The organism is Kluyvera georgiana, assembly GCF_050990895.1.
Taxonomy (GTDB): Bacteria; Pseudomonadota; Gammaproteobacteria; order Enterobacterales; family Enterobacteriaceae; genus Kluyvera; species Kluyvera georgiana.
This window is the reverse complement of sequence record NZ_CP158865.1, coordinates 4,075,917-4,537,289: the sequence shown is the minus strand read 5'-3', so window position 1 is coordinate 4,537,289 and position 461,373 is coordinate 4,075,917. Positions and strand designations below refer to the sequence as shown.

General features: G+C 55.0%; 404 protein-coding genes, 10 tRNA genes, 3 rRNA genes, 6 pseudogenes, 1 riboswitch and 1 other annotated feature (2 of these 425 running past the window's edge). Of the genes and pseudogenes, 248 read left to right on the top strand and 175 right to left on the bottom strand.

What is annotated here, in order from left to right; all coding sequences use genetic code 11:
• The 6 genes and pseudogenes from ABTW00_RS21510 to ABTW00_RS21485 all read right to left on the bottom strand — a co-directional run.
• On the bottom strand, positions 1-1,346 hold the 5' end (the start) of the coding sequence (locus ABTW00_RS21510; protein ID WP_433637520.1) for a retention module-containing protein. It extends 1,984 nt beyond the left edge of the window; only the first 1,346 of its 3,330 coding nucleotides appear in the window; it begins with the start codon at positions 1,344-1,346; its stop codon lies off the left edge, out of view.
• 767 nt (positions 1,347-2,113) lie between these two features.
• Positions 2,114-4,999, bottom strand: coding sequence for a retention module-containing protein (locus ABTW00_RS21505; protein ID WP_433637518.1), 2,886 nt, complete (start codon positions 4,997-4,999; stop codon positions 2,114-2,116).
• A 335-nt stretch (positions 5,000-5,334) separates the two neighbouring features.
• Positions 5,335-5,676 (bottom strand): tryptophan synthase subunit beta, encoded by a 342-nt coding sequence (locus ABTW00_RS21500; protein WP_065356610.1) that lies wholly within the window; start codon positions 5,674-5,676, stop codon positions 5,335-5,337.
• 17 nt (positions 5,677-5,693) lie between these two features.
• Entirely contained in the window at positions 5,694-7,634 is a 1,941-nt protein-coding gene (gene lapD, locus ABTW00_RS21495; protein WP_433637515.1) for a cyclic di-GMP receptor LapD, read from the bottom strand.
• A 9-nt stretch (positions 7,635-7,643) separates the two neighbouring features.
• Positions 7,644-8,342, bottom strand: coding sequence for a cysteine protease LapG (lapG, locus tag ABTW00_RS21490; RefSeq protein ID WP_433637513.1), 699 nt, complete (start codon positions 8,340-8,342; stop codon positions 7,644-7,646).
• Between the two features lie 55 nt (positions 8,343-8,397).
• Positions 8,398-10,032 (bottom strand): annotated as a pseudogene (locus tag ABTW00_RS21485) (Mur ligase); the annotation flags it as partial.
• 249 nt (positions 10,033-10,281) lie between these two features.
• On the opposite strand from ABTW00_RS21485, the gene ABTW00_RS21480 reads away from it, so the two are divergent.
• Positions 10,282-11,340, top strand: coding sequence for a YheC/YheD family protein (locus ABTW00_RS21480; RefSeq protein WP_065356614.1), 1,059 nt, complete (start codon positions 10,282-10,284; stop codon positions 11,338-11,340).
• Between the two features lie 283 nt (positions 11,341-11,623).
• Positions 11,624-11,923, top strand: a complete 300-nt coding sequence (locus ABTW00_RS21475; protein ID WP_433637511.1) for a SymE family type I addiction module toxin — start codon at positions 11,624-11,626, stop codon at positions 11,921-11,923.
• A gap of 84 nt (positions 11,924-12,007) precedes the next feature.
• On the opposite strand, the gene ABTW00_RS21470 is transcribed toward ABTW00_RS21475, so the two are convergent.
• The 6 genes from ABTW00_RS21470 to aspA all read right to left on the bottom strand — a co-directional run bounded on the left by ABTW00_RS21470 (position 12,008) and on the right by aspA (position 17,823).
• Positions 12,008-12,083 (bottom strand) — tRNA-Phe (locus tag ABTW00_RS21470).
• Positions 12,084-12,242: 159 nt separating this feature from the next.
• On the bottom strand, positions 12,243-12,818 hold the full coding sequence (locus ABTW00_RS21465; protein ID WP_065356623.1) for a transcriptional regulator: 576 nt from the start codon (positions 12,816-12,818) through the stop codon (positions 12,243-12,245).
• 45 nt (positions 12,819-12,863) lie between these two features.
• Entirely contained in the window at positions 12,864-14,561 is a 1,698-nt protein-coding gene (locus ABTW00_RS21460) for a protein-disulfide reductase DsbD (protein ID WP_433637508.1), read from the bottom strand.
• Positions 14,537-14,860, bottom strand: coding sequence for a divalent cation tolerance protein CutA (cutA, locus tag ABTW00_RS21455; RefSeq protein ID WP_433637505.1), 324 nt, complete (start codon positions 14,858-14,860; stop codon positions 14,537-14,539). Before cutA ends, ABTW00_RS21460 begins: the two co-directional genes overlap by 25 nt.
• A 114-nt stretch (positions 14,861-14,974) precedes the next feature.
• Positions 14,975-16,276, bottom strand: coding sequence for an anaerobic C4-dicarboxylate transporter (locus ABTW00_RS21450; RefSeq protein ID WP_065356625.1), 1,302 nt, complete (start codon positions 16,274-16,276; stop codon positions 14,975-14,977).
• A gap of 110 nt (positions 16,277-16,386) precedes the next feature.
• Positions 16,387-17,823: an aspartate ammonia-lyase gene (gene aspA / locus ABTW00_RS21445; RefSeq protein WP_064546796.1), complete on the bottom strand. Its 1,437-nt coding sequence runs from the start codon at positions 17,821-17,823 to the stop codon at positions 16,387-16,389.
• A gap of 337 nt (positions 17,824-18,160) precedes the next feature.
• Here aspA and ABTW00_RS21440 point away from each other — a divergent pair, with 337 nt between their 5' ends.
• Positions 18,161-18,637: an FxsA family protein gene (locus ABTW00_RS21440; RefSeq protein WP_064546798.1), complete on the top strand. Its 477-nt coding sequence runs from the start codon at positions 18,161-18,163 to the stop codon at positions 18,635-18,637.
• 154 nt (positions 18,638-18,791) lie between these two features.
• On the opposite strand, the gene yjeH is transcribed toward ABTW00_RS21440, so the two are convergent.
• The gene (yjeH, locus tag ABTW00_RS21435) at positions 18,792-20,027 is read right to left on the bottom strand and encodes an L-methionine/branched-chain amino acid transporter (RefSeq protein WP_065356626.1); all 1,236 of its coding nucleotides are present in this window, start codon (positions 20,025-20,027) and stop codon (positions 18,792-18,794) included.
• 252 nt (positions 20,028-20,279) lie between these two features.
• Between yjeH and ABTW00_RS21430 the strand changes: the two genes are divergently transcribed.
• The 3 genes from ABTW00_RS21430 (at position 20,280) to ABTW00_RS21420 (ending at position 22,742) form a co-directional block, all read left to right on the top strand.
• Positions 20,280-20,573, top strand: coding sequence for a co-chaperone GroES (locus ABTW00_RS21430; protein ID WP_003855929.1), 294 nt, complete (start codon positions 20,280-20,282; stop codon positions 20,571-20,573).
• Between the two features lie 35 nt (positions 20,574-20,608).
• Entirely contained in the window at positions 20,609-22,255 is a 1,647-nt protein-coding gene (groL, locus tag ABTW00_RS21425; RefSeq protein ID WP_064546803.1) for a chaperonin GroEL, read from the top strand.
• A 133-nt stretch (positions 22,256-22,388) separates the two neighbouring features.
• On the top strand, positions 22,389-22,742 hold the full coding sequence (locus ABTW00_RS21420) for a DUF4156 domain-containing protein (RefSeq protein ID WP_064546805.1): 354 nt from the start codon (positions 22,389-22,391) through the stop codon (positions 22,740-22,742).
• Positions 22,743-22,785: 43 nt separating this feature from the next.
• Here ABTW00_RS21420 and yjeJ read toward each other — a convergent pair whose 3' ends face one another.
• A complete protein-coding gene (yjeJ, locus tag ABTW00_RS21415; protein ID WP_433637498.1) occupies positions 22,786-23,637 on the bottom strand; it encodes a YjeJ family protein in 852 nt (283 codons plus the stop codon).
• A gap of 147 nt (positions 23,638-23,784) precedes the next feature.
• The gene (epmB, locus tag ABTW00_RS21410) at positions 23,785-24,813 is read right to left on the bottom strand and encodes an EF-P beta-lysylation protein EpmB (RefSeq protein WP_433637496.1); all 1,029 of its coding nucleotides are present in this window, start codon (positions 24,811-24,813) and stop codon (positions 23,785-23,787) included.
• Between the two features lie 40 nt (positions 24,814-24,853).
• On the opposite strand from epmB, the gene efp reads away from it, so the two are divergent.
• The 3 genes from efp (at position 24,854) to sugE (ending at position 26,192) form a co-directional block, all read left to right on the top strand.
• Positions 24,854-25,420: an elongation factor P gene (gene efp / locus ABTW00_RS21405; RefSeq protein WP_003855940.1), complete on the top strand. Its 567-nt coding sequence runs from the start codon at positions 24,854-24,856 to the stop codon at positions 25,418-25,420.
• Positions 25,421-25,588: 168 nt separating this feature from the next.
• A complete protein-coding gene (gene ecnB / locus ABTW00_RS21400; RefSeq protein WP_035894229.1) occupies positions 25,589-25,735 on the top strand; it encodes a lipoprotein toxin entericidin B in 147 nt (48 codons plus the stop codon).
• 139 nt (positions 25,736-25,874) lie between these two features.
• Positions 25,875-26,192, top strand: coding sequence for a quaternary ammonium compound efflux SMR transporter SugE (sugE, locus tag ABTW00_RS21395; RefSeq protein ID WP_064546813.1), 318 nt, complete (start codon positions 25,875-25,877; stop codon positions 26,190-26,192).
• Positions 26,193-26,314: 122 nt separating this feature from the next.
• Here sugE and frdD read toward each other — a convergent pair whose 3' ends face one another.
• Genes frdD through frdA form a run of 4 tightly spaced genes read right to left on the bottom strand, consistent with a single transcriptional unit; the run spans position 26,315 to position 29,605 of the window.
• Positions 26,315-26,671, bottom strand: coding sequence for a fumarate reductase subunit FrdD (frdD, locus tag ABTW00_RS21390; protein ID WP_064546815.1), 357 nt, complete (start codon positions 26,669-26,671; stop codon positions 26,315-26,317).
• Positions 26,672-26,681: 10 nt separating this feature from the next.
• Entirely contained in the window at positions 26,682-27,077 is a 396-nt protein-coding gene (gene frdC / locus ABTW00_RS21385; protein WP_064546818.1) for a fumarate reductase subunit FrdC, read from the bottom strand.
• Between the two features lie 10 nt (positions 27,078-27,087).
• Positions 27,088-27,822, bottom strand: a complete 735-nt coding sequence (locus ABTW00_RS21380; protein WP_064546820.1) for a succinate dehydrogenase/fumarate reductase iron-sulfur subunit — start codon at positions 27,820-27,822, stop codon at positions 27,088-27,090.
• Positions 27,815-29,605 (bottom strand): fumarate reductase (quinol) flavoprotein subunit, encoded by a 1,791-nt coding sequence (gene frdA / locus ABTW00_RS21375; protein WP_064546822.1) that lies wholly within the window; start codon positions 29,603-29,605, stop codon positions 27,815-27,817. The genes ABTW00_RS21380 and frdA overlap by 8 nt, the downstream gene beginning before the upstream one ends.
• A gap of 311 nt (positions 29,606-29,916) precedes the next feature.
• Here frdA and epmA point away from each other — a divergent pair, with 311 nt between their 5' ends.
• Entirely contained in the window at positions 29,917-30,894 is a 978-nt protein-coding gene (gene epmA, locus ABTW00_RS21370) for an elongation factor P--(R)-beta-lysine ligase (RefSeq protein ID WP_065356629.1), read from the top strand.
• Between the two features lie 226 nt (positions 30,895-31,120).
• The gene (gene yjeM, locus ABTW00_RS21365) at positions 31,121-32,623 is read left to right on the top strand and encodes a glutamate/gamma-aminobutyrate family transporter YjeM (RefSeq protein WP_064546826.1); all 1,503 of its coding nucleotides are present in this window, start codon (positions 31,121-31,123) and stop codon (positions 32,621-32,623) included.
• A gap of 76 nt (positions 32,624-32,699) precedes the next feature.
• On the opposite strand, the gene ABTW00_RS21360 is transcribed toward yjeM, so the two are convergent.
• Together ABTW00_RS21360 and ABTW00_RS21355 are read right to left on the bottom strand one after the other, a co-directional pair.
• A complete protein-coding gene (locus tag ABTW00_RS21360; RefSeq protein ID WP_433637488.1) occupies positions 32,700-34,793 on the bottom strand; it encodes a glycoside hydrolase family 36 protein in 2,094 nt (697 codons plus the stop codon).
• 21 nt (positions 34,794-34,814) lie between these two features.
• Positions 34,815-36,053 carry an oligosaccharide MFS transporter gene (locus ABTW00_RS21355; protein ID WP_065356631.1) on the bottom strand — a complete coding sequence of 413 codons (1,239 nt, stop codon included), beginning with the start codon at positions 36,051-36,053 and terminating at the stop codon, positions 34,815-34,817.
• A gap of 247 nt (positions 36,054-36,300) precedes the next feature.
• Here ABTW00_RS21355 and ABTW00_RS21350 point away from each other — a divergent pair, with 247 nt between their 5' ends.
• Complete coding sequence (locus ABTW00_RS21350) at positions 36,301-37,299, top strand: LacI family DNA-binding transcriptional regulator (protein ID WP_064546841.1); 999 nt, start codon at positions 36,301-36,303, stop codon at positions 37,297-37,299.
• 119 nt (positions 37,300-37,418) lie between these two features.
• On the opposite strand, the gene mscM is transcribed toward ABTW00_RS21350, so the two are convergent.
• From mscM to rsgA, 3 genes are all read right to left on the bottom strand, one after another.
• Complete coding sequence (mscM, locus tag ABTW00_RS21345; protein ID WP_433637484.1) at positions 37,419-40,742, bottom strand: miniconductance mechanosensitive channel MscM; 3,324 nt, start codon at positions 40,740-40,742, stop codon at positions 37,419-37,421.
• A 20-nt stretch (positions 40,743-40,762) separates the two neighbouring features.
• Positions 40,763-41,725, bottom strand: coding sequence for an archaetidylserine decarboxylase (gene asd / locus ABTW00_RS21340; RefSeq protein ID WP_064546834.1), 963 nt, complete (start codon positions 41,723-41,725; stop codon positions 40,763-40,765).
• Between the two features lie 119 nt (positions 41,726-41,844).
• Complete coding sequence (rsgA, locus tag ABTW00_RS21335; RefSeq protein WP_065356634.1) at positions 41,845-42,900, bottom strand: small ribosomal subunit biogenesis GTPase RsgA; 1,056 nt, start codon at positions 42,898-42,900, stop codon at positions 41,845-41,847.
• Positions 42,901-43,007: 107 nt separating this feature from the next.
• On the opposite strand from rsgA, the gene orn reads away from it, so the two are divergent.
• The 4 genes from orn (at position 43,008) to ABTW00_RS21315 (ending at position 44,023) form a co-directional block, all read left to right on the top strand.
• Positions 43,008-43,553: an oligoribonuclease gene (gene orn, locus ABTW00_RS21330; protein WP_064546838.1), complete on the top strand. Its 546-nt coding sequence runs from the start codon at positions 43,008-43,010 to the stop codon at positions 43,551-43,553.
• A gap of 180 nt (positions 43,554-43,733) precedes the next feature.
• Positions 43,734-43,809 (top strand) — tRNA-Gly (locus tag ABTW00_RS21325).
• 35 nt (positions 43,810-43,844) lie between these two features.
• Positions 43,845-43,920: transfer RNA gene (locus ABTW00_RS21320), tRNA-Gly, on the top strand.
• A 27-nt stretch (positions 43,921-43,947) separates the two neighbouring features.
• Positions 43,948-44,023, top strand: a tRNA-Gly gene (locus ABTW00_RS21315).
• Between the two features lie 269 nt (positions 44,024-44,292).
• Here the strand turns inward: ABTW00_RS21315 and queG are convergent.
• Complete coding sequence (gene queG / locus ABTW00_RS21310; RefSeq protein ID WP_433637480.1) at positions 44,293-45,432, bottom strand: tRNA epoxyqueuosine(34) reductase QueG; 1,140 nt, start codon at positions 45,430-45,432, stop codon at positions 44,293-44,295.
• Between queG and nnr the strand changes: the two genes are divergently transcribed.
• From nnr to ABTW00_RS21210, 20 genes are all read left to right on the top strand, one after another.
• Complete coding sequence (nnr, locus tag ABTW00_RS21305) at positions 45,431-46,957, top strand: bifunctional ADP-dependent NAD(P)H-hydrate dehydratase/NAD(P)H-hydrate epimerase (protein ID WP_433637477.1); 1,527 nt, start codon at positions 45,431-45,433, stop codon at positions 46,955-46,957. The genes queG and nnr overlap by 2 nt on opposite strands.
• On the top strand, positions 46,950-47,411 hold the full coding sequence (tsaE, locus tag ABTW00_RS21300; RefSeq protein ID WP_065356637.1) for a tRNA (adenosine(37)-N6)-threonylcarbamoyltransferase complex ATPase subunit type 1 TsaE: 462 nt from the start codon (positions 46,950-46,952) through the stop codon (positions 47,409-47,411). The genes nnr and tsaE overlap by 8 nt, the downstream gene beginning before the upstream one ends.
• 16 nt (positions 47,412-47,427) lie before the next feature.
• Positions 47,428-48,786, top strand: coding sequence for an N-acetylmuramoyl-L-alanine amidase AmiB (gene amiB / locus ABTW00_RS21295; protein WP_433637475.1), 1,359 nt, complete (start codon positions 47,428-47,430; stop codon positions 48,784-48,786).
• A 9-nt stretch (positions 48,787-48,795) separates the two neighbouring features.
• The gene (gene mutL, locus ABTW00_RS21290; RefSeq protein ID WP_433637473.1) at positions 48,796-50,640 is read left to right on the top strand and encodes a DNA mismatch repair endonuclease MutL; all 1,845 of its coding nucleotides are present in this window, start codon (positions 48,796-48,798) and stop codon (positions 50,638-50,640) included.
• On the top strand, positions 50,633-51,583 hold the full coding sequence (gene miaA / locus ABTW00_RS21285) for a tRNA (adenosine(37)-N6)-dimethylallyltransferase MiaA (protein WP_065356639.1): 951 nt from the start codon (positions 50,633-50,635) through the stop codon (positions 51,581-51,583). Before mutL ends, miaA begins: the two co-directional genes overlap by 8 nt.
• Before the next feature lie 149 nt (positions 51,584-51,732).
• Entirely contained in the window at positions 51,733-52,038 is a 306-nt protein-coding gene (gene hfq / locus ABTW00_RS21280) for an RNA chaperone Hfq (RefSeq protein WP_052284691.1), read from the top strand.
• 75 nt (positions 52,039-52,113) lie between these two features.
• Positions 52,114-53,394: a ribosome rescue GTPase HflX gene (gene hflX / locus ABTW00_RS21275; protein WP_064546856.1), complete on the top strand. Its 1,281-nt coding sequence runs from the start codon at positions 52,114-52,116 to the stop codon at positions 53,392-53,394.
• A gap of 156 nt (positions 53,395-53,550) precedes the next feature.
• Entirely contained in the window at positions 53,551-54,810 is a 1,260-nt protein-coding gene (hflK, locus tag ABTW00_RS21270) for an FtsH protease activity modulator HflK (protein ID WP_064546857.1), read from the top strand.
• A gap of 2 nt (positions 54,811-54,812) precedes the next feature.
• Positions 54,813-55,817: a protease modulator HflC gene (gene hflC, locus ABTW00_RS21265; protein WP_064546859.1), complete on the top strand. Its 1,005-nt coding sequence runs from the start codon at positions 54,813-54,815 to the stop codon at positions 55,815-55,817.
• 70 nt (positions 55,818-55,887) lie between these two features.
• Positions 55,888-56,085: a DUF2065 domain-containing protein gene (locus ABTW00_RS21260; protein WP_064546860.1), complete on the top strand. Its 198-nt coding sequence runs from the start codon at positions 55,888-55,890 to the stop codon at positions 56,083-56,085.
• Positions 56,086-56,187: 102 nt separating this feature from the next.
• On the top strand, positions 56,188-57,486 hold the full coding sequence (locus tag ABTW00_RS21255) for an adenylosuccinate synthase (protein WP_064546862.1): 1,299 nt from the start codon (positions 56,188-56,190) through the stop codon (positions 57,484-57,486).
• 227 nt (positions 57,487-57,713) lie between these two features.
• Positions 57,714-58,139 carry a nitric oxide-sensing transcriptional repressor NsrR gene (gene nsrR, locus ABTW00_RS21250; RefSeq protein ID WP_064546863.1) on the top strand — a complete coding sequence of 142 codons (426 nt, stop codon included), beginning with the start codon at positions 57,714-57,716 and terminating at the stop codon, positions 58,137-58,139.
• A gap of 38 nt (positions 58,140-58,177) precedes the next feature.
• On the top strand, positions 58,178-60,634 hold the full coding sequence (gene rnr, locus ABTW00_RS21245) for a ribonuclease R (RefSeq protein WP_433637464.1): 2,457 nt from the start codon (positions 58,178-58,180) through the stop codon (positions 60,632-60,634).
• Positions 60,635-60,699: 65 nt separating this feature from the next.
• Positions 60,700-61,581, top strand: a complete 882-nt coding sequence (locus ABTW00_RS21240) for an AraC family transcriptional regulator (protein WP_064546867.1) — start codon at positions 60,700-60,702, stop codon at positions 61,579-61,581.
• A 75-nt stretch (positions 61,582-61,656) separates the two neighbouring features.
• Positions 61,657-62,730: a Gfo/Idh/MocA family protein gene (locus ABTW00_RS21235; RefSeq protein ID WP_433637461.1), complete on the top strand. Its 1,074-nt coding sequence runs from the start codon at positions 61,657-61,659 to the stop codon at positions 62,728-62,730.
• On the top strand, positions 62,678-63,472 hold the full coding sequence (locus ABTW00_RS21230; RefSeq protein ID WP_433637459.1) for a ThuA domain-containing protein: 795 nt from the start codon (positions 62,678-62,680) through the stop codon (positions 63,470-63,472). The genes ABTW00_RS21235 and ABTW00_RS21230 overlap by 53 nt, the downstream gene beginning before the upstream one ends.
• Positions 63,469-64,437, top strand: coding sequence for a sugar phosphate isomerase/epimerase family protein (locus ABTW00_RS21225; RefSeq protein ID WP_433637457.1), 969 nt, complete (start codon positions 63,469-63,471; stop codon positions 64,435-64,437). Before ABTW00_RS21230 ends, ABTW00_RS21225 begins: the two co-directional genes overlap by 4 nt.
• 2 nt (positions 64,438-64,439) lie before the next feature.
• Positions 64,440-65,507 carry a Gfo/Idh/MocA family protein gene (locus tag ABTW00_RS21220; protein WP_433637455.1) on the top strand — a complete coding sequence of 356 codons (1,068 nt, stop codon included), beginning with the start codon at positions 64,440-64,442 and terminating at the stop codon, positions 65,505-65,507.
• A gap of 127 nt (positions 65,508-65,634) precedes the next feature.
• Complete coding sequence (rlmB, locus tag ABTW00_RS21215) at positions 65,635-66,366, top strand: 23S rRNA (guanosine(2251)-2'-O)-methyltransferase RlmB (RefSeq protein WP_064546875.1); 732 nt, start codon at positions 65,635-65,637, stop codon at positions 66,364-66,366.
• 110 nt (positions 66,367-66,476) lie between these two features.
• The gene (locus ABTW00_RS21210) at positions 66,477-68,090 is read left to right on the top strand and encodes an isovaleryl-CoA dehydrogenase (protein WP_433637452.1); all 1,614 of its coding nucleotides are present in this window, start codon (positions 66,477-66,479) and stop codon (positions 68,088-68,090) included.
• A 58-nt stretch (positions 68,091-68,148) separates the two neighbouring features.
• On the opposite strand, the gene yjfN is transcribed toward ABTW00_RS21210, so the two are convergent.
• Positions 68,149-68,436, bottom strand: coding sequence for a DUF1471 family protease activator YjfN (gene yjfN, locus ABTW00_RS21205; RefSeq protein ID WP_074416801.1), 288 nt, complete (start codon positions 68,434-68,436; stop codon positions 68,149-68,151).
• Positions 68,437-68,551: 115 nt separating this feature from the next.
• The gene (gene bsmA, locus ABTW00_RS21200; protein ID WP_074416802.1) at positions 68,552-68,881 is read right to left on the bottom strand and encodes a biofilm peroxide resistance protein BsmA; all 330 of its coding nucleotides are present in this window, start codon (positions 68,879-68,881) and stop codon (positions 68,552-68,554) included.
• 185 nt (positions 68,882-69,066) lie between these two features.
• Here bsmA and yjfP point away from each other — a divergent pair, with 185 nt between their 5' ends.
• Entirely contained in the window at positions 69,067-69,795 is a 729-nt protein-coding gene (yjfP, locus tag ABTW00_RS21195) for an esterase (protein ID WP_433637449.1), read from the top strand.
• Here yjfP and ABTW00_RS21190 read toward each other — a convergent pair.
• Positions 69,792-69,875, bottom strand: a pseudogene (locus ABTW00_RS21190) (HTH-type transcriptional regulator UlaR); the annotation flags it as partial. The gene yjfP and the pseudogene ABTW00_RS21190 sit on opposite strands and share 4 nt — an antisense overlap.
• A 7-nt stretch (positions 69,876-69,882) precedes the next feature.
• Entirely contained in the window at positions 69,883-70,158 is a 276-nt protein-coding gene (locus ABTW00_RS21185) for a DUF1471 domain-containing protein (RefSeq protein WP_064546886.1), read from the bottom strand.
• 338 nt (positions 70,159-70,496) lie between these two features.
• Here ABTW00_RS21185 and rpsF point away from each other — a divergent pair, with 338 nt between their 5' ends.
• From rpsF to ABTW00_RS21160, 5 genes are all read left to right on the top strand, one after another.
• Complete coding sequence (gene rpsF / locus ABTW00_RS21180) at positions 70,497-70,892, top strand: 30S ribosomal protein S6 (protein ID WP_042321529.1); 396 nt, start codon at positions 70,497-70,499, stop codon at positions 70,890-70,892.
• A gap of 6 nt (positions 70,893-70,898) precedes the next feature.
• Complete coding sequence (gene priB / locus ABTW00_RS21175; protein WP_064546888.1) at positions 70,899-71,213, top strand: primosomal replication protein N; 315 nt, start codon at positions 70,899-70,901, stop codon at positions 71,211-71,213.
• Positions 71,214-71,217: 4 nt separating this feature from the next.
• The gene (gene rpsR / locus ABTW00_RS21170; protein WP_000135199.1) at positions 71,218-71,445 is read left to right on the top strand and encodes a 30S ribosomal protein S18; all 228 of its coding nucleotides are present in this window, start codon (positions 71,218-71,220) and stop codon (positions 71,443-71,445) included.
• 41 nt (positions 71,446-71,486) lie between these two features.
• Positions 71,487-71,936 carry a 50S ribosomal protein L9 gene (gene rplI, locus ABTW00_RS21165; RefSeq protein ID WP_064546889.1) on the top strand — a complete coding sequence of 150 codons (450 nt, stop codon included), beginning with the start codon at positions 71,487-71,489 and terminating at the stop codon, positions 71,934-71,936.
• A 147-nt stretch (positions 71,937-72,083) separates the two neighbouring features.
• The gene (locus ABTW00_RS21160) at positions 72,084-73,013 is read left to right on the top strand and encodes a DMT family transporter (protein WP_064546892.1); all 930 of its coding nucleotides are present in this window, start codon (positions 72,084-72,086) and stop codon (positions 73,011-73,013) included.
• Positions 73,014-73,098: 85 nt separating this feature from the next.
• Here the strand turns inward: ABTW00_RS21160 and ABTW00_RS21155 are convergent, their stop codons facing one another.
• Positions 73,099-73,743, bottom strand: coding sequence for an OapA family protein (locus ABTW00_RS21155; protein ID WP_065356647.1), 645 nt, complete (start codon positions 73,741-73,743; stop codon positions 73,099-73,101).
• Between the two features lie 210 nt (positions 73,744-73,953).
• On the opposite strand from ABTW00_RS21155, the gene fklB reads away from it, so the two are divergent.
• From fklB to nudI, 3 genes are all read left to right on the top strand, one after another.
• Positions 73,954-74,574 (top strand): FKBP-type peptidyl-prolyl cis-trans isomerase, encoded by a 621-nt coding sequence (fklB, locus tag ABTW00_RS21150; RefSeq protein WP_035893271.1) that lies wholly within the window; start codon positions 73,954-73,956, stop codon positions 74,572-74,574.
• Between the two features lie 302 nt (positions 74,575-74,876).
• Entirely contained in the window at positions 74,877-76,283 is a 1,407-nt protein-coding gene (gene cycA, locus ABTW00_RS21145) for a D-serine/D-alanine/glycine transporter (RefSeq protein ID WP_065356648.1), read from the top strand.
• Between the two features lie 207 nt (positions 76,284-76,490).
• The gene (nudI, locus tag ABTW00_RS21140; protein WP_433637443.1) at positions 76,491-76,916 is read left to right on the top strand and encodes a nucleoside triphosphatase NudI; all 426 of its coding nucleotides are present in this window, start codon (positions 76,491-76,493) and stop codon (positions 76,914-76,916) included.
• A gap of 39 nt (positions 76,917-76,955) precedes the next feature.
• Here nudI and ytfE read toward each other — a convergent pair whose 3' ends face one another.
• Complete coding sequence (gene ytfE / locus ABTW00_RS21135) at positions 76,956-77,618, bottom strand: iron-sulfur cluster repair protein YtfE (protein ID WP_065356650.1); 663 nt, start codon at positions 77,616-77,618, stop codon at positions 76,956-76,958.
• 231 nt (positions 77,619-77,849) lie between these two features.
• Between ytfE and ABTW00_RS21130 the strand changes: the two genes are divergently transcribed.
• Positions 77,850-79,499: a methyl-accepting chemotaxis protein gene (locus ABTW00_RS21130; protein WP_433637440.1), complete on the top strand. Its 1,650-nt coding sequence runs from the start codon at positions 77,850-77,852 to the stop codon at positions 79,497-79,499.
• 97 nt (positions 79,500-79,596) lie between these two features.
• On the opposite strand, the gene ABTW00_RS21125 is transcribed toward ABTW00_RS21130, so the two are convergent.
• The 3 genes from ABTW00_RS21125 to ABTW00_RS21115 all read right to left on the bottom strand — a co-directional run bounded on the left by ABTW00_RS21125 (position 79,597) and on the right by ABTW00_RS21115 (position 82,395).
• Positions 79,597-80,565: a DMT family transporter gene (locus ABTW00_RS21125; protein ID WP_271448067.1), complete on the bottom strand. Its 969-nt coding sequence runs from the start codon at positions 80,563-80,565 to the stop codon at positions 79,597-79,599.
• A 75-nt stretch (positions 80,566-80,640) separates the two neighbouring features.
• Positions 80,641-81,465 carry an AraC family ligand binding domain-containing protein gene (locus tag ABTW00_RS21120; protein ID WP_433637436.1) on the bottom strand — a complete coding sequence of 275 codons (825 nt, stop codon included), beginning with the start codon at positions 81,463-81,465 and terminating at the stop codon, positions 80,641-80,643.
• An 81-nt stretch (positions 81,466-81,546) separates the two neighbouring features.
• Positions 81,547-82,395: an SDR family oxidoreductase gene (locus tag ABTW00_RS21115; protein ID WP_433637434.1), complete on the bottom strand. Its 849-nt coding sequence runs from the start codon at positions 82,393-82,395 to the stop codon at positions 81,547-81,549.
• Between the two features lie 84 nt (positions 82,396-82,479).
• Between ABTW00_RS21115 and ABTW00_RS21110 the strand changes: the two genes are divergently transcribed.
• Entirely contained in the window at positions 82,480-82,866 is a 387-nt protein-coding gene (locus tag ABTW00_RS21110; protein ID WP_163445832.1) for a winged helix-turn-helix transcriptional regulator, read from the top strand.
• Between the two features lie 22 nt (positions 82,867-82,888).
• Here the strand turns inward: ABTW00_RS21110 and ABTW00_RS21105 are convergent, their stop codons facing one another.
• The gene (locus tag ABTW00_RS21105; RefSeq protein ID WP_433637431.1) at positions 82,889-84,832 is read right to left on the bottom strand and encodes a bifunctional 2',3'-cyclic-nucleotide 2'-phosphodiesterase/3'-nucleotidase; all 1,944 of its coding nucleotides are present in this window, start codon (positions 84,830-84,832) and stop codon (positions 82,889-82,891) included.
• Positions 84,833-85,044: 212 nt separating this feature from the next.
• Here ABTW00_RS21105 and cysQ point away from each other — a divergent pair, with 212 nt between their 5' ends.
• Positions 85,045-85,791, top strand: coding sequence for a 3'(2'),5'-bisphosphate nucleotidase CysQ (gene cysQ / locus ABTW00_RS21100; RefSeq protein ID WP_433637428.1), 747 nt, complete (start codon positions 85,045-85,047; stop codon positions 85,789-85,791).
• Here cysQ and ABTW00_RS21095 read toward each other — a convergent pair.
• On the bottom strand, positions 85,788-86,342 hold the full coding sequence (locus ABTW00_RS21095; protein WP_064546916.1) for a YtfJ family protein: 555 nt from the start codon (positions 86,340-86,342) through the stop codon (positions 85,788-85,790). The genes cysQ and ABTW00_RS21095 overlap by 4 nt on opposite strands.
• 323 nt (positions 86,343-86,665) lie before the next feature.
• On the opposite strand from ABTW00_RS21095, the gene ABTW00_RS21090 reads away from it, so the two are divergent.
• Complete coding sequence (locus ABTW00_RS21090) at positions 86,666-86,872, top strand: DUF1107 domain-containing protein (RefSeq protein ID WP_064546918.1); 207 nt, start codon at positions 86,666-86,668, stop codon at positions 86,870-86,872.
• 56 nt (positions 86,873-86,928) lie between these two features.
• On the opposite strand, the gene araC (ABTW00_RS21085) is transcribed toward ABTW00_RS21090, so the two are convergent.
• From araC (ABTW00_RS21085) to ABTW00_RS21045, 9 genes are all read right to left on the bottom strand, one after another.
• Positions 86,929-87,801 carry an arabinose operon transcriptional regulator AraC gene (araC, locus tag ABTW00_RS21085; protein ID WP_064546920.1) on the bottom strand — a complete coding sequence of 291 codons (873 nt, stop codon included), beginning with the start codon at positions 87,799-87,801 and terminating at the stop codon, positions 86,929-86,931.
• A gap of 20 nt (positions 87,802-87,821) precedes the next feature.
• The gene (locus ABTW00_RS21080) at positions 87,822-89,831 is read right to left on the bottom strand and encodes a beta-galactosidase (RefSeq protein WP_064546922.1); all 2,010 of its coding nucleotides are present in this window, start codon (positions 89,829-89,831) and stop codon (positions 87,822-87,824) included.
• Between the two features lie 17 nt (positions 89,832-89,848).
• Positions 89,849-91,072 carry an oligosaccharide MFS transporter gene (locus tag ABTW00_RS21075; protein WP_064546923.1) on the bottom strand — a complete coding sequence of 408 codons (1,224 nt, stop codon included), beginning with the start codon at positions 91,070-91,072 and terminating at the stop codon, positions 89,849-89,851.
• Positions 91,073-91,264: 192 nt separating this feature from the next.
• Positions 91,265-92,608, bottom strand: coding sequence for a hemolysin family protein (locus ABTW00_RS21070; RefSeq protein ID WP_064546925.1), 1,344 nt, complete (start codon positions 92,606-92,608; stop codon positions 91,265-91,267).
• A 143-nt stretch (positions 92,609-92,751) separates the two neighbouring features.
• Positions 92,752-94,296, bottom strand: a complete 1,545-nt coding sequence (locus tag ABTW00_RS21065; RefSeq protein WP_433637421.1) for an MFS transporter — start codon at positions 94,294-94,296, stop codon at positions 92,752-92,754.
• Between the two features lie 88 nt (positions 94,297-94,384).
• A complete protein-coding gene (locus tag ABTW00_RS21060) occupies positions 94,385-95,407 on the bottom strand; it encodes a Gfo/Idh/MocA family protein (protein WP_433637419.1) in 1,023 nt (340 codons plus the stop codon).
• A 12-nt stretch (positions 95,408-95,419) separates the two neighbouring features.
• The gene (locus tag ABTW00_RS21055; RefSeq protein ID WP_433637417.1) at positions 95,420-96,487 is read right to left on the bottom strand and encodes a Gfo/Idh/MocA family protein; all 1,068 of its coding nucleotides are present in this window, start codon (positions 96,485-96,487) and stop codon (positions 95,420-95,422) included.
• Between the two features lie 2 nt (positions 96,488-96,489).
• Positions 96,490-97,668, bottom strand: a complete 1,179-nt coding sequence (locus tag ABTW00_RS21050; protein WP_433637414.1) for a Gfo/Idh/MocA family protein — start codon at positions 97,666-97,668, stop codon at positions 96,490-96,492.
• Between the two features lie 19 nt (positions 97,669-97,687).
• Positions 97,688-98,842, bottom strand: a complete 1,155-nt coding sequence (locus ABTW00_RS21045) for a Gfo/Idh/MocA family protein (protein WP_433637412.1) — start codon at positions 98,840-98,842, stop codon at positions 97,688-97,690.
• 190 nt (positions 98,843-99,032) lie between these two features.
• Here ABTW00_RS21045 and ABTW00_RS21040 point away from each other — a divergent pair, with 190 nt between their 5' ends.
• Positions 99,033-100,088 carry a LacI family DNA-binding transcriptional regulator gene (locus tag ABTW00_RS21040; protein WP_433637409.1) on the top strand — a complete coding sequence of 352 codons (1,056 nt, stop codon included), beginning with the start codon at positions 99,033-99,035 and terminating at the stop codon, positions 100,086-100,088.
• A 4-nt stretch (positions 100,089-100,092) separates the two neighbouring features.
• Here ABTW00_RS21040 and msrA read toward each other — a convergent pair whose 3' ends face one another.
• Positions 100,093-100,731 carry a peptide-methionine (S)-S-oxide reductase MsrA gene (msrA, locus tag ABTW00_RS21035; RefSeq protein ID WP_433637406.1) on the bottom strand — a complete coding sequence of 213 codons (639 nt, stop codon included), beginning with the start codon at positions 100,729-100,731 and terminating at the stop codon, positions 100,093-100,095.
• A gap of 270 nt (positions 100,732-101,001) precedes the next feature.
• On the opposite strand from msrA, the gene tamA reads away from it, so the two are divergent.
• From tamA to ABTW00_RS21020, 3 genes are read left to right on the top strand one after another with little or no spacing between them, the layout of a single operon-like run.
• Positions 101,002-102,735, top strand: a complete 1,734-nt coding sequence (gene tamA, locus ABTW00_RS21030; protein WP_065356671.1) for an autotransporter assembly complex protein TamA — start codon at positions 101,002-101,004, stop codon at positions 102,733-102,735.
• Complete coding sequence (tamB, locus tag ABTW00_RS21025) at positions 102,732-106,508, top strand: autotransporter assembly complex protein TamB (RefSeq protein ID WP_433637403.1); 3,777 nt, start codon at positions 102,732-102,734, stop codon at positions 106,506-106,508. Before tamA ends, tamB begins: the two co-directional genes overlap by 4 nt.
• Before the next feature lie 2 nt (positions 106,509-106,510).
• The gene (locus tag ABTW00_RS21020; RefSeq protein WP_064546942.1) at positions 106,511-106,855 is read left to right on the top strand and encodes a gamma-glutamylcyclotransferase family protein; all 345 of its coding nucleotides are present in this window, start codon (positions 106,511-106,513) and stop codon (positions 106,853-106,855) included.
• A gap of 153 nt (positions 106,856-107,008) precedes the next feature.
• On the opposite strand, the gene ppa is transcribed toward ABTW00_RS21020, so the two are convergent.
• Positions 107,009-107,536, bottom strand: a complete 528-nt coding sequence (gene ppa / locus ABTW00_RS21015; RefSeq protein ID WP_064546944.1) for an inorganic diphosphatase — start codon at positions 107,534-107,536, stop codon at positions 107,009-107,011.
• A 402-nt stretch (positions 107,537-107,938) separates the two neighbouring features.
• Here ppa and ytfQ point away from each other — a divergent pair, with 402 nt between their 5' ends.
• The 5 genes from ytfQ to ABTW00_RS20990 all read left to right on the top strand — a co-directional run bounded on the left by ytfQ (position 107,939) and on the right by ABTW00_RS20990 (position 114,323).
• Positions 107,939-108,895, top strand: coding sequence for a galactofuranose ABC transporter, galactofuranose-binding protein YtfQ (gene ytfQ / locus ABTW00_RS21010; RefSeq protein ID WP_433637399.1), 957 nt, complete (start codon positions 107,939-107,941; stop codon positions 108,893-108,895).
• Positions 108,896-109,147: 252 nt separating this feature from the next.
• Positions 109,148-110,650, top strand: a complete 1,503-nt coding sequence (gene ytfR / locus ABTW00_RS21005; RefSeq protein WP_064546947.1) for a galactofuranose ABC transporter, ATP-binding protein YtfR — start codon at positions 109,148-109,150, stop codon at positions 110,648-110,650.
• 10 nt (positions 110,651-110,660) lie between these two features.
• The gene (gene ytfT, locus ABTW00_RS21000) at positions 110,661-111,686 is read left to right on the top strand and encodes a galactofuranose ABC transporter, ATP-binding protein YtfT (protein WP_157093562.1); all 1,026 of its coding nucleotides are present in this window, start codon (positions 110,661-110,663) and stop codon (positions 111,684-111,686) included.
• Positions 111,673-112,674, top strand: coding sequence for a galactofuranose ABC transporter, permease protein YjfF (gene yjfF, locus ABTW00_RS20995; RefSeq protein WP_433637396.1), 1,002 nt, complete (start codon positions 111,673-111,675; stop codon positions 112,672-112,674). Before ytfT ends, yjfF begins: the two co-directional genes overlap by 14 nt.
• Positions 112,675-112,760: 86 nt before the next feature.
• On the top strand, positions 112,761-114,323 hold the full coding sequence (locus ABTW00_RS20990) for a methyl-accepting chemotaxis protein (RefSeq protein ID WP_433641107.1): 1,563 nt from the start codon (positions 112,761-112,763) through the stop codon (positions 114,321-114,323).
• Between the two features lie 123 nt (positions 114,324-114,446).
• Here the strand turns inward: ABTW00_RS20990 and fbp are convergent, their stop codons facing one another.
• Complete coding sequence (fbp, locus tag ABTW00_RS20985; protein ID WP_064546953.1) at positions 114,447-115,445, bottom strand: class 1 fructose-bisphosphatase; 999 nt, start codon at positions 115,443-115,445, stop codon at positions 114,447-114,449.
• A gap of 176 nt (positions 115,446-115,621) precedes the next feature.
• On the opposite strand from fbp, the gene mpl reads away from it, so the two are divergent.
• Positions 115,622-116,989, top strand: coding sequence for a UDP-N-acetylmuramate:L-alanyl-gamma-D-glutamyl-meso-diaminopimelate ligase (mpl, locus tag ABTW00_RS20980; RefSeq protein ID WP_167577029.1), 1,368 nt, complete (start codon positions 115,622-115,624; stop codon positions 116,987-116,989).
• A 156-nt stretch (positions 116,990-117,145) separates the two neighbouring features.
• Complete coding sequence (locus ABTW00_RS20975; RefSeq protein WP_433637393.1) at positions 117,146-117,667, top strand: GNAT family N-acetyltransferase; 522 nt, start codon at positions 117,146-117,148, stop codon at positions 117,665-117,667.
• A gap of 12 nt (positions 117,668-117,679) precedes the next feature.
• Here the strand turns inward: ABTW00_RS20975 and ABTW00_RS20970 are convergent.
• A pseudogene (locus tag ABTW00_RS20970) lies at positions 117,680-117,757 on the bottom strand (hypothetical protein); the annotation flags it as partial.
• Between the two features lie 53 nt (positions 117,758-117,810).
• The gene (gene yjgA / locus ABTW00_RS20965) at positions 117,811-118,362 is read right to left on the bottom strand and encodes a ribosome biogenesis factor YjgA (protein WP_064546960.1); all 552 of its coding nucleotides are present in this window, start codon (positions 118,360-118,362) and stop codon (positions 117,811-117,813) included.
• 106 nt (positions 118,363-118,468) lie between these two features.
• Here yjgA and pmbA point away from each other — a divergent pair, with 106 nt between their 5' ends.
• The 14 genes from pmbA to ABTW00_RS20895 all read left to right on the top strand — a co-directional run bounded on the left by pmbA (position 118,469) and on the right by ABTW00_RS20895 (position 129,939).
• Positions 118,469-119,809: a metalloprotease PmbA gene (gene pmbA / locus ABTW00_RS20960; RefSeq protein ID WP_433637390.1), complete on the top strand. Its 1,341-nt coding sequence runs from the start codon at positions 118,469-118,471 to the stop codon at positions 119,807-119,809.
• A gap of 60 nt (positions 119,810-119,869) precedes the next feature.
• A complete protein-coding gene (cybC, locus tag ABTW00_RS20955; protein ID WP_433637388.1) occupies positions 119,870-120,256 on the top strand; it encodes a cytochrome b562 in 387 nt (128 codons plus the stop codon).
• 289 nt (positions 120,257-120,545) lie between these two features.
• Entirely contained in the window at positions 120,546-120,884 is a 339-nt protein-coding gene (locus ABTW00_RS20950) for a glycine dehydrogenase (RefSeq protein WP_433637386.1), read from the top strand.
• A 10-nt stretch (positions 120,885-120,894) separates the two neighbouring features.
• Positions 120,895-121,257, top strand: coding sequence for an SFCGS family glycine-rich protein (locus tag ABTW00_RS20945; RefSeq protein ID WP_004206501.1), 363 nt, complete (start codon positions 120,895-120,897; stop codon positions 121,255-121,257).
• 2 nt (positions 121,258-121,259) lie between these two features.
• Positions 121,260-121,559: a DUF4312 family protein gene (locus ABTW00_RS20940; protein WP_163445807.1), complete on the top strand. Its 300-nt coding sequence runs from the start codon at positions 121,260-121,262 to the stop codon at positions 121,557-121,559.
• A gap of 21 nt (positions 121,560-121,580) precedes the next feature.
• On the top strand, positions 121,581-122,357 hold the full coding sequence (locus tag ABTW00_RS20935; RefSeq protein WP_065358445.1) for a DUF4311 domain-containing protein: 777 nt from the start codon (positions 121,581-121,583) through the stop codon (positions 122,355-122,357).
• Positions 122,358-122,369: 12 nt separating this feature from the next.
• On the top strand, positions 122,370-123,014 hold the full coding sequence (locus ABTW00_RS20930; protein ID WP_065358444.1) for a DUF4310 family protein: 645 nt from the start codon (positions 122,370-122,372) through the stop codon (positions 123,012-123,014).
• A gap of 108 nt (positions 123,015-123,122) precedes the next feature.
• Positions 123,123-124,256, top strand: a complete 1,134-nt coding sequence (locus tag ABTW00_RS20925) for an amidohydrolase/deacetylase family metallohydrolase (protein WP_433637383.1) — start codon at positions 123,123-123,125, stop codon at positions 124,254-124,256.
• The gene (locus ABTW00_RS20920; RefSeq protein WP_065358442.1) at positions 124,240-125,358 is read left to right on the top strand and encodes a DgaE family pyridoxal phosphate-dependent ammonia lyase; all 1,119 of its coding nucleotides are present in this window, start codon (positions 124,240-124,242) and stop codon (positions 125,356-125,358) included. The genes ABTW00_RS20925 and ABTW00_RS20920 overlap by 17 nt, the downstream gene beginning before the upstream one ends.
• Positions 125,355-126,095 carry a 2-dehydro-3-deoxy-phosphogluconate aldolase gene (gene dagF / locus ABTW00_RS20915; RefSeq protein WP_433637380.1) on the top strand — a complete coding sequence of 247 codons (741 nt, stop codon included), beginning with the start codon at positions 125,355-125,357 and terminating at the stop codon, positions 126,093-126,095. Before ABTW00_RS20920 ends, dagF begins: the two co-directional genes overlap by 4 nt.
• 165 nt (positions 126,096-126,260) lie before the next feature.
• On the top strand, positions 126,261-127,412 hold the full coding sequence (locus ABTW00_RS20910) for a lactonase family protein (protein ID WP_433637377.1): 1,152 nt from the start codon (positions 126,261-126,263) through the stop codon (positions 127,410-127,412).
• Positions 127,413-127,434: 22 nt separating this feature from the next.
• Positions 127,435-129,345 carry a BglG family transcription antiterminator gene (locus tag ABTW00_RS20905; protein ID WP_433637375.1) on the top strand — a complete coding sequence of 637 codons (1,911 nt, stop codon included), beginning with the start codon at positions 127,435-127,437 and terminating at the stop codon, positions 129,343-129,345.
• 77 nt (positions 129,346-129,422) lie between these two features.
• Entirely contained in the window at positions 129,423-129,665 is a 243-nt protein-coding gene (locus tag ABTW00_RS20900; protein WP_433637373.1) for a type II toxin-antitoxin system RelB/DinJ family antitoxin, read from the top strand.
• A complete protein-coding gene (locus ABTW00_RS20895) occupies positions 129,655-129,939 on the top strand; it encodes a type II toxin-antitoxin system RelE family toxin (protein WP_433637370.1) in 285 nt (94 codons plus the stop codon). Before ABTW00_RS20900 ends, ABTW00_RS20895 begins: the two co-directional genes overlap by 11 nt.
• A gap of 3 nt (positions 129,940-129,942) precedes the next feature.
• Here ABTW00_RS20895 and nrdG read toward each other — a convergent pair whose 3' ends face one another.
• The 5 genes from nrdG to treR form a co-directional block, all read right to left on the bottom strand.
• On the bottom strand, positions 129,943-130,407 hold the full coding sequence (gene nrdG / locus ABTW00_RS20890) for an anaerobic ribonucleoside-triphosphate reductase-activating protein (RefSeq protein ID WP_064546967.1): 465 nt from the start codon (positions 130,405-130,407) through the stop codon (positions 129,943-129,945).
• A gap of 172 nt (positions 130,408-130,579) precedes the next feature.
• Positions 130,580-132,718, bottom strand: coding sequence for an anaerobic ribonucleoside-triphosphate reductase (gene nrdD / locus ABTW00_RS20885; RefSeq protein ID WP_065358396.1), 2,139 nt, complete (start codon positions 132,716-132,718; stop codon positions 130,580-130,582).
• A gap of 384 nt (positions 132,719-133,102) precedes the next feature.
• Complete coding sequence (treC, locus tag ABTW00_RS20880) at positions 133,103-134,746, bottom strand: alpha,alpha-phosphotrehalase (RefSeq protein WP_433637366.1); 1,644 nt, start codon at positions 134,744-134,746, stop codon at positions 133,103-133,105.
• Between the two features lie 54 nt (positions 134,747-134,800).
• Positions 134,801-136,222: a PTS trehalose transporter subunit IIBC gene (gene treB / locus ABTW00_RS20875; RefSeq protein WP_064547046.1), complete on the bottom strand. Its 1,422-nt coding sequence runs from the start codon at positions 136,220-136,222 to the stop codon at positions 134,801-134,803.
• Between the two features lie 194 nt (positions 136,223-136,416).
• Positions 136,417-137,364 (bottom strand): trehalose operon repressor TreR, encoded by a 948-nt coding sequence (treR, locus tag ABTW00_RS20870; protein WP_433637364.1) that lies wholly within the window; start codon positions 137,362-137,364, stop codon positions 136,417-136,419.
• A 155-nt stretch (positions 137,365-137,519) separates the two neighbouring features.
• On the opposite strand from treR, the gene mgtL reads away from it, so the two are divergent.
• Complete coding sequence (gene mgtL / locus ABTW00_RS20865) at positions 137,520-137,570, top strand: mgtA regulatory leader peptide MgtL (protein WP_122983162.1); 51 nt, start codon at positions 137,520-137,522, stop codon at positions 137,568-137,570.
• 152 nt (positions 137,571-137,722) lie between these two features.
• The gene (gene mgtA / locus ABTW00_RS20860) at positions 137,723-140,431 is read left to right on the top strand and encodes a magnesium-translocating P-type ATPase (protein WP_433637362.1); all 2,709 of its coding nucleotides are present in this window, start codon (positions 137,723-137,725) and stop codon (positions 140,429-140,431) included.
• A gap of 160 nt (positions 140,432-140,591) precedes the next feature.
• Here mgtA and ridA read toward each other — a convergent pair whose 3' ends face one another.
• The 4 genes from ridA to ABTW00_RS20840 all read right to left on the bottom strand — a co-directional run bounded on the left by ridA (position 140,592) and on the right by ABTW00_RS20840 (position 142,602).
• A complete protein-coding gene (ridA, locus tag ABTW00_RS20855; protein WP_000047541.1) occupies positions 140,592-140,978 on the bottom strand; it encodes a 2-iminobutanoate/2-iminopropanoate deaminase in 387 nt (128 codons plus the stop codon).
• A 73-nt stretch (positions 140,979-141,051) separates the two neighbouring features.
• A complete protein-coding gene (pyrI, locus tag ABTW00_RS20850) occupies positions 141,052-141,513 on the bottom strand; it encodes an aspartate carbamoyltransferase regulatory subunit (RefSeq protein WP_064546978.1) in 462 nt (153 codons plus the stop codon).
• 12 nt (positions 141,514-141,525) lie between these two features.
• A complete protein-coding gene (gene pyrB, locus ABTW00_RS20845) occupies positions 141,526-142,461 on the bottom strand; it encodes an aspartate carbamoyltransferase (RefSeq protein ID WP_064546980.1) in 936 nt (311 codons plus the stop codon).
• Positions 142,462-142,497: 36 nt separating this feature from the next.
• Positions 142,498-142,602 carry a pyrBI operon leader peptide gene (locus ABTW00_RS20840; RefSeq protein ID WP_100250007.1) on the bottom strand — a complete coding sequence of 35 codons (105 nt, stop codon included), beginning with the start codon at positions 142,600-142,602 and terminating at the stop codon, positions 142,498-142,500.
• A gap of 264 nt (positions 142,603-142,866) precedes the next feature.
• Here ABTW00_RS20840 and ABTW00_RS20835 point away from each other — a divergent pair, with 264 nt between their 5' ends.
• Positions 142,867-143,319 (top strand): YhcH/YjgK/YiaL family protein, encoded by a 453-nt coding sequence (locus ABTW00_RS20835; RefSeq protein ID WP_064547048.1) that lies wholly within the window; start codon positions 142,867-142,869, stop codon positions 143,317-143,319.
• A gap of 43 nt (positions 143,320-143,362) precedes the next feature.
• Here ABTW00_RS20835 and argF read toward each other — a convergent pair whose 3' ends face one another.
• Positions 143,363-144,367, bottom strand: a complete 1,005-nt coding sequence (gene argF / locus ABTW00_RS20830) for an ornithine carbamoyltransferase (RefSeq protein WP_433637358.1) — start codon at positions 144,365-144,367, stop codon at positions 143,363-143,365.
• Positions 144,337-144,432 carry a putative translational regulatory protein ArgL gene (argL, locus tag ABTW00_RS20825; RefSeq protein ID WP_373995169.1) on the bottom strand — a complete coding sequence of 32 codons (96 nt, stop codon included), beginning with the start codon at positions 144,430-144,432 and terminating at the stop codon, positions 144,337-144,339. Before argL ends, argF begins: the two co-directional genes overlap by 31 nt.
• Positions 144,433-144,527: 95 nt before the next feature.
• Here argL and rraB point away from each other — a divergent pair, with 95 nt between their 5' ends.
• The 3 genes from rraB to ABTW00_RS20810 all read left to right on the top strand — a co-directional run bounded on the left by rraB (position 144,528) and on the right by ABTW00_RS20810 (position 146,733).
• Positions 144,528-144,947: a ribonuclease E inhibitor RraB gene (gene rraB / locus ABTW00_RS20820; protein ID WP_064546984.1), complete on the top strand. Its 420-nt coding sequence runs from the start codon at positions 144,528-144,530 to the stop codon at positions 144,945-144,947.
• 51 nt (positions 144,948-144,998) lie between these two features.
• Positions 144,999-145,757, top strand: a complete 759-nt coding sequence (gene miaE / locus ABTW00_RS20815) for a tRNA isopentenyl-2-thiomethyl-A-37 hydroxylase MiaE (protein ID WP_433637354.1) — start codon at positions 144,999-145,001, stop codon at positions 145,755-145,757.
• A 145-nt stretch (positions 145,758-145,902) separates the two neighbouring features.
• Positions 145,903-146,733 carry a topoisomerase II gene (locus ABTW00_RS20810; RefSeq protein WP_065358338.1) on the top strand — a complete coding sequence of 277 codons (831 nt, stop codon included), beginning with the start codon at positions 145,903-145,905 and terminating at the stop codon, positions 146,731-146,733.
• A gap of 12 nt (positions 146,734-146,745) precedes the next feature.
• Here the strand turns inward: ABTW00_RS20810 and ABTW00_RS20805 are convergent, their stop codons facing one another.
• The 4 genes from ABTW00_RS20805 to pepA all read right to left on the bottom strand — a co-directional run bounded on the left by ABTW00_RS20805 (position 146,746) and on the right by pepA (position 152,421).
• Entirely contained in the window at positions 146,746-147,249 is a 504-nt protein-coding gene (locus tag ABTW00_RS20805; protein ID WP_433637351.1) for a GNAT family N-acetyltransferase, read from the bottom strand.
• Between the two features lie 217 nt (positions 147,250-147,466).
• Positions 147,467-150,322 carry a valine--tRNA ligase gene (locus tag ABTW00_RS20800; protein WP_433637348.1) on the bottom strand — a complete coding sequence of 952 codons (2,856 nt, stop codon included), beginning with the start codon at positions 150,320-150,322 and terminating at the stop codon, positions 147,467-147,469.
• A complete protein-coding gene (gene holC, locus ABTW00_RS20795) occupies positions 150,322-150,765 on the bottom strand; it encodes a DNA polymerase III subunit chi (RefSeq protein WP_064546994.1) in 444 nt (147 codons plus the stop codon). Before holC ends, ABTW00_RS20800 begins: the two co-directional genes overlap by 1 nt.
• A 144-nt stretch (positions 150,766-150,909) precedes the next feature.
• Positions 150,910-152,421, bottom strand: a complete 1,512-nt coding sequence (gene pepA / locus ABTW00_RS20790) for a leucyl aminopeptidase (protein ID WP_064546996.1) — start codon at positions 152,419-152,421, stop codon at positions 150,910-150,912.
• Positions 152,422-152,688: 267 nt separating this feature from the next.
• On the opposite strand from pepA, the gene lptF reads away from it, so the two are divergent.
• The gene (lptF, locus tag ABTW00_RS20785; protein WP_064546998.1) at positions 152,689-153,789 is read left to right on the top strand and encodes an LPS export ABC transporter permease LptF; all 1,101 of its coding nucleotides are present in this window, start codon (positions 152,689-152,691) and stop codon (positions 153,787-153,789) included.
• Positions 153,789-154,871 (top strand): LPS export ABC transporter permease LptG, encoded by a 1,083-nt coding sequence (lptG, locus tag ABTW00_RS20780; protein WP_064546999.1) that lies wholly within the window; start codon positions 153,789-153,791, stop codon positions 154,869-154,871. The genes lptF and lptG overlap by 1 nt, the downstream gene beginning before the upstream one ends.
• A 176-nt stretch (positions 154,872-155,047) precedes the next feature.
• On the opposite strand, the gene ABTW00_RS20775 is transcribed toward lptG, so the two are convergent.
• Positions 155,048-156,547, bottom strand: a complete 1,500-nt coding sequence (locus tag ABTW00_RS20775) for a helicase HerA-like C-terminal domain-containing protein (protein ID WP_433637344.1) — start codon at positions 156,545-156,547, stop codon at positions 155,048-155,050.
• Positions 156,548-156,681: 134 nt separating this feature from the next.
• On the opposite strand from ABTW00_RS20775, the gene ABTW00_RS20770 reads away from it, so the two are divergent.
• On the top strand, positions 156,682-158,319 hold the full coding sequence (locus ABTW00_RS20770) for a dihydroxyacetone kinase subunit DhaK (RefSeq protein ID WP_433637342.1): 1,638 nt from the start codon (positions 156,682-156,684) through the stop codon (positions 158,317-158,319).
• A 43-nt stretch (positions 158,320-158,362) separates the two neighbouring features.
• On the opposite strand, the gene ahr is transcribed toward ABTW00_RS20770, so the two are convergent.
• Positions 158,363-159,382 carry an NADPH-dependent aldehyde reductase Ahr gene (gene ahr, locus ABTW00_RS20765; RefSeq protein WP_065358342.1) on the bottom strand — a complete coding sequence of 340 codons (1,020 nt, stop codon included), beginning with the start codon at positions 159,380-159,382 and terminating at the stop codon, positions 158,363-158,365.
• Between the two features lie 203 nt (positions 159,383-159,585).
• Between ahr and ABTW00_RS20760 the strand changes: the two genes are divergently transcribed.
• From ABTW00_RS20760 to ABTW00_RS20750, 3 genes are all read left to right on the top strand, one after another.
• Positions 159,586-159,670: transfer RNA gene (locus ABTW00_RS20760), tRNA-Leu, on the top strand.
• Positions 159,671-159,868: 198 nt separating this feature from the next.
• Positions 159,869-161,128 carry a tyrosine-type recombinase/integrase gene (locus ABTW00_RS20755; protein WP_433637339.1) on the top strand — a complete coding sequence of 420 codons (1,260 nt, stop codon included), beginning with the start codon at positions 159,869-159,871 and terminating at the stop codon, positions 161,126-161,128.
• 119 nt (positions 161,129-161,247) lie between these two features.
• Entirely contained in the window at positions 161,248-164,019 is a 2,772-nt protein-coding gene (locus ABTW00_RS20750) for a DNA methyltransferase (protein WP_433637337.1), read from the top strand.
• A gap of 13 nt (positions 164,020-164,032) precedes the next feature.
• Here the strand turns inward: ABTW00_RS20750 and ABTW00_RS20745 are convergent, their stop codons facing one another.
• The gene (locus ABTW00_RS20745; protein ID WP_117241897.1) at positions 164,033-165,214 is read right to left on the bottom strand and encodes a phospholipase D family protein; all 1,182 of its coding nucleotides are present in this window, start codon (positions 165,212-165,214) and stop codon (positions 164,033-164,035) included.
• 1,237 nt (positions 165,215-166,451) lie between these two features.
• Here ABTW00_RS20745 and ABTW00_RS20740 point away from each other — a divergent pair.
• From ABTW00_RS20740 to ABTW00_RS20725, 4 genes and pseudogenes are all read left to right on the top strand, one after another.
• Positions 166,452-166,604 (top strand): annotated as a pseudogene (locus tag ABTW00_RS20740) (TA system toxin CbtA family protein); the annotation flags it as partial.
• Positions 166,605-166,717: 113 nt separating this feature from the next.
• Positions 166,718-167,548 carry a DUF4942 domain-containing protein gene (locus tag ABTW00_RS20735; RefSeq protein ID WP_433637335.1) on the top strand — a complete coding sequence of 277 codons (831 nt, stop codon included), beginning with the start codon at positions 166,718-166,720 and terminating at the stop codon, positions 167,546-167,548.
• Positions 167,549-167,732: 184 nt separating this feature from the next.
• Positions 167,733-169,796: an McrB family protein gene (locus ABTW00_RS20730; protein WP_433637333.1), complete on the top strand. Its 2,064-nt coding sequence runs from the start codon at positions 167,733-167,735 to the stop codon at positions 169,794-169,796.
• Entirely contained in the window at positions 169,793-171,109 is a 1,317-nt protein-coding gene (locus ABTW00_RS20725) for an McrC family protein (protein ID WP_117241916.1), read from the top strand. Before ABTW00_RS20730 ends, ABTW00_RS20725 begins: the two co-directional genes overlap by 4 nt.
• 410 nt (positions 171,110-171,519) lie before the next feature.
• Here the strand turns inward: ABTW00_RS20725 and ABTW00_RS20720 are convergent, their stop codons facing one another.
• Entirely contained in the window at positions 171,520-171,954 is a 435-nt protein-coding gene (locus tag ABTW00_RS20720) for a VOC family protein (RefSeq protein ID WP_433637330.1), read from the bottom strand.
• 654 nt (positions 171,955-172,608) lie between these two features.
• Positions 172,609-174,153 carry an EAL domain-containing protein gene (locus ABTW00_RS20715; RefSeq protein ID WP_433637328.1) on the bottom strand — a complete coding sequence of 515 codons (1,545 nt, stop codon included), beginning with the start codon at positions 174,151-174,153 and terminating at the stop codon, positions 172,609-172,611.
• A gap of 755 nt (positions 174,154-174,908) precedes the next feature.
• On the opposite strand from ABTW00_RS20715, the gene ABTW00_RS20710 reads away from it, so the two are divergent.
• Positions 174,909-176,417 (top strand): sensor domain-containing diguanylate cyclase, encoded by a 1,509-nt coding sequence (locus ABTW00_RS20710; RefSeq protein WP_433637326.1) that lies wholly within the window; start codon positions 174,909-174,911, stop codon positions 176,415-176,417.
• 82 nt (positions 176,418-176,499) lie between these two features.
• On the opposite strand, the gene ABTW00_RS20705 is transcribed toward ABTW00_RS20710, so the two are convergent.
• A complete protein-coding gene (locus ABTW00_RS20705) occupies positions 176,500-178,041 on the bottom strand; it encodes a methyl-accepting chemotaxis protein (RefSeq protein WP_433637324.1) in 1,542 nt (513 codons plus the stop codon).
• 423 nt (positions 178,042-178,464) lie between these two features.
• On the opposite strand from ABTW00_RS20705, the gene ABTW00_RS20700 reads away from it, so the two are divergent.
• Positions 178,465-180,129: a methyl-accepting chemotaxis protein gene (locus tag ABTW00_RS20700; protein ID WP_433641105.1), complete on the top strand. Its 1,665-nt coding sequence runs from the start codon at positions 178,465-178,467 to the stop codon at positions 180,127-180,129.
• A gap of 62 nt (positions 180,130-180,191) precedes the next feature.
• Here ABTW00_RS20700 and ABTW00_RS20695 read toward each other — a convergent pair whose 3' ends face one another.
• From ABTW00_RS20695 to flgA, 6 genes are all read right to left on the bottom strand, one after another.
• The gene (locus ABTW00_RS20695) at positions 180,192-182,327 is read right to left on the bottom strand and encodes a virulence factor SrfC family protein (RefSeq protein WP_433637322.1); all 2,136 of its coding nucleotides are present in this window, start codon (positions 182,325-182,327) and stop codon (positions 180,192-180,194) included.
• On the bottom strand, positions 182,324-185,296 hold the full coding sequence (locus ABTW00_RS20690; protein WP_433637320.1) for a virulence factor SrfB: 2,973 nt from the start codon (positions 185,294-185,296) through the stop codon (positions 182,324-182,326). Before ABTW00_RS20690 ends, ABTW00_RS20695 begins: the two co-directional genes overlap by 4 nt.
• Before the next feature lie 4 nt (positions 185,297-185,300).
• Positions 185,301-186,653 (bottom strand): SrfA family protein, encoded by a 1,353-nt coding sequence (locus ABTW00_RS20685; protein WP_433637318.1) that lies wholly within the window; start codon positions 186,651-186,653, stop codon positions 185,301-185,303.
• A 287-nt stretch (positions 186,654-186,940) separates the two neighbouring features.
• On the bottom strand, positions 186,941-187,384 hold the full coding sequence (locus ABTW00_RS20680) for a flagella synthesis protein FlgN (protein ID WP_433637316.1): 444 nt from the start codon (positions 187,382-187,384) through the stop codon (positions 186,941-186,943).
• A 28-nt stretch (positions 187,385-187,412) separates the two neighbouring features.
• The gene (gene flgM / locus ABTW00_RS20675; RefSeq protein WP_433637314.1) at positions 187,413-187,691 is read right to left on the bottom strand and encodes a flagellar biosynthesis anti-sigma factor FlgM; all 279 of its coding nucleotides are present in this window, start codon (positions 187,689-187,691) and stop codon (positions 187,413-187,415) included.
• A gap of 79 nt (positions 187,692-187,770) precedes the next feature.
• Complete coding sequence (gene flgA / locus ABTW00_RS20670) at positions 187,771-188,451, bottom strand: flagellar basal body P-ring formation chaperone FlgA (protein WP_433637312.1); 681 nt, start codon at positions 188,449-188,451, stop codon at positions 187,771-187,773.
• 270 nt (positions 188,452-188,721) lie between these two features.
• Here flgA and flgB point away from each other — a divergent pair, with 270 nt between their 5' ends.
• The 18 genes from flgB (at position 188,722) to cheW (ending at position 205,583) form a co-directional block, all read left to right on the top strand.
• Complete coding sequence (gene flgB, locus ABTW00_RS20665) at positions 188,722-189,135, top strand: flagellar basal body rod protein FlgB (protein ID WP_433637310.1); 414 nt, start codon at positions 188,722-188,724, stop codon at positions 189,133-189,135.
• An 8-nt stretch (positions 189,136-189,143) separates the two neighbouring features.
• Positions 189,144-189,548 carry a flagellar basal body rod protein FlgC gene (gene flgC, locus ABTW00_RS20660; RefSeq protein WP_433637308.1) on the top strand — a complete coding sequence of 135 codons (405 nt, stop codon included), beginning with the start codon at positions 189,144-189,146 and terminating at the stop codon, positions 189,546-189,548.
• A gap of 11 nt (positions 189,549-189,559) precedes the next feature.
• Positions 189,560-190,240, top strand: a complete 681-nt coding sequence (locus ABTW00_RS20655; protein ID WP_433637306.1) for a flagellar hook assembly protein FlgD — start codon at positions 189,560-189,562, stop codon at positions 190,238-190,240.
• Between the two features lie 44 nt (positions 190,241-190,284).
• Entirely contained in the window at positions 190,285-191,505 is a 1,221-nt protein-coding gene (gene flgE / locus ABTW00_RS20650; RefSeq protein WP_433637304.1) for a flagellar hook protein FlgE, read from the top strand.
• Between the two features lie 12 nt (positions 191,506-191,517).
• Entirely contained in the window at positions 191,518-192,252 is a 735-nt protein-coding gene (locus ABTW00_RS20645) for a flagellar basal body rod protein FlgF (protein ID WP_433637302.1), read from the top strand.
• A 20-nt stretch (positions 192,253-192,272) separates the two neighbouring features.
• A complete protein-coding gene (gene flgG / locus ABTW00_RS20640) occupies positions 192,273-193,055 on the top strand; it encodes a flagellar basal-body rod protein FlgG (protein ID WP_416872327.1) in 783 nt (260 codons plus the stop codon).
• Between the two features lie 149 nt (positions 193,056-193,204).
• A complete protein-coding gene (locus ABTW00_RS20635) occupies positions 193,205-193,867 on the top strand; it encodes a flagellar basal body L-ring protein FlgH (protein WP_433641103.1) in 663 nt (220 codons plus the stop codon).
• 10 nt (positions 193,868-193,877) lie between these two features.
• Positions 193,878-194,999, top strand: coding sequence for a flagellar basal body P-ring protein FlgI (locus ABTW00_RS20630; RefSeq protein WP_433637299.1), 1,122 nt, complete (start codon positions 193,878-193,880; stop codon positions 194,997-194,999).
• Positions 194,999-195,952 carry a flagellar assembly peptidoglycan hydrolase FlgJ gene (flgJ, locus tag ABTW00_RS20625; protein ID WP_433637297.1) on the top strand — a complete coding sequence of 318 codons (954 nt, stop codon included), beginning with the start codon at positions 194,999-195,001 and terminating at the stop codon, positions 195,950-195,952. Before ABTW00_RS20630 ends, flgJ begins: the two co-directional genes overlap by 1 nt.
• Positions 195,953-196,076: 124 nt before the next feature.
• The gene (gene flgK, locus ABTW00_RS20620) at positions 196,077-197,720 is read left to right on the top strand and encodes a flagellar hook-associated protein FlgK (RefSeq protein ID WP_433637295.1); all 1,644 of its coding nucleotides are present in this window, start codon (positions 196,077-196,079) and stop codon (positions 197,718-197,720) included.
• A 53-nt stretch (positions 197,721-197,773) separates the two neighbouring features.
• Positions 197,774-198,697 (top strand): flagellar hook-associated protein FlgL, encoded by a 924-nt coding sequence (flgL, locus tag ABTW00_RS20615; RefSeq protein ID WP_433637293.1) that lies wholly within the window; start codon positions 197,774-197,776, stop codon positions 198,695-198,697.
• Positions 198,698-199,119: 422 nt separating this feature from the next.
• A complete protein-coding gene (locus tag ABTW00_RS20610; protein ID WP_433637291.1) occupies positions 199,120-199,842 on the top strand; it encodes an RNA polymerase sigma factor FliA in 723 nt (240 codons plus the stop codon).
• 346 nt (positions 199,843-200,188) lie between these two features.
• Positions 200,189-200,527: a flagellar transcriptional regulator FlhD gene (gene flhD / locus ABTW00_RS20605; protein ID WP_416872321.1), complete on the top strand. Its 339-nt coding sequence runs from the start codon at positions 200,189-200,191 to the stop codon at positions 200,525-200,527.
• Between the two features lie 14 nt (positions 200,528-200,541).
• Positions 200,542-201,168: a flagellar transcriptional regulator FlhC gene (flhC, locus tag ABTW00_RS20600; RefSeq protein ID WP_433637288.1), complete on the top strand. Its 627-nt coding sequence runs from the start codon at positions 200,542-200,544 to the stop codon at positions 201,166-201,168.
• 50 nt (positions 201,169-201,218) lie between these two features.
• Positions 201,219-202,103 (top strand): flagellar motor stator protein MotA, encoded by an 885-nt coding sequence (gene motA, locus ABTW00_RS20595; RefSeq protein WP_433637286.1) that lies wholly within the window; start codon positions 201,219-201,221, stop codon positions 202,101-202,103.
• Entirely contained in the window at positions 202,100-203,083 is a 984-nt protein-coding gene (motB, locus tag ABTW00_RS20590; protein WP_433637284.1) for a flagellar motor protein MotB, read from the top strand. Before motA ends, motB begins: the two co-directional genes overlap by 4 nt.
• On the top strand, positions 203,070-205,049 hold the full coding sequence (cheA, locus tag ABTW00_RS20585) for a chemotaxis protein CheA (RefSeq protein WP_433637282.1): 1,980 nt from the start codon (positions 203,070-203,072) through the stop codon (positions 205,047-205,049). The genes motB and cheA overlap by 14 nt, the downstream gene beginning before the upstream one ends.
• A 24-nt stretch (positions 205,050-205,073) precedes the next feature.
• Positions 205,074-205,583 carry a chemotaxis protein CheW gene (gene cheW, locus ABTW00_RS20580; protein WP_433637280.1) on the top strand — a complete coding sequence of 170 codons (510 nt, stop codon included), beginning with the start codon at positions 205,074-205,076 and terminating at the stop codon, positions 205,581-205,583.
• Between the two features lie 195 nt (positions 205,584-205,778).
• Here cheW and ABTW00_RS20575 read toward each other — a convergent pair whose 3' ends face one another.
• Positions 205,779-206,870 carry a FliC/FljB family flagellin gene (locus ABTW00_RS20575; protein WP_433637278.1) on the bottom strand — a complete coding sequence of 364 codons (1,092 nt, stop codon included), beginning with the start codon at positions 206,868-206,870 and terminating at the stop codon, positions 205,779-205,781.
• A gap of 601 nt (positions 206,871-207,471) precedes the next feature.
• Here ABTW00_RS20575 and fliD point away from each other — a divergent pair.
• The 3 genes from fliD to ABTW00_RS20560 all read left to right on the top strand — a co-directional run bounded on the left by fliD (position 207,472) and on the right by ABTW00_RS20560 (position 209,732).
• A complete protein-coding gene (gene fliD / locus ABTW00_RS20570) occupies positions 207,472-208,926 on the top strand; it encodes a flagellar filament capping protein FliD (RefSeq protein ID WP_433637276.1) in 1,455 nt (484 codons plus the stop codon).
• A gap of 70 nt (positions 208,927-208,996) precedes the next feature.
• Positions 208,997-209,386 (top strand): flagellar export chaperone FliS, encoded by a 390-nt coding sequence (gene fliS / locus ABTW00_RS20565; protein WP_416872161.1) that lies wholly within the window; start codon positions 208,997-208,999, stop codon positions 209,384-209,386.
• Between the two features lie 7 nt (positions 209,387-209,393).
• Positions 209,394-209,732 carry a flagellar protein FliT gene (locus ABTW00_RS20560; RefSeq protein WP_433637273.1) on the top strand — a complete coding sequence of 113 codons (339 nt, stop codon included), beginning with the start codon at positions 209,394-209,396 and terminating at the stop codon, positions 209,730-209,732.
• 146 nt (positions 209,733-209,878) lie between these two features.
• On the opposite strand, the gene ABTW00_RS20555 is transcribed toward ABTW00_RS20560, so the two are convergent.
• From ABTW00_RS20555 to fliE, 8 genes are all read right to left on the bottom strand, one after another.
• A complete protein-coding gene (locus tag ABTW00_RS20555) occupies positions 209,879-210,286 on the bottom strand; it encodes a flagellar protein FlhE (RefSeq protein ID WP_433637271.1) in 408 nt (135 codons plus the stop codon).
• A complete protein-coding gene (gene flhA / locus ABTW00_RS20550; RefSeq protein ID WP_433637269.1) occupies positions 210,283-212,388 on the bottom strand; it encodes a flagellar biosynthesis protein FlhA in 2,106 nt (701 codons plus the stop codon). Before flhA ends, ABTW00_RS20555 begins: the two co-directional genes overlap by 4 nt.
• Entirely contained in the window at positions 212,388-213,533 is a 1,146-nt protein-coding gene (gene flhB / locus ABTW00_RS20545; RefSeq protein ID WP_433637267.1) for a flagellar biosynthesis protein FlhB, read from the bottom strand. Before flhB ends, flhA begins: the two co-directional genes overlap by 1 nt.
• 77 nt (positions 213,534-213,610) lie before the next feature.
• Positions 213,611-214,249: a protein phosphatase CheZ gene (gene cheZ, locus ABTW00_RS20540; RefSeq protein WP_433637265.1), complete on the bottom strand. Its 639-nt coding sequence runs from the start codon at positions 214,247-214,249 to the stop codon at positions 213,611-213,613.
• Positions 214,250-214,251: 2 nt separating this feature from the next.
• Positions 214,252-214,641 (bottom strand): chemotaxis response regulator CheY, encoded by a 390-nt coding sequence (gene cheY, locus ABTW00_RS20535; protein WP_416872155.1) that lies wholly within the window; start codon positions 214,639-214,641, stop codon positions 214,252-214,254.
• Between the two features lie 51 nt (positions 214,642-214,692).
• Entirely contained in the window at positions 214,693-215,739 is a 1,047-nt protein-coding gene (locus tag ABTW00_RS20530) for a protein-glutamate methylesterase/protein-glutamine glutaminase (protein ID WP_433637263.1), read from the bottom strand.
• On the bottom strand, positions 215,736-216,572 hold the full coding sequence (locus ABTW00_RS20525; RefSeq protein WP_433641101.1) for a CheR family methyltransferase: 837 nt from the start codon (positions 216,570-216,572) through the stop codon (positions 215,736-215,738). The genes ABTW00_RS20530 and ABTW00_RS20525 overlap by 4 nt, the downstream gene beginning before the upstream one ends.
• Positions 216,573-216,748: 176 nt before the next feature.
• Positions 216,749-217,084, bottom strand: a complete 336-nt coding sequence (fliE, locus tag ABTW00_RS20520; RefSeq protein WP_433637261.1) for a flagellar hook-basal body complex protein FliE — start codon at positions 217,082-217,084, stop codon at positions 216,749-216,751.
• A 271-nt stretch (positions 217,085-217,355) separates the two neighbouring features.
• On the opposite strand from fliE, the gene fliF reads away from it, so the two are divergent.
• The 13 genes from fliF to fliR all read left to right on the top strand — a co-directional run bounded on the left by fliF (position 217,356) and on the right by fliR (position 227,955).
• Positions 217,356-219,026 (top strand): flagellar basal-body MS-ring/collar protein FliF, encoded by a 1,671-nt coding sequence (gene fliF / locus ABTW00_RS20515; RefSeq protein WP_433637258.1) that lies wholly within the window; start codon positions 217,356-217,358, stop codon positions 219,024-219,026.
• A complete protein-coding gene (gene fliG, locus ABTW00_RS20510; protein WP_433637256.1) occupies positions 219,023-220,009 on the top strand; it encodes a flagellar motor switch protein FliG in 987 nt (328 codons plus the stop codon). The genes fliF and fliG overlap by 4 nt, the downstream gene beginning before the upstream one ends.
• Positions 220,002-220,712, top strand: coding sequence for a flagellar assembly protein FliH (locus ABTW00_RS20505; protein WP_433637254.1), 711 nt, complete (start codon positions 220,002-220,004; stop codon positions 220,710-220,712). Before fliG ends, ABTW00_RS20505 begins: the two co-directional genes overlap by 8 nt.
• Entirely contained in the window at positions 220,712-222,076 is a 1,365-nt protein-coding gene (gene fliI, locus ABTW00_RS20500) for a flagellar protein export ATPase FliI (RefSeq protein ID WP_433637251.1), read from the top strand. Before ABTW00_RS20505 ends, fliI begins: the two co-directional genes overlap by 1 nt.
• Before the next feature lie 14 nt (positions 222,077-222,090).
• Positions 222,091-222,537, top strand: coding sequence for a flagellar export protein FliJ (gene fliJ, locus ABTW00_RS20495; RefSeq protein WP_433637249.1), 447 nt, complete (start codon positions 222,091-222,093; stop codon positions 222,535-222,537).
• Entirely contained in the window at positions 222,534-223,655 is a 1,122-nt protein-coding gene (locus tag ABTW00_RS20490; RefSeq protein ID WP_433637247.1) for a flagellar hook-length control protein FliK, read from the top strand. The genes fliJ and ABTW00_RS20490 overlap by 4 nt, the downstream gene beginning before the upstream one ends.
• 144 nt (positions 223,656-223,799) lie before the next feature.
• Complete coding sequence (fliL, locus tag ABTW00_RS20485; RefSeq protein ID WP_433637244.1) at positions 223,800-224,297, top strand: flagellar basal body-associated protein FliL; 498 nt, start codon at positions 223,800-223,802, stop codon at positions 224,295-224,297.
• A 5-nt stretch (positions 224,298-224,302) separates the two neighbouring features.
• Positions 224,303-225,301: a flagellar motor switch protein FliM gene (fliM, locus tag ABTW00_RS20480; protein WP_433637241.1), complete on the top strand. Its 999-nt coding sequence runs from the start codon at positions 224,303-224,305 to the stop codon at positions 225,299-225,301.
• A gap of 6 nt (positions 225,302-225,307) precedes the next feature.
• Positions 225,308-225,712, top strand: coding sequence for a flagellar motor switch protein FliN (gene fliN, locus ABTW00_RS20475; RefSeq protein ID WP_433637238.1), 405 nt, complete (start codon positions 225,308-225,310; stop codon positions 225,710-225,712).
• Positions 225,712-226,125: a flagellar biosynthetic protein FliO gene (fliO, locus tag ABTW00_RS20470; protein WP_433637236.1), complete on the top strand. Its 414-nt coding sequence runs from the start codon at positions 225,712-225,714 to the stop codon at positions 226,123-226,125. Before fliN ends, fliO begins: the two co-directional genes overlap by 1 nt.
• The gene (gene fliP, locus ABTW00_RS20465) at positions 226,122-226,886 is read left to right on the top strand and encodes a flagellar type III secretion system pore protein FliP (RefSeq protein ID WP_433637233.1); all 765 of its coding nucleotides are present in this window, start codon (positions 226,122-226,124) and stop codon (positions 226,884-226,886) included. Before fliO ends, fliP begins: the two co-directional genes overlap by 4 nt.
• Positions 226,887-226,897: 11 nt before the next feature.
• Positions 226,898-227,167 carry a flagellar biosynthesis protein FliQ gene (fliQ, locus tag ABTW00_RS20460; protein ID WP_416872140.1) on the top strand — a complete coding sequence of 90 codons (270 nt, stop codon included), beginning with the start codon at positions 226,898-226,900 and terminating at the stop codon, positions 227,165-227,167.
• Positions 227,168-227,169: 2 nt separating this feature from the next.
• Complete coding sequence (fliR, locus tag ABTW00_RS20455) at positions 227,170-227,955, top strand: flagellar biosynthetic protein FliR (protein WP_433637229.1); 786 nt, start codon at positions 227,170-227,172, stop codon at positions 227,953-227,955.
• A 433-nt stretch (positions 227,956-228,388) separates the two neighbouring features.
• Here fliR and ABTW00_RS20450 read toward each other — a convergent pair whose 3' ends face one another.
• Entirely contained in the window at positions 228,389-230,092 is a 1,704-nt protein-coding gene (locus ABTW00_RS20450) for a methyl-accepting chemotaxis protein (protein WP_433637226.1), read from the bottom strand.
• 97 nt (positions 230,093-230,189) lie between these two features.
• Positions 230,190-231,272, bottom strand: a complete 1,083-nt coding sequence (locus ABTW00_RS20445) for a FliC/FljB family flagellin (protein WP_433637224.1) — start codon at positions 231,270-231,272, stop codon at positions 230,190-230,192.
• Positions 231,273-231,476: 204 nt separating this feature from the next.
• Between ABTW00_RS20445 and ABTW00_RS20440 the strand changes: the two genes are divergently transcribed.
• From ABTW00_RS20440 to rrf, 6 genes are all read left to right on the top strand, one after another.
• Positions 231,477-232,310, top strand: coding sequence for a Crp/Fnr family transcriptional regulator (locus tag ABTW00_RS20440; protein WP_077248638.1), 834 nt, complete (start codon positions 231,477-231,479; stop codon positions 232,308-232,310).
• 649 nt (positions 232,311-232,959) lie between these two features.
• Positions 232,960-234,499: ribosomal RNA gene (locus ABTW00_RS20435) — 16S ribosomal RNA — on the top strand.
• Positions 234,500-234,569: 70 nt separating this feature from the next.
• A tRNA-Ile gene (locus ABTW00_RS20430) sits at positions 234,570-234,646 on the top strand.
• A gap of 39 nt (positions 234,647-234,685) precedes the next feature.
• Positions 234,686-234,761 (top strand) — tRNA-Ala (locus tag ABTW00_RS20425).
• 198 nt (positions 234,762-234,959) lie between these two features.
• Positions 234,960-237,867 (top strand): 23S ribosomal RNA (locus ABTW00_RS20420).
• Positions 237,868-237,959: 92 nt separating this feature from the next.
• Positions 237,960-238,075, top strand: a 5S ribosomal RNA gene (rrf, locus tag ABTW00_RS20415).
• Together the 16S, 23S and 5S rRNA genes with 2 tRNA genes alongside form the textbook arrangement of a ribosomal RNA operon.
• 181 nt (positions 238,076-238,256) lie before the next feature.
• Here the strand turns inward: rrf and ABTW00_RS20410 are convergent.
• The 4 genes from ABTW00_RS20410 to trpS form a co-directional block, all read right to left on the bottom strand.
• On the bottom strand, positions 238,257-239,381 hold the full coding sequence (locus ABTW00_RS20410) for an ABC transporter permease (protein ID WP_065357101.1): 1,125 nt from the start codon (positions 239,379-239,381) through the stop codon (positions 238,257-238,259).
• A complete protein-coding gene (gene rbbA, locus ABTW00_RS20405) occupies positions 239,381-242,110 on the bottom strand; it encodes a ribosome-associated ATPase/putative transporter RbbA (protein ID WP_433637220.1) in 2,730 nt (909 codons plus the stop codon). Before rbbA ends, ABTW00_RS20410 begins: the two co-directional genes overlap by 1 nt.
• Entirely contained in the window at positions 242,107-243,174 is a 1,068-nt protein-coding gene (locus tag ABTW00_RS20400; RefSeq protein ID WP_065357099.1) for an HlyD family secretion protein, read from the bottom strand. The genes rbbA and ABTW00_RS20400 overlap by 4 nt, the downstream gene beginning before the upstream one ends.
• Before the next feature lie 264 nt (positions 243,175-243,438).
• Entirely contained in the window at positions 243,439-244,446 is a 1,008-nt protein-coding gene (gene trpS / locus ABTW00_RS20395) for a tryptophan--tRNA ligase (RefSeq protein WP_064547059.1), read from the bottom strand.
• Between the two features lie 647 nt (positions 244,447-245,093).
• Here trpS and ABTW00_RS20390 point away from each other — a divergent pair.
• The 7 genes from ABTW00_RS20390 to ABTW00_RS20360 all read left to right on the top strand — a co-directional run bounded on the left by ABTW00_RS20390 (position 245,094) and on the right by ABTW00_RS20360 (position 253,595).
• On the top strand, positions 245,094-245,432 hold the full coding sequence (locus tag ABTW00_RS20390; RefSeq protein WP_163448861.1) for a YebF family protein: 339 nt from the start codon (positions 245,094-245,096) through the stop codon (positions 245,430-245,432).
• A gap of 95 nt (positions 245,433-245,527) precedes the next feature.
• On the top strand, positions 245,528-245,995 hold the full coding sequence (locus ABTW00_RS20385; RefSeq protein WP_065357097.1) for a MarR family transcriptional regulator: 468 nt from the start codon (positions 245,528-245,530) through the stop codon (positions 245,993-245,995).
• Positions 245,996-245,999: 4 nt separating this feature from the next.
• Entirely contained in the window at positions 246,000-247,067 is a 1,068-nt protein-coding gene (locus ABTW00_RS20380) for an HlyD family secretion protein (RefSeq protein ID WP_065357096.1), read from the top strand.
• A complete protein-coding gene (locus tag ABTW00_RS20375; RefSeq protein WP_064547067.1) occupies positions 247,057-248,118 on the top strand; it encodes a DUF2955 domain-containing protein in 1,062 nt (353 codons plus the stop codon). The genes ABTW00_RS20380 and ABTW00_RS20375 overlap by 11 nt, the downstream gene beginning before the upstream one ends.
• 80 nt (positions 248,119-248,198) lie before the next feature.
• Positions 248,199-249,869, top strand: a complete 1,671-nt coding sequence (locus ABTW00_RS20370; RefSeq protein ID WP_433637216.1) for a hypothetical protein — start codon at positions 248,199-248,201, stop codon at positions 249,867-249,869.
• Positions 249,870-250,107: 238 nt separating this feature from the next.
• Entirely contained in the window at positions 250,108-252,519 is a 2,412-nt protein-coding gene (locus ABTW00_RS20365) for a hypothetical protein (RefSeq protein WP_433637214.1), read from the top strand.
• Positions 252,516-253,595 carry a glycoside hydrolase family 88/105 protein gene (locus tag ABTW00_RS20360; protein ID WP_433637211.1) on the top strand — a complete coding sequence of 360 codons (1,080 nt, stop codon included), beginning with the start codon at positions 252,516-252,518 and terminating at the stop codon, positions 253,593-253,595. The genes ABTW00_RS20365 and ABTW00_RS20360 overlap by 4 nt, the downstream gene beginning before the upstream one ends.
• Positions 253,596-253,693: 98 nt before the next feature.
• On the opposite strand, the gene ABTW00_RS20355 is transcribed toward ABTW00_RS20360, so the two are convergent.
• From ABTW00_RS20355 to ABTW00_RS20340, 4 genes are all read right to left on the bottom strand, one after another.
• Entirely contained in the window at positions 253,694-253,963 is a 270-nt protein-coding gene (locus ABTW00_RS20355; protein ID WP_065357092.1) for a DUF3343 domain-containing protein, read from the bottom strand.
• Positions 253,960-254,721 (bottom strand): putative 2-hydroxyacyl-CoA dehydratase activator YjiL, encoded by a 762-nt coding sequence (gene yjiL, locus ABTW00_RS20350; protein WP_271447697.1) that lies wholly within the window; start codon positions 254,719-254,721, stop codon positions 253,960-253,962. Before yjiL ends, ABTW00_RS20355 begins: the two co-directional genes overlap by 4 nt.
• A gap of 8 nt (positions 254,722-254,729) precedes the next feature.
• Positions 254,730-255,881, bottom strand: coding sequence for a double-cubane-cluster-containing anaerobic reductase (locus ABTW00_RS20345; RefSeq protein WP_433637207.1), 1,152 nt, complete (start codon positions 255,879-255,881; stop codon positions 254,730-254,732).
• An 89-nt stretch (positions 255,882-255,970) separates the two neighbouring features.
• Positions 255,971-256,213 (bottom strand): DUF2164 domain-containing protein, encoded by a 243-nt coding sequence (locus ABTW00_RS20340; protein ID WP_064547081.1) that lies wholly within the window; start codon positions 256,211-256,213, stop codon positions 255,971-255,973.
• Positions 256,214-256,325: 112 nt separating this feature from the next.
• On the opposite strand from ABTW00_RS20340, the gene ABTW00_RS20335 reads away from it, so the two are divergent.
• On the top strand, positions 256,326-257,270 hold the full coding sequence (locus ABTW00_RS20335; RefSeq protein WP_433637204.1) for a TauD/TfdA dioxygenase family protein: 945 nt from the start codon (positions 256,326-256,328) through the stop codon (positions 257,268-257,270).
• A gap of 2 nt (positions 257,271-257,272) precedes the next feature.
• Here ABTW00_RS20335 and ABTW00_RS20330 read toward each other — a convergent pair whose 3' ends face one another.
• Positions 257,273-258,709, bottom strand: coding sequence for a PLP-dependent aminotransferase family protein (locus tag ABTW00_RS20330; protein ID WP_433637201.1), 1,437 nt, complete (start codon positions 258,707-258,709; stop codon positions 257,273-257,275).
• Between the two features lie 177 nt (positions 258,710-258,886).
• Here ABTW00_RS20330 and ABTW00_RS20325 point away from each other — a divergent pair, with 177 nt between their 5' ends.
• On the top strand, positions 258,887-259,051 hold the full coding sequence (locus ABTW00_RS20325) for a DUF1127 domain-containing protein (protein WP_065357086.1): 165 nt from the start codon (positions 258,887-258,889) through the stop codon (positions 259,049-259,051).
• 40 nt (positions 259,052-259,091) lie between these two features.
• Here the strand turns inward: ABTW00_RS20325 and ABTW00_RS20320 are convergent, their stop codons facing one another.
• Positions 259,092-259,733, bottom strand: a complete 642-nt coding sequence (locus tag ABTW00_RS20320) for a LysE family translocator (RefSeq protein ID WP_433637198.1) — start codon at positions 259,731-259,733, stop codon at positions 259,092-259,094.
• Positions 259,734-259,780: 47 nt separating this feature from the next.
• On the bottom strand, positions 259,781-260,524 hold the full coding sequence (locus tag ABTW00_RS20315; RefSeq protein WP_433637196.1) for an AraC family transcriptional regulator: 744 nt from the start codon (positions 260,522-260,524) through the stop codon (positions 259,781-259,783).
• A 149-nt stretch (positions 260,525-260,673) separates the two neighbouring features.
• Here ABTW00_RS20315 and ABTW00_RS20310 point away from each other — a divergent pair, with 149 nt between their 5' ends.
• Positions 260,674-262,044 carry an NAD-dependent succinate-semialdehyde dehydrogenase gene (locus tag ABTW00_RS20310; protein ID WP_433637193.1) on the top strand — a complete coding sequence of 457 codons (1,371 nt, stop codon included), beginning with the start codon at positions 260,674-260,676 and terminating at the stop codon, positions 262,042-262,044.
• Between the two features lie 46 nt (positions 262,045-262,090).
• On the opposite strand, the gene yjiA is transcribed toward ABTW00_RS20310, so the two are convergent.
• The 3 genes from yjiA to btsT all read right to left on the bottom strand — a co-directional run bounded on the left by yjiA (position 262,091) and on the right by btsT (position 265,517).
• Positions 262,091-263,044, bottom strand: coding sequence for a GTPase (gene yjiA, locus ABTW00_RS20305; protein ID WP_271447686.1), 954 nt, complete (start codon positions 263,042-263,044; stop codon positions 262,091-262,093).
• Between the two features lie 11 nt (positions 263,045-263,055).
• On the bottom strand, positions 263,056-263,259 hold the full coding sequence (locus ABTW00_RS20300) for a YbdD/YjiX family protein (protein ID WP_271447685.1): 204 nt from the start codon (positions 263,257-263,259) through the stop codon (positions 263,056-263,058).
• 107 nt (positions 263,260-263,366) lie between these two features.
• Positions 263,367-265,517, bottom strand: coding sequence for a pyruvate/proton symporter BtsT (gene btsT, locus ABTW00_RS20295; protein WP_065357081.1), 2,151 nt, complete (start codon positions 265,515-265,517; stop codon positions 263,367-263,369).
• Between the two features lie 511 nt (positions 265,518-266,028).
• Here btsT and ABTW00_RS20290 point away from each other — a divergent pair.
• From ABTW00_RS20290 to ABTW00_RS20280, 3 genes are read left to right on the top strand one after another with little or no spacing between them, the layout of a single operon-like run.
• Positions 266,029-267,228 (top strand): extracellular solute-binding protein, encoded by a 1,200-nt coding sequence (locus tag ABTW00_RS20290; RefSeq protein WP_433637189.1) that lies wholly within the window; start codon positions 266,029-266,031, stop codon positions 267,226-267,228.
• Positions 267,229-267,239: 11 nt separating this feature from the next.
• Positions 267,240-268,322 carry a glycoside hydrolase family 88/105 protein gene (locus ABTW00_RS20285; protein ID WP_064547103.1) on the top strand — a complete coding sequence of 361 codons (1,083 nt, stop codon included), beginning with the start codon at positions 267,240-267,242 and terminating at the stop codon, positions 268,320-268,322.
• A gap of 15 nt (positions 268,323-268,337) precedes the next feature.
• Positions 268,338-270,500, top strand: coding sequence for a glycosyl hydrolase family 28 protein (locus ABTW00_RS20280; RefSeq protein ID WP_433637186.1), 2,163 nt, complete (start codon positions 268,338-268,340; stop codon positions 270,498-270,500).
• Between the two features lie 4 nt (positions 270,501-270,504).
• Here ABTW00_RS20280 and ABTW00_RS20275 read toward each other — a convergent pair whose 3' ends face one another.
• Entirely contained in the window at positions 270,505-271,413 is a 909-nt protein-coding gene (locus ABTW00_RS20275) for a GntR family transcriptional regulator (protein WP_065357077.1), read from the bottom strand.
• A gap of 146 nt (positions 271,414-271,559) precedes the next feature.
• Here ABTW00_RS20275 and ABTW00_RS20270 point away from each other — a divergent pair, with 146 nt between their 5' ends.
• The 3 genes from ABTW00_RS20270 to tsr all read left to right on the top strand — a co-directional run bounded on the left by ABTW00_RS20270 (position 271,560) and on the right by tsr (position 275,606).
• Positions 271,560-272,603, top strand: coding sequence for a zinc-binding alcohol dehydrogenase family protein (locus ABTW00_RS20270; protein WP_433641099.1), 1,044 nt, complete (start codon positions 271,560-271,562; stop codon positions 272,601-272,603).
• Between the two features lie 86 nt (positions 272,604-272,689).
• Positions 272,690-273,700 (top strand): Ldh family oxidoreductase, encoded by a 1,011-nt coding sequence (locus tag ABTW00_RS20265; RefSeq protein WP_433637183.1) that lies wholly within the window; start codon positions 272,690-272,692, stop codon positions 273,698-273,700.
• A 238-nt stretch (positions 273,701-273,938) separates the two neighbouring features.
• On the top strand, positions 273,939-275,606 hold the full coding sequence (tsr, locus tag ABTW00_RS20260) for a methyl-accepting chemotaxis protein (protein WP_433637181.1): 1,668 nt from the start codon (positions 273,939-273,941) through the stop codon (positions 275,604-275,606).
• Between the two features lie 25 nt (positions 275,607-275,631).
• Here tsr and ABTW00_RS20255 read toward each other — a convergent pair whose 3' ends face one another.
• From ABTW00_RS20255 to ABTW00_RS20185, 15 genes are all read right to left on the bottom strand, one after another.
• Positions 275,632-276,147 carry a GNAT family N-acetyltransferase gene (locus ABTW00_RS20255; protein ID WP_433637179.1) on the bottom strand — a complete coding sequence of 172 codons (516 nt, stop codon included), beginning with the start codon at positions 276,145-276,147 and terminating at the stop codon, positions 275,632-275,634.
• 39 nt (positions 276,148-276,186) lie between these two features.
• Complete coding sequence (locus ABTW00_RS20250; RefSeq protein ID WP_433637177.1) at positions 276,187-276,663, bottom strand: hypothetical protein; 477 nt, start codon at positions 276,661-276,663, stop codon at positions 276,187-276,189.
• Positions 276,664-276,666: 3 nt separating this feature from the next.
• Positions 276,667-277,419, bottom strand: coding sequence for a winged helix-turn-helix domain-containing protein (locus ABTW00_RS20245; RefSeq protein WP_433637174.1), 753 nt, complete (start codon positions 277,417-277,419; stop codon positions 276,667-276,669).
• A gap of 110 nt (positions 277,420-277,529) precedes the next feature.
• Complete coding sequence (locus ABTW00_RS20240) at positions 277,530-278,498, bottom strand: Csu type fimbrial protein (protein ID WP_433637171.1); 969 nt, start codon at positions 278,496-278,498, stop codon at positions 277,530-277,532.
• Positions 278,489-280,765: a fimbria/pilus outer membrane usher protein gene (locus ABTW00_RS20235; protein WP_433637169.1), complete on the bottom strand. Its 2,277-nt coding sequence runs from the start codon at positions 280,763-280,765 to the stop codon at positions 278,489-278,491. The genes ABTW00_RS20240 and ABTW00_RS20235 overlap by 10 nt, the downstream gene beginning before the upstream one ends.
• Complete coding sequence (locus ABTW00_RS20230) at positions 280,692-281,447, bottom strand: fimbrial biogenesis chaperone (protein WP_271447677.1); 756 nt, start codon at positions 281,445-281,447, stop codon at positions 280,692-280,694. The genes ABTW00_RS20235 and ABTW00_RS20230 overlap by 74 nt, the downstream gene beginning before the upstream one ends.
• Before the next feature lies 1 nt (position 281,448).
• Positions 281,449-281,943 (bottom strand): Csu type fimbrial protein, encoded by a 495-nt coding sequence (locus ABTW00_RS20225; RefSeq protein WP_065357068.1) that lies wholly within the window; start codon positions 281,941-281,943, stop codon positions 281,449-281,451.
• Positions 281,944-282,174: 231 nt separating this feature from the next.
• Positions 282,175-282,708 (bottom strand): helix-turn-helix transcriptional regulator, encoded by a 534-nt coding sequence (locus ABTW00_RS20220; RefSeq protein WP_433637164.1) that lies wholly within the window; start codon positions 282,706-282,708, stop codon positions 282,175-282,177.
• A gap of 5 nt (positions 282,709-282,713) precedes the next feature.
• A complete protein-coding gene (locus ABTW00_RS20215) occupies positions 282,714-283,349 on the bottom strand; it encodes an EAL domain-containing protein (protein WP_065357066.1) in 636 nt (211 codons plus the stop codon).
• 194 nt (positions 283,350-283,543) lie between these two features.
• A complete protein-coding gene (gene opgB / locus ABTW00_RS20210) occupies positions 283,544-285,838 on the bottom strand; it encodes a phosphatidylglycerol--membrane-oligosaccharide glycerophosphotransferase (RefSeq protein ID WP_433637160.1) in 2,295 nt (764 codons plus the stop codon).
• Positions 285,839-286,025: 187 nt separating this feature from the next.
• Positions 286,026-286,517 (bottom strand): DUF2501 domain-containing protein, encoded by a 492-nt coding sequence (locus ABTW00_RS20205; RefSeq protein WP_064547122.1) that lies wholly within the window; start codon positions 286,515-286,517, stop codon positions 286,026-286,028.
• A gap of 69 nt (positions 286,518-286,586) precedes the next feature.
• Positions 286,587-287,324 (bottom strand): DNA replication protein DnaC, encoded by a 738-nt coding sequence (dnaC, locus tag ABTW00_RS20200; RefSeq protein ID WP_064547124.1) that lies wholly within the window; start codon positions 287,322-287,324, stop codon positions 286,587-286,589.
• Between the two features lie 2 nt (positions 287,325-287,326).
• Positions 287,327-287,866, bottom strand: a complete 540-nt coding sequence (dnaT, locus tag ABTW00_RS20195) for a primosomal protein DnaT (RefSeq protein WP_064547126.1) — start codon at positions 287,864-287,866, stop codon at positions 287,327-287,329.
• Between the two features lie 115 nt (positions 287,867-287,981).
• Positions 287,982-288,455 (bottom strand): threonine/serine exporter, encoded by a 474-nt coding sequence (locus ABTW00_RS20190; protein WP_064547128.1) that lies wholly within the window; start codon positions 288,453-288,455, stop codon positions 287,982-287,984.
• On the bottom strand, positions 288,446-289,222 hold the full coding sequence (locus ABTW00_RS20185; RefSeq protein ID WP_064547129.1) for a threonine/serine ThrE exporter family protein: 777 nt from the start codon (positions 289,220-289,222) through the stop codon (positions 288,446-288,448). The genes ABTW00_RS20190 and ABTW00_RS20185 overlap by 10 nt, the downstream gene beginning before the upstream one ends.
• Positions 289,223-289,501: 279 nt before the next feature.
• Here ABTW00_RS20185 and pobA point away from each other — a divergent pair, with 279 nt between their 5' ends.
• The 4 genes from pobA to bglJ all read left to right on the top strand — a co-directional run bounded on the left by pobA (position 289,502) and on the right by bglJ (position 293,231).
• On the top strand, positions 289,502-290,686 hold the full coding sequence (gene pobA / locus ABTW00_RS20180; RefSeq protein WP_065357063.1) for a 4-hydroxybenzoate 3-monooxygenase: 1,185 nt from the start codon (positions 289,502-289,504) through the stop codon (positions 290,684-290,686).
• Between the two features lie 3 nt (positions 290,687-290,689).
• Positions 290,690-291,580 carry a helix-turn-helix domain-containing protein gene (locus ABTW00_RS20175; protein ID WP_065357062.1) on the top strand — a complete coding sequence of 297 codons (891 nt, stop codon included), beginning with the start codon at positions 290,690-290,692 and terminating at the stop codon, positions 291,578-291,580.
• Between the two features lie 281 nt (positions 291,581-291,861).
• A complete protein-coding gene (locus tag ABTW00_RS20170) occupies positions 291,862-292,587 on the top strand; it encodes a helix-turn-helix transcriptional regulator (protein ID WP_065357061.1) in 726 nt (241 codons plus the stop codon).
• Between the two features lie 8 nt (positions 292,588-292,595).
• On the top strand, positions 292,596-293,231 hold the full coding sequence (gene bglJ / locus ABTW00_RS20165) for a DNA-binding transcriptional activator BglJ (RefSeq protein ID WP_433637153.1): 636 nt from the start codon (positions 292,596-292,598) through the stop codon (positions 293,229-293,231).
• Here bglJ and ABTW00_RS20160 read toward each other — a convergent pair.
• Positions 293,228-293,698, bottom strand: coding sequence for a YbaK/EbsC family protein (locus tag ABTW00_RS20160; RefSeq protein WP_065357060.1), 471 nt, complete (start codon positions 293,696-293,698; stop codon positions 293,228-293,230). The two genes, bglJ and ABTW00_RS20160, sit on opposite strands and share 4 nt — an antisense overlap.
• Before the next feature lie 337 nt (positions 293,699-294,035).
• Here ABTW00_RS20160 and ABTW00_RS20155 point away from each other — a divergent pair, with 337 nt between their 5' ends.
• Positions 294,036-295,379: a PTS sugar transporter subunit IIC gene (locus tag ABTW00_RS20155; protein ID WP_065357059.1), complete on the top strand. Its 1,344-nt coding sequence runs from the start codon at positions 294,036-294,038 to the stop codon at positions 295,377-295,379.
• 35 nt (positions 295,380-295,414) lie between these two features.
• On the opposite strand, the gene fhuF is transcribed toward ABTW00_RS20155, so the two are convergent.
• Both fhuF and ABTW00_RS20145 read right to left on the bottom strand, forming a co-directional pair.
• Entirely contained in the window at positions 295,415-296,203 is a 789-nt protein-coding gene (fhuF, locus tag ABTW00_RS20150; RefSeq protein WP_064547136.1) for a siderophore-iron reductase FhuF, read from the bottom strand.
• Positions 296,204-296,305: 102 nt separating this feature from the next.
• A complete protein-coding gene (locus tag ABTW00_RS20145; protein WP_064547138.1) occupies positions 296,306-297,370 on the bottom strand; it encodes a GGDEF domain-containing protein in 1,065 nt (354 codons plus the stop codon).
• Between the two features lie 228 nt (positions 297,371-297,598).
• Between ABTW00_RS20145 and ABTW00_RS20140 the strand changes: the two genes are divergently transcribed.
• Positions 297,599-297,838: a DUF1435 domain-containing protein gene (locus ABTW00_RS20140; RefSeq protein ID WP_065357058.1), complete on the top strand. Its 240-nt coding sequence runs from the start codon at positions 297,599-297,601 to the stop codon at positions 297,836-297,838.
• 35 nt (positions 297,839-297,873) lie between these two features.
• On the opposite strand, the gene ABTW00_RS20135 is transcribed toward ABTW00_RS20140, so the two are convergent.
• From ABTW00_RS20135 to rsmC, 4 genes are all read right to left on the bottom strand, one after another.
• Positions 297,874-297,960, bottom strand: a tRNA-Leu gene (locus ABTW00_RS20135).
• A gap of 35 nt (positions 297,961-297,995) precedes the next feature.
• Positions 297,996-298,081: transfer RNA gene (locus ABTW00_RS20130), tRNA-Leu, on the bottom strand.
• Between the two features lie 27 nt (positions 298,082-298,108).
• A tRNA-Leu gene (locus ABTW00_RS20125) sits at positions 298,109-298,195 on the bottom strand.
• A gap of 224 nt (positions 298,196-298,419) precedes the next feature.
• On the bottom strand, positions 298,420-299,451 hold the full coding sequence (rsmC, locus tag ABTW00_RS20120) for a 16S rRNA (guanine(1207)-N(2))-methyltransferase RsmC (protein WP_163448815.1): 1,032 nt from the start codon (positions 299,449-299,451) through the stop codon (positions 298,420-298,422).
• Positions 299,452-299,678: 227 nt separating this feature from the next.
• Here rsmC and ABTW00_RS20115 point away from each other — a divergent pair, with 227 nt between their 5' ends.
• From ABTW00_RS20115 to ABTW00_RS20075, 9 genes are all read left to right on the top strand, one after another.
• Entirely contained in the window at positions 299,679-300,092 is a 414-nt protein-coding gene (locus tag ABTW00_RS20115; RefSeq protein ID WP_271447830.1) for a DNA polymerase III subunit psi, read from the top strand.
• Positions 300,061-300,507: a ribosomal protein S18-alanine N-acetyltransferase gene (gene rimI, locus ABTW00_RS20110; RefSeq protein ID WP_064547148.1), complete on the top strand. Its 447-nt coding sequence runs from the start codon at positions 300,061-300,063 to the stop codon at positions 300,505-300,507. Before ABTW00_RS20115 ends, rimI begins: the two co-directional genes overlap by 32 nt.
• Positions 300,508-300,521: 14 nt before the next feature.
• Positions 300,522-301,202: a pyrimidine 5'-nucleotidase gene (gene yjjG / locus ABTW00_RS20105; protein ID WP_064547150.1), complete on the top strand. Its 681-nt coding sequence runs from the start codon at positions 300,522-300,524 to the stop codon at positions 301,200-301,202.
• 92 nt (positions 301,203-301,294) lie between these two features.
• Positions 301,295-302,884 carry a peptide chain release factor 3 gene (prfC, locus tag ABTW00_RS20100; protein WP_064547152.1) on the top strand — a complete coding sequence of 530 codons (1,590 nt, stop codon included), beginning with the start codon at positions 301,295-301,297 and terminating at the stop codon, positions 302,882-302,884.
• A 400-nt stretch (positions 302,885-303,284) separates the two neighbouring features.
• The gene (gene osmY / locus ABTW00_RS20095; RefSeq protein ID WP_420811688.1) at positions 303,285-303,878 is read left to right on the top strand and encodes a molecular chaperone OsmY; all 594 of its coding nucleotides are present in this window, start codon (positions 303,285-303,287) and stop codon (positions 303,876-303,878) included.
• Positions 303,879-304,005: 127 nt separating this feature from the next.
• Entirely contained in the window at positions 304,006-304,167 is a 162-nt protein-coding gene (locus ABTW00_RS20090; RefSeq protein WP_064547200.1) for a DUF1328 domain-containing protein, read from the top strand.
• A 121-nt stretch (positions 304,168-304,288) separates the two neighbouring features.
• Complete coding sequence (locus ABTW00_RS20085; protein WP_433637142.1) at positions 304,289-305,350, top strand: patatin-like phospholipase family protein; 1,062 nt, start codon at positions 304,289-304,291, stop codon at positions 305,348-305,350.
• A complete protein-coding gene (locus ABTW00_RS20080) occupies positions 305,347-306,126 on the top strand; it encodes a TatD family hydrolase (RefSeq protein WP_271447833.1) in 780 nt (259 codons plus the stop codon). The genes ABTW00_RS20085 and ABTW00_RS20080 overlap by 4 nt, the downstream gene beginning before the upstream one ends.
• Positions 306,127-306,273: 147 nt before the next feature.
• On the top strand, positions 306,274-307,551 hold the full coding sequence (locus ABTW00_RS20075) for a NupC/NupG family nucleoside CNT transporter (protein WP_064547159.1): 1,278 nt from the start codon (positions 306,274-306,276) through the stop codon (positions 307,549-307,551).
• Here ABTW00_RS20075 and ABTW00_RS20070 read toward each other — a convergent pair.
• Together ABTW00_RS20070 and ABTW00_RS20065 are read right to left on the bottom strand one after the other, a co-directional pair.
• Entirely contained in the window at positions 307,546-308,409 is an 864-nt protein-coding gene (locus tag ABTW00_RS20070) for a YjjW family glycine radical enzyme activase (RefSeq protein ID WP_433637140.1), read from the bottom strand. The genes ABTW00_RS20075 and ABTW00_RS20070 overlap by 6 nt on opposite strands.
• Positions 308,381-309,931 (bottom strand): YjjI family glycine radical enzyme, encoded by a 1,551-nt coding sequence (locus ABTW00_RS20065; protein ID WP_433637137.1) that lies wholly within the window; start codon positions 309,929-309,931, stop codon positions 308,381-308,383. Before ABTW00_RS20065 ends, ABTW00_RS20070 begins: the two co-directional genes overlap by 29 nt.
• Positions 309,932-310,189: 258 nt before the next feature.
• Between ABTW00_RS20065 and deoC the strand changes: the two genes are divergently transcribed.
• The 4 genes from deoC to deoD all read left to right on the top strand — a co-directional run bounded on the left by deoC (position 310,190) and on the right by deoD (position 314,521).
• The gene (gene deoC, locus ABTW00_RS20060) at positions 310,190-310,969 is read left to right on the top strand and encodes a deoxyribose-phosphate aldolase (RefSeq protein WP_433637134.1); all 780 of its coding nucleotides are present in this window, start codon (positions 310,190-310,192) and stop codon (positions 310,967-310,969) included.
• Positions 310,970-311,102: 133 nt separating this feature from the next.
• Positions 311,103-312,425, top strand: a complete 1,323-nt coding sequence (gene deoA, locus ABTW00_RS20055) for a thymidine phosphorylase (protein WP_433637131.1) — start codon at positions 311,103-311,105, stop codon at positions 312,423-312,425.
• A gap of 52 nt (positions 312,426-312,477) precedes the next feature.
• Positions 312,478-313,701, top strand: a complete 1,224-nt coding sequence (deoB, locus tag ABTW00_RS20050) for a phosphopentomutase (protein WP_064547169.1) — start codon at positions 312,478-312,480, stop codon at positions 313,699-313,701.
• 100 nt (positions 313,702-313,801) lie between these two features.
• The gene (gene deoD / locus ABTW00_RS20045; protein WP_000224864.1) at positions 313,802-314,521 is read left to right on the top strand and encodes a purine-nucleoside phosphorylase; all 720 of its coding nucleotides are present in this window, start codon (positions 313,802-313,804) and stop codon (positions 314,519-314,521) included.
• A gap of 104 nt (positions 314,522-314,625) precedes the next feature.
• Here deoD and lplA read toward each other — a convergent pair whose 3' ends face one another.
• Together lplA and ABTW00_RS20035 are read right to left on the bottom strand one after the other, a co-directional pair.
• A complete protein-coding gene (lplA, locus tag ABTW00_RS20040) occupies positions 314,626-315,642 on the bottom strand; it encodes a lipoate--protein ligase LplA (protein WP_433637124.1) in 1,017 nt (338 codons plus the stop codon).
• Positions 315,643-315,660: 18 nt separating this feature from the next.
• Complete coding sequence (locus ABTW00_RS20035) at positions 315,661-316,293, bottom strand: YtjB family periplasmic protein (protein WP_064547173.1); 633 nt, start codon at positions 316,291-316,293, stop codon at positions 315,661-315,663.
• A gap of 104 nt (positions 316,294-316,397) precedes the next feature.
• Here ABTW00_RS20035 and serB point away from each other — a divergent pair, with 104 nt between their 5' ends.
• From serB to ABTW00_RS19990, 9 genes are all read left to right on the top strand, one after another.
• Positions 316,398-317,369: a phosphoserine phosphatase gene (gene serB / locus ABTW00_RS20030; protein ID WP_064547175.1), complete on the top strand. Its 972-nt coding sequence runs from the start codon at positions 316,398-316,400 to the stop codon at positions 317,367-317,369.
• Between the two features lie 10 nt (positions 317,370-317,379).
• Positions 317,380-318,762 (top strand): DNA repair protein RadA, encoded by a 1,383-nt coding sequence (gene radA, locus ABTW00_RS20025; RefSeq protein ID WP_064547176.1) that lies wholly within the window; start codon positions 317,380-317,382, stop codon positions 318,760-318,762.
• 118 nt (positions 318,763-318,880) lie between these two features.
• Positions 318,881-320,107: a multifunctional transcriptional regulator/nicotinamide-nucleotide adenylyltransferase/ribosylnicotinamide kinase NadR gene (gene nadR / locus ABTW00_RS20020; protein ID WP_065357044.1), complete on the top strand. Its 1,227-nt coding sequence runs from the start codon at positions 318,881-318,883 to the stop codon at positions 320,105-320,107.
• A 437-nt stretch (positions 320,108-320,544) separates the two neighbouring features.
• Positions 320,545-321,321 carry an ABC transporter permease gene (locus ABTW00_RS20015; protein ID WP_433637118.1) on the top strand — a complete coding sequence of 259 codons (777 nt, stop codon included), beginning with the start codon at positions 320,545-320,547 and terminating at the stop codon, positions 321,319-321,321.
• Positions 321,318-321,983: an ABC transporter ATP-binding protein gene (locus ABTW00_RS20010; protein ID WP_433637115.1), complete on the top strand. Its 666-nt coding sequence runs from the start codon at positions 321,318-321,320 to the stop codon at positions 321,981-321,983. Before ABTW00_RS20015 ends, ABTW00_RS20010 begins: the two co-directional genes overlap by 4 nt.
• Positions 321,984-321,998: 15 nt before the next feature.
• Entirely contained in the window at positions 321,999-322,394 is a 396-nt protein-coding gene (locus ABTW00_RS20005) for an adenylyltransferase/cytidyltransferase family protein (protein WP_064547189.1), read from the top strand.
• Complete coding sequence (locus ABTW00_RS20000; protein WP_433637111.1) at positions 322,387-323,517, top strand: CDP-glycerol glycerophosphotransferase family protein; 1,131 nt, start codon at positions 322,387-322,389, stop codon at positions 323,515-323,517. The genes ABTW00_RS20005 and ABTW00_RS20000 overlap by 8 nt, the downstream gene beginning before the upstream one ends.
• 7 nt (positions 323,518-323,524) lie before the next feature.
• Positions 323,525-325,627 (top strand): tetratricopeptide repeat protein, encoded by a 2,103-nt coding sequence (locus ABTW00_RS19995; RefSeq protein ID WP_433637108.1) that lies wholly within the window; start codon positions 323,525-323,527, stop codon positions 325,625-325,627.
• Between the two features lie 19 nt (positions 325,628-325,646).
• Positions 325,647-326,558: a CatB-related O-acetyltransferase gene (locus ABTW00_RS19990; RefSeq protein WP_074416816.1), complete on the top strand. Its 912-nt coding sequence runs from the start codon at positions 325,647-325,649 to the stop codon at positions 326,556-326,558.
• A gap of 16 nt (positions 326,559-326,574) precedes the next feature.
• Here the strand turns inward: ABTW00_RS19990 and ABTW00_RS19985 are convergent, their stop codons facing one another.
• The 6 genes from ABTW00_RS19985 to ettA all read right to left on the bottom strand — a co-directional run bounded on the left by ABTW00_RS19985 (position 326,575) and on the right by ettA (position 335,943).
• Positions 326,575-327,663 (bottom strand): right-handed parallel beta-helix repeat-containing protein, encoded by a 1,089-nt coding sequence (locus tag ABTW00_RS19985; RefSeq protein ID WP_433637105.1) that lies wholly within the window; start codon positions 327,661-327,663, stop codon positions 326,575-326,577.
• A 7-nt stretch (positions 327,664-327,670) separates the two neighbouring features.
• The gene (locus tag ABTW00_RS19980) at positions 327,671-328,915 is read right to left on the bottom strand and encodes a capsule biosynthesis protein (protein WP_433637103.1); all 1,245 of its coding nucleotides are present in this window, start codon (positions 328,913-328,915) and stop codon (positions 327,671-327,673) included.
• A 14-nt stretch (positions 328,916-328,929) separates the two neighbouring features.
• Positions 328,930-330,945, bottom strand: coding sequence for a capsular polysaccharide biosynthesis protein (locus ABTW00_RS19975; RefSeq protein WP_433637100.1), 2,016 nt, complete (start codon positions 330,943-330,945; stop codon positions 328,930-328,932).
• A gap of 65 nt (positions 330,946-331,010) precedes the next feature.
• Positions 331,011-332,684, bottom strand: a complete 1,674-nt coding sequence (locus ABTW00_RS19970; protein ID WP_433637098.1) for a polysaccharide biosynthesis/export family protein — start codon at positions 332,682-332,684, stop codon at positions 331,011-331,013.
• 30 nt (positions 332,685-332,714) lie between these two features.
• Entirely contained in the window at positions 332,715-333,770 is a 1,056-nt protein-coding gene (locus ABTW00_RS19965; RefSeq protein WP_433641097.1) for a capsule biosynthesis protein, read from the bottom strand.
• A gap of 505 nt (positions 333,771-334,275) precedes the next feature.
• The gene (gene ettA, locus ABTW00_RS19960; protein WP_064547221.1) at positions 334,276-335,943 is read right to left on the bottom strand and encodes an energy-dependent translational throttle protein EttA; all 1,668 of its coding nucleotides are present in this window, start codon (positions 335,941-335,943) and stop codon (positions 334,276-334,278) included.
• Positions 335,944-336,165: 222 nt separating this feature from the next.
• Between ettA and sltY the strand changes: the two genes are divergently transcribed.
• Complete coding sequence (gene sltY, locus ABTW00_RS19955) at positions 336,166-338,103, top strand: murein transglycosylase (RefSeq protein WP_065357033.1); 1,938 nt, start codon at positions 336,166-336,168, stop codon at positions 338,101-338,103.
• Positions 338,104-338,166: 63 nt separating this feature from the next.
• On the top strand, positions 338,167-338,505 hold the full coding sequence (gene trpR / locus ABTW00_RS19950; protein ID WP_064547224.1) for a trp operon repressor: 339 nt from the start codon (positions 338,167-338,169) through the stop codon (positions 338,503-338,505).
• A gap of 62 nt (positions 338,506-338,567) precedes the next feature.
• Here the strand turns inward: trpR and yjjX are convergent, their stop codons facing one another.
• Positions 338,568-339,086: an inosine/xanthosine triphosphatase gene (gene yjjX, locus ABTW00_RS19945; RefSeq protein WP_064547230.1), complete on the bottom strand. Its 519-nt coding sequence runs from the start codon at positions 339,084-339,086 to the stop codon at positions 338,568-338,570.
• Positions 339,087-339,139: 53 nt separating this feature from the next.
• Here yjjX and gpmB point away from each other — a divergent pair, with 53 nt between their 5' ends.
• Positions 339,140-339,787 carry a 2,3-diphosphoglycerate-dependent phosphoglycerate mutase GpmB gene (gene gpmB, locus ABTW00_RS19940; protein WP_433637094.1) on the top strand — a complete coding sequence of 216 codons (648 nt, stop codon included), beginning with the start codon at positions 339,140-339,142 and terminating at the stop codon, positions 339,785-339,787.
• On the opposite strand, the gene robA is transcribed toward gpmB, so the two are convergent.
• Positions 339,784-340,653, bottom strand: a complete 870-nt coding sequence (gene robA, locus ABTW00_RS19935) for an MDR efflux pump AcrAB transcriptional activator RobA (RefSeq protein ID WP_065357031.1) — start codon at positions 340,651-340,653, stop codon at positions 339,784-339,786. The two genes, gpmB and robA, sit on opposite strands and share 4 nt — an antisense overlap.
• Before the next feature lie 211 nt (positions 340,654-340,864).
• On the opposite strand from robA, the gene creA reads away from it, so the two are divergent.
• Positions 340,865-341,347, top strand: coding sequence for a protein CreA (gene creA, locus ABTW00_RS19930; RefSeq protein ID WP_163449309.1), 483 nt, complete (start codon positions 340,865-340,867; stop codon positions 341,345-341,347).
• Positions 341,348-341,387: 40 nt separating this feature from the next.
• Here creA and arcA read toward each other — a convergent pair whose 3' ends face one another.
• Positions 341,388-342,104: a two-component system response regulator ArcA gene (arcA, locus tag ABTW00_RS19925; RefSeq protein ID WP_015966004.1), complete on the bottom strand. Its 717-nt coding sequence runs from the start codon at positions 342,102-342,104 to the stop codon at positions 341,388-341,390.
• Positions 342,105-342,200: 96 nt separating this feature from the next.
• Between arcA and yjjY the strand changes: the two are divergent.
• The 7 genes and pseudogenes from yjjY (at position 342,201) to ABTW00_RS19890 (ending at position 348,977) form a co-directional block, all read left to right on the top strand.
• A pseudogene (gene yjjY / locus ABTW00_RS19920) lies at positions 342,201-342,342 on the top strand (protein YjjY).
• A 400-nt stretch (positions 342,343-342,742) separates the two neighbouring features.
• Positions 342,743-343,429: a tRNA/rRNA methyltransferase gene (locus ABTW00_RS19915; RefSeq protein WP_433637089.1), complete on the top strand. Its 687-nt coding sequence runs from the start codon at positions 342,743-342,745 to the stop codon at positions 343,427-343,429.
• A 189-nt stretch (positions 343,430-343,618) separates the two neighbouring features.
• Positions 343,619-343,708, top strand: a complete 90-nt coding sequence (thrL, locus tag ABTW00_RS19910; RefSeq protein WP_074398816.1) for a thr operon leader peptide — start codon at positions 343,619-343,621, stop codon at positions 343,706-343,708.
• Positions 343,647-343,764 (top strand) — a sequence feature (Thr leader region). It overlaps the preceding gene by 62 nt.
• A gap of 25 nt (positions 343,765-343,789) precedes the next feature.
• The gene (gene thrA / locus ABTW00_RS19905; protein WP_064547244.1) at positions 343,790-346,252 is read left to right on the top strand and encodes a bifunctional aspartate kinase/homoserine dehydrogenase I; all 2,463 of its coding nucleotides are present in this window, start codon (positions 343,790-343,792) and stop codon (positions 346,250-346,252) included.
• Position 346,253: 1 nt separating this feature from the next.
• Positions 346,254-347,183 (top strand): homoserine kinase, encoded by a 930-nt coding sequence (gene thrB / locus ABTW00_RS19900; protein ID WP_064547245.1) that lies wholly within the window; start codon positions 346,254-346,256, stop codon positions 347,181-347,183.
• 3 nt (positions 347,184-347,186) lie between these two features.
• Positions 347,187-348,473: a threonine synthase gene (gene thrC, locus ABTW00_RS19895; protein ID WP_064547247.1), complete on the top strand. Its 1,287-nt coding sequence runs from the start codon at positions 347,187-347,189 to the stop codon at positions 348,471-348,473.
• Positions 348,474-348,668: 195 nt separating this feature from the next.
• Positions 348,669-348,977: a DUF2502 domain-containing protein gene (locus ABTW00_RS19890; RefSeq protein ID WP_433637084.1), complete on the top strand. Its 309-nt coding sequence runs from the start codon at positions 348,669-348,671 to the stop codon at positions 348,975-348,977.
• A 34-nt stretch (positions 348,978-349,011) separates the two neighbouring features.
• Here ABTW00_RS19890 and yaaA read toward each other — a convergent pair whose 3' ends face one another.
• Complete coding sequence (gene yaaA / locus ABTW00_RS19885) at positions 349,012-349,785, bottom strand: peroxide stress protein YaaA (RefSeq protein ID WP_271447198.1); 774 nt, start codon at positions 349,783-349,785, stop codon at positions 349,012-349,014.
• 66 nt (positions 349,786-349,851) lie between these two features.
• Entirely contained in the window at positions 349,852-351,282 is a 1,431-nt protein-coding gene (locus ABTW00_RS19880; protein WP_065357028.1) for an alanine/glycine:cation symporter family protein, read from the bottom strand.
• Between the two features lie 253 nt (positions 351,283-351,535).
• Here ABTW00_RS19880 and tal point away from each other — a divergent pair, with 253 nt between their 5' ends.
• The 3 genes from tal to ABTW00_RS19865 all read left to right on the top strand — a co-directional run bounded on the left by tal (position 351,536) and on the right by ABTW00_RS19865 (position 354,608).
• Entirely contained in the window at positions 351,536-352,489 is a 954-nt protein-coding gene (tal, locus tag ABTW00_RS19875; RefSeq protein ID WP_064547256.1) for a transaldolase, read from the top strand.
• 110 nt (positions 352,490-352,599) lie between these two features.
• On the top strand, positions 352,600-353,187 hold the full coding sequence (gene mog / locus ABTW00_RS19870; protein WP_064547257.1) for a molybdopterin adenylyltransferase: 588 nt from the start codon (positions 352,600-352,602) through the stop codon (positions 353,185-353,187).
• A gap of 125 nt (positions 353,188-353,312) precedes the next feature.
• A complete protein-coding gene (locus ABTW00_RS19865; RefSeq protein WP_271447199.1) occupies positions 353,313-354,608 on the top strand; it encodes an MFS transporter in 1,296 nt (431 codons plus the stop codon).
• A gap of 64 nt (positions 354,609-354,672) precedes the next feature.
• On the opposite strand, the gene satP is transcribed toward ABTW00_RS19865, so the two are convergent.
• The 3 genes from satP to ABTW00_RS19850 all read right to left on the bottom strand — a co-directional run bounded on the left by satP (position 354,673) and on the right by ABTW00_RS19850 (position 356,529).
• A complete protein-coding gene (gene satP, locus ABTW00_RS19860; protein ID WP_064547261.1) occupies positions 354,673-355,239 on the bottom strand; it encodes an acetate uptake transporter in 567 nt (188 codons plus the stop codon).
• A 127-nt stretch (positions 355,240-355,366) separates the two neighbouring features.
• Positions 355,367-356,092, bottom strand: coding sequence for an acidic protein MsyB (msyB, locus tag ABTW00_RS19855; RefSeq protein ID WP_064547262.1), 726 nt, complete (start codon positions 356,090-356,092; stop codon positions 355,367-355,369).
• 32 nt (positions 356,093-356,124) lie between these two features.
• Positions 356,125-356,529, bottom strand: coding sequence for a DUF2541 family protein (locus tag ABTW00_RS19850; protein ID WP_064547265.1), 405 nt, complete (start codon positions 356,527-356,529; stop codon positions 356,125-356,127).
• A gap of 357 nt (positions 356,530-356,886) precedes the next feature.
• Between ABTW00_RS19850 and dnaK the strand changes: the two genes are divergently transcribed.
• The 4 genes from dnaK (at position 356,887) to nhaR (ending at position 362,341) form a co-directional block, all read left to right on the top strand.
• Positions 356,887-358,809 carry a molecular chaperone DnaK gene (gene dnaK, locus ABTW00_RS19845; RefSeq protein WP_433637077.1) on the top strand — a complete coding sequence of 641 codons (1,923 nt, stop codon included), beginning with the start codon at positions 356,887-356,889 and terminating at the stop codon, positions 358,807-358,809.
• A gap of 87 nt (positions 358,810-358,896) precedes the next feature.
• Positions 358,897-360,033: a molecular chaperone DnaJ gene (gene dnaJ / locus ABTW00_RS19840; RefSeq protein ID WP_271447200.1), complete on the top strand. Its 1,137-nt coding sequence runs from the start codon at positions 358,897-358,899 to the stop codon at positions 360,031-360,033.
• Between the two features lie 211 nt (positions 360,034-360,244).
• Positions 360,245-361,414: a Na+/H+ antiporter NhaA gene (nhaA, locus tag ABTW00_RS19835; RefSeq protein ID WP_433637075.1), complete on the top strand. Its 1,170-nt coding sequence runs from the start codon at positions 360,245-360,247 to the stop codon at positions 361,412-361,414.
• A gap of 27 nt (positions 361,415-361,441) precedes the next feature.
• Entirely contained in the window at positions 361,442-362,341 is a 900-nt protein-coding gene (nhaR, locus tag ABTW00_RS19830; protein ID WP_271447201.1) for a transcriptional activator NhaR, read from the top strand.
• A 128-nt stretch (positions 362,342-362,469) separates the two neighbouring features.
• On the opposite strand, the gene rpsT is transcribed toward nhaR, so the two are convergent.
• On the bottom strand, positions 362,470-362,733 hold the full coding sequence (gene rpsT / locus ABTW00_RS19825; RefSeq protein ID WP_003018940.1) for a 30S ribosomal protein S20: 264 nt from the start codon (positions 362,731-362,733) through the stop codon (positions 362,470-362,472).
• A gap of 123 nt (positions 362,734-362,856) precedes the next feature.
• On the opposite strand from rpsT, the pseudogene ABTW00_RS19820 reads away from it, so the two are divergent.
• The 7 genes and pseudogenes from ABTW00_RS19820 (at position 362,857) to rihC (ending at position 369,898) form a co-directional block, all read left to right on the top strand.
• Positions 362,857-363,036 (top strand): annotated as a pseudogene (locus ABTW00_RS19820) (DUF2575 domain-containing protein).
• Between the two features lie 25 nt (positions 363,037-363,061).
• The gene (gene ribF, locus ABTW00_RS19815; RefSeq protein ID WP_064547274.1) at positions 363,062-364,000 is read left to right on the top strand and encodes a bifunctional riboflavin kinase/FAD synthetase; all 939 of its coding nucleotides are present in this window, start codon (positions 363,062-363,064) and stop codon (positions 363,998-364,000) included.
• A gap of 37 nt (positions 364,001-364,037) precedes the next feature.
• Positions 364,038-366,887 (top strand): isoleucine--tRNA ligase, encoded by a 2,850-nt coding sequence (gene ileS / locus ABTW00_RS19810; RefSeq protein WP_433637071.1) that lies wholly within the window; start codon positions 364,038-364,040, stop codon positions 366,885-366,887.
• Positions 366,887-367,375, top strand: a complete 489-nt coding sequence (gene lspA / locus ABTW00_RS19805) for a signal peptidase II (RefSeq protein WP_064547278.1) — start codon at positions 366,887-366,889, stop codon at positions 367,373-367,375. Before ileS ends, lspA begins: the two co-directional genes overlap by 1 nt.
• A gap of 140 nt (positions 367,376-367,515) precedes the next feature.
• A complete protein-coding gene (gene fkpB / locus ABTW00_RS19800) occupies positions 367,516-367,965 on the top strand; it encodes an FKBP-type peptidyl-prolyl cis-trans isomerase (protein ID WP_064547280.1) in 450 nt (149 codons plus the stop codon).
• Position 367,966: 1 nt separating this feature from the next.
• Entirely contained in the window at positions 367,967-368,917 is a 951-nt protein-coding gene (ispH, locus tag ABTW00_RS19795) for a 4-hydroxy-3-methylbut-2-enyl diphosphate reductase (protein WP_064547283.1), read from the top strand.
• Positions 368,918-368,983: 66 nt separating this feature from the next.
• On the top strand, positions 368,984-369,898 hold the full coding sequence (gene rihC, locus ABTW00_RS19790; RefSeq protein ID WP_433637068.1) for a ribonucleoside hydrolase RihC: 915 nt from the start codon (positions 368,984-368,986) through the stop codon (positions 369,896-369,898).
• On the opposite strand, the gene ABTW00_RS19785 is transcribed toward rihC, so the two are convergent.
• Entirely contained in the window at positions 369,899-370,807 is a 909-nt protein-coding gene (locus tag ABTW00_RS19785; protein ID WP_433637066.1) for a LysR family transcriptional regulator, read from the bottom strand.
• A 92-nt stretch (positions 370,808-370,899) separates the two neighbouring features.
• Between ABTW00_RS19785 and ABTW00_RS19780 the strand changes: the two genes are divergently transcribed.
• From ABTW00_RS19780 to ABTW00_RS19745, 8 genes are all read left to right on the top strand, one after another.
• Entirely contained in the window at positions 370,900-371,532 is a 633-nt protein-coding gene (locus ABTW00_RS19780) for an alanyl-tRNA editing protein (protein ID WP_433637064.1), read from the top strand.
• A 269-nt stretch (positions 371,533-371,801) separates the two neighbouring features.
• Positions 371,802-372,623 carry a 4-hydroxy-tetrahydrodipicolinate reductase gene (gene dapB / locus ABTW00_RS19775; RefSeq protein ID WP_065357019.1) on the top strand — a complete coding sequence of 274 codons (822 nt, stop codon included), beginning with the start codon at positions 371,802-371,804 and terminating at the stop codon, positions 372,621-372,623.
• 456 nt (positions 372,624-373,079) lie between these two features.
• The gene (gene carA, locus ABTW00_RS19770) at positions 373,080-374,228 is read left to right on the top strand and encodes a glutamine-hydrolyzing carbamoyl-phosphate synthase small subunit (RefSeq protein ID WP_065357018.1); all 1,149 of its coding nucleotides are present in this window, start codon (positions 373,080-373,082) and stop codon (positions 374,226-374,228) included.
• A gap of 18 nt (positions 374,229-374,246) precedes the next feature.
• Positions 374,247-377,471, top strand: coding sequence for a carbamoyl-phosphate synthase large subunit (gene carB / locus ABTW00_RS19765; RefSeq protein ID WP_433637060.1), 3,225 nt, complete (start codon positions 374,247-374,249; stop codon positions 377,469-377,471).
• 178 nt (positions 377,472-377,649) lie between these two features.
• The gene (locus ABTW00_RS19760) at positions 377,650-378,414 is read left to right on the top strand and encodes a winged helix-turn-helix domain-containing protein (RefSeq protein ID WP_433637058.1); all 765 of its coding nucleotides are present in this window, start codon (positions 377,650-377,652) and stop codon (positions 378,412-378,414) included.
• The gene (locus tag ABTW00_RS19755; RefSeq protein ID WP_433637056.1) at positions 378,407-378,889 is read left to right on the top strand and encodes a hypothetical protein; all 483 of its coding nucleotides are present in this window, start codon (positions 378,407-378,409) and stop codon (positions 378,887-378,889) included. The genes ABTW00_RS19760 and ABTW00_RS19755 overlap by 8 nt, the downstream gene beginning before the upstream one ends.
• A 179-nt stretch (positions 378,890-379,068) precedes the next feature.
• Entirely contained in the window at positions 379,069-379,701 is a 633-nt protein-coding gene (locus tag ABTW00_RS19750) for a helix-turn-helix transcriptional regulator (RefSeq protein ID WP_433637054.1), read from the top strand.
• Positions 379,702-379,776: 75 nt separating this feature from the next.
• A complete protein-coding gene (locus ABTW00_RS19745) occupies positions 379,777-382,449 on the top strand; it encodes an autotransporter outer membrane beta-barrel domain-containing protein (protein WP_433637052.1) in 2,673 nt (890 codons plus the stop codon).
• Between the two features lie 85 nt (positions 382,450-382,534).
• Here ABTW00_RS19745 and celB read toward each other — a convergent pair whose 3' ends face one another.
• From celB to ABTW00_RS19730, 3 genes are read right to left on the bottom strand one after another with little or no spacing between them, the layout of a single operon-like run.
• Complete coding sequence (gene celB / locus ABTW00_RS19740; RefSeq protein ID WP_064547318.1) at positions 382,535-383,884, bottom strand: PTS cellobiose transporter subunit IIC; 1,350 nt, start codon at positions 383,882-383,884, stop codon at positions 382,535-382,537.
• Between the two features lie 49 nt (positions 383,885-383,933).
• Positions 383,934-385,238: a 6-phospho-beta-glucosidase gene (locus tag ABTW00_RS19735; protein WP_065357016.1), complete on the bottom strand. Its 1,305-nt coding sequence runs from the start codon at positions 385,236-385,238 to the stop codon at positions 383,934-383,936.
• Between the two features lie 16 nt (positions 385,239-385,254).
• Positions 385,255-385,560 carry a PTS sugar transporter subunit IIB gene (locus ABTW00_RS19730; RefSeq protein WP_271447208.1) on the bottom strand — a complete coding sequence of 102 codons (306 nt, stop codon included), beginning with the start codon at positions 385,558-385,560 and terminating at the stop codon, positions 385,255-385,257.
• Between the two features lie 272 nt (positions 385,561-385,832).
• Here ABTW00_RS19730 and ABTW00_RS19725 point away from each other — a divergent pair, with 272 nt between their 5' ends.
• Positions 385,833-386,912, top strand: coding sequence for a MurR/RpiR family transcriptional regulator (locus ABTW00_RS19725; RefSeq protein ID WP_074416815.1), 1,080 nt, complete (start codon positions 385,833-385,835; stop codon positions 386,910-386,912).
• A gap of 169 nt (positions 386,913-387,081) precedes the next feature.
• Here ABTW00_RS19725 and ABTW00_RS19720 read toward each other — a convergent pair whose 3' ends face one another.
• A complete protein-coding gene (locus ABTW00_RS19720; protein ID WP_433637046.1) occupies positions 387,082-388,302 on the bottom strand; it encodes an amino acid deaminase in 1,221 nt (406 codons plus the stop codon).
• A gap of 202 nt (positions 388,303-388,504) precedes the next feature.
• On the opposite strand from ABTW00_RS19720, the gene ABTW00_RS19715 reads away from it, so the two are divergent.
• Positions 388,505-389,971, top strand: a complete 1,467-nt coding sequence (locus tag ABTW00_RS19715) for an N-acyl-D-amino-acid deacylase family protein (RefSeq protein ID WP_064547323.1) — start codon at positions 388,505-388,507, stop codon at positions 389,969-389,971.
• Positions 389,961-390,356, top strand: coding sequence for a RidA family protein (locus ABTW00_RS19710; RefSeq protein WP_035896012.1), 396 nt, complete (start codon positions 389,961-389,963; stop codon positions 390,354-390,356). Before ABTW00_RS19715 ends, ABTW00_RS19710 begins: the two co-directional genes overlap by 11 nt.
• Before the next feature lie 157 nt (positions 390,357-390,513).
• On the opposite strand, the gene ABTW00_RS19705 is transcribed toward ABTW00_RS19710, so the two are convergent.
• The gene (locus tag ABTW00_RS19705; RefSeq protein WP_065356484.1) at positions 390,514-391,377 is read right to left on the bottom strand and encodes a MurR/RpiR family transcriptional regulator; all 864 of its coding nucleotides are present in this window, start codon (positions 391,375-391,377) and stop codon (positions 390,514-390,516) included.
• A gap of 180 nt (positions 391,378-391,557) precedes the next feature.
• On the opposite strand from ABTW00_RS19705, the gene ABTW00_RS19700 reads away from it, so the two are divergent.
• Together ABTW00_RS19700 and ABTW00_RS19695 are read left to right on the top strand one after the other, a co-directional pair.
• Entirely contained in the window at positions 391,558-392,433 is an 876-nt protein-coding gene (locus ABTW00_RS19700; RefSeq protein WP_433637043.1) for an ROK family protein, read from the top strand.
• Between the two features lie 103 nt (positions 392,434-392,536).
• Positions 392,537-392,770 carry a YgdI/YgdR family lipoprotein gene (locus tag ABTW00_RS19695; protein WP_064547488.1) on the top strand — a complete coding sequence of 78 codons (234 nt, stop codon included), beginning with the start codon at positions 392,537-392,539 and terminating at the stop codon, positions 392,768-392,770.
• Between the two features lie 48 nt (positions 392,771-392,818).
• Here ABTW00_RS19695 and ABTW00_RS19690 read toward each other — a convergent pair whose 3' ends face one another.
• The 3 genes from ABTW00_RS19690 to idnO (ABTW00_RS19680) are packed head-to-tail and all read right to left on the bottom strand — an operon-like array spanning position 392,819 to position 394,593.
• Positions 392,819-393,286: a YhcH/YjgK/YiaL family protein gene (locus ABTW00_RS19690; RefSeq protein ID WP_433637040.1), complete on the bottom strand. Its 468-nt coding sequence runs from the start codon at positions 393,284-393,286 to the stop codon at positions 392,819-392,821.
• Positions 393,283-393,813, bottom strand: a complete 531-nt coding sequence (locus ABTW00_RS19685) for a gluconokinase (protein ID WP_064547338.1) — start codon at positions 393,811-393,813, stop codon at positions 393,283-393,285. Before ABTW00_RS19685 ends, ABTW00_RS19690 begins: the two co-directional genes overlap by 4 nt.
• A 15-nt stretch (positions 393,814-393,828) precedes the next feature.
• Positions 393,829-394,593: a gluconate 5-dehydrogenase gene (idnO, locus tag ABTW00_RS19680; RefSeq protein WP_064547340.1), complete on the bottom strand. Its 765-nt coding sequence runs from the start codon at positions 394,591-394,593 to the stop codon at positions 393,829-393,831.
• 253 nt (positions 394,594-394,846) lie between these two features.
• Here idnO (ABTW00_RS19680) and ABTW00_RS19675 point away from each other — a divergent pair, with 253 nt between their 5' ends.
• The 6 genes from ABTW00_RS19675 (at position 394,847) to folA (ending at position 401,506) form a co-directional block, all read left to right on the top strand.
• A complete protein-coding gene (locus tag ABTW00_RS19675; RefSeq protein WP_064547342.1) occupies positions 394,847-395,839 on the top strand; it encodes a LacI family DNA-binding transcriptional regulator in 993 nt (330 codons plus the stop codon).
• A gap of 198 nt (positions 395,840-396,037) precedes the next feature.
• A complete protein-coding gene (locus ABTW00_RS19670; RefSeq protein WP_065356486.1) occupies positions 396,038-396,988 on the top strand; it encodes a 2-hydroxyacid dehydrogenase in 951 nt (316 codons plus the stop codon).
• Positions 396,989-397,044: 56 nt separating this feature from the next.
• Entirely contained in the window at positions 397,045-398,355 is a 1,311-nt protein-coding gene (locus tag ABTW00_RS19665) for an MFS transporter (RefSeq protein WP_064547346.1), read from the top strand.
• 121 nt (positions 398,356-398,476) lie between these two features.
• The gene (gene kefF, locus ABTW00_RS19660; RefSeq protein WP_064547348.1) at positions 398,477-399,010 is read left to right on the top strand and encodes a glutathione-regulated potassium-efflux system oxidoreductase KefF; all 534 of its coding nucleotides are present in this window, start codon (positions 398,477-398,479) and stop codon (positions 399,008-399,010) included.
• Positions 399,003-400,874 (top strand): glutathione-regulated potassium-efflux system protein KefC, encoded by a 1,872-nt coding sequence (gene kefC / locus ABTW00_RS19655; protein ID WP_065356488.1) that lies wholly within the window; start codon positions 399,003-399,005, stop codon positions 400,872-400,874. The genes kefF and kefC overlap by 8 nt, the downstream gene beginning before the upstream one ends.
• 152 nt (positions 400,875-401,026) lie before the next feature.
• Complete coding sequence (gene folA / locus ABTW00_RS19650; protein ID WP_064547352.1) at positions 401,027-401,506, top strand: type 3 dihydrofolate reductase; 480 nt, start codon at positions 401,027-401,029, stop codon at positions 401,504-401,506.
• 87 nt (positions 401,507-401,593) lie between these two features.
• Here folA and apaH read toward each other — a convergent pair whose 3' ends face one another.
• The 6 genes from apaH to lptD are packed head-to-tail and all read right to left on the bottom strand — an operon-like array spanning position 401,594 to position 408,335.
• A complete protein-coding gene (gene apaH, locus ABTW00_RS19645; RefSeq protein ID WP_433637034.1) occupies positions 401,594-402,442 on the bottom strand; it encodes a bis(5'-nucleosyl)-tetraphosphatase (symmetrical) ApaH in 849 nt (282 codons plus the stop codon).
• A gap of 2 nt (positions 402,443-402,444) precedes the next feature.
• On the bottom strand, positions 402,445-402,822 hold the full coding sequence (apaG, locus tag ABTW00_RS19640; protein ID WP_163448237.1) for a Co2+/Mg2+ efflux protein ApaG: 378 nt from the start codon (positions 402,820-402,822) through the stop codon (positions 402,445-402,447).
• Positions 402,823-402,825: 3 nt separating this feature from the next.
• Positions 402,826-403,647 (bottom strand): 16S rRNA (adenine(1518)-N(6)/adenine(1519)-N(6))-dimethyltransferase RsmA, encoded by an 822-nt coding sequence (rsmA, locus tag ABTW00_RS19635; protein ID WP_064547358.1) that lies wholly within the window; start codon positions 403,645-403,647, stop codon positions 402,826-402,828.
• The gene (gene pdxA, locus ABTW00_RS19630; protein WP_064547360.1) at positions 403,640-404,629 is read right to left on the bottom strand and encodes a 4-hydroxythreonine-4-phosphate dehydrogenase PdxA; all 990 of its coding nucleotides are present in this window, start codon (positions 404,627-404,629) and stop codon (positions 403,640-403,642) included. The genes rsmA and pdxA overlap by 8 nt, the downstream gene beginning before the upstream one ends.
• A complete protein-coding gene (gene surA / locus ABTW00_RS19625) occupies positions 404,629-405,915 on the bottom strand; it encodes a peptidylprolyl isomerase SurA (protein WP_064547362.1) in 1,287 nt (428 codons plus the stop codon). The genes pdxA and surA overlap by 1 nt, the downstream gene beginning before the upstream one ends.
• A 53-nt stretch (positions 405,916-405,968) precedes the next feature.
• Positions 405,969-408,335 carry an LPS assembly protein LptD gene (gene lptD / locus ABTW00_RS19620; RefSeq protein WP_064547364.1) on the bottom strand — a complete coding sequence of 789 codons (2,367 nt, stop codon included), beginning with the start codon at positions 408,333-408,335 and terminating at the stop codon, positions 405,969-405,971.
• A gap of 183 nt (positions 408,336-408,518) precedes the next feature.
• Between lptD and djlA the strand changes: the two genes are divergently transcribed.
• Positions 408,519-409,343 carry a co-chaperone DjlA gene (djlA, locus tag ABTW00_RS19615; protein WP_065356492.1) on the top strand — a complete coding sequence of 275 codons (825 nt, stop codon included), beginning with the start codon at positions 408,519-408,521 and terminating at the stop codon, positions 409,341-409,343.
• Between the two features lie 103 nt (positions 409,344-409,446).
• Here djlA and rluA read toward each other — a convergent pair whose 3' ends face one another.
• The 7 genes from rluA to araB all read right to left on the bottom strand — a co-directional run bounded on the left by rluA (position 409,447) and on the right by araB (position 420,570).
• Positions 409,447-410,106: a bifunctional tRNA pseudouridine(32) synthase/23S rRNA pseudouridine(746) synthase RluA gene (gene rluA, locus ABTW00_RS19610; RefSeq protein ID WP_064547368.1), complete on the bottom strand. Its 660-nt coding sequence runs from the start codon at positions 410,104-410,106 to the stop codon at positions 409,447-409,449.
• 11 nt (positions 410,107-410,117) lie between these two features.
• Positions 410,118-413,024, bottom strand: coding sequence for an RNA polymerase-associated protein RapA (gene rapA / locus ABTW00_RS19605; protein ID WP_433637029.1), 2,907 nt, complete (start codon positions 413,022-413,024; stop codon positions 410,118-410,120).
• Between the two features lie 130 nt (positions 413,025-413,154).
• Complete coding sequence (gene polB / locus ABTW00_RS19600) at positions 413,155-415,512, bottom strand: DNA polymerase II (RefSeq protein ID WP_065356494.1); 2,358 nt, start codon at positions 415,510-415,512, stop codon at positions 413,155-413,157.
• 428 nt (positions 415,513-415,940) lie between these two features.
• Complete coding sequence (locus ABTW00_RS19595) at positions 415,941-416,438, bottom strand: hypothetical protein (RefSeq protein ID WP_433637027.1); 498 nt, start codon at positions 416,436-416,438, stop codon at positions 415,941-415,943.
• Positions 416,439-416,565: 127 nt separating this feature from the next.
• A complete protein-coding gene (gene araD, locus ABTW00_RS19590; RefSeq protein ID WP_064547376.1) occupies positions 416,566-417,261 on the bottom strand; it encodes an L-ribulose-5-phosphate 4-epimerase in 696 nt (231 codons plus the stop codon).
• Positions 417,262-417,349: 88 nt separating this feature from the next.
• A complete protein-coding gene (gene araA, locus ABTW00_RS19585; protein WP_064547378.1) occupies positions 417,350-418,852 on the bottom strand; it encodes an L-arabinose isomerase in 1,503 nt (500 codons plus the stop codon).
• Between the two features lie 11 nt (positions 418,853-418,863).
• Positions 418,864-420,570 carry a ribulokinase gene (araB, locus tag ABTW00_RS19580; protein WP_433637024.1) on the bottom strand — a complete coding sequence of 569 codons (1,707 nt, stop codon included), beginning with the start codon at positions 420,568-420,570 and terminating at the stop codon, positions 418,864-418,866.
• 338 nt (positions 420,571-420,908) lie between these two features.
• On the opposite strand from araB, the gene araC (ABTW00_RS19575) reads away from it, so the two are divergent.
• On the top strand, positions 420,909-421,754 hold the full coding sequence (araC, locus tag ABTW00_RS19575) for an arabinose operon transcriptional regulator AraC (RefSeq protein ID WP_064547381.1): 846 nt from the start codon (positions 420,909-420,911) through the stop codon (positions 421,752-421,754).
• Between the two features lie 129 nt (positions 421,755-421,883).
• A complete protein-coding gene (locus tag ABTW00_RS19570) occupies positions 421,884-422,651 on the top strand; it encodes a DedA family protein (RefSeq protein ID WP_065356498.1) in 768 nt (255 codons plus the stop codon).
• An 87-nt stretch (positions 422,652-422,738) separates the two neighbouring features.
• Here the strand turns inward: ABTW00_RS19570 and thiQ are convergent, their stop codons facing one another.
• The 4 genes from thiQ to sgrR form a co-directional block, all read right to left on the bottom strand.
• Positions 422,739-423,437: a thiamine ABC transporter ATP-binding protein ThiQ gene (thiQ, locus tag ABTW00_RS19565; protein ID WP_064547385.1), complete on the bottom strand. Its 699-nt coding sequence runs from the start codon at positions 423,435-423,437 to the stop codon at positions 422,739-422,741.
• A complete protein-coding gene (gene thiP, locus ABTW00_RS19560; protein ID WP_433637021.1) occupies positions 423,421-425,031 on the bottom strand; it encodes a thiamine/thiamine pyrophosphate ABC transporter permease ThiP in 1,611 nt (536 codons plus the stop codon). The genes thiQ and thiP overlap by 17 nt, the downstream gene beginning before the upstream one ends.
• A complete protein-coding gene (thiB, locus tag ABTW00_RS19555) occupies positions 425,007-425,990 on the bottom strand; it encodes a thiamine ABC transporter substrate binding subunit (protein WP_433637019.1) in 984 nt (327 codons plus the stop codon). The genes thiP and thiB overlap by 25 nt, the downstream gene beginning before the upstream one ends.
• Positions 425,991-426,020: 30 nt before the next feature.
• A riboswitch (TPP riboswitch) is annotated at positions 426,021-426,119 on the bottom strand.
• 35 nt (positions 426,120-426,154) lie between these two features.
• A complete protein-coding gene (sgrR, locus tag ABTW00_RS19550) occupies positions 426,155-427,810 on the bottom strand; it encodes an HTH-type transcriptional regulator SgrR (RefSeq protein ID WP_064547389.1) in 1,656 nt (551 codons plus the stop codon).
• A gap of 98 nt (positions 427,811-427,908) precedes the next feature.
• Here sgrR and sgrT point away from each other — a divergent pair, with 98 nt between their 5' ends.
• The 5 genes from sgrT to idnR all read left to right on the top strand — a co-directional run bounded on the left by sgrT (position 427,909) and on the right by idnR (position 432,689).
• Complete coding sequence (gene sgrT, locus ABTW00_RS19545) at positions 427,909-428,046, top strand: glucose uptake inhibitor SgrT (RefSeq protein WP_115074862.1); 138 nt, start codon at positions 427,909-427,911, stop codon at positions 428,044-428,046.
• Between the two features lie 88 nt (positions 428,047-428,134).
• Positions 428,135-429,313 carry a sugar efflux transporter gene (locus ABTW00_RS19540; protein WP_433637016.1) on the top strand — a complete coding sequence of 393 codons (1,179 nt, stop codon included), beginning with the start codon at positions 428,135-428,137 and terminating at the stop codon, positions 429,311-429,313.
• 194 nt (positions 429,314-429,507) lie between these two features.
• Entirely contained in the window at positions 429,508-430,272 is a 765-nt protein-coding gene (gene idnO, locus ABTW00_RS19535; RefSeq protein WP_433637014.1) for a gluconate 5-dehydrogenase, read from the top strand.
• Positions 430,273-430,330: 58 nt separating this feature from the next.
• Positions 430,331-431,614 (top strand): MFS transporter, encoded by a 1,284-nt coding sequence (locus ABTW00_RS19530; RefSeq protein ID WP_064547405.1) that lies wholly within the window; start codon positions 430,331-430,333, stop codon positions 431,612-431,614.
• Positions 431,615-431,696: 82 nt separating this feature from the next.
• Complete coding sequence (gene idnR / locus ABTW00_RS19525) at positions 431,697-432,689, top strand: DNA-binding transcriptional regulator IdnR (RefSeq protein ID WP_065356575.1); 993 nt, start codon at positions 431,697-431,699, stop codon at positions 432,687-432,689.
• Between the two features lie 45 nt (positions 432,690-432,734).
• Here the strand turns inward: idnR and leuD are convergent, their stop codons facing one another.
• The 5 genes from leuD to leuL all read right to left on the bottom strand — a co-directional run bounded on the left by leuD (position 432,735) and on the right by leuL (position 437,594).
• Positions 432,735-433,340: a 3-isopropylmalate dehydratase small subunit gene (leuD, locus tag ABTW00_RS19520; RefSeq protein ID WP_064547407.1), complete on the bottom strand. Its 606-nt coding sequence runs from the start codon at positions 433,338-433,340 to the stop codon at positions 432,735-432,737.
• A gap of 10 nt (positions 433,341-433,350) precedes the next feature.
• Positions 433,351-434,751: a 3-isopropylmalate dehydratase large subunit gene (leuC, locus tag ABTW00_RS19515; RefSeq protein WP_163448263.1), complete on the bottom strand. Its 1,401-nt coding sequence runs from the start codon at positions 434,749-434,751 to the stop codon at positions 433,351-433,353.
• 2 nt (positions 434,752-434,753) lie between these two features.
• Positions 434,754-435,845: a 3-isopropylmalate dehydrogenase gene (gene leuB, locus ABTW00_RS19510; protein ID WP_064547410.1), complete on the bottom strand. Its 1,092-nt coding sequence runs from the start codon at positions 435,843-435,845 to the stop codon at positions 434,754-434,756.
• Positions 435,845-437,416 (bottom strand): 2-isopropylmalate synthase, encoded by a 1,572-nt coding sequence (gene leuA / locus ABTW00_RS19505; protein WP_064547412.1) that lies wholly within the window; start codon positions 437,414-437,416, stop codon positions 435,845-435,847. The genes leuB and leuA overlap by 1 nt, the downstream gene beginning before the upstream one ends.
• Before the next feature lie 91 nt (positions 437,417-437,507).
• Positions 437,508-437,594, bottom strand: a complete 87-nt coding sequence (leuL, locus tag ABTW00_RS19500; RefSeq protein ID WP_100249930.1) for a leu operon leader peptide — start codon at positions 437,592-437,594, stop codon at positions 437,508-437,510.
• Between the two features lie 601 nt (positions 437,595-438,195).
• On the opposite strand from leuL, the gene leuO reads away from it, so the two are divergent.
• The 20 genes from leuO to lpxC form a co-directional block, all read left to right on the top strand.
• Positions 438,196-439,167 (top strand): transcriptional regulator LeuO, encoded by a 972-nt coding sequence (gene leuO, locus ABTW00_RS19495; RefSeq protein ID WP_064547414.1) that lies wholly within the window; start codon positions 438,196-438,198, stop codon positions 439,165-439,167.
• A 389-nt stretch (positions 439,168-439,556) separates the two neighbouring features.
• On the top strand, positions 439,557-441,281 hold the full coding sequence (ilvI, locus tag ABTW00_RS19490; RefSeq protein WP_064547415.1) for an acetolactate synthase 3 large subunit: 1,725 nt from the start codon (positions 439,557-439,559) through the stop codon (positions 441,279-441,281).
• A gap of 2 nt (positions 441,282-441,283) precedes the next feature.
• Positions 441,284-441,775: an acetolactate synthase small subunit gene (gene ilvN / locus ABTW00_RS19485; RefSeq protein WP_035893016.1), complete on the top strand. Its 492-nt coding sequence runs from the start codon at positions 441,284-441,286 to the stop codon at positions 441,773-441,775.
• A 252-nt stretch (positions 441,776-442,027) separates the two neighbouring features.
• Positions 442,028-443,032, top strand: coding sequence for a catabolite repressor/activator (cra, locus tag ABTW00_RS19480; protein WP_065356507.1), 1,005 nt, complete (start codon positions 442,028-442,030; stop codon positions 443,030-443,032).
• A 776-nt stretch (positions 443,033-443,808) separates the two neighbouring features.
• Positions 443,809-444,267 (top strand): division/cell wall cluster transcriptional repressor MraZ, encoded by a 459-nt coding sequence (gene mraZ, locus ABTW00_RS19475; protein ID WP_064547419.1) that lies wholly within the window; start codon positions 443,809-443,811, stop codon positions 444,265-444,267.
• Between the two features lie 2 nt (positions 444,268-444,269).
• Positions 444,270-445,211, top strand: coding sequence for a 16S rRNA (cytosine(1402)-N(4))-methyltransferase RsmH (gene rsmH, locus ABTW00_RS19470; RefSeq protein ID WP_065356509.1), 942 nt, complete (start codon positions 444,270-444,272; stop codon positions 445,209-445,211).
• The gene (gene ftsL, locus ABTW00_RS19465) at positions 445,208-445,573 is read left to right on the top strand and encodes a cell division protein FtsL (protein ID WP_035893020.1); all 366 of its coding nucleotides are present in this window, start codon (positions 445,208-445,210) and stop codon (positions 445,571-445,573) included. Before rsmH ends, ftsL begins: the two co-directional genes overlap by 4 nt.
• A gap of 15 nt (positions 445,574-445,588) precedes the next feature.
• Complete coding sequence (locus ABTW00_RS19460) at positions 445,589-447,355, top strand: peptidoglycan glycosyltransferase FtsI (RefSeq protein WP_064547423.1); 1,767 nt, start codon at positions 445,589-445,591, stop codon at positions 447,353-447,355.
• On the top strand, positions 447,342-448,829 hold the full coding sequence (gene murE / locus ABTW00_RS19455) for a UDP-N-acetylmuramoyl-L-alanyl-D-glutamate--2,6-diaminopimelate ligase (RefSeq protein WP_065356511.1): 1,488 nt from the start codon (positions 447,342-447,344) through the stop codon (positions 448,827-448,829). The genes ABTW00_RS19460 and murE overlap by 14 nt, the downstream gene beginning before the upstream one ends.
• Positions 448,826-450,184: a UDP-N-acetylmuramoyl-tripeptide--D-alanyl-D-alanine ligase gene (murF, locus tag ABTW00_RS19450; RefSeq protein WP_271446930.1), complete on the top strand. Its 1,359-nt coding sequence runs from the start codon at positions 448,826-448,828 to the stop codon at positions 450,182-450,184. The genes murE and murF overlap by 4 nt, the downstream gene beginning before the upstream one ends.
• Positions 450,178-451,260 carry a phospho-N-acetylmuramoyl-pentapeptide-transferase gene (gene mraY, locus ABTW00_RS19445; protein WP_064547429.1) on the top strand — a complete coding sequence of 361 codons (1,083 nt, stop codon included), beginning with the start codon at positions 450,178-450,180 and terminating at the stop codon, positions 451,258-451,260. The genes murF and mraY overlap by 7 nt, the downstream gene beginning before the upstream one ends.
• Positions 451,261-451,262: 2 nt before the next feature.
• Positions 451,263-452,579 carry a UDP-N-acetylmuramoyl-L-alanine--D-glutamate ligase gene (gene murD / locus ABTW00_RS19440; protein WP_064547431.1) on the top strand — a complete coding sequence of 439 codons (1,317 nt, stop codon included), beginning with the start codon at positions 451,263-451,265 and terminating at the stop codon, positions 452,577-452,579.
• On the top strand, positions 452,579-453,850 hold the full coding sequence (ftsW, locus tag ABTW00_RS19435) for a cell division protein FtsW (protein ID WP_064547433.1): 1,272 nt from the start codon (positions 452,579-452,581) through the stop codon (positions 453,848-453,850). Before murD ends, ftsW begins: the two co-directional genes overlap by 1 nt.
• Complete coding sequence (gene murG / locus ABTW00_RS19430; protein ID WP_433637001.1) at positions 453,847-454,914, top strand: undecaprenyldiphospho-muramoylpentapeptide beta-N-acetylglucosaminyltransferase; 1,068 nt, start codon at positions 453,847-453,849, stop codon at positions 454,912-454,914. Before ftsW ends, murG begins: the two co-directional genes overlap by 4 nt.
• A gap of 53 nt (positions 454,915-454,967) precedes the next feature.
• Positions 454,968-456,443: a UDP-N-acetylmuramate--L-alanine ligase gene (murC, locus tag ABTW00_RS19425; protein ID WP_065356514.1), complete on the top strand. Its 1,476-nt coding sequence runs from the start codon at positions 454,968-454,970 to the stop codon at positions 456,441-456,443.
• Positions 456,436-457,356, top strand: coding sequence for a D-alanine--D-alanine ligase (locus tag ABTW00_RS19420; RefSeq protein ID WP_433636999.1), 921 nt, complete (start codon positions 456,436-456,438; stop codon positions 457,354-457,356). The genes murC and ABTW00_RS19420 overlap by 8 nt, the downstream gene beginning before the upstream one ends.
• A gap of 1 nt (position 457,357) precedes the next feature.
• Positions 457,358-458,191 carry a cell division protein FtsQ gene (ftsQ, locus tag ABTW00_RS19415; protein ID WP_064547442.1) on the top strand — a complete coding sequence of 278 codons (834 nt, stop codon included), beginning with the start codon at positions 457,358-457,360 and terminating at the stop codon, positions 458,189-458,191.
• Entirely contained in the window at positions 458,188-459,450 is a 1,263-nt protein-coding gene (gene ftsA / locus ABTW00_RS19410) for a cell division protein FtsA (protein ID WP_064547444.1), read from the top strand. The genes ftsQ and ftsA overlap by 4 nt, the downstream gene beginning before the upstream one ends.
• A 62-nt stretch (positions 459,451-459,512) precedes the next feature.
• The gene (gene ftsZ, locus ABTW00_RS19405) at positions 459,513-460,664 is read left to right on the top strand and encodes a cell division protein FtsZ (protein WP_035893043.1); all 1,152 of its coding nucleotides are present in this window, start codon (positions 459,513-459,515) and stop codon (positions 460,662-460,664) included.
• A 100-nt stretch (positions 460,665-460,764) separates the two neighbouring features.
• Positions 460,765-461,373, top strand: the 5' portion of a protein-coding gene (gene lpxC / locus ABTW00_RS19400; protein WP_064547446.1) for a UDP-3-O-acyl-N-acetylglucosamine deacetylase. Its footprint extends 309 nt past the window's final position; the window shows 609 of its 918 coding nt (coding positions 1-609); its start codon is at positions 460,765-460,767; the stop codon falls past the right edge of the window.

The window sequence follows — 461,373 nt, the reverse complement described above, 5'->3', positions numbered from 1 at the left end:
TCACTGTCGGAGTCAGAGTCACTGTCGGAGTCAGAGTCACTGTCGGAGTCAGAGTCACTGTCGGAGTCAGAGTCACTGTCGGAGTCAGAGTCACTGTCGGAGTCAGAGTCACTGTCGGAGTCCGAATCGCTGTCCGAATCAGAGTCGCTGTCAGAATCGGAGTCACTGTCAGAATCAGAGTCGCTGTCCGAATCAGAGTCGCTGTCAGAATCAGAGTCGCTGTCCGAATCAGAGTCGCTATCCGAATCAGAGTCGCTGTCCGAATCAGAGTCGCTGTCAGAATCGGAGTCGCTGTCAGAATCTGAGTCGCTGTCCGAGTCGGAGTCACTGTCGGAATCAGAGTCGCTGTCCGAATCAGAGTCGCTATCCGAATCAGAGTCGCTATCCGAATCAGAGTCGCTGTCCGAATCGGAGTCGCTGTCCGAATCGGAGTCGCTGTCCGAATCAGAGTCACTGTCCGAATCAGAGTCACTGTCAGAATCGGAGTCGCTGTCAGAATCGGAGTCGCTGTCCGAATCGGAGTCGCTGTCCGAATCAGAGTCACTGTCAGAATCGGAGTCACTGTCAGAATCTGAGTCGCTGTCAGAGTCAGAGTCGCTATCAGAATCGGAGTCACTGTCAGAATCGGAGTCACTGTCAGAATCGGAGTCGCTGTCGGAATCGGAGTCGCTATCCGAATCGGAGTCGCTATCCGAATCAGAGTCGCTGTCGGAGTCAGAGTCGCTATCCGAATCAGAGTCGCTGTCGGAATCTGAGTCGCTGTCGGAGTCAGAGTCGCTGTCGGAATCAGAGTCGCTGTCGGAATCAGAGTCGCTGTCAGCATCTGCATCGGTATCATCCCCGGTTACAGTTCTGTCAGCGGGGTTGAGGATCGTGATCTCTTCTTCAATATTCGTATCGGGAAAATCCAGGCCTTCCGTAGGGTAGCCAGCGGTAGGGTCGACTACTTCACCGGTCAGATCCAGTATCACATGCGTGTGTGAGCCGCCGACGCCGGGTGCACCACCGCTTTCGACGACGGTCTGCGGGCCAGCCGCGGTGGCTTCAAGTATTTGAGTCGGGTCCTGACCATCAGCAATTGCCTGCTGTATTGCCGCAACGTCAGTAGGGGGAGTTTCAGGAGTAGCGGCAGGGGAAATGCTTGTACTGTCCCAAAGGCTATCGCGCCCAAGGTCGAGATTTTTGCCATTTGCCAGGCTTACCGTGACTGCGCCATCGGCACCTGTTGCAATTTGTTCACCGGCAAAGATTTTATCCCCTTCCACCAGTAAGCGTCTGCTTCCGTCAGGTGAAATAGCGAAGGCTTGCCCTATAATCGCTTTTATTATTCCGGTTACATCAGCCATATCTTACTCCTCTTAATATTACGTGAACGGTTCCATTTGTTCATGGCTCATAGAGTTGTGGTGTATTACTTGGCTCCATGGCAGCATCTGCAACACAAAACACTGTGGCTAATACGTTTGTGTGTGTGCTGATAGTATTCCAGACCCTCATGGAGATGAGGTCTGGTAAATAAAAATTGGCTATAGTGGTAAGGTAATATGCAAAAAAAACGTTTTCTTTGATTTTAATGTCGTTTTAGTAGGAATTTTCTGTAAAGAAATTAGGATGTGATTATTTTCTGATGGTGAGTAAGTGATGAAGGGTGTTTTATAAGGATATCCATGATTAACTCATTGATATTAAACGGTGTGTATTTCTTTGCAAGCTGCTTTGAACAATGTTTCTGTATTATTTCTTGTAACTCATTGATAATAAACGAGGTGATCTGATGCTTGTGTATCGGCTGATTTCTATTTCGATATTACTTCTAATACATAAGATTATCTTGTTATAAAAATGGGGTGTCTCATTTGTGATTTTTGAGTTTTATTTGGATGATTCATAAATGAATTTAACGAGTTAATACATGGAGTAAAGTTTTTCGATTAAAATAACGTGGTTTCGTATTTATAATCGCTTTGTTGTAGGTGTTTTTTGGGTGGCAATAAGTTATTTCAGACCATCTGGTATAAAAAATAGATAAGAAAGATTATCTTATAGACGTTGGTTTTTTGAATGTATTCATCAGTGAAAAAGAAAAGGGCCAGCTTATGCTAGCCCTTTAGTATTAAGCATCCGTATCCGGTTGTGCAATAAGACTATCCAGTTCGGCGGCCTCATGTGCACCCCAATGCTCTCCACTGTCTCCACCCGAACTTTCGGCGGGCACATCCTGAACGTGCCCAACTCCAGGGTCGTTGCCTGCAGAATCAGCAACCTGAATGAGTGAACTGAGATCTTTGGCGTCATCATGAATAATGTCGCTGAGATCGATAACGTTCGCCTGATTTGGCTCACCGTTGTTGGCAACCGCGGCTGAGTTGTCTGCCGGTGTTTCCACGCTCTGTGCGGTATTGGCGCCGTTCAGCTGGCTATCGATATCATCCAACAAAAGAGTGAGTGATGTTTCAGGATTTTCTTCAGCAGGTTGCGTCAGCGACGCATCCTGATCGACATTGCTCAGGTCGAGATCATCGTGGTCAACCAGCAAGGTTGAACTATCTTGATCCGTTGCAGCACTATCGCCCACGGTATCTGTTCCGTCTGCAGAGGCGGTTGAGTTAGCGTCTCCACTGTGTTCAGCAGCGCTATCTCCTTCAATCAGATCCGCTGTTGACTCATCGTTCGGCTGTTCAACCGAACCTGTCTCTTGTGGTTGAACGGTGCCGGCACTGTTATCTGAGGTATCGGCTGACGCAGTAGTATCTGTATGATTATCAGATACATTATCCTGCGAGCTATCGGCGGTTTCTGCCGCATGGTGCACGTCGTCATCCGCGGTCATCAGATTTGCGGAGCCACTCTCTGTGTGATGATCTTCGTCGCCAGTGATGGTGATCGCGTGATCGCCACTGTTGGCATCGATATCGCCTGACGAGTGCGATGAACCATCAACCTCCGTGGTAATCTCCACTTTGATCGACCCGAGATCGTCTATCTGCGTCGATGAGGTAAAGGTGAGATCGATATCCAGGTTGCTATCACCGGCGATATCGATAATCACATTGCCATTTGCATCAACCGTATAATCTTCGCCGTTGTAGCCGATCGTCGTACCCGGCGGCAGCCCGGTGAGTTTAATCGACGAGATATGGTCGTTACCCGCCGCACCATCGAGATTCGCATCAATATTCAGCTCATACTGCCAGGTGGTATGGGTATCCGGGTGTGAAGGATCGAGACCCTCTTTCCCATCGCTGGAGATGACTTCACTCACTCGGTTGTTGCCACCATATGTTTTACCGTTAATGGTGACGTTCACACTTTCGTAATAGTTGATGCTGTTATTGACGTTAGCCGAACCCGCAGACGAGCTCCAGCTTGATGATCCTGGAACAAAAATGTAATCGTTGGCGTTACTCGACGCTGGTTCCCGATTCCCGTTCACCGCGTTCATTGAGTGCTGTGTGCCATCACCTTGGGTATAGGTACTGTCTTCATGCAGGACGAAGATGTCTGTTTTACCTTCGTTACCCTGAGCATTACCCTGGTCGTAAACGTGAATATTTTCAGCAGGAATATCGCTGGAAACGTATTTTCCAATATCCCCGGCGGAGACCCAAACCACCACGTTAGCACCAACCGCGACGATCATTCCGTTGCTATCGACGTCAAAACCATTTCCGCTTGGATCTTTACTGCCGCCGTTTACCTGCGTGACTTTTGATGACTCCGTCGCGCTCACGTTGACGTTGAGAGTGACGTTGGAGTCAGAATCACTGTCGGAGTCTGAATCGCTATCGGAGTCCGAGTCACTGTCGGAATCGGAGTCGCTGTCGGAATCGGAGTCGCTGTCGGAGTCCGAGTCGCTGTCGGAATCGGAATCGGAGTCGCTGTCGGAGTCCGAGTCGCTGTCGGAATCGGAATCGCTGTCGGAGTCCGAGTCGCTGTCAGAATCCGAATCGCTATCAGAGTCCGAGTCACTGTCAGAGTCTGAGTCGCTGTCCGAATCCGAGTCGCTATCGGAGTCCGAGTCAGAGTCACTGTCAGAATCCGAATCGCTGTCGGAGTCAGAGTCGCTGTCAGAATCCGAATCGCTGTCGGAGTCTGAGTCACTGTCAGAGTCTGAGTCGCTGTCCGAATCCGAATCGCTGTCGGAGTCTGAATCGCTGTCGGAATCGGAGTCCGAGTCAGAGTCACTGTCAGAATCCGAATCGCTGTCGGAATCGGAGTCCGAGTCAGAGTCACTGTCCGAATCCGAATCGCTGTCGGAGTCGCTGTCAGAATCCGAATCGCTATCAGAGTCCGAGTCACTGTCAGAGTCTGAGTCGCTGTCCGAATCCGAGTCGCTGTCCGAGTCAGAGTCACTGTCGGAATCCGAATCGCTATCAGAGTCCGAGTCACTGTCAGAGTCTGAGTCGCTGTCCGAATCCGAGTCGCTGTCCGAGTCAGAGTCACTGTCCGAATCCGAATCGCTGTCGGAGTCCGAGTCACTGTCCGAATCAGAGTCACCCTCATCCACTGCATCCGATCGCTCCAGGACCGTCAGTTCCTCTTCTAATGGCGTATTGGGGAAATCTATGCCTTCTGTCGGATATCCAGCGGTGGGATCGACTCTTTCGCCGGTGAGATCCAGGATAACGTGAGTATGGGCACCGCCAGCACCGGGTTCACCGCTGCCGGTGGCTGTTTGTGGACCTGCGGCGGTAGCCTCAAGAATTTGTGTCGGATCCTGGCCGTCGGCAATGGCCTGCTGAATGGCGGCAATATCCGCGGTATCCGTTGCCGCAGGTGTGATGGCGATACTATGGCTGCCATCCCAGTGGCTGTCGCGGCCGAGATCCAGCGTTTTTCCATTCGGGAGAGCGAGAGTGACGGCTCCGTTAGCGCCAGTTTCAATTTGCTCGCCGCTGAGAATTTTATCGCCCTCAACGAGCAGGCGTCGTGTTCCATCTGGTGAAATGGCGAAGACCAGGCCGATAATCGCTTTAATTGTTCCGGCTATACCGCTCATTCTGCTCTCCCATTGGACTTGCGCGGTTTTTTCCGTTTCCGCTGTAATATTTTTTATCGTTTTGTTATCGCCGAACTATGAAGGGGATTTCAGCTAGACGGATTAATAGTACTGATATTTCGAACGCTGTAATACACCCGGAACCGACGATAGGTCGTATCTTTGTCCTAAGATATGACGAATTGAGGATTTATTCTTTGATTTTAATGTTGTTTTAATCCGGTATGGCTGTAAGAAGCCGCTAATTATAGGAGGGGAAATATCGACGGTTAGAGCACTAATAATATTTAAGGCACATTATTAATGCGCCTTAAATAGTCAGCTTAATTATTGGGTTATATTAGTCTTTCCTCATCATCGCCAATAAGCCCTTCCAACCCGCTCAGCGTCTGACGCGCTTGCGCACGGTTTAACAGTTTGTTTTGTGCTGCTGGCGGGAGGTCGGTGATGCTGATAACCCCTTTGCTCATCAGCACCTCAATGAGGTCTTCCAGCACGCGGACCATATCCAGGTCGCTCTGCTGCAGACGCTGTAGCGTGGCCGCACGTAGGCTTTCCACCTTCAGCCATTCGCCAATCTCTGCGGTTGTCTCCGCACTTTGCTCTGTCATGCCCCTGAATTCAGCGGCCTCAACCCGAACGATCCGTCCTTCACCATCGCGTTCAATAAAATGCATGGCTGCTCTCCTGAAAATTATTGTAGTGTGCTGGCATCGCTAAAATAGCGGCCCATTGCGCCATACAGGCCAATTTTCTCCAGCACGGCCAGCTCGCCTTCGTTCTCCACACGTTCGGCGATAAGGGGGACATTGATCTGGCGTGTCGCCCAATAAATAGCTTCTATAAAGAGTTTTTTATCTTCTTCTTCATTGATGTGGTGAATATAGCCGCCGTCGACCTTAATCCACGCCAGCCCCCACTGCGGCAGGTTGCCAATCAGATGGAAGCGACCGCCGAAATGCTGAATTCCCAGGCCGCAGCCCAGCTCCTGTAGTTTTTTCACCAGCACGCTGACGCGTTCTGGCTCCGGTAGTTCGTTCTCATCCAGCTCGAGCGTCAGCCGCGATGCCAGGTGGCGCGCTGCTTTCAGCGGCTGAAGCAGGGCGTTCAACCCCTCGTCGTCCGCGACGCTTTCGCCGCTAATACTGAGCGCAAAAGCGTGGGTGGTGCTTTCCATCGCACGCAGCGTTTGTTTGAGCATAACGACGTCCATACGACGTCCCAGGGCCAGACGGCGAACCCAAGGGATGAAACGACCTGCTGGGATAATTTCGCCCTCTGCGGTTTTAATACGCGCCAGAATTTTACGATGCAGAACAACGTGTTTGCTATTGCACTCGTACACGGGCTGCGAATACAGCTCAAAGGCTTCTTTATCCAGAATCTCCGTCAGGCGCTGATGCCAGTGGTGATGGTCCTCATCCGGCGTTGGCTGCGCGGCCAATGCCGGGTCGACGAAGGTGCGCATATCGGCTTCGGCAGCCACCAGAATCTGGTCCGCCTGACGCAGTAGGTTTTGCGGTGTATCGCCATAGTGGAAAGCGACTTCAGCAAAATGCGCCACCGGGTTGACGTCGCTCAAGCCCGTTTCATAGAGCGCCTTCAACTGTGTGTGCAGCGAGTTTGCGAAGCTCTCCATCTCAGTGGGAAGAACGGGGGCGGTGATAATCGCGAACTCACCGCCGCGTACGCGGGCGACGAAGCCTTCGCTGTGAAAAAAGCGCTGCTGGAGGCTGCTGAGAATATCGGCTACCGCTTTGAGTAATTTATCGGTGCTGGCGCCGCCAAGGCGCTGGTTAAGCCCCATCAGGTCCTGCACACGCAGCAGGATCAGGTTGCCGTCGGCGTGGTCCTCATCGCTGAGGCGGGTCTGAAATTTTATGTCAAACGCGCGACGGTTGTTCAGACCGGTAAGACTGTCGTTATAGGCTTCCTGTCGCAATATTTCGGTGCGCTGAGCCTGCTCGCTAAACAGCGCTTTAAGCTGGGTGACCATCATATTGGTCGCTTCGACGACCCGACGCAGCTCCGGTGTTTTCGGTAGTGCAGGTAGGCTCAGGAACTCACGGCGGCTGATCGCGGTGGCTTGTTCCACGATATAGTTCAGAGGACGCAGACGGTGGCGCAGCAGGAACATCGCGCCCAGAATACACAGCGCGCTACAGCCGGTCAGCCACAGGAAGCTGGCGACCAGGCTGCTCCACAGGCGCGACAGCGCGAACATCGGGTGGCTGACCACTTCTACCCGCGCAGCTTGCGTCCAGCCGCGCATGACGATGGCTTCGCCATGGCCAGGATTCAGATGTACCACGCTGGCGAACCAGCCCGGCACGTTGGCGCTGGGCGGGATGTTCTGGCGTTCAATAATGGGTTTACCCGTTTTGATATCGACCACCTGAATACGGTAGAAGTAACCGCTATCGAAAATGGAGTTCACCATCAGCTCGGTCATGACCGGGTCGTCGATATGTGCGGTCAACGATAGGCCGAGCGCCGTGGCGGCATCCTGGGCATGCGCGCTCAGCTGGTTATGATACTGCTCGCGCGAGCTTTCCAGCGTGGCAAAAAAGTTGCCGCAGAAGATCGTCAGCGTAAACAGGCAGATGCCAATCAGTAGCTGTTTATAAAGGGACATGACCGCTTCCTATTCATTAATTACAAACCCTTCTGCACGCATCCTGGTGAGAAGATCCTGCCAACGTGAAAGTCGTTTACTGTCGCCAACGCGCTTGCTGCCGCTGGCCTGCGGGATCCATAAACCTTCCCCGTTAAAGGAATAAACAGGGAGCAGATCGCTGCGGGCGGTGGCGGGTAATATGGCGGGCTTCAGGTTATCGAGAACCAGCGGAATAGCGTCCGGCGTCGAATACCATGTTACAACCATATGTGCCTGATTTAATTGTAATGCTTTAACGTAGGTAATCCGCAGCTGGCTTGCCGGAACACCTAATTCACGTAGGGTAAAATATTTGGCCAGCGCGTAGTCTTCGCAATCTCCCGCGCCCTTGCGCAGAGCTTCCACCGGGGTTGCCCAGTAATCCTCTTGCCCCCAAACCGTTATATCGTCCACAAAGCGGATGCGCGAATTAAAAAATTGGTTCACGCGGTTCAGGGTGGCCTGAATGTTGCCCTGCGTCGGCTGTTTAAGCAACGCCTCCCAGGCATCGATATTGCGCTGGGCAGCGGGCGTCGTGGGGCCATATAGCCGTTGCGTTCGCTCGTTGATGGTATTGAAATCCCATCCCGCGCTCAGTTCGGGCGGCACCAATAGCAGTAGGGCCAGAAACAACGACAGCCAGCGTTTCCAGATAAGTGGACGTACGATATCCCGCAGGCGCTTCATTCAGCAAACGCTCATCATTAAGGGATTATGTCGTCTTGTCATGCTGATGGCGCCAGTGTTTTCGGTAAGCAACATAGCCGGAAAGGTAGTGTTCGACATCATCAATTCGCACCCGGAAACTGTGGTGACGAATGAAAAAACTGCCCACGATGCGGGACGGATTTTTGAAGAACATCGCCAGCTCAGGCCAGAAAAAGCCGTTCGCGAGGTAGCGCGCCCGCGTCTCCAGCGCCAGGTTGAACTTCTCCAGATCGAACCCGTCCAGCAGGTGACGATGCTCGGAAGTCGCCAGACGGCTTAGCATGCGCGACGCCGCCATCATCAGTTCGAGCAGCGTCGGATAGGTGGTGACCCGGTTGATCACGAAGTCCAGGTGATCGCGCACGTTGTCCAGGCCAAACTGATAATAACGCTCAAGCGGACGGTACAGCGTTAACTCGTTTACACAGTAGCTTAGCCAGTGGTCGTGAGCCTGCCAATGCTTCTGCGCGATAAAGTGATCCATGGCGCGCTCAACGATAGCCAGCCAGCGCGGCGCTTTTGTCAGGCCGTACAGACGCATCAGCGCGAAGGCGGCTTCCCCATCGTAATAGATGATGCGGTGTTCGGCTTTCAGCGACAGATCGGCGGCGTGCAGAACGTGATTAAAGCCGCCGGTCTCCGGCTTTTGCATAAAACCGATGCCGTTAGCCAGTCGCTGCATCTGCGGGAGATAACGTTCGTCACCGGTCAGTTCAGTGTACTTGACCATCGCCAGAATAGAGACCGCATTGCCGCCAAGTTTAATCTCGCCGCCGGTGTCGATCAGGAAGTCAGCATCGCTGCCGTCCGGCAGGCGGCGCGTTTCGATAAGTTCGCTCGACAGGTCGTGCAGCGCGCGCTCAATCGCCGCAAACTGGGTTTCATTTTGCGTCACTTCCCAGCCTTCGAGCAGCGCGTAGGTTGAACTGGCGTGGCGTAGAGCGTTATAGGTTGGGATCGCGCGGTCGAAGCAGGGGAACCAACCGTAATGGTAGCGCCCCGATTTTTTCACCTGACGAGCCAGATAGTCGCTGGCGGAGAAGATCATCGGATCGAGCGCCTCTTCCTGCCAGTGCGACAACTGACGATAGCCGGAATTGCGACCATTGGATTCGATGGGGTACACCTGCTTGCCATCGCAGAACAGGCTGCGGGTGGTGAAACGCCAGATAAGCTGTTCTGGTTTATCCGGCCAGCTCAGTGCGGTGCCGAAACGCCAGCGTGCGTAGTGCGCCAGATTCGTCGCATTGGGTGTCGCAACGCCTTCACTACCGTGATACAGCAGTGCGTTGGCGTAAATTTCCTGTTCGAGAATGGGACGCTGGAAATCAGGCGTGAGGCTCAGACCAAAGCGAAAGTAGTTACGCTTGGTTTTGCCAAATTTATCCTGTAGTTCGTCCCAGCGCAGGGTCTGAATTTTGTCGACAAAATCGGCGCGTAGCCAGAGTAAAGACCGTGGCTGCTGGTTTTCCCAGAGCTGTAAATCGTCCGCCGCGCGCTGCCAGGCTTCATCGAGCGTGCTGCCGCAGGCATAGGCGGTATAGGCGCGTTCCTCACCATTGCTAGCGCTCAGGAAAAGGATATAGCCGGGAAAGGGGGACGGTTGCGCGGAAATTGCCAGTTTGTCAACCTGGAGCCGGATAGGTGCAAGTAAATGGTTGAGGGGCATTTATTCTCCTTGTCTTGCCAGAACATCCTTATCGAGAAACTATTTACTCAGCATACCACTATGATTATTGTTTTGTGCAAGCACGCGCAGTAGTTTGCTTAATATATGATGCATTATCCTGATATAACCCTGGTTTAGGATATTACACGTTAGTAAAAAGTTGTAGCTCAGAATGCATAAAACGTAAGGCCTAATGCAGATAATGGGCTAAGGATAATTAATTGTTTGTGCCGGAAAAGGAATAAATGAATGGATGAACAACGGGTATCAACAAAAAAAACACTCGTCGTAGGGATGATCCGAAGCGCAGGCCGCCCAGGTAATGCCATTGTAGCCAATGCCCACGCTGCTGCAATGCAAAATGCGAAATTGATATATTTTACACCTGACGACGTTGATATAAATAAGAAAAAAATAAATGCATTACATTATGTTGATGGTCAATGGCGAACTATCGTTAGTGATTTCCCTGATGTCATTGAAAATGACGAGCGCTCTCTTAGGCGCAAGGACATTTTTTCTGTTCTTACTCAGAATGCGCCGTTCACCATGCATTTATTAGGCGGCAAACTGACCACATTCAACCGAATAAAGAAAGCTGGTATCTACGAAGAGTTATTGATCCCTGATTATTCTATTAATACATTAACTGATTTTACTCATGCAGCAGGGGTCTTCGAGAGATTTGTTATTAAGCCAATGCGCGGATCTCAAGGGTCGAATGTAAGTTACTTTGAGCGCATTGAGGGGGGGGTTAGGGTTAATCACTGCGGTAAGGTAAGCGAGTTAAGCACCGCTGATTTAGCGAATTTTTATCATGATGTTATCGGAGAAAAGCACTACCTTCTGCAAAAATATGTTGAGAGTCGAAGCAGCCATGGACTTCCTTTCGATATTCGGATTCATGTCCGACGAGGGGCAGAAGCCCGATGGAAGTTGGTGAAGATCTATGCACGAATTGGTGCAGGAGATACCATTGTTTCTAATATTTCAGCAGGCGGGAGCATGGCGAGTGCAAGCTCTTTTCTGACTGTACAGTTTGGACAGGACAAAGGCCGTCAGATTCTCAATGACCTAAGAGCGCTGGCGAAATCATTCCCTGCAAAATTTCAGTCTCTGTATCCAGAGTTTATGATTGATGCACTCGGTATTGATATTGGCGTTGATAGAGAAGGAAAATTATGGATTTTCGAAGTTAACAGCTGTCCCGGGGCAAAGTTTTTTGCTCTGGAGGCTGCGATTCCTCGCATGGAATATGCAATATGGTTAGCGCGAGATTATGCCGAACGTCAGCGTTCGAAGGTATGATGACCCGCCGTGTTATGAGTGCTGGGTCGCCAGCAGCATACGGGAGTCCTGGGTGGGGTGTTGATCTGCCGGGTGCCTGCGGCACCAGGGTAACGGAAAACGGCGGGGTTGCAGAGGATTTTGCGAGGGGGATTCCAGAATAACCATCGCGTTTTCAGGCAGTCCGGGAGCGGATTGCGGCGGGTTAACGATAGCGGTACTTTCTACACGCACCTGCAAAATCAGGTGTCGGGATTGACCTCTCCTGTGGCGGACGTTTAACCCGTTACAGGAGGATGCCCACATGGCAACGATCCCCACCCCAACTCATCCATCATCCGAAAAAACCGGCAAAACCGAGCGCCGCTACACCGTCAGCTATGTTCCCAACCAGAACCGCCCCAGCACACCAGCTCTTAACCTGAGCGGGAAATGGCTCAAAGACGCTGGCTTCTACACCGGTACTGGTGTCACAGTGCAGATTGCCGGAGACTGCATTGTACTTATTCCTGACGGCGATGAAGTGCAAGCCCTGCGCAAGCAGCTTAAACAGATGAAGCAGGCGATAAAAACGGTGAAAGCGGAAGTGCTGAACGCACTTTAAGAGGCTGAATCAGCGAATTTGGCTGATAAAGATTCGGATGCAGAAAAGCAAAAACCCAGCCATAGGCTGGGTTTTCTGAATAAGTGGTGCCCGGACTCGGAATCGAACCAAGGACACGGGGATTTTCAATCCCCTGCTCTACCGACTGAGCTATCCGGGCAACGGAGCGCATTAAACCGTAGTCGCTCTCTCGCGTCAACCAAAATCAGCGAAAAACGGTTCAACTGCTTACTATTGCGGCAATCTACGCGTTCATGCCGAACGATGGCGCAAATCGAGCTGCCACCAGGCAGTCATTCGCGTGGCCGGGCGTGCTGGCTCAGGTCAGCGCGCCGTTTGTTCGGCACTGGGCGAAGCGCAGAATGTCTTCTGCAAGACGATAGGCGGTGTCCACATCAACCTGGCTGCGATTGACCAGCATGCGACTGAGGCAGCCTTCCAGCACCAGCTCCATCTGTTTCGCCACCATCGTGGGGTCGTCCACTTCCAGCTGGGTCAGCAGCTCATGAGTGAAGTGGAATGCGGCCTGCTTCTGCTGGTTGGCGAGCTGATGAATCGGGTGTTCGGCGTCCGGGTAGAAGGTGCAGGCGGCGATAAACAGGCAGCCGGGGTAGCGGTTTTTGGTCACGCAGTTGGTCAACGCCGGATAGCGAGCCAGCAGTTTCTCTTCGGCGGTCATCTCTTCGTTGAGCATCAGCTGGCGACGCCAGGTCTCTACCTGCTGGCTTAAATAGCGTAGCGCGTCATACAGCAGCGCTTCGCTGTCCGGCCAGAAGCGGCGCAGTTCATCGAGTGGGCGGTCCACGCGCTCGGCCACCATCTCCAGCGTGGTGCTTGCAATCCCTTCTTGCTCAAGGAGCTGCAGGGCTTCTCCTAATACATCTTCGCGTTGCACGGTATTCTCCTCCGTTCCCGACGGCTATCCGTCTCAAAGTGTTGTCTACGGTTGGCGATCGCGCAAATGCGCGCGGAACGCGGCGGCGTCCATAAAGCCGGTTACCCGTAGGACGGGCTGCTCGTTGCCGTCTTCATCAAAGAAGAGGATGGTCGGCAAGCCCAGTACCTGTAAATGTTTTAGCAGCGCCACGTCCTGTGCGCTGTTAGCCGTCACATCTGCCTGTAACAGTACCGTATTTTGCAGCGCCTGCTGCACCTGCGGGTCGCTAAAGGTGTACTTCTCAAACTCTTTGCAGGCGACGCACCAGTCGGCGTAGAGATCGAGCATCACCGGTTTACCGCGGGCGTTGGCCAGCGCGGCGTTCAGCGACTCTACGTTGCTGATGCGGGTAAAGTTGAGGTGCGCCTGACTCTGCGTGACCGTCTGGCCAAAGACCCAATCCTGAAGCGGACGCACGCTAACCAGCGCCGCGGCCAGCAGAACAATTTGCCCGATGCGCTGCCACGGCTTGTTCAGCCCGAGACTGGTGATAAATGCCCAGCCGAAGAAAGCCACGCCGAGCATCGACCACAGCCGCAGCCCCCATACATCGCCGATAATGCGTTCCAGCAGGAACACCGGCAGCGCGAGGATGACAAAACCAAAGGCGGTTTTGACGTGCGCCATCCACGGCCCGCTTTTTGGCAGCAGACGGTTGCCGAACACGGTGACCAGAATCAGCGGTAGCCCCATGCCCAGTGCGTAGAGGTACAGCGTACCGCCGCCGAGCCACAGATTACCGCTCTGGGCGATATACAGCAGAATAGCGCTCAGCGGCGCGGTGGTGCACGGCGAACAGATAAGCCCGGCAATCGCCCCCATCGCGAACACGCCGCCGAGGGAACCCCCTTGCTGACGATTGCTCATCAGGGTCAGACGGGTTTGCAAGGAAGACGGCAGCTGGAGCGAGAAGGCGCCAAACATTGATAGCGCCAGCAGGACAAACACCGCCGACAGGCCGATCAACACATACGGGTGCTGCAGCGCGGCCTGGAACTGCATCCCGGCGGCAGCGACCACCAGGCCGAGGGCGGTGTAGGTTAGCGCCATGCCCTGCACGTAGATAAAGGCCAGCAGCAGCGCGCGGGCGGTAGAGAGGCGCTGTTTACCGCCAAGGACAATACCGGAGATCAGCGGGTACATCGGCAGCACGCAGGGGGTGAAGGCGATGCCGATACCGATTAAGAGCGCCCAAAGGGCAGAGAACGGGAGATCCGAACTCGTGTCGCCCTTCACTCCGGAGGGGAGCGCGGGAGATGTCTGTGCGGCTTGCGTCACCGCGTTCAGCGGCACGGTTCGGGTTTCCGGCGGGTAGCAGAAACCCGCGTCGGCGCAGCCCTGATAGGTCACCGTCAGCGTCGCCCCGTGGCTGGCCTGTGTCAGCGTCACCGGCACGACCAGGTGCTGGCGATAGATTTCGCTTTTGCCGTAGAACTCGTCGTTATGCGGTTCGCCTTTGGGGAGCTGTAGCGGGGCAATGCTGGCGTTGGCCGGGTTAATTTTGATCTGCTGGCGATAGAGATAGTAGCCCTCTTTCACCTGCCAGCTCAGATTTACGTCATGCTGGCTCTGCTGAAAATCAAAGGCAAATGCCTGGTCAGCAGGAATAAAATTGCTGCGGCCGGGTCCGTCAAACAACCCGGCGGCGAAAGCTGAGGTGCTGCACAGCAGCAGGATCAGCGTAAGGATGCGTTGAGCCATGAGAGATAATCAACATCTGCGTGAGTAACGGGTAACACTAACAGTTCTGGCGTTTGGTACGGGTGATGCGACTTCAGGCAGTCCAGCAACGCCTGCTGGTGGGCAAGGTCGGTTTTTAGCAGCATTTGCACTTCATACTCCTGCTCGAGCTTCCCCTCCCAATAGTATAGCGAGGTCGCGCCGGGTAGCAGGGTGGCGCAGGCCGCTAATTTTTCCGCCAGTACTTTTGCCGCCAGATCCTGGGCGGTGGCTTCATCCGGAGCAGTACAGAGGACCACTACAGCGTCGGGAGTGCTCATTGTAAACCTCGTTATTGATGAAAAGAGGCACTATAGCACGGCACCTGGAGAGGGTTGAGTGAATCGGGCCGCAGAGCGGCCCGACCTTAACGATTTTTACACGGCGTCACAGGGTTAGAGCATCAGCCCGCCAAAGATGAAGCCGAGGATAACGCAGAGGGCAATGGCAATCACGCCCGGGATCAGAAACGCGTGGTTAAACACGTACTTGCCGATACGGGTGGAGCCGGTGTCGTCCATTTCTACCGCCGCCAGCAGCGTTGGATAGGTGGGTAACACGAACAGCGCGGAGACGGCGGCGAAAGATGCAATTGCCGTCAGCGGAGTGACGCCAAGCATGAGCGCCGCAGGCATCAGCGCTTTCGTGGTCGCCGCCTGGGAGTAAAGCAGGGTAGCGGCAAAGAACAGCACCACTGCCAGCAGCCACGGATAGTTTTGCAGCAGATCGCCCGCCACCGCCTGAATGTCGGCGATGTGCGCTTTCACGAAGGTATCGCCCAGCCATGCGACGCCCAGTACGCAGACGCAGGCGCTCATGCCGGACTTAAAGGTGCTGGCATTGAGGATCTCGCCGGTATCGACTTTACAGGTGATGCAGATGAGCGTCGCGATGGTCAGCATAAACACCACGATCGCTTCGTTACGCGGCAGAACCGGGTTCTGAATTAGCCCGACGGTGTCGCTGATGGCGGTGGCGTAGAACATCACCGCGACAATGCCGACCAGGAACAGCAGCACCGAGCGCTTAGCGTGCGGCTTCAGGTCAAAGACCTTACTGCCGCGCAGGCGCACTTCCCCTTTGGCCAGACGTTCCTGATATACCGGGTCATCCTTCAGTTCACAGCCAAGGAAGTTACAGACGATGGAGGTCAGCAGGACGGCTATCAGCGTCACCGGAATACAGATAGCCAGCAGCGTCAGGTAGCTCACGCCCATCGGCTCGAGGATACCGGCGAAGAACACCACCGCCGCCGAAATCGGCGAAGCGGTAATGGCAATCTGCGAAGCTACCACAGCGATGGAGAGCGGGCGGGAAGGGCGGATGCCCTGTTCTTTCGCCACTTCGGTAATCACCGGCAGCGTGGAGAACGCCGTGTGCCCGGTACCCGCGAGGATGGTCATAAACCAGGTGACCAGCGGGGCGAGGAAGGTGATGTATTTGGGATGTCGCCGCAGCAGCCGTTCGGCGAGACTGACCAGATAATCCATCCCGCCAGCGATTTGCATGGCGGCAATCGCGGCGATAACCGCCATAATGATTTCAATGACGTCAAACGGTATGGCACCGGGTTTAATTTGAAAAATCAGCGTCAGCACCAGCACGCCGAAGCCGCCGGCAAAGCCGATGCCTATCCCCCCGAGTCTTGCCCCTAAGTAGATGGCAAGAAGCACAATGACCAGTTCTGCTCCAAACATATTAGCCTTCCTTGTTTACCAAGTTGATATGTAATTGTTGTGTTTTCGTGAATTATAGAAACAAAAAAGGCATGTCATCATGACATGCCTCAGTTTATTAGTCAGAAAGACTATTGTTCGCTTTCATCGGTATAACGCTTCGCTTTATAGGCCGGGTGCATCAGGTTCTGCGGCGAGAAGATATCGTCCAGCTCCGCTTCCGTCAGCAGGCCGCGCTCCAGTACTACTTCACGCACGCTCTTACCGGTTTCGGCACAGATTTTCCCGACGATGTCGCCGTTGTGGTGGCCGATGAACGGGTTCAGGTAGGTGACAATACCGATGGAGTTGTAGACGTAGCTTTCGCACACTGCTTTATTCGCGGTGATGCCGTCGACGCATTTTTCCAGCAGGTTGTAGCAGGCGTTAGTCAGGATGTGGATAGACTCAAACAGCGCCTGGCCAATCACCGGCTCCATCACGTTCAGCTGCAGCTGACCCGCTTCGGAGGCCATGGTGACGGTGGTGTCGTTGCCGATCACCTTGAAGCACACCTGGTTCACCACTTCTGGCACCACCGGGTTCACTTTGGCTGGCATGATGGAAGAACCGGCCTGCAGCTCCGGCAGGTTGATTTCATTCAGGCCAGCGCGCGGGCCGGAGGAGAGCAGGCGAAGGTCGTTGCAGATCTTCGACATTTTCACCGCCAGGCGTTTCAGTGAGCTGTGGACCATGACGTATGCGCCGCAGTCGGAGGTCGCTTCAATCAGATCTTCTGCCGGAACGACCGCCAGATTGCTGACTTCCGCCAGTTTCTGTACCGCTAACTGCTGGTAGCCATCCGGGGTGTTCAGGCGGGTACCGATGGCGGTGGCGCCGAGGTTCACTTCCAGCAGCAGTTCTGCGGTGCGCAGCAGGTTTTTGGTCTCTTCGTTCAGCAGCACGCTGAAGGCGTGGAATTCCTGGCCCAGGGTCATTGGTACCGCGTCCTGCAGCTGGGTACGGCCCATTTTCAGCACGTCCTGGAACTCAACGGCTTTACGCTGGAAGCCTTCACCTAACTGATGAATAGCATCAACCAGCTTCACGATTGAGGCATACACCGCGATGCGGAAACCGGTCGGATAGGCATCGTTAGTGGACTGGCATTTATTGACGTGGTCGTTCGGGTTCAGGTACTGGTATTCACCTTTCTGGTGGCCCATCAGCTCCAGGCCGATGTTTGCCAGTACCTCGTTGGTGTTCATGTTGACGGAGGTGCCCGCGCCGCCCTGATAGACGTCTACCGGGAACTGATCCATGCATTTGCCGTTGTTCAGCACTTCATCACAGGCCGCAATGATGGCATTCGCCACGCCCTTAGGAATGGTTTGTAGCTCTTTGTTCGCCAGGGCCGCCGCTTTCTTCACCATGACCATCCCGCGCACGAACTCCGGGATGTCGCTGATTTTACTGTTACTGATGTAAAAGTTTTCAATCGCTCTCAGAGTATGAACGCCGTAGTAAGCGTCAGCAGGAACTTCCCTGGTACCTAACAGATCTTCTTCGATACGAATGTTGTTTAGCATGTGAACCTTCTTTTGCGAGCTGCCAATGATTTCACCAAATACGCAGGATTTTTGTGGTCATGCGTTTTTCTGACCGCAGATTATTTCCTTAAACGGCCCGGTGTCCATGATCATATGCTGATGATAGCGGATTGCAGTAATCTGGATCACTTATTATCAGGCGGAACAGATAAGAATTATTGATTTGTGAAATGAATCACCGCTTGACGATTGTTGACAAAAATATCAATCGTCTCTGATTGAAAAACGGCGATTGACCACCACTTTAGTTTAATGCAGAGAATGATGACTCGCTGCAAGCGCGTGATACGCGTTGTTGACCTCACAGGAGATGCCAGTGCGCTGGATACCGTTAATTGCCATATTTCTCTATGTTTACATTGAGATATCTATTTTTATCCAGGTCGCCCATGTGTTTGGCGTCCTGATGACGTTGATTCTGGTTATTTTTACCTCGGTGATCGGCATGTCGCTGGTCCGTAACCAGGGCTTCAAAAACCTGATGCTGATGCAGGAAAAAATGCAGGCGGGCGAGAGCCCTGCGGCGGAGATGATCAAAAGCGTATCGCTGATCCTCGCGGGCCTTCTGCTGCTTCTGCCGGGCTTCTTTACCGACTTCCTCGGCCTGGTGCTGTTGCTGCCGCCGGTGCAAAAGCACCTGACCGTGAAGCTGATGCCGCACCTGCATTTCGGGCGCATGCCGGGTGGAGGTTTTGCCGGTGGGACCAACGGCGGGCAAACCTTTGACGGGGAGTATCAGCGTAAAGACGAACGTCCTGACCAACTGGACCACAAAGACGATAACCGCCCGTAACTGAGGGTGATGATAAAAAGCCGGCTCGCGTGACGCGCTCCGGCTTTTTTTATTGCCTGATGGCGCTGTGCTTATCAGGCTGACAAATGGCGCGTAGGCCGGATAAGGCAACGCCGCCATCCGGCAATCAATATGGCTACGCGCTTCTTTATGGCTACGCGCTTCTTTTCGGCAGCAGCACCCACAGCGCAGCCAGCATAATCACCGCGTACAGGCTCTTCCATCCCACCATCGCCAGCAGCAGCAGGCACAGCGCCACGCCAATCACCGACAATACCCGGTAACGCCCCATCAGCAGCTTGCAGCCGGCCAACATGCACAGCAGATAAATCATAATAAAAATGCCGTTGGCGTAAATGATGAGCGCATCAAGATTGATGTTAAGCCAGTAGCTGGCAAGTGTGCTCACCATGCAGCTGCCAATCACCACGCTCAGCGCGTTGCGCGGCACCAGCCCGGGGGAGAGGCGAGCCAGGTAGCTCTCTGGCTTATGCTGCGCCTGCGACCACACCAGACGAGCAAAGCTTTGTATGTAGATGTTAAGGCTGGCGAAGCAGGCAAGGAACCCGACCACGCTAGCCACCCACAGCGCCTGCACGCCGAACAGCTGTACCACGATGGTCGGCAATGACGCTGCGGCGGTGTTGGCGGCCCCGTAAGCATGGAAGTGCAGTACCAGCACCGTACAGGCCCAGTAGACAATACCCGCTAGCAGCAGACCGACGATCAGCGCGCGCGGGAAGTCACGCTCCGGATGACGAAACTCCGAGGCCATATGGGCAAACGCCTCAAGGCCGACAAAGCACCAGAACATTACCGACAGCGCGGCGAATAGCGGCGATATTTCAACATCCGGTAGCGCCGGGAAAGGAATGGCTTTCAATGAGATATCGCCATACACCCAGATTGCGGCCAGCAGGGCGACAATCAATATCGCAACCAGCGTTTGCAGGTTGGCGCTGGAGCTGGCACCGCGCAGGCCCAGCCACCAGATCAGGCCGAGCGTAGCCATTTCGGCCATCAGTAACTGCCAGCCGTGCCAGCCGAATAGCGCTTGGGTAAAGCCCGAGGCGATGTGTAGCGCGGCGGGCAGGCCGACGGGGATCACCGACAGGAACAACCAGCCGGTAACACGTGCCAGGCGAGGGCCAAAGGCCATCTCCACAAAGTGCGCGACGCCGCCCGCGCTGGGGAAGTGCCGGCCAAGCAGCGCGAAAACGATCGCCACCGGGAAAACCAGTACGATCAGCGCCGGCCAGGCCCACAGGCTGGTCTCCCCGGCGACGATGGCGCCCAGCGCCGGAACGGCGAACACGCCAGTGCCCAGCAGCGACGTCGATAACAACCCAACTCCCTGAGCGAAACCCAGCTCCTGTTTCAGACCTGACATGACTTGTTTCCATACCCTGGCAAAGGGCAAAATTTTAACACATCACCTCTTCTTATGGCCCAGCGGCATTGTGCTGTTCTAAGCCGGTATTTCAGCGATTTATCGCGATTCGTATCGGGTACGAAATTTTTTTTAGGGTGACCCCTTGAAGGCCAAAATAACCATCCCCATCTCTCTGGCACTAGCCGGAAAACCGTGTACGGCCCGGCGTCACCCATAACTGATAATGACTTTCTCAAAGGAGAGCTATCAATGAGTATTCGTCCGTTACATGATCGTGTGATCGTCAAACGCAAAGAAGTTGAAACCAAATCTGCTGGCGGCATCGTTCTGACCGGTTCTGCGGCAGCAAAATCAACTCGTGGCGAAATCATCGCTGTCGGTAAGGGCCGCATCCTGGAAAACGGAACCGTGCAGCCGCTGGACGTTAAAGTTGGTGACATCGTGATTTTCAACGATGGCTACGGCGTGAAATCTGAGAAGATCGACAATGAAGAAGTGTTGATCATGTCTGAAAGCGACATCCTGGCAATTGTTGAAGCGTAAGAGCTACGCGCGAACGAATTTGAGGAATAGAAGAAATGGCAGCTAAAGACGTAAAATTTGGTAACGACGCTCGTGTGAAAATGCTGCGCGGCGTTAACGTACTGGCAGACGCAGTTAAAGTGACCCTGGGCCCGAAAGGCCGTAACGTAGTGCTGGACAAATCCTTCGGCGCACCGACCATCACTAAAGATGGCGTATCCGTAGCACGTGAAATCGAGCTGGAAGACAAGTTCGAAAACATGGGCGCGCAGATGGTGAAAGAAGTGGCCTCTAAAGCGAACGACGCTGCAGGCGACGGTACCACCACCGCAACCGTACTGGCTCAGGCTATCATCACCGAAGGTCTGAAAGCTGTTGCTGCGGGCATGAACCCGATGGATCTGAAACGTGGTATCGACAAAGCTGTCGCTTCCGCTGTTGAAGAACTGAAAGCGCTGTCCGTACCGTGCTCCGACTCTAAAGCCATTGCTCAGGTTGGTACTATCTCCGCTAACTCCGACGAAACTGTAGGTAAACTGATCGCAGAAGCGATGGACAAAGTCGGTAAAGAAGGCGTGATCACCGTTGAAGACGGTACCGGCCTGGAAGACGAACTGGACGTAGTAGAAGGTATGCAGTTCGACCGCGGCTACCTGTCCCCGTACTTCATCAACAAACCGGAAACCGGTGCTGTTGAACTGGAAAGCCCGTTCATCCTGCTGGCTGACAAAAAAGTTTCCAACATCCGCGAAATGCTGCCGGTTCTGGAAGCCGTTGCGAAAGCAGGCAAACCGCTGGTTATCATCGCTGAAGACGTTGAAGGCGAAGCGCTGGCGACTCTGGTGGTCAACACCATGCGCGGTATCGTGAAAGTCGCTGCTGTTAAAGCACCGGGCTTCGGCGACCGTCGTAAAGCGATGCTGCAGGACATCGCAACCCTGACCGGCGGTACCGTTATCTCTGAAGAGATCGGTATGGAGCTGGAAAAAGCTACCCTGGAAGACCTGGGTCAGGCTAAACGCGTTGTGATCAACAAAGACACCACCACCATCATCGATGGCGTGGGCGAAGAAGCTGCGATCCAGGGCCGCGTTGCTCAGATCCGCAAACAGATTGAAGAAGCAACTTCTGACTACGACCGTGAAAAACTGCAGGAACGCGTAGCGAAACTGGCTGGCGGCGTTGCGGTAATCAAAGTCGGTGCGGCGACCGAAGTTGAAATGAAAGAGAAAAAAGCACGCGTTGACGATGCCCTGCACGCGACCCGTGCTGCGGTAGAAGAAGGCGTGGTTGCTGGTGGTGGTGTGGCGCTGGTTCGCGTCGCGGCTAAACTGGCTGGCCTGACTGCTCAGAACGAAGATCAGAACGTCGGTATCAAAGTTGCGCTGCGCGCAATGGAAGCACCGCTGCGTCAGATCGTTTCCAACGCCGGTGAAGAACCGTCTGTTGTGGCGAACAACGTGAAAGCGGGCGAAGGTAACTACGGTTACAACGCGGCAACTGAAGAATACGGCAACATGATCGACTTCGGTATCCTCGACCCAACTAAAGTTACCCGTTCTGCTCTGCAGTACGCGGCTTCCGTTGCTGGTCTGATGATCACCACCGAGTGCATGGTGACCGACCTGCCGAAAGGCGACGCGCCTGATTTAGGTGCTGCTGGTGGTATGGGCGGCATGGGCGGTATGGGCGGCATGATGTAATCGTGCGCTATACCCCATAGAAACAAGAAACCCCCGGGCAGAAATGCTCGGGGGTTTTTCTTTTGGTCATCTTTTAGGTATAAGGTTTACACGCGGACGACATGCGTCCAGCTCATTGATTGTGGGGAATAACATGCAGGTAAAATTTTTAGCAGGGATTGTCGGCGCGGCATTGCTGTTAGCGGGCTGTAGCTCTACCACCGAGCTGAGCTCAGCCGGTCAGAACGTGCGCTTTGTCGAAGATAAGCCGGGTGCAGAATGCCAGCTGCTGGGCACTGCTAACGGTGCGCAGAGTAACTGGCTTTCCGGACAGCAGGGCGCAGAAGGCGGCTCAATGCGCGGGGCGGCAAACGCGCTGCGTAACCATGCGGCCGAAATGGGCGGCAACGTGATTTACGGTGTCAGCAGCCCGACGCAAGGCATGCTCTCAAGCTTCGTGCCGACCGACAGCGAAATGAACGGTCAGGTCTATAAGTGCCCGAACTGATTCACGCGTAGCGCCCCCGTCACGCTTTCGGGGGCGTAGTGCATCAGGCTTTTTCTGCGCTTTGCTGTAGCTGATACAGCGCCTGCATACAGGCATCCGCCGTGAAGGTTTTACGTTTGTCAGAAGAGAGCGCTCTGACAAAAACCTGGCACGGTAAGCCCGCTATTTTCTTCAGCCTTGGGCTGCAGTCTAACAGTCGACGGGTGACGGCTTCGACGTCTTTAGTGCCCGGCTTGCTGCGCGTTTTAATCACCGTCCCGCTAAACTGCGTTTTCCCTTCGGTATCGGTGTAACGATAGACAACCGCCAGATGGTGAACAAACAGATTGCGTTTCCAGGCCTGATGGTCGTAAGAGTCATATTCCAGATTACCGCCTGCCTTGCAGTCCACGTTGTATAGCGGCAGGAAATCCAACATGGAAGAGATACGCAGCGAGAGCTCGTTCATCCCCGCGTTATTGATGGCATGGACCATCACGGTCACCATCAGCTCGATTTGCAGCAGATCAACGACCAGCTCGACCTTTTTGCCGGAGTGCAGCGTCAGGGTAAATGTCTGGGATTCATGGTCATCATGCGTGAGTGAGATTGCGTTGACGCGCAGATTCACGTCGGCATGCTCCAGTACTTCACGTTGAAGCGCCGGGATATTCTGGTGCATTTTCTGGGCGGCTTTATCGCGCGCCTTTTCGTAGCGGCTGCGCTCGTCTGCGTTGAGCTGTGGGATCTGTGCGAGGCGGGATTCGAGGGCAATAAACAGGTCTTTCAGGACGATAGCGGGCAGGAAGAAAAGAGACTCTTTGTTACGCGGCTCTTTCACTTTCAGGGCCAGCGCAATGAAATTATTTTCCTGACGAATGATGCCTGCGTTAATACCTTTGATGGAAATAGACAAACGGTTCTCCTTAACCATTTTTTAGTTAAATGTAGTTATTTAACTTATTGATTTGGTTTATTTTTAATGCGTTCTGAATCGTTAAAATAACACAGGCATCAGTGATGTCCAAAAAAAGGCAGACCGAAGTCTGCCTCTTTATCTCGTCTATCGCTGACGTAGCTGGAGATCCAGCGGCGTTTTACTTGGCTCACCGCCAATTTCCCGCGCCAGCTTTGGCACCATATAGCCTGAGACCAGCGTCAACAGTTCCCGCATAATCTCGCGCGCTTCGTCATCGCTGACGAGGAAATGCGCTGCACCCTGGACTTTATCCAACACGTGCAGGTAATAGGGCATCACACCGGCATCGAACAGCGCGTTACTGAGGTTTGCCAACGTTTGAGCATTATCGTTCACGCCGCGCAGTAGTACGCTCTGATTGAGCAACGTCACGCCGATACGGCGTAGGCGCGACATGGCTGTACGGAACTCAGCGTCGATCTCGTTGGCGTGGTTGATATGGTTCACCAGCAAAATCTGTAACGGTGAACGTTCGAAACGTGCGACCAGCGTATCGGTGATGCGCGCCGGAATGACGATCGGCAAGCGGCTATGGATACGCAGGCGCTTAATGTGCGGAATGGCTTCCAGTTGGGTGAGTAGCCAGTCGAGCTCGTGATCTTTCGCCATCAGCGGGTCGCCGCCGGAGAAGATGATTTCGTCGAGCTCAGGATGCGCGCTCACGTAGTCCAACGCCGCCTGCCAGTTGCGTTTATTACCCTGATTTTCGGCATACGGGAAGTGACGACGGAAACAATAGCGACAATTTACCGCGCAGCCGCCTTTGACCAACAGCAGGGCGCGGTTATGGTACTTGTGCAGCAAACCGGGTACGACGCTGTGCTGTTCTTCCAGCGGATCGGTGGAGAATCCCGGCGCGGTCACAAATTCTTCTTGTGCCGTAAGTACCTGACGTAAAAGAGGATCGTCAGGGTTTCCTTTCTCCATGCGCGCGACGAACGCACGCGGTACGCGCAGGGCAAAAAGACGCTTAGCCTCACGGCCTGCGAGCAAATTTTCATCGGCGTCTATATTCAAAAGACGGAATAGTTCATCCGGATCGGTGAGAACATCGGCAAGTTGCATCAACCAATCTTCTCTGGATGGGGTATTTAGGGTTACAATATGCGCCATTTTGTGGCTTAGCTACCATTTAACAATTTCAGAGGGCCTTATGGCGACTTACTATAGCAACGATTTTCGTGCTGGTCTTAAAATCATGATGGACGGCGAACCGTACGCGGTTGAAGCCAGTGAATTCGTTAAACCAGGTAAAGGTCAGGCGTTCGCACGCGTTAAGCTGCGTCGTCTGCTGACCGGTACCCGCGTTGAGAAAACCTTCAAGTCTACCGATTCCGCTGAAGGCGCTGACGTTGTAGATATGAACCTGACTTACCTGTACAACGACGGTGAGTTCTGGCACTTCATGAACAACGAAACCTTCGAACAGCTGTCTGCTGATGCGAAAGCGATTGGTGATAACGCGAAGTGGCTGCTGGATCAGGCCGAGTGCATCGTGACCCTGTGGAACGGCCAGCCGATCGCCGTCACTCCGCCGAACTTTGTTGAACTGGAAATCGTGGAAACCGATCCAGGTCTGAAAGGTGACACCGCAGGTACTGGCGGCAAGCCGGCGACCCTGTCCACTGGCGCAGTGGTTAAAGTTCCGCTGTTCGTCCAGATTGGCGAAGTGATCAAAGTTGATACCCGCTCCGGCGAATACGTATCTCGCGTGAAATAATTCATGCTTTGATCCGTTCGGCGCAGCAGCCCTGCTGCGCCAGCCATCCCCCTTTCGTTTTGCCGCTTCGTCTTAGTCTGAAAAAAATCGCTCAAATCCAACATCCTGAGTGAAGTTGTCTATGCTTATGAAGCAAGATAACGAAAACTGGCTCTTAAGGATGACATTATGGTGAAAAAAGCGATTGCAGCATTTTTTACGGTTCTGGTTCTCTCCTCTGCCCTGACCGCCTGTAATACGACACGAGGCATTGGTGAGGATATTTCAGACGGTGGTAGCGCGATTTCTGGGGCAGCAACCAAGGCGCAGCAATAAATCCATAGCGACGGTACAACAGCATGTTGTACCGTTGTTTTTCGTGTCCTATACTGCCTGTGTTTTTTCTAACACCTTGCGGGACGACCCGTAAGCGTATCTCTCATCCGGGGACGGCCCCATCGTTATGGAGCCAACTATGTCCTGGTTAATTCTCTTTATTGCTGGTCTTCTTGAAGTGGTCTGGGCCGTTGGCCTGAAATATACCCATGGGTTTAGCCGGCTGGTGCCGAGCGCGATTACCATCGTGGCGATGGTCGCCAGTATGGCGCTGCTGTCGTGGGCGATGAAAAGCCTGCCGGTGGGCACCGCCTATGCGGTCTGGACGGGAATTGGCGCGGTAGGCGCGGCGATTACCGGTATTCTGCTGCTGGGTGAGTCCGCCAGCCCGATGCGTATCGCCAGCCTGGCGCTGATTGTGGTGGGGATTATTGGCTTAAAGATCAGCGCACATTAAGGTTCAGGCGGCCATCGTAGGCCGGATAAGGCGTAGCCGCCATCCGGCAATCTGCGCCAGGCCTGTAGGCCTGATGGCGCTGCGCTTATCAGGCCTACAGGCCTGGCGCAGCGCTCACTGCGTTAGATAAACAGCACGCCGACCAGCGTCACCACCGTCAGAATGGCTGCCAGACCGTAGAATACCCATTTGCCGTTAGGCACATGGATTTTCAGGTCATGCATCGCATGGTGAATACGGTGTAAACCGCACCACAGCGGCAGGACGATCATCAGGAAGATAAACGCGCGGCCAATCAGGCTCTGAGCGAAGCCCAGTACGCGCTCGTAGCTGAACGCATCGCCGGAAGCCATTAGCGGCAGCAGGATGCCAACCAGCAGCACCATGACCGGCGCGATGATTGCGCTCCACATGCCGCCCGCGCCGAACAGGCCCCAGAAAACCGGCTCATCAGAACGTTTTGGATTAGGGTTAATCATGCCAGTCTCCTTACCAGAACAGGGCGATAAACAGAATCACCACGCTGACCACGGCGGTCACCACCCAAAGCCCTTTGATAATCGGCTCCGGCCCCATTTTCTCGCTTTTCACGATGATATTGGCGGCTTTCGGCGCCAGTTCAAACCAGGTTTTGGTGTGCAGCAGCGCGGCGGCCAGGGTAATCAGGTTTAGCACCACTACGATTGGGTTTTGCAGAAAGCCCACGTAACCCGCCCAGCTTTCCGCGCCGTGCTTCAGTGCAAACAGGCCGTAGATCAGTACGATGCTGAACCACACCGTTGGCACCGCCGTGCCTTCACGCAGCATATAGAAGCGATAAAACGGCAGCTTTTTCCACCAGGTGGACGGCATTGGCCGTACATAGGGTTTGCGTTTAGTCGTCATCATGCACTCCTTAGCGTGGTTTCAGGGTAGCGATAAGAAAGTCTTTCGAGCTTTCCACTTTCCCCTGCTGAATAGCGGCGGCCGGATCGACGTGTTTCGGACACACTTCAGAGCAGTAGCCAACAAAGGTACAGGTCCATACGCCATTCTGGCTGTTCAACTGCGCCATGCGTTCTTTCTTACCGTGGTCGCGGCTGTCTTCGTTGTAGCGATGCGCCAGGGTAATCGCCGCCGGGCCGATGAACTCAGGGTTCAGGCCAAACTGCGGGCAAGCGGCATAGCACAGACCACAGTTGATGCAGCCGGAGAACTGATGGTACTTCGCCATCTGCGCCGGGGTCTGGGTATTCGGCCCCTGTTCCGGCGTGCGCGGGTTGCCAATAATATACGGCTTGATGGCCTCCAGACTCTCGATAAAGTGGGTCATATCGACCACCAGATCGCGCTCGATCGGGAAGTTAGCCAGCGCTTCGACCTTTATGCCTTTCGGATATTCACGCAGGAAAGTCTTACAGGCGAGTTTCGGCACCTTGTTGACCATCATGCCGCAGGAGCCGCAGATCGCCATACGGCATGACCAGCGATAGCTCAGGTCCGGCGCGAGGTTATCTTTGATGTAGCCCAGCGCGTCAAGCAGCGAGGTTTGCTCATCGTAAGGCACTTCATAGAAGGCGCTGTGCGGCGCGCTGTCCACTTCCGGGTTGTAGCGCACGATTTCAACTTTTAACTTTTGCATCTCAGCCATTCGCCGTCTCCTTCTTCTCGGCCGCTTCGGCTTCCGCGCCGTACACGCGTTTTGCCGGTGGCAAGGTCGTTATCTTCACATCGCTGTAGTCGAGGCGGGTGGTGCCATCGGCGTCGCGGAAGGCGAGGGTATGCTTGAGGAAATTGACGTCATCACGTTCGGTGCAGCCTTCGTCCAGACGCTGGTGCGCGCCACGGGACTCTTTACGCGCCATAGCCGAGTGCGCCATACATTCGGCGACGTTCAGACCGTGACCCAGTTCAATGGTGTAGAGTAGGTCGGTGTTGAACACGCTGGAGGTATCGGTAATGCGTACGCGTTTGAAACGCTCCTGTAGCTCGGCCAGCTTATCGATGGTTTTCTGCATCAGCTCTGGCGTACGGTAGATACCGCAGCCTTCTTCCATCGACAGGCCCATTTCATCACGGATTTTCGACCAGTTTTCGTTGCCTTCCTGGTTCACCAGCGCTTTCAGGCGGCTTTCAATGTCGCTGACCTGCGCGTCCAGCGCGCTACCGTTGGCTTCACCAGCTGTGGCCGCGCGAGCCATCGCCTGCTCACCGGCCATGCGGCCAAAGACCACCAGTTCCGCCAGCGAGTTGGAGCCGAGACGGTTAGCACCATGTAGGCCTACGGAGGAACATTCGCCGACGGCAAACAGCCCTTTAATGCGGGTTTCACACTGCTGGTCGGTTTCGATGCCGCCCATGGTGTAGTGCGCGGTTGGACGGACAGGAATGGGATCTTTCACCGGATCGACGCCCACGTAGGCTTTCGCCAGCTCGCAGATAAACGGCAGACGCTCCAGCAGCTTTTTCTCGCCGAGGTGGCGCAGATCGAGGTAGACCACGTCGCCGCGCGGCGTCGGCACGGTGTTGCCTTTGCGCCATTCGTGCCAGAAGGCCTGGGAGACTTTGTCGCGCGGACCCAGTTCCATATATTTGTTCTTCGGCTCGCCGAGCGGGGTTTCCGGGCCCATGCCGTAGTCCTGCAGGTAGCGGTAGCCGTTTTTGTTGACCAGAATACCGCCTTCACCACGGCAGCCTTCGGTCATCAGAATGCCGGAACCCGGCAGACCCGTTGGGTGATACTGAACGAATTCCATGTCGCGCAGCGGGACGCCGTGGCTTAACGCCATGCCCATACCGTCGCCGGTGACGATGCCGCCGTTGGTGTTATAACGATACACGCGGCCCGCGCCGCCGGTCGCCATGACCACCGCATTGGCGCGAATCTGCACCAGCGTGCCTTCCATCATATTCATCGCCACCAGGCCACGGGCCTGACCGTCGTCGACCAGAATGTCGAGGACGAAGTGTTCATCAAAACGCTGGATTTGCGGGAACTGCAAGGAGGTTTGGAACAGGGTGTGCAGCATATGGAAGCCGGTCTTGTCGGCGGCAAACCAGGTGCGTTCAATCTTCATTCCGCCGAAGCGGCGAACATTAACGCTGCCATCAGGACGGCGGCTCCACGGACAGCCCCACTGTTCTAGCTGGGTCATTTCGGTTGGGCAGTGGTGGACGAAGTAATCCACGACATCCTGTTCGCAAAGCCAGTCGCCGCCGGCGACAGTGTCGTGAAAATGGTACTCGAAGCTATCATGGTCCTGTGCAACGGCGGCGGAACCGCCTTCTGCGGCCACGGTGTGGCTGCGCATAGGATAAACTTTTGAGATCAAAGCAATTTTGGCTTTCGGGTTGGCCTGAGCGGCTGCGATAGCAGCGCGTAGTCCCGCTCCACCTGCGCCTATAATGGCAAGATCGGCTTGAAAGGTTTGCACGACATTCCTCCAGATTATTGTTATTTCACAACACGCTACGTGGGGGGATATCACGTGGCCTGCGCAAAAACGTTTCCACTGCTCCTTTATGGGTAAAGCAGTATACCCGCCGGGTTGATGGGGAAATTTGATGTGTTCGATTTTTTTGTCGTTATGTGCGCTTTATTTATCACTGTAGCTGATGAATTACGTTCTGGAATTACCTAAGGAAATCTTCTGTTCCGCCTGGCGAGAAATTACTGAGCAATATTTGTGTCATGTGCCGCTTGCGGGTAGACTTCGTGCCCTTGTCTGAAATCGGAGAAAAAACCATGAGCGAGACGGCAACCTGGCAGCCGAGCGCATCCATCCCTAACCTGTTAAAACGCGCGGCATTGATGGCGGAAATCCGTCGCTTCTTTGCCGATCGCGGCGTACTGGAGGTGGAGACGCCCTGCATGAGCCAGGCGACGGTGACTGACGTACATCTGGTCCCGTTTGAGACGCGTTTCGTCGGTCCGGGTCATTCCCAGGGGATGAACCTTTATCTGATGACCAGCCCGGAGTACCACATGAAGCGCCTGCTGGCTGCGGGATGTGGTCCGGTATTTCAGCTGTGCAGAAGTTTTCGTAACGAAGAGATGGGGCGTCACCATAACCCGGAATTCACCATGCTGGAGTGGTATCGTCCGCACTTCGATATGTATCGCCTGATCAACGAAGTGGACGATCTGCTGCAGCAGGTACTGGAATGTCAACCGGCGGAAAGTCTCTCTTATCAGCAGGCGTTCCAGCGCCATCTGGAAATTGACCCGCTGTCGGCGGATAAAACCTTGCTGCGCGAAGTGGCGGCGAAGCTCGACCTGAGCAACGTGGCGGATAACGAAGAAGACCGCGATACCTTACTGCAACTGCTGTTTGCCTTCGGCGTTGAGCCGCATATTGGCAAAGATCGCCCGACGTTCGTTTATCACTTCCCGGCAAGCCAGGCATCGCTGGCGCAGATTAGCGCTGAAGATCATCGCGTTGCTGAGCGCTTCGAGGTGTACTTTAAAGGGATGGAGCTGGCGAATGGTTTCCACGAGCTGACCGACGCTCGCGAACAGCAACAGCGTTTCGAGCAGGATAACCGCAAACGCGCCGCGCGCGGCCTGCCGCAGCAGCCTATCGATCAAAACCTGCTGGATGCATTGGCTGCCGGTCTGCCGGACTGTTCCGGCGTGGCGCTGGGCGTTGACCGTCTGATCATGTTGGCGCTGGGCGTCGAGACGTTGTCCGAGGTGCTGGCGTTTAGCGTGGATCGGGCATAAGTTCGATAACTTCCTATTTTCCAAAATAAAATGGCGCTTTATGCGCCATTTTGCAGTCATATCATCCCTAAATCCCTCTTATGGTCACAAGAAAGTTCTGGTTATTTGCTATCATCCGGCCAGCACATTCTCGCGTCGATTTCCCCACTGCCTTGTCTCTGACAAGTTTGCAGTGCGTAGCCCTGTCGACGTGTAAAAAAACGATCCAGAGTTAAGGGAAGGTCAAATGACCCCATCAATAAAAAAGATGAGCCTGATCGGTCTCATCCTAATGATATTTACGTCTGTTTTTGGTTTTGCCAATAGCCCATCCGCGTTTTACCTGATGGGATATAGCGCCATCACCTGGTATATATTTTCAGCATTATTATTTTTTATTCCATTTGCCTTAATGATGGCTGAGATGGGGTCGGCCTACCGCAAAGAAGAGGGCGGGATCTATTCCTGGATGAATAACAGCGTAGGCCCACGCTATGCGTTTATTGGCACCTTTATGTGGTTCTCTTCTTACGTTATCTGGATGGTCAGCACTTCCGCGAAAGTGTGGGTGCCGTTTTCAACCTTCCTGTTTGGTTCGGACATGACCCAGCACTGGGGCGTTGCGGGGTTGCAATCGACCCAGGTCGTGGGCCTGCTGGCCGTCATCTGGATGGTCCTGGTCACCACCGTGGCGGCGAAGGGTATTAATAAAATCGCCCGTATTACCGCCGTGGGCGGTATCGCCGTGATGTGTCTTAATTTAGTTTTATTGTTAGTCAGTATTGCGATTTTGTTATTAAACGGCGGTCACTTTGCCCAGCCGATTAATTTCACCGCTTCACCAAACCCTGGTTACCAATCTGGCCTGGCGATATTATCGTTTGTGGTCTTCGCCATCTTTGCCTACGGCGGTATTGAAGCGGTGGGCGGTCTGGTGGATAAAACCGATAAGCCGGAAAAGAACTTCGCCAAAGGGATTGTATTCGCTGCAATTGTTATTTCTATCGGTTATTCACTGGCGATTTTCCTGTGGGGTGTGAGCACCAACTGGCAGCAGATTCTCAGCGACCGTTCGGTGAACCTCGGCAATATTACCTACGTGCTGATGACCAGCCTCGGTTCTACGCTGGGTAACGCGCTGCACCTGTCGCCGGAAGCGGCGGCAACCGTCGGCGTGTGGTTTGCACGCATTACCGGGCTGTCGATGTTCCTCGCCTATACCGGCGCATTCTTTACCCTCAGCTATTCACCGCTGAAGGCGATTATTCAGGGCACGCCGAAGGCGCTGTGGCCGGCTTCCATGACGCGGCTGAATGAAAACGGCATGCCGTCGACGGCAATGTGGATGCAGTGCGTGCTGGTGAGTCTGTTTATCCTGCTGGTGTCGTTTGGCGGCGATACCGCATCGGCGTTCTACAACAAACTGACGCTGATGGCGAACGTGTCGATGACCTTGCCGTACCTGTTCCTCGCGCTGGCCTTCCCGTTCTTTAAAGCGCAAGCGGGCCTTGAGCGTCCATTCGTGATTTTCAAAACCAAAGTCTCGACGCTGCTGGCAACCAGCGTGGTGGTGCTGGTGGTGACTTTCGCCAATATCTTCACCATTATTCAGCCGGTGATCGAAGCAGGGGACTGGAGTAGCGCAATGTGGATGGTTGGCGGGCCGATCTTCTTCTCGCTGCTGGCGATGGCGATTTATGAAAACTATCATCGCCGCGTCAACGTTCAGCCGAGTCTGGCGACGGAATAATGCCCGATGGCGCTACGCTTATCGGGCCTACGATGCAATGGTAGGCCGGGTAAGCGCAGCGCCACCCGGCAGTTTGTTAACGCCTAATCTCAAAAATCGCCGCCGAACGTGGCGGCATCGTGACCGTTAATACGTCATTGTCCCAGGCCGTTGCGTGTTGCACGGTGGATGGATATCCCTGAACTATCTTACCTTTCAGCCCGGTCAGTGAGAGTTCACAGCTCGCCTGATCGCCTTCGCGCCGCCACACTGCCAGCCACACTTTTCCATCCTCGGCCTGCATCCCCAGCGCCACCCACTCGTCGGTGAAGCTCGATAGCCCCAGCGGCCAGAACGGCAGCGCTGTTTTTAGCTGTTGACGTAGGGTTTTGTAGTAGCGAATTGCGTCCTGCACCTGATGGAACCCCTGTTCGGACAGTTCTGCCAGGTGGCCGCTTTGATGAATACGCAGTAGCATGGCCGAGACCTGGTTGAAGATCACCGCCTGTTCGTCATCGTCGCGCAGCGGATAGGACCAGATCGCCGCCTGTTCCGGCGTCACCGCCGTCGGAGCGTTGGCGGCGATGGTGGCGTATTTAAGGTAATCTTCCTGATCGCTGGTGGACTGAATCGAGCAGCGGCTCAGTAGCGCGTAGTCCATGCGCAGGCCGCCGCTGCCACAGTTTTCAATAATCAGCTGCGGATAACGGGCAAAGACGGCGTCCAGCCACGCCAGATACGCGCGGTTGTGTTTAAGCAGGCCGTCACCGACGCTGTCGGCGTGTTGCTCGGTACCGATCCCCGGTTCGATGTTGTAATCCATTTTGATGTAGCCCACGCCGTATTCGGTGACCAGACGGTCAATAACCTCGTCGGCGTGGCGCAGTACCGCCGGACAGGTGAAGTCCAGCTGGTAGCGGCTGCGGTCAAACACCCTCTTTCCGTGGCGCATAAAGAACCAGCTGTCGTCGGTTTCCGCCAGCTTCGGCGACTTCACGCCCATCACTTCCAGCTCCAGCCACAGGCCGGGGATCAATCCCTTCTCGCGGATGTAGCCAATCACGTACTGAATGCCTTCCGGGAAACGCTCGGCGCTCGGCAGCCACTGACCCACGCCGTTCCACCATTCGCCTTTGTCATACCAGCCGCAGTCGATGCAGAAGTATTCCGCGCCCGCTTCGGCGGCGGCATCGATAAGCGGCAGCAGCTTCGCGGTGGTAGGGTCGCCGAACAGGCAGTTCATATAGTCGTTAAAGATGACGCCCAGCCGCTGGTTATCATCGTTAAGGCGTCGGGTGCGGCGGCGATACTGCGTGAGGGTTGCGATGGCGTCGGTAAAGCCCGATTGTGTCACGCCTACCGCCACCGGCACCGAGCTGAACTCATCGCCCGGCCGTAGGTGTTTAAACCAGTGATGGTAAAACTCGTTCGGCCCGCCGATTTGCAGGTACAGATGGTTAGCCTGATCGCCAATTTCCCAGTGCCAGGAGCCGTTGTGCTCAATCTGCCAGAACAGACCTGCGCCAGTGTGCTTATCTTCAAGGTAGCCCATAGGCAGGTATTCTTTGCTCGACCATGCCCCGGTGTTGGTGTAGTGCAATGGCTTGGATGAGCGCTGTAGTCCCTTCTGAATGCATGGCATAAAGCCCAGTTCGTCGAAGGTATATTGCCGCCACTGCAGCTCGCGGGTCCAGCTGTTGTGGGGAATGTGCAGGCTAAAGTTGTCGCCCCAGTTTTTGGCGCTCTCTTTCTCGATGCCGTTAATCACAAAGCTGGAGAGGTACTCAACGGTAAACGGCGCATTGCCCTGGTTGCGGATGACGCTCCAACTGCGCAGCAGTGATAGGCGGGTATAAAACTGATAGTGTACCTCTACCTCGGCGGCGGTATGCATGTCGAACAGCGTAAATACCAGCTTGCGGCCATCGACGTTGCGGGTATCTTGATGCTGGCGATAGCGAAGCGTATAGCCCGGCGCGGTGGCGGTGAAGCCCGCGCCGTGGCGCTCCAGCGGCTTATCAAGGCCGGAGATATTTACCTCCACCAGGTTAAAACGCGACAGTTCATCGGCGTTGTGGCCGAGGGTTTCGGCATCGAACGGTAGGGCGGAAAAGTGCAACAGGCGCGCCCGGTCTTGTAAATCAAAGACCATGGTGATGCCGTTTTCAATCACGGTAAATAAGGCTGACATAGCGGCTCCTGAATGACAGAGTTAAGCCACAGGCGCGGGTTGCAGCACCCGGTTGCCTGAAAGCGTAAAGACGGAAATAACGGTGAAGCACAGGGCGATGGCGCCAAGGATGGTGTAGGACTCTTTAAAACCCATCACGTCGTACATGTTGCCGATGGCAGTGCTCATAAAAATCTGGCTGAACTGTTTGGCGAACTGGAAGCCAATCAGGTAGACGGTGGCGGAGAGCCGCCAGTCGAAGTTGGCCGAGATGTATTTCAGCGTGGCGATAATCAGAATTGAACTTTCAAAGCCGTGCAGCAGCTTCATGGTAGATATCAGGATCGGGCCAGTGGCCATCGCGCTGCCGATGATGCGAAACGCCATGATAAAGCCGCAGTAGAGCAGGGCGTTTTTCGGCCCGATGCGGTTGACAATCGCCGGGGCGAAGAACATGGTCAACGCGTCGAGGAAGATTTGTACCGTGTAGAGGTAGCCAAACACTTCCGCGCCGCGTTCACGGGTTTCGAAGAAGCTGCTGTAGTAAACGGCAAACTGCTGATCATAGGTTTCATACACCGCGCCGACGCCCACCATATAGAGCACCAGGAACCAGAAGCGGCGGGTTTTCAGCAGGGCGAACACGTCGCCGCGGTCGATCTTCAGCCGCTGTGGATTCAGCGCGTCCATGCCGCCCTGTTGGCCCGGACGGAAGAAGCACAGTAGCGCCGCCAGCACCAGGCCAGCGCAACTGGCCATGATAAAGATATAGTCGGGATTGATGGCGAACAGCTTGCCGGAGATAAAGGTTCCGACCGCCGCGCCGATGCCGCCCCACATTCTGGCGCGGCCAAATTCGAAGCCTTCGAGGCGCGAGACTTTATCGATCCACGCTTCGCAAATTCCACAGCCGCAGCCAAACGCCAGGCCGATAAACGCGCCGCCCGCCAGTGCCCCGGCGATAATGTTGATTTTCAGCAGCGGCGCGAAAACGAAGATCCACCACGGCGCGAAGGCGACCATCAGACCGGCCAGCATCCACATCAGATGCTTACGGAAATTCAGCTTGTCGGCCAGTATGCCGAAAACCGGCTGGAAGACTACGGCCACGATGGCGATGCAGGTATACACCATGCCGACTTCCGTGGAGTCGATGCCGATTTTTTCCGTGAGCCACAGCGAAAGCCAGGGAAAACAGGCGCCCCAGCAGATGAAGAAAAAGAGAAACCAGATGCTGGAGAGCAGGTAGTTCTCTTGTTTAACACCCTTTGCCAGTAACATATAAAACCTCATTTTTAGTAAACAAGATATTGTTACTTTAAAAATTAACCTATCCTCAGGGAAAGGGAGCGGTTGGCGAAGCGTGAATACGATCATGTTTAGCCGCGATATGAGCAATATGTTTCATGCAGATAGCGGCATTATCCATACGTAGCAGCGCGTTGACGTGGGGACTGGAAATCGGTCATTGCGGTGAAAAGCGCATAAAACTATAGTGAACAAAAATTTGTTTCTTTTTGGGAGCATCATGACGAAGCCGGTCAGGATCAGAAGTATTGCCGAGGCGTGCGGGCTTTCCGTTGCTGCGGTGTCCCGGGCGCTGAAAGGGCAGCCGGGGCTTAAAGAGGAGACTCGCCAGCGGGTGATGGCGGTGGCACAGGAGATGGGGTATGACTTTTCCCGTCTACGCGGCGATAAGGTAAAACGAGTGCTGTTTTTGCTCCATCGTCAGCATGATATCGCCCGCGCGCTGCCGTTTTACTCGCTGTTGCTGCTGGGGGTGGAAGATCACTGCCGCGAAAAAGGGATCGCGATGAGTTTTCTGTCGATCGGCCCCGGCGACAACGTTGAGGAGCAGATCGCGCTGCATCATCCAGACGCGCTAATCTGCGCAGGCTACTTTGAAAGTACGCTGATTATGGCAGTACAGAAAACCCAACTGCCAATGGTGCTGGTTGACCTGTGGGCGCCGGGCTTGCCGTGCGTTAACGTCGATAATCAGCGTGGCGGCTATCTGGCGACACGTCACCTGATAGACACGGGTCGCAGGAGGATTGCTTTCCTCGCCAGCACGGCCACGCACTACAGTATTCGCCAGCGTGAGAAGGGTTACCGTCAGGCGCTGTACGAGTCGAAAATGATAATGCCGCCGGAGTATGAAGTGATCGCCTCGCCGCTGGTGGATACCAGCCAGTCGCTGATCGCGGCGATGAATGAGCTGCTGTCGCTGACGGAGCCGCCGGACGCTATTTTTGCCTACAACGACGTGACGGCGATTGCCGCGATGAATATCTGCGAACAGCGCGGCTTCCGTGTTCCGCAGGATATCGCGATTGTCGGCTTTGACGATATTGAACCCGCCGCCTGGAGTCGTCCGGCGCTAACGACCATCGCGGTAGATAAACATCAGTTGGGCTACCGGGCGGTAGGGCTACTGCTGGAAGAGGCCACGGCGGCGGATGAGATGTTACCGGTGGCGCTGGTGGTGAGAGGCAGCACAGGCAAAGTCAGGAAGAGCGCTCAATAAACAATAAGCACCTAACGGTGCTCTTGCCCCTTTGGGGAGAGGCATTCCGGCACAGAGCTAAACCCTCACCCCAGCCCTCTCCCTTTTCAAGGGAGAGGGGGGCGCACCGCTCCCCTCTGTCACAGGCTGCCCGGCTTGCGGCTGGCGCGGCCCGTTGAGGTCAGCGTGGTGGCGGATTTCTTACCGTTCAAACTTTCCAGACGCATCTGGAACGGCGGGAACGGCATATCAATGCCGTGCTCACGGAAGCCCGCCAGAATCAGCTGATGCAGTTCGTGACGCAGCGGCATACGGTGGCCCATCTCGGCGGCGTAGATACGCAGCTCGAAAATCTGAATTCCCTGCTGTAAATCCACAAGGAACGCTTCCGGTGCGGGCGTATCGATCACCAGCGAGCAGCGGTGCGCGGCGGTTAACAGGATTTGCGCTACCTCTTCGCTGTTGGCATCCGACGGGGCCGGAATGCTCAGCACCACGCGGGTCACCGAATCCGACAGCGACCAGTTGATAAACTGCTCGGTGATAAAGGCCTTGTTCGGCACGATAATCTCCTTGCGGTCCCAGTCGCTGATGGTGGTGGCGCGGGTGTTGATTTTGGTCACGCTGCCGGTGAGGTCGCGAATGGTGACCGTATCGCCAATACGAATCGGCTTCTCAAACAGGATGATCAGGCCAGAGATAAAGTTGGCAAAAATCTCCTGTAAGCCAAAGCCGAGACCCACACCGAGCGCGGCGACCAGCCACTGCAGCTTCGACCACTCAATCCCCAGCAGCGAGAAGCCCATCAGCCCGCCAATCATCATCAGGATGTATTTGGTGATGGTGGTAATGGCGTAGCCGGTGCCCGGCGTCAGCGACAGGTGCTGCAGAATCGCCAGCTCCAGCAGCGCGGGGAGGTTACGCACCAGCTGAGTGGTGATAATCAGCACCAAAATGGCGATGAGCACGGCACCGAGGGTGATGGGTTCAATGCTTTCCACGCCCTGCACCGTTGAGGTCACGTCCCACAGCGAAATGTTCTCAAGGAAGCCGAACGCTGAGTGGATTTCCGACCACAGGATGATCACCGACACCAGCGCGATCAGCATCAGAATGGAGCGTACCAGGCGCAGCGACTGCTCGCTGATGGTATCGAGGTTCACTTCGCTCACCTCCTGCTCGGCAGACCCTTCCAGGCTGGTGGCATGCGTCTCTTCCTCACCGCGGGCGCGGTGCGCCAGCATTTCGGCACGCTTGTGTTTCGCGCGATCAAAGGCCAGACGGCGGCGCTGAATCAGCATCCAGCGGCGGATCACGTGGTAAATCACCAGCAGCAGGAACCAGATAGCCACCGATGTCTCCAGACGCGCCAACAGAGCCTGCGCGGTGGCGAGATAGCCGACGGCGGCGGCGAAAATGGCGACCAGCGGCGCACCGGTCATCAGGTTCCACAGCAGCAGGTTGATCCGGTTGTCGCCGCTGCCTTCTTTGTCGAGATAGAGCGGAATCCCGGCACGCTTCAGGCTGAGAGTGACCACCGCCAGCGCGCCGCAGATCAGGATAAAGCACAGCCTACCGAGCGATGCGGAGAACTCACGGTCGTTGAGATTATCGAACATAATCAGCGCCATAATCAGCGGCACGATAAGTCCGATACTCATCAGGTAATAGCGCATGGCGCGGGCCACGCGGAGCTGCGGCCAGCCAAAGTGAACAATAAACAGGCCGTTGGTGCGAGCGAAGGCAGCGCAAATCATCACCACCCACAGGAGCGGCACGGTAGCGGTGACGCCGTCGCCTATCGCCACGGCAAGCGGGTAGGGCCACGCCTCCTGGAGACCATAGCCCAGCGTCGCCCACAGCACCGGCAGCGGTGATGCCACCAGAATCGACCAGAACACCGTGCGCATGGTCAGCCAGAAGTGGTCCTGGGTGACTTTGCCGACGCGGGCGCTGGAACGCTCCAGGAAACGCGTGAAGTGTTTTCTCGAGCTGATGCTGAAGCCCACCAACAGCAGCGCGGCAAACAGCGGCAACAGGGTCTGACGGCTGGTGAGCATCATCACGCTGGCTTTGCCCAACTGGCTGAATGTGTCCAGCGAGATCAGACGACGCAGATCCTGCACAATTTCAATCGGCCAGCTGAAATCGATAGGCCGCACGTCGGAGGTCCAGAACAGATAGCGGTGGGTGGCTTCGTTCACCTCTTTGAGCGCGTCTTCCAGCTGGCTGTTGGAGACTTTCAGCTTGGTTAGCTCAAGAATCAGCGTGTCGCCGCCCTGCAGCAGCGAGTTCAGCAGCTCGCGCTGGGTTCGCAGTTGGGCTTCAAGAATACGGTTTTCTTCGCTGGTCAGCGGCTGGCCGTCGGCCTGGCGAATTTGCCGCAGCTGCGGCTGCTTATTGAGCAGGTCCTCATAACGTAAACGGTGAACGCGCAGCTGCGCCATCTCGGTATCAAGCTGCTGCGGCTTCGGCATTTCCGGCAGACGCGCAACCTGCGCGCGCAGGGCTTCACCCAGCAGATTCGAGGAACCAAGCCACTGAGACTGCTCGCGCAGAGTGTTCAACGCCTGGCGTACCTGCAGCGTCTGATTTGCCGCCTGGCGCTGCTGGGAGGCGACCAGGTCCATGCGCTGCGCCTGCTGGTTTAACGCCTGGGAAAGCTCACGGTTGATTCTGAACTGTTCAACGATGCTGGCCGGCAGGTTCTCGCTGTTTTCTGCCAGCAGCTCGGTGCTTTCCAACGCCCGTTCCGCTTCGCGCTGGCGCTGACTGTTGAGCTGATTGCGTAAAGCTTGCAGGTAGGCGTCGAGCTGTTCGCCCTGCTTTTGCGCCAGCTCTGAGCGCATGCGCGCCAGCTCCTGGCGATTGTTGGCGGAAAGCTGCGCCAGCTCCAGCTCATCAACCAGCGCCTTCAGCTTGCTGGCGTCGGCCTGTAGGCTCAAATTTTGCGCCTGCGCCAGCGGCGTATTGCCGGTCTGGGTGCCGATACGGCGTTCAACGTCGTTGAGCTGGCGGCGGGCGTCGGTCTGCTGCTGCGGAAGCTGGTTGAGGGAGTCGGCAATATCGCGGGCGCGTTCCTGTTCCTGCTGGGCCTGACGGCTTTTTTCCAGCAGCTGGCTGCTGACCTGCAGAATCTCCTGGTTCAGCGCGTCGGTGCTCATGCCGTCCGGCACCTGACGCGGTTCATCGCGCAGATTGTTGAGCTGATTACGCAGCGTCTGGGAGAGTTTGGGGAAGTTGTCGATGACCTGCTGGTACTGCGCGGCACGCTCGAGCGAGCCTTTTTGCTCCTCCAGCGCGGTGAGGGCGCTTTGCAGCGCCTCGACGGTATCAGGCTGAGCGGGCTTCGCCGCTTTCGCCTGTTCTAATTCCTGGGCAATTTGCCGGGCGTTGGGGGCGGTCGCTGCGAACGCCCCCTGGCTGAGGCACCAGGCCATCAGTAAAGTGATAATCAGGCGCACGTCAGACCCTTATTTGGCTATTAGCTTTTTTCTTGCGTGTCGTCAGCCTGCGGGGCGACGTCCTGCTCTACAACCGTTTCTGCTACGGGTTCTACAACCGCTTCCGGTTCGGCTACCGCTTCGGTAGAGACGGCCAGCGGCTCGCCCAGACGGGTAACGGAGAGATTTTGCAGATGTTCGACCAGCGTGACTTTGCCCGGTGCAAACAGGTTGATCACCGTAGAACCCAGCTTGAAGCGGCCCATCTCCTGGCCTTTCAACAGCGCAACGGAACCTTCCTGATCGCCCGCCGGGTAGGTCCAGCGTTTGATGATGCCTTCGCGCGGCGGTGTGACGGTGCCGGCCCACACGGTTTCGATGCTGCCAACGATGGTGGCACCCACCAGAATCTGCGCCATCGGACCAAATTCGGTATCGAACAGGCAGATAACGCGTTCGTTACGGGCAAACAGGTTCGGTACGTTCTGGGCGGTCAGGTGGTTGACGGAGAACAGATCGCCCGGCACGTAGATCATCTCGCGCAGGATACCGTTGCACGGCATGTGGACGCGGTGATAGTCGCGCGGCGACAGATAGGTGGTGGCGAAGGTGCCGTTGCGGAAAAGGTCGGCCATGATGTAGTTGCCGGCCAGCAGCGCTTCCAGCGAATAGTTGTGGCCTTTCGCCTGTAAAATTTTGTCGTCTTCAATGGCGCCAAGCTGGCTGATCGCGCCGTCGGCTGGCATGACCAGCACGCTCGGGTCGGTGTTGACCGTGCGGACGTCTTCACGCAGCGGGCGAACGAAGAAATCGTTAAAGGTGCGGTAGCTGGCGGTATCCGGCTTCTGCGCCTCTTTCATATCGACCTTGTAGAACTTCACGAACAGATCGATAACCAGTTTGGTCAGCCATCCCGCTCGTTTGCTCGCACCCCAGCCTGCGAGACGCGTAAGCCACAGTTTAGGCAGAATGTATTGCAGTGAAAGTTTAAACGAGTTTAACAAGGTAGCCTCCAGGCCATTATGTGTCGATCCTGATCCAACGCCAGGCGTTGGATCTTTAAAGAAAAGCGGCCGATTCTAGCGAGAGTTGACGCAAATGTCAGTCGGCAAAATCATAGTTCTCAATTATCGATGTCTGAAAAGTTTTTACGCGTTTTTACCTGCGCCATGGTTTCCAGAATGCGGTGATAATTTTCAAAACGGGTCTCGGCGATCTTCCCTTGCTCAACGGCTTCGCGGATGGCGCAGCCGGGGTCGGTATCGTGCTTACAGTCGCGGTATTTACAGTGGCCGAGGTAGTCATGGAATTCGACAAACCCGTTGGTGATTTGTTCCGGGTCGAGGTGCCACAGGCCAAATTCACGCACGCCGGGGGAGTCAATCACGTCGCCGCCGTGCGGGAAGTGATACAGGCGCGCCGCCGTGGTGGTGTGCTGGCCCAGACCTGAGACATCGGAGACGTCATTGGTCAGAATGCGATCGTCGTTCAGCCCCAGCAGGGCGTTCAGCAGGCTCGATTTTCCGACGCCAGATTGCCCGGCAAAGATGCTGATGCGGTTAGTGAGCGCTTCTTCCAACGGTTTCAGGCCATCCTGAGTATGGCTGGACGCCATCAGAACGGTATAGCCAATCTTGCGGTAGATATCCATCTGCTCGTTGACGAACGCCATGCCCTCATCGTCCAGCAGGTCAATTTTGTTCAGCACCAGCAGCGGCTCGACGTTAAGCGTTTCGCAGGCCACCAGATAACGGTCGATAATATTCAGCGACAGCTCCGGCAAAATGGCTGAGACGATGACGATCTGATTGATATTAGCGGCGATCGGCTTCACGCCGTCGTAAAAGTCCGGGCGGGTGAGTACCGAGGTACGCTCGTGAACCGCTTCGACGATCCCTTTTACGTTGACGCCTTCAGCAGCGGCTTTCCCCGGACGCCAGACCACGCGGTCGCCGGTCACCAGCGAACGGATAGTACGACGGATGTTGCAGCGGTGGGTTTCGCCATCGGCGGACTCCACGTCTGCGTGCATCCCAAAGCGGCTGATGACGATGCCTTCGGCGGCTTCGCCAAACAGATTATCGTCGTAATCGGGCTTCTCCGCGGCTGTTGTCAGGCGGCGCTGGTGGTTAGCCTTAACGCGGCGCTGCTGACCTTTGGAGAGTTTATTTTTACTCAATCGTGCTGACTCCTGGTCGCCCCAGTGGGGCAAAACCTCTATGATACACGCTAATTAATACTAGTTAACCCGCAGCGGCAGGTTAGACAAGAAGGGTGGAAAATAACATGAGTGCAGATGAAAACAACCTGATTTGGATCGATCTGGAGATGACTGGCCTGGATCCCGAGCGCGATCGCATTATTGAAATCGCGACGCTGGTGACCGACGCGCAGCTCAATATCCTGGCGGAAGGGCCAACCATTGCGGTCCATCAGTCTGATGCTCAACTGGCGCTGATGGATGACTGGAACGTACGTACGCATACCGGTAGCGGCCTGGTGGATCGCGTGAAGGCGAGCACGCTGGGCGACCGTGAAGCCGAACTGGCGACGCTGGAGTTCCTGAAGCAGTGGGTACCGGCGGGCAAATCGCCGATTTGCGGCAACAGCATCGGCCAGGACCGTCGTTTCCTGTTTAAATACATGCCGGAGCTGGAAGCCTACTTCCACTACCGCTATCTGGACGTGAGCACGCTCAAAGAGCTGGCGCGCCGCTGGAAGCCGGAGATTCTGCCGGGCTTTAAAAAGCAGGGCACTCACCAGGCGATGGATGATATTCGCGAGTCGGTGGCGGAGCTGGCCTACTATCGTGAGCATTTTATTCAACTTTAAGGTGTAAATGGGATGAATCGGCGTTAAAATAATCAACTTGCCGATTTATCCAGCAGTTGAACGGATTTTTTAAAAAATCGCTTCAGGGGGGGTTGCAGGGGAAAAGAATTCTCGTATAATGCGCCTCCCGTAACGAAGCAGAAATGCGAATTACGACAGCAACAAAAATTGCCAGATTTTGCGGGAATAGCTCAGTTGGTAGAGCACGACCTTGCCAAGGTCGGGGTCGCGAGTTCGAGTCTCGTTTCCCGCTCCAAAAATTTGAAAGCAGTAGCAGTACCAAGCACCCAAGCGGGAATAGCTCAGTTGGTAGAGCACGACCTTGCCAAGGTCGGGGTCGCGAGTTCGAGTCTCGTTTCCCGCTCCAAAATTTGAAAGCAGTAGACACACCCAAGCGGGAATAGCTCAGTTGGTAGAGCACGACCTTGCCAAGGTCGGGGTCGCGAGTTCGAGTCTCGTTTCCCGCTCCAAATTTTCTTCCAGAATAAAATTACTTCCACAACGCAAATTGTCGTTGAGGTTGTTTTTTTCGTTTCCGAAACACTCTTGTAAACAGACTTATCCACAGGCTGTCATCAGCTTCTTCGTACGCTAATTTTCTTAAGATTTTTACAACTTTAATTATGTTGTTGATATATATGAGAATATATCATTTCAAAATGTTAGCGAGATCGCTTGACGAACTTTGGCGTGTTGAAACGCAATGCCTTTTTATTTTTACTCACAGGCTGTGAATAGATTACGCGTCGCGCGGCAGGCCTTTTTCTACCACTCGCACCAGACGCTGTTTTTTCGGTAGCTGGACCTCTACAGCCCCCTCGTTACGACGGGCAATTTGCTGCGCAATCGCCCACGCGATGTGCTCATCGAGAAGTGGGTGCTCACCTCGGCGACTCTCCAGCGCGTTAAGCGCGGCTTCGCTCCACGGCGCGTTGCCGAGCGCGACGGCAATATTGCGTAGCCAGCGCAGGTGGCCGATACGGCGAATAGCGGAACCTTCGGTCACTTTCAGAAAATGGGCCTCACTCCAGGCGAACAGTTCAATCAGCTCAGGGGCGTGCAGCGCTTTGCGCGGGCTGAAGTCAGCTTCGTCGGTAAGCTGTGAGAAGCGGTTCCATGGGCAGATTAGCTGGCAGTCGTCGCAGCCGTAAATACGATTGCCCAATAGTGGACGAAATTCTTCCGGGATCGCGCCTTCCAGTTCAATGGTCAGGTAGGAGATGCAGCGGCGAGCGTCGACGGTATAAGGCTCAACAATCGCCCCTGTCGGGCAGATGGTCATACAGGCCACGCAGCGCCCGCACTCTTCGGCCACCGGTTGGTCGACGGGCAGCGGAATATCCACCAACAGTTCGCCGAGGAAAAAGAACGATCCGGCATCGCGGTTGAGGATTAGTGAGTGCTTACCTGTCCAGCCAATTCCCGCTTTTTCCGCTAATGGGCGCTCAAGAATAGGCGCTGAGTCAACAAACGGTCTAAAATTCAGCGAGACGCACTGTTCCTGAATCATTTCGCCGAGCTTTTTAAGGCGGTTACGCAACAGCTTATGATAATCACGCCCCAGGGCATAACGGCTGACGTAACCGAGCTCGGGATTTTTCAGCGTGCGGGCAAAGGCTGCATTGGCGGGAAGATAGTTCATGCGAACGCTAATGACCCGGAGCGTTCCGGGTTGCAGTTCGTGCGGACGGGCGCGCATCATTCCGTGCCGCGCCATCCATTCCATCTCGCCGTGGTATTGTTTATCCAGCCATGCCTGCAGTTTGGGCTCAGAGGCGCTGAGATCGGTATCGGTAATGCCGACCTGCTGAAAGCCCAGTTCAGTGCCCCACAGTTTGATTTGTTGCGCTAATTGATTGAGATCGAGGGGCTGTGACATGACGGACCATACATTGACAAGAAACCCCCAAAGTATACCACACTCCATTTGGCCTGCGGATGCGCTGCGTCGCGCCGAAAAAACGGCGGCAGCGGATCTTGGCATCTCCCTTTACGAACTCATGCAGCGCGCCGGTCAGGCGGCGTTTGAGGTGGCCCGCGCGGCGTATCCCGCCTCAAGCCGCTGGCTAATTCTTTGCGGCCATGGCAATAACGGCGGCGACGGCTACGTGGTCGCGCGCCTGGCACAGGCGGCGGGGATTCGCGTCACGCTGCTGGCGCAGGATAGCGAAAAACCGCTGCCGGACGAGGCGCTCGCCGCTCGCGAGGCGTGGCTGGAAGCGGGCGGTGTTATCCACGCGACGGATATCCCGTGGCCAAAGGATACCGATCTGATTATTGATGGCCTACTGGGTACCGGGCTGCAAAATGCGCCACGTGACCCCATCGCAAGCCTGATAGCGCAAGCGAATCGTTTCCCGGCGCCGATTATCGCGCTGGATATTCCCTCCGGACTTAACGCTCAGACCGGCGCGACGCCGGGAGCGGTGATTGATGCTGCGCACACCATCACGTTTATCGCCCTGAAACCGGGGTTACTGACCGGTAAAGCGCGTGATGTGGTCGGCACGCTGCATCATCATGCGCTGGAATTAGAGTCGTGGCTGGCAGAACACCCCACACATATTCAGCGTCTGGATGCCTCGCAGCTGGCGCAATGGTTGACCCCGCGTCGTCCTACCTCGCACAAAGGCGATCACGGCCGTCTGGTGCTGATCGGCGGCGATCACGGCACTGCCGGGGCCATCCGCATGGCCGGTGAAGCGGCGCTGCGGGCGGGGGCAGGCCTGGTGCGTGTACTCACCCGCGCGGAAAACGTCGCGCCGATTATCACCGCCCGTCCTGAACTGATGGTGCATGAGCTGACGCCGCAGCTGCTTGATGAAAGTCTGGAATGGGCCGATGTGGTGGTGATTGGCCCCGGCTTGGGTCAGGCGGAGTGGGGCAAACAGGCGCTGCGCAAAGTGGAAAACGTCCGTAAACCGACGCTTTGGGACGCCGACGCTTTGAACCTGCTGGCATTCAATCCGGATAAACGTCACAATCGCGTGATCACGCCGCACCCCGGCGAGGCCGCGCGTTTGCTCAACTGCCGGGTGGCAGAAATTGAGGACGATCGCTTACTTTCTGCACAGCGTCTGGTACAACGGTACGGTGGCGTTGCGGTGCTGAAAGGCGCGGGGACGGTGGTGGCTGATGAACACGGCTCGCTCAGTATTATTGATGCCGGAAATGCCGGTATGGCCAGCGGCGGCATGGGCGATGTGCTTTCGGGCATTATTGGCGCATTGCTGGGGCAGGCCTTATCGCCGTATGATGCTGCGTGCGCAGGGTGTATCGCCCACGGCGCGGCGGCGGACAAGCTGGCTGCGCGCTATGGCACCCGCGGAATGCTGGCGACCGATCTCTTTTCCACGCTACGGCGTGTTGTTAACCCGGATGTGATTGACGTAGACCATGATTAATCGAGTGATTCCTTTACCTGACGAGCAGGCAACCCTGGACCTTGGCAACCGAGTGGCGCAGGCCTGCGTCGGCGCGACGGTCATCTATCTGTACGGCGATTTAGGCGCGGGGAAAACCACCTTCAGCCGCGGATTCCTGCAGGCGTTGGGGCATAACGGCAACGTCAAAAGCCCGACCTATACGCTGGTCGAACCGTACCAGCTCGATAACCTGATGGTTTACCATTTTGATCTTTACCGTCTTGCGGATCCCGAGGAGCTCGAATTTATGGGGATCCGCGATTACTTTGCTAACGATGCCATCTGCCTGGTGGAATGGCCGCAACAGGGCGCAGGTGTTCTGCCCGAGCCGGATATCGAAATACACTTAGATTACCAGGCGCAAGGGCGTGAGGCGCGCATTGCCGCGGTCTCCTCATTAGGTGAGTCTCTGCTGGCGCGGTTTGCCGGTTAATTTAAGGGATCCCAGGATGATTTTTCGCGCAAAAGGGTGGTTGATGGCGGCGCTGATGCTGGTGGGCGCACCGGCAATGGCGGCGAGCTTGTCCGATATTCAGGTAGCGAATAGTGAAACGCAGGCGCGGATCACCTTCAGCTTTATGGGTGACCCGGAATATAACTTTAGCCAGGATGACAAACGCAGCGTGGTGCTCGACATCAAGCAAACGGGCGTGATTCAAGGCTTGCCGCTGCGCTTTAGCGGCAACAACCTGGTGAAGGCGATTCGTTCCGGCACGCCGAAAGACGATCGGTCGCTGCGTCTGGTGGTCGATCTCACCGAAAACGGCAAAACCCGCGCGGTGAAACAGCAAAACGGCGCTAACTACACCGTGGTGTTTACCATTAATGCCGACGTTCCACCGCCTCCACCGCCGCCTGTCGTCGCGAAGCGTGTGGAAACGCCAGTCGTCACGCCGGCGCCGGTACCAAGCCAGCCCGCGCGCAACCCGTTTAGCGGCAACAGCAGCAATAGCGGCAGCAGCTTCAGCTCGGAGCGCCAGCCGGCAATTGCCAGCAATACCGCGCCGCGTCCGGCGGCCCGTGCGCGCAGCGTTTCCGGCGATAAAGTGATCATCGCCATCGACGCCGGCCACGGCGGCCAGGATCCGGGGGCAATTGGCCCAGGCGGTACGCGCGAGAAGAATGTCACCATCGCCATTGCGCGGAAACTCAGAGCGTTGCTCAACGACGATCCGATGTTTAAAGGGGTGTTGACTCGCGATGGCGACTATTTTATTTCGGTGATGGGCCGCTCCGATGTGGCACGTAAACAGAACGCCTCATTCCTGGTATCCATTCACGCGGACGCCGCGCCAAACCGCGACGCTACCGGCGCGTCGGTCTGGGTGCTCTCTAACCGTCGCGCCAACAGCGAAATGGCGGGCTGGCTTGAACAGCATGAGAAACAGTCTGAGCTGCTGGGCGGCGCGGGCGACGTGTTGGCAAACAGCCAGGCCGATCCGTATCTGAGCCAGGCGGTGCTGGATCTGCAGTTCGGTCATTCCCAGCGTGTAGGGTATGATGTGGCCACCAACGTCATCAGCCAGCTGCAGCGCGTCGGTAATCTGCATAAGCGTCGTCCGGAACACGCCAGCCTCGGCGTGCTGCGTTCGCCGGATATTCCGTCGATTCTGGTCGAGACCGGCTTTATCAGCAACAGCAGCGAAGAACGCTTGCTGGACAGCGATGACTATCAGCAGAAAATTGCTGAAGCCATTTATAACGGTTTACGTAACTATTTTACGGCGCATCCGATACAATCCGGCCCTCGTGACGAACAGTCGCAGACCGCCAGCGCCGCGTCATCCAACAGGACGCTCGTTAACTAAGGAGTTTTCATGCCGATTCAGGTTTTACCGCCGCAGCTTGCGAACCAGATTGCCGCGGGTGAAGTGGTTGAGCGGCCTGCCTCGGTAGTGAAAGAACTGGTGGAGAACAGTCTCGATGCGGGGGCTACCCGCATCGATATTGATATCGAACGCGGTGGGGCAAAGCTTATCCGCATCCGCGATAACGGCTGCGGTATTAAGAAAGATGAGCTGGCGCTGGCGCTCGCGCGTCATGCGACCAGCAAAATTGCCTCGCTTGACGATCTGGAAGCGATCGTCAGCCTCGGTTTTCGCGGCGAAGCGCTGGCGAGTATCAGTTCGGTCTCGCGGCTGACGCTGACCTCGCGCACGGAACAGCAGCAGGAAGCCTGGCAGGCCTATGCGGAAGGCCGCGATCAGGACGTCACCGTGAAACCTGCCGCACACCCGGTCGGCACGACGCTGGAAGTGTTGGATCTCTTCTACAATACCCCCGCGCGGCGCAAGTTTATGCGCACCGAAAAAACCGAATTCAATCATATCGATGAGATCATTCGCCGCATTGCGCTGGCGCGCTTCGATGTGAGTTTCAACCTGACCCACAATGGCAAAATAATTCGCCAGTATCGCGCGGTGACGGAAGGGGCGTCGAAAGAACGCCGTCTGGGGGCCATTTGCGGCGTACCGTTCCTGGAACAGGCGCTGGCGATTGAGTGGCAGCACGGCGACCTGGCGATGCACGGCTGGGTGGCCGACCCAAAACACACTACCGCCGCGCTGGCTGAGATTCAGTATTGCTACGTGAACGGTCGCATGATGCGCGACCGGCTGATTAACCACGCCATTCGACAGGCCTGTGAAGACAAGCTCGGCGCGGATCAGCAGCCGGCGTTTGTGCTGTATCTGGAGATTGACCCGCACCAGGTGGATGTGAACGTCCACCCGGCTAAACACGAGGTGCGTTTCCACCAGTCTCGTCTGGTGCATGACTTTATCTATCAAGGCGTCTTGAGCGTGCTGCAACAGCAGCTGGACGCGCCGTTGCCATTAGCGGAAGACGATGAACCCGCGCCGCGCGCGTTGCCGGAAAACCGCGTCGCGGCTGGGCGTAATCAGTTTGCCGAACCGGCGGTGGCGCGCGAGCCGGAAGCGTCGCGCTACCCATCTGCTTCTGGCGGTAGCCGCAGCGCTGGCGCCAACTGGCCGAACGCGCAGCCGGGCTACCAGAAACAGCAAGGGGCACTCTATCGCCAGCTGTTGGATACGCCAGCAAGTCGCCCGGAGCCCGCGAAACCGGTGGCCGAAAACCTGGCGGGGCACAGCCAAAGCTTTGGTCGTGTGCTGGCTATCATCGATGAGCGCTGCGCGCTGCTGGAGCGTGACGGTAAGCTTAATCTGCTGTCGTTACCGGTCGCAGAACGCTGGCTGCGTCAGGCGCAACTGACGCCCGGCGGGGCCACCATTTGCGCCCAGCCGCTGCTTATCCCTCTGCGCCTGAAAGCGTCAGAGAACGAGCGGAAAACCCTGGAAAATGCGCGGGAAATGCTGGGCCAACTGGGCATCGAAATCCTGCTGGAAGGGCAGCACGTCACGATTCGCGCCGTGCCTTTACCCTTACGACAACAAAATTTACAAATCTTGATTCCTGAACTGATAGGCTACCTGGTGGAGAAAACTCAGGTTGATGCCGGAAACGTGGCGCAGTGGTTGGCCCGTCATCTGGCAAGCGACCACGCGCAGTGGAACACCGCGCAGGCCATCGCGATGCTGGCTGACGTTGAACGTCTTTGCCCGCAGTTGGTCAAAGCTCCGCCGGGTGGTTTGTTACAACCCGTTGATTTAGATTCTGCGATGAACGCCCTGAGACATGAGTGACGTAACCGAGGCGAGCCTGCCTAAGGCAATTTTTTTGATGGGGCCGACCGCCTCGGGCAAAACGGCGTTAGCCATTGAGCTGCGTAAAGTTTTGCCAGTAGAGTTGATTAGTGTGGATTCTGCCCTCATCTATCGAGGGATGGATATCGGCACCGCAAAGCCGAGCGCGGAAGAGCAGCTTGCTGCGCCGCATCGGTTGATGGATATCCTTGACCCTGCGCAGGCCTATTCGGCGGCGGATTTTCGTCGTGATGCGTTGGCGCAGATGGCCGAGATCACTGCCGCAGGGAAAATTCCGCTGCTGGTCGGTGGAACCATGTTGTATTTCAAAGCGTTGCTTGAAGGTTTATCACCGCTGCCCTCGGCCGACCCGCAAATTCGGGCCCGCATTGAGCAGCAGGCAGCAGAGCAGGGATGGATGGCGCTGCATCAGCAGCTACGGGAAATTGACCCCGTTGCCGCCGAGCGCATTCATCCGAATGATCCGCAAAGACTTTCCCGAGCACTGGAAGTTTTTTTCATTTCGGGTAAAACTTTAACGGAGCTGACGCAAACGTCAGGAGACGCTCTGCCCTACAAGGTGCATCAGTTCGCCATCGCCCCGGCGAGCCGTGAACTGCTCCATCAGCGCATTGAGCAGCGTTTTCATCAGATGTTGGCTTCGGGTTTTGAAGCAGAAGTGCGGGCGCTATTTGCCCGTGGAGATTTGCATACGGACATGCCTTCCATTCGTTGTGTGGGATATCGCCAGATGTGGTCATACCTTGAAGGCGAAATTACCTATGATGAAATGGTTTATAGAGGAGTTTGTGCCACGAGACAGCTAGCCAAGCGCCAGGTGACGTGGTTACGCGGCTGGGAAGGGGTTCACTGGTTAGATAGTGAACAGCCGGAGCAGGCGTTTAACCAACTATTACAGGTAGTGGGTGCTAGTGTAGACTGAATGTGTACAATTGAGTCGTATCGTGCGCAATTTTCGGAATCGTAAGGTTCATACGCAACATCGTTCGAGCTGTAGCAAAGCAGATAACGCAGAAGCGGCTTGAGGGATGGCGTGTATAAGTACAAATAAGCATATAAGGAAAAGAGAGAATGGCTAAGGGGCAATCTTTACAAGATCCGTTCCTGAACGCACTGCGTCGGGAACGTGTTCCAGTTTCTATTTATTTGGTGAATGGTATTAAGCTGCAAGGGCAAATTGAGTCTTTCGATCAGTTCGTGATCCTGTTGAAAAACACGGTCAGCCAGATGGTCTATAAGCACGCAATTTCTACCGTTGTTCCGTCCCGTCCGGTTTCCCATCACAGCAACAATGCTGGCGGCGGCACCGGTAGCAACTACCATCACGGTAGCAACGCGCAGGGTTCTGCACAGCAAGACAGCGAAGAAACCGAATAAGGTTGATGGCTGTTAATCCATGTCGGGGAGCCAGCATGTCTGGGTTCCCCGCTGGTATTTCAGGAGAGATAACGCTTGTTTGACCGTTATGACGCCGGTGAGCAGGCGGTGCTGGTACACATCTATTTTACGCAAGACAAAGATATGGAAGACCTCCAGGAGTTTGAATCTCTGGTCTCTTCCGCCGGCGTCGAAGCAATGCAGGTGATTACTGGTAGCCGTAAAGCGCCGCACCCAAAATATTTTGTTGGTGAAGGTAAGGCTGTCGAGATTGCGGAAGCCGTCAAAGCGACAGGCGCTTCCGTTGTGCTGTTCGATCATGCACTCAGCCCAGCACAGGAGCGTAACCTTGAGGCTCTGTGTCAATGCCGGGTTATCGACCGTACCGGTCTGATCTTAGATATTTTCGCCCAACGTGCGCGTACCCATGAAGGTAAGCTGCAGGTTGAGCTGGCGCAGCTGCGCCATCTGGCCACGCGCCTGGTGCGCGGCTGGACGCACCTTGAAAGACAAAAAGGCGGTATCGGTTTGCGCGGCCCGGGTGAAACCCAGCTCGAAACCGACCGTCGTTTACTGCGTAACCGCATTATGCAAATTCTCTCGCGCATTGAGCGCGTGGAGAAACAGCGCGAGCAGGGGCGACGCTCGCGTGTGAAAGCCGATGTTCCGACGGTATCGCTGGTGGGGTACACCAACGCCGGGAAATCAACGCTGTTTAACCATATCACGCAGGCAGAGGTCTACGCCGCTGACCAGCTGTTTGCCACCCTTGATCCAACGTTGCGTCGTATAGACGTGACGGATGTGGGTGAAACGGTGCTGGCCGATACCGTAGGCTTTATTCGCCACCTGCCGCATGACCTGGTGGCGGCGTTTAAGGCCACATTGCAGGAAACGCGCGAAGCCACGCTGCTGCTGCACGTGATTGATGCCGCGGACGTTCGTGTGCAGGAAAACATCGATGCGGTAAATACCGTTCTCGAAGAGATTGACGCACACGAGATTCCGACCCTGCTGGTGATGAATAAGATCGATATGCTCGAGGATTTTGAGCCGCGTATCGACCGTGATGAAGAGAACAAACCTATCCGGGTGTGGCTGTCTGCACAAACCGGGGTAGGGATACCACTCCTTTTTCAGGCGTTGACCGAACGACTGGCCGGCGAAGTGGCGCAGCATACGTTGCGTTTACCTCCGCAGGAAGGGCGTTTGCGCAGTCGCTTTTATCAGCTTCAGGCAATCGAAAAAGAGTGGATGGAGGACGATGGCTGCGTCAATCTGCAGGTTCGTATGCCGATTGTCGACTGGCGTCGTCTCTGTAAACAAGAACCGACACTGGCAGACTACGTCGTCTGACCGTGCAGCTTGCCTGAAAACATTAGCCCTTTGGGCACCCAGCGGTTCAGGTCGCCTCAGCGCGACCGCGACAACCAGGACGGCGTCGCGGTTATCAGCCAAATGATCTGGACTGGGAAAAGGTATATCACCGCATAACAAATATGGAGCATAAACATGGCGTGGAATCAGCCCGGTAATAACGGACAAGACCGCGACCCGTGGGGAAGCAGCAATAATCAAGGCGGCAACTCCGGGGGGAATGGAAATAAAGGCGGTCGCGATCAGGGGCCGCCGGATTTGGATGATATCTTCCGTAAGCTGAGCAAGAAGCTCGGTGGTTTTGGGGGCGGTAAGGGCGGTTCCGGCAGCGGTTCGTCTCAGGGGCCACGCACCCCGATGGGCGGACGCATTGTCGGTATCGCGGCAGCTGCCGTGGTCGTCATTTGGGCGGCCAGCGGGTTCTATACCATCAAAGAAGCCGAGCGCGGGGTTGTGACGCGCTTTGGTAAGTTCAGCCACCTGGTTGAGCCGGGTCTGAACTGGAAGCCGACCTTCATCGATGAAGTGACGCCGGTGAACGTAGAAGCCGTACGCGAACTGGCCGCGTCTGGCGTGATGCTGACTTCCGATGAAAACGTCGTGCGCGTCGAAATGAACGTGCAGTACCGAGTGACCGATCCGCAGCGCTATTTGTTTAGCGTGACCAGCGCCGACGACAGTCTGCGTCAGGCCACCGACAGCGCCCTGCGTGGCGTCATCGGTAAATACACCATGGACCGTATTCTGACCGAAGGTCGTACCGTTATTCGTAGCGATACCCAGCGCGAGCTTGAAGAGACCATTCGTCCGTACAACATGGGTATTACCCTGCTGGACGTCAACTTCCAGGCCGCTCGTCCGCCGGAAGAAGTGAAGTCTTCCTTCGATGATGCGATCGCCGCGCGTGAAAACGAGCAGCAGTACATCCGTGAAGCAGAAGCGTACACCAACGAAGTTCAGCCGCGTGCTAACGGTCAGGCACAGCGTATTCTGGAAGAAGCGCGTGCGTATAAGACTCAGACCGTTCTGGAAGCACAGGGTGAGGTGGCTCGTTTTGCCAAGATCCTGCCGGAATATAAAGCCGCACCGCAGATTACCCGCGAGCGTCTGTATATCGAGACCATGGAGAAAGTGCTGAGCCATACCCGCAAAGTGCTGGTTAGCGACAACAAGAACGGCAACCTGATGGTGCTGCCGCTGGATCAGATGCTGAAAGGCGGCAACGCCCCGGCAGCAAAGAGCGATAGCAGTGGTGCGAATAACCTGTTGCGCCTGCCGCCTGCGTCCTCTTCCAGCAGTAGCGCGAGCAACACCTCGTCTGCCAGTCAGGGCAATATCATGGACCAACGCCGCGCCAACGCGCAGCGTAACGACTACCAGCGTCAGGGGGAATAACGATGCGTAAGTCAGTTATTGCGATTATCATCATCGTGCTGGTAGTGCTGTACACCTCTATCTTCGTAGTTAAAGAAGGCGAGCGCGGAATTAAGTTCCAGTTCAGCAGCGTGGTGCGCGACAGCGATAAGAAACCGTTGATTTATGAGCCGGGCCTGCACTTCAAGGTGCCGTTCATTCAGTCGGTGAAAATGCTGGACGCGCGTATCCAGACCATGGATAACCAGGCCGATCGTTTCGTGACCAAAGAGAAGAAAGACCTGATCGTCGACTCGTACATCAAGTGGCGCATCAGCGACTTTAGCCGTTACTTCCTGGCGACCGGCGGCGGCGACGTCTCCCAGGCGGAAGTGCTGCTGAAGCGTAAGTTCTCTGACCGTCTGCGTTCTGAAATTGGTCGTCTGGACGTGAAAGACATCGTTACCGACTCCCGCGGTCGTCTGACCCTGGAAGTTCGCGATGCCCTGAACTCCGGCTCTTCCGGCGCGGAAGATGAAGTGGCGACTCCGGCAGCCGATAGCGCCATTGCGGAAGCCGCAGAGCGCGTTGAGCAGCAGGCGAACATCAAAGGGCCAACCATTAACCCGAACAGTATGGCGGCGTTAGGTATTGAAGTGGTCGATGTGCGTATCAAGCAGATCAACCTGCCGACCGAAGTGTCTGAAGCTATCTACAACCGTATGCGCGCCGAGCGTGAAGCCGTTGCTCGTCGTCACCGTTCTCAGGGTCAGGAAGAGGCAGAAAAACTGCGCGCTACCGCCGACTATGAAGTGACGAAGACGCTGGCAGAAGCGGAGCGTCAGGGCCGTATCCTGCGCGGTGAAGGCGATGCCGAAGCCGCTAAACTGTTCGCCGATGCGTTCAGCCAGGACCCGGACTTCTACGCCTTTATCCGTAGCCTGCGTGCTTACGAGAAGAGCTTCGATAGCAACCAGGACGTGATGGTGCTGAGCCCGGATAGCGATTTCTTCCGCTACATGAAAAACCCGGGAACTACCGCTCGCTAAGCGCACGGTCGCCTGAATAAAACCACCGCCTCCCTCGGGAGCCGGTGGTTTTCTTTTATAAGGATGAAAAATGAATTCCACAATCTGGCTGGCCCTTGCGCTGGTGTTAGTTCTCGAGGGCCTCGGTCCGATGCTCTATCCGAAAGCATGGCGTAAGATGATTTCTACGATGACGCAGTTACCGGATACGATGTTACGTCGATTTGGCGGCGGTCTTGTGGTTGCCGGCGTGGTGATCTACTACATGTTGACGAAAACGATTGGCTGATTAAAAAACAAGCGCCAAAGTGCCATTTTGTGGTGAAAAAGTGCTGTATATCTGAAAAAGCGATGGTAGAATCCATTTTTAAGCAATGGGTGATTTTGAAAAATGGGTAACAACGTCGTCGTACTGGGCACCCAATGGGGTGACGAAGGTAAAGGTAAGATCGTCGATCTTCTTACTGAGCGTGCAAAATATGTTGTTCGCTATCAGGGTGGCCACAACGCAGGCCATACTCTCGTAATCAACGGTGAAAAAACCGTCCTCCATCTTATTCCATCAGGTATTCTCCGCGAGAATGTCACCAGCATCATCGGTAACGGTGTGGTGCTGTCTCCGGCTGCGCTGATGAAAGAGATGAAAGGCCTGGAAGACCGTGGTATCCCGGTTCGCGAACGTCTGCTGCTTTCCGAAGCATGCCCGTTAATCCTCGACTATCACGTCGCGCTGGATAACGCTCGCGAAAAAGCACGCGGCTCCAAAGCTATCGGTACTACCGGTCGCGGTATCGGCCCGGCTTATGAAGATAAAGTGGCTCGTCGCGGTCTGCGCGTGGGCGATCTCTTCGATAAAGCCACTTTCGCCGACAAACTGAAAGAAGTGATGGAATATCACAACTTCCAGCTGGTGAATTTCTACAAAGTTGACGCAGTTGACTACCAGAAAGTGCTGGACGACGTGATGGCGGTTGCCGACATCCTGACCAGCATGGTCGTGGACGTTTCTGATCTGCTGGATCAGGCGCGTAAACGCGGTGACTTTGTGATGTTCGAAGGTGCTCAGGGTACGCTGCTGGATATCGACCACGGTACCTACCCGTACGTGACCTCTTCCAACACCACCGCAGGTGGCGTAGCAACCGGTTCTGGCCTTGGCCCGCGCTATGTTGACTACGTACTGGGCATCATCAAAGCGTACTCCACTCGCGTGGGTGCCGGTCCGTTCCCGACCGAACTGTTTGATGAAACCGGTGAGTTCCTGTGCAAGCAGGGTAACGAATACGGCGCCACTACCGGCCGTCGTCGTCGTACCGGCTGGCTGGACTCCGTTGCCGTGCGTCGTGCGGTACAGATCAACTCGCTGTCTGGCTTCTGCCTGACCAAGCTGGATGTTCTGGACGGTCTGAAAGAAGTGAAGATCTGCGTGGGCTACCGCATGCCGGATGGCCGCGAAGTCACCACCACCCCGCTGGCGGCGGATGATTGGGAAGGTATCGAGCCAATCTACGAAACCATGCCGGGCTGGTCTGAAACCACCTTTGGCGTGAAGGAACGTAGCGGCCTGCCGCAGGCAGCGCTGGACTACATCAAGCGTATTGAAGAACTGACCGGCGTGCCGATTGATATTATTTCAACTGGCCCAGACCGTACTGAAACCATGATTCTGCGCGACCCGTTCGACGCGTAATTTTGGTTCATGGTGCAGCGCCTGATGGCGCTGCGCTTATCAGGCCTACTCGCTTTGTAGGCCGGATAAGACGCAATGCGTCGTCATCCGGCTTAATCGTGCGTTATACCCTCGCTTTTTTCCTTCCCGAAAGAAATAAATTAGCGGCTCGCAGGCTGGCTGGTTTATCATCAATATAATTAATATCAACAGGCTCATCCTGTTTTCCCCTTTTCCCTGAGGTTGATGTGCAGTTAACAAGTTTTACCGATTATGGACTACGCGCGCTGATTTACATGGCGTCGCTGCCGGAAGGCAATATGACCAGTATCTCGGAGGTGACCGAGGTCTACGGCGTGTCGCGTAACCATATGGTTAAAATTATCAATCAGCTGAGCCGCGCCGGGTACGTGACGGCGGTGCGTGGAAAAAATGGCGGTATCCGACTGGGTAAACCGGCTAAGGATATTCGCGTAGGGGACGTGGTACGCGAACTTGAACCACTGTCGTTAGTGAACTGCAGTAGCGAGTTTTGCCACATTACGCCTGCCTGTCGTTTGAAACAGGCGTTATCTCAAGCCGTGCAAAGTTTTCTCAAGGAGCTGGATAACTACACACTGGCCGATTTGGTTGAACACAATCAACCGCTATACAAATTATTGCTGGTGGAGTGACGAATATCTTCACCAGAGATGACAACGGAGGAACCGAGATGTCACAAGATCCTTTCCAGCAGCGCGAAGCTGAAAAATATACGAATCCTATCCCTAGCCGGGAATTTATCCTCGAACATTTAACAAAACGCGAAAAACCGGCTAACCGTGAAGAACTGGCCGTTGAGCTGAATATTGAAGGCGAAGAGCAAATCGAAGCGCTTCGCCGCCGCCTGCGCGCGATGGAGCGCGACGGTCAACTGGTCTTCACCCGCCGCCAGTGCTACGCGCTGCCGGAACGTCTGGACCTGCTGAAAGGCATGGTTATTGGCCACCGCGATGGTTACGGCTTCCTGCGCGTCGAAGGACGCAAGGATGACCTGTACCTGTCCAGTGAGCAGATGAAGATGTGCATGCACGGTGATGAAGTGCTGGCACAGCCGCTGGGCGCGGACCGTAAAGGTCGTCGCGAAGCGCGCATCGTTCGCGTGCTGGTACCGCGTAACGCACAGATTGTTGGCCGCTACTTTACCGACGCAGGCGTCGGCTTTGTGGTCCCGGATGACAGCCGTCTGAGCTTTGATATCCTTATCCCGCCAGAGTCACTAATGGGCGCGCGTATGGGCTTTGTGGTGGTGGTCGAACTGACCCAGCGCCCAACCCGCCGCACCAAAGCGATCGGTAAAATCGTCGAAGTGCTCGGCGATAATATGGGGACCGGCGTGGCCGTTGAGATGGCGCTGCGTACCCATGAAATTCCTTATGTCTGGCCGCCAGCGGTAGAAGCGCAGGTCGCGGGATTAAAAGAAGAAGTGCCGGAAGAGGCCAAAATTGGCCGCGTCGATCTGCGTGATTTACCGCTGGTCACCATCGACGGTGAAGACGCCCGCGACTTTGATGATGCGGTCTACTGTGAGAAAAAACGCGGCGGCGGCTGGCGCCTGTGGGTGGCGATTGCTGACGTGAGCTACTACGTCCGTCCACCGACACCGCTGGATAACGAAGCCCGTAGCCGCGGGACCTCCGTCTACTTCCCTACGCAGGTCGTCCCGATGCTGCCGGAAGTGCTCTCCAACGGCCTGTGCTCGCTGAACCCGCAGGTTGACCGCTTATGTATGGTCTGTGAAATGACCGTCTCAAACAAAGGGCGTTTAACCGGCTTTAAATTCTATGAAGCGGTGATGAGCTCGCATGCGCGTCTGACTTATACCAAAGTCTGGCACATGCTGCAGGGCGATCAGGAACTGCGCGAACAGTACGCGCCGCTGGTCAAACACATTGAAGAGCTGCATAACCTCTATAAAGTGCTGGATCAGGCTCGTGCTGAACGTGGCGGTATCTCCTTTGAAAGTGAAGAAGCGAAGTTTATCTTCAACGCCGATCGCCGCATCGAGCGTATTGAACAGACTCAGCGTAACGACGCGCACAAGCTGATTGAAGAGTGCATGATCCTGGCCAACATCTCGGCGGCGCGTTTCGTTGAGAAAGCCAAAGAGCCTGCGCTGTTCCGTATTCACGATAAGCCAACGACCGAAGCGATCACCGCGTTCCGTTCCGTGCTTTCTGAGTTGGGCCTGGAACTGCCGGGCGGCAACAAGCCGGAGCCGCGCGACTACGCCGAGCTGCTGGAATCCGTCGCCGACAGGCCGGATGCCGAAATGCTGCAAACTATGCTGCTGCGCTCGATGAAGCAGGCGATTTACGATCCGGAAAACCGCGGTCACTTCGGCCTGGCGCTGCAATCCTATGCGCACTTTACTTCGCCGATTCGTCGTTATCCTGACCTGTCGCTGCACCGCGCCATCAAGTATCTGCTGGCAAAAGAGCAGGGGCATAAAGGCAACAGCACCGAGACCGGCGGTTACCATTATTCCATGGAAGAGATGCTGCAACTGGGCCAGCACTGTTCGATGACCGAACGCCGCGCTGATGAAGCGACCCGTGACGTTTCCGACTGGCTGAAATGCGACTTTATGCAGGATCAGGTGGGCAATGTCTTTAACGGCGTGATCGCCAGCGTCACCGGCTTTGGCTTCTTCGTTCGTCTGGATGAGCTGTTTATCGATGGCCTGGTGCATGTCTCCTCGCTCGATAACGACTACTATCGCTTTGACCAGGTTGGCCAGCGTTTGATCGGTGAATCCGGCGGCCAGACCTATCGCCTTGGCGACCGCGTGGAAGTTCGCGTCGAAGCGGTGAATATGGACGAACGTAAGATCGACTTCTCGCTGATCTCCAGCGAGCGCGGCCCGCGCAACGTTGGCAAAACCGCGCGTGAAAAATCGAAGAAGGAAGCGGGTGGCAAACCGGGCGGTAAACGTCGTCAGGTTGGCAAGCGCGTGAACTTTGAACCGGATAGCGCCTTCCGCGGCGAGAAGAAAGGTAAGGCGAAAGCCAAACCGGCTTCTGGCGAGAAAGGCGCGGCGAAGAAAGCGAAAAAACCGTCGACCAAGACGCAGAAAATCGCGGCGGCAACCAAAGCTAAGCGCGCAGCGAAGAAGAAAACGACGGAATAATCCTGCCGATCCCTCTCTCCTGTGGAGAGGGGGATTTCACCGGAGAGCGAGCAGGGAGGTGGCCGGTGAGTCACTATCTTGAGATACCCCGCCTGGACCGCGAGTTTCCTTTTAGGCGCTTTGTGCATGAAGGGGAGGTGCTGGCTTATCCTCATTGGCATAAGATGGTGGAGATCATCTATGTCACCCGCGGCGTGCTGCATCTTGGCGTCAACGACGTTCCCATTGTGATGCGCGCAGGCGAAATTCAGTTTATTAATGCTGGGGAAACCCACTACTTTCTGGCCTCTCCGAACAGTGAACGGCTGGTGGTTCAGTTCGATTTCTTTCTCTTCCACGACGATGAGGCGTTGCAGATTAACGGTCAGCCGGGGCTGCGACAGATCTTTTCAACCATGCTGACCAACAGCCGCCAGTGGCCCGAGCATGTGACCGCAGCGATGCAGCGTCTACTGCTCAATATTCACGAGGAAGATGAACAGAAGGCGGTTGGCTATAAATACCTGATCAAAGCCCGCCTGCTGGAGGTGATTGCCCTCATCTATCGTGATATTCCGCTCAACGCGCACAGCCCGGCGCGTCCGCTGGACGCCACCGTCGCCTTTAAGTCAGAGAAAACCCTCGCCCGGCTGGATAAAATCTTCTCCTATGTGGAGAACCATTATCATGAATCTCTCACTCTGGATGATATTTCAGAGTATATGGGATTTAATGCCGCCTATTTTACCCGTTTCTTTAAAAGCAACACCGGCACGACGTTCGTCCGCTTTTTGCAGAATTACCGGCTGAATAAAGCGAAGTGGCTGCTGTTAAATGAAGATATTCCGATCTCTGAAGTGGCTGAGCGGGTAGGATTTAACTGCGTAAAAACGTTTCATCATGTGTTTAAACAGGATGCCGGCATGGCGCCGCGAAAATATAAAAAGTCAATATCCGGGATAAAATGAGTTAAAGCCAGGACGAAATACCCGCTGTGGTTTTGTACCATGACCGTGTGCTGCAATTAAACGGAGAGTCATGGGATGATTAGAGTGGGTATTATTGGCTGCGGTGGTATTGCTAACGCAAAACATATGCCGGCGCTTGCGCAGCTTCCAGATGTTGAAATGGTCGCTTTTTGCGATATTAAAATTGAACGGGCGCAAAAGGCGCTGCTTGAATACGGCGCGGAGGGCGCGCGGGCGTATTCCAATTTCCACACCCTGCTCGCGCATGAAAATATTGATGTCATTCATGTTTGTACGCCGAATATTTCCCACGCAGTTATTTCAATTGCGGCGCTGGAAGCGGGTAAGCATGTGATGTGTGAAAAACCGATGGCCAAAACCAGCGCTGAGGCGCAGGCAATGGTCGACGCCGCGCAGCGGACGGGGAAAAAACTCACTATTGGCTACCAGAATCGCTTTCGCAAAGATTCACGCTATCTGCACCAGGTGTGCGAAAACGGCGACCTCGGCGAAATCTATTATGCCAAAGCGAAGGCCATACGTCGGCGCGCGGTGCCGACGTGGGGCGTATTCCTTGATGAAGAAGCACAGGGCGGCGGCCCGCTGATCGACATTGGCACCCATGCGCTGGACTTAACCCTGTGGATGATGGGCAACTATCGGCCTCGATACGTCGTGGGCAACACCTACCATAAATTATCGTCCATGAAAGACGCGGCCAACGCCTGGGGGCCGTGGGATCCTGAGCTGTTCACCGTTGAAGATTCTGCGTTCGGCTTTATCACGATGGAGGACGGCGCGACCATCATTCTCGAGTCAAGCTGGGCGCTCAATACCCTGGATATCGGCGAGGCGAAAACCGCGCTATCGGGGACGAAGGGCGGCGCGGATATGCTCGATGGGCTACGGATTAACGGCGAAGCCTACGGCGCCACCTATGAGCAGCGAATCCAGCTTGGCGCGGATGGCGTTGATTTTTATGACGCTACCGACGATGACCCGGCGCTGCTGGAGGCAAAAGCCTGGATCGCCGCCGTGCGTGACGATACTCCGCTGGTGGTGACGCCGCAGCAGGCGCTGGTGGTGACACAAATTCTTGAAGCCATCTATCAATCTGCCGCCACGGGGCAGCCGGTCTATTTTTCCTGAAGAGGATAATCTGATGATTCGCGTTACGGTATGGAATGAGCATCGCCATGAGCAGCAGGACCCGGCCATCGCCGCTGTATATCCGCAGGGGATTCACGGGCAAATCGCCTCTTTCCTGCAAACGGCGGGGTTTATCACCCGAACGGCCACGCTGGATGAACCGGAGCATGGTTTAACCCAAGCGGTGCTGAATGAAACGGATGTTTTAATCTGGTGGGGGCATATCGCCCATCACGAGGTTGCCGATAGCGTAGTGGAACGCATTCAGCAGCGGGTGCTGAAAGGCATGGGATTGATTGTGCTGCACTCCGGGCATATGTCGAAAATATTTAAGAAGCTAATGGGAACCAGCTGCGATCTTAAATGGCGTGAAGCCGAAGAGCAGGAACGTATTTTCGTTATCGATCCTACGCATGATATTGTAAAAGGCATTCCCGAAAGCTTTATGCTGGAAAAAGAAGAAATGTACGGCGAGCATTTTGATATTCCTGCGCCTGATGAAACGCTGCTTTTAAGTTGGTTTGCCGGCGGTAATGTTTTCCGTAGCGGCATTACCTATAAACGAGGAAATGGCCGGATATTTTATTTTCAACCGGGTCATGAAAGCTACCCTACCTATTACCATCCTCATATACAGACGATTATATGCAACGGCGTAACCTACTGTGCGCCGCGTGGAAATAGCTATCCCGTTTATGGTAATGAAAAAAATATTTATCCAATTACAGGAGCGGTCAAATGAAACTTGGCGTGTTTACTCCACTCTTTGCCGATCTTTCTCTTGAGGCGATGCTGGATAAAGTTCAGCAGGCGGGCCTGGATGCAGTTGAAATTGGCACCGGCGGCTGCCCGGGAAATCATCACTGCCCGATTGATGAACTGCTGGCCAGCGAAGCGAGTCGGGCATCCTATCTCGCGCAGTTCGCGTCACGCGGGATCGTGATTAGCGCCCTGAGCTGCCACGATAACCCTATTTCACCGGTTAAAGCCGAGCGCGAAGCGGCGGATAGTTTGTTGCGTAAAACCATCAAGCTGGCGGCGCTGTTAGGTGTGCCCGTGGTGAATACTTTTTCCGGCACGGCGGGCAACGATGATCAGGCCACTGCGCCAAACTGGCCGGTGGTGGCCTGGCCCACGGTGTACAGCGATATTAAAACCTGGCAGTGGGAGACCAAGCTGATCCCTTACTGGCGGGAGATAGGCCAGCTGGCGCAGGCGCACGGGGTGAAAATAGGTATTGAGCTGCACGGCGGCTTTCTCTGCCATACGCCCTATACCCTGCTGAAACTGCGTGAGGCAACCTGCGATGCGATTGGCGCCAACCTCGATCCCAGCCATCTGTGGTGGCAGGGTATCGATCCGGTGGCGGCCATCCGCATTCTCGGAGAACAGGGAGCAATTCACCATTTCCATGCCAAAGACACCTGGTTGGATCAGGACAATATCAACATGTACGGGCTAACGGATATGCAGCCTTATGGCGCGATCCGTACCCGCGCCTGGAACTTCCGTACCGTAGGCTATGGCCACAGTATCCAGCAGTGGGCGGATATCATGAGCGCGCTGCGTACCTGGGGATATGACTATGTGGTGAGTATTGAACACGAAGATCCGCTGATGTCGGTGGAAGAAGGCTTTATGCGCGCGGTGACCAACCTGCAATCAATCCTGATTCGCGCGCAGCCGCTCACTATGTGGTGGGTATAAGTATGGGCAACGATAGATTACAGATGGCGATCGTCGGCTATGGCGGGATGGGCGCGTATCACGTGCATCTGGCCCACGCCAGCGATCGCATACGAGTAAAGGGTGTCTTTGATATTGACGATGGCCGCCTGCGGCTGGCGAGTGAAAGCGGGTTGGTCGCCTATCCGAGTTTTACCGCACTGCTGGCCGATCGGGAGGTGGCGATCGTGCTGATCGCCACGCCAAACGACGTCCATAAAACGCTGGCAATCCGCGCGCTGGAAGCCGGTAAACACGTCATTTGCGAAAAGCCGGTGGCGCTGACGGTAGACGAGTTTAAAGCGATGATGGCGGTGGCCGACGAAATGGGCCGCATGTTAATCGTTCACCAGAATCGCCGTTGGGATGAAGACTTCCTGACCGTGCGCCGTCTGTGGCAGGAAAAGCGCATCGGCGATATTTTTCACGTCGAGTCGCGGGTGCAGGGGGCGAACGGTATTCCGGGCGACTGGCGTCACTGCCCGGCGCAGGGGGGCGGTATGCTGCTGGACTGGGGCGTTCACCTCCTCGACCAGCTCCTGTTGCTCGACGATAGCGAGATTGACCATGTGTATGCTTCCCTCAGCTATGTGCTGGGTCACGAGGTTGATGATGGCTTTACCGCGCATATTGCGTTTAAAAGCGGGTTAACGGCGCATATTGAAGTGGGCACCACTAACTTTATCAAGCTGCCACGCTGGTATGTGAAGGGAACGGAAGGCAGCGCGCTGATTGCCGACTGGGATCTCAGCGGCGGCGTGGTGACGCGCGTACGCGAGAGCGTGGCGCCGGAACCCGTGCCGATTCAGGCCGGGGTCGGGCTGACTAAAACGATGGCGCCGCCCAATGAGGACGCCGTCGCCGAGCACCCGCTACCTGCGCCGCTGCATCCGCAAACCGGTTTCTACAACAACGTGGCGCAGGCGATCCTCGAGGGAGAAGCGCCGATGGTGAAAAACGACGAAGTACTGCGGGTGATGAATCTGATGGCGGCGATTGTTACCGCCTCCCGCGAGAGGCGCGTGGTCGAACACGTTGATAGCGTGAGATAATCCTGCGTTTAACCCGCCTTCGCCCGTGGAGCATTCGCTCTACGGGCGTTGTCGGTTATAATAGCCGTAACGACATGGGTATTGCCCATATAATCCGGCGCATTCCCGCCTCAAACGAGTATTTTTAATGAGTGAAATGATTTACGGCATCCACGCCGTGCAGGCTCTGCTGGAGCGCGCGCCTGAACGTTTTCAGGAAGTTTTTATTCTGAAAGGTCGCGACGACAAACGTCTGATGCCGCTGATCCACGCGCTGGAAGCGCAAGGTGTGGTGATTCAACTGGCGAACCGTCAGTACCTTGATGAGAAAAGCGAGGGTGCGGTGCACCAGGGGATCATTGCGCGCGTGAAGCCGGGTCGCCAGTATCAGGAAAACGATCTGCCGGATCTGCTCGCTACGCTTGATAACCCATTCCTGCTGATTCTCGACGGCGTAACCGATCCGCACAACCTCGGCGCCTGCCTGCGTAGCGCCGATGCGGCGGGCGTGCACGCGGTGATCGTACCGAAAGATCGCTCCGCCCAGCTGAACGCGACGGCGAAAAAAGTGGCCTGCGGTGCGGCGGAAAGCGTGCCGCTGATCCGCGTGACCAACCTGGCGCGTACCATGCGTATGCTGCAGGAAGAGAACGTCTGGATTGTGGGCACCGCCGGTGAAGCGACCCACACGCTGTACCAGAGCAAAATGACCGGCTCGATGGCGCTGGTGATGGGCGCGGAAGGTGAAGGTATGCGCCGTCTGACCCGTGAGCACTGCGACGAGCTGATCAGCATCCCGATGGCGGGCACCGTCTCTTCGCTGAACGTCTCCGTGGCGACGGGTATCTGCCTGTTCGAAGCGGTACGCCAGCGCAGCTAACGCGCAACCTCTACAGTTTGATCCTGGCCACCCTTTTGGGTGGCTTTTTATTGTGCATCGTCCCTGACCGTCCATAATTAATCTGTTGCCTATTGACGGAGGGAGACACAATGCACTGGCAAACTCACACCGTTTTCAATCAACCTATTCCCTTAAATAACAGTAACCTGTTCCTTTCCGACGCCGCACTTCGCGATGCGATAACTCGCCACGGCGCCGGCTGGGACAGCGAACTGCTGGCCAGTATTGGTCAACAACTCGGTACTGCCGAATCGCTGGAGCTGGGGCGGTTGGCTAACGCCCATCCCCCGGAACTGTTGCGCTACGATCCGCAGGGCCAGCGGCTGGACGATGTGCGCTTTCACCCGGCCTGGCACCTGTTGATGCAGGGGCTGTGCGCCAACCGTGTGCATAACCTTCCCTGGGAAGAAGATGCGCGCAGCGGCGCGTTTGTGGCTCGCGCCGCGCGCTTTATGCTGCATGCGCAGGTTGAAGCCGGCACGCTGTGCCCTATCACCATGACTTTCGCCGCGACGCCGCTGTTACAGCAAGCGCTGCCGCCGCTGTTTGCCGACTGGCGCACTCCCTTGCTGAGCGACCGCTACGATCCACATCAGCAGCCCGGCGCGCAAAAACGGGGCCTACTGATTGGCATGGGGATGACCGAAAAGCAGGGTGGTTCAGACGTGCTGAGTAACAGCACGCGAGCAGAAAGGCTGGAGGATGGCAGCTATCAACTTACCGGACATAAATGGTTTTTCTCGGTACCACAGAGCGATGCGCATCTGGTCCTGGCGCAGGCCGATGGCGGGCTGACCTGCTTCTTCGTGCCGCGACTGCTGCCTGACGGTACGCGCAACGCCATTCGCCTTGAGCGGTTGAAAGACAAGCTGGGCAATCGCGCGAATGCCAGTAGCGAGGCGGAGTTTCAGCAGGCGCTTGGCTGGACGTTGGGTGAAGAGGGCGAAGGGATTCGTCAGATACTCAAAATGGGCGGCCTGACCCGTTTTGACTGCGCGCTGGGCAGCCACAGCCTGATGCGCCGCGCCCTCTCGGTGGCGCTGTACCATGCCTTCCAGCGCCAGGCGTTCGGGCATAACCTGGTTGACCTGCCGCTGATGCGTCAGGTGTTGGGTAAGATGGCGCTCCAGCTGGAGGGGCAGACGGCGTTCCTGTTCCGCCTGGCCAGCGCCTGGGAGCAGCCACACGACGCGCTATGGGCGCGACTCTTCACGCCCGCCGCCAAGTTCGCCATCTGCAAGGCGGGTATTCCGTTCGTGGCTGAGGCGATGGAGGTGCTGGGCGGGATAGGCTACTGCGAAGAGAGCGAACTGCCACGCCTGTATCGCGAGATGCCGGTGAACAGTATCTGGGAAGGCTCCGGCAATATCATGTGTCTCGATGTGCTGCGCGTGCTGATGAAACAGCCGGATGCGCTTGCGCTGCTGGCCGCTGAGTGTGCGGAAGTGAAAGGCCTGGATCGCCATTTCGATCGCCACTGGCGTCAGCTTCAGCAGCGGCTTCGCAAGCCTTCACAAGCGCAGGGCCGTGAGATTACCGGCCAGCTCTATCTGCTGGGCGTGGGGGCGCAGATGCTGCGTTACGCTTCTCCGCCGTTGGCGCAGGCCTGGTGTCGAATGATGCTCGATCCGCGCGGTGGCGTGCTGCTGCCTGAACAGGTGATAAGCGAAGTATTACATCGGGCTACGGGCAGGGGAAGGTAGTGCATGAGGGGGGGGAAGAAGCGTGGTGGATGAACGCTTCTTCCTCTAGCGGCTGGTCTCAGGCATAGATAATCGCCTGTGCACGCCAGTTATCTTGCTGGGGTTCTTCGTACATTTGAACAATACGATACCAGGAGGCGCCCTGTTCATCCGCCTTGCGGGCGATAACCAGTTCGACGTCTTCCAGACTCCCGGCGACATTGTTTACTGAAATCAGTCCGATCTCATTGAGCCCGGTGACACAATCGGCGCTGGCGAACTCTGCAGATTGCGCTGCAGCAGCGTGCGTGCCGCCTGACAAAAGCAGGGTAGATAAGGTAATTGATTGTTTCATCGTCAGCTCCATTTCACATAACCCACCAGGGCAGTCCATAGAGACGCATGTCCTGTACTCCGACAGAGGCGTCATTGTGCATCAAGGAAACGTGAAACGGTGCAAACCTACGTAAAGCTACTCAAGGTTACTTACGGTAAAGGATTGCCTGTGAATACCACTGCCCGGGCACGACGGTATCGTCTATCATCACGATCACGTAGTAATCCGCTTTCTGCGCGGTGGCTTTCGCCCTGATCGTCTCTTCAACGTCCATCGGCGAGCCATAAATCAGCGCGCTAACCGTACCCATGCGCTGCAAACCTTCCGTCTGGTTGCGACGAATCTCCTGCGGGTGGTCGGTTACCGGAGGCGGCGCTTCAGGCGTGCCTTCCAGCAGGGTACAACCGCTCAGCAAGAGCGCCAACAACAGTGGGATTAACCGTTTTATCGTCATTTCCCGTTTCCTGATAGCCATAGTGTAGTGGGGAAAAATTTCCCTTTTGGGTTAATGTTCCTGATTTGTTAACCATAGCGCTATTTTCGAATGAAAATAACACGAAACCGTAACCGGGTTCTCAATGTTATCAATCAAGCGTATTGTCGTTATATTACTGAATCCATTTTCGTCTGCTATATCAGCATAGCTAAAGGAGAGGCCCGATGGTTGAACTGGAAACTCGCACGTTAGCAGGACAGCAAGTTCTGCATGCCTGGCCTAAAGGAGGCGCGGAAAAGGCGCTGCCAACCATTGTGTTTTATCATGGCTTTACCTCTTCTAACCTGGTTTATAGCTATTTTGCCGTGGCCCTGGCGCAGGGTGGTTTTCGGGTAGTGATGCCGAACGCGGCAGAGCACGGCGAGCGTTTTAACGGCGATGGCGCCGAGCGCCTGCAGCATTTCTGGCAGATTCTGCTACAGAATTTCACCGAGTTTCCGGCGCTGCGCGACGCGCTGCTGGCAAGCGGAATGGTGAGTGAAGGGCGGTTGGCAGTCGCTGGCGCATCAATGGGGGGGATGACCGCACTGGGGTTGATGACGCATCACCCGGAGCTGAAGTGTGTCGCCAGCCTGATGGGATCGGGCTATTTCACCGAGCTTTCCACTACGCTGTTTCCACCTCAGCCACAGCAGCGGGAACGCCTGATGGCTCCGCTGGCAAAATGGGACGTGGGCCATCAGCTGGCGCGCCTGTCGGACAGGCCACTGCTGCTATGGCACGGTGAAGAAGATGATGTGGTGCCCGCCGGAGAAACCTTCCGCCTACAGCAGGCACTGCATGACGCCGGGCTGGATACGCATCTAACCTGCCTCTGGCAAGCAGGCGTTCGCCACCGCATTACGCCAGAGGCGCTGGACGACACGGTGGCGTTTTTCCGCCAGCATCTTTAAACGCGGATCACCTGCACGCCCTGATCCTCAAGCTTTTTGAGGAGCACCGGGTCGGCCTGTTTTCCGGTGATGGGCAAATTATCGCCGTTAGCGATACAGCGCGGCGCTGGCGTGGATCAAACCGTCGCTACCCGGTTCATGCACCAGGATAGGCTGGAAGTATTTTGCTCCCTGAGCATCGCTCTCCTGACTGAGCGCCTGCTCGGCCTCTTGCTCAGTGGCGATATTATGATTGATATAGATAACCCCCAGGCTGTGAACATCGTCCATGTTACGCGCCTGACGGCCATCGATCTTAATGGCGGCCTGTGCGCTGGCGCTAACCAGTAGCGTAGCGATAATGGCAATAATGATGTTTTTCATACTCGACTCCTGACTCACGGCCCTGACGGTTACTCGGCTCTCCTGTGGTGGTGGGGGGCTTCTGATTTAAGTGTAATCACTCTTTGGCGGATGTATCGCGACCATTTCTGATGCTGTCGTTCAAAAAAATGCATCATCCGTTACTGTTCAATTTTAAATCATCTACTTAGATCAACTTCACGCTTTGTGCGAACTTTTTGCGCAATTAGCTTGAGTTTCAGGGGGCAGGCAAGTATTATGACGCGTCAATTTTTCAGCCGCCCTTTAACACGTTCCTTGCCTCCATGGGCCGCGGCTGACCCAGACAGGAGGCTGAATAATCCGTAAGGAGCAATTCGATGCGTCATTACGAAATCGTTTTTATGGTCCATCCTGACCAGAGCGAACAGGTTCCGGGTATGATCGAGCGTTACTCTGCTGCCATCACTGGTGCAGAAGGCAAGATCCACCGTCTGGAAGACTGGGGCCGCCGTCAGCTGGCTTACCCGATCAACAAACTGCACAAAGCTCACTACGTTCTGCTGAACGTTGAAGCGCCGCAGGAAGTGATCGATGAGCTGGAAACTACCTTCCGCTTCAACGATGCCGTTATCCGCAGCATGGTTATGCGTACTAAACACGCTGTTACTGAAGCATCTCCGATGGTTAAAGCGAAAGACGAGCGTCGTGAACGTCGCGATGATTTCGCTAACGAAACCGCAGATGATGCTGAAGCTGGGGATTCTGAAGAGTAATTTCTGATGACCAACCGTCTGGTGTTATCCGGCACCGTGTGCAGGATGCCCCTTCGAAAGGTCAGTCCATCAGGAATTCCTCATTGCCAGTTCGTGCTTGAGCATCGTTCTGTGCAGGAGGAAGCCGGGTTTCACCGGCAGGCGTGGTGCCAAATGCCTGTAATAATCAGCGGGCAGGAAAACCAGGCCATTACTCACAGTATAACGGTCGGTAGCGCAGTCACCGTGCAGGGTTTTATCTGTTGCCACAAAGCAAAGAATGGCCTGAGCAAAATGGTACTGCATGCCGAGCAGATTGAATTGATAGATTCTGGAGACTAGCCATATGGCACGTTATTTCCGTCGTCGCAAGTTCTGCCGTTTCACCGCGGAAGGCGTTCAAGAGATCGACTATAAAGATATCGCTACGCTGAAAAACTACATCACCGAAAGCGGTAAGATTGTCCCGAGCCGTATCACCGGTACCCGTGCAAAATATCAGCGTCAGCTGGCACGCGCTATCAAACGCGCTCGCTACCTGTCCCTGCTGCCGTACACTGATCGTCATCAGTAATCGGTCACGGTCCATTAATACGACTTTGAGAGGATAAGGTAATGCAAGTTATTCTGCTTGATAAAGTAGCAAACCTGGGTAGCCTGGGTGATCAGGTTAACGTTAAAGCGGGCTACGCTCGTAACTTCCTGGTCCCGCAGGGTAAAGCTGTTCCTGCTACCAAGAAAAACGTTGAATTCTTCGAAGCACGCCGCGCTGAGCTGGAAGCCAAACTGGCTGACGTTCTGTCTGCTGCTGAAGCTCGTGCTGCGCAGATCAACGCACTGGAATCCGTAACCATCGCGTCTAAAGCTGGCGACGAAGGTAAACTGTTCGGTTCCATCGGTACTCGCGACATCGCTGACGCTGTAACTGCAGCCGGCGTTAAAGTTGCTAAGAGCGAAGTTCGTCTGCCGAACGGCGTTCTGCGTACCACTGGTGAGCATGAAGTGGACTTCCAGGTTCACAGCGAAGTGTTCGCTAAAGTTATCATCAACGTTGTTGCTGAGTAATCTGCAACCCACGTTTTGATAACAACAAGACGCCGGCCTCGTGCCGGCGTTTTGCCTTTCTGGCCCACCACTTTTCGACTGGCTATTTTTCATCCTTTTCGCGATAATCAAAAAATTAAAACAATATTTTAATTTTTTGGTTAAAGAATGGACACTCTCCGCCAGCATCCGCTATTTTCCCGCAAGAACGTTGTCTACCTCTGTGCCGCTTTCTGCTGTCTGCTGTGGGGCAGTGCTTATCCGGCTATCAAGAGCGGATACGAAATTTTCCAGATTGCTGCCGACGATATCCCGACTAAAATCGTCTTTGCCGGCTACCGCTTCCTGTTTGCCGGGATGCTGCTGTTGCTGCTGGCCATGGCACAGCGTAAGCCTGTCGCACGTTTAAGCCCGCGCCAGTTCGGCCAGCTCACGCTGCTGGGGCTGACGCAGACCTCGTTACAGTACATCTTCTTCTACATCGGTCTGGCCTTCACCACCGGGGTGAAAGGGTCGATTATGAACGCCACCGGGACCTTCTTCAGCGTGCTGCTGGCGCACTTCATCTACCAGAATGACAAGCTCAGCTATAACAAGACGCTGGGCTGTATTCTCGGCTTTGCCGGGGTGATGGTGGTGAACTTCAACAGCGGCCTGATGGACTTCAGCTTTAGCCTGCTGGGCGATGGTTCGGTGGTGCTGGCGGCGTTTATCCTGTCGGCGGCATCGCTGTACGGTAAGCGCATTTCCCAGACGGTCGACCCGACGGTAATGACCGGCTATCAGCTGGCGATTGGCGGCCTGGCGCTGGTGATTGGCGGCTACCTGAGCGGCGGCACGTTGACCTTCCACGGTCTCTCCTCGGTGGCGATTCTCGGCTACCTGACGCTGCTCTCCTCGGTGGCCTTTGCGCTGTGGAGTATCCTGCTTAAGTACAACCGCGTGGGGATGATCGCGCCGTTTAACTTCCTGATTCCGGTATCGGGGTCGGTGCTATCGGCAATTTTCCTCGGGGAAAATATTCTCGAATGGAAATATGCGATTGCCCTGGTGCTGGTGTGTTCGGGGATTTGGTGGGTAAATAAGGTTAAGCGGTAATGCCTGATGGCACCCCGCTTATCAGGCAAACGTCACGGTTTTGTAGGCCGGATAAGGCGAAGCCGCCATCCGGCACTCTACACGGTTAGCGGGCGCGAATAAAGCTGCCGTCCGCCTGACGGGTAAACAGCACCTGCCCGTTATCAGATTCAATGGTCAGCCCGGTAACCACGCCGTTGGCGTTCTTACGAATCTGTACCTTTTGTCCGTTCTTGAGGTTGCTGAGCGGTTTGCCAGCCCCTTCTACCTGCGCCATGGCGTAAACGTCGGTCGGTGGCAGATTGTTGTCGCGGAACAGCTGCGCCAGGGTTTTTCCCGCCTCAACCTGATAGGTTCGCCATTCGGTACTGCTGCTGCGGCTTTCCTGGTACGGCTGAGTACGCGAGACGGGGGCCTGTTCCTGTTCACTCGGCTGCTCTTCCTGCACCGGCTCTGGTGCGACCGGGGCGACCTGGTCGAGGTCGTTAGACGGCGTCACCAGTTGGGCATGCAAAGGCTGCGTGTCTGGCTGCGGCTGTGATTGCGACTGGAAGTCGAGCTGTGCGGTACGGCTGACCGGCGTCGCCGGAGCATCGTCAGCGGAAGGCAGCAGGAAGCCGACGATAATAGCCAGTGCAGCAACAATCACGCCGCGACGGTGGGCAGGCGGCAGCGGGTCCAGGATGCGAAGATCGTCCGGCGCATGCCAGATTTTCACCAGCAAAGGTTTAATTTCAAATCTCCCGGGCATGGCTCTCCTCCTGCTCCGTGTCGATGCTATCCAGTATAGATGGCTAACTGCCTGATGAACGTGGCAAAGCGCACTTTCATCATATCCTATAGGCAAAACTTATTGTTTCTTTTTCCCGGTAATTTGTCATCTTTCCTGACACAAAGTTTTACCCTGTGCGGCGTGGCTGCTATGCTGCCCGCTACTTTATACCCGAAGAAAGGAAAGACGATGGCCACCCCGACTTTTGACACCATTGAAGCACAGGCAAGCTACGGCATCGGCCTGCAGGTTGGACAGCAGCTGAGCGAGTCCGGTTTGCAGGGTTTACTGCCGGAAGCGCTGGTTGCCGGTATCGCCGATGCGCTGGAAGGCAAGCAGCCTGCCGTGCCGGTAGACGTTGTTCATCGCGCGCTGCGTGAAATCCACGAACGTGCCGATGCGGTGCGTCGCGAGCGTTTTGCCGCGATGGCGGAAGATGGCGTGAAATACCTGGAAGAAAACCGTGAGAAAGAAGGCGTAAACAGCACCGAATCTGGTCTGCAGTTCCGCGTACTGACTCAGGGCGAGGGGGCAATCCCGGCGCGTACCGATCACGTTCGCGTACACTACACCGGTAAACTGATCGACGGCACCGTCTTCGACAGCTCCGTGGCACGCGGCGAACCGGCTGAATTCCCGGTTAACGGTGTTATCGCTGGCTGGATCGAAGCGCTGACCCTGATGCCGGTTGGCTCCAAATGGGAACTGACTATCCCTCACAGCCTGGCCTACGGCGAGCGCGGCGCGGGGGCTTCTATCCCTCCGTTCAGCACCCTGGTCTTTGAAGTTGAGTTGCTGGAAATCCTGTAATTCTGGCATTTATCCTCTCTCCATTCGGGGAGGGGATATAAAATCCTTAAGTTTGATATATCCTGGGATTTAATCTTGCAAATGCCGCTGTTGCGTGTATTTTTGTGAGCTGTTTCCCATAGGTGAGGTGATATAACACTCACTTTAAACATAAAATTAACATTATATTTAAATCATAGTATTCATCCCTCCGATTCTTACCTAATATCGAGACATCCTATAACCAGGATCGTTTTGCATGACGACATAAAGGGCCAGTAGAGCCCGCACAACACAGACAGAAACAACAGGAAGAAAATCACATGGTTGATCAGATCAAAGTCGCTGCTGCTTCAGAGCAGGAGCCGGCTGAACAGTCGCTACGGCGAAACCTTACTAACCGACATATTCAGCTGATTGCGATTGGCGGCGCCATCGGTACCGGGCTGTTTATGGGATCGGGAAAAACAATCAGTCTCGCTGGGCCGTCGATCATCTTCGTTTATATGATCATCGGTTTTATGCTGTTCTTTGTCATGCGTGCGATGGGGGAGCTGCTGCTCTCCAATCTCGAATACAAGTCGTTCAGCGACTTCGCGGCCGACCTGCTCGGCCCGTGGGCGGGTTATTTCACCGGCTGGACCTACTGGTTCTGTTGGGTTGTCACCGGGATGGCGGACGTCGTTGCGATCACCGCCTATGCCCAATTCTGGTTCCCCGGATTGTCTGACTGGGTCGCCTCGCTGGCGGTGGTCCTGCTGCTGCTGGGCCTCAACCTCGCCACCGTGAAGATGTTTGGTGAGATGGAGTTCTGGTTTGCGATGATCAAAATCGTCGCCATCGTCGCGCTGATTATCGTCGGCCTGGTGATGGTGCTGACGCACTTTACCTCGCCAACCGGCGTAGAGGCGTCGTTCGCGCATCTGTGGAACGACGGCGGCTGGTTCCCGAAAGGCATTAGCGGCTTCTTTGCTGGCTTCCAGATAGCGGTGTTTGCGTTCGTCGGTATTGAGCTGGTGGGCACCACCGCCGCAGAAACCAAAGATCCGGAGAAATCGCTGCCGCGCGCGATCAACTCGATTCCGATTCGTATCATCATGTTCTATGTCTTCGCGCTGATCGTGATTATGTCCGTGACGCCGTGGAGCTCTGTCGTGCCGGATAAGAGCCCGTTCGTTGAGCTGTTCATGCTGGTCGGCCTGCCGGCTGCAGCGAGCATTATCAACTTCGTGGTGCTGACCTCAGCGACGTCTTCAGCCAACAGCGGCGTGTTCTCTACCAGCCGTATGCTGTTCGGTTTGGCGCAGGACGGCGTAGCGCCGAGCCTGTTCGCCAAGCTTTCCAAACGTGCGGTACCGGCGAAAGGGCTGACCTTCTCCTGTATCTGCCTGCTGGGCGGCGTGGTGATGCTGATGGTCAACCCAAGCGTGATCGCGGCTTTCACCATGATCACCACCGTATCGGCGATTCTGTTCATGTTCGTCTGGACGATTATTCTGTGCTCCTACCTGGTGTACCGTAAGCAGCGTCCGCACCTGCATGAAAAATCCATCTACAAAATGCCGCTGGGCAAAGTGATGTGCTGGGTGTGCATGGCGTTCTTTGCCTTTGTTCTGGTCCTGCTGACGCTGGAAACCGATACCCGTGAAGCGCTGATGGTGACGCCGATTTGGTTCATCGTGCTGGGCCTGGGGTGGATGTTCTTGCGTAAGAACAAGCTGGCTAAGTAATCCGTATTGCCCGATGGCGCTTCGCTTATCGGGCCTACGAGCGCAGCCGTTGTAGGCCGGGTAAGTGCAGCGTCACCCGGCAGAACTGAGCTCGAAACCTAAAGCGCCCATCGTGGCGCTTTCTTCGTTTTTGCGCCCCATCTCGTAGCCCCCCTTTTCTCAACGTGCTAATTTCCCCGCCATAACCAAAAAGCATATGGAGATAAAATGCGTCAGAGAACGATTGTTTGCCCGGTGATTCAAAACCAGGGCGAATACCTGCTGTGCAAAATGGCCGACGATCGCGGCGTTTTTCCAGGCCAGTGGGCGCTATCCGGTGGTGGCATGGAGGCGGGCGAAACCATGGAAGAAGCGCTGCGTCGCGAAATCCGCGAAGAGCTGGGCGATGCGCTGGAGATTACCGACGTGAAGCCGTGGGCTTTCCGTGACGATGTGCGGGTGAAAACCTACGCCGACGGTACCACCGAACAGATCTATATGATTTATCTCATCTTCGACTGCGTGAGCGCCAATCGTGATGTGACGTTTAATGAAGAATTTCAGGCGATCGCCTGGGTGAAATCCGAAGCGTTAGCGGGCATGGATCTTAATGTGGCAACGCGAGAAACCTTCCGCCAGAAAGGTCTGCTGTAGTCAAAAAACGCCTCCCGAATGGAGAGGCGTGGGATAACGTTATTCGCCTTTGAGCGCGCGCGGGAACAGCACGTTATTCTCGAGGCTGATGTGCTCCATCAGATCGTCAATCAGCGCGTTGATGCCGTTGTACATCGCCTTCCAGGTGGTGCAGGCTTCCGGCGGAATGGTGACGTTCTGGGTAGTGTGCTTGATCACTTCCAGCAGTTCGCCCGCTTCATCGTGCTCGCTTTCCATTACGCTAATCGGCCCGATGGCCTGGCTACCCATCCCCTGTTTGATCATCGGGAACAGAATCTGCTCCTCTTTCATCATGTGGCTGGAAAGCTCCTGGTGCAGCATGGTCAGGTATTTCGCCAGACCTTTCGGTACGTTCGGCTTGTCGGCGTGCACGCGTTCAACTTTGGTTGCCTGCAGAATCAGCTCCGGCAGCTGCTCACGGTGACGGTCGTGATAACGCACCACAATGTGGTCGATGATTTCGGCCAACGGCGCGGTGCGCCAGTCTTTTTCCACCGGCTCTTCTGCCAGTTTTGCCAGCTCGGCCTCAATCACGGCAACGTCCAGATCTTTGCGAGTGGCCGCACGGCCAAGCGTCTGCTTACCGCCGCAGCAGTAATCCATATCATATTTACGGAACAGCGCGGATGCGCGTGGAATGGAGAGCGCCAGCTCGCCTAAAGGTTGGTCGCGAAAGGCCATAGCAGTTACCTCGTCATCAATAATATAAGGTGTATTTTAAATACATCTTTAAGGCGATGATATACCCCTTTATGGGGAGGGGATTTTAAGTGATGGGTGTCACAAAAAATTATTGCCCTTTAACGTGCTGAATCTTATTGAGAATAGCGCTGGTAAGACCTGAATCGATTAAATAAGCCCGCCGCGCTGCCGATAGTGAGACTTCAGATCACCTGCACAAAAAGGCAAATGATGTTTAAAAGAATAAAAGTAATCACCGTACTGATTGTTGTTCTGGTCGCGCTGGGCGCGATGCAGATGATTTCAGCCGGTGTATTTGTACGCGCGCTGAATAACGATAAGCAGAACTTTACCGTCTCTCAGCTTTCCAGCCAGAACGTGGCCGAGTTTACCGACGCATGGATTAGCCTTAACCAGGCTCGCGTGACGCTTAACCGCGGCATGCTGCGTCTGCAGGGGACGATGGCGAGCAGCGTCAACGGCGGCGAGCTGAAAACGCTGGTCGATACGGCGAATAATCTGCTGGCTGAAGCAAAACATCATTACGACAAATATTACGCGCTGCCGGAAACGCCGGGGCTGGATAGTCATCTGTCGGACAGCCTGGAGAAACAGTACGGCATCTATTCCGCCACGCTGGCACGCATGAATGAGCTGCTGGCGGAAGGCAAACTGGAGGAGATGTTTAAACAGAACGCCGAACAGAAGCAGCGGGCCATGCAGGCCGTCTATCAAGACTGGCGCGCGGCGCAGGCGTTGTTGACGAATGCCGGCATCAAACAAAATGAAAGCGACTATGTACGTATTCTGTGGACGCTCGGCGCAATCATGCTGCTGGTGGTGGCGGTGATTGTGGTGAGCTGGGTCGCGATGCAGCGCGTGCTGCTCAAGCCGTTGCATAACGTGATGGCGCACATTGGTCATATCGCAGAAGGCGATCTGACCAACGACATCAATACCGAGGGCAGCAATGAAATGGCCCTTCTGGCTCGTAACGTCAACGACATGCAGCAATCATTAGCGAAGACCGTAGGCGTGGTGCGTGAAGGCGCAGATACCATTTACACCGGTGCAGGCGAAATCTCTGCCGGCAGCAACGATCTCTCATCGCGCACCGAGCAACAGGCGGCATCGCTGGAAGAGACGGCGGCCAGCATGGAGCAACTGACCGCGACGGTGAAGCAGAACGCCGATAACGCCCGTCAGGCGACGCAGCTGGCCCATAACGCTTCTGAAACGGCGCAGAAGGGCGGTAATGTGGTTGACGGCGTGGTGCGCACGATGGACGAAATCGCCGCCAGTTCCAGCAAAATCGCGCAAATTACCAACGTGATTGATGGCATTGCCTTCCAGACCAATATTCTGGCGCTGAATGCCGCGGTGGAAGCCGCGCGGGCGGGCGAGCAGGGACGCGGTTTTGCGGTGGTCGCCGGGGAAGTGCGTACGCTGGCGCAGCGCAGCGCCCAGGCGGCAAAAGAGATTAAAGCGCTGATTGATGACTCGGGCAACCGCGTCAGCGCCGGTTCGGCGCTGGTACACGAAGCCGGAGAGACCATGGCGGAGATCGTCAACGCGGTGACCCGCGTCAGCGACATCATGGGCGAAATCGCCTCGGCCTCTGACGAACAAAGTCGCGGTATTGATCAGGTGGGTCAGGCGGTTGCCGAGATGGACCGCGTCACGCAGCAGAACGCCTCGCTGGTGGAAGAGTCGGCCAGCGCGGCCGCGGCGCTGGAAGAGCAGGCCGCACGCCTGAACCAGACGGTGGCCGTGTTTAAAATCAGCCGCCAGCAGCAGCGCCAGCCCGCACCGGTGAAGAAAGCTTTCGCTCCGGCGGCAAAATCTACGCCGCTGAGCGAAGCGAACTGGGAAACCTTTTAGGTAACAGCGAGCGCCTTGCCGAATGGCGGTGTGAACGCCTTATCCGGCCTACATAAGATCGTGCCGTCCTTGTAGGCCTGATAAGCGCGCAGCGCCATCAGGCATCCCCCGAAACCGGCACCACCGCCGGTTTCTGCGGTTTCGAGCGCACCGCAATCACCACGCCGATAACCAGCAGGGTAATACCGCTTAGCGTCAATATTGGCGGCATTTCCTGGCGCAACAGGAAGGTGTACAGCAGCCCTGCCAGCGTTTCAAAGACAATCAACGGCCCGAGGATCACCGTCGGTAGCCGCTGGCTCGCCACGTTCCAGCAGAGCGCCCCGACCCACGAGCACAGCACGGCGATGGCAATCATCAGGCCAATAAATACCGCTGGACGTGGGCCAAAAGGCAGTGAGAAATCGGGCGTCTGGGTATTTAGCCATGCGCAGGCCGCGATATAGCCCACGATGGAAACCGGCAGCGTCACCAGCGCCTGTGCGGTCGCCCACATTAATGGCGGCTGGTGCGGATTTTCTCGCAGCCAGCGGGCGTTACGTAGCGCATACCACGCCCAGCACACCACCGAAATACTCGCCAGCGCAATGCCGGAACCGTAGCGCCAGCCGCTAAAGTTCGGTAGCCCCTGATGCAGTTCGGCGACGTTGACGCACAGCAGCCCAAAACCGATCAGTACCAGCGCGGGCATCAGCCGTAGCCAGGAAAGCTTGCCGTCGCGCTGGCTATAAAGCAGGTTGGCGAATACCGGTATCACCACCGGCAATGTGCCGATGATCATCGTGGAAACGGGCGCACCGGTGCGTTGAATCGCGCTGGCCAGGCAGAAGTAATAAATCAGGTTGCCCATCATGGTGAGCCCTAGCGCCGTCCACCAGTCTTTGCGCGTGAGCTGGCGCAGACGTGCGCGGCCCAGCCAGGCCAGCGGCAGGGCGATTAGCCCCAACGCCAGATAGCGCCCCATCGACTGCAATACCGCCGGGTAATCCGGCACGATAAGCGGCCCCACAAAAATCAGCCCCCACATCAAACCCGCTAACAGGGCGTACAGCACACCGCTAATCATCGTGATATCCACTTCGGTTAAACATGCGCAAAGTGTAGGAGGGCAAATGGATTCAGTATTGTACGAGATTGCTGATTAGCGACGGATGACCTGTTTTTGATAACGCACGGGCGTAATACCATAGCGTTGAGTGAAGGCTCGGGTGAGGTGAGACTGGTCGGTCAGACCGGTGGCCGCGGCCACTTCGGCAGCGGGCATGCCGTGAGTGAGAAACTCTTTAGCGCGCCACAGGCGCACCGCCATCAGCATCTGGTGCGGCGTGACGTGGAAGTGGGACTTAAACTGACGCTGAAAGTGCCACGGGCTGAGCGCCGCGACGTTCGCCAGCTCATCGAGCGTGATCGGATGCATATAGTTGTCGTACAGATAGTCGCGGACGTGGGCAAAGCGGTGCGCCCCTTCGGCCAGAACCGGCGCGTGACAAGCGAGCGGCTGGAAGGTGTCGATTAAATCCAGCAGCAGTCCTTTCTGCGCTAGCGGATCGTCGGTGTGCCACAGCGCATGGATCTGACGACCGATTTGCAGCGATCGCTGCGGGTCGTGGCGGGTGGCGTCGGCAAACCACCAGTGGCGAATGCCGGTGACGCGCTCAAGCAGACTGGGGTCGAGATAAATCATCCGGTAACGCCAGCCGTCGGCGGTTTCCGCTTCGCCGGTATGTAGCTCGTCCGGATTCATGGTGACGATAGAGTGAGTGGGCGCAACGTGCTGGGTACCACGATAACGAAAGCGTTCGGCCCCGGCTTCAATCACGCCGATACCAAACGCTTCGTGGGTATGGGGTTCAAAGGCGTAACGTGAAATATGGGCATGGTACAGCTCTACGCCCGGCAGCTGCGCCAGATGGCGAAAGCGCGCGCTGTCTTTCTCGTCGTTGAACTGTTCCGGTACGCCTTGCACGTCACTTCTCCCTCTGGGTCATTCCTTCATTATCAGAGATGACCCGCCGAGGCGCTACCCCATTTAACGTATTCTTAACGCTTACAGGATACCTTTTACGCTCTCGGCAAGGGACGTGCTCGGGCGACCGATCAGCTTGCTGAGCGTATGGCTGTCGTCGAACAGGCCACCTTTCGAGGCGCCGATGTCCGAGTCTGCGAGCATGTCAGCCAGTCCGACAGGCAGGCCAACGCTTTTCAGCGCGGCGGCAAAATCCGCCTGGCTCAGGTTCTGGTAAACCACGTTCTTACCGCTCTGTTTTGCCAGTTCCGCGGCCAGTTCACTCAGCGTCCAGCCGTGGTCGCCCGCCAGTTCATATACCTTCCCGGCATGGCCGTCTTCCGCTATCACGCGCGCGGCGGCAGCGGCGTAATCGGCGCGGGTCGCGGAGGCAATTTTGCCTTCACCGGCAGCACCGATAAACACACCGTGTTCCAGCGCAGCAGGCGCGCTCGCCAGATAGTTTTCGGTATACCAGCCGTTGCGCAGCAGCGCGTAAGGAATGCCGGAGTCGGCCAGCATTTTTTCCGTGGCGACGTGCTCGTCTGCCAGCCCCAGCGGAGAGGTGTCGGCGTGCAGCAGGCTGGTATAGGCGATGAATTTTACGCCTGCGGCTTTCGCGGCGTTGATGATATTGCGGTGCTGCGGCGCACGCTGGCCGACTTCGCTGGAGGAGATAATCAGCAGCTTATCGACACCCTGTAGGGCTTTGGTTAACGCCGCTTCGTCGCCGTAGTCGGCCTGACGAACAACGACGCCTTTCTGGCTTAGCGCTTCGGCTTTTGCCGGGTTACGGACAACGGCAACGAGTTGGTTAGCGGCAGTGGTGTTGAGCAGGTTAGCAACAACGTGCTGGCCAAGCTGGCCGGTGGCTCCGGTAATCGCGATCATGGGTATTCTCCTTCGTGTTCGTATGGTGTTGTGGTAAGCTAACACCATAACTAACTTTTAGTAAGTACGTACGGAAAGGTAAGTATGAAAGAAAATAATCCGACGCTGACGCAAAAGATGCGTAACGGCAATTTGTTTGCCGAGCGCTGCCCCTCGCGAGACGTACTCAAACATGTGACCAGCCGCTGGGGCGTACTGATTCTGGTGGCGCTGCGTGAGGGCACGCACCGGTTTAGCGACCTGCGGCGTAAAATGGGCGGCGTGAGTGAAAAAATGCTCGCCCAGTCGTTGCAGGCGCTTGAGCAGGACGGCTTTATTAACCGCGTTTCCTACCCGGTGGTACCGCCGCATGTAGAGTATAGCCTGACACCGTTGGGAGAAGAGGTGAGCGAAAAGGTGGCGGCGCTGGCGGACTGGATTGAGGTGAACTTGCCGATGGTGATGGCGCAACAGGGCCCGACACAGGCGTAAAACGCCTGTGTCGGCACGTTGTTTACTTGCTCAAATCCAGCTGATAAATCGCGAAGCCAATATCATCGGTCGCCACCTGCTTCATCGGATACTGCGCTTTCTCTTTAATAAACGCCGCCGCTTTTTCTGACGGCGAGGTTTCAAAGCGAATATCCAGTTTGGTGTCGCTGTGAATCGGCGCTAAACGCCAGTTGTTGTCCGCCGCCGGGTGGATTTCGCCGGCTTTCTTCGACTCGGCGCTAATCCACGCCGCCAGCACCGAGCGGTTTTCGTCCGGCGAGGCGAAGGCAATGTGGCTATCACCCGTGCCAGCGAACTTACCGCCGTAGGCGCGGTAGTTGTTGGTGGCGACAAGGAACGTGGCGTTTGGATCAATCAGCTTGCCGTTGAAGGTCAGATGCTTAATACGCTCGGCCTTCGGGTTAACGACCTGACATTCACCGTCGTAACGTGCTGGCTGAGTCACATCAACCTGATAGTTCACACCGTCAATCACGTCGAAGTTATAGGTGCGGAAGCCGTCCCAGTTGATCAGAGACTGCGGCTTGCTGCTATGTGGATCGATCTGGTTGAACTGCCCGGCAGAACACTCCAGCCACTCTTTCACCTCTTTACCGCTGGCTTTGACGACCACCAGGGTGTTCGGGTAGAGGTACAGGTCGGCGGCGTTACGGAAGGTGAGCTGGCCTTTTTCCACTTCGACATAGCTGGCCGGATCGTTCTTACGTCCACCCACTTTAAACGGCGCGGCGGCAGACAGCACCGGCAGCTTCGCCAGATCCGGATCGCCCTGAATATAGTGCTCAACGTAGGCCTTCTGCGCCATGTTAACTACCTGGACGGTTGGGTCGTCCTGCACCAGCGACAGGTAGCTGTACATGTTGTCGGAGGATTTTCCGATCGGCTTGCTGACGAATTCACGCGTTGCGTCGTGGTCGGCCTTCAGCGCATCGACCAGCTTACGGTCTTCTGCCGCCAGCGATTTCTTCGCCGCCGCATCGTAAATTGGTCGCGCCTGCGCCTGTGCCGAGGTCACTTGCCATTTGCCGCTGTCATTGTTCAGCACCAGATCGACCACGCCCAAGTGATCGCCCCACATGCCCGGCATGACCGCAGGAACGCCATTCAGAGTGCCTTTGGCGATATCAGCGCCTTTAATGCTGGCGAAGTCTTTGCTCGGGAACACCGCGTGGGCGTGGCCGAACATAATGGCGTCAACGCCCGGCACCTGGCTTAAGTAGTAGACCGAGTTTTCGGCCATCGCCTGGTAGGGATCGGCAGAGAGGCCGGAGTGGGCAATAACGACCACCACGTCCGCACCGTTGGCGCGCATCTCCGGCACGTACTTGCGGGCGGTTTCGGTGATGTCGTTAACCGTCACTTTACCGCTAAGATTGGCTTTATCCCAGGTCATGATCTGCGGCGGCACAAAACCGATATAGCCAATTTTCAGCGTGTGCTTGCTGCCGTCTTTATCGACCACTTCCGTTTCTTTGATCAGATACGGTGTAAACATCGGTTTTTGGGTCTTAACGTCGATGATATTGGCGTTAATATAGGGGAACTTCGCACCTGCCAGCGCTTTGTGCAGATAATCCAGGCCGTAGTTGAACTCGTGATTGCCGAGGTTGCCCACCGTGTAGTCGAGCAGGTTCATGGCTTTATACACCGGGTGCGTATCGCCCTGTTTCAGCCCCTTGGCTGCCGCGTAGTCACCCATTGGGCTACCCTGAATAACGTCGCCGTTATCCACCAGCACGCTGTTCTTCACCTCACCGCGAGCGGCGTTAATCAGGCTCGCCGTGCGGACCAGGCCGAACTTCTCGGTGGCGGTATCTTTGTAGTAATCAAAATCCATCATATTGCTATGAAGATCGGTGGTTTCCATGATTCGGAGGTCCACCGTTGCCGCATTGACGCTGGCGGCGATCAGCGTGGCCAGAAGCGTTGCGCTAAACTTGATCATCAGAGGCATCCTTTTTTTCGAGCTAAGACACAGATTTAAATGTATTTGTTTTCTGTTGCTTACAAGGATGTGAATCATGCCAGAAAATCATGACGGGAAATCGGCAGCGGTTCACAGTTATCCGGAACGATGATGGGAATAGCGGATTAAGCGGCAATACGATATAAATAAAACAACAAGTTAACACCACTGTAATTTTAACGAGGTGGAAAATGTTAGAACAAGTCAGTCAGCTTGCGCGCGATGCGGGCGATGCCATCATGGAAGTGTACGATGGCAAGCAGCCGTTAGACGTCGCCAGCAAGCAAGATGATTCGCCGGTCACCGCGGCCGACATCGCCGCTCACCATGTGATTATTGAAGGACTGAAGGCAATGACGCCGGAAATCCCGATTCTCTCCGAAGAAGATCCGCCGGGCTGGGAGGTGCGTCAGCACTGGCAGCGCTACTGGCTGGTGGACCCGCTGGACGGCACCAAAGAGTTCATCAAACGCAACGGGGAATTCACCGTTAACATCGCGCTAATTGAGAATGGTAAAGCGGTGCTGGGCGTGGTTTACGCGCCGGTATTGAAGGTGATGTACAGCGCCGCTAACGGCAAGGCGTGGAAAGAAGAGTGCGGCGTGCGTAAGCAAATTCAGGTGCGCGACGCTAATCCGCCGAAAGTGGTGGTCAGTCGTTCGCACTATGCCAACGATGACGAGCTGAAAGAGTATCTGCAACAGTTAGGCGAGCATGATACGGCGTCGATTGGTTCGTCGCTGAAGTTCTGCCTGGTGGCGGAAGGCGAAGCGCAGCTTTACCCGCGCTTCGGGCCAACCAACATCTGGGATACCGCGGCGGGACACGCTGTCGCCGCCGCTGCCGGCGCGCACGTCAACGACTGGCAGGGTAAAACGCTGGATTACACCCCGCGCGAATCGTTCCTTAACCCCGGCTTCCGCGTTTCGATTTTTTAATTCAACAGCTTGTGCAGCAGGGCGACGACCTGCTGCACTTCTGCCGCCGTCAGGCCACCGTCTTTTGCCCACTGCACGCGGCCGTCTTTATCCAGCACCACAATCGCTGAACTGCCTTCATCAAGCTGCCAGGCTTTGCGCACTACGCCGTCGCTATCAACGACAAACTGCGACCACGGGAACAGCTTCTTATTGCTTTCAATGCTGCTGCGCACAAACATTGATGAACCCGGAATGGCGTCATCGGTGTTCACGATGGTGGTGGTCTGGTAGCGATCGTGCGGCAGATTGGCGGCTTTAATGGCTTCAATCAACGAGGCGTTTTTCTCTTTTGCCGATGAGCGTCCGGCAATATGCTGCACCACGCGTACTTTGCCCGGGAGCTGCGCGCTATTCCAGCTTTTATAGCTAAACTTATCCTTATCAAGTATGAGTTCACCGCGATCGGCTACGCCGACGGGGGCCACGCGTTGTCCATTTGTGAAATTGTGGGCGGTTGCCATTAACGGCATTAACAGGCATGAAACCGCCAGAAGCGTACGTAGGGTCATGGTTTTTCCTTTTTATGTGCAGGTGATCCGACCACTTGGCCGATGCTTTTAATCATAAGTGCGATTAATGGAGTTTTCCCGCAAAGGCGGTGCCAGTTTGTGGAGGAACGCACACAATCTCATGAAAATGAAGCCTTATACTGTCTTCGTCGTATAGCTGAAAAGAATGTTCTGAATTATTGTAATAAAAAAGTAAATTAGGACCTCTATGATAGAGGACCTCTGTTGTTATGGACTATAGTTAACGAGTACTTCACTTTGCGCCCCGGAGCGTTGAAGCCAAATGTGGATCAACTAGGGCGTAGTACTCGCAGGAGATTAGAATGAAAATTTTCCAACGCTACAACCCGCTTCAGGTTGCGAAGTATGTTAAGACCCTGTTTCGTGGACGGTTGTATATCAAGGACGTTGGCGCTTTTGAATTTGATAAGGGTAAAATTCTTATCCCAAAAGTCAGAGACATCCAGCACCTTTCTGTGATGTCTGAAGTAAACCGTCACGTACTGCGTCTTCAGACCGAAATGGCCTAACGTAGATACCACGCGGTAGAATTAAAAACGGCTCCTTATGGGAGCCGTTGATGTTTTTAGCCCTTCATCGCCGCATAGCGTTTGCGGTACTCCCCCGGCGGAATGCCGTTGTGTTTGCGGAACACCTTCGTGAAATAGACCGGGTCGCTATAGCCGACCGACAGCGCTACTTTATTCAGCGGCAGCGTGGTGGTCTGCAGTAGCCACTTTGCCCGATTCACCCGCTGCATCTCGCGCCAGGCGTAGATGGTCTGCCCTAACTCATTCTTAAACAGGTGCGCCAGTCTGGAAGGCGACAGGAAAACCATCGCTGCCAGCGTCTCAATTTTCATCTCCTGGGCAATATTTTCGTTCAGGTAATCACAGATGGCGTTGATGCGCGGGTCGTGGGCGTGGCGGTTGCTGATCGGCTGTAGCTGGAAGCAGCTCAAAATAAGCCGCTCCAGCGCGTTCATCGCCAGCGCTTCGGCGAGCGGGGCGGTATCGTTGTGGTGATGGATAACCTCATAAAAAAGATCGCGTAGCGCCTGCTGCTGCTGGGGATCGTTCACCGTGGTTTTGCCAATACTATGGGTCGTGTGGTCCCACTTCAGCCAGTCGACCCAGTAAGGACGTGGAATAAAGTAGATCCACAGGTGGTCCCAATGTTCGCTGTGCTCATCGCGCCCGTAGTGGTGTGGCACGCCAGGGGGGAACAGCAGCAGTTCGTTTTCGCCAAACAGCAGCGACCCTTCTCCCGCTTTCGCGCGCGCCTGGCCGCGCAGGGTCAGGTTGATAATATAACCCTTCATCCCCTGCGGGCGGTTGATGTAGTAGTCGAGCTTTGAACCGCGAGTAATCGGCGTAAAGCCGGCGACGACCCAGGCGTTGAAGGTGAAGGTTTTTATCAATGGTGAGAAGTGCAAAAGCGCATTGATATCTAACTCCATAACTCCTCCGCCCGTTGCCGTTAACTTTCGATGATACTAAATTCCCAGCCTCTGAGACGCAATGGCTCGCCGAGCGTCACCGATTTACCGCTTAGCAGCTCGGTGCCGCTGGTTTCGGCGAGCATCTCCTGACTATCGCCGCTGTAGTTAAACAGGAAGTGAATGCGTTTGCCGTCGCGGTTACGCAGGGTCCTGGTAATTAACGGATAGCGGTAGGCCGACGTGCGCGAACGGAGTTCCAGCCCGTCGGTCAGGGTGTCAAACAGCTGGCTAATCAGCGTCTTTTGCGGCAGGAAGCCCACGTACAGCGCCCGGCCTTTGCCGTAGTCCGCTTCGGTCGCCGCCGCATACTCGCGCCAGGCCGGATGCTGATAGCGCAGCAGCGTGCGGGTACCCGGCGCAGGCGTTAGCAGCTCCATCCACAGCTCGGCGGCGTTGTGTTCGCGGCAGTCCAGGGCTGAAGTACAGGCGGCAACGGTCACGTCCTCCGGCAGGGTGAACTGGCTGTAGGTGACGCCACATGCGCTGTGCAGAATGCCCGGCTGCACGCTGCTGCGCACCTTCACGTTTTCATCGCTGAAGCCGGACTTAAAGCCAATCAGCGCCCGTCCTCCTTGCTCAACGTAGCGGTTAATCCGCGTGAGCAGACCGTCATCGGCGGCGTACAGGCCGGGTACAATCAATGTTTTATAGCGCGACGTCTCCTCGGTGACGTCGTTGATGATATCCAGCGCGATATTGTGGTCATACAGCGCATCGTGGAAGCGGCGGAAGATATCGTTATAGACGTTGCCCTGCGCGTCGCCGGGGCGGAACTGATTGAGCGCATCCATGGCTTCATTGTTAATCAGCAGCGCCACGTCGTTTTCCGCGCGCAGCCCGGCTAGCTGAGGCGACAGTCGGGCGAAATCAGCGCCGATGGTGGTCGCTTCCTGCCAGGTCGCGTTGCGGGAAAAGTCATGGCTCAGCAGCCCCTTCCAGTAGGTTTCAAATGAATTGTGGATAGAGTGCCAGTGCCAGTACGAGACCATCGCCGCGCCCGACGCCACGTGGCTAAAAGCCTGGAGCCGCAACTGGCCGGGGAATGGCGTCCACTGGGCAAAGCCTTGCGCCTGGGTTTCCAGCACGAAGTAGTTATTGCCGCCTTTTAGCGCGCGGGTAATGGCGCCGCCAAAGGCAATTTCTCGTCCGGTTAAATGCTTCTGGCTGGGGTGATAAATATCGACCCCGGCAATATCCAGCGCTTTGGCCGCAGCGAAGTGGTCCACGCGCGGCTGGACGCCAAACGAATAGCCGCGCCATTCGAAATCAAAGTTGTGGGTGACGAACTGGTGCGGTTGCGCGTACTCGCGCACGATCTCCGCCTGCCACGCCAGATACTCCGTGACCTGCTGGCGCTGATAGCGCGAGAACGCGCAGGCGAGGCTGGCATTGATGGTGTTTTCTACCGGCGGGAAGTCATCCCAGCTGTCGATGCGGTTGCTCCAGTAGTCGAGCCCGAAGTCGTGGTTCAACCGATCGAGGCTGGGATATTTTTCCTGCAAGCTGCGCACAAAGCCTTCCTGCATATAGCGCCCGACGTTGTCGTAGTGCTTGGTTTCGTTATCCAACTGCCAGCCGATAATCGCCGGATGATTCTGCACATGGGCCATCAACGTGCGGATTATGTTCTCTGCATAGCGGCGAAAAGTGGGGTTCACGATGTCCATAATCTGCCGCGGGCCGTACTTTTGCTGGCCTTCGGCGGTGGTCACCAGAATGTCAGGGTGCTTCGCCACCAGCCATGCCGGTACCGCGTAGGTCGGTGTACCGATAATCACCGCGATCCCCGCCTGGTGCATGGCGTTCAGCACGCGGTCGATGTGGTAGAAATGGTATTCGCCTTCCTGCGGCTCCAGCGTACTCCAGGTAGATTCCGCGATGCGCACCACGTTGATGCCTGTCTCGCGCATTAACGCGATGTCCTGAGCAAGGCGATCCTCCGGCATATATTCGTCGTAATAAGCGACACCGTAATATAAATCAGACATGCGGTTACCTCGTGTCATTAGTGTGTGGTTGCGGTCTGCGGGGCGAAAAATCGCGCCTTATCCAATGTGATAAAGGAGAGCAGGGTGAAGCACAGGGCGATGCCGCCCAGCACGATGTAGCTGCTGGTGAAACCCATGCTCTGGTACATATGGCCAATCCCGGTGGAGAGGAAAATCGAGCTAAAGCTCTTGGCGAACTGGAAGCCAATCAGATAAACGGTGGCGGAAAGCAGCGGATTGAAGTTGGCGGCGATGTACTTCAGCGCGGCCACCAGCAGCACCGAACTTTCGAAGCCGTGCAGCAGTTTGATCAGGCTGATGGAGACCGGGCCAACCGCCCAGGCCGAGCCGATGATGCGCAGGCTCATGATCATGCCGCAGTACAGCAGGGCGTTTTTCGGACCGATTTTGTTGACGAACCACGGGGCGAAGAACATGACTACCGCATCGAGGAAGATCTGCCCGGTGGTGAGGTAGCCGAAGACTTCCGCACCGCGCGCTTTACTCTCAAAGAAGTGGCTGTAGTAGATGGCAAACTGCTGGTCGTAGGTTTCATAGACCGCGCCGACGCCGATCGTATAGATGGCGAAGAACCAGAACTTTTTCAGCTTCAGCAGCGCCACCGCGTCGTGAAAGGTGACGGGGGTGGTTTTCATTTGCTGTTGACCGGCTGTGCTGGAGGTATCCACCTGGGTTTTCCAGACGATCAGCAGCAGGCAGACGCCAGCGGCGCTGGCCAGCCAGAAAATCATGTTCTGGTCGATACCGTAGAGCTTGCCGGCGGCAAAGGTGCCGATGGCGGCGCCAATACCGCCAAACATGCGCGCGCGGCCAAACTCGAAGCCGGAGGCGCGGCTGACTTTATCTATATAGGCTTCACAGATACCGCAGCCCGCGCCGTAGGCCATGCCGATATACACTCCGCCCGCCAGCGCGCCGAGAATAACGTTGTATTTCAGCAGCGGGGCGAAAACGTAGATCCACCAGGGGGCAAACAGCGTGATGATGATGGCCAGCATCCACATCAGATGTTTACGGTAGACCAGCTTGTCGGAGATAAAACCGAACAGCGGCTGCACGCACACCGCGATGATGGCGGTAAACGAATAAACCAGACCCACGTCGGTATAGCTGATACCGATGGTTTCGGTCAGCCACAGCGACAGATAGGGGTAGCAGCAGCCCCAGCCGATAAAGAAAAACAGGAAGAACAGGCAGCTCATAGAGTAATTTTTATTCATGATACCCTCGTTTCCTTATCCAGGAATCTTGTTGTGGAGACGCGAGCAACGTTACCGTTTCGCGCCACGGGGAGTCATAAATGTTCCGCTATCGACCAGTACTAATCTGCTATGGCGAGACGGGCGTGAGCCGCTTCACATTCTGCGGGGAGGGGGGATTTGCCGGGCTACAGGCGTAGCCCGGAAAGGGGTTTAGGCGGCGCCCTGTTCGCGTTCGGCGATTTCTGTCTGCTTCGGTACCAGTACCGTGGGTTTGTTGTCGATGCGGGTCACCAGCAGCTGATCGATACGGTAGTTATCGATATCCACCACTTCAAACTTATAGCCGGAGAACTTCACCGAGTCGGTGCGTTTCGGGATTTTTCGCAGCATAAACATCATGAAACCGCCGATGGTTTCATAGTTATCCGACTGCGGGAAATCGTCGATATCCAGTACGCGCATGACATCATCGATCGGCGTACCGCCGTCAATCAGCCAGGAGTTCTCGTCACGGGCGACAATCTGCTCTTCCAGCCCCTGGCCGACCAGGTCGCCCATCAGGGTGGTCATCACGTCGTTGAGGGTGATAATGCCCACCACCAACGCGTACTCGTTCATGATCACGGCGAAGTCTTCACCGGCGGTTTTAAAGCTTTCCAGCGCTTCGGACAGCGTCAGCGTATCCGGTACGATCAGCGTGTTGCGAATCTGCACGCCGCTGTTCAGCGCCATGCTCTGGTTGGCCAGCACGCGGTTCAGCAGGTCTTTGGAATCGACGTAGCCGATGATGTGGTCGATATCTTCGTTACACACCAGGAACTTGGAGTGCGGATGCTCGGCCACTTTGTTTTTCAGGCTCTGCTCGTCTTCATGCAGATCGAACCAGATGACGTTTTCACGCGGCGTCATTGATGACGGCACGGTACGGGACTCCAGCTCAAAAACGTTTTCAATCAGCTCGTGCTCTTGTTTACGCAGCACGCCCGCCAGCGCCCCGGCTTCCACCACCGCGTAGATATCGTCGGAGGTAATGTCGTCTTTACGTACCATCGGCAGCTTGAAGATACGGAAGATGATGTTGGCCATGCCGTTGAAGAACCACACCAGCGGCCGGAAGACCAGCAGGCAGAAGCGCATCGGGTTGATGATACGCAAAGCCACTACTTCAGGCGCAATCATACCGATGCGTTTCGGAGTTAAGTCCGCAAACAGGATAAACAGGCCGGTGACCAGCGAGAAGGAGAGAATAAAGCTCAACTGCTCGGAGAGTTCCGCTGACATATAGTTGGAGAACAGCGAGTGAAACGCCGGAGAGAACGCCGCGTCGCCGACGATACCGCCGAGAATGGCAACCGCGTTGAGGCCAATTTGCACCACGGTGAAGAACATCCCCGGGTTTTCCTGCATTTTCAGCACGCGTTGGGCGTTGATGTTGCCTTCATCGGCAAGCAGTTTCAGTTTGATTTTGCGCGATGCGGCAAGTGAAATCTCAGATATTGAGAAGAACGCACTGACGGCGATCAGGCAAAGTATGATGAATATACTGTTTAACATATCTTATCTAACCCGTGGGGCCAGATCCTCGGAAGGGAAGTTGATAAATCCGTGTGAAATACACATTGAAAACCGGCCCGAAGGCGTTGGGCCGGCAATTTCAGGGGTTAGTATAGCGTAAGGGACTGTAAAGCTGCCAGAGGTTAACCGTTAGTCGGTAACGGTGTGGTTTTTGCGCGACGCTTCGGTGTCGCATCCCAGACCTCATTATAGGCATAGCCCGTCAGCGCGCGGATGACATCGCGGGTCTCCTCGTCGCAGTCTTCGGCGTTGCCGCCAAGCTTACGGCGGGCCACTTCTTTAACCAACAGGCTGTGAGTTTTCTGCGTCAGCTTAAAGCGGTAGGTGATGTAGAAACTGATAGCCAGTAGCCCGGCGGTGGCGAAAATCATCAGGCCAATAATCGCGTGCAGGGCGCTGGCCGGCTGCGCGCCGTCGCCTTTGACGAAGCCACTCTCTTCGAGCACGATGCCAATCAGCATGATCGCTAATGCGACGGTGCTTTTGCGGGTCAGGACCATCACGCCCGCGAAAATGCCCTCGCGACGCTGGCGCGTGACGATTTCATCAACGTCCGGAATGAAGCTGTAGATGTTCCACGGGATGTAATACAGCCCGGCTTTGGCGAGGCCCAGTAGGACAAAGACCGAAGAAAACAGCAGCGTCGGGACCTGGAAATTACCGATATAGACGGTAAACAGAAACGCCAGCACCAGCAGAATACTGCCATAGGAGAGCCGTAGCGCCCCGGAGGGGGTGAGGTTGAATTTATTCATCAGCATCATAAAACCGAAAGTACCGGGAATAGAGACAAAAGCGGCAATACTTAATAAACCGGAAACCATTTCGGCGTCGTGGTGCAGAGCATAAACCACGTAATAGGTAAATACCGAGCCAAAGACATCCATGGCGGTGAAAGAACAAATATAAATTAAAATATGCTGACGAAATATTCTGATTTTGAATGAGGATATAAGATCGATAACCAGATATTTTAAATGGTTTAAAAGACCGCTGCTGCGTTGGTTATCGGGCTGAAATTCATACTCTTCGCGAACGTCTTTGGCTTCCCAGGTGCAGGCCCAGGTGGTAAATATCGCGACGCAATAAATAACAGCAAAAACAATCCCGGTCAGGGTGTAGGTAAAGGAATTATCCTTGCCGGTATATTGCATAATAATTCCGGGGACGGAGACTGCCAGAAAACCGCCGAGGGCGGAACACATCATGCGTACGCCGGAAAGCCGCGTCCGCTCGCTGAAGCGGTTGGTCATTTCAGCCGCCAGCGTCTCCCAGGGAACCAGCACCATCGCTGACAGCAGTTCGATGGAGAGGTAGGTGCCCAGGTAGTACCAATAGTTCATATCGGTCAGCCAGACGAGCGCGTAGAGAAACATCAGCGGAGAACTAATCAACAAGAAGAAACGGCGGCGGCCAAATTTACGGCCAAGCCAGGTATTACCAAAGTTATCAGTAATGTATCCCATTACCGGGCTTAAAATGGCGTCGATAATACGGGCGATGGCAAATATTGAACCGGCTTCTAATACGGATAAACCGCAATAGGTAGTGTAAAAAAATAAAAGCCATGTTCCGATAACGGCAAAGGCGCCGCCGCCAAATAAATCAGTGACTCCGTAGCCAATAGCAATGCCATAGCCAACGCGACGTTCGGTTGGTTTCACCATAATATTATTATTCCTGTACTGGTAGGGTGTCGGTGCAGAGTCACCTCTGCACCTTATAATATTGACAGCAGGAAAAATCGGATGACGATCACTCGGTTATATTCACCCATTTCCTCAATAGTGACGATTGGTAAATGGTATTAACCATCTGTAATGATTTTGCTGCTTCGCGAATATCGCAAAAGCTGGCGGTTGCGGCGTTGTCTAACGCCTGGTAAAAATGCAGTACGGCTTGCTGATGACCGATGCCCCAATAGCTTTTACCCACGCCGTCTGGCGAGGCGTCGCTGGCCAGCAGAACGCGTTCATCGCCGCAAATTTGCCACAGCGCGTTGTCATGCAGCCGCAGCATGCCGCGTTCGAACTCAATTTCCAGCAGCAGCGGGGAGTCGCTGGCATAGCAGTTACTGGCATAAAACAGGCCGCGCGCGCCGTTGTTAAAGCACAACGTGACCATCGCGCTGTCTTCAGTCTCGATTTCGTCGGCCAGCAGGGTGCTGTCGACAACCCCTTTAAGACGACGAACGCCCGCGCCAAACCACTGCATCAGGTCCAGGGTATGAATGGCCTGGTTGATCAACAGGCTGCCACCCTCTGTGGAGAAATTGCCGCGCCACGGGCTTGCGGCATAGTAGTTGCCGGAACGTGACCAGGTGAGCACCGCTTTTATGGCGTGCATTGTGCCCAGCGAGCCCGCCTCGATGCAGCGCTGAATCGCCAGACTGGTCGGGTTGAGGCGGTTCTGATAGCAAACGCCAACGTGACGTTGGGCAAGCGCGGCGGCAGCCTGAATTTCGTCTACCTCCTGTGGGTTCATGACCACCGGCTTTTCACAGAACACCTGCTTCCCTGCCGCGAGCGCGGCAAGGATCATCGGCTTATGCAGGTAATGCGGCGTACAGATATGTACCACGTCAATGGCGTCATCCAGCAGCATCTCGCGATAGTCCTGATAAAAATCACAGCCATAGTCGGCAGCACGCTGGCTTCCCTTTTCGCTATCGATATCGACGACGGCTCGCAGGACCGCGCCCGGTACATGACGCAGCGCGTCCACATGGCAGGTGTGAATGGCGCCGCAGCCGATAATTGCCGCCTGACGTGTTTTCATCGCCGCCTCCTGTTATTCCACCGCGTTCGCCAGCATCTGCGCTTTCACGCACAGTTCGGCGGCTTTAAAGGTGTGAGCCTGGGTCATGGCGTTTTCCGTACGGTTCAGGCAGTCCAGAATCAGCTGGCCGAAGTACGGGAAGCCCACCTGACCGGCGACCGGATAGCGGAACTCGCCCTCTTTGTTGACCAGGTACACCACGTCCTGCTCGCCGCGAGTGATATCGACGTATTTGCGGATTTCAATGTAGCCTTCGGTGCCGAGCAGGGTCAGGCGACCGTCGCCCCAGCTGGAGAGGCCGTCCGGGGTAAACCAGTCGCAGCGGAAGTAGCCGGTCGCGCCGTTCTCCCCGGCCAGCATCGCGTCGCCGAAATCTTCGAACTGCGGATACTGCGGATGGTTAACGTTGCGTACCTGGCTTGCCACGATGCGCGCGTCAGTATTGCCGGTGTAAAACAGGAACTGTTCAATCTGGTGGCTGCCGATATCGCACAGGATGCCGCCGAAGAATTCCTTCTCGTAGAACCAGCCCGGGCGACCTTCGCCTTCGCGGTGCGGGCCGACGCCGAGCGTCTGCATTACGCGGCCAATTGCGCCTTGCTGCACCAGTTGCCCGGCGAACACGGCGCTTTCAACGTGCAGACGTTCGCTGTAATAAACCGCGTATTTGCGCCCGGTTGCCGCCACCTTACGTTTAGCGGCCTCCAGCTGTGCCAGCGTGGTCAGCGGCGCTTTATCGGTGAAGTAATCTTTACCCGCGTCCATCACCTTCAGCCCCAGCGCGCAGCGTTCTGAAGGCACGGCGGCACCCGCAACCAGCTGCACGCTGCTGTCGTTGAGGATGGTTTCCAGCGACGGCGCAATCTGCGCCTGCGGATACTGCTGGATGAACTTGTCGACTTTGGCTGGATCGGGGTCATAAACCCATTTCAGCGTCGCCCCAGCTTCAATCAGGCCGTTGCACATGCCATAGATATGACCGTGGTTCAACGCGGCGGCGGCAATAATAAACTCGCCCTCGCCGACGACCGGTTGCGGTTTACCCACCGGGGCGTAGTTCATACCGTCTTTGATGCTCATGCTTATGCTCCTTTATCCAAATTTTTACCCAACGGAATTGCGCCCACTTCCGAGAAGTTCTCCACCGAGGCGGCCTTCTCATAGAAGTGCGGGGCGAGGGAAACCAGGCCGCCGGTTTTGTACCAGGGCTCATTCGGGCTGACGGGTAGCGTCACCACCCGTCCGGTCATTGACGATTGATAAATCGCGGTGATCAGCTCCAGCGAGCGTTTACCCTGCACGCCATCAATCAGCGGTTCACCGTGCTGTTCAACGGCGTTGAGCAGGTCGTGAATCTGCCCGGCGTGTAGCGTGTATTTCATCGGCGGCGTATGGCGGAACAGCGCATCCAGCCGCGCCTCGCGTTCGCTATCGTGTTGCTCTTGCGGGAATCCGTTGTCGGCAGAGACGCTGGCCCATACGTCCCACGGCGCGGAGATACGGGCCTTATCGCCTTGAATCACGATTTTCTGGTCTTCACCGTGATGGACTACCGAGGCGGTCAGCTGCGTCAGCGCGCCGCTGTCGTAGCGGAAAATGGCGGCGGAAAGATCTTCCACTTCGGCGTTATCGTGGGCGACGTTAGTCATCATTGCCACCACCTCTTTCGGGAAGCCGAGCATCCACTGGATGGCGTCAATGTGGTGCACCGCATGGTTAAGCGTGCAGCCGCCGCCCTCTTTCTCCCACGTCCCGCGCCACCACAGGTCGTAGTAGCAGTGGCCGCGCCACCAGAACGAGTCCACCTGCGCGTGGCAGATTTTGCCCAGTTCGCCGGAATCGACAACCTGCTTTAAGCGCCAGAAGGCGTCGGTAAAGCGGTTCTGGGCGATGATGGAGAGAATTTTGCCGCTGGCGCGCTGGGCGGCGATCATCGCGTCACACTCTTCCAGCGAGGCCGCCATCGGCTTTTCGCACAGCACGTGCTTGCCGGCGTTGAGCGCGTCAATGCTGATTTCGGCGTGTACGTAGGGCGGGGTGCAGACGTCGACGATATCCACCTCAAGGCCAGACTCCAGCAGCGCCTGATGGCTGCTGAACACGGTGGCGTGACTCAGCCCGTAGCGTGTTTTCTTTTCCTGCGCCTTTTCCGGGTAAATATCGACCAGCGCCACAATCTGGCAGCGGTCGGCAAATTCCTGATAGCCCTGAATATGGCTGTGGGAGATGTTGCCGGTTCCCACAATCGCAATGCGTAACATGGTGTTCTCCTGCTGTGGATTACCAGGTGCCGGAGGCATCGAGCGTTTTACTGACCACCTGTTTATCAATGGAGGTGGCGATGCGTTCATCGAGCAGCTTTTTAAACAGCGCCTCGTCGAACGGCAGGTCAACCCAGTCATCGGTCCACGTGGAGAGGTGCATAGCGTTTGACAGCGTCAGGCCGTGAATGCCCTCGGTACCCGGCGCCAGTAGCGGTGTGCCGTGCAGCACTGCGGCGGCGAAGTTGGCGGTGATGACATGGTGATCGCTACACTCCGGCGCAACCGGAATGGTCACCTCCCAGCACTCCGGTTCACCAAAGCCGTTCTCCCAGCGGGCATTAAATTCGGTTTCCGATTCGCGCAGCCGCCAGAAGCGCAGCTTGCCATCTTCCACCACCACTTTGCCGCGATCGCCGGCGATCTCCAGACGGTTAGTGCCCGGTGCTTCGGCGGTGGTGGTAATAAAGACGCCGGTCGCACCGTTGGCATACTCGGCATAGGCGGTGACCTCGTTTTCCACTTCGATATCGCGATGCTTACCGAACTGGCAGAAAGCGCGCATCCGCACCGGCATACCCACCAACCACTGCCATAAATCCAGCTGGTGCGGGTCCTGGTTCAGCAGCACCCCGCCGCCTTCGCCCTTCCAGGTGGCGCGCCAGCCGCCGGAGTTGTAGTAGCTCTGCGAACGATACCAGTTGGTGATGATCCAGTTGGAGCGACGCAGTTCGCCCAGCTCACCGCTGTCGATCAGATCTTTCACTTTCTGATACAGCGGGTTAGGGCGTTGGTTAAACATCATGCCGAACACCACGTTGCAGCCGCGGGCGAATTCGTTCATTTCGCGCACCTGCGCGGTGTAGACGCCAGCCGGTTTCTCGCACAGGGTATGAATGCCGTGACGCATGGCTAGCATGGAGAGACCTGGATGGTCATAGTGCGGCGTGGAGACGATGACCGCGTCAATCAGCCCGCTTTTCAGCATCTCTTCGGCGTCGCTGAAGAGAGCCACGTCATTGCCAACCAGCTGGCGAATGGCGGAATGTTTGTCGGGATTGTTGTCACACACTGCCGTCAGGCAGGCCTCTTTTACCGTACCCGCCAGCAGGTATCGGGCGTGAACGGTTCCGATATTGCCTACGCCGATAATGCCAAAACGCACCTTATCCATGTCGCACCTTAACGTAATAGAAATGACTGAAATCTGAAAATAGGGAAGGAGGTGAGGGGGGACAAATGGAATTTGTGAGAATGCTCGCAGCCAGGAAAGGAATTTGCGCGGAAAAATAAAAATAGGTTTTAAAATCATCGAACTGCATCTGCAAAAATTTGCAAAAGATGATTGCGACAGAGGTCACACTATGTCTGGCAAGCTCAAAATGGATGAAATTGCCGCCCGAACCGGCTATTCCGTCAGTACCGTATCACGGGTGTTAAGCGGCAAGTCATATACCAGCGATAAGGCGCGCGAGGCGATCGTCAGCTGCGCGCGTCAGCTTGGCGTGCTGGATGATTTAGCGAGCGGTCGCCTGCTCATCAACGGCATCGCCGTATTCGCGCCGCAGCGCACGTTTATCGCCCAGGGGGATACCTACTATCTGGAAGTGACGCGCGGCATCGCGGAAGCGGTGGTACCGCACGATGTGTACGTCAGCTACTGCGGGCTGGATGAACAACGCGCTGATATCAAAGTGTTTATGGAAAAGGCCGGCCACAAGAATATCAACGCCATCATTATTATTGGTATTGATGATCCGACCATCCACAAGCTGGCGCAGTCGTTGGATAAGCCGTGCGTGCTGATTAACTCACGTGATAAAGAAGGACTTTTGGATTCCGTCTCGCCAGATCATCGGGCGATTGGCTACAGCGCGGCGAACTATCTGTTTGAACAAGGCCATCGGCGGATTTTGAACGTCACCAGCCTGCGGCGGGAGACGATGTACTGGCGGCTGGAGGGGATTAAAGAGGTTTATCGACAGTACCAGCTGCCGTTCGATGCCCAGCGCGATCTGCTGGTGACCGAGGGCTTCTCTGAAGAGGAAACCGAGCGGGCCTTTGCAGACTGGTTTGCTTCAACGCCGCCGTCGGCATGGCCGGAAGTGGTTTTCTGCGCGGGGCTGCCGATGTCCGTGGGTATCTATCACGTGCTGCAAAAACGGGGCGTGCGGGTGCCGCAGGATATCTCCCTGATGACCACCTATGTCTGGGAACTCGACGCGCCAATGCGTAATGAAACCACGGGCATCGCCATTCCCTGCCGGGCGCTGGGTATCGAGGCTGTACATCTTTTGCAAACGCGGCTAAACCGCCCCAATGCCCCGGTGTTTAACCTGCTGCTGCAAGGGAAAGTGTATGATTTGGGTACCGTGACGCACGCCACGCGCCACGCTGCGCGCGTCTCGATCTCCCGTTAAGCACTCAGACCTGTGGCGGTAAGCACACGCCTATCCCGCCGATACCGCAGTAGCCGTACGGGTTTTTATGCAGATACTGCTGGTGTTCATCTTCCGCGTAGTAGAACGGCTTCGCGAGGGCGATTTCGGTCGTGATATCACGTGCGTCACCTGCGCTGCGCATGGCTTCCTGGAACTGCTGCAGGCTGGCGTGCGCTTCCTGTTCCTGTTCTGGGGTCAGCGGATAGATAGCTGAACGATACTGCGTGCCGTGGTCATTGCCCTGACGCATACCCTGCGCCGGGTCATGATTCTCCCAGAACACTTTGAGCAGTTCGCCATAGCTAATGACCGCCGGATCATACACGACGCGTACGGCCTCGGCGTGTCCGGTCTGTCCGCTGCAGACTTCGCGGTATGTCGGGTTCGGCGTATAGCCCCCGGTGTAGCCTGCCGCGGTGCTGTAAACGCCGGGAAGCTGCCAGTACAGCCGCTCTACGCCCCAGAAACAGCCCATCGCAAACAGCGCGACCTCCATGCCTTCCGGCACGTGGGTCATTGAGTGTTCCGTCACAACATTGAGCGTTGCAACCGGCATGGGTGTATTTCTTCCGGGTAGTGCATCCGATTGAGATACAATATGTTTTTTGTCGAACAAGCTCATAAGGACCGCCTCCGGGGAACAGTAATTTCCGTTAAGGTTGTAACCGGGCGTGTCTTTTAACACAATAAACACGCCGAATACGTCTAAATTTAAACATAAGAATAATTTGGGGCTCTGTCTTTATTTCAACCCGACAAAGAGTGGGTTTTTTAAGCTGACGTTGAATACCGCGCGCCATCAGGGCGCGAAAAAGGTCACAACGCAGTCATGGCCGCGGAGCGGACTTTCGTTTCCCTTTTGGGGTGGAAACAAGGATATTCAGGAGAAAACGTGCGACAAATCCGCCAGTTATGTGTGGTGAGCTTACTGCTGACCAGCGGTGTTGCCAGTGCAGCAAACATCCGACTACAGGTTGAAGGGCTCTCAGGCGAACTACAAAAAAACGTTCGAGCCCAGCTATCGACCATCGACAGCGACGAAGTTTCGCCGGATCGCCGTTTCCGTGCACGCGTGGATGATGCCATTCGCGAGGGGTTGAAAGCCCTTGGCTATTACGAACCGACCATCGATTTTGAACTTAAGCCGCCGCCGGCTAAGGGGCGTCAGGTACTGCTGGCCAAAGTGACGCCGGGTGAACCGGTGCGCATTGGCGGTACCGATGTGATCCTGCGCGGCGGGGCGCGTACCGACAGCGACTATCTGGCGCTACTCAAGACGCGCCCTAAAATCGGGACGGTGCTCAATCATAGCGATTACGACCATTTCAAAGGGTCGTTAACCAGCGTGGCGCTGCGTAAGGGCTATTTTGATAGCGAGTTCAAAAAGAGTCAGCTTGGCGTAGCGGTCGATCGTCACCAGGCGTTCTGGGATATCGATTATGACAGCGGTGAGCGCTACCGCTTTGGTGACGTTACCTTTGAAGGATCGCAGATCCGCGAAGAGTATTTGCAGCATCTGGTCCCGTTCAAAAAAGGTGACTATTACCAGTCCAGCGATCTGGCGGAACTGAACCGGCGTCTGTCGGCAACCGGCTGGTTTAACTCGGTGGTCGTGGCGCCGGAGTTTGATAAATCGCGGAAAACTAAGGTGTTACCGCTGCATGGTGTGGTATCGCCGCGCAGCGAAAATACCGTAGAACTGGGGGGCGGTTACTCCACCGATGTTGGCCCGCGGGTGAAAGCATCATGGAAAAAACCGTGGGTGAACTCTTACGGTCACAGCCTGACGACCAGTCTCAGCGTCTCGGCACCGGAACAGCAGTTGGACTTCAGCTATAAGATGCCGCTGCTGAAAAATCCGCTTGAGCAGTACTACCTGGTGCAGGGCGGTTTCAAAAGTACCGACCTCAACGATACCAAGTCTGACTCCACCACGCTTGCCGTTTCACGTTTCTGGGACCTTTCCAGCGGCTGGCAGCGGGCAATTAACCTACGCTGGAGTCTTGACCACTTTACGCAGGCCGACGTCACCAACACCACCATGCTGTTCTATCCAGGCGTCTCTATCAGCCGTACCCGCTCACGCGGCGGTCTGATGCCAACCTGGGGCGACTCTCAGCGTTACTCGATCGACTACTCGAACACCGCCTGGGGTTCAGACGTCGACTTCTCGGTTTTCCAGGCGCAAAACGTCTGGATCCGTACCCTTTACGATCGCCATCGCTTTGTGTTTCGTGGCAACCTCGGCTGGATCGAAACAGGCGACTTTGACCGCGTTCCGCCCGATCTTCGCTTCTTTGCCGGTGGTGACCGCAGTATTCGCGGCTATAAGTACAAATCGATCTCCCCGGAAGACAGTAAAGGCAAACTTATCGGGGCATCAAAACTGGCCACCGGCTCGCTGGAATATCAGTACAACGTGACCGGGAAATGGTGGGGAGCCGTGTTCATGGACGGCGGTGAAGCGGTCAGCGATATTCGTCAGAGCGACTGGAAAACCGGCGCAGGGGTAGGGGTACGCTGGCAGTCGCCGGTCGGGCCTATCAAGCTCGACTTTGCCGTCCCGGTGGGCGACAAAGATGAACATGGATTACAGTTTTACATCGGTCTGGGGCCTGAGCTATGACGTTATGGAAAAAAATAAGCCTCGGCGTACTGATTTTTGTCGTGCTGCTGCTGGGCATCGTGGGATTTCTGATTGGCACCACCACGGGGCTGCATCTGCTGTTTAACGCGGCGAACCGCTGGGTTCCCGGGCTGGAGATAGGTCAGGTCACCGGCGGCTGGCGCGATCTGTCGCTGAAAAACGTCCGCTATACCCAGCCGGGCGTCGCGGTCGATGCCGGTGAGCTTCACCTGGCCGTCGACCTGAAATGCCTGTGGCACAGCAGCGTGTGCGTTAACGATGTTGCGCTCAGCAATATCAACGTGGCAATCGACAGCAGTAAAATGCCGCCTGCCGCGCCGGTAGAGGAAGAAGACAGCGGTCCGTTGAACCTCTCGACGCCGTACCCAATCACCTTGAAGCGGTTCGCGCTCAACAACGTCAATATTAAGATTGATGACACGACGGTATCGGTGATGGACTTCAGCAGCGGCCTGACGTGGCAGGAGAAGAACCTGACGCTGACGCCAACGACGCTGCAAGGGTTGCTTATCGCTTTGCCGAAAGTCGCCGACGTGGCGCAGAAAGAGGTGGTGGAGCCGAAGATAGATAACCCACAGCCGCAGGAAAAACCGCTTGGCGAAACCATGACCGAGCTGTTTTCGAAGCCGGTCCTGCCGGAGATGACCGATGTCCATCTGCCGCTGAACCTGAATATCGAATCCTTCAGCGGTGAGCAGCTGCGTATTACCGGCGATACCGATCTGACGGTCTATAAAATGCTGCTGAAGGTCAGCAGCATCGACGGCAACATGAAGCTCGACGCGCTGGATATTGACTCCAGCCAGGGCACGGTGAACGCCAGCGGTACCGCCACGCTCATCAACGACTGGCCGGTGGATCTCACGCTCAACAGCACCCTGAATATCGACCCGCTGAAGGGCGAGAAAGTGAAGCTCAAGGTGGGCGGCGCGGTGCGTAAGCAGCTGGAAGTGGGCGTTAACCTTTCCGGCCCGGTGGATATGGGCATTCGCGCGCAGGCGCAGCTGGCGGAAGCCGGGCTACCGTTCAACCTTGAGGTGAACAGCAAACAGCTTTATTGGCCGTTTACCGGTGAGAAACAGTTCCAGGCCGATGACCTGAAGCTGAAACTCGGCGGCAAGATGACCGATTACACGCTGTCGTTCCGCACTGCGGTGAAAGGGCAGGATGTGCCGCCTGCGGATATCACCCTCGATGCCAAAGGCAACGAGCGTCAGGTGAGCCTCGACAAACTCACCGTCGCGGCGCTGGAAGGCAAAACCGAGTTGACCGCGCTGCTTGACTGGCAGCAGGCGATCAGCTGGCGCGGCGAACTGGCTCTACGCGGGCTTAACACCGGGAAGCTGGCGCCGGACTGGCCATCGAAGCTGGATGGCCTGATCAAAACTAACGGCAGTCTGTACGGCGGCAGCTGGCAGATGAACGTGCCGGAGATGAAAATCACCGGCAACGTGAAGCAGAACAAAGTGAACGTCGACGGCTCGCTGCGCGGTAACAGCTACCTGCAATGGACCATTCCGGGGCTACACGTGGCGCTGGGCAATAACACCGCCGACGTGAAGGGCGAGCTGGGGGTGAAAGACCTGGAGCTCGATGCGAATATCGACGCGCCGAAGCTCGACAACATGCTGCCGGGATTAGGCGGCACGGCGAAAGGGCTGGTGAAGATTCGCGGTACGGTTGATGCGCCGCAGCTGCTGGCAGACGTTACTGCACGCGGTCTGCGCTGGCAGGAGCTGTCGATTGGCCAGGTGCGCGTCGACGGCGATGTGAAATCCACCGATCAGATTGGCGGTAATCTCGACGTCCGCGTTGAACGCATCGTGCAGCCGGATGTGAATATCGGGCTGGTGCATCTGGCGGCGAAGGGCAACGAAAAACAGCACTCACTACAGCTGCAAATTCAGGGCGAGCCGGTCTCTGGTCAGCTGGCGCTGGCGGGCAGCTTCGATCGTAAAGAAGAGCGCTGGAAGGGGGCGTTAAGCAATACCCGTTTCAAGACGCCGGTCGGCCCGTGGTCCATCAACCGCGATATTGCGCTGGACTACCGTAACCTGGAGCAGAAAATCAGCATCGGGCCGCACTGTTGGGTGAACCCGAACGCCGAACTGTGCGTGCCGCAGACGATTGACGCGGGCGCGGCGGGGCGTGCGGTGGTCAACCTCAACCGTTTCGACCTGGCGATGCTCAAACCGTTTATGCCGGAGGAAACTCAGGCTAGCGGCGTGTTTAGCGGTAACGCGGACGTCTCCTGGGACACCACCAAAGAAGGGTTGCCACAGGGTAAAGTGACGCTCTCCGGGCGCAACGTTAAGGTCACTCAGACCGTCAACAACGCGCCGCTGCCGGTGGCTTTCGATACGTTGAACCTCAGCGCTGACCTGCATAATAACCGCGCCGAGCTAGGCTGGTTGATTCGTCTGACCAACAACGGGCAGTTAGACGGGCAGGTGCAGGTGACCGACCCACAGGGGCGGCGTAATCTCGGCGGCAACGTCAACATTCGTAACTTCTCGCTGGCGATGGTTAACCCGATCTTCTCGCGCGGTGAAAAGGCGGACGGCAAGCTGAACGCGAATTTGCGCCTCGGCGGCGATCTCCAGAGCCCGCTGATGTTCGGTCAACTTCAGCTTAGCGGCCTTGATGTTGACGGTAACTTTATGCCGTTTGATATGCAGCCAAGCCAGCTGACGATGAACTTCAACGGCGCCACCTCGACGTTGCAGGGGGAAGTGCGAACCTCACAGGGGCAGATCAGCCTGAACGGTGACGCTGACTGGCGGCAGATTGAAAACTGGCGCGCGCGTATTGCGGCGAAGGGCTCTCGCGTGCGGATTACCGTGCCGCCGATGGTGCGTCTCGACGTCTCGCCTGACGTTGTGTTTAACGCCACGCCGAGTCTGTTTACCCTTGACGGTAGCGTCGATGTGCCGTGGGCGCGTATCGTGGTGAAAGAGGTGCCGGAAAGCGCGGTAGGCGTTTCCAGCGATGAAGTGCTGCTGAATAACGATCTCCAGCCGAAAGAGACGAAATCGGCTTCGATTCCAATCAACAGCAACCTGACCATCCACGTCGGCAATAACGTTCGTCTGGATGCGTTCGGCCTGAAAGCGCGTCTGACCGGCGACCTGAAGGTGGCGCAGGATAAACAGGGACTGGGGCTTAACGGGCAGATCAATATCCCGGAAGGGCGCTTCCATGCCTACGGTCAGGATCTGATCGTGCGTAAAGGCGAGCTGCTGTTCTCTGGCCCGCCGGATCAGCCGCTGTTGAATATCGAAGCGATTCGCAACCCGGATGCTACCGAAAACGATGTTATCGCTGGCGTTCGTGTTACCGGCACGGCGGATCAGCCAAAGGCGGAAGTCTTCTCTGACCCGGCGATGTCGCAGCAGGAAGCGCTCTCTTACCTCGTTCGCGGACAGGGATTGGAAAGCGGTCAGAGCGACAGCGCTGCGATGACCTCAATGCTTATTGGCATGGGGGTTGCACAAAGTGGTCAGGTTGTGGGTAAAATCGGCGAGACGTTTGGCGTAAGTAATCTGGCGCTGGATACCCAGGGGGTGGGCGATTCTTCCCAGGTGGTGGTCAGCGGATACGTATTGCCAGGTCTGCAGGTGAAATATGGCGTTGGGATCTTTGACTCGTTAGCGACGCTCACGTTACGCTATCGCCTGATGCCTAAGCTGTATCTGGAAGCGGTGTCTGGCGTAGACCAGGCGCTCGATTTGCTCTATCAGTTTGAGTTTTAGCAATGCGAATATTTGTTTACGGCAGTTTACGGCGCAAACAGGGCAACAGCCACTGGATGACCAACGCTCAGTGGCTGGGCGATCACAGCGTGACCGATTATCAACTGTACAGCCTGGGCCACTATCCAGGCGCGGTGCCCGGCGATGGCACGGTACACGGTGAAGTTTATCGGATTGATGCTTCGACGCTAGCCGAGCTGGATGCGCTGCGTACCAAAGCGGGCGAATATGCACGTCACCTCATTCAGACGCCGTATGGTAGCGCCTGGATGTACGTTTATCAGCGCCCGGTCGATGGGCTGAAGCTGATAGAAAGCGGCAACTGGTTGGATAAAGACCAGTATTGAATACGACAACGCCACCCTCGGGTGGCGTTGTTTTTTTATCTGCACCTGGCGTTGTAGGCCTGATAAGCGCAGCGCCATCAGGCAGCCAAGAGCTGAGGCCTACAAACAAAAACACCGCCCGAAGGCGGTGTGTTTAACGCTCGAAAAGAAATCTTATTTCTTCGCGCGCTCGAAGGAAGCAACGATTTCAGCTTTAGCCGCTTCAGCGTTGTCCCAACCGTCAACTTTAACCCATTTGCCTGCTTCGAGGTCTTTGTAGTGCTCGAAGAAGTGGGTGATCTGCGCTTTCAGCAGGTCCGGCAGGTCGTTCACATCTTTGATGTGATCGTATTCTTTGCTCAGCTTGGTGTGCGGTACCGCAACCAGTTTGGCATCTTCACCGGATTCGTCGGTCATTTTCAGAACGCCAACCGGACGGCAACGGATCACAGAACCCGGCTGCAGCGGGTACGGGGTTGGGACCAGCACGTCAACCGGGTCACCGTCCAGAGACAGGGTGTGGTTGATGTAACCGTAGTTGCACGGATAGAACATCGCGGTGGACATGAAACGGTCAACGAACAGCGCGCCGCTCTCTTTGTCGACTTCGTATTTGATAGGATCTGCGTTAGCCGGGATTTCGATGACTACGTAGATATCTTCCGGCAGATCTTTACCCGCAGGGACGTTGAGTAAGCTCATGTCTGTTTCCTTTAGAATGTGTGGCAAATTAGTGCCCGGTATTATAGCCAACTCACCGCGAAAGTCTTGGCCTGTTTTACATCTCCCCCCGCGAAACACGGTCTTTTCAGTGCCTTCTTATGGCAGGAAAATCCATAAAGTTAGCCGCATACTGAATAAAATCGTGGAACCGTTTACATTGCGCCAGGAAATGGTCTGACACGGGTTAAAATTTCCACAAAATCGATAGCCTTCAACGGGTGCGCGACGCCTACTCCCTACTGAACTTGCTCTGTTAATGGTGATTAACAAATAATTTACTTTTTTGAAGTGTGATGTAACTCATTCCGTTACATCTCTCATTGTCTATAGTTTTTCCGCAGATGAATATTTGACCAACAATAACCCTACGAGGATACCTCTATGTGGAAGCGCTTACTTCTTGTCACAGCAGTTTCCGCAGCCATGTCGTCTATGGTCATGGCTGCCCCTTTAACGGTGGGATTTTCACAAGTTGGCTCTGAATCGGGCTGGCGCGCGGCGGAAACCAACGTCGCGAAGCAGGAAGCGGAAAAACGCGGTATCACTCTGAAGATTGCGGACGGGCAGCAAAAACAGGAAAACCAGATTAAAGCGGTGCGTTCGTTTATCGCTCAGGGTGTTGATGCCATCTTTATCGCGCCGGTCGTGGCGACCGGCTGGGAGCCTGTGCTGAAGGAAGCCAAAGAGGCCAACATCCCGGTGTTCCTGCTCGACCGATCTATCGATGTGAAAGATAAATCGCTGTACATGACTACCGTGACCGCCAACAACGTGCTGGAAGGCCAACTGATTGGCGAGTGGCTGATTAAAACCGTCGACGGCAAGCCGTGTAATGTCGTCGAGTTGCAGGGCACCGTCGGCGCGAGCGTGGCGATAGACCGTAAGAAAGGTTTCGCTGATGCCATTTCGAAAGCGTCAAATATCAAAATTATCCGTTCCCAGTCCGGCGACTTTACCCGCAGCAAGGGGAAAGAGGTGATGGAAAGCTTCATCAAGGCGGAAAACAACGGCAAGAATATTTGCATGGTTTACGCCCATAACGACGACATGGTGATCGGTGCCATTCAGGCGATTAAAGAGGCCGGGTTGAAGCCGGGTAAAGATATCCTCACCGGCTCAATTGACGGTGTACCGGATATCTACAAAGCGATGATTGCCGGTGAAGCGAACGCCAGCGTCGAGCTGACGCCGAACATGGCCGGCCCGGCGTTTGATGCGCTGGAGAAATTCAAGAAAGACGGCACCCTGCCGGAAAAAGTGACGCTCACCAAGTCTACGCTGTACCTGCCGGATACGGCGAAAGAAGAGTTAGATAAGAAGAAAAATATGGGCTACTAAGAGATAGCCCTGGCTGATGGCGCTTCACATATCGGACCTTTGTAACGGTAGGCCTGATAAGCGAAGCGCCATCAGGCAGTTCGGCGCACGATGCCGGATGGCGGCTTTGCCTTATCCGGCCTACAGGACTGGTACCCTCACCCTAATCCTCTCCCTGAACGGGTGATGGGCCGAGCGGTACGGGTAGCAAGTTGGGTACAATCTGTTCCCTCTCCCCCTCGGGGAGAGGGTTAGGGTGAGGGGGAGCGCACTATGACCACTGAAACCAACCCGGAAATCCTCCGCACCGAGGGGCTCTGCCAGTATTTTCCCGGCGTGAAAGCGCTGGATAACGTCAATTTCAGCCTGCGGCGCGGTGAAATTATGGCGCTGCTCGGCGAAAACGGCGCGGGTAAATCCACGCTGATTAAAGCGCTGACCGGCGTTTACCACGCCAACAGCGGCAGCATCTGGCTGGAAGGACAGCAAATTCATCCGAAAAATACCGCGCATGCTCAGCAGCTGGGCATTGGCACGGTATATCAGGAAGTGAACCTGCTGCCGAATATGTCGGTGGCGGATAACCTGTTTATTGGCCGTGAACCGAAACGTTTTGGTTTCCTGCGACGTAAAGAGATGGAAAAACGCGCCACCGCGCTGATGGCTTCCTACGGTTTTTCCCTCGACGTGCGCGAGCCGTTAAACCGCTTTTCGGTAGCGATGCAGCAGATCGTCGCCATCTGTCGGGCGATCGATCTCTCCGCCAAAGTGCTGATCCTCGATGAACCGACCGCCAGCCTCGACACCAAAGAGGTGGAGATGCTCTTCACCCTGATGCGCCAGCTGCGCGATCGCGGCGTCAGCTTGATCTTTGTCACCCACTTTCTCGATCAGGTGTATGCGGTCAGCGACAGGATCACCGTACTGCGCAACGGCACCTTTGTGGGCTGTCGGGAAACCCGCGAGCTGCCGCAGATTGAGCTGGTAAAAATGATGCTGGGCCGCGAGCTGGAACACCAGGCGCTCCAGCGGGCGGGGCGCACGTTGCTGAGTGATAAACCGGTGGCCTCCTTTGAAGGCTATGGCAAAAAGGGCACCATCGCGCCGTTCGATCTGCACGTGCGCCCCGGTGAGATCGTCGGTCTGGCCGGGCTGCTCGGATCTGGACGCACCGAAACCGCCGAAGTGATCTTCGGTATTCATCCCGCCGACAGTGGGCAAGCGACGATCAAAGGTAAACCGCAGACCCTGCGATCGCCGCATCAGGCCTCCTGTCTGGGGATCGGCTTTTGCCCTGAGGATCGTAAAACGGACGGCATTATTGCCGCCGCCTCGGTACGTGAAAATATTATCCTCGCGTTGCAGGCACAGCGCGGCTGGCTGCGGCCAATTCCGCGCAAAGAACAAAACGAGATTGCCGAACGCTTCATCCGCCAGTTGGGGATCCGCACCCCCAGCGCCGAGCAGCCGGTGGAGTTTCTCTCCGGCGGCAACCAGCAGAAGGTGCTGCTCTCGCGCTGGCTGCTGACGCGCCCGCAGTTCCTGATCCTCGACGAACCGACCCGCGGGATCGACGTTGGCGCGCACGCGGAGATCATTCGCCTGATCGAAACGCTCTGCGCGGACGGCCTGGCGCTGCTGGTGATCTCGTCTGAACTGGAAGAGCTGGTGGGCTACGCCGATCGGGTGATCATCATGCGCGATCGCCAACAGGTGGCGGAGATCCCGCTTGCTGAGCTCTCTGTTCCCGCCATTATGAACGCGATTGCGGCCTAAGGAGTTAACCGTGATGCCCCGAACTGTTCCCCAAACCGGTAAGCCGGAGCGCCGCTTTCGCTGGCCGCCGGGAATGCCGCAAATTGCGGCATTAATCCTGGTGCTGCTGGTCGATAGCCTGGTGGCGCCGCACTTTTTCCAGATAACCTTGCAGGATGGCCGCCTGTTCGGCAGCCCGATTGATATCCTCAACCGCGCGGCGCCGGTGGCGCTGCTGGCGATCGGCATGACGCTGGTGATCGCCACCGGCGGTATCGATCTTTCCGTTGGCGCAGTGATGGCGATTGCCGGAGCCACCGCCGCCGCGATGACCGTGGCCGGGCATAGCCTGCCGGTGGTCCTGCTGGCGGCGATCGGATCCGGCGTGCTGGCCGGGCTGTGGAACGGCATTCTGGTTGCGATCCTCAAAATTCAGCCCTTCGTCGCCACGCTGATTCTGATGGTCGCGGGGCGCGGCGTGGCGCAACTCATTACCTCCGGACAGATCGTCACCTTCGACTCGCCGTCGCTGGCGTGGATCGGCAGCGGTAAGTTTCTCTTGTTCCCGACGCCGGTCATTATTGCGCTGGTGACGCTGGTTATCTTTTGGCTGCTGGCGCGTAAAACCGCGCTCGGTATGTTTATTGAAGCGGTGGGGATCAACATTCGTGCGGCGAAAAACGCCGGGGTGAATACGCGTATCGTGGTGATGCTGGCCTACGTGCTGAGCGGCGTGTGCGCGGCGATTGCCGGAACGATTGTCGCGGCAGACATTCGCGGGGCCGATGCCAACAACGCTGGGCTGTGGCTGGAGCTGGACGCCATTCTGGCGGTGGTCATTGGCGGCGGCTCGCTGATGGGTGGGCGCTTTAACCTGCTGCTGTCGGTGGTCGGCGCGTTGATTATCCAGGGAATGAATACGGGTATTCTGCTCTCCGGCTTCCCGCCGGAGCTGAACCAGGTGGTCAAAGCGGTGGTTGTCATGTGCGTGCTGATCGTCCAGTCACCGCGCTTTATTCAGATACTGAAGAGGATGCGGGGCCATGATCAAACGTAATCTGCCGTTAATGATCACCCTCGGGGTGTTTATTGTGGGCTATCTCTACTGTCTGACCCAGTTTCCCGGTTTCGCCTCGACGCGGGTGATTTGCAATATTCTGACCGACAACGCCTTCCTCGGGATTGTTGCCGTGGGCATGACCTTTGTGATCCTTTCCGGTGGTATCGATCTTTCCGTCGGTTCAGTGATCGCCTTCACCGGCGTATTCCTCGCCAAGGCTATCGGCTTCTGGGGATTATCGCCGTTGATGGCCTTTCCGCTGGTGCTGGCGATGGGCTGCGCCTTCGGCGCGTTTATGGGCTGGTTGATTGACGCGCTGAAGATCCCGGCATTTATTATTACGCTCGCCGGGATGTTCTTCCTGCGCGGCGTGAGCTACCTGGTGTCTGAAGAGTCGATTCCTATCGATCATCCGGTATACGACGCCCTCTCCGGGCTGGCGTGGACCCTTCCCGGCGGTGGCCGTCTGAGCGCGATGGGGCTGTTGATGCTGCTGGTCGTGGTGTTGGGGATTTTCCTTGCCCACCGTACGCGCTTTGGCAATCAGGTCTATGCTATCGGCGGTAATGCCACCTCGGCCAACCTGATGGGTATCCCGACGCGTAGCACCATCGTGCGCATTTATATGCTGTCGACGGGGCTGGCGACGCTGGCGGGCATTGTGTTCTCCATTTATACCCAGGCTGGCTATGCGCTGGCAGGCGTTGGCGTAGAGCTGGATGCCATCGCCTCGGTGGTGATCGGCGGTACGCTGCTGAGCGGCGGCGTCGGTACGGTGCTGGGCACGCTGTTTGGCGTGGGCATTCAGGGGCTGATTCAGACCTACATCAACTTTGACGGCACGTTGAGCTCGTGGTGGACCAAAATCGCTATCGGCATTCTGCTGTTTATTTTTATTGCTCTGCAGCGGGCGCTGACGGTGCTGTGGGAGAACCGGCAGAGTGCGGCTGTCACCCGCGTCGACGTCCCGGTAACAAAGAACTAACATACTGAAACGCTAAAGTTTTTCCGGTAGCAGCCGATACCAGTCATTTACGCCAAACAGTACCCCTGCTACCGGACAAAACTATGATGCTAAAAACGCTCTCTATCCGTACCGGCCTGCTGTCCCTGCTCGCCGTGATGACTCTGCTGCTGATTCTGGTCAGCGGTATCGGCATTTATGCTCTCACCCAAAGCTCTGCTTCCCTCCAGCGAATCGACCATCTGCAAAGCGAGCAAATGACGCAGCTGAATGAGGGTTATACGCTGCTGCTGCGTGCACGCAATGAAGCCGGACAGGCGGTCCGCTTGATGGAAATCGGCATGCTGGACGACGCGACGAAGGCCGTCAAAACCCTCAACGGCGAAGTGACGCAGGGGCAAAAAATTATCGCCAGCGTCAGCCAGTCATCGGTTGACGATGCCGATGGCGCAAAACGGATGGCGGATGTCGCGAAAAGCTATGAGGCCTATAACACTCAGGCGATCAAACCGATGCTGGCGGCGCTCGAGCAGCAGAACGTCGACGGTTATTACGATCTGCTGGAAAAAACAATGATCCCGGTGGCCCGCCAGTTTGATAACGCCGTTCACGCCTTCCAGGATTGGGGGGAGTCGCGCGGGCAGATTGAAGTGGCGGCAGTACACAGTACCAAAAATCGCGTATTGGCACTGATGGTGTTGGCCATTGCGCTGACCGCAGGGGTGATAGCGCTGGCCTGGCTGCAGTTGCAACATCTGCTGTTAAAGCCGCTGGCATCGGCGATTGGCCAGCTTGAGCAGGTAGCGTCCGGGGATTTAACGCCTTCGCCGCTGAAAACCAGCAGCGCCGAAATTAAGCGTCTGAACGTGGCGATTGCCGGGATGCGCGAGTCGATGATGAACTCGGTTATGCGGGTGCGCGACGCCAGCTCACAGATTGATATCGGCAGCCGCGAGCTGACGGCGGGCAATAACCACCTGGCGCAGCGTACGGAGTCGACGGCGACTTCGCTCGAGCAAACCGCTGCCAGCATGGAACAGCTGACCGCCACCGTGAAGCAGAACGCCGACAACGCCGAGCAGGCGCACAAGCTGGCGCGCGATGTCTCGGATACTGCCGATCGTGGCAGCGAGATGGTGTGCTATGTGATTGAAAAAATGCAGGATATTTCAGGAAGTGCCAAACGTATCGCCGATATTCTCAGCGTGATTGACGGTATTGCCTTCCAGACCAATATTCTGGCGCTCAACGCCTCCGTCGAAGCGGCCCGCGCGGGTGAACAGGGGCGCGGATTTGCGGTCGTGGCGGGTGAGGTGCGTAACCTCGCCAGCCGCAGCGCCGATGCGGCGAAAGAGATTCGCCAGCTGATTGCCGACTCGCAAACTCACGTCAACGAAGGCAGCGATCTGGCTCAGCAGGCGGGGGAAACCATGGATGAGATCGCCAGCGAAGTGATGCGGATGACCAAGCTGATGCGGGAAATTGCCAGCGCGTCGCAGGAACAGAGTCGCGGTATTGAGCAGGTGAATATTGCGGTGAGTCAGATGGATGAAACCGCACAGCAGAACGCGGCGCTGGTACAGCAGTCTTCGGCGGCAACCCGTTCGCTGGAAGAGCAGTCGCAGGCGCTGGTGGCGGCGATGGCGTCGTTCCGGCTGCAGGTGGCGTAACCGGGACACCGATTTTGTAGGCCGGATAGGCGTGTACGCCGCCATCCGGCAATATCACCGCATCGTGCCGGATGGCGCTTCGCTTATCCGGCCTACCACGTAATGTAGGCCGGGATACTGCGATTACGCGTCCGGGAACTCACGAATAAAGCGCTCGACATCCTCGACCATATGGTCGTTGCCGACGAAGAATGAACGGCGCTGGTGCAGGCTTTCCGGCACGATATCCAGAATACGCTCTTTCCCATCGCTGGCCTTGCCGCCGGCCTGTTCCGCGAGGAACGCCATCGGGTTGCACTCATACAGCAGACGCAGCTTCCCTTCCGGGTGGCTGGCGGTGCTTGGGTACAGGTAGATGCCGCCTTTCAGCAGATTACGGTGGAAATCGGCCACCAGAGAACCGATGTAGCGTGAGGTGTACGGGCGCTGCGTGGACTTATCTTCTTCCTGGCAGAACTTGATGTACTTTTTCACGCCGTTCGGGAATTTGATGTAGTTACCTTCGTTGATCGAGTAAGTGCTGCCGCGCTGTGGGAAGCGCATGCGCTCCTGACACAGGCAGAATACGCCCAGCGACGGGTCGTAGGTAAAGGCATGTACGCCGCAGCCGGTGGTGTACACCAGCATGGTCGAGGAACCATATACCACATAACCGGCGGCCACCTGACGGTTGCCCGGTTGCAGGAAGTCTTCTTCGGTAACCGGCGTGCCGACTGGCGTTACGCGGCGGTAAATCGAGAAAATGGTGCCGACAGAGACGTTAACGTCGATGTTAGATGAACCATCCAGCGGGTCCATCAGGACCACGTATTTCGCGTGTTCGCAGCCGTCGAAGACGACGATTTCATCTTCCTCTTCGGAGGCGATACCGGCGACGATGTCACGTGCACGCAGCGCAGCTTTCAGTTTCTCGTTCGCGAACAGATCGAGCTTTTGTTGTACTTCTCCCTGTACGTTTTCAGCGCCGCTGGCACCCAGGATATCGACCAGACCGGCCTTATTGATATCGCGGTGGATGATCTTAGCACCTAACTTTATTGCCGACAGCAAAGCAGTGAGTTCACCGGTTGCGTGTGAGAACTCGTGCTGCTTCTCGACAATAAATTCACCTAACGTTTTCATAACACTTTCCCTGACAGTGGATGTTGAGTAAAACGGCTGCAACAATACTAACAAAGAATAAAAAAAATACGCACAGGTGAATCGCGCCAGCAAACTACGGAATATCCTGAAATGCATTTCTCTGCCGGCAAACATATGGGTAAAATGCGGGGCAGATAAAAAAAGGATAGTGACGTATGCGCATTCATATTTTGGGTATTTGTGGCACTTTCATGGGCGGTCTGGCAATGCTGGCTCGTTCGCTGGGTCACGAAGTCACGGGTTCGGATGCCAATGTGTATCCCCCGATGAGCACGCTGCTTGAAAAGCAAGGCATTGATTTAATTCAGGGCTATGACGCCAGCCAGCTTGACCCGCAGCCGGACCTGGTCATCATCGGCAACGCCATGACGCGCGGTAACCCGTGCGTGGAAGCGGTGCTGGAGAAGAACATTCCGTATATGTCCGGCCCGCAGTGGCTGCACGATTTCGTGCTGCGCGACCGCTGGGTTGTGGCGGTTGCCGGTACCCACGGTAAAACCACTACCGCCGGTATGGCGACCTGGATCCTTGAAGAGTGCGGCTATAAGCCGGGCTTCGTCATTGGCGGCGTGCCGGGTAACTTTGAGGTTTCCGCACGTTTGGGCGACAGCCCGTTCTTCGTGATCGAAGCCGATGAATACGACTGCGCCTTCTTTGATAAGCGTTCCAAATTCGTGCATTACTGCCCGCGTACCCTGATCCTCAACAACCTTGAGTTCGATCACGCGGACATCTTTGACGATCTGAAAGCTATCCAGAAACAGTTCCACCACCTGGTGCGCATCGTGCCGGGACAGGGCCGTATCATCCTGCCGGAAAACGACGCGAACCTGAAACAGGTGATGGCGATGGGCTGCTGGAGCGAGCAGGAGCTGGTGGGCGAGCAGGGCCACTGGCAGGCGAAAAAGCTGAACACCGACGCCTCCGAGTGGGAAGTGCTGCTCGACGGTGAAAAGGTCGGAGAAGTGAAGTGGGGCCTGGTCGGCGAACACAACATGCATAACGGCCTGATGGCGATTGCCGCCGCGCGTCATGTCGGCGTGACGCCGGCCGATGCCGCCAACGCGCTGGGCAGCTTTATCAACGCCCGTCGCCGCCTGGAGCTGCGCGGTGAAGCCAACGGCGTTTGCGTTTACGACGACTTCGCGCACCACCCAACGGCTATCCTCGCGACGCTGCAAGCGCTGCGCGGCAAAGTCGGCGGTACGGCGAAAATCATCGCCGTGCTGGAACCGCGTTCGAACACCATGAAAATGGGCGTCTGCAAAGACGACCTGGCGCCGTCTCTGGGCCGCGCGGATGAAGTGTTCCTGCTGCAGCCTCAGCACATTCCGTGGCAGGTTGCGGAAGTGGCGGAAGCCTGCGTGCAGCCAGCCCACTGGAGCGCCGATGTTGACGCGCTGGCGGATATGATCGTGAAAAGCGCCGAGCCGGGCGACCATATTCTGGTGATGAGCAACGGCGGGTTTGGCGGCATTCATCAGAAACTGCTGGAAAGGCTGGAAAAGAAGGCTCAGCACTAAACGGCTGAGCTGGGCCCCTCACCCTAACCCTCTCCCCACCGGGGAGAGGGGACCGATTGAGCAGCTAGCACGATTGGTTTTCTCCCTCGCCCCTTTGGGGAGAGGGCCGGGGTGAGGGGCCCCGCTCAACACAACACTCTCCCTCGGTACCCAAACATGCTTACCGCCAAAAAAATCACTACCACCGATTCTCCCTTATTCCCGCCGCTCGATGCCCTCTATACCCACGCCTTTCCGTGGCACGAACAGCGCGAACTCCCCGCCAAACAGCGCGCGCTCAATGACCCACACTATGCGCTGGAAGCGTGGTTCGACGGTGAGTTATTCATCGGGATGAGTGGGACATGGGCATTTAACGGCTATATCTACATCGAACATCTGGCCGTCGACGGCAGCCTGCGCTCGCAGGGCTACGGTAAGCGCCTGCTGGGGCAAATTCTCGAGCGCGCGCCGAAAACGATTCTGGAAATCGACCCGTTGACCACCGAGATTGCCCGCAAGCGTCTGCGTTTTTATGAAGGCATGGGGTTCTTCGCTAACCCGTGGCCGCACGCGCACCCGACCTATCACGCTGGTATCGCCGATCACGAATTAATTGTGCTGAGCTATCCGCAGCCGATTGACGAGGCTCAGTACCAGCGTTTCAACCATGATTTGTGCCAGATTGTGATGGCGTAACGCGTCATCATTGCCGGATGGCGGCGTAAACGCCTTATCCGGCCTACAATTGGCACCGAATGTAGGCCTGATAAGCGAAGCGCCATCAGGCGGTCACACGCAGATAAAAAAATACCCTCACGAAGAGGGCATTTTACGGAAGCTTATTCCTGGTTTTCAGACAGCTCGCGCAGATACTGGAAAATCTGGCGGGAAGATTTCGGCGGCTTGTTGCCGGCTTTTTCTTTCCTGGCGTTACGCACCAGCGAACGCAGCTGTTGGCGATCGGCGGCGGGCCACAGATTCATCACTTCTTCGATGGCTTCATCGCTACCGTCGACCATACGATCGCGCAGTTGCTCCAGCTTGTGGAACACAACCACCTGCTGGTTGTGACGGTTTTTCAGCTTATCCAGCGCCTGGCGGTAAGGTTCAACGTCACGCTGACGCAGCATTTTACCAATCAGCTGCAGCTGGCGGCGGCGGCCTTCCATCTTAATGCGCTGCGCCAGTTCAATGGCGGCGCGCAGGTCGGCGTCCAGCGGGATTTTATCCAGCGCGTTCTTACCGAGCTCAACCAGTTCTACCCCAAGCTTTTTCAGCTCTTCGGCATCACGTTTAATTTCACTCTTGCTGACCCAGATAATTTCATCATCTTCGTCCTCGATATCATCACCGGGGACTTCGTCGAGCCAGTCTTCGGGCTGCTTTGTCATTTCAGGCTCCTTAAAAAAGAGGCTAATACTAACAGCTTGAGCGCATACTGAGAAAGGGTTCTCTGTTAGACTTCATTTAACTTTACCTCAGATTATGGCTTAGACGATGAAAGTGATCACACAAGTTGCGGAACAACGTATTGCGCTGGAAAAAGCGGTCTCCACGGCACTCGAGCTGGCAGCCGCTCAATCGGACGGCGCGGAAGTCGCGGTCAGTAAGACCACCGGTATCAGCGTCAGCACGCGCTACGGTGAAGTTGAAAATGTCGAATTCAACAGCGATGGCGCGCTGGGGATCACCGTTTATTACCAGAATCGTAAAGGCAGCGCTTCCTCTACAGACCTGAGCCCGGACGCTATCGCCCGTACCGTGCAGGCGGCGCTGGATATTGCCCGCTACACCTCGCCGGACCCGTGTGCGGGCGTGGCAGACAAAGATCTGCTGGCCTTTGATGCGCCGGATCTTGACCTGTTCCACCCGGCGGAAGTCTCCCCGGATGAAGCGATTGAACTGGCGGCCCGCGCTGAGCAGGCTTCCCTGAAAGCCGACAAACGCATCACCAACACCGAAGGCGGCAGCTTCAACAGCCATTACGGCATTAAAGTCTTTGGCAACAGCCACGGTATGTTGCAGAGCTACAGCTCAACCCGTCATTCCCTTTCCAACTGCGTGATTGCCGAAGCGAACGGCGACATGGAGCGTGATTACGCCTACACCATCGGCCGCGCGCTGGGCGACCTGAAGTCTCCGGAATGGGTCGGCGAAGAGTGCGCACGCCGTACCCTGTCGCGCCTGGAACCGCGCAAACTCTCTACCATGCAGGCGCCGGTCATTTTCGCCAATGAAGTGGCAACCGGGCTGTTTGGTCACCTGGTCGGCGCGATTGCCGGTGGCTCGGTGTACCGTAAATCGACCTTCCTGCTGGACTCGCTGGGTAAGCAAATTCTGCCGGAGTGGCTGACCATTGAAGAGCATCCGCATCTGCTGAAAGGGCTGGCTTCGACGCCGTTCGACAGCGAAGGCGTGCGTACCGAGCGTCGTGACATTATCAAAGACGGTATCCTGACCCAGTGGCTGCTGACCAACTACTCCGCGCGCAAGCTGGGCCTGAAGAGCACCGGTCACGCGGGCGGCATCCACAACTGGCGCATCAAGGGCCGCGGCCTGAGTTTTGAAAAGTTGCTTAAAGAGATGGGCACGGGTCTTGTCGTGACGGAATTGATGGGGCAGGGTGTTAGCGGCATCACCGGCGACTACTCGCGCGGTGCCTCAGGTTTCTGGGTGGAGAACGGCGAAATTCAGTACCCGGTGAGCGAAATCACCATCGCGGGCAACCTGAAAGATATGTGGCGCAATATTGTCACCATCGCTGACGATATTGAGACACGGAGTAATATCCAATGTGGTTCCGTACTGTTGCCGGAGATGAAAATCGCCGGGCAGTAATCACGTGTTGGGCGCATCCTGCTGCGCCCGTTCGCTTAAATAATAAAAAGGAAGTGAGCAATGCGTAAAAAACTGGTAGCGATGCTGGCGGTCTCCGCGCTGGCACTGGGTTCGGCTTCAGCGTTCGCCGACCTGGGCGAAGATATGGACACCCTGGCGGAAAATCTGCAGGTGGTGCAGAAAACCTCCGACGCGGGCGAGCTGAAAGCGGCGCTGACGAAGATGCGCACCGCGGCGGAAGATGCCAAAAAAGAGACTCCGCCAAAGCTGGAAGGCAAAGCGGCTGATAGCGCGGAAATGAAAGACTATCGTCACGGTATGGATACGCTGATTGGTCAGATTGACGGTGCGCTGAAGCTGGCGAACGAGGGCAAAGTGAAAGAGGCCCAGGCCGCCGCGGAAGCTTTTAAAACCACCCGCAACGAGAACCACAAGAAGTTCCGCTAACGCCTTTTCCGGAAGGTGTCGCCCGATGCCTTCCGTATTTCTCTCCCGTAAAACTTCATCGATATCACACTTTTCACCTTCATTTTGCCATTCGTATTTCCAATGACCTTGTCCCTCAGACGTGACATTCATCACGCGAATATATCGAAATCGTTATTTTCGTGGCGAATCTGTGAATCCGATCACTCAGGCCGTCTACCTTTCCACTTCGAAGTGGAAAACAACTCGCTACAAACTCCCATCCCCCGGCGTTAGGTTTATCCCCAGAGACATTAGCGGGGTAACACGAGTGAATAACGGAGCGGTAATACACGACGCAGGGGAGCAGGCGCTACAGACCGAACGGCTGGCCGACAACATGTTGCAGCAGGTGTTCGCACTGTTACGCCGCCGCGATATCACCCCTAACGACGTGCAGGAGCAAATGCTGACCTCCCACGTGCGGGCCATGGCCCACCGGTCAATCAGCGGCGAACCGCTGCCGGAAGTGGATGCCAGCCTGTTTGAAGAGATTTCTGACGATTCAATGATGCTTGCCCGAGAAGTGGTCGCGGCGTTTGGCAACCTGCCTGATGAAGAGGCCTGGCTGCTGTCCGTTCACTTCGAAGTCGCAAAAGACAACCTGTAAGGAGCAACAAATGGAACAGATCACCGTAGTAATTGGCGACCGCCTGGGTAAAGGACAAAAAGTTGCCGCTGGCGCGGAAAAAGCCGGTGCTCGTGCAGTTGTGGTACCGGGCGTCGCTGCCGATATGAAGCTGGGCGACATGATGAAGGCCGAGAATGCAACCTTCGGTATCTCCTTCTGCGGCAGCGGCGGTGCGGGGGCTATCACCGCGCAGACCAAATATGGCTACAAGGCGAAATACGGCATGCGTTCGGTGGAAGAGGGCGTGACTGCCATCAACGAAGGCTGCAACGTGCTGGGCTTCGGCTTTATGGACAAAGAAGAGCTGGGCGAACGCCTGGTAGAGGCCTGGAAGAAGAAGTACGGCGCTTGAGTATGAAAGAGCAATTCACCACCACGGTGAGGGTCACGGGCAAAGGCGAGAGCAAAACACGGGCGTTCGCCGATGCCCTGAACCACGTGCAGGCTGCGGTGATGAAAACATCATCGCATATCTTACTGCGTATTGAGCCACAGGATGTGCAGGTTGTTCATGCGCGCGAAGCGGTACGAAAAGAGGCGTTCTTATTCTTCTTTTTACGCCGTGAACGACGAGCGTACAGCGTGGAGCTGGACGTTACCGTCAACGTGACCGCCATTGATATCGATAAAGTGGATTTCGTCACGCAAACCTGATTTTCACCAAAGGGTCAGACTATGTTCCTGATAATTTTAATAAAATCGCTCATCATCGGCGGCCTTGTTGGCGTCGGCGTGGGCGCCGGAGCGGCACGCATGTTTCACGCGCCCACCACGCAGGGGATGGGGGCGTTTCGTACGTTGGGCGAGCTGAACTCCTGTGAAGGCGATCCGGCTTCCCACTTTTCATTTGGCCTCGGTTTCTTCTTTAACGCCTGGGCTTCTTCCGTTGCAGCAGGCTCCTTCACCCAGGACGTTGACCACCGCATTATCCCGAACTGGGGCGCGGCGGCGTTGATGATCAAAAACCGCAACGTCGGTGAAACGCTGCATGACCCACGCAAAATGGCGATTGCCTGCGGCATCATCGGCATGATTGTCGTAGCTTTCCTCAACCTGACGGCCTCTTCCGTTCCGCAGGCGCTGCAGGTCACCGCCGTGAAGGTGCTGGTACCGGCGGCCAACCTGCTGGTCAATACCGTGATGCCGGTGATCTTCTGGCTGGCGGCGATTGATGCCGGTAAGAAATCAGGCTTCTGGGCCACCATCTTCGGCGGCGCAGCGCAGCTGATTATGGGTAACGCCGTACCGGGTCTGGTGCTGGGTATCCTGATTGGTAAGGGCGTTGAAGAGAGCGGCTGGCATCGCGTCACCAAAGTAATGATGGGCGCTATCGTTGCGCTGTTCGTCCTGAGCGCCTTCTTCCGCGGTTTCGACATGAAGATGATTGAATCCTTCCACCTGACCGTACCGAACTGGCTGGATCTGATCCACAGCTCAATCAGCGGCAAATAACGGGAGCCTGACATGGAACAAAATAAAGGTTTTTGGTATGCCGACTGGTCTTTCCCGATCTTCGTTGGCCTGCTCTCCTCCGGCGTGTTTGCCGGGACGCATATGTACTACCTCTACGGCATCGGCGCTTTCAACGAAGTGGCCTTCGTGGCGATGCTGAAAGCCGGGATTGATACCGGGGCTTACGGTGCGGTTGCCGCGTTCGGCGCGAGCTTCCTGTTTGCCCGTATCATCGAAGGTTCGCTGGTGGGGATTCTGGATATCGGCGGGGCGATTCAGACCGGCGTTGGCCTCGGCGTTCCGGCACTGCTGCTCGGCGCGGGCATCATGTTCCCGGTGACCAACTTTATTGCCTCCCTGATTACCGGGCTGGTGATTGGTCTGGCGATTGGCTACATCATCATCCTGGCGCGTAAGTTCACCATCAACCAGAGCGACTCCACCTACGGGGCCGACGTGATGATGGGCGCGGGTAACGCCTCCGGCCGCTTCCTCGGCCCGTTGATTATCCTCAGCGCGATGACCGCCTCGATTCCTATCGGCATCGGTTCTCTGGTTGGCGCACTGCTGTTTTACATCTGGCAGAAGCCGATTACCGGCGGCGCGATACTGGGGGCGATGATCCTCGGTTCCATCTTCCCGGTTGCCATTAGCTGATAGCGTTTCGTTGTAGGCCGGATAAGGCGCAGCCGCCATCCGGCAACGCCGCCTGATGGCGCTGCGCTTATCAGGCCTACACGCCCCCCATTACAACAGGAGAGAGAGATGTTTGATTTACTCCTGCGCCGTGCGCGCCTCGTCGACGATACCCTGACTGATATCGCCATCAAGGACGGTTCAATCGCGGCGCTGGGCGAGATTAGCGCACCTGCCCATAAAACCATTACGCTGGACGGGAAATATTACGCCAGCGCCGGCTGGATTGACTCCCACGTCCACTGCTACCCGAACTCACCGATTTATCACGATGAGCCGGACAGCGTCGGTATCGCCACTGGCGTCACCACCGTAATTGATGCCGGCAGCACCGGCGCGGACGACGTGGATGATTTCTACCAACTGACCCGTAAAGCTGCGACCGACGTCTATGCACTGCTCAACATCTCCCGCGTCGGGCTGATTGCCCAGAACGAACTGGCCAATATGGCCAATATCGATGCCGACGCGGTGAAGCAGGCGGTGGCGCGCCACCCGGACTTTATCGTCGGCCTGAAAGCGCGCATGAGCAGTAGCGTGGTCGGCGAAAACGGCATTACGCCGCTGGAGCGGGGTAAAGCCATCCAGCAAGAAAACGGCGACCTGCCGCTGATGGTGCACATTGGTAACAACCCGCCAAACCTTGATGAAATCGCCGAACTGCTGAGCTCCGGCGACATCATCACCCACTGCTACAACGGCAAACCGAACCGTATTCTGACGCCGCAAGGCGAACTGCGCGGTTCCATCGTGCGCGCCTTAAAGCGCGGCGTGCGTCTCGACGTCGGCCACGGCACCGCCAGCTTCAGCTTTGAAGTGGCCCGCCGTGCGATTGCGATGGGCATTCTGCCGCACACCATCAGCTCCGATATCTACTGCCGTAACCGCATCGACGGTCCGGTACGCTCGCTGGCGCTGGTGATGTCGAAATTCCTCGCTATTGGTATGTCGCTGCCGCAGGTGATTGATTGCGTGACCCGCCATGCCGCCGAGGGGTTACGCCTGACGCACAAAGGACGACTGGCAGTCGGTTACGACGCGGATATCACGCTGTTTACCCTCGCGCAGACGCCAACGGTGCTGGTGGATGCCGAACAAGAGAGCCTTCAGGCTGACAAGATTCTGCTGCCGCTTGCCGCGATTCGCGCGGGCAAGGGCTATTTGACCGAACAAGGGAGCGCGGAAAATGCCTTCAATTTTTGAAAAATACGATTTAAAACAAGTGATTAATACTTCTGGTCGCATGACCGCACTCGGCGTCTCTACGCCGCGCCCGGAAGTGGTGGAAGCCGCGATGGCGGGCATGAATCAGTACTTCGAGATGAAAGATCTGGTGAATAAAACCGGCGCCTATATTGCGAAGCTGCTGGATGTTGAAGGGGCGACCGTGGTGTCCTGCGCGTCCGCCGGTATTGCGCAATCCGTGGCGGCGGTGCTGGTAAAAGACAGCGACTGGCTGCTGGAAAACCTGCACGTCACCCCGATTGAAAACAACGAAATCGTGCTGCCGAAAGGCCACAACGTCAACTTCGGCGCGCCGGTCGGCACTATGGTGGCGCTGGGCGGCGGCAAGCTGGTGGAAGCGGGCTATGCCAACGAATGTTCTGCCGACCAGCTGGCGGCGGCGATTACCCCGCGCACGGCGGCAATTCTTTATATCAAGTCTCACCACTGCGTGCAGAAAAGCATGCTTAACGTGGCACAGGCTGCGGCGGTCGCGCGCAGCCATAATCTGCCGCTGATCGTTGATGCGGCGGCGGAAGAGGATCTGCATGCCTACTATCGTGCGGGGGCGGATCTGGTCATCTACAGCGGCGCGAAGGCGATCGAAGGGCCAACCAGCGGGCTGGTGATTGGTAAAACCCAGTACGTAGAGTGGGTGAAGCGCCAGTCGATGGGCATTGGACGTGCCATGAAGGTCGGTAAAGAAGGCATTCTGGGTCTGACCTGCGCCATTGAACACTATCTGACGGCGACCAAAGAGAGCGGCGAAGAGATGGTGGCGAAGATGACCCCGTTTATCAACCAGCTTAATACGCTCAACGGCGTCACCGCGCGTGTGGTGTGGGATAGCGCGGGCCGCGATATTGCCCGTGCGGAGATTAAATTTGATGAAGCGGCGACCGGCGTGAATACCGGCGAGCTGGTGGCGGCGCTGAAGCAGGGTGAATACGCCATCTACTTCCGCGGCTACAAGGCCAACGAAGGCATTATCGAAGCCGATGTCCGCAGTGTGGATGCGCAGCAGCTGGAGATTGTCTCCCGCCGTATTGCTGAAGTGTTAAACCAGGAGAAAAAAGCATGAAACTGACCCCAAACTTTTACCGTGACCGCGTCTGCCTGAACGTTCTGGCGGGAAGCCTTGAGAACGCCAGCGAGATTTATGAAGCGGCGGAAGGTCATGTGCTGGTGGGCGTGCTCTCCAAAAACTATCCGGACATCGCCAGCGCGGTGGCCGACATGCGTGAATACGCAAAGCGGATTGATAACGCGCTCTCCGTCGGCCTGGGCGCGGGCGACCCGAACCAGTCGGCGATGGTCAGCGAAATCTCCCGCCAGGTGCAGCCGCAGCACGTTAACCAGGTCTTCACCGGCGTGGCGACCAGCCGCGCGCTGTTAGGGCAGAACGAGACCGTGGTCAACGGCCTGGTTTCGCCAACCGGCACCGTCGGCATGGTTAAAATTTCTACCGGCCCGCTGTCCAGCAACGCGCCGGACGGTATCGTGCCGCTGGAAACCGCGATTGCCCTGCTGAAAGATATGGGCGGCAGCTCGATTAAGTACTTCCCGATGGGCGGCCTGAAGCACCGTGATGAGTTTATTGCGGTGGCACAAGCCTGCGCGCGCCATGATTTCTGGCTGGAACCGACCGGCGGAATCGATCTGGAAAACTACGGCGAGATCCTGAAAATTGCGCTGGATGCGGGGGTCAGCAAAATTATCCCGCATATCTACAGCTCAATCATTGATAAAGACAGCGGCAATACGCGTCCGGCGGACGTGCGTCGACTGCTGGAGATGACTAAACAGCTTGTTAAGTAGTGCCGATTGCCCCTCACCCCGGCCCTCTCCCCACAGGGGAGAGGGAGAAAACCGACCGTGCCTTTTACGTCGATCGTGTGTAAAAGTGCCGAACGGTCCCCTCGCCCCTGTGGGGAGAGGGTTAGGGTGAGGGGAAAAACCTCACCGAACCATCAAGGAGTCACCATGCCAACCGCTCGTCATCTGCTTGTTGCTTCACTCTCTTTGCTTGCTACCACGGTTACCGCCCAAACTCAGTATGCCTGGGTTGGTACCTACAATCCCAATGGTGAAGGTCTATACCGTTTTACCATTGATGGTAAGACCGGCGCCCTACACGATAAAGCGCTTGTCAGTTCCCTGCCCAACGTCGCGCAGCTTACCGTCAGCCCCGATGGTAAGACGCTGTATGCCGCCAGCGAGGTGGAAAAAGGCGTGGTGCAGGCGTGGAGCATCGCCGCGAACGGTGAGCTTAGTAGCCTGAATCAGGTGGCTTCCGGCGGCGCGGGGCCGGTCTATCTCTCCTTGACGCCGGACGGTCGTCATCTTCTGGTCGCCAACTATGTGAGCGGGTCGATCGCGGTGCTGCCGGTGAAAGAGGACGGCAGTCTGGGCGAGGCGGTCGATGTGCATCAGGATCAGGGCCCGGCAGGTGCGGCGCGCCCTGCAGCAGCAGCGGAGGGGAGTTTTGCTATCAGCGATCATAACGGCCCGCACGCGCACATGGTTGCCAGCGATCCGAGCGGTCAGTTTGTGTATTCCACCGATCTGGGGCTGGATCGGATCTACCAGTATCGTTTGGATAGCGCCAGCGGCAAGCTGACGCCGAACGATCCGCCGTTTATCGCCGCCTCCTCGGCAGGGGCAGGGCCGCGACATTTTGTCTTTACGCCAGCAGGTGATGGGCTATGGTTGATTAATGAAGAATCCTCCACGCTGACCTTTTATCACCTCGATAAACAAAGCGGCCAGCTGCGCGAAGGCAAGACGGTCTCGGCGCTGCCAAAAGAGTACAAAGGCACCAGCTTTGCCGCAGGGCTGGTGTTAAGCCAGGACGGCAAGCAGCTGTATGTCGCCAATCGCCTCCACAACAGCATCGCCCACTTCACCGTGATGGCCGACGGCAGCCTGTCGCACCAGGACGATATCTGGACGCGTGGCGACTATCCACGAACGCTAACGCTTGATAAGCAAGGACATTGGCTATATGTCATGAATCAGCGTAGCGATAATATTACTCGCTTTAGCGTGGCGCCGAAGGACGGCAAGCTGACGTTTTCACCGGACTATACGCCGGTTGGCAGCCCGTCTCAGATGGTGATTTCCACGCAACCTTAAGCCGTAACTTGAAGGAACCGACATGCGATTTCCCAACCAACGTTTAGCGCAACTCTTTACCCTGCTGCAAAACGAAACGCTGCCCCAGGATGAGCTGGCGCAGCGGCTGTCGGTCTCAACCCGTACCGTACGCGCCGATATCACTGCGCTCAATGCGCTTTTGATGCATTACGGCGCGCAGTTTGTGCTGACGCGGGGCAGCGGCTACCAGCTAAAAATCGACGATCCCACGCGCTACCAAACGCTGGAAGAGAGTGCGCCGAAAACGCAGCATATCCCGCGCACCGCTCAGGATCGCGTGCACTTTTTGCTGGTGCGCTTTTTAACGTCGGCGTTCTCCATCAAGCTTGAGGATCTGGCTGATACGTGGTTTGTCAGCCGCGCCACGTTGCAGAGCGATATGGTCGATGTACGCGAGCATTTTCAGCGCTATCAGCTGACGCTGGAGACGCGTCCGCGTCACGGCATGAAGCTGTTCGGCAGCGAAGTCTCTATTCGCGCTTGCCTGACCGATCTCCTGTGGGAGCTAAGCCAGCAGGGGCCGCTGAACCCGCTGATGCGTGAAGAGGCGTTTGATGCGAGTGTGCCAACGCTGCTGGAAGGCACGCTGCAGGAGATGTTAACCCGTCACCATGTGCGTCTGACCGATGCGGGCGAACGTTTTATTTGTCTGTATGGTGCGGTGGCGGTACGCCGCGTACGCGACGGATATCCACTGGCGGATTTCAGCGCGGAAGATGTGGCGCAAAACGTGCGCGATGTGGCTCGTGATTTCGCCAATACTTTGCAGCAACTGGCGGGGAAAGGTTTTTCGCTGGCGGAAGAGGAGTGGCTGTGCGTGCACCTCGCCGCCCGTCAGGTGCAGGACGTTGACCCGGAAACCATTAGCGCCGACGATGACGAAGCGCTGGTGAACTACATCCTGAGCTATATTAATCAGCAATATAACTACAATCTACTGGACGACGCCCAGCTGCATGCCGATCTGCTGACCCACATCAAAACCATGATTACCCGGGTGCGTTACCAGATAATGATCCCCAACCCGTTGCTCGATAACATCAAGCAGCACTATCCCATGGCGTGGGACATGACGCTGGCGGCCGTCTCCAGCTGGGGAAAATATACGCCGTACGCCATCAGTGAAAACGAGATTGGTTTCCTGGTGCTGCATATCGGCGTCGGGCTGGAGCGCCACTACAACATTGGCTATCAACGTCAGCCGCAGGTGCTGCTGGTCTGCGATGCGGGTAACGCGATGGTGCGGATGATTGAAGCTATTTTGCAGCGTAAATACCCGCAGATAGAAATTGGCGCCACGCTCTCCCAGCGCGAGTATGAGCAGCGGGCGACGGTGGCGGAAGATTTCGTCATCTCGACGGTACGCATCAGCGAAAAAGATAAACCCGTAATCACGATTGCGCCGTTCCCCACCGACTATCAGCTGGACCAAATCGGTAAGCTGGTGCTGGTGGACCGTACCCGCCCATTTATGCTCAACAAATACTTCGATGAAGCGCACTTCCGCGTGATTGACGCGCCGATGGATCGGCAAACGCTGTTTGCCGAGCTATGCCAGCAGCTGCAGCAGGAAGGGTTTGTTGATGCCGCATTCCACGCGTCGGTGGTGGAGCGTGAAGCGATTGTCAGCACCATGCTCGGCGACGGCATTGCGCTGCCGCACGCCTTAGGGCTGCTGGCGCAGAAGACCGTGGTGTATACCGTTATTGCTCCCCACGGTATCGCCTGGGGCGACGAAACCGCACACATCATCTTCCTGCTGGCGATCAGCAAAAGCGAGTATGAAGAGGCGATGGCCATCTACGATATTTTTGTCACTTTCCTGCGCGAGCGAGCGATGGCCCGCCTGGCAGCGACCCGCAGCTTTGATGAGTTTAAGGCGGTGGCAATGGAGTGCGTCAGCCGGTTTTGAGAGGCGCTATCCAGAACGCAATGTAATTCAAATGTAATGCTATAATGCATTACATCTTTGCGCTTTCTGGAGACATAATGGCTACGCTCAACGTCCGACTGGACGATAATCTCAAAAAAGAGGCTTATGCCGTGCTGGAAAAACTCGATATCACGCCAACCGAAGCCGTCCGGCTTTTCTTTCAGTACATTGCTGAAAATGGGCGTATGCCGGTAAAAACGGCGATCATTAGCGACAGCGAAGAGGCGTTGCTGCAAACGGTTCGTGAGCGTCTGGCGAACCCGGAGAAAGGCATCAAGGTTAATCTGGATGACCTATGAGCTGGAGTTTGATCCCCGTGTGCTTCGGGAGTGGCACAAGCTCGGTGAAACGGTAAAAGCACAGTTTAAAAGCCGTTTGGCAAAGGTGTTAAAGAATCCACGGATCGCCTCTGCCAGGCTGCATGAATTTCCTGACTGCTACAAAATAAAGCTCAAAGCGTCTGGGTATCGGCTTATGTATCAGGTTCGCGACGACGTCGTGGTCGTCTTTGTTATCGCGGTGGGGAAACGTGAAAGATCAGCCGTTTATCAGGACGCGCATAAACGGCTGTAGCGCTTAACGCAGGTGGTGCACGACCTGATTGCTGCTGCCGCGCCAGATCAGCGCCGGGTCTTTTAAATCCTGCACAAACTTGCCGTCCACCAGCACGTTGATCAGATCAACGACTTCCATTTGCGCGGCATTCAGTTCGTCAATCTTGTAGCCGGTCCACACCCAGATATCTTTGCCGGGACATTCAGCGTGGATGCGTTGCACCAGCTTGAGGATCTCCGGCACGTTCTGCGGATGCAATGGGTCACCGCCGGAGAGCGAAATTCCCTGGCGCTTGACGCGGGTGTCGTTGAGGTCGGCGATGATGCGGTCGGCCATCTCGGCGGTGAACGGCTGGCCGGAGTTCACGCGCCAGGTGCTCTTGTTGTAGCAGCCGGGGCATTCGTGAACGCAGCCGGCAACGAACAGGGTGCAGCGCGTGCCGGGGCCGTTGACGATATCGACGGGGTAGTATTGATGGTAATTCATTTTCGCATTCCAGATGGAACGGCACCTGTAGGCCGGATAAGCGCAGCGCCATCCGGCAATCGGCTCAGGTTTGCCTGATGGCGCTGCGCTTATCAGGCCTACGTTGGTGCAATTCGCTGTGAACGATTCCCTCTCCCCTGAGGGAGAGGGTGAGGGGATAAACCGCTCGGCCTTAACCGAGCTGCCCGTTACCCAGGTGTTTAACGCGGCGCTTTACTTCTTCCTGCTTACCGGCGTTGAACGGACGGGCATCCGGGCTTCCGAGGTAGCCGCACACGCGGCGGGTGACCGACACGCGAGCCGCGTCATGGTTACCGCATTTCGGGCAGGTGAAGCCTTTGCTGGTGCATTCGAACTCACCGGTAAAGCCGCACTCGTAGCATTCGTCGATCGGCGTGTTGGTTCCGTAGTACGGCACGTGCTGGTAGCTGTAGTCCCACACGTCTTCCAGCGCTTTCAGGTTGTGCTGAATGTTCGGGTACTCGCCGTAGCAAATGAAGCCGCCGTTCGCCAGCGGCGGGTACGGTGCTTCAAAGTCGATTTTGTCGTACGGGTTAACTTTCTTCTCCACGTCGAGGTGGAAGCTGTTGGTGTAGTAGCCTTTGTCGGTTACGCCTTCCACCACGCCAAACTCGGCGGTGTCGAGACGACAGAAGCGGTCGCACAGGTTTTCGCTCGGCGTGCTGTACAGGCTAAAGCCGTAGCCGGTTTCCTCTTTCCACTGGTCAACGGCATCGCGCAGACGCTGAACGATCGCCACGCCTTTTTCACGCAGCATTTCGTTGTCGTACATATGCTGATTGCCGAACAGCGCGTTGATGGTCTCGTGGATACCGATGTAGCCCAGAGAGATGGAGGCGCGACCGTTTTTGAAGATTTCTGAAACGTCGTCGTCTGCTTTCAGACGCACGCCGCAGGCCCCTTCCATGTAGAGGATAGGTGCCACACGGGCTTTCACCCCTTCCAGGCGGGCAATACGGGTCATCAGCGCTTTACGCGCCAGCACCAGACGTTCGTCGAGCAGAGACCAGAATGCGGCTTCATCGCCTTTGGCCTCCAGCGCAATGCGCGGCAGGTTAAGGCTGATCACGCCGAGGTTGTTACGCCCATCGTGAACCTGCTCGCCGTTTTCATTCTCCCACACGCCGAGGAAGCTGCGGCAGCCCATCGGGGTTTTAAACGAACCGGTGACTTTCACCACCTGATCGTAGTTGAGGATGTCCGGATACATGCGCTTGCTCGCGCACTCCAGAGCCAGCTGTTTGATGTCGTAGTTGGCATCGCCCGGCTTGTGGTTCAGACCGTCGCGAATGGCAAACACCAGCTTCGGGAACACCGCGGTTTTGCGGTTTTTGCCGAGGCCCGCGATACGATTACGCAGAATAGACTGCTGAATCAGACGTGATTCCCAACTGGTGCCGAGGCCGAAGCCAAAGGTCACGAACGGGGTCTGGCCGTTGGCGGTGTGCAGCGTGTTGACTTCATACTCCAGCGACTGGAAGGCGTCATAGCACTCTTTTTCCGTGCGGGAGCGAGCGTACTCTTCCGCGTTCGGAATCTGCCACTCGTTGGCGATTTTACGATGCTTGTTGAAGCTTTCGGTGACGAACGGCGCCAGTACTTCATCAATGCGGTTGATGGTGGTGCCGCCGTAAATGTGGCTGGCGACCTGCGCGATAATCTGCGCGGTTACCGCCGTGGCGGTCGAGATGGATTTCGGCGGCTCAATTTCCGCGTTACCCATTTTGAAGCCCTGGGTCAGCATGCCTTTCAGATCGATCAGCATGCAGTTGAACATCGGGAAGAACGGCGAGTAGTCGAGGTCATGGTAGTGAATCACGCCGCGCTCGTGCGCCATGACCACGTCGTGCGGCAGCAGGTGCTGGCGAGCGTAGTGTTTGGCCACGATACCGGCCAGCAGGTCGCGCTGGGTCGGGATCACTTTACTGTCTTTGTTGGCGTTTTCGTTAAGCAGCGCCGAGTTGGTCTGCTCAACCAGGCCGCGAATTTCTTGGTTCAGGCGGCCGCGCTTCTCGCGCTGGCTATCGCGGTCATGGCGATATTCGATGTAGGCGCGAGCGAGCTGTTTGTACGGCCCGGACATCAGCTGGTTTTCAACGGCGGTCTGAATTTCGTTGATATCAACCTGCGGCTGGCCCTGCATTTGTTGGCTAACGATTGCTGCGACGGTGGCGCAATAGTCTGCGTCATCGACTCCCGCTGCTTTAGCTGCACGCAGAATTGCTTCTTTGATGCGCTCTGATTTGAACGGCACTTTACAGCCATCTCGTTTCATCACATGCGGTGTCATGATCACTCCAATATTTATAAGAACAGGTTATCCACAGAGGTGGGAAAACAACGATTGGCGTATTTACTCCATTAACCAACACTTTCCCCCGCGTGTGGCCCAGGTTATCCACATATCGGCTATCTTTTTCGTGATTCTCATTGTGCAATGATAGACGATAAATACCATATGTTGGGCCGGGACGCATTTTAAGTTCTATATGTAGTGATTTGCATCAAAGATGTTTGCGCTTTTATTGATTCAGAACAAAGTAAAAATGCAAGAGTACAGATGACAGGCGCTACAGGTTATGTAAATTTTGTTGCGCAATAAATGTCCAAAAAAGGACTGAAAAACAGCGGGATGCGAAGAAGCCCGGCAGCAGGGCGCTACCGGGCCGGCGGTTTAACGCTGAAGCCACCAGATGGCTTCAAACGGTCGCAGCGTCATGCCAGCAGGGGTGGCGTAGTTGCTCATCAGCACCTCGCCATCGGTGGAGCCTGCCGGTGGCTCCCAATCCTGCGGCTCGCCGCTGAGGTTCGCGGCGACCAGCAGCGTCTGCCCCTGCCACTGACGGCGGTAGCACCACAGCGATGGATGCGCCGGCAGCAGATCCTGATAGTCGCCCCAGGTCAGTACCGGTTCGGATTTACGCAGTGCAATCAACTGTTGGTAGGCGTAAAACACCGAGTCAGGGTCGGCCAGCGCACGTTCAACGTTGATGTCGGCAAAGTTATGGCTGACGCCAATCCACGGTTCGCCGGTGGTAAATCCGGCATTAGGACTGGCGTCCCACTGCATCGGCGTACGGCTGTTGTCGCGGGATTTGCTGGCCAGAATCGCCAGCAGTTCCCCGGCATCACGCCCCTGCGCCAGCAGCTCGTTATACATGTTGTGGCTTTCAACGTCGCGGTATTGCTCTATCGTCGTGAAGTGTGGGTTGGTCATGCCAATCTCTTCACCCTGATAGATGTACGGCGTACCCTGCATGCCATGCAGCACCATCGCCAGCATCTTCGCCGCCGTAATGCGATATTCACCCTCATCGCCAAAGCGGGAGACGATGCGCGGCTGGTCGTGGTTACACCAGAACAGCGCATTCCACGCCCGGTTGTGCATGCCCTGCTGCCAGTGACTAAACAGCGATTTCAGCGCCACGAAATCCGGACGCGCCAGCGTCCACTTCTCGCCGCCAGGGTAGTCCACCTTCAGGTGGTGGAAGTTAAAGGTCATCGACAGCTCTTTGCCGTCGAGAGAGGCATATTGCTGACAGTTTTCGAGGGAGGTGGAGGACATCTCGCCAACGGTCATCAGGTTGCGCGGCGTAAAGACGTCGCGGCTGAACTCCTGCAGGAACTCGTGCGCGCGCGGGCCATCGGTGTAGAAGCGGCGACCGTCGCCCTGATGATCGTCCGGGAAGGACTGGTCTTTAGAGATGAGGTTGATAACGTCGAGACGCAGGCCATCGACGCCGCGATCGGCCCAGAATTCACAGACCTTTTTCAGTTCAGCGCGTACCGTCTCGTTTTCCCAGTTGAGATCCGCCTGCTCGGTAGCGAACAGGTGCAGATAGTACTGCCCGCTGGCCGCATCCCACTGCCAGGCGTTGCCGCCAAACTTCGAACGCCAGTTATTCGGCGGGGTTTCCGGCGTGCCGTCGCGCCAGATATAGAACTGGCGGTACGGACTCTCTTTATTCAGCGATTCTTTAAACCACGCATGGTGGGTGGAGGTGTGGTTGAGCACCATGTCCAGCACGATACGAATGCCGCGCTGATGTGCTTCGGCAACCAGCTTATCAAAATCGTCGAGCGTACCGTAAGACGGGTCGATGTCGGTGTAGTTAGCGATGTCGTAACCGTTATCCACCTGCGGAGAGACGTAGAACGGTGTTATCCAGAGGGCATCAACGCCGAGCTTTTGCAGATAGTCGAGTCGTGAGGTCACGCCGCGCAGATCTCCCGTTCCGCTGCCGGTCGTGTCCTGGAAGCTTTTCGGGTAGATCTGGTAAATCACGCCGTTTTGCCACCAGTGAGGTAGTGTATTCATGGGTTGTCCTCGAATAAGAATCAGGGGCGCAAATGCGCCCCGAAGAAGGTGTGTTTACATGACTGGCAGCGTGCCCTGACGTTCTTTACGCTTGTAGACGACAACCGTCAGGATAATCGGTACCACGATGGTGATAACCATTGCGACGCTGTAGACCGCCCAGAAGGTCGGTTTGATTGACAGGATGCCCGGCAGGCCGCCGACGCCGATACCGTTCGCCAGCACGCCGTACAGGCCGCACAGCAGGCCCGCGATACCGGAACCAATCATGGCGCAGAGCATCGGGAAGCGGTATTTCAGGTTGATCCCGTACATCGCCGGTTCGGTGACGCCGAGGTAGGCAGAGATAGCCGCCGGAACGGAGATTTCACGCTCTTTCGCCTTACGGCTGCAGATGATAATGCCGACGACGGCAGAGGCCTGCGCGATGTTCGACAGGGCAATCATCGGCCATACCGGGGTGCCGCCCATGCTCTGAATCATCTGCATATCAATCGCCAGCGTGGTCTGGTGCACGCCGGTGATCACCAGCGGTGCGTACAGGAAGCCGAACAGCGCGGCGCCAATCGGTGCGAAGCTGCCGGTCAGCAGGTGACGCACGGCGAAGGCAACGCCATCGCCAATCAGGCGACCGAATGGCCCGATAATCGCGTGAGCGAGGAATACTGCCAGAATCAGCGAGCACACCGGTACGATAACGAGGTACAGATAGTCCGGCACGATGCGCTTAAGGCGCGTCTCAATAAAGCCGAGGGTCAGACCCGCCAGCAGCGCCGGGATAACCTGCGCCTGGTAGCCGACTTTGGCGATGGTAAACAGGCCGAAGTTCCACACTTCCGGCACCTGCTGACCCAGCAGATAGGCGTTCATCAGCTGTGGAGAAACCAGCGTCACGCCGAGTACGATACCGAGGATCGGCGTACCGCCCATTTTCTTCACCGCCGACCAGCAGATACCGACCGGCAGATAGAAGAAGATCGCCTCGCCAATCAGCCACAGGAAGTCATAGATGGTTTGCAGCGACGGGTGCATCTGCGCCAGCGTCTGGCCGTTGCTCATCGGCAGGTCGCCGATCACGTTGCGGAAGCCTAAGATCAAACCCCCGCTGATCAGCGCCGGCAGCAGCGGGAAGAAGATCTCGGCGAAATGGGAGATCATCTGCTCGTGCCATTTCATGTTCTGGCGCGCCGCCTGTTTGGCCTGCTCTTTATCCACGCCGGTCTGGCCGGTGGTAGCGAGCAGCGCCTGATAGTAGTCGCCCACCTCGGTGCCGATGACCACCTGGAACTGCCCGGCGTTGGTGAAGCAGCCCTTCACCATCGGCAGTTCTTCAATCGCTTTTGGATCCGCTTTGGCCGGGTCGTTCAGCACAAAGCGCAGGCGCGTGATGCAGTGGCTGACGGTGGCGATGTTTTCGCGTCCGCCGACCAGCTCGATAAGTTTATCGATGTTCTTTTGGTCTATTTTTTTGCTCATGATAGGGCCTTCAAACAGAGATAAGATCTCCCCGATAACCGCCAATTCAGGCTGCCGTGGTATGGGCGCCCTGGCGGATTCAGGAAATGAATCGTTATTAATACGCTGATTATAAGCGTAGCGGGTTTACCGATTTGGGAAAATGGGAACGTTCCCGAAACGTAGCCAGGATCACATTAAAGCTGACTTTACGCTTAGGCGAGGATGGCGGGGATCACGATCTGCTGCGGTTCGCGCTTACCGCCAATCAGGGAGATCAGCTGCTCTGCCGCACGGCGTCCTGCCTCGGCGTAGCCGGGATCGACGGTGATAATTTCCGGATGCAGAAACTTGGTTAGCGGGGTGTTGCCGACGCTCGCCAACTGGACGTTATCGATGCGCTGTTCCTGGAAATACTTGCTGACGCCCAGCGCCAGAGTATCGGTGGCACAAATGAGTGCGGTGGTTTTGGGGGCAATGACCTCACGAGCGAAGTCGTAGCCCTGTTTCATCGCCAGGCCCGGCAGCGCGGCCATCGGCGTGAGCTGATGGCGCTGGCAAAAGGCCTGATAGGCGTCGTGACGACGCTGGCCGGTGGTGACATCGCTCGGCGGTACCCCGAGGAAGCTGATATGGCGGTGGCCGCGTTCATACAGGCGCTGCATCAGCAGAGTGATGGCGCCATGATCGTCATAGCAAACCGAGGAGAAACCGCTGGCATCGCGGGCCATCAGCACCAGCGAGGGCTGCCAGTTGGCCAACGTCTCTTCGGTGACGCCGGTAAACCCAAACAGGATCACGCCGTCGATATTGCGACGTTTGAGCATCGCCAGATGCTCTAAAACCTTTGCGGGCGAGAACTGGCTTTCCATCATAATCGGGTCGTAGCCCTGCTCGTAGAACGCGGGCAGCATGGTCTGCACCGCCAGGTTTTCCGACAGCGAATCCAGACGAGTGACGATAATGGCGACCACTTTATCGCTTTGCCCACGCATGGCGCGTGCGGAGCGGGAAGGGGAGAAGCCGTGCTGCATCATCACCGCTTCCACACGTTCGCGGGTGCGTTCGCTGACGCCGCTTTCGTTATTCAACACGCGGGAGACGGTTGATTTGCCAACACCGCTCAGACGAGCGATATCTTTGATGGTCAGCCGATTTTGCATATAGTTGCCCCACGTGAATATTTTGCCGTCAGAACAGATGGTTGACGTGTCGTTGAATTACCCGCCGTTATTATATCGCCCTAATAGCCACAAAACTTATGATTTTCTGCGTATAATGCGCGGCGTTTTCTACTATCAACCTTACCGGAGGCTTTATGGATCCCGATCCCACACCTCTCTCGCGCTGGAGAGTAACGTTCCGGTAAGTCAGTTTTGCGCTGCCTTGCCGATGATGTGAGGCAGTGACATTCCTTAATCATGTCCCTGCAAGATAAAAATTGAGTGCCTGTGCGGTACAGATTAGCTGTGCCCGTAGGCCTGACTGCGGTCGCGTCCGGCGACTGCAGGGGGATTTTGTATGCTGAAAAATTTAACCCGGCAGCTGTTTGCACAGCTTGGCCGCCACCTCCCGCGCCGTCTGGTACAGCGCGATCCGATGCCGACTCAGCAAAGCGTCGCCCATACGCCGATTCCCTCCTCGCTTAGCGAGCACTGCCTGAAAATGGCCCAGCTCAATGAGCAGGAACTGTGGCACGCCTTTAACACGCATCCGGAAGGGCTGAACGCGGCTGAAGTCGAGCAGGCGCGCGCCGCTCACGGTGAAAACCAGCTGCCGACTCAGCGGCCACAGCCGTGGTGGGTGCATCTGTGGCTCTGCTACCGTAACCCGTTTAACATTCTGCTGACCGTACTGGCCGCCGTCTCCTACGCCACGGAAGATCTGTTCGCTGCGGTGGTGATTGTGCTGATGGTGGGCATTTCCACGCTGCTGAACTTTGTGCAGGAAGCCCGTTCGACCAAAGCGGCGGATACCCTGAAAGCGATGGTCAGCAACACCGCGACGGTGCTGCGCGTCATCAATGACAAAGGTGAGAGCAGCTGGGTCGAACTGCCCATCGACCAGCTGGTACCCGGCGATATTATCAAGCTTGCCGTGGGGGACATGATCCCGGCGGATCTGCGCGTGATTCAGGCGCGCGACCTGTTTGTGGCGCAGGCCTCGCTGACCGGGGAATCGCTGCCGGTTGAGAAAGTGGCGCAGACCCGCGAGCCGCAGCAAACCAACCCGCTTGAGTGCGACACCCTGTGCTTTATGGGCACCAACGTGGTGAGCGGCACCGCGCAGGCGATGGTGATTGCCACCGGCGCCAATACCTGGTTCGGCCAACTGGCCGGGCGCGTGAGCGAGCAGGAGAGCGAGCCGAACGCTTTCCAGAAAGGCATCAGCCGCGTCAGCATGCTGCTGATCCGCTTTATGCTGGTGATGGCGCCTATTGTGCTGGTGATCAACGGCTATACCAAAGGTGACTGGTGGGAAGCGGCGCTGTTTGCCCTCTCCGTGGCGGTTGGCCTGACGCCGGAAATGCTGCCGATGATCGTCACCTCAACGCTGGCGCGCGGCGCGGTGAAGCTGTCCAAACAGAAGGTTATCGTGAAGCACCTCGACGCCATCCAGAACTTTGGCGCGATGGATATTCTCTGCACTGACAAAACCGGCACCCTGACGCAGGATAAAATCGTGCTGGAGAACCATACCGATATCTCCGGCAAGGTCAGCGAACGCGTGCTGCAAACCGCGTGGCTGAACAGTCACTATCAGACCGGGCTGAAGAATCTGCTGGATACCGCGGTGCTCGAAGGCGTCGATGAAACGGTGGCGCGTCAGCTCTCGAGCGACTGGCAGAAAATCGATGAGATCCCGTTTGATTTCGAACGCCGCCGCATGTCGGTGGTGGTGAGTGAAAAACCAGACGTGCACAAGCTGATTTGCAAAGGCGCGTTGCAGGAGATCCTCAACGTCTGTACCCAGGTCTATCACAACGGCGAAATCGTGCCGCTGGACGAGACCATGCTGCGCCGCATCAAACGCGTGACTGATACCCTGAACCGTCAGGGGCTGCGCGTGGTCGCGGTGGCGAGCAAATTTCTCCCGGCGCGCGAAGGCGACTACCAGCGCATTGATGAGTCGGATCTGATCCTCGAAGGCTACATTGCTTTCCTCGACCCGCCGAAAGAGACCACCGCACCGGCGCTGAAAGCGCTGAAAGCCAGCGGTATTACGGTGAAAATCCTCACTGGCGACAGCGAGCTGGTCGCGGCGAAAGTGTGCCACGAAGTAGGGCTCGACGCGGGCGATGTGATTGTCGGCAGCGAGATTGAGCACCTGAGCGATGACGAGTTGGCAAAACTTGCCCAGCGCACCACGCTATTCGCTCGCCTGACGCCGATGCATAAAGAACGCATCGTGACCCTGCTGAAACGCGAAGGTCACGTGGTGGGCTTTATGGGCGACGGCATCAACGATGCCCCGGCGCTGCGCGCGGCGGACATCGGTATTTCCGTGGATGGCGCGGTGGATATCGCCCGTGAAGCGGCGGATATCATCCTGCTGGAAAAGAGCCTGATGGTGCTGGAGGAGGGCGTGATCGAAGGGCGTCGTACCTTCTCGAACATGCTCAAATACATCAAGATGACCGCCAGCTCTAACTTCGGTAACGTCTTCAGCGTGCTGGTGGCCAGCGCCTTCCTGCCGTTCCTGCCGATGCTGCCGTTACACTTACTGATTCAGAACCTGCTGTACGATGTATCCCAGGTGGCGCTGCCGTTCGATAACGTTGACGATGAGCAGATTCGTAAACCGCAGCGCTGGAATCCGGCTGACCTGGGGCGCTTTATGGTCTTCTTTGGGCCGATCAGCTCTATCTTCGATATTCTGACCTTCTGCCTGATGTGGTGGGTGTTTAAAGCGAATACGCCAGAAATGCAGACGCTGTTCCAGTCCGGCTGGTTTATTGAAGGTCTGCTGTCGCAGACGCTGATTGTGCATATGATCCGTACCCGCCGCATTCCGTTCGTGCAAAGCCGCGCCGCCTGGCCGCTGTTCGCGATGACGCTGCTGGTGATGGCGGTGGGCATCGCGCTGCCGTTCTCACCGCTGGCAAGCTATCTGCAATTAGAAGCATTACCGCTGAGCTATTTCCCGTGGCTGGTGGCGATTCTGGTGGGGTATATGACCTTCACGCAGATGGTGAAAGGGTTCTTCAGCCGCCGCTATGGCTGGCAGTAACCTCGATTGTAGGCCTGATAAGCGAAGCGCCATCAGGCAGAATGGCGCAGGTTGCCGGATGGCGGCTTCGCCTTATCCGACCTATAGGGTGGATGTTGAAAACGCCACCGCCAAACAAAAAAGGCAGCCATTGGCTGCCTTTCTTTATACTGCATCGAAATTAGCGACGAACGGCAATCGCTTCGATTTCAATCTTCACGTCTTTCGGCAGACGCGCCACTTCAACGCAGGAACGCGCCGGGAAGGTGGCATTGTGCTCGGTGAAGAACGCTTCGTAGGTGGCGTTAACGGTCGCGAAATCGTTGAGATCTTTTACGAATACGGTCGTTTTCACGATATCGCCCACTTTCAGGCCAGCGGCCTCAACGATAGCTTTGACGTTTTCCAGCGACTGACGCGCCTGTGCGGACACGTCTTCCGGCACGCTGCCGGTTTTCGGGTCAACCGGGATCTGACCGGAAGTGATGATCATGCTGCCCAGGTCAACGCCCTGAACGTATGGGCCGATAGCTGCTGGTGCATTTTCCGTCGCAATAGTTTTGCTCATGATATCTCCAGATGAACTGCAGTAATTAGGTCGTAGCCATTATAGGGACGCCTAATTCCAATACCAACCGCAATTAGTTGGCCAGCACCACATAATGGGAAAACTCTTTTTCGCAGTATTTGCATTTGAGCGCAACGTCATCGGCACGTTTTTTCACTGCAAAGCTGGAGGAAACCGGCTCAGCATGACTAATGCAGTTGCTGTTTGGGCACACCAGCACGCTCTCAATGCGTTCCGGCAGGCTGGGACGAGATTTCCCTACCACTTCATAGTTGTCGATACGGTTCACGGTAGCCTGCGGGGCATACAGCGACAGCTGGTTAACCTGCTCGTCAGTGAGGAAGGTATTCTCAATTTTAATCAGATCCTTGCGGCCCATTTCGCCGGAAGGCAGGTTCAGGCCGATGGTGATGCGCTGGTCGGTCTCGGTCAGTTTGAACAGCGTCAGCAGTTTAAAACCGACCTGTGCCGGGATGTGGTCAATCACGGTGCCACGTTTGATGGCTTCTACCTGCAATTTGTTGTCGTGTGTCATCGTCATTTCCCCTTACAGAGCCAGTTCGCTATTCAGTACCAGTGCCAGTAACGCCTGGCGGGCGAAGATGCCGTTGCCGGCCTGCTGGAAGTACCAGGCGTGCGGCGTTTTATCGACATCGGTGGTGATTTCATCAATGCGCGGCAGCGGGTGCAGCACCTTCATGTTATCGCGTGCGCCGGTCAGGTCTGCCGCGCGCAGGACGAACTGCGCCTTCACGTTGGCGTATTCGGACGGGTCGAGACGCTCTTTCTGCACGCGGGTCATGTAGAGAATGTCGACCTCGGCCATCACCTCTTCAATGGCGCTATGCAGACTCCAGGCGATACCTTTCTCGTCGAGCATATCGAGGATGTACTGCGGCATCGCCAGCGCGTCCGGGGCGATAAAGTAGAAGCGGTTACCGTTAAATTTCGCTAGCGCCTGTGTCAGCGAGTGCACGGTGCGGCCGTACTTCAGGTCACCGACCATGGCGATATTCAGGTTCTCAAGACGGCCCTGTGTTTCCTGAATGGTGAACAGATCCAGCAGCGTTTGCGTCGGGTGCTGGTTCGCGCCATCACCGGCGTTGAGCACCGGAATACCGCCAGAGAATTCTGTCGCCAGGCGCGCCGCGCCTTCCTGCGGGTGACGCATCACGATGGCGTCGACGTAGGTGCTGATGACGGAGATGGTGTCGGCCAGGGTTTCGCCTTTTTTACCGAGCGAGGTGTTGGCGCTATCGGAGAAACCAACCACGCTGGCGCCAAGACGGTGCATTGAGGTTTCAAACGAGAGGCGGGTACGCGTCGACGCTTCGAAGAAACAGCTGGCGATAACCTTGTGCTTCAGCAGCTCCGGCTGCGGATTCGCTTTCAGTTTAGCGGCGGTCGCCAAAACCAGCTCAAGGTCTTCGCGGCTGAGATCGTTTATGGAAATGATGTGTTTTTGATACAGCGGATTAGCCATGTTTATCTCCTGACGACGGCGCAAAAAAAAAGCCCCTTAAATAAGGGGCTTTACGAATACGGATGCAACGGAAAGGAAAAACGGCAGGCCAGCGCCTTTTTTCAGACGCGGTAAGACGCGATGTCGTACACACTGAACCATAATTCCTCCCGGCAAAACGGCTGGCATTATACGCAGCTTTGGTAAGGGATCAAGCGGTGAATTCACATTTTAATCAACGAAAACGATTCTCACAGAATGAGTATTCGCTTTTTATGCATTTAAATTCCGCGCTGCGCCCGTCAGGCGCAAAGTGTGCGCTAAACCGGCAGGATGGCAATAACGGGATAAAAAGTGCTGGTATGGTATCGCGAATTTACGTATAACAACTTAAAATTGAAACATTGTTTTATTTATGGAGTCATCATGATTATTGGCAACATTCATAACGTGCAGCCCTGGCTGCCGGAAGAACTTCGTCAGGCGATTGCCTACATTAAAGCGAACGTTACTGCGGAAACCCCGGAAGGGAAATACGACATCGACGGCAACCGTCTGTTCTATATGGTTTCTGAAAACATGACCGAGCCGTTTGCCGAGCGTCGTGCCGAGTATCACGCGCGTTACCTGGATATTCAGGTAGTGCTGAGCGGTCAGGAAGGGATGGCGTTCAGCACCCAGCCTGCGGGCAAACCGGACACCGACTGGCTGGCCGATAAAGACATCGCTTTCCTGCCGGAAGGCGTGCAGGAAAAAATGGTCGTCATGAGCGAAGGTGACTTCGTGGTGTTTTACCCGGGGGAAGTACACAAACCGCTGTGCGCTGTCGGCACGCCGGCGAAAGTGCGCAAGCTCGTAGTGAAACTGCTGGTTGCCTGAACATTTATACGCCCTGACCGTCAGGCCAGGGCGTATAGCCCGCTTATTGACTCAGCGTCGCCACCATCACGGCTTTGATGGTGTGCATGCGGTTTTCAGCCTGATCAAATACGATGCTGGCCGATGATTCAAAGACCTCATCGGTCACTTCCATACCGCCGTGCATACCGTACTCCGCGGCCATTTTCTTACCCAGCGTGGTCTGGTCATCATGGAAAGCAGGCAGGCAGTGCAGGAATTTGACCTGCGGGTTGCCGGTAAGCTTCATCATGGCGCTGTTGACCTGATAGCCGCGCAGCAGCGCGATACGTTCCGCCCATTTCTCTTTGGCTTCGCCCATCGAGACCCAAACGTCGGTATAGATAAAATCGGCCCCTTTTACGCCCTCGGCGATATCTTCCGTCAGCGTTACGTTGCCGCCGTTTTTCTGCGCCAGCGCTTTACACTCGGCCACCAGACTCTCTTCCGGCCAGCACGCCTGTGGGGCAACAAGGCGCAGATCCAGGCCGGTTAACGCAGCGGCCTCCAGCATGGAGTTCCCCATGTTGTTACGCGCATCACCGGCATAGACCAGCGTCATTTCGTTGAACGCTTTGCCCGGCAGGTGCTCCTGCATGGTCAGCAGGTCCGCCAGCAGCTGCGTCGGGTGGAATTCGTCGGTTAAGCCGTTCCATACCGGCACGCCGGAGTACTCTGCCAACGTTTCGACCACTTCCTGGCCATAACCGCGATACTGAATGCCGTCATACATGCGGCCCAGCACGCGCGCTGTGTCTTTAATCGACTCTTTATGGCCAATCTGGCTGCCGCTGGATCCCAGATAAGTCACGCGAGCACCCTGATCGTAAGCGGCAACTTCGAAAGAGCATCGGGTACGGGTCGAGTCTTTTTCGAAGATGAGCGCGATGTTTTTACCGGTCAGGTTCGGCGACTCCGTGCCGCTCTTTTTATCCGCTTTTAGTTTGGCTGCGAGTTGCAGCAGCGTGGTGATTTCTGCAGGAGTAAAATCGAGTAATTTTAAGAAGTTCTTTTTATACAGAGTAGACATAATTCCCTCACCTGGCTCAAGCCACTTATTGAATTAAAATTCACTTTATATGTATGAATATTCATTTGCAACCCCAATAACAAATCTTTATCGGAAAGGTGGAGGCAACGGCAACGGTATGTGACAATAAGAGTATCAGCCACATTATGAGGAAAGAGCCATGGCAAACCCGGAACACCTGGAAGAGCAGCGTGAAGAAACGCGCCTGATTATTGAAGAACTGCTGGAAGACGGCAGCGATCCTGACGCGCTGTACACCATTGAGCACCACCTTTCCGCTGACGATTTCGAAAGCCTGGAAAAAGCGGCGGTTGAAGCGTTCAAGCTGGGCTATGAAGTGACCGAGCCGGAAGAGCTGGAAGTGGAAGAGGGTGACACCGTGATCTGCTGCGACATCCTCAGTGAATGTGCGCTGAATGCTGAGCTCATCGACGCGCAGGTTGAGCAATTGATGAACCTGGCTGAAAAGTTTGAAGTGGAATACGACGGTTGGGGCACCTACTACGAAGACCCGAACGGCGAAGAAGGCGATGACGACGACGATTACGTCGACGAAGAAGACGACGGCGTACGTCACTAAGTCATCTCATCACCTACGGCAGCGCCCGCTGCCGTAGGCAAGGATTTTGGTATGGATTACCCGCATATACTCTCTCCGGTTCTTAACTTTCTGCACTGTAAAACGCCTCAGGCATGGCTCGATAAAGCTCGCGATCCGGAAAATCTGCCTCTGTTGCTGACCGATCATTTAGTTTGTGAGCTGAAAGCGGCGCAAACGGCGATGCTGCTGGTGCGTAAATATGTCGCCGACAAAGCGGGCGCGCAGGCGCTGCTCGACTGGCTTAGGCCGTATGAAGCTTTTGCCTTTCGCGAGGGTGAGGAACCCGATTTCGCCGCGCTGAATAAGCAGATAAACAAAAGCGCGATGCCGCAGACCGACGACCCGTGGGGCCGGCAGTTAATAGACAGCATGGTGCTGCTGATTAAAGAGGAACTGCACCACTTCTGGCAGGTGCGTGAGGCGATGCAGCGTCGCGATATTCCCTACGTCAAAATCACCGCCAGCCGCTATGCCAAAGGCATGCTCAAAGAGGTGCGAACCCACGAGCCGCTGACGCTGATTGATAAGCTGATTTGCGGAGCGTATATCGAAGCCCGCTCCTGCGAGCGTTTTGCCGCGCTGGCACCGTATCTCGAGGCAGATTTGCAGGCATTTTATCTGTCGCTGCTGCGATCCGAGGCGCGACACTATCAGGATTATCTGGCGCTGGCGCAACAGGTCTCCGCCGTGGATATCCGCGATCGGGTGCGTTTCTTTGGCGAAGTAGAAGCGTCGCTGATCGTTTCGCCGGACGAAGAGTTCCGCTTCCACAGCGGTGTGCCGGTATAACTTAACTTTCTGCACGGTATCCATTTTCTGTTCTCAGCAGAAAAATTTAGTGGCTGGAAATCGTTCATCTTTACCGCAATAATCGAAACTCATCACGGGGAAGCATAATCTCCGGAATAACGATTGATTTGGGTAAGGACATTCAATGAACTGGGTACACGTATTACTGGCAGGGTATATCGGTGCAGTTATCGCCATCATCGTCGGCGTATTTCGCAAAAAAGGCTGGATTGGCAAGATCGCGGGCGTCGTGATCTTCGTGGTTGCCATTGTCGGCTGGAATCTGTTCGACGTGCATTACCTGATTCCGCGCGAAAGCCCGGACTATGGAAAAACGGAAGCGCAGAAATTCGAAGATGCGATGCTGACCATGCCTGTTTATCAGGTCATTAAAGAGCAGGAACCTGCGCTGTGGGAGCATATTCGCAACCAGGCGGCGCAGATGAAGGAGGCAGGGAAAAGCGAGCAGCAGATTATTGACGCCATCCAGCCGCAGATCCTACAGATGCAGATGGCGCGTTTGCAGCAGGCGCCCGATGCCGATGTTATTGGCTATATGAAGATTAATCTCGAGCAAATTGCCGCGGTGCAGAAAGTCGGGGATGATGAATGCTTCCGTTTTCTGTTCCCGGCGGTGAAAGGGGGAATTAATCCGGTACGCATTATTCCTCGCGAGATCATGGAGCGTCGTATGGCGAGCGACATGGGCATGCTGTATGCCTCCAATGGCCCGAAGAAACATACCGTGACGGCAGAAGAAAAACAGCTGGCGCTTCAGGACCTGCAAACCCTCAGCCCGACGCTGGTACAGCGTTATGGCCAGGATATCCAAATCATGGCCGACCCAAATAAAGGCGTGGGAAAAGAGAAGCTGACCTGTGACATGGTGCAGGATTTATGGGCACAGGTCCTTAAACTGCCGACCGCGCGTGCGGCCGGCGTGATACGTCTGATGTTGTCTGCCGAGATGCAATAACGCTGTGTGGCCTCAGAGAGGTTTCAGCATCCGGACTTCACAGTCGACGTGACCGGTGCAGCCCAGGGGTTCCGCGATATGCGCGAACCCCAGACGTTCGTAAAGATGGATAGCTTCCGTCAGAAACGCGGTCGTTTCCAGATAGCACTGTTTAAACCCCTGCTCGCGGGCATGATCCAGCGCCATCAGCGCCAGCCTCTTTGCCAGCCCCTGGCCGCGTACGCTCGGCAGAAAATACATTTTTTGCAGTTCGCAGATATCCGGCTCGCTACAGCCTAACGGCGCTACGCCGCCGCCGCCCACCACCTCACCATTTTGCTCAACCACCCAGTAGGCCGCACCCGGCTGGCTGTAGACCTGGAACAGCTCGTCCAGATTCGGGTCGGCCACGGTGTAGCCTTTATCGGCGGTCAGGCCATATTCGGCAGAGACCTGGCGAATCACATGGGCGATGGCAGCGTTGTCGTTGGCGGTAATGCGGCGCAGCGTCGCCGAGACAGGTGTAATAACACTCATAGCGAACTCATGACAGAAATGTGGAACATATGCAGTTAATACCACTGCGGTGAGGGGAAGCGCAAGCGAGGATAATTCAATAAAAAGCCTCTGAGCATATGCATCAGAGGCTTTGTCGTCTGCGGTGTCGGATGCGCTGCGCTTATCCGACCTACGCTGATGCTGCCCGTAGGCCGGATAAGCGCAGCGCCATCCGGCAAACGTACAGGCACGCTGATTACAGCGCGGCGATAACCGCCTGCTGCTCAATCAGCTTCGCTTTGGCTTCTGCGTAACCGTCCAGCTTCTCACGCTCTTTGGCGATCACCGCTTCTGGTGCGCGAGCGACGAAACCTTCGTTAGAGAGTTTGCCTTCGATACGGGCAATCTCACCTTCGATTTTCGCCACTTCTTTCGCCAGACGCGCCAGCTCATCTTCTTTGTTGATGAGGCCAGCCATCGGGATCAGCAGTTCGGCGCCATCGATGATTTTGGTCACGGAAACCGGACCTTTGTCATCGGCAGGCAGCACGGTGATGCTTTCCAGACGTGCCAGGTTCAGCAGGAAGCTACGGTTGTCGTTCACACGACGCATCGCGTCAGCGCTGCAACCACGCAGCAGCAGCTCCAGCGGTTTGCCTGGCGCGATGTTCATTTCCGCACGGATATTACGTACGGCGACGATCGCCTGCTTCAGCCATTCGGTATCGGCCAGCGCGGCTTCATCAACCTGCGCGGCGTTATATTCCGGGAACGGCTGCAGCATGATGGTGTCGGCGGTAATACCGCAAATGACCTTCACGCGCTGCCAGATGGTTTCAGTAATGAACGGGATGATCGGATGCGCCAGGCGCAGCAGACCTTCCAGCACGGTGACCAGCGTATTGCGGGTGCCGCGCAGTTCAGACTCGGAACCTCCGGTCATCACCGGTTTGGTCAGCTCCAGATACCAGTCACAGAACTGGTTCCAGGTGAATTCGTACAGAATGCCTGCGGCGATATCGAAGCGGAAGTTATCCAGCGCTTCGCGGTACGCTTTAACGGTCTGGTTGAATTCAGCCAGGATCCAGCGGTCTGCCAGCGACAGGGTCATTTCGCCGCCGTTGAAGCCGCAATCCTGACCTTCAGTGTTCATCAGCACAAAGCGGCTGGCGTTCCACAGCTTGTTGCAGAAGTTACGGTAACCTTCCAGGCGCTTCATATCCCAGTTGATGTCGCGACCGGTCGATGCCAGCGCCGCCAGGGTAAAGCGCAGGGCGTCGGTGCCGTGCGGCTCAATGCCGTTCGGGAACTGCTTCTCGGTACGTTTGGCAATCTTCTCAGCCAGTTGCGGCTGCATCATGTTGCCGGTACGCTTGGCAAGCAGTTCCGGCAGGGAGATGCCGTCGACCATATCCAGCGGGTCAATGACGTTACCCTTGGATTTGGACATCTTCTGGCCTTCGTCGTCACGGATCAGACCGGTCATGTAGACGGTATGGAACGGCACCTGCGGCTTGCCGTTTTCATCTTTGATGAAGTGCATGGTCATCATGATCATGCGGGCAATCCAGAAGAAGATGATGTCGAAGCCGGAAACCATCACGCTGGTTGGGTGGAACTGACGCAGCGCGTCGGTGTTTTCCGGCCAGCCGAGGGTGGAGAAAGTCCACAGCGCGGAGGAGAACCAGGTGTCGAGAACGTCTTCGTCCTGACGAAGCGCAACGTCGGCGCCGAGGTTGTTTTCCTGGCGGACTTCGTCTTCGGTACGGCCTACATAAACGTTGCCGTCGTTGTCGTACCATGCCGGGATACGGTGACCCCACCACAGTTGACGAGAGATACACCAGTCCTGAATATCACGCATCCAGGAGAAGTACATGTTCTCGTACTGCTTCGGCACGAACTGAATGCTGCCGTTTTCAACGGCTTCAACCGCTGGTTTCGCCAGCACGTCGGCACGGACGTACCACTGGTCGGTCAGCATCGGTTCGATAACCACGCCGCCACGGTCGCCGTAAGGAACGGTCAGGTCGTGCGGTTTAATTTCTTCCAGCAGGCCCAGCGCGTCAACGGCTGCGACGATCGCTTTACGCGCGGCAAAGCGTTCCAGCTTCTGGAATTCAGCCGGAATCGCGTTGGAGTAAACGTCGGACTCTTCGCCCTTGGTGTCGTACACTTCCGCGGTTTCACGGATGTCGCCGTCAAAGGTCAGAATGTTGATCATCGGCAGGCCGTGACGTTTCCCGACTTCGTAGTCATTAAAGTCGTGCGCTGGGGTGATCTTCACGCAGCCGGTGCCTTTTTCCATGTCGGCGTGTTCGTCGCCCACGATCGGAATACGGCGGTTAACCAGCGGCAGGACAACGAATTTACCGATCAGATCTTTGTAGCGCGGATCTTCCGGGTTAACGGCCACGCCGGTATCGCCGAGAATAGTTTCCGGACGGGTGGTCGCGACGACCAGGTAATCTTTACCGTCTGCGGTCTTCACGCCGTCGGCCAGCGGATAGCGGATGTGCCACATCGAGCCTTTGGACTCGCGGTTTTCCACTTCCAGGTCAGAGATGGCGGTGCGCAGTTTCGGGTCCCAGTTTACCAGGCGTTTGCCACGGTAAATCAGGTCTTCTTTGTACAGGCGAACAAAGACTTCTTTCACGGCATTGGAAAGGCCTTCGTCCATGGTGAAGCGCTCGCGCTCCCAGTCAACGGAGTTGCCGAGACGGCGCATCTGACGGGTAATGGTGCCGCCGGATTCCGCTTTCCACTGCCAGATTTTGTCGATGAAGGCATCGCGACCGTAGTCGTGACGGGTTTTCCCTTCTTCAGCGGCAATCTTACGCTCAACCACCATCTGGGTGGCGATACCCGCGTGGTCGGTACCGGCCTGCCACAGGGTGTTTTTGCCCTGCATGCGCTGGTAGCGGATCATGGTGTCCATGATGGTTTGCTGGAAAGCATGACCCATATGCAAACTGCCGGTGACGTTCGGCGGCGGGATCATGATGCAGAAGGACTCTTTGCTTTCGTCGCCGTTAGGCTTGAAATAGCCCTGCTGTTCCCAGTGCTCGTAAAGCGGCTGTTCGATATCTTGCGGGTTATATGTCTTTTCCATTATTTCCAGGTTGCCGTATTCAGGTTAAAACCAGCCACGCGGTAGGCTTTGTAGCGATCGCGTGCGAGTTGTTTCAGAGTTTCTTCGTAAGGGACGAAGTCTACCACTTCTGTGAAAGCGGTGGCAAAATCTGCAAAGTTTACCCGCAGACTTATCAGTATATCCCGTGGGCTGCTGTTGCGCCTGGCAGGCCAGGCTATCTCCACCGGTGCACCGCCTCTTGGGCCTTCGCCCGCCAGATTATGCGGCACAAAACTGTCCGGAGGACGGCTCCACAGGGCTTCATCCAGGCGAATGGCCTGCTGCTCGTCTTCGCAGGCGATCAGCACGCGCTTGCCCGCGCGCCAACGTTCTGCGGCAATTTCACACACCAGTTGCTCGACGGCGCTGAGGTCGTCGACGGTGGTGTCATTGTCCAGAAGATAGAACGTCGCATTCTTCATATATGGGGCTTCTTGTGGTGGATTTAAATACAAGGCCGGGCGACCCGGCCTTATTGCCTGATGGCGACGCTCGCGCGTCTTATCAGGCCTACAGCGTACAGTTTTGTAGGCCGGATAAGCGCAGCGCCATCCGGCATTCACACATTACTCTTCGCCGTTAAAACCCGCGCGATTGAGCAGGAACTGCGACAGCAGCGCCACCGGACGACCGGTTGCGCCCTTGGCCTTACCGGAGCGCCATGCGGTGCCCGCGATGTCCAGGTGCGCCCAGTTGTACTTACGGGTAAAGCGCGCCAGGAAGCAGCCCGCGGTAATCGCACCGCCAGGACGGCCGCCGATGTTGGCCATATCCGCAAAGTTAGATTCCAACTGCTCCTGATACTCATCGCCCAGCGGCAGACGCCATGCGCGGTCGCCAGATTGCTCGGACGCGCCAATCAGCTCGTGCGCCAGCGGGTTGTGGTTCGACATCAGGCCGGTGATGTGATGGCCGAGGGCAATCACGCAGGCGCCGGTCAGCGTCGCCACGTCGATAACCGCTTCTGGCTCGAAGCGCTCAACGTAGGTCAGCACGTCGCACAGTACCAGACGGCCTTCGGCGTCGGTGTTCAGCACTTCAACGGTCTGGCCGGACATGGTGGTCAGCACGTCGCCTGGACGATACGCGCGGCCACCCGGCATGTTCTCACAGCCCGCCAGCACGCCGATAACGTTAATCGGCAGCTGCAGTTCGGCCACCATACGCATCACGCCGTACACCGCCGCCGCGCCGCACATGTCGTACTTCATCTCATCCATGCCTTCGGATGGCTTGATGGAGATACCGCCCGAGTCGAAGGTCAGTCCCTTACCGACCAGCACAATCGGACGAACGTCTTCAGATTCCACGCCTTTATACTCGATGACTGACATCAGCGATTCGTTCTGTGAACCGTTGCCGACCGCGAGGTAGGAGTGCATTCCCAGCTCTTTCATCTGCTGTTCGCCGATGACGCGGGTGATGACGTTTTTGCTGTAGCTGTCCGCCAGCTGACGCGCCTGAGAGGCCAGGTAAGCTGCGTTACAGATGTTTGGCGGCATGTTGCCGAGGTCTTTCGCCGCCTTGATACCGGCGGCAATCGCCAGACCGTGCTGGATAGCACGTTCGCCGCTGGTCAGTTCACGGCGGGTTGGCACGTTGAAGACCATTTTACGCAGCGGACGACGCGGCTCGCTTTTGTTGGTTTTGAGCTGGTCGAAGCTGTACAGCGTCTCTTTCGCGGTTTCAACCGCCTGGCGCACTTTCCAGTAGTTATTGCGCCCTTTAACGTGCAGTTCGGTCAGGAAGCAGACGGCTTCCATTGAACCGGTGTCATTCAGGGTGTTGATGGTTTTCTGAATGACCTGCTTGTACTGGCGCTCGTCGAGCTCGCGCTCTTTCCCGCAGCCAATCAGCAGAATTCGCTCTGAGAGCACGTTTGGTACGTGGTGCAGCAATAAGGTCTGCCCCGGTTTGCCTTCCAGTTCGCCGCGACGCAGCAGCGCGCTGATATAACCGTCGCTGATTTTATCGAGCTGTTCGGCGATGGGAGAGAGCCGACGTGGTTCGAATACGCCTACGACGATACAGGCACTCCGCTGTTTCTCCGGGCTACCACTTTTTACACTGAACTCCATGCACTACGCTCCTGAATCTTAAAGACAACGGCGGTGGCTACGGATAGAATTGCAAGCTTACGTAACTCATTTCCGCTGTTGCGGTGACTTCGTGTTAATCTTAACGTTATTACGGTCCTGGCACGTCAGAACAGGTCATGAAACGTGAAACCGCTGAGTCATTTAATCTTAGCGATGATTTCGACGACTCAAGAGAATAAATGACGTTTAAGCCATGAAACAAGCTATTTTCCTGCAATAAGACGGGTTTTTACGGGCGTATTTATAGTGATAATCATACGATATCTGGTGCGGGAGACGCTAAAAAGCCAGCTTGCCATCCTCTTCATTCTGCTTTTGATCTTCTTTTGTCAGAAACTGGTGAGGATCCTTGGCGCGGCGGTTGACGGTGATATCCCGACAAACCTGGTCCTCTCTTTGTTGGGGCTCGGCGTGCCCGAGATGGCGCAGCTTATCCTACCGCTGAGCTTGTTCCTGGGCCTCCTCATGACGCTGGGTAAATTGTATACCGAAAGTGAAATTACGGTGATGCATGCCTGCGGTCTGAGTAAAGCTGTACTGATTAAAGCGGCAATGGTGCTGGCGCTGTTTACGGGTATCGTTGCGGCGGTCAACGTGATGTGGGTGGGGCCATGGTCGTCCCGCCATCAGGACGAAGTGCTGGCTGAAGCCAAAGCCAACCCAGGCATGGCGGCGCTGGCGCAAGGGCAGTTCCAGCAGTCAACTGACGGAAACGCGGTATTATTTATTGAAGGCGTTAATGGCGCTAGCTTCCACGATGTCTTCCTGGCGCAGCTGCGGCCAAAAGGCAGCGCGCGTCCTTCGGTGGTCGTGGCCGATTCCGGGCAGCTCTCCCAGCGCAAAGATGGCTCTCAGGTGGTGACCTTAAATCAGGGTACCCGCTTTGAAGGTACCGCCATGCTGCGCGATTTCCGCATTACCGATTTCAAAAACTACCAGGCGATTATCGGCCATCAAACGGTAGCTGCCGACCCGACAGACACTGAGCAGATGAGCATGAGTACGTTGTGGAATACGGATACTAACCGTGCCCGCGCAGAGCTACACTGGCGCATTACGCTGGTGCTAACGGTGTTTATCATGGCGCTGATGGTGGTTCCGCTGAGCGTGGTCAACCCGCGCCAGGGGCGTGTGCTTTCGATGCTGCCGGCGATGTTGCTCTATCTGGTGTTCTTCCTGCTGCAAACCTCGCTGAAGTCGAATGCGGGCAAAGGCAAGCTCGACCCGGCGGTATGGATGTGGGCGGTTAACCTGCTGTATATCGCGCTGGCCGTGGGGCTGAACCTGTGGGATACCGTCCCAATGCGCCGCCTCCGCGCCCGCTTGACCAATAAAGGAGCGGTATAATGCAGCCATTTGGTGTACTAGACCGCTATATCGGTAAAACCATTTTCACCACCATCATGATGACGCTGTTCATGCTGGTGTCGCTGTCCGGCATCATTAAGTTTGTCGACCAGTTGAAAAAAGCCGGGCAGGGGAGCTATGACGCGCTGGGTGCGGGTATCTATACCCTTCTCAGCATGCCGAAAGACGTGCAGATCTTCTTCCCGATGGCGGCGCTGCTTGGTGCGCTGCTAGGGCTGGGAATGCTGGCTCAGCGCAGTGAGTTAGTGGTCATGCAAGCTTCCGGCTTTACCCGTATGCAGGTCGCGCTGTCGGTGATGAAAACCGCGATTCCGCTGGTGCTGCTGACGATGGCGATGGGTGAATGGGTCGCGCCGCAGGGCGAGCAGATGGCGCGTAACTACCGTGCGCAGCAGATGTACGGCGGCTCACTGCTTTCGACCCAGCAAGGGATGTGGGCGAAAGATGGCCATAGTTTTGTTTATATCGAACGGGTAAAGGGCACCGATGAGCTCGGTGGCGTGAGTATCTACAGCTTCAATAATGAGCGTCGGCTACAGTCCGTGCGCTATGCGGCCAGCGCCAAATTCGATACTGAACAGAAGGTCTGGCGTCTTTCGCAGGTGGATGAATCTAACCTTTCTGACCCGAAACAGATTACCGGTTCACAGACGGTGAGCGGAACCTGGAAAACGACCCTCACGCCGGACAAGCTGGGCGTCGTGGCGCTGGATCCGGATGCGCTGTCCATCAGCGGGCTGCACAACTACGTGAAGTACCTGCACGCCAGCGGTCAGGATGCCGGGCGCTACCAGTTGAATATGTGGAGCAAAGTATTCCAGCCGCTTTCCGTTGCGGTGATGATGCTCATGGCGCTGTCGTTTATTTTTGGCCCACTGCGTAGCGTACCGATGGGCGTGCGAGTGGTGACAGGGATCAGCTTTGGGTTCGTGTTCTATGTGCTTGACCAGATATTCGGCCCGCTCACGCTGGTATACGGTATCCCGCCAATTATTGGCGCGCTGTTGCCAAGCGCCAGCTTCTTCCTGATAAGCCTCTGGCTGATGATGCGAAAAGCGTAACCCCTCTTGTTGCCCGGCCGAGCAATAGCGACGCCGGGTTTTTTATGCCTGAAATCGTTGTATTCCTTTTGTAAATTGGCGCTATCCCTGGGGTCGCTGTCGCTCGCCTGGGCTACGGGATCATGTAGGCCGGATAAGGCGTTTACGCCGCCATCCGGCAAACAAACGATACGACACTAACGCCGCCGTCCGCCCAGCAGGCTACCCAACATCCCACGCACAATCTGGTTCGTCACCTGACGCACGGCGCTTTTTGCCGCCGTTTGCACCAGACCATCATGCTTACCGCCGCGTGGACCGGTGGTGCCGAAGATAATATCTTTCAGCCCGCCAAGTATGCCGTCATCAACACCCTGCTGACTTTTGGCCGGTGGTGCATCCGCCTGTCCTGCGCTGTTCTGCACACCTTTTTGCAGCATCTCGAACGCTGATTCGCGGTCAACGTCATCCTCGTATTTACCGTACAGCGGTGAATTGTTGATTAAGCCGTTGCGCTCGTCATCGGTTACCGGCCCCATCCGCGAACACGGTGCAATCACCATCGCCCGCTCCACCACCGACGGGCTGCCTTTCTCATCAAGGAACGAGATCAGCGCTTCCCCGGTTCCCAACTCCTGAATCGCCTGCTCTGTGCTGAACGCCGGGTTTGCGCGCATGGTCTGCGCAGCGGTTTTTACCGCTTTCTGATCCTTCGGCGTAAAGGCGCGCAGGGCGTGTTGCACGCGGTTGCCCAACTGCCCGAGCACCGCATCGGGGATATCCGACGGATTCTGCGAAACAAAATAGACCCCTACACCCTTGGAGCGAATCAGGCGTATCACCTGCTCGATTTTATCCAGCAGCACCTGAGGCGCATCGTTGAACAGCAGATGCGCCTCATCGAAGAAAAACACCAGCTTCGGTTTGTCTAAATCGCCGGCCTCCGGCAACTGTTCGTACAGCTCGGATAGCATCCACAGCAGGCTGGCGGCGTACAGCTTAGGCATCTGGTAGAGCTTTTCAGCGCTGAGGATATTGATAACGCCTTTACCGTGACTGTCGGTACGCATCCAGTCTTTGATATCCAGCATTGGCTCACCGAAGAAGTGTTCGGCACCTTGCTGTTCCAGCGTTAGCAACCCGCGCTGGATGGCGCCCACAGAGGCGCTGCTGATATTGCCGTACTGGTTCTGGAAGGATTTCGCGTTATCGCCGATGTACTGGGTTATCGCGCGCAGGTCTTTGAAGTCCAGCAGCAACAGCCCTTGATCGTCAGCAATACGAAAGATGATGTTCAATACCCCGGACTGCACCTCGTTGAGATTGAGCAGGCGAGCCAGTAGCAGTGGGCCGAGGTCGGACACCGTTGCCCGCACCGGATGTCCCTTCTCGCCGAAGATATCCCACACCACTACCGGGTTTGCGTGTGGTTCCCAGTTGGTGACGCCGATTTTCGTCAACCGGGCGGTAAGTTTTTCCGATGCCTGACCTTCTTCGGCAACGCCGGTCAGGTCGCCCTTCACGTCAGCCATAAATACCGGCACGCCAATCTCCGAGAACGACTCCGCTATCTTTTGCAGGGTGACCGTTTTCCCGGTACCGGTGGCGCCAGTAATTAACCCGTGGCGGTTGGCCATATTGGGCAGCAGTTCAAGCTGTGTGTCCTGGGTGCGTGCAATCAGCAAAGGTGCGCTCATGGGTAATCCTCCATTTATTCTGCGTCGAGTATAGGCAAAACAACGGCATCTCGCGGCGGTAAATTGTCTGTTTTGCGGCGCTTTATCCAGCGCGAACTATGCTTTGCATACGGTTTTCTTTTTTTTGGAAGGTTATGTCCAGATTCTTCTTTAACGAGCGCAAACACCTTGTCGATGATGCGCTTGAAGGCTTAGTGTTGTCTGCACCTCACGCGAACCTGGTGCGATTGGATATCGACCCGGCGATTCGTATCGTCGCCCGCAACGACTGGGATAAAAGCCGGGTGGCGATAATCTCCGGCGGCGGCTCCGGCCATGAACCGGCGCACGCGGGCTTTGTCGGCAGAGGCATGCTCACCGCTGCGGTATGCGGCGATCTCTTCGCCTCCCCAAGTGTGGATGCGGTACTGAATGCCATCGTGGCGGTCACGGGCGATCGCGGCTGCCTGCTGATTGTTAAAAACTACACCGGCGACCGCCTCAACTTCGGTCTTGCCGCCGAAAAAGCCAAACGTTACGGCCTGAAGGTTGAAATGGTCATCGTCTCTGACGATGTCGCGCTACCGGATAACAAACAGCCGCGCGGCATTGCAGGCACGGCACTGGTACATAAAGTCGCGGGACACGCAGCGGAGCAGGGGAAATCGCTTAGCGAAGTGCACGAGATAGCCCAGCAGGCGAGCCGGGGCGTGTTCAGCCTGGGACTGGCGATGGAAACCTGCAATCTGCCCGGAGGGGAAACGGAAGATCGCATTAAACCCGGTCAGGTGGAACTGGGGCTCGGTATTCACGGCGAGCCGGGCGCCTCGACGGTCAACAGCCATAACAGCAAACAGCTGATTGGCACGCTGGTTGAGACCCTGAGGGCATCAGCAGGCGACAACCGCGTGGCGGTGCTGATCAACAACCTGGGCGGCGTGTCGGAGCTGGAGATGGCGCTGCTCACCAAAGAGCTGGCGCACTCTTCGCTACGTGAGCAGATAGCCTATCTGATTGGCCCGGCGACGCTGGTCAGCTCGCTGGATATGAAAGGTTTCTCGCTGTCGCTGATCGTCCTTAACCAGGTCATCGAACAAGCGCTGCTGGCGGATGTTGAGACCACCGGTTGGGTGAAGGCGGTGGCCTTTGCGCCTCTGAGAACGCTGACGCATGCCAAAGTGCACGACGCGTTGGAGGTTCTGCCGTCGGAGAATCCGCAGGTGCATGCGCTGGTGGCGCAGGCGACCCAGACGTTACAGGGGCTTGAGAGCCGACTGAACGCGCTGGATGCTAAAGTGGGCGATGGCGATACCGGCTCGACCTTTGCGCTGGGCGCGCAGGATATCGCCACGCAGCTTGAGCAGAATGCGCTGCCGCTGAACAACCCGGCGCAGCTGCTACAGCTGATTGGCGAACGGCTGGCAACGGTGATGGGAGGTTCCAGCGGCGTGCTGATGTCGTTGTTCTTTACCGCAGCAGGACAAGCGTTAGCACAGAGAGAGACGCTGCCGAATGCGCTGCTCGCAGGATTAAAGCAGATGAAATTCTACGGTGGCGCCGCACCTGGCGACCGTACGTTAATCGATGCCCTACAACCGGCGCTGGAAGCGCTGCGTGATAAAGGGCTGACGGAAGCTATTGCGGCGGCGCAACAGGGGGCTGAAAGCACGGCGACGATGCAAAAAGCGAAAGCGGGGCGCGCATCGTACGTGAACAGCGACAACCTCAACGGCGTACCGGATCCGGGAGCCGTTGCCGTAGCGGAAGTCTTCGCGGCGTTTGCGAATGCTTAACGGGGCAGAGAAGAACCGGCGGCAGAACGCCGCCGGATAAACATCAGAAATCAGCCTTCAGTACCACGCGATAACGGGCTTTACCGTCACGCACGTGCTGGATGGCGTCGTTGATTTTCGACATCGGGAACAGCTCGGTGATGGGTGCCACTTTGCTGCGACCAGCAAACTTCATCAGCTTGCGCAGTTCGAACGGGTTACCCGTTGCCGAACCGGAGACGCTGCGGTCGCCGCCAATCAGGGTAAACGCCGGTACCGGCAGCGGCGTTAGCACCGCGCCGACGGTGTGGAAGTTGCCGCCCGAGGCCAGCGCTTCAAAGTAGGGCTGCCAGTTCAGGTCGACGTTGACGGTATTGATGATCAGGTCAAACTGACCCGCCAGTTCTTTGAGCGCTTCCGGCGAGCGGCTGTTGACTACGTGATCTGCGCCCATCGCCCGCACTTCCTGCTCTTTCGACGGATTAGAACTGAACGCTGTAACTTCGGCACCCATTGCGCGCAGAAGCTTAATGGCGATATGCCCCAGCCCACCAATCCCAATCACCCCTACGCGGCTGGTGGCGGTGACGTGATGCATCAGCAGCGGTTTAAAGACGGTGATACCGCCGCACAGCATTGGGCCTGCGGTTTCGATATCAATGTTGTCCGGCAGAGGAATAACCCATTGCCAGTCGGCGCGCAGCTTATCGGCAAAGCCGCCGTGGTTGAGGATGGTTGGTACCGAACCTTCGGTACAGTTAATCTGGTTGCCATCAATACAGGCATCGCAGTGACCGCAGCTTCGCGCCGTCCAGCCAATGCCCACCCGTTGACCAATCTTCAGACCTTTATTCTGTGCCGCGCTGCCCAGCGCTACCACGTGACCAATCACCTCGTGGCCGGCAACCAGCGGATATTGAGAGAACCCCCATTCGTTATCGATCATCGACAGGTCAGAGTGGCAGATCCCGCAGTAATCTACTTTAACCTCAACGTCTTCGGGCAGCAGCTCCCCGGCATCGTATTCCCAGACTTCCAGTTCTGCTCCGGCATTTTTCGCGGCGTAGCTTTTTATGATAGACATCGTGTATCTCTCAGTGTGGTGTTGAACTGAGAGTGTAGAGCATGTGGGGGCAGGGCGCTTGGCGGAAGGGGGGATTAAGACTAATGTGATCGCGGCTAAGTTGTGCTGTTTTTTTCGACACTTAGCGAGGTTAACATGTGCTGGTGCTTGCATGGTTGCGTGTGGCAGGTATAATCCACAACGTTTTCCGCATACCTTTCCGTGCCGGAGTGGCGAAATCGGTAGACGCAGTTGATTCAAAATCAACCGTAGAAATACGTGCCGGTTCGAGTCCGGCCTTCGGCACCATCGGAACATCAATAGACGTCAACGGACGTCTTTTTTTGTGCCTGAAATCCAGTATCCGCAAGGCTTTCCTCGCTTTTTCACTCAACCTAAGTCAACCTGATTCAATCTACATCAACTTACTGATGCGGGTACAACTGCGGGTATATCCCGGTTCGATAATGTTTGTACCCACACAGAACCCTTGAAAGGATACTCATCATGGCTCTGAGTGATGTGAAGGTTCGTTCGGCAAAGCCGGAAGCAAAAGCCTATAAGCTTACCGATGGTGACGGCATGGTATTGTTGGTTCACCCGAATGGCTCGAAATACTGGCGGCTTCGTTATCGCTTTGGCGGTAAAGAGAAGATGCTGGCGTTGGGGAAATATCCTGAAGTTTCGCTGGCGGATGCCAGGGCACGCAGGGATGAGGCCCGTAAGCTATTAGCTAATGGTGTCGATCCCAGTGAGAATAAGAAAGCCGTTAAGGTAGAGCAGGAGCAAGAGGCGATAACGTTTGAAGTGGTCGCCAGAGACTGGCATGCCAGCAATCAGAAGTGGTCTACATCGCACAGTGCCCGTGTTTTGAAAAGCCTTGAAGATAATCTCTTTGCTGCTATTGGTAAGCGGAACATTGCGGAGCTGAAGACACGAGATTTGCTTGTACCCATTAAGGCGGTGGAATCATCCGGACGACTCGAAGTTGCCGCCCGTTTACAACAGCGTACTACCGCGATTATGCGCTTTGCTGTGCAGAGCGGCTTAATCGACTATAACCCCGCGCAAGAGATTGCCGGTGCGGTTGCTACGGCGAAAAGACAGCATCGTGCTGCATTGGAACTTAACCGCATTCCTGAATTACTTCACCGCATCGATCACTACTCTGGCAGACCGTTAACCCGACTGGCTGTCGAACTCACGTTGTTAGTTTTCATCCGTTCAAGCGAACTGCGTTTTGCCCACTGGTCAGAAGTGGATTTTGATACTGCCATGTGGACGATTCCAGGGGAGCGTGAACCGCTGGAAGGCGTTAAACATTCTCAGCGTGGTTCAAAGATGCGGACTCCACATCTTGTTCCTTTGTCGCGGCAGGCTCTGGCTATTTTGGAAAAGATCAAAAGCATGAATGGGAACCGTGACCTGATCTTCGTAGGAGATCACGATCCGCGTAAACCCATGAGTGAGAACACGGTGAACAAGGCTCTACGAGTGATGGGTTATGACACAAAAACAGAAGTATGTGGACATGGTTTCAGGACGATGGCTTGTAGCTCATTGATTGAGTCGGGGCTGTGGTCGAGGGATGCGGTGGAGCGGCAGATGAGTCACCAGGAGCGTAGCTCTGTTCGAGCAGCTTATATCCACAAGGCGGAGCATCTCGGGGAGCGTAGATTGATGTTGCAGTGGTGGGCTGATTATCTGGATGCGAATAGGGAGAAGGGCATTAGTCCTTTTGATTTCGGGAAAATGAAGAGCAACTAATTTTTAGGGAAACAGCAGCAATTGCAGCTATCGCGATATAGCAATAGCTCATTGTATAATTGAATCAATTCTGGGATTTTGATAAAATCCCAGAATTAACATTTTGAGAGTTACCATTTATGCCTACACAGAAAGCTGTAAACATTGCTAATTTGACGGATATGGAAGTCATAAATAATGAACCAGCACTTCATCTGAGACCAGTTATGGAGGTTGCTCATGAACTGGGGGCCATTGATTGGAGCTTCACCGAAGTGGGTACTCGCCTGCCGGGACATGACATACATCCATATCCCGCTAAGTTCATCCCGCAACTCCCGCATGGTTTAATCTCACGTCTGAGCGGACGCGGGGAAACTGTGCTTGATCCATTTGGTGGGAGCGGAACTACTGCACTTGAAGCCGTGAAGCTAGGACGAAAGGCAATCAGTATTGATGCTAATCCACTTTCTGCCCTCATTGGTCGAGTTAAAACTGCCAGACTTGAACCTGAAACGCTTAAAGCGTTGAATGCCCATCATTCAGTGCTACTTACTCATCTTGAGGGTGGGCATCTCTCACCTTCATCTTTGATTAATAATTATTCTTCTCATGCACCAAAGATCGTTAATCAGGAGAAATGGTTTGCGGATACTGCATACGCAGAGTTGTGCTTAATTAAGGCTTATATAAATGATCTGGATAGCACCAGTCAAGATATAGCCCTAGTTGCGCTTTCTAGGATAGTAATTAAAGCCTCTTTTCAAGATTCAGAAACACGCTATAAAAGCGTTCCACGTGAAGTACCCATGGGTGAAACGTTAAGCAGGTATTTAAGAGAATTTACTGCAGTAATTAAGTCTGTGGAAAAGAATGAGGCGGCAACAAGGTATGGACTATCACAATTCCTATGTGATGATATCCGATTGATTAGTAAAGAAAAACTTCCTGATGGGATCGCTGATCTAGTAGTGACTTCACCTCCGTATGGAAATGCAACAGACTATCACCTTTACCACCGTTTTCGTTTATTATGGCTGGGTTTTGATCCTATTGCATTAGGGCATGTCGAAATTGGTTCCCATTTAAAACATCAGAGAGAATCGAGTGGCTTTGAAAGCTATCTTGCAGACATGGAAGCAGCTTTAGCAACTATGCATCGTGCTTTAAAGCCGGGTCGATATGCTGCGCTCGTAATTGGAGATTCTGTATATGATAAAAAGACATATGACCCAGCAGAAGCCCTTTATGAGCGAGCTGATAGTTTAGGTTTTGAAGCCTGTACTATTGTAGATAGAGCTATTCACGCCGTGAAGAGATCATTTTCACATGCGGGTAGGCGTGCGACTTCTGAACATATATTGGTTTTACGACGTAAAGTCGCTCCAACGTTCATTCAAATATCTCCAGCGCCATATAAGCTATGGCCATACGAGGCAGAGTTAAGGCTCAGAGAGGTGGGCCTTAAAGTTGGTGATGCAGATCCTTCTTTAGACATTCGTGTTCCTTCACTTGAAGAAGATCGGAGGATGTACAAGCGTGCGGCTTTTTCACATAGTGTTCAACTGGAAGGGGGAAATGTTGAGCCTACATGGCAAGCTGTTCTGGAGAATGGAGAGGCGTGGCGCTCAACTACACGGAAGGATCCTAAATATGTCACTCATGGTATCCATTCATATAAAGGGAAGTTTTATCCACAGTTAGCGAAAAGTTTATTAAATATCAGCGGGTTTGGTCCTGGCGCTACAGTGTTGGATTTATTTTGTGGTAGCGGAACTACCTTGTTGGAAGGATATTTGAATGGCTTTCGTACCTTCGGCTGTGATATGAATCCGCTAGCAGCTAAGATATCACGAGCGAAGCTCGGGGTCTTAGAGCTAAACCCAGATACTGTACGTGAGGTTGTGTTAAGTGTTCGGGAGTTTCTTGCGAGTCCACCTTCAAATTTTCCGCAGAACCTTGATCATGTTGAAGAGAGTTGCCGTGAAGAGATTTTTCGCTGGTTTTCACCAACTATAGCTTTCAAGTTAAACTGGGTCCTGGGGCTTCTGCGAAGAATTAGTGCTGGAGTAATGTTAGATTTTCTCGAAGTAATTTTGAGCAGCATTATTCGTGAGGTTTCTAATCAAGAACCTACAGATCTTCGTATTCGCTATCGATCTGAGCCGTTAACTGATGCTGATGTGCTTGGTCTCTTTCTGGATAAATTAGAGGATCAATTCAATCGGATAGAAAAATTCTGGAAGATACGAAATAATGCTCCTCAGGCCTTCCTGCCTTCCGTAATTACAGAGGGGGATAATAGAAAGTCCGATACATTTATGAAATTAGGTCTTGAGTCTGGTAGCGTGGATCTGGTGTTAACTAGTCCGCCTTATGGAACCGCGTTACCATATATCGATACGGATCGACTATCTCTACTTTTCATAATGGGTTTAAAGAGCTCTGAAAGAAAACCCGTTGAAAATGGGTTAATTGGAAGTCGCGAGATAAGTACGGTTGAACGTCGACGATTAGAGCAAATTGAGCTCAGAGAGGTACTACCTTCTGGTTCACAACACTTTATTTCAACAATGCAGAGGGAGCTCGCAAGTGATTTATCTGCAGGATTCAGAAAACGTAATATGCCAGCACTAATGGTGCGATATCTTCTTGACATGTCTGCATCCCTTGGCCAAGCCAAACGATTATTGCGGTCAGGCGGAGAAATGATGATTGTCATCGGAGATAATAAAACGACAATTAACGGCAAAGTTATGCTAATCCCTTGTACAGACTTGATTGAGGAAATAGCTTGTACACAAGGGATGGTGATAGTAGAGAGAATCGATATATCTGTTACTACTGAAAATTTTAAGCATATTAAAAATGCTATAGTCAAAAATGTGGTTCTAAGACTTAGGAAACCATAAGTGTGAGGCTGGTTTAAAACCAGCCAAACTTTCTTGCTTTTTTACCGCCACTAGGCATTGACTGGTTACAAGCTGATAACCATGACGTATATTGCGGGCTGTCCGGTCGATAGATGCAAATTTCATAATCGATATCGGTACTGTTACCTGGCATCATTACCATTATTGAATAGTCTGGTACTTGAGATACCAATGGCGATGCCGTGATCCTAATTTCCGCTTTTGCTGAATAATACACCGTATTAAGTTGATAACTTGAAAGAGTTAATATTGGTGTCGTAGCGGGGCCATATACATTTATGTTCACTACTGGGTCGGGTGTTCTCTGTGGATATGCAGGGTTACCCGCTTTCTTCGGTATTGTCAATCCCTTGAATGGCCAGCCAAAGAAGCTTGGATTTTGTAGTACTGCAATTTTACTTAAGAATATCTCACCATTATGATGAGGCTTAATCTGTATAATTAGCCCTGCAACAACTTGTTGTGGAGATTGGGGTTGCCCCATAATTCCTGCCACTTGTGTTTTAGAAGCTTTCATTATGGTTGCGGGGAGTGGGCTTGCTGGTTTGCGTATCAGTCCCGTTCTCGGAGCCGTCGGATAGTTCCCTGTAAGCTTGGCGCGTACTTGTTTATCTAATTCAGATAGAACAGCACCATTGGCTATCAATTCATCTAATAATTGCTGATCAAATGCTTTTGTTGCAACGCATGAGTGAGGTAATAAATTGCTCCACAATGTGTCTAGATCTTTATAGATACTATCATCTTCAGGCAACACTAGATCTAAAATTATCGAACTTTCAAAATTAGTTTCAGTACCACCGACCGTAAGGTTATTAGAGCCGATAATTACTTTCGCATGTTTTGGACCATCAAATAAATATATTTTTGGATGAAAAGTAATCCCATTTTCACGAGTAATATAAAGCTCTTTACATAAATCGGCTGCAATTGTTAACGCTTCTTTGCTTGTACCTTGTTGGTCAATTCCTAGGATAGCGCAGAGCGAGTTTCCAGAAGCTGCCCAGCTCTCGATATCGGACTTAAGACGTAGTAAAGGGCCAGATTTCGCGTATGCAGTGACGATGCGTAATTTGGTGAAACGCGGATCTTTTAGACCCGTACGCAAAATATCCAATAAGCGTTTAGATCCGCTAGGCTGATCTAACGGTGTAATAAAACTTACTTGTGGCATGCTATCTTTTACTATCCTTAATTGATTTTTGCTCTATGAAAACTGGCTGCTTGGGTTGAGTATCTACTTTTTACAGAATGATTTCTATTACTTTTTAGTAAGTTAAATCGTAACTGTGACCCCGCTTGCATAGTTGGGCTGACCCCGCTACGGTAGACGATCTTGCTCTATCGTTTGGCTGACCCCGCCGCGGTAGACGATCCTGCCCCTCTAGCTGGACAGACCCCAGGAGCAGGGGGTCTGTGTATGATAACTCCCCTCAACTTTTTTCATATAGAACCTAGCCACCTAAGATACATTTAAGATGGGTTAAAGAGGGGGCTAAACGAGTACCATAGCTGCTTCGATAATATTATCGACTACTTTACTGCTCTGTTTTATTACGGCCAGTTACGACTAAATCGGGGAACCGAAAATGAGACGCTTTTCCTGCTATGGGCTATCTACATATTGATGACAAAGGTATGTCGGTAACCAGTGGGAACTGCTCTAACGTTTTGAGGTCGAGAAAATAGCGGCTTGGCTCATGGTTCACAAAGAAAATATTGAACGTCATTGTGACAAATAGTAATTGGAGTTGTGATGCCATTTTCAGTGCGGGTCAATGCTATCAAAGCAGCATTACGCAAGCTCGATATTAACTGTAGCGGCGATGAGGATTCGCTAACTGTTAGTGCCGTGCACTCTTGCTGGGGGGGGGGAAGAGCGATCGTGTTCTTTCCCCAGTCTATTCAAATAGGTAGATGGTAGGGGCGACATTAGCATGTTGAATATTGCTATACCCCTCGCTAAAGATAGATTACTAGTTTTTTGGTGATATGGATCTGTTTCAGCTGGGCTATAGTGGATTAGAAAATCAATACACGGATATATTGATTTATAACTATTTTCAGAACTAAATCATTTACGTGAGCACCAGGTATTCCCTTTCTGACAATGCGGAACACGACAGGTTGTGTCGTTTTTTTGATGATACCTCCGCATTGGAATCAACAAATTAACTTACATTTCATAATGTTAGGTAGCTGCAGTTATCCCCATCATTTTTTCAATCCACCTCCCTTTGGTACGACATAACGTGTCGAACCAGTACGTCATAATCTCCCATATCAATATCTGGTTATTTTGGGAGTTCAGGACTGTTCTCACCATGAAAACACAACATGATCATTATGACCGCCTGTCCATCAGGTTATCACCTCTGTTCAGGTGGCCAAATTCAGTAAACCACTACAGAATAACACTGGCTGATGCGGTGAACTTTCTGGTGGAACGCTATGAACTGATACGCACTGACCGCAAAGGGTTTACATGGCAAGAGCAGACACCATTTCTGACCGCTATCGATATTCTCAGAGCTAGGCGAGCTACCGGATTAATGAATATATAAATTCTTCGAGCATCATTCCTGATTTTTACCTCTGAACTTCCCACCTTATTTATTCATCGCATAATGCGCCTGCCATTTCCGGCAGGCGTGTTTGCTTTTATGGATGATTGACGATGCAAACAGAACCCGTTGTATTAACGGAACACAATGAACTCATCTGTTCGACCAGTATCGAACGAGTAGTTTCTGGCCGCGATGCTGCACTGCTGCAAATTGAAAAGCTCATCCAGCAGCTTGATGCCATTTCACGGTTAACCTCTGAAGTTGGCGGTGGTACGGCGCAAGACTGGGCGATGAAAGCTGGGCACCGCTACGATAGTTGGCTGACTGAAATTGTGGATAAAGCGATCCCTGCTGTCACCCGCAATATTGACCGTAGTATCTGGCGTGATTTGATGTTGAAGTCTGGCATGATGGCATTGATGGATGCTCAGGCGCGCGACCAATGGCATAAGAACCAGGAGGAGGGCGATCTACCTGCCATCAGCGAGGCGAATATACTCAGTACTTTTGAGCAGTTACATCTGAATAAAATGGATGTATTTGAGCGTGGGATCATCAATGTGTTCAAAGGTCTGTCATGGGATTATAAGACCAATAGCCCTTATAGCTTTGGTAAGAAGATCATCATTAACAATCTGGTGACGCATAACCGCTGGGGATTTAGTCTGAACTGGGGCTGGAGGCGGGATCAACTGGCGGATCTGGAGCGGATGCTGTTTTTACTCGATGGCAAACCGATTCCCGACAACCGTGGTGATATTTCTACCCGGTTGATGGAACATATTCGAGATAACCCTGCTAAGGATATGTACGAGGATGAGTTCTTCAGTATTCGTTACTTTCAAAAGGGAACAGCCCATCTGACGTTCAAGCGTTTGGAGTTGATAGAAAGGATTAATGACATTATTGCGAAACACTATCCGGGGATGCTGGGGCAGTAGCAGTAATTTTTAAAGCCTTGAGATACCGAATTGGGCATTTTGTAGAGTAACTAACTGAGTTTTTCTTAATCACATCTAACTAAATTTCCTGTTGCTTCCCTTGAACAGGTAGTGACTGTATTGAGATTAATCCGATAAGATGCAGATATATCAATTCTAAATCGCCCTACACACGGAGTATGTGATGGTTCAGGATTTCTCTGCATTGGCCCCTTTCTTTCGTTCTCATATCGCAAAAAATAATCAATACAGCCCTGACTGGGGCAAACACTATCGTCAGCTCGTAGAACAGATCCAAGCCGAAAAACCCAACTTCTCTGCGGATACAATTCGGCAGATTTGGTACGAACGTAGCAATGGTATCTCCAGCCTCAGGCAGGGGGGGATGTCCCAGTTTGAATTCGAAACGGCGGAAAAACAGCTGCTTGATCTCACCCGACAGATGGCAGAGGAGTGTACGCAGGAGAACTACGATCGGGTGATTGAGGGCCTTGTTAAACTTAAAACAGATGGGATATTAAACAAAGTATATTGGGCACTTTGCCATCGTGCTTTTGCCGCGATCTACCCGTCGAAAATTACCAACGTTGTGAATGTCAGCAATTTTTTCAGTAGTTACAACTATTGCAATAACCATTTTCAACTTGGCCTTTCTGAGGATCAGGAGTGGTTCGCTCGCAACCTTGATCTCAAGAAAGCGTTGCACCAAACACTGGGCGATGAAGTCGATCCTATCGAACTGAATATGTCGCTCTGGCATCTCTATACGCAGGTTATTCAGAAGAAGAACGATATTGCGTTAATCGGTAATGAAACTGCCTTGCCTGAGGATGAGCAAGACGAGAAGGTTAGCACCCCGCAACTTCCAAAAAATACTATCCTCTACGGTCCTCCAGGGACCGGAAAAACTTACCGTACCATCGACCTGGCCGTACGCGCCTGTGAGCCGATAGCCTACTCGCTGCAGGAAGGAAAAGAGGAAAACGAAAAACGCCGCGAGCTGAAAAAGATTTATGACCGCCTGATTGCTGAAAAGCGAGTGCGCTTTATTACCTTCCATCAGAGTTTTGGCTATGAAGAGTTTATCGAAGGGCTAAGAGCAGAGACCACCGACGATGGCAATGTACGCTACGAAATCAAAGCGGGCATTTTTAAGCAAATTTGTGAAGATGCCGCTTTTGGCCACGCCGGTGTTCAGCAGAAGCTTGACGAGGCGCTTGCCCGCCTACAAGAACGTTTATCTGAAAGTGGAAGCATTACCCTTGAAACTCTGCAGGGTAAAGCCTTCCAACTGGCTTACAAGAGCCAGACCACCTTTGGTATCTTCCCGTCGCAATCGAAAAAAGAGGATTTAGGGCAGGGTTACAATGCTTACCTCAAGAATATCAGCCTGGTTTACCAAAACCCTCAGGCGAAGGTACATAATCCGTCATATGTACGTAGTATCCTTAATTACCTGATTAAACAGGAAGGCTTGCCTTCCAATCCACAGGAATCTGTTTCTGAAAAACGGCAAAACTACGTTCTGATTATTGACGAAATTAACCGCGGCAATATCTCCAAAATCTTTGGCGAACTGATAACCCTGATAGAAACCTCTAAACGTTCCGGGGAGCCGGAGGCACTTAGCGTGATGTTGCCTTACTCTTCTACCTCGTTCAGCGTACCGAACAATCTCTATTTAATCGGCACTATGAACACTGCTGACCGTTCGCTCACCGCACTGGATACCGCCCTTCGTCGCCGATTCGAGTTTGAAGCGATGCTGCCGGACATCACGGTTCTGAAAGATATGGTCGTCAAAGGCATTGATCTACCACGACTGCTGCAGACCCTTAATGACCGCATTCAGGTGTTGTACGACAGAGAACATACCTTGGGCCATGCCTTTTTCATTCCGGTTGTACAGGCTAAAGAGGACGAAGAATTGGCCTTTGAAAGGCTCAAGAGGATTATGCGAAATAAAGTATTGCCTTTGCTCGAGGAGTATTTCTACAACGACTGGCAAAAAATTCGCATGGTGCTGGGCGACAATCAGAAAAGCGATAACCCGCATCTACAGTTCGTGTGTGAGGTGAAAGACCAGAAACAGTTTGTGGATCTTTTTGGCAATAGCGGAACTGAAGATCTGCATGATATCGGTGCCAGTTTCCATCTGGCCCCTGAGGACGACGATGTCTGGGATAATCCGCTCGCCTGGCAACAAATTTATGCGCCAAAAAATAGTAACCCTGGGAGTAGGGAATGACGTCTCGTCAAAACTTTACCGTCTTCGAATACGGACTCCTGGTTGGCGAGAAAGATAGGGACCGCATAAATAATGCGGTCGTTCTGCCCACGAAGCTGTTTGAGTGGCTTGAGCAACGGTGTCTGAAAGATGACGCGGATAACACCCATCGTCTGCTAACCCTGCGCAATCGAGGTAGTGTAAAAACGCTGCAAGTAAAAAATTATGCTGGTGTTATTTCTCTTCCGGGAAATGCGTTTATTGAAGTGTTGCCAAAAACGGGGCGGCGTGATGAGAACATTGATATTGCACGTCAGCAGCTTTTGATGATGCTACGCACGCTAAAATCTTTTCGCCATATTGCCACTTCAGCATCCAGAGTAAGAACCTCGAAGATGCCGTTGATGGATGTTTTTATTCAGCAGTTTATCGATAGCGTACAGCAGATTGTGCGCCAGGGTCTAAAGCGTGATTATTTGCGCCAGCAGGACAATTTGCCCTGGATGAAAGGGAAATTACGGGTCTCCGCTCAATTAAGCAAAAACTGTGTGCGTCGGGATCGATTTCAGGTGGAGTTTGACGATTACAGCGCCGAACGCCCGGAAAACCGGATATTGAAAACAGCCATTGATAAAATCCGCCGTCAAATCCGCGATCCGCAGCTTCTAATACAAATTAACTCTTTGCAGGTGTACTTTGACGATATTTCACCTGTCGATGATGTCCGCATCGCCTTCGACCAGGTACGTCTCGACCGACATATGCGTCACTATGAACTTGCCTTGGCGTGGGCGCGGCTGATTTTGATGGGACAGTCTCCCCATTGCATGCAGGGAGACGCCAACGCTATTTCACTGCTCTTTCCAATGGAAGCTGTGTTCGAATCTTTTGTGACTGCATGGATGCGTCATCGTTATAACGATAACTGGCATGTGGAGGCTCAGGTGAATTCACACACCTTGGTTCGTCTCAATGGTAGAGGGTTATTTAAGCTTAGACCCGATATCCATCTACGGCCTCGTGCGAAGAGTTGGGATCAGCCGATGATTTGTGATGTTAAATGGAAAATGGTAGAGAGCGGAAAAGCGGGACTCGAACAGTCGCAGGCTGACCTCTACCAGATGCTTGCCTATGGTATGAACTATCAGGAGGGGATAGGGGACATGCTTCTGATTTATCCTTCGCATGAAGGTTTTAGTCAGCCGTTACCTCATCCATATGAATTCAGCCATCAAAAGGAAAACTCGCTGCGTTTATGGGTTCTGCCATTTTTCATTGGCGACAGTTTGCAAAGTTCTGGTCTGTGTTTCCCTGATGGGAAAATATTGATTTAATAACGTGTTATTCTCTTGTACACGGTTAGCCATAACGGTGTTGTACTGATATGGCTCTGTACCCGCTTGCGTTGTCTGATTTTTGTACGGATTTTTGTTTGTGGGTACAAGTGCGAGTATAAACCATAATAGTTTAAAATAAATAATATTGAAATCAGATGGTTGAATAAGTTATTCGAGTCCGGCCTTCGCACCAGTGATTACCTACAGGGCGTTTATTCGTAACGCAATATGGTGGGCTCATTGCTCCATTCAAACTTGCAACTCACCATTATTCTCCTGTCATCCTGAACACAGCATAACGATATTTTAAAATGTCAGCTCCATCTCAAACTGGCATAACGGTCCCGGATAAAGCTCTCCATCGCGGTTTCCGGGAGCTACAGGGGGAAAATATGCTCCCTGTTTTCTCAGACAGTGAAGCTGATTTCTACCGAGCGGGCACTGCGATCGCCCTCACCATGGTAAACAGCTTCAATGTTGTTACCGTCCGGATCCAGAACAAAAGCCGCATAGTATCCAGGATGGTAGGTTCGTTCGGCAGGTGCGCCGTTATCACGTCCGCCATGATTGAGTGCTGTGCGGTAAAATGCGTCAACCGATTCACGGTCTGTGGCCTGAAAGGCCAGATGGTGCCGTCCTGTAGGAATACCTCCAGACCCCGAACTTTTTACCGACGAAATGACCAGTTCGTCAGCCCAGATATATTCGTCATCGGTGATAACCAGTGGGATCTTAAGCTCCGCCAGAACAGCGGTGTAAAACGCTTTGCTTGCGTCAAAGTTGTTTACCACGAGCTGGATATGGTCGATAAGTCTGCCACGATGTAGCGTGTAGTTGTTCACGATTCATCTCCTTATTCAGATTCTGCCAGGCAGGTCTGTACCTGACAGGTATCAGAAAATCATTCCAGATTTGGTCTTTGTACAGAAATGACTATTCCGCTATTCGCTGATGACCAGGCTCTCAATTGCCAGTTGTAAAATTAATAGCAGGGATGAGATGAGGGCAAGCCATTTTACGGGGCGCAGTTTACGTTCAGGTATAGAGAGCGTGTGGAGTATGGCATGACGCTTCATTTTATTTGGTGGCATGCTGCCTCCTGAAAAAGAGCCGCCTGCGCAGGCGGCTAAGCAATGAAAACAACAAACAAGGTCACTGTGAGCAGAACCCGTTGCTACGGGGCTAACATAACGGTTAGAGCGGTAAGAAAAAAAGACCACCGGGTGGCCAAACGTTTTCCATTTCTGGACGAGAGTTTCCTCCAGGAGCACTGTTCGTTTGTTAGCCAGAACAGGTTAACGGATAAAAATAGTATATCCATACTAAATCAGCGGTTGTTTAGCGTTTATTTAAACGATGCCGCTCGAATAATACTTGCTCAAATAATAAACAAGACGGGACTATCCAGTGCTGCTAATTGATAGGCGCTAATGAAAACCTGAGAAATAATTCCTTCTGATGAGGCATCAATGCAATTCCCCCCCCGGCCTGTAAGCTTATGCTGGCCCATTTGGACGCTTTAGCCACCGCGAGTAAAACTCTTTTCCCGTTACCGGTTTACCGTAGTAGAACCCCTGTAGCCAGCTCGGATTGAGCGTTTTCATAATCTCAATTTGCATCTCTGTTTCAACCCCCTCGACGACGGTTTTCATCGCCATTTTGTTGGAGATATCAATAATGCTGGCGATCAGATGTACATGAGCATTTTCTGGGGTAATACGGTTGATGAACTTGCGGTCAATCTTAAGAATATCAAGCGTATAATCCTCTAAATAGCTCAGGTTAGAGTAGCCGGTACCGAAGTCATCAATGGCAATTAATATGCCAAGCTCCTGTAATTGGGTGAACGTTTCGTTGATCTGCGTATTGTCGTTTAATAACTCGCTTTCCGTAATCTCAACGACGAGACGAACCTTATTGGCTTTAAAATCCTTAAGGAACTGGCGGCAATCGTCGATGATTTCACCGGATAAAATATGCTGTGAACTGAAGTTAATACTGACGTGAAATCCGTCAGGCAACGATGACTGGAGAGGCAGCAGCCAGCGCTTCACCTGCGCCATCAGTTGGCGCGTCATCGGCACGATGAGTCCGGACTCTTCCGACAGGGGGATGAACTGGTTCGGGGGGATGATACCGTCGTCGGGTGAAATCCAGCGAGCCAGGACTTCACAACCTACCAGCTCGCCGGTTTGCGTTGACATCTGCGGCTGGAAATAGGGCTGAATTTCTCCTTTCTCTATGGCCATTTCGAACTTGGTGCGCAGGGATTTGGGCTTACCAATAACGCGCCAGATGCCAAAACTGATTGCCGGCCCGGCGCAAAGAAATAGCAGGAACAGTGTCATTTCGGACAGCAGCTGTTGCAGGAAGCTACGCTGGTCGAGGATGTGGTAAATCACCGAATAGTCGTAGCGGGCGGATTGCGCCGTCTTCTCTCTGCTATCTGCTGCGTTTTGCTGGGGGAGACGTGCGCTGACCTTACCCTGGCTATCAAGATATTCTGAACCGATTTTGATGTAGAATTTTTCGGCCTGGCTGCGGCCTGCCAGATCGTTATTAAAGTAAAATGTGGGAATGCTGGCGATAAGCTCGTATTGCCCGTAGGCGCGCTTTAGGTTGACCGTCATGGTGACTTTTAACGGAATCGGGCCGTAGCTCAGAGAAAGTGATTTTCCTTTCTGAAAGTAGTTTTCCACCGGTAAATCGGTATTGCCCGAGGCGGACGTACAGACGATCGTTTGATTGTCTACAACGCTGAAAGATCGGGAGTAAGGGGTCAGTGTTGCCAGTTGGCTGAGCGCGGGGCCGGTGACGTTGCACACGCCGTTGAATAGCTCAGCGGCTTTGGTCATTGAACTGATTACCGTGTCCAGCATCTGGTCGATCCTCAGCACCGCGCTGTCGAGTGCAAGCCCATCATCAATATTATTTTTACTCTCGACCTCAGTAACAATAATAAAGGCTCCGATAAGCCACATGCTCAACCCGCAAAGGGTTGCGACGAGCGCTTTTTTTACCAACTGACTGTTTTTTTTCACCAGACGTTCCTAACTGTAAAGCAAGCGCAGGTTAGCTCCGCCCAACTTCAAAAATGATCCGCGAGGGGACCGGATAACGGATGATGTAGTGCAATGATGACGTGCGATTCAACAACTACGAACGGAACAATAAACGCCGTATGATATTACTCGGCAATAATGAACTAACCAATCCAGGAATTAATTATAATATATTAGATGTCTTAAAGTATACCGCGACAATCCGTTGAAATACCCAAATTAATACTATCTTTTTACCTGTTTGATGTAAGTAGTGTAAATCTTTTATATTTTTATCAAAAATGATTGATATTTTAAGGTGGTCGGCAAATGATGTCATTTGATTTGTCTTTGTAGAAAGGATGTCATGTGACAAAAATATATGGCGTAAATATTTGTCAATCATGAATTATATTGGTTTTGAGCCTGGGTAATGAATGTTTTAATAGTTGGTGATAATGGTTAATGATTTGTTTTTGCAAAATAATAGCCGCCCAGGGAAATAGAGGTGTAAATGATTAAAATGTTAACCTTATGATCTGTTTGAACGATCGAACAAACCAAAACAATAGTTAGCGGCTATCAGTGATTCTGCTATCGATCGTTCTATCCTGTTTGCCCAGAAATTACCTTTATACTATTATTGATAGTCGTAAATATAATTCCTCGGCATATTCGAACTCTGGATTCTTTTATAGTGAATAGTTTATCCAGGAAGGTGCCATTATAATTTTTGCCCCTCTTGTACGAGAATAATGTTGAACTTTTCAAAAAAAATAAATTTTGGTCTCTTCATTTCAGTCATTATTGTACTGATGGCGGGGTATTACGTCATAGAGAGTCTGAAGTCTCGAGCTAGCAAGGTATATATGGATATTAGTCGAAATTACTCTGCTAATATCGGGAAGCTATATATAGAAAGAATCCTGCAAAACATCGAGACCAAGCTCATCACAGCAAGCCGTGAGCTGGGGCATACGAATCTTAGCAATGCGGCAATGAAGGATGACATTTCCAGAACCGCATTGGCGATTCTGAATAACTCACCGGAGCTGGATGCGGTTGTGCTGGCGGATAAAGACGGCCATTTTATTCGCGTACCCGATAACAACTATCAGGATCTGTTCCCCAATGGGAAAATAAAAGATCGAGAATGGTTCATCCATGATGCCAACTCGGCGATGCATATCCGTTTTACTGAACCCCATAATGACTCTTTTACCGGCATTTCTACCGTTACCGTCTCAACTCCGCTGATTAACGAACTCGGGCGCTTTAACGGTATCCTGGCTTTCGATATCAATCTGGCGCAAATCAGCCGTAATATGGAAAAAATGTCGCCACCGATTGAAGGGCACATTGTGTTACTTTCGAGCAGCGGACAGGTGATTGCTGACGACATGATTGATAATGTCTGGCAGCCGGAAAATATTGAACAAATCTACCCACTGTTAAAGAAAAACAGCGGCACTTATTATGATGAAGTCAGCAGAGCGTGGTTCTTCTCCTATCAGTTTGAAGGCCCGCGCTGGACACTCATCTACAGCGTCAGCGATAGCAATTTGAATCAGCAGATTTGGGCTGATACCCAGGAAGTCGTCTACGGGTTTATTATCTTTCTGGTGGTGCTGCTGAGCTTCGGCTTTTTCCTCAAATATCACTGGGAGAAAAAGCTGGTCAGTATTATTGGGCACATCAAAACCGGCACGCCTGAAGGTTATGATAACCTTGAGTATTTCCTCTCTGAAGAAATTAGTCGTAGTAAGCACCGCGAAAAAACGCTCACCGATGAAAGCCAACGCGATGCGTTAACCGGTGCGCTGAACCGGCGGGCGCTGGAACTGGCGCTGGATAAGAAGATTGCCAAAAAAGAACATTTTTCATTCGCGCTGCTGGATATTGATAACTTTAAAACCATCAACGATCGTTTCGGTCATGTGGTGGGCGATGATGTGTTGAAATTTATCTCCTTTACCTGCCGCAACCTTCTGGAAGGGTATGGCTGCCAGCTATATCGCTATGGCGGGGAAGAGTTCGCCATTCTATTCAATCGTATGAATGCGGAACAGGCGTTTCATGTACTGGAGAAATGCCATGCCGCACTGCGCGCTCGTGAGTGGCGTGAAGAGGGGCTGATTGTGACGTTTAGCGCCGGGCTGGCGCAGTGGCAGGAGCAGGAGAAACAGGTATTGATTGAGCAGGTCGATAACCTGCTGTATCAGGCAAAGCAGGCTGGTAAAAACCGTTCGATGATGGCGAATTGAGAAGCAAAAAGGGGACGAGATATCGTCCCCTTTTGTGTGTTTGTGGTGGTTTCGAAAAAGCCCCCCGAACGAAGGGCGGTCATTAAGACAGGTGGAAAGCAGAAACGGCCTGCGTCATTTTGTGGGTTTGCTCTTCCAGTGATTCGGCGGCCGATGCCGATTGCTGAACCAGTGCCGCATTTTGCTGTGTGACGCTGTCCATCTCATTGACGGCCTGCTCAATTTGCATAATACCTCGGCTTTGTTCGTCCGAGGCGATAGAGATATGCTCCATTATTCCGTTGACCTTATTGACTGAGTTGATGATCTCAGCGATCGCGGCGCCGGTGCGTTGCACCTGTTGGGATCCGCTGTGAACATTTTTAACCGACTCGGTGATCAACCCCTCGATCTCTTTTGCCGCCACCGCGCTGCGCTGCGCCAGGCTACGTACCTCGCTGGCGACCACTGCAAAACCACGGCCCTGCGTGCCTGCTCGCGCCGCTTCAACCGCCGCATTCAGCGCCAGAATGTTGGTCTGGAAGGCAATGCCATTAATCACGCTGGTAATATCTTCAATTTTGCGGGAATTGGTGGTGATGCGATCCATGGTGCCGATCACTTCCTGTGCCACTTTTTCTCCTTCGCGGGCGCTTCTGACCGCTTCACGGGTGAGATGGCTGGCTTGCGCAACGTTATCCGTGTTGTTTTTCACCGTGGCGGAAACCTGCTCCATGCTGGCGGCCGTCTCGGTGAGCGCCGCTGCCTGCTGCTCTGTGCGGGAGGCTAAATCAATGTTGCCGCTCGCAATTTCGCGAGATGCCTGGGCGACCGTCTGACTGGAATCGCGTACCTGGCTGATAATGCGTACCAGCGATTGCCGCATTTGCTCCATACTGCCCTGTAGCTGATCGAGTTCATTGTGCGAACGCGGCTGGGTGATGACGGGGCGATCCAACTGGCCCGCGGCGATCTGCTGGCACTGTTCACCAATTTGCTGGATCGGGGTAAAGACATAGCGTTTCATCAGCAGCTGTACACAGGCAATCACCAGTAAGAACAGGGCGACAAACGTGAAAATGGCGCCGATGCCAAAGCGGAAGTTGCTCTTTGCCTCGGCGTTGAGCATTTTGGCGTAGTCCTGATGGATAGCCAGAACGTTGTCCAGTTGGATCTCAAACTGCCGGTCATAGGACGCGATTTGCGGAATTAAGGCGTTAAACTGCGCAGAGTTGTTTGACTGCGCGGCCGCTAGCAGCGGCAAAAGCGCATGCTCCCGGTAGTTTTTCCACGCCTGAACGTAGAGTGCCACGCTATCATGCTCGTTTTTAAGCTTTGGCGCCTCGTTGAAGCTCCTGAAGGAATCATCCGCCTTCGCCATCACGGCTTTGATACTGTCCAGACGTTCGCCGGCAGAACGTAAGTTTCCATTTTCCAGCAGGTGCATATATTCCATCACCTGTACCCGCATTGTGCGGCTATGGTTGATGGGATCGATAATCGACAGGACAACCTGAATTTCTTTATTCACATTATCCAGAGAGCGGTTGCTTTGCACCATCAGCCACATATTCGAGGTGGCGTTGACGGTGAAGAAGGCGAGCAGTAACAAAAGCACAATCAGGGAGGTTTTCTTTAATGACATACGTGGGGCCCATAAATGTTCAGCACATATCTTTGTAATATCGGCAGGGGCCTGAAAAAATAAAAGAATTTACCGCTTCTTTAGCCAATTTTACGTTTCCGCAGCGAACGGGTTTTATGCAGCCAGTATGCGATCGACTGCAGGTGAAATTATCCTGCGGCCCATTTTCCCCTCGTGCTGTATGCTGTTGCATGTTTTTTCATCAACGGTGCCGGGGTGTATCCCATTCCGTAACCATCCTTTTTTCCTAATGTTTTATCGGGTCATTTCACTTCATCTGCGTGTTTCAGGCTTATTTATCCTCTGCTTTACATGTGAAGCATAAATAATTCTAATCAAATTGGGTTTCGCTTCTGAGCAGGGTTTAGTTTTTTTGGCAAACACCGATTAATTATTAGTAGACCCTCTCAGGAAATAAATATGATGTTGAACCGAATAAAAATCGTTACCAGTTTGATGATCGCTCTGGGTTTGCTGGGAGCGCTGCAACTCTTCTCCAGCGGGCTATTTTTCAATGTATTGAATAGCGACCAGAAAAACCTGACGCACTTACAGCAGATTAGTGAAAAGCAGGAGACGCTGAACAAAACCTGGTCAGCCATGCTGCAAACGCGTAACTCGCTGAATCGCGCGGCGTTACGTCATATGATGGACATAAATAATATAGGCGCGGGAGCCACCGTTCCTGAACTGCTCAGTATTGCCGAAACGACGCTGAAACAGGCCAGCGGGCTGTGGAATGCGCATCTGGCTATTGAGAACGATCCGCGAACGAACCGGGCGGTAATAACCCAGCTTGAACGTGATTTTACGACGTATTACAACGCGTTGGATGAGCTGATCAAACTGCTGGCTGCGGGCGATCTTGACGGTGCGCTCGACCAGCCGACTCAGCGTTTCCAGGATCAACTGGAAGCGAGTTATAGCCAGTATCTGCATGAAAATGCGCGAATTCACCAGTTTGTTGAGGAGGAGTCGGCCAGTTCCATGAGTACGGCGAAATGGACGCTGGCTAGCGTGCTGCTGGGCATTGTGCTGATCTTCGCGCTTGTGTGGTACGGCATCCGCCAGATTCTGTTGAAGCCGCTGCACACATTGCTGGAAAGCATCCGCCTGATTGCCCACGGTGATTTGGTTTGCAAGATCGATGTGCATGGCAGCAACGAGATTGGCGAGTTGGCGTCCACACTGCGTGACATGCAGGCTGAGCTGGCGCGCACCGTCGGCGAAGTTCGTATCGGTGCAGATGCTATCTATACCGGAACGATGGACATTTCGGCGGGCAATAACGATCTTTCCGCGCGTACCGAGCAGCAGGCAGCGTCGTTGGAACAAACGGCGGCGAGTATGGAAGAGCTGACGGCCACGGTTAAGCAGAATGCTGAAAACGCCCAGCAGGCCAGCCATCTGGCGCAGAGTGCATCAGAGACGGCAGGGCGCGGCGGAAAAGTGGTGGAGAATGTGGTCACTACCATGACTGAAATTGCCGGCAGCTCGCAGAAAATCGCCGATATTACCAGCGTGATTGACGGCATTGCTTTCCAGACCAACATTCTGGCGCTGAACGCTGCGGTTGAAGCGGCTCGAGCGGGTGAGCAGGGACGTGGTTTTGCGGTGGTCGCCAGTGAAGTGCGCAGCCTGGCACAGCGCAGCGCCCAGGCGGCAAAAGAGATTAAAATCCTAATCGATGAGTCGGTCAGCAAGGTCTCTACCGGTTCTACGCTGGTGGAAAGCGCGGGCGAAACCATGAATGAAATCGTGGGCGCTGTGACGCGGGTCACCGACATTATGAGCGAAATTGCCTCGGCTTCTGAAGAGCAGAGCCGCGGTATTGAGCAGGTGAGCATTGCGGTGGCAGAGATGGATCGCGTCACGCAGCAGAACACGGCGCTGGTTGAAGAGTCTGCTTCCGCAGCGGCGGCGCTGGAGGCGCAGGCGAGTCGTCTGAATAAGGCCGTCGCGGTATTCCATATTCACCATACGCATGAAGCCCCCGCGCTGAAAACGCCGCTGACGCGGACATCCCAGCCTGCTTCGAAGCCGGTTGAGATGAAAAAAGAGGATGCTGATGGCTGGGAAACGTTCTGATTTTCGCTAAGGTCATGAAAAAGCGACAACGAAAGTTGTCGCTTTTCTTATTGCCGGTGAGGCTAAGCGTGATGAATGGGGCTGGCCTTGAGGATCTTTTGTAACGCCAGCCGCTGTGGTTCCTGAATATCGCTCTGTGTTTGCGCGGTATGTTCCAGGCCGCGATGGTACAGCGCAACGAGCCAGTCATAGATGTAACGGATATGTCCCGTAAACGGCTCTTCCCCCAACGAGGTCAAACGTTGGCTGGCGCTGGCCTGCGTGGCCGGTTCAAAGACCGCTTTTCCCAGGTTGACCTTACTTGCAGGCCGCTGCGCGGGTGGCGTGTGCTGATATCCAAGCCAGCTAATAAAATCGCTTAACACGTTGGCGGCGCAGATCTGGCCGCGCGCCCTATCGCTTTCATACGGTGCCAGCGCCAGTTCAAGCTGCTTGTTCAGCCCCTGATGATAGGCAGTGGCGATAATGACCTCGCACAGCCCGCGTAGGCGCTCGACGGGGATATCCAGCCTGGCGAGAATCTGTGGTTCCTCGCTAAGCTGGCGCACATGATTAACCCAGCGCTGAAAAATTAACGCCGCAAATCGCGAATCGTTTTTTGGCGCGGTGGCGATGACGCTATCGCTGGCGAACAGGTCCAGCTCCAGTCCTGGAGTCAGCGTCTGCGCGGGCTTTTGCTGGAACTGCAGCCCACACTGTTTGAGGGTGTTGCGCGATAGCGTGAGCAGGCCGGTCAGTTCGCCAAAATGGGCGGCCTGAGATTGCAGGCCGCGAACCAGGATTTCGACCTCTTTTGCTGTGCTAATTTCGGGAGCGAGTAAATCAGCAACCTGCGCGTGCAGCCGGACATGACAAGCCCGCTCCAGCCCGGCGAACCGCTGTTCGCGCGACGCTGGGCTCAGGGCATCGGCCAGCCATTCCCGCAGGCGGAACAGGTTACGGTGGTCCATGGCCTGCAGGAGCCCCCAATGCTTACCCGCGCGGCTTAGCAGGCGCTGTACGCCATCATCGAGGTGGACTTTATCGCTAAAACGCCGATCGAAAGGCGTGATCGCCCAGACCAGGCGCGGCAGAGCGCTATCACTCCTACCTTGCGTGCGGTCCAGCCAGTCGGCTAGCTGAGTGGCTGTCTGCGTGATGCTGGACCGATCGCTGGCCGGGTTGCAGAGCAGCAGGGTATCAGGCAGCAGGCGGCGGGCGAAGGTATCCAGCTCGCCGAGCGGAATATCGATAATGTCGATTTCACCTGCCGTGGCGCGCTCGCTCAGCGACAGGTTAACGCACAGACACAGATTGGCCAGCCTTTGGCGGCTGATGCTGACGTGTTGTTGAACAACGCCATCATGCAGCGGGCAGACCAGCACGTCTTCATCGTGGATCTCAACGTCCGCCGGAGCCGGAAACAGAAATCCTTCGGCAGGCAGCATAAAATTGTCGACCAGCAGGCTCGCGGGAGCCATCACGCTTCCGGCGTGCCCCGTTTGGGCCAGGGTCAGCGCCAGCGCTTCCCAGGCGGCGGTCACGGCAGGGTCTTCTCCCCATAGCAGCCCCAGAAGCGAGGCACGATCGTGAATGCTTAACGATTCTGCCAGCTCCGCCATCTGGTAGAGCAGGCCGTCGTCCGGCCCTTCATCATTGCACAGTAACGTGCGCCACTCTTGTAGCACCGTGGCGAACTGATGCCGCGTCATTCCCGGCGCTGGCTGCGTCAGGCGGTAGGGACGTAGCGCGTCTATGCGCGCGGAGATATCGCTTGCCGTTATGGCCCGTTTGTCCGCGCGGGCGTGGTAGCGGCGCATGAGCTTTATCGCCAACTCGCTCTCGTTGAACAGCTCCAGCAGCAGCGGGTAATTTTCGCTCTGCGGCAGCGGTGTATGGGTAAAGCGTACTGCCATCAGCGGTGAGACGCCGGGATTAATATGCAGCAGATAGTTCAATGTCTTATCGCCCAACTGGACGCCCGGCCAGTTGCCGTCTTCACAAAGTAAGGTACTCAGCAGATGATGCTTCCCCTCGGTTGAATGGCCGTAAAGCCCCAGCGTGAGGGGCGTGTTCAGGAGAGCGTCCAGAGGCTGCCCGGAGAGCGGTAACAGACGTCCCAGGCGACAATCGGCCTCAACTTCGAGCCGCGGCGAGCGAGTACGGTTAGTGGCTATCCAGCGTTCAAGCGCCTGGAGCGTAAGTGTTGATTGATTCATTTGGTATAGACGCTCCCGCTGTCAATCCAGTAGTGGTTTTCACCGCGATAGCTGTTGGCTAGCGTATTCAGTTCCAGGCTCAACATGTCGAGCGCGACGGGGGTGCCGTCCTGCATCCAGGCTTCGGCGATCGTGACGCCGCATTTGGCAGGGTCATACCGTAGCCGAACGGAGATAACCCCATCGCCCGCGATATGTTTTGCCAGCGCCGCAGAGTTTATCTTCAGCAGATAAAGCGGCGAGGCGGGCCAGCGCACGTCCGCGAGCTGGCGGAAACCCAGACATACGTTGCCGCGCAGCGGAAACTGCAGCCGGGTATCCAGCCGGGCGTGGGGATTATCGAGATCGATATCGTCATACCAGATGTTTTCTTTGCTCAGCGTATGGCTACCGTCCAGAACGCCAAGATGGCGCATCGTGGAGTAGGCCTGAATATCCGCAGCTTTAAAGTTGAACCCCGGCAGGCGTAAATCCATCGCCAGACTGCACAGCATCGCGCCGAGAGCCGCCGTTGATTTTGGGTTGCCTATCCGCCCCTGACGACCGAACGGGAAACGCTCGTGGATCGGGTAGTTATCCAGCCAGTGAATGCGGTTAACCGGTACCGGTTGTAACGAGCGTATTAGCGTCTGGATACCTGGCAGACAGGCGGGTCGACCGGTAATCAGCAGGACATCGCAGCAATAGTGCGAAATCACTTCACACAGCGCTTTTAGCGGCGTGACTATCGAAAAACGGCCGCTCGCCATTGCCTCATTCAGCGCGCGCATTTCCACCCGCAGCGGTACATCAAGCACGTTAAAGCTGGGGTTTTCCGGCGGCAGCAGCGGGTGCACCACCTTGTGAATCGCTTTCAACACGTTATCGGTTAACGCATGGGGTAAAAACGTCCCGAAGGTGCCGTCGAGCACCGTTTCGCGGTGCCGCGCGTCGCTCTGTTCCCAGCGGGATAAAACGGCGTGGCCGAGCGGAATAAGCAGCTGGAGCGTCATCTGCTGGCGCAGGACGCGGTGGCTGTCGGTTTGCCCGGCTTCGCCAAACAGCTGCGCCATCACCCCGGAGGCGTCCGCCACGCCTGCATCCTGAAGCGTTTTCTGTATAGCAGGCAGCACGCAAAGCTGGATCACGTCGAGAAGGATGTCGTCGCCCGCCACTTTGAAACCTTCACGGAACAGCAGGCGAGGTGCGATTTTGACGTTGCTCCCCAGGCCACCATCCAGTTGGTATTGCGTAATCGCCATGTCCGTCGTGCCTCCGCCGATATCGATCGACGCGACGCGCAGCGTGGAGCCCGGCGGTTCATCGGCGGCAAGCTGGCGCTCTGGACGTGCAAGGCTACGGAAGAAGGCATCGCTGTGACCGGCATAGTTAATTAGCGCTTCATTGTAGAGCCAGACCAATTGGCCACAGGTGGCCTCATCCCACTCCATATGAACCGTGGCGGCAGGGACCGTCGTATGCTCTTCGCCACGGCGCGCGGAGAAATCATCATCCTGTGGGTGCCATCCCATCGCTTTCCAGATCAGCGCAATGGCCTCTTCCGTACGCTGACGGAAGATTTCGCGTTCCTGTTTTGGCATGGCGGAGGGCAGCGTCAGGATCAAATGCCGTAGGCGACGAGGCGCGCCAGCGTGGCCGAGTGACTGGCGGTGGCTAACGCTGTTGATCTGCGATAGCGCCTGCGCCAGCAGTTCGCAGAGCATCATCGTCATGAGCGAGCTACGGCTGTAGGTTGGGATGAACACCGGCAGACGTTCATCCATCGGCTGACGATACAGCGGTTCGCCATCATCATTTATTAACGTCATCAGCGGCATGGCGGTGGCCTGCGGTTCTTGACGGTTTTTTCCGGCAGGCTGGCTGAAACGCCAGGCCTGATGCGCCGGAGTATCATCCCACAAGTAGCGACGCGGGCTGGAAATACCGCTGGCGCCTTCCGTACCCCGACGCCTAGTGGCCAGTGCGATGGCCTCGTCGCCAATGCGCGCAATCGAAGGCCAGGCGAAGGCGTCGTCTCTGCCACTCTCCATAGAGAAGTGCGGTTTGCCGAAGCGCGCTTCGCTGAATTCCAGATAGCTGGAGAACAGGCCTTCGCTAAAGCAGTGCGGCTGGCTGAGGGAGCGAATCATCAGCTCTGTACACTGGCGCAGCCCTTCATTTTGCGCGCCATGATCTTCAATGAGCACGCCGCAGGTATGGGTGTTACCGACGTCGAGCACCAGATCGACGGCAATAGGGGGAACATGCAGCGTTTCGCTGACTATCTGAATTTTCGGTACCTGCAACTGTTCGGCTAGCATCTCCAGGACGTTGAGATAGTGTCCCTGGTACTCGAAAGCCTTCAACGCGCTGTTGACCTCACGATCGCTATAGTCTTCATGCTGCTGGATATACTGCATAAAAGCGTCACGCAGCCAGCCGTTGACCCAGGTTTGATCGAGGAATTCGCTCAGTTCGTTGTTACGCCACGCGAGCATAAAGTGGGTACCGTTACGAACATCGGCCATGCACGGTGCCAGCGAGCAGCCCGGATCGCTGTCGGCGACCACCTGGGTATCGAACGCCAGGCAAATGCGTAACGTGTTGCCAGCGGAATCAGGGGCGTCGAGAAGGTGAAACTGTACGCGGGCCCAGTTATCCGGCCCGCCGGTAAAGGTGCGGCGGGCGCTGGTGCGCAGGAAAGGTAGCGGTAGCCAGATGCCGTTGAGGATCTTCAACGATCGTTCAAGCGGCCAGGTGTTTTCCGGGCGGACGATTTCGCTCGAACCGTGGACTTCGTCGGCGAGGATATACTTTTCGATCTGCGAATCAAAGTCGAGGCGGAGCAGCGGGCCATTGGCGCTCTGACGGACGAAGCCGCCGCGGCCGGGCGCGGCCATTTCCGGGCGCAGGCCGAAATCGAGAAACTGGATGCCGCTGTTTTTAATCAGTGAAACGGCAGCTTTATAGGCGATAAGATTTGCCAGCATGGGATTATTTACTCACTTTTCGGAAAGTCACGGGCACCGTCGTGTCGCTATCGAAACGTCCGGTGCACTGGGCCGCGCCGGTCAACCCCTGGCTACAAACAACCTCCGGGACCGTGTAGCGGCTGCCGTCGGAGCAGCGTGCCTTGCCATTATTTTTAATGACCAGGTTGCCTGACTGCATCAGCCCGGAGGTGATTTCGGCCCGGCAGGTGGTGTTATCGCCCAGCGTCAGGCGCACCGTTCCGGTGTTGTTGTTGATCTGGTAGCGAAGCACGGGCGGTTTTCCGCTAATGGCGTCGCGGAACTCAATCGTCGCGTGCCAGTTACCATTGAGAAAGCGTGTGGTTCCCGCTTTAACGGATGCGGCCGGCAGGACCAGGGCATTTTTGGGAATCGGTACTTCCACCGTGGCCTCTGGCTTCTCTTTTTCCGTAACAGGCGGCGTGACCACCGTGGCCTGAGCGAGCGGCAGCGATGAGCTAAACGCAGGTTCGGGGGGCATGATGGGCGCAGGCTCTGGGACCACTGCCCGCGCCGCGGCGTGTTCGTCGCTCTGAGCGATGAGCGGCAGAACATAGCGGGATAGCGGTTCCCACGTGGTCGGAATGGCGATGAGTACAAACCCCACGATGGCCACGCGACGAACGACCTTCGGCCAGATAGAAACGGCCGCCGCCGGTTCGGAATGCGGAGCCACCGCCGGCGCTTCGGCTGAACGTTGCGGCTTTTCCACCGAACTGAGCGTCACCACGGTCGGGAGCGGATCGTCAATATGCACCTCCTCTTTTGGAGCAAAGGAGATGAGCGTCGGTTCATTCATCGCAACGGGTTCGGGTTCAGGGAGCGGCTCCCGTTTTGGTTCGGGCTCCGGGATCAGCGTGGCGCGCAGCGGTGCCAGCGGATCCTCCTGATGAGACGCGTTGAGGGCAGAAAATCCCCAGAAGGTAATAACAGGCTTATTATCAACCAGATAGATATGCTGGCTGGCGGGAAAACGAAACACGTTTTCCAGCAGAATACCAAACAGCTGTATCGAGGATTTTTCGCTTTGCTGGCAGCGTTTGCCGAGCTTTTTGGCCGTGCTTAAACAGGTTTCCAGGTAACGCAGCGCCTGTTCCCGCTGTTGCAGCGTGGCGGCCGCCCAGGTGATGACATTGCCGCCGTGTGGCGCATACCAGTCAATTTTCTCTCTGTTTTCGTCCGACTGCGGGATGGCCAACGTGTCCGCCAGCGTTTGCTGCTTTCGCAGGCGCAAGGTTTCGCGGATCTGCAGCGCAGCGTTGAAAATTGTCTGACCGTTTTCGCCCAGTGCGAGAAAATCATCAAAGTTACCACTGCGCAATAGAGTTTTTGCCACGAATCAACCTTACTATTAAAAGCGAAATAAACTGGGGGAAGTACCTGAGTCTATTTTAACGGTTTTATGTGGAAAAATACGGCAGGGGAACCGGGAATGACGTCGCGGAAATGTGGGCTAATAAACCGATTGCAGGATTAATGTGAATTTTTATATATGGTTATGTTATCGTTTTTGCGATGCTGGAAATATTTTTTGTGTCAAATGCTAATAAATAAAAAGAGTGAAGCATCTTTGATAAAGAAAAAATGCTTCAAAACCGTAAGGAAATGACAGTGAAAATATATTTATATACTGAAGTTGTAAACTTTACCGGCACTTTCGCTATTGGTTTGACCCGCTTGGGTATACAGCGATGCGCCATTATCGGACTTGTTGACAATACTCTTCAGGGTATTAATTTTCTGCATGTGAATATCCAGTAAATTATAGATGTTCTGGTTGTACTGGTTTGCTGATGTTGCCCGCTCGGTAATATTTTTCCAGTGGTTAGCAAATTCAGTGTTCTGAAGATAAGGCGCCGTAAGATTCAGGCGAGTTTCTTCCTGGCGACGCAGCTCATCATAGTAACCAATGGTTGAGAGCAGGCGGCTTTTCGTATCAGAGACAATCTGCAACGACACCGGATTAATCTGTGGTCGTCTTAACTGGTTCATTTCTTCAGCCAGAATGGCCTCCAGTTCAGCCATCGTATCTTCGATTTTTACCAGAATAGAACGTAAGTTTTCCATAGTAATTGTTTGCTAACCGTTATAAGAATTAGAGAATGTCCTGCAGTAAGGCCTGGGCAATTTTATCGGTGTCGATTTGCAGTTCACCGGCATCCATTGCGGCTTTAATACTGGCAAGACGTTCAAAGTTAACATCGTTACCGCTGTCGCTTTGGATCTGCTGAGTGAGGGCGCTGAGCTTAAACTGCGATCCACTCTCACCCGCATGCTCAACGGGGGCAGCGTTTGTCTCGCGCGCTTTGGTGCGCAGCGTGATGTCATGTTGGGTATTGCCAGGTGTTACAGGCAGTGTTCGTTCGATGCTCATAATCATCCTCGCCAATGTTGTTAATGGTTTATTCACTCGCTTATAAAATATATATCGGAGCGAACAAAATTCTCTAAAGCTAATGTTGCAGAGAAATACTCACTTTCCCGGCTGAAATCACTTTTCCGGTCACTATTTGACCGTTTTTGGTTTTGATGCGGAGGGTGCCGTTTATCGCGGCGTTATCCATCGCTTTACCGCTGGCGCGGATGTGGAAGCCGCTGCCCTGGGCGAGTACTTCGACATCTTCGCCTGCCGTAATGGCCCAGTTCTGGCGCATCTGGTTAGCTTGAAGCGGCTGCCCGACGTTCACCGTCCGCGTGGTGATGCGGCCAATAATGTCATTTTTATTCATCAGCAGGCCGCCCGGCAGGCGATCCATCGAACCTTGCTGCGGCTTTATATCCTCCGCCTGAATCTTCGTGCCGGTCGCCAACGTTCGGCTGGCCACCCACCATCGGCCCTCTGCCGTTATGGCTATCTGCAGGAACTTGCGCTCTGTACCACATTGGGCGATGACGCTGCGGTTACCGGCGAGCCGCGTATCGTTGCCGCTTAATGACAGTTTGGGCTCCGCGCACAGGCTCTCCAGTTGCTTTTGCGGTGTGAGAATAGTGACGGTGCGGGTGATGTTTTTATCTAACCCGTTATTCACCAGCCGGGTGAGTTGTTGTTCAAGCGAAGTGACGCTGGCATATGCTGGCGCCATGCTCAGCAGCAGCGCCAGGAATGGCAGAAGATGACGATAGCGGCGAAACATTTAGCGATTACCTTATATATACGTGCGCAGGATAAAACTCCTTAGCAGGAAATTCTCGTGCTAAAAAGTATATGTCATTACCGCTAATTCCAAACGCCCCAAATAGCGTCAGGTTTGTCAGCATATTGCGCTTTAAAATTAATTTAATATCGCTGGCGTGATTAGCTATCTAAAAGCCGTTACTTTTGACGTATTTTCAAAGTATAGAATTGCATCATTACGACTTAATATAGAGGAGTAAATAATTTATATGTAGGGGTCATCAGTGTCATGATCGATAAGCTTGATAATTCTTTTCAGTTTCAGCAGCAGGCATTAAATCTGTTGAATAAGCGACAGGATATATTAGCTTCAAATATTGCCAATGCCGATACGCCAGGCTACCTGGCTCGGGATATCGACTTTGCCTCTCAGCTAAAAGAAGTGATGGCGAAAGGCGAGTCTACGCACGCCTCATTAAATCTGTCAATGACGTCTGGGAACCATATTCCGGCATCGGCTCCGGCTATTGATAACAGCCAGCTGCTCTATCGAATTCCCGATCAGCCGAGTGTTGATGGGAATACCGTTGATATGGATCGTGAACGCGTTAGCTTTGTCGACAATAACGTGAAGTATCAGACCAGCTTAACTGTTCTCGGTTCGCAAATTAAGAACATGATGAGCGTCATTAGTCAGGGTTAATAACAGCTATGTCCTTATTCAGTATTTTAGATATTTCCGGTTCTGCTATGGCGGCGCAGTCAAAAAGGCTGAACGTTAGCGCCAGCAATATGGCCAACGCGGATAGCGCCATCGGCCCGGATGGTAACCCCTACCGCGCGCGTCAGGTTGTCTTTCAGGTGAATGCCGCGCCGGGCCAGGAGATCGGCGGCGTGAAGGTTAGCGAGGTGGTGGAAAGCAACGCGCCGGAACGTCTGGTCTATGAGCCGGGTAGCCCGCTGGCGGATGAACGCGGATACGTGCGTAAGCCGAATGTCGACGTGGTCAGTGAAATGGTGAACACCATTTCAGCTTCCCGTAGCTACCAGGCAAACGTGGAAGTGATGAACAGCGCGAAAACGCTGATGTTGAAAACCCTGACTCTGGGTCAATAAGGAAACGCGACATGGCCGTATCGGCAGTAATGAATGAAACCAGCGCGACGGCGCGTACCAGCAGTAACACGATGGGCGATTCCGTCGAAGAGTTAATGAATAACTTTATGACGCTGCTGGTGGCGCAGATGCAGAACCAGGATCCGACCAACCCGATGGATAACAACCAGCTGACGTCGCAGCTGACGCAGTTCCAGACGGCGGCGGGCGTTCAGCAGTTGAACTCCACGGTGGGCGCAGTCGGGATGCTGGTAACCAGTATGCAGCAGATGAATGCGACGCAGTGGATCGGGCGCAGCATCCTGATTGAAGGGGATTCCGTGATTTCGAACGCGGAAGGCGGCAATCAGGGCTTTGCTTTCTCCCTTAGCAGCGATGCGGATGTGGTGACCGTTGTGCTGACGGACGAGCAGGGTAACGCCTACACCGCGGACCTGAAAAACGTTAAGGCTGGCGTGCAGCAATTCACCATGGATGACCTGGAAAATTTCCAGCCGGCCGATCCTCGCACCATTGAAAACGGCAACTTCACGGTGTCACTGACCGCTTCTAATGAAGATGGCAACACCCCGGAAATTGTCTCCCTGAAGAAAGCCAGCGTTCAGGGGGTCTCCTATACCCCTACGGGTGCCGTACTCGAGCTTGGCCTGATGGGCACCGCAACCCTTGGCGAGGTTTACCTCGTCGAATAACGGTTTGTTTCTCTTTATCATTTTTTGCGTCAGGAAAGAAATTAATGAGTTTTTCACAAGGACTTAGCGGGCTGAACTCCGCTTCACAGGCACTGGATGTGGTGGGTAACAACATCGCGAACTCCCAGACTGTCGGCTTTAAATCCGGCTCTATCGCGTTTGCTGATGTCTTCGCCGGTTCACAGATTGGTATGGGGGTTCAGGTAGCAGGCGTGAACCAGAACTTTAGCGATGGTGTTCTGGGCCAGGGGACCAGCAACCTGGACATGGGCATTTCCGGCAACGGCTTCTTCCGTATGGTCAATGAAGCGGGCAGTGTGTTCTACAGCCGTAACGGCCAGTTCAAGAGCGATGAGAACGGCTACATCATCAATAACCAGGGGATGTATCTGACCGGTTATCAGGCGACGGGCACGCCGCCAACGATCCAGGCAGGGGCAGCGATTGGCCCTATTCAGATCCCATCCGGCCAGATGATGGCAAGCGCGTCAACCGGCGGCACGATGAAGGGGAATCTGGACTCCGGCTCTGAGGCGATCGTGGATATTGATTTCGATCCGACCGATCCGAAAAGCTACAACTCGGTGACCCAGGTTGATGCCTATGACAGCCAGGGTAACAAGCACACCATTAACGTCTACTACGTGAAAACAGGCGACAATGAATGGACGGCTTACTCCAGCGATACCACCGCACCGGTGCTGGATGCTGACGGCAACGTGCAGTATCAGTCGACCAATCTCTCCTTTGATGCGGCAGGGCAGCTGCAAACCAACCCGGCAAGGCTGAACGTTCAGAGTGCGGGTTATAACGGCGCCGAGGCGCTGAATTTCGATCTCGTTCTGGATGGGATGACCCAGCAGGCAACCGACACGGCGATGGATAGCCCGAGCACCAACGGCTATGCCCCTGGCATGATGACCGGCTATGTGATTGGCGACAGCGGCGAAGTGATCGCCTCCTACAGCAACGGCGAGAAGCAGATCCTCGGCCAGGTTGTGCTGTCGAGTTTTACCAACCCCGGCGGCCTGCAGTCTGAAGGCAATAACTGCTGGTCAGAAACGCCGCAGTCCGGACAGCCGGTGAACGGTATTTCCGGTACGGGCAACCTGGGCACGCTGTACGGCAACCGTCTGGAAGCCTCGAACGTGGATCTAAGCCAGGAAATGGTCAACATGATCGTTTACCAGCGTAACTACCAGTCCAACTCGCAGACCATTCGTACACAGTCTGAAATTTTACAGACCCTGGTAAACCTGGGCTAACGGCGGGCTGATATGGATCGTGCGATTTATACCGCGATGGGGGCGGCGAATGCCGCCCTGAACCGCCAGGCGGTCACCTCTAACAACCTCGCGAACGCGTCAACGCCGGGCTTTCGAGCGCAGCTGATGGCTTACCGCGCTGTGCCGGTTAACGGGCCGGGCGCGGAAACGCGCGCGCATGTGACAGAGTCAACTCCCTACCATGACACCTCAATGGGCGCGATTAACCATACCGGACGCGATCTGGATGTGGCGCTGCCGCAGAACGGCTGGCTGGCCGTGGAGATGGCCGATGGCACCGAGGCATACACCCGTGCGGGCAATATTGATGTGGATGCCGATGGCCAGCTGCGCGTGCGCGGCTACGCGCTGGTGGGCGACGGCGGCCCGATTGCCATACCGCCGCAGTCTGAAGTGACGATTGGGCCAGATGGCACTATTTCCGTATTGGGTGCCGGCGATGAGCCGTCGGCGATGGCGCAGGTTGGCCGCATCAAGATAGTCAACGGTGAAGCGATGGCATTGCAGCTGGGAGATGACGGGCTGTATCACGGCGGTGAAGGCGTGGCGCCAGCGGATCTGGATCTGAAGCTGATCCCCGGCGCGCTGGAAAGCAGCAACGTCAGCCCGGTGAAAGGCATGGTGGATATGATCGCCACGGCCCGCAGCTTCGAGATGCAGATGAAAGTTATCAGCACTGCGGACGAAAACGCGCGATCCGCCAATCAGCTACTCACCATCGCCTAAGGCCGACAAGGAGAAACAAGATGATTCGTTCTTTATGGATCGCCAAAACGGGCCTGGAATCACAGCAAACCAACATGGATGTGATTTCCAACAACCTGGCGAACGTCAGCACCAACGGCTTTAAGCGCCAGCGTGCTGTCTTTGAAGACATGCTCTATCAGACCCTGCGTCAACCGGGGGCGCAGTCTTCCGAGCAGACGACAATACCCTCCGGCCTGCAGATAGGTACCGGCGTGCGTCCGGTGGCGACCGAGCGTATTCACAGCCAGGGTAGCCTGACGCAGACCAACAACAGCAAGGATGTGGCGATTCAGGGCAAGGGCTTTTTCCAGGTCCAGCTTCCGGACGGCAGCACCGCCTATACGCGCGATGGTTCGTTCCAGTTCGATCAGAACGGCCAACTGGTGACCTCCAGCGGCTATCAGATTCAGCCAGCGATCAACATTCCTCAGGATGCCAACACGCTGACCGTGGGGAAAGATGGCATCGTGAGTGTGACCATCGTTGGTCAGACCGCGCCGCAGCAGGTGGGGCAGCTTACCCTCGCGACGTTTATCAATGAATCCGGCCTGGAAAGCATCGGTGAGAACCTGTATCGCGAAACCCAGGCTTCGGGCGCGCCGAATGAGTCTACGCCGGGGCTGAACGGCGCCGGAACGCTGAGCCAGGGATTCGTGGAAACGTCAAACGTGAACGTCGCTGAAGAGCTGGTCAATATGATCCAGACCCAGCGCGCGTATGAAATTAACAGTAAGGCCGTCTCAACATCCGATCAGATGTTGCAGCGACTGATGCAACTTTAACAGCATCCTGGGTAGCGGCCCCGTAGGGGATCCCGCCGTTACCCGGGCATCCTGATGTAATGAATGATATGAAAAATCAACCCTGTTCCGTTCTCACCGAGACGGATAAAGCCCGCACGCTGTCTTTCCTTTCCAGAGCGCTTTCCGTGATGTCGCTGGCGCTGATTCTGGGCGGGTGCGCGTATGTCCCCCATAAGCCATTGGTGGGCGGACAGACGACGGCAAGTCCGGCTCCTTCGGTTCGTGGCGCGGCGAACGGGTCGATCTTTCAAAGCGGACAAGCAATGAACTATGGCTTTCAGCCCTTATTTGAGGATCGCCGGCCAAGAAACGTGGGCGACACGCTGACCATCGTTTTGCAGGAAAACGTCAGCGCCAGTAAGAGCTCGTCGGCGAACGCGTCGCGAGGAGGCTCGGCCGGGCTGAACTTTGATACGACTCCCCGCATGCTGGAAGGTTTGTTCGGCAGCGATCGCGCCAACACGGCCATTAACGGGGACAACACATTTAACGGTAAAGGTGGCGCCGCGGCGCAGAACACCTTTAGCGGAACCATTACCGTCACGGTGAATCAGGTGCTGGAGAACGGCAACCTTAACGTGGTGGGGGAGAAACAGATTGCCATCAACCAGGGCACGGAATTCATTCGTTTCTCCGGCGTCGTGAATCCACGCACGATCAGCGGCAGCAACACGGTGGTATCGACCCAGGTTGCGGATGCCCGAATCGAATATGTCGGCAACGGCTACATTAACGAAGCGCAGCAGATGGGCTGGCTCCAGCGTCTGTTCCTGAACGTTTCGCCTTTTTAATCGGTGAATAATGAAACACTATTTTTTAACTCTTTGTCTTAGCGTGTTTTGCGCTGGGTTGATGACGGTCTTGCCGCCGTCGGCGCATGCTGAACGTATCCGTGATTTAACGTCGGTACAGGGCGTGCGCAGCAACTCCTTAATGGGCTATGGGCTGGTGGTGGGCCTTGACGGGACCGGCGACCAGACGATGCAGACGCCTTTTACCACGCAAAGCCTGAACAACATGCTCTCGCAGCTGGGGATTACCGTCCCGGCAGGGACCAACATGCAGCTCAAGAACGTCGCGGCGGTCATGGTGACCGCCGAACTGCCGCCGTTTGCACGCTCCGGTGAAACCATTGATGTGGTGGTCTCCTCTATGGGTAACGCCAGGAGCTTGCGTGGCGGTACGCTGCTGATGACTCCGCTGAAAGGGGTTGATAATCAAATTTACGCGCTGGCGCAGGGGAACCTGCTGGTCTCGGGAACCGGCGCGCAAAGCGGCGGAAGCTCGGTACAGAGCAACCAGTTGAACGGCGCGCGTATCTCCAACGGCGCCACCGTTGAGCGCGAAGTGCCGATGAATTTTGGCGAGCAGAATGCCCTGCGCTTGCAGCTTAACGATGGCGACTTTTCGCTGGCGCAGCAGATTAGCGATGTTATTAACCGTCGCTTCGGTGGTTTGACCGCCGTGCCGGAAGATGCGCGAGTGGTGAAGCTTTACGCGCCTGCTGACAGCGCCGCGCGCGTCCGTTTCCTTGCCGACGTGCAGAATCTGGAGGTCAAGATTGGGCCAATGGATGCGCGGGTGATCGTGAACTCTCGTACCGGCTCGGTGGTGATGAACCGCCACGTCCGGCTGGACGCGTGCGCCGTGGCGCAGGGAGACCTGACGGTAGAGGTATCGAATAATAACGTCGTTAATCAGCCAGATACTCCGTTTGCCGGCGGGCAGACCGTGGTTACCCAGGATACGCGCGTGTCGGTGCGTGAAGGCAATGGCTCGCTACAGCGTGTAAACACCAGCGCGGATCTCAACAATGTGGTGCGTGCGCTGAACAGCCTGGGGGCAACGCCGAACGATCTGATGTCGATTCTACAGTCGATGAAAAGTGCAGGCTGCCTGCGCGCGAAGCTGGAGACGAACTGATGAACAGCGTGCCATTACAAACTGGAGCCGCGTTTGATGTGCGTACGCTGGATTCCCTGAAGCGGGCCTCAAGAGAGGACCCGCAGGAGGGATTGAAAGCCGCAGCGAAGCAAATGGAAGGGATGTTCGTCCAGATGATGCTGAAAAGCATGCGGGAAGCCACCTTCAAAGATGGGCTGTTCAATTCACAGCAGACCGAGATGTTTACGTCGATGTATGACCAGCAGATTGCCCAGGAGATAGCTCAGAAGGGCGATCTCGGGCTCGCTGAAATGATGCTCAAACAGATGGGCGTCGAACCCGATGAAGGGACCACGTCGACCGGCACGGCGGAGGTACCGTTACTGCTCGATACCTCCGGGTTTAAACAGGTGCCACAGCGTATGGCGGCTCAGGATGCTAACGAAGGGGCGGGGGAAACGGCCCGTGCCCGTTTCGCTAACCGCAGCATGAAGAGCGACAGCTTTATTTCACGCTTGCTGAAGCCTGCGATTGAAGCCTCGCAAAAAAGCGGCGTGCCGCACCAGTTGATTATCGCTCAGGCGGCGCTCGAGTCCGGCTGGGGCAATCGTGAAATTCTGACCCAGGACGGCAAGCCGAGCTACAACCTGTTCGGCATCAAGGCGACCGGCGGATGGAAAGGCAAAACCACCGAAATCACCACCACGGAATATATCAACGGTAAGCCGCAAAAGATCAAAGCCGCATTTCGCGTCTACGACTCCTATGCGCATGCGCTTGAGGATCACGCCGCGCTGTTGACCAAAAATCCGCGCTACCAGGGGGTGCCACACTCGCCCACGCTGGAGAGCGCAGCGCATGCGCTACAGTTGGGCGGTTATGCCACCGATCCGAAATATGCAAAGAAGCTGATTTCCGTGATGCAGCAAGTTAAACATAACGTTAATGAAGCGTTAAATGCCTATAAAAATGACCTTTCTTCTCTATTTTAGCGGCCTGGCGTTTTAGTTATTTTTTCGCGAACCGATAGGTTAATTAGAGAGTAAGAATTTTCGACGCCAGGTTAAACCGTGTGACTGCGTTTCAGGGACCTGGCACAGTAGAGAGTACAAAACCATGAATTTGATGTATCTGGCTCAGAGCGGTCTCAGTTCAGCGCAATCAGCACTCAACGTGGTCGGTAATAACCTCAGCAACGCGATGACCACCGGCTACAGCCGCCAGCATATTCTGTTGGGTGAAGCGGGCGGTAAAACGACCGGTTATGGCTACTTTGGCTACGGCGTGCAGGTTAATGGCGTACAGCGTGCTTACGATGCTTTTGTGAATAACCAGGTACGCGGCGCGGCAACGGAGTATCAGTCCATGGCCAGCCGTTATGAGCAGCTGAGCCAGATTGACGATATGCTCGGTGACGATACCTATAATATCTCCGTCTCCATGGGCGCGATGTTCGGTGCGATGGAAAAGATGAGCAGCGACCCGGTTAGTTCGGCGGCTCGTCAGGAGACGTTGTCGCAGTTCAATGCTCTCTCATATCAATTTCAAACCAACAGCAAGACGCTGAACGGACTGGAAAAAAGCACCAATACGCAGATTAACCAAAGCGTTGATGAGATCAACGCCGCCGCGGAGCAGCTGGCCAAGCTTAATCAGGAAATTGCCAAGATTCACGGGCAAACGGGAACGGTTCCGCCGAACCTGCTCGATCAACGCGATCAGCTGCTGGGCAAGCTTAACGATCAGGTTGGCATTCGTGTGACGGAGAACCCCACGACCGGCCGCGTGGATGTCACCATGGCCAACGGCCTTCCGCTGGTGAACGGCGACCGCTACTACCAGCTGGAAACCTCCGCATCGCCAGAGAACCCGAATAAAACCATCGTTTCTTATGTCGATGCGTCGGGTAATTCATTGCCGTTGGATGAGTCCAAAATAACCAACGGTAAGCTCGGCGGCCTGTTTAAATTCCGTAATGAAGATCTGGAGGATTCACGCAATCAGCTCAACATGCTGGCATTGCAGATGGCGAACCGCCTTAACGAGGTTAACCAGCAGGGTTATGACCTCAACGGTAATCCGGGCGGGAATATTTTCAACATTGCCGACCCGGTGGCGCTGGTCAACCGCAATAACGCCGGCGATGCCACGCTGAATAGCACTTTCACCGACGTAAGCCAGGTCAAAGCGCAGGACTATACCCTGACCTTTAAAGGCCCGGGCGAGAGCGACTGGGAAGTGAAAAATGCCGACGGTTCGCTGGTACCTACGACCATCGGCCCGGATGGTGAGCTGATGTTTGACGGCATTTCCGTGTCGCCACAGGGTAACCCGCAGGAAAATGACAGCTTTATCCTTAACCCGGTGGCGGGCGTAGCGGATAAGCTGACCGTCGCCATTACCGACGGTAACCAGATTGCGGCCTCCAGCTCGCCCGATCCTGATGATGAAAGCAACAACGAGAACATCAAAGCGCTGATTGCGATTAAAGACGAAGCGCTGATCGGTAAGTCGACGTTGACGGAAGCCTATGCCAGCCTGGTCAGCTCAGTCGGTTCCGCCATGACGGCCCTGAAAGCGAACGCCAGCACCAGCGCGAAAACCTATGAGGCGATGCTGTATCAACAGCAGGCGATTTCCGGTGTCGATCTGAATGAAGAGTACATCAACCTACAGATGTACTCCCAGTATTATCAGGCCAATGCCCAGGTGCTGCAGACGGCGACCACCCTGTTTGACACGATTTTAAGTATTCGTTAATGACGCTGCCCGGGAACCAGGGCCAGAGTGAGTAATAAGATAAGGATAGAGCGATGCGTCTCAGCACTCAGTACATGTATCAAAACAATATTGATAGTTTATCAAAGGCGATAGTCGGTGGTAATGATATCTATATGCGCCTGTCTTCCGGGCAGATCCTGCTGAAACCTTCTGACGATCCGGCCGGCGCGTCGCAGGCCATTATCTACCGTAACGCGCTGTCGACAATAGACCAGTTTGATACCTCGCGGATGTACGCCTACGATGCGCTGGCACAGGAAGATAACGTACTGAATTCGCTGAGCAACCTGATGACGACCAGTCTCTCGGAGATGATCGTCGCCGGCGGCAACGGCGCCTATTCGGATGCCGATCGACAGGCGCTGGCGACCGAGCTAGAGGGGGTCCGCGATAACATGCTGGATCTGGCCAACAGCAAAAACAGCAACGGTCGCTATATTTTTGGCGGTTATAAAACCGGCACTGAGCCGTTCCTGAGAGACGGTACCTATGTCGGCGGCGATACCGCAATGACGCAGATCGTAGCCGACAGTACCGAAATGCAGGTGGGTCATACGGGTAGCGATGTGTTCATGAGCGGTACCGAGCATGACATTTTTGCTGCTCTCGATAGCGCAATTGAAGCGCTGAATAAACCGATTGAAACGGACGAAGACCGCGAAGCGCTGCAGGCGACGCTGGATAGCGTCAACATCTCCATCAAGAAGGGAATTGATAACCTCGGCAAGGTACAGGCGGAGGTTGGGACAAACCTTCAGCAGATTGAGAACCTGAGCTATAGCTCGGATACCCAGCGTATCTCTGTGGAATCGCGACTGCAGCAAACCGTAGGTTCCGACCCGGATGCGATGATTACTCTGGTCTCTCAGTCAAAGATGGCTGAGTTTGCGCTCAGCTCGTCAATGATGGTTTTCCAGACCATGCAGCAGATGTCGATATTTAATATGTTACGTTAATGTTTTCTTGTTGTAGTGGGTATTAGATCTAATATTCACTGTTTCACGCAAATGACATTAAAACGTTAATTATTATTGTTGGCATTTTATGTGATTATTTCCATATGGAAAGTTACCGGGCGAAAGTATTATTGATGTGACTATTTTGACGAATTCTAAACCTAAATTTAGATTAAACAAGAGTCGAGAATTTTACCGCTAAAACAGCCATCATGTTGTTTGTTTTCTCTCGAATAGATTATCGGTGTTATCACTTTAATCAAAGCAAAGTAAAGAATGGCGTGAGGTATAATGACGTTTCTTTACATAATTAGATAAATGATGTGTCGAATTGCGTACCAATGTAAGAGCTTATCAGACTGTGTGATTTCGTTATTTTCTACAATAATTACCTGGTATTTTATAATAGGAATAAAGAAATTATGGACGGTCTCTATACCCCGGTCGGGGTGGTGGATAAGAATGAACTGTGGGCCCGCTATAGCTCGCTGGTAAGACACGAGGCCCTACGCCTGCAGGTTCGCCTACCTGCCAGCGTCGACCTCGATGATTTGATTCAGGCGGGCGCCATGGGGCTACTGGCGGCAATCGACGATTTTGACCCCAGCAAGGGGATTGTACTCAGCAAATATATTGTCCAGCGAGTACGCTGGGCGCTGATTGACGAGCTACGGGAAAGGGATTGGGTTCCCCGACGAGTTCGCAGTAATGCAAGGGAGATATCTGCTGTAATTCAAAGGCTTGAGCAGAGACTAGGGCGGGCGGCAATGGAGCAGGAAGTTGCCGATGAGATGGCCGTTACGCTGGAGGAATATCAGCAGATGCTCGCTGATACCAACACCAGCCAGATCTACTCTCTGGACGAATTGCAGGAAGAATCCCCGGAAGGCATTGAGCAGTCTGACGCTCAGAACGAGAAGCTTGACCCGCTGAATGGGCTGATGATGAAGAAGCTGATGAAGCAGGTCTCTCAGGAGATTGCGATGCTGCCAGAGCGCGAACAGCTATTGCTAAATCTCTATTATCAACAAGAGCTTAACATGAAAGAGGTGGGGCTTTTATTGGGCGTGACGGAAACTCGGGTGAGCCAATTGCATAGCCAGGCAATTAAGCGCCTGAGGGCCCGGTTGGATGCAGAAAAATAGTGGGTATGTCGTCTCTGACAGAGGTGGAACGCGAATTTTCAGGAAAGTAGAACGGTGTTTGTCGTCATTACATTAATTTGCGAAACAACACCTGTTTTGTTTAGATTGCGTTTAATTTTAAAAAAATTGAGCTCTTTTTAATATTCCAATGATTGTCTGTTTCTTCCCCTGTAAATTTAATTTGCTTCGATTTGTATTGTCAGGATAATTGAATTCAACCAACAGGGTCACTTTGACATACCGCTTTCTCAAATGAGCGCATCTATAGCGTCAGTGATCATTATGTAAATAAATTATCTTCTCTTCGTTAAGACGGATTGAACGCTGCCTGATTATGAGGAATACCATGCATTTCGATGAACAACTTCAGAGTATCCACGATATTAATCTTTCTTATTTGCTGCTGGCCCAACAGTTGATCAGGGAAGATAAATTTGCGGCAGGCTTTCGCCTGGGATTACCGGAAGCAACAATCGACACCATTAAAGATTTGTCGCTTCCGCAGTTGATTAAGCTGGCGTCAACCAATCAGCTGATTTGTCGCCTTCGTGTAGACAATGAAATGGTGATTGATGTACTGACGAAAAACTCGCGTATCGAAGCGTTACAGCAGATTCATACCGGGATTATTTTGTCGACCAACCTGCTTAACTCGCTCTCCGAGCAAAGCGCCCCAACTTCCTGATTAGAGTTTAAAAGATGAGTGAAAAAAGTATTTTAGAGGAAATCAAAGAAGTGCAGATCGCGATGGCGCTAATCTCGTTTGGCGCCCGCATGCAGGTTCTTGAAAGCGAAACCAGCCTCAGCCGCCGCCGCCTCCTGAAACTCTATAAAGAACTCAGAGGCTGCCCGCCGCCGAAAGGCATGCTGCCATTCTCCGAAGACTGGTTTATGGCCTGGGAACAGAACATTCACTCATCGATGTTTTACAACATTCATCTTTATATCCAGAAGACGGAGAACTGTCGTCCAATTGAGGCAACGGTTAAGGCCTACCGCCTGTACCTGGAACAGTGCCCAATTGCGCCCGGCGATAAACCGGTATTGGGGCTGACCCGCGCGTGGACGCTGCTGCGTTTTATTGACTGCGGGATGATCGAACATACCGAATGCAGCGTATGCGGCGGACGCTTTGTGGTGACCACGGAACATGCCAAAAACCCGTTCACCTGTAGCCTGTGCTGCCCGCCGTCGCGTGCGATTAAGAAAAGCAAGGCGCTCGATATACAGGGCGAAACTGTGTCAGCAGCGGAGAAACCGCCCGTGGATACGATAAAGAGCATCGTGCTTCCGCCTGACGTGAATCCTCAGCAGATATCGGCTTAACAGCATCATTCACACGGATTGGATGCATTTTTATTTAGTAAGGAGTTTACGTGCTCGTTATCGTTGGCTATCTGGTCGTCATTCTGACCGTATTTGGCGGCTATGTCCTCAGTGGCGGTAATCTTGGGGCCCTTTATCAACCGCTTGAGGTATTGATTATCGGCGGGGCCGCAGTGGGGGCATTTATCGTGGGTAATAATGGGAAAGCCATTAAAGCGACCATGAAAACCCTGCCGCACCTCTTCAAAGGATCGACCTACACCAAAGCCATGTATATGGATCTGCTGGGGATGATGCTGCTGCTGATGACGAAAAGCCGCCAGAGTGGAATGATGTCGCTGGAAAGCGATATCGAAGATCCGCAGAACAGCCCTATTTTCACCAACTATCCGCGTTTGATGAACGATCCGCTCATCATGAATTTTATGGTCGATTACATGCGCATGATGGTCAGCGGCAACATGAATGCTTTTGAGATGGAAGCGTTGATGGATGAAGAGATTGAAACCGTTGAGCACGAGCATGAAGTGCCGGCCAGCAGCCTGAACGGCGTCGGCGACGGTTTACCGGCATTTGGTATCGTTGCGGCGGTGATGGGCGTGGTTAACGCGCTGGCGTCGGCCGATCGTCCGGCGGCGGAGCTCGGTGAGCTGATCGCACACGCGATGGTTGGAACCTTCCTCGGCATTCTTCTGGCTTACGGCTTCATTTTGCCGTTGGCGACGCTGCTGCGTCAGAAGAGCAGTGAAGAGATCAAAATGCTTCAGTGCATCAAGGTGACGCTGCTGTCATTTGTTAACGGCTATGCGCCGCAGATTGCGATTGAGTTTGGTCGTAAAACCCTATTCTCCACCGAACGTCCAACCTTCATTGAGATGGAGGAACACATGCGTCAGGTGAAAAGCGGCAGCAGTTCGGATAGCGCATCGTCATGAGCAAGCAGGATAAGTCGATCATTGTTGTTCGACGTAAAAAGAAGCATAAGCACGATCACCACGGCGGCTCCTGGAAAATTGCTTACGCCGACTTTATGACGGCGATGATGGCGTTCTTCCTGGTGATGTGGCTGTTGGCGACATCGTCACCAACAGAGCGCCAGCAAATTGCCGAATATTTCCGGATGCCCTTAAAGGTCGCCATTAGCGGTGGCGATCGCGCCAGTCTGAGCTCCAGCCCCATCCCCGGCGGTGGTGACGATTTCATGAAATCTGACGGTGAAGTTCTGCGCCAGATGCTCAATAAGATTGATGAGCAGCGCAGTCGGCAGACGCTTCAGCGCGCGCGCGAAAGGCTGGAGTCGCTTATCGAGACCGATCCGCGCCTGAACAATTTCCAGTCTAACCTGATGCTGTCGTTAACCGACGATGGCCTGCTGATCCAGATAACGGATACGCAGGATCGCCCGATGTTCAATATCGGCAGCTACGTCCCGGCCCCGTATATGCGCGACATCTTGCAGGCGCTGGTGCCGGTACTGAATGGAATATCAAACCGTATAAGCCTGACGGGGCATACCGACTCCCTACCGTATTCGGGCGGCGCCGTGGGCTATAGCAACTGGGAACTGTCTGCCGACCGCGCCAACGCCTCGCGGCGGACGATGGCCGCGGCGGGCCTTCAGCAGGACAAATTTCTGCGCGTGATTGGTAGCGCCGACATGATGGGACTGGCGGATACGCCGCCAAACGATCCCTCAAACCGACGTATCAGTATCCTCGTATTGAGCAAAGAAAAAGAGGAGGCGATCCTCAAGGAAGACTCTGTAATGCCGCCGCGCCCGCCCGCGAAATTACATGCTCAGCCCGCGACAGAAAATGAAGTTAATCGATTGTTGAACCAGGTCGAAGGAATTGCCGTTCAGCCTGGAGAAGATCCACCAAGCCAGGAAAAGGTTGAGCTAAATGGACGTCAGTGATTTTTATCAAACTTTCTTTGCCGAAGCCGATGAGCTGCTGGCGGATATGGAGAGACATCTTTTAGAGCTGGATGTCTCTTCTCCCGATCAGGAGATGATGAATGCCATCTTCCGCGCCGCGCACTCGATAAAAGGCGGCGCGGGAACCTTCGGATTTACTGTCCTGCAGGAAACGACTCATATTCTTGAGAACCTGCTGGATGATGCGCGTTGCGGACAGCTTCAGTTGAATAGCGGCATTATTAATCTGTTCCTCGAGAGTAAAGATATTATGCAAGACCAGCTTGATGCCTATAAAGCATCGCAAGAGCCCGATCAGGATACCTTTAAGTATATTTGTGAGGCGCTGCGTCAGATTGCGCTGGAAGGGAAAGCCGATGCGGGTGCTCCGCCCGCGGCGGAACAACCGGCTCCGGCTCCCGTCGCGGTGAGCGATGGGCAGACGTTGCTGAATATCGTCCTGAAAGGGCTTAAAGAGTCTGAGCAGGCGCTGATGGCCGAGGAACTGGCGAATTTAGGTGAGATTGTCGGCCAAAACGTGGCCGGCGAAACGCTGCAGGTACAGCTAAAGACGACGGCCTCTGCGGATGACATCACCTCGGTGCTCTGCTTTGTGATTGAGCCAGAACAGATCGCGATCGAAGCGGCGAGTCGTGCGGCTCCGGCCGCCGCCGCAGAAACGCCCGTCGCCTCAGAACCCACTCCCGCACCGACAGCGCCAGCGCGAGCTAAACCGCCTGCACGGTCAAAGCCTACCGGACGCGCTCAGCAGTCCGAAGCGGGCAGCATCCGCGTCGCGGTTGAAAAGGTCGATCAGATTATTAATCAGGTCGGTGAGCTTATCATCACTCAGGCGATGCTCTCGCAGATCTCCTCGACGCTCGATCCGGCGATCCACGATCGGTTGATCAACAGCATTGGTCAGATGGAACGTAATGCCCGCGATCTGCAGGAATCCGTGATGTCCATTCGTATGATGCCTATGGAATATGTTTTCAGTCGCTTCCCGCGTTTAGTCCACGATCTGGCTGGAAAGCTCAATAAAGACGTTGAGCTGACCTTGCGTGGCGGTTCGGCGGAGCTGGATAAGAGCCTGATTGAACGCATTATCGATCCGCTGACACACCTGGTGCGTAACAGCCTCGATCACGGTATTGAAGCCACCGATGTTCGCCGTGCCAAAGGCAAACCGGAGAAAGGCAACTTAACCCTCTCCGCGGAGCATCACGGAGGCAACATTGTGATTGAGGTTATCGACGATGGCGCTGGCCTCAACCGGGAAAGAATTCTCGCTCGCGCGCGTGACCAGGGCATGGCGCTGAATGAAAACATGAGTGACGAAGAAGTCTGGATGCTGATATTTGCCGCCGGCTTCTCCACCGCAGAAAAGGTGACCGACGTGTCGGGACGCGGTGTGGGTATGGATGTCGTCAGACGAAATATCCAGGAGATGGGCGGCCACGTTGAAATCAAGTCTGAAAAAGATAAAGGCTCCGTTATCCGCATCATCCTGCCACTGACGCTGGCGATTCTCGACGGCATGTCGGTGCGGGTAGGTGAAGAGATCTACGTATTACCGCTCGGTACGGTAATGGAGTCGTTGAAACCTTCCGAAAAAGCGCTCTACCGCATGGCCGGTCAAGAGCTGATGCTACAGGTACGCGATGAGTACATGCCGTTGGTTGAGCTGCATCAGGTCCTGTCTATTCAGCGTGCGACGCAGCGGGTGAGCGATGGCGTGGCGGTCATTTTGCAAAGCGCGGGCTGTCGCTATGCGCTGCTGGTCGATCAGCTGATTGGTCAGCATCAGGTGGTCGTGAAGAACCTGGAGCAGAACTACCGCAAGGTCCCGGGTATTTCTGCGGCGACGATTCTGGGCGATGGCAGCGTGGCGCAGATCCTTGATGTCGCAGCGTTGGCATCAATGTGTAAAACGCAGCGTCAGTATGACAAGTCCACACATTAATTACTGGTTAGCGAAGGTAAAATCATGACGTTTTCAGTATCCGAAAAACAGTATGGTGAAAAGAACATCGGCCAGGGGTATCTGGTGTTCACGTTGGGGAATGAGGAGTACGGCGTTGAGATCCTCAAGGTCCAGGAAATTCGCGGTTACGATCGCGTAACGCGCATTGCCAATACGCCAGATTTTATTATCGGCGTGACTAACCTGCGCGGCGTGATTGTGCCTATCGTCGATCTGCGCGTGAAGTTCCAGCAGGTGGTCGGCGAGTTTAATGAAAACACGGTGATCATCATTCTGAATATTGGTGAACGCGTGGTCGGCATTATTGTGGACGGCGTTTCTGACGTGCTGTCGTTAACCAGCGAGCAGATTCGCCCGGCACCTGACTTTTCCGTGACGCTGTCGACGGAATACCTGCTGGGGCTCGGCAGCGTTGATGAACGTATGCTGATTCTGGTGGATATCGAAAAGCTGCTGAATAGCGAAGAGATGGCGCTGGTTGAGCAGGTAAGCGAAGCGCCTGCTCACGAATAAATACTCTTTTACCCGTCAGGGGTTTCCTGTGACGGCTGCGTTATGCCGTCGTCATTTCTTTTTGCCTCAGGCGTGAGCCAGAGGCTTTTTTTTGTCTCTTATTTACCGTGCGGGACGGAGAAGAGGGCGGAAGTTCGTGGGATGCAGGCACAAAAAAGCCCGGCATAATAAGCCGGGCTTGTAGAATAACCGGGATTAACGCAGCAGAGACAGAACGTTCTGCGGAACCTGGTTTGCCTGCGACAGCACGGAGATACCGGCAGACTGCAGGATGTTCGCGCGGCTCATCTCGGAGACTTCAGATGCGAAGTCAGCGTCGAGGATACGGGAACGGGACTCAGAGAGGTTGTTAACAGTGCTGTTGAGGTTGCTGATAACAGAGTCGAAACGGTTCTGAGTGGCACCCAGGGAAGAACGCAGTTCGTCAACCTGCGCCATCGCTTTGTCGATGGTGTCCAGCTGAGTGGTCATCGCCACCTGGGCAGCGGTTGCTGCAACCGGATCATCATCTTCATCTTCTACGGCAGCAAATGTAGCTTTGCCATCGGTGATGGTCACTGCAACCTGGTTGGCGGCGGTACCGTCAGAGTTAACGCCGAAGTAGGAGACGTTGCCGCTCGCGTCGGTGGTGGAGTAAATAGAACCGCCAGCGTCGATTCCAGCTGCGGTTCTCATTTTGTCAACGTCCTCAGAGCTTAACTTAGCTGAATCAGTGCCGTTGGTGACGCTGGCGCCAGCACCGACCTGCGTCGCGACGCTGGTGACGTCAAAGCCGGTCATGCCGAGGGTGGAAGAGTCCACTTTGTTCAGGTTGATGTCGATGGTCTGGCCGTCGTTGGCGCCAACCTGAATACCCAGAGTCTGGTCAGCGCTCAGAACCTTCACGCCGTTGAACTCGGTCTGTTCAGAGATACGGTTGATTTCCTGGAGACGGGCGTTGATTTCGTCCTGGATGGACTTACGGTCGGACTCGGAGTTGGTGCCGTTCTGCGCCTGTACGGTCAGACGACGGATGTTCTGCAGGTTATCGTTCACTTCGTTCAGAGCGCCTTCGGTGGTCTGAGCGATGGAGATACCGTCGTTGGCGTTACGTGACGCCTGGGTCAGACCGGTGATGTTAGCGGTGAAGCGGTTGCTGATAGCCTGGCCAGCGGCATCGTCTTTGGCGCTGTTGATACGCAGGCCGGAAGAGAGACGCTCAATAGAGGTGCCCAGCGCGGACTGGGATTTGTTCAGGTTGTTCTGTGCAACCAGGCTAAGGGCGTTAGTGTTGATGACCTGTGACATAGTGTGTCCTCTTAATAAAATTAATAAGCTAAGACGCGTGTCGAAATTCGTTTTTAAATAATTTCGGTCGCATACTAAAAACATCGGCGTGGCAAAAAATCTCTAAAAATATTTTTCTCAAAAAACATTTGTTTGTTCAATAAATGAACAGTGGGCGGGGCGAGAAACGTTATTTTCCTTTCAGGTATCAGACTTACATTTTCATAAAAAAGCTGGAAAGAACTTTACATAGAAATTTTCTGAATTATTTGATTGGTTGAATTGCCGATGAATGTGAAGCTAATTATTAAGATGGATTTAAGGTTTTTTTATGACGTCTTTAAGATGCCTGGGAGATGCCATAAATAGCTCTGTAAACAATTTATTGAAATGGTGTCATTTTTGTCGCTAATTTGCTGTTTAGGTAAAGTGAATAAAGAGACATTTCCTAAAAAAACCTGGTTAATGTCTTAAAAAGCGTTTAACTCTGAGTTTTGCGGGTTCTTCCTGTTGCCTGTTCGAGGACAAAAAATTAAACTTTATTTTGTCAACACCGATATCTAATTGAGTATTGATAAAATCACAAAAAGATAAAGCTACACCACTCTATAAGGAGAGTCTGATGGCTTCAATATCATCATTAGGTATCGGTTCTGGTATTGATACAGCAAGCATGCTTGAGTCTATTAAACTGGGAGAACAGTCACGTCTGACCCCATATACCAGTTTACAAACAAGCTATAAGTCTAAAATTTCAGCCTGGGGGCTGATCTCTAATTCTATGTCGGCGTTACAGACCAACGTCCAGAAGCTCAATGGCGAGGCGTTTAATACCCTCACGGTGAGCAATAACACCTCGTTCTCGGCAACGGCAACCTCGGATGCGCTTGCCGATACGCACTCGGTGACGGTGCATCAGCTGGCGACGAACCATAAAATTAAAACCGACGCGTACGAGAGTCAGGACGAACTTCTGGGCGACAAAGTTGGCGGTACACGTACGCTGACCATCACCCAGGACGATGGCAGCGAAATGAAAATCGAGCTGGCGGATGATGAAACGTCTCTGGCGCAGGTCGCGAAAGCGATCAACCGCGAAAATGGCGACGTGCAGGCATCGGTACAGCGTACGGACGAGGGCTATCAGCTGGTGCTGAGCTCGAAAACGTCGGGCACAGATGGCCAGATGAGCGTCAGCGTTGACGGCGATGAGTCGCTGGCGGGGATCCTGAACACCACTGGCGGCGGCGATACCGGCGAAGATGACAGCCCGGGCACCGGCATGAAGGTCGTCTCGGCGGCGCAGGACGCGAAGCTGACGGTAGATGGCAGTAACTATACGCGCAGCAGCAACACCATCTCAGATATCCTGGATGGCGTCACGCTCACGCTGAAATCGGTCACCGAAGCCGGTGAATCAGAACAGCTGACGCTGAATAAAGATAACTCGGCGATTGCCTCCAGCGTGAAGGATTTTGTCACCCAGTACAATTCGCTGATGGGGCTGACGACCAGCTCAAGCAAGTATGTGCCTTACGACTCCTCCAGCCTGTCGAATACGGATTTGGCCACGACGAACTCCGAGAACGGCGCGCTGATGGGCGACGCGACGCTGCGCGGTATGGTGAGCGAGCTGCGTTCAGCGGTGAACGGCGTGTACGGTGAACCCGGTTCGCCCTATCGTTCGCTGGCCGATATCGGCATTAAAATTGATTCCTCTACCGGGCAGATGACGCTGGATGAAGACAAGCTAAATCAGGCGATTGCCGATGATGCTGATGGCATTGCGTCAATGTTTATTGGCACCGAAAGCAACCCCGGCCTGGCGGCGACGCTGGACGGTATTATCACCAAGTACGTTGGGGATTCAGAAAATAAAGTGGATGGCATTATCAAAAACTCCACGGACAGTCTGAACTCTCAGGTTGATATTCTGCAAACCCAAATCGATAAAACTCAGCGTTTGATTGACGCCTCCGTGGAGCGCTATCGCGTACAGTTCCAGCAGTTAGATAGCACGATGGCGAAATTGAACAGCATGAGTTCACAGCTTTCTGCGTTGTTGCTGACGCTCTGATATTTTTTGTTGCTATAGATATTTCCAGGCAAAGGGGAGATGACTTTGCCTATTTGAAACGGAGCTCGTTATGTACGGTCGAGGAATAAAAGCTTACGCACAGGTTGACCTGGAGAGCCAGCTGGCGGGCGCAACGCCGCATCAATTAATCAGCATGCTTTTCGATGGCGCACATAATGCCATTTTGCGCGCCAAAATCTATTTCGAAAATGGCAACATCGCTAAGCGCGGTGAAATGATTTCGAAAGCTATCAATATTATTGATAACGGATTACGCTCGGCCCTCGATCATGAGCAAGGTAAAGAAATCGCTCAGGAACTTGAGATGTTATACGAATATATGTCGCGCACGCTGCTGGAGTGCAATCTGCGCAACAATCCGGAAAAACTGACTCATGTTGATGAGTTACTTATGAATCTTGCCAATACCTGGAAAGAAATTGAACCTTCGCAGAAATAGGTGTGCCATGGAAAAATCCATTACAGCTAGTTATGAAAATGTCTATCAACAAAATTTAGTTTTGCTGGAAATGGCAAAACAGGGGGAGTGGCAAAACTTTATTGAGCTTGCCGCTGATTATGTCGTGACGTTGCAGAATATTCTTGCTGGTCAGGCAGATAATTTAAGCGCGTTTGAGAAAGAGCAGCTCAAAGCTATTTTGCAAAACCTGATTGATAATGAAACGATTATTATTCGGGCGCTTCAGGGCCGTCTTGATGTGCTGCGTCGTGATATGTCTACGCTGAATCTCGGCAGGAAATGTAATCAGGCATACTCCTCCAGTTTTACCTCAACGCTACAATAAGCTGAAACCAGGCTGTTTTAAGCTCGCTAGAAATAGTCCTGGATTATGCCTTTGTTACCGACCTCGCCTCTGTGAGGGATCCCCAGAAAATGAAGACGCAAGTAAAAGGCGTCCTCTTCCTGTTCAGGAGAGGGCGCCTTTTACGTTTAACGGTAGTTAACGGTCAGCTGGTTGCTGACGACATTCAGCGCGGGCGTCAGTGCTCCGCGCCGGTTGACGACATAAACAAAGCGATAGGATTCGTGGGCGAGCAGGGGAACCGTAAGGGTTTGGGTACCGCGTAAAGCGGGCAAACGTATGCAACGCTGAGGGGTACACAGCTTGATTTCCAGCGCCGGCGGCGGTGGGGAGAGTAGCGTCACCTGCCAGCTCACGACGGTGGCTGTTGCCTGCTTAGGGATACCGTCGGGTGGGGTGAGCGGGCGGGAGGAAAGGATTTGCTTGCCGACGCTTATCGAGCCGCCCGCTGTCTTTTGCGTCCAGGCGCCGCTGGCGGCATTCGCCGCCAGCGGAACGCTGAACATCAGGAGCAGCGCAAGTGGGAAGGGCGTCACTCTTTCCCACCAATAATGTAGGTCATCCGCACGGTGCGGTTGTTGGTGATTTCCAGATTGGAAAGCACCGCCAACTGCGGGAATACCCGGCGCAGGAAGCGCGACAGCATAAAGCGCAGCGGCTGATTCACCAGCAGCACGACCGGCGCGCCGATAGCCTCTTGCTGCATAATGGATTTTTCCGTCTGGCGCATCAGGTTCTCGGCAATTCCCGGTTCGATGGCGCTACCGCTCTGGCTTGCCTGGATCAGCAGACGCTCAAGATTTAAATCGAGCCCGATAACCTGAATCTCGCCGTTGCCCGGGAACCACTGCTGCGTGATGGCGCGTCCGAGACGGATACGTACCTGCGCCGTCAGCTCATCGGTATTGGTTTGTAGTTCGGAAAACTCAGCCAGCGTATCGATAATTGTGCGCATATCGCGGATAGAAATGCGTTCAGCCAGCAGGTTTTGCAGCACCTTATGGAAGTTGGTCAGCGAGATGACGCCGGGTATAAGGTCTTCAACCAGCTTCGGCATCTCTTTAGTCAGCCTGTCCAGCAACTGCTGCGTTTCCTGACGGCCAAATAGCTCATCGGTGTGGGTCGCGATCAGGTGGTTGAGGTGCGTGGCGATAACCGAGCTAGGATCGACCACGGTATAGCCCAACGTCTGCGCATGCTCTCGCATCACTTCATCGATCCATACAGCCGGGAGACCAAACGCCGGTTCCTGGCACGGCGTTCCCTGCAGCTCGCCTTCGGCGCAGCCTGGGTTGATCGCCATCCAGCGTTCCGGCAGCGCTTCCCCACGACCAATCTCAACGCCTTTGAGCAGAATGCGGTATTCCGTTGGCGAGAGGTCGAGGTTATCGCGAATGTGTACCGCAGGCGGTAAAAAACCCATCTCCTGCGCGAATTTCTTACGAATACCGCGAATACGGGTGAGCAGCTGGCCATTCTGATCGTTATCCACGATAGGGATTAGGCGATAGCCCACTTCCAGACCGAGCACATCTTCGATCTGGACGTCAGACCAGGAGGCTTCGGTCACGCGCGAGGCATCGGCCTGCGCTTTCGCCACCGCTTTATCCTCTTTTTGCTGCGCCGCGCTGCCGCCTTTATTTTCCATTTCGCGGCCGCGCATCCACCAGGCTACCCCGAGCAACGAGGCGGTAAACAGCAGGAAGACGAAATTCGGCATCCCCGGGATCATCCCCAGTAAACCGACGATCCCCGCCGTCAGCACCATCACGCGCGGATTGCTGAACAGCTGGCCAATCATCTGCTCACCCACGTCTTCGTCCGTCGCGACGCGGGTCACAATGACGCCCGCCGCCGTGGAGATCACCAGCGCCGGAATCTGGCCGACCAGGCCGTCGCCGATGGTCAGAATGGTGTAGGTTTCACCGGCCTGCGACAGCGTCATATCGTGCTGCATAACGCCGATCATCAGGCCGCCAATGATGGTCACCGCCATAATGATCAGGCCGGCGATGGCGTCACCGCGAACGAACTTACTGGCCCCGTCCATTGAGCCATAGAAATCTGACTCCTGGGTCACATCTGCACGACGGCGCTTGGCCTCTTCTTCACCGATCAGGCCCGCATTGAGGTCGGCGTCAATCGCCATCTGCTTGCCCGGCATCCCGTCAAGCACGAAGCGCGCGCCGACTTCGGCGATACGCCCCGCGCCTTTAGTGATAACCATAAAGTTAATGATGATCAGGATGGCGAAGACCACGATACCGATCGCGAAGTTGCCGCCCACCAGGAAGTGACCGAAGGCTTCAACCACGCGCCCCGCGGCGTTGGAACCGGTATGTCCTTCCATCAGGATGATACGGGTTGAGGCGATATTCAGCGCCAGACGTAGCAGCGTGGCGAACAGCAAAACGGTTGGAAATGCCGAGAAATCCAGGGTTTTTTGGGTGAACATCGCCACTAACAGGATCATCAGCGACAAGACGATGTTGAAGGTGAAGAACAAATCCAGCATAAACGCCGGCAGCGGTAGCACCATCATCGCCAGGATCATGAGGATCAATACCGGCCCGGCCATGATCTGCCACTGGGTCTCTTTCAGGTTAGGTAATCGTAGTTTTGCGGCGTAACCAGCCATCACTCTTTACTCTCTTGTGCAAAATCCATTGCCGCAGGTACCGGCAAACTCTTCGGTTTCATCGGGGCCACGCCTCCTGTCTGACGCCAGCGGCGCAGGCCGTAAACCCAGGCCAGAACTTCCGCCACCGCGCTATAAAGCTCGGCGGGAATGGGGCTGCCGATGTCACAGTGGCGATAGAGCGCGCGCGCCAGCGGCGGCGCTTCCAGCATCGGAATTTTGTGCTCCATCCCTGCTTCCCGAATACGTAGTGCCACCTCACCTGCGCCTTTCGCCAGGACTATTGGGGCGCCCGTCCCACCTTCCTTGTAGCTCAGAGCCACGGAATAGTGGGTGGGGTTATTCACGATCACGTCCGCTTTCGGTACGTCGGACATCATGCGCGAACGTGCCGCGGCACGTTGTAGCTGCTTGATGCGTCCTTTGACGTGCGGATCGCCTTCGCTTTGTTTAAATTCGTCACGAATTTCCTGACGACTCATACGCAGCTTTTTAAGATTGCTGAAAATTTGATAGAACACGTCGTAACCCACCATCGGGATCAACGCGAGGATCACCATCAGCAGACATCCGGTGATCAGTTTGCGCGAATCATTCAGCGCATCGGCAACGGAGCCGGTACCCAGCTGCATCATTTGCATCTTGTTGCCGTAAAGAAACAGCCCGGCAGCAATGCCAACCAGCGTGACCTTCAAAATACTTTTCAGTAATTCGGAAACGACCTGCATCGATACCATGCGCTTAAGCCCGGAAAGCGGGTTGATGCGCTTGATATCCACTTTCAGCGATTTACCGCTGAAGTTCAGCCCTCCCAGCAGCATCGGCGAGGCGATGCCGGTCAGAAAAAGCCCCAGTAAAATAGGCAGCACAGAGGTAGCGCCCATGGTGAACAGCTGCTTGAGCTGACGAATCATCGACATCGCATCGAGGAGCATCATGCGGTCAAAACTTAGCCCGTTTTGCAGCAGTAATAGCAGCTTGCGTACGGCAATATCGCCGCCCAACAGAATGAGGCCCCAGCCCATCAGCAGCATCAGCAGCGACGTCAGCTCTTTTGAGCGCGGAACGTTACCGTCTTTTCGCGCTTTTTCTTTTCGCTGGGGTGTGGGTTCTTCTGTTTTTTCTACATCACTATCTTGCGACATATCACGGGTACTTATTGAAACAGTCAGACAGGGTTAAGCGCTGCCGTGCCATACGGACGCTGGCAGCGCTTTTATGATTAGAAACCAAGGCTTTCAAGCAGGTCGTCAACCTGATCCTGTGAGGCGACAACGCCCGCTTTGGACTGGTCAATTTGCGGGCCATTTTTCAGATTCTGGCTCTCGATAACCTCATCCTGGCGTTCCGGCATATTCTCCAGCAGCACCTGAATCAGCTCTTTTTCCACGTTCTCAATCAGGCTCATCATGCGCTGGATGACTTGCCCGGTGAGATCCTGGAAATCCTGAGCCATCATGATTTGCATCAGCTGATCGTTGGTTTCGCTGGCAAGCTTCGGCGTGTCGGCCAGGAACTGGCGCGTATCGTTAACCAGATCTTTCGCCATCGGTAGTTCGATGGGGTTGGCGAACCAGGCGTCCCAGCGTTCGGTCAGCGCTTTTGAACGCGCATCCAGCTCATCCTGAAGCGGGCGGGCGTTTTCCACGCAGGTCAGCGCACATTCCGCGGCCTGCGAGGTTTTACCGACCACATAGCAGAGACGGTCGCGAGCATCCGGGATAGCTTCCGCAGCATCCATGATGGCGCGATCCAGGCCGAGGTTGGTCAGGCTATCGCGCAGCAGTCTGGTCAGGTGACCGATGCGTGAGAAGATATCTTTGTAGCTGTCGTGACTGACATCGTTGGTTTGTGAGTCCATCCTTACCACCCAAGTTTTTCAAAAATCTTGCCGAGTTTTTCTTCCAGCGTGGCGGCAGTGAACGGTTTAACGACATAGCCGCTGGCGCCCGCCTGAGCGGCGGCAATGATGTTCTCTTTTTTCGCTTCCGCGGTGACCATCAGAACCGGTAAATGGCTCAGTTCGCTGGATTTGCGGATTTCGGACAGCAGTTCCAGGCCATCCATGTTAGGCATGTTCCAGTCGCTGATGACGAAATCGAATTTTGATTCGCGCAGTCGGGCAAGCGCATCCTGGCCGTCTTCCGCTTCATCAACGTTGTTAAACCCCAAATCTTTTAAGAGGTTGCGAACGATACGTCGCATGGTGGCGAAATCGTCAACGACTAAGAAACGTAAGTTTTTATCTGCCATTTTTTTTCCTGATAGTAATTAGCCCCGTAGGGGATTGAGTAAATAACGTGCTTAAATTCGACGAGCCTGGCCAACAACGCTGTTCAGCATCTGTTGGCTCATGTCGGCGAGATCGACGACATCGCAGGCGGCATTCATGGCGATGGCTTCGCGCGGCATACCGAATACCACGCAGCTTCTCTCGCTTTGCGCGAAGGTATGGGCACCGGCATTGCGCATCGCCAGCAGGCCCCGCGCCCCGTCGTTGCCCATTCCGGTGAGGATGACGCCGACGGCGTTCTTTCCCGCGCAGGCGGCGACGGAGTTGAATAACACATCGACCGAGGGGCGATGACGGTTAACCGGCGCGGATTCGTTGAGCCTGATGTGGTAGTTCGCGCCGCTGCGCACCATTTCCATATGCAGCGCGCCGGGGGCGATATAGGCATGACCGGGAAGCACGCGATCGCCGTCCTCGGCCTCTTTGACGGAGATCTGGCACAGTTTGTCCAGCCGTTCGGCGAATGAACGGGTGAAGCCCGGCGGCATATGCTGGGCGATAACCAGCCCCGGACAGTTTCTTGGCAGCAGTGTTAATACCTGACGTAACGCTTCCGTACCGCCGGTAGAAGAGCCGATGGCGAAGATTTTTTCACTGCTGAGCAGCGGGGCGGAAATCACGCCCGATGGTGTGCTGCGCTGGTCGCGGCGATGCACGACGGCACGCGCGGCGGTACGGATTTTCTCCGCAATGGCTTCGCTATAGCCGTGCATTCCGTCTTTCAGCCCCATCTGCGGCTTAGTGACGAAATCGACCGCGCCGAGCTCGAGTGCGCTCAGCGTGATCTCGGAACCTTTGCTGGTCAGTGACGAAACCATCACGACCGGCATCGGGCGCAGGCGCATCAGACGCTCGAGAAAATCCAGCCCGTCCATACGCGGCATTTCGACATCCAGGGTCAGGACATCGGGGTTAAAGCGTTTAATCAGATCGCGGGCGATAATGGGATCGGGCGCCGTCGCGATCATTTCCATATCATCATGCTCATTCACGATATCCGTCATGATGTTGCGGATTAGCGCAGAATCATCGACGCAAAGGACTTTGATCTTACTCATCGTTGCTCCTTGGCCAGGGTATAAACCGACTGACCGCGTAGACGAAACGGCCCGTTGATATTGCTGAAGTGCTCCGAGTGGCCTACAAACAGAAGCCCGCCGGGCTTCAGCAGACGGGAAAAACGATTCAGCAGATGCTGTTGCGTTTTATTATCGAAGTAGATCATCACGTTGCGGCAAAAGATGGCGTCAAACGGCGCGGGGATATCCCAATTCTGGTCGAGCAGGTTTAAGTGCTGATAGTGGATAGTTTCCAGCAGATCCTTACGTACTTTCACCAGATGCTGCTGGGCGCCGGTTCCGCGCAGGAAATAGTTTCGCTTCTGCTCAAGTGACAGGTTGTCGAGATCGTTCAGGCGATATACGCCTGCCGACGCGGTGGACAGCACTTCAGTATCGATATCCGTTGCCCATACGCGTGGGCCGGCGCTGTAGTTTCCCAGCGTCTCATCGAGGGTAATGGCGACGGAACAGGGCTCTTCCCCCGTTGAGGAGGCCGTACACCAGACGTTATAGTTTCCCCGACGCTGGCGCGCGTGTTCGGCCAGAAGCGGAAAGTGATAAGCCTCGCGGAAAAAGGATGTCAGGTTGGTCGTCAGCGCGTTGACGAAAGACTGCCATTCGTCGCTGTTGGGATTGTTCTCCAGCATCCCGAGATAGTCCGCAAATCGGGTAAGCCGTAAATCACGTAAGCGGCGAGAAAGTCGGTTATAGACCATATCGCGCTTTTGGTTTGTTAAAACAATACCTGCACGTTGATAAATTAGCTCGCTAATTTTTTCCAGCTCACGATCGGAAACTCTGGGTTCAATATTCACTTTTTTGACATTCATGTTAATGACATCGTAATCGTTGCCCACAAATAACACTCCTACGATGTATAATAAGTAATGATAAAATTTATAATTCGTTCTTCTCAGATTGAAGAACGGTAAAGAAGGGTATTGTTTTCCTTTGTTGATTTTTTGTTAATAGCATTGCGATGTCTTTTAAGTGTTAATCTCAGTGATTAAACACCCATATTCATAATTTCCTGATAGGCGCTGACCATCTTATTTCTGACCTGGATACCCATATTTAGCGCAATTGACGACTTTTGCAGAGAAACCATCACATCATTTAAACCAATGTCGGAAGCGCCTGAAAGATAAGCCTCTGATTGCGTCTTTGCAGTAATTTGCGTTTGATTAATATTATTTACACTGTTGAACAGCAGCTCTGAGAAGGACGCGGTCTTATCATTACCAAAGTCAGAGATGAACGCACTTGGCCGTGGTGAACTGGATATTTGCTGAGTCTGAAACTGAATTTGCTCAAGTACGCTGCCCATTGACTGAATAGCCATTATTTCAACCTTCTATTTCGAAAAATGAAAAAGCGGTAATACCTCTTTTATTGCCGAAAGATTAACATATCACCAGCCTCTCAGAATAATTCGATAAGCTGACAGAAGTTTCAGCTTATCAGCACTTAAAAAAATCTTATTTAGAAGATAATACTCGCCATGGAATTCTGTCAGTGGATAGCCCGCTTCGTTTTCTGTTTACCCTTACAGGAGTACTGATGCGCAATATTGCGTCCAGATTGCGTCACTTATTTTTCTACAGGACTACGGCATGAATGCCACAACAAACGGAATAAAAAACAATAACATCGCCAGCGTGATGGCTGCGCTTGATCGCCTGCGCGCTAGCCCAAAACTCCTTCTGTTAATTGCGTCAGCGGCAGCGGTTTCGGTGATTGTCGCGCTTTTGCTATGGGCAAAGTCGCCTGACTATCGCGTGTTGTACAGCAACATCAGCGATCAGGACGGCGGGGCGATTGTGTCTCAGCTGTCGCAGTTGAATATCCCATACCGCTTCAATGAGCGCGGCGGCGCCATTATGGTTCCAGCCGACAAGGTACATGAAGCCCGACTTCAGTTGGCCCAGCAGGGGCTACCGAAGGGCGGTGCCGTGGGCTTTGAGCTGCTCGATCAGGAGAAGTTTGGCATTAGCCAGTTCAGCGAGCAGGTAAACTATCAGCGCGCGCTGGAAGGGGAACTGTCCCGAACTATCGAATCGTTGGGGCCGGTACAGACCGCCCGCGTGCATCTGGCCGTACCTAAGCCGTCCCTGTTTATTCGGGAACAAAAGCAGCCAACCGCCTCGGTAACGCTGAACCTCTACCCAGGCCGTACGATGGATGCCGGGCAGGTCAGCTCCATTTCCTATCTGATCGCCAGCGCCGTTCCGGGGCTGAATGCGGATGGGGTGACGGTGGTCGATCAGACCGGACGGCTGCTGACGCAGAACGGCGCTCAGGGACAGCAGACCTCCCAGCTGAAATATACCGGCGAAGTCGAGGCGGATTATCAGCACCGCATCCAGTCGATTCTGGCACCGATTGTGGGCCGCCAGAATGTGAAAGCGCAGGTCACCGCGCAGATTGACTTCACTCAGCATGAGCAAACCGCAGAGCAGTACCAGCCTAATACCGCGCCGGAAAAAATGTCGATCCGCAGCCGTCAGAGCTCCGACTCCCAGCAGGGCGGGCGCAACATCAACGGCGGTGTGCCGGGCGCTCTGAGCAACCAGCCGCCGGCTCCGGCGACGGCGCCGATAACCCAGCCGATCGCCAACCCGGAAGGCGGTCAGGGGGGCAATGATGCCGAAAATCCGCAGCTGGTGCCGTACAACAGCAATACGGGCGAAACCACGAACTATGAGCTCGACCGAACGCTGACCCATATCAAGCGCAGCACCGGTTCTATCGAACGTCTCTCCGTGGCGGTGGTGATTAACCATCTGCCGGGTAAAGAAGGCGAGGCCGAAGCGTTAACCCCGGAGCAGATGACGCAGATCACTGCGTTGGTGAAAGAGGCCGTGGGCTATTCCGAGGCGCGCGGCGATACCGTCAACATCGTCAACTCGCCGTTCAGTACCGCGGATGACGAGGTGATGCCACCGCTGTGGAAGCAGCCGGAATTCATCGATTTGATGATGTCCGCCGCACGCTATCTGCTGATTGCGATCGTCGCTTTTGTCCTCTGGCGTAAAGCCGTTCAGCCAGCATGGATGCGCCATCAGGAGCTGATTCTGCAGCGCCTTGAGCTCGAAAAAGAGGCGCGTGAAGCCGAGCTGAATGCGCGTAAACAGGAAAAAGAGAACAACGCCCGTGCTAAGGCCCAGCAGCGCGTTGATACCGAAATGCACACGCAGCAGCTGCGTGATATGGCAGAGCAGGAACCTCAGGTGATTGCGCTTGTCCTTCGCCAGTGGATGAACAAGGAGCACCCACAGTCATGAATGCTTATGAAAAAAGCGCCGTCGTGATGCTAACGCTGGGCGATGAGCGCGCTGCGGAAGTGTTTAAGCATCTGAATACCCATGAAGTGACTCAAATCAGTGCGGCGATGGTCAGTATGAGTGGTTTCACCCACGAAGAGCTGGCGGGGGTGCTGAAAGAGTTTCAGCACGATGCCACCGAATTTGCGGTACTCAGCGTCAACACCAGCGATTACCTGCGTAGCGTCCTGGTCAAAGCGATGGGCGAAGAGCGCGCCTCCAGCCTGCTGGAAGACCTGCTGGATTCGCAGAACGGCAATAACGGTATTGAAACGCTCAACTTTATGGAGCCGGCGACCGTTTACGATCTTATTCGCGACGAGCATCCGCAGATTATCGCGACCATCCTTGTGCACCTGAAGCGTTCTCAGGCGGCTGACGTGCTGGCGAAATTCGACGAGCGCGAGCGTAACGACATTATGCTGCGTATTGCCACCTTCGGCGGCGTTCAGCCAGCCGCGTTGCAGGAACTGACCGAAGTGCTTAACGGCCTGCTGCACGGTCAGAATCTCAAACGCAGCAAGATGGGCGGTGTTCGTCCTGCGGCGGAGATTCTGAACCTGATGAAATCTCAGCAGGAAGAGGCCGCTATCGAAGCCGTTCGCGAGTACGACCACGAGCTGGCGCAGAAAATCATCGACGAGATGTTCCTGTTCGAAAATCTGGTCGAAATGGAAGACCGCAGCATCCAGCGCATTCTCCAGGAAGTGGACAACGAGTCGCTCATCATTGCGCTCAAAGGTTCCGAAGCGCCGCTGCGCGACAAATTCTTCCGCAACATGTCGCGTCGTCAGTCCGAGATCATGCTGGAAGATCTCAATTCACGCGCGCCTGTTCGTATGTCTCAGGTGGAAGCCGAGCAGAAAAACATTCTGCTTATTGTTCGCCGCTTAGCGGAGACCGGCGAAGTGGTCATTGGCGGTAGCGAGGATGTCTATGTCTGATAATGGCTGGCAAAACTGGCAGCCGCAGGATCTGCTGGCTGACGAAAACCAGAGTGAGATGGACGCAATGCCGTCGGTATCGACCGTTAACCCGGCCACTCACTATGAATCTGATGAGCTGCTGCAGGCTGAGCTCACGCGCATTCGCCAGCAGGCGGAAAAAAAAGGATTTGCCCAGGGCGAAGCGCGCGGCATTGAGGAAGGAAAGCAGCGCGGTTACGAAGAGGGGCTGTTGCAGGGCAAGAAAGAAGGGCTGGCGAGTGGTCTGGCTGAGGCGCAGGCAAAGCAGGATGAAAGCATTGAACGCCTCAATAAGTTGTTCACCGAGTTTAAATCGGCGCTCGATAGTCTGGACTGCGTTATCCCGTCTCGCCTGGTGCAGCTCTCCTTGACGGCGGTTCGCTCCATGCTGGGTAAAAACTTTGTCCCCGATAACGCGCTTTTAATGGAGAAGATTCAGCAACTGGTTGAAGAGGACACGATGTTCAAAGGCGACGCGCAGCTGTGGGTCAACCAGGCCGACGTGGCGATTGTCGAAGAGCATCTGGGAACCACGCTGGCGTCAATGGGCTGGGAGTTGCGCGGCGATGCCGCCATGCTACCGGGCGGATGCCGGATAACCTCCCAGGATGGCGAAATTGATGCCACGCTGGAGACGCGCTGGCAGGAGCTGTGCAACCTCAGCCGTGAGGATTACCTCTGATGATGAAACGGCTTACCGACTGGCTGGAGGAGATTAACGCTCGGGAGTCGCAGGTGGCTTCGTTGCGGCCCTATCGTCAGTACGGAAAACTGACTCGCGCAACCGGGCTGGTGATGGAGGCTATTGGCCTTAAGCTACCCATTGGCACTCTGTGTATCGTCGAGCGTAAGCAGGGTGAGACCCTGCATCGTGTCGAGAGTGAAGTGGTTGGCTTTAACGGTGAGACGCTGTACCTCATGCCGCTGGAAAACGTCGACGGTATTTTACCTGGCGCGCGGGTCTACGCGATTGAAAGCGAAGAGGGCAAACAGCTGCCTTTGGGCCCGGAGCTGCTGGGCCGGGTACTGGATGCCAGCGCCCGGCCGCTGGACGGCCTGCCGCCGCCGAGTCGTCATGACCGCAATACGTTGTTTACCCAGCCCTTTAACCCACTTTTGCGTAACCAGATTAAAGATGTGCTCGATGTCGGCGTCAGGGCGATCAACGGCCTGCTGACGGTTGGGCGCGGCCAGCGCATGGGGCTTTTTGCCGGCTCTGGGGTGGGCAAAAGCGTTCTGCTTGGCATGATGGCGCGTTTTACCAAAGCGGATGTCATCGTGGTTGGGCTGATTGGCGAGCGCGGAAGGGAAGTTAAAGACTTCATCGAAAATATTCTCGGCAAAGAGGGGCTGAGCCGCTCGGTCGTGATCGCCGCCCCGGCGGACGTTTCGCCCATTCTGCGGATGCAGGGCGCGGTGTACGCCACGCGTATCGCAGAAGATTTCCGCGATCGCGGTATGGACGTGCTGTTGATTATGGATTCACTGACCCGCTATGCCATGGCTCAGCGTGAAATTGCCCTGGCGATCGGCGAACCGCCGGCGACCAAAGGTTATCCGCCTTCCGTGTTTGCCAAACTGCCCGCCCTGGTTGAGCGCGCCGGTAACGGTATTAAGGGCGGCGGCTCGATTACCGCCTTCTATACCGTCCTCACCGAAGGGGACGATCAGCAGGATCCTATCGCCGATTCTGCGCGCGCCATTCTTGATGGTCATGTGGTGCTTTCGCGACGACTGGCGGAGGCAGGGCACTATCCCGCCATCGATATTGAGGCGTCGATCAGCAGGGCAATGACGGAACTGATTGATAAAGAACACTATGTGAAGGTGCGCAATTTTAAGCAACTGCTCTCTTCCTATCAGCGTAACCGCGATCTCATCAGCGTCGGTGCTTATGCGACGGGGAGCGATCCGATGCTGGATCGAGCGATTGCCATCTATCCGCAGCTGGAGGGCTTTTTACAGCAGGCCATTCATGAAAGCTGTGATTTTGAAGCCTCTATGCAGCAGCTGGATGCGATTTTTGACAACAACAGCGGTTACTAAGGTTAAAAACCGAAATGAGCAACTCACCGATGGACGTGCTGCGCGATCTGGCGCAACAGAAACTCGACGATACCACGATGAACCTGGGCAAAGCGCAGCAGAGCCACTCTCAGGCTGTTTTGCAGCTTGAACAGCTGAAATCTTATCAGCAGGAATATCAGCAACAACTGCGTAGCAACGTGGCGGATAAAGGCATTCTGATTGCCGACCTCGTCAATCAGCAGTCGTTTATCGACTCGCTGGGGAGCGTGGTGCGGCAGCATGCGACGCATGTCGAAGCCTGTCTGCAATCGGTCAATCAGGTATTGAGCACATGGCGTCACGATAAGCAGCGGCTTAACGCCTTCGATACTCTGAAGAATCGCGCAGAAGCGGTCAGGGCGCATAGAGAGAGTCGCCAGGAACAGAAAATGATGGATGAATTCGCCCAGCGAGCCAGCGCGGGCAAGGAGCTTTTATGAACGTAACGACAACACCTATTGCGGCGCAGAATGGACCTTTATCAACCATAACCCCGCAGGATGAGGCGAATACTTTCGCAGCGGTGCTGGATGAGAAATTCGCGGCGGCGCAGCCGGCAAGCAACGTTGACGGGTATCCGCCGGAACCTGCCGCCGCGCAGCCGGACAACGCAATGAGCCAGGAAGAGGCCCTATCCGAGCAGCTGTCGACAATGGAACGTACTGCGGTGCCCGTGCTTCCGCAGCTGATGATTCAGGTCGATAAGGTTGCCCAGGCGCTGGTCCCGGACGCCCCTGCTGATGCCGGGGGGGATCAAGATGAGCTGTCGCTGGCGATGGTGCAAAGCCGTAGCGGCCAGCGGGATGGCGGCGTGACGTTGGCGAGTACGACGGCGGCCAATGGCCCGACCGCTGCGGCCCAGGCTTCACTGCCAGGAGAGGGCGCTGAAAAGCGCGACAACCCGCAGGGTGCACAGACGCCAGAATATCTGCTGCAGTCTGCCGACGCCGTCAATAGCCGAATTACAGCCGTTTCTTCAATGCCTGAAATGGGGGCAAATGCGCCGTCAATTCAGGAAGGACAGATGCTACCTCTGACGCATGCTAGCTTGTCAACAACACCGCTGACGCCGTCGGCGCAGGTAGCCCCGACCGTGGCGGCACCGGTAGCTACCGCTACGATAAGCCAGGAGCTGGGTACCGAGGCGTGGCGACAGTCGTTAAATCAGCAGATCAATCTCTATAGCCGCAACGGCATTCAGAACGCGGAAATTCGCCTGAACCCGCAGGAGCTGGGGGTTATCCGCATCAATATGCAGTTGAACAGCGACCAGGCCACGTTGCACTTTGTCTCCGAGAACCATCAGGTTCGCGCCGCTCTGGAAGCCGCAATGCCGCAGCTCCGTACCTCGCTGGCAGAATCCGGGATTCAGCTTGGCGAGAGCAGCGTAGGGGCCGAATCGTCATCTTCATGGGAAGACCATGCCAGAAGCGGGCGGTACGCTGCTCAGGGCACTAGCGAAGAGGAAAATGGCGATATTCTGGCAGACCAGGCTGATTCTGAAGCACGTGTTTTACAGAGGTCCATTCGCCCCCATGGGATAAATACGTTCGCGTGATGGAAATAGCTAACACTCAAGTTACGGACACTAATTCGACCTCATCGCTGAATTGTTTGCGCAAGGGTCTGTAATAGAATACGTGGCTCTTTTAGAGAAGTCTTATCAGATGCTCTCTATGATTTATAACAAGGTTTTCACATAATGCCAAAAAAGAATCAAAATTCAGCTGGAGAAAAGAAAAAACCGCTTATCGTTATTCTTCTCCTGTTAATCGCGCTCGGCACGTGTGCAATTGCTGGTTATACATTATATGAAATGAAGAATATCAAAATGCTGGCCGTAGAGGGCGCATCCGATCAGCCGAGAGCCGTTGAGTCGGTTGTTCCGGTATATATTCCGATGGATACGTTTACCGTGAGCCTGAAACCAACGCAGCGTGAACATGACCGTATTCTGTATATCGGTCTGACGCTGCGGGTAAGAGATGAACAATCTCAGCAATTGATTGAAAAATTTCTACCAGAAGTGCGCAGCCGCCTGCTTGTTTTATTCTCTAAGCAAACGGCGGAGGAGTTATCCACCGATGAAGGGAAATATCAGCTGGTGGAGACGATTAAATCGGTCATGAATAAACCTTTTGCGGCTGAGCAAAGTGTGATAGTGACTGACGTATTGTTTAATGCATTCATCTTACGGTAATTTCAATGTCTGATAGCACTTTATCTCAGGCTGAAATTGATCGCCTGTTGAATGGCGGGAGCAGTTCTGATAGCGAAACAGAGAGATTAAATACGGCACTGGATGAAGGGGTTAAACCTTACGATCCGAATATTCAGCGCCGTGTTGTTCGTGAACGTCTGCATTCTCTGGAAATTATTAACGAACGTTTTGCACGTCAGTTTCGTATTGGTTTATTTAATTTACTGCGCCGTAGTCCGGACGTTACCGCTGGGAATATTAAAATCCAGCCGTACCATGAGTTTGCGCGTAATTTACCGGTGCCAACTAACCTGAATCTGGTTCATATGAACCCGTTGCGCGGTACCGCTCTGTTTGCGTTTTCACCGAACCTGGTTTTTATGGCGGTGGATAACCTGTTCGGCGGCGATGGCCGGTTCCCAACTAAAGCCGATGGGCGAGAGTTTACGCCCACCGAACAACGCATTATTCAACGTATTATGGCGATGGCGCTGGAGGCTTATGACTATGGTTGGGGCTCCATTTATAAGCTGAAGACCGACTATGTCCGTTCCGAAGTGCAGGTGAAATTTACCAATATTACTTCTTCACCGAACGATATTGTCGTCACCACGCCATTTTACGTAGAGATTGGTGCGCATCGGGGTGAATTTGAGATTTGTATCCCTTTTAGCATTATTGAACCGCTGCGTGAATTGCTGACGAATCCGCCGATGGAGAATTCGAAGCAGGAAAATGCCCAGTGGCGACAAAAAATGGCTTCGCAGGTGCGTTCGACGGAAGTGGAGCTGGTCGCGAATTTCTCGGAAATTGATTCGCGTCTCTCGCACATTATGAAACTGAAACAGGGGGATATTATTCCGGTCGATAAACCAGAGAGTATTCTCGCGCTGGTCGGCGGAGTCCCGGTGTTGTCAGGTAAATATGGCTGTGTGAACAACCAATATGCTCTGAAAGTTGAGCAGATGATGAATCCAGGTTTAGGAACTTTTAAAAAGGAGTAGTTACCAATGAGTAACACCACCACACCTTCTGATGATGACAACAAATCCATTGACGATCTGTGGGGAGATGCAATGAATGAGCAGCTGTCCGTGGAGAGCAGTGCCGCGGCGCCGCTTTCGGCAAAAGACAATCTGGCTGCGCATTTTTCCCAGGATCTGGATTTAATTCTTGATATTCCCGTCAAAATGACCGTGGAATTAGGTCGTACAAAAATGACCGTCAAGGAGTTGTTAAGCCTGAGCCAGGGCTCGGTCGTCGCTCTGGAAGGGCTCGCCGGGGAACCGCTGGATATTTTAATTAATGGTTATTTAATCGCCCAAGGGGAAGTTGTCGTGGTGTCCGATAAATTCGGAATTCGTATCACTGATATTATTACTCCTTCGGAGCGTATGCACCGTTTGAGTCGATAATGAAGAGTCATACCACAACCGAAATTCAAACTTCATCTCCGATAATTGATAACAGCACTCCAGGCTCGGTCCTTTTTAATGTTGGAGGCGCGTTATGTCTCATTCTGTTCTTCATTGCCGGTATTGCCTGGATTGCTCGCCGCGCGGGCTTTGCGCCGCATGCCGTTCGCGGTAACAAGCTGATTACCGTGAAGAGCAGCCAGTCGCTCGGCCAGCGCGAACGCGTGGTGGTGGTTGAAGTTGACGATAAGTGGCTGCTTCTGGGTGTCACCCCATCCAATATTACCTGTCTGGCCACGATGGAAAAAAAGCAGGATGAGGTGATGGATGCGGAAGAGGTTTCACGCACGATCGATTTTCAGTCGGTGCTGGGAACGATGCTGAAAAAGCGTAAAACGGAGCGGGCAGAATGAGCGCGTTCTGGCATCGCCACAGAAGCGGATTCCTGGTGCTGATACTGCTCAGCGCATGCTGGCTACTGCCGACCGGCTCTGCGCTAGCGGCAAACAGCGATTTTATGCTGACGCGATCCAATAGTGGTGAAACCTGGTCTCTGCCGGTGCAAACGCTGGTACTGCTGACCTCGATTACCTTTTTGCCCGCTATTCTGTTGATGATGACCGGTTTTACTCGCGTCATTATTGTGCTTGGGCTCCTGCGTAATGCATTAGGTACGCCGTCGACTCCGCCAAACCAGGTACTGCTTGGGCTGGCATTGTTTTTGACATTTTACGTGATGTCTCCGGTATTTAACGAAATTCATCGGGAAGCCTGGGTACCGCTGACCGAAGATAAAATTTCGCTGGAAACGGCGCTCGACCGCGCGGTCGTGCCAATGAAATCTTTTATGATGGCCCAGACGCGTGAGACGGATCTGGCGCTGTATACGCGCATGGCAAAGGCGGAGAACTTTGACACTCCCGATGACGTGCCGCTGAATATTTTGCTCCCGGCGTTTGTGACCAGCGAGCTGAAAACCGGCTTCCAGATTGGCTTTACGGTGTTTATCCCGTTCCTGATTATCGATCTGGTGGTGGCGAGCGTGCTGATGGCTCTCGGTATGATGATGGTGCCACCGGCAACCATTTCCCTGCCGTTTAAGCTGATGCTGTTTGTGCTGGTGGATGGCTGGCAATTATTAATGGGCTCATTAGCTCAAAGTTTCTTTAGTTAGGCAGAGTACAAATGACACCAGAAAGTGTAATGGCGATGGGGTTTCAGGCGGTTAAGGTTGGCCTGATGATCGCGACCCCTCTGTTAATTGCGGCGCTGCTGACGGGTTTGACGATCAGTATTCTGCAGGCCTCAACGCAGATAAATGAAATGACCTTGTCGTTTATTCCGAAGATCCTCATGATCCTCGCGGTAGCAATTTGTCTTGGCCCATGGATGATGAGCCTGTTCCTTGACTACATGCGTACCTTATATAGCAACCTACCCTATATGATCGGCTAGTCATGCTTACTCTGCCAGTCGAAAGCCTGTACCAGCAAATCAGTCATGTCTTTTGGCCAGCACTTCGCGTGCTGGCCATTTTCACCACGGCGCCTATTTTCAACGAAAGCGAAATTCCGAAGAAAGTGAAGGTGGGCCTTGCGCTGATTATCGCATTTTTAATCAGCCGTAATTTACCGGATAGTCATCTGGTGATGATTTCGTATCAGGGGCTATGGGTTGCCGCACAGCAGCTGATTATTGGCGCGGCAATGGGCCTGACCGTCCAGCTCATTTTTGTGGCGGTACGCACCGCCGGTGAAATTATGGGGCTGCAGATGGGACTTTCCTTTGCGACATTCTTTGATCCTTCCGGCGGTGGGAATATGCCGGTGATCGCCAGGATATTAAACCTGCTGGCAACGCTACTGTTTCTTACGTTTAATGGGCATCTGTGGTTCCTGACAATCTTAAGCGAGAGCTTTGTTGTTGTGCCCATCAATAGTGAGGCTATCGATACCAGCGGGTTCTATTATCTGGCGCACGTTGCTGGCCTGGTGTTTCGCAGCGGCCTGATGCTTGGGCTGCCGATTATAACGCTGTTGTTATCAATTAACTTTACGCTCGGTCTGCTGAACCGTCTGACGCCTCAGCTCTCTATTTTTGTCGTGGGTTTCCCGCTGACCCTGACCGTGGGGATGACCGCGCTGACTATTGAGATGTATACACTGGCGCCGTTCTTCGAAAATCTGATGACCAATATCTTTGATCATCTATCAAATATTATCCTGATGTTTAGTGGCCGCTAAATTATCCTCTCTGTACCCACCTTCCATATTTTGTTGTTTTCCTGGTGCTTGCATTGATAGCCAGGCAATGGCTTTCAATGTAAACCATTAATCTATTTTGATACCGTAAAAAGGATGGGTTAAAGCAGGAGGAAAAAGGCCCGGAGTATGGGCTATGGAGAGATTACACCCCGGGCAATACTTCTAGACAACATCTTGATTATATAACATCGGAATATTACCAACACTTATTCAATTGGGTAAATAAGCGCTATTATTGAAAGAGGGTATACCTTTTTTGGTAGTTAATTTGTTGAGTGTCGGAGATAATGTTTTCTGTCTAATATTATATTGTTGATAATACGAATAACCGTATTGTTATTTCATTGAAAGCAAAAACGCCTCATGTTTAGCATGAGGCGTTGCTTATCATTAGCGAATTACATCGTTGTGATTAGAACTGCTCCCAACGATCGTTGTCCGATGTTAATGCGGTCGCCGAGGTGTGAGACTCCTTACTTTCATTTTTGACGACGTTTTTTTTGACCGTTGCGGCTCTGAAGGGTTCTCTCTTATAGCTAGCGTGGCTGTCCTCCTCAATACGGAAGAGAGCGACGGCCTGATTAAGGCGGCTAGCCTGCGCTTCCAGTTCTGCGGACGCTGCGGCAGACTCTTCTACCAGAGAGGTGTTTTGCTGCGTCACGCGATCCATTTCCGCAACGGCAACCCCGACCTGCTGTATGCCATTGCTTTGCTCTTCAGAAGCACAGGCAATTTCGTTCATGATATCGGTGACATTGCTGATTGAGCTGATAATATCGCCCATTGTCTGACCCGCGTTTTCGGCATATTTAGCACCGGAAGAGATTTTATTCACCGATTCATCAATTAGCGTTTTAATCTCTTTGGCCGCCTGTGCGCTACGCTGCGCCAGGCTGCGAACTTCACTGGCGACCACGGCGAAACCGCGGCCCTGTTCACCGGCCCGCGCGGCTTCTACGGCAGCATTCAGCGCCAGGATATTGGTCTGGAAGGCAATTCCGTCGATAACGCTGGTGATCTCGGCAATTTTCTGCGAGCTATCGGCGATGTCGTTCATCGTCATCACCACGTTTTCAACGACTTTTCCGCCCTGGCCGGCGGTTTCAGACGCGCTGTGCGCCAGATGGCTGGCCTGCTGGGCGTTTTCGGCGTTCTGTTTAACCGTTGCCGTCAATTCTTCCATGCTGGCAGCCGTCTCTTCCAGGGACGCGGCCTGCTGTTCGGTACGGGCGGAAAGATCGTTATTGCCGTTGGCAATTTCGCTGGCTCCGGTATAAATCGCATTGGCGCCGCTGCGGACCTCTCCGACGGTTTTGGCTAACGCTTTTTGCATATTGTTTAACGCGTTGGCAATTTGTCCCATCTCATTGGTGCCTTCCACGCCGACAGGAGTCACCAGGTCGCCGTCAGAAATGTTCTTGATGCTTGCGAGAATTTTATTCATTGGCGCTATCAGCACGGTTTTGATGCCGTACAGGCTGATAATGAAAATAGAAAACGTGACCATCACAACGCACAGAATAGTCCACAGCGCGGTGTTGGATGAGTTACGGGTTTCAGCAGAAAGGTAGTCCGATACGCGGTCAATCTCTTTGCGGTAATCAAAGAAAGCGGCCTGCAGTCCGTCGTGATGTTCCTGAGTCGGATAGGTCGCAAAACCTTCTAAGTCATGCGCTCGTAAAATCTGGATGAGCTCGGCAAGCCCTTTGGAGTATATCTCGTAATTTTTGGTAATGGCATAGATGATATTATCATCGACGTGAGGGTTGCGTGGAACATTATTAAATTCGGTCCAGTAGCGCTGGGATGCATTTAATTCACTGTCTGCTTTTGAAAGCAACTCTTGCGCCAGTGCGTTGTCCTGGGAGGATGTGCCATTTTCACCGCTGTTGGCTAAAAAACGAGAACTGCGGTTAATAGAAATACGCGCTTCCAACATCGAACTCCATGCTGACTCCAGGAAATCGGCGCGAGTATTCAGCGTTGTGACGGTGTGTAGCGCATCATCACTCATTTTTTGTGCTTTGTAAGAAAGCCCGGCGGAGACTAATTGAAATGCTAAGAGAAGAACGAGCAGAACGATTAAACTGGTGGCGATTTTGATTCGGTTTAGCATGGCTTATATCCAGAAATGTTGGGATGCGCCTTATTTCAATATCAATTAAAATCCCAGAGCGTTACCGCCCTGGGGTTTATCAATGATTCCCGGGTGATTAACGCAGCAGAGACAGAACGTTCTGCGGAACCTGGTTTGCCTGCGACAGCACGGAGATACCGGCAGACTGCAGGATGTTCGCGCGGCTCATCTCGGAGACTTCGGAAGCGAAGTCAGCGTCGAGGATACGGGAACGGGACTCAGAGAGGTTGTTAACGGTGCTGTTGAGGTTGCTGATAACAGAGTCGAAACGGTTCTGAGTGGCACCCAGGGAAGAGCGCAGTTCGTCAACCTGCGCCATCGCTTTGTCGATGGTGTCCAGCTGAGTGGTCATCGGCAGATGAGTCGTGGTGACGTCAGCACCTTCTTTGAATTTATCTGCCAGCGCATCTTTGCTCAGGTCTACATCAATTGTGACAGCCACGGTATCGCCATCGTCATCCTGACCTACCGCGAAGTAAGACACGTTACCGCTGGTATCGGTGGTGGAGTAGATTTCCGCATTGTCTAACCCGGAAGCCGTTTTCATCGCTGCCAGCGCATCGTCATCCAGTTTGAAGCTTTCGCCACCTTGCACAACGCTCGCACCAGCGGTGACATGCGTCGCGACGCTGGTGACGTCAAAGCCGGTCATGCCGAGGGTGGACGAGTCCACTTTGTTCAGGTTGATGTCGATGGTCTGGCCGTCGTTGGAACCAACCTGAATGCCCAGAGTCTGGTCAGCGCTCAGAACCTTCACGCCGTTGAACTCGGTCTGTTCGGAGATACGGTTGATTTCCTGGAGACGGGCGTTGATTTCGTCCTGGATGGACTTACGGTCGGACTCGGAGTTGGTGCCGTTCTGCGCCTGTACGGTCAGACGACGGATGTTCTGCAGGTTATCGTTCACTTCGTTCAGAGCGCCTTCGGTGGTCTGAGCGATGGAGATACCGTCGTTGGCGTTACGTGACGCCTGGGTCAGACCGGTGATGTTAGCGGTGAAGCGGTTGCTGATAGCCTGGCCAGCGGCATCGTCTTTGGCGCTGTTGATACGCAGGCCGGAAGAGAGACGCTCAATAGAGGTGCCCAGCGCGGACTGGGATTTGTTCAGGTTGTTCTGTGCAACCAGGCTAAGGGCGTTAGTGTTGATTACTTGGGACATACGATCTCCTTGAGAGTGCTATTCACCGGCTTTTTCTGCCGTCTACAGAATAAATATCGGAGGAAAAAGAAATCACTGAAATATTTTTTAAGAAAATTAGATGTTCCTGGAAATATATCACCCAAATAGTAACGCCCTGTAACTATGGTTTTTTATCTTTCTCTTCACTAAAAAATAACAACGCAGGTTTGCCTGTTAGATAAAATGAAAGTCATCGCCTTTTATCCTTTTGACAAAACGCTCTGTTCGCCATGTGAAATTTGTACAAACAAGTTGAATCAGCCTTTTGTTTTGCTCGTTTTAACCGATGTATTACAGGAGTGTCGCAAAGACAAATGCAGGATAAAAGGATATAAAACAATGCCCGTAGAACCGAAGACTTATTTTTGTGATTATTGTGGCTTTGCCGAGATGTGTCAGGCTTACTATTATGAAGAGCCGGTTTCGATGTTCATGAAGAGCCTTAAGCGTTGTATTAAATATCGTAAAGGCGATGTTATTGTGACGGAAGGCGAGCACGCTGAGTATATATATGCGATTACTCGCGGGGTAGTGAAAGTATATGTCGGTGATGAAATTTGTGGCCTGGGTTTTCCGGGGGAAGTGGTGGGTGTCGATGGTATAAAGAATAACCAATATACCTCGACTTTAGTTGCCGCCATGGATGTCCAGCTATGTCAGTTCAGCATTAAGGACTTTTATAGTATTAGCCAGGTGACCCTTGATTTCACAAACATGATTACGCGTCTGCTTTCAAATGTAGTCATTGATAAACAAGAGGTTATATCTATCCTGCTGATTGAAGAGAGTACCCGCCGCGCATTGTCCTATCTGCGGATGATGCTGCAAAAATATAAACGTTCAGGAGTTGGCTACAATAGCTTCTTACTGCCCGTTACGCGTAAAGAGTTCGCAAAAATGCTGGGGCTGTCGGCATCAACCTTAAACCGCGCGCTGGCCATTCTGATCCAGAATCGATTGATATCGATCGACAAGCGCATCGTGACGATACACGATCGTGAGTTCGCAACCGACTAAGGTCTACACCATGAATAGCCGCCATGGTCTTGTCCATCGCCTCTGTTCTACGCCTTCCTCTATATATAGATAAGCGAACCTCATTGGCTGAGGCCTTTCCCGATGCTGGCGCAGTACTTTATTGACGTCCTAATAAAGAAGAAGGGAGGAGAGCGTCTCCGTTCTTCCTTTCCCTTCCTTATAGATAGAAGAAAAAGAAACTTAAAGTCGAGGAAGAAGGGCGATGTGCACCATTGTGAATCGAAAATTGTGGATAACTCTGTGCGTAAATGGGTATAAGGCGGGGTTCTGCTGTGGATTGCAGCAGTCAGTCATTTTTCTGCAATTTAAGGGTTGCGGCCCCGGGGAAACTCCCTATAATGCGCCTCCATCGACACGGCGGATGTGAATCACTTCACACTAAGTAGCCGGGTTGGTTGAAGAGAAAAACCTGAAAATGAGGGTTGACTCTGAAAGAGGAAAGCGTAATATACGCCACCTCGCAACGGTGAGCGAAAGCCGCGTTGCACTGCTCTTTAACAATTTATCAGACAATCTGTGTGGGCACTCGAAGATACGGATTCTTAACGTCGCAAGACGAAAAATGAATACCAAGTCTCTGAGTGAACACGTAATTCATTACGAAGTTTAATTCACGAGCATCAAACTTAAATTGAAGAGTTTGATCATGGCTCAGATTGAACGCTGGCGGCAGGCCTAACACATGCAAGTCGAACGGTAGCACAGAGAGCTTGCTCTCGGGTGACGAGTGGCGGACGGGTGAGTAATGTCTGGGAAACTGCCCGATGGAGGGGGATAACTACTGGAAACGGTAGCTAATACCGCATAACGTCGCAAGACCAAAGTGGGGGACCTTCGGGCCTCACACCATCGGATGTGCCCAGATGGGATTAGCTAGTAGGTGGGGTAACGGCTCACCTAGGCGACGATCCCTAGCTGGTCTGAGAGGATGACCAGCCACACTGGAACTGAGACACGGTCCAGACTCCTACGGGAGGCAGCAGTGGGGAATATTGCACAATGGGCGCAAGCCTGATGCAGCCATGCCGCGTGTATGAAGAAGGCCTTCGGGTTGTAAAGTACTTTCAGCGAGGAGGAAGGCGTTGTGGTTAATAACCACAGCGATTGACGTTACTCGCAGAAGAAGCACCGGCTAACTCCGTGCCAGCAGCCGCGGTAATACGGAGGGTGCAAGCGTTAATCGGAATTACTGGGCGTAAAGCGCACGCAGGCGGTTTGTTAAGTCAGATGTGAAATCCCCGGGCTCAACCTGGGAACTGCATTTGAAACTGGCAAGCTTGAGTCTCGTAGAGGGGGGTAGAATTCCAGGTGTAGCGGTGAAATGCGTAGAGATCTGGAGGAATACCGGTGGCGAAGGCGGCCCCCTGGACGAAGACTGACGCTCAGGTGCGAAAGCGTGGGGAGCAAACAGGATTAGATACCCTGGTAGTCCACGCCGTAAACGATGTCTATTTGGAGGTTGTTCCCTTGAGGAGTGGCTTCCGGAGCTAACGCGTTAAATAGACCGCCTGGGGAGTACGGCCGCAAGGTTAAAACTCAAATGAATTGACGGGGGCCCGCACAAGCGGTGGAGCATGTGGTTTAATTCGATGCAACGCGAAGAACCTTACCTACTCTTGACATCCAGAGAACTTAGCAGAGATGCTTTGGTGCCTTCGGGAACTCTGAGACAGGTGCTGCATGGCTGTCGTCAGCTCGTGTTGTGAAATGTTGGGTTAAGTCCCGCAACGAGCGCAACCCTTATCCTTTGTTGCCAGCGGTTCGGCCGGGAACTCAAAGGAGACTGCCAGTGATAAACTGGAGGAAGGTGGGGATGACGTCAAGTCATCATGGCCCTTACGAGTAGGGCTACACACGTGCTACAATGGCATATACAAAGAGAAGCGACCTCGCGAGAGCAAGCGGACCTCATAAAGTATGTCGTAGTCCGGATTGGAGTCTGCAACTCGACTCCATGAAGTCGGAATCGCTAGTAATCGTAGATCAGAATGCTACGGTGAATACGTTCCCGGGCCTTGTACACACCGCCCGTCACACCATGGGAGTGGGTTGCAAAAGAAGTAGGTAGCTTAACCTTCGGGAGGGCGCTTACCACTTTGTGATTCATGACTGGGGTGAAGTCGTAACAAGGTAACCGTAGGGGAACCTGCGGTTGGATCACCTCCTTACCTTAAAGAAACGTTCTTTGAAGTGCTCACACAGATTGTCTGATGAAAAATAGCAGTAAAGAATCTCTGCAGGCTTGTAGCTCAGGTGGTTAGAGCGCACCCCTGATAAGGGTGAGGTCGGTGGTTCAAGTCCACTCAGGCCTACCAAATTCGTCCCGCGGATTTGAGGGAGATTCACTATACGATGGGGCTATAGCTCAGCTGGGAGAGCGCCTGCTTTGCACGCAGGAGGTCTGCGGTTCGATCCCGCATAGCTCCACCATCTTTACTGCAACAACCCAAGAAAACTTCAGAGTGTACCTGAAAAGGTTCACTGCGAAGTTTTGCTCTTTAAAAATCTGGATCAAGCTGAAAATTGAAACGACACACTGTGTCTGTTCTCCGTAATAAGAACAGATAAGCGGTGTGTTCGAGTCTCTCAAATTTTCGCAATCAGAAGTGAAACATCTTCGGGTTGTGAGGTTAAGCGACTAAGCGTACACGGTGGATGCCCTGGCAGTCAGAGGCGATGAAGGACGTGCTAATCTGCGATAAGCGTCGGTAAGGTGATATGAACCGTTATAACCGGCGATTTCCGAATGGGGAAACCCAGTGTGTTTCGACACACTATCGTTAACTGAATACATAGGTTAACGAAGCGAACCGGGGGAACTGAAACATCTAAGTACCCCGAGGAAAAGAAATCAACCGAGATTCCCCCAGTAGCGGCGAGCGAACGGGGAGCAGCCCAGAGTCTGAATCAGCTTGTGTGTTAGTGGAACGGTCTGGAAAGTCCGACGGTACAGGGTGATAGTCCCGTACACCAAAATGCACAGGTTGTGAACTCGATGAGTAGGGCGGGACACGTGGTATCCTGTCTGAATATGGGGGGACCATCCTCCAAGGCTAAATACTCCTGACTGACCGATAGTGAACCAGTACCGTGAGGGAAAGGCGAAAAGAACCCCGGCGAGGGGAGTGAAAAAGAACCTGAAACCGTGTACGTACAAGCAGTGGGAGCACCCTTTGGGGTGTGACTGCGTACCTTTTGTATAATGGGTCAGCGACTTATATTCTGTAGCAAGGTTAACCGTATAGGGGAGCCGAAGGGAAACCGAGTCTTAACTGGGCGTTAAGTTGCAGGGTATAGACCCGAAACCCGGTGATCTAGCCATGGGCAGGTTGAAGGTTGGGTAACACTAACTGGAGGACCGAACCGACTAATGTTGAAAAATTAGCGGATGACTTGTGGCTGGGGGTGAAAGGCCAATCAAACCGGGAGATAGCTGGTTCTCCCCGAAAGCTATTTAGGTAGCGCCTCGTGAACTCATCTTCGGGGGTAGAGCACTGTTTCGGCTAGGGGGTCATCCCGACTTACCAACCCGATGCAAACTGCGAATACCGAAGAATGTTATCACGGGAGACACACGGCGGGTGCTAACGTCCGTCGTGAAGAGGGAAACAACCCAGACCGCCAGCTAAGGTCCCAAAGTCACAGTTAAGTGGGAAACGATGTGGGAAGGCTCAGACAGCCAGGATGTTGGCTTAGAAGCAGCCATCATTTAAAGAAAGCGTAATAGCTCACTGGTCGAGTCGGCCTGCGCGGAAGATGTAACGGGGCTAAACTGTGCACCGAAGCTGCGGCAGCGACACTATGTGTTGTTGGGTAGGGGAGCGTTCTGTAAGCCTGCGAAGGTGTCTCGTGAGGGATGCTGGAGGTATCAGAAGTGCGAATGCTGACATAAGTAACGATAATGCGGGTGAAAAACCCGCACGCCGGAAGACCAAGGGTTCCTGTCCAACGTTAATCGGGGCAGGGTGAGTCGACCCCTAAGGCGAGGCCGAAAGGCGTAGTCGATGGGAAACAGGTTAATATTCCTGTACTTGGTGTTACTGCGAAGGGGGGACGGAGAAGGCTATGTTAGCCGGGCGACGGTTGTCCCGGTTTAAGCATGTAGGCGGAGCGTTTAGGTAAATCCGGACGCTTACTAACGCTGAGGTGTGATGACGAGGCACTACGGTGCTGAAGTAACAAATGCCCTGCTTCCAGGAAAAGCCTCTAAGCATCAGGTAACATCAAATCGTACCCCAAACCGACACAGGTGGTCAGGTAGAGAATACCAAGGCGCTTGAGAGAACTCGGGTGAAGGAACTAGGCAAAATGGTGCCGTAACTTCGGGAGAAGGCACGCTGATATGTAGGTGAAGTGGTTTACCCATGGAGCTGAAATCAGTCGAAGATACCAGCTGGCTGCAACTGTTTATTAAAAACACAGCACTGTGCAAACACGAAAGTGGACGTATACGGTGTGACGCCTGCCCGGTGCCGGAAGGTTAATTGATGGGGTTAGCTGTAAGGCGAAGCTCTTGATCGAAGCCCCGGTAAACGGCGGCCGTAACTATAACGGTCCTAAGGTAGCGAAATTCCTTGTCGGGTAAGTTCCGACCTGCACGAATGGCGTAATGATGGCCAGGCTGTCTCCACCCGAGACTCAGTGAAATTGAACTCGCTGTGAAGATGCAGTGTACCCGCGGCAAGACGGAAAGACCCCGTGAACCTTTACTATAGCTTGACACTGAACACTGGTCCTTGATGTGTAGGATAGGTGGGAGGCTTTGAAGCGTGGACGCCAGTCTGCGTGGAGCCAACCTTGAAATACCACCCTTTAATGGCTGGTGTTCTAACGTAGACCCGTAATCCGGGTTGCGGACAGTGTCTGGTGGGTAGTTTGACTGGGGCGGTCTCCTCCTAAAGAGTAACGGAGGAGCACGAAGGTTAGCTAATCCTGGTCGGACATCAGGAGGTTAGTGCAAAGGCATAAGCTAGCTTGACTGCGAGAGTGACGGCTCGAGCAGGTGCGAAAGCAGGTCTTAGTGATCCGGTGGTTCTGAATGGAAGGGCCATCGCTCAACGGATAAAAGGTACTCCGGGGATAACAGGCTGATACCGCCCAAGAGTTCATATCGACGGCGGTGTTTGGCACCTCGATGTCGGCTCATCACATCCTGGGGCTGAAGTAGGTCCCAAGGGTATGGCTGTTCGCCATTTAAAGTGGTACGCGAGCTGGGTTTAGAACGTCGTGAGACAGTTCGGTCCCTATCTGCCGTGGGCGCTGGAGAATTGAGGGGGGCTGCTCCTAGTACGAGAGGACCGGAGTGGACGCATCACTGGTGTTCGGGTTGTCATGCCAATGGCATTGCCCGGTAGCTAAATGCGGAAAAGATAAGTGCTGAAAGCATCTAAGCACGAAACTTGCCCCGAGATGAGTTCTCCCTGACCCTTTAAGGGTCCTGAAGGAACGTTGAAGACGACGACGTTGATAGGCTGGGTGTGTAAGCGTAGCGATACGTTGAGCTAACCAGTACTAATGAACCGTGAGGCTTAACCTTACAACGCCGAAGATGTTTTGGCGAAGAGACGATATTCAGCTTGATTACAGATGACATTAACCGGCGAAAAGCGGGTTAATAAACAGAATTTGCCTGGCGGCTGTAGCGCGGTGGTCCCACCTGACCCCATGCCGAACTCAGAAGTGAAACGCCGTAGCGCCGATGGTAGTGTGGGGTCTCCCCATGCGAGAGTAGGGAACTGCCAGGCATCAATTTAGTGAAGAAGCCCATCCTGACGGATGGGCTTTTTTACGTCTGTGCGAAATGAAAATACGGTGAAATCTCAGGCGATTAATGTCCTCCGCAGGGCGGATAAGCGCAGCGTCATCAGGTTACCCCGGGGCACATTGCCGGATGGCGGCGTGAACGCCTTATCCGGCCTACAAATCTTATGCCATCTCACCAATCGTCTTACGAAAACGAACCAGCGCGATAGTAAAAAAGACGCCGCCAATCGCCAGCAGCGTTAAGAACTGCGGCCAGACGATGGCAAAATCCGCCCCACGATAGAGAATGGCCTGTGCCAGGCTGACGAAATGCGTCGTCGGCATGGTTTGCATAATATCCTGCACCAGCTGCGGCATGCTCTCACGCGGCGTGGAACCGCCGGAAAGCATCTGTAGCGGCAGCAGCACCAGAATCATCAACAGCCCCAGCTGCGGCATTGAACGGGCAATCGTCCCCATAAAAATACCGATCGACGTCGTGGCAAACAGGCTCAACGCCACTCCCAGCATAAACAGCGGGATCGACCCTTCAATCGGCACCTGCAGCACGCCCTGTACCATCAATACCAGCGACAGTCCTGACACCACCAGTACAACCAGCCCCATCGACCAGATTTTGGCGAGCATTATCTCAAACGGCGTCACCGGCATCACCAGCAGGTGCTCCACCGTGCCATGTTCGCGCTCGCGAATCAGCGCCGAGCCGGTCAGGACAATCGCCAGCATGGTGATATTGTTGATAATCGCCATCACCGCGCCAAATCGTTCCTGCTCAAGGTTTGGGTTAAAGCGCATCCTCACCGCCAATTCTACCGGCAGCACGCTATTTTCGCGGTAGCGGGACACAAAGCTGTTCACCTCGGCGGTAACGATATTCTGGATATAGCCATTGCCGGTAAAGGCCTGACTCATGCGTGTGGCATCCACGTTTACCTGCAAATCAGGCTGCCTTCCTGCCAGCACATCTCGTTGAAAATTAGGCGGAATGTTAATAGCGAAGGTATAGCGCCCGGCATCCAGTCCGGCGTCCATCTCATCGGCGGTGATAAGCTCCGGCTCCAGAAACCACGGACGATAGAAACTATTGATAATCCGTGAGGAAAGCTGCGATTTGTCCATGTCGGCAATGGCGATCGGCGCCAGGTGCAATGAGCCCGGCATCACCGTCGCGGAGGAGTAAACCGAGACGGTAAAGGCAAAGACGATCAGCGCCAGCATTGCTTTATCGCCGAGCAGGCTGCGCAGCTCCTTCACGCCGAGGTTATAAATATTGCGTAATCCGCGCATTACCCCTCCTGTTTTTTCAGCAGCCATACGGAAAGCCCCAGTACCAGCGGTACGGCAATCAGTAAGGGAATAAACGATCCCCACAGGTCACCCAACCCCAACGCCTTCGAGAAGGTGCCGCGGGCAATAGTCAGGAAGTGGCTGGTCGGGTAAATTTGGCCAATCCAGCGACCAGGTCCTTCAAGCGAGGCCACCGGATCGATCATGCCGGAAAACTGCGTAGCGGGGATCAGCGTAATGATCGCCGTACCAAAGATCGCCGCAATCTGGCTCTTCATGAAGGTGGAGATCAGGAGCCCCAGCCCGGTGGCGATCGTCACGTACAGCAGCGCCGCCAGCGTTAGCGTCAGGAAGCTACCCTTATGCGGTACGCCGAAGACAAACACCGACAGCGCGCACAGCAGCAGAAAGTTGAACATCCCCAGCACGATGTACGGCACCTGCTTGCCGAGCAAAAACTCGCTGCGGGTGGTCGGCGTGACGTACAGGTTGATGATCGACCCCAGTTCTTTTTCCCGCACTACGCTCAGCGCGCTGAGCATCGCCGGGATCATCATCAATAGCAGCGGGATCACCGCCGGAACGATCGCCGGCAGGCTCTTCACATCTGGGTTATAGCGATAGCGCGTCTCGATAGAAATCAACGATGTATCCCGGCTGGCAGAAGGCTGACGCCCAGCCATCTCCTGTAGCCACGCAAGGTGCATCGCCTGCACGTAGCCGCGCACCGTTTCCGCACGGTTTGGCATCGCGCCGTCCACCCAGACACCAATCTGCACCGGCGTGCCGCGGGCAATATCGCGGCCAAAGTGAGGTGGGATCTCTATCGCCACCGCCAGCTCGCCGTCGCGCATACGGCGATCGAGATCGTCGTAGCTATACAGCGGCGGCTGCTCGATAAAATAGCGCGATCCGGCAATGTTCTGCGTCCAACCCTGGCTGCTGACCGTTTGATCGCGATCGAGCACCGCAAAACGCAGATCCTCCACGTCCATGCTTATCCCGTAGCCCATGATAAACATCAGGATCACCGTACCGAGCAGCGCCAGCGTTGAGCGCACCGGATCCCGCCGCAACTCCAGCGCCTCGCGGCGGCTGTAGCTGAACAGGCGCCGCAGACTAAAGGCCTGACGCGGCGGCTCGTTCTCACTCTTACGCGGCGTATCCACCATTTCCGCGACGGGAACCGGGTCAGAAGCCTCCTGCAGATAAGCGATAAAAGCCGCTTCCAGCGTGGCCGCGCCGCGCTGTTCCACAAGCGCCTGCGGCGTATCGCTGGCCAGCACCTTGCCGGCATGCATCAGTGAAATACGGTCGCAGCGTTCGGCTTCGTTCATAAAGTGGGTGGAAATAAAAATGGTGACTTTATCCCGTCGCGCCAGGTCTACCATCAGCTGCCAGAACATATCGCGCGCGACCGGATCGACGCCGGAAGTCGGTTCATCGAGGATCAACATTTCCGGGCGATGAATCACCGCCACCGCCAGCGAAAGGCGCTGACGGATCCCCAGCGGCAGCGCTGCTGGCAGGGCATCCTCGACCTCGGTGAGCATAAAGCGCTGGCTCATTTCCGCCACACGGCCAGGGATCTCCTCATCCGGTATATGGAACAGCTTTGCGTGCAGCTCCAGGTTCTGACGTACGCTCAGCTCGCTATAGAGTGAGAATGCCTGCGACATATAGCCCACTCGGCGACGGGTGGCGATATCTTTCGGATCCACCGGTTGGCCGAACAGCCAGGCTTCGCCCTCGCTGGCGGGCAGCAGCCCGGTTAGCATCTTCATGGTGGTGGATTTACCGCAGCCGTTAGACCCCAGAAAGCCAAAAATCTCGCCGCGGGCAATGCGGAAGTTAACGTGGTCGACCGCGACAAAATCACCGAAGCGCATGGTCAGGCCACGGGCCTCAATGGCAATCTCTTCTTCGCTTGCGTCGCGCGGTGGGATGATCACCTGCTGGTGTGCATTGCGCTGCGTCTCCGGTAGCAGCGCGATAAACGCCTGTTCCAGCGTCGGGCTGGCGGTTTGCGTACGTAGCTCTTCCGCGCTGCCGGTGGCCAGCACCTCCCCGGCGTTCATCGCGACCAGCCAGTCGAAGCGCTCGGCTTCTTCCATATAGGCGGTAGCGACCAGCACGCTCATGTCAGGCTGGCGCTCGCGGATACTGTCGATAAGCGTCCAGAATTGCGCGCGGGAGAGCGGGTCGACGCCGGTAGTGGGTTCATCGAGGATCAATAGCTGAGGATCGTGGATCAGCGCGCAGCACAGGCCGAGCTTCTGCTTCATGCCGCCGGAGAGTTTCCCCGCCGGACGATCGCGGAACGGCGCCAGCCCGGTGCTGTGTAGCAGCTCATCAATACGCGCTTCGCGCTCGTGTTTATCGTGACCGAACAGACGGGCGAAGAAGTCGACGTTTTCGTAGACCGAAAGCGTGTGATAGAGGTTTTTACCCAATCCCTGCGGCATCCAGGCGATCTTCGGGCAGACATCGCGACGATGTCGGGCGTCGCGCATATCGCCGCCAAGCACCATCACATTACCCTGTTCAATCACGCGTGCGCCGGCAATCAGCGACAGCAGGCTGGATTTGCCCACACCGTCCGGGCCAATCAGCCCCACCATGCAGCGAGACGGAATGGTCAGCGTAATGTCGTTGAGCGCCACGGTCGTGCCGAAACGCTGCCCGACGTGCTCAAGCCGAGCAACCGGGGGATGTGCGTCCCGTTTCATTGCGGCAGCCTCACCATCAGCATGGCAGGCCATTGCTGCTGGTTATCCAGTCGGACGTAGGCCATGCCCGGCAGACCGGTTTTCACATATTCCAGGTGTTCTGCCAGCAGCTCGGGCGGAATGCGCGCCTTGACGCGGAACATCAATTTAAGCCGCTCATCGCGGGTTTCTACGGTTTTCGGCGTGAACTGGGCGACGCTGGCGACAAAGCTGATATGGGCGGGGATCACCAGATCCGGTGCGGCGTCGAGGATTAGACGTACCTCGCTGCCGAGTGCCAGCAGGCCAGCCTGCTCGGTTGGCAGGAAGAAGGTCATGTAGACGTCGGCCAGGTCGACCATATTCAACACCCGGCCACCGGCGGCCAGCACTTCGCCCGGCTCGGCGACGCGGTACTGAATGCGTCCGTCGCGCGGCGCTTTCAGCGTGCTGTCGTCAATGTCGGCCATGATACGTCGCTCGGTGGCCTGAGCGGCTTCGACGCGGGTTTGCGCCTGGATAATGCTGGTACGTGCGGCTTCGATGGCCGCTTTAGCCGCAGAGACCTGGGCACGGGCAGACTCGAGCGCGGCCCGACCGCTTTCGGCGGCGGCGCGGTCATCATCAAGTTGTTGAGCCGATACCGCGCCGCGCTGCGATAGCGTGCTGGAACGGGCGTGGCGTTTTGACGTCGAGTCCAGCTCGGCCTGACGTTGTTTCACCACCGCTTCGCTGGCGCGCATTTCGCTTTGTCGCTGGTCGAGCAGGGCTTTTGCTGCGGCGACGGCGCTCTGCGCCTCTTTAATCTGCGCTGCGGCTTCCAGCCGCTGTTCGTTCAGGACGCGGGTGTCCATCTTCGCCAGTATCTCGCCCTGGCGGACAAACTGCCCCTCTTTGACCAGAATCGCCTCGATACGTCCGGCGGTTTTGCTGGCGATATCCACTTCGGTGGCTTCAATTCTGCCGTTGCTGCTGGCGAAACCCTCTGGTAGCCCCGGTGGACGCAGCATCCACCATGCCACGGCGGCAATCGCCACCGCGAAACCGACGAGATACCAGGCCCAATGCCGCTTGAATTTGTCCATACGCTACCCGCTCTGTTCCCTGTTACTGAGTGGCGCGCGTTTCGTACTGAGGGGGGGAAAGGATGCTGTGAAGTGTGCTACTCATGTGGTCATCATCAGCAATCCTGGCCGTAAATGAAACACGCATAAATATAGCTACTGTCAATGTCATACTAACATCGGCATTGATTATGTCCATACCATTAACAGGGACTTGCTGATTGTGTAACACGATTAATCAAAACAGGCGAAGGGCATCCACACAGCCTGATGCCCTTATGGCGCTCAGAACAGAATGGGGAGCCCCAGCCCGCGCTTCACCGCGTGCAGCGTTTGCTGTGTCACTTCATGCGCCCGCTCACTGCCCTGGCGTAGGAGATCCAGAAGCATCGCCTTATCCTGAATGACGGTGGCGCGACGTTCGCGAATGGGAGCCAGCAGCTCCTGTAAGCAGGCTTCCAGCTCATTTTTACACTGCCTGTCGCCCAATCCGCCGCGCTGGTAGTGCGCCTTCATCTCTGCGATCAGGCTTTTATCGGGATGGAAGGCATCAAGGTAGGTAAAGACGACGTTACCCTCAATTTTTCCCGGGTCGGCCACGCGCAGATGGTTGGGATCAGTAAACATGGCGCTGACCGCCTGGTGGATCTCCGCCTCGCTGGCTGACAGCGTCAGCGTATTACCGAGCGATTTCGACATTTTCGCGCCGCCGTCAATTCCCGGCAGGCGGCTGACGTCGCTGAGCAGCGCTTTGCAGTGGCGTAGCACCGGTTCGGTCGTCAGGCTATTCATCTTGTGCACGATCTCGTTGGTTTGTTCGATCATCGGTAGCTGATCGTCGCCAACGGGTACACGATCGGCGCCAAATGCGGTGATGTCGGCAGCCTGGCTGATGGGGTAAACCATAAAGCCCACCGGCAACGCGCGCGAGAAACCTTTTTGCGCAATCTCATTTTTCACCGTCGGGTTACGCTCCACGCGGGCGACGGTGACGATGTTCATGTACAGCGCGGTCAGCTCCGCCAGCGCGGGCAGGGCGGATTGCAGGCAAATGGTGGTAAGCTGCGGGTCGATGCCGACGGCGAGATAGTCGGCCATCACTTCCAGTATATTGTGGCTGATTTTTTGCGGATTGCTGCCGTTGTCGGTCAGCCCCTGCAGGTCGGCAATCAGGATAAACTGTTGGTGTTCATGCTGAAGCTGAACGCGTTGGCGCAGCGAACCGGCATAGTGTCCAAGATGTAGCTGTCCGGTAGGACGGTCGCCGGTAAGAATGGTATGTGTGTTGTTCATCAGTCGCTCCTTAGTAAGACATAAAGCCGAAAGACGAGACTGAGAAACAACAAAGCCGCCTTTCGGCGGCTTTGAAAAAGATAACGTAACCCGTGCCGCCTGTTATGAAGGCAGCCACCAACGGTTTGAGCGGATAACGGTCACGTTTGTGTTCATCCGGACATCGTGCCATCAACCTGGCTTGGTTGTCTACCCCTGACTCGATAAGTACGGTGAATTTTTTGCGAAGTGATGCGTCAATTTTTTCCAGAAAATAATAACGTTACGTAACCGTATTGATATTTCATTATGATGGCGATGCTTAATTATATTCTGTATACACATTACCACTAATATTCAAAATAATTTGCGTTTGTCATGCGGGAATAGCGAATGGTGTAGCATTATTTATTAGATCTAAACTACTGCGTCGTTGCAGCAACTAAGCCGTTACTTCGTTGTTGTATAACAAAATAACCACCATGCATTAACAGTGAAATACTCGTAATGGAGGAGGTTTAATCCTTTTTATTGAGTCATTTATTCGATATTTACGAAACAATACCAATGCATTGCTTTACATGTTTTTATTTGTTTTTAGAATAATCTCAGATGCCATAATTATTTAACTCAACATACCTACCTTCAGCATGAGAAAGACATTATTAGTGACCGCACTATTTTGTAGCCTGCTGACTGCGGGCATCACCACCATATTTGTTGTTCATGAGATGTATCCTGATACCACCTCTGTATGCCGCATTGATTTTTCCCGTAAAGCGCTGCTGCGCGTCAAAGACGATTATCTACGCGGCCGCTTCCCACACTGGTACCGTGAAAAGCGCACGCTGGGCACCCTGACGCCAGAACTCACCTTCGGCGAAGTCTCGATTGAAGAAGACGAGTATCGCGTGCCGTTCGTGGCGAAAGGGCCATCGGCCAGGCTTGCACGTATTGGCTTCGTTGACTGTGAAACGATGGACGTCGAATACATCGCCGGTCAGTAGGGCCATTTTACAATCCATGCTATTTAGCCATTCTGTTCCTTGATAGTTATCATGGTAAGTATTATCGTAATCGTACGACACGATCGGAGATTGCCATGACTGAAGATGAACTGTTTGCCTGTCGCCCGATGGGGATGCGCATGGCGATGATCGTGCGCCAATGGCGTTCTATCATCGATCATGCGATTACCGACACCGGCTTGACCCAGTCCAGCTGGACGGTGCTGATGCAGCTGCATCAGCTGGGTGATAACGTCTCGGTCAGCGAGCTGGCGGAAATGCAGGGTATCGAACTGCCGCCGCTCATGCGTACGCTCACCCTGCTTGAACAGCAGGGCTACCTGCTGCGTACGGTATCGCCGTACGATAAACGAATTCGCCTGCTGACGCTGACCGACGAAGGTCGGGCGGTGCTCCAGACGCTAAACCAGGTGATTGAAGCCTTACAGGCGCGCGTGTCCACCGGCATTCCCGCCGCCGACATGGCGAAGTTTAGCGACACCCTGAATCAAATAGCCTGCAATCTGCGGAATATCCGCGAAGAAAATAATAAAACCGAATAACACCATGATGACGCCAGAACAGAAATTTGCCCGCTGGGTAAGGGTGAGTATTGCCTCTTTCCTGCTGATGTTTGCCTATTTTATCGTTGCCGATATCTGGATCCCGCTCACGCCGGATTCCACGGTGATGCGCGTGGTGACGCCGATTTCGTCCCGCGTTTCCGGCTACGTCTCGCAGGTGTACGTGCACAACAACAGCACGGTGAAAAAGGGTGACCTGCTGTATGAGCTGGACCCGACGCCGTTCCAGAATAAGGTCGATGCCGCGACGCTGGCGCTGGCCCAGGCAAAGCTAAGCAATCAACAGCTGGACGCGCAGATTGCCGCCGCTGAGGCCAACCTCAAAACCGCCCAGCTTACCGCGCGTAACGATCGCGTGACCTACGATCGCTATCAAAGCCTGAGCCGGATGCAAAACGTCTCGCAGGCCGATCTCGATAAGGTGCGTACCACCTGGCAGACCAGCGAGCAGTCGGTGAGCGCGCTGCGCGCCTCGATTCACAATCTGCAAATTCAGCGCGGCGAGCGCGATGACCATCGCAACGTCACGCTCCAGCAGTATCAGACCACGCTACGGGAAGCGCAGCTCAATCTCGAGTGGACGAAAATTCGCGCTGAAGCTGACGGTACCGTCAGTAACTTACAGCTTAGCCCCGGCCTGTACGCCTCTGCGGGCAGTCCGGTGATGGCAGTGGTCAATCAGCAGACTGACATCGTCGCTGATTTCCGTGAAAAAAGTCTGCGCCACACGCGCCAGGGAACCGACGCCGCGGTGGTATTTGATGCTATGCCGGGTAAAGTCTTCGCCGCGCGAGTGACCAGCAGCGACGCCGGGATCCTTGCCGGTCAGGAAGAGGTGAACGGCGAGCTATCGCAGCCGGAGCAGTCCACCCGTTGGGTACGCGACGCGCAGCGTATGCGTATCCACGTTGCGCTGGACGAGCCGCTGGAGAAAACCTTGCCGACCGGCGCGCGCGCGACCGTTCAGCTGTATAACAGCGAAGGCGCGTTTGCCCGTTTCTTCTCTGGCCTGCAAATCCACCTGATAAGCTGGTTGCACTATGTCTATTAACACCCTCGCGCAGGTCTTTACCCCTCACGGCAATATCGTCTACACGGCGAACGATTTCCGTCAGACCTTGCGCATCTCTTTTGCCGGCATGCTGGCGCTGAGTATTTCGAGCTTTTTCGATACCCAGTACGGCGTTTTTTACGTGGTTTACCCGCTGCTACTCACCGCGCTGGTACCGGTATTTAATCGTCATGTGGCGAAACAGTTTATTTTTAGTGCTTCGCTGAACTGCCTCGAAATGGTGCTGATCATCGGCTATTTGAGCCAATGGCCGGTGATGATGACGCTGGTGGTGTTCGCGCTGTACGTGATGCGTTTTCGCTTTATGAGCAAAGGGCCGCTGTTCCTGTTCGGCTCGATGGGCGTGGTGTGCCAGAGCGTGATGCTCAACTTTATGAGCTACCCGACGGCCAACTGGCATACGTTGCTGTTTTCGAATATTGAAGCCAGCGTTCTGGCGGTCGCGCTCAGCGCGCTGATGCACTACCTGATTCCGGACGCCGAGCCGCGCAAGCCGCCGCCGCTGATTGAAAAAGACGCTGCCCGCGTGCGCCATGAATCGCTGCTTTCCGGCAGCGTGGCGACGATTATCTTTATCGTCTTCCAGGTCAGCGACCTCAGCGATTCTCTGTCGGCGCTGATGGCGGGGATCTTGATCCTGTTCCCCATGCACTACCGCGGCGCGGTGATCAGCTCGATCTGGCGCGTCGTTGGTGTTGTTCTGGCCTGTTTATATATTCTGGTGGTTCAGTTGCTCCTCTACGATCACAGTAGTCACATGTTGTTGATGATGCCGTTAATTGGCCTCGGTCTGGCTTTCAGCGCGCGGCTGCACGTGATGGAAAAAGTGGGGGCGGGCGTGGGCTTTGCCAGCATCACCACCATCGGCATTATGTTTGGCCAGAATCTGCAGCCGGACGGTGACCTGGTGTTCAGCGATCTCTACCGCGCCACCTCGGTCACGATTTCGCTGCTGGCGACGCTGACGATGGTGTTTATTCTGCACCGCCTGCTCAACTGCTTTGCGCCAACGCGCTTTATTGTGAAGTAGCGCACTTCAGGACGCTGATTGTTCTCTACCATCTGTGTTTACAATAGCCGCTCGCCGCGGTGGCGTGATGGAGAGAGACAATGTGGAAGACGCGTGCGCTGGAACTGAATAACCAGGAGTTCTGGAACTGGGACAAAGCCTGCCAGCTGGTACAGTGGGCGGCCCGCCATGAGTTTACGACCGTGGTGGTGGGGCAAACGGACCTGTTCGATAAGCTCGTTTCGCCGAAAGGCTACACCCCGCATCAGTACAACGATCGCCTCTCCAGCCAGCAGCGCGCGCGCTGCGTGTACCTCAACCGGCTGGCGGGTTACTGCCAGCAGCACGGGCTGAAATTTTATCTGCAGGCCAAGGAACTGAGCTTCCCCGCCGACCTGCTGGCGGCGCACCCGCAGCTGATTGATAAAGACGGCAGCATCCGCTTCGACGTCGAATTCTGGTGCCAGTATCTGACGGATAAACTCTCCTTGCTCTGCCAACAGATCCCCGCCATCAGCGGGCTGCTGGTGGCGCTTTCCAACACCGACGGCCTGCTGCCGATCTCCCGGCCCAACTGGGAGCTGACCGGGCAGGACGATCCCTCGCCGCATATCGACCCCCGCAGCCTCTCTCGCTATACCCAGTGCTTCAGCGCCATGGCCCGCGCGGTGATACGTGAAAATAAGCATCTGGTGCTGCGCGCCTTTCCGGCGGGTAACCACGATATCAGCAACGTGATGGAGGCCATCCGCACGTTGCCGGAGTGCGTCTCGGTGTCCATTAAACTAACACCGGAGCGTTTCTGGCCAACGTTCCCCAACAACCCAGCGCTGCTGGATGTCGAGGACCGCGACGTGTGGGTGGAGCTGGACCTGGTGGGCGAAGAGGTGGGCTGGGGCGTGTTCCCCTTCCCACGTATCGATGAGCTTCAGGGCCGCCTGCTGTGGTGCCGGGGCAACCCAACGATCACCGGCGCGGTGTGCAAAACCAGCTGGGAAGGGGTGGACAACCACTGGGTGATGGGCACGCTGAGCGAGTGCAATCTGGTCGCCTGTAGCCAGATTCTGGCGCGGGAAAATGAGCATCTGACCCGCGCGGCGCTGCTGACGCACTGGCTGGATGAGTGCTACGGCTGGCGTCCCGATGAGGCAACCTTCGACGAATTTCAGTCGCTGATGGGCCAGGCCGGGCAGGTGCTGTATCAGGCCATCTACGTGCGCGATCACGTCTTCCATCGCCACAGCCAGGTGCCTGCGAGCTATGGCCAGGCGGTGTGGAGCCTGTACGGCCAGCTCAACCGCAACCATTGGCTGCCCGGCTCGGAGCGGGATATTTTCTTTAGCGCCAGCGACGTCGAGACTTCCGCGCGTAACCTGTCGCTGATTGCCGAAGAGAAAGATAGCGCCTGGCAGGCGGCGGTAACCCTACGCGAACAGGCGCTGGCCTTTGCCGACCGCGCGGCGTTTCCCTTCTCGCTGCACCAGCGCTGGCGGGAGGAGTGGCAAGGTTTTGACCTCTATTGCCTGCTGTTTCGTCACGCGCAAAAAGCCTTTTTCACGCTGCACTTCGCGCGGCTGGTCGAGAACAGCTGGAGTATGCGTGAGATTTGTCAGGTCAATATTCAGGAGCTGTACCGCTGCGCGGCGGAAATGGATAGCTTCTGCGCCCGGCATACCGAGGCCTCTCCGGGGCTACATGTGATGTTCGATCCCACCCGCGTGCGCATGCTGGCTGATAGTCTGAGTCATGAACTGACCCAGCTGAAGGGGTGAAATGTGATGTGCATCACTAATCATTAAGCGCATTTCGCCGGGAAACGTGAGTTTTCCCGGCATTCATCGTCACACAGACTCTGCTGCTGTGACTCTCGTCACGTTTTATCCTTCCAGCGGCAAGAGATTGTGAATGACCAGGCAGTTCCGCGAAGGCGCGCGCTCCAGCGCGTAGCGTGCTTCCCATCCTTTCCAGAAAATAGCGCTTAATTACTTAGCGGTTATTGAGGAAACAACGATGAGGCTGATTGCGGGCGAGGCGCTGACGCGCTTTACGGTGTCACTGCCGCACAATGAGCGGTTTGCCGAATTCTTTACCGGTGAATCGGTAGATGAGCCGATGGACTATCAGTTCGCCAACGGCAAAGGCCCGGCGCAGGAATCCTTCTGCCGACGCATCTTCCGTCGTGACGCGGCCCAGCGCACGGTGTCACCAGCGCGTGCCCTTCCGGCGGCGGCCATTACCTGGACTGGAGCCAGCAATACCGTCACCTTCTCCGGCGTGCAAAACGTAGCCACTCACAGCCAGCGCTGGCTACGCGTGACGCTGCATGCGCCGCAGACAGGCGATTATCCCTTCGAGATTGCCACCTGCGGCGGCGTGCGTATCTGGCGTGATGAACAGCAGGCCGTATGTTTTACGCCGTTCACCCGCAACGCGCTGCAAACGCAGGTTGTTGATATTGCGCTTCAGCAGGGGGAAAACGCGCTGCTGATTCATCTCGATGAGCTGTTTGAGCGCGACACGATCTTTGCTTTGCGCATGATCTACCTCGGCGACACGCCGCTGGACGCGACGCTACCGGGCGTGAATAACGCTGACGTCGACACGCTTCAGGCGGTGCTGGACTCGCTGCCCGCCACGGCGACCGCGCAGCATCAGCGGCTGTATCTGCCCTGCCTGGCAGATTGTGTGCTGCATCTGCGCGGCGCCATCCATAGTCTGGGTAACGACGTCATTGCAACCTGTCCGCTGGATTTCGGCTCGGTCATGACTGGCCAAACGGGGCTAACGCTACCCCTCCCGGCAAGCGTTGAAATGGGACACTACCGTCTTGAACTAACCGCCCGTTCGGGCGACGTCACGATGAGCCGCAACCTGAGCCTCACCGTGCTGGCCGACGACCTCCTGCCCGGTGGTGAAGGCGTGCTGGAGACTCGTAAGCGCGTGGCCCTGAGCTATATCGCCGAACACGGCGTGCCGCGTACCGGGCGTTTACTGGCGATGCTGCACGTTGGCGACAGCGGCCCGCAGGCGCAGGAACTGCTGATAAGCACGCTCCAGCGCATCAGCGCCCGCCAGGACTGCTCGGATTTCTCGATGGTACCGCTGCTGTGGATCTGGCATGACTTCCACGGCGAACACTTCCCGGCGGTGCTGTGGAAGCGCGTGCGTTCCGCCATCGTGGGCTATCGCTACTGGTATGACGAACTGGGCAACGACGTGATGTGGTACTGGAGCGAGAATCACGCGCTGTGCTTCCACACGGCTCAGTACCTCGCCGGACAGATGTTCCCTGATGATCTCTTTACCGCTTCTGGCCGTCGCGGTCGTGAACAGCAAACGATCGCCACCCAGCGCCTGCATGCCTGGTTTGATGCGGTTGAGCAGCAGGGTTTCGTGGAGTGGAATTCGGCGCCGTATTACCCGGTAGACTATATTGGCCTGTTCGCGCTCTATCAGCTGGCCGATGATGCCACGCTGCGCCAGCGTGCTCGCCACCTGATTGACCGCCTGATGATGACCAGCGCGCTGCACTATCAGTCCGGCATTGCCGCGGGCACCATGGGCCGTGTCTATGAGAAAGAGCTGCTGGCGAGCCAGATGAGCGAGCTTTCCGCCTTTGGTCACGTCGCCTGGGGCGGTGGCCACGTTAACCGCAAATGCGCCTCGCTGCCGTTCTTTTGCCTGAGCGACTATGTGCCGCCGGTAGAGTCTGCACGCTATGCGCGTCTGAACCACGGTACGTTGAGCGCCCACTACCAGTGCGGCGGCGGGAATATTGTCGCCTGGAAGCAGCCTGGCGTGTCGCTCTCCAGCTGTGTCGATCATCACACCGGCGAACGTGGGCATCAGCAGCATCTGGTTGACGTGCAGTTTGCCACGCGTCCGGATGCCCGTCTTTGGATCAACCATCCGGGCGACGTTGCGCCGGGTAGCGAAGCGCGTCCTTCCTTCTGGGCCGGTAACGGCGTGCTGCCGCGGGTAATGCAGGTAGAAAACCGGACGCTGATGCTGTGGCGGTTAGACGAACATGACGTGCTGGGCTGGACGCATCTCCACCTGTGCAGCGAGGCCTATGATGAGGTTCGCCCGCTGGCGCAAGGCTACGCGGTGCGCGCGGGTCAGGCCTTTGCCGCCGTGCTCTGCTCGCAGCCGCTGACGATCAACGGTGACGAAGTTCGCGCCGAAGGCCGCCGCGTTGCGTGGTGGCTGGAAGTGGGCGAGGGCGATTTTGACGCCTTCTGCCAGCGCGTTCAGGGGCTGCGCATTGTGCTGCAAGAGAATAGCGCGAACGTTCACGATGACCGACAAACGCTGATGCAACTGAGCTGGCTGGGTGAATGCCTGTACAACGGCACAACCGCCGCGTTCCCGACGCTGGTGGGCAATGAACTTCAGATTACGCTGTCAGGAGACGCACAATGAACAAGGTAACATTAAGCCGTCTGCTGGAGCAGGTGGTTCAGGGCTTCTGCCGCCTGAAAAACATGGGCGAAGTTGACACCAGCGGCGGTGAAGGTTTTGCTATCCGCTTTGAAGAGTGGGAATGGGAAGTGGGCGTGGGCCTGTACGGTTTCTGGCAGTACGCCCGTCAGCAGAATGATGCCAGCCTGCAACGGTCGATCCTCACCTGGTATGAAGATCAGCTGGCGAAAGGGCTGCCGGAGATTCAGATCAACACCACCGCGCCGATGATCACCCTGGCGCTGGTCGCCGGGCATAGCGGACGTGACGATCTGCTGAAGGTGGTCAACGACTGGGCCGATTCACTGCTGCGCACGCTGCCGAAAACCGAAGAGGGCGGGTTCCAGCACGTGGTGAAAGAGCAGCCGAACACCGGCCATCTGTGGGACGACACGCTGTTTATGACCTGCCTGTTCCTCGGCACGGCGGGCGTAGTGCTCAAGCGCAAGGATCTGATCGACGAAGCGTCATACCAGTTCCTGCTGCATACCCGCTATCTGTGCGAACCGGCGAGCGGCCTGTGGTATCACGGCTGGACGTTCGTCGGCAAGCACCACTTCTCGGAAGCCTTCTGGGGGCGCGGCAACGCGTGGATCACCGTGGCGATCCCGGAATTTATCGCCCTGCTCGGCGACAGCCTCGACGCCAGCGTAAAGCGCTATCTCTCGGTGGTGGTGGCGCGTCAGGTTAACACGCTGTGTGAATTACAGGCTGACAACGGCATGTGGCACACCCTGCTCGACGATCCGCTGTCGCCGCAGGAATCCTCCGCCACCGCCGGGATCGCTTACGGCATGCTGCGCGGCGTGCGCATGGGGATCCTCGACGAAAAGGTCGCCGAAAACGCCATGCGCGCCTGGCATGCGCTGCGCGACAGGATCGACGAAGGCGGGATCGTGCTGGAAGCCTCAAAAGGGACGATGGTCGGCCCGGATCTGCAATACTACAGCGATATCGCCATGGCCCCGGTGCCGTATGCCCAGGCGCTGATGATGCTGCTGCTGCTGGAGTTGCAGCAGGAGAAGTGGAGCCATTAAGCGGCGGGGCGTGCCGGATGGTGCTGCGCTTATCCGGCCTACGGGCGATTCTGTAGGTCGGGTAAGGCGAAGCCGCCACCCGGCAAAACCGCGGGCGGTTATGCTTCGCCCGGGTTGTGTGATGATGCAGAGAATGTGTGCAACAGCTGAAAACCCTCGTCGCAGCGGTAAATACTCTCCGTCGCGCCGGGAATCACCCAGCGTCGTTCCTCACCCTGCGGGCAATACAGATAAATACATAGCCCGCAGCCGCCGCGCAGCTGGCGCGGAATATCCGCCACCCGAAAGGTGATGCCCGCCGCCTGGAGCGCTTTACGGGTTTGCACCACGCCAAGCGTGGAGTGAAACAAAAACAGATACTCCGTCATTTTCTCACCCGCTGCCCGATCATCGCCGCGCCGATCGCCCCGGCAAACTGCGCGTCCGGGTGCGTCTGCACCGGCAGGTTCACGTGCGCCGACAGCATTCTGCCAAACGCCGCACAGTGGCTAACGCCGCCGGTAAACAGCAGCGGCCCCTGCGCCGACAGCCTGCCGATAAAGTTGGCGCTGCGCCGCGCCATGGCGTTGACGACGCCCGCCAGAATCGCTTCTGGCGGCACGCCCGCCGAGCGCAGGCTGATCACCTCGGACTCGGCAAACACCGTGCACATGCTGGTAATGGCGTGGGGTTCAACGCCTTCCGTCAGCGCATCCAGTTGCTCGACGCTGGCCCCCAGCGTGCGGGAAATCACTTCCAGAAAGCGCCCGGTGCCCGCCGCGCATTTGTCATTCATCAGGAAATCGGTGAGATTGCCCTCTTCATCCAGCTGAATCACCTTGCTGTCCTGACCGCCAATATCAATCACCGTGCGGGTTTCCGGCAGCAGCAGCCGCGCGCCGCGCCCATGGCAGGAGATCTCCGTCACCTGCTTGTCGGCAAAATCAACCAGTTGGCGGCCATAGCCGGTGAGCGTTAAAAAGGGTCGCGTTGCCAGCCCGGCGCACAGTGTCTCCCACGCCTCAACGATCGCCTCGGCGGGGCGAAACGGCGTTGGGCAGAGGAAGCGGCGACGAATTTCGCCGTCTTCCAGCAGGATGCCTTTGGTGGCGGTTGACCCTGAATCAATGCCTATTGATAACGTCACGCGCGCTCCTACAGCATTTCAATAAAGGCCGCGACGCGGGTGCTAAGCTGACCGATATCAGCGGTGGAGTAGTCGGTTTCAATGGCAATGTAGGGAAGGTTATGCTGCTGGCGTACGTGGCGCTTAATCGCCATTGATTCAACGGCATAGGTATGGCAGGCCTGCAAAATCACGTCGACCACGCCATCGGCCTGATACTCTTCCACCATCTGGCTGAGCAACGTTAAGCGCTGGTCGTTCGGTGAGATACACGAGCAGCCAATAGCGAGGTACTTGTCGGTAAGCGCGTCGTACACGTCGCCGTCCTCGTTGACGCAGCGCTCGGTGGCTTTGGCCCCGGTGCAGTTTTCAAAACCGACCACCCAGCCGCCGTTATCCTCAATGGCTTTCACCACTTTCTCCGCCGCGCCGCCGATCGGGCAGCCGGTGATCAGAATGCGCGGGCGGGCGTCCAGCCGCTTGCCGCTTTCCCACTCCTGACGCACGCGTTCGGCCATGCTGTTCAGCTCGTCAATCAGCGGCTCTTTATCGAAGCGGAAGGTCGCGCCGTATACCACTTTCAGAATGTCGCTGCCGCTGAGCGCCGGGGGATTGAGCTGCCCGACGCGGTAGAAGTTCGCCAGCGCCCGGCGCTCGCGGTTTTTGAGGGCGATGGCCTCGCGCAGGGAGGCTTCGGTAATCGCCGTGCCGAAGCGTTCTTCAACCGCCTGCTGGAGGCGCAGAATTTCCGCTTTCCACAGCGCGCGGGAGGCGGCATCGGCGGTGCTGTTCGGCAGCTGCATCACGTGCACTGGCTTAAATTCGGCCATGTACTCGTACATCTTTTTCTTGCCATCGCAGGTGGTTTCACCGACCACCAGATCGGAGAAATAAAAGTAGGGGCATTTATCGGTTTTGCCGAAGCCGTAGCTGCTTTTGATCAGCGGGCAGAGGTTGCGCGGCAGGTCTTTCTCAGCCTCTTCAATGGTTTCATCGGAGGTAGAACACAGCGAGACCACCACCGCGCCCGCCGCCATCGGAATTTCCTGCGGCATAAAGGTGCAGTAGGTGCCGACCAGCGGCGTGCCTTGCTCTTTGAGATCCATCACGGTAAGAAAGCCTTTCTGGCGGGCTTCGGAGAACTGATCGAAAATGGCGGGTAGATCGGTGATAAGCGACATGATTTTCCTTCCCCGTAACACGGGAGACGATAAAATGAGCCGCCATTATAGCCATAGATAATGTGTGGTTATATTGATCCGCGATCCGCTTAGAGAATTTTCTTCAGATCCATCTCTTCCTGAATGCGTTCGCTCCATGCGAAGTGGGTACGAATTGCCTCATCAATCCCGGCGTTATAAAAGGCTGGTCCCAGCTTTTCGATAATAAAATCAATAAAGAACTCGGCGTCAAACTGCTCCAGCTCAAGGTCGAACTGTTTTTCACAGTAGTCGGTTAACTGGTCGCGCAGCTTCTCGCGTTCGGCAGGGGTAAGGGTGATTTCCGTGGTCATAGTGGCTCCTGTGTATTGCCGTCTGGCAGCTATCAATATCACAAACTCGACTTTGTCACCCGCCTGGATATTTCTATATTCGGGTTTCTGACGATTTTAAAGGGGCGCAATCATGACTGCTGTGAACACTGCTGATACCGATTTTCCTTTATTAAATTTACGCCGCGTGGCGGGCAACATCGGCGCGGAGATCCGCGATATCCGTCTTTCCGCCGAGCTGGATGCCGACACCTTCGCCCAGCTCGACGCGGCGCTGGTCAAATACAAAGTGCTGTTCTTCCGCCAGCAAAGTCATCTTACCGATGCCGAACATCAGGCCTTCGGCGCGCGTTTTGGCAAAGTTGTCGCCCACCCGACGGTCCCTTCTCCGGAAGGCACCAAACTGTTTGAACTCGACGCCTCGAAAGGCGGCGGCAGAGCCGACTCCTGGCACACCGACGTCACCTTCGTTGACGCCTTCCCGAAAATTTCTATCCTGCGCGGCGTCACCATCCCGGAATACGGCGGTGACACAGTGTGGGCCAACACCGCCCGCGCTTACGAACAGTTGCCGGAGACGCTCAAGCGCTTCGTCGACACTCTGCACGCGGTGCACAGCAATGACTATGACTACGGTGCCGAGCGCACCATCGTTGAAGCGCACCGCCTGGCACATCACCAGAAAGTGTTTGTCTCATCGCTGTGGGAAGCCGAGCACCCGGTGGTGCACGTCCACCCGGTCAGCGGCGAGCGCGCTTTACTGCTGGGGCATTTCGTTAAACGGCTGGTGGGCTTCAGCTCGCGCGAATCCGCACAGCTGTTCGAACTGCTGCAAAACCGCATCACCCGCCTCGACAATACCGTGCGCTGGCAGTGGCAGCAGGACGACGTAGTGATTTGGGACAACCGCAGCACCCAGCATTACGCGGTGAACGACTACGGCACCCAGCCGCGCGTGGTGCGTCGGGTGACGGTGGAAGGGGAGATTGCGGTGGGGGTGGATGGGAGCAAAAGCCGCACGGTTTCAAAACCGCAGGATGCGGCGAATGGGGAAGGTGCTGTGAGCGCGGCGTCTTAAAACTAGCGATGGGCGGTGGATTCATCCCACTCCATCGCCACCTTCACCGCCGTCCCCAGCTGCACCATCACCTCCCGATGTTTCTCGATTGGCGGCAGCGCGCAGTTGATCCGCAAGCAGTTCCGGTATTTCCCCGATGCCGAAAACAGCGATCCCGGCGCGACCTGGATCTTCATCCGGCACAGCTGCTGGGCGACGCACACCATATCCACCTGCTCCGGCAGCTCTACCCACAGCAGAAAACCGCCGGTTGGGCGAGTGACGCAGATCCCGCAGGGGAAATATTCCCGCAGCCAGTGGGTGTAGATCTCAATGTTGCGCTGGTAAATTTGCCGCATGCGTCGGACATGGCGGTGGTAATGACCTTCGCGAATAAAGTTTGTGGCGGCAAGCTGTGTGGCGGGCACGTTGGTGCCGCTGGCGGCGTATTTCATCTGCAACAGCTTGTCGTAGTAGCGGCCAGGGGCGATCCAGCCAATACGCAAACCGGGGGCGATGGTCTTGGTAAACGAGCTGCACAGCATCACACGGCCGTCGATATCCCACGAATGAATGGTGCGCGGGCGCGGGTAGTCGGTGGCGAGATCGCCATAAATATCATCTTCAAAGATCACGATATCGTAGCGCTGGGCGAGGTTCAGCACCGCACGTTTGCGCGCGTCGGGCATGATAAACCCCTGCGGGTTGTTGCAGTTCGGGACCAGAATGACCCCTTTGATCGGCCACTGATCCAGCGCTAATTCCAGCGCTTCGATGCTGATCCCGGTATCGGGATCGGTGGGGATCTCAATGGCTTTAAGCCCTAAACCCCGCAGCCGCTGCATGGTGCCGTAGTAAGAGGGGGATTCAACGGCAATAATGTCGCCCGGCTGGCACACGGAGAGCAGCGCCAGCGACAGCGCGCTGTGGCAGCCGCTGGTGATGATCAGCGAGTCGGCATCGACCACCGATCCACCGTCCAGCATCAGTCGGGCGATCTGTTCGCGCAGTTCGCGGCGGCCGGCCAGCTCATCGTAGCTCAGCACTTCGTTGACGTTGTGTTGTATCACCCGGCTCATTTCGCGCCACAGGGGCTTGAGGCTGGGCTGGTCAATGTCGGGCGAACCGCCGCCAAAGGGGATAATCGATTTATCGCTTCGGGCATCAAGCATGGTGAGTACCTGATCCCACTGGGTGATCTCTACCGGGCGCTGTACCGGACGCGACATATGAGGCACCGGTGGCTGCGCCTTTTGTGGCGCGACGAAGTAGCCGGAGCGGGGCTGCGGCGTAATGAGCTGGCGCTGCTCCAGCGTCTGATAGGCCTGCTGCACGGTACTGATACTGACGCCGTGCTCCTGGCTTAAGCTGCGTACGGAGGGGAGTTTTTCCCCGTGACGATACAGCCCTTGTTCGATTCGCTCGGCCAGCAGGTTGGCCAGATGTTGGTAACGCGTCATTGCTGTATCCCCGTTTGTCGCCATACAGATGGAAAAACCAGTACAGTCAGGCGAAAAAACCGCACGCAGATACCGTTTTAGCGAATCTGTATGTTAAAGAAAAGTGTTTTTTGAATCTGTATTGCAACAGCAGAAATCCGCGAAGATAAAGCCTCTGGCAAGGTGAGGAGGCAAAGTATGGAATTTCATGAGAACAGGGCGAGACAGCCATTTATCGGCTTTGTACTGGTGTGGCGTTTTATCAAAACATGGTGGCGTGTGGAGCAAACGCGCCGCGTATTGCAGCGAATGAGCGACGAACAGCTGAGAGATGTGGGCTTACGGCGAGATGAGCTGCGTTAAAATTTGGGCGGCGTCGCCGCACGCGCCGCCCATTCTCGTTTTAGCCCAGCATAAATTGCCACAGGATCCAGCCGCCAAAGCCGATCAGGATACCGCCCGCGGCGCGTTCGATTTTCCAGATCAGATTCCCCAGCCGCCGCTGAACCTGCGGCAGCGCGAGTAGTATCACCAGCAGTAAATCCCACAGCAGCACCACGCTGGTCATCCAGATACCGCAGGCCGCCTGTTGTACCACGGTGACGTTTGGCCCAAGCAGCGCGGTCATCAGCGCCAGATAAAACAGCGCGTTTTTCGGGTTCAGTAGCGAAGAACCCAGCCCTAAAAGCAGCTGTTTCGCGAGCGAGGGGCAGACTTGTGCGGAATGGCGCCATTCGAGCGGTGCGGCGCGGCTTTTCAGCAGCTGGTAGCCTATCCACAGTAGATAGGCGGCGCCCAGGAGCTTAATGATGTCAAAGAGCAGCGGCGCCTGGCGCAGTAGCCCGGAGCCAATCACCACCAGCAGGATATACAGCCCGTTGCCCGCTGCGATGCCCAGGCACAGCCCGACGCTGCCGCGCAGCCGGTAGCGCACGGCATAGCCCACCAGCAAAAAGAAATCCGGCCCGGGGCTCAGTAGCGCCATAAAATGTGCCAGCGCCAGCGCGGGAAACGCCGGGGGAAGTAAAGTTGCGATCTGTTCCATAGCGACCTCAGTGAAAATACTGAAGGCAGCTTATGCTGGCTTACGCGCTAATTATTGTCGGATATTGATCGGCCAAGCGCGTACTGGCGCGGCGTGGCGGCGGTGTAGCTGACGAAGGTTTTATGGAAATGACTCTGGTCGGCAAAGCCGCTTTGGTAGGCGACATCGGCGATATCGTCCCCGGCGCGCAGCCGCGCTTTGGCGTATTCCACGCGGGAAACGTTGAGAAAACTGCCGGGAGTCAGCCCCGTGTCCTGCTTGAAGGTACGGATTAAGGTCTCTTTACGCAGTGAGAGTCGCTGTGCGAGATCGTCGAGCGAAGGGGGACTCGCGGGATCGGATAACAGCGCTTGCTGGACCTGCTGGCTGGTTGGGCGAAGCGCATCGCCGACATCAACGCGTAGGGTGAGGGCGGCTAATAGCGCGTCGACGGCTGCCGTCGACATCTGCTCAACGACGGCAAGATAAAGACCGAACAGCGCCTCGCTGCGAATATGCTGCTGCGCGAGGGGAAGTTCGGTGTCCAGGTAGAGCATATGATAGCTGCGGGCTTGCCCCAACAGCGGGTTACAGCTATGCGGCACGTGCGGCGGGATGACGATGATATCGCCGGGGCGCAGCAGGTACTGCTGACCGTGGCATACGCAGCGCGTTTGTCCTTCCACAATCGCACCAATCGATAGCTGCGCGTGGCTATGGCGTTTATAAGGCTGCGTACTCTGCCTGGTGCTGCGCAGTTCCAGCCCGCGATGACGGGTAAAAGTTTGCTGTATATCGCGCGCAGTGGTCATGGGATCGTCCAAAGAGATTTGGGGTTTTATATCACATCCTGAAACAAAGGCTGAGGGTCGGAAACTTCCGTTTATACCCAACTTTACGCCCGTAACCAGCCAGATTGACTACCCTTAATACCCTAAGCGGTAAAACAAGGAGACGCAATATGGCTTACCAGACAGTTAATCCTGCGACTAACCAGCTTATTAAGGAATACCCCTCGCATAGCGATGCGGACGTCGAAGCGGCGCTGAAGGCCGCCGACGCGCTCTATCACTCCGACTGGGCGAAAGGCGATATAAACCAGCGGCTGCCGGTGCTGCATAAGCTTGCCGATCTGATCGACGAGCGCGTGGAGGAGCTGGCAAAGATTGCCAGCCAGGAGATGGGCAAGCTGATTGAACAGAGCCGTGGCGAAGTGAAACTCTGTGCGCGAATCGCCCGCTACTACGCCGATAACGCGGAGCAGTTTTTAGCGCCGGTAAAGTATCAATCTGAACTTGGCGAAGCGTGGGTAGAGCATCACCCGATTGGCGTGCTGATGGCCGTTGAGCCGTGGAATTTCCCGTATTACCAACTGATGCGCGTGCTGGCCCCGAACCTCGCGGCGGGTAACCCGGTACTGGCCAAACACGCCAGCATTGTGCCGCACTGCGCAGAAACCTTTGCGCACCTGGTCCGTGAAGCGGGCGCGCCGGAGGGGGCGTGGACGAACCTCTATATCTCTCAGGATCAGGTGGCGAAGATTATCGCCGATGACCGCGTACAGGGGGCGGCGCTGACCGGCTCGGAAAAAGCGGGTAGCGTGGTGGCCGCACAGGCGGCGAAGCACATTAAAAAATCGACCCTCGAGCTGGGCGGTAACGACGTCTTCGTGGTGCTGGACGACGCGAATCTGGAAAAAGCGGTGAAAATTGGCGTCAATGCCCGTTTGAATAACGCCGGGCAGGTTTGTACCGCGGCGAAGCGCTTTATTTTGCATGAGAAAATCGCCGACGCCTTCCTGGAAAAATTCACCGCCGCCTTTAAGCAGGTGAAGATTGGCGACCCGCTGGATGAAAGCACCACGCTGGGGCCGTTATCCTCTAAGGATGCGCTGGAAACGCTGACCAAACAGGTGAACGCGGCGGTGAAAAATGGCGCGAAACTGCATTATGGCGGTAAGCCGGTGCAGCGTGAAGGCAGCTTCTTCGAGCCCACCATTCTGACCCATATCACGCGCGATAACCCGGCGTACTTTGAAGAGTTCTTTGGCCCGGTGGCGCAGATTTACGTGGTGAAGAACGACGATGAAGCGGTGGCGCTGGCCAACGACTCCCACTACGGTCTGGGCGGCGCGGTGTTCAGCCAGGATATCAAACGGGCGAAGAAAATGGCCTCGCGCATTGAGACCGGTATGGTCTACATCAACTGGCTGACCGACACCGCGGCCGAACTGCCGTTTGGCGGCGTGAAGCGTTCCGGCTACGGGCGCGAGCTGTCGGATCTGGGAATTAAAGAGTTTGTGAACCAGAAGCTGGTGGTGGTGCGGAAATAACGGCGCGTTGATGCCCTCCCGGAGGGGAGGGCATCAGGTCTTGCGGCTACTGGCGTAAACCGGCAAACGCCGCGCGAATCTCTTCTTCCGGCAGTTGGATGCCAATAAACACCAGCGTGCTGTGCGGCGTTTCGTCGCCCCATGGGCGGTCCCAATCGGCGCTGTACAGGCGCTGCACGCCCTGGAACAGCAGGCGGTTCGGCTCGCCGTCAATCCACAGCATCCCTTTATAGCGCAGCAGCTTGTCGGCGAAGTCCAGCAGCAGGTTCTCCATCACGCGGGAGACGTCGCTGATATCCACCGGGTAATCCAGCTCGACCACAATCGACGACACGTCGTTTTGCTGGTCGGCCATAAAGTGGAAGCGTGGCGTTGAGGTGACGTTCTCTTCCAGCATAAAGCCGTTGGTGTTGAACAGCAGACCGAGGTCGATATCGCCGTGGGTGACGGTGTAAATCGGTGCGCGAGCGTTGATACGGGCCAGGCGCTCGCGTAGCTTTTCGCTTTCGCCGGCCACGTCGGTTTTGGTGAGCAGAATGCGGTCGGCGTAGCCCACCTGCGACTGGGCAATGGTGAACTGGTTCATCTGATCGTGAGCATGTACCGCGTCGACCAGCGCAATCACGCCGTCCAGAAGATAGCGTTCGCACAGCACGTCGTGGGAGAAAAAGGTCTGAATGATCGGGCCGGGGTCGGCCATGCCGGTGCATTCAATCACCAGGCGGTCAAAGTGGATGTTGCCGTTATCGAGGTTATCAAGTAGGTCGAGCAGCGCGTCTTCCAGCTCGTTAGAGCGCGTGCAGCAAATGCAGCCGTTAGTCAGGGTTTTGATCTGCGTGGCGCGGTCGCCAATCAGCTGGTCGTCGACCGAGACTTCGCCGAATTCGTTTTCAATCACGGCAATTTTGAAGCCGTGCTGCTCGTTGAGAATGTGGCGCAGCAGGGTGGTTTTGCCCGCGCCGAGGAAACCGGTAAGTAGGGTGACTGCAATCGGTGCCATATTGTCTCCTTTTAGCAGCAGCGCATGCCGCCTTTTCCGTCGCCGCCGTAGCGTGCCTGCTGGCGCTCGCGGAAGAACTCTTCATAGGTCATGTACGGCTTATCCGGATGGTTGGTCCGCATATGTTCGACGTAGTTGTCGTAATCCGGAATGCCAATCAGCATTTTCGCCGCCTGACCGAGGTATTTTTTTGCCTGCCCTAAGTTACCAAACATTATGCCATCCCGATAATAGAGAAAGCCGGATGGCGGCTAGCGCCTTATCCGGCCTACAAGTCCTACTCTCGTAGGCCGGATAAGCGCAGCGCCATCCGGCATCAGGGTTAGTGGTGCGAAGAGGTCTTCACGCCGCCTTCCGGTACCGGCACGTACGGTGTCTCTTTGTCGGTACGTTTATCGCTATTGCGCACCTGCATCCAGGTTTTGAAACCGTAGAAGATGATGCTGTACACCACCACCAGGAACAGAATGCTCAGGCCCGCGTTGGTGTAGTTGTTGATAACGATGTGGTTCATGTTGGCAATCTGCTGAGCGGTCAGCTCGCCACCGGCGGCAATCTTCTCTTTGTACTGGTTAGCCATGTAGAAGAAGCCTTCCATCTGCGGGTTGGAGCTGAACAGCTTCAGGCCCAGCGCCCAGGTGGTGCAGATAAGCAGCCATACTGCCGGGATGGTGGTCACCCAGATGTATTTGGTGCGCTTCATCTTAATCAGGATAACGGTGCCCAGAACCAGCGCCACGGCGGCCAGCATCTGGTTAGAGATGCCGAACAGCGGCCACAGGCTCTTCACGCCGCCCAGCGGGTCAACCACGCCTTGATACAGCAGGTAACCCCACAGGCCTACGCAGCCCGCGGTAGCGACCACGCCAGCCACCAGAGAGTCGGTTTTCTTGAGGAACGGCACGAAGTTACCGAGCAAATCTTGCAGCATAAAGCGGCCTGCACGGGTACCGGCGTCCAGCGCGGTGAGGATAAACAGCGCTTCGAACAGAATACCGAAGTGGTACCAGAAGCCCATGTCAGCCATCGGCAGGACTTTGTGGAACACGTGAGCAATACCGACGGCAAGCGTAGGCGCGCCGCCCGCGCGGTTCAGTACCGACGGTTCGCCGATGTCTTTTGCGGTTTGCAGGATCTGCTCAGGCGAAATCACGAAGCCCCAGGAGCTGACGGTGGCCGCCGCATGCGCGGTGACATCTTTCAGCTGCGCAGCGATCAGCGCCGCGTTCTCACCGCCCATCTCGTGCAGGTTCGGCATCGTGATGCCAAGGCCCGCTGGCGGGGTGTTCATCGCAAAGTACAGGCCTGGCTCGATAATGGAGGCCGCAACCAGCGCCATGATCGCCACGAACGACTCCATCAGCATCGCACCGTAACCGATAAAACGCGCGTCGGTTTCATTGGCCAGCAGCTTCGGCGTGGTGCCGGAAGAGATCAGCGCGTGGAAGCCGGAAACGGCGCCACAGGCGATGGTGATAAACAGGAACGGGAACAGCGCGCCTTTCCACAGCGGGCCGGTACCGTCGATGTACTGGGTCACCGCCGGCATTTTCAGATCCGGGTTGAGGATCACGATGCCCAGCGCCAGGCCGACGATAACGCCGATTTTCAGGAAGGTTGCAAGGTAGTCGCGCGGTGCCAGAATCAGCCATACCGGCAGCAGGGCAGAGATAAAGGCATAGCCAATCAGCGCGAAGGTGATGGTGGTGTCTTTAAAGGTCAGCGCCGGGCCCCAGTACGGGTCGTGGGCAATCACGCCGCCGAAGTAAATAGAGGCAACCAGCAGCACGATACCAATGACCGACACTTCGCCGACGCGACCCGGGCGGATAAAGCGCATGTAGATACCCATAAACAGCGCAATCGGCACGGTTGAGCAGACGGTGAACACGCCCCACGGGCTTTCCGCCAGGGCTTTCACCACGATCAGCGCCAGCACCGCCAGGATGATGATCATAATCAGGAAGCAGCCGAACAGGGCAATAGAGCCCGGTACGCGGCCCATCTCTTCTTTGACCATCTCGCCCAGCGAGGAACCGTTACGGCGCGTGGAGATAAACAGCACCATAAAGTCCTGCACCGCGCCCGCGAGCACTACGCCCGCCAGCAGCCACAGCGTACCCGGCAGATAGCCCATCTGTGCGGCCAATACCGGCCCCACCAGCGGGCCTGCGCCGGCGATGGCGGCGAAGTGGTGGCCGAACAGCACGTAGCGGTTGGTCGGCACGTAGTTCAGGCCATCATTGTTGATGACCGCCGGCGTCGCGCGCGTCGGGTCGAGCTTCATCACCTTCTGGGCGATGTAGAGGCTGTAGTAGCGATAGGCCACCAGATAAACGGAAACCGACGCCACTACGATCCACAGGGCACTGACGTGCTCACCGCGGCGCAGAGCGACGACCGAGAGGCAAAACGCACCGATGATTCCGAGAATCACCCAGGGTATGTGCTTGAATAGCTTTTTCGTATCCATAGTAAAACCTGGTTTTTAAGATTAATAATCAGCCGAAGCTGCCGTTGTTTTTTGGGTTTGGGGGTTGAGGAGGTATTGATTCTGCTGATGAGTGTGCCAGACCTACGCGCGCGTAAAGTTGGGTAAATGGGTGAGCGGTTAAAAGCGGAGGCTAAGCGGTCACTTTTCGCGGTAAGCGGTTGGGCAACCTTTGTTCTACGCGTAAATATGTGATTGAGATCGCAAGTTTTTTTCCCGTCGCCGTTTCCCTACGCGCAACTACGTATGATTAAAAACCAATAAAAAACACTATTGTCACTAATTGATCACAACTCAGGGGGATGACCGTCTCCACGCCGCCGCTTTTTCCCGACTATTGGCTCAACCCGGCCGGTGAGCCAATCAGCCCGCTGGCCTGTACCCCCTAAAAAGGATTAACACAATGAATAATAAGCGGCTAAAAGCACTTTGTTGGGTTCTGGGCGCGGGAATCTTGTGTCCAGCGGTAGGGCACTCCGCCACGGAATTACGCATGTCGTGGTGGGGCGGCAACCAGCGGCACCAGGCGACGACTGAGGCGATTAAAGCCTTTGAAGCACAGAACCCTGACGTCAAAATCAATACCGAACCCAGCGGCTGGGACGGTTACTTATCGCGTCTGAGTACCCAACTGGCAGGGAACACCGAACCGGACGTGATGCAGATTAACTGGAACTGGCTGGTGATGTTTTCAAAAAACGGCGATGGGTTTTACGACATTAACCGCCAGTCGGCGAATATCGACCTCAGCCAGTTCTCCAGCCAGGGCAAACAGCTGGTGACGATGAACGGCAAGCTGAACGGCGTGCCGGTGGCCATGACCGGCCGCTCGATGTACTACAACCCCGAGCTGTGGAAAAAAGCGGGCGTTGCCTATCCGCAAACCTGGGAGCAGATGATTGCCGCGGGGCCGGTGTTTAAAACCAAGCTGGGAGAAGACTACTATCCGTTTATCCTCGCCAATCACGACACCACCATCATGACGTTTCTGAACTCTTACATGGTGCAGAAATACAATATCCCGATGATTGACCCGCAGAAGAAAGACTTCACCTACACCCGCGAGCAGTGGCTGGACTACTTCGGTATGTATAAGAAGCTGGTGGACAATCACGTCATTCCGTCCATGAAGTACCTTTCGTCCTTCGGCAAAGCCAACGCCTGGGAAATTAAACCGTGGCTCGACGGCAAAATTGGCGGCGTACACACCTGGAGCACCGACGGCACCTTTGCCGGCAGCCTGCGTGCGCCTGCGCGTCTGGAAGTCGGGCCTTATCCAATGCTGCCCGGCGCGACCGATGCCGGCATCTTCTTTAAACCGGCGATGATGTTCTCCATCGGTAAAAACAGCAAACACCCGGAGCTGGCGGCGAAGCTGATTAACTTCCTGCTTAATGACCCACAGGGCATTAAAGCGATGGGCCTCCAGCGCGGGGTACCGCTGAGCACCGAGGCGGTCAAGGTCTTGCAACAGGACGGCGTGTTGGATAACAGCCAGATTCAGGTGCAGGGGCTGGCACAGGTAGACCAACTGATGGGCAAAATCGAACCGTCACCGTGGTTTGAAAACCCGCAGCTACTGTCCTACTTCCTTGATGCCGTTCAACGCTATGACTACGGGCAGCTCACCCTCGAACAACTGGCCGATGAATTCCCTCAGCGCGCGCAGCGTGTGCTGAAAAAGATCATGTAATTGAGGTGGTTATGTCGCAATTATTAAAAGAGTCCATTTTAAGCAAGCTGGATACCCTGTTTAATGAAGTGATTGTGGTGCGCACCGATGACGCCGAGCTCAAAAAACAGAAGGTTATCGCCTCTGACCTGTCGATTGAAAACTGGGACTGGTCGCAGGGCGTGGGAATCTACGGTATCTGGCGTCTCTATCAGATTACCCGCGAGCCGCGCTACCTTGACTACCTGAAGGGCTGGTTCTCACGGCGCATGGCCGAAGGGCTGCCGGAGAAAAATATCAACCGGATGGCGCCGATGCTCACCGCGACCTGTATGGCGGCGGAACTCGGCGAAACGGGCTGGCTGGCGGATATCGCCGAGTACGCCGACTGGATCGACACGCGCCTGCTGCGCACCCAGGAAAACGGCTATACCCACTGCACCAGCGACCATCTCAACGAAGAACAGCTGTGGGTCGACACGCTGTTTATGAGCGGGCTGTTCCACGCCAGGGCGTCGCAGCTGCTCAATAAACCGCACTACATGGACGATGTGGCGTATCAATTCTTACTGCACATCAAATACCTCGTCGACCGTCGCAGCGGGCTGTGGATGCACGGCTGGAGCTTTATCGAGCGCAACAACTACGGCGCGGCGCTGTGGGGGCGCGGTAACGGCTGGGCGGCGGTCGGCAGCGTCGATTTTCTGGAGATGGCGAACGCGGATACCGCCAACACGCGATTTATCCGCGAGGCGTTTCTCCGCCAGATGCAGGCGGCGGTGCACTACCAGCATAACAACGGGATGTGGTCGACGTTAATCGATCACCCTGAGAGCTATCAGGAAGCGTCGGGGACCGCGGGGCTGACCTATGCGCTGCTGAAAGGGGCGCGATTGGGTCTGCTGGATAACCGCTGCCGCGACGCGGGTTGGGCGGGCATCCGGGCGCTCATTGCGCGGATTAACGATCAAGGGGAAGTGGCTGACGTGTCGGCGGGCACATCGGTGGGGCGCGACCTCCAGCACTATCTGGATATTCGCGTTCGTCAGCGCGCTTACGGGCAGTCGCTGGCCATGCTGGCGCTAGGGGAAGCGCTTGCCCATTTAAACGGATAACTTAAGGACAAGGTCATGACGACAAACCCTTGCACGGTGCTGAGCGTCGAGGAAGAGCAAAAGATTCTGGCGCGGATCCACGATCCGCGCATTCCTTCAGCCGAGGTGAACGTGCGCGATTTTGGCGCCGTCGGCGACGGCGTCACGCTGGACACGCAGGCGATTCAGCGGGCTATCGCTCATCTCCACGGCCTCGGCGGCGGTAGGGTGGTGGTGCCCGCCGGACGCTACCTCACCGGCTCGCTGGCGCTGCTCAGTCATATCAACCTGCATCTGGACAGCCCGCAGAGCGTACTGTTGTTCACGACCGAGACCACCGAAGCGCACTATCCGCTGGCCTTCGGCCACTGGGAGTGCTCGCCGCTGTGGAACTACCGGGCGCTGATTTACGCCTGCGATGCGCAAAATATTGCGCTCACCGGACGAGGGGTGCTGGACGGTCAGGCCAGCGACAGCGTCTGGTGGAACTGGACGCATCAGATTGAGCACGCCTGGTCGACCTCCGCCCGCAACCTGCAGCGCCCCGCCAGCCTGCGGCTGCGTGAAATGAACCTCAGCGGCGTGCCGGTGGCGGAGCGGCGCTTTGGCGATGGTCACTACCTGCGGCCCATGTTTATCCAGACGCTGCGCTGCCAGAACGTCCTGCTGGAAGGCGTCACGCTGCGCAATTCGCCGATGTGGCAGGTGAATCCGGTCATGTGCCGCAACGTCACCGTCCGACGCATGACGCTACGCTCTCATGGCCATAATAACGACGGCGTCGATCCCGAAAGCTGCTGCGATGTGCTGATTGAAGACAACCTGTTCGACTCCGGCGATGACTGCATCGCCATAAAATCCGGGCGCGATCGCGACGGGCGTGAGGCAAACATTCCCTGTGAAAACATCATCATCCGCAATAACCGTTTTGCCGACGGTCACGGCGGTATTGCGCTGGGCAGCGAGATGAGCGGCGGCATCCGCAACGTGTTTGCCGTCGGGAATGAATTTGATAGTCCGGCGCTAACCTACCCGCTACGCCTCAAAGCTAACGCCTTGCGCGGCGGCGTGATTGAAAACATCTGGCTGCGTCACTCGCGGGTTAAGCGGGTGCGTGACGCGGTGGTCCACGCCACCATGAACTATGCCGAGGGTGTCTACGGCAGCCATCTACCGCGTTTTCGCAATATCGTGATTGAAGACCTGGAAGCGAGCGGCGGTGAATACGGTCTGTTTATTGAAGGTCTGGCGCAGTCGCCGATCGAAGGGCTGGTGCTGAAGGATATTCGCATCACCGACGTCGACCATCCGCTGCACGCCGCCCACTGGGGCGGCGGCGTGAAGATGGAAAACGTCACCATCAACGGCCTGGCCTATCCGCGTCCGGTGCAGCTTTTCATTCGCGGACTGCCGCAGGTGGGTGACTACCTGCGGGCGATTGCGCAGCTGCCGGGTGATGATGAGGCGGTCCTGCGCTATTCGTGGTGGCTGGGAAAAACGGCGGAAGGGCCCATGACGCCGCTGGGCGAGGGCGGCATTCTGGCGCTGACGCCGACGATGGCCGGGCGCTTCGTGCGCTGTCGGGTCAACCACGGTGAGATGAGCCTGCTGAGTAAGCCGTGGCTGATTCAGCCGGAGGGCAGCATCGATCTGGCGAGCGCCAATTCGGTGAATAGCGGTATTTTGCGCGCGCGCGGGGTGATCGATGAGGAAGGCGGCGCGGAGTGTATTACCCGCTTTGAGCTGGCGCAGATGATCGTTCGCCTGTGGGGATTGCAGTATCAGCCGTCGAATGGAATCGTCATCCAGGATATTGCGCCGGATTCCGTCTGGTATCCGGGCATTGCCGCGCTTATTCAGCGGGGTATGATGGCGCTGGTGCAGGGGAAATTCCTGCCCGACAGGCCTATCCGCCGTGAAGAAGCGGCAACGGTTGCCATGATGAGCTGTGGCGTCTCGTATCGCAATGCCTCAACGATGCTGCAATCGACCTTCAAAGACGGACGTATCTTGCGCGATATCTACCTGACTAACGCCCAGCGCGCGGTGGCCTTTGGCTTTATGCGCTGCGATGAAGAAGGGCGCTTCCGCCCGCGCCGCTATCTGCGCCGAAATGAGGCGCTGGAGATGCTGCTGATGATGGGCCACTTCATGGGCGATCAGGATGCGCCGCAGCGGCAGGTGAAGCCGCTGTGCTAGTGGGTCAACGGCGAGCGGTTTGATCGATCGAACGGATCATCGACTGTTTCGCCGTCATTAAATGGTTGCGCAGCGCCACGGTGGCATCGATCTCGTTACGACAGATCAGCGCGATCAGGATCATCATATGTTCATCAATGGCGATAATATTGCGCTGTTTAAGATCGCTTTCATCCCACTGATAGTGGAAGTGGAAAATAACCGAGATAATCTCCAGTGATTGATTGAAAAATATATTATCAGCAGCCGAAAGTAATAATGCATGAAAATCCCGATCGAGCTGGGAGAATGTTTTTACGTTATCGCCAATGCGATCTCTTAATTGTCGATGATGTTCCAGTAATGTTTTTGCTTGCAGCCAGTGAGGATCGCCATCGGGCAAATTAAGGAAGCGCTGAAGGGCGTGTAATTCCAGCATTTCGCGTAATTCAAAAAGCTGCTCGGCGTAGGCACGGTCAAATTCTTTCATGCGCCAAAAACCGCGCTTTTCGCTGACGATAAGATTATAGCGGCCAAACTTTAGTAAATATTCCCTGGCGGCTACCGGGCTGACCCCGGCCATTTTTGCCAGCGCAATTTCGCTCATCACTTCCCCGGCCTTCAGCTGCCGCTGGTTAATCATCGAAAAGAACGCCTGTTCAAAAATCTGCGTCTGCTCTTCGAGCGGCGCCTGGGTACACTCGAAGCCGTCCAGCGCATCGGGTTTACGTAGCACGATGTAATCATTACCAATTTTTTCCAGCACGCCGCGCTGCTGCAGGTGGGTGAGAATGTGCCTGACGGTGGTGCGGCTAATATTGTACATCTCGGCCAGCGCCGACTGCACCGGCAGCGGAGAGGGAATATGGCCGCGGGCGATACCTTCAATAATCTGGTTCACCACGCTACGGCGTAAATTCTGCGAACGGCTCATGCTGACATCCTCCTGATAATCATTAAAAACGAATTTAAAACCTATTTCTGCGCTGGCATTCACAAGAATTTGCGGCGTGACTGCTGAATTATCACGAAATCCACAATAACAAGGAGAACAAAAAAGGAGAAGTCCAAATGAATATTATGAAAACGTTAGTTTGTCAGCAACCGGGTGAATGGGCATGGCAATCAAGAAATATTCCAAAGCCACAGAAAGATGAGGTGTTAATAAAAATAAAAACGGTAGGAATATGTGGCACCGATATCCACGCATGGGGAGGTAAACAGCCTTTCTTCAGCTATCCACGGGTTTTAGGGCATGAGATTTGCGGTGATATTGTTGAGGTTGGCTGCGAGGCGCAGCAATGGCAGGTTGGGCAGCAGGTGGCCGTGATCCCCTATGTGGGTTGCAACACCTGTAGCGCCTGTCGCGAGGGGCGCGGCAACTGCTGCGAGAATATCGCGGTGATCGGTGTGCATCGCGACGGCGGCTTCAGTGAATATCTTTGTGTCCCGCAGCAGAACGTACTGCTGGCGGAAGGTATTGCGCCGGAAGCCGTTGCGCTCATTGAACCGTTCGCCATCAGCGCCCATGCGGTGCGGCGAGCGGCGGTACGAGCGGGGGATGAGGTGCTGGTGGTTGGCGCAGGGCCAATCGGTCTGGGCGCGGCGGCCGTTGCCAAAGCGGAAGGGGCAAGGGTCGTGGTGGCGGATGTCAGCGATGAACGACGTGCGCACGTGGCGGAACAGTTGGATCTTCCCGCGCTGGATCCGCTGGCGGTGGATTTCGACGCCCGGCTGCGCAGCCTGTTTGGCGGCCATCTGGCGCAAAAGATCGTGGATGCGACGGGCAACCCGCAGTCGATGAATCGTGCGGTGGATCTGATCCGTCACGCTGGCAGCATCGTGTTTGTTGGCCTGTTTAAGGGCGATCTGCAGTTTTCCGATCCGGAATTTCATAAAAAAGAGACCACCCTGATGGGCAGCCGCAACGCGACCGCCGAGGATTTTGCCCGCGTCGGCGAGCTGATGCGCAGCGGCGAGCTGAGTGCCGGAATGCTACTGACCCACCGGTTGCGCTTTAGCGAACTGGGTAGCACCTTTGAGCGCGACGTCATCAATAATCCACGGTTGATTAAAGGCGTGATAGAGTTTGCGGAGAACATCAATGGCGCCTCTGGAAATTAATGTGATTTAAATCACTACGTTAACCAAGTAAAACCTGCGCCTCCGTCTACGCTTTATGCCAGTACAACAATAATACGGAGAACTACATGACAACGGTCAACATCGCACTCAACGACGCTTACGCACTGGCCTTCGAGGTCCTGCGCGCCAACGGTTTTTCACAGCCTCATGCCGACGCCATTGCGCGCAACGTGACGGCTGGCGAACGCGACGGCTGCGCATCGCATGGCCTGTGGCGTCTGCTCGGCATCGTGGAAACCCTGCGCAAAGGCAAAGTGTCGCCGGACGCCGAACCGACGATCGTCGATCGGGCCCCGGCGATCGTCAAAGCCGATGCGCACGGCGCGTATTCTCTGTGCGCTTATGAACAGGCGCTGCCGCTGCTGATTGAAAAAGCGCGCCACTGCGGCATTGCGGCGCTGGCGATCAATCGTTGCGTGCATTTCTCCGCGCTGTTTGCCGATGTTGAGCCGTTGACCGAGGTCGGGTTAGTGGGTTACGCCTGTACGCCGAGCCACGCGTGGGTGGCGCCAGCGGGTGGTACCCAGCCGCTGTTTGGCACCAATCCTATCGCCTTCGGCTGGCCGCGCGGCGACAAACCGCCGTTTATTTTCGATATGGCGACCAGCGCGGCGGCGCGCGGTGAAATTCAGCTCCATCAGCGGGCCGGTAAAGCCATTCCGGAGGGCTGGGGTATCGATAGCAACGGTCAGCCGACGACCGATCCGCAGGCGGTACTCGACGGCGCGATGCTGACTTTCGGCGGGCATAAAGGATCGGCGCTGGCGGCGATGGTGGAGCTGTTTGCCGGGCCGCTGATTGGCGATATGACCAGCGCCGAATCGCTGGCGTGGGACAACGGTGCAGGGGGGCTGCCTTACGGCGGTGAGCTCATTCTGGCGCTTGACCCTGCACGTTTCCTCGGCGATGACGCCGCGTCCCATCTTGAGCGCGCCGAGACGCTGTTTAGCGGCATGCAGGCGCAGGGGGCGAGGCTGCCGGGTGAGCGTCGCTACCAGGCGCGCCAGCAGAGCGAGCAGCAGGGGCTGAATCTCTCGCGTAGCCTGTATGACGAAATCTGCGCGCTGCGTAAATAGCTTCTCTGAGTAGGCCGGATAAGGCGGAGCCGCCATCCGGCAATTTGTGCCGCTCCGCCTGATGGCGCTACGCTTATCAGGCCTACATCCACTCTGGATGTGGCGACAACGCCATGGCCTCGCGTCAATCCATAACGTCCGAATATTCCGCCTTCCCCGCGTATTAATAGTCACATTTTCTATAAAGTTTTTCCTTTCGCCGCCGAAAATTCGTTATTCGTCTGGAGGAAAGAGAAACATGTTAAAGCGTATTAAAATCGTCACCAGCCTTGTGCTGGTTTTGGTGTTGTTTGGCTTGTTGCAAATGGTCTCAGGGGGCCTGTTCTTTAACTCACTGAAGCATGACAAAGAGAACTTCACTATCTTACAAACCGTGCGTCAGCAGCAGTCCGGGCTGAACGGCAGCTGGGTTGCCCTGCTGCAAACCCGCAACACGCTTAACCGCGCCGGGATCCGTTACATGATGGATCAGAACAACATCGGTAGCGGCGCCACCGTCGCCGAGCTGATGCAGATTGCCACGAAATCGCTGGCTGAAGCGGAAAAACGCTGGGCCGAGTATGAAGCGATGCCGCGCGACCCGCGTCAAAGTGAAGCCGCGGCGCTGGAAATTCAGCGTAACTACGATATCTACCACGGTGCGCTGGCGGAGCTGATTCAGCTGCTGGGCGCCGGCAAGATTAACGACTTCTTCGACCAGCCGACCCAGGGTTATCAGGATGGTTTTGAGAAAGCGTACGTCAACTATCTGCAACAGAACGACAGCCTTTATGAACTGGCGGTAAAGGACAGCAATGCCTCTTATACCCAGGCGATGTGGATCCTGTTCGGCGTGATGATTGCCGTGCTGGCGGTGATCGTCACCGTCTGGCTGGGCGTACGTAAGACGCTGATTGCACCGCTAAACCGTCTCATTGACAGCATTCGCCATATTGCCGGTGGCGATCTGGTCAAACGTATTGATGTGGAAAGCGATAACGAAATGGGCCAGCTGGCACATTCGCTGCGTCATATGCAGGGCGAGCTGGCGCGCACCGTCGGGGAAGTGCGTCAGGGGGCCGATGCCATTTACAGCGGCGCGAGTGAAATCGCGATGGGTAATAACGATCTTTCCTCGCGTACCGAGCAGCAGGCGGCTTCGCTGGAAGAGACCGCCGCCAGCATGGAAGAGCTGACCGCAACCGTGAAGCAGAACGCCGAAAACGCGCGTCAGGCCAGCCATCTGGCGCTGAGCGCGTCGGAAACCGCGCAGAAGGGCGGTAAAGTGGTGGACAATGTTGTGCAGACGATGCGTGACATTACCGCCAGTTCGCAGAAAATTGCCGACATTATTAGCGTTATTGACGGCATTGCCTTCCAGACCAACATCCTGGCGCTGAACGCCGCGGTCGAGGCCGCCCGTGCGGGCGAGCAGGGCCGAGGCTTTGCGGTGGTGGCCGGTGAAGTACGTAATCTGGCACAGCGCAGCGCCCAGGCGGCGCGTGAGATTAAGAGTCTGATTGAAGACTCGGTCAATCGTGTCGATCTCGGCTCCACGCTGGTGGAAAGCGCGGGGGAAACCATGGATGAGATCGTAAATGCGGTGACCCGTGTGACCGACATCATGGGGGAAATCGCCTCTGCATCGGATGAGCAGAGTCGCGGTATCGATCAGGTGGGTCTGGCGGTGGCCGAGATGGATCGCGTGACCCAGCAGAACGCCTCGCTGGTGGAAGAGTCCGCCGCCGCCGCCGCCGCGCTGGAAGAGCAGGCCAGCCGCCTGACGCAGGCCGTTGCGGTATTCCGTATCCAGCAAAGCCAGACCAGCAGTGGGCGCGAAGCGGTGAGCGCTGCGCCAATACCTGCGCCGACCCTGCTGCGTAAAGCGGCAGCAACCGACGCTGGGGAAAACTGGGAAACCTTCTGACCCGACGCGCCCTTTAACGGGCGCGTTAACCTAGTGCCAGGCGCATGGCGCAGCGAGACTCCGCTGCCAGATCGTGCGCCGATTCTTCACGCAGTTTCTGCCGCAACGCGTCGCTAAGCAATGACTCGGGCACGACTTCAAACCCCATCCGCGCATACCAAGGCGCATTCCACGGCACGTCGCGAAACGTTGTGAGCGTGAGTGCACAGAAGCCTTTTTCTCTCGCCTGTTCAATCGCATAAGTCATCAGGCGACGGCCAAGGCCACGCCCCTGCCAGTCAAGATGGATCGAAAACTCGACGATAAAGAGCGATGCGTCATGCGCTTCCGCCAGCAGAAAACCAACGGGACGATCGTCTGCCAGCGCTAACCAGCTCATGTTTTCGCTGGCGAAGTGCTGATGACGTGCGGCGCAAATCGCCGGGCCGGCGGCGAGCCAGCTAAATTCAGGCAACAGAGTGAAGCGCTGCGCGGCGGCGCGTTCAATCGCCGGTAACGCGGCAATATCCGCCGGGGATGTCGGTCGAAAGGTGTAGATCATGCGCTGAGTATAACCCGATGCTGAGCCTTAGTGTGACCGTTAACCCGTGCAGAGCAGAATCGGTGAGTAAAAATTACTGATAACCACCGCGTTATCCGGCGTTGTACGGACGCTCAGTAACCGTTTCTGACCTGCGGTAATGCCCAGAGCGTATTGTTCGAAAACGCCGGGAGGCACGTTATCGTGGCCAAATTTTTCTACCTGGGTGATGTACAACTGATAGAACGATTCATGCACGTATTGCCAGTTAAAGCTCTCCTGACGCGAGACCTTCATATTCTGGCCGTTATTCATCACGTCGCCGTTGATATTGAAATAGCCCGTACCATTCGGCGTAAAGTGCATCACGACCATCCCTTCAAAGGTGAAATGGTTATCCTGGCGGCTATCTTTGTAGGTCAGGCTGCCCTGACAGGTCATCGAAAGGCGCGTGCTTTGCTGTATCCACAGCAATGTCCCCAGGATTAGCAACGCATTGAGTGCGATGATGCAAAAAAGTTTTTTCTTCTGTTTCACTCTCTACCACTCGTAAAAGTACAGCGTCTGGCAGGTGCTGGCCTTGCTGCGGAACTGGGAACACTGCGACAGGACCAGGCGGCCTTCGTCGCCATAGAGCACGGGATCCTGAATATGGACGTAAAAAATCGAACTGGGCAGGCAGGAGAAAGCGCCCTCATTTTTGATCTGCCCGAGCAGCGCCTGGGCTTGCTTTTGGAACACGTCAGAGAGCTGCGCCAGCGTATAGACCGGACAACTGTCGATGTGAGTCAGCAGATGCGGTTCAATTTGCTGGCGCTGGGCATTCCAGATGAGCGCGACGGCGCACAGGATCGCCACGGTGGCGGTCACGATACCATAAAGCCAGTTCCGTCTTTTGGGGAGCGCGCGTTTGCTGCTTACCGGCGCGGGCGCAGAGACGGGCGCAGAGACGGGCGCATTGAGCGGCACGACGCTGATATCCGCGCTGAGCATAAAACCGACTTTGGGAACGGTGACGATAAACAGGTGGTCCGGCACCATTCCAGCCAGCATTTTGCGCAGGATGCTGATGTACTGGTTCAGCGAGTTGCTCGAGCCGCGCAGGCCGCGATCGTCCCACACCTGCTGGAGAAAGACCTCGCGTTCAACCACCATCCCGTGATGGGCAATCAGCAGGTTCAGGATGGTTTGCGCCGTACAGGTCAATGTCTGACTTTCGGCGTCAGCGCTTTGTAAGGTGAGTGAACCATCCTCGTTGTCATACACGATGGCATCGGCAAGCAGGTATTTCATGAAGTTGTCAGCGATCCGCTCAAGAGAGAAAAGAGTGACCCGGTGCGGGAGGGCAAACTGTACCGCGAATTGTTATCGGTAACATTGATCCAAACCGCGCATTATTTAGATTAATAAGTGAGCGTAATAACGACGTTATCGCTAAATACGCCCGTGCCGGTGAGGGGTTGTGTGGGCACCGTGCCATAAACGGTCACCGCCTGCACGCTCCCGTCATGATGACTCATTTCCATAGTATTGCTGCCCAATGCTTCGCCCCACGGACGGGTGGCGGCGGCATCCTGCCAGAGGGCATATTGCAGACACTGCTGGCGATCGTTACACATCTGGCGTCGTGTGCCAGAGGCATGTTCACCGCTGCTGATGCCCAGTGAATAACTGCTCCCCACCGGGCAGCGAGCGCGAATACTGGCCGTCGAGGCCAGCCGGGAAGTTAGCGCAGTACTGCCCACGGTGCCAAAGTTGAGCGACGTGACGCTCTGAATAAAGCAGCTATCAGATAGCGTGGCGCTGGCGTTGGATGATGCATCCGTTGCTTCCCCCTGCCACTTGCCATCCTGACAGCTGGTGAGCGCCTCTTTGCGGGTGGCACTGTTCCACGTCAGTTTCAGCCCCAAAGTATAGTTGAAGTAGCTACGAACCGGCAGGTTGTTTTGCCCGGCGGGAATGGTGGCGAGCAGCGGAAAGCTGCCGCTGGAAGTTTGATTACCGCCTATCGTTAGCGCGGTTTGCAGGGCGTGGCCCGCGCCGATAGAGGTCAGCTCCAGGCTGTTATCCAGCGTGCTGTAGAGACGAAATAGCATTGTGTACTGCTTGCCTTCTTCATCGCCGTTGGAGTTCATTTTGAACGGCGCGGATTCCAGGCTGCTCAGGCAGACGTTGAAGTAGCGCGTTTCGCCATAATCGGCGTAGCAGCTGAACTTTACGCTCGACTGTGCCGAGCTGGTATTGCCTGCCACCAATGTGCCAAATGCGGTGGATGCGCCCTGGGTTATCCAACAGTTAGCGGCGTGCGCGGGGCACGAGAGCAGAGCGAACGTCAGCAACAGCAGTGGGGCGAGCAGCAGTTTTAATGACACGGTAAGGTTCCGAGATTGACCACGGTGGCAGAGGAGGAGGCCGCAGGAAGCGTCACGTCACACGAGCCCGTGGGGGTTTGAATGCTTAATGAGCCCGGCATTGGCGGGTTTTCCAGCCAGATATAGCCGTCGCGCCCGACGATGGACTCTCCGCTGGAATAGCGGATGCCGCTGCCAACCGGTATTGGCTGACGTTGGTGGTCGAAAAGTTGGGCGGACACCAGGCGCGCGCGATGCACCTGGAAATCGACCTTCACCGCCGTGGTCATTCCCGGCTGCGCATGGATTTCGGTTAACGGCGTAACGATCTCCGGCGGAAGACTCAGCGGGTCGAGCGAGATTTTGGCGTTATGGTAGAGCGGTAAATCCGTCAGCAGCAGATAGCCATTTTCATCGGTTGTGCCCGCTTTACGGTTCTCGACGGCGATGGGTACATTGCCAATGCCGTTGGTGGAGACCAGCGCGATCCCCTGGCGGTTGTAGCGTAGCGCATAGGGGTGATTTTCCAGCAGCATCATCGCACCTTCGCCGCTGAGATAGCGGTTGACGCTGCTTTGGTCGCGGTCTAGTCCTGCATGCCACTCGCCGTATTGGCCAAGGTAGCCAATATCCGTATGCGCCTGGCGCGACGCGCTGCCCGCGCTCTGGCTAACCTGCCACGACCAGCCGCCCAACTGGCTATCCGGCTGGTGGCGATAATCCCAGCGAGACGATGGATTTCCCGCCTGGAGTGAGAGTGAGTCGCGGTTGCCCAGCGGAACTGAGAGCATCAGCTGGAAGGTTTTGTCACCGCTGTTCAGCGCATGGGTAAACCCCAGTGAGGCCGACACCCGGTTATGAAAGGATTTTGACCAGCTGGCGTTGAGGTAGCGGGCGCTATCCTGACGCACCCAGCCAACGCCCAGCGTTCCCCAGCCGGAGACGGTCTGACTCATCCACAAGTTATCGCTGCGCCGCACCGGCAGGCTACCGCTAACGCGAGCGATATCTGCCCAGGCGCTGCTGCTGTGGCTGGTATTGGCGGAGAGGCCTAGCCCTTGTGCATTCCACTGGTAACCGATACCCCATTTGTTTCCTTCTCCTTGCGGACTTTGGCTGATGGCCGTGTGACCGCTGATAATTCCGGCCAGCGGCGAGATCAGCCAGTCGCTGGCAATGCCGATGTTGTGCGCATCGTGATGTTGTTCAGTGTGGGCGCTGACGGTCAGGCGATTGCTCACCCCGTAACGCCAGCCCGCATCGAGCAGCGGTGACGCGGCGTAGTCGTTAGAGCGCTCCGCATAGTTTTTGCGTAACCAGCCGACATCCAGTGAACGGCTGCTCACGCCCTGTGCCAGCATATCCGGCGCGCCGTACAGATCGAGCGTTACCTCGCGGCGCTGGCCGTTAATGTCGGTGATGACGACTCGCGCCTGTCCGCTGCCGGAAAAGGTGGGCAAGGTATCGAGAATGTAGCTGCCCGGCGTGACCTGCTGGTGGCTTTGCTGTAACCCATCAATGTACAAATCGACGGTGGACGGCAGCACGACGCTATCGCTGAACTGCGCGCGCGGCGCGGTGTTCAGCTGCGGGTCGAGCTGGAAATTGCGCGCCAGATGCAGGCCAGCGAAACGTACCTGACGGCTCCAGCTGACGCCGGTCGTTACGTTGTCGCCAAGCGCAACGCTGGTGAGCCACTGCGGGAAGTCTTGCTGCCAGGTGGTCATCAACCGGGTCTGCGTGGTGCCATCGCCGCGTTGCCCATGCGGAAACCGGCTGTTCATACTGCTGCTGAGCTGCCCCGGTAGCCAGCCGGAGGTTTGTAGCTGGCTTTGCAGGCTGGTTTGCTGTTGGCTGGAGGTATCGCTGGAATAAAGGGAATAGTCGAGCGTGAGGTTGCCCAGCGGCTGTGCCTGCTGCGTAGCGGGGGACGCTGTGCGTGGCTGACTTTCCAGGTGCTGAACGTGCGTTAGCGCCTGCTCGGGAAGGGTAAGCGATAACTGCTGTTGCAGACTGTCGAAGTTGACCTGAATCCCCGGCAGAGTGGACAGATTGAGCCACTCCGTCTTCGCCTGCCCGGATGAAATGCCCAGCCTGACCGCATCGTGAGTGGCTATCCACAACGCATTATCCACCACGCGTACGGCCCACACTCCGTCGTAAGCGTAGTGGTTAACGGTGACAGACAGGTATTGCGTGTTGGCGGTGGGGGGCTCAGCGTGGAGCGTCATCGACAGTAGCCACAGCAGCAGAATGGACGTTAAGCAGGCTGGCTTGAGTATGTTCATTCAGATACGCGCGCAGGGAAGAGGTCGGATGGCGTTGAAGCTGTTTAAACGGCAGCACGAATCGTTGGCCGGGCAGGACGTAACCGGCCAGCCCGGGCAGCGTTTCCGCCACCTGTCCCTGCGCATTGATCGCTTCGACATGACTCAGACGTACGTGCGCTGTCCCCCGGTTCTGGCAGCTGATGCTGGCGTCCTGTCGTGTACAGGTAAGCTGAGCCGCGACATCTTTGCTCTCTGCTTGCCCGCTGGCGATAAAAAGGGGAATAGAGTAGCGCAGCAGAAAATGAACGCCGTTGCGATCCGCGCCAGCCTGATGCCCGCCGGGGAGTTCATCAACCAGTAGCCGGAAGCTTTGCTCCTGTGGGTGTGCCGTGGGATTGAGCACCACAATACGCACCAACTGCTGCTGGCCCGGTTTTAACGCGGTGACTGCCGGGCTGCTGACGATGTCGTCGGTCAACGTCAGTACGTCTTTACCCTGTGGCTGCGACCACTGATACACGCGGATCTGCGCGTGAATAGGCTCGCTGCCGGTGTTGGTCAGATACAGCGCTGTCGCCCGCTGGGAAGCATTAAGGTTCAGCATGACCGGCGCGACCTGGAGCGTGGCGCTGAGGGCATAGCGGGCGAAAACCACGAGCACGGCCAGCCAACAAAGGGCAAAGAGGGTGATTCTGCGCATGCTAGTACACCAGGTTCAGCGTGACGTTATCGCTATACAGGCCCGCTTTGGCGTTGTTTAGCGCGCCCGCTTCGATAACGCCAACAAGGGTTTCCGACTGCGCCTGGCCGGTGCCGGTTCCTTCAATGCCGCCGTTGGCGTTTACCGGTGTTTTCTTGCTTTCATCCGCATAGAGTCGATAAGCAATGTTCTGCGCGTTGATACTGGTGTCTTCTGGTTTGAGCCAGAAGGTACCGTCGCTTTCGCTGTCGCTGCTGGCCGCTGATAGGGTAAAAGGCGTGCCGTTGGTACACAGTACGCTCAGCTGTGTTGTGGCGTTGATTTCGCTCGCTTCGTCGGAGCCGTGGCTGGCGAAATTGAGGTCATTGGCCTGCAGCGTGCAGGATTTCAAAACTTCAAGCGAGACGTGCATCGTCGCCGTTGCTGAGCTATTGGCCAGCGCGGTTTGATAAATTGCACACAATAAGCTGAAAATGATGAGGGGCATCCTTTTCATGGTGAACTCCCATAGATGAAATAACGAAGTGGTTTAATAAACATATTTTTTCAGCACGATAATTGTGCAGAGAATAAATTCGACAACCAGATGAAGGATATCTTTATCTGCTAAATCTAAGCTTATTCCTGATAATGTAATAAAAATGTTCAGTACAGGTTTCTGCAGTATTTCCTGATGGAAACACTAGCGTAATCCTTGCTTCGCAATATGTATGGTTTCTCTGGTTTATTACTGATAAAGCGAACGATTTTCTATCGTGCGTATTTTTCGGTGTAATTCCGCCAGCGTATTGCAATGGAATTTCGCCATCGCATTTCGTCGATGTGTATAGATCGTTTTGGGTGATTTATGCAGCATGCGGGCGATGGTGTTAGGGGAAAAACCCATAATTATCAATAAACAGATATGGATCTCTGAATGCGTTAACGGCGATTCTTTACGCATGCTTCGGCGAAATTCAGGGTGCTTAAGCTGCTGGGCGAGCTGCTTTATCGACAGCTTGTCGCTGTGCACGCAAACGCGTCCAGGGGGCAGAAACTGCTGGACCTCCTGTGTCCGTTTATCTTCCGTAATGACCAGCCATTTTGTTTCGCTATTATCACAGAGGATCTTTTCGCGCAGTTCGAAGACGCAATTGTCAGTGTCTTTATTAAACCATTGTAGCGTGGGTGAGGGGTTAACCATATAAGGAAGAGAGTGTTTTAATCCCTGCCACAGGAAATAATTTTTACTCAGGACAACCAGCTGATAAGGTGCAAACATATTGATTACTTATTCCACAGAAAACCTTGACCATAATTAGCGTGAGAATCACAGGCTAATTGATAGTCAGCGAGCGTTTCGATGCCTTCCACGAGGACTTCATCGGCAATTTTTTGGCAACAGTGGGCTAGCTTGAGAAACGGTTCTTTGCATTGACGTGCCGTCCAGAACGCATGTTTATCAATTTTGGCCCCGGAAAAGTAATAATCCTGTTCGACAAGGCAGGGCAGAACGTCGTCATGAACGTCATCTGCCCAGACGGCAATCCCCATATCTCTAACGGCGTTGATGCGATCGCGTAGCTGCTGACTCTCGGTAGGTGTCAGCAGCATCAGCTGATCCAGATCGGTCAGCTCAACGGCGATGCGATCGGGGGCTGCAACCTGTTCTTCGAGACGCGGCAAAAAATGAGGGGCCAGCATGACGTCTGCGCTGGCGTTCAGGTAGTACTTACCGGAGACCGTGGTTTGAATGACATGGACAAGTTGGGCAAAGAAGATCTCAACTCTGGCATCGAGCGCCAGGTTGCTGAAAAAATGCTCGAGGTTTATCGGGGCCGCTGCGGTTGAGAGGACTTCCCAGGCAACGATACGTTCATTATGTAAGACGCGAATGGATTCGAATTTATAACCAGTGAGCATGATTACGCAGCAATATAGACCAATATTTTTCAGTATTGGTAAATGCTAAGCAATTTGCTTTTATTGGTATATTTATAAATATAAGTTGGATTGATATGGTTTTTTAATCTGATTTATAAGTGTTTTATAGGTTTTTATTTTTACGAAAATAGAGAAAATAAACGGGGGCGATATGCCCCCTTACGCTTAAGACATTAGCCTTGTGCATCGATCACTTTGATTTCCACCATCCCAATGCCCAGCTGGCGCGGGGAGTGGCCGAGGATATTGCCCTCGTTCGTTGACTGCGGACTCGGCGGCACAATCACCAGCGTGCTGGCATCCGACGGGTTGTCGAAGTGCAGCGTGGTGGTGGTCACATCATGACTGAGGGTAATCGTCTGTTCACTGTTGCCCACGCGAACCGGGATCGGTTTATCCGCGTTTGGCCCGAAGGCTTTGGCGGTGATCACCAGGTCGAAGCGTTTCGGCAGCGGGTGCTGGTACTCAATTTTCACTTCTTCGCCAAGCTGGGCATTGGACCAGCGGCCCCAGGCTTCCGGACGAGAGATGCCGCTAAAGCTTTTCACCTCTTCCGGCGCCCCGGCGACGTTAAAGATAAAGCTGTCGGCTTTGTAGCGGATATCGTTGTCGACGGTTTTCAGCGAATCGACGTTGCCTTTGTAGCGCACCATATCGATCACCGTATCTTTAAACTCGGTTTTGCCGTTCCACTGCGTTTTATCGACGTGCTGCACTTTTTGTTCACCGCCAAGCTGGCCCTGCGATACGCACCAGTCGGTGGACAATGCCAGATTCGGCGACCACTGCTGCGCCATTTTGTAGCAGCGGTCAATCCAGACGAAGTTATCGCGGGGGGCAAAATCGGCCAACTGGTAGCGCAGCGGCGCGGAGTATTCGCTTTCCGGCAGCGGTTCAACGCGGTTATCCGACACGCGCAGCAGTAGCGGCAAGCGGAAGTGGCTACCGGAAAAGGCGATCATATTTTTCTGAGTATCAATAGAGAAGTTTTTGATCTCTTTCGGGAAATTCCACAGGCGAATGATATCTGGCTTCCACGCCAGCACCTTCTCCTTCATATTGAGGAAGACTTCGGACAACGACTGCCCGGATAGGCTACTGCGGCCCAGGCCGATAAAGTTATCCCCACCGAGTATATCCAGCACCGTTGCGCCGTTATCCATGGTGTTGCGTTTTACGGCCATGATTTCCTGCTCGTCGGGTTTATCACCGCGAATCACGAAGAACAGATTGCTGCGGTCCTGTTTATTCAGGTAGTCCCAGGCGGTGTTTTTCATCGCCAGATGGTCGGAGGAAACCACGATCACCGTGTCTTTAAACCACGGTGATGCTTTGATTTTATTGATAAATTCCGCAATGTTTTCCTGACTACAGGTCACTGCGCTAAACGACTGGTTGGCCTTGCCGTTGATGTCGTATTTTTTGCGATTACAGCTACGGGAGATAAAGCCGTCCGGATGATGGGTATCGACCGTTAAGGTAAACAGCGAAAAGCGTTTCCCCTCGCGTGACAGCGTCTCAAATTTCTTCCACGCTTCGTCGAGAACGGTGTCGTCGTAATAGCCCCAGTCGTTTTTGTAGTTCGGGTCCGCGACGGTGGTTTTCAGCTCTTCCGCACCGTACAGATTGTCGAAACCATGTGATTTCAGGAAGACATCTTTACCGGCGAAACGCAGATTGGCGCCCTGCACAAAATAGTTCTCGTAACCGGAATTTTTCAGGATATCGCCAAGGCAGATATTTTGCGGAAAGAAGCTCGACAGCGACGCGGACGCGTTACCTTCGAACGGCGCGAACAGCGGGATACCGCACTGGGAGGCAACCATACCGGCAATAGTGTAGTCGGTACCCGGCAGCTGTATGGTATGGCTGAAATCCAGACTCTGGTTCTTTAACTCGCCCAGCTCCGGCGTCAGGTTCGGGAAGGCGTCGTTGTCAAAGTAGGTACGTTCCAGGCTCTCGCCATAGATATAAACGAGGTTCAGCTTTGGTTTCGGGATCGTTTTTGACGGTTCTTTATAGTAGGCCGAAAAATCAGGATCGCCGTCGCGCGACTGGGATTTTACCAGCTCGCTAATCTGGCGGAACGCCGGGCTGGCATCGACCGAACCGACGGCCAGAACCAGCGCCAGCAGACTGTAGCCAAAATGATGAGGATGATGGCGGCGTCGACGTAATAACCAGCCCAGCGCGCTAAAAACAGCGACCAGCGCGGCAACGAGGCCGACACCCGGCAGGATGTATTTGCTGACGCCCGCGCCGGTCAGGCTGTTGGTCAGAGTATAGAGTACCGCATCGTTGATACCGTCGCCGGTAAAGTAGTCGCTGGCATACAGGGTAATATTCAGGACCACAAACAGGCCCAGTACCGTTAACGTGGCGGCAAACCACCATTTATTGCGCCCTGCCTTCCAGGCGTATATCGCAATGGAAGCCAGAAACAGAACGAGGGATAACAACTCTGACACTACACATCCTCAACCGCGCCAGGTTTTCTGGCTCTACAGAAAGTAACTTCACAATGTAATTGTGCCGTCATCTGTCTGCAATTCTAACGTAATGAAAGTGTGCTGTTATTCAGAATTGGTTTATAAATGAACGTTATTTGAGCGTTTTTTGGGTGGCCGGTGTGATTCCTGCCACCCAAAAAGACTATCAGGAAATGAAGCTAACGCCTTGTTTAAGAACGAAATCACAGGCTTTTGCTTTGACTTTTTTACCCAGTTCGGTGTTGCCCAGACTGTCGAGGTCGAGCTTCTGGCCGTCTTTGGCGTTCAGCAGGCCTTCAAGTCCTTCCATGTAGCCGGTATCTTTTTTCTGTTCAGCCGCCGTGTTGAGACCCAGTTTATCCAGCACCTGGCTTTTCACGTTATCCACGTTGGCCACGGAGGCCAGTTTCTCTTTCGCGCAATACCCCATGATCCCGGCGGCATTGTTCATGCTGCTGGAGCTTAACGACTGGCTGCCACCGTTAAGCAGACTGGTCAGCGAAGAGAGGGAAGATCCGCCGCTCTGTGACGAGCTGCTGCTGCCAGCGAGCGAGCTGGCTGCGCTACTCAGGTCATTCAACGATACGGCGCCCGCAGCGGTAGAAATAAACGCGCTGGCAATAATTACGCGGCAAAGCATCGATTTTACAGATTTCATGGGGTTTACTCGTGTGTGCAGTTATCAATGGACGTAATAAGTATACGCCTGTCATTCATAGGATGTATCTTAATACTCTTTCCCTGTTACCCGACTGCGGTAACTTTCCCAATTGAAGATCACCCACAGGCTGTTACCGAGGCGCATGCGGTCCATGACCCGCTCGCCCAGAAGTTTATTCATTTCGTCGAGATTGCTGTTGGTCAGCATGCCGGTCGGGCGCTTGGATGAGGAACGACGGTCAACGATCTGGTTGATGATCACCTTTTCATAGCGTGATTCGGTCTGCATGCCGATCTCATCGATCACCAGCAGGTCGACGTTGCTCAAATCGCTTAGCAGCTGTTCTTCGCTGGTTTCGCGGTTACTAAAGGTTTCTTTCATCGCCGACATAATGTCGGCAACGGTGATAATCAGCACCGATTTACCGCGCAATAGCAGCTCATTGCAGATGGCCGCGGCGAGGTGGTTTTTGCCGGTACCCGGCTTGCCGGAAAAAATAAAGCTCGCGATATTGCCGTCGAACTCATCAACGTACTGCCGCGCTTTTGCCAGCGCGTTCATCTGACCTTCGTTTTCAACGCGGTAGTTATCGAACGAACAGTTTTGATGCAGTGGGCGAATGCCGGAGCGGTTAAAGGTGCGCTGCATTTTCATCGCGCGGTTTTCACGCGCCAGCGCCGCCGCGCGGATCTCGCCCTGTTCTTTCTGCCAGGCCAGCAGCTCTTCGCCGGTTTTAAAGGCCGGTTCAATATGCGCCGGCATCATCTTTTGCAGGCGCTTCATCAATTCGCCAACGTCTTTCATGCTCAACCTCTGAAACCCGGTGGAATCTGACGATCAGGTTCGCTGACCGCGTTAACATCACGGCGCATCTGGCCGTTATTATTCGCCCGGCCCATCTGTATGCTGCGCGCTAATTTTTGCTGCCACTGCACGTGGTGGAAAACTTTGCCTTCCGCCTGCCAGTAGGCGACGAACGAGGCCAACTCTTCTGGCGTAACCGGCTCGCTTAAGGCGATGCCCCACAGCGCGGAAAGGCGCAGAAACTCGGCGTCAGGCTGCCATCCTGCGTACATGGCGAATTTACCCATTGGTACGGAGACCGGTGCTGCCGTTGGCTCTTCAAAGAACTGGGCGTCCAGCGTCACGTCGCTGCCCGGACGGGCAAGCTTTTCTTCCAGCGCCAGCAACTGCGCCAATCGCTCCGGCGTGACGGCATAGAATGCCGGCGCATTATTGGCAAACACGGCGACCGCGCCACCCTGGGTTTGCGCAAGAATGGCCGCGGGATCGGCTACGAAAGCGTCAATACCAATCACGTTAGGCGTTAAAATACGAGAAGACATAACACACTATCTCAATACTGGAAAATACGGGAAGGGTGCGGGAAATCCGCACGAATACTGCACATAGTAGCACAAGCCGGGGGAAGGGCGGCACTCTCCCGTGCCGCCCTCAGGATCACACCCGTGGGCGCTTACGGTACAGCCACAGACCTGGAATCGACAGGCCGATGGAGAGCGCTCCCACGATAGACGAGGCTTTCAGGAAGTTACTCAGCAGCGTGATCATCATCTCTTCGGAATAGCCGAAATGACTGATTTTTACCGCAGAGATCATGGCCGTGTAGGCTGAAATACCGGGGAACATCGGGATCACGGCGGCTACGGTGAAAATTTTCGGATGCGCCAGATACCAGCGCGACCACTGGATACCGATACTGCCCACCAGCAGTGCTGCCAGGAAGGTGGCCCATTCGATGTTGAAGCCAGCGGTCATCATGACGAAGCGTGAGGCGTGGCCGATAGCACCCAGTAGCGCGCACCATGGCAACGCGCGGTGCGGAACGTTAAACACCATCGCAAAGCCGACGGCGGGAATAGCCGATAGCACGATATCCTGAGCCAGCAGCAGGACAAAATTCATTACACCCATCCGCGCAGCCCCCATAAGGTCATCGCCATGACCACACCGACGCAGGTGGCCAACGTTAATAGACTGGCAATCGCCCAGCGCGCCAGCCCGGTGTTGATATGCCCTTTGAACATGTCAGCCACCGAGTTAATAAGAGGGAACCCCGGCACCAGAAGCAGTACGCTGGCCGCCATGGCGACAGTCGAGGTCTGATGAAAGGCAGGAAGCTGCAACATCAGACCGGAGACCGTCGTCGCCACGAAGGCCGTCAGGCCGAAGTTAATCTGCGGATGCATTGAGCGATGCGTTAGCATCTGGCGAATATACATGGCGATAGTACTGGCACAGAAGGTGACCAGCGCGCCGTCCCAGCCGCCGTTGTTCAGTTTACAAAAGCAGGCGCACGATAGCCCTACCATGAGCACGACCAGCCAGCGCGGGTAGCGTAGCGGTCTTATCTGCGCAAAACGTTTACCGACATCTTTATAGTCCAGCAGCTTGTGCTCGGCCATGATGACGATGTGCTGCACTTCGGTGACCACGTGCATGTTGATCCCACGATCGCTGTTTTTACGCGTTGACGTCAGGCAGAGGCCGTCCTTGATGGTGGTCAGCACGATGGCGTTTGATGAGATGGCGCTTTCGACGCTGTCCATCCCCAGCGCAAGCCCCAGACGCGTGGACAATTCCTCCACCAGAGCGCTCTCCGCCCCATGTTGCAATAAAAAAAGCCCGCACTGAATACATAGCCGCGTAACGATGCGTTGTTCTGACTGATCGACTTCCATAAGAACCCTGGTACCCAAAACGCCTGTGTAATGACCTACTTGTACCCGAAGAATTGGTCTGTACTCTCCGCTCCGGATCAAACAATGTGCAAAAATTCAGCGTTCGTCACTGAAGGGCGAAGAGTTGATATCGCCCACACTTTTGCAAAACTGTTCGAAAGTGCAAATTTTGAACGGATTCTGGCCTTCTTTTTCGTTACTGACTTATCAAAAATGCATTCTGAAACTTTATGTATACACGAAATAAACAAATAATTAACCAGAATGTGAGGTCACCCTATGAACACGCAAGTCGCCATTATCGGTGCCGGGCCTTCGGGGCTGCTGTTAGGCCAGCTGCTGCATAACGCCGGGATTAAAACCGTTATCCTTGAGCGCCAGACACCGGAGTATGTGCTGGGTCGCATTCGTGCGGGCATCCTGGAAAACGGTACCGTTGAGCTGCTGCGTGAAGCGGGAGTCTCTCGCCGTATGGACGCAGAGGGGTTGATTCACCACGGCGTGGAGTTTCTGTTTGCCAACCAACGCATTCCCGTGCCGCTGAGCGAGCTCACGGGGGGCAAAACCGTGATGGTTTACGGGCAGACCGAAGTGACGCGCGATCTGATGGAAGCGCGTCAGGCATGTGGCGCCCAGACCATTTATGGCGTTGAACAAGTTGAGCTGCATGACCTCAAGAATGATAAACCCTTTGTAACGTTTGTGAAAAATGGCGAAACGTGCCGGCTGGAATGTGATTTTGTTGCGGGTTGCGATGGGTTCCACGGCGTTTCGCGACAGAGTATCCCCCGCGATATTTTGCGCGAGTACGAAAGTATCTGGCCGTTCGGCTGGCTGGGGCTGCTCGCGGATACGCCGCCGGTAAACCACGAACTTATTTATGCACACCATGAGCGTGGGTTTGTATTGTGTAGTCAGCGCTCACTAACAAGAAGCCGCTACTATCTCCAGGTACCGCTCAGCGACAAGGTCGAGCAGTGGTCAGATGAACGCTTCTGGGGAGAGTTGAAGCGTCGTCTGCCGGATGAATTGAGTCAAAAGTTAGTGACTGGTCACTCACTTGAGAAGAGCATTGCGCCGCTGCGTAGCTACGTGGTGGAGCCAATGCAGTATGGCCGAATGTTCCTCGTCGGCGATGCGGCGCACATCGTTCCGCCCACGGGGGCCAAAGGGCTGAACCTGGCCGTGTCAGACGTGAACTATCTGTGGCGTATTTTGCGCCAGTACTACCGCCATGGCCGCGAAGATTTACTTAGCCACTATTCACAGCTGGCGCTGAACCGGGTGTGGAAAGGCGAACGCTTCAGCTGGTTTATGACGCACCTGCTACACGATTTCCAGGACAAGAGCGCGTTCGACAGAAAGATGCAGGAGGCCGATCGCCAGTACTATCTGGGATCGCGTGCCGGGCTGACGACCATTGCGGAGAACTATGTTGGGTTACCTTATGAAACGGTGGAATAGCGCATGAAACGTGCGGGCGTGGCGACACCGCAGTCGGATATTGTGCCGGTCTTTAAGCTCTATGGTGAGCATAGGGGCTGGCCCACGCCCGATCTGTTGCACTGTGAGTCGATACTCCAGCGCAGCAGCCTCTATGAGTGGCACATCCGCGTGCATCAGCATGCGGAAATGGTGCAGTTGCTGTATTTGCACAAGGGACAGGCGGAAATTGAAGTGGAAGGCGAGCGGCACGTGGTTAACGAGCCCAGCATTCAGGTCGTGCCATCGCTGTGCGTACACGGTTTTCGTTTTTCGCCCGGAACCCAGGGCTATGTGCTGTCGCTAGCGCTTCCGCTGTTGAGCAAGCTGGAGGCGCAGTTTGGTGGTCAGCTGGATGTGCTCAGCCAACCAAGGTGTATACCGGTTAAGCGTTCAAGCCGTCATATTCGGTCGATGTTCGCGACGCTGCTGGAAGAGTATAAGCACGAGAATGATGCTCGCGAGATGATGCTCTATTCGCTATTGGGCGCGTTATTGGTTTGGCTCAATCGGCAGGGGGCGCCATCGAAGACGATTGAAGACAAAAGCGAGCGAAAACGCGGCGTGCTACGGCGGTTTGCGCGGCTGATTGAGAGCCACTACCGTGAACATTTGTCGCTGGCGGAATACGCGCAGCGACTCGGGGTATCGACGACCCATCTGAACTGCCTGTGCCGTGAATTCCATGGCACCAGTGCGCTAAACGTGCTGCACCAGCGGTTGCTGCTGGAGGCCAAAAGGAGCCTGCAGTACACCAGTATGACCATTACCCAGGTATCTGATTATCTGGGGTTTAGCGATGTAACCTATTTTTCCCGTTTTTTCAGAAAACGGGGGGGCATGACGCCGAAAGAATTCAAAATGAAAATGGAATAACGAGGAGAAAATACAGAGCGCAAATTTTAATTTCTCTTATGACTTAATTAATATTTTCTAAGTTAGTGCTTTCCTGACGGCATGCCATACTACCTTCGTCAATCCCACCAGTACATCCATGTAGCAAAATATTTATTGGTTCGGTGACGACGACATAATAATAATGTTATCGCGGTAAAGGGAATAGAAACGGATGGATTCATTTTCCTGTTAATACTTCGCATAAGTATTAAGTGGTTTTATATTCAGGAAATGAATCTTCGAATGGATACGGAGGTTTTATGTCGCCAGAATACTGCAAATTCGCGGTGATTATCAGCAAAATACCGGTAATGCAGTCTGGGCTCAGCGCGATAATGGGAATGTATTTCCCGGACTACGAGCTCAATTTTTGCCAGTCTCTGGAAGAGTTAACGTTACTTCAGTTACGACGCACAGACGTCGTTATTGTCGATTTCTCTGGGGAAGTCAGACATCCGCGCGCGTTGTGTGAACAGTATTATACGCTGCTGTCCCAGTATCGGGATATTCACTGGATTTTCATGATTAGCCGACAATACTATTCGCTGGCCGTTGAGTTTTTAATGCGCCCGGAAAGCACTTTACTTTCAGATTCCGATCCCATCGAGCGTGTCATCGATGCCGTCCGGCAGGGAGGCGTCAGTACGGAAAAAATTAGCCAGACGTTGCTTTCTCTGCAAACCCATGAGGATGTCGATGGCGACAATGAGCGATTAATTATGCTGACGCTGTCAGAACGCAAGGTACTGCGACTGCTGGCGAAAGGCTGGGGAATTAACCAAATTGCCGCCTTGCTGAAGAAAAGTAACAAGACGATCAGCGCGCAAAAAAATAGCGCTATGCGTCGACTTTCTTTGCGCAGCAATGCGGAGATGTATGCCTGGATTAACAGCAGCCAAGGGATGAAGGAACTGAATCTCTACTCAGCTTATGGAGAGCAAGCGGAATGGAAAAGCACAGCAGGAAGCAGTGCATCGCTATCATAGAACATTGTATGATGACGGAAGTGGGGTTACGTCATCTGTTAATGCATGCCCACTCCCGGAATTCTACTTTTCACTTTTATCGCACTATTCGCGAATTTAAGCTGGCGCTCCGTCAGACCTCTTTTGATGTATTGATCTGCTGCCTGCCCGGTACGAGGGAGCCGCGTATTGAGTGCCTGTTTACGATGGAGGAAATAGCGCGTCATGACGCCGGGATCGTGCGTATTATTCTGGCGAACGATAGCGTTGAGGCTGACCTTATTAAGCACCTCTCGCCAACGTATCTTCACGGCGTACTGAGTAAATCCAGCTCGTTGGCGGAACTTCAACAAAGTTTGCTGGATCTTCTGCGAGAGGCGGCGCTCGGTCATGAATGCGCTGATGCATCCTTACTGCATCATGAAAGTCGCTGTCTGAGCCCAACCGAGAATATGATTCTACGCTATATGACCTATGGTTATTCACTGATGGAAATTGCGCAGCGGCTGGACAGGAACATCAAAACTATCCGCGCGCACAAATTCAATGCCATGACAAAGCTCGGTGTGAATTCAGACGTCGGTCTGCTGAGTGCCGCGGATTTATTGGTTTCTCTGCCCGATCGGAACACCGCATACGGGCAGAGGCCGCGGTGTTCTGCTTAACTGGATGATGACTGGCAGACATCAACCCACGTTGCGGAGGTCAGGCTGGCCATTCTTTGTGGAGAGATGCGTACAGCGCTATGAATGGCGCCCGCAGCAGGGAGAACTTCGTCATAGGCCTGCAGTGAGACATCGCAATAGACGTCCAGCGGGTTTTCCAGACCAAACGGACATACGCCGCCGACGGGGTGTCCGGTCAGCATGACCACTTCGTCACTGCTGAGCATACGGGCTTTCGCGCCGAAAGTGTCTTTAAGCTTTTTGTTGTCCAGACGGGCATCGCCTTTAGCGACAACCAGAATCACACGGTCCTTTATCTTCAACGACAGCGTTTTGGCAATCTGTCCAGGCTCAACCTGATGAGCGGCGGCTGCCAGCGCGACGGTCGCAGTGCTTTGCTCAAGCTCGATAATATTGATGTCGGGCGCGTGCTCGGCAAAGAATTCTCGTACAGACTGTAGGCTCATCATACTCTCCTGATTTTTCGGCGAGTCACTCTGTCATAAAGCTACCTTGGTTGTAAATATTGCGACGAAGTTGTGCAAAAATTGTTTGATTTCTGGATCTCCTTCACATTCGCTGCAACCGGTTACAGTAACCGGTTGCGGTTCGCATTCAGTCGATTGATACTGCGAGGGTAACTTCCTTTGTATCCATAATAAGAGCCATATATGAACTGTATCCCTATGAACAATATGTCAGGTCGCGTTGCTGCAACCGCAGAGCGTTCACAGTTTGCCCAGTCGTATGTCGGCAAAATCGTTGTTGCTGTGCTTACGTCTAAAGCCTGTCAGGAGGGCTGCTATGTCTGCTAATCACGCTGCATTTAATTTGATATTTCGCTTTGTAGAAAACTACGTTAGTCCAGTTGCTGGGCGTATTTCATCTCAGCGCCACGTCATGGCCATCCGTGACGGTTTTATCTCTGCTATGCCTTTCATGATTGTGGGTTCGTTCTTGCTGGTATTTGCATACCCGCCGTTCTCGCCGGATACCACCTGGGGCTTTGCTCGCGCGTGGTTGGACCTGGCAAAACAGTTTGAAGGCCGCATTTTGACGCCGTTTGATATGACGATGGGCATCATGTCTATCTATATCTGCGCCGCTATCTCCTATAACTTAGGTAAACATTACGAAAAGACCAACCAGCTCGATCCTTTCATGTGTTCGATGCTGTCAATTATGGCGTTCCTGCTGGTTGCCGCACCGAAAACTAACGGCACTCTGCCGGTGGACAGCCTCGGGGGAACCGGGATCTTCACCGCCATCCTCGTCGCTGTTTATTGCGTAGAGATGATGCGTTTTCTGAAAATCCGCAACATCGGGATCCGTTTACCGGATCAGGTGCCGCCGATGATCAAAAACTCTTTCGATCTGCTGATACCGGTACTGGTGGTCGTGCTGACGCTCTATCCGCTGAGTCTGTTTATTCAGAGCCAGTTCGATATGCTGATCCCTCAGGCTATCATGTCGGTGTTCAAACCGTTGGTTTCCGCGGCTGACTCCTTACCGGCTATTCTGCTGGCGGTGCTGATTGGCCACCTGCTGTGGTTCGCAGGGATTCACGGGGCGGCGATTGTATCCGGTATGCTGCAGATGTTCTGGCTGACCAACCTCGGTCTGAACCAGACCGCGCTGGCACAGGGCGCGCCGCTGCCGCACATCTTTATGGAAGCATTCTGGACCTTCTTCATCGTGGTCGGCGGTTCCGGCGCCACCATGGGCCTGGTATTCTGCTATCTGCGTAGCCGCTCGGCCCACCTGCGTTCTATTGGCCGTCTGAGCGTGGTGCCAAGCCTGTTCAACATCAACGAACCGGTGATTTTCGGTACGCCTATCGTCATGAACCCGGTGTTCTTTATTCCGTTCCTGCTGGCACCGATGGTTAACGCCATTCTGGCCTGGGCGGCAATGAAGCTGGATCTGATTGGCCGTGTCATCTCTGTTGTTCCATGGACCGCGCCGGCACCTATCGGTGGAGCGTGGGCGTTAGGCTGGGATTTCCGTGCGGCGATTCTGGTCGTGTTGCTGGCCTGCGTTTCGGCAATCATCTACTATCCGTTCTTCAAAGTGTATGAGAAACAGTTGCTTGCACAGGAAGAGGAAGAAGCACAGCGTGCGGTGGAAGAGAGCCAGCAGGTTGCGTAATGGGTAGGAAATCGACGGGGCGTTTGCCCCGTCGGTTATTTTAGGGTGCAGTCACCACACTGCTGAACATCGGGCAGACGATAGCGCTGACAGCAGGTTCGGCGCACCAAACGGCCATCTCTCACCACAACGGTACGCCACAGCGGGTTATCCTGGCCATCGGCCAGCGTCTTGCTAAAGAAGTAGCGCTGCCGTATCTGGTTCACCGACTCTTCGCCCAGCAGTGCAATCATCTCGCCGAGATACCAGTTAATTAAATAACCGGTGTTGCTCCAGATAAGTTTAGCGTTAATGTCACCCGTGGCTTCAAGGGCCTCAATGACGGGCATAATGCCTTGCGTCACTAAGTTATCCATACGTTCGACGAGTGGTTTCTGAGTCGTGCGTAGATCGTGGCGTACATCGACCCAGAAGCACGCAGCACGTCCGGTTTCATGGAACTCGACGTGGAAGTGCTCGGGTGAGACGGCGATGGCAGATTCTTCTGTCAGCAGCGCCAGCATCAGTGGCGGTACCATCAGGCCGATATACCATTGTGCCCACAGCGATATCAGCGGTTTGTTTTCGCGCGGCTGTGTCGGTTGGTTACGGTAGATATGATCGGAATAGATCGCGAGCAGTGAGCTCAGTTCTGTCGGCTTTGCCCATTCGGCCAGCGCTTTCGCATTGTCAGGGGGCGTTTCATTTAGGCGAAACATCTCCAGCATGTGCGGACGATGCTCGGCGATTTTTGCGCGTACCGATTCGGCGAGCACATTTCCCGTAGCGGGAAGCGACGTACGCCAGATAAGGTCATCAGCAATCGGTGCGGAGCGATAGGCCATAGGATTAGCTAGATACAAAACTAAATGATAATGATTAGCAATCCTAGCTATAGATAAAAACAAGCGCAAGCGGTTTATCGCTCGCGCTTGTTTTTTGTGAACTCAGGCGGCGGGAAGCCGTTCGCTGGTCAGGGCGCTGTTGCGCCCCTGATTTTTGGCTTCGTACAGCGCTTTATCCGCCATCTGAATCGCCGCGTCGATATCGTTATCCTCTAGCGGGGCAATACCGATACTGACGGTGACATGAGTGGCGACGCTGGCATTAAACATATGTGGGATCTTCAGATCGTAGACCTGCTGACGAATGCGCTCCGCCGTCAGGATGGCATTATTCAGATCACACTGCGGCAGCAGCACCAAAAATTCTTCGCCACCATAGCGGGTCACAATATCGCGTGAGCGCACCGCGTTGCGAATGGCGGCGGAAACACGCATCAGCGCCTGATCGCCCATCATATGGCCGTAGTGGTCGTTATAGGCCTTAAAATGGTCGATATCCAGCAGTAGAACCGAGTGTTGGGCCGGGCCAAGCGCTTTCAGTGAATCCAGGCGAAACTGGAAGCCGCGACGATTATACAGGCCGGTAAGCGGATCGAGCATGCTCAAGCCGTTCAGCGTTTCGCGTTCCTCCAGCAGTTTATACATCAACCCCTGGGCAAAGCTGTCGTTACGCCGCTGGATGATGTGCTGAATGGTAATACCGATTAATGGTAGCGCGAAGCAGTAGACCATTCGCCACCACTCTTCAGAATTGCTGCTGAACAGGCAGACAATAAAAGTCGGTAATGAATGCAGTGCAAACGCAATGATATTATTTGAAAAGGCAATAGTCCCGACAAATAACACGCTAAATAGCGCAACCATTTGAAAGTTATCATTTACCGCGGGGAGCACAAAAGTTTTACTTAAAATATGCCAGCCCCACAGGCAGCCAAATATAGCCGAAACTATCGGCAGGTTGAGTTTGACTCTCGCGTAGCGCCAGTTCCACAGCAGCATAGCGCCGCTACCCACCGCAATGAGCATTGCCGGTAGGGGAAATATATGTACATCATATATCGGACTAAACACCGACAGCGCCGATGAGACCAAATTGAGAAACAAAAACAGCCGGAACGTTAGCTGATATTTTTGCGCACGCAGGGTACGCCAGGATTGTACGGTCATTGTTTGAAGTTGTAGTCAGCCTTAAATAAATAAGTAACTGCATCAAAAGCAACAATAATGCAGGAAGAGTCGTGCGCTTGCTTTATATTTGACATGCTGGTTTTTTAGACAACTTAACACCATATAATATTCATGTCATTAATGAATATGAAACCTTAGCGCAATAGCAGACAAATGACAAAAAAGACTATATGATATTGGTAATCATTATCATTTGAAGGGCGGATCATGTTGCAAAAAACGTTGGGCAGCGGCTGGGGAGTACTGCTTCCGGGGACCGTCATTGCGCTACTGAGCACCATGGGGCTTTCAGCCGATGTCTGGCGCGGCGTGATTGTCTGCGGGCTGCTGCTGAGCAGTGTGATGATCTGGCATCGTCAGCTGAGACACTTTGTACTGTTGCCGTCTTGCATTGCGTTAATTGGCGGTATTGTACTGATTATAATGAATTTAAAATTGATGGAGTGAAGCAAGAAAGGAAATCAGGAAGAGAACGAGGAAACTGGTGCGAGGGGGGGGACTTGAACCCCCACGTCCGTAAGGACACTAACACCTGAAGCTAGCGCGTCTACCAATTCCGCCACCTTCGCACAGATATCTCGTTACTTTTGTTATATCGCCTCGTTGGTGCGAGGGGGGGGACTCGAACCCCCACATCCTAAGGACACTAACACCTGAAGCTAGCGCGTCTACCAATTCCGCCACCTTCGCACAGTGCGAGCGATATAACGTGGATTATGGTGCGAGGGGGGGGACTTGAACCCCCACGTCCGTAAGGACACTAACACCTGAAGCTAGCGCGTCTACCAATTCCGCCACCTTCGCATACCATCGATTCTTTATGAAAGAATCGTTACCACGGAGGCGAATTCTAGAGATTTTACGCTGTGCGTCAATAGTTAATTATCGAAGACTGCGCGATTGCCGAAAAAAAAGGCGTTTATGCGGATTTTACCGTTTGTTGTAGGCCAGATAAGCGTTAGCGCCTACCGGCCTTGTGCGATGCAACGCCGGATAGCGGTGTAAATGCCTTATCCGGCCTGCATTGATTAGGCTTTTTTCGCCTGACGGGTCATGACGGTGCGGTACACTTTGAAACGGCCTGTTTGAGCAATCACTTCATGGAAGCCAAAGGTTTCGTCCAGCACTGCCGGATAGGGCAGGAAGGCGTTGGCCACGATGCGTAGCTCGCCGCCGCTGTTCAGATGACGCACGGCGCCGCGAATCAGCGTTTGCGCAGCGTCCAGGCTGGTCTGCATGCCATCGTGGAACGGCGGGTTGGAGATGATCATATCGAAACGGCCGTTCACCTCAGAGAAGACGTTGCTTGCCAGCACGTCGCCTTCAATGCCATTTGCCGCAAGGGTTGCGCGGCTGGCTTCGACCGCCGGAGCGCTCACATCGCACAGGGTCAAACGAACCTTCGGCGAGTGGCTGGCCAGCGTCGCCGCCAGCACGCCTGCGCCGCAGCCGACGTCCAGCACTTTACCTTTGGTGTGAGGCGTCAGGGTGGAGAGCAGCAGCTGGCTGCCGACATCCAGTCCGTCACGGCTGAAGACGCCCGGTAGGGTCTTAATGGTCAGCTTATCAAGCTGATACTCGCCCCAGAATGTTTCCGCATCGAACGACGGCTGTTTTTCCAGACGACCGTGATACAGGCCGCAGCGACGAGCGCTGTCGACTTTATTCAGCGGCGCGAACTCCGCCAGCATCTGTTCGGCGCTGCGCACGCCGCTGCGGTTTTCGCCAATGACGAAAATATCGGTGCCCACCGGCAGAAGAGACAGAATGTTCATCAGCTGGAACTGGGCTTCCGGTTTGTTCTTTGGCCAGTAGTAGATAAACGTGTCGCTGTCGGCGACGTCTTCCGCCTGCGCCACAAGCCCAAAGCGAACGTTGTCGCCCATCTGGCGGTTTAACACCTGCCAGTGGTGAAACTGCTGGGTATGCGCGCGGCTTGCGGCGGTCTCAAGACGTGCGGGCAGGTCATCCTGCAGATCGCCGGCAAAGAAAATACGGCTCTGTTCGAAATCGTCACTGTGGCGCAGCAAGACTTCACTTGCCGGGGTAAAAGCAGACATGAATGGTTCCTCATTAAACTCAGGCCGCGATTATACACGTCATCCTTCAAGTTGCCTCTATGTTGGCTGCACTCATTCACCCCAGTCACGTACTTTTGTACGCTCCTGGGGATTCATTCGCTTGCCGCCTCGATGCAACTCGAATGATTTTGTGTATATAGAGTGTAATTGGCGCAGTTTCGATGAATTTGCTATATTTGCGCCCTTGATAGACAGGAGCGTGGTACATGACATCCCGGCGAGACTGGCAATTACAACAGTTGGGTATTACCCAATGGTCACTGCGTCGCCCCGGCGCGTTGCAGGGCGAGATTGCCATTACGCTCCCTCAGCACGTTCGGCTGGTGATCGTTGGCGAGGAGCTTCCTGCGCTGACGGAACCGCTGATGGGCGATATTCTGCGCGCGCTGCGTCTGACGCCGGACCAGGTTTTACCGCTGACGCCCGATCGCGTGGCGATGCTGCCGCAGGAGAGCCGCTGCCACTGCTGGCGGCTGGGTAACGATGAACCCGTCACGCTGGAAGGGGCGGTGATTTCGACGCCGCCGTTTAATGAACTGCAAGCCAGCGCGCCCGCGCGCGCCGCGCTTTGGCAACAAATTTGCGCCCATGAACACGATCTCTACCCTCAGCACGACTGATTTACCCCGCGCCTTCGCGATTGAAACGCGCGCCCATGCGTTTCCCTGGAGTGAAACAACCTTCGCCAGTAATCAGGGAGAGCGCTATCTGAACCTGCAGATGTCGGTCGACGGTGAAATGGCCGCCTTTGCGATCACGCAGGTGGTGCTGGATGAAGCGACGCTGTTCAATATCGCGGTCGACCCAGCGTTTCAGCGCCGCGGTCTGGGGCGCGAGCTGCTTGAACATCTCATTGATGCGTTAGAGGCACAGGGCGTGGTCACGCTATGGCTGGAAGTCCGCGCATCGAATCACGCAGCCATTGCCCTGTATGAAAGTTTAGGCTTTAACGAAGCGACGATTCGTCGCAACTATTATCCTACGGCGGAAGGTCGCGAGGATGCCATTATTATGGCGCTGCCCATTAGTATGTAAGACAAGGTGAAAAGATGAAGAAGTGGGACTGGATTTTCTTCGATGCCGACGAGACGCTGTTTACGTTTGACTCGTTTAGCGGCTTACAGCGGATGTTTCTCGACTATAGCGTGACCTTTACCGCGGAAGATTTCCAGGACTACCAGGCGGTGAATAAGCCGCTATGGGTGGATTACCAGAATGGGGCGATCACCTCGCTCCAGCTTCAGCATCAGCGTTTTACCGGCTGGGCGGAACGTTTGAATGTTCACCCGGGGGATCTGAACGACGCCTTTATGAATGCGATGGCGGAGATTTGCGCGCCTTTGCCGGGGGCCGAGTCGCTGCTGAATGCGCTGAAAGGCAAAGTGAAAATGGGGATCATCACAAACGGTTTTACCTCATTACAGCAAACGCGCCTTGAGCGTACCGGCTTTAGCAATCACTTTGATTTGCTGATCATTTCTGAAGAAGTTGGCGTCGCTAAACCGGACCGCCAGATCTTTGATTACGCCCTTGAACAGGCCGGCCATCCGGACCGTTCCCGCGTGCTGATGGTCGGCGATACCGCCGAGTCTGATATTCGCGGCGGCATGAACGCCGGTTGGGCAACCTGCTGGCTGAACGCGCACCAGCGCGCGCTGCCGGAAGGCATCACGCCTGACTGGACGGTAACCTCATTGCCTGAACTGGAGCGACTCCTGTGTAAACAGTGATTGCCAGCCCCCCTTTGATGGGTAAAATAGCCGCAATTTTTTCGTATTCAACATGCGCGGCGCGTTGCCGCGTTTACTAAGAAGATTGAATTATGACGTTGTCTCCTTATTTGCAAGAGGTGGCCAAGCGCCGCACTTTTGCCATTATTTCTCACCCGGATGCCGGTAAAACGACGATCACTGAAAAGGTGCTGTTATTCGGACAGGCCATTCAGACCGCCGGTACGGTAAAAGGGCGTGGCTCCAGCCAGCATGCGAAATCCGACTGGATGGAGATGGAAAAGCAGCGTGGTATCTCTATTACCACGTCCGTGATGCAGTTTCCGTACCGTGACTGCCTGGTGAACCTGCTGGACACCCCGGGGCACGAAGACTTCTCCGAGGATACCTATCGTACGCTGACGGCGGTCGACTGTTGTCTGATGGTTATCGACGCCGCGAAAGGCGTTGAGGATCGTACCCGCAAGCTGATGGAAGTTACCCGTCTGCGCGATACGCCGATCCTGACCTTCATGAACAAACTCGACCGCGATATCCGCGATCCGATGGAAGTGCTGGATGAAGTGGAGCGCGAGCTGAAAATCGGCTGCGCGCCGATTACCTGGCCGATTGGCTGCGGCAAGCTGTTCAAAGGCGTTTACCATCTCTATAAAGATGAAACCTATCTGTATCAGACGGGTAAAGGCCACACCATCCAGGAAGTACGTATTGTGAAAGGGCTGAACAGCCCTGAGCTGGATGCGGCGGTCGGTGAAGAGCTGGCCCAGCAGCTGCGTGACGAGCTGGAACTGGTGCAGGGTGCGTCCAACGAGTTCGATAAAGAGCTGTTCCTGGCGGGGGAAATTACGCCGGTCTTCTTCGGTACCGCGCTGGGCAACTTCGGCGTTGACCATATGCTCGACGGTTTAGTGGAGTGGGCGCCAGCGCCAATGCCGCGTAACACCGATACCCGCCTGGTGGAAGCGCAGGACGAGAAGTTCTCCGGCTTCGTGTTTAAAATTCAGGCCAACATGGACCCGAAACACCGCGACCGCGTGGCGTTTATGCGCGTGGTGTCGGGGAAATATGAAAAAGGCATGAAGCTGCGTCAGGTGCGTATCGGTAAAGATGTGGTTATCTCTGATGCGCTAACCTTTATGGCGGGTGACCGTTCGCACGTTGAAGAGGCCTATCCGGGCGATATCATCGGGTTGCACAACCATGGTACCATCCAGATTGGCGACACCTTTACTCAGGGCGAGATGATGAAGTTCACCGGTATCCCGAACTTCGCGCCGGAACTGTTCCGTCGTATCCGCCTGAAGGATCCGTTGAAGCAGAAACAGCTGCTGAAAGGGTTGGTACAGCTGTCGGAAGAGGGCGCGGTGCAGGTGTTCCGTCCGATTGCCAACAACGACCTGATCGTAGGCGCCGTGGGTGTGCTGCAGTTTGACGTAGTGGTTGCGCGTCTGAAAAGCGAATACAACGTTGAAGCGATTTACGAATCGGTAAACGTCGCCACCGCCCGCTGGGTAGAGGGGAAAGACGTGAAGAAATTCGAAGAGTTCAAGCGTAAAAACGAAGTTCAGCTGGCGCTGGACGGTGGCGATAATCTGACGTACATCGCCCCGACCATGGTGAACCTGAACCTGACGCAGGAACGTTATCCTGACGTTGAGTTCCGCAAAACTCGCGAGCACTAAAACCCCCTTCAGGGTGCGGCAGCCGCTGCACCCTGACACTTTTCCTTCCTTTTTAGCCTGTTACGGAAAGTTCTTAATTCCGCCCCTTTTTCCATTAACTGTCTGTTTTTTGCTCAGCGAAGCGGGCGCTTTCAAAATTGTGATCTATATTTAACAAAGCGATGACATCTGTGTCGGCTTTAAATTCTGATAGTCACGCTATGTAAAGTGCTTAAAGCTGACACTTATTTTCATCGCAATATTAATAACTGGATAAGGGCGCGATTTCGCGGTGATTTATGGTCCTGAGAATTGGGGGCTGTCGTGAAATTCGTGGTCAGGGGTTTCGTCCCCTATTCAGCAATGCAACCTGCGTGTTGCACATGCTCAAATTGCGGGCAAAACATACAGGAATATATTGATGATGAAAAAACTGACGATGTCTAAAACGCTGCTTGCCGTGATGCTGACTTCTGCTGTGGCTACCGGTTCCGTCTACGCAGAAACGACAACGATGGATAAGGCTCAGGCCAGTGCGGAAAGTGCAGGGAATAAAGTCGGTAACTTCATGGATGACAGCACCATCACGGCAAAAGTCAAAGCCGCCCTGCTGGATAACGAGAGTATTAAGAGCACGGATATCTCTGTGAAAACGGATAAAAAAGTCGTGACGCTGAGCGGCTTTGTACAAAGTCAGGCTCAGGCTGAAGCGGCTGTCGCGGCGGCGAAAACCGTTGAGGGCGTTGCTTCTGTGAGCGACAAGCTCCACGTCCGCGACAGTAAAGAAAGCTCGATAAAAGGCTATGCCGGTGATACGGCAACGACCAGTGAAGTGAAAGCCAAGCTGCTGGCTGATGACATCGTACCTTCACGCAACGTAAAAGTTGAGACGACAGATGGCGTAGTACAGCTGTCGGGTACCGTGGAATCTCAGGCGCAAAGCGATCGTGCAGAAAGCGTCGCTAAAGCAGTCGAAGGCGTGAAAAGCGTCAAAAATGATCTGAAAGTGCAGTAATAAGGGGGCATCTTGTCTCCTGATATTTGGCAGGAGACAAGATGTGCGCCACACTAAAAAAGTGCCGATGAGTGGCCTGGATGCTCATAGCAAGCGGTCGACATTAACTATGGTAAAGGAGAAGCTTATGTTTCGTTGGGGCATTATATTTCTGGTTATCGCGTTAATTGCCGCCGCATTAGGATTTGGTGGGCTGGCAGGTACCGCAGCATGGGCAGCGAAAATCGTGTTCGTTGTGGGGATTATCATCTTCCTGGTAAGCCTGTTTACCGGGCGTAAACGACCCTAGAACACCACGCGCAAAGTAGCATGAAAGCAAAGCCAGTCCAGCGGACTGGCTTTATTAGTTTTAGCCGACGAGAATTTAGGCTACTTTGTTAGTCTGAGAAATAAAAAACAGGTAGGCAGAGGTGGGGCAGCGTATACCCGTCACGCTTGGCAATATTGCGCCATTATCGCTGAGGCGTTTCACTCCCGGTCGCATGGCATTGGTCTGCGAGGGGGGAGGGCAACGTGGTATCTTCACTGCAGGGGTGCTTGATGAGTTTATGCGGGCACAGTTCAATCCCTTCGATCTCTACTACGGGAGCTCGGCGGGCGCGCAAAATATTTCCGCCTATCTGTGCAACCAACCGGGATACGGGCGTAAAGTCATCATGCGTTACACCACCCGGCGGGAGTTTTTCGACCCGGTACGCTTTGTCCGCGGCGGCAACCTTATTGACCTCGATTGGCTAGTCGGCTCAACCGCCGGGCAAATGCCGCTGGCAATGGACACCGCCGAACGTCTGTTTGAACTGGGAAAATCTTTCTATATCTGCGCCTGCCGAAGCGATGATTATACGCCCAGCTATTTTTCACCAACCCGACATAACTGGCTCGATATTATTCGGGCGTCCAGCGCGATTCCGGGCTTCTATCGCCCCGGCGTGGCGCTGGATGGTATTAGTTACTTTGATGGCGGCGTGAGCGATGCGATCCCGGTGCGCGAAGCAGCAAAGCAGGGGGCAAAGACGCTGGTGGTGATCCGCACCGTGCCGTCTCAGATGTACTATACGCCGCAGTGGTTTAAACGTATGGAACGCTGGCTGGGGGAGAGCAGCCTGCAGCCGCTGGTGAATCTGGTGCAACACCATGAAACCAGCTATTCCGAAATCCAGAAATTTATTGAAAACCCGCCGGGTAATCTGCGTATTTTTGAAATCTATCCACCAAAACCGTTGCTCAGTATGGCGCTTGGAAGCCGTATTCCCGCCCTGCGCCAGGACTACAAAACAGGGCGTTTGTGCGGCCGCTATTTTCTGGCAACCATTGGTAAGCTGTTGTCAGAAAAACCGCCGCTGGCGCGCCATGTTTCATCAGACGCGCTGTCCATTCCAACACGACCGGTTGCTAATGATATCCCCACAGCGGTAATGCCCGATGTATTGCCCGTTAATGATACTCTTTTCAATGATAAGGATCTGGCGTGAACGGCAGCTTTATTGATACCCATTGCCATTTTGATTTTGCGCCGTTTACCGGCGACGAAGAGGCAAGTATTCAATGCGCAGCGGCGGCTGGCGTTGGCAAGATAGTGATTCCGGCTACCGAGGCCGACAATTTTAGTCGTGTGCTGGCATTAGCTGAACGCTTTCCTTCTTTGTATGCCGCGATTGGGCTGCACCCCATTGTTGTGGAGCGCCATAGCGATGAGAGCCTGGCGCAGCTGGAAGTGGAACTCTCCCGCAAACCCTCCAAATTGGTTGCGGTGGGGGAAATTGGTCTCGATCTCTACCGCGAAAACCCGCAGTTTGAGCGTCAGCAGTACCTGCTGGACGCGCAGCTTAGACTGGCCAAACGTTACGATCTGCCGGTGATCCTCCATTCGCGACGCACGCACGACAAGCTGGCGCTACATCTGAAGCGGCACAACCTGCCGAGAACGGGGGTGGTTCACGGTTTTTCCGGTAGCCTGCAACAGGCAGAGCGGTTTGTGCAGTTAGGCTATAAAATAGGCGTCGGCGGAACGATTTCGTACCCGCGAGCCAGCAAGACGCGTGACGTCATGGCGCAACTGCCGCTGTCGTCGCTGGTGCTGGAAACCGATGCGCCGGATATGCCGCTTAATGGCTACCAGGGGCAGCCCAATCGCCCTGAGCGCATTGCCGAAGTATTCACGCACCTGTGCTCGCTGCGTCCGGAAGCGCCAGAGCACATTGCCAGCGCGCTCATTGCGAATACCCATTCGCTATTTCCTGGCTTGTAGGGTGACTTAGGTCTCATTATTGGCTTTTCGTCTGTTACCGTTGCGTAAAACCTGTGATTTTGAACAAAAAAGATAATTGCGGAACGTTATAATCGGCGCCGTTGGTTTGCCGTAATTATTATATTTTTCAATACACAGGGACTCTGTATGCAAATCCTCATGGGACTCATCGGCATGGTGGTGCTGCTCGCCATTGCCTTACTTCTCTCCAGTAATCGTAAAGCAATCAATCTTCGCACCGTGCTGGGAGCCTGGCTTTTGCAGGTGGGTATCGGTGCATTAATCCTTTATGTGCCTGCCGGGCGTAAAGTGCTGCTGGCAATGTCGGAAGGCGTGGCTAACGTTATCGCTTACGGTAACGAAGGGATCGGCTTCCTGTTCGGCGGCCTGGTCTCCGACAAGATGTTTGAAGTCTTTGGCGGCGGCGGCTTCGTCTTTGCGCTGCGCGTTCTGCCGGTCATTGTCTTCTTCTCCTCGCTGATTGCCGTCCTTTACTATCTCGGCATTATGCAGTTTGTCATCCGTATTCTTGGGGGCGGCCTGCGTAAGGTGCTCAAAACGTCGCGCACGGAATCACTTTCTGCGACCGCAAACATCTTTGTCGGCCAAACGGAAGCCCCGCTGGTGGTTCGTCCGTATATTGCCACGATGACGCGTTCTGAGCTGTTTGCCGTGATGTGTGGCGGTCTGGCATCGGTTGCCGGTTCCGTGTTGGCGGGCTACGCGCAGATGGGCGTTCCGTTGGAATACCTGATTGCCGCATCGTTTATGGCGGCGCCGGGTGGCCTGCTGTTCGCTAAGATTATGGTTCCGGAAACCGAGACGCCGCAGGATTCTCCTACGCTGGAGAAGAATTCGAAAGATCCGGATGCGCCGACTAACGTGCTGGACGCAGCGGCATCTGGCGCGGCATCCGGGATGCAGCTGGCGCTGAACGTGGGCGCAATGCTGTTGGCGTTTATTGCGCTGATTGCGCTGCTGAACGGTATCTTGTCTGGGGTAGGCGGCTGGTTCAACTACCCGGAACTGTCGCTGCAGCTGATTCTGGGCTGGGTCTTCTCGCCGCTGGCGTGGGTGATCGGCGTGCCGTGGAGTGAAGCGACGGTCGCGGGTTCATTTATCGGCCAGAAGCTGGTGATCAACGAATTTGTGGCCTACATGAACTTCGGTGAATATCTGAAGGCGGATGCGGAAGTGGCGGCAGCCGGGTTGCAGGTGATTTCAAACCACACCAAAGCGATTATCTCTTTCGCGCTGTGTGGGTTTGCTAACCTTTCGTCTATCGCGATTCTGATTGGCGGCCTGGGCAGCATGGCGCCGAAGCGCCGTCAGGATATTGCCCAGTTGGGTCTGAAAGCGGTGGCAGCCGGGACGCTCTCTAACCTGATGAGCGCCACCATTGCCGGCGTGTTCCTCGCCCTATAAGTACAGCGCCGGAGGAATAATCTGCGTTATTCCTCCGGCACGTAGCGCCTGGCTTAAGGCTTCAATATCCTGCGGCCCGGCGCTACGCCACGCTTTGGCTTCACCATAAACGCCATGTGCATGAAAAGCGTTAAGACGAATAGCCACCTCACCTAACCCGCCGATAAACTCGCTCAGCGCCTCCGCCTCCTGGAGATAATCCGTTTGGTCGGGAATCACTAACAATCGCAGTTCTGCCAGCATGCCGTGTTCAGCTAACCATTGAATGCTTTTCTTTATTCGCACGTTGCTTCTGCCGGTTAGCGCGAGATGGCAGGCATTGTCCCAGGCTTTTAAATCGACCATCACGCCGTCACACAGCGGGCGCAGCTTTTCCCAACCGCTGATTGGCAGCTCACCGTTACTGTCGACCAGACAGGTCAAATGCTTAAGCGCCGGGGAGCTCTTCAGACGGGCGAACAGCTCGCAGACAAACGGCAGTTGGGTGGTCGCTTCGCCGCCGCTGACGGTAATACCTTCGATAAATGGCGCGACCTTACTGATGTGCTCAATCACCTGCTCAACGCTCATCGACTGCGCCATCGGCGTCGCCTGCTGCGGGCACAGATGCAGGCAGGTATCGCATTGCTGGCAAACTGCGGAGTGCCATGTCACACGACCGTCTTCAAGGCTGAGCGCCTGATGCGGACACTGCAGCACGCATTCGCCGCAATCGTTGCAGCGCCCCATGGTCCACGGGTTGTGGCAGTTCTTACAGCGTAGGTTGCAGCCCTGCAGGAACAGGGCCAGGCGGCTGCCCGGCCCGTCGACGCAGGAGAACGGGATAATCTTACTGACTAAAGCGCATCTGCTGTTCATGGCTCACGACACGAGGTTGACGTTCCAGAATACGGGTATTACGTGCGGCTTCTTCACCGAGCCAGGTGGTATTGGTACGTGAGCCTTCCGCGCGATATTTTTCCAGATCGGACAGACGCACCATATAGCCGGTGACGCGCACCAGATCGTTACCGCTGACGTTAGCGCTGAACTCACGCATACCCACCTTGAATGCGCCGAGACACAGCTGCATCACCGCCTGCGGGTTACGCTTTACGGTTTCATCAAGGGTCAGAATGTCGCTAATGCCCGCGGCGTAGAACGCATGGTGCGGCGCGACGGCCAGCAGATGGCTAATTGGGTCCGGTTCATCGCCGTAAGGCAGACGCGCGCCCGGCGTGGTGCCGGTGTCGGAGCTGATTCCAGACTGTGCGTGCAGCAACGAACGTTGTTGCCAGCCGTACTGCACCGGCGTTTGGGCGACAAATTCGGCCAGCGCCGCGCTGATGCGATAAGCCAGCGTATTGGCCTGCTCATCTTTACCGTAGCGCCCGGCAATGCCGTCGCGTTCGCACAGGATGTTGACCGCTTCCGCCAGCGAGTAGATCCCGAACATCGGTACAAAACGGTCCGGGCTTATCAGCCCTTCGCTCACCAGGAAGCTATTCTCAAAGAAGTGAGACTGCTCGTAGAGGAAGCGGCAGCGGGCATCAATGATATCGATTTGCAGCTGGCAGTAGTGTGGCAGGACGCGGTTGAAGAAATCGTCAATCGAGTTGCTGCGCTGGGCAACCTGCTGCAGATTCATGCGAACCAGGGTGCTGCCGCCGCCGGCGATCGGCAGAGAGTTGTAACAGCTCACGATGCCATATTGACCTTTTGTGAATATTTTATCATTCACCGGGCCGTTAGCGATATGTGGTTTACTGCACTCGCAAATATTTTGTGCCACCTGTAACAGCAGATCGTCAGGTGTGATTTCCGGATCGTAGATAAAAGTCAGATTGGGCGCAACCTGCTTTAATTCAGCCTCGGCACGTAAAATAGCCCGTGTAATCGGCGTGTCGTGAGGGCCAATGTTAACGTGCGTGAAGGCATCGGGCAGCGTGCGATCCAGATAGCGCCAGAAACGTTTTATTCGAATATCGATTTCATCTTGTGTTAGAATTCTAACATAAGGTGACAGCAACGCATCAAGATGACCGAGATATACCGGCATCGCCGTCACGGAAGGAACATGGTGATACAGGATGGTCAGCAGCGATAGGGCATCGTCCAGATCCTGCGCGCCTTCCAGCTCCAGCCATGCGGAGCCGTTGGCGAGAAAACGTTCGTAGTCCGGCAGGACATAGCGCGGTTTGTACGGCGCGTGTCCTTCGAACATATCGCAGATAACACCCTCGGTTAGCGCGGCTTGCGCCTGCTCGGATAACTCAGGATACGGCAGGGTATTCTCGGCTTCTAACGCCAGGAAATGGCGTTTTTGTTCCGGGGATAACACGGAGCTTGTCACAATTTGCTGGCAGTGTTGCAGCAGTGATGATTCTGGCGAAGTGGACATGTTGAATTCCTCAGACGAGCGATGCGCGAAGTGTATGAGAAACGATGAGGGCATCTTTTGATCCGAGCCGTCGAAGTGGTGCTTTATGGCCCATCTTTGGTGGCAAAGTTTGATTAAGATCTCGTTGTTGTTATGCAAATTTGTACGAAGTTTTCACTAAGTGTGATGAAAGTCGAAGTGTGAGCGCGGGGCGGTGTTACAATAATCACAGACCCGCAAGGTAACGATTTAAACGGCAATACGCCGTTGGAGAGCAAAATGACTGATTTAAAGGCAAGCAGCCTGCGTGCACTGCAACTGATGGACTTAACCACCCTGAATGAAGATGACACCGATGCGAAAGTGATCGCACTGTGCCATCAGGCGAAAACGCCGGTGGGCAACACCGCCGCTGTCTGCATCTATCCGCGTTTCATTCCGATTGCGCGTAAAACGCTGAAAGAGCAGGGAACCCCGGACATCCGTATCGCCACCGTCACTAACTTCCCGCACGGCAATGACGATATCGATATTGCTCTGGCGGAAACCCGCGCGGCGATTGCTTATGGTGCTGATGAAGTTGACGTGGTCTTCCCATATCGCGCGCTGATCGCGGGCAACGAGCAGGTTGGTTTTGACCTGGTGAAAGCCTGTAAAGACGCCTGTGCTGCGGCAAACGTGCTGCTGAAAGTGATCATCGAAACCGGTGAACTGAAAGAAGAAGCGCTGATTCGCAAAGCATCCGAAATCGCCATCAAAGCCGGCGCTGATTTCATCAAAACCTCTACCGGTAAAGTACCGGTAAACGCGACCCCGGAAAGCGCGCGCATCATGATGGAAGTCATCCGTGATATGGGCGTACAGAAAACCGTGGGCTTTAAGCCAGCTGGCGGCGTGCGTACCGCTGAAGACGCGCAGCTGTTCCTGTCTATCGCTGATGAACTGTTCGGCGCGGACTGGGCCGACTCCCGTCACTACCGCTTCGGCGCTTCCTCTCTGCTGGCTAGCCTGCTGAAGGCGCTGGGCCACGGCGACGGTAAGAGTGCAAGCAGCTACTAATGCATTATCGTAGCCCGGACGAGGCGCATGCGCGCCGACTCCGGGAGCTTCCCGGCGGCGCTACGCTTGGCCGGGCTACAGGATCGTAGGGCGGTTTCCCCGCCGTGATTCCCCGATTCCAAAGGAGGGTACCTTGTTTCTCGCTCAAGAAATTATTCGCAAAAAACGTGATGGCCTGGCGCTGAGTGATGAAGAAATTCGTTTCTTTATCAACGGTATTCGCGACAACACCATCTCTGAAGGGCAGATTGCCGCGCTGGCGATGACCATTTTCTTCCATGATATGAGCATGCCGGAGCGTGTCTCGCTGACCATGGCGATGCGGGATTCAGGCACCGTCCTGGACTGGAAGAGCCTCAACCTCAACGGCCCGATTGTCGACAAGCACTCTACCGGCGGCGTCGGTGACGTCACTTCGCTGATGCTTGGCCCCATGGTCGCGGCCTGCGGTGGCTATATTCCGATGATCTCCGGTCGCGGCCTCGGCCATACCGGCGGTACGCTCGACAAACTGGAAGCCATTCCGGGCTTCGACATCTTCCCGGACGACAACCGTTTCCGTGAAATTATTAAAGACGTGGGTGTGGCGATTATTGGGCAGACCAGCTCGCTCGCACCGGCGGACAAACGTTTTTACGCCACCCGCGACATTACCGCGACGGTGGACTCCATCCCGCTGATTACCGCCTCGATTCTCGCCAAAAAGCTGGCAGAAGGTCTGGATGCGCTGGTCATGGACGTGAAAGTAGGCAGCGGCGCGTTTATGCCGACCTACGAACTCTCTGCGGCGCTGGCGGAAGCCATCGTGGGCGTTTCCAACGGCGCTGGCGTCAAAACCACGGCGTTGCTGACCGACATGAACCAGGTGCTGGCCTCCAGCGCAGGTAACGCTGTGGAAGTGCGCGAAGCCGTGCAGTTCCTGACCGGTGAATACTGCAATCCGCGTCTGTTTGAGGTCACGATGGCGCTGTGCGTTGAGATGCTCATCTCCGGCCGCCTCGCCAAAGACGACGCTGAAGCGCGCGCCAAACTGCAGGCCGTGCTCGACAACGGTAAAGCGGCGGAGATCTTTGGTCGCATGGTGGCGGCACAGAAAGGCCCAACCGATTTCGTTGAAAACTATGCGAAATATCTGCCGACAGCGATGCTGAGTAAAGCGGTCTATGCTGATACCGAAGGTTTTGTCAGCGCGATGGACACCCGCGCGCTGGGCATGGCGGTCGTTTCTATGGGCGGCGGCCGTCGGCAGGCATCCGATACCATCGATTACAGCGTCGGCTTTACCGACATGACCCGTCTGGGCGACAGCGTCGACGGGCAGCGTCCGTTGGCGGTGATCCATGCAAAAGATGAAGCAAGCTGGCAGGACGCGGCGAAAGCCGTGAAAGCGGCAATTAAACTGGACGACAAAGCGCCTGAAATTACGCCAACCGTCTATCGTCGCATTACCGAATAGTTATATACTGATCTGATCGCTTTTTTGCAGCGCAAGATGTATGGAGAACAAGATGAAACGTGCATTTATTATGGTGCTGGACTCCTTTGGGATTGGTGCAACGGAAGATGCTGACCGCTTTGGTGATGTCGGCGCAGATACCATGGGTCACATTGCCGAAGCCTGCGCCAAAGGCGAGGCTGACAATGGTCGTAAGGGCCCGCTGAATTTGCCTAACCTGACTCGTCTGGGTCTGGTGAAGGCACATGAAGGTTCAACCGGCAAAATTGCCGCCGGTATGGACGGCAACGCGGAAGTGGTGGGCGCATACGCTTGGGCGCATGAGCTCTCTTCCGGTAAAGATACGCCGTCAGGCCACTGGGAAATTGCTGGCGTGCCGGTATTGTTCGACTGGGGCTATTTCAGCGACCACGAAAACAGCTTCCCGCAGGAACTGCTGGATAAACTGGTTAAGCGTGCCAACCTGCCGGGCTACCTCGGCAACTGCCACTCTTCTGGTACCGTGATCCTCGACCAACTGGGCGAAGAGCATATGAAAACCGGCAAGCCGATTTTCTATACCTCTGCTGACTCCGTGTTCCAGATCGCCTGCCACGAAGAGACCTTTGGCCTGGATAAACTCTACGAGCTGTGTGAAATCGCGCGTGAAGAGCTGACCGAAGGCGGCTACAACATTGGCCGCGTGATTGCGCGTCCGTTTGTGGGCGACAAAGCGGGTCACTTCCAGCGTACCGGCAACCGTCATGACCTGGCCGTTGAACCGCCAGCGCCGACCGTATTGCAGAAGCTGGTGGACGAGAAAAACGGCCACGTGGTTTCCGTTGGTAAGATTGCGGACATCTACGCCAACTGCGGTATCACTAAAAAAGTGAAAGCCACCGGTCTGGACGCGCTGTTTGACGCCACCATCAAAGAGATGAAGGAAGCGGGCGACGAGACCATTGTCTTCACTAACTTCGTGGACTTCGACTCTTCCTGGGGCCACCGTCGCGATATCGCGGGCTACGCTGCTGGCCTGGAACTGTTCGACCGCCGTCTGCCGGAGCTGATGGAGCTGGTGGGGGAAGATGACATTCTGATCCTCACCGCCGACCACGGCTGCGACCCGAGCTGGACCGGTACCGACCATACCCGTGAGCACATCCCGGTGCTGATCTACGGCCCGAAAGTGAAACCGGGCTCGCTGGGTCACCGTGAAACTTTCGCGGATATTGGCCAGACGCTGGCGACTTACTTCGGCACGTCGCCAATGGAATACGGCAAAAACATGCTGTGATGCAATTGCCCGGTGGCGCAAGCTTACCGGGCCTACGGTTTTGTAGGCCTGATAAGGCGTAGCCGCCATCAGGCAGTAACAACGTGATAAGGATAAAATGATGGCTACCCCACACATTAATGCAGAAATGGGCGATTTCGCTGACGTAGTTTTGATGCCGGGCGACCCGCTGCGCGCGAAGCACATTGCTGAAACTTTCCTCGAAGATGTCCGTGAAGTGAACAACGTTCGCGGCATGTTAGGCTTCACCGGCACTTACAAAGGCCGTAAGATTTCCGTGATGGGTCACGGCATGGGTATCCCGTCCTGCTCCATCTACACCAAAGAGCTGATCACCGATTTCGGCGTGAAGAAAATCATTCGCGTGGGCTCCTGCGGCGCTGTGCGTATGGACGTCAAACTGCGTGACGTGGTGATTGGTATGGGCGCGTGCACCGACTCGAAAGTGAACCGTATCCGTTTCAAAGATCATGACTTCGCGGCTATCGCTGACTTCGACATGGTCCGTAACGCTGTTGACGCGGCAAAAGCGCTGGGCGTAGACGCGCGCGTGGGCAACCTGTTCTCTGCGGATCTGTTCTATTCTCCGGACGGCGAAATGTTCGACGTGATGGAAAAATACGGCGTACTGGGCGTGGAAATGGAAGCGGCAGGTATCTACGGCGTGGCCGCAGAGTTTGGTGCCAAAGCGCTGACCATCTGCACCGTATCCGACCATATCCGTACCCACGAGCAGACCACTGCCGCTGAGCGTCAGACCACGTTCAACGACATGATCAAAATCGCGCTGGAATCCGTTCTGCTGGGCGATAAAGAGTAAGACCGTGTTGTGCCCGGTGGCGCTTCGCTTACCGGGCCTACATCGGCCTGCGGTTGTTACCGGACGTAGGCCGGATAAGGCGTAGCCGCCATCCGGCAGTCTGCTTAGCGTACCGCTCCCGCTACCCAATTCGCCAGCTCCCGCAGCTCATTCTCCTGTTCCGGAAACTCTGCAACCAGCGCTTCGCAGGTTTGCTGCAGGACGTCAGCACGGTACTGGCAGCCCTGTAAACGCTCAGCCAGTGCCTCCAGCGGCGCAGGATTCAGGCTATCGGTAAACACCTGCGTACGGGTAATCACGCCTTTCTCTACGTCGAAATGCAGCTCAACGCCGCCCCAGGTAAAACGCTCATCCAGCAGATGGCTGAACGCCGGTGCCTGGCCGAAATTCCACTCCCAGCTGCTTTGGCGGGCAAACGTCTCGGCAAAATTAGGCAGATCCGGCACGTTATCTGGAGAGATAATTTCGGCTTCGACACGCTCACCGTAGTGCTGGAAAAACGCCTTGGTTACGGCTTCGCAAATTTGCTGGTGGGTAATCTCCGGCAGCAGTTCTACCAGATTAGCCACGCGCCCGCGTACGGACGTAATGCCCTTTGCCTGGAGCTTTTTCTTGTCTGGATTCAGGTAATTGGCCAACCGGCTCAGGTCGGCATTCAGCAGCAGCGTACCGTGGTGGAAGCCGCGATCTTTCGTTTCCCGGTAGGCTGAGCCGGAGACTTTACGATCGCCTTCCTCCGTTTTGACGATCAGATCGTTACGCCCGGAGGCTTCCGCCGTAATGCCGAGTGAATTTAGCGCCTCGAGTACGATAGCGGTAGAGATTGTCTTATCGTACTCCGGTTTCCCCGCCATAAAGGTAAAGCAGGTGTTGCCAAGGTCGTGGAACACCGCGCCGCCGCCGCTGCTGCGACGCGCCAGGCGGACGTTATCTTCTTCCATGCGCCGGGTATTGCACTCTTTCCACGGATTCTGCGCGCGGCCGATAACGACCGTGTCCGCGTTACGCCACAGGAACAGCACCCGCTGGGTCGCGGGCATCTGGCGAAAAATACACTCCTCAACGGCGAGGTTGAACCACGGATCGTGAGAGTCAGAAAGCAGCAGGCGCAGCGTTGTCATGGCGATTTCCTTTTCTGATTAATCTTTGTCTTCATCCTGCACCGGCTTATTCGCCGTGAGCAGGAACGGCGATTGCTGCCAGCGCGTACGTTTGCCGCGCAGCAGCGTGCGTGCCAGCACCACGCCAATGGCCAGCGACAGCAGCAGCATCAGGCGTAAAATATTGGTGGTGTTATCCACCTGACGGGATTCGGTGGCGATGGTATGCGTATCAAGCGTCAGGCGCAGATAGCCGAGCGGGCCATTTTTTCCCTGAATAGGTTCAACAATCTGCTGATTGAAGTAGCTCCCGGCCTTTTTGCCGTCCAGCGCCAGACGGTCGCGTAATTCAACCTGTTCACCGGCTCGGGCGATAAGGTCACCCTGCTCATCATAGACGCCCGCGTCGAGGATTCGGCTTTTCGCGGTAAGCTGCTTCAGCAACTGGCCAATCTTTTTCTCGTCCGGCGTTTCCGTTTTCATCATCGGCGCGAGATTAAGCGACACCTGATACGCCAGCGTTCTCGCCAGATCTTCAAGCTGCGGATTACGTTGTTTCTGGCTTTGCTGACTGAACCAGGACGCCCCCTGCATCAGCGCGACGAGCAGCGCCAGACAGATAAGAACAATCACCGTACGATGCAGTCGAAATTTCAGTTTTGCGCGAACCATATTCCACCTTTGAAAATTTACAGCTTAATGTTGCCAGAAGCGCTGGTTACAAGGTAGCCTCATGCGTTATTTTCCTGGGCTTAATAAAGAAGATTGGAGCTGTAATGCCAAACAGTTTGACCTGGTGCGACCTGCCTGAAGATGTCTCCTTGTGGCCTGGGTTGCCGCTTTCGCTCAGCGGTGATGAAGTCATGCCGCTGGATTACCACGCTGGCCGTAGCGGCTGGCTGCTGTATGGACGCGGGCTGGATAAAGCGCGTCTGACAACCTACCAGCGTAAGCTGGGCGCGGCGATGGTCATTGTGGCAGCCTGGTGCGTTGAAGACTATCAGGTGATTCGTCTGGCGGGATCGTTAACGCCGCGCGCGACGCGCCTGGCGCATGATGCTGAGTTGGATGTTGCGCCGCTGGGGAAAATCCCGCATCTGCGCACGCCGGGCCTGTTGGTGATGGACATGGACTCCACGGCCATTCAGATTGAGTGCATTGATGAAATCGCTAAACTGGCCGGCACCGGCGAGCTGGTGTCAGAAGTCACCGAACGTGCGATGCGCGGCGAGCTGGACTTCAGCGCCAGCCTGCGCCAGCGTGTGGCAACGTTGAAGGATGCGGATGCCGATATCCTGCGTCAGGTACGTGAGACACTGCCGCTGATGCCTGGGCTGACTCAACTGGTGCTGAAGCTGGAAACGCTGGGCTGGAAAGTCGCGATTGCCTCCGGCGGCTTCACCTTCTTTGCCGAATATCTTCGCGATAAGCTGCGTCTGACCGCCGCAGTAGCCAACGAGCTGGGCATTCGTGATGGCAAGCTGACCGGTGAAGTGGTTGGTGATATCGTCGACGCGCAGTATAAAGCGAAAACGCTGCTGCAGCTGGCTGAAAAATATGAAATTCCGCATGCGCAGACCGTGGCGATCGGCGATGGCGCCAATGACCTGCCGATGATCAAAAAGGCCGGTCTGGGGATTGCGTATCATGCCAAACCCAAAGTGAATGAACAGACGGAAGTCACTATCCGTCATGCCGATCTGATGGGGGTGTTCTGCATCCTCTCCGGCAGCATGAATCAGAAATAAAGAGGTTAACGTGGCGAAAGCTCCTAAACGCGCATTTGTTTGTAATGAGTGCGGTGCGGACTACCCGCGCTGGCAGGGGCAGTGCAGCGCCTGTCATGCGTGGAATACCATCACCGAGGTGCGCGTAGCGGCTTCTCCCACGGTCGCGCGTAATGAGCGCCTGAGCGGCTATGCCGGTAATGCTGGCGTGGCGAAGGTGCAGAAGCTGTCGGAAATCAGCCTGGAAGAGCTACCTCGCTTCTCGACCGGTTTTAAAGAGTTTGACCGCGTGCTGGGCGGGGGGGTAGTGCCCGGCAGCGCCATTCTGATTGGCGGTAACCCGGGTGCGGGGAAATCAACCCTGCTGCTGCAAACCCTGTGCAAGCTGTCAGAACAGATGAAAACGCTGTACGTCACCGGTGAAGAGTCGTTGCAGCAGGTGGCGATGCGCGCGCATCGCCTCGGCCTACCGACCGCCAACTTGAATATGCTCTCGGAAACCAGTATCGAGCAGATTTGCCAGATTGCGGAAGAAGAGCAGCCGAAGCTGATGGTGATTGATTCCATCCAGGTCATGCACATGGCGGATGTTCAGTCGTCGCCGGGCAGCGTTGCGCAGGTGCGTGAAACCGCCGCCTATCTGACGCGCTTTGCCAAAACGCGTGGCGTGGCTATCGTCATGGTAGGGCACGTCACTAAAGACGGCTCGCTGGCTGGCCCGAAAGTGCTGGAACACTGTATCGACTGCTCGGTACTGCTCGACGGTGACGCCGATTCCCGTTTTCGTACCCTGCGCAGCCATAAGAACCGTTTTGGCGCGGTAAACGAACTTGGCGTATTCGCCATGACCGAACAGGGGCTGCGCGAGGTGAGTAATCCGTCCGCCATCTTCCTGAGCCGTGGGGATGAAGTGACTTCCGGCAGTTCGGTGATGGTGGTGTGGGAAGGGACGCGTCCGCTGCTGGTCGAGATTCAGGCGCTAGTGGACCATTCGATGATGGGCAACCCACGTCGTGTGGCCGTTGGCCTCGAGCAGAACCGTCTGGCGATTCTGCTTGCCGTTCTGCACCGCCACGGCGGTTTGCAAATGGCGGACCAGGATGTGTTTGTGAACGTGGTGGGCGGCGTGAAGGTAACCGAAACCAGCGCCGATCTCGCGTTACTGTTAGCGATGGTCTCCAGCCTGCGCGACCGACCGCTACCGCAGGATTTAGTGGTGTTTGGCGAAGTGGGGTTGGCCGGTGAAATTCGCCCGGTTCCCAGCGGACAGGAACGTATTTCGGAAGCGGCGAAGCACGGTTTCCGTCGGGCAATCGTCCCCGCTGCCAACGTGCCGAAAAAAGTTCCGGAAGGGATGAAAGTATTTGGTGTGAAAAAACTCTCCGATGCGCTGAACGTCTTTGACGATTTATAATGTCTGACTCCGGCGTCGTATTGCGACGCCGCTCTCTTTCCCCGGATAGTACCGTGAGTACATCCGGGTTTTTTGTATAATGGGTAGATGGTTCACCCCAATTTAGCAGGAGGCTCTTGTGTCGTCGTTCGACTATCTCAAAACCGCAATTCGTCAGAAAGGCTGTACGTTACAGCAGGTCGCAGACGCCAGCGGCATGACCAAGGGCTATTTAAGCCAGCTTCTGAACGCCAAAATTAAAAGCCCCAGCGCGCAAAAGCTCGAAGCCTTACATCGCTTCCTGAATCTGGAATTCCCACGTCAGCAGAAAAATATTGGCGTGGTATTTGGCAAGTTTTATCCCCTGCATACGGGGCATATCTATCTTATCCAGCGCGCCTGTAGCCAGGTTGACGAGCTGCACATCATCATGGGCTATGACGACACGCGCGATCGTGCGCTGTTTGAAGAGAGCGCGATGTCGCAACAGCCTACGGTGCCTGACCGTCTGCGCTGGCTGCTCCAGACGTTTAAATATCAGAAGAACATTCGTATTCATGCTTTCAATGAAGAGGGCATGGAGCCGTATCCGCACGGCTGGGACGTGTGGAGTGCGGGGATGAAAACTTTTATGGAAGAGAAGGGGATTCAGCCGAACTGGATCTATACCTCCGAGGAGTCAGATGCGCCGCAGTATCTTGAACACCTTGGCATTGAGACCGTGCTGGTGGACCCGAAGCGGACGTTTATGAATATCAGCGGCGCGCAGATTCGTGAGAATCCGTTCCGCTACTGGGATTACATTCCTACCGAGGTGAAGCCGTTCTTCGTGCGTACTGTCGCGATTCTCGGCGGTGAGTCCAGCGGCAAATCGACGCTGGTAAACAAGCTGGCCAATATCTTCAACACCACCAGCGCCTGGGAATATGGCCGTGACTACGTCTTTTCTCATCTTGGCGGCGACGAGATGGCGCTGCAATATTCCGACTACGACAAAATTGCGCTGGGCCACGCCCAGTATATTGATTTTGCGGTGAAGTACGCCAACAAGGTCGCCTTTATCGACACCGATTTTGTCAGCACTCAGGCCTTCTGTAAAAAGTATGAAGGGCGCGAACATCCGTTCGTCCAGGCGCTGATTGACGAATATCGTTTTGACCTGGTGATCCTGCTGGAAAACAACACCCCCTGGGTGGCGGACGGGCTGCGCAGCCTGGGTAGCTCTGTGGATCGCAAAGAGTTTCAGACGCTGCTGGTCTCAATGCTTGAGAAGAACAATATCGATTTTGTACACGTTGAAGAACCCGATTACGATTCACGCTTCCTGCGGTGCGTGGAGCTGGTGAAAGCATTGATGGGCGATTGATAAAAGAGGTGGCCCCTTTGTTAAAAGGGGGCATTCAAAACAATATAAATTAATGATAATAATTTATAATATATATGCGTATCCTATGCTTATTTTTTCGGAAAAACGCTTAGGCGTATTCATTTCCCCTTGTTGATATGTAATGTCATGATTTTTAATAACAAACCATTGGGTTGATTATTATTAATTAATGCATTAAGTTTTATTAAATCAGTTTTCCTAGTCAGCACTAACTTTAAAAGTTAAATTGGCGTCGTTAATTAAATATAGTGGAATACATCAAGGGAATGATGTTGTTTAATTAAATTGCGTGAATTATTAATTCATAACGTCAATTCATTTCCTCGAAATATTCATTTTATTTATTCAGTTTCAGCTAATGCCAAGGCCGTAATGGGTCAGGGCGGTAGCATGCCTGAATAACGGCGAGGATTGTGATGGCGAGAAGTGGTATCGAAGTTCAACGTGCTGCCGTAGAGGCATTATTTCTACGAGAAATAAAAACGCGGTTTGGGAAATATCGCCTTGGATATTTTTGGGCAATACTGGAACCCACTGCGCACCTGCTGGTGATGCTGGCTATTTTTGGCTATTTTATGCATCGCACCATGCCGGATATCTCATTTCCCGTCTTTCTGATTAACGGCATCATTCCTTATTTTCTGTTTAGCCATATCACCAGTCGTTCGATTAGTGCGATTGAGGCCAATCAGGGGCTATTCAACTATCGACCGGTCAAGCCGGTAGATACCGTTATTGCGCGCGCGCTGCTTGAATCGGTTATTTATGGTTGCGTCTATATCATCTTAATGTGCATTGTCGGCTTTGCGGGCGAGGTGTTTGAGATAACGCAGCTGGTGACGCTAATACTGACCTGGCTGCTATTGGTGCTGTTCTCCTGCGGCGTTGGGCTTATCTTTATGGTGGTGGGTAAAACCTTCCCTGAAACCGAAAAGTTTCTGCCGATACTGATAAAACCCCTCTATTTCATCTCCTGCGTGATGTTCCCTCTACATGCTATCCCTCGCGCTTATTGGCCGTATCTGCTCTGGAACCCGATTGTGCATATCGTTGAACTAAGCCGCGAGTGCGTGGTGGTTGGATATGTCAGTGAGGGTGTCAGTTTATCCTATGTGGCTTTTTGTACGCTGCTACTCCTCTTTTTCGGGTTGGCGCTCTACCGTGTTCGAGAAAAGGCAATGTTGACATCATGATCCGAATAGAAAATCTCACCAAGTCCTATCGCACCCCTCAGGGGCGACACTATGTTTTTAAAGATCTCAACATTGAACTTCCCGCGGGGAAAAGCGTGGCGATTATTGGCCGAAACGGTGCGGGGAAATCGACGCTTCTCAGGATGATTGGCGGGATCGACCAACCTGGTAGCGGCAGAATTGTCACCGATAGCACCATCTCATGGCCTGTTGGACTGTCCGGTGGGTTTCAGGGAAGTTTAACCGGCCGTGAGAACGTGAAGTTCGTTGCCCGGCTGTATGCGAAAAAAGAGGAACTTAAAGAGAAGGTCGCTTTTGTCGAAGAGTTTGCGGAACTGGGCAAGTACTTCGATATGCCAATCAAAACGTATTCATCAGGGATGCGCTCGCGTTTGGGATTTGGTTTGAGTATGGCGTTTAAGTTTGATTATTACCTGGTGGATGAGGTGACCGCAGTGGGGGATGCCAGGTTTAAGCAGAAGTGTGCGGATTTATTTAAGGAACGCCATCAGGAGTCGAGCTTTTTGATGGTTTCGCATAGTTTGAATAGTTTGAAAGAGTATTGTGATGTGGCGTTGTTTGTGGGTAGGAATAATAAAATAGTTATTCTGAACTCTATCGATGATGCTATTTCTTGTTATCAGAATGAAGAGTTTATTTAATATGGAGAGTTATGTATGCGAACCATAATTACATTTGGTACATTTGATGTACTACATATAGGGCATGTTAACATACTAAAAAGAGCCCGGCTTTTAGGTGACCGTCTTATTGTTGGTGTTTCTTCTGATGCCTTAAATTACTCAAAGAAAAAACGTTACCCTGTTTATCCAGAGACTGAGCGCTGTGAGATAGTGTCAGCACTGTCATTTGTTGATGACGTATTTCTGGAAGAATCATTAGAGTTGAAAGGTGAATATATAAAAAAGTTTAACGCGGATATTCTTGTTATGGGAGATGATTGGAAAGGTCGGTTTGATATGTTTAAAAATCTTTGTGAAGTATTGTACCTTCCAAGAACTGATGGAATTTCAACAACTAAACTCATTGCTGAGATAAAAAAATATGGTTGAGAATCTTAAAGTTGGCTTTATTGGTTGGAACCCATTTCAATTTTTGCATATAAAAGACTTAGCCAATGCTATTTCAGGAAGTGTTTTTATTGTTGAGAAAAAAAACGAATCTCTGAATGAGTTTTCGGAAGAGTTTTTTAATGATGAAAATATTCCAGTTATGATCTGGGACCGAAGTAAAATGTCTCTGCTTGATGGTATATTTGATGTTATTGTATGTCAAACACCATTTTTCAGAATGGAAACATTTGAAAAAACCAAAATAGTCATGATCCAATATGGTTATGCTAAAGAACCTCATAATTATGGTGCATGGCGTTCGCTGGGGGATCTTTGTTTAACATATGGAGAATATGCAAATGATAAAATAAAGGAATTCTGTCCGGCAATTTGTACCGGTAATCCAAGATATGATCGCTGGAATAATCCAGATACATTTATAAAATGCTATGATAAATTTCAAAGTAGGTTAATTCCTGGTTTGAAAACTATTCTATATGTGCCAACGTGGGGAGACTTATCCAGCATTGATGATTTTCTTGAATCTGTAATGGCGTTATCTGATGAATATAATGTCATTCTGAAGTTACATCATAATACTGATCTTTTGGAAGGAAGTAGGAAAAATAGAGTTAATGGTCGAATTAACTATTTTGGCGCAAATGATGATGTTCTTGAGTTAATCTCAGTATCAGATATTGTTATATCTGATTATAGTGGTGCTATATTCGATGCAATATATTTTAATAAACCAGTGGTATTGCTGAGTAAAAATTGCAATGCAAATGAAATGGGTTTAAAAATGGATGTTTATAGCCTTGAATACGCGGAGAGAAATAATATAGGTTATGAAGTGTTCCAACCTGAAGAATTGTCATCTTCAGTTAAGTATATTTTTGATAATATAGAGCATTTCTCGACCGTTCATTCCAAAATTAAGCAGCGTTTATTTGTTGAGACAAAAGATGCGGTTACTCAAGCAGTCCAGGCCATTCATAATTTACTCAATGGCTGCTACCGTTTAACTCAGAGTCAGTGTTATATCAGGCATGTTAATCAAGAATTACTATCGACAAAAAGAAAACTCCAAATCGCGTTGAAAAACAGCAAAGGTAAAGGTTGAAATTGTGATGTCATATATATTTGGAAAAACAATTAACGCTGCGGTAAAGAAAGAAAAAAATACACTTGATAAGCTAAAATTAGTTTTCCTTAAAAAAACAATTAGCTTAAAAAAATTGAAAGGATATTATAATTCATTCGCGGATAAACATGATTTTGATTCTTGCGTTAATTACTGTGAATATGTGATCAAAAAATACCCAAACAACTCTTTTGGCTATGAATCTTTGGCTTCTCTATATGAAAAGGAGGGGCAGTCAGAAAAAGCAAAAAAAATCTTAATCAATTCTCCTATTTTATCAAATAAAGGAAGGACATCTACTACCCGTAATGGGAATGTAATGAAGAAAAATAACATTTCGGGCAAAGCTAAAAATGCTCTCCCAGGATTGAAGGCGTTAATTAAGTGTAATGATTATCAGGGTATTGTTGCTTTACTTTCATCCGTAAATGGATTGTTGACGCTCGAACAGATACTTATTTTTTCGAGGTCATGTCAAAATTTGAACGATCAGATTAATGCATTTGATATATTAATAAATGCGCAGAAACAATATCCGTCAGAGCGTAAAATATTGATGCGGATTGGTGAAATTTTACAAGATGATAGAAGGATTTTCGAGGCACATTCATTCTTCAAAGCAGCCAAAGCATGTTATCCTCAATATGGTGCTGTCAGACAACTATCTTTTGAGATAGATAATGACCAGATTCAGAGTGCTCGTTTGACGCTGGATAATATATTAACGTTTAGTCATAACTCATTGATAAAATTCTTACCGGTTATTAATAGAGCGAGTCCTTTTTTTGGGGAGTATCGTGATGTATTAATAAAGATCAGGAGTAGTATTAAGGATTCTTTCTTAAATCAGCCGTCAAAGGCTGGGGTTAGCTATGATGAGATTGTTAGGCTTTCTATAAAAAATAGATGGATTGACGTGGCTGAACAAATTATAACTAGACGTCGACACACCCTAAGTCCTATATCTCAGGGTAATATTGATTTAGTAAACTCAATAAAACAGTATATTGGTGATTTTAAAGTTCTATTTGCTGTAGCGAGTTATAACGACGAACATTATGGGGTTAATACTTTATATAATGGACGGATTGTACCATTAACTAGCCTAAAAGATAACTATAAAATTATTGAACTATTTATTCCAACTGTCTTTTATACCATCCCATCGGAAGAAAAGCCAAGCTATGCAACGGTAAGATCTTTTCTATCATCAGTATATAAGGCCGTTATGGAATATAAGGATGTTGCTATTATTCCTCGAAATCAGTGGAACTGGAGAAAGTGCGACCCATTATTCGAAGAGAGCTATGTAATTAGCTATCATACAAATGGGCCTCTAAGTAAGAAACACCTGCATATTCAGGAATCAACTTTAGCTGGTCGTTGTAGTATTGATAACATGGGATTCGCTGGGTTCTCCAGCCTGGCTATGAAGCATGAATATTTTGATTACTGTAAGAACTCCCCAGAAAAAATAGAAGCAATGAATAAGTGCATTCAATATTATATTGATAATAATATATCTAAATATGCGCAAAAAAATGAAGCCGCAGAGCTGGATCTTAGTATGGAGTATGTCTTTATTCCGATGCAGGTTACTACAGATGTTGTTGCCTCCTTAGCATATATTGATGGTGGACGTTTACTTTCTATTGTTGCTGAACATTTTTCTCATACGAAAACTAATGTATTGGTTAAACGGCACCCTTACTGTAAGAGCTTATCGATTCAGAAAAAACTCAATGAATTAAGTGATGCTGGAAAGATTATTATTGTGGATGCATCAGTGCATGAGCTTATTGAAAATGCAAAAGCAGTGTTTACTGTTAATAGTGGTGTAGGTCTTGAAGCGATTATCCATAATAGAAAGGTTATTGCCACTGGGGAATGTGAATATTGTTGTGCATTAGCAGCTCAACCTAAAAGTGAAGATGAGTTAAAAAATGTTCTTGATAACATTGATAATATAAATTTTGAACAGTCACAACGCTTAAACTTTTTAACGTATTATATTAATGATTATGCTATTTCGAAAGATGATGTTGTTTGTATTAAAAATAAAATAAATGAGTGGATTGCAGTGTGTTAATTTTAAAAAAGGAGCTAATATGAACATAGCTAGACATACTAGTGTCAATTTATTAGGTAATAACTCTCGGGTTGATGATGGTAGTGAATTAATTCCGCCGGTAAGGTTGTATGGGAAGGTTATTGTAGATGCGCAATCGTGTATTGGTAAGTATACTTATATAGGCAGTGGAACATATGTTACTAATGCATCTATAGGATCCTATTGTTCTATTGCTAGAGGTGCTGAGATTGGTACCAGAGCACATCCGCTAGGGATGCTTTCTACGCATCCATTTCAATATAATGTACATCATTTTACGGGACAGCCTGGCTACAATATTGCAAGAACCCCTTTAACTCAAATAATGAAGAAAACGGGAACAGCAATTATTGGATCAGATGTTTGGATTGGTACCAAAGCTATTATCAGAGGTGGTATTAAAATCGGTCATGGCGCTGTAATAGGTGCCGGATCTGTTGTAACAAAAGACGTCCGTCCATATGCAATCGTAGCCGGTGTTCCAGCCAAAGAGTTACGTCGTAGATTTGATGACGAAACAATAGAAAAACTACTTGAATCTAAGTGGTGGGATATGGATCCTATCGATATGGATGGTATAAATTTCAGTGATATTGATACCGCGTTGGCAGAGATAAAGAAGAGAAAGCAGAGCTATGCATCATCATTTGCTCAGGATGCAGGTTCTGAAATTAATAATATCATTGATAGCAACAATGGGATTATATGGTTTGATATTAATAAGTCATATCTCTTCAAGTATTTTTTTGTTGATAAAGAAAATGTTGAAGTTATTTGTTCTCCATTTGGTAATGGAGTTATGAAAATAAAGAAAATATGGTTCAATGATAAAATAAATGCATTTGGACTCCGCGTTGATAAAATCAGTGATAAAATCATTAAAAATTCAGTGATCTTTAGATTTTTATGATCTTTATCTGATTTATTCAGTTTTTATCAATGATGTTGTCGTGAATTTCATTCCCTTGTTGAGTGTAATTTGTTTTGTCTAAAATATCTCTTGAGGGAATAGATATTGCATTCTTTGTTTTTATGAATGTATTTTTTGTTATTATATTAAAACTGCTTTCTACAATAATTCCTATGATGGAACCGTTAAAACTATTGTTATATATAATGTTTCTATCGGCATGATCTTGGTAGTATTTACCCTCTGAGTCAATGCTTTTATCGCCACAGTCCCAGTTTGATAGGTTTTTTCTCTGTCGTGATGCTATCCACACTCCAATTTTTTCGTTCGAAAAAATATTTCCTGATATTATATTATTGTCTGAACTTTGCCATCTTAATGTAGACTTATTTGATGATATTTTTTCGCCGCAATTTTTGTATAGAAATATCCCACCCGCAGCATTTGAAGATATTGTGTTGTTATTTATATAATTGTTAGCAGATGAATCTATGGCTATCCCCTCACGTAGGCTTTTTCGGGTTGTAGATGAGCCATTACCAATAATCTTACTGTTTGTTATACTGATGTTTTTAGTGGCTTGCTCAAGATATATACCAACACCTTGAGAGTTTATCGATGAAATACGATCAAGAGTAATATTGTGAGCATAAGAATCAATATATATACCAACACCGCCACTGTGTAACGCTTGGCAGTTTTCTAGCTTAATATTTGAAGGGGCAAGTTTGTAATTTTTTTCGTGATCCTCTCCCCATTTACTCATGGCAATACCAGATGTGATTCTTATTGCATTTTTTGTAAAATTGTCGAAGTGACAATTTCTGACGGACACGTTGTTGATGCTTTTTTTAGTACCGCCAATGAGTAATCCGCGTGTTTTTTCACCATGACCATCTATTGTCATATCGTTGCAATTTAATTCTACATCTGATGTTGTTATTTTTATTGTTTTAGCTATTTTACACTCTTTTGGAATCTCATATTTCCCATCCTTTGATATCGCTATATTTTCCTGACATACATGCGTTAATGTGTCAGCGTATGCGCTTGATTGCATGGTCATGAGCAGAGATGCTATTGCTGGTATAAGTATTTTTTTCATGATGAGTTTAGTGTGTTTCGGTGGCGATGTAGTTATTGTTTTTTTCTTCCTGAAATGAGTTAAAGCTGACACTTTTATTCGAATCATAAAACACCGCATTAATCTGCGTAGTCTCCAGCAAATACCCACGAAACTGATTCAACAGTTTCACATCCGGCTTAAACTCCGCCGTCCAGAACTGGTGTAAATGTCCCTGATACGTCAGTCCTTTGATATCGTACAGGGCATTTCCCATCACCTTGAGCGATTTATGGTGAATCAGCGCTGATAAACCCGCCGTACTGTTAATGGTCACTACCGCTTTGGCATGCTTAAGCATCTCCGGCATCGGTAGGTCGTGTACGTACAGAACACGGTTCTGCACGCCGTATTTAAGGCTAAGTTGTTTGATTAACGGGCCATACAGGCGATGCCCGCGATCCATCGGATGGTGTTTAAATACCAGAAATTTAGCCGCTGGGGCTTTGGTGGCAAAAGAGTACATTACGTCATTAATATAATCGCGCACATCGTCATAAGGGCTGTGGTGGCGGATTTGGCTATCGTTATAAACCTGCAAAATTGCCAGGTAGAAACGATTATCCAGTTGTGTTTGCAAGCGTGTCAGAACATGCCGTTCTTTAAACGCATACCAATGTTTACGCCGCCATGCGCGCATCCAGCAGCGCATTTCGTACCACGGGGAAAAGGATTTATGATGCTTGTAATTGGGGTAACTGCGGCGATGATACCAGGCAATCAAATAATACCAGCTTGCATACCAGTAACGCAGGCGAGTTGATGGTTTTAGGGGATGAACGATGCGCGGTGGCATGTCGGGTAAATGTCGGTAAAAGTCTGGATCACGGGGAAGGGAAGAGTAGGCGTTTACCCCACCTTCCTCAAGGGTAATAAAATGAGGGCGCAGATAGCCTTCTTCAAAAGCTAAAAAGCGCAACCCCTTGGCATGAGCCCACTGGCGTGCAGCCTGGTGTAAGGGACGGCAATCTCCGAAGCAGACGATGGTATCAAAGGGATAAGTTTGCCAGACCTCTTTTAACCAGTGTGCAAACTGAGCTGGCGTGCCTGAATAGTGCAGGACAGGGCGCTCACGGCAATAAAACCTATCGCCGCCGTTAAACACCACGTTGGTGGCCTCACGCCCTTTGCTTTCCAGCCAACGTGCCAGGTCGCTAAAAAAAGGGCCCATTGGCCCCTGCAATAACAGGTAGCGCTTGCCGGCCAGCAGGTTGTTCATTGCGGTGCTTTCCATGCACTCTCCTGATATCAGTCAAATTTTACGCGATAGAGATTGATGGCTTTTCGTCCTAGCCGTGTCAGTCGGTTGGTTTTTTTGCGCATCGCGATCTCCGGGCGAGCCTGCCCCATCAGCCACTCAGCCGCCTCTTCTACCGACATGACGTGGTGTTCCTGCGGGTGAATGTAAGTGGGATAAGCCACCAGAGCCTGATAGATAAGATCCTGCAGCATCAATTTCCGCTGTCGCCTTGGATGAGGATGTTCATCGATGGTCAGCCCCCAGCCTGCGTAAAACGGCTGTCCATAGCAGTAGACGATTTTGCCGTGCAGCAGCGCCTCAAACCCGGACAGCGAGGTCATGGTATGCAGCTCATCTGCCTGTTGAATACAGTCGATAATGTCAGCATCGTGCGCGATGCAATCTGCCAGTTTAGCCATAACGTCTTGAGGGATCTGACCGGGACGATTACCGGTGGTCACATCGGGATGAGGCTTGTAGATAATGAAAGCATCCGGGTTACGATCGCGAACCGTTTGCAGTAGCGCCAGGTTGGTGCGGATACTGAGCGTTCCCGTGGCGATTGAAGCATCATTTTCAACCTGCCCAGGAACCAGCAGAATGCGTTTATTTCCGGCGGGAGGAGATTGCCAGGAATGACCAACATTATATTTGCTGAGCTTACTCTCGACTAACCGCTGGCGCAGCGCTACGGCACGCTCTCGTTGTTCTGGCGTTAACTGAGAGCGGTTGAGCTGTGTTTCCAGGTCGCTTGGTCGCGTGGCGTCGTAGTAAACCCCCGTTTTATCGAGAACCAGAGATAACGGCGCCAGTAAGTCCGAACCAAGCCCTGAAGATCTCAGGAAACCGTCCTCCATTCGCCAGAGTGGAATATCGCGTTTGAGCGCTTCGGCTTGCCAACGTTTTTCACCCAGAACACCCCAGACCACGCAGGCCGTGGCATCACGGCCGCGCAGAGTAAAATTCACGCGATTGGCTGAGGTTTTTAAATACGGCTTCACAATACTCGCTTTCCATAACGTCATACCGGGTGCCCAGAGCACGCCTGGGCGGGCGAGCTGATGTGCCCGATTGCGTTGGAGATAGGCCAGTACCTCAAATAGCGTGGCGGATTTCCCGGTATGGGGATGGATATAGCGTGAGTAGCGAAGCCAGGCGGCGCTGACCAGCGCGGTCAGCGGGGCGTGTCCTCGCCTGCTGGCAAGTTCGTGGGCCTGGGGATGACGATCGTCGGTCAGCCCCCATCCCGCATACCAGGGCATACCAAAGCAAACGACTTTTTTGCCCGCCATTAACGCTTCTATGCCGTATTGCGAGGTCACGGTATAAACCGTCGTTACCTGACGCATCAGCGATTGCGGACTCACATCGTCGGTAATGAGCCGGATGCGTGGATCGTCGGTTAGCGTAGAAAAATAGCCTTTCTTTTTCCCCGTCAGCACGTCGGGATGTGTCTTCACCCAGATTTCGCTATTGGGATGCTCTTCTTTGGCGCAGGTGAGCATGCTGGCAAACTGTATTTCAGTTGCTCCACCCATCGTGACCGAAACGTCCCCGTAGGTTTGGTCGATAACCAGCACGGTACCAGCTGGGTGATCCTCGGTGAAGGGAGGGGCATGGTTATACTTTGACAGATCGTTGTCGACGATAAAGGCGATCGCCCTTAGCGCATCTTCTCTCAGCGTTGAGTCAACGGCCTCTTGTTGAATCAGCTTTTCCAGCCGGCTCGGTTGGCTGGCGTCGTAATAAATCCCGAGGTCGTCAATCACCATTGACAGAGGCGGCGCGCCATTGACCCCAAGGCCCAGCGAGCGTGTAAAGCCATCCTCCAGGCGTAACACCGGTAATCCGGCTTTTTTCGCTTCCGCAACGGGGCGTTGTGCGGAAGGACGGACGCCCCAAACGGCGATAGCACTGACCTCGTCATACAACGGGGAAAATGTCGACAGTTTGGTATAGGCCTCGCCTAAGAAGACCGCAAGGTGTGGGATCTGGCAGATCCCTGAAGAGTAGATGCCTATCATCCTGAACGGCTTCCGTATTGGGTGGAATAACGTATGGCGAGGTTCCCCCCGCCACTGCCCTGGCGTTACAGATCCAGGATCACTTTGGCGGCAACCGCCAGCTGGTAGAGGATGGTCGAAATACCTCGTGTCACTTCGATATTTTTCGATTCATACTTCGGCAGCACCATAATCTCATCGCCGGCCTTCACGTCTTTAACCTCATCAGCATCCACCGCTTCACCATCCTGGCGAATGACGATGATTTTTGACTGGCCGGATTTTTGCGTCAAACCACCACATTTTTTAATGTAATCATCCACATCCATTCCATCTTCCCAACTGACCGCATTGGGGAAGAGTACAGAGCCGTGCACCATCACCAGCGAGGTTTTTTCCGGTATGGTGATGACATCGCCATCTTCCAGCAGTACCGAACCGATGTTGTTTTCGTTGAGTACGACTTCGCCTTTAGGGATCACGTTGCGTGCTTTGGCGACAAAGCGGCTGATCAGCTGCGCTTCCTGAACGCGTAAACGTGCTTCTTCCTGCGTCGATGATTGGGAAGCCAGAGAGGCTTCTTCCAGCTTTTGCAATGAGAGGTCGAGCATCTCTTTTTGTCTTATCGCTACTGAGTGGCGATAAAGCTGGATGCTGTCCATCTGCGACATGCTGTTGGTGCGGATTTGCGATAACACCTGTTTCATGGTGCTCCCGTATGGCAGCACCAGCGCATGTTCGCCGGAGTGCGCCCCCTCAATACGGACCTGGATGGTGCCAGCATAGCGGTCGGAACTGATGATGAGCTTGTCGCCATCCTGCAGGCTTCTGCCGGGGGCGCTGCTTAGCGGGTAGTATTCCGTCCGCTTAACCGTTCCCTGTTGTCGCACAATGGTGAAGTGCGTTGCGCCTGGTTTAGGGCGTGCCCAGTTCAGCGCCTCCTCAACCGGAATGGAACCGTTCGCGAACTCAAAGTCATAACCGTTATAGACGTCGCCTTCCACGCTGAAGGTGTACTTGCGCGGGCCAACCACAATGGTGTCGCCGTCGGCAAATTGTGAGAGTGAAAGCGTGCCGTTGAGCAGGAAGTCGTACAGATTGATGTGCGCACGCGTCGATTTACCCCGTTTAATGGTGATATCAACATAGCTGCCACGCGCGCTGTCTACCCCGCCTGCCTTACTGAGATAAGACAGCAGGGAATCAGACGCCACGCCGCCGTAGAGCCCCGGATTTTTGACGAAACCGGTGACAAAAACCTTAACCGGCTGAGCCTGAAGCAAAGAGGCATAGACGTTGACGTTAGACTGGTAAACTTGTTTTACTTTGGTCGTCACCAGCGTATTGAGTTGACCATTGGGGACGCCAGTCACTTTTAGTGGGCCAATATTGGGAACGAAGATATTGCCTTTCGGGTCGACCGTGAGCGCGCCATCGAAGTTAAATGCTCCCCAAAGCCTGACCTGAATCGTATCCCCGAGCCCGACAATATAGTTTGGGTTAAAACCGATGCTGGCCCCTTCATTGGTGGAGGTGCCGTTAAACAGCTGTGCGCCAAACATACGGCTGAGCGTTGCTTGCGGCACCGGCACAGGCGTTTCATCGAAGCCGCTGGTCGCGGCAGCGTTTGTATTCTGCGGATTGAGTATTGAAGGAAGCGGCGCGGCGCCGGTTAATTCCGGGTTTGCCGTCACGCCGACCGCAAACGATGTGCCAGCCTGTAATAACAGCAGTAAAAAAAGGCATTGTGCTCGTTTCATAATAAACCTGATTCCGTGGTGGCGTTAACGTTAGTCCTGGTGATCTTCAATGATGGCCAGCAGCAGTTTAGTCACACCAAACAGCAGGCAGCAGACCAGCAACCAACTCGCCAGAAGATAAGGTATATCGGGGAAAGTCGATTCCTGCGGACGCTGAGGAGAGCTGATAGTCGCCAGTGTTTTAAGTTTACGGGCGCTCTCAATGCGGGTTTTTTCGATGGCTTTTAGCGTGAGCGCATACACATCGGTATCAAAAGCCACCTGAGATTTAATCTCTTCGAAATCCACAGCCATGCTGTTGAGTTTTTTGCCTTCAGGAGCGGTGATCTTACTTTGTTCCTGGTCGATCTGTGATTGAAGCGAGGTAATGGCATTCTGTGCGCTGATGACCTGCGGCGCATCGTGGCGCAGATAGGTGCGTAAATTACGTAAGTCCGCTTCCATCTCGATTTTTTTCGCGATGAGCGTATTCACCAGAGTCGTTGCGGCTTCCGCTGAGGCCAGCGGATCAAGGATATTGTGGCTATTTTGGTAGGCGAGCAGCGTCTGTTTGCTGGCGTTGAGATGTGCGCGCGCCTCCTTGAGTTGATCTTCAGCGAACCGCATTTGCTCGCGGGAAATCCGGTGAGACAGTTCATTAATAAAACGCTCGGATTCCTGCAATATGGCACGATTGAAAGCGAGGGCGAATTCCGGTGTAAACCCTTGTGTTTCAATGCTCAGCAGTCCGCTTTTTTCATCGTAATCGACGGTTAATCGCTGGCGATAGTAGTTTAAAAACCGTTCCTCGCTGATATGTTCGGATAAATGGTAGAGGAAGTCCCAGCCGCTGTTGCCGAATGCCTGATGAAAATTAAGCTGCTTATCGAGAATATGCAGCATGTCTGGAGAGTTTATATACTCTTTGAGATACAGCGAATCCTCAACGGATGAAGGGTTAGATGCCCCCAGAAGCAGACCAACGTTCAGGCTGGCGCTGTCTATTTCATTAGGCCGTTTTACCGCGACCTTTGATTCGCTCACAAAGCGTGGCTGGCTAAATATTGCCAGGTAGACAATTAATAATGCCATTGGGGCTACGATCATCCATTGCCACAGATGACCGCGTCGCGCTAAACGTTGAACCCGGCTCCATCCTTGTTGGCGGATAATTCGCAGTTTACGTGTTAAAAATAAGGTGCGTGGTAAAAGTCTCTTCATAGTCTGGCGGTGTACGTCCAATGAATTTATATATGAAATATATTTTATTTAACCATTATCAATTCAATATCAATCAGGTGAGATAAAGCAGCTGTAATAAGACATATCAAATCCTTGTGATTGTCATTAATTATTTGTATGGAATATATATGTTTATAATTGGTGCGAATTTGACTGGGTTATAAGGCTCACCGCTATCGGGAATGTATTTTTAACACAGTGGTTAATATATCTCAATGTTGATGGGAACGAATTGCGGTGAATATTATTGATAATATTTGGTGAGGTTATGAAAGGTTTATATATATAGGGGCGGGATTTATTTGTTTAATAAATGATGATTTGTTTTTAATAAAAAGGCGAATGATTTTTATCATTCGCCTTAACGGTATTATTTCGCGATACGTTTGTACTTGATACGCTTCGGCTCCAGCGCGTCAGCGCCCAGCGTGCGTTTCTTGTACTCTTCGTATTCGGTGAAGTTACCTTCGAAGAACTCCACTTTACCTTCATCCTGGTAGTCCAGAATGTGGGTCGCGATACGGTCCAGGAACCAGCGGTCGTGCGAGATAACCATCGCACAGCCCGGGAACTCCAGCAGGGCGTTTTCCAGCGCGCGCAGGGTTTCGATATCCAGGTCGTTGGTTGGTTCATCGAGCAGCAGGACGTTACCGCCAACCTGCAGCAGCTTCGCCAGGTGCAGACGACCACGTTCACCACCGGACAGCTCGCCTACGCGTTTGCCCTGGTCGGTGCCTTTGAAGTTAAAGCGGCCAACGTAGGCGCGGCTTGGCATCTCGGTGTTGCCGATACGCATGATATCCAGACCGCCGGACACTTCTTCCCACACGGTCTTGCTGTTATCCATTGCGTCACGGAACTGGTCCACAGATGCCAGTTTCACCGTTTCACCCAGGGTGATAGAACCGCTGTCTGGCTGTTCCTGACCGGACATCATGCGGAACAGCGTCGATTTACCCGCGCCGTTCGGCCCGATGATCCCGACGATAGCGCCCTTCGGTACGGAGAAGGTCAGGTCGTCGATCAGCAGGCGGTCGCCGTAGGACTTACGCAGGTTGGTCACTTCAACCACTTTATCCCCCAGACGTGCGCCAGGTGGAATAAACAGTTCGTTGGTTTCGTTACGTTTCTGGTATTCGGTGTTGTTCAGCTCCTCAAAGCGCGCCAGACGGGCTTTACCCTTGGACTGACGGCCTTTCGCGCCCTGACGCACCCACTCCAGCTCTTTCTCAATCGATTTACGACGAGCGGCTTCCTGAGAGGCTTCTTGCGCCAGACGCTGATCTTTCTGTTCCAGCCAGGAAGAGTAGTTGCCTTCCCATGGAATACCTTCACCGCGGTCCAGCTCCAGGATCCAGCCGGCGACGTTGTCGAGGAAGTAACGGTCGTGGGTAATTGCCACAACGGTGCCTTCGAAGTCGTGCAGGAAGCGTTCCAGCCACGCCACGGATTCCGCATCCAGGTGGTTCGTCGGTTCGTCGAGCAGCAGCATGTCTGGTTTTTCCAGCAGCAGGCGGCACAGCGCCACGCGGCGGCGTTCACCACCGGAGAGGTTCGCGATTTTCGCATCCCAGTCCGGCAGACGCAGCGCATCAGCGGCACGTTCGAGCTGCACGTTAAGGTTGTGACCGTCGTGCGCCTGAATAATCTCTTCAAACTTGCCCTGTTGCGCGGCCAGCTTATCGAAGTCGGCGTCCGGTTCAGCGTACTTGGCATACACTTCATCCAGGCCTTTCAGCGCGTTAACCACTTCGGCCACCGCTTCTTCAACGGATTCACGGACGGTATGCTCAGGGTTCAGCTGCGGTTCCTGCGGCAGGTAGCCAATCTTGATACCTGGCTGCGGACGCGCTTCGCCCTCGATATCGGTATCGATACCAGCCATGATTCTTAGCAGGGTAGATTTACCAGCGCCGTTCAGACCCAGAACACCGATTTTTGCGCCAGGGAAGAAGCTCAGCGAGATGTTTTTCAGAATATGACGTTTCGGCGGAACCACTTTGCCGACACGATGCATGGTATAAACGAATTGAGCCACGTGGACTTCGCCTCTTTTTTATCGTGATGAATAGAGTTTTTCAAAGGCGAAGTGTAGCTGTTTTCCCCGCCCAATCCCAGCAGGCAAATTCAGCTGTGCGGTATCGCAGATAAAACGTAAAAAAGTGTTCATGGCGTGGCGCATTGGTCGATCAGTCGTTAGCATCAAATGATTACGCGGCATGATGCTGCACCGACGTAACGTGACAATGAGGAAGAGCTTGTGCAAAAAGCCCAACAATTTACGTGGCGTCTGCTGGCAGCCAGTGTCTGCCTGTTGACAATCAGTAGCGTAGCCCGCGCCGATTCGCTGGATCAACAACGTAGCCGCTATGCGCAAATCAAACAGGCCTGGGATAACCGCCAGATGGACGTGGTCGAGCAACTGATGCCGACTCTGCGGGATTACCCTTTGTATCCTTACCTGGAGTACCGCCAGATTACAGGCGATCTCATGAATACCCCGACGCTAACGGTAACTCGCTTCGTGCAGGCTAACCCGACGCTGCCGCCAGCACGAACCCTAAAAAACCGCTTCGTCAACGAACTCGCGCGCCGACAAGACTGGCGCGGCCTGCTGGCCTTTAGCCCTGATAAGCCAGGCACCGCCGAAGCGCAGTGCAACTATTACTATGCCAAATACAATGTGGGTGATACCCAGGGGGCCTGGGAGGGCGCAAAAACGCTGTGGCTGACCGGACAGAGTCGGCCTAACGCCTGCGATCCGCTGTTCAGCGCCTGGCGAGCATCGGGCACGCAGGATCCGCTGGCGTACCTTGAACGCATTCGTCTGGCCATGAAGGCGGGTAACACCGGGCTGGTGAAAGCGCTGGCCTCGCAAATGCCTGCTGAGTATCAAACTATCGCTACGGCGATTACCGATTTGGCTAACAACCCCAATACCGTGCTGACCTTTGCGCGGAACACAGGGGCGACTGATTTCACCCGTCAACTGGCCGCAGTGGCGTTTAACAGCGTCGCGCGTCAGGACGTGGAAAACGCGCGCTTGATGATTCCGACGCTGGTTCAGGCGCAGCAGCTCAATGACGAACAAGCTCAGGAGCTGCGCGATACCGTTGCCTGGCGTCTGATGGGATCGGATGTGACCGACGAACAGGCGCGCTGGCGTGATGATGCCATTATGCGTTCGCAGTCAACCTCGTTGGTTGAGCGCCGGGTGCGTATGGCGCTCGGCACCGGAGACCGTTCTGGTTTGAATACGTGGTTGGCGCGGCTGCCGATGGAAGCGAAAGAGAAAGATGAATGGCGTTACTGGCAGGCCGATCTGCTGATGGAGCGGGGCCGTGATGACGAAGCGCGCAGCATCTTGTTGTCGCTGATGCAGCAGCGCGGTTTCTATCCGATGGTTGCCGCGCAGCGTCTGGGCGAACCTTATGCGCTGCGGGTAGAGAAAGCGCCGGGGGCAATCTCCTCCGCGCTGACCAGCGGGGCGGAAATGGCGCGCGTACGCGAGTTAATGTACTGGAATCAGGACAATACGGCGCGCAGCGAGTGGGCCAACCTGGTGAGTAGCCGTAGCCAGACGGAGCAGGCACAGTTAGCGCGTTACGCTTTCGATCAACACTGGTGGGATCTGAGCGTGCAGGCCACGATTGCGGGTAAACTGTGGGATAACCTGCAAGAACGCTTCCCGCTGGCATATAACGACCTGTTTGTGCGTTATACCTCCGGTAAAGACATCCCGCAGAGCTATGCCATGGCGATCGCGCGTCAGGAAAGCGCGTGGAACCCGAAGGTAAAATCACCGGTCGGCGCGAGCGGCCTGATGCAGATTATGCCGGGTACCGCGACCCATACGGTGAAGATGTTTAATCTGCCGGGTTACAGCAATCCGGCGCAGCTGCTGGATCCTGAAACCAACATCAATATTGGCACCAGCTATTTGCAGTATGTCTATCAGCAGTTTGAAAATAACCGCATTTTCGCTTCGGCGGCGTATAACGCCGGGCCGGGGCGCGTACGCACCTGGCTTGGCAACAGCGCCGGGCGTATTGATGCGGTGGCGTTTATCGAGAGTATTCCGTTCTCGGAAACGCGCGGTTATGTCAAAAACGTGCTGGCCTACGACGCCTACTATCGGCACTTTATGGGCCAGAAAGAAGACGTGCTCAGCAGTAATGAATGGCAACGACGTTACTGATAGGTTAGACCTGTGTTATGCTTGTACTCGTTTAAGAGTACATGCATAACATGGTGGCCTGACATGACCCAACAATCCCCTTATTCAGCGACGGTGGCTGAGCAGCGCAACCAGGAGTGGCTTCGCTTTGTTGAGCTTCTGCGTCTGGCATATACCGACGACCTTGCTCTGCCGCTGCTTAATTTAATGATGACCCCGGACGAGCGCGAAGCGCTGGGCACCCGCGTGCGGATTATTGAAGAACTGCTGCGCGGTGAAATGAGCCAGCGCGAGCTTAAAAATGAGCTGGGGGCGGGGATCGCCACGATCACCCGTGGATCGAACAGTCTCAAATCGGCGCCGGTAGAGCTGCGCCAGTGGCTGGAACAAACCCTGCCTAAAACGCAGCGCCAGGCCGGATAAGGCGTAGCCGCTATCCGGCAATACGCACCGTTGTGCCTGATGGCGGCTAAGCCTTCTCAGGCCTACTGGCGGTAGAGTGCGTTATGGAACGGGCTTAACGCCAGCACGACCGCCTGGTGGTATACGCTGCTGCGGGTCAGCACGCCGGCGGTGAAGACGCCAATCGCCCCTTCTTTATTACCAATTTTATCGATGCCTGTGTACTTCGACATCACCGGGCCGAGCGCTTCGCCCGCCCGCACCTGCTCGAGAATAATCTCTGGCAGCGGGAGCGTTGCGGACCTCGCCTCGCCACGCTGGCTGCGGCTTTCAATCACCACCCAGCTGAAGGTCGCACCTTCATCAATTCCGGCTTCAATCGCCACCCAAAAATCTGCATCCGGGCGCGCGGCTTTGGCATTGGTGACGCGATTACGCGCGCCGGTGCGGGTTTCTTCACTGCCGAAGGGCTGCTCTGGGACGCCCGTATCGACGGAGATGGCGTCGATTTGACAGGATCCTTCGCCAAAAATCAGCTCAAAAGCCGCAAGAATTGCCTGAATTTTAGCAGGATTGGTGGTAGCGGAGACAACTTGATGCATAATCTACACAACTCAGATAATAAAATGTCATCGCAGTATAACGGATAAAAAACATGTTACAGGTATATCTTGTTCGCCATGGCGAAACCCGTTGGAACGCCGAGCGGCGTATTCAAGGCCAGTCCGATAGCCCCCTGACGGCTAAAGGAGAGCAGCAGGCGGTGCAGGTGGGTGAGCGTGTGCGCACCTACGGCATTACCCATGTTATCGCCAGCGATCTGGGCCGTACGCGCCGTACCGCCGAGATCATTGCCGATGCCTGCGGCTGCGGCGTGACCCTGGACGCGCGCCTGCGTGAGCTGGATATGGGCGTGCTGGAGCAACGTCATCTTGATTCGCTGACGCCAGAAGAAGAGGAATGGCGTCGGCTGGTGGTTAACGGCACGCCGGATGGTCGTATTCCGCAGGGCGAGTCGATGCAGGAGCTGAGCGAGCGTATGCACGCGGCACTGGCTGCGTGTTTGGATCTCCCATCGGGCAGCCGTCCGTTGCTGGTGAGCCACGGCATTGCGCTGGGCTGTCTGGTGAGCACGATTCTGGGGTTGCCCGCGCACGCGGAGCGTCGTCTGCGTCTGCGTAACTGTTCTATCTCGCGGGTAGACTACCAGGAAAGCCTGTGGCTGGCGCCGGGATGGGGGGTGGAAACGGCAGGGGATATCTCACATCTTGATACCCCTGCTCTGGATGAGCTACAACGTTAGCGACGAATCGGGATCAGGTACTCGCAGCGCAGCATAATTGGCGGTTCCTGATGCCGTGCTTCGTCCTGTGGGAAGAAGCGTTCGATATCCTGGCCCTTACGGCGGGTCAGGTTGAGCATTGGCATGCAGGTGCCGTACAGCGTCAGGATAAACTCCTGCAGGCCTGTTCCCAGCCCTTCATAGGTGAACATCACGTACTCGCCGCCTTCCAGCGTGACCGGATGGGCATCGTTGATGTGACCGTTAGCCAGCTCCGGTGTGAGCGCCGTGGTGTAGAACACTTCCTGCTCATCATCTTTTTCGAGGCTCGGGCGTGGTTCATGCAGCCCGTACAGCATTGACGGAATAGAGGGTGAGTTGCCAAGGAAATCAGTCCAGAACTGGACACGCATTTGCTGACGGAAGTCGGAAATCTCTTCCAGCTTGCAGGTATAGCTCTGGGTCACGCCCACCAGGTGGGTAGTCGGTAGGGTGATGAATTCGTATTTTGGCATCGTGAACTCACCCAAGCGCAGCGGTGGACGCATCCCGAAGGAGCTCCAGTCCGGCGAGCGACGATACAGCGCCGGCGTCAGCGTAAACTGCTTTTTAAACGCGCGGGTGAAAGTCTGTTGGGAGTCAAAACGATACTGCAGCGCGATATCCAGGATAGGACGCGCAGTCAGACGCAGTGCGACGGCAGATTTAGACAGACGGCGGGCGCGAATGTAAGCGCCGATGGCATGGCCGGTGACATCTTTGAACATGCGTTGCAGGTGCCATTTAGAATAACCCGCTTTTGCCGCCACATTATCCAGCGATAAAGGCTGATCCAGGTGCCCTTCTAGCCAAACGAGGAGATCGCGAATAATTCCAGCCTGATCCATAAAGTGCCCTCATCCTTAAAATCTTATGTGCCTGTTACCAAAGTAGCGGATAATAGCATCTTTTGCTGTTTTAGCATTCAGTGTTTTTTTTATGCATAAATGCGTTTTTACATAAGATTCGGCGCTATTTTTTGTAAAGCTGTGATCTTTAAACACTTTCTAATTAGATGTTGAATAATCACACAACTCAATCGACGGAAATGGTAACAATATGAAATACAAGAAATTAATGGCAGGTCTGTTACTCGGCGTCTCCAGCCTGGCGGTTCACGCGGAGCAGATTGGTTCTGTGGATACGGTATTCAAAATGTTTGGGCCGGATCATAAAATCGTGGTGGAGGCCTTTGACGACCCCGATGTCAAAAACGTGACCTGCTATGTCAGCCGGGCGAAGACGGGCGGCATTAAAGGCGGGCTGGGGCTGGCTGAGGATACCTCGGATGCCGCCATTTCCTGTCAGCAGATTGGCCCGGTTGAGCTCAGCGACAAAATTAAGAGCGGTAAAGCGGACGGCGATGTGGTCTTTAAAAAGCGCACGTCGCTGGTGTTTAAATCGCTACAGGTTGTGCGTTTCTATGACGAAAAACGCAACGTGCTCGCCTATCTGGCCTATTCCGACAAGGTGGTAGACGGTTCGCCAAAAAACGCGATTAGCGCGGTGCCGATTATGCCGTGGGGTACGGCGGCAAAGTAGGGAGCAAAAAAAACGGCGCTTAACGCGCCGTTTTGTTTTCTTATTCCTGCAGCTCGCCGCAGAAGCGGTAACCTTCGCCGTGAATGGTGGCGATGATTTCCGGCGTATCCGGCGTAGACTCGAAATGTTTACGGATGCGACGAATGGTCACGTCAACCGTACGGTCGTGCGGCTTCAGCTCACGGCCCGTCATTTTCTTCAGCAGTTCAGCGCGAGACTGAATCTTGCCCGGGTTTTCGCAGAAGTGCAGCATGGCGCGGAATTCACTGCGCGGCAGCTTGTACTGTTCACCGTTCGGGCTCACCAGAGAGCGGCTGTTGATGTCCAGCTCCCAGCCGTTGAACTTGTAGCTTTCTACGCTACGGCGTTCTTCGCTGACGGTACCCAGGTTCATGGTACGGGACAGCAGGTTACGTGCACGGATAGTCAGTTCACGCGGGTTGAACGGCTTGGTGATGTAATCATCTGCACCAATTTCCAGACCGAGGATCTTGTCGACTTCATTGTCGCGGCCGGTCAGGAACATCAGGGCGACGTTTGCTTGCTCACGCAGTTCGCGCGCCAGCAGAAGGCCGTTTTTCCCCGGCAGGTTGATATCCATGATTACCAGGTTGATATCATTTTCAGACAGGATCTGATGCATTTCCGCGCCATCGGTCGCTTCGAAAACATCGTAGCCTTCTGCTTCGAAAATACTTTTTAACGTGTTGCGTGTTACCAACTCGTCTTCAACGATAAGAATGTGCGGGGTCTGCATGTTTGCTACCTAAATTGCCAACTAAATCGAAACAGGAAGTACCAATAGTCCCTGACCTGCCTGATGCATGTCGAAAATTAACATGATCGGCGTAACGTGACTAAAGTACGTAATTGCGTTCTTGATGCACTTTCCATCAACGTCAACAACATCATTAGCTTGGTCGTGGGTACTCTTCCCTCTGGACCCGACAGTGTCAAAAACGGTTGTCATCCTAACCATTTTAACAGCAACATAACAGGCAAAGAGACACCAGACTGCCAATAAACCTACGCTTCGTTGACATATATCAAATTCAATTGTAGCACGTTAACAGTTTGGTGAAATCATCGCTTTGGAATGATAACGCCTATCACATTTTTTCCACAACTCAAGTAGTTGCACAGGTTAACTGATAAATGTGATGAATCCAATTACTATCACAAGGTGCGAATCGAAATAGTTCATATAAACAGTAAGATATCTGCTATCTGTTAACATATAAAACGAAAGATTTCGCACTGAATAGTTTAGCGTTTTTTATATGTTATGAAACATCATTTCAGTGATTTTTGTTGCATTTTTGTAAATTCGCGATGCGCAATATGTTGATGTACATCACATTATTGCCTGAGAACAGTAAGTTAAGAGAACTTTAAATGCGCTTATCTATTGTGCTGGTTTCGCCAGCAAGAGCCGAAAATATCGGTGCCGCCGCCCGCGCCATGAAAACGATGGGATTTAATGACATGCGCATCGTTGATAGCGTTGCGCACCTGGAACCCGCCGCGCGATGGGTGGCTCATGGCTCTACCGACATCCTTGACGGTATTACCTGTTACCCAACGCTGGCAGATGCGCTGCACGATGTGGATTTCACCGTGGCGACTACCGCGCGTAGCCGTGCCCGATTCCACTATTACGCCACGCCGCAGGAACTGGTGCCGATGTTGACAGAAAAAGCGCAGTGGATGGGCCATGCCGCGCTGGTGTTTGGCCGTGAGGATTCCGGGTTAACCAATGATGAACTGGCGTTAGCGGATGTGTTAACCGGTGTACCCATGGTGGCGGATTATCCGTCGCTGAATCTGGGACAGGCGGTGATGGTGTATTGTTATCAGCTTTCGTCGCTGTTACAAAACGCGAACCCCGCAGCAACGACAGGTGACGAAAACCAGCTGATTGCGTTAAGGGCGCGTATCAGCACATTGCTTGAGCGACTCGAGGTGGCCGGAGATGTAAAACTGGCCGATTGGCTGCAACAACGTATTGGCTTACTTGAGCAACGCGATACGGCAATGTTGCATCGTTTGCTGCATGATATTGAAAAAAATATGACAGAGTAAAATTCTGTCATTGTATTTTCGTATGGTGTTATTGGTTGGTATTTTGCAAAACTTATGCCCGTTGTGGTGGTTTGTCGGCGAATGAACGGGCGGATGTGAATTGATTGCGAAACGTGACGAAGTTAGAAATTCATTGACTTAGTGGGCCAGATACTTTAACCAATAGGGGTATAAGGCACAGACAGCTAAATGACAGAGCACACAACATCCATGATTCGCATCAGCAGCATTATGACCATTACCACCACCACTATTACCACAGGTAACGGTGCGGGCTGACGCGTACAGGAAACACAGAAAAAAGCCCGCACCTGAACAGTGCGGGCTTTTTTTTCGACTGAAGATCAAGGGGTAAAAACCATGCGAGTCTTGAAGTTCGGCGGTACATCAGTGGCAAATGCGGAACGGTTTCTGCGTGTTGCCGATATCCTGGAAAGCAACGCCAGGCAGGGGCAGGTAGCAACCGTGCTCTCTGCCCCGGCAAAAATCACCAACCATCTGGTGGCGATGATTGAAAAAACCATTGGCGGCCAGGACGCGCTGACCAACATCGCCGACGCCGAACGTATCTTTGCTGAACTTCTTCAAGGGCTTGCTACCGCCCAGCCGGGTTTTCCGCTGGCGGAACTGAAGGCGGCCGTTGAGCTCGAATTTGCCCAGATCAAACATATTCTCCACGGCATCAGCCTGCTCGGTCAGTGTCCGGACAGCGTCAACGCTGGCCTGATCTGCCGCGGCGAGAAGCTTTCTATCGCCATCATGGCCGGGCTACTGAGCGCCCGTGGCCACAAGGTAACGGTGATTAACCCGGTTGAGAAATTGCTGGCCGTTGGCCACTACCTTGAATCGACAGTCGATATTGCTGAATCTACTCGCCGTATTGCCGCCAGCCAGATCCCGGCGGACCACATGGTGCTGATGGCTGGCTTTACCGCCGGTAACGAGAAAGGTGAACTGGTGGTGCTGGGGCGTAACGGCTCCGACTACTCCGCCGCCGTGCTGGCCGCCTGTTTACGCGCAGACTGTTGCGAGATCTGGACCGACGTCGACGGCGTTTATACCTGCGACCCGCGCCAGGTGCCGGACGCAGTGCTGCTGAAGAGCATGTCGTACCAGGAAGCAATGGAGCTTTCCTACTTTGGCGCTAAAGTCCTTCACCCGCGTACCATTGCCCCTATCGCCCAGTTCCAAATCCCTTGCTTGATTAAAAACACCGGTAATCCACAGGCTCCAGGTACGCTAATCGGCGCCAGCAGCGATGATGATGCGCTGCCGGTTAAGGGCATCTCCAACCTGAATAATATGGCGATGTTCAACGTCTCCGGTCCGGGCATGAAAGGGATGGTTGGCATGGCGGCTCGCGTGTTTGCCACCATGTCGCGCGCGGGCATCTCCGTGGTGCTGATTACCCAATCCTCATCCGAGTACAGCATTAGCTTCTGCGTGCCGCAGAGCGACTGTGCGCGGGCGAAGAAGGCGATGGAAGATGAGTTCTATCTGGAGCTGAAAGAAGAACTGCTGGAGCCGCTGTCGATCATGGAGCGTCTGGCGATCATCTCCGTTGTTGGCGATGGTATGCGCACGCTGCGCGGCATCTCGGCGAAGTTCTTTGCCGCGCTGGCCCGCGCTAACATCAACATCGTAGCGATTGCCCAGGGTTCCTCTGAGCGTTCAATCTCCGTCGTGGTCAACAACGACGACGCCACCACGGGCGTTCGCGTCACGCATCAGATGCTGTTTAACACCGATCAGGTGATCGAAGTCTTCCTGGTGGGCGTCGGCGGCGTCGGCGGGGCGCTGCTCGAGCAGATCAAACGCCAGCAGGCGTGGCTGAAGAAAAAGCACATCGACCTGCGCGTCTGCGGCGTGGCGAACTCCCGCGCGCTGCTGACCAGCGTGCATGGGCTGAACCTGGAAAACTGGCAGGCGGAGCTTGCGGAAGCGAAAGAGCCGTTTAACCTGGGGCGTCTGATTCGTCTGGTGAAAGAGTATCATCTGCTGAACCCGGTGATCGTTGACTGTACCTCCAGCCAGGCGGTAGCCGATCAGTACGCCGACTTCCTGCGCGAAGGTTTCCACGTGGTGACGCCGAACAAAAAGGCCAACACTTCGTCGATGGACTACTACCACCAGTTGCGTCACGCGGCTGGCCAATCGCGCCGTAAATTCCTCTACGACACCAACGTCGGGGCGGGGCTACCGGTCATTGAAAACCTGCAAAACCTCCTCAACGCGGGCGATGAGCTACAGCGCTTCTCCGGCATTCTGTCCGGCTCACTGTCGTTTATCTTTGGCAAGCTGGACGAAGGCATGAGCCTGTCGGCGGCAACCAAAGTGGCGCGTGAGATGGGCTATACCGAACCGGATCCGCGTGATGACCTCTCGGGTATGGACGTGGCGCGTAAGCTGCTGATTCTGGCGCGTGAAACCGGGCGTAGCCTCGAGTTGAGTGATATTGTGGTCGAATCGGTGCTGCCAGAAAGTTTTGACGCCACCGGCGATACTGAGAGCTTTATGGCGCGTCTGCCGCAGCTTGACGATGAATTTTCCGCCCGCGTGGCGAAAGCGCGTGATGAAGGCAAAGTGCTGCGCTATGTTGGCAACATCGAAGAAGACGGCGTCTGCCGGGTGAAAATTGCCGCCGTTGACGGCAACGACCCGCTGTTCAAAGTGAAAAACGGCGAGAACGCGCTGGCGTTTTACAGCCACTACTATCAGCCGCTGCCGCTGGTGCTGCGCGGCTATGGCGCAGGCAACGATGTTACGGCGGCAGGGGTATTTGCCGATCTTCTGCGCACATTGTCATGGAAGTTAGGAGTTTAAAATGGTTAAGGTGTATGCCCCGGCTTCCAGTGCCAATATGAGCGTCGGGTTTGATGTACTGGGTGCCGCCGTCACGCCGGTTGACGGCAGCCTGCTGGGCGACAACGTATCGGTTGAGGCGGCAGACCGTTTCAGCCTGCAAAATTTAGGGCGCTTTGCGGATAAACTGCCGAGCGAACCGCGCGAGAACATCGTTTACCAATGTTGGGAGCGCTTCTGCCAGGAGATTGGTAAAGAGATCCCGGTGGCGATGACGCTGGAAAAAAACATGCCGATTGGTTCAGGGCTGGGTTCCAGCGCCTGTTCCGTGGTCGCTGCGCTGGTGGCGATGAATGAACACTGCGGCAGGCCGCTGGATGAAACCCGGATGCTGGCCTTGATGGGCGAGCTGGAAGGGCGTATTTCCGGCAGCGTACATTACGACAACGTCGCGCCGTGCTATCTCGGCGGGATGCAGCTGATGATTGAAGAGAACGATATTATCAGCCAGCAGGTGCCGTGCTTTGACGACTGGCTATGGGTGCTAGCCTATCCGGGCATTAAGGTCTCTACCGCGGAAGCGCGGGCGATTCTGCCGGCTCAGTATCGTCGGCAGGACTGCGTGGCTCACGGTCGTCATCTGGCGGGCTTTATTCACGCCTGTTATTCCCGCCAGCCGCAGCTGGCGGCAAAACTGATGAAGGACGTGATTGCCGAGCCGTACCGGACCAAACTGTTACCGGGGTTCAGCGAAGCACGTCAGGCTGTGGCCGGCATTGGCGCCGTGGCTTGTGGCATCTCCGGCTCCGGGCCGACGCTGTTTGCCCTGTGTGACAAAACCGAGACCGCGCAGCGCGTGGCGGACTGGCTCGGTCAGCATTATTTGCAGAATCAAGAAGGCTTCGTTCATATTTGCCGGCTGGACACGGCGGGCGCACGAGTAGTGGGATAATCGATGAAACTCTATAACTTAAAAGATCACAATGAGCAGGTCAGCTTCGCGCAGGCCGTTACTCAAGGGCTTGGCAAGCAACAGGGGCTGTTTTTTCCGTTAGATTTACCGGAATTCAGCCTGACCGACATTGATGACCTGCTGACACAGGATTTCGTCACCCGCAGCGCGAAAATTCTCTCCGCGTTTATCGGCGACGAGATCCCGGAAGCCGAGCTTGCCGCGCGTATCGCGACGGCGTTCACCTTCCCGGCGCCGGTTAACAAGGTGCAGGACGACATCGGCTGTCTCGAACTGTTCCACGGCCCGACCCTGGCGTTCAAAGACTTCGGCGGTCGCTTTATGGCGCAGATGCTGACCCATATCGCAGGCGATAAGCCGGTGACTATCCTGACGGCGACCTCTGGCGATACCGGCGCCGCCGTGGCGCACGCCTTCTACGGTCTGCCGAACGTCAAAGTGGTGATTCTGTATCCGCGCGGCAAAATCAGCCCGCTGCAGGAAAAACTGTTCTGCACCCTCGGTGGCAACATTGAAACCGTGGCGATCGACGGTGACTTCGACGCCTGTCAGGCGCTGGTGAAGCAGGCGTTCGATGACGAAGAGCTGAAAGTCGCGCTGGGGCTGAACTCCGCCAACTCCATCAACATCAGCCGCCTGCTGGCGCAGATCTGCTACTACTTCGAAGCGGTGGCGCAGCTGCCGCAGGAAGCGCGTAACCAGCTGGTGATTTCCGTGCCAAGCGGTAACTTTGGCGATCTGACCGCGGGCCTGCTGGCCAAGTCGCTCGGCCTGCCGGTGAAACGCTTTATCGCCGCGACCAACGCCAACGACACCGTGCCGCGCTTCCTGCAGGACGGCAAGTGGGCGCCGAAAGCCACTCAGGCGACGTTGTCCAACGCCATGGACGTCAGCCAGCCGAATAACTGGCCGCGTGTGGAAGAGCTGTTCCGCCGTAAAATCTGGCGTTTGAACGAGCTGGGCTATGCGGCGGTGGACGATGAAACCACCAAAGCGACCATGCGTGAGCTGCAAGGGTTGGGCTACACCTCTGAACCCCATGCGGCGATTGCCTACCGCGCGCTGCGTGACCAACTGCAACCGGGTGAATACGGCCTGTTCCTCGGCACCGCGCATCCGGCGAAATTTAAGGAAAGTGTGGAAGAGATCCTCGATGAAACGCTGCCGCTGCCAAAAGCGCTGGCGGATCGCGCCGATCTGTCGCTGCTGTCGCACAACCTGCCGGCCGACTACGCTGCGCTGCGTAATCTGATGATGAGCAAGGCGTAATGTCTCCGTTTCCCCTTCCTGCATGGAGGGGGAATCAGGGAGAAATTATGCAGAAATTCGGCAGGGAAAAAGGAGAATTTCCCAATAAATGCGGGTGGTTACACTATAGGATTGCGGAGAATAACAACGCGGGTTCCACGGCGGTAAGCTCTCTTCATCGGCCATACTGGCGAACGAAGAACCAAGGAGTTACCCATGTTAAAACCTGCGATGTTTGCACTGGCAATGGTGCTGGCGGCTCCGGTTATCACCCAGGCCGCAGAGATTACGCTGGTTCCGGCCGTGAAGCTGCAAATTGGCGACCAGGACAATAACGGTCGCTACTGGGACGGCGGACACTGGCGCGACCACGGCTGGTGGAACGATCACTATGAATGGCGCGACAACCGTTGGCATGCCCACACGCCGCCACCGCCACATCACGATAATCGTGGCCACGATGACCACGGTCATGATAACCACGGCCACGGTGACGATCATCGCCCACCGCCGGGGCGTCATTAATTAAGCAAGCAGGTCGCCCTGCCGGGCGACCTGCTTACTGTTCGTGGCGCTTGAAGACTAACTCTTCGGCGCTCGAACTTTCCTCATCAAAGAAATACCCTTCGCTATCAAACCCGGTCAGCTGCTCTGGTTTCGACAGACGATTCTCAATGATGTAGCGGCTCATCAGCCCGCGCGCCTTTTTGGCGTAGAAGCTAATCACCTTAAACTTGCCGTTTTTCTCATCGAGGAATACCGGCTTAATGATTGTTCCTTTCAGCGCTTTCGGCTTCACCGAGCGGAAGTACTCATCTGATGCCAGATTCACCACGATATCGTCGCCCTGCTCGTGCAGCGCGGCGTTCAGCGTATGGGTGATTTCCTCTCCCCAGAACTGATAGAGATCTTTCCCGCGCGGGTTCTCAAGACGAATCCCCATTTCCAGACGATAAGGCTGCATCAGATCCAGTGGACGCAGCACGCCATACAGGCCGGAGAGCATGCGCAGGTGCTTCTGGGCGAAGTCAAAATCGGCTTCGCTGAAGGTTTCCGCCTGGAGCCCGGTGTAAACATCGCCTTTAAACGCCAGAATCGCCTGGCGGGCGTTCTCCGGCGTGAAGTCCGGGTGCCAGTCGTGGAAGCGGGTGGCGTTTAAATCCGCCAGCTTGTCGCTAATCCCCATCAGCGCTTTAATCTGCGGCGCTGAGAGCTTGCGCGCAACGCCGATCAGCTGCTGAGAGTGCTCCAGCAGCATCGGCTGGGTATAGCGCGTGGTGGCCAGCGGGCTTTGGTAGTCGAGCGTTTTAGCAGGAGAAATCAGAATCAGCATATCCAGTCCTTGCAGAAAATTTCACGCAACTTTAACAAAAAAAGGGCCGCAGGTGATCGATTGCTGCTATTGGCGCGGCGGTTGATCCCAACTTTCCGGCGCGAGCTGGTGGGCGATCTCCGGATAATAGTCGGGATCGAACACCGGCGTGACGCCAAGTTTACGCTGGCGTAGGTAATCTCGGGCGATGATTCTGACCACCGGTGACAGCAGCAAAATGGCCGACAAGTTGGTGATTGCCATCAGCGCCATAATCACGTCAGCCATCTGCCAGACGACAGGCAAGCTGAGCTGGCTGCCGATGACCACCATCAACAGAGTCCCAATACGCAGCAGCCAGATGGCCCAGGGTTTGTTGCAGCGTAGGAAGATCAGATTGTTTTCGGCGTAAACGTAGTTAGCGACGATCGACGTAAAAGCAAACATGATCATCACTATCGCCACAAAACTGGCGCCCCAACTGCCAACCAACACACTCATTGCGTGCTGGATAAGCTGAATACCGTCATAGCCCGTGGTTTTGGTGCCGTGGCCCGACAACAGTACAACCATCGCGCTGGCGCTACAGATAACGATGGTATCAATCAGCACGCCAATCATTTGTACGATGCCCTGCGCCGCCGGGTGAGGAGGGAAGGAGGCCGCGGCGGCAGCGGCGTTAGGCGTGGACCCCATCCCCGCTTCGTTGGAGAACATGCTGCGCTGGAAGCCGCTGGTAATCGCCTGGCTGACGCTGTAGCCGACGGCACCTGCCGCCGCTTCTTGCAGGCCAAAGGCGCTGCGAATAATCATGTTGATGATCTCGGGCATTTCCCCGATATGCCACAGCGAGATCAGCAGGCAGGTGACGACCCACACCAGTCCCATCAGCGGCACCAGCCACTGGCTAAGCCGCGCCACGCCTTTCATGCCGCGCATCATGACCAGCAGGGCGAAGAAGGCCACCACGACGCCGGTGAAGTTGAGGGGAACATCGAATGCATAGTTCAATGCGTGTGCCATGGAGTTGGCCTGCACGGTATTGAAGATGAGCCCGTAGGCGAGCAGCAGGAACAGGGAGAAGAGCACGCCCATCCAGCGCATGCCCAATCCGCGCGTCATATACCAGGCTGGCCCGCCGCGGAACTGCCCGTTAGCGTCACGTTCTTTGTAGAGCTGTGCCAGCGAGCATTCGGCAAAGCTGCTCGCCATGCCGATAATCGCCGCAACCCACATCCAGAACACCGCGCCGGGGCCGCCGACGGTAATCGCCAGCGCCACGCCAGCCAGGTTACCGCTGCCGACGCGCGCGGCCAGGCTGATGCACAGCACCTGGAATGAGGTTAATCCGCCTTCGCCCGGCTTCAGGCTTGTTTTCAGACTTTTGCTAAACTGACGGATGTAGCGAAACTGGATGTAGCCGGTTCTCCATGTAAACCAGATACCACAGCCAAGGAGCAGGTAAATCATTACCGAGCCCCACAGTATTTCGCTGATAAAAGACAGGAAATCAGGCATTAAACGTCCTCTTGTCTATGCCAAAACGGACGGCTGAACCCGGGAAGCTATCGATGCTTCGCACGATTCGATTCAGCCAATGTAAGCGTTACCATATTCAGCGCGCAGAACGGCCACGTCTGAAAGTCCAATGATTGAGTTTATCATACTCTGCGCTCTCATGATGTCGGCGGTTGCGCTGAGAGAGCGGCGTGATATTATCGAGGCAGACCGGTTACATCCCCCTAACAGCTGTTTAAAGAGAAACACTATCATGACGGATAAATTGACATCTCTGCGTCAGTACACAACCGTAGTGGCTGACACCGGAGACATCGCAGCAATGAAGCTGTATCAGCCTCAGGATGCGACAACCAACCCTTCCCTGATTCTGGGCGCAGCACAGATTCCTGAGTACCGTAAACTGATTGACGATGCGGTAGCCTGGGCGCGTAGCCAGAGCAGCGACCGTGCGCAGCAGGTTATTGATGCTACTGACAAACTGGCCGTAAACATCGGTCTGGAAATCCTGAAGCTGGTCCCTGGCCGTATTTCTACCGAAGTTGACGCGCGTCTCTCCTATGACACCGAAGCGTCCATCGCCAAAGCCAAACGTCTGATCAAAATGTACAACGATGCTGGCATCAGCAACGATCGCATTCTGATCAAACTGGCTTCTACCTGGCAGGGCATCCGCGCGGCGGAGCAGCTGGAAAAAGACGGTATCAACTGTAACCTGACCCTGCTGTTCTCCTTCGCTCAGGCGCGTGCTTGTGCGGAAGCGGGCGTGTACCTGATTTCCCCGTTCGTCGGTCGTATTCTGGACTGGTACAAAGCCAATACTGATAAGAAAGAATACGCACCAGCGGAAGATCCGGGTGTGGTTTCTGTCAGCGAAATCTACCAGTACTACAAAGAACACGGCTATGAAACCGTGGTCATGGGCGCAAGCTTCCGTAATATCGGCGAAATCCTTGAGCTGGCCGGCTGCGATCGTCTGACCATCGCGCCTGCGCTGCTGAAAGAGCTGGCAGAAAGCGAAGGCCCGCTGGAGCGTAAACTGACCTTCACCGGTGAAGTGAAAGCGCGTCCGAGCCGTATCACCGAGTCTGAGTTCCTGTGGCAACACAACCAGGATCCGATGGCGGTCGACAAACTGGCGGAAGGTATCCGTAAGTTTGCGATTGACCAGGAAAAACTGGAAAAAATGATCGGCGACCTGCTGTAATCATTGATACGTGGCCGCTACGGCGGTCACGCTACCTCTTCTGAAACCTGTCTGTCCTTCTCTTCGCAGTGTATCATTCTGTTTAACGAGACTGTTTAAACGGAATAATCATGAACACTTTACGCATTGGCTTAGTTTCTATCTCTGACCGCGCCTCCAGCGGCGTTTACCAGGACAAAGGCCTGCCGGCGCTTGAAGAGTGGTTGGGCAGCGCGCTGGCGACGCCATTCGAAATCGAAACCCGCCTGATCCCCGATGAGCAAACCATCATTGAGCAAACCCTGTGCGAGCTGGTCGATGAGATGAGCTGCCACCTGGTGCTGACGACGGGCGGCACGGGCCCGGCGCGTCGCGATGTGACGCCGGATGCTACGCTGGCGATTGCCGACCGCGTGATGCCAGGCTTTGGCGAGCAGATGCGTCAGGTCAGCCTGCACTTTGTACCAACGGCGATTCTCTCTCGTCAGGTCGGCGTGATTCGCAAACAGGCGTTGATCCTCAACCTGCCGGGCCAGCCGAAGGCCATCCAGGAGACGCTGGAAGGGGTAAAGGACGCCGATGGCAAAGTGCTGGTGAATGGTATCTTCGCAAGTGTACCGTATTGTGTACAGTTGCTGGAGGGGCCCTATATCGAGACCCATCCGGAAGTCGTAGCAGCATTTCGCCCTAAGAGCGCACGTCGCGAGACTTTATCCTGAATGTAATGCTTTTCTGACATAACCTATCATTCCTCTGGCGTGCGATAAGGTTTACGGTATAGTAATTTTTGCTTTACACAAATCGTAGACTTATATCAACAGCTCGACTTTGCGAATGGTTTGTTATGTCACATTACACCCGACCTCTGAATCGACAAGATTATAAAACGCTGACGTTGGCTGCCCTGGGCGGCGCGCTGGAGTTTTATGATTTCATTATCTTCGTCTTCTTTGCCGCCGTGGTAGGGGAGCTTTTCTTCCCGGCAGACATCCCCGAATGGCTGCGTCAGGTGCAAACTTTCGGCATCTTTGCCGCTGGCTATCTGGCGCGCCCGCTGGGCGGGATCATTATGGCGCACTTCGGCGATCTGGTCGGGCGCAAAAAAATGTTTACCCTCAGCATCCTGCTGATGGCGGTACCGACCCTGGCGATTGGCCTGCTGCCGACTTATGCCAGCGCTGGGCTGGCAGCGCCGCTGCTGCTGTTGCTGATGCGTATTTTGCAGGGTGCTGCGATTGGCGGGGAAGTTCCGGGGGCGTGGGTGTTTGTTGCCGAGCATGTCCCGGCGCGGCGAATTGGTATCGCCTGCGGTACGCTAACGGCGGGTCTGACTGTCGGGATCTTGCTGGGTTCGGTGGTGGCGACGCTGATTAACACTCAGCTCTCTGCACAGGCAATTCATGACGGCGGCTGGCGTATTCCGTTCCTGCTCGGCGGGGCTTTTGGCCTGGTGGCGATGTACCTGCGTCGTTGGCTGCAGGAAACGCCTATCTTCCTGGAAATGCAGCAACGTAAAGCGCTGGCTCAGGAGCTGCCGATTAAATCCGTTGTCCTCAAGCACAAGCAGGCGGTGGTGGTTTCAATGCTGCTGACCTGGCTACTGTCGGCGGGCATCGTGGTGGTTATCCTGATGTCACCGGTCTGGCTGCAAAAGCAGTACGGCTTTGCCCCTGCGTTGACCTTACAGGCCAACAGCGTGGCGACGGTGATGCTCTGCGTTGGCTGCCTGTTGGCGGGGTTGATTGTCGACCGCGTCGGGGCCAGTAAAACCTTTATTGTGGGCAGCATCCTGCTCGCCTGCTCTAGCTGGTTTTTCTACCATCTTGCCGGAACGCACCCTGAACAGCTGTTCTTGCTCTACGGACTGGTCGGTCTGTGCGTTGGCGTGGTGGGTGCCGTACCGTATGTCATGGTGCGCGCCTTCCCGGCGGAAGTCCGCTTTACCGGGATTTCCTTCTCATACAATGTTTCCTACGCCATTTTCGGCGGCCTAACGCCGATTGCCGTCACCATGCTGATGGGCGTGTCACCGATGGCGCCCGCCTGGTACGTACTGGCGCTGTCGTTGATTGGGCTAGGCCTGGGAATCTGGCTGCGTAAAGAACGACCCGCTGCTGTTGGTGCGTTACAACGTTCATAAGCGAGCGCAATCGCAGGCAAAAAAAAGCGTCGGCCATGCCGACGCTTTTTTATAACCAGAGAGATCAGTGTTTTTCACCAATCGGCAGCACGGTACGGCCGAACTGCTCGTTGAGCACTTCACCCATTGCCAGGTAAATCGCGCTCGCGCCACAAACCAGGCCAACCCAACCTGCCACGTGAATAATCGCTTCGTTGCCGTTGATGTTACCAATCGCCAGCAGCGCGAACAGCACGGTCAGGCTCAGGAACACGAACTGCAGCATGCGTGCGGCTTTCAGAGTACCGAAGAACATGAACAGCGTGAACACGCCCCACAGGCCGAGGTAAGCGCCGAGGAATTGTGCGTTAGGCGCATCGCTCATCCCCATCTTCGGCAGCAGCAGAATGGCGACCAGAGTCAGCCAGAAAGAGCCGTAAGAGGTGAAAGCGGTCAGACCGAAAGTATTCCCTTTCTTGTATTCCAGCAGGCCCGCGAAAATCTGCGCGATACCGCCGTAAAAAATACCCATAGCGAGAATAATGCCGTCAAAGGCGAAGAAACCGGCGTTATGCAGGTTAAGCAGAATGGTGGTCATGCCGAAGCCCATCAGGCCCAGCGGTGCCGGGTTAGCCAACTTAGTGTTGCCCATAATTCCTCAAATCATCATTGAATGGTGAAATAATCTCCCCACTGCTGGGGGCGCGGCATCATAATCAGGAGTAAACGGGCTGTCTATGATCTGATCGGGGGAAAATGAACTATTTTCCCCCTTTAGCTTATCCGGCTCGCTGTAATGCCGCGCGGGCAATCAGACGACGCAGGCAGGCAATGCGCAGCACGGCTGGGATGGTCACGCGATAGGCGCTACCGCTGACGGCCTTCACGCCGTTCACCGCTGCGCCGACCGGGCCGCCAAGACCGGCCCCGCGCATTAAACCGTGGCCGATAACGCTGACGGCGGCATGTTTATGCAAAATGTGGCCGAGCTGACTCTCCAGCAGGTGTTCAATGCCGTGATCCAGACGATGGTGATCGATAAGCTGCGGCAGTAAAGCTTCCACTTCCATGACTTTCAGCTGGATTGCTGCATGAAAGCGGGCTTTCTGTTCGTCGTTCATCCGCTTCCACGCATGGCGAACAAACTGTTCCAGCAGCTGTTTCTCAATGGCTGCGGTCGGCATCGTTTTGTCGGCTTTCAGCCCCAGACGTTTAGCAACGTCGCGCAGGATTTCACGGTACAGCTTGCCGTGGCCGCGGATCTGGTTGGCGATGCTATCGCCGCCAAAGTGCTGAAACTCGCCGGCGATCAGCTGCCAGTTGCGACGGTGCTGCTCCGGATGGCCCTCCATCGACATATACAGCTCATTGTGCAGCAGCGCGCTCGACAGGCGACGTTTGCCTTTTTCATTGTGGGTCATCAACAGAGCTAAGCGCGCCAGCTGCTCTTCGCTACAGTGCTGGAGGAAGAGCAAATCTTCATCATTCAGATAGGAGACTTTCATTTACGTTCGTGACTTATGTTAGCGGAGCAAGATTAATCGTCGCCGATGATTTTCAGCGATGCCATATCGGAAGAGTTGACGGTATGGCCTGAGAAACTGATTTTGGACACGCAGCGTTTGTTGTCATTGTCGCTGTTGATGTTGATCCAGTCCGTCGTCTGGCCTTCTTTGAGTGAAGACGGGACGTTGAGGCTTTGGCTGCTGCTGCGGGCGGCCTTAAAGTACACCGAAGCGCCGCTCAGCTGCGCGTCGCCGCGATCCACGCTGAGCTTGATGCGCTTCACAATTCGACATACCGGGAGCTTCAGGGTGAGATCGTTAGTTTCGTTGCGGGGCAGGGCGATAACGCCCAGCGTTTTGTGGTCGTTGGCGCAGGCGGAACTGGCCAGCAGCAGGCCAAACGCCAGACTGACTGAGACGTTTAAAAGGGTTTTCATCGTATTCCTTACCGGAGGGGCCATTTTAGTGAGCAAAATGCTACGGTAAATTTTATTCCTCGTTGGTTCGGTTTTCAGCGCTGAATTATGACAACTTATGACAGCAATTAACTGAATAAATTGATGTTTTTATATTTATGTCGTGAATGCGTTTAGCGAAACGTCGGAAATAAAACCGCACTGAATGAAAAATTTTTAATCCTGCCCCTTGATGGATGACGTTGCGACCCCATCTTGTAGTCAACCGCAGTGAGTGAGTCTGAAAAAAAACGATTCAGGGCAGTTGAAACCGCAGGTTTCGCCCTTATTACAGATTCACAACCACATGTTGACTGAATTTTTAGTGGAGACGTTTAGATGGGTAAAATTATTGGTATCGACCTGGGTACTACCAACTCTTGTGTAGCGATTATGGATGGCACTACCGCTCGCGTTCTGGAGAACGCCGAAGGCGACCGCACCACGCCTTCTATTATTGCTTATACCCAGGATGGTGAAACTCTGGTTGGTCAGCCGGCTAAACGTCAGGCAGTGACAAACCCGCAAAACACCCTGTTTGCGATTAAACGCCTGATTGGTCGCCGCTTCCAGGACGAAGAAGTTCAGCGTGACGTTTCTATCATGCCGTACAAAATTGTTGCCGCAGACAATGGCGACGCATGGCTTGATGTGAAAGGCACCAAAACTGCACCGCCGCAGATCTCTGCTGAAGTGCTGAAAAAAATGAAGAAAACGGCTGAAGATTACCTGGGTGAGCCGGTAACTGAAGCGGTTATCACCGTACCTGCTTACTTCAACGATGCTCAGCGTCAGGCAACTAAAGATGCTGGCCGTATCGCAGGTCTGGAAGTCAAACGTATCATCAACGAACCAACCGCAGCTGCGCTGGCTTATGGTCTGGATAAAGAAGTCGGCAACCGTACTATCGCGGTTTACGACCTCGGTGGTGGTACTTTCGATATCTCTATTATCGAAATCGACGAAGTTGATGGCGAAAAAACCTTTGAAGTTCTGGCAACCAACGGTGATACCCACTTGGGTGGTGAAGACTTCGATACCCGCCTGATCAACTACCTCGTTGACGAGTTTAAGAAAGATCAGGGCATCGACCTGCGTAACGACCCGCTGGCGATGCAGCGCCTGAAAGAAGCCGCTGAGAAAGCGAAGATCGAACTGTCTTCCGCTCAGCAGACCGACGTGAACCTGCCGTACATCACCGCAGACGCGACCGGTCCGAAACACATGAACATCAAAGTGACCCGTGCGAAACTGGAAAGCCTGGTAGAAGACTTGGTTAACCGTTCTATCGAGCCGCTGAAAGTTGCGCTGCAGGATGCTGGCCTGTCCGTATCCGATATCCAGGACGTTATCCTGGTCGGTGGTCAGACTCGTATGCCGATGGTGCAGAAGAAAGTTGCTGAGTTCTTCGGTAAAGAGCCGCGTAAAGACGTTAACCCGGACGAAGCTGTTGCTATCGGCGCGGCGGTTCAGGGCGGCGTTCTGACCGGTGAAGTAAAAGACGTGCTGCTGCTGGACGTTACCCCGCTGTCTCTGGGTATCGAAACCATGGGCGGTGTGATGACTGCGCTCATCAACAAAAACACCACCATCCCAACTAAGCACAGCCAGGTGTTCTCTACCGCGGAAGACAACCAGTCTGCGGTAACCATCCACGTGATTCAGGGTGAGCGTAAACGTGCATCCGATAACAAATCACTGGGTCAGTTCAACCTGGACGGTATCAGCCCGGCACCGCGCGGCATGCCGCAGATCGAAGTTACCTTCGATATCGATGCTGACGGTATCCTGCACGTTTCCGCGAAAGACAAAAACAGCGGTAAAGAGCAGAAGATCACCATCAAGGCATCTTCCGGTCTGAACGAGGAAGAAATTCAGAAGATGGTTCGCGATGCAGAAGCGAACGCAGAATCTGACCGTAAGTTCGAAGAGCTGGTTCAGACCCGTAACCAGGGCGACCATCTGCTGCACAGCACTCGTAAGCAGGTTGAAGAAGCAGGCGAACAGCTGCCGGCTGACGACAAAACCGCTATCGAGTCTGCGCTGACCGCGCTGGAAACGTCTCTGAAAGGCGAAGACAAAGCGGACGTCGAAGCGAAAATGCAGGCGCTGGCGCAGGTTTCCCAGAAACTGATGGAAATCGCTCAGCAGCAGCATGCACAGCAGCAGGCTGGCGCAGCAGGCGCTGACGCTTCCGCGAACAATGCGAAAGACGACGATGTTGTTGACGCAGAGTTCGAAGAAGTGAAAGACAAAAAATAATCGCCCTGATGCAGGGTAATTAATCGGCACGGGCGAAGAGGTTTCCTCTCCGCCCGTGCTCGCATGTTAAGGGGCTGAACAATACCAATGGCAAAGCAAGATTATTACGAGATTTTGGGCGTCTCCAAAACAGCGGAAGAGCGCGAAATCAAAAAGGCGTACAAACGCCTGGCCATGAAATACCACCCGGACCGCAACCAGGGTGATAAAGAGGCCGAAGCCAAGTTTAAAGAGATCAAAGAAGCGTACGAAATCCTGACCGACGCGCAAAAGCGCGCGGCCTACGATCAGTATGGCCATGCGGCCTTTGAACAGGGCGGTATGGGCGGCGGAGCCGGTGGTTTCGGCGGCGGCGCGGACTTCAGTGATATCTTTGGTGATGTATTCGGCGATATCTTCGGCGGTGGTCGCGGTCGCCAGCGCGCATCCCGTGGCGCAGACCTGCGCTACAACATGGATCTGACGCTGGAAGAAGCGGTTCGCGGTGTGACCAAAGAGATCCGCATCCCGACGCTGGAAGAGTGCGACATCTGCCACGGCAGCGGCGCGAAAGCGGGCTCACAGCCGCAGACCTGTCCAACCTGTCACGGCTCCGGCCAGGTGCAGATGCGTCAGGGCTTCTTCGCCGTACAGCAGACCTGTCCACACTGTCAGGGTCGCGGTACGCTGATTAAAGATCCGTGTAACAAATGCCACGGTCACGGTCGCGTTGAGAAGACCAAAACCCTGTCCGTTAAAATTCCGGCAGGTGTGGATACCGGCGATCGTATTCGCTTGAGCGGTGAAGGTGAAGCCGGTGAGCACGGCGCTCCGGCAGGCGATCTGTACGTTCAGGTGCAGGTGAAACAGCACGCTATCTTTGAGCGTGAAGGTAACAACCTGTACTGCGAAGTGCCGATCAACTTCTCCATGGCGGCGCTGGGCGGCGAGATTGAAGTGCCGACGCTCGACGGTCGCGTGAAGCTGAAAATTCCGGGTGAAACGCAAACCGGCAAACTGTTCCGCATGCGCGGCAAGGGCGTGAAGTCCGTTCGCGGCGGTGCGCAGGGCGACCTGCTGTGCCGCGTGGTGGTTGAGACCCCGGTTGGCCTGAACGAGAAGCAGAAACAGCTGTTGAAAGACCTGCAGGAAAGCTTCGGCGGCCCAACCGGTGAAAACAACAGCCCGCGTTCAAAAAGCTTCTTTGACGGCGTGAAAAAGTTCTTTGACGATTTAACCCGTTAATCTTTCGCCGTCAGGCGAGGGCTGAACCGACAAAACCCGGAGCATGCGCTCCGGGTTTTTTTATTGTCACCCCTAAAACCCCTCCTGGAGAGGTGGTGATTGATTAATTCGGCTAAACTGAATTGTCATCCAGTTATAATCTGTTTTTTCCGAGCTTTTAAACGCGATATTATGGTTTTATCGATGTATAAGACGTATAGAGAGATTAAAAGTGAAACATCTTCAGCGTTTCTTTAGCAGCGATGCCTCTGGGGGCATCATTCTGATTATTGCCGCCGTTCTGGCGATGCTGATGGCAAACCTCGGCGTGACCAGCGGCCTGTACCACGCGTTTCTCGAGACGCCGGTGCAACTGCGCGTTGGCGCATTAGAAATCAACAAAAACATGCTGCTGTGGATTAACGATGCCCTGATGGCGGTATTTTTCCTGTTGATTGGCCTTGAGGTCAAACGCGAGATGATGCAGGGATCGCTTGCGACGCGTCGTCAGGCGATTTTCCCGGTCGTGGCCGCGCTGGGGGGGATGGTCGTGCCTGCGCTGGTCTATCTGGCGTTTAACGCGCAGGATCCGGTAGCCAGCAGCGGCTGGGCGATCCCGGCGGCAACGGATATCGCTTTTGCGCTTGGCGTGCTGGCGCTGCTCGGTAGCCGCGTTCCGGCGTCCCTCAAGATCTTCCTGATGGCGTTGGCGATTATCGACGATCTGGGCGCTATTGTGATTATTGCGCTGTTCTACACCAGCGATTTATCGCTGCTGTCGCTTGCCGTCGCGGCCGTTGCTATTGCCGCACTGGCCATCCTGAATTTGAGCGGCGTACGGCGCACCGGTATTTATATTCTGGTCGGCGTCATTTTGTGGACCGCGGTGCTGAAGTCGGGTGTGCATGCCACGCTGGCGGGCGTGATCGTGGGCTTCTTTATTCCACTGCGTGAGCAAAATGGCAAGTCGCCGGCAAAGCAGCTTGAGCACGTGCTGCATCCGTGGGTGGCGTTTATGATCCTGCCGCTATTTGCCTTTGCCAATGCGGGCGTCTCGCTGCAAGGGGTGACGCTCGACGGGCTGACTTCGCTGCTGCCTCTGGGCATTATCGCCGGTCTGTTTATTGGCAAACCGCTGGGCATCAGCTTGTTCTGCTGGCTGGCGCTAAAGCTGAAGCTGGCAAAGCTGCCGGAAGGCGCAAGCTTTGCGCAGATTATGGCCGTCGGACTGCTGTGTGGGATTGGTTTTACGATGTCTATTTTTATCGCCAGCCTGGCCTTTGGCAGCGTCGATCCGTCGCTGATTAACTGGGCGAAGCTTGGCATTCTGATCGGCTCCGTCCTGTCTGCGGTGGTGGGATACAGCTTGCTACGTGCACGCTTAAAGCCGGTAGCGAAATGAGAATGAAAGGAAAGAGGAGCACAGGGCATGTCGCATATAAACTACAACCATCTTTACTACTTCTGGCATGTCTACAAGGAAGGTTCTGTCGTGGGCGCGGCGGAGGCGCTATACCTCACGCCGCAGACCATTACCGGCCAGATTAAGGCTCTGGAAGAGCGGCTTCAGGGCAAGCTGTTTAAGCGTAAGGGGCGCGGTATTGAGCCGACGGAACTCGGTGAGCTGGTATTTCGCTATGCCGACAAGATGTTCACGCTTAGCCAGGAGATGCTGGATATCGTGAACTATCGCAAGGAGTCGAACCTGTTGTTCGACGTGGGGGTGGCTGATGCGTTGTCGAAACGGTTGGTCAGCGGGGTACTGGATGCGGCGGTGGTGGAAGGTGAGCAAATTCATCTGCGCTGTTTTGAGTCGACGCATGAAATGTTGCTCGAGCAGCTCAGCCAGCACAAGCTGGATATGATTATCTCTGACTGCCCGATCGATTCTACGCAGCAGGAAGGACTGTTCTCGGTGAAAATCGGTGAGTGTAGCGTGAGCTTCTGGTGCACCAATCCGCCGCCGGAGAAACCCTTCCCGGCGTGTCTGGAAGAGAGACGCTTGCTGATTCCAGGGCGACGCTCCATGCTCGGACGCAAGCTGCTGAACTGGTTTAACGTGCAGGGGCTGAAGGTCGAGATACTCGGTGAGTTTGACGATGCGGCGCTGATGAAGGCCTTTGGCGCGGCGCATAACGCCATATTTGTCGCGCCGACGCTCTATTCTCACGATTTCTATGCTGACGACAGCATTGTGGAAATTGGCCGTATGGATAACGTGATGGAAGAGTATCACGCGATTTTTGCCGAACGCATGATTCAGCACCCATCGGTACAGCGTATCTGCCATAGCGACTATTCGGCGCTGTTTGCCGAACCGACGAAATAATCCTCGGACGTTGCCGGCTAGATAAGATCGGCCCGGAGGGGGCTTTTCCTTCTCCGGCCTGCAAAAAACAGACATAAAAAAACCCGCTTTACGCGGGTTTTTCTACAAAGCTGATAACAAGCGGGCGATTAAGCCAGTTTGTTGATCTGTGCAGTCAGGTTTGCTTTATGACGTGCAGCTTTGTTTTTGTGGATCAGACCTTTAGCAGCCTGACGGTCCACGATCGGTTGCATTTCGTTAAATGCTTTCAGTGCAGTAGCTTTGTCGCCAGCTTCGATAGCTGCGTATACTTTCTTGATGAAAGTACGCATCATAGAGCGACGGCTAGCGTTGTGTTTGCGAGCCTTTTCAGACTGAACGGCGCGCTTCTTAGCTGATTTGATATTAGCCAAGGCCAACTCCCAAATGTGTTCTATATGGACAATTCAAAGGCCGAGGAATATGCCCGTTTAGCCTTCTTTTGTCAATGGATTTGTGCAAATAAGCGCCGTTAATTTGACAACGCTGCATTACGTATTGATGGCGCAGGATTCTACCAGCTTGTCGCCGATGAATACAGTCTTTCCGGCACAAAAATCACGCATCTCGACTATATTTTCTTGCCTTTTTAACGGATGCTGATGAAATCATTCCCTCTTTCCGTTACGAGGTGTAATCGCCGGTTAACCTTGACTGCTGTACAAGGTATACTCTGACGATTTTCACTCTTTTGAGCCAGACATGAAGCTGATACGCGGCATACATAATCTCAGTCAGGCCCCACATGGGTGCGTTCTGACCATTGGTAATTTCGACGGTGTGCATCGTGGGCATCAGGCGTTACTGCAAGGCTTACGTGCCGAGGGCAGAGCGCGCGGTTTGCCTGTGGTGGTGATGATTTTTGAACCGCAGCCGCTGGAGCTCTTCGCGGCTGACAAGGCCCCTGCGCGCTTGACGCGCCTGCGCGAAAAGCTGCGCTATCTGGCCGAGAGTGGAGTGGACTACGTCCTGTGCCTGCGCTTCGATCGCCGCTTTGCGGCGTTGACCGCGCAGGACTTTATCAGCGAGCTGCTGGTGAAGCGTCTGGGCGTGCAGTTCCTTGCCGTGGGTGATGATTTCCGCTTTGGCGCTGGTCGTCAGGGGGATTTCTTGTTATTACAGAAGGCGGGCGCGGACTTCGGTTTCGACATCACCAGCACGCAAACCTTCTGCCATGGCGGAGTGCGCATTAGCAGCACCGCGGTGCGCCAGGCATTAGCCGACGATAATCTCGAGCAGGCGGAACGCCTGCTGGGCCATCCGTTCATTATTTCCGGGCGCGTGGTGCACGGCGATGAACTGGGCCGCACAATCGGTTTCCCGACGGCGAATTTACCGCTGCGTCGTCAGGTTTCCCCTGTTAAAGGGGTTTATGCGGTGGAAGTGGCAGGGCTGGGCGACAAGCCGCTGCCGGGCGTGGCTAACATTGGCACGCGTCCAACGGTTGCGGGCATGCGCCAGCAGCTGGAGGTTCATTTGCTGGACGTTGCAATGGACCTGTACGGTCGCCATATAGATGTGATACTGCGTAAAAAGATACGCAACGAGCAGCGATTCGCGTCGCTTGATGAGCTTAAGGCTCAAATTGCACGCGATGTGCTAACGGCCCGGGAGCATTTTGGGCTATCAACACCGGCTTAATGCCTGAACACGTTTTAAATACGGAATCGATAATCTGATGAGTGACTATAAATCTACCCTGAATTTGCCGGAAACAGGGTTCCCGATGCGCGGCGATCTCGCCAAGCGTGAACCGGGGATGCTGGCGCGTTGGACCGATGATGACCTGTACGGCATCATTCGTGCAGCCAAAAAAGGCAAAAAAACCTTCATTCTGCATGATGGCCCTCCATATGCGAATGGCAGCATTCATATTGGTCACTCGGTTAACAAGATTCTGAAAGACATTATCGTGAAGTCCAAAGGGCTTTCCGGTTACGACTCGCCGTACGTCCCGGGCTGGGACTGCCATGGCCTGCCGATCGAGCTGAAGGTAGAGCAGGAATACGGTAAGCCGGGTGAGAAATTCACCGCGGCAGAATTCCGCGCTAAGTGCCGCGAATATGCCGCCACTCAGGTTGACGGCCAGCGTACCGACTTTATCCGTCTGGGCGTGCTGGGCGACTGGCAGAAGCCGTACCTGACCATGGACTTCAAAACCGAAGCCAACATCATTCGCGCGCTGGGTAAAATCGTCGCTAACGGCCACCTGCACAAAGGCGCGAAGCCGGTGCACTGGTGCGTTGACTGCCGTTCTGCGCTGGCGGAAGCGGAAGTTGAGTATTACGACAAAACCTCCCCGTCTATCGACGTCGCGTTCCACGCCGCCGATCGGGACGCGGTAAAAGCGAAATTTGGCGCGTCCAACGTGACTGGGCCTATCTCGCTGGTTATCTGGACCACCACGCCGTGGACTCTGCCAGCTAACCGCGCCATTTCCCTGGCACCGGACTTCGATTATGCGCTGGTGCAGATCGACGGTCAGGCGGTGATTCTGGCGAGCGATCTGGTTGAAAGCGTGATGAAACGCATTGGCGTCGCTGACTACACCATCCTCGGTACCGTCAAAGGCGCTGAGCTGGAGCTGCTGCGCTTTACCCACCCGTTCATGGGCTTTGATGTGCCGGCTATCCTCGGCGATCACGTCACCCTGGATGCGGGTACCGGCGCGGTGCATACCGCCGGTGGCCACGGCCCGGACGACTACGTGATCAGCCAGAAATACGGTCTGGAAATCGCGAACCCGGTTGGCCCGGACGGCGCCTACCTGGCGGGCACCTATCCGGAGCTGGACGGTGTGAACGTCTTCAAAGCCAACGACAAAATCGTTGCGCTGCTGACGGAAAAAGGCGCGCTGCTGCACGTCGAAAAAATGCAGCACAGCTATCCGTGCTGCTGGCGTCATAAGTCGCCGATCATCTTCCGTGCGACCCCGCAGTGGTTCGTCAGCATGGACCAGAAAGGCCTGCGCATTCAGTCTCTCAAAGAGATCGACCGCATTGAGCAGGAAGGCCTGGCGAAAGAAGATCTGAGCGGCTGGATCCCGGCATGGGGTAAAGCACGTATCGAATCCATGGTGGCAAACCGTCCTGACTGGTGTATCTCCCGTCAGCGTACCTGGGGCGTGCCGATGGCGCTGTTCGTGCATAAAGACACCGAAGAGCTGCACCCGCGTACCACCGAACTGATGGAAGCGGTAGCCAAATACGTTGAGAAAGACGGCATTCAGGCGTGGTGGGATCTCGACCCGCGTGAAATCCTCGGCGACGACGCAGACAACTACGTCAAGGTGCCGGATACGCTGGACGTGTGGTTCGACTCCGGTTCAACCAGCTACTCCGTTGTTGACGCCCGTCCGGAATTCGGCGGCCACGCAGCGGATATGTACCTGGAAGGCTCCGACCAGCACCGCGGCTGGTTCATGTCCTCGCTGATGATCAGCGTCGCCATGAAAGGTAAAGCGCCATACCGTCAGGTATTGACCCACGGCTTCACCGTCGATGGTCAGGGCCGTAAGATGTCCAAATCTATCGGTAACACCGTTTCTCCGCAGGACGTGATGAACAAACTGGGCGCGGATATCCTGCGTCTGTGGGTGGCATCCACCGACTACACCGGCGAAATGGCGGTGTCTGACGAAATCCTGAAACGTGCTGCCGACAGCTATCGTCGTATCCGTAACACCGCGCGCTTCCTGCTGGCGAACCTCAACGGGTTCGATCCGAAGAAAGACATGGTGAAGCCGGAAGAGATGGTTGTGCTGGATCGCTGGGCCGTCGCCTGCGCGCAGGCCGCTCAGGAAGATATCGTGAAAGCGTACGCTTCCTACGATTTCCACGAAGTGGTACAGCGTCTGATGCGCTTCTGCTCCGTTGAAATGGGTTCCTTCTATCTCGACATCATCAAAGACCGCCAGTACACCGCGAAAGCGGACAGCGTGGCGCGTCGTAGCTGCCAGACTGCGCTGTACCATATCGCAGAAGCGTTGGTTCGCTGGATGGCGCCAATTATGTCCTTCACCGCCGATGAAATCTGGGGCTACCTGCCGGGCGACCGTGAGAAGTATGTCTTTACCGGCGAATGGTACGAAGGGCTGTTCGGTCTGGACAATGCCGAAGAGATGAACGACGACTTCTGGGAAGAGCTGCTGAAAGTTCGTGGCGAAGTGAACAAGGTTATCGAACAGGCGCGTGCTGACAAGAAAGTTGGTGGTTCGCTCGAAGCGGCAGTGACCCTGTACGCGGATGCGGAGCTGGCGGCCAAACTGACGGCGCTGGGTGACGAATTACGATTTGTCCTGTTGACCTCCGGGGCGACCGTTGCCGATTATGCAGCGGCGACCGCTGACGCTCAGCAGAGTGAACTGCTGAAAGGTCTGAAAGTCGCGCTGAATAAAGCCGAAGGTGAGAAGTGCCCGCGCTGCTGGCACTATACTCAGGATATCGGCAAGGTGGCGGAGCACGCAGATATCTGCGGACGCTGTGTGAGCAACGTGGCCGGTGACGGCGAAAAACGTAAGTTTGCCTGATGAGTAAATCGATTTGTTCAACAGGGCTACGCTGGCTGTGGCTGGTGGTAGCCGTGCTGATTATCGATCTGGGCAGCAAGTACCTGATCCTCCAGAACTTTGCTCTGGGGGATACGGTGTCGCTGTTCCCGTCGCTTAATCTGCATTATGCGCGTAACTATGGCGCCGCGTTCAGCTTCCTGGCGGACAGCGGCGGCTGGCAGCGCTGGTTCTTCGCGGGTATCGCTATCGGTATTTGCGTGGCGCTGGCGGTACTGATGTACCGTTCCAAAGCTACGCAAAAGCTGAATAACATCGCCTATGCGCTGATTATTGGCGGCGCGCTGGGTAACCTGTTCGACCGTCTGTGGCACGGCTTTGTCGTCGACATGATCGATTTCTACGTCGGCGACTGGCACTTTGCCACCTTCAACCTGGCCGATACGGCAATTTGTATCGGCGCGGCGTTGATTGTGCTGGAAGGCTTCCTGCCGAAAAAGCAGGCGTAGCCTGGTGCCGGATGGCGCTGCACTATCCGGCCTACAATCCGTTGTAGGCCCGGTAAGCGCAGCGCCACCGGGCAATCATTGCGCCGAACGTATAACAATAACCGTCATTTCAATGTCGTAAGATAGAAGGCTGTACCTGCATGTCTAACTCGATTCAAAGCAATAGCGCGGTGCTGGTGCACTTCACGCTGAAACTGGACGATGGCTCTACCGCTGAGTCAACCCGTAACAACGGCAAACCGGCGCTGTTTCGTCTGGGTGATGCCTCCCTGTCTGAAGGGCTGGAGCAGCATCTTCTCGGCCTGAAGGCCGGGGACAAAAAATCCTTCTCTCTGGAGCCGGATGCGGCGTTTGGTATCTCGACGCCCGACCTGATCCAGTATTTCTCCCGCCGCGAATTTATGGATGCGGGCGAGCCGGAAATCGGCGCGATCATGCTGTTCACCGCGATGGATGGCAGCGAAATGCCGGGCGTGATCCGCGAAATCAACGGTGATTCCATCACGGTTGATTTTAACCATCCGCTGGCGGGGCATACCGTTCATTTTGATATTGAAGTACTGGAAGTCGATCCGGTACTGGAGGCGTAACATGCAGATCCTGTTGGCCAACCCACGCGGCTTTTGTGCAGGCGTTGACCGCGCTATCAGCATTGTTGAAAATGCGCTCGCCATTTATGGCGCGCCAATCTACGTCCGTCACGAAGTGGTGCACAACCGCTACGTGGTGGACAGTCTGCGTGAACGCGGCGCGATTTTTATCGAGCAGATTAGCGAGGTGCCGGACGGCGCTATCCTGATCTTCTCCGCGCATGGCGTCTCTCAGGCCGTACGTAACGAAGCGAAAAGCCGCGATCTCACGGTTTTCGACGCGACCTGTCCATTAGTCACGAAAGTGCATATGGAAGTGGCGCGCGCCAGCCGTCGTGGTGAAGAATCCATTCTGATTGGCCACGCCGGTCACCCGGAAGTGGAAGGTACGATGGGTCAGTACAGCAACCCGAAAGGCGGCATGTACCTCGTCGAGTCACCGGAAGACGTGCTGAAGCTGACGGTCAAAGACGAGGGCAAATTGTCATTTATGACACAGACCACGCTCTCGGTGGATGATACCTCCGACGTTATTGATGCCTTACGCCAGCGCTTCCCGAAAATCGTTGGTCCGCGCAAAGATGATATCTGCTACGCCACCACTAACCGCCAGGAAGCCGTGCGATCGCTCGCCCAGCAGGCCGACGTGGTGCTGGTGGTCGGCTCCAAAAACTCGTCCAACTCCAACCGTCTGGCCGAACTGGCGCAGCGGATGGGCAAAGCGGCCTATCTGATTGACGATGCGGCGGACATCCAGGAAGCCTGGGTGAAAGACGCCGCCTGCGTCGGCGTGACTGCCGGAGCTTCCGCGCCGGATATTCTGGTGCAGAACGTGATTGCCCGCCTGCAATCGTTGGGCGGCGGCGAAGCCATCACCCTTGAAGGCCGCGAAGAGAATATTGTTTTCGAAGTTCCGCGCGAGCTGCGTGTGGATGTTCGTGAAGTTGAATAAATTATTTCTCCCGCGAATGTGAAAAAATGCCAGGCTTAACGTCTGGCATTTTTTTAGGGAGAAATCATGCGTCTACCTATTTTTCTGGATACCGATCCCGGTATTGATGATGCGGCGGCGATTGCCGCTGCGCTCTTTGCCCCCGAGCTGGATCTTCAGCTGATGACCACCGTTGCCGGCAACGTCTCGGTCGAAAAAACCACCCGTAACGGTTTACAGCTCCTGCATTTCTGGGACGCCGATGTGCCACTCGCACAGGGAGCCGCCGCGCCGCTGGTGCGTCCGCTACGTGACGCTGCCTCGGTTCACGGCGAGTCGGGCATGGAAGGCTATGATTTTGTCGAGCACAACCGCCAGCCGCTGGCCAAACCGGCGTTCCAGGCGATTCGTGATGCGCTGATGCACGCGCCGCAGCCGATTACGCTGGTGGCTATCGGGCCGCTGACTAATATCGCACTGCTGCTGACTCAGTATCCTGAGTGTCGTTTTAATATCCGTCGCCTGGTGATCATGGGCGGCTCCGCCGGGCGCGGTAACTTTACGCCGAACGCCGAGTTCAATATCGCTATCGATCCGGAAGCCGCCGCGCTGGTGTTCCGCAGCGGTCTGGAGATTGTGATGTGCGGGCTGGATGTGACCAATCAGGCCGTGCTGACGCCGGAGTATCTGTCTACGCTTCCCGCGCTGAATAAGACCGGCATCATGCTTCACGCGCTGTTCAGCCACTATCGTAGCGGCAGTATGCAGAGCGGCCTGCGGATGCACGACCTCTGCGCGATTGCCTGGCTGGTCCGTCCGGACCTGTTTACGCTGCACAGCTGCTTTGTGGCGGTGGAAACCCAGGGGCAATATACCGCTGGCACCACCGTGGTGGATATTGAAGGGCGTCTGGGGCAGCCCGCCAACGCGCAGGTGGCGCTGGATCTTGATGTGGACGGTTTTCGTCAGTGGGTGGCGGAGGTCTTTGCCCGCGCGCCGTGATCAGGTGTTGTGTAGCGGTAGCTTCTCGCTGAGATAATCAATCATCGCCCGCATTCTGGCGGGCATATGTTGATTACGCGTCCACAGCAGCCACAGGTCGCCGCTGTAGTCGCTGATAAATTCCCATTCTGGCAGGACCTGGACGATCTCTCCGCTCGTAAGTGCCTCGCGGGCGGTAAAGAGCGGCAGGCTGCCGATGCCGAGGTTATTTTTCACCGCATCCAGACGCACACCGGTATGGTTGGCGGCGTAGCGGCCGCGAGTCTGAATGGTTTCCACACGCTCACCGCATCGAAACTTCCAGCGTGAATCCGCAGGGGTCTCGCCAAGGCTGATACAGCTATGCTCGCGAAGCGCCTGTGGGTGCTCGGGCGTACCGTGATCGCGTAAGTACGCGGGAGTCGCGCATAGCACATGGCTGACCGGCATCAGCGGTTTCCCGTACAGGCCCGGCGAGGGCGACTGGCTGATGCGCAGCGCAAGGTCGACGCCATCGTCGATTAAATCCATGTAGCGGTCTTCCAGCCGAAGACAGACATCCACCTGCGGGTAGCGTGCAAAGAATTCGGCCATCAGAGGATGAATGACAAACCGTCCCACCGCCTTGGGCACGCTGAGGGTCAGCTTACCCTGCGCGATGCTTTGTCGGCTGCTTCCCGAGTCGACGGCCATTTGCGCCGCATGCAGCATTTCCTGCGCGTGTGCATATACTATTTTGCCCGTTTCGCTGAGCGCCAGCTTGCGCGTCGTACGATGTAGCAGTTTGCTGCCCAGCGCCTTCTCGAGGCGTGAAGCGCTGCGGCTAATAGCGGAAGGCGTAGCGCCTGAGGCTTTGGCGGCGGCGGAGAAGCTCCCCTGGTCGATAATCAACACAAAGGTAGCAAGGTCGGGAAGAAGGTTAGGACTCATTTGTGCGTACCAGGCAAAGATGCATTGAACCAGCGCAGGATTATCGCCGTCAGTAAAGTGAATATACTCTTCCCATCAAGAGGAGAGCAATCATGATTGAACGTCTTTATTACACCTGCGATCGCACAGAAGGACAGGCTAACTTGCTGAGCTGCTCTGCTGAGCCGGATGGACGGTACGCGGTGGTGCTGGATAGAACCCTTTTTCACCCGCAGGGCGGCGGACAGCCTGCGGATGCGGGCTGGATTGATAACGAGCCGGTCGAAACAGTGCTCGCGCGCGGTGACGATGTGCTGCATATCGTGGCAAAACCGCTCCTCCCCGGCGTCGTGAACCTGCGCGTGGATGCTGCACAGCGCCAACTGCACGCCCGCCTGCACTCGGCAGGGCACCTTATCGGCCTGGCGGGTACCGCGTTCGGCTGGCTTCCGGTGAAAGCACACCATTGGCCCAATGAAGGACGCATTACTTTCGCCGCTGGCGGAAACGACACGCTGCCGGATGCGCCATCACTGCTGGCGAAAATCAACGCCTGGCAGGCGGAGGATCTTCCTCGCCGGGTGACATTCGACGGCGGTTTGCGCGAAGTCGGGTTCGGTGAGCTGCCCGCTTACCCTTGCGGCGGTACGCATGTTGCGCGTTTATCCGACATTGGGCAGGTGACGATTACCCAGGTGAAGATGAAAAAAGGGCAGATGATCGTTAACTACACGCTTGTGTCGTAAAACCGGGCTCGCGAAAGTCGCTATGCAGATTGGCTGGATTTTGTTCGGTTTTCCCATCGTTTTCCCATCTGCTCAACGCTTACTGAGCGAGTTTGACTTCTTTCCTGTGCTCCAGCAATGATTCATCCTGCGGGATGAATCATGTCTTTTACTGATATTCCCCTCTGTTTATCATTAAATTCTAATTATGGGCGTTTTCAGCTAGCGGCCTCCGGGCGCGCTGGTTACTCTGAAAACGGTTTACGCAATTTTTACAAAAGAGAATAGCTATGCATGAAGCACAAATCCGTGTCGCCATTGCCGGCGCCGGCGGGCGCATGGGACGGCAGTTAATTCAGGCCGCTGTGGCGATGGAAGGCGTTCAGCTCGGTGCTGCGCTGGAGCGTGAGGGCTCCTCTTTACTGGGCAGCGATGCCGGTGAGTTGGCTGGCGTGGGGAAAACCAACGTCATTGTCCAGAGTAGCCTTGAGGCGGTAAAAGATGATTTTGACGTCTTCATCGATTTTACCCGTCCGGAAGGCACGTTGACGCATCTGGCTTTTTGCCGTCAGCAGGGTAAAGGGATGGTGATTGGTACTACCGGCTTTGACGACGCCGGTAAACAGGCCATTCGCGAGGCGTCGCAAGAGATTGCGATCGTTTTCGCCGCAAACTTTAGCGTCGGCGTTAACGTCATGCTGAAGCTGCTGGAGAAAGCCGCGAAGGTGATGGGCGACTACACCGATATTGAAATTATTGAGGCGCACCACCGCCATAAAGTGGATGCTCCGTCAGGCACTGCGCTGGCAATGGGCGAGGCGATCGCCGGGGCGCTGGATAAAGATCTGAAAGACTGCGCGGTCTACTCGCGCGAAGGTTATACCGGTGAACGCGTGCCGGGCACGATTGGTTTTGCGACCGTACGTGCGGGCGACATTGTCGGCGAACACACTGCTATGTTTGCCGATATTGGCGAGCGCGTGGAGATAACGCATAAGGCTTCCAGCCGCATGACGTTTGCTAACGGTGCGGTAAGATCGGCATTGTGGCTTAAGACAAAGCAAAGTGGTCTTTTTGATATGCGTGATGTGCTGAATTTGAATGAACTATAAGAATTTATTACCCATCGTGATGTGGTTATTGTAGTCGTAATTATTTGATTACACAGGGCAATATTTTATTGCCCTTTATTTTATATGATCTTTGTCTTATTTTATTCTCAAGCCATTAATTTTCTATGTTATGTGTCTTAAATGTGTTGGTTAAATGTAAATTTTGACCATCTGGTCTACTTTTTAAGGCGCTGCGTCATGGTTTTACACTCTTCCTGCTCCGCAAGCGTTTTCTCCCATGAGTTAGTTTGTCTTTTTGGTGCCTGGAGACGGCTTGTTTCACCAGTGGCGCAAAATAATAATAAAAATTGTCCTTTGAGGTAGACTTTTGCCGAGGCTGTCACTAGAATGCCGCCGTTTGCCAGAAATTCATCGGTAAGCAGATTTGCATTGATTTGTGCCTTTGTTATGAATTAATATGCAAATAAAGCGAGTAAATATTCTCTGGAGGGTGTTTTGATTAAGTCAGCGCTATTGGTTCTGGAAGACGGAACCCAGTTTTACGGTCGGGCCATAGGGGCAACAGGTTCGGCGGTTGGGGAAGTCGTTTTCAATACTTCAATGACCGGTTATCAAGAAATCCTCACTGATCCTTCCTATTCTCGCCAAATCGTCACTCTTACTTATCCTCATATTGGTAATGTCGGCACCAATTCCGCCGATGAAGAGTCCTCTCAGGTTCACGCTCAGGGTCTGGTTATTCGCGACCTGCCGCTGATTGCCAGCAACTACCGCAACACCGAAGACCTCTCTTCTTACCTCAAGCGCCATAACATCGTGGCGATTGCCGATATCGATACCCGTAAGCTGACGCGACTGCTGCGCGAGAAGGGCGCTCAGAACGGCTGCATCATTGCAGGCGATAATCTGGATGCTACGCTGGCCTTAGAAAAAGCCAAAGCGTTCCCGGGCTTAAATGGGATGGACCTGGCAAAAGAAGTGACCACCGCTGAATCCTACAGCTGGACTCAGGGTAGCTGGACGCTGGCGGGTGACCTGCCGGAAGCGAAGTCTGCAGAAGAGCTGCCGTTCCACGTGGTGGCCTACGATTTTGGCGCCAAGCGCAACATCCTGCGCATGCTGGTGGATCGCGGCTGCCGCCTGACGGTGGTACCGGCGAAAACCTCCGCGGAAGATGTTCTGAAGATGAATCCGGACGGTATCTTCCTGTCTAACGGCCCTGGTGACCCGGCCCCGTGCGACTACGCCATCGAAGCGATTGAGAAATTCCTCCAGACCGATATTCCGGTATTTGGCATCTGCCTCGGCCATCAACTGTTGGCGCTGGCGAGCGGTGCGAAGACCATCAAGATGAAATTTGGTCACCACGGTGGTAACCACCCGGTGAAAGACATGGATAAGAATGTGGTGATGATTACCGCGCAGAACCACGGCTTTGCGGTGGATGAAGACTCGCTGCCAGCCAACCTGCGCGTGACCCACAAGTCCCTGTTCGACGGTACCCTGCAAGGGATTCACCGTACCGATAAACCGGCGTTCAGCTTCCAGGGCCACCCGGAGGCGAGCCCAGGCCCGCATGATGCGGCGCCGCTGTTCGACCACTTTATCGAGCTTATCGAGCAATACCGTCAGTCCGCGAAATAATCAGGAGTAATAAAAGCCATGCCAAAACGTACAGACATAAAAAGTATCCTGATTCTGGGCGCGGGCCCGATTGTTATCGGTCAGGCGTGTGAGTTTGACTACTCCGGCGCCCAGGCGTGTAAAGCGCTGCGCGAAGAGGGTTACCGCGTTATTCTGGTGAACTCTAACCCGGCAACCATTATGACCGACCCGGAAATGGCCGATGCGACCTACATCGAGCCGATCAACTGGGAAGTGGTACGCAAAATCATCGAAAAAGAGCGTCCGGATGCGGTTCTGCCAACCATGGGCGGCCAGACCGCGCTGAACTGCGCGCTGGAGCTGGAGCGTCAGGGCGTGCTGGAAGAGTTCGGCGTGACCATGATTGGCGCCACCGCTGATGCGATTGATAAAGCAGAAGACCGCCGTCGTTTCGACGTGGCGATGAAGAAAATCGGCCTCGACACCGCGCGTTCCGGTATCGCGCACACCATGGAAGAAGCGCTGGCGGTTGCCGCTGACGTGGGCTTCCCGTGCATCATCCGTCCATCTTTCACCATGGGCGGCACCGGCGGCGGTATCGCCTACAACCGTGAAGAGTTCGAAGAAATCTGCGAACGCGGCCTGGACCTCTCGCCAACCAACGAGCTGCTGATTGATGAATCGCTGATCGGCTGGAAAGAGTACGAGATGGAAGTGGTGCGTGATAAGAACGACAACTGCATCATCGTCTGCTCTATCGAAAACTTCGATGCGATGGGCATTCACACCGGTGACTCGATCACTGTTGCTCCGGCGCAGACCCTGACCGACAAAGAATACCAAATCATGCGTAACGCCTCGATGGCGGTACTGCGTGAAATCGGCGTAGAAACCGGCGGTTCCAACGTTCAGTTCTCGGTGAACCCGAAAGATGGTCGTCTGATCGTTATCGAAATGAACCCGCGCGTCTCCCGCTCCTCGGCGCTGGCGTCCAAAGCCACCGGCTTCCCGATTGCCAAAGTGGCGGCCAAACTGGCGGTGGGTTACACCCTCGACGAACTGATGAACGACATCACCGGTGGCCGTACTCCGGCCTCCTTCGAGCCGTCTATCGACTACGTTGTCACCAAGATTCCTCGCTTCAACTTCGAGAAATTCGCCGGTGCGAACGACCGTCTGACCACCCAGATGAAATCCGTCGGCGAAGTGATGGCGATTGGCCGTACGCAGCAGGAATCCCTGCAGAAAGCGCTGCGCGGCCTGGAAGTAGGCGCCACCGGTTTCGACCCTAAAGTGAGCCTCGACGACCCGGAAGCGCTGACCAAAATCCGCCGCGAGCTGAAAGACGCTGGCGCCGAGCGCATCTGGTATATCGCCGATGCCTTCCGCGCGGGCCTCTCCGTCGACGGCGTGTTCAACCTGACCAACATCGACCGCTGGTTCCTGGTACAGATTGAAGAGCTGGTACGTCTGGAAGAAAAAGTGGCGGAAGTGGGCATCAACGGCCTCGACGCTGACTTCCTGCGTCACCTGAAGCGCAAAGGCTTCGCCGATGCGCGTCTGGCAAAACTGGCGGGTGTGCGCGAAGCGGAAATCCGCAAGCTGCGCGACCAGTACAACCTGCACCCGGTCTACAAGCGCGTGGATACCTGCGCGGCGGAATTCGCCACCGATACCGCCTACATGTACTCTACCTATGAAGAAGAGTGCGAATCTAACCCGTCCGTTGACCGCGACAAAATCATGGTCCTCGGCGGCGGCCCGAACCGTATCGGCCAGGGTATCGAATTTGACTACTGCTGCGTCCATGCCTCGCTGGCGCTGCGCGAAGACGGTTACGAGACCATCATGGTCAACTGTAACCCGGAAACTGTCTCTACCGACTACGACACCTCCGACCGTCTGTACTTCGAGCCGGTAACGCTGGAGGACGTACTGGAAATCGTGCGCATCGAGAAGCCGAAAGGCGTCATCGTGCAGTACGGCGGCCAGACCCCGCTGAAACTGGCGCGTGAACTGGAAGCCGCAGGCGTACCGGTTATCGGCACCAGCCCGGACGCCATCGACCGCGCGGAAGACCGTGAACGCTTCCAGCACGCGGTTGACCGTCTGAAGCTGAAACAGCCAGCCAACGCCACCGTGACCGCCATTGAACAAGCGGTTGAGAAGGCGAAAGAAATTGGCTACCCGCTGGTGGTGCGCCCGTCCTACGTACTGGGCGGCCGCGCGATGGAAATCGTCTACGACGAAGCCGACCTGCGTCGCTACTTCCAGACCGCGGTTAGCGTCTCCAACGACGCGCCGGTGCTGCTGGACCGCTTCCTCGACGATGCCATCGAAGTGGACGTTGACGCCATCTGCGACGGCGAAATGGTGCTGATTGGCGGCATCATGGAGCACATCGAGCAGGCGGGCGTACACTCCGGCGACTCCGCCTGTTCTCTGCCAGCCTACACGCTGAGCAAGGAAATTCAGGATGTGATGCGCCAGCAGGTGCAGAAGCTGGCCTTCGAACTACAGGTGCGCGGCCTGATGAACGTGCAGTTTGCGGTGAAAGACAACGAAGTCTACCTGATTGAAGTCAACCCGCGTGCGGCGCGTACCGTACCGTTCGTCTCCAAAGCCACCGGCGTACCGCTGGCGAAAGTGGCGGCGCGCGTGATGGCTGGCAAATCGCTGACCGAGCAGGGCGTGACCCAAGAAATTATCCCGCCGTACTACTCGGTGAAAGAAGTGGTGCTGCCGTTCAACAAATTCCCGGGCGTTGACCCGCTGTTAGGGCCAGAAATGCGCTCCACCGGGGAAGTGATGGGCGTGGGCCGTACCTTCGCGGAAGCGTTCGCCAAGGCGCAGCTGGGCAGCAACTCCACGATGAAGAAACAGGGCCGTGCGCTGCTCTCGGTTCGCGAAGGCGACAAAGAGCGCGTCGTGGACCTGGCCGCTAAGCTGCTAAAACAGGGCTTCGAGCTGGATGCGACTCACGGTACCGCGATTGTGCTGGGTGAAGCCGGTATCAACCCGCGTCTGGTGAACAAGGTGCATGAAGGTCGTCCGCACATTCAGGACCGTATCAAGAATGGCGAATATACCTACATTATCAACACCACCGCAGGTCGTCAGGCGATTGAAGACTCCAAGCTGATTCGCCGCAGCGCCTTGCAGTACAAAGTGCATTACGACACCACCCTGAACGGGGGGTTCGCAACAGCCATGGCGCTGAATGCGGATGCCAAAGAGAAAGTGATTTCTGTACAGGAAATGCACGCACAGATTAAAAAATAAGTGCGAGTAATACGCTAAAAACGCCGGGCATCTGCAACTGCCCGGCGTTTTTGTTATCAGGGACGAGCAGTTTTCAGAGAATCATTCGATGGCCCCCTACGGCAGGCCGGGCAGGGCTATACTCTGTAGTATCTCTCGATCGCTCCGCCGCGATCCGCTTGGGCAGGGTAACGCTACGATGTTATGGATAATTAACAATAATATTGAATTCAATCCAGAGAGAAATCGTCTGGCATCGTTATCCAGGCCAGATCTCAACGTGATTCTGACAACACCGGCCAGCCGTTGTTTGTGCCTTTTGCTGGAAAGCGCGCCTTCTGTCGTCACGCAGCAAACGTTCTTTCAAAAGGTATGGGAAGACGAGGGCATGGTGGTGCCGGCAAATACGCTGTATCAAAATATCTCCCTTATTCGCCGTGGCTTACGCACCGTTGGCGAAACTGACGATGCGCTAATTGCCACCGTTCCGCGTAAAGGTTTTCAGATTGAGCCTGGCGTGCAGATTAAGACGATGAGCAAAGCCTCCGTCGTGGCGGTCGAAAAAAAAGAGATCGCGGCGCAGTCCTTAGCGCGTCGGAGCTTTAAACGCTACAGCGTGCCATTATGGATGCTGCTGTCGCTGGCGGGCGGTATTTTACTCGGCTATATCAGTGTTCAGACGCTTCCTGAAAAGAATTTCTACGATCGCTATACGCTGGTCGAAACAACGCAGGGCTGCCATTTCTTTTCCCGCAATGAAGATATTGTCAGCGCCAGCCGATTTGAAAACGATAAAAACATGATTCTCAAAACCGGCATGGATTGTCAGAAATATCCGTGGGTCTATTTTCCCACCAGTAACCGTCTGCCTGCGCTGGTGGCGCTGATTTGTCAGCGGCCTTATAAAACGCGAGGCGATACCGGCTGCGTTACGCTTTTATTCCGTGGAGCGCTGCATGAGTAAAAGATTGCTGTTATTAAGCTGCCTGTTGCTCCTTATTGTGGGGGCGGGGATTGGCCACTTTTTGCATCTGCGTGTGGAAAAGCATCGCGATCCGGAGAAATGTACGGCTCCGGTGCTGGTGTTTTATAAGAATACCCAGGCGAACCTCACGCTGGATTTTATGTACTCGCTGAAAAATCACACCGGAGTGGTTGCCGTCAGCGGGACATACTACGTCGATAACAAATTGAGCGGTGTGATCCGCCGCGATGTCTCCTATATCTGGAGCGAAAATAAGAACAGCACCCATTTTATCTCCACCTCCGTGAATAAGGTGAGTCGTGATGAAACGTTATCTGACGATGTTATCGCCACCATGTTACCTGATTTTTACGTCTATCCTCGCAAAGGCATTAGCTACACCATCCTGACGCAAGGCCACCGCGGCTTTATGTTTACTATCGGTAAGCGACCGGTATTTCTCTGCACGCATTAACCCATTCCTTTCCTCACCAGAAATTACTTCTATTACAAAGAGATGTTGTCTAAAAGATCTTATATAAGAACTCTGTGAAGTTTAATAATAAGAATTCATTACAGTTAAATCAGCCTTTTACTTATATTTCATCGCAACTCTACGGGAGTGGTATTCGTTAAATATTAAGGGTGATAAAAATGGAGGCGATTGAACTGCTGCAAAAACCTTTGTCGAGTATCCGTTGTATTAGCTGCGGGATATCCTGTCAATTATATCCTGACAGCGCGCTACGGGTGCAGTACTGTAATAATTCTGAGTTTGCTGTTTGGCCGGATGATAATCATTTTCTGAGGGTGGGTGTCATTGGGAAATTACTCTCCGACAGTAAAAACTGTTTGTCCAGAGGGTTTGTCTTCGTTGATTTTTCTTTTCCGTATCTGCGTCTTTTTTCTGACTCGCAGTGGATTGAATGGTTAGCGTACAGCGGGATGTATATTGTTCTACTCTCTGATAGAAGCCTGGCTCCGTTGGCGAACTACTGGTTAGCGCATAATAGCCACATTCGCGGGGTTATTTACGCGGACAATGAAGAACATGTGCAGAAGCAGACAGTACATCGATTATTTACCGGTCGTGTTGCCAACGGAAAAGATGGCCGGTCGCTTAATCATACCGAATTTATATTGCTGAAGCGCTTTATGTCCGGTGCTGGTATTCAGCAAATTATCGAATCCGAAAATATAGATGTTAAGAAGATCTATGCGCATAAGCTGCAGCTTGAAAATAAGCTGGGTCATAGTATTCATAAAATAATATCAAATATTTTATAGCGACGTTCCTATTTTAATTATATCCACATCCGCGCGATGTGGAGAGCGCTCTACGCCTGAATGCAGGATGCAATTATGCCAAACCCTAAATATTATTCTCAAATTGCTATCGCGGTATCGACTGCGTTAGCGTCGATGGTCTTTTCCAGCCACGCGGCCTGGATCAATGTGGATAGCCTGCCTTCCAGTGGGCTGGTCAGCCAACTGCCGCCTGAATTACAGGCGCTTATTCCGGCCCAGGCAAATACTAATTTCGCCAAAGTCAGCACTATGCCGAATTACGTGTATCAATGGAATGCCGGGACTATTCCGGTGTATGGCAACGGCCTCACGTTGAATGGCCCTGGGATGGAGGCCTTTGAACACACGGTGACCGTTATCCAGAATAGCGCGACGGGAAGCCCGGGCGTGATTTTTGGCGATGACCTGACCATTCGCACACAGTCAAAGAATCCCGCAAACGGAGGAAAAGAGGTCGACGGCATTCGTACGCACGGCGCCAACACGCCGGATAATCCGGTGTTTATTATTACCGGCGATCGCACCCATATCTACGTTGACGGTCAGGATGGCGACGGTATTAACGCCGGCTATAACGCCCTCAGTCAGGGATGGACGGGCTCGGCCAATATTTACGTTGGCGACGACCTGTATATCAAAACCACCGGTAATCAGGGGCGCGGTATTACCGCCAACGCGATGCGAGACGCATCGCAGGCCAAAAACACGATTATCGTCGGCGATCGTGCGCACATCGTCACTACCGGTGACAGTGCGGAAGGGCTGCGCACCGGGCAAAGCGGTTCATCGATCCGCCTGGGCGATGACGCCATCATCGAGACCAGCGGTACCTCCTCAACGGGGATTTATGCGGCCTCCGCTTCGCGAACCGAACTTGGCAACAATGCCACGATTACGGTTAACGGCGCTAGCGCTCATGCGGTATATGCGACCGGAAGCACCGTGAATCTCGGAGATAACGCCACGATTCACGTCAATAGCGCGGGCAAAGCGGCGTCCTACAGCAAAGCGCCACGCGGCCTCTACGCAATATCTCGCGGCGCGATTAACCTGGCGGGGGGCGCGACGATCGTTATGGCGGGTGATCACGGTCACGAAAGTTATGCTATCAGCACTGAAACCGGCGGTATCGTTGACGGTTCCGCGGGCGGGCGCTTCCTGATTGATGGCGATATTCATGCCGCTGGCGCGACGGCGGCGACCGGTACGCAGCCGCAGCAGAACAGCGCCATTACGCTGACGATGACCGACAATTCGCAGTGGAACGGGGCGTCGTACATCACCAGCACCGCTGCGGGCACCGGCGTGATTACGCTGCAAATGAGCGATGCGACCTGGAATATGACCAGCAGTTCAACGCTCACCTACCTGACGTTGAACAGCGGCGCGATCGTTAACTTTAGCCACATGGCTGAAGGAGCATGGCAGACGCTTACGGTGAATGAAGATTATGTCGGCCATGGCGGCAAGCTGGTCTTCAATACCGTTCTCAACGGCGATGGTTCCGAAACCGATAGGCTGAATGTGCTCGGTAATACGTCGGGTAACACGTTTATCGCGGTGAATAACATCGGCGGAAATGGGGCGCAAACGGTTGAAGGTATTGAGATTGTTAGCGTGGCCGGCAACTCGGACGGGACGTTCGAAAAAGCCGGGCGCATTGTGGCCGGGGCCTATGACTATAACGTGGTGCAGAAAGGAAAAAACTGGTACCTGACCAGCGACATTGCGCCTGAATCCTCTCCGACCGTGGAGCATCAGCTACGCCCGGAAGCGGGTAGCTATCTTGCTAACAACGCGGCGGCGAACACCCTGTTTGTGACCCGTCTGCATGACCGTCTGGGTGAAAGCCAATATACCGACGCGTTAACGGGAGAGAAAAAAGTCACCAGCCTGTGGATGCGCAACGTCGGTGGTCATGCCCGCTTCAAAGACGGTAGCGGACAGCTAAAAACCCAAAGCAATAGCTATGTGTTACAGCTGGGTGGCGACCTGGCACAGTGGAGCCGTGACGGCCTTGACCGCTGGCACATTGGCGCGATGGCGGGCTATGCCAACGACCAGAGTCGTACACAGTCGTCGGCTACCGGTTATCATTCTCGTGGCGAGGTCAGCGGCTATAGCGTCGGCATCTACGGCACCTGGTATGCGAATGATATCGACAAGTCAGGGGCTTATGTGGATACCTGGGCGCTGTATAACTGGTTTGATAACAAGGTGATGGGGCAGGAACAGGCGGCTGAGAAGTACAAATCTAAGGGCATTACCGCCTCCGTTGAAGCTGGCTATAGCATTAAATTGGGCGCAAGCGAACGCAATAGCTACTGGCTGCAGCCAAAAGCACAGGCGGTGTGGATGGGCGTGCAGGCTAACGATCGCCGCGAAGCGAACGGTACCCGCGTGAAGGATGACGCCAGCGGTAATCTGATGACTCGCCTTGGGGTTAGAGCTTACATCAAGGGTCACAACGCCATTGATAATGGCCTGTCACGAGAGTTCCAACCGTTTGTGGAAGCGAACTGGATACACAACACGCAGGCTACCAGCGTGAAAATGGATAACGTGAGTAACGATATGCGTGGCACGAAGGATATCGGTGAACTGAAAGTGGGCGTGGAAGGACAAATTACCCCGCGTCTGCAGGTATGGAGTAACGTGGCGCAGCAGGTTGGCGATAAAGGTTACAGTGATACCCGCGGTATGCTGGGTGTGAAGTACGGTCTCTGATAAAGGAAATCTTTTGTAGCCCGGCGTCGGCTTAGCGCTAACCCCGGCGGCGTTAAGCCGACGCCGGGCTACGGTTATAGGTGAATTACTGTTCCGTTGCTGGCATTGCCGCGGTGGTCTGCTGCGACTTGCTGGCCTGCTCTTCACGGTATTTCAGGTTATCCCAGATGCGGAAGAACGGATAATACATCACCAGCGAAATCCCCAGGTTGACGATTTGCAGCACCGAACCGGAGATATGCCCGCCGGTCGCCAGATAGCCGCTGACCACAATCGGCGTGGTGAACGGCAGCGCAATCCCGGCCGGTTTGGCCACTAAGCCGGTGGTCATCGCCACGTAGGAGACAATCACCAGCACCACAGGCGTGAGGATAAACGGCACCACCAGGTATGGGTTCATCACGATCGGAATACCAAACACCATCGGTTCGCTAATGTTAAACAGGCTGCCCGGCGCGGCAATTTTACCGAGCTGCTTCATCTGCACGCTGCGGCTGCGTAGGATCATAAAGATAACCAGCCCTAACAGCGCGCCGGTACCGCCCGGCGCAATCCACAGGTCGTAGAACTGCTGGGTGATAATGTGGGGAATCGGCAGACCGTTCTGGAACGCTTCCAGGTTTTCGGACATGTTGCTCAGCCAGACCGGGCGGATAAATACCAGCACGATGGTGTCGCCGTGCAGGCCCAGCATCCACAGAATACCAATCAGCAGCACCGAAATAATCATCCCCGGCAGCGAGCCGCCAACGTGGCTCATCGGAATGCCGACCAGTTCGGTAATCATGGTATTGATATCGCCAAACGGCGTCGCTTCAACCAGCAGACGCAGAGCCAGCACTACCGCCAGCACGCAGAAACCCGGGATCAGCGCGAGGAACGATTTTGCCACCGCCGGTGGTACGCCTTCCGGCATGCGAATCACCAGGTTGCGGTCGTTAACAAAGCGGTAGATTTCGGTGGAGAGCAGGGCAATCAGAATCGCCACGAACAGCCCCTGACTGCCAATTTGCCCCATCGGCATGACGCCTTTGACCAGCTGCGCCACGTCGCTACCCGCCGGGGTAAACATGATGTGCTGTGGAATGGTCATCACGAAGGCCACCAGAGAGACTGCTCCGGCGGTCAGCGGGTCGAGGGTGCGGTACTTCTCCGCCAGACGGTAGGCGATGCCGAAGCTGGAGATCAGCGCCATGATGTCGTAGGTCGCTTTCACCGGGTAGAGCACTTTTTCCTGCCACGTTGGGCCGAAAAGCTCGGTCATCAGCGTGCCGTAACCCGGCACCGGCAGATAGGCGAAGATCAGGAAGAACGAGCCTATCAGCATAAACGGCATGTTCAGGATGATCCCGTCGCGTACCGAAAGCACATGTTTTTGTCCGGCGATTTTGAGCGCGGTCGGTAAAACGTATTTATCTATTATCGACTTATTCACAGACACCCCCTGCCCGGCGCAGACGTTGCCGACCGGGCTATTGTTGTATTTATTGTTGGCTAAACTGCGGCAGCCACGCTTTATTGATGGTTAACACTTCATCGACCAGCGCCGACGCCAGATTCACATCGGCAACCAGCGGGTTGGCAACCAACGCCAGCAGCGCTTTTTGCTTATCACCGTGCACGGCGGCATCGATGGTCAGACGCTCAAAATCCTTGACCTGCTGGGTCAGGCCGTTCATCAGCGGCGGCAGTTTGCCAAAGGCCAGCGGATGCGCGCCCAGCGCATCAATCAGGCAGTTGGTCTCTATCACCGCGTCGTCCGGCAGTCCTTGAATGGCACCGTTATTGGCGGTATTCACCACCATCTCAACGCCAAGATTGTTGTGCAGCGCGTTAATTAGCTGCACCGCCACTTCGGAATAGAACGAGCCGCCGCGTTGACTTAGTTCTTCCGGTTTCTTGTCCAGATGCGGGTCGGCGTACAGTTTGAACAGTGACGCTTCAACCTTCATTACCTGCTCGGCGCGAGTGCCTTTGCTGTCGGCATCCGCCAGCTCGTCTTCCAGCATGATGCGGGTCTGCCAGAAGTAGCGATGGTACGGACAAGGAATGGCGCGCAGCGCGCGCAGCAGTTCCGGTGGCCACGGAATGGCCTTGATATTGTTCATCGACAGCTGCTCGCCGTCGCACAGCATCTCGATAACCTCGTCGGTTGCATCGCGGCCCGCCGCCAGCACCTGATGTACCCACACCATATGGTTCAGGCCGGCAAAGCGCAGCGAGACGTCGTCGTAAGGCAGCTTCAGCATATCGGCAATCATGTGGTGCATGGTCACCGGCACGTTGCACAGGCCAATGATCTTTGCCTTGCTGTGGCGCGACACCGCTTCAGTAACGATACCTGCGGGGTTGGTGAAGTTGATGATCCACGCGTCAGGCGCCAGGCGTTCGACGCGCCTGGCGATATCCAGCATCACCGGAATGGTGCGCAGCGCCTTGGCGAAGCCGCCAACGCCGGTGGTTTCCTGGCCCAACAGTTTATGGCTCAGGCCCAGACGCTCATCGGCGGCGCGGGCCGGTAGCTGACCCACACGCAGCTGGGTGAGCACGAAACTTGAGCCTCTGATGGCGTCGTCCGCATCGAAGTGAACCGAGACTTTTACCGCCTCCAGCCCGTTGCGATCGAGCATGCGACGAGAGAGCGCCGCGATAATTTCGACCTTTTCGCGGCCCGCTTCGACATCAACCAGCGCCAGTTCCGCCATTGGCAGGGAAGCATGACGCGCAATTAATCCTTCAACCAGTTCCGGGGTGTAGCTGCTGCCCCCGCCAATCACGGTAATTTTCATCGCTTTCTCCTGGGCCTCAGGCCATCAGTTGGATCGCTTTATCGAGTACGCGATCGCCGCGCATGGTGCCGTAGTCCATCATGTCGATCACTTCGACCGGTTTACCCAGCGGCGCGGACAGTTCGCGCAGACGAGAGAGTTCGAACTGCACCTGCGGGCCCAGCAGTACCACATCCGCCTGCGCCATCATGCTTTCGATTTCGGCAACCGGATAAGCATTAATCTCCACCGCCAGCGCGCGTTTTTCCGCTTCGGCACGCATCTTTTGCACCAGCATGCTGGTGGACATTCCGGCGGCGCAGCACAACATGATCTTTTTCATGACAATATTTTCCTCGTTTGAAAACATATTTCACACATTAGCGGTTTTACGTAGCATGTATGAAAATTATTTTCGTGAGTGTGATCGGCGTTAAAATATTGCTTTACGGTATGTTATCCACGTTAAAGTGTGATCAAGGTAAGCAAAACGAATATTTGTTACTCAGATAGCGAAGACGTTAGCGTCTGTTGAACGAATGAATTGAAAAATAATTTCAATAAATTATGATGTTTTTAACGAGCAGAATTTGCCGACATTAGGACTCTCTGGTTATGGATATTGTTTATCAGCTGGTGAATGGGCTATCGGGCCTGCCTGCGCAGGAATCCCGGCTGGCGCGCTTTTTCCTCGATAATTTTGCCCAGATACCTGAGGCAAGTATTGAAGAGCTGGCGGCGAAGGCGGGCGTGAGTCCCGCGACGTTACAGCATTTCTCGCGCAGTATTGGCTGTGCCGACCTCAATGACTTTATTGGCCAGGTGCGCCATCAGCAGCAGGAGAATCGTGTGAAAACGACGGCGGCACCGATGCTCGGCGACGCGGCATGGGTGGACGCCGGTACGCTGCAAAAGCTGGCGAAAAACGCCGGCATTGGCAGCGATATCCTCGATCGTTTCTCGCATTCTATCGGTCGCGACGGCAGCGATGACATTCTAAGCCTGATCCACCAGAGGCTACAGGACTTCAGCCAGCAGGAGTCTCGTGTAGCGCAGACTATCCTCAGCGACGTAGCGTTTGCCGCCTCAGCGACCATCGACCAACTGGCGACGGCGGCAGGGGTCAGCCCGGCGACCATCACCCGCTTTGCCCGCGCGGCAGGCTGCGACGATATTCGCGATTTGCGCATGAAGCTGGCGCAGGCCAGCGCACCGGTTGCCAGCGGCGATATGCCGGGGCCGTGGCGCGAGCGGCTTAACCAGATCCAGTATTCGCTGAACGCGCAGCTTCACGAGCTGTCGCCAGCGGCGGTTGAGCGTGCTGCAAGCCTGCTTAAACAGGCTAAAGCGGTGCATATTTTCAGCGCCAGCACCGCCGATAATCCGTTCGCCAGCGTATTGCAGTACCGTCTGCTGACGCAGGGATATCCGGCCAACGTCTGCCAGGACCCGGCGTTAATGGGGATTACCGCCTCGATGCTTGGCGCAGGGCAGGTGCTGGTGGTCTTTGCCGGTACGCCGCCGGGCAGCGCGCTGATTGCCGCCGTACATCAGGCGCGTTGGGCAGGGGCGGATATTATCCTGATTGGCCAGCAGGAGAGCACGCTCGGCCATCAGCAAAACGTCACGCTACCGCTTAACGACTCACGTTACGGGTCGCTGCTGATTGTCGATTTGATATGTGATTCGATGTGAGTGTGGTGCGATCCCGGCGTCGCGCTGCTCGGCCGGGGGCTACTGCAGTTTGTAGGCCGGATAAGGCGATGCCGCCATCCGGCAATCGGCATCAACCCGCCTGATGGCGCTACGCTTATCAGGCCTACAAAACCGTATCGCAGCCGAGCAGCGCGACGCCGGGGCGTTCTCAGAACGCCGTCTCTAACGTATCCAGCACGTTATACCCGTCATCAACCAGCAGCAGCGCTTTCCACTTATCAAACGTCAGGCAAGGGTGCGAGGTGCTAAAGACCAGAATGTCTCCCACCCGCACATCGGTGCCGGGCGCAAGCTTCAGCATGGCGTGCTGGTCCATAATACCGGTGGTTTCAATGCTGTTCGCCACTATTTCTACCGATTTCCCCGCACGATAATGAGCAACCGGCTGCGGTAGCCCGGCATCAAACGCGCTGTCGCGCTTGCCGAAATTAACGATCGCCCGGCCGCATTCCGGCACCGACTGCACCATCGCCACCAGTTCCAGCGCAGAAACCAGATCGCCGCCGAGGTCGCAGGCCGTCCGGTCGCGCGCGACGATCGCGTTCTGCGCTTCCAGATAGATCCCCGCATCGTGAGTGATATAGCAGCCAGGACGGATCACCACCCGGCAGTTGGCCGGTTTCGGCTCGGCAAGCCAGACGTTACACACCACGTCGTACCAAACGGAGCCCGCGCCGGTGAGGATAAACTCGCCCGTGACATAGCGCTCAAGCTGGCAGGCCAGCGCGGCGGCATCGCGCAGCAGCGCTTCCACCTTCGGCTGTGGGTTATCGCCGTGCAGCACGCCTTCATATAGTTCAAGGCCGCGCAGACGCAGCGCCGGTAAGGTGGCAACCTGCTCCGCAAGCGTGAGCGCCTGTTCTGCGGTTCGGCATCCGCAGCGACCGCCCGGTACGCCCAGCTCCAGCAGAATATCCAGCGTCTGGTTTTGCGCGGCGAAGAACGTCGAGAGCGCACGGGCGTTATCGAGGCTATCGACGCAGCACAGGTAATCTACAGCCGGGTATTCGGTCTTGAGGTGGGCTATCAGCGCCATATTTGCCTTACCGACGAGTTGGTTCACCATCAGCACACGTTGGATCCCGCTTGCCGTAGCAATGCTTGCCTGCCAAGCGCTGCCAACACCAATGGCCCAGGCTCCGGCTTGTTGCTGCTGTGAAAAGATCCACGGCGTCATGGTGGTTTTACCGTGTGGGGCGAGTGAGACGCCGCGCGCGTCGGCATAGTGCTGCATCCACTGAATGTTGTTGGTTAGCGCCGCTTTTTTAATGACTGCGGCGGGCAGGCAAACGTCTTCATTGAGGATGTTTGTTGGAGTAAATAGCGTCGCGGATTTGTGGGGTACGATGAGGCTTTCATGGTATTTCATAACATAAATCCTTCCGATTTTCAGTTCATATCATGAATATTTGATTGTTTATATTGTTGTAAATATTATATTTTTATTATTTTATTTGATTCTCATGAATAAAAGTATCATTAATTGATGCATGTTTTGCGTAGTCTTTCACTGTTTTCAGCGCTTGTAAATGGTCAAATTCGAGGCAGGAAACGACAGGGGTAGAGAAGAGATGCAGTTCGATTATCTGTTCAGGAACGTCACGGTTATCGACGGTAGCGGCGGCCCGCAGTATCGCGGCGATGTTGCCATCAAGGGCGATCGCATTGTGGAGATAGCGCCTGCTATCGACGGGCAGGTGCAGCATGAGATTGACGGCACAGGCCGCGTGCTGGCGCCGGGGTTTATCGATGTTCACACCCACGACGACATTAACGTTATCCGCATGCCGGAGTACCTGCCCAAAATCAGCCAGGGCGTGACCACGGTGATCGTCGGCAACTGCGGGATCAGCGCCGCGAGTGCGACGATCGCAGGCGACGTACCGGATCCGATGAACCTGTTGGGCAATGCGGAACAGTTTATCTATCCGACGGTTAACGCCTACGCAGATGCGGTGACGCAGGCGCGTCCGGCGGTGAACGTTGGCACGCTGGTCGGTCATACCGCGCTGCGTAATAACCAGATGGACTCGCTGTTTCGTCCGGCCAATGAGCAAGAAATTCAAGCCATGCGCGGGCAACTTCGGTTGGCACTGCAGGAGGGCGCTTTGGGGCTAAGCACCGGGCTCGCCTACGCCTCTGCCTTCCAGTCGACGACCGAAGAGGTGATGGCGCTGGCGGAAGAGCTGGCGGCGGAGAATGGGATCTATACCACCCATCTGCGCTCGGAGTTTGAACCCATTCTCGATGCGCTTGACGAAGCGTTCCGTATTGGCCGCCACGGCAAGGTGCCTGTGGTGGTCTCGCACCACAAATGCGCGGGCGCGAATAACTGGGGGCGTACCGTGGAAACCCTGGCGCTGTTCGATAATGTTCGCCAGCAGCAGGACGTTTCCTGCGACTGCTATCCGTATTCTGCCAGCTCGTCGACGCTCGATATGAAGCAGATTACCGCCGATTTTGACATCGTTATCACCTGGTCAACGCCGCATCCGGAGATGGCCGGGCAGACCTTAAAGCAGATTGCGCAAAGCTGGTCGCTGACGCTGGAAGAGGCGGGCAAGCGGTTGATGCCTGCCGGCGCGATTTACTACAACATGGACGAGCAGGACGTGCAGCGGGTGCTGCGCTATCCGCTGACCATGGTGGGCTCGGACGGTTTACCTAATGACCCGATGCCGCATCCTCGCCTGTGGGGCGCATTCCCGCGCGTTTTGGGGCACTACAGTCGCGATGAAAAACTGTTCCCGCTTACCGTCGCGGTGCACAAGATGACCGGCCTGTCGGCGGCGCGTTTTCAGCTCACCGACCGCGGGCTTATCAAGCGCGGCTATTTTGCCGATCTGGTGCTGTTTGATCCAGAAACTATCAGCGATGTCGCGAGTTTTAGTGACCCACAGCAGCCCGCCGCCGGTATCGATGCGGTGATGGTCAACGGGGTGATGAGCTACGGGCAGAATCACAACATTATCGGGCGCGCCGGGCGATTCCTACGCCGGTCAGCCGGAAAATTAAGGAGCAGCAATAATGAGCATTAAACGTTATGGCGTCGGCGGCAGCACGGGGACCGGCGGGCAGTCTTTGCCGTTTGCCAAGGCCGTAGAGGCCGGTGGCTGGCTGTATGTCTCCGGGCAAACGCCGATGAAGGACGGTGAAGTGGTGGAGGGCGGTATTGTTGAGCAGTCGCGTCTGGCGATTCAGAACTGCGTGGATATTATGCAGGACGCAGGATACAGCCTCGCGGACGTGGTGCATGTGAAGGTGTATCTAACCGATGCACGCTACTTCCAGTCCTTTAATAAGGTGTTCCGCGAGTTCTTTGCCGACCACCCACCGGCGCGCGTGTGTTGCGTGGCGGATTTGGTGGTAGATTGTAAGGTTGAGGTGGATTTGACCTGTTACAACGCGGAGCGGGTGAAGTAACTTGTGGGGTGAGGGTAAAACCCGCACCACCCCGGCCCTCTCCCTGGAAGGGAGAGGGAGAAAAGCGGGCCCATTTTGAGCTCCGAAGCGCCAACTCGCAGAAACCGTCCCCTCGCCCCTCCGGGGAGAGGGCTAGGGTGAGGGGGAAATCCCCGCACTAATCCCCCAACGGCTGCCGGTCAGCACCGCCCCGATGGCTATCCAGCGCAAGCTTAATCCGCCGCAAACGGTTTTTCGTCTCCGCTTTATTCACTACCGCCAATTCCGTCGCCAGCACGTCAACCATCGCCAGCATCGCGTAGCGCGAGGTGCTGGGCTTAAAGATATAGTCGTTTTCCCGTACGATCAGCGGCAGCACCAAATCGGCGTTCTCGGCAAGCGGCGTGGCCTCTGGGGTAATGGCAATCACTTTCGCCCCGTACTGACGCGCAATCGCCGCGCTATCCACCACTTCCTGCGTATAGCCGCCGAGCGACAACGCCAGCACCACATCGTTTGGCGACACCGCTGAGCACATCATCCTCACCAGCAGCCCGTCGCTCTGGCTCACCACCGGCAGGCCAAGGCGGAACAAGCGGAACTGCACCTCCTGAGCGCAGATGGTGGAGCCGCCGCCCATGCCGATTGCGAGGATCTGCCGCGCGCCGCTGAGCCACTCGACGGCGCGGCTGAGTGAGTCGGGATCCAGCGCCCGGCGGTTCATCTCCAGCACGTTGATGATCGTTTCGTAGATCCCCTGTACCCCTTCCAGATCCGGCACATCGAGAATAAAGCGCTGCCCTACCGCCAGCGACTGCGCGAGTTTCACTTTTAGCTCGCGGACGTCTTTGCAGCCAATGGCGCGGGCGAAACGGGTAATCGATGCCTGACTGGTCTCGGTCAGCTTCGCCATTTCGGCAATGGGTAAGGTGGTCGCCGTCTGAACGTCATCGAGAATAAACTGGGCGATCCGCTTCTCGGTGGCGGTCAGCTCGACAAAGCGGTCGGTAATGCAGGAAATGATGTCGATGGATGCAGACATGGTAAACCCCTGAAATAAATAGCTGATACTTTGTACCATAGAAATTGTGCGCCGGGGAAACGGACTCGCCGCACCGTGACGTAGGGTTCAATGTTGGGAGAGGGCGCAAGTTTCAGCACTTGAGCACCCGGCATAATAGCCCTCTCTTTTGCCAACATTACTCATAACTACGGAATATATATGGCTATTTTGTTATTTGATTGGGGTGGGAGTTCTATTAAATACGGCGTCTGGCACCAGCAGACGCTGAGCGACACGGGCGCGGTTAAAACGCCAGATAGCTGGGAGAAAATGCAGGCGCAACTGCTGGAAATCTGCCGTCAGTACCAGCAGCGCTATGATATTCAGGGGGTGGCAATCAGCGCCCCCGGTAGCGTAGACCCTGAACGTGGCGTGATAGGTGGCCTGAGCGCGATTCCTTACATCCACCATTTCCCCATCGTCGAAGCGCTGACGGCGCTGTTTGGCCTGCCGGTCAGCATTGAAAATGATGCCAATGCCGCAGGCATTGCCGAAGCGGCGTTGGGCGCCGGGCGTGACGATCGACACGTACTGTTTGTGATTGTCGGCTCCGGTGTGGGTGGAGCTATCCTGGAAGATAAAGTGCTGCGCCGCGGTAGCCACGGCTATGCGGGTGAGTTTGGCCTGATGACGCTGGAGGGGGGGCAGACGTTCAGCGAGCTGGGCACCGCCGTGGCGATGGCGCGTCGTTACGCCCAGCGGATGTCGCTTGAACGGGATTCTGTCTCTGGGGCCGAGGTGTTTCGTCTTGCCGAGCAGGGCGATGAGGTTGCGAAACAGGAAGTGGCGCAGTTCTATCACTGGATGGCCGTTGGCCTGCTCAATTTACAGGTATGCTACGATCCGGATTGTCTGGTGATTGGCGGTGGGATCTCAGCCAGTGATGCCATTTTTGCCGGGATCGTCTCTCGCTTAACCGATCTGGTCGCGGAAAAAAATCTCGCGGAATTTATGCCGAAACTGCTGCTGTGCCAGTACCGCAACGATGCCAATCTTATCGGTGCGGCGGTGAGCTTTACGCAACAACACGGCTAAAATGCCGCTTCGGAGTGTTCTGGTTTCCCTCCCGCTTTCAGCCAGCTAACCTAAAATGGTTAGAGTGATAACGATTTTAGCTGAGAAGCAGGAGGGAAACATGATGCAATATAAGCGACTCACCGTAGCGATTCTGACGGCTGGCGCACTCTTTACCGTTGCTGGGTGTTCATCCAACCAGGCGTTAAAAACCACCGATGGGAAAACTATCATCACCGACGGGAAACCACAGGTCGATGAGGATACTGGTCTGGTGTCGTATAAAAATGCCGAAACCGGGAAAACCGAACAGATTAACCGCGATCAGGTCCGGTCGATGGGTGAGCTCGATAACTAAACGTTATTCGTGGCCCCGCGAATGCCGTGCGGGGCCAGCGCATGACGTTTAAATGAGTGCGCTATTGATTTTGATGATGATCTTACGCAGCGCCGCGCCCGCGCCAAGGCTGCTCATCGGACGGTGCAGTTCACCCGGGAAGATGATGGCTATCTCTTCGGGGTGCAGGTGAATCAGCGTTTCGCTGCTTATTTGCGTGCAGAAGCCGATGTCATGCGCGTCGTTAAACGCACCGTCTTCGACAATCTCCAGCCCCTTATTTCCCGCCCCAATAATCTCTTCGCCCTTCAGCACGATGTGAATATCAATATATTGCCGATGGTACTCCGGACGCTGTTCGGCCAGCGGTTTGCTTTCCCCTTCTACCACGTTAAAGAACAGGTTATCGCCATCGACGATATATTTTCCCGGCGGTAGCGCGTGCGGCTCCTGATTAATCACGGCGCGCAGCGCCTTACGGATAGCCTGCGGATAAAAGGCGGTTTTCTCCGCGTGATGAAGCGTGTCGATAATCATGCCGGAACTCCCAATGTGGGTTGATGGGCTAAAAGGGTGAGCGAGCGGGCAACGATGCCCGGAACGTCGCCGGAAATATCGACCGGCAGAATGTCTGGCTCGCGATCGTCCGGGGCTTCCAGCGCGGCAAACTGGCTTTTCAGCAGCGCTTCCGGCATAAAGTGGCCTTTGCGCGCCTGCATACGCTGCAAGATGCAGTCGTAGTCGCCGGTCAGCCACAAAAAGCGTAGGTGCGGATTACCCGCGCGCAGCTGGTCGCGGTAGCGCTTTTTCAGCGCCGAGCAGACCAGTACACCGGACTCGTTTTTCTGCCCGAGGCTAAAGATCACATCGCCAATGCGCTCCAGCCACGGCTGGCGGTCGCTATCTTCCAGCGGCTGGCTGGCGGCCATTTTAATGATATTCGCCCGTGGGTGAAGGTCATCACCGTCGATAAACTTCGCTCCCAATGCCTGAGAAAGCGCCTGCCCGACGGTGGTTTTGCCGGTGCCGGAGACGCCCATTAGAATAATGCACTGTCCTGCCATGGTTTTGCTCCCGACTCAGACGGCGACCAGCATGCCGCCGTCAACAAACAGCAGATGCCCATTCACAAAATCAGAGGCTTTCGACGACAGGAACACCGCCGCGCCAACCAACTCCTGCGGGTCGCCCCAGCGGGCGGCTGGCGTACGCTTGCACAGCCAGTCGGTAAAGGCTTTATCGTCAACCAATGCCTGGGTCATGGCGGTTTTAAAGTAGCCTGGTGCGATACCGTTAACCTGAATATTGTGGCGTGCCAGTTCTACGCACATCCCGCGGGTCAGCATTTTGACCGCGCCTTTGGCGGCGGCGTACGGGGTGATGGTGTCGCGCCCCAGTTCGCTCTGCATCGAACAGATATTGACGATTTTGCCTGCGCCGCGCGTCATCATGCGTTTGGCCACGGCCTGGGAAACCAGGAAAACGGCGGTCTGGTTCACCGCAATCACGTCGTTCCATTCTTTCACCGGGAACTCGGTGAACGGGTGACGGCGCTGGATGCCAGCGTTATTAAACAGCACGTCGATAGCGCCGATGCGCGCTTCAATATCGGCAATGGCGTTTTCCACCGACTCAGGGTCGGTAACGTTAAAGACCGCGGTATGGGCGACGGCACCCTCGTCACGGAGTTTCATCGCCGCCTGCTCTGCGCGTTCTGCGGAGATATCGTTGATGATGATTTCCGCGCCGTACTGGGCCAGCCCCTGGGCCATCACGTAGCCGATACCCTGTCCGGAGCCGGTAATTAAAATGCGTTTGCCTTGCAGGCTGAATAAGTTGTTCATCACAGTGTCCTGTATTGCGATCCGATGCGCTAAGAAGATGTTCTCTATCTCACGGTTTTTGCCCCGGTGAAACTGTGATGAAGATCACTCTCGACTATGTTACAAAAAGGGGTTACAGCATGTGTGATCCTGAAGGGGAAAACCGCGCGAAAACCGCGCCATGCGGGGCTTTGACGCTGGGTTATCGCTTTCTCTTTTTTGTAACCTGCTGGCATAATAGGCCACAGGATTTCGGCAATGACGGGCAGGGCTAATGAAAGTACAACGCATCACGTTAGAGGATATCGCCGCGCTGGCGGGGGTAACCAAAATGACCGTCAGCCGTTATTTACGCACGCCCGAGAAGGTGAAACCGGAAACCGCCGAGCGCATTGCCAGCGTGATTGAAGAGGTGGGCTACCAGCCGGATGCCGATAACCCCGCCATCAGCAGTAATGTTGCGCCGCGCATTGGCGTGCTCGTCCCCTCGTTTAATAACCAAATATTCTCCGACGTCCTGGCGGGCATTGAATCAGTCACCACCGCCCACGGTTACCAGACGCTGGTGGTGAACTACGATTACGATAGCCAGCGTGAAGAAGAGCAGATTGCCACCGTGCTGGCGCTGAACGTTAAAGCGCTGCTGCTAACCGAATCGGTGCATACGCTGCGGGCGGAGAAATACCTGAAAGCCTCGAAAATCCCGATTGCCGAGGTGATGGGCTTATCGGATAACGCCGACCGCATCAACGTGGGCTTTGATAATTACCGCGCCGGGTTGGATATGACCAACATGCTGCTGGCGAGCGGTAAAAAGCAGATTATCTATTTTGGCTCAATGTCGGATATTCGTGATGAGCAGCGCTATGCAGGCTACTGCCGGGCGATGGAAGACGCGGGCTTGACGATTGGACGTATTGCGCCAAACAAGGTCTCTTCGGTGTCGATTGGCACTGGCATGATGACCCTTGCCCGCCAGATGTATAAAGAGATGGACGCTATTCTCTGCACTAACGATGATCTCGCGGTTGGGGTGTTACAGGAGTGCATCGCTTCGGGTATCGCGGTGCCGCAGGAGATGGCGATTGCCGGGTTCCATGGATTGGAAATTGGTCAGGTGGTGAGCCCGCGTCTGGCGAGCGTTTTGACGCCACGCTTTGAAATGGGTAAGGTCGCCACTGAGATTTTAATCAAGAAAATAAAAGGCTTACCGACTATCGAGAAGGTGGATCTCCACTATCGTTTATCGATGGGCGAAACCATCTAATCAGCCTGCCGCTAACGGCGTAATGTTATTTAATTGTTGCCACCCAGCCCGCATTCCAGCGGGCTTTTGCTTCCACGATCACGTCATCCGTAACACGGATTTCTAACACGATCTGGCGTGATGCAGATCGCAAAATGACATCGTGAAAACCCGTTTGATAGGCGTAACAAATTTCTGAACGCTTAAACAGGTAACACGATGAATACTGCAAACCCAAATACGGTACTGTTGATTGCCCCGGTCGTAGACGGCCTGCTGGATAAACTCTCCACCGCTTTCCAGGTCTATCGTCTGTATGAACAGGCTGACCCGCAGGCATTCTTGCGCGACGTCGGCCATCAGGTGCAGGCGGTGGTCACCCGTGGTGATATTGGCGTCACCCGTGCCGTACTGGAGCAATTGCCGAACGCTGGGCTGGTGGCGGTGTTTGGTGTTGGTACCGACGCGGTGGATCTCGACTATACCCGCGCTCATGACATTGCCGTCACCATCACTTCTGGCGTGCTGACCAACGACGTTGCCGACCTGGCGATGGGGCTGCTGCTGGCAGGCGCACGTCAGCTTTGCCAGGGCGATAAATTTGTTCGCGAAGGCAAATGGTTGAAACAAGGGCCGGGGCTGGCGACTCAGGTCAGCGGCAAACGTATCGGCATTTTCGGCATGGGCAATATCGGCCAGGCCATTGCCCGTCGCGCCAGCGGGTTTGATATGGAGATCCTCTACACCGACCGCAAAAAGCTCGACCACGTGGATTATCAGTGGTGCGCCGACCTGCACACTCTGGCTCATGAAAGCGATTTTCTGGTGATTGCCGCTTCTGGCGGCGCGGCAAACCGCGGGCTGATTGATGCCAGCGTGTTTAACGTGATGCCAAAACACGCGTGGCTGATTAACATCGCGCGCGGCACGCTGGTGGATGAGAAAGCCCTGATTCAGGCCCTGCAGAACGGCGTGATTGCCGGTGCCGGGCTGGATGTTTATGAAGACGAACCGCATGTGCCTGAGGCGCTGATGGCGATGGATAACGTCGTACTGTTGCCGCATGTGGCAAGTGCCACCCACGAAACGCGTCAGCGGATGAGCGAGGTGGTGTTCAATAACGTCGCCGCTTTCTTCAGCGATACGCCGCTACCGAATGCCATTGATTAATCATCGATGCTTTTCGCCATGCTGAGCATGGCTCCCCTCGAGAGAGAGTATAAATAATGACTGAGAAAATACCTGGCACTCGCTGGCTGCGTATCATTGCGCCTGTTCTCATCGCGTGCATTATTTCGTTTATGGACCGGGTTAATATCAGCTTCGCCTTGCCCGGTGGTATGGAGTCCGATCTGGGGATTACCAGCCAGATGGCGGGGGTGGCAAGCGGGATATTCTTTATTGGCTATCTCTTCTTGCAAATACCAGGCGGGCGCATTGCGGTTCATGGCAGTGGTAAGCGCTTTATTGCCTGGTCGCTGCTGGCATGGGCCATTGTCTCGATTGCCACCGGTTTTGTGACCCACGAATACCAACTGCTGGTGCTGCGCTTTATTCTCGGCGTGTCCGAGGGTGGGATGCTGCCGGTGGTGCTGACGATGGTCAGCAACTGGTTCCCGGAAAAAGAGATTGGTCGCGCTAACGCCTTCGTGATGATGTTCGCCCCGCTGGGCGGCATGCTTACCGCGCCGGTCTCCGGGGCGATTATCTCGGCGCTGGACTGGCGTTGGCTGTTTATCATTGAAGGGCTGCTATCGCTGGTGGTGCTGATGGTGTGGTGGCTGATGATCAGCGACCGCCCGGAAGAGGCGCGCTGGCTGCCGGAACGTGAGCGTGAGTATTTGATTACCGCGTTGACCGCTGAGCGAGAAGCCCGCCGTTCGGAAGCGCCAGTCAGCAATGCGCCGGTGCGGGAAGTGTTCCGCAACTCCGGGCTCATGAAGCTGGTGCTGCTCAACTTCTTCTACCAGACCGGGGATTACGGCTACACGCTGTGGCTGCCGACGATCCTCAAAAACCTGACTGGCGCCAATATGGCGAGCGTCGGCGTGCTGGCTATCCTGCCGTTTATTGCCACGCTTGCCGGGATCTACATTATCTCCCTGTTCAGCGACCGCAGCGGCAAGCGTCGGCTGTGGGTACGTTTCTCACTCTACGGCTTTGCCGCCGCGCTGTTGGCTTCGGTGGTGCTGCGTGACCATGTGGTGGCAGCCTATATTGCGCTAGTGGTGTGCGGCTTCTTCCTGAAAGCGGCAACCAGTCCTTTCTGGTCTATTCCGGGGCGTATCGCCATGCCGGAAGTGGCGGGCAGCGCACGTGGCGTCATCAACGGTCTGGGCAATCTGGGCGGCTTCTGCGGCCCGTATCTGGTCGGGGTGATGATCTACTTCTACGGCCAGAACGTGGCGGTATGTGCGCTGGCGGGCTCGTTGATTATCGCCGGGACGATCACCTTCTTCCTGCCGAAACATTGTGACCTGACCGCGCCATCTGACCAACCGCCGGTCGCGGATAAACCGGCCAATCAACCTTCCTGATCCTGTCGGGGGCATGGTTCTCATGCCCCCCAATTCCTACTGTTGTGTTAACTGATCCTGTAAGTGTCACCATTAACTGTCTAAACTCAGCAATACAATAATGAAGTAAGACAGGCTAATCATGATTCTGATTATTTATGCGCATCCTTATCCGCATCACTCGCATGCGAACAAGCGGATGCTTGAGCAGGTAAGGACGCTCGACGGGGTGGAAATCCGTTCTCTCTATCACCTCTATCCCGATTTTAATATCGACGTTGCCGCCGAGCAGGAGGCGTTGTCCCGTGCCGATCTGGTTATTCTGCAACACCCGATGCAGTGGTACAGCACGCCGCCGCTGCTGAAGCTGTGGCTGGATAAAGTGCTGGCGCACGGTTGGGCGTACGGTCACGGCGGCACGGCGCTACACGGCAAAAGCGTGATGTGGGCGGTCACCACCGGGGGGGGCGAGAGTCATTTTGACATCGGTTCACATCCGGGGTTTGACGTCCTGGGTCAGCCGTTGGAAGCCACTGCCGTCTATTGCGGCATGAAATGGCTACCGCCGTTTGCCGTGCACTGCACGTTTATCTGCGACGAAGAGACGCTGCAGGCGCAGGCGCGACACTACAAACAACGGTTACTGGCCTGGCAGGAGGAGCACAACAATGGATAGCCATACGCTAATACAGGCGCTGATTTATCTCGGCTCCGCGGCGCTGATTGTGCCTATCGCCGTGCGCCTGGGGCTGGGCTCGGTGCTCGGTTACCTGATTGCTGGCTGCATTATTGGCCCCTGGGGGCTGCGTCTGGTTACCGATGCGGAGTCTATTCTGCACTTTGCCGAAATTGGCGTGGTGCTGATGCTGTTCGTGATTGGCCTTGAGCTGGACCCGCAGCGCCTGTGGAAACTGCGCGCCTCGGTGTTTGGCGGCGGGCTGTTGCAGATGGTGCTGTGCGGCGCGTTGATCGGCGTCTTTTGTATCTTCCTTGGTCTGCGCTGGCAGGTGGCGGAGCTTATCGGCATGACGCTGGCGTTATCCTCCACAGCGATTGCCATGCAGGCGATGAATGAACGTAACCTGACGGTGACGCAGGTGGGGCGCAGCGCCTTTGCCGTACTGCTGTTCCAGGATATTGCGGCGATCCCGCTGGTGGCGATGATCCCGCTGCTGGCGAGCAGCGGCGGTTCCACCACGCTCGGCGCGTTTGCGTTCTCGGCGCTGAAGGTCGCCGGTGCGCTGGCGCTGGTGGTGGTTCTGGGACGCTATGTTACGCGACCGCTGTTACGCTTCGTGGCGCGCTCCGGCCTGCGTGAAGTGTTCAGCGCCGTGGCCCTGTTCCTGGTCTTTGGCTTCGGTTTACTGCTGGAGGAAGTTGGGCTGTCGATGGCGATGGGGGCGTTCCTTGCCGGGGTGCTGCTGGCAAGCTCGGAGTACCGTCACGCGCTGGAGAGCGATATCGAGCCGTTTAAAGGGTTGCTGCTGGGGCTGTTCTTTATCGGCGTAGGGATGTCCATCGACTTTGGCACGCTGATTCACAACCCGCTGCGTATTATTACGCTGCTGGTGGGCTTCCTGGTCATTAAGTCCGTGCTGCTGTGGCTGATTGCCAAACCGCTCCAGGTGCCGCGCTCGCAGCGCCTGTGGTTTGCGGCGCTGCTGGGGCAGGGCAGTGAATTTGCCTTCGTGGTCTTCGGTGCCGCTCAGATGGCGAACGTGCTGGATGCCGAATGGGCGAAGGCATTGACGCTGGCGGTTGCGCTATCGATGGCGGCCACGCCGGTCCTGCTCGTGTTGCTGACGCGTCTGGAAAAACGCGCCAGCGCAGGCGACGCGCGCGAAGCGGATGAAATCGACGAAGAACAGCCGCGGGTGATCATCGCCGGTTTTGGTCGCTTCGGGCAGATTGCCGGTCGTTTGCTGCTCTCCAGCGGAGTTAAAATGGTGGTTCTCGATCATGATCCAGACCACGTGGATACGCTGCGTAAATTTGATATGAAGGTGTTTTACGGCGATGCGACCCGAGCCGACCTGCTGGAGTCCGCCGGGGCGGAAAAAGCGGAGGTGCTGATTAACGCCATCGACGATCCGCAGGCCAGCCTGGCGCTGACCGAGCTGGCAAAAGAGCACTTCCCGAACCTGACCATCATCGCCCGCGCTCGCGATGTCGAGCACTATATCAAGCTGCGCCAGGCGGGTGTTAGCGCGCCAGAGCGTGAAACCTTCGAGGCGGCGCTGAAGTCTGGCCGTCAGGCGCTGGAGTCGTTAGGATTGGGGGCTTACGAAGCGCGTGAGCGCGCCGACCTGTTCCGCCGGTTTAACGTTCAGTTGATGGAAGAGATGGTGGAAATGGCTGAGAACGACGCGACCTCGCGAGCGGCGGCGTTTAAACGTACCAGCGCTATGCTGACCGAAATCATCAGCGAAGACCGTAATCACCTGTCGGTGATTCAGCGTCACGGCTGGCAGGGTACGGAAGAGGGAAAACACAGCGGTAACCCGGAAGATGAGCCGGAAGTCAAACCGACGCTCTCGTGATGGACTAAGTGTAATGCTGGCTGTCCACTTTCCCTTCGTGGACTTGCCAGCAAATCTGAAAATTTTCTTATTCTTCACCTGGCTGCCAGTCGACGAAAGATTATGCTTTCCGTATAGTGGCGACAATTTTTTTCGCATCTGGGACACACTCAATGATCAGTCTGATTGCTGCGCTAGCGGTCGATCGCGTCATCGGTATGGAAAACGCCATGCCATGGGACCTGCCGGCCGATCTGGCCTGGTTTAAACGCAACACCTTAAACAAACCCGTAGTGATGGGCCGCCTGACCTGGGAATCCATCGGTCGCCCGCTGCCGGGACGTAAGAACATTGTTATCAGCAGCCAGCCGGGCACCGATGACCGCGTGCAGTGGGTGAAATCGGTCGATGAAGCCGTTGCCGCCTGCGGCGACGCGGAAGAAATTATGGTCATCGGCGGTGGTCGAGTTTATGAGCAGTTCCTGCCGAAAGCGCAGAAGCTGTATCTGACGCACATTGACGCCGAAGTGGAAGGCGATACCCATTTCCCGGATTACGATCCGGACCAGTGGGAGTCGGTATTCAGCGAGTTCCATGATGCGGACGAGCAGAATTCCCATAGCTACTGCTTTGAAGTGCTTGAGCGCCGTTAAGGCGGCGCTGAAATAAAAATGCCGGGTTTCGACCCGGCATTTTTTTGCTTATTCCATCAGACGACGTGCTGTCGTGGATGCATGGTGCTACGAAGCCACCGCCTCGCTCTCGCCCGGCGCCAGCCGACGGTTCGACGGCTGCACAAAATACGTTTTATCTTCCCAGCGCAGGCAGGTCAGATCGCCGCCCCAACAGCAGCCGGTATCCAGCGCGTAAATATTTTCCGGCGTGCCTTTGCCTTCCAGCGAAGCCCAGTGCCCAAACGCTACGCTGTACTCCTCGGTCACCGGCCCCGGCAGCATAAACCAGGGTTTTAGCGGTGCGGCCACATTTTCAGGAGACTCCTTGCTGTACATATCCAGCTGGCCGTTGGGGAAGCAATAGCGCATACGGGTGAAGGCGTTGGTGATAAAACGCAGGCGCGCCAGGCCGCTCAGATCCCGCGACCAGTTGTTCGGCATATCACCGTACATCGCGTCAAGGAAGAAGGGATAGGAGTCACTTGAGAGCACGGCTTCCACGTCGCGCGCGCATTGTTTTGCCGTTTCGAGATCCCACTGTGGCGTGATGCCCGCGTGCGCCATCACCAGCTTTTTCTCCTCATCCACCTGCATCAGCGGTTGACGACGTAACCAGTTCAGCAACTCGTCCGCATCTGCGGCTTCCAGCAGCGGGTTCAGCCGGTCTTTCGGCTTGTTGCGGCTAATACCCGCAAACACCGCCAGCAGGTGCAGGTCATGGTTACCCAATACGATTTTGACGTTATCGCCCAGCGATTTCACGTAGCGCAGAACGTCCAGCGAGCCGGGACCGCGCGCAACCAGATCGCCCGTCAACCATAGGGTATCTTCGCCCGGCGTAAATTCCACCTGCTGCAATAGGGCGATTAATTCATCGTAGCAACCGTGAACGTCGCCAATAAGGTATGTAGACATGATTAGTGAATCAGCGTGGGAACAAAGAGACGGAAAACGGGAATATCGATAGAGAACGGCACGCCGTCGACATCGACCATATCATAGTGGCCCTGCATGGTGCCGAGCGGGGTCTCCAGCACGGCGCCGCTGGTGTACTGATACTCTTCGCCAGGTTCGATGTGCGGCTGAACGCCAACCACTCCCTCGCCCTGGACTTCGGTTTCGCGGCCGTTGCCGTTGGTGATGAGCCAGTAACGGCCCAGAAGCTGAACCGCGCTTCGCCCGAGATTGCGAATGGTTACCGTGTAGGCGAAGACGTAACGCTCTTCTTCCGGCTGGGAGTGCGTCTCAATGTAGACGCTCTGTACCTGGACGCAAACTCGTGGCGAATCGATCATGGTTTAGCTCTCCTTGGAGGGCGCATTTTCTGCCAGATAGTTAGCCATCTTGCAGTACTGCGCAACAGAGATATTTTCTGCTCGCATCGCCGGGTCGATGCCCAGCTCCGTCAACACCTCAACGCTGAACAGGTTGCCAAGGCTGTTGCGGACCGTCTTACGACGCTGGTTGAACGCCTCGGTCGTAATACGGCTCAGGACGCGAACGTCTTTTACCGGGTACGGCATGGTGCTGTGCGGCACGAGACGTACGACGGCGGAGTCGACTTTAGGTGGCGGCGTGAAAGCGCTCGGCGGCACTTCAAGAACCGGGATCACGTTACAGTAATACTGCGCCATGACGCTCAGACGGCCATAGGCTTTACTGTTCGGCCCGGCAACCAGACGGTTAACCACCTCTTTTTGCAGCATGAAATGCATGTCTGCAATGGCATTAGTATAGCTAAACAGGTGGAACATCAGCGGCGTAGAGATGTTATACGGCAGGTTGCCGAACACGCGCAGCGGCTGTCCCAGCGTCTGGGAGAGCTCGCCAAAGTTCATGGTCATGGCATCCTGCTGATAAATGGTCAGCTTCGGCCCCAGGAACGGGTGCGTTTTCAGACGCGCGGCCAGATCGCGGTCAAGCTCGATCACGGTCAGTTCGTCAAGGCGTTCGCCAACCGGTTCGGTCAGTGCGGCGAGGCCCGGGCCGATTTCAACCATGGCCTGGCCCTTTTGCGGATTGATGGCCGCAACAATGCTGTCGATCACGAACTGATCGTTGAGAAAGTTTTGCCCGAAGCGTTTACGGGCTAAGTGGCCCTGATGGACTCGATTATTCATTAGAGTTAACAATCATTTTGATGGCGAGATTAAGCGCCGTAATAAAACTGCCGACGTCCGCTTTCCCAAGGCCTGCCAGTTCAAGGGCGGTGCCGTGGTCAACGGAGGTGCGAATAAAGGGTAAACCGAGCGTAATGTTTACGCCACGGCCAAAGCCCTGGTATTTTAGCACGGGAAGGCCCTGATCGTGGTACATTGCCAGCACGGCATCGGCATGGTCAAGATACTTCGGCTGAAAAAGGGTGTCGGCAGGCAGCGGCCCGCTCAGATTCATCCCTTTCGCCCGCATCTCTTCGAGTACCGGAATAATGGTGTCGATCTCTTCCGTACCCATGTGGCCACCTTCGCCCGCATGGGGGTTCAGGCCGCAGACCAGTACGTGCGGTTCGGCAAGACCAAACTTATTACGCAAATCGTCGTGCAGGATGGTTATCACCTCCCGCAGCAGATCCGGGGTGATGGCGTCGCTGACCGCTTTCAGCGGCAGGTGCGTGGTCGCCAGCGCGACGCGCAGTTCTTCGGTGGCCAACATCATCACCACTTTCGCCGCGCCCGAACGTTCTTCAAAGAACTCGGTATGCCCGGTAAACGGGATGCCTGCGTCGTTAATAATGCCTTTGTGCACAGGCCCGGTGACCAGCGCGGCAAATTCGCCGTTCAGACAGCCGTCACAGGCACGTGCCAGCGTCTCGACGACGTAGCGACCATTCTCCACGTTTAATTCACCCGGCGTCACCGGCGCATGCAGCGCAACGGGCAGCAGCGTTAGCGTACCGGCGCGTTGCGGTTTTGCAGGCTGTTCGGGAGCGTAAGGGAGAAGCGTGATGGGAAGACCAAGAAGTTTCGCCCGCTCGGTGAGCAGGCTGGCATCAGCGCAGACGACCAGCTCAAGCGGCCAGTCGCGCTGGGCCAGTTGGATCGCGAGATCCGGACCAATCCCGGCGGGTTCGCCGGGAGTGATAACGACACGATGTTGAGTCATTAGTTGCTCAGAATTTTAACGTAAGCGCTGGCGCGCTGTTCCTGCATCCAGGTGGCCGCTTCTTCAGAGAACTTACGGTTCATCAGCATACGATAGGCACGATCTTTCTGCGCCGCATCGGTGCGGTCAACGTTGCGGGTATCCAGCAGCTGAATCAGGTGCCAGCCGAAGGAAGAGTGAATCGGGGCGCTAATCTGGCCCTTGTTCAGCTTCATCAGCGCATCGCGGAACGACGGATCGTAGATGTCCGGGGTGGCCCAACCTAAATCGCCGCCCTGGTTAGCCGAGCCTGGATCCTGAGACAGCTCACGAGCCGCTTTCTCAAAGGTGGTTTTACCGCTGCGAATATCCGCGGCAACCTGTTCCAGTTTCGCACGCGCCTGGTCGTCGGTCATCACCGGAGATGGCTTAAGCAGAATGTGGCGAGCGTGGGTTTCGGTCACAGAGATGCTCTGAGACTGGCCGCGCATGTCGTTGATTTTCAGAATGTGGAAGCCAACGCCGGAACGGATTGGACCGACGATATCGCCTTTCTTCGCGGTGCTCAGCGCCTGAGCGAAGATGGCCGGCAGCTCCTGAATACGACCCCAGCCCATCTGGCCGCCTTTCAGCGCCTGTTGGTCTGCGGAGTAGGTGATGGCGAGCTTGCCGAAGTCGGCGCCGTTACGCGCCTGCTCGACGATAGATTCTGCCTGGCTCTGCGCTTCGTTTACCTGATCTGACGTTGGGTTTTCCGGCAGCGGCACCAGGATGTGGCTGAGGTTCAGCTCGGTGCTGGCGTCATTCTGGTTACCAATCTGGTTTGCCAGCGCGTCCACTTCCTGTGGCAGAACGGTAATGCGACGACGCACTTCGTTGTTGCGCACTTCAGAAATCAGCATCTCTTTGCGGATCTGGTTGCGATAGGTGTTGTAGTTCATACCGTCGTAAGCCAGACGGCTACGCATCTGATCCATCGTCATATTGTTCTGCTTGGCGATGTTGGCAATAGCCGCGTCGAGCTGCTCATCGGAAACTTTGACGCCCATTTTCTGCCCCATCTGCAGGATAATCTGATCCATAATCAGACGCTCCAGAATCTGGTGGCGCAGGGTCGTATCATCCGGTAGCTGCTGGCCAGCCTGGCCGGCGTTCATCTTCACGGACTGCATCAGGCCATTGACGTCGCTCTCGAGGACAACGCCATTATTTACGACGGCTGCTACTTTATCGACAACCTGTGGGGCAGCGAAGCTGGTATTCGCAACTAAGGCGATACCGAGAAGCAGCGTTTTCCAGTTCTTCATACTTTTTCCATTTCAATTAACCGCAGTGCGGATGATGTGTCTAACCAGTTACTTTACAGCGAGCTCTGGTACGGCAGGATGTTGGAACGCAGCATCTGCTGGGTACCCAGACCGTAGTTAGAGCTCAGACCACGCAGCTCAATGCTGAAGCCGATGGAGTTGTCATATTTCGAACGTCCGGTGGTATTGTCGCTGTTGTAGTCCCAACCGTTGAGCTTACGCTCATAGCCGACGCGAATCGCGTAGCAGCAAGAGTTGTACTGCACGCCCAGCATCTGGTCTGCAGAGCTGTGCGTGTTGGTGTCAAAGTAGTAGGCACCGACGACGGACCAGCGATCGACGATTGGCCAGCTGGCCGTTGCCCCCACCTGCGAAATACCGTTACGGTACTGCTCGGCGGTGGAGTAGGTCGGCAGCGTGGCCTGGATGTATTCCGGGCTGGCGTAGCGATAGGTCAACTGAACCAAACGCTCTTCGTCCTGACGGTATTCAATTGCCGAGCTGCTGTTGGCAATGTTGTTCAGACGCGTATCGTACTGAATGCCGCCGCGCAGACCCCATTTGTCGCTGATGCGCCAGTAGGTATCGCCTGCCCATACCAGTGAACCCGTTTTGTTGTCTTTCTCCCAGTTAATGTTGTCATCACCGGTACGAGACTCGGTGAAATAGTAGATTTGACCAACAGAAACGTTAAAACGTTCAACGGCGGCGTCATCATAAACGCGTGATGTGACGCCGGTCGTGATCTGGTTTGCGGAAGCGATACGGTCGAGGCCGCTGTAAGTCCGATCGCGGAACAGACCGGAGTAGTCGGACTGCAGCAGCGTGGAGTCGTAGTTGTTGATTTTGCTCTGATCGCGGTACGGCACGTACAGATACTGTACGCGCGGCTCCAGCGTTTGGGTATAGCCAGGGTTCAGCGCCATATCGCGCTCGAAAATTAGTTTACCGTCGACTTTGAGCTGCGGCATGGTGCGGCTGACGGAGCTGGACAGCTTGTTTACATTGCTGGCGTCGCTGTTGTAGCTGTCGAGGTTATCCTGGTTATAGTGCGTTGCCAGCAGCTTCGCTTCGGTATTCAGGCTACCCCAGCGGTTGCCCAGCGGCAGGCTGATGGTTGGCTCGAGGTGCACACGTGTCGCCTCAGGCAAACTGCTGTTACTGTTGGTGAACTTGACCGCCTGCGCGTAAAGATGGGTATCAAATGGCCCCAGATCGTTTTTATAAACGTTTACGTCCAGCTGCGGTTCAGCAGAGTAGGAGTTGCTGTTGCTGCGGTCAAAGACCTGGAACTTTTTACTCGATACGGTGGCGTCGAAGTTTTGATCCGCATAGCCTACGCTCAGCTTCTGCGTGGCGTAGCCATCGGTACTGGAACCGTATTTCGAGTCAAAATCGTTGAAGTAGTCCGGATCGCTGACTTTGGTGTAATCGGCGTTGAAGCGCCACACCTGATCCATCACGCCGGCATGACGCCAGAAGAACAGCCAGCGGCGGCTATTATCGTCGTTCGGGTGATCGTTGGAGTAGACGCTATCCGAAGGCAGGTAGTCGAGCTCGAAGAGGCCTTCACCCGCCTGGCTCAGATAGCGGAATTCATTTTCCCACATGACGCCGCCGCGCTTATCCATGTAGTGCGGGGTGATCGTCGCATCCATGTTTGGCGCGATGTTCCAGTAGTACGGCAGCATGAACTCGAAGCCGTTGGAACTGCCGTACTTGGCGTTGGGGATCAGGAAGCCTGAGCGGCGCTTGTCACCGACCGGCAGCTGCAGGTACGGGCTATAGAACACCGGAACCGGACCAATTTTGAAGCGGGCGTTCCAGATCTCGGCGACCTGCTCCTCGCGGTCGTGGATCACTTCACTACCCACCACGCTCCAGGTGTTAGAACCCGGCAGACAGGAGGTAAAGGTGCCGTTTTCCAGAATCGTGTAGCGGTTTTCACCACGCTGTTTCATGACGTCGGCGGTGCCGCGGCCCTGACGGCCAACCATCTGGTAGTCGCCTTTCCAGACGTTAGTATCTTTGGTATTCAGGTTTGACCAGGCTTTTGGACCTTTCAGAATCACCTGATTATCGTCATAGTGGACGTTGCCGAGCGCATCCACGGTGCGCACCGGCGCGGTCAGACCATCAGCCTGTTTTTGATGCAGCTGAACTTCGTCAGCCTGCAGACGGCTGTTACCCTGGTTAATATCTACGTTGCCTTTAAATGAGGCGTTATCCGGGTAATTACCGTCGGCGTGGTCGGCCGTAATAGTTACCGGCTGCTCGTTTGTCGGGCCGCTCACCAGTGGGCGATCGTAGCTCGGTACGCCAAGCATACATTGAGAGGCGAGATCGGCCGCCATTCCCTGCTGGCTGTACAAGGCGCTGGCGATCATGGTCGCGAGGAGAGTGGGAATACGTTTTTTCATACGTTGTATTTGTTGTTCCGTCATCTATAGCATTGCGGCATGCAAACGGTCAGAGACTAACGTACTCATCGTTCTCACGCTAGTTTTATCCTGCCCGTTCTCGCCAGAGGTGTTATGCACGGCATTGAATGACAGGTATGATAATGCATATTTTAGCCGCTGGCATGACGATTTGGGGAGTATATGCAGTATTGGGGAAAAGTGATTGGTGTGGCGGTTGCCCTGATGATGGGTGGCGGGTTCTGGGGCGTTGTCCTCGGGCTGCTCGTGGGCCACATGTTTGATAAGGCGCGCAGCCGTCGCGTGAACTGGTTTGCTAACCAACAGCAGCGTCAGTCGCTGTTTTTTGCCACCACGTTTGAAGTGATGGGCCACCTGACCAAATCGAAAGGGCGTGTAACGGAAGCGGATATCCATATTGCCAGTTTGTTTATGGACCGCATGAATCTGCACGGTGAGTCGCGTACGGCGGCGCAGCAGGCGTTTCGTGTCGGCAAGTCGGACAATTACCCGCTGCGCGAAAAAATGCGTCAATTCCGTAGCGTGTGCTTCGGGCGTTTCGATTTAATTCGGATGTTTCTTGAGATCCAGATCCAGGCGGCGTTTGCCGACGGTTCGCTGCACCCGAACGAGCGCGACGTGCTGTACATCATTGCCGAAGAGCTAGGCATCTCCCGCGACCAGTTTGACCAGTTCCTGCGCATGATGCAGGGCGGCGCGCAGTTTGGCGGCGGCTATCATCAGCAGTCTCAGGGCGGCCAGGGGGGCGGCTGGCAGCAGGCGCAACGCGGGCCGACGCTGGAAGATGCCTGCAACGTGCTGGGCGTGAAGCCGGGCGACGATGCGACCACCATCAAGCGCGCCTATCGTAAGCTGATGAGCGAACATCACCCGGATAAGCTGGTGGCGAAAGGGCTGCCGCCGGAGATGATGGAGATGGCCAAGCAGAAGGCGCAGGAAATTCAGAAAGCGTACGAGCTGATTAAAGAGCAAAAAGGGTTTAAGTAAGGTGCGTTGAATCGCCGGATGGCGGCTGACGCCTTATCCGGCCTACGATGAAGCATGTAGGCCGGGCAAGCGTAAGCGCCCCCGGCAAAAATTGGCACGTAACTTAAAAATCGACCGGCGCCTTAAACGTCATGCTATTACCAAACTGCGGGTGGGTGATGGTCAACGTTTCGGCGTGCAGCTGCAAACGCGGCGCCATCGCCAGCGCCTCGTCGTGGGCGTAGAAGCGGTCGCCGAGAATCGGGTGACCCAGCGCCAGCATGTGCACGCGCAGCTGGTGCGAGCGTCCGGTAATCGGTTTGAGCTTCACCCGCGCGGTGTTATCCGCCGCATACTCCAGCACTTCATATTCCGTTTGTGCCGCCTTGCCGGTTTCATAACACACCTTCTGCTTGGGCCGGTTTGGCCAGTCGCAAATCAGCGGTAAATCCACCAGACCTTCCTGCGGTTGCGGATGCCCCCACACGCGCGCCACGTATTGTTTTTTCGGCTCGCGCTCGCGGAACTGGCGTTTCAGCTCCCGTTCCGCGGCTTTGGTCAGGGCCACTACGATCACACCGCTGGTCGCCATATCGAGGCGGTGTACGGACTCCGCCTGCGGATAGTCGCGCTGCACGCGGGTCATGATGCTGTCTTTATGCTCCTCAAGACGGCCCGGCACGGACAACAAGCCGCTCGGCTTGTTGACCACCATAATGTGCTCATCCTGATAGAGAATAACCAGCCACGGGTCCTGCGGCGGATGGTAGTTTTCCATTCCCATAACGACTCCGGTTACTGGTGAGTGACAACGATCAGACGCAGCGCGTCCAGACGCCATCCCGCCTGCGACAGGCTTTCCAGCACCTGCTGACGGTTGCTTTCAATCGCCGAAAGTTCATCGTCGCGGATGTTCGGGTTTACCGCCTTCAGCGCTTCCAGACGTGACAGCTCGGCGCTGAGCTTTTCGTCCGCCTCTTCACGCGCGGCGGCAATCAGCGCCTGCGCGGCTTTCTCAATCTGCGCTTCGCCTTTTTGCAGAATGGTGTGTACATCCTGTTGCACCGCATTCACCAGCTTGCTGCCGGTATGACGGTTGACCGCGCTGAGCTGACGGTTGAAGGTTTCAAACTCGACCTGTGCGGCGAGGTTGGTACCGTTTTTATCGAGCAGCATACGCACCGGTGTCGGCGGCAGGAAGCGGTTGAGCTGTAGCTGCTTCGGCGCCTGGGCTTCCACCACGTAGATCAGCTCCAGCAGCAGCGTCCCGACAGGCAACGCCTTGTTTTTGAGCAGTGAAAGGGTGCTGCTACCCGTGTCGCCGGAGAGGATCAGATCCAGACCGTTGTGAATCAGCGGGTGTTCCCAGGTCAGGAACTGTGCATCTTCACGCGACAGCGCGATATCGCGCTCGAAGGTGACCGTACAACCGTCTTCCGGCAGCCCCGGGAAGTCCGGAACCAGCATGTGATCGGACGGTGTCAGCACGATCAGGTTTTCACCGCGATCGTCCTGGTTAATGCCGACAATATCGAACAGGTTCATCGCGAAGGCGATAAGGTTAGTATCGTCGTCCTGTTCTTCTATGCTTTCCGCCAGCTTCTGCGCTTTCTCGCCGCCGTTGGAGTGAATCTCCAGCAGACGGTCGCGGCCCTGTTCGAGCTGCGCTTTCAGCGCATCGTGCTGCTCACGACTAGCTTTAATCAGCTCGTCGAAGCCGTCGGTGGTTTCCGGGGCGGCAAGGTAGGTGATGAGTTGGTCGTGCACGCTGTCATAGATGGTACGACCGGTCGGGCAGGTGTGCTCGAACGCATCCAGACCTTCGTGGTACCAACGCACCAGCACGGACTGCGCGGTTTTCTCAAGATACGGCACGTGGATCTGAATGTCGTGCGCCTGGCCGATACGGTCCAGACGGCCAATACGTTGTTCCAGCAGGTCCGGGTTGAACGGCAGGTCGAACATCACCAGGTTGCTGGCGAACTGGAAGTTACGGCCTTCAGAACCGATTTCCGAGCACAGCAGTACCTGTGCGCCGCTGTCTTCTTCGCTAAACCAGGCGGCGGCGCGGTCGCGTTCAATAATCGACATACCTTCGTGGAACACGGCGGCGCGGATACCTTCGCGCTCACGCAGCACCTGCTCAAGCTGCAGCGCGGTGGCCGCTTTGGCGCAGATAACCAGGACCTTCTGGGAACGGTGGCTGGTCAGGTAGCCCATCAGCCATTCAACGCGCGGGTCGAAGTTCCACCAGGTGCCGGTATCGCCTTCAAATTCCTGATAAATCTGTTCAGGATAGAGCATGTCACGTGCACGCTCTTCGGCGCTTTTGCGGGCGCCCATAATGCCGGAAACTTTAATGGCCGTCTGGTACTGCGCCGGCAGCGGCAGTTTGATGGTGTGCAGCTCGCGTTTCGGGAATCCCTTCACGCCGTTACGGGTGTTACGGAACAGCACGCGGCTGGTGCCGTGGCGGTCCATCAGCATGCTGATAAGTTCCTGACGAGCCGCTTCTGCACCGTCGCGATCGCTGTTGGCGGTTTGCAGCAGGGCTTCGATATCCTGCTCGCCAATCAGCTCGCCCAGCATGTTCAGCTCGTCGTTGCTGAGCTTGTTGCCTGCCAGCAGCAGGGCGACAGCATCGGCTACCGGGCGGTAGTTTTTCTGTTCTTCAACGAACTGCTCGAAATCGTGGAAGCGGTTCGGGTCCAGCAGGCGCAGGCGGGCGAAGTGGCTTTCCATCCCCAGCTGTTCCGGCGTTGCGGTCAGCAGCAGGACGCCCGGTACACGCTCGGCCAGCTCTTCAATCGCCAGATATTCGCGGCTTGGCGCATCTTCGCTCCAGACCAGGTGGTGCGCTTCGTCGACGACCATCAGATCCCATTCGGCGTCGCAAAGATGCTCCAGGCGCTGCTTGTTGCGGCGCACGAAGTCCAGCGAGCAGATCACCAACTGCTCGGTTTCAAACGGATTGTAGGCATCGTGCTGGGCTTCGGCATAGCGTTCGTCATCGAACAGCGCAAAGCGCAGGTTGAAGCGGCGCAGCATTTCGACCAGCCACTGGTGCTGCAGGGTTTCCGGAACGATGATCAGCACACGCTGTGCGGCGCCGGAGAGCAACTGCTGGTGCAGGATCATCCCGGCTTCAATGGTTTTCCCTAAACCGACTTCGTCTGCCAGCAGTACGCGCGGCGCGTGGCGACGGCCCACGTCATGGGCGATGTTGAGCTGGTGCGGGATCAGGCTGGTGCGCTGGCCGCACAGGCCGCTCCACGGCATGCGGTACTGCTCGCTCTGGTATTTACGCGCGCGGTAGCGCAGTGCAAATCGGTCCATACGGTCGATCTGCCCGGCGAAGAGACGGTCCTGAGGCTTGCTGAACACCAGTTTGCTGTCGAGCAGCACTTCGCGCATCATCACGTTGGCTTCTTCGGTATCCAGACGGGTGCCGATATATGCCAGCAGGCCATTTTCTTCTTTAACTTCATCAACGAGCAACTGCCAGCCTTCATGGCTGGTGATCGTGTCGCCGGGATTGAACATTACGCGGGTCACGGGGGAGTCACTACGGGCGTACAGACGGTTCTCTCCGGTTGCAGGAAAGAGTAGGGTGACGGTGCGTGCATCCATTGCAACAACAGTACCAAGTCCCAGTTCGCTTTCTGTATCGCTGATCCAGCGTTGACCAAGTGTAAAAGGCATATATGTTCGGCTCTATCTTTAATAAATTGCAGGCAATATTCAGCCACCACCTGAGAGGAGGCGGCGAGTGAATTTGGTCCAGGAATGGAAAGGGCGCTATGGTACTGGATGGCGGGACGTTAGTCACCTGTCAAAACAACCCCAGTTGCCCCGTCACTATTGTAGCAAAATCGTCGTCAACAAAGGGGAGAATTCCTTCGGCGACGGGGGCTAATTGCCTGGTGAGATAGTGATCGTAGTCGAGCGGCGACTGCTGATACGCCAGCGGCTCCGGGCCGTTGGTGGTCCAGACGTAGCGGATGCTGCCGCGCTGCTGGTACTGCTGAGGACGCCCTAACCGCACGTTCTGTTCATCGGCCAGGCGCGCGGCGCGGACGTGCGGCGGCACGTTGCGCTGATAGTCTGCCAGCGGGCGACGCAGCTGCTTGCGGTAGACTAACTGTTCGTCCAGCTCGCCGTTCATCAGCTTATCAATGGTTTCGAGGATAAAATCCCTGTACGGTTCGTTGCGGAAGATGCGCAGATACAGCGCCTGCTGGAACTGCTGCGCCAGCGGCGTCCAGTCGGTACGCACGGTCTCCAGCCCTTTGTACAGCATCCGCTGCTCGTCACCGTCCTGAATCATCCCCGCATAGCGTTTTTTACTGCCCGTATCGGCACCACGAATGGTTGGCATCAGGAAACGGCAGAAGTGGGTTTCAAACTCCAGTTCCAGCGCGCTGGTTAGCCCGCTTTTTTGCAGCTCATCTGTCCACCACTGGTTCACAAAATTCACCAGCGAGCGGCCAATTTTCGCCGCTTCTTCCTCGCCGTGGGCGCGTTTGAGCCAGACGAAGGTGGAGTCGGTATCGCCGTAAATCACGTCATAGCCTTGAGACTCAATCAGCGCCCGGGTCTGGCGCATGATCGCGTGGCCGCGCATGGTGATCGATGACGCCAGCCGCGGATCGAAAAAGCGGCAGGCGCTGGTGCCCAGCACGCCATAGAAGGCGTTCATGATGATCTTTAGCGCCTGTGATAGCGGCTTGTTTTTATGCTGCTTGGCTTCATCGCGGGCGTGCCAGATCTGGCTGACGATCCCCGGCAGGCAGTGCTTATCGCGCGAAAACCAGGCGTCGAGGAAGCCTTCGGTGCTGTGTGCGGCGTCCGGATGCGCCATGCCTTCAATCAGCCCAACCGGGTCTATCAGGAACGAGCGGATGATCGACGGGTACAGGCTTTTGTAATCGAGAACCAGTACGGAATCATACAGGCCGGGTCGGGAGTCCATGACGTAGCCGCCGGGGCTGGCCTGCGGCGGCACCTCACCCAGGTTTGGCGCGACGTAGCCGAGGCGATGCATGCGCGGAAAATAGAGGTGGCTGAAGGCCGCCACCGAACCGCCGTGCCGGTCGACCGCCAGCCCGTTGACCGTGGCGCGTTCGAGCAGGAACGGCATGATCTCGGTCTTGTGGAAGATCTGTGTAACCAGCTCGCAGTCTTTGAGGTTATAGGTCGCCAGCGCGGGCTTATCTTCGGCGAAACGGCGGTCAATTTCGTCCATCCGATCCCACGGGTTATCTATCGCCTTGCCTTCACCCAGCAGCTCGCGGGCGACGTTTTCCAGCGAAAACGAAGTAAAGTTCCAGAAGGCGGATTTCAGCGCCTCAATGCCGTCGATAATCAGCCGTCCTGTGGCTTGTGCGAAGAACACGCCGTTCTTAAAGCCGTGCTCGCGCCACTCCAGCTCGCTGCCGCCGCGGCCAAGCAGCAGCGGCACCTTATAGCGCTCGGCGCTTTTTTGCAGCACGCGGAGGTCGAACTGCACCACGTTCCAGCCAATCAGTACGTCCGGATCGTGTCGCGCAAACCAGGCGTTGAGCTTTTCCAGCAGCAGCGGGCGGCTGGCGACGTATTCAAGGTGAAAATCAATTGCTGGCGGCTGTTCCGGCGGGCTGCCGAGCATATAGACGGTGCGTTGCCCGCAGCCCTCCAGCCCGATGCAGTACAGTTCGCCGTGGCGGCTGGTTTCGATATCCAGCGAGACCCACTTTAGCGGTGGACGATAATCCGGGTTGGGCTTCATGCGGGCGTTCACCAGCGCGTTGCCGCGCGGCGTCCCCTCGACCCACACCGGTGCGGTAATAAAGCGCTCCATCAGGTAACGTTCCGGCGGGCGGATATCGGCTTCGTAGACGGTGATGCCGTTCTCGCGCAGCACTTTTTCCAGCCGCATCAGCTGACGATGGGCGCGGAAGTACAGGCCGAAAACCGGCTGGCGGTGGAAATCTCTGAGGGCGAGCGGCGCCAGACGCACCCCGTTTTCGCCGTGCAGCAGGCGTTCGACCTGCGCACGCTGAGATTCAGGGATAAATGCGACGGACTCCTGCGGCGGCAGGGTGACCCGTAGCGGGCCGCTGTCAGTCGCTAGCCAGAACGTTAGCTCTGTGCCTTGCGGGGTATCCCGCCAGTGACGGGTTAACAGGAAACCTTGTTGTGGCTGCGTCACGCGTGCTCTCATCGATAAAAAAACCAGGCTTGATTATAGCCTGGTTTACCGCGGCCTACTGATTTTTTATACAGCGGTTTACTCATTGAAACGATGAATACATTTAGGCTTAAAGGGAAGGCCGACATCAAGGCTGAAAAAGCGCGCGGTTAGCGCCGCAATGTTTTCCAGTCTACGCAACGCAGAAAAGGTGCTGGCGATTTCAATGGCATCACAGGTGTGCCGCCGGGAGGGATGTTTTTCTCCGCAAGCGTCTTAGGAAATGCAGATCCTCCATCGTTCGTTCCCAGGGAAATATCATAATCTTGCGAACCGATTGTCTTCTGCTATTTGATCGCCTGGTGCGAAAGTCGTGACGATCGGCGGGGGTCATAATATGGCGGGGTACGGTGATGGACCCGGCGCTGTTTGCTAAAAATGTTATTTTATTATGCTGAAGGAAGGGAAGACACAAGAAAGGCCATATCCTGGCAAAAGACTTCATACTCTTTAAATATTACATGACGGGAGCCATACCCGTATCCTAAAAAATAGCGGTAGCGCTGTCCGCGGTGGTCGATAATGGTTAAGAAACACTTTTTATTTATTGGATAAATGTTGGGGGTAAGTTTTATCTTTTTTATTTGATCTAAACGCCAGGTTTTATTATCAATAGTTATATCATGCGGCGTCAGAACGATCTTCTCCGGTATTGTTGTCTTTACCCAAAGGGAATACAGATAGGTTGCTGCGACAATCATGACGTTTAGACTCAGAGAGACGATGATTAACCACAGTGCTGTGCTTATAGCGAATGCCAGACCGGCCACGAAGAAAATAATAATCACAGGGATAATGAATGATGACGCATGATAAATATCAAGTATGTTATTTTTAATCAAAATACGTGTGATAAGTTTCTTATCGATGAAATATACTCGTTGCATCACTGCCCCTGCCAAAACATCCTGTTGTATTAAGATATTAACATTAAAAGGGGAAGTGAATAATCCAAAATTAAATTTCACCCTGAAAAGCGCCGTATCCGGCACTTTTCTCGGCGTGGAGATAACATTACTGCCCGTAATACGCTTTCGCGCCGTGCTTACGCAGGTAGTGTTTATCCAGCAGCGTCTGCTGCATCTCCGGTAACTGCGGCGCCAGCTGGCGGCAGAAGATGCCCATATAGGCAATCTCTTCCAGTACGATGGCGTTATGTACCGCATCTTCGGCGTTTTTGCCCCACGCGAACGGGCCGTGGGAGTGGACCAGCACGCCGGGCATCTGCGCCGGGTCGATACCGTTCTGACGGAAGGTTTCGACGATTACCGCGCCGGTTTCCCATTCGTAGTCGCCGTTGATTTCCTCATCGGTCATCAGGCGCGTGCAGGGCACCGGGCCGTAAAAATAGTCGGCGTGGGTGGTGCCGGTGGCGGGAATGGGCTGCCCGGCCTGCGCCCAGATGGTCGCGTGGCGCGAATGAGTGTGCACGATACCGCCGAGGGTCGGAAACGCCTGATACAGCAGGCGATGAGTCGGTGTATCGGAAGAAGGCTTTTTATTCCCTTCCACCACTTCTCCGGTTTCCAGGCTGACCACCACCATATCTTCGGCGGTCATCACGCTGTAATCGACGCCGGACGGCTTAATTACCAGCACGCCGCGCTCGCGGTCGACGGCGCTGACGTTGCCCCAGGTCAGGGTGACCAGATTGTGTTTGGGCAGGGCCAGGTTGGCTTCGAGTACCTGACGTTTAAGATCTTCTAGCATGTTAACTCCTGAATGCCGGACGGCGCTTCGCTTATCCGGCCTACGATGCTGGATTTCCCCTCACCCCTTAGGGGGAGGGGAAAGCGGCTTAACGTTTGGACCCGTAATACACTTCGTTCCAGCGCAGCGCGTCTTTAAAGGCCGGCATGCGAGTGTCGTTGTCGATCACCGCAATTTCGATGTCATGCAGTTCAGCAAACTGGCGCATATCGTCCAGCGTCAGCGCATGGCTGAACACGGTGTGGTGCGCACCGCCCGCAACGATCCACGCTTCAGACGCGGTTTCGAGGCTCGGATGCGCTTTCCACAGCGCGTTCGCCACCGGCAGTTTCGGCAGGTCGTGCGGGGTTTTCACGGTTTCGATGGTGTTAACCAGCAGGCGATAGCGATCGCCAAGATCGATCATGCTGGCAACGATCGCCGGGCCGGTCTGGGTGTTGAAAATCAGACGGGCCGGATCGGCCTTACCGCCGATGCCGAGGTGTTGTACGTCGAGCAGAGGTTTCTCTTCTACCGCGATAGACGGGCACACTTCCAGCATGTGTGAGCCGAGCACCAGGTCGTTACCACCGTTGAAGTGGTAGGTGTAGTCTTCCATAAAGGAGGTGCCGCCCTGTAGACCGGTCGACATCACTTTCATAATGCGAAGCAGGGCGGCGGTTTTCCAGTCGCCTTCGCCCGCAAAGCCGTAGCCTTGCTGCATCAGGCGCTGCACGGCGAGGCCCGGAAGCTGTTTCAGGCCGTGCAAATCTTCAAAGGTGGTGGTGAAGGCGTGGAAGCCGCCTTCCTCGAGGAAGCGCTTCATACCCAGTTCGATACGCGCCGCGTCCAGCACGTTCTGGCGCTTGTCGCCGTGAATCTGGGTGGCTGGAGTAAAGCGGTAGCTGCTTTCGTATTCGTCAATCAGCGCGCTGATTTCACCGTCGGTAACCGCGTTGACGACCTGCACCAGGTCGCCTACCGCCCACGTGTTCACGGAGAAGCCGAACTTGATCTGCGCTGCGACTTTATCGCCGTCGGTGACGGCCACTTCACGCATGTTGTCGCCAAAGCGGCAAACTTTTAGCTGACGGGTATCAATCTTAGAGACCGCCTGACGCATCCAGGCGCCAATGCGCTCCTGCGCATGTTTGTCCTGCCAGTGGCCGGTGACCACGCTGTGCTGCTGACGCATGCGCGCGCCGATGAAACCGAACTCGCGGCCACCGTGCGCGGTCTGGTTCAGGTTCATAAAGTCCATATCGATGCTGTCCCACGGCAGCGCCGCGTTGAACTGGGTATGGAACTGCAGCAGCGGTTTATTGAGGATGGCGAGGCCGTTGATCCACATCTTCGCCGGAGAGAAGGTGTGCAGCCAGACGACCAGACCGGCACATTTCTGGTCGTAGTTCGCGTCGCGGCAGATGGCGGTGATTTCATCCGGGCGGGTACCCAGCGGCTTCAGCACCAGCTTGCACGGCAGTTTCCCTTCGGCGTTTAAGGCATTAACCACGTGCTCCGCGTTTTGCGTCACCTGACGCAGCGTTTCCGGCCCATACAGGTGCTGGCTACCAATGACAAACCACACTTCATAATTATCAAAAACGGTCATGTTCGTATCCTTTAATGAGTCAGGGCTGCGCGGGTAGCGGCGGTTTTTTCCGACGAAGCAGCAGGGAGATAATGGTGTTCGGCGCTTTCGGCCCATTGCTGGTAGCGCTGATAGAGTTCTTCAAAGCGTGCAGCCTGCGCCGGGCGCGGCTGTAAGGTGTGTTCCACTCGGCTGGCCATTTTGCCCTGCGCAGTCGGGATATCGGCATAAACGCCGGCGGCCACCGCGGCGAAGATAGCGGCGCCCAGCGCGCAGCACTGATCGGAGGCGACAATTTGCAGCGGACGGTTCAGTACGTCGCAGCAGGCCTGCATGATGACGCGGTTTTTACGCGCGATGCCGCCCAGCGCCATGACGTTGTTAACCGCAATTCCCTGCCCGGTGAAGCACTCCATGATGGCGCGTGCGCCGAAGGCGGTGGCGGCAATCAGACCGCCAAACAGCGCCGGGGCGTCGGTGGCGAGGTTTAAATCAGTAATGACCCCTTTCAGGCGCTGATTCGCGTTCGGGGTGCGGCGGCCGTTAAACCAGTCGAGCACCACCGGGAGATGGTCGAGCGAAGGGTTAGCGGCCCAGGCTTCCGTCAACGCGGGAAGCAGCTGTTTCTGGCTGGCTTTGAGTTGTTCTTTCAATTCCGGGTGCTGTGCGGCAAGCTGCTCCAGCGGCCAGCCAAGCACGCGGCCAAACCAGGCATAGATGTCGCCGAATGCGGATTGACCCGCTTCCATACCGATGAAGTCCGGCACTACGCTACCGTCCACCTGACCGCAGATGCCCTTAACGGTACGACTGCCAACGGTCTGTTTATCAGCAATCAGGATGTCACAGGTTGAGGTGCCGATAACTTTCACCAGCGCATTAGGCTGTGCGCCTGCGCCAACCGCGCCCATATGGCAGTCGAATGCGCCGCCGGAAATGGCGACTTGGGTAGAAAGCCCCAGGCGCTCCGCCCATTCGGCGGTAAGCGTGCCGACCGGCACGTCGGCGGTCCAGGTTTCGTTAAACAGCGGGCAGGGCAGATGCTGGTTGATAATGGGATCCAGTTCGTCGAAGAACGACGCCGGCGGCAGGCCGCCCCAGCTTTCGTGCCACAGGGATTTATGCCCGGCGCTACAGCGACCGCGGCGGATATCCTGCGGGCGGGTGGTACCGGAAAGCAGCGCCGGAACCCAGTCGCACAGTTCAATCCACGACGCTGCGGCTTGCGCTACGGCACGGTCTTCGCGGGTCACGTGGAGAATCTTGGCCCAGAACCATTCGCTGGAGTAAATACCGCCAATATAGCGAGAGTAATCTTCTTTGCCCGGCTGGTGGCACAGGCGGGTGATGGCCTCTGCTTCTTCTACTGCGGTGTGATCTTTCCACAGCACGAACATGGCGTTCGGGTTGTCGGCGAACTCCTCTTTCAGCGCCAGCACGTTGCCGTCGGCGTCAATCGGCGCCGGGGTGGAACCGGTGCTGTCGACGCCGATGCCGACGACATCCGCGCGCTGTGCGCTGGAAAGTTCGGCCAGCACGCCCTTCAGGGCAGCTTCCATGGATTCAATATAGTCGCGTGGGTGGTGGCGAAAACGGTTGTTCGGCGCGTCGCAGAAACGCCCTTCCTGCCAGCGCGGATACCACTCAACGCTGGTCGCGATTTCTTCCCCCGTCGCGCAATCTACTGCCAGGGCGCGGACCGAGTCACTGCCAAAATCGAGGCCAATTGCGATTGCCATCGTGTTACTCCATCTCAAAGAATACGTGATAGTGAAACAGTAGATATCCCCGCAAAAAAACGTCAGGCTGGAACCGCTAATCTTATGGATGATCTTGCTGTATCCTCTCAAAGTGTGACGCCGTGCAAATAATCAATGTGGACTTTTCTGTCGTCTTTATAGACACTTCAGTTGTGGTTGTTAGCCGGTTTATCTTCCGGGTTTATTCTCTAAGTGCCTTGAAATAACAGGGTTGACAGCAGCACCGGTTCTGTTATTCATTGAGCGCGGCTGCCGTACCGATTAAAAGCCGAATATGGATAATTGGTTTCTTTAGATATCAGTGAGAGCGTGCAGAAATGGCTGAAATGCAAAACGATCCCCTGCTGCCTGGTTATTCCTTTAACGCCCACCTGGTGGCGGGGCTAACGCCGATTGAAGCCGGTGGCTACCTGGACTTTTTTATCGACCGGCCGCTGGGGATGAAGGGATTCATTCTGAATCTGACGGTGCGCGGAGAAGGGGTGATTGAAAATCAGGGTAAGCAGTTTGTCTGCCGCCAGGGCGATATGCTGCTGTTCCCGCCGGGCGAAATTCACCACTATGGCCGCCACCCAGACGCCAGCGAGTGGTATCACCAGTGGGTCTATTTCCGTCCGCGCGCCTACTGGCACGAGTGGTTAAACTGGCCCGCCATCGTGGCACAGACCGGTTTTTATCGCCCGGATGAAGCGCACCAGAGCGAAATCTCCGAGCTGTTCGGCAAAATTATCGAGGCCGGGCAGGGTGTAGGGCGCTATTCCGAACTGCTGGCGATCAACCTGCTTGAGCAACTTCTGCTGCGGCGGATGGAGGCGATCAACGAATCGCTGCATCCGCCGATGGATAACCGCGTGCGCGATGCCTGCCAGTACATCAGCGATCACCTTGCCGATAGCCAGTTTGATATTGCCAGCGTGGCGCAGCACGTCTGCCTGTCGCCATCAAGGCTGTCGCATCTTTTCCGGCAGCAGTTGGGCGTTAGCGTGCTGAGCTGGCGAGAAGATCAGCGCATTAGCCAGGCCAAGCTGCTGCTGAGCACAACGCGCATGCCGATTGCCAGCGTTGGACGCAATGTCGGCTTTGAAGACCAGCTTTATTTCTCCCGGGTATTTAAAAAATGTACCGGCGCCAGCCCCAGCGAATTCCGCGCTGGCTGTGAATAAAAAGTAAAGAAAAGGAAATGCTGTGTGTCGGCTTTTGTCTTTGCCAGTAAACTATTTAGACAATTGATGGCTTGACGATGCAGAGGGGGCTCTGGAGAATCCCTGCTTCGTTTTCAAACCGGACACACTATGCAAGCATTGCTGGAACACTTTATTACGCAGTCCACAACTTACTCGCTGATAGCGGTAGCGCTGGTGGCGTTTCTGGAATCACTGGCGTTAGTGGGGCTGATTCTGCCGGGCACCGTGATGATGGCCGGCCTGGGCGCGCTTATCGGCAGCGGCGAGGTGAACTTCTGGCAGGCGTGGCTGGCGGGGATTGCGGGCTGCCTGTTGGGCGATTGGATCTCCTTCTGGCTGGGCTGGCGCTTTAAGAAGCCGCTACACCGCTGGTCGTTTATGAAGAAGAACAAAGCGCTGCTCGATAAAACCGAATATGCGCTACATCAGCACAGCATGTTTACCATTCTGGTCGGCCGCTTCATTGGGCCCACACGGCCGGTGGTGCCCATGGTCGCGGGCATGCTCGATCTGCCGATTGCCCGGTTTATTCCCCCGAATATCATTGGCTGTCTGCTGTGGCCGCCGCTCTATTTCCTGCCGGGGATCCTCGCCGGGGCGGCGATTGATATTCCTGCCGATGAAAATAGCGCCAGCTTTAAGTGGCTGTTGCTGGCGGCGGCGCTGCTGCTGTGGCTGGGCGCATGGCTGTGCTGGCGGCTGTGGCGCAGCGCGAAAGAGAATCATGACCGTCTCAGCAACGTGCTGACGCGTCAGCGTTTACTGATTCTGGCACCGCTGATTCTGGGTGTTGGCGTGATGGCGCTGGTCAGCGTGATTCGTCACCCGCTGATGCCGGTGTATATCGAGATTTTGCGTAAGGTGGTGGGGCTGTAACCTGCCGGATGGCGGCTACGCCTTATCCGGCCTACGCGCGTACCCATTTGTATGCCGGATAAGGCGCAGCCGCCATCCGGCAATCCCTCACTCAGCGATACCTAACAGTGCCGAAGCGCTGGTCTTACCGCTCAGCAGCGCTTCGGTCTTACCATCCCAGGCGATACGCCCTTCCGCCACTACCATTGCCCGCGCCGCGATTCGCGCCGCGTCTTCAATGCTGTGCGACACCATCAGCAACGTCAGGCTCTGGCGCTCACACACGTCATCGACTAATTGCAGCATCTCCTGACGCAGAGCAGGGTCGAGCGCGGAAAAGGGTTCGTCCAGCAGCAGAATGGGCTGCTGGCGCACCAGGCAGCGGGCCAGCGCGGCGCGCTGACGCTGGCCGCCGGAGAGTTCGCCGGGGAGCCGCTCCAGCATTGATTCAATTCCCATCTGCCCGGCAATAACCTGTAACCGACGCTGCTGGTCGGCGGTGAGCTTCAGCCGCGGGCTCATCCCCAGGCTGATATTCTGGCGCACCGTCAGGTGGCTGAAGAGATTATTTTCCTGAAACAGCATCGACACCGGGCGCTGGGACGGCGGCGTATGCGTATGGACGCGGCCTTCCAGCATGATGGTGCCGCTGGCGGGCGTCAGAAATCCAGCGATCAGATTGAGCAGCGTCGATTTCCCCGCGCCGCTTGGGCCGAGCACCGCGATTTTCTCGCCCTGCGCAATCGTGGCGCTAAAGCGCATCGGCAGGTGCTGATACAGCCAGGTCACATCATTCAGTTTTAGCATGGCGTCCGGGTAACTTTTCAATCACGGTAAAGAGCAGGAAGCAGAGCAGCAGCAGAATCAGCGCGGTCACCGCCCCATCCTGGCTGCGGTAGGCGCCAATCTGCTGGTAGAGATAAAACGGCAGCGTGCGGAAATTCTCGTTGCCGAACAGCGCCACCACGCCGAAATCACCGATCGACAACACGCAGGCAAACGCCAGCGCCTGGGCCAGCGGTCTTTTGAGCGCGCGTAATTCAATCACCCGCAGGCGATTAAACCCGCCAAGCCCAAGCGACTCGCACAGAATGCTGTAGCGTGCGGTGATATCGCGCATCGGTGTTTCCAGTACTTTCAGCGCGTAGGGTACCGCCATCAGCGCGTTGGTGAAAATCACAATACCGTCGGCGGAGTCGGGCAGGCCGATGGTATTGTTAAGCAGCAGGAAGAAGCCGGTAGCCAGCACGATCCCCGGCATGGCGAGGATCAGCATCCCGCTGAGTTCCATGGCCTGCCCGGCGAGCGGCTGATTACGCGCCCGCAGCTCGCGGCTGCTCCACAGCAGCATCATGGTCAGCGCCACGCAAAGCAGACCGGCGGCGAGGGCGATACGCAGCGACGTGCCCAGCGCCTGCCATAAAATCGGCTGGCTAAAGACGGAAAGCATCGACGGGTGAATGCCATCCACCACTACCGCCAGCAGCGGCGGCAGCATTAACAGCAGGGTCAGGAAGATAAGTACCCCGTCGGCGATACGGCTGTGCCAGCGATCTTCAGGGTCACGCCAGCCTTGAATTTGGCTATTGCCCACCGCAATGGCCCGGCTCATACGCTGGCTAAGCAGCACCAGCGCCAGGCAGCAGGTCATCTGAATCAGCGCCAGCATGGCCGCGCGCGCCGGATCGTAGTCAAAATTCAGCGCCTGGTAAATTGCCAGCTCAATCGTGGTGGCAGAAGGCCCGCCGCCCAGCGACAGCACGGTGGCGAAGCTGGCAAAGCAGAGCATAAAAATCAGCGTGGCGATGGGCAGAATCTGTCGCCGCATCCAGGGCCATTCCACGTAGCGGAAGAACGGATAGCCGCGCATCCCGAGCTGTGCCGCGAGCTGGCGCTGCTCGCCGGGAATTTGCTCCAGCGCCTGCAGCAGCAGGCGGGTGGCCATCGGCATGTTGAAAAAGACGTGCGCCAGCAGAATGCCCTGCAGGCCGTAGGGGGAAAAATTCCACTGCCAGCCGAGCCAGGCGTACATCTGCGCCAGCCATCCCTGACGACCGTAGACGGTGAGAATGCCGAATACGGCGACCAGTACCGGCAGAATGAGAGTCATCGCGCACAGGCGCAGCAGTAGCTGGCGACCGGGGAAACGGCGTCGGTACATCGCGCGGGCCAGGAAAATGGCGGGTAGCACCGACAGCAGCGCGGAGAGAAACGCCTGCCAGAAGGAGAAGCGCACCACGTGCCACAGGTAGCTATCGCCGAGCAGCGTTGACCACGACGTTTCGGGGGCGTTGAGCCACAGCGCCAGAAAAGCCGCCAGAGCGACGGCCACCATTAGTGCGGTGGCCGTGAGCCCTGGGTAGAGCCAACCCGGAATTAGCGGCTGGCGGCGCGGAGCCATGTATTAATCCAGTTCTGACGTTCGCTGGCGACCTGCTGCGGCGTGAACTCAAGCGAGGTCTGCGGTTTCACCAGGCTGTTAAAGCCTTCCGGCAGCGCAACCTGAGTGACCGGATACATCCAGTTGCCGGTCGGGATGGCGTTCTGGAACGCCGGAGAGACCATAAATTGCAGGAATTTGTCCGCCAGTTTTTGCTGCTTGCTGGCCGCGGTTTTTGCCGCCACTTCGACTTGCAGATAGTGGCCTTCGGCAAACGGCGCCGCGGCGTAGTTGTCTTTTTTCTCTTCAATGATGTGGTAGGCCGGCGAGGTGGTATAGCTTAGCACCAGGTCGCCTTCCCCTTTCAGGAACAGGCCGTAGGCTTCGCTCCAGCCTTTGGTGACGGTGACGGTCTTCGCTGCCAGTTTCTGCCAGGCTTCCGGCGCTTTATCGCCGTACACTTTCTGCATCCACAGCAGCAGACCTAAGCCCGGTGTGCTGGTGCGAGGATCCTGGTAGATGACGCGCCATTTCTGGTCGCTCTCAACCAGCTCTTTCAGGCTCTTCGGCGGGTTTTTCAGCTTGTTTTTATCGTAGACGAAAGCGAAGTAGCCGTAGTCGAACGGCACGAAGGTGTCGTTGCTCCAGCCGCCCGGCACGCTGACGGCGCTGGCCGGAACGTTGCTTTTAGCAAACAGTTTAGTGTCGGTTGCGGCCTGCAAGAGGTTGTTATCCAGCCCCAGCACCACGTCCGCTTTGCTATTTTTTCCTTCCATGCGCAGACGGTTGAGCAGCGAGACGCCGTCTTCCAGCGCCACGAATTTCAGCTCGCAGTCGCAGTCGGCTTCAAACGCTTTTTTCACCGCCGGGCCAGGGCCCCAGTCGGCAGCAAAGGAGTCGTAGGTATAGACCGTCAGCACGGGTTTCGCGAACGCGGGCGCGGCAACCAGCACCAGCAGGGGGAGTAATTTCTTGAGCACTTTGCACCTCAGTAAATGGGTGGCAAAGGATTTTGAGTTAGCCTCAAATCCCTTCGCCGGGATTATCCGGATCAGGTTCGACGGGTCTCTCTCAGCCGCGCATAACGCACAGCACCCCGTTGAGAACGGCACATTGTAATGATTACGTGAATAAATCAAAAGCCCTACGGTTCCGGCGGCGCAAACCAGGCGGATTTAAAGTCAAACCAGCCCAGCGTATTCATCCGTACGCCGCGCATACTGCGCTGCCCCTGGAGCATCAGCCAGTGGTGAATCAGCGGCACCACCGATTGATTCGCGAGCAACTGCTGGCACCAGTCGGCCTGCGGCAGGTTGCCCGCGCGCCAGCGCCGCGCGTCCTGCTCCCAGTCAATGGGGATACAATGGCGAATCATCGGCACTTCATACAGATAGGCAAACAGTGAGAAATCGAGCGGCAGCGTGAAATTGGCGCTGTTGAGCCAGATATCGCTGACCACCTCGCCGCGATGCCATTCGTCATAGTCCACTTCCTGAATGTTGAGCTTGACCTGATGCTCCGCCAGCAGCGTTTCCATAATCTGGCCGATGGTCCGGTGCTCGGCGTGATCCCGATAGTAGGTGAGGGTGATAGACTCCAGCCCGGCCGGTTTGTCGCAGGCGCGGCTGCGCGCATGGTGCCAGCGCGGCAGCAGGCCGTAGGCGGGAAACCAGTGGCTCTGATGCTGCTCGCCCGCGCGGTAGAGCAGATTGTTGGGATGAAACAGATGGCTCAGCCACTGGCGTACCGTTGGATTGCGGCCCAATGTGCTACGCGCATCGAACAGCAGGTAATAGCAGCCTTCTTCCAGCCGACTTTCGACGGCTTTTTCACTTTCGGTAGAGCCTTCGAGCGTCAGGCCGCCGTTTGGCGCTTCGCTGATTTCTGGTAGCACCCACACGTTAACCTCGTCGATCAGCGCCCGGAAACCGAAATAGTCTTCAAAGGCAAGGATCTTCAGCTGGTTAAGGTTGTTGCGCGCGACGGAGTAAGGCCCTGTACCCACCGGCATACGCGAGAAATTGGGCAGCGTTTGCCATTCACGCGGCAGGATCATCGCCGATACCTGGCTCAGTAGCCACGGCAGCCAGCGGTCAGGCTCGGCCAGATGCACGTCCAGCACCCAGGCGGTGGGAGAGTGGATCTGCGCGATGTTGGAGAACAGCGGCAGCGTCATGCTGCGCTCCAGTGAGGCAATAACGTCTTCCATCTCCAGTTCGCGCCCATGATGGAAGTGGATGCCGGGACGCAAATAAAAACGCCAGTGTAAGGGGGAAATTTCCTGCCAATGGTGAGCAATATCGGCTTCCAGTTCCCCATTTGCCTCATTTACCCGCGTTAAGGCGTTGAAAATCTGCCGGGCGATGTGGGTTTCCGAGCGGCGAAGCGCGGTGCCGGGCAGCAGATTGTGCATCGGGCGATAGTAAAGCACCCGCAGAATGTGGCGACCCTGACGGAAGCTGCGCCCCAGATGCGACACCAGCATCTGGCGTACCGCCGCTTTATCGCCGACCAGCTGTACCAGCTGATCGATGCGATCTTGCTCCAGCAGATCCTCAGCGCGTTGCTGCTGCAGCGCCAGCCCGGTATAGAGGAACGTGAGTCTGGAACGCTTGCCGCGCCCGGCCTCCGCCTCCCAGGTTAGCCAGCCGCGTGCCTCCATGGTGTTGAGTAATGTCCGCATATGGCGGCGTGAACAGCTCAGCAGTGCCGCCAGATCGTTAAGCGTCGTCTCCTGCGATTTTCCCTCGCAGCACTGCCATAAACGGATGAACTGCTGCTGTAAGCGACCTGAAGGCATAAAAGGGGAACTCCTGATAAAAACTCAGCAATTTATTAATCCCTATATTAGGCCAATAATGGATTTCGATGAAGCGAAGGAGAAACGAGGAGGTCACCATGTATCAGTTCTACCGGCGTTATTTCTCTGCGACCAAAAACGTTTCCTGGCTGGCCCGTCAGGCAACGGCACAGCGGCTTGAAGTGCTGAACTATCTGATGCAGTGGGAAGTTACGAACCCGACCTCTGAGTATTAATTCGCCTAATCATGTGTGACTGAGTATTTGCCAGCAGGTATTATCTGCTGGCTTTTTTTTATTCTTTCGCGTGCTTAAAGGATTTCACATGCTCTGGTTAATGACGATGGGACGACGTCTCAACGGTGTGTACGCCGCTTTTATGCTGGTGGCATTTATGATGGGCGTAGCGGGAGCGCTACAGGCGCCGACGCTGAGCCTGTTTCTCAGCCGTGAAGTGGGCGTCCAGCCGTTCTGGGTCGGCCTGTTTTACACCGTTAACGCGATCGCCGGGATTGCGGTCAGCCTGGCGCTGGCCAGGCGATCCGACAGCCGGGGCGACCGACGCAAGCTGATTATGTTTTGCTGCCTGATGGCGGTAGGTAACGCTCTGCTTTTTGCCTTCAACCGCCACTACCTGACGCTGATTACCTGCGGCGTGATGCTGGCGTCCATTGCCAACGCCGCGATGCCGCAGCTGTTTGCGCTGGCCCGTGAGTACGCCGACAGCTCGGCGCGCGAGGTGGTGATGTTCAGCTCGGTGATGCGTGCCCAGCTGTCGCTGGCGTGGGTGATTGGCCCGCCGCTGGCGTTTATGCTGGCGCTGAACTACGGCTTTACCACCATGTTCGCCATCGCGGCGGGGATCTTTATCCTGAGCCTGACGCTGATCGCGCTCACGCTACCCTCGGTGGCGCGAGTCGAGCAACCTGCTGATGTGGTGCAGAATCAGATTAGCGGCTGGAAAGACAGTAACGTACGCATGCTGTTTATCGCTTCTACGCTGATGTGGACCTGTAACACCATGTATATCATTGATATGCCGCTGTGGATCAGTAGCGATCTCGGCCTGCCGGATAGCCTCGCGGGGATCCTGATGGGCACTGCCGCCGGTCTGGAGATTCCGGCGATGATCGTTGCAGGCTACTACGTGAAGCACTTCGGTAAGCGTCGGATGATGGTCACTGCGGTAGCCGCTGGGGTGCTGTTCTACGTTGGGCTTATCTTCTTCCACAGCCATACCGCGCTGCTGATATTACAGCTGTTTAACGCTGTGTTTATCGGCATTGTCGCCGGGATTGGCATGCTGTGGTTCCAGGACCTGATGCCGGGTCGCGCCGGGGCGGCGACCACGCTGTTCACCAACAGCATCTCGACCGGGGTGATCCTCGCGGGGATTGTACAGGGGGCGCTGGCGCAGAGCTTTGGCCACTTCTCGGTGTACTGGGTGATTGCGGGGATTTCGGTGGTAACACTGGCGATGACCGCGCGGGTGAAGGACGTGTAACACGCGCTGAGGCTTTTCTTACGTCACGCGCTTGGCTGGGCTACGTGCCTGGCCAGCGCTGCTCCTTTCTTTCCATCTTGCACGTAAATGTATACCTGATCACATAACGATCATTTTCCTCTTCCTGGATCTTCTTTTTTCTACTGTTACGCGTATACAGTTACGCGTAACAGTTATCAAAAAAGGAGTTTTTAATGAAAAACCTGTTCGACCTGAGCGGTAAACGCGCGCTGATTACCGGCTCCGCGCAGGGTATTGGCAACCTGCTGGCCAGCGGTCTGGCGGCACACGGTGCAGAGATTGTGATTAACGACATCACCCAGCAGCGCGCGCAGGCGGCGGCGGAGAACCTGGTGGCCGAAGGCTATCGCGCGGTTGGCTATGGTTTTGACGTGACCAATGGGGAAGAGGTGGCGCACGCTATCGCGAAAATTGAAAGGGAAGTGGGAGCTATTGATATTTTAATTAACAACGCCGGTATCCAGCGTCGTTATCCTTTCACTGAATTCCCGGAAGCGGAGTGGGACAAAGTGATTGATGTAAACCAGAAATCGGTCTTTCTGGTTTCGCAGCAGGTTTCCCGCTACATGGTGCAACGCCGCCGCGGGAAGATTATCAATATCTGCTCGATGCAGAGCGAGTTAGGCCGCAAGACCATTACCCCGTACGCGGCGTCAAAAGGCGCGGTCAAAATGTTAACTCGTGGGATGTGCGTGGAATTGGCGGAATACAATATTCAGGTCAACGGTATTGCTCCCGGCTATTTCGCCACTGACATGACCACCGCGCTGGTGAACGATGAGGCATTCTCCGCCTGGCTGTTCCAGCGCACGCCCGCCGCACGCTGGGGTCATCCGGAAGAGCTGATCGGCGCGGCGGTCTATCTTGCTGCACCGGCCTCTGATTTTGTTAATGGGCATCTTCTGTTTGTGGACGGCGGCATGCTGGCTGCGGTCTGATAAATAATGGGCCGCTACTCGCGGCCTGAGAGATAAAACAATAATCCAAGGAGTGAGTATGAATATGCTCGCAAAACTGCCGGCGCGTCGCTGGTGGTATTTAATGCCGATTATTTTTATTACCTACAGCTTAGCTTATCTCGACCGCGCCAATTACGGCTTTGCCGCTGCCGCCGGTATTGAACATGATTTAGGAATTACTCAGGGAACCGCATCGTTAATTGGCGCGCTGTTCTTCCTGGGCTACTTCTTCTTCCAGGTACCGGGCGCGATGTATGCCGTTAAGCATAGCGTGCGCAAAATGATCTTTTGCAGCCTGATCCTTTGGGGGCTCTGCGCCGCGGCGACCGGCTTTGTGAGCAATATCCCTACGCTGATGGCGATCCGTTTTATTCTTGGGATCGTCGAGGCGGCGGTAATGCCTGCGATGCTGATTTATATCAGCAACTGGTTTACCAAAACCGAACGTTCGCGCGCCAATACCTTTTTGATTCTCGGTAACCCGGTGACGGTGCTGTGGATGTCGATTGTCTCCGGCTACCTGATTGAAGCCTGGGGCTGGCGCGAAATGTTTATTTTCGAAGGCATTCCGGCGGTGATTTGGGCGTTTTGCTGGGTGATTCTGGTGCGCGATAAGCCAGCGGATGCGGGTTGGTTAAGCGCGCAGGAGAAGGAGGCGTTACAACAGGCGATGGATCGTGAGCAGCGTGATATCAAGCCGATGCGTAACTACGGAGAAGCAATGCGCTCGCGCAGCGTCATTATGCTTTGCGCGGTACACGCGCTGTGGAGCATTGGGGTGTATGGCTTCATGATGTGGATGCCGTCAATTCTCAAAAATGCGGCGCAGATGGATATCGTGGCGGTGGGCTGGCTGGCGGCGGTGCCGTACCTGGCGGCGATCTGCCTGATGCTCACCGTCTCCTGGTTGTCCGATAAGTTCCAGAACCGTAAGCTGTTTATCTGGCCGCTGCTGTTGATTGCCGCCATCGCGTTCTTCGCCTCGTGGATGCTGGGCAACCAATCTTTCTGGCTCTCCTACGCGCTGCTGGTCGTGGCCGCCGCCTGTATGTATGCGCCTTATGGGCCGTTCTTTGCGCTGATCCCTGAACTGTTGCCGCGCAACGTCTCCGGCGTATCGATGGGGATGATCAACAGCTTTGGTGCGTTAGGGGCCTTCCTCGGCGCGTGGCTGGTGGGCTACCTCAACGGCGTGACCGGCGGGCCGGGCGTCTCCTACACCTTTATGGCGATCGCCCTGCTGGCGTCGGTGGTGCTGATGTACTGCGTTCGCGCGCAAAATGAAGCCACCTCGCCGTCGGCTGAGATGGCCACGCGTTAAGGTTGAGGGAGGAGTGCAGTCGCTAACCGGCTGTGATAAGGTTCTCTGCGAGCATAATGGGCTGTTGGTCGTAGAGAACCTCATGAAAAACAATCGGATGACATTACAGGATATTGCCGCGCTGGCCGGGCTGAATAAGATGACGGTCAGCCGTTATCTGCGTGACCCGAATCAGGTGTCGCAGCGCAGCCGCGAATTGATTTCGAAAGTCATGGAAGAGAACAACTACATTCCCAACCGCGCCCCGGAAATTCTGCTCAACGCCCGCAGCAAAACCATTGGCGTGCTAATCCCTTCGTTCCGTAATCAGATCTTTGCCGACGTGTTGGCGGGGATTGAATCCGTCACCTCGGCCTGCCAGTACCAGACGCTGATCGCTAACTACGAATACGACGCCGAGCGCGAGGAGCGTGAGGTGCTGAACCTGCTCTCCTACAATATCGACGGCCTGATCCTCACGGGAAAACTGCATACCGAACGGATGGTACAGTACGTGCGCGCCAGCGGCGTTCCGGTGGCGGAGCTGATGGATATTAGCGGCCAGTATCTGGATATTCAGGTTGGCTTTGATAACGAAAAAGCGGCGTACGAAATGACGCAGGCCTTTATCGACAGCGGCAAGCGCAGCATTGCGTTCTTTGGTTCGATGGATGACCCTCGCGATCTCAGCCGTTTTCGCGGCACCGAGAAAGCGCTGGCGGCACAGGGGCTGGAAGCGTACCACCTGGCGCCAAAAACGATTTCGTCGGTGACGCTGGGCCGCAAGATGTTCCAGCAGGCGATGGCGGAAAAACCAGATATTGACGCGATTTTCTGTACCAACGATGACCTTGCCGTCGGCGTGCTGCTGGAGTGTCAGGCGCAGCAGTTCGACGTGCCGGGAAAAATGGCGATTGCCGGTTTCCACGGTCTGGAAATTGGCCGCGCGCGGCTGCAAAAAATTGCCAGCGTGATTACGCCGCGCTTTGAGATTGGTAAAACGGCAGCGGATATTCTGATTAAGCGCTTGAACGGGAAAGATGCGCCGGGCAGCGTCAACCTCGGTTACCAGATCTATTACGGCGATACGCTGTAGGCGGGAAGAAGAGGCTGGCCACCGTGCGGTGACCAGCGGGAGAGATTACTGCATAAACGCCGGTTGCTTGTTCTCGTAGGCCGAGATGGCGTCTTCGTGCTGCAAGGTCAGGCCAATGCTGTCCAGCCCGTTGAGCATGCAGTGGCGGCGGAAGTCGTCGATTTTAAAGCTGTACGACTTATCGCCCGCTTTCACCACCTGCGCTTCCAGATCCACTTCAAATTTAATGCCCGGGTTCGCCTGTACCAGCTTGAACAGCTCATCGACCTGCGCGTCACTTAACGTCACCGGCAGCAGCTGGTTGTTGAAGCTGTTGCCGTAGAAGATGTCGGCGAAGCTCGGCGCTATCACCACTTTAAAACCGTAGTCGGTCAGCGCCCACGGCGCGTGCTCACGGGATGAGCCGCAGCCGAAGTTTTCGCGCGCCAGCAGAATCGACGCCCCTTTGTATTCCGGGAAGTTCAGCACGAACTCGGGGTTCGGCTGCTCGCCTTTGTCGTCGAGGAAGCGCCAGTCGTTAAACAGGTGCGCGCCAAAGCCGGTGCGGGTCACTTTCTGCAAAAACTGCTTCGGGATGATGGCATCGGTATCGACGTTCGCGGCATCCAGCGGCACCACCAGTCCCGTATGTTGGGTAAATTTCTCTGCCATGATGGTTTCCTTATTTCATGCTACGAATGTCGGCGAAATGGCCGGTTACCGCGGCCGCTGCCGCCATCGCCGGGCTCACCAGGTGCGTACGACCACCGCGGCCCTGACGGCCTTCAAAGTTACGGTTGCTGGTGGAGGCGCAGCGCTCGCCAGGATTCAGGCGGTCATTATTCATCGCCAGGCACATCGAGCAGCCCGGCAGACGCCATTCAAAACCAGCTTCGATAAAGATCTTATCCAGACCTTCCGCTTCCGCCTGCGCTTTCACCGGGCCGGAGCCTGGCACTACCAGCGCCTGCACGCCAGGCGCCACTTTACGGCCTTTGGCGATTTCCGCCGCCGCGCGCAGATCTTCAATGCGTGAGTTGGTGCAGGATCCGATAAAGACTTTATCGATCGCCACATCGGTCAGCGGGATCCCCGGCTTCAGGCCCATGTAAGCCAATGCTTTTTCGGCGCTGGCGCGCTCGACCGGATCGTTGAACGAGGCCGGATCCGGAATGTTGTCATTTACGGAGATAACCTGGCCTGGGTTAGTCCCCCAGGTGACCTGCGGCGCAATCTCTTCCGCTTGCAGGGTGACGACGCTGTCGAAAGTGGCGCCTTCATCCGTTTGCAGGGTTTTCCAGTAGGCGACCGCGTCGTCAAAATCTTTGCCTTTCGGTGCGTGCAGACGGCCCTCGACATAGTTGAAGGTAGTCTGATCCGGTGCGACCAGGCCCGCTTTCGCACCCAGTTCAATCGCCATGTTGCACAGGGTCATGCGGCCTTCCATGGTCAGGTCGCGAATCGCCTCACCGCAGAATTCCACCACGTGACCGGTACCGCCAGCGCTACCGGTTTTACCGATAATCGCCAGCACGATGTCTTTAGCGGTGATGCCCGGCGCGGCTTTGCCTTTCACTTCAATCTTCATGGTTTTGGCGCGACCCTGTTTCAGGGTCTGCGTGGCCAGTACGTGCTCCACTTCCGAGGTGCCGATACCGAACGCCAGCGCGCCAAATGCGCCGTGGGTGGCGGTGTGGGAGTCGCCGCAGACGATAGTCATCCCCGGCAGAGTAACGCCCTGTTCTGGCCCCATGACGTGCACGATACCCTGATATGGGTGATTCAGGTCATACAGTTCGACGCCGAACTCGTTGCAGTTCTTAATCAGCTCCTGCATCTGGATACGCGCCATCTCGCCGGAGGCGTTGATGTCTTTGGTCTGCGTGGAGACGTTGTGATCCATGGTGGCGAAAGTTTTACCCGGCTGACGCACCGGGCGGTTGTGTGCGCGCAGGCCGTCAAACGCCTGCGGCGAGGTCACTTCGTGTACCAGATGGCGGTCGATATACAGCAGCGGCGTTTCGTTAGGCGCTTCATAGACCACATGGGCATCAAACAACTTCTCGTATAAGGTCTTCGCCATGGTTACACCCCTTCGGCAACATAGCGGGCAATGATATCGCCCATTTCATCGGTGCTGACTGCCGCGCCGCCGCGGGCTAAATCACGGGTACGTACGCCTTCTTCCAGCGCGCGGTTGATGGCGCTTTCAATGGCGGTGGCCGCATCGTTGGCGTCCAGGCTATAGCGCAGCAGCAGCGCCAGCGACAGGATCTGCGCCACCGGGTTGGCGATGTTCTTGCCGGCGATATCCGGCGCAGAGCCGCCCGCGGGTTCATACAGGCCAAAGCCTTCTTCGTTCAGGCTGGCGGACGGCAGCATGCCCATGGAGCCGGTGATCATCGCGCACTCGTCGGAGAGGATGTCGCCGAACAGGTTAGAACACAGCACGACGTCAAACTGTGACGGGTCTTTAATCAGCTGCATGGTGGCGTTGTCGATGTACATGTGCGCCAGCTCAACGTCCGCGTACTCTTTAGCGATTTCACTGACGATTTCACGCCACAGAATAGAAGACTGCAGCACGTTCGATTTATCAATTGAGGTCACTTTGTGACGACGTTTACGCGCGGACTCAAACGCGATACGGGCGATACGCTCGATTTCAAAACGGTGATATACCTCGGTATCAAACGCCTTCTCGTGCTGACCGCTGCCTTCACGGCCTTTCGGTTGACCGAAGTAGATACCGCCGGTCAGTTCGCGCACGCACAGGATATCGAAGCCGTTAGCGGCGATGTCGGCGCGCAGCGGGCAGAACTCTTCCAGACCCTGGTACAGCTTCGCCGGACGCAGGTTGCTGAACAGCTTGAAGTGTTTACGCAGCGGCAGCAGCGCACCGCGCTCCGGCTGCTGGTTCGGCGGCAGGTTTTCCCATTTTGGGCCGCCCACGGAACCAAACAGAATAGCGTCGGCCTGGTCGCAGCCGTCGACGGTTGCCTGCGGCAGTGGTTCGCCGTGGCGATCGATGGCGATACCACCCACGTCGTAGTGGCTGGTGGTAATGCGCATGTCAAAACGTTGACGCACGGCTTCCAGGACTTTCAATGCCTGTGCCATGACTTCCGGGCCAATTCCGTCACCTGGTAACACAGCAATATGATAATTCTTCGACATCACACGGTTTCCTTGTTGTTTTCTTTATTCTTGATCTTGCGTTGCAATTCTTTTTCGACTTCGGCGGCGCGCCAGATATTGTTCAGCACGTGCACCATCGCTTTGGCGGAGGATTCGACGATATCCGTCGCCAGGCCAACGCCGTGGAAGCGGCGACCGTTATAGTTAACGACGATATCGACCTGACCCAGCGCGTCTTTGCCCTGGCCTTTGGCGTTCAGGTCATATTTCACCAGCTCGACGTCGTAGCCGGTGATACGGTTAATCGCCTGGTAAATCGCATCGACCGGGCCGTTACCGTTAGCGGCTTCTGCCTTGGTTTCTTCACCACAGGCCAGCTTCACGGACGCAGTAGCGATATCGCTGGAGCCGGACTGCACGCTGAAGTAATCCAGGCGGAAATGCTCTGGCTCTTCCTGCTGCTTGTTGATGAACGCCAGCGCTTCCAGATCGTAATCGAAGACCTGGCCTTTTTTGTCCGCCAGCTTCAGGAACGCGTCGTACAGGTGGTCCATGTTGTAGTCGGTATCTTTGTAGCCCATCTCTTCCATACGGTGCTTCACGGCAGCGCGGCCAGAGCGGGAGGTCAGGTTCAGCTGTACCTGGTTCAGACCGATGGATTCCGGGGTCATGATTTCGTAGTTTTCGCGGTTCTTCAGCACGCCGTCCTGGTGGATGCCGGAAGAGTGGGCGAAGGCGCCGGTACCGACGATGGCTTTGTTGGCCGGAATCGGCATGTTGCAGATCTGGCTGACGGTCTGGCTGGTGCGCCAGATTTCGTTATGGTTAATCGCGGTGTGCACTTTCATAATGTCTTTGCGCACTTTAATCGCCATGATGACCTCTTCCAGCGAGCAGTTACCCGCGCGCTCACCGATGCCGTTCATCGCGCCTTCAACCTGACGAGCACCCGCGTGGACTGCGGCCAGCGAGTTACCCACCGCCATGCCCAGATCGTCGTGGGTGTGTACGGAGATAATCGCTTTATCGATGTTTGGTACGCGTTCGTACAGACCGGTAATGATGTTGGAGAATTCAAATGGCAGGGTATAGCCGACGGTATCTGGAATGTTGATGGTGGTGGCTCCGGCGTTAATGGCGGCTTCAACCACGCGAGCCAGCTGATCAATTGGAGTACGGCCAGCATCTTCGCAGGAGAACTCAACGTCGTCGGTATAGTTGCGCGCCCGTTTCACCATATAGACCGCACGTTCAATCACTTCATCCAGCGTGCTGCGCAGCTTGGTGGCGATATGCATCGGCGAGGTGGCAATAAAAGTATGAATACGGAACGCTTCAGCCACTTTTAATGACTCGGCGGCAACGTCAATATCCGCCTCTACGCAGCGAGCCAGCGCACAGACGCGGCTGTTTTTAATGTTGCGCGCGATGGTTTGTACGGATTCAAAATCGCCCGGAGAAGAGACCGGAAACCCGACTTCCATCACGTCAACGCCCATACGCTCGAGGGCAAAAGCAATCTGCAGTTTCTCTTTCACACTCAGGCTTGCCTGCAATGCCTGTTCACCATCACGTAAGGTCGTATCAAAAATAATGACTTGCTGGCTCATGGTTTAGGTCCTTGGTTAACTTGGGGCGCCTTGCTACGAGCATAAAAAAACCCGCGCAGCGGCGCGGGTTTTTCGTTTAACTGATGATGACTTAACGTTGAACGTCGCACACCAGCCTACCGCGCACAGAAGAGGCGTTTAGTAGTAGTAGGCCGTTGAAGCGAGTGGTACGGAACATGTCATCATTCTCCAGATGAATTCGATATGCTTTTAGTGGTACTGGATATGCTTTCTGATGTCAACCCTGAGTGAAGAAAAGAGGACAAAGGAAGGGGGGAAAGGAAACGGGTAAATTAGCTAATTGTGCTGACGAGTGTCTCACTTTATAGAAGATCGTTTTCTTAGGCTGTTCATGGTTTTAATATTTTGTCGCATATTCACATGATTAATCGCAACTTATCATGAGTTGGTCACGTTTTCGTGTTTAACCTATCAATTTGATAATGTTGGTTTTATTGTTTAATAGCTCACCGTCTGTGAAGATAAAAACACTATTTCTGCTACCAGAATGTTAATTTTGACAGTATCAAAAATAAAACAATTTAATAATGCTTAATTTAATGTGTCTTTTTCTGTCTGTTGTATATTCGTCTAATCTATGGGTAAACTATCTACCATTAGCTTGGTGATATAAATTAAGGGTGATTTTCTTTGGGAAATTCACTCTTCTGCATCTTTATATATTCCTATTTTTATTTAATTCTCTTTTTTGGATTTTATATGCATGGTAAATCATATAGCCTCAATATATTACTGCGATTCTGTAAAGGGAGTTTTGTATGACAATGGAGTCTGAGAGCGTAATTAGCGCGCCGGAGAAGCAGCGAGTCTCTGTTAATGAAGGAACCAAACCGCAGCTTCGAATGGTCGATTTAAATCTACTGACCGTATTTGATGCGGTGATGCAGGAGCAAAATATTACCCGTGCCGCGCATATGCTTGGCATGTCCCAGCCCGCGGTCAGCAACGCCGTGGCGCGTTTGAAGGTGATGTTTAACGACGAGCTGTTCGTTCGCTACGGCCGCGGCATCCAGCCTACCGCTCGCGCTTTCCAGCTGTTCGGCTCCATTCGTCAGGCGCTGCAGTTGGTGCAAAATGAATTGCCAGGTTCGGGTTTTGAGCCGTTGAGCAGCGAACGGGTATTTAATCTTTGTGTTTGCAGTCCGCTGGATAATTATCTGACGTCTATTATCTTAAATAAGGTGAATGAAGTCGCACCACATATTCACATGGTGTTTAAATCATCCTTAAACCAAAACACTGAGCATCAGCTACGTTACCAGGAAATCGAATTTGTCCTGGGATACGAAGAGTTTCGCCGCCCGGAATTTGCGTGTGTCCCTTTATTTAATGACGAAATGGTGCTCGTGGTCAGTAAGACGCATCCTCGCATTAACGGTCCGGTTTCGGAATCTCAAATTTATCAGGAAGAGCACGCGGTGGTTTCGCTGGATCGCTATGCGTCATTTAGCCAACCGTGGTATGACTCGGTAGATAAACAAAGCCGTATTGCCTATCAGGGCATGGCACTGGTCAGCGTATTAAATGTGGTTTCTCAAACCCATCTGGTCGCCATCGCGCCGCGCCGCCTGGCGGAAGAGTTTTCCGAGCAGCTTCACCTGCAGGTATTACCGCTTCCGATGAAGCTAAATAGCCGTACCTGCTACCTTTCCTGGCATGAGGCGGCGGGCCGCGATAAAGGTCACCAGTGGATGGAAGAGCTGCTGGTCAATGCTTGCCGTCCGCAATAGTCTCTGACCATAAGCAGAATGCATTAGCATTCTGCTTATCTTGTATATGAGGCTAAAAGCAGAATATTACTCTGTTGTTGTCCCTGGCGCGGCGCGGTGAGAAAGTGAAAAATGCAGGTTTTGCTGTAATGACGTCATTCGCCCGAGTATCTACGTCCTCCTTTTCTTATCAATGAAGTAATCCACCATCATTTTCCCTTTTCTCTTTATTTTTTCTCTTTTGGGTACTGCACCTACGCCGGATGGGTGAATTGCCTGCCTGGTGGCGAGCGGTTATGTTAGGTCGTGACCTTAATTCAGCGCCGGTGGATGGCTGACGCGCCGTCGACGCATGACCGCCGGAAAATGACTTCCCCGGTCATCAAGAAAGAGAAGCCTGGAGGCAAATCATGGAGATGTTGTCAGGAGCCGAGATGGTCGTCCGATCGTTAATCGATCAGGGCGTAAAGCAGGTATTTGGCTACCCGGGGGGCGCGGTCCTCGATATTTATGACGCGCTGCATACGGTCGGCGGCATCGATCACGTACTGGTTCGCCACGAACAGGCGGCGGTGCACATGGCTGACGGCCTGGCACGCGCGACCGGTGAAGTGGGAGTAGTGCTGGTCACCTCTGGCCCGGGGGCGACGAACGCCATCACCGGGATTGCCACGGCCTATATGGACTCCATCCCGCTGGTGGTGCTTTCCGGTCAGGTGGCCACTTCGCTGATTGGCTATGATGCGTTTCAGGAGTGCGACATGGTCGGGATCTCCCGTCCGGTGGTGAAGCACAGCTTCCTGGTGAAACAGACCGAAGATATTCCCGCTGTGCTGAAGAAAGCTTTCTGGCTGGCGGCCAGCGGTCGTCCGGGACCGGTCGTTGTCGACCTGCCGAAAGATATCCTCAACCCGGCGAATAAACTGCCGTACGTCTGGCCGGATGCGGTCAGCATGCGCTCTTACAACCCAACGACTACGGGCCATAAAGGGCAGATTAAGCGCGCGCTGCAAACGCTGATTGCGGCGAAAAAACCGGTGGTTTACGTCGGCGGCGGGGTGGTTAACGCCGAGTGCCACGCACAGTTGCGTACGTTGATTGAAAAACTGAACCTGCCGGTGGCTTCTTCATTAATGGGGCTCGGCGGCTTCCCGGCCACCCATCGTCAGGCGTTAGGTATGCTGGGGATGCACGGTACCTATGAAGCCAACATGACCATGCATCATTCTGACGTGATCTTCGCCGTTGGGGTGCGCTTTGACGATCGCACCACCAATAACCTCGCGAAGTACTGCCCGGATGCCACTGTACTGCACATTGATATCGATCCGACGTCGATTTCTAAAACGGTACCGGCGGATATTCCGATCGTCGGTGACGCAGGTCTGGTGCTCGATCAAATGCTGGAGTTGCTGGATCAAGAAAGCGTCGCCCAGCCGCTGGATGATATTCGCGACTGGTGGCAGCAGATTGAACAGTGGCGCGCCCGTCACTGCCTGAAGTATGACGATAAGAGCGAACAAATTAAGCCCCAGGCGGTGGTCGAAACCGTCTGGAAACTGACCCAGGGCGACGCCTACGTGACGTCCGACGTTGGGCAGCATCAGATGTTTGCCGCGCTGTACTACCCGTTTGATAAGCCGCGTCGTTGGATCAACTCCGGCGGTCTGGGCACCATGGGCTTTGGCCTTCCCGCTGCACTGGGCGTCAAAATGGCGCTGCCGGAAGAAACCGTCATTTGCGTGACCGGCGATGGCAGTATCCAGATGAACATTCAGGAGCTGTCGACCGCGCTGCAATATGAGCTGCCGGTGCTGGTATTGAACCTGAATAATGGCTATCTGGGGATGGTGAAACAGTGGCAGGACATGATTTACTCCGGGCGTCATTCTCAGTCCTATATGCAGTCGCTGCCAGACTTTGTGCGCCTGGCTGAAGCTTACGGGCATGTTGGTATTCGCATTACGCGTCCGGACGAGCTGGAGAGCAAGCTCGCTGAGGCGCTGGAGCAGGTGCGCAATAATCGCCTGGTGTTTGTCGACGTCGCCGTCGACGGTAGCGAACATGTCTACCCGATGCAGATTCGCGGCGGGGCAATGGACGAGATGTGGCTGAGCAAAACGGAGAGAACCTGATTATGCGCCGGATATTATCTGTACTGCTGGAAAACGAGTCCGGGGCGCTGTCGCGCGTGATTGGGCTTTTCTCGCAACGCGGCTACAACATTGAGAGCCTGACCGTTGCACCTACCGATGACCCAACGTTGTCGCGCATGACCATTCAGACCGTCGGCGATGAGAAAACCATTGAGCAGATTGAAAAACAGCTGCATAAGCTGGTGGACGTGCTGCGGGTCAATGAGCTGGGGCAGGGCGCACATGTTGAGCGTGAAATCATGCTGGTGAAGGTACAGGCCAGCGGCTATGGCCGTGACGAAGTGAAGCGGAATACGGAGATTTTCCGTGGGCAGATTATCGACGTCACGCCGTCGCTCTATACCGTCCAACTGGCGGGCACCAGCGACAAGCTGGATGCGTTCCTCGCCTCGCTGCGCGATGTCGCAAGAATTGTTGAAGTAGCACGCTCCGGCGTGGTCGGTTTGTCGCGCGGCGATAAGATTATGCGTTAATCGTGTTGTCCTGAAGCCGTAACCAGCAACGGTAAGCCGGATAAGGCGTTTACGCCGCCATCCGGCAACTTGCGCGGTTCTGCCGGATGGCGCTTCGCTGATCCGGCCTACAACTCATCGCTTAATCGTAGCCCGGCCTGAAGTCGGGCTTTTTTTTGCGAAATCAGCAATAAGTGCGAACAAAACCTATTGCCGATCGGATCATTCTGCGTTTAGATGTTACGGATTATACTTATAAAGCAAGGGGCAATTGTGAAACTGGATGAGATCGCCCGGCTTGCCGGTGTTTCCCGAACCACCGCCAGCTATGTGATTAACGGCAAAGCGAAGCAGTACCGCGTCAGTGATAAAACTGTCGAAAAGGTGATGGCCGTCGTGCGCGAGCACAACTACCATCCTAACGCGGTCGCCGCCGGGCTGCGTGCAGGACGCACGCGTTCTATCGGGTTAGTTATCCCGGATCTGGAAAACACCAGCTATACCCGCATCGCCAACTATCTTGAGCGTCAGGCGCGCCAGCGCGGCTATCAGTTGCTGATTGCCTGCTCGGAAGATCAGCCGGATAACGAGATGCGCTGCATTGAGCATCTGCTGCAGCGTCAGGTTGATGCGATCATTGTCTCTACCTCGCTGCCGCCGGAGCATCCGTTCTATCAGCGCTGGGCGAACGACGCGTTCCCGATTGTCGCACTCGACCGTGCCCTTGACCGCGAACATTTCACCAGCGTTGTGGGTGCCGACCAGGATGACGCAGAAATGCTCGCCGCCGAGCTGCGTACCTTCCCGGCTGAAACCGTGCTTTATCTCGGTGCGCTGCCGGAGCTGTCGGTCAGCTATTTGCGCGAGCAGGGCTTCCGTACCGCCTGGAAAGACGATCCGCGTGAGGTGCATTTCCTCTATGCCAATAGCTATGAACGTGAAGCCTCGGCGCAGCTGTTCGAGAAATGGCTTGAGACCCACCCGATGCCACAGGCGCTGTTTACCACGTCGTTTGCGCTGTTACAGGGCGTGATGGATGTGACGCTGCGCCGTGAAGGCAAGCTGCCGACTAATCTGGCGATTGCCACCTTCGGCGATAATGAGCTGCTTGATTTCCTGCAGTGTCCGGTACTTGCGGTTGCCCAGCGTCACCGCGATGTGGCCGAACGCGTGCTGGAGATTGTGCTGGCGAGCCTTGATGAACCGCGTAAGCCAAAACCCGGTTTGAGCCGTATTCGTCGTAACCTGTATCGTCGCGGTAGCCTGAGCCGTCGATAAGCTTTTCATGATGGGGCGGCGAAATGTCGCCTTCATCGACTATACGCAAAATCATTCAAGTTGCGTCACAACACGCTTTAACGTGTTGAACAGCGCTTGCGCTGGCCCCGAAGGGGCGAGGCTATAAGCCGAGTAACGCGGCAAGTGAGTGAATCCCGATGAGCTTACTTAAGTAAGTGATTCGGGTGAGCGAACGCAGAGGCAAGTTGAAGGATGAAGTGTATAAACATTATTCTTATGTGGATATTCAGATTATTCCTCATTTTTGGTTAGCACTCTATTTAATACGCCTCATTTGTCCCCCTTCCGTGCTTATTATTGTGAACACAAAGTAAAAATATATTATTTGTGTATTATTTTGTTACATTCGCCGTGCGGATTGCCGAAATAACAAACACTTCTCAACTCCCCTACCAGAATGGGCGAGCCAGGAGAACGTCATTCCCCTTCGGGGCGCGCCACAGAGGACTGTTAACGCGCATCATAATGTCCTAAAATGCCGCTCGCGTCGCAAACTGACACTTTATATATTCTTTTGATGATATTTAGTCGCGTTAACGTGATGTGAATCCCTTTGTATTTTTCTTGCGGGTATTCATGACGTTAATTTGCCTCGTCTGTTGGATAATTTTTAATCAGAGCTATTGTCGGCCTTAAATAGCGGTATTTTGGACTCTGTTGGCATTCATGCTGGCTTGACAAGCTTTTCCTCTGCTCCGTAAACTCCTTTGAGTGGGAATTTGTGGGTTAAAGTGGTAATAAGGGGTGAGGCTGGCATGTTCCGAGGGGCAACGTTAGTCAATCTCGACAACAAAGGGCGTTTAGCCGTCCCTGTCCGATATCGGGACACGTTGATCGAGAGCGCTACCGGTCAAATGGTTTGTACCATTGACATCCATCACCCCTGCCTGCTGCTTTATCCTCTGCCCGAATGGGAAATTATCGAGCAAAAGCTATCGCGTTTGTCGAGCATGAATCCCGTTGAGCGCCGCGTGCAGCGGCTGCTGCTAGGGCATGCCAGCGAATGTCAGATGGATAATGCCGGGCGGTTGTTAATCGCGCCGGTTTTACGGCAACACGCCGGATTGACCAAAGAAGTGATGCTGGTCGGGCAGTTCAACAAGTTTGAACTGTGGGATGAGACGGCCTGGTATCAACGGGTCAAGGAAGATATCGACGCTGAGCAATCTGCTTCAGGGGCGCTGTCGGAGCGATTGCAGGATTTGTCCTTATAAATATGATGGAAAACTTTAAACACACCACGGTACTGCTGGACGAGGCGGTTAACGGCCTGAATATCCGTCCGGACGGTATCTATATTGATGGCACCTTTGGTCGCGGTGGTCACTCGCGCCTGATCCTCTCGCAGCTTGGCGAGCAGGGGCGCCTGATCGCGATCGATCGCGATCCTGAGGCGATTGCGGTGGCGAAGACCATCGACGATCCGCGTTTTTCCATCGTGCATGGCCCTTTCTCTGCGCTGGCGGACTACGTCGCCGAGCGCGATCTCGTTGGTAAGATCGACGGGATTCTTCTCGATCTTGGCGTTTCTTCACCGCAGCTTGACGATGCCGAGCGCGGTTTCTCGTTTATGCGCGATGGCCCGCTGGACATGCGTATGGACCCAACTCGCGGCCAGTCTGCCGCTGAATGGCTGCAAACGGCAGAAGAAGCGGATATCGCCTGGGTGATTAAAACCTTCGGCGAAGAGCGCTTTGGTAAACGTATTGCCCGCGCCATCGTTGAGCGCAACCGCGTGGAACCGATGACCCGCACCAAAGAGCTGGCGGAAGTGATCGCCGCCGCGATGCCGGTGAAAGACAAATTCAAACACCCCGCAACCCGTACCTTCCAGGCGGTGCGTATTTGGGTGAACAGTGAGCTGGAGGAGATAGAGCAGGCGCTAAAAAGCTCGCTTGGCGTGCTGGCCCCGGGTGGGCGGCTTTCCATTATCAGCTTCCATTCGCTGGAAGACCGCATCGTGAAGCGCTTTATGCGTGAGCAGAGCCGCGGTCCACAGGTTCCGGCGGGGATCCCGATGACCGAAGAGCAACTCAGGAAACTGGGTGGCCGTCATTTACGAGCGTTAGGCAAGTTGATGCCGGGCGAAGAAGAAGTGGCTGAAAATCCACGAGCTCGTAGTTCAGTTCTGCGTATTGCAGAGAGGACGAACGCATGATCGGCAGAGTGACAGAGGCCCTGAGCAAAGTAACCGGGTCGTTAGGAAATGGCGAACGTCATGCCTTGCCTGGCGTAATTCGCGACGACCTTTTGCAGTTTGGGAAGCTGCCACTCTGTCTGTTCATTTGCATTATTGTGACGGCGGTGACGGTGGTAACAACCGCCCACCATACCCGCCTGTTAACGGCCCAACGAGAGCAGTTGGTGCTGGAGCGCGATGCGTTAGATATTGAATGGCGAAACCTGATCCTCGAAGAGAATGCTCTTGGCGATCACAGCCGCGTCGAACGTATTGCTACTGAAAAGTTGCAGATGCAACATGTTGATCCATCAAAAGAAAACATTGTTGTTCAGAAATAAGGATTATTGCAACGCATGAAACCGGCGGCAAAAACGCTTAAGCCAAAACGTCAGGAAGAACAGGCCAACTTTATCAGTTGGCGTTTTGCGTTGCTTTGCGGCTGTATTTTTATGGCGCTCGCGTTCCTGCTTGGACGCGCGGCCTGGTTGCAAATTATTGCCCCTGATAAGCTGGTGCGCGAGGGTGACATGCGCTCTTTACGCGTCCAGCAGGTCTCGACTTCTCGCGGTTTGATTACTGACCGCTCCGGGCGTCCGCTGGCGGTGAGCGTGCCGGTAAAAGCCATCTGGGCTGACCCGAAAGAGCTGCACGAAGCGGGTGGCGTGGTGCTAAACAACCGCTGGAAGGCGCTGGCCGATGCGCTGAATATGCCGCTCGATCAGCTGGCTAACCGCATCAACACCAACCCGCGTATGCGCTTTATCTATCTGGCTCGTCAGGTAAACCCTGATATGGCCGACTACATCAAAAAGCTGAAGCTGCCGGGGATTTATCTGCGTGAAGAGTCCCGCCGTTACTACCCGTCAGGTGAAGTGACTGCTCACCTCATCGGCTTCACCAACGTCGATAGCCAGGGGATTGAAGGGGTTGAGAAGAGTTTCGACAAATGGTTAACCGGCCAGCCGGGCGAACGTATTGTCCGTAAAGACCGCTATGGCCGGGTCATTGAAGATATCTCCTCGACTGACAGCCAGGCGGCGCACAACCTGGCGTTGAGCATTGATGAACGCCTGCAGGCGCTGGTTTACCGTGAGCTGAATAACGCCGTGGCGTTTAACAAAGCGGAATCCGGCAGCGCCGTGCTGGTCGACGTGAACACCGGCGAGGTGCTGGCGATGGCCAACAGCCCGTCTTACAACCCGAACAACTTTACCGGCACGGCCAAAGACACCATGCGTAACCGGGCCATCACCGACGTGTTTGAACCGGGTTCTACGGTGAAACCGATGGTGGTGATGACCGCGCTTCAGCGCGGCGTGGTGCGCGAAAATACCGTGCTGAATACTATTCCCTACCGTATTAACGGCCACGAAATCAAAGACGTGGCGCGCTACAGCGAATTGACCCTGACCGGGGTACTACAGAAGTCGAGTAACGTCGGTGTTTCCAAGCTGGCGTTAGCGATGCCGTCCTCAGCGTTAGTAGATACTTACTCACGTTTTGGGCTGGGAAAAGCGACCAATTTGGGGTTGGTCGGAGAACGCAGTGGCTTATATCCTCAAAAACAACGGTGGTCTGACATAGAGAGGGCCACCTTCTCTTTCGGCTACGGGCTAATGGTAACGCCGTTACAGTTAGCGCGTGTCTACGCAACGATTGGCAGCTATGGGATCTACCGTCCGCTGTCGATAACCAAAGTTGACCCGCCGGTTCCCGGCGAGCGCGTGTTCCCGGAATCCATCGTTCGCACCGTCGTTCATATGATGGAAAGCGTGGCGCTGCCTGGCGGTGGCGGCGTGAAGGCGGCGATCAAAGGCTACCGTATCGCGATTAAAACCGGTACGGCGAAAAAAGTCGGTCCGGACGGGCGCTATATCAACAAATACATTGCTTACACCGCGGGCGTCGCGCCAGCCAGCCAGCCGCGCTTTGCGCTGGTGGTGGTCATCAACGACCCGCAGGCGGGTAAATACTACGGTGGCGCCGTTTCCGCGCCGGTGTTTGGTGCCATCATGGGCGGCGTACTGCGCACGATGAACATTGAGCCGGATGCGCTGGCAACGGGCGATAAGAGTGAATTTGTGACAAATCAAGGCGAGGGATCAGGTGGCAGATCGTAATTTGCGCGACCTTCTTGCTCCGTGGGTGCCGAATGCACCGGAGCGAGTACTGCGAGAGATGACGCTCGACAGCCGTGTGGCTGCATCGGGCGATCTGTTCGTAGCGGTAGTGGGTCATCAGGCGGACGGGCGTCGTTATATCCCGCAGGCAATTGCGCAGGGTGTTGCTGCGATTGTCGCCGAGGCAAAAGATGAAGCGACCGACGGTGAAATCCGTGAAATGCACGGCGTGCCGGTTATTTACCTCAGCCAGTTAAACGAACGCTTATCGGCGCTAGCCGGGCGTTTTTATCATGAACCGTCCGACAGCCTGCGGCTGGTGGGCGTGACCGGTACCAACGGTAAAACCACCACCACGCAGCTGATTGCGCAGTGGTGCCAGCTGTTGGGCGAAACCAGCGCGGTGATGGGCACGGTGGGCAATGGCCTGTTGGGCAAAGTGATCCCGACGGAAAACACCACCGGTTCGGCAGTTGACGTTCAGCACGTGCTTGCAGGACTGGTGGCCGAAGGCGCAACGATGGCGGCGATGGAAGTATCGTCCCATGGCCTGGTCCAGCATCGTGTTGCGGCACTTAAATTTGCCGCCTCCGTGTTCACCAACCTGAGTCGCGATCACCTTGATTATCATGGTGATATGGAGCACTACGAAGCCGCGAAATGGCTGCTGTACTCCACGCACCACTGCGGTCAGGCGATTGTTAATGCCGATGACGAGGTGGGCCGTCGCTGGCTCAGCCGTCTGCCGGATGCGGTGGCGGTGTCTATGGAAGACCATATTAATCCGAATTGTCATGGCCGCTGGCTGAAAGCCACCGCCGTGAACTACCACGACAGCGGCGCGACCATCCGCTTTGACTCCAGCTGGGGCGAAGGCGAGATTGAAAGCCGTTTGATGGGCGCCTTTAACGTCAGCAATCTGCTGCTGGCGCTGGCTACGCTACTGGCGCTGGACTATTCCCTGAGCGACCTGCTGAAAACCGCGTCGCGCTTACAGCCTGTCTGCGGGCGTATGGAAGTGTTTAGCGCGCCGGGTAAACCTACGGTGGTGGTCGATTACGCCCACACCCCGGATGCGCTGGAGAAAGCCTTGCAGGCCGCGCGCCTGCACTGTACGGGCAAGCTGTGGTGCGTCTTTGGCTGCGGCGGCGATCGCGATAAGGGCAAACGTCCGCTGATGGGGGCGATTGCCGAAGAGTTTGCCGACGTTGCCGTCGTCACCGATGACAATCCGCGCACCGAAGAGCCGCGCGCGATTATCAACGATATTCTGGCCGGGATGGTCGATGCCGGGCATGCGAAAGTGATGGAAGGCCGCGCGGAAGCGGTGACCAACGCCATCATGCAGGCAAAAGAGAGCGACGTGGTACTGCTGGCCGGTAAAGGCCACGAAGATTATCAAATCGTTGGCAACCGTCGTCTCGACTATTCCGACCGCGTGACCGCAGCCCGTCTGCTGGGAGTGGTGGCATGATTAACGTCACGTTGAAGCAACTGGCCGACATTCTGCGCGGCGAACTGCATGGCGACGATCGTCTGATTGCCGATGTCACGACCGACACGCGTAAATTAACCCCAGGTTGCCTGTTTGTGGCGCTGAAGGGCGAACGTTTTGACGCGCACGATTTTGCGCAAACCGCCAAAGACGGCGGCGCGGGCGCGCTGCTGGTCAGCCGCAAGCTGGATATCGACCTGCCGCAGCTGGTGGTGAGCGATACCCGCCTCGCCTTTGGCGAACTGGCGGCCTGGGTTCGTCAGCAGGTGCCAGCGCGCGTGGTCGCGCTGACCGGTTCCTCCGGTAAAACCTCGGTTAAAGAGATGACCGCGGCGATCCTCAGCCAGTGCGGCAACACGCTTTATACCGCAGGCAACCTAAATAATGACATCGGCGTGCCGATGACATTACTGCGTCTGACGGCGGAACATCAGTTTGCGGTCATTGAACTGGGCGCCAACCATCAGGGCGAAATCGCCTGGACCGTGAGTCTGACTCGTCCGGAAGCGGCGCTGGTGAATAACCTGGCGGCTGCGCACCTTGAGGGCTTCGGCTCGCTGGCGGGCGTAGCGAAAGCCAAGGGCGAGATCTTTACCGGGCTGCCGGAAAACGGTATCGCAATTCTGAACGCGGATAACAACGACTGGGCCAACTGGCAGCAGGTGATTGGCGACCGTACCGTATGGCGCTTCTCTCCGAATGCGGCGGGCAGCGACTTTAGCGCCGCCAACGTGCGTATTACCTCGCAAGGTACCGAATTCACGCTCAATACGCCGAAGGGCAGCGTGGACGTACTGCTGCCTTTACCGGGTCGTCACAACATCGCCAATGCGCTGGCAGCGACCGCGCTGGCTACGGCGGTGGGCGCTGATCTCAACGCGGTAAAAGCCGGGTTGGCGCAGCTGAAAGCGGTGCCGGGGCGTCTGTTCCCAATTCACCTGACGGAGAGCCAGCTGCTGTTAGACGACTCCTACAATGCGAACGTCGGCTCGATGACCGCTGCGGTACAGGTGCTGTCCGAAATGCCGGGCTACCGCGTGCTGGTGGTGGGCGATATGGCAGAGCTGGGCGCTGAGAGTGAAGCGTGCCACATCCAGGTCGGTGAAGCGGCGAAAGCGGCGGGTATCGACCGTGTGCTGAGCGTTGGCAAATTAAGCCAGGCGATTAGCACGGCAAGCGGGGCAGGGGAGCACTTCACCGAGAAAGACTCGGCGATTGCGCGTCTGAAATCGCTTATTAATGAACATAAAACGATCACCATTCTGGTGAAAGGATCACGCAGTGCCGCCATGGAACAGGTCGTACGCGCTGTACAGGAGAACGGGACATGTTAGTGTGGCTGGCCGAACATCTGGTCAAATATTATTCCGGCTTTAACGTCTTTTCCTATCTGACGTTTCGCGCCATCGTCAGCCTGCTGACCGCGCTGTTCATCTCACTGTGGATGGGCCCGCGGATGATCGCCCGCTTGCAAAAAATGTCGTTCGGCCAGGTCGTGCGTAACGACGGTCCGGAATCTCACTTCAGTAAACGCGGTACGCCGACGATGGGTGGGATCATGATCCTCACCGCGATTACGGTGTCTGTACTGCTGTGGGCCTATCCGTCTAACCCTTACGTCTGGTGCGTGCTGACGGTGCTGATTGGTTACGGCATTATCGGTTTTGTCGATGACTATCGCAAAGTAGTACGCAAAGACACCAAAGGTCTGATCGCCCGCTGGAAGTATTTCTGGATGTCGGTGATTGCGCTGGGCGTGGCTTTTGCGCTGTATCTGGCCGGTAAAGATACGCCAGCCACCGAGCTGGTGGTGCCGTTCTTTAAAGACGTGATGCCGCAGCTGGGTCTGCTCTACATCCTGCTGGCCTACTTCGTGATTGTCGGGACGGGTAACGCGGTCAACCTGACCGATGGGCTCGATGGCCTGGCGATCATGCCAACCGTCTTCGTCGCGGCGGGTTTTGCGCTGGTGGCGTGGGCGACCGGTAACATGAACTTTGCCAGCTACTTACACATTCCTTACCTGCGTCATGCGGGCGAGCTGGTGATCGTCTGTACGGCGATTGTCGGCGCGGGCTTAGGCTTCCTGTGGTTCAACACCTATCCGGCACAGGTCTTTATGGGCGACGTGGGCTCACTGGCGCTGGGCGGCGCGCTGGGCATTATCGCCGTGCTGCTGCGTCAGGAGTTCCTGCTGGTGATCATGGGCGGCGTCTTCGTGGTGGAAACTCTGTCGGTGATCCTGCAGGTGGGCTCCTTCAAGCTGCGCGGGCAGCGCATCTTCCGTATGGCGCCGATTCACCACCACTATGAATTGAAAGGTTGGCCGGAGCCGCGCGTGATCGTGCGCTTCTGGATTATTTCGCTGATGCTGGTGCTGATTGGCCTGGCAACGCTGAAGGTACGTTAATCATGGCAGATTACCAGGGTAAAAACGTCGTCATCATTGGTCTTGGACTGACCGGGCTCTCCTGCGTGGATTTCTTCCTGGCGCAGAACGTCACGCCGCGCGTTATGGATACCCGAGCAACCCCGCCCGGTCTGGATAAGCTGCCGGAAGCGGTAGAACGTTATGTGGGGGGGCTGAATGAAGACTGGCTGATGGCGGCCGATCTGATCGTCGCCAGCCCTGGTATCGCGCTGGCAAACCCGGCGCTAAGCCGTGCTGCCGATGCTGGTATTGAAATTGTTGGTGATATTGAGCTGTTCTGCCGTGAAGCGCAGGCGCCGATTGTGGCGATCACCGGTTCCAACGGCAAAAGCACCGTCACCACGCTGGTTGGCGAAATGGCGAAAGCGGCGGGCGTTAACGTCGGCGTGGGCGGCAATATCGGCCTGCCTGCACTGATGCTGCTGGATCCGGCCCGCGAACTGTATGTACTGGAACTGTCCAGCTTCCAGCTGGAAACCACTTCCAGCCTGCGCGCGGCGGCAGCCACGATCCTCAACGTGACCGAAGATCATATGGACCGCTACCCGCTGGGTCTGCAACAGTATCGCGCGGCCAAGCTGAAGGTCTATGAAAACGCCAAAGTGTGCGTGGTGAACGCTGACGACGGCCTGACCATGCCGGTGCGCGGTGCCGACGAACGCTGCGTCAGCTTTGGCGTTGACGTGGGCGATTACCACCTGAACCGCCAGCAGGGCGAAACCTGGCTGCGCGTAAAAGGTGAAAAAGTATTGAACGTCAAAGAGATGCCGCTTACCGGGCAGCATAACTACAGCAACGCTCTGGCGGCGCTGGCGCTGGCAGATGCCGTCGGCCTGCCGCGCGCGACCAGCCTGAAAGCGTTGACCACCTTTAGCGGGCTGGCTCACCGCTTCCAGATTGTGCTTGAGCATAACGGCGTGCGCTGGATTAACGATTCTAAAGCCACCAACGTTGGCAGCACGGAAGCGGCATTAAACGGCCTGCATGTCGCGGGCACGCTGTATCTGCTGCTCGGCGGCGACGGCAAATCCGCCGATTTTGCGCCGCTGCAGCGTTATCTGACCGGCGACAACATTCGTCTGTACTGCTTTGGCCGCGACGGTGGTGAGCTGGCCGCGCTGCGTCCGGAAATCGCCACTCAGACCGACACCATGGAAGAAGCGATGCGCCTGATTGCACCGCAGGTGAAGGCGGGCGACATGGTGCTGCTGTCTCCGGCCTGCGCCAGTCTTGACCAGTTCAAAAGCTTTGAGCAGCGCGGCGACGTGTTTGCTCGCCTGGCGAAGGAGTTAGGTTGATGCGTTTATCGCTCCCGCGCCTGAGACTGCCTCAACTGAGGCTGCCGCGTTTGCCGGGCATGCGCATTTTCGCATGGCTGTTTGGCTGGATGTTCGCCGCGCTGAAGGGCTGGGTGATGGGTTCTCGGGAGAAAGACACCGATAGCCTGATTATGTACGACCGCACGCTGCTGTGGCTGACGCTCGGCCTCGCGGCGATTGGTTTTATCATGGTGACTTCGGCGTCCATGCCCGTCGGGCAACGTCTGGCGAACGATCCGTTCCTGTTCGCTAAACGTGATGGCCTGTACCTGATTCTGGCCTTCTGCCTGGCGCTGATCACGTTGCGTTTGCCGATGTCGTTCTGGCAGCGCCACAGTACCTTTATGCTGATTGCATCCATCTGCATGCTGCTGATTGTACTGGTGGTGGGGAGTTCGGTTAACGGGGCATCGCGCTGGATTGCGCTCGGTCCGCTGCGTATTCAGCCCGCCGAGCTGACCAAGCTGTCGCTGTTTTGCTATATCGCCAACTATCTGGTGCGTAAAGCGGACGAGGTGCGCAACAACCTGCGCGGCTTCTTAAAGCCGATGGGCGTGATTTTCGTGCTGGCGATTTTACTGCTGGCTCAGCCTGACCTCGGTACCGTGGTGGTGCTGTTTGTGACGACGCTGGCGATGCTGTTCCTTGCCGGCGCCAAGCTGTGGCAGTTCATCGCCATTATCGGCATGGGGATCTCGGCGGTGGTGCTGTTGATCCTCGCCGAACCGTATCGTATTCGCCGCGTGACTTCCTTCTGGAACCCGTGGGAAGACCCGTTCGGCAGCGGCTACCAGTTAACCCAGTCGCTGATGGCCTTTGGCCGCGGCGAGATGTGGGGGCAGGGCTTAGGTAACTCGGTACAGAAACTGGAGTACCTGCCGGAGGCGCACACCGACTTCATCTTCGCCATCATCGGTGAGGAATTGGGTTATATCGGTGTGGTACTGGCACTTTTAATGGTATTCTTCGTCGCTTTCCGCGCCATGTCCATCGGTCGCAAAGCGCTGGAGATTAACCAACGTTTTTCTGGTTTCCTGGCTTGCGCAATCGGCGTGTGGTTCAGTTTCCAGGCGTTGGTGAACGTAGGGGCGGCAGCCGGTATGCTGCCGACGAAAGGCCTGACGCTGCCTCTGATCAGCTACGGTGGCTCCAGTCTTCTGATTATGTCGACTGCCATTATGTTCTTGTTACGAATTGATTATGAAACACGCCTGGAGAAAGCGCAGGCGTTTACCCGAGGTTCTCGATGAGCGGTCAAACAAAGCGGTTAATGGTGATGGCGGGCGGTACCGGTGGACACGTGTTCCCGGGGCTGGCGGTTGCGCACCATTTAATGGATCAGGGCTGGCAGGTGCGCTGGCTGGGAACCGCGGATCGTATGGAAGCCGACCTCGTACCGAAACACGGCATTGAGATTGATTTCATTCATATTTCCGGTCTGCGCGGCAAGGGCGTGAAGGCGCTGCTGCTGGCGCCGATGCGTATTTTCAACGCCTGGCGTCAGGCGCGGGCGATCATGAAGCGCTTTAAGCCGGACGTCGTGCTCGGCATGGGAGGCTATGTTTCTGGCCCCGGCGGTTTGGCGGCGTGGTCGCTGGGCATTCCGGTGGTACTGCACGAGCAGAACGGCATTGCCGGGCTGACCAACAAGTGGCTGGCGAAAATTGCCACTAAAGTGATGCAGGCCTTCCCAGGCGCATTCCCGAACGCTGAAGTGGTCGGTAACCCGGTGCGTGTCGACGTGCTGGCGCTGCCGCTGCCGGAACAGCGTCTGGTCGGGCGCGATGGCCCGATTCGCGTGCTGGTGGTCGGTGGCTCGCAGGGCGCGCGCATTCTGAACCAGACGATGCCGCAGGTGGCGCAACGTCTGGGTGATTCGGTGACTATCTGGCACCAGAGCGGCAAAGGCGGTCAACAGACCGTTGAGCAAGCCTATGCCGATGTCGGTCAGTCTCAGCATAAAGTGACCGAGTTTATTGACGATATGGCGACAGCCTATGCGTGGGCTGACGTGGTGGTGTGCCGCTCCGGCGCGCTGACGGTCAGCGAAATTGCCGCAGCGGGGCTGCCGGCGATTTTCGTGCCGTTCCAGCATAAAGACCGCCAACAGTACTGGAACGCGCTGCCGCTGGAAAAAGCGGGCGCGGCGAAGATCTACGAGCAGCCGCAGTTTACGGCACAAGCGGTCGCGGACACGCTGGCAAGCTGGGATCGCAACACCTTGTTAGAGATGGCTGAACGCGCGCGCGCGGCGGCCATCCCGGATGCTACCGAACGGGTAGCAAAAGAAGTGAGCCTGGCAGCAAAGGCTTAATCATTGCGACGCACTGGCGTCGCCCGAATTTTAGAAGTGATGGCGTTTAGAGAATGAATACACAACAACTGGCGAAACTGCGTTCTATCGTGCCCGAGATGCGTCGCGTCCGGCACATCCACTTTGTTGGCATCGGCGGCGCCGGGATGGGCGGTATTGCCGAAGTGTTGGCCAACGAAGGGTATCAGATCAGCGGTTCCGACCTGGCGCCAAACCCGGTCACGCAGCAGCTGAGCAAGCTGGGCGCCACCATCTATTTCAACCATCGCCCGGAAAACGTGCGCGATGCGAGCGTTGTTGTGGTGTCTACGGCGATCTCTGCCGATAACCCAGAGATTGTCGCGGCGCATGAAGCGCGTATTCCGGTGATCCGTCGCGCTGAGATGCTGGCAGAACTGATGCGTTTTCGTCATGGCATCGCCATTGCCGGCACGCACGGCAAAACCACCACTACCGCGATGGTGGCCAGTATTTACGCGGAAGCGGGGCTGGATCCGACCTTCGTTAACGGTGGCCTGGTGAAAGCGGCGGGCGTGCATGCGCGTCTGGGTAACAGCCGCTACCTGATTGCGGAAGCCGATGAGAGCGATGCGTCGTTCCTGCATTTGCAGCCGATGGTGGCCATTGTCACCAACATCGAAGCCGACCATATGGATACTTACCAGGGCGACTTCGAAAATTTAAAGCAGACGTTTATTAATTTCCTGCACAATTTGCCGTTTTATGGTCGTGCTGTGATGTGTGTGGACGACCCTGTCATTCGCGAGCTGCTGCCGCGCGTAGGTCGTCAGATCACCACCTACGGTTTTAGCGATGATGCCGACGTCCGCGTCGAAGGCTATCAGCAGATCGGCCCGCAGGGGCATTTCACGCTGGTGCGTCAGGATAAAGAAAACCTGCGAGTGACGCTGAACGCGCCGGGCCGTCATAACGCGCTGAATGCGGCTGCGGCGGTGGCGGTCGCGACGGAAGAAGGCATTGAAGATGATGCGATTCTGCGCGCGCTGGCCAGCTTCCAGGGAACCGGCCGTCGCTTCGACTTCCTTGGCGAATTCCCGCTGGCGGAAGTGAACGGTAAGGAAGGTTCTGCGATGCTGGTTGACGACTATGGCCATCATCCAACGGAAGTGGACGCCACGATTAAAGCCGCGCGTGCCGGCTGGCCTGAGAAAAAACTGGTGATGGTCTTCCAGCCGCACCGCTACACCCGTACGCGCGATCTGTACGACGATTTTGCGCATGTGCTGACTCAGGTCGATGCGCTATTGATGCTGGATGTTTACCCGGCTGGCGAAGCGCCGATTCCGGGCGCGGACAGTCGTTCGCTGTGCCGTACAATCCGTGGGCGTGGAAAAGTGGACCCGATTCTGGTCTCCGACCCCGCGCAAGTCGCTGAAATGCTGGCATCAGTACTGACGGGTAATGATCTTGTTCTAATTCAGGGCGCGGGAAATATTGGTAAAATCGCGCGTAACTTAGCTGAAATCAAACTGAAGCCGCAAACTCAGGAGGAACCGCGCCATGGCTGATAAAATCGCGGTTCTTCTGGGCGGGACTTCAGCCGAGCGCGACGTCTCACTCAACTCCGGCGCTGCGGTGCTGGCTGGCCTGCGTGAAGCCGGCGTTGACGCTCACGCGGTCGACCCAAAAGAGACTGATGTTACTCAGTTGAAAAACATGGGTTTTCAGAAAGTGTTTATTGCGCTGCATGGTCGAGGCGGAGAAGATGGCACGCTACAGGGGCTGCTGGAGCTGATTCAGCTGCCTTACACCGGCAGCGGCGTGATGGCATCGGCTATCTCGATGGACAAACTGCGCAGTAAATTACTGTGGCAGGGGGCCGGATTACCGGTCGCTCCGTGGGTGGCCATTGAGCGCCAGGCCTTTGAGAATGGGCTATCTCAGGACGTTCAGGCGCAGATTGCCGAGTTAGGCCTGCCGCTGATCGTCAAGCCGAGCCGGGAAGGTTCCAGCGTCGGCATGTCGAAAGTGACTGAGAGTGCGGAGCTGACAGCAGCGCTAGCGCAGGCGTTTCAACATGATGACGAAGTTCTGATTGAGAAATGGCTGAGTGGACCTGAATTTACGGTTGCGGTGCTTGGTGAAGAAATTTTACCGTCAGTTCGCATCCAACCGGCCGGAACCTTCTATGATTATGAGGCGAAGTATCTGTCTGATGAGACAAAATATTTCTGCCCTGGTTGTGAAGAATCGGCCCAGGAAGCAGCAATGCAATCTTTGGTGCTGAAAGCCTGGAAAGTTTTGGGTTGTCAGGGGTGGGGTCGTATCGACGTCATGCAGGACAGCGACGGGCAGTATTATCTGCTGGAGGCGAATACGTCTCCGGGGATGACCAGCCACAGTCTGGTGCCGATGGCGGCGCGTCAGGCGGGAATCAGTTTCTCGCAGCTGGTAGTACGAATTCTGGACCTGGCGGGGTGATATGTCGCAGGCTGCGCTGAATACGCGGAACCGTGAAGAAGAAGAGTATGCGGCTTCACGGCGCAATAATGGAACGCATTTAGCGGGGATTCTGTTCCTGCTGGCGGTGTTGTGTACCGTGTTTGTGAGCGGCTGGGTCGTGCTTGGCTGGATGGAAGATGCGCAGCGTTTGCCCATCTCAAAACTGGTTGTCACCGGCGATCGTCATTACACGCGTAACGATGATATCCGCCAGTCCATACTGGCACTGGGCTCGCCGGGAACGTTTATGACTCAGGATGTGAACATCGTTCAGAGTCAGATTGAACGCCTGCCATGGATTAAACAGGCAAGCGTAAGAAAGCAGTGGCCGGACGAATTGAAGATTCATCTGGTTGAATATGTGCCAATTGCACGTTGGAATGATCAGCACATGGTGGATGCGGAAGGTACGGCCTTCAGTATTCCGGCCGATCGAACCAGCAAGCAGAATTTGCCTATGCTCTATGGCCCGGAAGGCAGCGCAAGCGAAGTCTTACAGGGTTATCACGACATGGGAGCGGTGCTCGCGAAAGGGAAGTTCACGTTGAAGGTTGCGGCGATGACCGCGCGCCGTTCGTGGCAGCTGACGCTTGATAACGGTATCAAGCTGAATCTGGGACGGGGCGATACGATGAAGCGGCTGGCGCGTTTTCTGGAACTGTATCCGGTTCTGGAACAGCAGGCGCAAACTGAGGGTAATCGGATTAGCTATGTTGATTTGCGTTATGACTCAGGGGCGGCAGTAGGCTGGGAACCTGCTCCTGCGGCGGACACTAATCAACAACAGAATCAGGCACAGGCAGAACAACAATGATCAAGGCGACGGACAGAAAACTGGTAGTTGGACTGGAGATCGGCACTGCAAAAGTAGCCGCTTTAGTAGGGGAAGTTCTGCCCGACGGAGTGATTAATATCATTGGGGTCGGCAGTTGCCCATCCCGAGGGATGGATAAAGGCGGAGTTAACGACCTGGAGTCGGTAGTAAAATGCGTACAGCGCGCTATCGACCAGGCAGAGTTGATGGCGGATTGCCAGATCTCTTCTGTATATCTGGCGCTTTCCGGCAAACACATTAGCTGTCAAAATGAGATAGGCATGGTGCCTATCTCTGAAGAAGAGGTCACGCAGGAAGACGTTGAGAACGTAGTGCATACGGCGAAGTCCGTACGCGTGCGTGATGAGCACCGCGTTCTGCACGTGATTCCTCAGGAATACGCCATTGATTACCAGGAAGGGATCAAAAACCCGGTCGGTTTATCCGGGGTGCGTATGCAGGCCAAGGTACATCTGATTACCTGCCACAACGACATGGCGAAAAACATCGTCAAGGCGGTTGAACGCTGTGGTCTGAAGGTCGATCAGCTGATTTTCGCCGGACTGGCGTCGAGTTACTCGGTCCTGACCGAAGATGAACGTGAGCTGGGCGTCTGCGTGGTGGATATCGGTGGCGGTACAATGGATATCGCCGTGTATACTGGCGGTGCGCTGCGCCACACCAAGGTGATCCCCTACGCGGGCAACGTGGTGACCAGCGATATCGCCTATGCGTTTGGTACGCCACCAAGCGATGCCGAAGCGATTAAAGTGCGTCACGGCTGCGCTTTAGGCTCTATTGTGGGCAAAGATGAGAGCGTTGAAGTGCCGAGCGTCGGCGGACGTCCGCCGCGCAGCCTGCAGCGCCAGACATTGGCAGAGGTTATTGAGCCGCGTTACACCGAGCTCTTAAACCTCGTCAATGAAGAAATTTTACAGTTACAGGAACAGCTTCGTCAGCAAGGGGTCAAACACCACCTGGCGGCGGGGATTGTATTGACCGGCGGCGCGGCGCAAATTGAAGGCTTAGCGGCCTGCGCGCAGCGGGTGTTCCATACGCAGGTGCGTATCGGTGCGCCGCTGAACATTACCGGTCTGACGGACTATGCCCAGGAGCCGTATTATTCAACGGCGGTGGGCCTGCTGCACTACGGGAAAGAGTCCCACTTGAGTGGTGAAGCGGAAGTAGAAAAGCGCGTAACTGCATCGGTTGGATCGTGGATCAAACGGCTGAATAGCTGGTTACGCAAAGAGTTTTAATTTTTAAAGAGACCAACGCACATTACCGGTCTCGGGCGACAGGCACAAAACGGAGAGAAACTATGTTTGAACCTATGGAACTGACCAACGACGCGGTGATTAAAGTCATCGGCGTCGGTGGCGGCGGCGGTAATGCCGTTGAACACATGGTGCGCGAGCGCATCGAAGGCGTTGAATTCTTCGCAGTTAACACCGACGCACAGGCACTGCGTAAAACGGCTGTTGGCCAGACTATTCAGATTGGTAGCGGTATTACCAAAGGTCTGGGCGCGGGCGCCAACCCGGAAGTGGGCCGTAATGCGGCTGACGAAGACCGTGAAGCGCTGCGTGCAGCGTTAGACGGTGCAGACATGGTGTTTATCGCAGCCGGCATGGGCGGCGGTACCGGTACCGGTGCTGCACCGGTGGTTGCGGAAGTGGCCAAAGATTTAGGCATCCTGACCGTAGCCGTCGTGACCAAGCCGTTCAACTTCGAAGGTAAGAAGCGTATGGCGTTTGCGGAGCAGGGGATCACCGAGCTGTCCAAGCACGTAGATTCGCTGATCACCATCCCGAACGACAAGCTGCTGAAAGTACTTGGCCGCGGTATCTCCCTGCTCGACGCGTTTGGCGCGGCGAACGACGTGCTGAAAGGTGCGGTACAGGGCATCGCTGAACTGATTACTCGCCCGGGTCTGATGAACGTCGACTTTGCGGACGTGCGCACCGTGATGTCCGAAATGGGCTACGCGATGATGGGTTCCGGCGTGGCTAGCGGTGAAGACCGTGCGGAAGAAGCGGCTGAAATGGCTATCTCTTCTCCGCTGCTGGAAGATATCGACCTGTCCGGCGCGCGTGGCGTTCTGGTCAACATCACCGCGGGCTTCGACCTGCGTCTGGATGAGTTCGAAACCGTCGGTAACACCATCCGTGCGTTTGCATCGGATAACGCGACCGTGGTTATCGGTACCTCTCTTGACCCGGATATGAACGACGAACTGCGCGTTACCGTCGTGGCGACCGGTATTGGTATGGACAAACGTCCAGAGATCACCCTGGTGACCAACAAGCAGACGCAGCAACCGGCGCTGGATCGTTATCAGCAGCACGGTATGGCACCGCTGACGCAAGAACAGAAACCGGCTGCTAAAGTGGTTAACGACAATACGCCGCAGACCACCAAAGAACCGGATTACCTGGATATCCCGGCATTCCTGCGCAAGCAAGCTGATTAAGAATTAGCTGGAATTTGGGAATCTGCGCTCTTTGTGCTAAACTGGCCCACCGAATGTGATATACACTTCGGTTGGATAGTTAATTTGGCGAGATTATACGATGATCAAACAAAGGACTCTTAAACGTATCGTTCAGGCGACTGGCGTCGGTTTACATACCGGCAAAAAGGTCACACTGACGCTACGCCCTGCGCCGGCAAATACCGGGGTCATCTATCGTCGCACCGACTTGAATCCACCGGTAGATTTTCCGGCCGATGCCAAATCTGTGCGTGATACTATGCTCTGTACTTGCCTGGTCAACGAGCATGACGTGCGGATTTCTACCGTAGAGCACCTGAACGCCGCGTTGGCGGGTCTGGGTATCGACAACATCGTTGTTGAAGTCGATGCGCCAGAAATCCCGATTATGGACGGTAGTGCTGCGCCATTCGTTTATCTGCTGCTGGATGCCGGCATCGATGAACTGAACTGTGCGAAGAAATTCGTCCGTATTAAAGACACCGTTCGCGTTGAAGATGGCGACAAATGGGCTGAATTCAAACCGTACAATGGTTTCTCGTTGGACTTTACCATCGACTTTAACCATCCGGCGATTGACTCCAGCACGCAGCGTTATGCGATGAATTTCTCCGCAGACGCCTTTATGCGCCAGATCAGCCGTGCGCGTACCTTCGGTTTCATGCGTGATATCGAATATCTGCAGTCC

Coding starts and splice junctions, on each gene's coding strand:
- ABTW00_RS21505 (WP_433637518.1), bottom strand. CDS start 4,999: ATGAGCGGTATAGCCGGAACAATTAAAGCGATTATCGGCCTGGTCTTC.
- ABTW00_RS21500 (WP_065356610.1), bottom strand. CDS start 5,676: ATGCATTTTATTGAACGCGATGGTGAAGGACGGATCGTTCGGGTTGAG.
- lapD (WP_433637515.1), bottom strand. CDS start 7,634: ATGTCCCTTTATAAACAGCTACTGATTGGCATCTGCCTGTTTACGCTG.
- lapG (WP_433637513.1), bottom strand. CDS start 8,342: ATGAAGCGCCTGCGGGATATCGTACGTCCACTTATCTGGAAACGCTGG.
- ABTW00_RS21480 (WP_065356614.1), top strand. CDS start 10,282: ATGGATGAACAACGGGTATCAACAAAAAAAACACTCGTCGTAGGGATG.
- ABTW00_RS21475 (WP_433637511.1), top strand. CDS start 11,624: ATGGCAACGATCCCCACCCCAACTCATCCATCATCCGAAAAAACCGGC.
- ABTW00_RS21460 (WP_433637508.1), bottom strand. CDS start 14,561: ATGGCTCAACGCATCCTTACGCTGATCCTGCTGCTGTGCAGCACCTCA.
- cutA (WP_433637505.1), bottom strand. CDS start 14,860: ATGAGCACTCCCGACGCTGTAGTGGTCCTCTGTACTGCTCCGGATGAA.
- ABTW00_RS21450 (WP_065356625.1), bottom strand. CDS start 16,276: ATGTTTGGAGCAGAACTGGTCATTGTGCTTCTTGCCATCTACTTAGGG.
- aspA (WP_064546796.1), bottom strand. CDS start 17,823: ATGCTAAACAACATTCGTATCGAAGAAGATCTGTTAGGTACCAGGGAA.
- yjeH (WP_065356626.1), bottom strand. CDS start 20,027: ATGTCAGGTCTGAAACAGGAGCTGGGTTTCGCTCAGGGAGTTGGGTTG.
- ABTW00_RS21430 (WP_003855929.1), top strand. CDS start 20,280: ATGAGTATTCGTCCGTTACATGATCGTGTGATCGTCAAACGCAAAGAA.
- groL (WP_064546803.1), top strand. CDS start 20,609: ATGGCAGCTAAAGACGTAAAATTTGGTAACGACGCTCGTGTGAAAATG.
- ABTW00_RS21420 (WP_064546805.1), top strand. CDS start 22,389: ATGCAGGTAAAATTTTTAGCAGGGATTGTCGGCGCGGCATTGCTGTTA.
- epmB (WP_433637496.1), bottom strand. CDS start 24,813: ATGGCGCATATTGTAACCCTAAATACCCCATCCAGAGAAGATTGGTTG.
- efp (WP_003855940.1), top strand. CDS start 24,854: ATGGCGACTTACTATAGCAACGATTTTCGTGCTGGTCTTAAAATCATG.
- ecnB (WP_035894229.1), top strand. CDS start 25,589: ATGGTGAAAAAAGCGATTGCAGCATTTTTTACGGTTCTGGTTCTCTCC.
- sugE (WP_064546813.1), top strand. CDS start 25,875: ATGTCCTGGTTAATTCTCTTTATTGCTGGTCTTCTTGAAGTGGTCTGG.
- frdD (WP_064546815.1), bottom strand. CDS start 26,671: ATGATTAACCCTAATCCAAAACGTTCTGATGAGCCGGTTTTCTGGGGC.
- frdC (WP_064546818.1), bottom strand. CDS start 27,077: ATGACGACTAAACGCAAACCCTATGTACGGCCAATGCCGTCCACCTGG.
- ABTW00_RS21380 (WP_064546820.1), bottom strand. CDS start 27,822: ATGGCTGAGATGCAAAAGTTAAAAGTTGAAATCGTGCGCTACAACCCG.
- epmA (WP_065356629.1), top strand. CDS start 29,917: ATGAGCGAGACGGCAACCTGGCAGCCGAGCGCATCCATCCCTAACCTG.
- yjeM (WP_064546826.1), top strand. CDS start 31,121: ATGACCCCATCAATAAAAAAGATGAGCCTGATCGGTCTCATCCTAATG.
- ABTW00_RS21360 (WP_433637488.1), bottom strand. CDS start 34,793: ATGTCAGCCTTATTTACCGTGATTGAAAACGGCATCACCATGGTCTTT.
- ABTW00_RS21355 (WP_065356631.1), bottom strand. CDS start 36,053: ATGTTACTGGCAAAGGGTGTTAAACAAGAGAACTACCTGCTCTCCAGC.
- ABTW00_RS21350 (WP_064546841.1), top strand. CDS start 36,301: ATGACGAAGCCGGTCAGGATCAGAAGTATTGCCGAGGCGTGCGGGCTT.
- orn (WP_064546838.1), top strand. CDS start 43,008: ATGAGTGCAGATGAAAACAACCTGATTTGGATCGATCTGGAGATGACT.
- nnr (WP_433637477.1), top strand. CDS start 45,431: ATGACGGACCATACATTGACAAGAAACCCCCAAAGTATACCACACTCC.
- queG (WP_433637480.1), bottom strand. CDS start 45,432: ATGTCACAGCCCCTCGATCTCAATCAATTAGCGCAACAAATCAAACTG.
- tsaE (WP_065356637.1), top strand. CDS start 46,950: ATGATTAATCGAGTGATTCCTTTACCTGACGAGCAGGCAACCCTGGAC.
- amiB (WP_433637475.1), top strand. CDS start 47,428: ATGATTTTTCGCGCAAAAGGGTGGTTGATGGCGGCGCTGATGCTGGTG.
- mutL (WP_433637473.1), top strand. CDS start 48,796: ATGCCGATTCAGGTTTTACCGCCGCAGCTTGCGAACCAGATTGCCGCG.
- miaA (WP_065356639.1), top strand. CDS start 50,633: ATGAGTGACGTAACCGAGGCGAGCCTGCCTAAGGCAATTTTTTTGATG.
- hfq (WP_052284691.1), top strand. CDS start 51,733: ATGGCTAAGGGGCAATCTTTACAAGATCCGTTCCTGAACGCACTGCGT.
- hflK (WP_064546857.1), top strand. CDS start 53,551: ATGGCGTGGAATCAGCCCGGTAATAACGGACAAGACCGCGACCCGTGG.
- hflC (WP_064546859.1), top strand. CDS start 54,813: ATGCGTAAGTCAGTTATTGCGATTATCATCATCGTGCTGGTAGTGCTG.
- ABTW00_RS21260 (WP_064546860.1), top strand. CDS start 55,888: ATGAATTCCACAATCTGGCTGGCCCTTGCGCTGGTGTTAGTTCTCGAG.
- ABTW00_RS21255 (WP_064546862.1), top strand. CDS start 56,188: ATGGGTAACAACGTCGTCGTACTGGGCACCCAATGGGGTGACGAAGGT.
- rnr (WP_433637464.1), top strand. CDS start 58,178: ATGTCACAAGATCCTTTCCAGCAGCGCGAAGCTGAAAAATATACGAAT.
- ABTW00_RS21235 (WP_433637461.1), top strand. CDS start 61,657: ATGATTAGAGTGGGTATTATTGGCTGCGGTGGTATTGCTAACGCAAAA.
- ABTW00_RS21225 (WP_433637457.1), top strand. CDS start 63,469: ATGAAACTTGGCGTGTTTACTCCACTCTTTGCCGATCTTTCTCTTGAG.
- ABTW00_RS21220 (WP_433637455.1), top strand. CDS start 64,440: ATGGGCAACGATAGATTACAGATGGCGATCGTCGGCTATGGCGGGATG.
- rlmB (WP_064546875.1), top strand. CDS start 65,635: ATGAGTGAAATGATTTACGGCATCCACGCCGTGCAGGCTCTGCTGGAG.
- ABTW00_RS21210 (WP_433637452.1), top strand. CDS start 66,477: ATGCACTGGCAAACTCACACCGTTTTCAATCAACCTATTCCCTTAAAT.
- yjfN (WP_074416801.1), bottom strand. CDS start 68,436: ATGGAGCTGACGATGAAACAATCAATTACCTTATCTACCCTGCTTTTG.
- bsmA (WP_074416802.1), bottom strand. CDS start 68,881: ATGGCTATCAGGAAACGGGAAATGACGATAAAACGGTTAATCCCACTG.
- yjfP (WP_433637449.1), top strand. CDS start 69,067: ATGGTTGAACTGGAAACTCGCACGTTAGCAGGACAGCAAGTTCTGCAT.
- ABTW00_RS21185 (WP_064546886.1), bottom strand. CDS start 70,158: ATGAAAAACATCATTATTGCCATTATCGCTACGCTACTGGTTAGCGCC.
- rpsF (WP_042321529.1), top strand. CDS start 70,497: ATGCGTCATTACGAAATCGTTTTTATGGTCCATCCTGACCAGAGCGAA.
- priB (WP_064546888.1), top strand. CDS start 70,899: ATGACCAACCGTCTGGTGTTATCCGGCACCGTGTGCAGGATGCCCCTT.
- rpsR (WP_000135199.1), top strand. CDS start 71,218: ATGGCACGTTATTTCCGTCGTCGCAAGTTCTGCCGTTTCACCGCGGAA.
- rplI (WP_064546889.1), top strand. CDS start 71,487: ATGCAAGTTATTCTGCTTGATAAAGTAGCAAACCTGGGTAGCCTGGGT.
- ABTW00_RS21160 (WP_064546892.1), top strand. CDS start 72,084: ATGGACACTCTCCGCCAGCATCCGCTATTTTCCCGCAAGAACGTTGTC.
- ABTW00_RS21155 (WP_065356647.1), bottom strand. CDS start 73,743: ATGCCCGGGAGATTTGAAATTAAACCTTTGCTGGTGAAAATCTGGCAT.
- fklB (WP_035893271.1), top strand. CDS start 73,954: ATGGCCACCCCGACTTTTGACACCATTGAAGCACAGGCAAGCTACGGC.
- cycA (WP_065356648.1), top strand. CDS start 74,877: ATGGTTGATCAGATCAAAGTCGCTGCTGCTTCAGAGCAGGAGCCGGCT.
- nudI (WP_433637443.1), top strand. CDS start 76,491: ATGCGTCAGAGAACGATTGTTTGCCCGGTGATTCAAAACCAGGGCGAA.
- ytfE (WP_065356650.1), bottom strand. CDS start 77,618: ATGGCCTTTCGCGACCAACCTTTAGGCGAGCTGGCGCTCTCCATTCCA.
- ABTW00_RS21130 (WP_433637440.1), top strand. CDS start 77,850: ATGTTTAAAAGAATAAAAGTAATCACCGTACTGATTGTTGTTCTGGTC.
- ABTW00_RS21125 (WP_271448067.1), bottom strand. CDS start 80,565: ATGATTAGCGGTGTGCTGTACGCCCTGTTAGCGGGTTTGATGTGGGGG.
- ABTW00_RS21115 (WP_433637434.1), bottom strand. CDS start 82,395: ATGATCGCGATTACCGGAGCCACCGGCCAGCTTGGCCAGCACGTTGTT.
- ABTW00_RS21110 (WP_163445832.1), top strand. CDS start 82,480: ATGAAAGAAAATAATCCGACGCTGACGCAAAAGATGCGTAACGGCAAT.
- ABTW00_RS21105 (WP_433637431.1), bottom strand. CDS start 84,832: ATGATCAAGTTTAGCGCAACGCTTCTGGCCACGCTGATCGCCGCCAGC.
- cysQ (WP_433637428.1), top strand. CDS start 85,045: ATGTTAGAACAAGTCAGTCAGCTTGCGCGCGATGCGGGCGATGCCATC.
- ABTW00_RS21095 (WP_064546916.1), bottom strand. CDS start 86,342: ATGACCCTACGTACGCTTCTGGCGGTTTCATGCCTGTTAATGCCGTTA.
- ABTW00_RS21090 (WP_064546918.1), top strand. CDS start 86,666: ATGAAAATTTTCCAACGCTACAACCCGCTTCAGGTTGCGAAGTATGTT.
- araC (WP_064546920.1), bottom strand. CDS start 87,801: ATGGAGTTAGATATCAATGCGCTTTTGCACTTCTCACCATTGATAAAA.
- ABTW00_RS21080 (WP_064546922.1), bottom strand. CDS start 89,831: ATGTCTGATTTATATTACGGTGTCGCTTATTACGACGAATATATGCCG.
- ABTW00_RS21075 (WP_064546923.1), bottom strand. CDS start 91,072: ATGAATAAAAATTACTCTATGAGCTGCCTGTTCTTCCTGTTTTTCTTT.
- ABTW00_RS21070 (WP_064546925.1), bottom strand. CDS start 92,608: ATGTTAAACAGTATATTCATCATACTTTGCCTGATCGCCGTCAGTGCG.
- ABTW00_RS21065 (WP_433637421.1), bottom strand. CDS start 94,296: ATGGTGAAACCAACCGAACGTCGCGTTGGCTATGGCATTGCTATTGGC.
- ABTW00_RS21060 (WP_433637419.1), bottom strand. CDS start 95,407: ATGAAAACACGTCAGGCGGCAATTATCGGCTGCGGCGCCATTCACACC.
- ABTW00_RS21055 (WP_433637417.1), bottom strand. CDS start 96,487: ATGAGCATCAAAGACGGTATGAACTACGCCCCGGTGGGTAAACCGCAA.
- ABTW00_RS21050 (WP_433637414.1), bottom strand. CDS start 97,668: ATGTTACGCATTGCGATTGTGGGAACCGGCAACATCTCCCACAGCCAT.
- ABTW00_RS21045 (WP_433637412.1), bottom strand. CDS start 98,842: ATGGATAAGGTGCGTTTTGGCATTATCGGCGTAGGCAATATCGGAACC.
- ABTW00_RS21040 (WP_433637409.1), top strand. CDS start 99,033: ATGTCTGGCAAGCTCAAAATGGATGAAATTGCCGCCCGAACCGGCTAT.
- msrA (WP_433637406.1), bottom strand. CDS start 100,731: ATGAGCTTGTTCGACAAAAAACATATTGTATCTCAATCGGATGCACTA.
- tamB (WP_433637403.1), top strand. CDS start 102,732: ATGACGTTATGGAAAAAAATAAGCCTCGGCGTACTGATTTTTGTCGTG.
- ABTW00_RS21020 (WP_064546942.1), top strand. CDS start 106,511: ATGCGAATATTTGTTTACGGCAGTTTACGGCGCAAACAGGGCAACAGC.
- ppa (WP_064546944.1), bottom strand. CDS start 107,536: ATGAGCTTACTCAACGTCCCTGCGGGTAAAGATCTGCCGGAAGATATC.
- ytfQ (WP_433637399.1), top strand. CDS start 107,939: ATGTGGAAGCGCTTACTTCTTGTCACAGCAGTTTCCGCAGCCATGTCG.
- ytfR (WP_064546947.1), top strand. CDS start 109,148: ATGACCACTGAAACCAACCCGGAAATCCTCCGCACCGAGGGGCTCTGC.
- yjfF (WP_433637396.1), top strand. CDS start 111,673: ATGATCAAACGTAATCTGCCGTTAATGATCACCCTCGGGGTGTTTATT.
- ABTW00_RS20990 (WP_433641107.1), top strand. CDS start 112,761: ATGCTAAAAACGCTCTCTATCCGTACCGGCCTGCTGTCCCTGCTCGCC.
- fbp (WP_064546953.1), bottom strand. CDS start 115,445: ATGAAAACGTTAGGTGAATTTATTGTCGAGAAGCAGCACGAGTTCTCA.
- mpl (WP_167577029.1), top strand. CDS start 115,622: ATGCGCATTCATATTTTGGGTATTTGTGGCACTTTCATGGGCGGTCTG.
- ABTW00_RS20975 (WP_433637393.1), top strand. CDS start 117,146: ATGCTTACCGCCAAAAAAATCACTACCACCGATTCTCCCTTATTCCCG.
- yjgA (WP_064546960.1), bottom strand. CDS start 118,362: ATGACAAAGCAGCCCGAAGACTGGCTCGACGAAGTCCCCGGTGATGAT.
- pmbA (WP_433637390.1), top strand. CDS start 118,469: ATGAAAGTGATCACACAAGTTGCGGAACAACGTATTGCGCTGGAAAAA.
- cybC (WP_433637388.1), top strand. CDS start 119,870: ATGCGTAAAAAACTGGTAGCGATGCTGGCGGTCTCCGCGCTGGCACTG.
- ABTW00_RS20945 (WP_004206501.1), top strand. CDS start 120,895: ATGGAACAGATCACCGTAGTAATTGGCGACCGCCTGGGTAAAGGACAA.
- ABTW00_RS20940 (WP_163445807.1), top strand. CDS start 121,260: ATGAAAGAGCAATTCACCACCACGGTGAGGGTCACGGGCAAAGGCGAG.
- ABTW00_RS20935 (WP_065358445.1), top strand. CDS start 121,581: ATGTTCCTGATAATTTTAATAAAATCGCTCATCATCGGCGGCCTTGTT.
- ABTW00_RS20930 (WP_065358444.1), top strand. CDS start 122,370: ATGGAACAAAATAAAGGTTTTTGGTATGCCGACTGGTCTTTCCCGATC.
- ABTW00_RS20925 (WP_433637383.1), top strand. CDS start 123,123: ATGTTTGATTTACTCCTGCGCCGTGCGCGCCTCGTCGACGATACCCTG.
- ABTW00_RS20920 (WP_065358442.1), top strand. CDS start 124,240: ATGCCTTCAATTTTTGAAAAATACGATTTAAAACAAGTGATTAATACT.
- dagF (WP_433637380.1), top strand. CDS start 125,355: ATGAAACTGACCCCAAACTTTTACCGTGACCGCGTCTGCCTGAACGTT.
- ABTW00_RS20910 (WP_433637377.1), top strand. CDS start 126,261: ATGCCAACCGCTCGTCATCTGCTTGTTGCTTCACTCTCTTTGCTTGCT.
- ABTW00_RS20905 (WP_433637375.1), top strand. CDS start 127,435: ATGCGATTTCCCAACCAACGTTTAGCGCAACTCTTTACCCTGCTGCAA.
- ABTW00_RS20900 (WP_433637373.1), top strand. CDS start 129,423: ATGGCTACGCTCAACGTCCGACTGGACGATAATCTCAAAAAAGAGGCT.
- ABTW00_RS20895 (WP_433637370.1), top strand. CDS start 129,655: ATGACCTATGAGCTGGAGTTTGATCCCCGTGTGCTTCGGGAGTGGCAC.
- nrdG (WP_064546967.1), bottom strand. CDS start 130,407: ATGAATTACCATCAATACTACCCCGTCGATATCGTCAACGGCCCCGGC.
- nrdD (WP_065358396.1), bottom strand. CDS start 132,718: ATGACACCGCATGTGATGAAACGAGATGGCTGTAAAGTGCCGTTCAAA.
- treC (WP_433637366.1), bottom strand. CDS start 134,746: ATGAATACACTACCTCACTGGTGGCAAAACGGCGTGATTTACCAGATC.
- treB (WP_064547046.1), bottom strand. CDS start 136,222: ATGAGCAAAAAAATAGACCAAAAGAACATCGATAAACTTATCGAGCTG.
- treR (WP_433637364.1), bottom strand. CDS start 137,364: ATGCAAAATCGGCTGACCATCAAAGATATCGCTCGTCTGAGCGGTGTT.
- mgtA (WP_433637362.1), top strand. CDS start 137,723: ATGCTGAAAAATTTAACCCGGCAGCTGTTTGCACAGCTTGGCCGCCAC.
- ridA (WP_000047541.1), bottom strand. CDS start 140,978: ATGAGCAAAACTATTGCGACGGAAAATGCACCAGCAGCTATCGGCCCA.
- pyrI (WP_064546978.1), bottom strand. CDS start 141,513: ATGACACACGACAACAAATTGCAGGTAGAAGCCATCAAACGTGGCACC.
- pyrB (WP_064546980.1), bottom strand. CDS start 142,461: ATGGCTAATCCGCTGTATCAAAAACACATCATTTCCATAAACGATCTC.
- ABTW00_RS20840 (WP_100250007.1), bottom strand. CDS start 142,602: ATGGTTCAGTGTGTACGACATCGCGTCTTACCGCGTCTGAAAAAAGGC.
- ABTW00_RS20835 (WP_064547048.1), top strand. CDS start 142,867: ATGATTATTGGCAACATTCATAACGTGCAGCCCTGGCTGCCGGAAGAA.
- argF (WP_433637358.1), bottom strand. CDS start 144,367: ATGTCTACTCTGTATAAAAAGAACTTCTTAAAATTACTCGATTTTACT.
- argL (WP_373995169.1), bottom strand. CDS start 144,432: ATGAATATTCATACATATAAAGTGAATTTTAATTCAATAAGTGGCTTG.
- rraB (WP_064546984.1), top strand. CDS start 144,528: ATGGCAAACCCGGAACACCTGGAAGAGCAGCGTGAAGAAACGCGCCTG.
- miaE (WP_433637354.1), top strand. CDS start 144,999: ATGGATTACCCGCATATACTCTCTCCGGTTCTTAACTTTCTGCACTGT.
- ABTW00_RS20810 (WP_065358338.1), top strand. CDS start 145,903: ATGAACTGGGTACACGTATTACTGGCAGGGTATATCGGTGCAGTTATC.
- ABTW00_RS20805 (WP_433637351.1), bottom strand. CDS start 147,249: ATGAGTGTTATTACACCTGTCTCGGCGACGCTGCGCCGCATTACCGCC.
- ABTW00_RS20800 (WP_433637348.1), bottom strand. CDS start 150,322: ATGGAAAAGACATATAACCCGCAAGATATCGAACAGCCGCTTTACGAG.
- holC (WP_064546994.1), bottom strand. CDS start 150,765: ATGAAGAATGCGACGTTCTATCTTCTGGACAATGACACCACCGTCGAC.
- pepA (WP_064546996.1), bottom strand. CDS start 152,421: ATGGAGTTCAGTGTAAAAAGTGGTAGCCCGGAGAAACAGCGGAGTGCC.
- lptG (WP_064546999.1), top strand. CDS start 153,789: ATGCAGCCATTTGGTGTACTAGACCGCTATATCGGTAAAACCATTTTC.
- ABTW00_RS20775 (WP_433637344.1), bottom strand. CDS start 156,547: ATGAGCGCACCTTTGCTGATTGCACGCACCCAGGACACACAGCTTGAA.
- ABTW00_RS20770 (WP_433637342.1), top strand. CDS start 156,682: ATGTCCAGATTCTTCTTTAACGAGCGCAAACACCTTGTCGATGATGCG.
- ahr (WP_065358342.1), bottom strand. CDS start 159,382: ATGTCTATCATAAAAAGCTACGCCGCGAAAAATGCCGGAGCAGAACTG.
- ABTW00_RS20755 (WP_433637339.1), top strand. CDS start 159,869: ATGGCTCTGAGTGATGTGAAGGTTCGTTCGGCAAAGCCGGAAGCAAAA.
- ABTW00_RS20750 (WP_433637337.1), top strand. CDS start 161,248: ATGCCTACACAGAAAGCTGTAAACATTGCTAATTTGACGGATATGGAA.
- ABTW00_RS20745 (WP_117241897.1), bottom strand. CDS start 165,214: ATGCCACAAGTAAGTTTTATTACACCGTTAGATCAGCCTAGCGGATCT.
- ABTW00_RS20735 (WP_433637335.1), top strand. CDS start 166,718: ATGCAAACAGAACCCGTTGTATTAACGGAACACAATGAACTCATCTGT.
- ABTW00_RS20730 (WP_433637333.1), top strand. CDS start 167,733: ATGGTTCAGGATTTCTCTGCATTGGCCCCTTTCTTTCGTTCTCATATC.
- ABTW00_RS20725 (WP_117241916.1), top strand. CDS start 169,793: ATGACGTCTCGTCAAAACTTTACCGTCTTCGAATACGGACTCCTGGTT.
- ABTW00_RS20710 (WP_433637326.1), top strand. CDS start 174,909: ATGTTGAACTTTTCAAAAAAAATAAATTTTGGTCTCTTCATTTCAGTC.
- ABTW00_RS20705 (WP_433637324.1), bottom strand. CDS start 178,041: ATGTCATTAAAGAAAACCTCCCTGATTGTGCTTTTGTTACTGCTCGCC.
- ABTW00_RS20700 (WP_433641105.1), top strand. CDS start 178,465: ATGTTGAACCGAATAAAAATCGTTACCAGTTTGATGATCGCTCTGGGT.
- ABTW00_RS20695 (WP_433637322.1), bottom strand. CDS start 182,327: ATGAATCAATCAACACTTACGCTCCAGGCGCTTGAACGCTGGATAGCC.
- ABTW00_RS20690 (WP_433637320.1), bottom strand. CDS start 185,296: ATGCTGGCAAATCTTATCGCCTATAAAGCTGCCGTTTCACTGATTAAA.
- ABTW00_RS20680 (WP_433637316.1), bottom strand. CDS start 187,384: ATGGAAAACTTACGTTCTATTCTGGTAAAAATCGAAGATACGATGGCT.
- flgM (WP_433637314.1), bottom strand. CDS start 187,691: ATGAGCATCGAACGAACACTGCCTGTAACACCTGGCAATACCCAACAT.
- flgA (WP_433637312.1), bottom strand. CDS start 188,451: ATGTTTCGCCGCTATCGTCATCTTCTGCCATTCCTGGCGCTGCTGCTG.
- flgB (WP_433637310.1), top strand. CDS start 188,722: ATGATCGATAAGCTTGATAATTCTTTTCAGTTTCAGCAGCAGGCATTA.
- flgC (WP_433637308.1), top strand. CDS start 189,144: ATGTCCTTATTCAGTATTTTAGATATTTCCGGTTCTGCTATGGCGGCG.
- ABTW00_RS20655 (WP_433637306.1), top strand. CDS start 189,560: ATGGCCGTATCGGCAGTAATGAATGAAACCAGCGCGACGGCGCGTACC.
- flgE (WP_433637304.1), top strand. CDS start 190,285: ATGAGTTTTTCACAAGGACTTAGCGGGCTGAACTCCGCTTCACAGGCA.
- ABTW00_RS20645 (WP_433637302.1), top strand. CDS start 191,518: ATGGATCGTGCGATTTATACCGCGATGGGGGCGGCGAATGCCGCCCTG.
- flgG (WP_416872327.1), top strand. CDS start 192,273: ATGATTCGTTCTTTATGGATCGCCAAAACGGGCCTGGAATCACAGCAA.
- ABTW00_RS20635 (WP_433641103.1), top strand. CDS start 193,205: ATGTCGCTGGCGCTGATTCTGGGCGGGTGCGCGTATGTCCCCCATAAG.
- ABTW00_RS20630 (WP_433637299.1), top strand. CDS start 193,878: ATGAAACACTATTTTTTAACTCTTTGTCTTAGCGTGTTTTGCGCTGGG.
- flgJ (WP_433637297.1), top strand. CDS start 194,999: ATGAACAGCGTGCCATTACAAACTGGAGCCGCGTTTGATGTGCGTACG.
- flgK (WP_433637295.1), top strand. CDS start 196,077: ATGAATTTGATGTATCTGGCTCAGAGCGGTCTCAGTTCAGCGCAATCA.
- flgL (WP_433637293.1), top strand. CDS start 197,774: ATGCGTCTCAGCACTCAGTACATGTATCAAAACAATATTGATAGTTTA.
- ABTW00_RS20610 (WP_433637291.1), top strand. CDS start 199,120: ATGGACGGTCTCTATACCCCGGTCGGGGTGGTGGATAAGAATGAACTG.
- flhD (WP_416872321.1), top strand. CDS start 200,189: ATGCATTTCGATGAACAACTTCAGAGTATCCACGATATTAATCTTTCT.
- flhC (WP_433637288.1), top strand. CDS start 200,542: ATGAGTGAAAAAAGTATTTTAGAGGAAATCAAAGAAGTGCAGATCGCG.
- motB (WP_433637284.1), top strand. CDS start 202,100: ATGAGCAAGCAGGATAAGTCGATCATTGTTGTTCGACGTAAAAAGAAG.
- cheA (WP_433637282.1), top strand. CDS start 203,070: ATGGACGTCAGTGATTTTTATCAAACTTTCTTTGCCGAAGCCGATGAG.
- cheW (WP_433637280.1), top strand. CDS start 205,074: ATGACGTTTTCAGTATCCGAAAAACAGTATGGTGAAAAGAACATCGGC.
- ABTW00_RS20575 (WP_433637278.1), bottom strand. CDS start 206,870: ATGTCACAGGTCATCAACACTAACGCCCTTAGCCTGGTTGCACAGAAC.
- fliD (WP_433637276.1), top strand. CDS start 207,472: ATGGCTTCAATATCATCATTAGGTATCGGTTCTGGTATTGATACAGCA.
- fliS (WP_416872161.1), top strand. CDS start 208,997: ATGTACGGTCGAGGAATAAAAGCTTACGCACAGGTTGACCTGGAGAGC.
- ABTW00_RS20560 (WP_433637273.1), top strand. CDS start 209,394: ATGGAAAAATCCATTACAGCTAGTTATGAAAATGTCTATCAACAAAAT.
- flhA (WP_433637269.1), bottom strand. CDS start 212,388: ATGGCTGGTTACGCCGCAAAACTACGATTACCTAACCTGAAAGAGACC.
- flhB (WP_433637267.1), bottom strand. CDS start 213,533: ATGTCGCAAGATAGTGATGTAGAAAAAACAGAAGAACCCACACCCCAG.
- cheZ (WP_433637265.1), bottom strand. CDS start 214,249: ATGGACTCACAAACCAACGATGTCAGTCACGACAGCTACAAAGATATC.
- cheY (WP_416872155.1), bottom strand. CDS start 214,641: ATGGCAGATAAAAACTTACGTTTCTTAGTCGTTGACGATTTCGCCACC.
- ABTW00_RS20530 (WP_433637263.1), bottom strand. CDS start 215,739: ATGAGTAAGATCAAAGTCCTTTGCGTCGATGATTCTGCGCTAATCCGC.
- ABTW00_RS20525 (WP_433641101.1), bottom strand. CDS start 216,572: ATGAATGTCAAAAAAGTGAATATTGAACCCAGAGTTTCCGATCGTGAG.
- fliE (WP_433637261.1), bottom strand. CDS start 217,084: ATGGCTATTCAGTCAATGGGCAGCGTACTTGAGCAAATTCAGTTTCAG.
- fliF (WP_433637258.1), top strand. CDS start 217,356: ATGAATGCCACAACAAACGGAATAAAAAACAATAACATCGCCAGCGTG.
- fliG (WP_433637256.1), top strand. CDS start 219,023: ATGAATGCTTATGAAAAAAGCGCCGTCGTGATGCTAACGCTGGGCGAT.
- ABTW00_RS20505 (WP_433637254.1), top strand. CDS start 220,002: ATGTCTGATAATGGCTGGCAAAACTGGCAGCCGCAGGATCTGCTGGCT.
- fliI (WP_433637251.1), top strand. CDS start 220,712: ATGATGAAACGGCTTACCGACTGGCTGGAGGAGATTAACGCTCGGGAG.
- fliJ (WP_433637249.1), top strand. CDS start 222,091: ATGAGCAACTCACCGATGGACGTGCTGCGCGATCTGGCGCAACAGAAA.
- ABTW00_RS20490 (WP_433637247.1), top strand. CDS start 222,534: ATGAACGTAACGACAACACCTATTGCGGCGCAGAATGGACCTTTATCA.
- fliL (WP_433637244.1), top strand. CDS start 223,800: ATGCCAAAAAAGAATCAAAATTCAGCTGGAGAAAAGAAAAAACCGCTT.
- fliM (WP_433637241.1), top strand. CDS start 224,303: ATGTCTGATAGCACTTTATCTCAGGCTGAAATTGATCGCCTGTTGAAT.
- fliN (WP_433637238.1), top strand. CDS start 225,308: ATGAGTAACACCACCACACCTTCTGATGATGACAACAAATCCATTGAC.
- fliO (WP_433637236.1), top strand. CDS start 225,712: ATGAAGAGTCATACCACAACCGAAATTCAAACTTCATCTCCGATAATT.
- fliP (WP_433637233.1), top strand. CDS start 226,122: ATGAGCGCGTTCTGGCATCGCCACAGAAGCGGATTCCTGGTGCTGATA.
- fliQ (WP_416872140.1), top strand. CDS start 226,898: ATGACACCAGAAAGTGTAATGGCGATGGGGTTTCAGGCGGTTAAGGTT.
- fliR (WP_433637229.1), top strand. CDS start 227,170: ATGCTTACTCTGCCAGTCGAAAGCCTGTACCAGCAAATCAGTCATGTC.
- ABTW00_RS20450 (WP_433637226.1), bottom strand. CDS start 230,092: ATGCTAAACCGAATCAAAATCGCCACCAGTTTAATCGTTCTGCTCGTT.
- ABTW00_RS20445 (WP_433637224.1), bottom strand. CDS start 231,272: ATGTCCCAAGTAATCAACACTAACGCCCTTAGCCTGGTTGCACAGAAC.
- ABTW00_RS20440 (WP_077248638.1), top strand. CDS start 231,477: ATGAAAGTCATCGCCTTTTATCCTTTTGACAAAACGCTCTGTTCGCCA.
- ABTW00_RS20410 (WP_065357101.1), bottom strand. CDS start 239,381: ATGCGCGGATTACGCAATATTTATAACCTCGGCGTGAAGGAGCTGCGC.
- rbbA (WP_433637220.1), bottom strand. CDS start 242,110: ATGAAACGGGACGCACATCCCCCGGTTGCTCGGCTTGAGCACGTCGGG.
- ABTW00_RS20400 (WP_065357099.1), bottom strand. CDS start 243,174: ATGGACAAATTCAAGCGGCATTGGGCCTGGTATCTCGTCGGTTTCGCG.
- trpS (WP_064547059.1), bottom strand. CDS start 244,446: ATGAACAACACACATACCATTCTTACCGGCGACCGTCCTACCGGACAG.
- ABTW00_RS20385 (WP_065357097.1), top strand. CDS start 245,528: ATGACTGAAGATGAACTGTTTGCCTGTCGCCCGATGGGGATGCGCATG.
- ABTW00_RS20380 (WP_065357096.1), top strand. CDS start 246,000: ATGATGACGCCAGAACAGAAATTTGCCCGCTGGGTAAGGGTGAGTATT.
- ABTW00_RS20375 (WP_064547067.1), top strand. CDS start 247,057: ATGTCTATTAACACCCTCGCGCAGGTCTTTACCCCTCACGGCAATATC.
- ABTW00_RS20370 (WP_433637216.1), top strand. CDS start 248,199: ATGTGGAAGACGCGTGCGCTGGAACTGAATAACCAGGAGTTCTGGAAC.
- ABTW00_RS20365 (WP_433637214.1), top strand. CDS start 250,108: ATGAGGCTGATTGCGGGCGAGGCGCTGACGCGCTTTACGGTGTCACTG.
- ABTW00_RS20360 (WP_433637211.1), top strand. CDS start 252,516: ATGAACAAGGTAACATTAAGCCGTCTGCTGGAGCAGGTGGTTCAGGGC.
- ABTW00_RS20355 (WP_065357092.1), bottom strand. CDS start 253,963: ATGACGGAGTATCTGTTTTTGTTTCACTCCACGCTTGGCGTGGTGCAA.
- ABTW00_RS20345 (WP_433637207.1), bottom strand. CDS start 255,881: ATGTCGCTTATCACCGATCTACCCGCCATTTTCGATCAGTTCTCCGAA.
- ABTW00_RS20340 (WP_064547081.1), bottom strand. CDS start 256,213: ATGACCACGGAAATCACCCTTACCCCTGCCGAACGCGAGAAGCTGCGC.
- ABTW00_RS20335 (WP_433637204.1), top strand. CDS start 256,326: ATGACTGCTGTGAACACTGCTGATACCGATTTTCCTTTATTAAATTTA.
- ABTW00_RS20330 (WP_433637201.1), bottom strand. CDS start 258,709: ATGACGCGTTACCAACATCTGGCCAACCTGCTGGCCGAGCGAATCGAA.
- ABTW00_RS20325 (WP_065357086.1), top strand. CDS start 258,887: ATGGAATTTCATGAGAACAGGGCGAGACAGCCATTTATCGGCTTTGTA.
- ABTW00_RS20320 (WP_433637198.1), bottom strand. CDS start 259,733: ATGGAACAGATCGCAACTTTACTTCCCCCGGCGTTTCCCGCGCTGGCG.
- ABTW00_RS20315 (WP_433637196.1), bottom strand. CDS start 260,524: ATGACCACTGCGCGCGATATACAGCAAACTTTTACCCGTCATCGCGGG.
- ABTW00_RS20310 (WP_433637193.1), top strand. CDS start 260,674: ATGGCTTACCAGACAGTTAATCCTGCGACTAACCAGCTTATTAAGGAA.
- yjiA (WP_271447686.1), bottom strand. CDS start 263,044: ATGGCACCGATTGCAGTCACCCTACTTACCGGTTTCCTCGGCGCGGGC.
- ABTW00_RS20300 (WP_271447685.1), bottom strand. CDS start 263,259: ATGTTTGGTAACTTAGGGCAGGCAAAAAAATACCTCGGTCAGGCGGCG.
- btsT (WP_065357081.1), bottom strand. CDS start 265,517: ATGGATACGAAAAAGCTATTCAAGCACATACCCTGGGTGATTCTCGGA.
- ABTW00_RS20290 (WP_433637189.1), top strand. CDS start 266,029: ATGTCGTGGTGGGGCGGCAACCAGCGGCACCAGGCGACGACTGAGGCG.
- ABTW00_RS20285 (WP_064547103.1), top strand. CDS start 267,240: ATGTCGCAATTATTAAAAGAGTCCATTTTAAGCAAGCTGGATACCCTG.
- ABTW00_RS20280 (WP_433637186.1), top strand. CDS start 268,338: ATGACGACAAACCCTTGCACGGTGCTGAGCGTCGAGGAAGAGCAAAAG.
- ABTW00_RS20275 (WP_065357077.1), bottom strand. CDS start 271,413: ATGAGCCGTTCGCAGAATTTACGCCGTAGCGTGGTGAACCAGATTATT.
- ABTW00_RS20270 (WP_433641099.1), top strand. CDS start 271,560: ATGAAAACGTTAGTTTGTCAGCAACCGGGTGAATGGGCATGGCAATCA.
- ABTW00_RS20265 (WP_433637183.1), top strand. CDS start 272,690: ATGACAACGGTCAACATCGCACTCAACGACGCTTACGCACTGGCCTTC.
- tsr (WP_433637181.1), top strand. CDS start 273,939: ATGTTAAAGCGTATTAAAATCGTCACCAGCCTTGTGCTGGTTTTGGTG.
- ABTW00_RS20255 (WP_433637179.1), bottom strand. CDS start 276,147: ATGATCTACACCTTTCGACCGACATCCCCGGCGGATATTGCCGCGTTA.
- ABTW00_RS20245 (WP_433637174.1), bottom strand. CDS start 277,419: ATGAAATACCTGCTTGCCGATGCCATCGTGTATGACAACGAGGATGGT.
- ABTW00_RS20235 (WP_433637169.1), bottom strand. CDS start 280,765: ATGAACATACTCAAGCCAGCCTGCTTAACGTCCATTCTGCTGCTGTGG.
- ABTW00_RS20230 (WP_271447677.1), bottom strand. CDS start 281,447: ATGCGCAGAATCACCCTCTTTGCCCTTTGTTGGCTGGCCGTGCTCGTG.
- ABTW00_RS20225 (WP_065357068.1), bottom strand. CDS start 281,943: ATGAAAAGGATGCCCCTCATCATTTTCAGCTTATTGTGTGCAATTTAT.
- ABTW00_RS20220 (WP_433637164.1), bottom strand. CDS start 282,708: ATGTTTGCACCTTATCAGCTGGTTGTCCTGAGTAAAAATTATTTCCTG.
- ABTW00_RS20215 (WP_065357066.1), bottom strand. CDS start 283,349: ATGCTCACTGGTTATAAATTCGAATCCATTCGCGTCTTACATAATGAA.
- ABTW00_RS20205 (WP_064547122.1), bottom strand. CDS start 286,517: ATGAAATCTGTAAAATCGATGCTTTGCCGCGTAATTATTGCCAGCGCG.
- dnaC (WP_064547124.1), bottom strand. CDS start 287,324: ATGAAAGACGTTGGCGAATTGATGAAGCGCCTGCAAAAGATGATGCCG.
- dnaT (WP_064547126.1), bottom strand. CDS start 287,866: ATGTCTTCTCGTATTTTAACGCCTAACGTGATTGGTATTGACGCTTTC.
- ABTW00_RS20190 (WP_064547128.1), bottom strand. CDS start 288,455: ATGGGTGTAATGAATTTTGTCCTGCTGCTGGCTCAGGATATCGTGCTA.
- ABTW00_RS20185 (WP_064547129.1), bottom strand. CDS start 289,222: ATGGAAGTCGATCAGTCAGAACAACGCATCGTTACGCGGCTATGTATT.
- pobA (WP_065357063.1), top strand. CDS start 289,502: ATGAACACGCAAGTCGCCATTATCGGTGCCGGGCCTTCGGGGCTGCTG.
- ABTW00_RS20175 (WP_065357062.1), top strand. CDS start 290,690: ATGAAACGTGCGGGCGTGGCGACACCGCAGTCGGATATTGTGCCGGTC.
- ABTW00_RS20170 (WP_065357061.1), top strand. CDS start 291,862: ATGTCGCCAGAATACTGCAAATTCGCGGTGATTATCAGCAAAATACCG.
- bglJ (WP_433637153.1), top strand. CDS start 292,596: ATGATGACGGAAGTGGGGTTACGTCATCTGTTAATGCATGCCCACTCC.
- ABTW00_RS20160 (WP_065357060.1), bottom strand. CDS start 293,698: ATGAGCCTACAGTCTGTACGAGAATTCTTTGCCGAGCACGCGCCCGAC.
- ABTW00_RS20155 (WP_065357059.1), top strand. CDS start 294,036: ATGTCTGCTAATCACGCTGCATTTAATTTGATATTTCGCTTTGTAGAA.
- fhuF (WP_064547136.1), bottom strand. CDS start 296,203: ATGGCCTATCGCTCCGCACCGATTGCTGATGACCTTATCTGGCGTACG.
- ABTW00_RS20145 (WP_064547138.1), bottom strand. CDS start 297,370: ATGACCGTACAATCCTGGCGTACCCTGCGTGCGCAAAAATATCAGCTA.
- ABTW00_RS20140 (WP_065357058.1), top strand. CDS start 297,599: ATGTTGCAAAAAACGTTGGGCAGCGGCTGGGGAGTACTGCTTCCGGGG.
- rsmC (WP_163448815.1), bottom strand. CDS start 299,451: ATGTCTGCTTTTACCCCGGCAAGTGAAGTCTTGCTGCGCCACAGTGAC.
- ABTW00_RS20115 (WP_271447830.1), top strand. CDS start 299,679: ATGACATCCCGGCGAGACTGGCAATTACAACAGTTGGGTATTACCCAA.
- rimI (WP_064547148.1), top strand. CDS start 300,061: ATGAACACGATCTCTACCCTCAGCACGACTGATTTACCCCGCGCCTTC.
- yjjG (WP_064547150.1), top strand. CDS start 300,522: ATGAAGAAGTGGGACTGGATTTTCTTCGATGCCGACGAGACGCTGTTT.
- prfC (WP_064547152.1), top strand. CDS start 301,295: ATGACGTTGTCTCCTTATTTGCAAGAGGTGGCCAAGCGCCGCACTTTT.
- osmY (WP_420811688.1), top strand. CDS start 303,285: ATGATGAAAAAACTGACGATGTCTAAAACGCTGCTTGCCGTGATGCTG.
- ABTW00_RS20090 (WP_064547200.1), top strand. CDS start 304,006: ATGTTTCGTTGGGGCATTATATTTCTGGTTATCGCGTTAATTGCCGCC.
- ABTW00_RS20075 (WP_064547159.1), top strand. CDS start 306,274: ATGCAAATCCTCATGGGACTCATCGGCATGGTGGTGCTGCTCGCCATT.
- ABTW00_RS20070 (WP_433637140.1), bottom strand. CDS start 308,409: ATGAACAGCAGATGCGCTTTAGTCAGTAAGATTATCCCGTTCTCCTGC.
- ABTW00_RS20065 (WP_433637137.1), bottom strand. CDS start 309,931: ATGTCCACTTCGCCAGAATCATCACTGCTGCAACACTGCCAGCAAATT.
- deoC (WP_433637134.1), top strand. CDS start 310,190: ATGACTGATTTAAAGGCAAGCAGCCTGCGTGCACTGCAACTGATGGAC.
- deoB (WP_064547169.1), top strand. CDS start 312,478: ATGAAACGTGCATTTATTATGGTGCTGGACTCCTTTGGGATTGGTGCA.
- deoD (WP_000224864.1), top strand. CDS start 313,802: ATGGCTACCCCACACATTAATGCAGAAATGGGCGATTTCGCTGACGTA.
- lplA (WP_433637124.1), bottom strand. CDS start 315,642: ATGACAACGCTGCGCCTGCTGCTTTCTGACTCTCACGATCCGTGGTTC.
- ABTW00_RS20035 (WP_064547173.1), bottom strand. CDS start 316,293: ATGGTTCGCGCAAAACTGAAATTTCGACTGCATCGTACGGTGATTGTT.
- serB (WP_064547175.1), top strand. CDS start 316,398: ATGCCAAACAGTTTGACCTGGTGCGACCTGCCTGAAGATGTCTCCTTG.
- ABTW00_RS20015 (WP_433637118.1), top strand. CDS start 320,545: ATGGCGAGAAGTGGTATCGAAGTTCAACGTGCTGCCGTAGAGGCATTA.
- ABTW00_RS20010 (WP_433637115.1), top strand. CDS start 321,318: ATGATCCGAATAGAAAATCTCACCAAGTCCTATCGCACCCCTCAGGGG.
- ABTW00_RS20005 (WP_064547189.1), top strand. CDS start 321,999: ATGCGAACCATAATTACATTTGGTACATTTGATGTACTACATATAGGG.
- ABTW00_RS20000 (WP_433637111.1), top strand. CDS start 322,387: ATGGTTGAGAATCTTAAAGTTGGCTTTATTGGTTGGAACCCATTTCAA.
- ABTW00_RS19995 (WP_433637108.1), top strand. CDS start 323,525: ATGTCATATATATTTGGAAAAACAATTAACGCTGCGGTAAAGAAAGAA.
- ABTW00_RS19990 (WP_074416816.1), top strand. CDS start 325,647: ATGAACATAGCTAGACATACTAGTGTCAATTTATTAGGTAATAACTCT.
- ABTW00_RS19985 (WP_433637105.1), bottom strand. CDS start 327,663: ATGAAAAAAATACTTATACCAGCAATAGCATCTCTGCTCATGACCATG.
- ABTW00_RS19980 (WP_433637103.1), bottom strand. CDS start 328,915: ATGGAAAGCACCGCAATGAACAACCTGCTGGCCGGCAAGCGCTACCTG.
- ABTW00_RS19975 (WP_433637100.1), bottom strand. CDS start 330,945: ATGATAGGCATCTACTCTTCAGGGATCTGCCAGATCCCACACCTTGCG.
- ABTW00_RS19970 (WP_433637098.1), bottom strand. CDS start 332,684: ATGAAACGAGCACAATGCCTTTTTTTACTGCTGTTATTACAGGCTGGC.
- ABTW00_RS19965 (WP_433641097.1), bottom strand. CDS start 333,770: ATGATCGTAGCCCCAATGGCATTATTAATTGTCTACCTGGCAATATTT.
- trpR (WP_064547224.1), top strand. CDS start 338,167: ATGACCCAACAATCCCCTTATTCAGCGACGGTGGCTGAGCAGCGCAAC.
- yjjX (WP_064547230.1), bottom strand. CDS start 339,086: ATGCATCAAGTTGTCTCCGCTACCACCAATCCTGCTAAAATTCAGGCA.
- gpmB (WP_433637094.1), top strand. CDS start 339,140: ATGTTACAGGTATATCTTGTTCGCCATGGCGAAACCCGTTGGAACGCC.
- robA (WP_065357031.1), bottom strand. CDS start 340,653: ATGGATCAGGCTGGAATTATTCGCGATCTCCTCGTTTGGCTAGAAGGG.
- creA (WP_163449309.1), top strand. CDS start 340,865: ATGAAATACAAGAAATTAATGGCAGGTCTGTTACTCGGCGTCTCCAGC.
- arcA (WP_015966004.1), bottom strand. CDS start 342,104: ATGCAGACCCCGCACATTCTTATCGTTGAAGACGAGTTGGTAACACGC.
- ABTW00_RS19915 (WP_433637089.1), top strand. CDS start 342,743: ATGCGCTTATCTATTGTGCTGGTTTCGCCAGCAAGAGCCGAAAATATC.
- thrL (WP_074398816.1), top strand. CDS start 343,619: ATGACAGAGCACACAACATCCATGATTCGCATCAGCAGCATTATGACC.
- thrA (WP_064547244.1), top strand. CDS start 343,790: ATGCGAGTCTTGAAGTTCGGCGGTACATCAGTGGCAAATGCGGAACGG.
- thrB (WP_064547245.1), top strand. CDS start 346,254: ATGGTTAAGGTGTATGCCCCGGCTTCCAGTGCCAATATGAGCGTCGGG.
- thrC (WP_064547247.1), top strand. CDS start 347,187: ATGAAACTCTATAACTTAAAAGATCACAATGAGCAGGTCAGCTTCGCG.
- ABTW00_RS19890 (WP_433637084.1), top strand. CDS start 348,669: ATGTTAAAACCTGCGATGTTTGCACTGGCAATGGTGCTGGCGGCTCCG.
- yaaA (WP_271447198.1), bottom strand. CDS start 349,785: ATGCTGATTCTGATTTCTCCTGCTAAAACGCTCGACTACCAAAGCCCG.
- ABTW00_RS19880 (WP_065357028.1), bottom strand. CDS start 351,282: ATGCCTGATTTCCTGTCTTTTATCAGCGAAATACTGTGGGGCTCGGTA.
- tal (WP_064547256.1), top strand. CDS start 351,536: ATGACGGATAAATTGACATCTCTGCGTCAGTACACAACCGTAGTGGCT.
- mog (WP_064547257.1), top strand. CDS start 352,600: ATGAACACTTTACGCATTGGCTTAGTTTCTATCTCTGACCGCGCCTCC.
- ABTW00_RS19865 (WP_271447199.1), top strand. CDS start 353,313: ATGTCACATTACACCCGACCTCTGAATCGACAAGATTATAAAACGCTG.
- satP (WP_064547261.1), bottom strand. CDS start 355,239: ATGGGCAACACTAAGTTGGCTAACCCGGCACCGCTGGGCCTGATGGGC.
- msyB (WP_064547262.1), bottom strand. CDS start 356,092: ATGAAAGTCTCCTATCTGAATGATGAAGATTTGCTCTTCCTCCAGCAC.
- ABTW00_RS19850 (WP_064547265.1), bottom strand. CDS start 356,529: ATGAAAACCCTTTTAAACGTCTCAGTCAGTCTGGCGTTTGGCCTGCTG.
- dnaK (WP_433637077.1), top strand. CDS start 356,887: ATGGGTAAAATTATTGGTATCGACCTGGGTACTACCAACTCTTGTGTA.
- dnaJ (WP_271447200.1), top strand. CDS start 358,897: ATGGCAAAGCAAGATTATTACGAGATTTTGGGCGTCTCCAAAACAGCG.
- nhaR (WP_271447201.1), top strand. CDS start 361,442: ATGTCGCATATAAACTACAACCATCTTTACTACTTCTGGCATGTCTAC.
- ribF (WP_064547274.1), top strand. CDS start 363,062: ATGAAGCTGATACGCGGCATACATAATCTCAGTCAGGCCCCACATGGG.
- ileS (WP_433637071.1), top strand. CDS start 364,038: ATGAGTGACTATAAATCTACCCTGAATTTGCCGGAAACAGGGTTCCCG.
- lspA (WP_064547278.1), top strand. CDS start 366,887: ATGAGTAAATCGATTTGTTCAACAGGGCTACGCTGGCTGTGGCTGGTG.
- fkpB (WP_064547280.1), top strand. CDS start 367,516: ATGTCTAACTCGATTCAAAGCAATAGCGCGGTGCTGGTGCACTTCACG.
- ispH (WP_064547283.1), top strand. CDS start 367,967: ATGCAGATCCTGTTGGCCAACCCACGCGGCTTTTGTGCAGGCGTTGAC.
- rihC (WP_433637068.1), top strand. CDS start 368,984: ATGCGTCTACCTATTTTTCTGGATACCGATCCCGGTATTGATGATGCG.
- ABTW00_RS19785 (WP_433637066.1), bottom strand. CDS start 370,807: ATGAGTCCTAACCTTCTTCCCGACCTTGCTACCTTTGTGTTGATTATC.
- ABTW00_RS19780 (WP_433637064.1), top strand. CDS start 370,900: ATGATTGAACGTCTTTATTACACCTGCGATCGCACAGAAGGACAGGCT.
- dapB (WP_065357019.1), top strand. CDS start 371,802: ATGCATGAAGCACAAATCCGTGTCGCCATTGCCGGCGCCGGCGGGCGC.
- carB (WP_433637060.1), top strand. CDS start 374,247: ATGCCAAAACGTACAGACATAAAAAGTATCCTGATTCTGGGCGCGGGC.
- ABTW00_RS19760 (WP_433637058.1), top strand. CDS start 377,650: ATGTTATGGATAATTAACAATAATATTGAATTCAATCCAGAGAGAAAT.
- ABTW00_RS19755 (WP_433637056.1), top strand. CDS start 378,407: ATGAGTAAAAGATTGCTGTTATTAAGCTGCCTGTTGCTCCTTATTGTG.
- ABTW00_RS19750 (WP_433637054.1), top strand. CDS start 379,069: ATGGAGGCGATTGAACTGCTGCAAAAACCTTTGTCGAGTATCCGTTGT.
- ABTW00_RS19745 (WP_433637052.1), top strand. CDS start 379,777: ATGCCAAACCCTAAATATTATTCTCAAATTGCTATCGCGGTATCGACT.
- ABTW00_RS19735 (WP_065357016.1), bottom strand. CDS start 385,238: ATGAAAATTACCGTGATTGGCGGGGGCAGCAGCTACACCCCGGAACTG.
- ABTW00_RS19730 (WP_271447208.1), bottom strand. CDS start 385,560: ATGAAAAAGATCATGTTGTGCTGCGCCGCCGGAATGTCCACCAGCATG.
- ABTW00_RS19725 (WP_074416815.1), top strand. CDS start 385,833: ATGGATATTGTTTATCAGCTGGTGAATGGGCTATCGGGCCTGCCTGCG.
- ABTW00_RS19720 (WP_433637046.1), bottom strand. CDS start 388,302: ATGAAATACCATGAAAGCCTCATCGTACCCCACAAATCCGCGACGCTA.
- ABTW00_RS19715 (WP_064547323.1), top strand. CDS start 388,505: ATGCAGTTCGATTATCTGTTCAGGAACGTCACGGTTATCGACGGTAGC.
- ABTW00_RS19710 (WP_035896012.1), top strand. CDS start 389,961: ATGAGCATTAAACGTTATGGCGTCGGCGGCAGCACGGGGACCGGCGGG.
- ABTW00_RS19705 (WP_065356484.1), bottom strand. CDS start 391,377: ATGTCTGCATCCATCGACATCATTTCCTGCATTACCGACCGCTTTGTC.
- ABTW00_RS19700 (WP_433637043.1), top strand. CDS start 391,558: ATGGCTATTTTGTTATTTGATTGGGGTGGGAGTTCTATTAAATACGGC.
- ABTW00_RS19695 (WP_064547488.1), top strand. CDS start 392,537: ATGCAATATAAGCGACTCACCGTAGCGATTCTGACGGCTGGCGCACTC.
- ABTW00_RS19690 (WP_433637040.1), bottom strand. CDS start 393,286: ATGATTATCGACACGCTTCATCACGCGGAGAAAACCGCCTTTTATCCG.
- ABTW00_RS19685 (WP_064547338.1), bottom strand. CDS start 393,813: ATGGCAGGACAGTGCATTATTCTAATGGGCGTCTCCGGCACCGGCAAA.
- idnO (WP_064547340.1), bottom strand. CDS start 394,593: ATGAACAACTTATTCAGCCTGCAAGGCAAACGCATTTTAATTACCGGC.
- ABTW00_RS19675 (WP_064547342.1), top strand. CDS start 394,847: ATGAAAGTACAACGCATCACGTTAGAGGATATCGCCGCGCTGGCGGGG.
- ABTW00_RS19670 (WP_065356486.1), top strand. CDS start 396,038: ATGAATACTGCAAACCCAAATACGGTACTGTTGATTGCCCCGGTCGTA.
- ABTW00_RS19665 (WP_064547346.1), top strand. CDS start 397,045: ATGACTGAGAAAATACCTGGCACTCGCTGGCTGCGTATCATTGCGCCT.
- kefF (WP_064547348.1), top strand. CDS start 398,477: ATGATTCTGATTATTTATGCGCATCCTTATCCGCATCACTCGCATGCG.
- kefC (WP_065356488.1), top strand. CDS start 399,003: ATGGATAGCCATACGCTAATACAGGCGCTGATTTATCTCGGCTCCGCG.
- folA (WP_064547352.1), top strand. CDS start 401,027: ATGATCAGTCTGATTGCTGCGCTAGCGGTCGATCGCGTCATCGGTATG.
- apaH (WP_433637034.1), bottom strand. CDS start 402,442: ATGTCTACATACCTTATTGGCGACGTTCACGGTTGCTACGATGAATTA.
- apaG (WP_163448237.1), bottom strand. CDS start 402,822: ATGATCGATTCGCCACGAGTTTGCGTCCAGGTACAGAGCGTCTACATT.
- rsmA (WP_064547358.1), bottom strand. CDS start 403,647: ATGAATAATCGAGTCCATCAGGGCCACTTAGCCCGTAAACGCTTCGGG.
- pdxA (WP_064547360.1), bottom strand. CDS start 404,629: ATGACTCAACATCGTGTCGTTATCACTCCCGGCGAACCCGCCGGGATT.
- surA (WP_064547362.1), bottom strand. CDS start 405,915: ATGAAGAACTGGAAAACGCTGCTTCTCGGTATCGCCTTAGTTGCGAAT.
- lptD (WP_064547364.1), bottom strand. CDS start 408,335: ATGAAAAAACGTATTCCCACTCTCCTCGCGACCATGATCGCCAGCGCC.
- djlA (WP_065356492.1), top strand. CDS start 408,519: ATGCAGTATTGGGGAAAAGTGATTGGTGTGGCGGTTGCCCTGATGATG.
- rluA (WP_064547368.1), bottom strand. CDS start 410,106: ATGGGAATGGAAAACTACCATCCGCCGCAGGACCCGTGGCTGGTTATT.
- rapA (WP_433637029.1), bottom strand. CDS start 413,024: ATGCCTTTTACACTTGGTCAACGCTGGATCAGCGATACAGAAAGCGAA.
- ABTW00_RS19595 (WP_433637027.1), bottom strand. CDS start 416,438: ATGCAACGAGTATATTTCATCGATAAGAAACTTATCACACGTATTTTG.
- araD (WP_064547376.1), bottom strand. CDS start 417,261: ATGCTAGAAGATCTTAAACGTCAGGTACTCGAAGCCAACCTGGCCCTG.
- araA (WP_064547378.1), bottom strand. CDS start 418,852: ATGACCGTTTTTGATAATTATGAAGTGTGGTTTGTCATTGGTAGCCAG.
- araB (WP_433637024.1), bottom strand. CDS start 420,570: ATGGCAATCGCAATTGGCCTCGATTTTGGCAGTGACTCGGTCCGCGCC.
- araC (WP_064547381.1), top strand. CDS start 420,909: ATGGCTGAAATGCAAAACGATCCCCTGCTGCCTGGTTATTCCTTTAAC.
- ABTW00_RS19570 (WP_065356498.1), top strand. CDS start 421,884: ATGCAAGCATTGCTGGAACACTTTATTACGCAGTCCACAACTTACTCG.
- thiQ (WP_064547385.1), bottom strand. CDS start 423,437: ATGCTAAAACTGAATGATGTGACCTGGCTGTATCAGCACCTGCCGATG.
- thiP (WP_433637021.1), bottom strand. CDS start 425,031: ATGGCTCCGCGCCGCCAGCCGCTAATTCCGGGTTGGCTCTACCCAGGG.
- sgrR (WP_064547389.1), bottom strand. CDS start 427,810: ATGCCTTCAGGTCGCTTACAGCAGCAGTTCATCCGTTTATGGCAGTGC.
- sgrT (WP_115074862.1), top strand. CDS start 427,909: ATGTATCAGTTCTACCGGCGTTATTTCTCTGCGACCAAAAACGTTTCC.
- ABTW00_RS19540 (WP_433637016.1), top strand. CDS start 428,135: ATGCTCTGGTTAATGACGATGGGACGACGTCTCAACGGTGTGTACGCC.
- idnO (WP_433637014.1), top strand. CDS start 429,508: ATGAAAAACCTGTTCGACCTGAGCGGTAAACGCGCGCTGATTACCGGC.
- ABTW00_RS19530 (WP_064547405.1), top strand. CDS start 430,331: ATGAATATGCTCGCAAAACTGCCGGCGCGTCGCTGGTGGTATTTAATG.
- idnR (WP_065356575.1), top strand. CDS start 431,697: ATGAAAAACAATCGGATGACATTACAGGATATTGCCGCGCTGGCCGGG.
- leuD (WP_064547407.1), bottom strand. CDS start 433,340: ATGGCAGAGAAATTTACCCAACATACGGGACTGGTGGTGCCGCTGGAT.
- leuC (WP_163448263.1), bottom strand. CDS start 434,751: ATGGCGAAGACCTTATACGAGAAGTTGTTTGATGCCCATGTGGTCTAT.
- leuB (WP_064547410.1), bottom strand. CDS start 435,845: ATGTCGAAGAATTATCATATTGCTGTGTTACCAGGTGACGGAATTGGC.
- leuA (WP_064547412.1), bottom strand. CDS start 437,416: ATGAGCCAGCAAGTCATTATTTTTGATACGACCTTACGTGATGGTGAA.
- leuL (WP_100249930.1), bottom strand. CDS start 437,594: ATGTTCCGTACCACTCGCTTCAACGGCCTACTACTACTAAACGCCTCT.
- leuO (WP_064547414.1), top strand. CDS start 438,196: ATGACAATGGAGTCTGAGAGCGTAATTAGCGCGCCGGAGAAGCAGCGA.
- ilvI (WP_064547415.1), top strand. CDS start 439,557: ATGGAGATGTTGTCAGGAGCCGAGATGGTCGTCCGATCGTTAATCGAT.
- ilvN (WP_035893016.1), top strand. CDS start 441,284: ATGCGCCGGATATTATCTGTACTGCTGGAAAACGAGTCCGGGGCGCTG.
- mraZ (WP_064547419.1), top strand. CDS start 443,809: ATGTTCCGAGGGGCAACGTTAGTCAATCTCGACAACAAAGGGCGTTTA.
- rsmH (WP_065356509.1), top strand. CDS start 444,270: ATGATGGAAAACTTTAAACACACCACGGTACTGCTGGACGAGGCGGTT.
- ftsL (WP_035893020.1), top strand. CDS start 445,208: ATGATCGGCAGAGTGACAGAGGCCCTGAGCAAAGTAACCGGGTCGTTA.
- ABTW00_RS19460 (WP_064547423.1), top strand. CDS start 445,589: ATGAAACCGGCGGCAAAAACGCTTAAGCCAAAACGTCAGGAAGAACAG.
- murF (WP_271446930.1), top strand. CDS start 448,826: ATGATTAACGTCACGTTGAAGCAACTGGCCGACATTCTGCGCGGCGAA.
- mraY (WP_064547429.1), top strand. CDS start 450,178: ATGTTAGTGTGGCTGGCCGAACATCTGGTCAAATATTATTCCGGCTTT.
- murD (WP_064547431.1), top strand. CDS start 451,263: ATGGCAGATTACCAGGGTAAAAACGTCGTCATCATTGGTCTTGGACTG.
- ftsW (WP_064547433.1), top strand. CDS start 452,579: ATGCGTTTATCGCTCCCGCGCCTGAGACTGCCTCAACTGAGGCTGCCG.
- murG (WP_433637001.1), top strand. CDS start 453,847: ATGAGCGGTCAAACAAAGCGGTTAATGGTGATGGCGGGCGGTACCGGT.
- murC (WP_065356514.1), top strand. CDS start 454,968: ATGAATACACAACAACTGGCGAAACTGCGTTCTATCGTGCCCGAGATG.
- ABTW00_RS19420 (WP_433636999.1), top strand. CDS start 456,436: ATGGCTGATAAAATCGCGGTTCTTCTGGGCGGGACTTCAGCCGAGCGC.
- ftsQ (WP_064547442.1), top strand. CDS start 457,358: ATGTCGCAGGCTGCGCTGAATACGCGGAACCGTGAAGAAGAAGAGTAT.
- ftsA (WP_064547444.1), top strand. CDS start 458,188: ATGATCAAGGCGACGGACAGAAAACTGGTAGTTGGACTGGAGATCGGC.
- ftsZ (WP_035893043.1), top strand. CDS start 459,513: ATGTTTGAACCTATGGAACTGACCAACGACGCGGTGATTAAAGTCATC.